The organism is Bradyrhizobium sp. CCGUVB23, from assembly GCF_024199885.1.
Taxonomy (GTDB): Bacteria; Pseudomonadota; Alphaproteobacteria; order Rhizobiales; family Xanthobacteraceae; genus Bradyrhizobium.
On sequence record NZ_JANADQ010000001.1, the window covers coordinates 9181411 to 9635532 of the forward strand.

The 454122-nt window shown below is 63.3% G+C and carries 428 protein-coding genes, 2 tRNA genes and 8 pseudogenes (2 of these 438 cut by a window edge); 212 read left to right on the forward strand and 226 right to left on the reverse strand.

From position 1 onward, the window contains the following. Positions 1-433 carry the 5' portion of a DUF1330 domain-containing protein gene (locus NLN62_RS43135; protein WP_254112721.1) on the reverse strand. It extends 281 nt beyond the left edge of the window, so 433 of the gene's 714 nt are visible here — the first part of the coding sequence; it begins with the start codon at positions 431-433; its stop codon lies off the left edge, out of view. Positions 434-816: 383 nt separating this feature from the next. Next, on the reverse strand, positions 817-1026 hold the full coding sequence (locus NLN62_RS43140; protein WP_084801414.1) for a GDCCVxC domain-containing (seleno)protein: 210 nt from the start codon (positions 1024-1026) through the stop codon (positions 817-819). Positions 1027-2254: 1228 nt separating this feature from the next. Here NLN62_RS43140 and NLN62_RS43145 point away from each other — a divergent pair. The 7 genes and pseudogenes from NLN62_RS43145 (at position 2255) to NLN62_RS43175 (ending at position 9507) form a co-directional block, all read left to right on the forward strand. After that, the gene (locus NLN62_RS43145; RefSeq protein WP_156944235.1) at positions 2255-2500 is read left to right on the forward strand and encodes a hypothetical protein; all 246 of its coding nucleotides are present in this window, start codon (positions 2255-2257) and stop codon (positions 2498-2500) included. Between the two features lie 94 nt (positions 2501-2594). After that, complete coding sequence (locus tag NLN62_RS43150) at positions 2595-3659, forward strand: ABC transporter substrate-binding protein (protein WP_254112723.1); 1065 nt, start codon at positions 2595-2597, stop codon at positions 3657-3659. Positions 3660-3887: 228 nt separating this feature from the next. After that, positions 3888-5067, forward strand: a pseudogene (locus NLN62_RS43155) (IS3 family transposase). Between the two features lie 176 nt (positions 5068-5243). Then, entirely contained in the window at positions 5244-5438 is a 195-nt protein-coding gene (locus NLN62_RS43160) for a hypothetical protein (protein ID WP_156944234.1), read from the forward strand. 577 nt (positions 5439-6015) lie between these two features. After that, a complete protein-coding gene (locus NLN62_RS43165) occupies positions 6016-6975 on the forward strand; it encodes a hypothetical protein (protein ID WP_254112725.1) in 960 nt (319 codons plus the stop codon). Positions 6976-7187: 212 nt separating this feature from the next. Beyond that, positions 7188-8489, forward strand: a complete 1302-nt coding sequence (locus NLN62_RS43170; RefSeq protein ID WP_254112727.1) for a PHB depolymerase family esterase — start codon at positions 7188-7190, stop codon at positions 8487-8489. 769 nt (positions 8490-9258) lie between these two features. Beyond that, the gene (locus NLN62_RS43175; protein ID WP_254112729.1) at positions 9259-9507 is read left to right on the forward strand and encodes a hypothetical protein; all 249 of its coding nucleotides are present in this window, start codon (positions 9259-9261) and stop codon (positions 9505-9507) included. A gap of 40 nt (positions 9508-9547) precedes the next feature. On the opposite strand, the gene NLN62_RS43180 is transcribed toward NLN62_RS43175, so the two are convergent. From NLN62_RS43180 to NLN62_RS43225, 10 genes are all read right to left on the reverse strand, one after another. Further along, positions 9548-9745, reverse strand: coding sequence for a hypothetical protein (locus NLN62_RS43180; protein WP_084801729.1), 198 nt, complete (start codon positions 9743-9745; stop codon positions 9548-9550). 263 nt (positions 9746-10008) lie between these two features. After that, positions 10009-10440: a hypothetical protein gene (locus NLN62_RS43185; protein ID WP_035664459.1), complete on the reverse strand. Its 432-nt coding sequence runs from the start codon at positions 10438-10440 to the stop codon at positions 10009-10011. A gap of 180 nt (positions 10441-10620) precedes the next feature. Then, a complete protein-coding gene (gene benD / locus NLN62_RS43190; protein WP_254112731.1) occupies positions 10621-11397 on the reverse strand; it encodes a benzoate diol dehydrogenase BenD in 777 nt (258 codons plus the stop codon). Beyond that, positions 11394-12416 (reverse strand): benzoate 1,2-dioxygenase electron transfer component BenC, encoded by a 1023-nt coding sequence (benC, locus tag NLN62_RS43195; protein ID WP_027526956.1) that lies wholly within the window; start codon positions 12414-12416, stop codon positions 11394-11396. The genes benD and benC overlap by 4 nt, the downstream gene beginning before the upstream one ends. A gap of 32 nt (positions 12417-12448) precedes the next feature. After that, positions 12449-12973, reverse strand: coding sequence for a benzoate 1,2-dioxygenase small subunit (benB, locus tag NLN62_RS43200; RefSeq protein ID WP_254112733.1), 525 nt, complete (start codon positions 12971-12973; stop codon positions 12449-12451). After that, positions 12970-14340 (reverse strand): Rieske 2Fe-2S domain-containing protein, encoded by a 1371-nt coding sequence (locus NLN62_RS43205; protein ID WP_027526958.1) that lies wholly within the window; start codon positions 14338-14340, stop codon positions 12970-12972. Before NLN62_RS43205 ends, benB begins: the two co-directional genes overlap by 4 nt. A 50-nt stretch (positions 14341-14390) precedes the next feature. Then, a complete protein-coding gene (locus NLN62_RS43210) occupies positions 14391-15284 on the reverse strand; it encodes a dioxygenase (protein ID WP_027526959.1) in 894 nt (297 codons plus the stop codon). Positions 15285-15341: 57 nt separating this feature from the next. Then, positions 15342-15632 carry a muconolactone Delta-isomerase gene (gene catC / locus NLN62_RS43215; RefSeq protein WP_027526960.1) on the reverse strand — a complete coding sequence of 97 codons (291 nt, stop codon included), beginning with the start codon at positions 15630-15632 and terminating at the stop codon, positions 15342-15344. 3 nt (positions 15633-15635) lie between these two features. Continuing rightward, positions 15636-16799, reverse strand: a complete 1164-nt coding sequence (locus NLN62_RS43220) for a muconate/chloromuconate family cycloisomerase (protein ID WP_027526961.1) — start codon at positions 16797-16799, stop codon at positions 15636-15638. Positions 16800-17772: 973 nt separating this feature from the next. After that, entirely contained in the window at positions 17773-17919 is a 147-nt protein-coding gene (locus NLN62_RS43225) for a hypothetical protein (RefSeq protein WP_156944736.1), read from the reverse strand. Between the two features lie 131 nt (positions 17920-18050). Between NLN62_RS43225 and NLN62_RS43230 the strand changes: the two genes are divergently transcribed. The 3 genes from NLN62_RS43230 (at position 18051) to NLN62_RS43240 (ending at position 21693) form a co-directional block, all read left to right on the forward strand. After that, the gene (locus NLN62_RS43230) at positions 18051-18974 is read left to right on the forward strand and encodes a LysR family transcriptional regulator (RefSeq protein ID WP_035664462.1); all 924 of its coding nucleotides are present in this window, start codon (positions 18051-18053) and stop codon (positions 18972-18974) included. Between the two features lie 1060 nt (positions 18975-20034). Beyond that, positions 20035-20877, forward strand: a complete 843-nt coding sequence (locus NLN62_RS43235) for a DUF1194 domain-containing protein (RefSeq protein WP_254112735.1) — start codon at positions 20035-20037, stop codon at positions 20875-20877. 261 nt (positions 20878-21138) lie between these two features. After that, positions 21139-21693, forward strand: a complete 555-nt coding sequence (locus tag NLN62_RS43240) for a thioredoxin family protein (RefSeq protein ID WP_254112737.1) — start codon at positions 21139-21141, stop codon at positions 21691-21693. A gap of 202 nt (positions 21694-21895) precedes the next feature. Here NLN62_RS43240 and NLN62_RS43245 read toward each other — a convergent pair whose 3' ends face one another. Beyond that, positions 21896-23461 (reverse strand): DUF3363 domain-containing protein, encoded by a 1566-nt coding sequence (locus tag NLN62_RS43245; protein ID WP_254112739.1) that lies wholly within the window; start codon positions 23459-23461, stop codon positions 21896-21898. A gap of 33 nt (positions 23462-23494) precedes the next feature. Between NLN62_RS43245 and NLN62_RS43250 the strand changes: the two genes are divergently transcribed. After that, positions 23495-24088, forward strand: a complete 594-nt coding sequence (locus tag NLN62_RS43250; protein WP_254112741.1) for a hypothetical protein — start codon at positions 23495-23497, stop codon at positions 24086-24088. Positions 24089-24660: 572 nt separating this feature from the next. Here NLN62_RS43250 and NLN62_RS53755 read toward each other — a convergent pair. From NLN62_RS53755 to NLN62_RS43265, 5 genes and pseudogenes are all read right to left on the reverse strand, one after another. Continuing rightward, positions 24661-25074, reverse strand: coding sequence for a transposase (locus NLN62_RS53755; protein ID WP_371933083.1), 414 nt, complete (start codon positions 25072-25074; stop codon positions 24661-24663). Next, entirely contained in the window at positions 24972-25661 is a 690-nt protein-coding gene (locus NLN62_RS43255) for a transposase (RefSeq protein ID WP_254112743.1), read from the reverse strand. The genes NLN62_RS53755 and NLN62_RS43255 overlap by 103 nt, the downstream gene beginning before the upstream one ends. Positions 25662-26097: 436 nt before the next feature. Continuing rightward, positions 26098-26259, reverse strand: coding sequence for a hypothetical protein (locus NLN62_RS53760; RefSeq protein WP_371933084.1), 162 nt, complete (start codon positions 26257-26259; stop codon positions 26098-26100). Continuing rightward, positions 26234-26542, reverse strand: a complete 309-nt coding sequence (locus tag NLN62_RS43260; protein WP_371933085.1) for a transglycosylase SLT domain-containing protein — start codon at positions 26540-26542, stop codon at positions 26234-26236. Before NLN62_RS43260 ends, NLN62_RS53760 begins: the two co-directional genes overlap by 26 nt. A 116-nt stretch (positions 26543-26658) precedes the next feature. Beyond that, positions 26659-26748 (reverse strand): annotated as a pseudogene (locus tag NLN62_RS43265) (S26 family signal peptidase); the annotation flags it as partial. 623 nt (positions 26749-27371) lie between these two features. Between NLN62_RS43265 and NLN62_RS43270 the strand changes: the two are divergent. Then, on the forward strand, positions 27372-27668 hold the full coding sequence (locus NLN62_RS43270) for an AlpA family transcriptional regulator (protein WP_254112744.1): 297 nt from the start codon (positions 27372-27374) through the stop codon (positions 27666-27668). Here NLN62_RS43270 and NLN62_RS43275 read toward each other — a convergent pair. Both NLN62_RS43275 and guaA read right to left on the reverse strand, forming a co-directional pair. Beyond that, entirely contained in the window at positions 27622-28878 is a 1257-nt protein-coding gene (locus NLN62_RS43275) for a site-specific integrase (RefSeq protein WP_254112746.1), read from the reverse strand. The genes NLN62_RS43270 and NLN62_RS43275 overlap by 47 nt on opposite strands. A 291-nt stretch (positions 28879-29169) precedes the next feature. Next, positions 29170-30768: a glutamine-hydrolyzing GMP synthase gene (gene guaA, locus NLN62_RS43280; RefSeq protein WP_254112747.1), complete on the reverse strand. Its 1599-nt coding sequence runs from the start codon at positions 30766-30768 to the stop codon at positions 29170-29172. A 414-nt stretch (positions 30769-31182) separates the two neighbouring features. Here guaA and NLN62_RS43285 point away from each other — a divergent pair, with 414 nt between their 5' ends. Beyond that, entirely contained in the window at positions 31183-31392 is a 210-nt protein-coding gene (locus NLN62_RS43285; RefSeq protein ID WP_027526965.1) for a cold-shock protein, read from the forward strand. A gap of 255 nt (positions 31393-31647) precedes the next feature. On the opposite strand, the gene NLN62_RS43290 is transcribed toward NLN62_RS43285, so the two are convergent. Together NLN62_RS43290 and NLN62_RS43295 are read right to left on the reverse strand one after the other, a co-directional pair. Continuing rightward, entirely contained in the window at positions 31648-32949 is a 1302-nt protein-coding gene (locus NLN62_RS43290; protein WP_254112749.1) for an RsmB/NOP family class I SAM-dependent RNA methyltransferase, read from the reverse strand. A gap of 36 nt (positions 32950-32985) precedes the next feature. Next, complete coding sequence (locus NLN62_RS43295) at positions 32986-33408, reverse strand: MAPEG family protein (protein ID WP_027526967.1); 423 nt, start codon at positions 33406-33408, stop codon at positions 32986-32988. A gap of 161 nt (positions 33409-33569) precedes the next feature. Between NLN62_RS43295 and NLN62_RS43300 the strand changes: the two genes are divergently transcribed. The 10 genes from NLN62_RS43300 (at position 33570) to NLN62_RS43345 (ending at position 42205) form a co-directional block, all read left to right on the forward strand. Further along, complete coding sequence (locus tag NLN62_RS43300; RefSeq protein ID WP_254112752.1) at positions 33570-34193, forward strand: acriflavin resistance protein; 624 nt, start codon at positions 33570-33572, stop codon at positions 34191-34193. A 70-nt stretch (positions 34194-34263) separates the two neighbouring features. Beyond that, positions 34264-35112 carry a metallophosphoesterase gene (locus NLN62_RS43305; protein ID WP_254112753.1) on the forward strand — a complete coding sequence of 283 codons (849 nt, stop codon included), beginning with the start codon at positions 34264-34266 and terminating at the stop codon, positions 35110-35112. A gap of 131 nt (positions 35113-35243) precedes the next feature. Continuing rightward, positions 35244-36539, forward strand: a complete 1296-nt coding sequence (locus tag NLN62_RS43310; RefSeq protein ID WP_254112755.1) for an alanine racemase — start codon at positions 35244-35246, stop codon at positions 36537-36539. A 13-nt stretch (positions 36540-36552) separates the two neighbouring features. After that, positions 36553-37212 carry an amino acid ABC transporter permease gene (locus NLN62_RS43315; RefSeq protein WP_254112757.1) on the forward strand — a complete coding sequence of 220 codons (660 nt, stop codon included), beginning with the start codon at positions 36553-36555 and terminating at the stop codon, positions 37210-37212. Positions 37213-37223: 11 nt separating this feature from the next. Beyond that, a complete protein-coding gene (locus NLN62_RS43320; protein WP_254112759.1) occupies positions 37224-37874 on the forward strand; it encodes an amino acid ABC transporter permease in 651 nt (216 codons plus the stop codon). Continuing rightward, positions 37861-38589, forward strand: a complete 729-nt coding sequence (locus NLN62_RS43325; RefSeq protein ID WP_027526973.1) for an amino acid ABC transporter ATP-binding protein — start codon at positions 37861-37863, stop codon at positions 38587-38589. Before NLN62_RS43320 ends, NLN62_RS43325 begins: the two co-directional genes overlap by 14 nt. A gap of 47 nt (positions 38590-38636) precedes the next feature. Beyond that, positions 38637-39434: a transporter substrate-binding domain-containing protein gene (locus NLN62_RS43330; protein ID WP_027526974.1), complete on the forward strand. Its 798-nt coding sequence runs from the start codon at positions 38637-38639 to the stop codon at positions 39432-39434. A 61-nt stretch (positions 39435-39495) separates the two neighbouring features. Beyond that, entirely contained in the window at positions 39496-39840 is a 345-nt protein-coding gene (locus NLN62_RS43335) for a RidA family protein (RefSeq protein WP_254112761.1), read from the forward strand. Positions 39841-39902: 62 nt separating this feature from the next. Then, a complete protein-coding gene (locus NLN62_RS43340) occupies positions 39903-40928 on the forward strand; it encodes a succinylglutamate desuccinylase/aspartoacylase family protein (RefSeq protein WP_254112763.1) in 1026 nt (341 codons plus the stop codon). Positions 40929-41140: 212 nt separating this feature from the next. Then, on the forward strand, positions 41141-42205 hold the full coding sequence (locus tag NLN62_RS43345) for a LacI family DNA-binding transcriptional regulator (protein WP_254112765.1): 1065 nt from the start codon (positions 41141-41143) through the stop codon (positions 42203-42205). Between the two features lie 3 nt (positions 42206-42208). Here NLN62_RS43345 and NLN62_RS43350 read toward each other — a convergent pair whose 3' ends face one another. From NLN62_RS43350 to NLN62_RS43370, 5 genes are all read right to left on the reverse strand, one after another. Beyond that, on the reverse strand, positions 42209-42484 hold the full coding sequence (locus tag NLN62_RS43350) for a hypothetical protein (protein ID WP_027526978.1): 276 nt from the start codon (positions 42482-42484) through the stop codon (positions 42209-42211). Between the two features lie 111 nt (positions 42485-42595). Further along, a complete protein-coding gene (locus NLN62_RS43355; RefSeq protein WP_254112767.1) occupies positions 42596-44521 on the reverse strand; it encodes a DUF3857 and transglutaminase domain-containing protein in 1926 nt (641 codons plus the stop codon). Positions 44522-44692: 171 nt separating this feature from the next. Beyond that, on the reverse strand, positions 44693-45715 hold the full coding sequence (locus NLN62_RS43360; RefSeq protein ID WP_027526980.1) for an NADP-dependent oxidoreductase: 1023 nt from the start codon (positions 45713-45715) through the stop codon (positions 44693-44695). Between the two features lie 302 nt (positions 45716-46017). Then, complete coding sequence (gene guaB / locus NLN62_RS43365) at positions 46018-47511, reverse strand: IMP dehydrogenase (protein ID WP_027526981.1); 1494 nt, start codon at positions 47509-47511, stop codon at positions 46018-46020. 187 nt (positions 47512-47698) lie between these two features. Then, positions 47699-47947 carry a hypothetical protein gene (locus NLN62_RS43370; protein WP_027526982.1) on the reverse strand — a complete coding sequence of 83 codons (249 nt, stop codon included), beginning with the start codon at positions 47945-47947 and terminating at the stop codon, positions 47699-47701. Between the two features lie 159 nt (positions 47948-48106). Here NLN62_RS43370 and NLN62_RS43375 point away from each other — a divergent pair, with 159 nt between their 5' ends. The 4 genes from NLN62_RS43375 to NLN62_RS43390 all read left to right on the forward strand — a co-directional run bounded on the left by NLN62_RS43375 (position 48107) and on the right by NLN62_RS43390 (position 55301). Then, positions 48107-49600, forward strand: a complete 1494-nt coding sequence (locus NLN62_RS43375) for an MFS transporter (protein ID WP_035664468.1) — start codon at positions 48107-48109, stop codon at positions 49598-49600. A gap of 804 nt (positions 49601-50404) precedes the next feature. Then, positions 50405-51247, forward strand: a complete 843-nt coding sequence (locus tag NLN62_RS43380; protein WP_254112769.1) for a cache domain-containing protein — start codon at positions 50405-50407, stop codon at positions 51245-51247. Next, positions 51244-52305, forward strand: a complete 1062-nt coding sequence (locus NLN62_RS43385; RefSeq protein WP_254112771.1) for a neurotransmitter-gated ion-channel ligand-binding protein — start codon at positions 51244-51246, stop codon at positions 52303-52305. Before NLN62_RS43380 ends, NLN62_RS43385 begins: the two co-directional genes overlap by 4 nt. A 254-nt stretch (positions 52306-52559) precedes the next feature. Next, positions 52560-55301: an Ig-like domain repeat protein gene (locus NLN62_RS43390; protein WP_254112773.1), complete on the forward strand. Its 2742-nt coding sequence runs from the start codon at positions 52560-52562 to the stop codon at positions 55299-55301. A 68-nt stretch (positions 55302-55369) separates the two neighbouring features. Here NLN62_RS43390 and NLN62_RS43395 read toward each other — a convergent pair whose 3' ends face one another. The 3 genes from NLN62_RS43395 to NLN62_RS43405 form a co-directional block, all read right to left on the reverse strand. Beyond that, the gene (locus NLN62_RS43395; protein ID WP_245288224.1) at positions 55370-55873 is read right to left on the reverse strand and encodes a VOC family protein; all 504 of its coding nucleotides are present in this window, start codon (positions 55871-55873) and stop codon (positions 55370-55372) included. 71 nt (positions 55874-55944) lie between these two features. Further along, positions 55945-56625 carry an RlmE family RNA methyltransferase gene (locus NLN62_RS43400; RefSeq protein ID WP_027526987.1) on the reverse strand — a complete coding sequence of 227 codons (681 nt, stop codon included), beginning with the start codon at positions 56623-56625 and terminating at the stop codon, positions 55945-55947. A gap of 1 nt (position 56626) precedes the next feature. After that, positions 56627-57703: a Ppx/GppA phosphatase family protein gene (locus NLN62_RS43405; protein WP_027526988.1), complete on the reverse strand. Its 1077-nt coding sequence runs from the start codon at positions 57701-57703 to the stop codon at positions 56627-56629. Between the two features lie 215 nt (positions 57704-57918). On the opposite strand from NLN62_RS43405, the gene NLN62_RS43410 reads away from it, so the two are divergent. Then, a complete protein-coding gene (locus NLN62_RS43410; protein WP_027526989.1) occupies positions 57919-60288 on the forward strand; it encodes a xanthine dehydrogenase family protein molybdopterin-binding subunit in 2370 nt (789 codons plus the stop codon). A 167-nt stretch (positions 60289-60455) separates the two neighbouring features. On the opposite strand, the gene NLN62_RS43415 is transcribed toward NLN62_RS43410, so the two are convergent. Next, a complete protein-coding gene (locus NLN62_RS43415; protein WP_254112774.1) occupies positions 60456-61256 on the reverse strand; it encodes a hypothetical protein in 801 nt (266 codons plus the stop codon). A 109-nt stretch (positions 61257-61365) separates the two neighbouring features. Between NLN62_RS43415 and NLN62_RS43420 the strand changes: the two genes are divergently transcribed. From NLN62_RS43420 to NLN62_RS43430, 3 genes are all read left to right on the forward strand, one after another. Beyond that, positions 61366-61863 carry a YaiI/YqxD family protein gene (locus NLN62_RS43420; protein ID WP_254112776.1) on the forward strand — a complete coding sequence of 166 codons (498 nt, stop codon included), beginning with the start codon at positions 61366-61368 and terminating at the stop codon, positions 61861-61863. Positions 61864-61865: 2 nt separating this feature from the next. Next, on the forward strand, positions 61866-63677 hold the full coding sequence (locus NLN62_RS43425) for an ABC-F family ATP-binding cassette domain-containing protein (RefSeq protein WP_254112778.1): 1812 nt from the start codon (positions 61866-61868) through the stop codon (positions 63675-63677). A gap of 109 nt (positions 63678-63786) precedes the next feature. Beyond that, positions 63787-64866 carry a D-TA family PLP-dependent enzyme gene (locus NLN62_RS43430; protein WP_027526993.1) on the forward strand — a complete coding sequence of 360 codons (1080 nt, stop codon included), beginning with the start codon at positions 63787-63789 and terminating at the stop codon, positions 64864-64866. A gap of 109 nt (positions 64867-64975) precedes the next feature. Here NLN62_RS43430 and NLN62_RS43435 read toward each other — a convergent pair whose 3' ends face one another. The 8 genes from NLN62_RS43435 to NLN62_RS43470 all read right to left on the reverse strand — a co-directional run bounded on the left by NLN62_RS43435 (position 64976) and on the right by NLN62_RS43470 (position 74447). After that, entirely contained in the window at positions 64976-66205 is a 1230-nt protein-coding gene (locus NLN62_RS43435) for a TIGR03862 family flavoprotein (protein ID WP_254112780.1), read from the reverse strand. A gap of 147 nt (positions 66206-66352) precedes the next feature. Continuing rightward, positions 66353-67270: an SDR family NAD(P)-dependent oxidoreductase gene (locus tag NLN62_RS43440; RefSeq protein WP_254112782.1), complete on the reverse strand. Its 918-nt coding sequence runs from the start codon at positions 67268-67270 to the stop codon at positions 66353-66355. A gap of 277 nt (positions 67271-67547) precedes the next feature. Next, positions 67548-68027, reverse strand: coding sequence for a MaoC family dehydratase (locus NLN62_RS43445; RefSeq protein ID WP_027523785.1), 480 nt, complete (start codon positions 68025-68027; stop codon positions 67548-67550). After that, positions 68028-69743 (reverse strand): AMP-binding protein, encoded by a 1716-nt coding sequence (locus NLN62_RS43450; RefSeq protein WP_254112784.1) that lies wholly within the window; start codon positions 69741-69743, stop codon positions 68028-68030. Positions 69744-69794: 51 nt separating this feature from the next. Next, the gene (gene mmsB / locus NLN62_RS43455; RefSeq protein WP_256375279.1) at positions 69795-70784 is read right to left on the reverse strand and encodes a 3-hydroxyisobutyrate dehydrogenase; all 990 of its coding nucleotides are present in this window, start codon (positions 70782-70784) and stop codon (positions 69795-69797) included. After that, positions 70717-71787, reverse strand: a complete 1071-nt coding sequence (locus NLN62_RS43460) for an enoyl-CoA hydratase/isomerase family protein (protein WP_254112786.1) — start codon at positions 71785-71787, stop codon at positions 70717-70719. Before NLN62_RS43460 ends, mmsB begins: the two co-directional genes overlap by 68 nt. Then, the gene (locus NLN62_RS43465; RefSeq protein ID WP_254112788.1) at positions 71784-72929 is read right to left on the reverse strand and encodes an isobutyryl-CoA dehydrogenase; all 1146 of its coding nucleotides are present in this window, start codon (positions 72927-72929) and stop codon (positions 71784-71786) included. Before NLN62_RS43465 ends, NLN62_RS43460 begins: the two co-directional genes overlap by 4 nt. Before the next feature lie 21 nt (positions 72930-72950). Further along, positions 72951-74447 (reverse strand): CoA-acylating methylmalonate-semialdehyde dehydrogenase, encoded by a 1497-nt coding sequence (locus NLN62_RS43470; RefSeq protein WP_027523780.1) that lies wholly within the window; start codon positions 74445-74447, stop codon positions 72951-72953. Positions 74448-74548: 101 nt separating this feature from the next. On the opposite strand from NLN62_RS43470, the gene NLN62_RS43475 reads away from it, so the two are divergent. Then, the gene (locus tag NLN62_RS43475) at positions 74549-75457 is read left to right on the forward strand and encodes a LysR family transcriptional regulator (RefSeq protein ID WP_027523779.1); all 909 of its coding nucleotides are present in this window, start codon (positions 74549-74551) and stop codon (positions 75455-75457) included. A 91-nt stretch (positions 75458-75548) separates the two neighbouring features. Here the strand turns inward: NLN62_RS43475 and NLN62_RS43480 are convergent, their stop codons facing one another. Beyond that, positions 75549-76166: a TetR/AcrR family transcriptional regulator gene (locus NLN62_RS43480; RefSeq protein ID WP_254112790.1), complete on the reverse strand. Its 618-nt coding sequence runs from the start codon at positions 76164-76166 to the stop codon at positions 75549-75551. A 59-nt stretch (positions 76167-76225) separates the two neighbouring features. Further along, positions 76226-76765, reverse strand: coding sequence for a PaaI family thioesterase (locus NLN62_RS43485; protein ID WP_027523777.1), 540 nt, complete (start codon positions 76763-76765; stop codon positions 76226-76228). A 155-nt stretch (positions 76766-76920) separates the two neighbouring features. Here NLN62_RS43485 and NLN62_RS43490 point away from each other — a divergent pair, with 155 nt between their 5' ends. From NLN62_RS43490 to NLN62_RS43505, 4 genes are all read left to right on the forward strand, one after another. Continuing rightward, positions 76921-77691, forward strand: coding sequence for an enoyl-CoA hydratase (locus NLN62_RS43490; protein ID WP_027523776.1), 771 nt, complete (start codon positions 76921-76923; stop codon positions 77689-77691). A gap of 235 nt (positions 77692-77926) precedes the next feature. Then, a complete protein-coding gene (locus NLN62_RS43495) occupies positions 77927-79117 on the forward strand; it encodes an acetyl-CoA C-acyltransferase (RefSeq protein WP_027523775.1) in 1191 nt (396 codons plus the stop codon). A gap of 111 nt (positions 79118-79228) precedes the next feature. After that, positions 79229-80518: an MFS transporter gene (locus NLN62_RS43500; protein WP_027523774.1), complete on the forward strand. Its 1290-nt coding sequence runs from the start codon at positions 79229-79231 to the stop codon at positions 80516-80518. Positions 80519-80908: 390 nt separating this feature from the next. Then, positions 80909-81184: a DUF3303 domain-containing protein gene (locus tag NLN62_RS43505; RefSeq protein ID WP_084801476.1), complete on the forward strand. Its 276-nt coding sequence runs from the start codon at positions 80909-80911 to the stop codon at positions 81182-81184. A 193-nt stretch (positions 81185-81377) separates the two neighbouring features. Here NLN62_RS43505 and NLN62_RS43510 read toward each other — a convergent pair whose 3' ends face one another. Both NLN62_RS43510 and NLN62_RS43515 read right to left on the reverse strand, forming a co-directional pair. Then, complete coding sequence (locus NLN62_RS43510) at positions 81378-82937, reverse strand: acyl-CoA carboxylase subunit beta (protein ID WP_254112792.1); 1560 nt, start codon at positions 82935-82937, stop codon at positions 81378-81380. Continuing rightward, on the reverse strand, positions 82867-83841 hold the full coding sequence (locus NLN62_RS43515; protein WP_254112794.1) for an IclR family transcriptional regulator: 975 nt from the start codon (positions 83839-83841) through the stop codon (positions 82867-82869). The genes NLN62_RS43510 and NLN62_RS43515 overlap by 71 nt, the downstream gene beginning before the upstream one ends. A gap of 42 nt (positions 83842-83883) precedes the next feature. Here NLN62_RS43515 and NLN62_RS43520 point away from each other — a divergent pair, with 42 nt between their 5' ends. Then, positions 83884-84159: an acetyl-CoA carboxylase biotin carboxyl carrier protein subunit gene (locus NLN62_RS43520; RefSeq protein ID WP_256576071.1), complete on the forward strand. Its 276-nt coding sequence runs from the start codon at positions 83884-83886 to the stop codon at positions 84157-84159. A gap of 136 nt (positions 84160-84295) precedes the next feature. Next, the gene (glsA, locus tag NLN62_RS43525) at positions 84296-86143 is read left to right on the forward strand and encodes a glutaminase A (protein WP_254112796.1); all 1848 of its coding nucleotides are present in this window, start codon (positions 84296-84298) and stop codon (positions 86141-86143) included. Positions 86144-86155: 12 nt separating this feature from the next. On the opposite strand, the gene NLN62_RS43530 is transcribed toward glsA, so the two are convergent. The 14 genes from NLN62_RS43530 to NLN62_RS43595 form a co-directional block, all read right to left on the reverse strand. Continuing rightward, positions 86156-86458 (reverse strand): nucleoside triphosphate pyrophosphohydrolase family protein, encoded by a 303-nt coding sequence (locus NLN62_RS43530; protein ID WP_027523769.1) that lies wholly within the window; start codon positions 86456-86458, stop codon positions 86156-86158. Positions 86459-86483: 25 nt separating this feature from the next. Further along, complete coding sequence (locus NLN62_RS43535; protein WP_254112798.1) at positions 86484-87011, reverse strand: carboxymuconolactone decarboxylase family protein; 528 nt, start codon at positions 87009-87011, stop codon at positions 86484-86486. A gap of 486 nt (positions 87012-87497) precedes the next feature. Next, positions 87498-87854: a Zn-ribbon domain-containing OB-fold protein gene (locus NLN62_RS43540; RefSeq protein ID WP_027523767.1), complete on the reverse strand. Its 357-nt coding sequence runs from the start codon at positions 87852-87854 to the stop codon at positions 87498-87500. Next, positions 87851-88987, reverse strand: a complete 1137-nt coding sequence (locus tag NLN62_RS43545; protein WP_254112799.1) for a thiolase family protein — start codon at positions 88985-88987, stop codon at positions 87851-87853. The genes NLN62_RS43540 and NLN62_RS43545 overlap by 4 nt, the downstream gene beginning before the upstream one ends. A gap of 146 nt (positions 88988-89133) precedes the next feature. Next, complete coding sequence (locus NLN62_RS43550) at positions 89134-90333, reverse strand: CaiB/BaiF CoA-transferase family protein (RefSeq protein WP_254112802.1); 1200 nt, start codon at positions 90331-90333, stop codon at positions 89134-89136. A 129-nt stretch (positions 90334-90462) separates the two neighbouring features. Next, complete coding sequence (locus NLN62_RS43555; protein ID WP_027523764.1) at positions 90463-90663, reverse strand: hypothetical protein; 201 nt, start codon at positions 90661-90663, stop codon at positions 90463-90465. 120 nt (positions 90664-90783) lie between these two features. Then, positions 90784-91953 carry an acetyl-CoA acetyltransferase gene (locus tag NLN62_RS43560; protein ID WP_254112804.1) on the reverse strand — a complete coding sequence of 390 codons (1170 nt, stop codon included), beginning with the start codon at positions 91951-91953 and terminating at the stop codon, positions 90784-90786. Positions 91954-92031: 78 nt separating this feature from the next. Continuing rightward, positions 92032-92682, reverse strand: coding sequence for a bifunctional 4-hydroxy-2-oxoglutarate aldolase/2-dehydro-3-deoxy-phosphogluconate aldolase (gene eda, locus NLN62_RS43565; protein WP_254112806.1), 651 nt, complete (start codon positions 92680-92682; stop codon positions 92032-92034). A 13-nt stretch (positions 92683-92695) separates the two neighbouring features. After that, the gene (locus NLN62_RS43570; protein WP_027523761.1) at positions 92696-93673 is read right to left on the reverse strand and encodes a sugar kinase; all 978 of its coding nucleotides are present in this window, start codon (positions 93671-93673) and stop codon (positions 92696-92698) included. A gap of 29 nt (positions 93674-93702) precedes the next feature. After that, positions 93703-94689 (reverse strand): D-erythronate dehydrogenase, encoded by a 987-nt coding sequence (gene denD, locus NLN62_RS43575; RefSeq protein ID WP_254112808.1) that lies wholly within the window; start codon positions 94687-94689, stop codon positions 93703-93705. Positions 94690-94756: 67 nt separating this feature from the next. After that, a complete protein-coding gene (locus NLN62_RS43580; RefSeq protein WP_027523759.1) occupies positions 94757-95683 on the reverse strand; it encodes a carbohydrate ABC transporter permease in 927 nt (308 codons plus the stop codon). Continuing rightward, complete coding sequence (locus tag NLN62_RS43585; RefSeq protein ID WP_027523758.1) at positions 95676-96632, reverse strand: carbohydrate ABC transporter permease; 957 nt, start codon at positions 96630-96632, stop codon at positions 95676-95678. The genes NLN62_RS43580 and NLN62_RS43585 overlap by 8 nt, the downstream gene beginning before the upstream one ends. A gap of 64 nt (positions 96633-96696) precedes the next feature. Beyond that, entirely contained in the window at positions 96697-98016 is a 1320-nt protein-coding gene (locus NLN62_RS43590) for an ABC transporter substrate-binding protein (RefSeq protein ID WP_254112810.1), read from the reverse strand. Between the two features lie 44 nt (positions 98017-98060). Then, positions 98061-99128, reverse strand: a complete 1068-nt coding sequence (locus NLN62_RS43595; RefSeq protein WP_027523756.1) for an ABC transporter ATP-binding protein — start codon at positions 99126-99128, stop codon at positions 98061-98063. Positions 99129-99332: 204 nt separating this feature from the next. On the opposite strand from NLN62_RS43595, the gene NLN62_RS43600 reads away from it, so the two are divergent. From NLN62_RS43600 to NLN62_RS43630, 7 genes are all read left to right on the forward strand, one after another. Beyond that, positions 99333-100409: a LacI family DNA-binding transcriptional regulator gene (locus NLN62_RS43600; RefSeq protein ID WP_051389786.1), complete on the forward strand. Its 1077-nt coding sequence runs from the start codon at positions 99333-99335 to the stop codon at positions 100407-100409. A gap of 150 nt (positions 100410-100559) precedes the next feature. Then, the gene (locus NLN62_RS43605) at positions 100560-102389 is read left to right on the forward strand and encodes an IlvD/Edd family dehydratase (RefSeq protein WP_254112812.1); all 1830 of its coding nucleotides are present in this window, start codon (positions 100560-100562) and stop codon (positions 102387-102389) included. 132 nt (positions 102390-102521) lie between these two features. Beyond that, positions 102522-103253, forward strand: coding sequence for an SDR family oxidoreductase (locus NLN62_RS43610; protein WP_254112814.1), 732 nt, complete (start codon positions 102522-102524; stop codon positions 103251-103253). Between the two features lie 70 nt (positions 103254-103323). Beyond that, positions 103324-104070, forward strand: coding sequence for an SDR family NAD(P)-dependent oxidoreductase (locus tag NLN62_RS43615; RefSeq protein WP_254112815.1), 747 nt, complete (start codon positions 103324-103326; stop codon positions 104068-104070). A gap of 7 nt (positions 104071-104077) precedes the next feature. Next, complete coding sequence (locus NLN62_RS43620) at positions 104078-104473, forward strand: GFA family protein (RefSeq protein WP_027523752.1); 396 nt, start codon at positions 104078-104080, stop codon at positions 104471-104473. Between the two features lie 54 nt (positions 104474-104527). After that, positions 104528-105208, forward strand: a complete 681-nt coding sequence (locus NLN62_RS43625; protein ID WP_254112817.1) for a site-2 protease family protein — start codon at positions 104528-104530, stop codon at positions 105206-105208. Positions 105209-105271: 63 nt separating this feature from the next. Next, positions 105272-105694 carry a hypothetical protein gene (locus NLN62_RS43630; RefSeq protein ID WP_254113851.1) on the forward strand — a complete coding sequence of 141 codons (423 nt, stop codon included), beginning with the start codon at positions 105272-105274 and terminating at the stop codon, positions 105692-105694. Here NLN62_RS43630 and NLN62_RS43635 read toward each other — a convergent pair. The 6 genes from NLN62_RS43635 to NLN62_RS43660 form a co-directional block, all read right to left on the reverse strand. Next, on the reverse strand, positions 105682-106500 hold the full coding sequence (locus NLN62_RS43635) for an energy transducer TonB (RefSeq protein WP_254112819.1): 819 nt from the start codon (positions 106498-106500) through the stop codon (positions 105682-105684). The two genes, NLN62_RS43630 and NLN62_RS43635, sit on opposite strands and share 13 nt — an antisense overlap. Positions 106501-106511: 11 nt before the next feature. Then, positions 106512-106982 carry a TonB system transport protein ExbD gene (gene exbD, locus NLN62_RS43640; protein ID WP_027523748.1) on the reverse strand — a complete coding sequence of 157 codons (471 nt, stop codon included), beginning with the start codon at positions 106980-106982 and terminating at the stop codon, positions 106512-106514. 3 nt (positions 106983-106985) lie between these two features. Then, positions 106986-107936 carry a tonB-system energizer ExbB gene (gene exbB / locus NLN62_RS43645; RefSeq protein WP_027523747.1) on the reverse strand — a complete coding sequence of 317 codons (951 nt, stop codon included), beginning with the start codon at positions 107934-107936 and terminating at the stop codon, positions 106986-106988. Next, positions 107933-108622 (reverse strand): Fe2+-dependent dioxygenase, encoded by a 690-nt coding sequence (locus tag NLN62_RS43650; protein ID WP_027523746.1) that lies wholly within the window; start codon positions 108620-108622, stop codon positions 107933-107935. Before NLN62_RS43650 ends, exbB begins: the two co-directional genes overlap by 4 nt. Positions 108623-108624: 2 nt before the next feature. Next, entirely contained in the window at positions 108625-111033 is a 2409-nt protein-coding gene (locus NLN62_RS43655; RefSeq protein WP_254113852.1) for a TonB-dependent siderophore receptor, read from the reverse strand. A 230-nt stretch (positions 111034-111263) separates the two neighbouring features. After that, positions 111264-111503 (reverse strand): hypothetical protein, encoded by a 240-nt coding sequence (locus NLN62_RS43660; RefSeq protein WP_027523744.1) that lies wholly within the window; start codon positions 111501-111503, stop codon positions 111264-111266. Positions 111504-111905: 402 nt separating this feature from the next. Between NLN62_RS43660 and NLN62_RS43665 the strand changes: the two genes are divergently transcribed. Genes NLN62_RS43665 through NLN62_RS43675 form a run of 3 tightly spaced genes read left to right on the forward strand, consistent with a single transcriptional unit; the run spans position 111906 to position 116845 of the window. After that, on the forward strand, positions 111906-113078 hold the full coding sequence (locus tag NLN62_RS43665) for an efflux RND transporter periplasmic adaptor subunit (RefSeq protein WP_027523743.1): 1173 nt from the start codon (positions 111906-111908) through the stop codon (positions 113076-113078). Further along, complete coding sequence (locus tag NLN62_RS43670; protein ID WP_027523742.1) at positions 113075-116218, forward strand: multidrug efflux RND transporter permease subunit; 3144 nt, start codon at positions 113075-113077, stop codon at positions 116216-116218. The genes NLN62_RS43665 and NLN62_RS43670 overlap by 4 nt, the downstream gene beginning before the upstream one ends. A gap of 60 nt (positions 116219-116278) precedes the next feature. Next, positions 116279-116845: an invasion associated locus B family protein gene (locus NLN62_RS43675; protein WP_027523741.1), complete on the forward strand. Its 567-nt coding sequence runs from the start codon at positions 116279-116281 to the stop codon at positions 116843-116845. A gap of 15 nt (positions 116846-116860) precedes the next feature. On the opposite strand, the gene NLN62_RS43680 is transcribed toward NLN62_RS43675, so the two are convergent. From NLN62_RS43680 to NLN62_RS43705, 6 genes are all read right to left on the reverse strand, one after another. After that, the gene (locus NLN62_RS43680; protein WP_027523740.1) at positions 116861-117580 is read right to left on the reverse strand and encodes an ABC transporter ATP-binding protein; all 720 of its coding nucleotides are present in this window, start codon (positions 117578-117580) and stop codon (positions 116861-116863) included. Continuing rightward, positions 117577-118341 (reverse strand): ABC transporter ATP-binding protein, encoded by a 765-nt coding sequence (locus NLN62_RS43685; RefSeq protein WP_027523739.1) that lies wholly within the window; start codon positions 118339-118341, stop codon positions 117577-117579. Before NLN62_RS43685 ends, NLN62_RS43680 begins: the two co-directional genes overlap by 4 nt. Then, on the reverse strand, positions 118331-119302 hold the full coding sequence (locus NLN62_RS43690) for a branched-chain amino acid ABC transporter permease (protein WP_254112821.1): 972 nt from the start codon (positions 119300-119302) through the stop codon (positions 118331-118333). The genes NLN62_RS43685 and NLN62_RS43690 overlap by 11 nt, the downstream gene beginning before the upstream one ends. Further along, a complete protein-coding gene (locus tag NLN62_RS43695; RefSeq protein ID WP_254112823.1) occupies positions 119302-120165 on the reverse strand; it encodes a branched-chain amino acid ABC transporter permease in 864 nt (287 codons plus the stop codon). The genes NLN62_RS43690 and NLN62_RS43695 overlap by 1 nt, the downstream gene beginning before the upstream one ends. Positions 120166-120228: 63 nt before the next feature. Beyond that, complete coding sequence (locus NLN62_RS43700) at positions 120229-121482, reverse strand: ABC transporter substrate-binding protein (protein ID WP_254112825.1); 1254 nt, start codon at positions 121480-121482, stop codon at positions 120229-120231. 233 nt (positions 121483-121715) lie between these two features. Next, positions 121716-122081, reverse strand: a complete 366-nt coding sequence (locus NLN62_RS43705; RefSeq protein ID WP_254112827.1) for a DUF1428 domain-containing protein — start codon at positions 122079-122081, stop codon at positions 121716-121718. Between the two features lie 305 nt (positions 122082-122386). On the opposite strand from NLN62_RS43705, the gene NLN62_RS43710 reads away from it, so the two are divergent. From NLN62_RS43710 to NLN62_RS43720, 3 genes are all read left to right on the forward strand, one after another. Further along, positions 122387-122460, forward strand: a tRNA-Gln gene (locus NLN62_RS43710). Between the two features lie 108 nt (positions 122461-122568). Further along, positions 122569-124164, forward strand: coding sequence for a M14 family metallopeptidase (locus NLN62_RS43715; RefSeq protein WP_254112829.1), 1596 nt, complete (start codon positions 122569-122571; stop codon positions 124162-124164). A 165-nt stretch (positions 124165-124329) separates the two neighbouring features. Further along, a complete protein-coding gene (locus tag NLN62_RS43720) occupies positions 124330-124857 on the forward strand; it encodes a DUF3859 domain-containing protein (RefSeq protein ID WP_254112830.1) in 528 nt (175 codons plus the stop codon). A gap of 31 nt (positions 124858-124888) precedes the next feature. Here NLN62_RS43720 and NLN62_RS43725 read toward each other — a convergent pair whose 3' ends face one another. Both NLN62_RS43725 and NLN62_RS43730 read right to left on the reverse strand, forming a co-directional pair. Then, the gene (locus tag NLN62_RS43725; RefSeq protein ID WP_254112832.1) at positions 124889-125437 is read right to left on the reverse strand and encodes a hypothetical protein; all 549 of its coding nucleotides are present in this window, start codon (positions 125435-125437) and stop codon (positions 124889-124891) included. A gap of 183 nt (positions 125438-125620) precedes the next feature. Beyond that, positions 125621-125995: a hypothetical protein gene (locus NLN62_RS43730; protein ID WP_254112834.1), complete on the reverse strand. Its 375-nt coding sequence runs from the start codon at positions 125993-125995 to the stop codon at positions 125621-125623. 251 nt (positions 125996-126246) lie between these two features. On the opposite strand from NLN62_RS43730, the gene NLN62_RS43735 reads away from it, so the two are divergent. Next, positions 126247-127878, forward strand: a complete 1632-nt coding sequence (locus tag NLN62_RS43735) for a winged helix-turn-helix domain-containing protein (RefSeq protein WP_254112836.1) — start codon at positions 126247-126249, stop codon at positions 127876-127878. A gap of 154 nt (positions 127879-128032) precedes the next feature. Here the strand turns inward: NLN62_RS43735 and NLN62_RS43740 are convergent, their stop codons facing one another. The 4 genes from NLN62_RS43740 to NLN62_RS43755 all read right to left on the reverse strand — a co-directional run bounded on the left by NLN62_RS43740 (position 128033) and on the right by NLN62_RS43755 (position 132634). Then, the gene (locus tag NLN62_RS43740) at positions 128033-128527 is read right to left on the reverse strand and encodes a hypothetical protein (RefSeq protein ID WP_027523730.1); all 495 of its coding nucleotides are present in this window, start codon (positions 128525-128527) and stop codon (positions 128033-128035) included. Positions 128528-129018: 491 nt separating this feature from the next. Beyond that, positions 129019-129822: a lytic transglycosylase domain-containing protein gene (locus tag NLN62_RS43745; protein WP_254112838.1), complete on the reverse strand. Its 804-nt coding sequence runs from the start codon at positions 129820-129822 to the stop codon at positions 129019-129021. Positions 129823-129974: 152 nt separating this feature from the next. Next, positions 129975-130769, reverse strand: a complete 795-nt coding sequence (locus tag NLN62_RS43750; RefSeq protein WP_254113853.1) for a shikimate dehydrogenase — start codon at positions 130767-130769, stop codon at positions 129975-129977. A gap of 5 nt (positions 130770-130774) precedes the next feature. Beyond that, complete coding sequence (locus NLN62_RS43755; RefSeq protein WP_254112840.1) at positions 130775-132634, reverse strand: NAD(P)/FAD-dependent oxidoreductase; 1860 nt, start codon at positions 132632-132634, stop codon at positions 130775-130777. 284 nt (positions 132635-132918) lie between these two features. Between NLN62_RS43755 and NLN62_RS43760 the strand changes: the two genes are divergently transcribed. Continuing rightward, positions 132919-134031: an asparaginase gene (locus NLN62_RS43760; protein ID WP_027523726.1), complete on the forward strand. Its 1113-nt coding sequence runs from the start codon at positions 132919-132921 to the stop codon at positions 134029-134031. Between the two features lie 85 nt (positions 134032-134116). Here the strand turns inward: NLN62_RS43760 and NLN62_RS43765 are convergent, their stop codons facing one another. From NLN62_RS43765 to NLN62_RS43780, 4 genes are read right to left on the reverse strand one after another with little or no spacing between them, the layout of a single operon-like run. Beyond that, a complete protein-coding gene (locus tag NLN62_RS43765; RefSeq protein WP_027523725.1) occupies positions 134117-134983 on the reverse strand; it encodes an HlyD family secretion protein in 867 nt (288 codons plus the stop codon). Continuing rightward, positions 134980-135186 carry a DUF1656 domain-containing protein gene (locus NLN62_RS43770; protein ID WP_027523724.1) on the reverse strand — a complete coding sequence of 69 codons (207 nt, stop codon included), beginning with the start codon at positions 135184-135186 and terminating at the stop codon, positions 134980-134982. The genes NLN62_RS43765 and NLN62_RS43770 overlap by 4 nt, the downstream gene beginning before the upstream one ends. Continuing rightward, positions 135183-137228 carry an FUSC family protein gene (locus NLN62_RS43775; protein WP_027523723.1) on the reverse strand — a complete coding sequence of 682 codons (2046 nt, stop codon included), beginning with the start codon at positions 137226-137228 and terminating at the stop codon, positions 135183-135185. The genes NLN62_RS43770 and NLN62_RS43775 overlap by 4 nt, the downstream gene beginning before the upstream one ends. Positions 137229-137230: 2 nt before the next feature. Then, entirely contained in the window at positions 137231-137704 is a 474-nt protein-coding gene (locus NLN62_RS43780; RefSeq protein ID WP_027523722.1) for a MarR family winged helix-turn-helix transcriptional regulator, read from the reverse strand. A gap of 92 nt (positions 137705-137796) precedes the next feature. On the opposite strand from NLN62_RS43780, the gene NLN62_RS43785 reads away from it, so the two are divergent. Together NLN62_RS43785 and NLN62_RS43790 are read left to right on the forward strand one after the other, a co-directional pair. Continuing rightward, on the forward strand, positions 137797-139023 hold the full coding sequence (locus NLN62_RS43785) for an MFS transporter (RefSeq protein WP_254112842.1): 1227 nt from the start codon (positions 137797-137799) through the stop codon (positions 139021-139023). 325 nt (positions 139024-139348) lie between these two features. Continuing rightward, positions 139349-139693 (forward strand): hypothetical protein, encoded by a 345-nt coding sequence (locus NLN62_RS43790; protein ID WP_027523720.1) that lies wholly within the window; start codon positions 139349-139351, stop codon positions 139691-139693. A 112-nt stretch (positions 139694-139805) separates the two neighbouring features. Here NLN62_RS43790 and NLN62_RS43795 read toward each other — a convergent pair whose 3' ends face one another. Then, complete coding sequence (locus NLN62_RS43795) at positions 139806-140756, reverse strand: LysR family transcriptional regulator (RefSeq protein ID WP_027523719.1); 951 nt, start codon at positions 140754-140756, stop codon at positions 139806-139808. 107 nt (positions 140757-140863) lie between these two features. Between NLN62_RS43795 and NLN62_RS43800 the strand changes: the two genes are divergently transcribed. The 11 genes from NLN62_RS43800 to NLN62_RS43850 all read left to right on the forward strand — a co-directional run bounded on the left by NLN62_RS43800 (position 140864) and on the right by NLN62_RS43850 (position 152619). Beyond that, positions 140864-141187 carry a Dabb family protein gene (locus NLN62_RS43800; protein ID WP_027523718.1) on the forward strand — a complete coding sequence of 108 codons (324 nt, stop codon included), beginning with the start codon at positions 140864-140866 and terminating at the stop codon, positions 141185-141187. Then, complete coding sequence (locus NLN62_RS43805; RefSeq protein WP_027523717.1) at positions 141184-142263, forward strand: maleylacetate reductase; 1080 nt, start codon at positions 141184-141186, stop codon at positions 142261-142263. The genes NLN62_RS43800 and NLN62_RS43805 overlap by 4 nt, the downstream gene beginning before the upstream one ends. A gap of 4 nt (positions 142264-142267) precedes the next feature. Then, complete coding sequence (locus tag NLN62_RS43810) at positions 142268-143641, forward strand: amidohydrolase family protein (protein WP_254112843.1); 1374 nt, start codon at positions 142268-142270, stop codon at positions 143639-143641. A 79-nt stretch (positions 143642-143720) separates the two neighbouring features. Beyond that, entirely contained in the window at positions 143721-144566 is an 846-nt protein-coding gene (locus NLN62_RS43815; protein ID WP_254112845.1) for an NAD(P)-dependent oxidoreductase, read from the forward strand. Positions 144567-144581: 15 nt separating this feature from the next. After that, positions 144582-145466, forward strand: coding sequence for an intradiol ring-cleavage dioxygenase (locus NLN62_RS43820; RefSeq protein ID WP_254112847.1), 885 nt, complete (start codon positions 144582-144584; stop codon positions 145464-145466). A 65-nt stretch (positions 145467-145531) separates the two neighbouring features. Then, positions 145532-147034: a sugar ABC transporter ATP-binding protein gene (locus NLN62_RS43825; protein ID WP_254112849.1), complete on the forward strand. Its 1503-nt coding sequence runs from the start codon at positions 145532-145534 to the stop codon at positions 147032-147034. Next, complete coding sequence (locus NLN62_RS43830) at positions 147027-147977, forward strand: ABC transporter permease (RefSeq protein WP_254112851.1); 951 nt, start codon at positions 147027-147029, stop codon at positions 147975-147977. Before NLN62_RS43825 ends, NLN62_RS43830 begins: the two co-directional genes overlap by 8 nt. Further along, positions 147974-148951: an ABC transporter permease gene (locus NLN62_RS43835; RefSeq protein ID WP_027523711.1), complete on the forward strand. Its 978-nt coding sequence runs from the start codon at positions 147974-147976 to the stop codon at positions 148949-148951. The genes NLN62_RS43830 and NLN62_RS43835 overlap by 4 nt, the downstream gene beginning before the upstream one ends. 46 nt (positions 148952-148997) lie before the next feature. Continuing rightward, the gene (locus NLN62_RS43840; protein WP_027523710.1) at positions 148998-149972 is read left to right on the forward strand and encodes a sugar ABC transporter substrate-binding protein; all 975 of its coding nucleotides are present in this window, start codon (positions 148998-149000) and stop codon (positions 149970-149972) included. A 68-nt stretch (positions 149973-150040) separates the two neighbouring features. Further along, the gene (locus NLN62_RS43845) at positions 150041-150328 is read left to right on the forward strand and encodes a YciI family protein (protein ID WP_027523709.1); all 288 of its coding nucleotides are present in this window, start codon (positions 150041-150043) and stop codon (positions 150326-150328) included. Positions 150329-150447: 119 nt separating this feature from the next. Next, positions 150448-152619 carry a hypothetical protein gene (locus NLN62_RS43850; RefSeq protein WP_254112853.1) on the forward strand — a complete coding sequence of 724 codons (2172 nt, stop codon included), beginning with the start codon at positions 150448-150450 and terminating at the stop codon, positions 152617-152619. Positions 152620-152662: 43 nt separating this feature from the next. On the opposite strand, the gene NLN62_RS43855 is transcribed toward NLN62_RS43850, so the two are convergent. After that, a complete protein-coding gene (locus NLN62_RS43855; RefSeq protein WP_254112855.1) occupies positions 152663-153082 on the reverse strand; it encodes a nuclear transport factor 2 family protein in 420 nt (139 codons plus the stop codon). A gap of 148 nt (positions 153083-153230) precedes the next feature. Here NLN62_RS43855 and NLN62_RS43860 point away from each other — a divergent pair, with 148 nt between their 5' ends. Next, entirely contained in the window at positions 153231-154505 is a 1275-nt protein-coding gene (locus tag NLN62_RS43860) for an amidohydrolase family protein (RefSeq protein ID WP_254112857.1), read from the forward strand. Here the strand turns inward: NLN62_RS43860 and NLN62_RS43865 are convergent. The 8 genes and pseudogenes from NLN62_RS43865 to NLN62_RS43900 form a co-directional block, all read right to left on the reverse strand. Beyond that, entirely contained in the window at positions 154489-155412 is a 924-nt protein-coding gene (locus NLN62_RS43865; protein WP_254112858.1) for a DUF1932 domain-containing protein, read from the reverse strand. The two genes, NLN62_RS43860 and NLN62_RS43865, sit on opposite strands and share 17 nt — an antisense overlap. Next, positions 155412-156281: a hypothetical protein gene (locus NLN62_RS43870; protein WP_254112860.1), complete on the reverse strand. Its 870-nt coding sequence runs from the start codon at positions 156279-156281 to the stop codon at positions 155412-155414. Before NLN62_RS43870 ends, NLN62_RS43865 begins: the two co-directional genes overlap by 1 nt. 24 nt (positions 156282-156305) lie before the next feature. After that, positions 156306-156989 carry a 4-carboxy-4-hydroxy-2-oxoadipate aldolase/oxaloacetate decarboxylase gene (locus NLN62_RS43875; protein ID WP_027523704.1) on the reverse strand — a complete coding sequence of 228 codons (684 nt, stop codon included), beginning with the start codon at positions 156987-156989 and terminating at the stop codon, positions 156306-156308. Further along, positions 156986-157699, reverse strand: coding sequence for a PIG-L deacetylase family protein (locus NLN62_RS43880; protein ID WP_254112862.1), 714 nt, complete (start codon positions 157697-157699; stop codon positions 156986-156988). Before NLN62_RS43880 ends, NLN62_RS43875 begins: the two co-directional genes overlap by 4 nt. A gap of 149 nt (positions 157700-157848) precedes the next feature. Then, a pseudogene (gene dctA / locus NLN62_RS43885) lies at positions 157849-159069 on the reverse strand (C4-dicarboxylate transporter DctA); the annotation flags it as partial. Further along, positions 159066-159941, reverse strand: coding sequence for an amidohydrolase (locus tag NLN62_RS43890; RefSeq protein ID WP_254112866.1), 876 nt, complete (start codon positions 159939-159941; stop codon positions 159066-159068). The gene NLN62_RS43890 and the pseudogene dctA, both read right to left, overlap by 4 nt. A gap of 9 nt (positions 159942-159950) precedes the next feature. Next, positions 159951-160871 (reverse strand): amidohydrolase, encoded by a 921-nt coding sequence (locus NLN62_RS43895; protein ID WP_254113854.1) that lies wholly within the window; start codon positions 160869-160871, stop codon positions 159951-159953. 114 nt (positions 160872-160985) lie between these two features. Beyond that, complete coding sequence (locus NLN62_RS43900) at positions 160986-161696, reverse strand: TetR/AcrR family transcriptional regulator (protein WP_027523699.1); 711 nt, start codon at positions 161694-161696, stop codon at positions 160986-160988. Positions 161697-161806: 110 nt separating this feature from the next. Here NLN62_RS43900 and NLN62_RS43905 point away from each other — a divergent pair, with 110 nt between their 5' ends. The 3 genes from NLN62_RS43905 to NLN62_RS43915 all read left to right on the forward strand — a co-directional run bounded on the left by NLN62_RS43905 (position 161807) and on the right by NLN62_RS43915 (position 164952). Continuing rightward, positions 161807-162784: a tripartite tricarboxylate transporter substrate binding protein gene (locus tag NLN62_RS43905; RefSeq protein WP_254112867.1), complete on the forward strand. Its 978-nt coding sequence runs from the start codon at positions 161807-161809 to the stop codon at positions 162782-162784. 1 nt (position 162785) lies between these two features. After that, the gene (locus NLN62_RS43910; protein WP_254112868.1) at positions 162786-163589 is read left to right on the forward strand and encodes an ABC transporter substrate-binding protein; all 804 of its coding nucleotides are present in this window, start codon (positions 162786-162788) and stop codon (positions 163587-163589) included. A 115-nt stretch (positions 163590-163704) separates the two neighbouring features. Next, positions 163705-164952, forward strand: a complete 1248-nt coding sequence (locus tag NLN62_RS43915) for a DUF763 domain-containing protein (RefSeq protein WP_027523696.1) — start codon at positions 163705-163707, stop codon at positions 164950-164952. A 5-nt stretch (positions 164953-164957) separates the two neighbouring features. Here the strand turns inward: NLN62_RS43915 and NLN62_RS43920 are convergent, their stop codons facing one another. The 4 genes from NLN62_RS43920 to NLN62_RS43935 form a co-directional block, all read right to left on the reverse strand. Beyond that, the gene (locus tag NLN62_RS43920) at positions 164958-165194 is read right to left on the reverse strand and encodes a hypothetical protein (protein ID WP_027523695.1); all 237 of its coding nucleotides are present in this window, start codon (positions 165192-165194) and stop codon (positions 164958-164960) included. A gap of 110 nt (positions 165195-165304) precedes the next feature. After that, positions 165305-166570 (reverse strand): cytochrome P450, encoded by a 1266-nt coding sequence (locus NLN62_RS43925; protein WP_254112870.1) that lies wholly within the window; start codon positions 166568-166570, stop codon positions 165305-165307. 88 nt (positions 166571-166658) lie between these two features. Next, positions 166659-166979, reverse strand: coding sequence for a hypothetical protein (locus NLN62_RS43930; RefSeq protein WP_254112871.1), 321 nt, complete (start codon positions 166977-166979; stop codon positions 166659-166661). A 162-nt stretch (positions 166980-167141) separates the two neighbouring features. Beyond that, complete coding sequence (locus NLN62_RS43935) at positions 167142-167915, reverse strand: ferredoxin--NADP reductase (RefSeq protein WP_254112874.1); 774 nt, start codon at positions 167913-167915, stop codon at positions 167142-167144. A gap of 150 nt (positions 167916-168065) precedes the next feature. Here NLN62_RS43935 and NLN62_RS43940 point away from each other — a divergent pair, with 150 nt between their 5' ends. Further along, positions 168066-169262, forward strand: coding sequence for an amidohydrolase family protein (locus NLN62_RS43940; RefSeq protein ID WP_027523691.1), 1197 nt, complete (start codon positions 168066-168068; stop codon positions 169260-169262). 125 nt (positions 169263-169387) lie between these two features. Next, on the forward strand, positions 169388-170071 hold the full coding sequence (locus tag NLN62_RS43945; RefSeq protein ID WP_027523690.1) for a hypothetical protein: 684 nt from the start codon (positions 169388-169390) through the stop codon (positions 170069-170071). Between the two features lie 11 nt (positions 170072-170082). Here the strand turns inward: NLN62_RS43945 and NLN62_RS43950 are convergent, their stop codons facing one another. Then, complete coding sequence (locus NLN62_RS43950; RefSeq protein ID WP_254112876.1) at positions 170083-170472, reverse strand: hypothetical protein; 390 nt, start codon at positions 170470-170472, stop codon at positions 170083-170085. 411 nt (positions 170473-170883) lie between these two features. Here NLN62_RS43950 and NLN62_RS43955 point away from each other — a divergent pair, with 411 nt between their 5' ends. Next, the gene (locus tag NLN62_RS43955) at positions 170884-171573 is read left to right on the forward strand and encodes a CPBP family intramembrane glutamic endopeptidase (protein WP_254112878.1); all 690 of its coding nucleotides are present in this window, start codon (positions 170884-170886) and stop codon (positions 171571-171573) included. 113 nt (positions 171574-171686) lie between these two features. On the opposite strand, the gene NLN62_RS43960 is transcribed toward NLN62_RS43955, so the two are convergent. The 8 genes from NLN62_RS43960 to NLN62_RS43995 all read right to left on the reverse strand — a co-directional run bounded on the left by NLN62_RS43960 (position 171687) and on the right by NLN62_RS43995 (position 179942). Then, positions 171687-172142: a MarR family winged helix-turn-helix transcriptional regulator gene (locus tag NLN62_RS43960; RefSeq protein ID WP_254112880.1), complete on the reverse strand. Its 456-nt coding sequence runs from the start codon at positions 172140-172142 to the stop codon at positions 171687-171689. Between the two features lie 16 nt (positions 172143-172158). Next, positions 172159-172863, reverse strand: a complete 705-nt coding sequence (locus NLN62_RS43965) for an ABC transporter ATP-binding protein (RefSeq protein WP_027523687.1) — start codon at positions 172861-172863, stop codon at positions 172159-172161. Continuing rightward, the gene (locus tag NLN62_RS43970) at positions 172860-173651 is read right to left on the reverse strand and encodes an ABC transporter ATP-binding protein (RefSeq protein ID WP_254112881.1); all 792 of its coding nucleotides are present in this window, start codon (positions 173649-173651) and stop codon (positions 172860-172862) included. Before NLN62_RS43970 ends, NLN62_RS43965 begins: the two co-directional genes overlap by 4 nt. Continuing rightward, positions 173648-175537 (reverse strand): ABC transporter permease, encoded by a 1890-nt coding sequence (locus tag NLN62_RS43975; RefSeq protein WP_254112882.1) that lies wholly within the window; start codon positions 175535-175537, stop codon positions 173648-173650. Before NLN62_RS43975 ends, NLN62_RS43970 begins: the two co-directional genes overlap by 4 nt. A gap of 155 nt (positions 175538-175692) precedes the next feature. Further along, a complete protein-coding gene (locus NLN62_RS43980; RefSeq protein WP_027523684.1) occupies positions 175693-176895 on the reverse strand; it encodes an ABC transporter substrate-binding protein in 1203 nt (400 codons plus the stop codon). An 81-nt stretch (positions 176896-176976) separates the two neighbouring features. Next, positions 176977-177561, reverse strand: a complete 585-nt coding sequence (locus tag NLN62_RS43985; RefSeq protein ID WP_254112884.1) for an amino acid synthesis family protein — start codon at positions 177559-177561, stop codon at positions 176977-176979. 27 nt (positions 177562-177588) lie between these two features. Then, complete coding sequence (locus NLN62_RS43990; RefSeq protein ID WP_254112886.1) at positions 177589-178488, reverse strand: UPF0280 family protein; 900 nt, start codon at positions 178486-178488, stop codon at positions 177589-177591. After that, positions 178485-179942, reverse strand: a complete 1458-nt coding sequence (locus NLN62_RS43995) for a hypothetical protein (RefSeq protein ID WP_027523681.1) — start codon at positions 179940-179942, stop codon at positions 178485-178487. Before NLN62_RS43995 ends, NLN62_RS43990 begins: the two co-directional genes overlap by 4 nt. A 251-nt stretch (positions 179943-180193) precedes the next feature. Between NLN62_RS43995 and NLN62_RS44000 the strand changes: the two genes are divergently transcribed. Together NLN62_RS44000 and NLN62_RS44005 are read left to right on the forward strand one after the other, a co-directional pair. Beyond that, positions 180194-180676 carry a (2Fe-2S)-binding protein gene (locus tag NLN62_RS44000; RefSeq protein WP_027523680.1) on the forward strand — a complete coding sequence of 161 codons (483 nt, stop codon included), beginning with the start codon at positions 180194-180196 and terminating at the stop codon, positions 180674-180676. Continuing rightward, on the forward strand, positions 180676-184200 hold the full coding sequence (locus NLN62_RS44005; protein ID WP_254112887.1) for a molybdopterin cofactor-binding domain-containing protein: 3525 nt from the start codon (positions 180676-180678) through the stop codon (positions 184198-184200). The genes NLN62_RS44000 and NLN62_RS44005 overlap by 1 nt, the downstream gene beginning before the upstream one ends. A 97-nt stretch (positions 184201-184297) precedes the next feature. Here NLN62_RS44005 and NLN62_RS44010 read toward each other — a convergent pair whose 3' ends face one another. Further along, positions 184298-185266, reverse strand: a complete 969-nt coding sequence (locus tag NLN62_RS44010) for a catechol 2,3-dioxygenase (RefSeq protein ID WP_254112889.1) — start codon at positions 185264-185266, stop codon at positions 184298-184300. A 451-nt stretch (positions 185267-185717) separates the two neighbouring features. Between NLN62_RS44010 and NLN62_RS44015 the strand changes: the two genes are divergently transcribed. The 6 genes from NLN62_RS44015 to NLN62_RS44040 all read left to right on the forward strand — a co-directional run bounded on the left by NLN62_RS44015 (position 185718) and on the right by NLN62_RS44040 (position 190312). Further along, positions 185718-187454 (forward strand): ATP-binding protein, encoded by a 1737-nt coding sequence (locus NLN62_RS44015; protein WP_254112890.1) that lies wholly within the window; start codon positions 185718-185720, stop codon positions 187452-187454. Between the two features lie 207 nt (positions 187455-187661). Continuing rightward, positions 187662-188243: a peroxidase-related enzyme gene (locus NLN62_RS44020; protein WP_254112892.1), complete on the forward strand. Its 582-nt coding sequence runs from the start codon at positions 187662-187664 to the stop codon at positions 188241-188243. Beyond that, the gene (locus tag NLN62_RS44025) at positions 188243-188743 is read left to right on the forward strand and encodes an MgtC/SapB family protein (protein WP_254113855.1); all 501 of its coding nucleotides are present in this window, start codon (positions 188243-188245) and stop codon (positions 188741-188743) included. The genes NLN62_RS44020 and NLN62_RS44025 overlap by 1 nt, the downstream gene beginning before the upstream one ends. 161 nt (positions 188744-188904) lie before the next feature. Further along, on the forward strand, positions 188905-189294 hold the full coding sequence (locus tag NLN62_RS44030) for an alpha/beta fold hydrolase (RefSeq protein ID WP_254112894.1): 390 nt from the start codon (positions 188905-188907) through the stop codon (positions 189292-189294). After that, positions 189254-189715, forward strand: coding sequence for an alpha/beta fold hydrolase (locus NLN62_RS44035; RefSeq protein WP_245288035.1), 462 nt, complete (start codon positions 189254-189256; stop codon positions 189713-189715). The genes NLN62_RS44030 and NLN62_RS44035 overlap by 41 nt, the downstream gene beginning before the upstream one ends. A 171-nt stretch (positions 189716-189886) precedes the next feature. Beyond that, positions 189887-190312 carry a GFA family protein gene (locus NLN62_RS44040; RefSeq protein ID WP_254112896.1) on the forward strand — a complete coding sequence of 142 codons (426 nt, stop codon included), beginning with the start codon at positions 189887-189889 and terminating at the stop codon, positions 190310-190312. 65 nt (positions 190313-190377) lie between these two features. On the opposite strand, the gene NLN62_RS44045 is transcribed toward NLN62_RS44040, so the two are convergent. Next, positions 190378-190536 carry a hypothetical protein gene (locus NLN62_RS44045; protein ID WP_254112898.1) on the reverse strand — a complete coding sequence of 53 codons (159 nt, stop codon included), beginning with the start codon at positions 190534-190536 and terminating at the stop codon, positions 190378-190380. A 416-nt stretch (positions 190537-190952) separates the two neighbouring features. Here NLN62_RS44045 and NLN62_RS44050 point away from each other — a divergent pair, with 416 nt between their 5' ends. Continuing rightward, a complete protein-coding gene (locus tag NLN62_RS44050) occupies positions 190953-191108 on the forward strand; it encodes a hypothetical protein (RefSeq protein ID WP_198031773.1) in 156 nt (51 codons plus the stop codon). A 15-nt stretch (positions 191109-191123) separates the two neighbouring features. Here NLN62_RS44050 and NLN62_RS44055 read toward each other — a convergent pair whose 3' ends face one another. Continuing rightward, on the reverse strand, positions 191124-191747 hold the full coding sequence (locus NLN62_RS44055) for a ParB-like protein (RefSeq protein WP_027523673.1): 624 nt from the start codon (positions 191745-191747) through the stop codon (positions 191124-191126). Positions 191748-191854: 107 nt separating this feature from the next. On the opposite strand from NLN62_RS44055, the gene NLN62_RS44060 reads away from it, so the two are divergent. The 7 genes from NLN62_RS44060 to NLN62_RS44090 all read left to right on the forward strand — a co-directional run bounded on the left by NLN62_RS44060 (position 191855) and on the right by NLN62_RS44090 (position 197692). Further along, entirely contained in the window at positions 191855-192766 is a 912-nt protein-coding gene (locus NLN62_RS44060; protein WP_254112900.1) for an ion channel, read from the forward strand. 113 nt (positions 192767-192879) lie between these two features. After that, the gene (locus NLN62_RS44065; protein ID WP_254112902.1) at positions 192880-193227 is read left to right on the forward strand and encodes a hypothetical protein; all 348 of its coding nucleotides are present in this window, start codon (positions 192880-192882) and stop codon (positions 193225-193227) included. Positions 193228-193449: 222 nt separating this feature from the next. Further along, positions 193450-193737, forward strand: coding sequence for an acyl carrier protein (locus NLN62_RS44070; RefSeq protein ID WP_007592476.1), 288 nt, complete (start codon positions 193450-193452; stop codon positions 193735-193737). A 10-nt stretch (positions 193738-193747) separates the two neighbouring features. Continuing rightward, positions 193748-194218, forward strand: a complete 471-nt coding sequence (locus tag NLN62_RS44075; RefSeq protein ID WP_027523670.1) for a 3-hydroxyacyl-ACP dehydratase FabZ family protein — start codon at positions 193748-193750, stop codon at positions 194216-194218. Further along, a complete protein-coding gene (locus NLN62_RS44080; protein WP_254112903.1) occupies positions 194215-195423 on the forward strand; it encodes a beta-ketoacyl-ACP synthase in 1209 nt (402 codons plus the stop codon). Before NLN62_RS44075 ends, NLN62_RS44080 begins: the two co-directional genes overlap by 4 nt. Positions 195424-195473: 50 nt before the next feature. Continuing rightward, positions 195474-196751, forward strand: a complete 1278-nt coding sequence (locus NLN62_RS44085) for a beta-ketoacyl-ACP synthase (protein ID WP_254112905.1) — start codon at positions 195474-195476, stop codon at positions 196749-196751. 8 nt (positions 196752-196759) lie between these two features. After that, entirely contained in the window at positions 196760-197692 is a 933-nt protein-coding gene (locus NLN62_RS44090; protein ID WP_027523667.1) for a lipid A biosynthesis lauroyl acyltransferase, read from the forward strand. A gap of 306 nt (positions 197693-197998) precedes the next feature. On the opposite strand, the gene NLN62_RS44095 is transcribed toward NLN62_RS44090, so the two are convergent. Beyond that, positions 197999-199732: a winged helix-turn-helix domain-containing protein gene (locus tag NLN62_RS44095; protein WP_254112907.1), complete on the reverse strand. Its 1734-nt coding sequence runs from the start codon at positions 199730-199732 to the stop codon at positions 197999-198001. A 186-nt stretch (positions 199733-199918) separates the two neighbouring features. Between NLN62_RS44095 and NLN62_RS44100 the strand changes: the two genes are divergently transcribed. Then, entirely contained in the window at positions 199919-204292 is a 4374-nt protein-coding gene (locus NLN62_RS44100; RefSeq protein WP_254112909.1) for an autotransporter domain-containing protein, read from the forward strand. Between the two features lie 73 nt (positions 204293-204365). Further along, positions 204366-206396 (forward strand): autotransporter domain-containing protein, encoded by a 2031-nt coding sequence (locus NLN62_RS44105; RefSeq protein ID WP_254112910.1) that lies wholly within the window; start codon positions 204366-204368, stop codon positions 206394-206396. 121 nt (positions 206397-206517) lie between these two features. Here the strand turns inward: NLN62_RS44105 and NLN62_RS44110 are convergent, their stop codons facing one another. From NLN62_RS44110 to NLN62_RS44140, 7 genes are all read right to left on the reverse strand, one after another. Beyond that, positions 206518-207630, reverse strand: coding sequence for a polyamine ABC transporter substrate-binding protein (locus NLN62_RS44110; RefSeq protein ID WP_254112912.1), 1113 nt, complete (start codon positions 207628-207630; stop codon positions 206518-206520). Positions 207631-207637: 7 nt separating this feature from the next. Then, positions 207638-208819, reverse strand: coding sequence for an aminotransferase (locus NLN62_RS44115; RefSeq protein WP_035662661.1), 1182 nt, complete (start codon positions 208817-208819; stop codon positions 207638-207640). Positions 208820-208828: 9 nt separating this feature from the next. Continuing rightward, positions 208829-209155 (reverse strand): rhodanese-like domain-containing protein, encoded by a 327-nt coding sequence (locus tag NLN62_RS44120; RefSeq protein WP_027523661.1) that lies wholly within the window; start codon positions 209153-209155, stop codon positions 208829-208831. Between the two features lie 144 nt (positions 209156-209299). Further along, a complete protein-coding gene (locus tag NLN62_RS44125) occupies positions 209300-211228 on the reverse strand; it encodes a potassium transporter Kup (protein ID WP_254112914.1) in 1929 nt (642 codons plus the stop codon). Positions 211229-211370: 142 nt separating this feature from the next. Then, positions 211371-213269 (reverse strand): potassium transporter Kup, encoded by a 1899-nt coding sequence (locus NLN62_RS44130; RefSeq protein WP_027523659.1) that lies wholly within the window; start codon positions 213267-213269, stop codon positions 211371-211373. Positions 213270-213438: 169 nt separating this feature from the next. Next, positions 213439-214269 (reverse strand): flagellar motor protein MotB, encoded by an 831-nt coding sequence (locus tag NLN62_RS44135; protein ID WP_027523658.1) that lies wholly within the window; start codon positions 214267-214269, stop codon positions 213439-213441. A gap of 22 nt (positions 214270-214291) precedes the next feature. Continuing rightward, positions 214292-215065: a motility protein A gene (locus tag NLN62_RS44140; protein ID WP_254112916.1), complete on the reverse strand. Its 774-nt coding sequence runs from the start codon at positions 215063-215065 to the stop codon at positions 214292-214294. Positions 215066-215524: 459 nt separating this feature from the next. On the opposite strand from NLN62_RS44140, the gene NLN62_RS44145 reads away from it, so the two are divergent. Beyond that, complete coding sequence (locus NLN62_RS44145; RefSeq protein WP_027523656.1) at positions 215525-215815, forward strand: hypothetical protein; 291 nt, start codon at positions 215525-215527, stop codon at positions 215813-215815. 74 nt (positions 215816-215889) lie between these two features. Beyond that, positions 215890-216591, forward strand: a complete 702-nt coding sequence (locus tag NLN62_RS44150) for a TerC family protein (RefSeq protein WP_254112918.1) — start codon at positions 215890-215892, stop codon at positions 216589-216591. Positions 216592-216610: 19 nt separating this feature from the next. Here the strand turns inward: NLN62_RS44150 and NLN62_RS44155 are convergent, their stop codons facing one another. The 4 genes from NLN62_RS44155 to NLN62_RS44170 form a co-directional block, all read right to left on the reverse strand. Beyond that, positions 216611-217330 (reverse strand): RraA family protein, encoded by a 720-nt coding sequence (locus tag NLN62_RS44155; protein ID WP_027523655.1) that lies wholly within the window; start codon positions 217328-217330, stop codon positions 216611-216613. A 121-nt stretch (positions 217331-217451) separates the two neighbouring features. Beyond that, entirely contained in the window at positions 217452-218333 is an 882-nt protein-coding gene (locus tag NLN62_RS44160; RefSeq protein WP_254112919.1) for a phosphatidylcholine/phosphatidylserine synthase, read from the reverse strand. Between the two features lie 84 nt (positions 218334-218417). Next, positions 218418-219122: a phosphatidylserine decarboxylase gene (locus NLN62_RS44165; protein WP_256576099.1), complete on the reverse strand. Its 705-nt coding sequence runs from the start codon at positions 219120-219122 to the stop codon at positions 218418-218420. 78 nt (positions 219123-219200) lie between these two features. Further along, complete coding sequence (locus NLN62_RS44170) at positions 219201-221159, reverse strand: ABC transporter ATP-binding protein/permease (RefSeq protein WP_254112921.1); 1959 nt, start codon at positions 221157-221159, stop codon at positions 219201-219203. A 201-nt stretch (positions 221160-221360) separates the two neighbouring features. Here NLN62_RS44170 and NLN62_RS44175 point away from each other — a divergent pair, with 201 nt between their 5' ends. Next, positions 221361-221966, forward strand: coding sequence for a TIGR00730 family Rossman fold protein (locus NLN62_RS44175; RefSeq protein ID WP_027523651.1), 606 nt, complete (start codon positions 221361-221363; stop codon positions 221964-221966). A 59-nt stretch (positions 221967-222025) separates the two neighbouring features. On the opposite strand, the gene NLN62_RS44180 is transcribed toward NLN62_RS44175, so the two are convergent. From NLN62_RS44180 to cysS, 5 genes are all read right to left on the reverse strand, one after another. After that, entirely contained in the window at positions 222026-222403 is a 378-nt protein-coding gene (locus NLN62_RS44180; RefSeq protein WP_254112922.1) for a VOC family protein, read from the reverse strand. Positions 222404-222449: 46 nt separating this feature from the next. Beyond that, positions 222450-223625 carry an IS481 family transposase gene (locus NLN62_RS44185; protein ID WP_254109737.1) on the reverse strand — a complete coding sequence of 392 codons (1176 nt, stop codon included), beginning with the start codon at positions 223623-223625 and terminating at the stop codon, positions 222450-222452. Between the two features lie 190 nt (positions 223626-223815). Next, positions 223816-225414: a citramalate synthase gene (cimA, locus tag NLN62_RS44190; RefSeq protein WP_254112923.1), complete on the reverse strand. Its 1599-nt coding sequence runs from the start codon at positions 225412-225414 to the stop codon at positions 223816-223818. Beyond that, entirely contained in the window at positions 225411-225902 is a 492-nt protein-coding gene (locus NLN62_RS44195) for a GNAT family N-acetyltransferase (RefSeq protein ID WP_027523648.1), read from the reverse strand. Before NLN62_RS44195 ends, cimA begins: the two co-directional genes overlap by 4 nt. Before the next feature lie 114 nt (positions 225903-226016). After that, the gene (gene cysS / locus NLN62_RS44200) at positions 226017-227402 is read right to left on the reverse strand and encodes a cysteine--tRNA ligase (RefSeq protein ID WP_254112924.1); all 1386 of its coding nucleotides are present in this window, start codon (positions 227400-227402) and stop codon (positions 226017-226019) included. Between the two features lie 290 nt (positions 227403-227692). Here cysS and NLN62_RS44205 point away from each other — a divergent pair, with 290 nt between their 5' ends. Both NLN62_RS44205 and NLN62_RS44210 read left to right on the forward strand, forming a co-directional pair. Then, positions 227693-227998 (forward strand): hypothetical protein, encoded by a 306-nt coding sequence (locus NLN62_RS44205; RefSeq protein ID WP_254112925.1) that lies wholly within the window; start codon positions 227693-227695, stop codon positions 227996-227998. 124 nt (positions 227999-228122) lie between these two features. Continuing rightward, positions 228123-229319: a DUF2865 domain-containing protein gene (locus tag NLN62_RS44210; protein ID WP_254112926.1), complete on the forward strand. Its 1197-nt coding sequence runs from the start codon at positions 228123-228125 to the stop codon at positions 229317-229319. A gap of 60 nt (positions 229320-229379) precedes the next feature. Here NLN62_RS44210 and NLN62_RS44215 read toward each other — a convergent pair whose 3' ends face one another. Then, on the reverse strand, positions 229380-230288 hold the full coding sequence (locus tag NLN62_RS44215) for a DUF2189 domain-containing protein (RefSeq protein WP_027523644.1): 909 nt from the start codon (positions 230286-230288) through the stop codon (positions 229380-229382). 550 nt (positions 230289-230838) lie between these two features. Between NLN62_RS44215 and NLN62_RS44220 the strand changes: the two genes are divergently transcribed. The 5 genes from NLN62_RS44220 (at position 230839) to NLN62_RS44240 (ending at position 235372) form a co-directional block, all read left to right on the forward strand. Next, entirely contained in the window at positions 230839-231672 is an 834-nt protein-coding gene (locus tag NLN62_RS44220; protein WP_254112927.1) for a cytochrome c oxidase subunit II, read from the forward strand. An 80-nt stretch (positions 231673-231752) separates the two neighbouring features. Beyond that, positions 231753-233531, forward strand: coding sequence for a cbb3-type cytochrome c oxidase subunit I (locus NLN62_RS44225; RefSeq protein WP_027523642.1), 1779 nt, complete (start codon positions 231753-231755; stop codon positions 233529-233531). Then, positions 233528-234232, forward strand: coding sequence for a cytochrome c oxidase subunit 3 (locus NLN62_RS44230; protein ID WP_027523641.1), 705 nt, complete (start codon positions 233528-233530; stop codon positions 234230-234232). The genes NLN62_RS44225 and NLN62_RS44230 overlap by 4 nt, the downstream gene beginning before the upstream one ends. 15 nt (positions 234233-234247) lie before the next feature. Continuing rightward, positions 234248-234970 (forward strand): heme-copper oxidase subunit III family protein, encoded by a 723-nt coding sequence (locus NLN62_RS44235; protein ID WP_027523640.1) that lies wholly within the window; start codon positions 234248-234250, stop codon positions 234968-234970. A gap of 9 nt (positions 234971-234979) precedes the next feature. Then, positions 234980-235372, forward strand: a complete 393-nt coding sequence (locus NLN62_RS44240; protein ID WP_027523639.1) for a cytochrome C oxidase subunit IV family protein — start codon at positions 234980-234982, stop codon at positions 235370-235372. 210 nt (positions 235373-235582) lie between these two features. On the opposite strand, the gene NLN62_RS44245 is transcribed toward NLN62_RS44240, so the two are convergent. Genes NLN62_RS44245 through NLN62_RS44255 form a run of 3 tightly spaced genes read right to left on the reverse strand, consistent with a single transcriptional unit; the run spans position 235583 to position 239111 of the window. Further along, positions 235583-237340: an NAD+ synthase gene (locus tag NLN62_RS44245; RefSeq protein ID WP_254112928.1), complete on the reverse strand. Its 1758-nt coding sequence runs from the start codon at positions 237338-237340 to the stop codon at positions 235583-235585. A gap of 24 nt (positions 237341-237364) precedes the next feature. Continuing rightward, the gene (locus tag NLN62_RS44250; protein WP_254112929.1) at positions 237365-237718 is read right to left on the reverse strand and encodes a diacylglycerol kinase; all 354 of its coding nucleotides are present in this window, start codon (positions 237716-237718) and stop codon (positions 237365-237367) included. A 4-nt stretch (positions 237719-237722) separates the two neighbouring features. Continuing rightward, positions 237723-239111 (reverse strand): class II 3-deoxy-7-phosphoheptulonate synthase, encoded by a 1389-nt coding sequence (locus NLN62_RS44255; RefSeq protein ID WP_027523636.1) that lies wholly within the window; start codon positions 239109-239111, stop codon positions 237723-237725. Between the two features lie 183 nt (positions 239112-239294). On the opposite strand from NLN62_RS44255, the gene NLN62_RS44260 reads away from it, so the two are divergent. Continuing rightward, positions 239295-240191, forward strand: coding sequence for an alpha/beta fold hydrolase (locus tag NLN62_RS44260; RefSeq protein ID WP_254113856.1), 897 nt, complete (start codon positions 239295-239297; stop codon positions 240189-240191). Between the two features lie 4 nt (positions 240192-240195). On the opposite strand, the gene NLN62_RS44265 is transcribed toward NLN62_RS44260, so the two are convergent. After that, positions 240196-240459: a hypothetical protein gene (locus tag NLN62_RS44265; RefSeq protein WP_027523634.1), complete on the reverse strand. Its 264-nt coding sequence runs from the start codon at positions 240457-240459 to the stop codon at positions 240196-240198. A 257-nt stretch (positions 240460-240716) separates the two neighbouring features. Between NLN62_RS44265 and NLN62_RS44270 the strand changes: the two genes are divergently transcribed. Beyond that, positions 240717-241502, forward strand: a complete 786-nt coding sequence (locus tag NLN62_RS44270) for a class I SAM-dependent methyltransferase (RefSeq protein WP_254112930.1) — start codon at positions 240717-240719, stop codon at positions 241500-241502. Positions 241503-241667: 165 nt separating this feature from the next. On the opposite strand, the gene NLN62_RS44275 is transcribed toward NLN62_RS44270, so the two are convergent. From NLN62_RS44275 to NLN62_RS44285, 3 genes are read right to left on the reverse strand one after another with little or no spacing between them, the layout of a single operon-like run. Beyond that, entirely contained in the window at positions 241668-242312 is a 645-nt protein-coding gene (locus NLN62_RS44275; protein ID WP_254112931.1) for a TerC family protein, read from the reverse strand. Next, positions 242309-242671 carry a hypothetical protein gene (locus NLN62_RS44280; protein ID WP_254112932.1) on the reverse strand — a complete coding sequence of 121 codons (363 nt, stop codon included), beginning with the start codon at positions 242669-242671 and terminating at the stop codon, positions 242309-242311. Before NLN62_RS44280 ends, NLN62_RS44275 begins: the two co-directional genes overlap by 4 nt. Before the next feature lie 2 nt (positions 242672-242673). Further along, on the reverse strand, positions 242674-243147 hold the full coding sequence (locus NLN62_RS44285) for a TerB family tellurite resistance protein (protein ID WP_254112933.1): 474 nt from the start codon (positions 243145-243147) through the stop codon (positions 242674-242676). A 362-nt stretch (positions 243148-243509) separates the two neighbouring features. Here NLN62_RS44285 and NLN62_RS44290 point away from each other — a divergent pair, with 362 nt between their 5' ends. Next, positions 243510-243884 (forward strand): winged helix-turn-helix domain-containing protein, encoded by a 375-nt coding sequence (locus tag NLN62_RS44290; RefSeq protein ID WP_254112934.1) that lies wholly within the window; start codon positions 243510-243512, stop codon positions 243882-243884. A gap of 12 nt (positions 243885-243896) precedes the next feature. Then, entirely contained in the window at positions 243897-244370 is a 474-nt protein-coding gene (locus tag NLN62_RS44295) for a GNAT family N-acetyltransferase (protein ID WP_254112935.1), read from the forward strand. Between the two features lie 104 nt (positions 244371-244474). Here the strand turns inward: NLN62_RS44295 and NLN62_RS44300 are convergent, their stop codons facing one another. Further along, positions 244475-246331 (reverse strand): AI-2E family transporter, encoded by a 1857-nt coding sequence (locus NLN62_RS44300; protein ID WP_254112936.1) that lies wholly within the window; start codon positions 246329-246331, stop codon positions 244475-244477. A gap of 325 nt (positions 246332-246656) precedes the next feature. After that, on the reverse strand, positions 246657-247034 hold the full coding sequence (locus tag NLN62_RS44305; RefSeq protein ID WP_254112937.1) for a hypothetical protein: 378 nt from the start codon (positions 247032-247034) through the stop codon (positions 246657-246659). Positions 247035-247250: 216 nt separating this feature from the next. Between NLN62_RS44305 and NLN62_RS44310 the strand changes: the two genes are divergently transcribed. Beyond that, complete coding sequence (locus NLN62_RS44310; protein WP_254112938.1) at positions 247251-248660, forward strand: aldehyde dehydrogenase family protein; 1410 nt, start codon at positions 247251-247253, stop codon at positions 248658-248660. Positions 248661-248727: 67 nt separating this feature from the next. Next, complete coding sequence (locus tag NLN62_RS44315; protein ID WP_254112939.1) at positions 248728-249288, forward strand: DUF2478 domain-containing protein; 561 nt, start codon at positions 248728-248730, stop codon at positions 249286-249288. A gap of 11 nt (positions 249289-249299) precedes the next feature. Here the strand turns inward: NLN62_RS44315 and NLN62_RS44320 are convergent, their stop codons facing one another. Continuing rightward, positions 249300-249848 (reverse strand): hypothetical protein, encoded by a 549-nt coding sequence (locus NLN62_RS44320; protein ID WP_254112940.1) that lies wholly within the window; start codon positions 249846-249848, stop codon positions 249300-249302. A 129-nt stretch (positions 249849-249977) separates the two neighbouring features. On the opposite strand from NLN62_RS44320, the gene NLN62_RS44325 reads away from it, so the two are divergent. Further along, positions 249978-250919: a LysR family transcriptional regulator gene (locus tag NLN62_RS44325; protein WP_254112941.1), complete on the forward strand. Its 942-nt coding sequence runs from the start codon at positions 249978-249980 to the stop codon at positions 250917-250919. Between the two features lie 7 nt (positions 250920-250926). Here the strand turns inward: NLN62_RS44325 and NLN62_RS53100 are convergent, their stop codons facing one another. Continuing rightward, positions 250927-251049, reverse strand: coding sequence for a hypothetical protein (locus tag NLN62_RS53100; protein ID WP_256576076.1), 123 nt, complete (start codon positions 251047-251049; stop codon positions 250927-250929). 128 nt (positions 251050-251177) lie between these two features. Between NLN62_RS53100 and NLN62_RS44330 the strand changes: the two genes are divergently transcribed. Then, positions 251178-252770, forward strand: a complete 1593-nt coding sequence (locus NLN62_RS44330; protein ID WP_254112942.1) for an EF-hand domain-containing protein — start codon at positions 251178-251180, stop codon at positions 252768-252770. Between the two features lie 8 nt (positions 252771-252778). After that, on the forward strand, positions 252779-253504 hold the full coding sequence (locus NLN62_RS44335; protein ID WP_254112943.1) for an EF-hand domain-containing protein: 726 nt from the start codon (positions 252779-252781) through the stop codon (positions 253502-253504). Between the two features lie 6 nt (positions 253505-253510). Here the strand turns inward: NLN62_RS44335 and gor are convergent, their stop codons facing one another. The 3 genes from gor to rpiA are packed head-to-tail and all read right to left on the reverse strand — an operon-like array spanning position 253511 to position 256182. Continuing rightward, on the reverse strand, positions 253511-254899 hold the full coding sequence (gene gor, locus NLN62_RS44340) for a glutathione-disulfide reductase (RefSeq protein ID WP_254112944.1): 1389 nt from the start codon (positions 254897-254899) through the stop codon (positions 253511-253513). Positions 254900-254932: 33 nt separating this feature from the next. Then, complete coding sequence (locus tag NLN62_RS44345) at positions 254933-255466, reverse strand: DUF2059 domain-containing protein (RefSeq protein ID WP_027523614.1); 534 nt, start codon at positions 255464-255466, stop codon at positions 254933-254935. A 2-nt stretch (positions 255467-255468) separates the two neighbouring features. Continuing rightward, entirely contained in the window at positions 255469-256182 is a 714-nt protein-coding gene (gene rpiA / locus NLN62_RS44350) for a ribose-5-phosphate isomerase RpiA (protein ID WP_027523613.1), read from the reverse strand. Between the two features lie 194 nt (positions 256183-256376). On the opposite strand from rpiA, the gene gph reads away from it, so the two are divergent. The 6 genes from gph (at position 256377) to NLN62_RS44380 (ending at position 261950) form a co-directional block, all read left to right on the forward strand. Next, positions 256377-257072 (forward strand): phosphoglycolate phosphatase, encoded by a 696-nt coding sequence (gene gph / locus NLN62_RS44355; protein WP_254113857.1) that lies wholly within the window; start codon positions 256377-256379, stop codon positions 257070-257072. A gap of 129 nt (positions 257073-257201) precedes the next feature. After that, positions 257202-257696: a hypothetical protein gene (locus NLN62_RS44360; protein WP_254113858.1), complete on the forward strand. Its 495-nt coding sequence runs from the start codon at positions 257202-257204 to the stop codon at positions 257694-257696. Between the two features lie 108 nt (positions 257697-257804). Then, a complete protein-coding gene (gene moaA, locus NLN62_RS44365) occupies positions 257805-258839 on the forward strand; it encodes a GTP 3',8-cyclase MoaA (RefSeq protein WP_027523610.1) in 1035 nt (344 codons plus the stop codon). A gap of 340 nt (positions 258840-259179) precedes the next feature. Further along, the gene (locus tag NLN62_RS44370) at positions 259180-259719 is read left to right on the forward strand and encodes a TRAP transporter small permease subunit (protein ID WP_027523609.1); all 540 of its coding nucleotides are present in this window, start codon (positions 259180-259182) and stop codon (positions 259717-259719) included. Further along, a complete protein-coding gene (locus tag NLN62_RS44375; protein WP_027523608.1) occupies positions 259716-261320 on the forward strand; it encodes a TRAP transporter large permease subunit in 1605 nt (534 codons plus the stop codon). Before NLN62_RS44370 ends, NLN62_RS44375 begins: the two co-directional genes overlap by 4 nt. Positions 261321-261644: 324 nt before the next feature. Continuing rightward, on the forward strand, positions 261645-261950 hold the full coding sequence (locus tag NLN62_RS44380) for a hypothetical protein (RefSeq protein WP_254112945.1): 306 nt from the start codon (positions 261645-261647) through the stop codon (positions 261948-261950). A 286-nt stretch (positions 261951-262236) separates the two neighbouring features. Here the strand turns inward: NLN62_RS44380 and NLN62_RS44385 are convergent, their stop codons facing one another. The 4 genes and pseudogenes from NLN62_RS44385 to NLN62_RS53765 form a co-directional block, all read right to left on the reverse strand. After that, positions 262237-263232 (reverse strand): ABC transporter substrate-binding protein, encoded by a 996-nt coding sequence (locus tag NLN62_RS44385; RefSeq protein ID WP_254112946.1) that lies wholly within the window; start codon positions 263230-263232, stop codon positions 262237-262239. Positions 263233-263531: 299 nt separating this feature from the next. Next, positions 263532-263819 (reverse strand): hypothetical protein, encoded by a 288-nt coding sequence (locus NLN62_RS44390; RefSeq protein ID WP_027526620.1) that lies wholly within the window; start codon positions 263817-263819, stop codon positions 263532-263534. A 682-nt stretch (positions 263820-264501) separates the two neighbouring features. Then, positions 264502-265254, reverse strand: coding sequence for a DUF5131 family protein (locus tag NLN62_RS44395; RefSeq protein ID WP_027526619.1), 753 nt, complete (start codon positions 265252-265254; stop codon positions 264502-264504). Then, positions 265247-266091, reverse strand: a pseudogene (locus tag NLN62_RS53765) (three-Cys-motif partner protein TcmP). The gene NLN62_RS44395 and the pseudogene NLN62_RS53765 overlap by 8 nt, the downstream one beginning before the upstream one ends. Positions 266092-266199: 108 nt before the next feature. Here NLN62_RS53765 and NLN62_RS44410 point away from each other — a divergent pair. Next, complete coding sequence (locus tag NLN62_RS44410; protein WP_371933086.1) at positions 266200-266577, forward strand: hypothetical protein; 378 nt, start codon at positions 266200-266202, stop codon at positions 266575-266577. On the opposite strand, the pseudogene NLN62_RS44415 reads toward NLN62_RS44410, so the two are convergent. Together NLN62_RS44415 and NLN62_RS44420 are read right to left on the reverse strand one after the other, a co-directional pair. Next, a pseudogene (locus NLN62_RS44415) lies at positions 266463-267817 on the reverse strand (sensor histidine kinase). The gene NLN62_RS44410 and the pseudogene NLN62_RS44415 sit on opposite strands and share 115 nt — an antisense overlap. A gap of 1 nt (position 267818) precedes the next feature. Continuing rightward, positions 267819-268493, reverse strand: coding sequence for a response regulator transcription factor (locus NLN62_RS44420; RefSeq protein ID WP_254112947.1), 675 nt, complete (start codon positions 268491-268493; stop codon positions 267819-267821). 362 nt (positions 268494-268855) lie between these two features. On the opposite strand from NLN62_RS44420, the gene NLN62_RS44425 reads away from it, so the two are divergent. Beyond that, a complete protein-coding gene (locus NLN62_RS44425) occupies positions 268856-270103 on the forward strand; it encodes an acyltransferase family protein (protein ID WP_254112948.1) in 1248 nt (415 codons plus the stop codon). 275 nt (positions 270104-270378) lie between these two features. Here the strand turns inward: NLN62_RS44425 and NLN62_RS44430 are convergent, their stop codons facing one another. Continuing rightward, a complete protein-coding gene (locus NLN62_RS44430) occupies positions 270379-270972 on the reverse strand; it encodes a DUF6647 family protein (protein ID WP_254112949.1) in 594 nt (197 codons plus the stop codon). Between the two features lie 1122 nt (positions 270973-272094). Between NLN62_RS44430 and NLN62_RS44435 the strand changes: the two genes are divergently transcribed. Then, complete coding sequence (locus NLN62_RS44435; protein WP_027526612.1) at positions 272095-272430, forward strand: GYD domain-containing protein; 336 nt, start codon at positions 272095-272097, stop codon at positions 272428-272430. 278 nt (positions 272431-272708) lie between these two features. Continuing rightward, positions 272709-273191: a GNAT family N-acetyltransferase gene (locus tag NLN62_RS44440; RefSeq protein WP_254112950.1), complete on the forward strand. Its 483-nt coding sequence runs from the start codon at positions 272709-272711 to the stop codon at positions 273189-273191. Between the two features lie 115 nt (positions 273192-273306). On the opposite strand, the gene NLN62_RS44445 is transcribed toward NLN62_RS44440, so the two are convergent. Further along, positions 273307-276681, reverse strand: a complete 3375-nt coding sequence (locus tag NLN62_RS44445) for an AAA family ATPase (protein WP_254112951.1) — start codon at positions 276679-276681, stop codon at positions 273307-273309. A gap of 178 nt (positions 276682-276859) precedes the next feature. Here NLN62_RS44445 and NLN62_RS44450 point away from each other — a divergent pair, with 178 nt between their 5' ends. Beyond that, positions 276860-277165 (forward strand): hypothetical protein, encoded by a 306-nt coding sequence (locus tag NLN62_RS44450; RefSeq protein ID WP_254112952.1) that lies wholly within the window; start codon positions 276860-276862, stop codon positions 277163-277165. Between the two features lie 27 nt (positions 277166-277192). Here the strand turns inward: NLN62_RS44450 and NLN62_RS44455 are convergent, their stop codons facing one another. The 6 genes from NLN62_RS44455 to NLN62_RS44480 all read right to left on the reverse strand — a co-directional run bounded on the left by NLN62_RS44455 (position 277193) and on the right by NLN62_RS44480 (position 283538). Beyond that, positions 277193-278137, reverse strand: a complete 945-nt coding sequence (locus NLN62_RS44455; RefSeq protein WP_254112953.1) for a TorF family putative porin — start codon at positions 278135-278137, stop codon at positions 277193-277195. Between the two features lie 6 nt (positions 278138-278143). Next, positions 278144-278800: a VIT1/CCC1 transporter family protein gene (locus tag NLN62_RS44460; RefSeq protein WP_027526608.1), complete on the reverse strand. Its 657-nt coding sequence runs from the start codon at positions 278798-278800 to the stop codon at positions 278144-278146. Between the two features lie 482 nt (positions 278801-279282). After that, entirely contained in the window at positions 279283-280371 is a 1089-nt protein-coding gene (locus NLN62_RS44465) for a TRAP transporter substrate-binding protein (RefSeq protein WP_254112954.1), read from the reverse strand. A 175-nt stretch (positions 280372-280546) separates the two neighbouring features. Beyond that, complete coding sequence (locus tag NLN62_RS44470; RefSeq protein WP_254112955.1) at positions 280547-281635, reverse strand: TRAP transporter substrate-binding protein; 1089 nt, start codon at positions 281633-281635, stop codon at positions 280547-280549. A gap of 192 nt (positions 281636-281827) precedes the next feature. Further along, the gene (locus NLN62_RS44475) at positions 281828-282958 is read right to left on the reverse strand and encodes an Mrp/NBP35 family ATP-binding protein (protein ID WP_254112956.1); all 1131 of its coding nucleotides are present in this window, start codon (positions 282956-282958) and stop codon (positions 281828-281830) included. A 142-nt stretch (positions 282959-283100) separates the two neighbouring features. Then, the gene (locus NLN62_RS44480; RefSeq protein WP_254112957.1) at positions 283101-283538 is read right to left on the reverse strand and encodes a VOC family protein; all 438 of its coding nucleotides are present in this window, start codon (positions 283536-283538) and stop codon (positions 283101-283103) included. 240 nt (positions 283539-283778) lie between these two features. Between NLN62_RS44480 and NLN62_RS44485 the strand changes: the two genes are divergently transcribed. The 5 genes from NLN62_RS44485 (at position 283779) to NLN62_RS44505 (ending at position 288476) form a co-directional block, all read left to right on the forward strand. Beyond that, positions 283779-284648 carry an NAD(P)-dependent oxidoreductase gene (locus tag NLN62_RS44485; protein WP_254112958.1) on the forward strand — a complete coding sequence of 290 codons (870 nt, stop codon included), beginning with the start codon at positions 283779-283781 and terminating at the stop codon, positions 284646-284648. 24 nt (positions 284649-284672) lie between these two features. Next, entirely contained in the window at positions 284673-285950 is a 1278-nt protein-coding gene (nhaD, locus tag NLN62_RS44490) for a sodium:proton antiporter NhaD (protein ID WP_254112959.1), read from the forward strand. Positions 285951-286098: 148 nt separating this feature from the next. Continuing rightward, positions 286099-287694, forward strand: a complete 1596-nt coding sequence (locus tag NLN62_RS44495; protein ID WP_254112960.1) for a HAMP domain-containing sensor histidine kinase — start codon at positions 286099-286101, stop codon at positions 287692-287694. A 43-nt stretch (positions 287695-287737) separates the two neighbouring features. Beyond that, the gene (locus tag NLN62_RS44500) at positions 287738-287941 is read left to right on the forward strand and encodes a DUF1289 domain-containing protein (RefSeq protein WP_254112961.1); all 204 of its coding nucleotides are present in this window, start codon (positions 287738-287740) and stop codon (positions 287939-287941) included. A 22-nt stretch (positions 287942-287963) separates the two neighbouring features. After that, positions 287964-288476: a TIGR02281 family clan AA aspartic protease gene (locus tag NLN62_RS44505; RefSeq protein ID WP_027526599.1), complete on the forward strand. Its 513-nt coding sequence runs from the start codon at positions 287964-287966 to the stop codon at positions 288474-288476. Between the two features lie 115 nt (positions 288477-288591). Here the strand turns inward: NLN62_RS44505 and dusA are convergent, their stop codons facing one another. From dusA to NLN62_RS44520, 3 genes are all read right to left on the reverse strand, one after another. Beyond that, positions 288592-289578 carry a tRNA dihydrouridine(20/20a) synthase DusA gene (gene dusA, locus NLN62_RS44510; RefSeq protein WP_084801685.1) on the reverse strand — a complete coding sequence of 329 codons (987 nt, stop codon included), beginning with the start codon at positions 289576-289578 and terminating at the stop codon, positions 288592-288594. 221 nt (positions 289579-289799) lie between these two features. After that, on the reverse strand, positions 289800-291002 hold the full coding sequence (locus tag NLN62_RS44515; RefSeq protein ID WP_027526597.1) for an ABC transporter substrate-binding protein: 1203 nt from the start codon (positions 291000-291002) through the stop codon (positions 289800-289802). A gap of 268 nt (positions 291003-291270) precedes the next feature. Then, positions 291271-291945, reverse strand: a complete 675-nt coding sequence (locus tag NLN62_RS44520; protein WP_254112962.1) for an alpha/beta fold hydrolase — start codon at positions 291943-291945, stop codon at positions 291271-291273. On the opposite strand from NLN62_RS44520, the gene NLN62_RS44525 reads away from it, so the two are divergent. From NLN62_RS44525 to NLN62_RS44550, 6 genes and pseudogenes are all read left to right on the forward strand, one after another. Further along, positions 291893-293092: a LysR substrate-binding domain-containing protein gene (locus NLN62_RS44525; RefSeq protein WP_254112963.1), complete on the forward strand. Its 1200-nt coding sequence runs from the start codon at positions 291893-291895 to the stop codon at positions 293090-293092. The genes NLN62_RS44520 and NLN62_RS44525 overlap by 53 nt on opposite strands. Positions 293093-293302: 210 nt before the next feature. After that, positions 293303-294220, forward strand: coding sequence for a LysR family transcriptional regulator (locus tag NLN62_RS44530; RefSeq protein ID WP_063621778.1), 918 nt, complete (start codon positions 293303-293305; stop codon positions 294218-294220). Positions 294221-294359: 139 nt separating this feature from the next. Beyond that, entirely contained in the window at positions 294360-295343 is a 984-nt protein-coding gene (locus NLN62_RS44535) for a quinone oxidoreductase (RefSeq protein WP_027526594.1), read from the forward strand. 67 nt (positions 295344-295410) lie between these two features. Continuing rightward, positions 295411-297056, forward strand: a pseudogene (locus tag NLN62_RS44540) (GMC family oxidoreductase). 50 nt (positions 297057-297106) lie between these two features. Then, a complete protein-coding gene (locus NLN62_RS44545) occupies positions 297107-297391 on the forward strand; it encodes a YciI family protein (protein ID WP_027526592.1) in 285 nt (94 codons plus the stop codon). Positions 297392-298076: 685 nt separating this feature from the next. Continuing rightward, positions 298077-298336: pseudogene (locus tag NLN62_RS44550) on the forward strand (nitrilotriacetate monooxygenase); the annotation flags it as partial. Here the strand turns inward: NLN62_RS44550 and NLN62_RS44555 are convergent. From NLN62_RS44555 to dapA, 11 genes are all read right to left on the reverse strand, one after another. After that, on the reverse strand, positions 298333-299262 hold the full coding sequence (locus NLN62_RS44555; protein WP_254112964.1) for a dihydrodipicolinate synthase family protein: 930 nt from the start codon (positions 299260-299262) through the stop codon (positions 298333-298335). The pseudogene NLN62_RS44550 and the gene NLN62_RS44555 sit on opposite strands and share 4 nt — an antisense overlap. An 18-nt stretch (positions 299263-299280) precedes the next feature. Further along, on the reverse strand, positions 299281-300081 hold the full coding sequence (locus NLN62_RS44560; RefSeq protein ID WP_027526589.1) for an amino acid ABC transporter ATP-binding protein: 801 nt from the start codon (positions 300079-300081) through the stop codon (positions 299281-299283). Continuing rightward, positions 300078-300809, reverse strand: a complete 732-nt coding sequence (locus NLN62_RS44565; protein ID WP_027526588.1) for an amino acid ABC transporter permease — start codon at positions 300807-300809, stop codon at positions 300078-300080. Before NLN62_RS44565 ends, NLN62_RS44560 begins: the two co-directional genes overlap by 4 nt. A 20-nt stretch (positions 300810-300829) precedes the next feature. Next, entirely contained in the window at positions 300830-301666 is an 837-nt protein-coding gene (locus tag NLN62_RS44570; protein WP_027526587.1) for an ABC transporter substrate-binding protein, read from the reverse strand. A 116-nt stretch (positions 301667-301782) separates the two neighbouring features. Next, complete coding sequence (locus tag NLN62_RS44575; protein ID WP_245288183.1) at positions 301783-302085, reverse strand: DUF4286 family protein; 303 nt, start codon at positions 302083-302085, stop codon at positions 301783-301785. A gap of 11 nt (positions 302086-302096) precedes the next feature. Continuing rightward, complete coding sequence (locus NLN62_RS44580) at positions 302097-303050, reverse strand: dihydrodipicolinate synthase family protein (protein ID WP_254112965.1); 954 nt, start codon at positions 303048-303050, stop codon at positions 302097-302099. Continuing rightward, complete coding sequence (locus NLN62_RS44585) at positions 303047-303478, reverse strand: MaoC/PaaZ C-terminal domain-containing protein (RefSeq protein ID WP_254112966.1); 432 nt, start codon at positions 303476-303478, stop codon at positions 303047-303049. Before NLN62_RS44585 ends, NLN62_RS44580 begins: the two co-directional genes overlap by 4 nt. A 3-nt stretch (positions 303479-303481) precedes the next feature. Next, positions 303482-303889, reverse strand: coding sequence for a MaoC/PaaZ C-terminal domain-containing protein (locus tag NLN62_RS44590; RefSeq protein ID WP_027526584.1), 408 nt, complete (start codon positions 303887-303889; stop codon positions 303482-303484). Between the two features lie 9 nt (positions 303890-303898). Continuing rightward, positions 303899-305062, reverse strand: coding sequence for an acyl-CoA dehydrogenase family protein (locus NLN62_RS44595; RefSeq protein WP_035664238.1), 1164 nt, complete (start codon positions 305060-305062; stop codon positions 303899-303901). Next, on the reverse strand, positions 305059-306249 hold the full coding sequence (locus tag NLN62_RS44600; protein WP_254112967.1) for a CaiB/BaiF CoA-transferase family protein: 1191 nt from the start codon (positions 306247-306249) through the stop codon (positions 305059-305061). The genes NLN62_RS44595 and NLN62_RS44600 overlap by 4 nt, the downstream gene beginning before the upstream one ends. A gap of 16 nt (positions 306250-306265) precedes the next feature. Then, positions 306266-307174: a 4-hydroxy-tetrahydrodipicolinate synthase gene (dapA, locus tag NLN62_RS44605; protein WP_254113861.1), complete on the reverse strand. Its 909-nt coding sequence runs from the start codon at positions 307172-307174 to the stop codon at positions 306266-306268. Between the two features lie 184 nt (positions 307175-307358). Here dapA and NLN62_RS44610 point away from each other — a divergent pair, with 184 nt between their 5' ends. The 6 genes from NLN62_RS44610 to NLN62_RS44635 all read left to right on the forward strand — a co-directional run bounded on the left by NLN62_RS44610 (position 307359) and on the right by NLN62_RS44635 (position 312978). Then, positions 307359-308444, forward strand: coding sequence for a LacI family DNA-binding transcriptional regulator (locus tag NLN62_RS44610; RefSeq protein ID WP_254112968.1), 1086 nt, complete (start codon positions 307359-307361; stop codon positions 308442-308444). A gap of 3 nt (positions 308445-308447) precedes the next feature. Further along, positions 308448-308816, forward strand: coding sequence for a tautomerase family protein (locus NLN62_RS44615; protein ID WP_254112969.1), 369 nt, complete (start codon positions 308448-308450; stop codon positions 308814-308816). A gap of 12 nt (positions 308817-308828) precedes the next feature. After that, positions 308829-309971: an acyl-CoA dehydrogenase family protein gene (locus NLN62_RS44620; RefSeq protein WP_254112970.1), complete on the forward strand. Its 1143-nt coding sequence runs from the start codon at positions 308829-308831 to the stop codon at positions 309969-309971. Positions 309972-309987: 16 nt separating this feature from the next. Then, on the forward strand, positions 309988-311571 hold the full coding sequence (locus tag NLN62_RS44625; RefSeq protein WP_254112971.1) for an acyl CoA:acetate/3-ketoacid CoA transferase: 1584 nt from the start codon (positions 309988-309990) through the stop codon (positions 311569-311571). A gap of 9 nt (positions 311572-311580) precedes the next feature. Then, positions 311581-312069, forward strand: coding sequence for a MaoC family dehydratase (locus NLN62_RS44630; RefSeq protein ID WP_254112972.1), 489 nt, complete (start codon positions 311581-311583; stop codon positions 312067-312069). Positions 312070-312141: 72 nt separating this feature from the next. After that, entirely contained in the window at positions 312142-312978 is an 837-nt protein-coding gene (locus NLN62_RS44635; RefSeq protein WP_254112973.1) for a transporter substrate-binding domain-containing protein, read from the forward strand. Positions 312979-313106: 128 nt separating this feature from the next. Here the strand turns inward: NLN62_RS44635 and NLN62_RS44640 are convergent, their stop codons facing one another. Continuing rightward, on the reverse strand, positions 313107-313439 hold the full coding sequence (locus NLN62_RS44640; protein ID WP_254112974.1) for a hypothetical protein: 333 nt from the start codon (positions 313437-313439) through the stop codon (positions 313107-313109). 238 nt (positions 313440-313677) lie between these two features. Next, positions 313678-315066 carry a PLP-dependent aminotransferase family protein gene (locus tag NLN62_RS44645; protein WP_027526574.1) on the reverse strand — a complete coding sequence of 463 codons (1389 nt, stop codon included), beginning with the start codon at positions 315064-315066 and terminating at the stop codon, positions 313678-313680. Positions 315067-315396: 330 nt separating this feature from the next. Here NLN62_RS44645 and NLN62_RS44650 point away from each other — a divergent pair, with 330 nt between their 5' ends. The 9 genes from NLN62_RS44650 to NLN62_RS44690 all read left to right on the forward strand — a co-directional run bounded on the left by NLN62_RS44650 (position 315397) and on the right by NLN62_RS44690 (position 322808). Next, positions 315397-315879 (forward strand): MSMEG_0572/Sll0783 family nitrogen starvation response protein, encoded by a 483-nt coding sequence (locus NLN62_RS44650; protein ID WP_027526573.1) that lies wholly within the window; start codon positions 315397-315399, stop codon positions 315877-315879. A gap of 38 nt (positions 315880-315917) precedes the next feature. Continuing rightward, on the forward strand, positions 315918-316973 hold the full coding sequence (locus NLN62_RS44655; RefSeq protein ID WP_254112975.1) for a Nit6803 family nitrilase: 1056 nt from the start codon (positions 315918-315920) through the stop codon (positions 316971-316973). Beyond that, positions 316888-318018, forward strand: coding sequence for an MSMEG_0568 family radical SAM protein (locus NLN62_RS44660; RefSeq protein ID WP_371933087.1), 1131 nt, complete (start codon positions 316888-316890; stop codon positions 318016-318018). The genes NLN62_RS44655 and NLN62_RS44660 overlap by 86 nt, the downstream gene beginning before the upstream one ends. Beyond that, positions 318015-318563, forward strand: coding sequence for an MSMEG_0567/Sll0786 family nitrogen starvation N-acetyltransferase (locus NLN62_RS44665; RefSeq protein ID WP_254112976.1), 549 nt, complete (start codon positions 318015-318017; stop codon positions 318561-318563). Before NLN62_RS44660 ends, NLN62_RS44665 begins: the two co-directional genes overlap by 4 nt. Before the next feature lie 2 nt (positions 318564-318565). After that, entirely contained in the window at positions 318566-319561 is a 996-nt protein-coding gene (locus NLN62_RS44670; RefSeq protein ID WP_027526569.1) for a sll0787 family AIR synthase-like protein, read from the forward strand. Beyond that, positions 319558-320724: an MSMEG_0565 family glycosyltransferase gene (locus tag NLN62_RS44675; protein WP_254112977.1), complete on the forward strand. Its 1167-nt coding sequence runs from the start codon at positions 319558-319560 to the stop codon at positions 320722-320724. Before NLN62_RS44670 ends, NLN62_RS44675 begins: the two co-directional genes overlap by 4 nt. After that, the gene (locus NLN62_RS44680; RefSeq protein ID WP_254112978.1) at positions 320717-321004 is read left to right on the forward strand and encodes an MSMEG_0570 family nitrogen starvation response protein; all 288 of its coding nucleotides are present in this window, start codon (positions 320717-320719) and stop codon (positions 321002-321004) included. Before NLN62_RS44675 ends, NLN62_RS44680 begins: the two co-directional genes overlap by 8 nt. A gap of 12 nt (positions 321005-321016) precedes the next feature. Next, positions 321017-322321: an MSMEG_0569 family flavin-dependent oxidoreductase gene (locus tag NLN62_RS44685; RefSeq protein WP_254112979.1), complete on the forward strand. Its 1305-nt coding sequence runs from the start codon at positions 321017-321019 to the stop codon at positions 322319-322321. Positions 322322-322427: 106 nt separating this feature from the next. After that, the gene (locus NLN62_RS44690; RefSeq protein ID WP_254112980.1) at positions 322428-322808 is read left to right on the forward strand and encodes a cupin domain-containing protein; all 381 of its coding nucleotides are present in this window, start codon (positions 322428-322430) and stop codon (positions 322806-322808) included. A 571-nt stretch (positions 322809-323379) separates the two neighbouring features. Here the strand turns inward: NLN62_RS44690 and NLN62_RS44695 are convergent. The 9 genes from NLN62_RS44695 to NLN62_RS44735 all read right to left on the reverse strand — a co-directional run bounded on the left by NLN62_RS44695 (position 323380) and on the right by NLN62_RS44735 (position 332985). Further along, positions 323380-324135, reverse strand: a complete 756-nt coding sequence (locus tag NLN62_RS44695; protein WP_254112981.1) for an SDR family NAD(P)-dependent oxidoreductase — start codon at positions 324133-324135, stop codon at positions 323380-323382. 60 nt (positions 324136-324195) lie between these two features. Beyond that, positions 324196-325710 (reverse strand): amidase, encoded by a 1515-nt coding sequence (locus tag NLN62_RS44700; RefSeq protein ID WP_254112982.1) that lies wholly within the window; start codon positions 325708-325710, stop codon positions 324196-324198. Between the two features lie 40 nt (positions 325711-325750). After that, positions 325751-326458 (reverse strand): ABC transporter ATP-binding protein, encoded by a 708-nt coding sequence (locus NLN62_RS44705; protein ID WP_156944762.1) that lies wholly within the window; start codon positions 326456-326458, stop codon positions 325751-325753. Next, positions 326455-327177 carry an ATP-binding cassette domain-containing protein gene (locus NLN62_RS44710; RefSeq protein ID WP_254112983.1) on the reverse strand — a complete coding sequence of 241 codons (723 nt, stop codon included), beginning with the start codon at positions 327175-327177 and terminating at the stop codon, positions 326455-326457. The genes NLN62_RS44705 and NLN62_RS44710 overlap by 4 nt, the downstream gene beginning before the upstream one ends. After that, positions 327177-328250, reverse strand: a complete 1074-nt coding sequence (locus tag NLN62_RS44715; RefSeq protein WP_051390128.1) for an urea ABC transporter — start codon at positions 328248-328250, stop codon at positions 327177-327179. Before NLN62_RS44715 ends, NLN62_RS44710 begins: the two co-directional genes overlap by 1 nt. After that, on the reverse strand, positions 328247-329113 hold the full coding sequence (locus NLN62_RS44720) for a branched-chain amino acid ABC transporter permease (RefSeq protein WP_027527103.1): 867 nt from the start codon (positions 329111-329113) through the stop codon (positions 328247-328249). The genes NLN62_RS44715 and NLN62_RS44720 overlap by 4 nt, the downstream gene beginning before the upstream one ends. 39 nt (positions 329114-329152) lie before the next feature. Continuing rightward, positions 329153-330376, reverse strand: a complete 1224-nt coding sequence (locus tag NLN62_RS44725) for an ABC transporter substrate-binding protein (RefSeq protein ID WP_027527104.1) — start codon at positions 330374-330376, stop codon at positions 329153-329155. A gap of 31 nt (positions 330377-330407) precedes the next feature. Beyond that, complete coding sequence (locus tag NLN62_RS44730; RefSeq protein WP_027527105.1) at positions 330408-331406, reverse strand: acetamidase/formamidase family protein; 999 nt, start codon at positions 331404-331406, stop codon at positions 330408-330410. A gap of 61 nt (positions 331407-331467) precedes the next feature. Continuing rightward, on the reverse strand, positions 331468-332985 hold the full coding sequence (locus tag NLN62_RS44735) for an amidase (RefSeq protein WP_027527106.1): 1518 nt from the start codon (positions 332983-332985) through the stop codon (positions 331468-331470). A 356-nt stretch (positions 332986-333341) separates the two neighbouring features. Between NLN62_RS44735 and NLN62_RS44740 the strand changes: the two genes are divergently transcribed. Together NLN62_RS44740 and NLN62_RS44745 are read left to right on the forward strand one after the other, a co-directional pair. Next, positions 333342-334523 carry a transporter substrate-binding domain-containing protein gene (locus NLN62_RS44740; RefSeq protein ID WP_256576078.1) on the forward strand — a complete coding sequence of 394 codons (1182 nt, stop codon included), beginning with the start codon at positions 333342-333344 and terminating at the stop codon, positions 334521-334523. Continuing rightward, on the forward strand, positions 334520-335122 hold the full coding sequence (locus NLN62_RS44745) for an ANTAR domain-containing response regulator (protein WP_027527108.1): 603 nt from the start codon (positions 334520-334522) through the stop codon (positions 335120-335122). Before NLN62_RS44740 ends, NLN62_RS44745 begins: the two co-directional genes overlap by 4 nt. A 461-nt stretch (positions 335123-335583) precedes the next feature. Here the strand turns inward: NLN62_RS44745 and NLN62_RS44750 are convergent, their stop codons facing one another. The 11 genes from NLN62_RS44750 to NLN62_RS44800 all read right to left on the reverse strand — a co-directional run bounded on the left by NLN62_RS44750 (position 335584) and on the right by NLN62_RS44800 (position 347984). Next, positions 335584-336285: an HpcH/HpaI aldolase/citrate lyase family protein gene (locus tag NLN62_RS44750; RefSeq protein ID WP_254112985.1), complete on the reverse strand. Its 702-nt coding sequence runs from the start codon at positions 336283-336285 to the stop codon at positions 335584-335586. 16 nt (positions 336286-336301) lie between these two features. Beyond that, the gene (locus NLN62_RS44755; RefSeq protein WP_027527110.1) at positions 336302-337105 is read right to left on the reverse strand and encodes an SDR family oxidoreductase; all 804 of its coding nucleotides are present in this window, start codon (positions 337103-337105) and stop codon (positions 336302-336304) included. 7 nt (positions 337106-337112) lie between these two features. After that, positions 337113-338795: a hydantoinase B/oxoprolinase family protein gene (locus NLN62_RS44760; RefSeq protein WP_254112986.1), complete on the reverse strand. Its 1683-nt coding sequence runs from the start codon at positions 338793-338795 to the stop codon at positions 337113-337115. Between the two features lie 13 nt (positions 338796-338808). Then, entirely contained in the window at positions 338809-340875 is a 2067-nt protein-coding gene (locus tag NLN62_RS44765; protein ID WP_254112987.1) for a hydantoinase/oxoprolinase family protein, read from the reverse strand. Between the two features lie 225 nt (positions 340876-341100). Then, positions 341101-342042, reverse strand: a complete 942-nt coding sequence (nac, locus tag NLN62_RS44770; RefSeq protein WP_254112988.1) for a nitrogen assimilation transcriptional regulator NAC — start codon at positions 342040-342042, stop codon at positions 341101-341103. A gap of 95 nt (positions 342043-342137) precedes the next feature. After that, the gene (locus tag NLN62_RS44775; RefSeq protein WP_254112989.1) at positions 342138-343346 is read right to left on the reverse strand and encodes an aspartate transaminase; all 1209 of its coding nucleotides are present in this window, start codon (positions 343344-343346) and stop codon (positions 342138-342140) included. Between the two features lie 30 nt (positions 343347-343376). Next, positions 343377-344117 carry an ABC transporter ATP-binding protein gene (locus NLN62_RS44780; protein ID WP_254112990.1) on the reverse strand — a complete coding sequence of 247 codons (741 nt, stop codon included), beginning with the start codon at positions 344115-344117 and terminating at the stop codon, positions 343377-343379. Further along, positions 344110-344880, reverse strand: coding sequence for an ABC transporter ATP-binding protein (locus NLN62_RS44785; RefSeq protein WP_027527116.1), 771 nt, complete (start codon positions 344878-344880; stop codon positions 344110-344112). Before NLN62_RS44785 ends, NLN62_RS44780 begins: the two co-directional genes overlap by 8 nt. Continuing rightward, positions 344877-345863 (reverse strand): branched-chain amino acid ABC transporter permease, encoded by a 987-nt coding sequence (locus NLN62_RS44790; RefSeq protein WP_027527117.1) that lies wholly within the window; start codon positions 345861-345863, stop codon positions 344877-344879. The genes NLN62_RS44785 and NLN62_RS44790 overlap by 4 nt, the downstream gene beginning before the upstream one ends. A gap of 43 nt (positions 345864-345906) precedes the next feature. Beyond that, complete coding sequence (locus NLN62_RS44795) at positions 345907-346779, reverse strand: branched-chain amino acid ABC transporter permease (protein WP_027527118.1); 873 nt, start codon at positions 346777-346779, stop codon at positions 345907-345909. A 20-nt stretch (positions 346780-346799) separates the two neighbouring features. Beyond that, on the reverse strand, positions 346800-347984 hold the full coding sequence (locus NLN62_RS44800) for an ABC transporter substrate-binding protein (protein ID WP_027527119.1): 1185 nt from the start codon (positions 347982-347984) through the stop codon (positions 346800-346802). Between the two features lie 781 nt (positions 347985-348765). On the opposite strand from NLN62_RS44800, the gene NLN62_RS44805 reads away from it, so the two are divergent. Then, on the forward strand, positions 348766-349527 hold the full coding sequence (locus NLN62_RS44805) for a C13 family peptidase (RefSeq protein WP_245288237.1): 762 nt from the start codon (positions 348766-348768) through the stop codon (positions 349525-349527). A gap of 52 nt (positions 349528-349579) precedes the next feature. Here the strand turns inward: NLN62_RS44805 and NLN62_RS44810 are convergent, their stop codons facing one another. The 3 genes from NLN62_RS44810 to NLN62_RS44820 all read right to left on the reverse strand — a co-directional run bounded on the left by NLN62_RS44810 (position 349580) and on the right by NLN62_RS44820 (position 353108). Further along, entirely contained in the window at positions 349580-351076 is a 1497-nt protein-coding gene (locus NLN62_RS44810) for an FGGY-family carbohydrate kinase (RefSeq protein ID WP_254112991.1), read from the reverse strand. Next, positions 351061-352194 (reverse strand): M42 family metallopeptidase, encoded by a 1134-nt coding sequence (locus tag NLN62_RS44815; protein WP_254112992.1) that lies wholly within the window; start codon positions 352192-352194, stop codon positions 351061-351063. The genes NLN62_RS44810 and NLN62_RS44815 overlap by 16 nt, the downstream gene beginning before the upstream one ends. Before the next feature lie 92 nt (positions 352195-352286). After that, positions 352287-353108, reverse strand: coding sequence for a BtpA/SgcQ family protein (locus NLN62_RS44820; RefSeq protein ID WP_254112993.1), 822 nt, complete (start codon positions 353106-353108; stop codon positions 352287-352289). Between the two features lie 497 nt (positions 353109-353605). Here NLN62_RS44820 and NLN62_RS44825 point away from each other — a divergent pair, with 497 nt between their 5' ends. From NLN62_RS44825 to NLN62_RS44870, 10 genes are all read left to right on the forward strand, one after another. Then, positions 353606-354316 (forward strand): FCD domain-containing protein, encoded by a 711-nt coding sequence (locus NLN62_RS44825; protein WP_035664576.1) that lies wholly within the window; start codon positions 353606-353608, stop codon positions 354314-354316. Positions 354317-354426: 110 nt separating this feature from the next. After that, entirely contained in the window at positions 354427-355206 is a 780-nt protein-coding gene (locus NLN62_RS44830) for an HpcH/HpaI aldolase/citrate lyase family protein (protein ID WP_063621807.1), read from the forward strand. After that, positions 355203-356252: an NAD(P)-dependent oxidoreductase gene (locus NLN62_RS44835; protein WP_035664578.1), complete on the forward strand. Its 1050-nt coding sequence runs from the start codon at positions 355203-355205 to the stop codon at positions 356250-356252. The genes NLN62_RS44830 and NLN62_RS44835 overlap by 4 nt, the downstream gene beginning before the upstream one ends. Positions 356253-356320: 68 nt before the next feature. Next, positions 356321-357769, forward strand: a complete 1449-nt coding sequence (locus NLN62_RS44840; protein WP_027527126.1) for an extracellular solute-binding protein — start codon at positions 356321-356323, stop codon at positions 357767-357769. A gap of 102 nt (positions 357770-357871) precedes the next feature. Beyond that, the gene (locus NLN62_RS44845) at positions 357872-358750 is read left to right on the forward strand and encodes a carbohydrate ABC transporter permease (RefSeq protein ID WP_035664580.1); all 879 of its coding nucleotides are present in this window, start codon (positions 357872-357874) and stop codon (positions 358748-358750) included. Beyond that, complete coding sequence (locus NLN62_RS44850) at positions 358747-359586, forward strand: carbohydrate ABC transporter permease (protein WP_027527128.1); 840 nt, start codon at positions 358747-358749, stop codon at positions 359584-359586. The genes NLN62_RS44845 and NLN62_RS44850 overlap by 4 nt, the downstream gene beginning before the upstream one ends. Before the next feature lie 3 nt (positions 359587-359589). Further along, positions 359590-360663, forward strand: coding sequence for an ABC transporter ATP-binding protein (locus NLN62_RS44855; protein WP_027527129.1), 1074 nt, complete (start codon positions 359590-359592; stop codon positions 360661-360663). Positions 360664-360673: 10 nt separating this feature from the next. Continuing rightward, a complete protein-coding gene (locus tag NLN62_RS44860) occupies positions 360674-362638 on the forward strand; it encodes a hypothetical protein (RefSeq protein WP_254112994.1) in 1965 nt (654 codons plus the stop codon). A gap of 418 nt (positions 362639-363056) precedes the next feature. Next, positions 363057-363806 carry an aspartate/glutamate racemase family protein gene (locus tag NLN62_RS44865; RefSeq protein ID WP_254112995.1) on the forward strand — a complete coding sequence of 250 codons (750 nt, stop codon included), beginning with the start codon at positions 363057-363059 and terminating at the stop codon, positions 363804-363806. Next, a complete protein-coding gene (locus NLN62_RS44870; protein WP_245288168.1) occupies positions 363803-364798 on the forward strand; it encodes an asparaginase domain-containing protein in 996 nt (331 codons plus the stop codon). The genes NLN62_RS44865 and NLN62_RS44870 overlap by 4 nt, the downstream gene beginning before the upstream one ends. A gap of 28 nt (positions 364799-364826) precedes the next feature. Here the strand turns inward: NLN62_RS44870 and NLN62_RS44875 are convergent, their stop codons facing one another. After that, entirely contained in the window at positions 364827-365687 is an 861-nt protein-coding gene (locus tag NLN62_RS44875) for a helix-turn-helix transcriptional regulator (protein WP_254112996.1), read from the reverse strand. A 555-nt stretch (positions 365688-366242) separates the two neighbouring features. On the opposite strand from NLN62_RS44875, the gene NLN62_RS44880 reads away from it, so the two are divergent. The 5 genes from NLN62_RS44880 (at position 366243) to NLN62_RS44900 (ending at position 371335) form a co-directional block, all read left to right on the forward strand. Continuing rightward, positions 366243-367427 (forward strand): branched-chain amino acid ABC transporter substrate-binding protein, encoded by a 1185-nt coding sequence (locus tag NLN62_RS44880; RefSeq protein ID WP_254112997.1) that lies wholly within the window; start codon positions 366243-366245, stop codon positions 367425-367427. Between the two features lie 118 nt (positions 367428-367545). After that, positions 367546-368511, forward strand: coding sequence for a branched-chain amino acid ABC transporter permease (locus NLN62_RS44885; RefSeq protein WP_035664041.1), 966 nt, complete (start codon positions 367546-367548; stop codon positions 368509-368511). 3 nt (positions 368512-368514) lie between these two features. Continuing rightward, on the forward strand, positions 368515-369789 hold the full coding sequence (locus NLN62_RS44890) for a branched-chain amino acid ABC transporter permease (RefSeq protein ID WP_254112998.1): 1275 nt from the start codon (positions 368515-368517) through the stop codon (positions 369787-369789). Continuing rightward, positions 369786-370598, forward strand: a complete 813-nt coding sequence (locus tag NLN62_RS44895) for an ABC transporter ATP-binding protein (protein ID WP_051390011.1) — start codon at positions 369786-369788, stop codon at positions 370596-370598. Before NLN62_RS44890 ends, NLN62_RS44895 begins: the two co-directional genes overlap by 4 nt. A 29-nt stretch (positions 370599-370627) precedes the next feature. Then, positions 370628-371335, forward strand: coding sequence for an ABC transporter ATP-binding protein (locus NLN62_RS44900; RefSeq protein ID WP_371260531.1), 708 nt, complete (start codon positions 370628-370630; stop codon positions 371333-371335). A 236-nt stretch (positions 371336-371571) separates the two neighbouring features. Here the strand turns inward: NLN62_RS44900 and NLN62_RS44905 are convergent, their stop codons facing one another. Then, positions 371572-372474 carry a GNAT family N-acetyltransferase gene (locus tag NLN62_RS44905; RefSeq protein WP_027526196.1) on the reverse strand — a complete coding sequence of 301 codons (903 nt, stop codon included), beginning with the start codon at positions 372472-372474 and terminating at the stop codon, positions 371572-371574. Between the two features lie 228 nt (positions 372475-372702). Here NLN62_RS44905 and NLN62_RS44910 point away from each other — a divergent pair, with 228 nt between their 5' ends. Genes NLN62_RS44910 through NLN62_RS44930 form a run of 5 tightly spaced genes read left to right on the forward strand, consistent with a single transcriptional unit; the run spans position 372703 to position 377976 of the window. After that, positions 372703-373626, forward strand: coding sequence for a glyoxylate/hydroxypyruvate reductase A (locus tag NLN62_RS44910; RefSeq protein ID WP_254112999.1), 924 nt, complete (start codon positions 372703-372705; stop codon positions 373624-373626). Positions 373627-373638: 12 nt separating this feature from the next. After that, the gene (locus NLN62_RS44915) at positions 373639-373989 is read left to right on the forward strand and encodes a cupin domain-containing protein (protein WP_254113000.1); all 351 of its coding nucleotides are present in this window, start codon (positions 373639-373641) and stop codon (positions 373987-373989) included. Next, positions 373986-375461 carry an aldehyde dehydrogenase gene (locus tag NLN62_RS44920; RefSeq protein WP_254113001.1) on the forward strand — a complete coding sequence of 492 codons (1476 nt, stop codon included), beginning with the start codon at positions 373986-373988 and terminating at the stop codon, positions 375459-375461. The genes NLN62_RS44915 and NLN62_RS44920 overlap by 4 nt, the downstream gene beginning before the upstream one ends. After that, positions 375458-376501: a tartrate dehydrogenase gene (locus tag NLN62_RS44925; protein WP_254113002.1), complete on the forward strand. Its 1044-nt coding sequence runs from the start codon at positions 375458-375460 to the stop codon at positions 376499-376501. The genes NLN62_RS44920 and NLN62_RS44925 overlap by 4 nt, the downstream gene beginning before the upstream one ends. A gap of 17 nt (positions 376502-376518) precedes the next feature. Beyond that, the gene (locus tag NLN62_RS44930; RefSeq protein ID WP_254113003.1) at positions 376519-377976 is read left to right on the forward strand and encodes an NAD-dependent succinate-semialdehyde dehydrogenase; all 1458 of its coding nucleotides are present in this window, start codon (positions 376519-376521) and stop codon (positions 377974-377976) included. Between the two features lie 79 nt (positions 377977-378055). Here NLN62_RS44930 and NLN62_RS44935 read toward each other — a convergent pair whose 3' ends face one another. Continuing rightward, positions 378056-379330 carry an FAD-binding oxidoreductase gene (locus NLN62_RS44935; protein ID WP_254113004.1) on the reverse strand — a complete coding sequence of 425 codons (1275 nt, stop codon included), beginning with the start codon at positions 379328-379330 and terminating at the stop codon, positions 378056-378058. A 16-nt stretch (positions 379331-379346) separates the two neighbouring features. Beyond that, on the reverse strand, positions 379347-380015 hold the full coding sequence (locus NLN62_RS44940; protein WP_254113005.1) for a haloacid dehalogenase type II: 669 nt from the start codon (positions 380013-380015) through the stop codon (positions 379347-379349). Positions 380016-380190: 175 nt separating this feature from the next. Between NLN62_RS44940 and NLN62_RS44945 the strand changes: the two genes are divergently transcribed. The 6 genes from NLN62_RS44945 (at position 380191) to NLN62_RS44970 (ending at position 387851) form a co-directional block, all read left to right on the forward strand. Then, positions 380191-381033: a GNAT family N-acetyltransferase gene (locus NLN62_RS44945; protein ID WP_254113006.1), complete on the forward strand. Its 843-nt coding sequence runs from the start codon at positions 380191-380193 to the stop codon at positions 381031-381033. Positions 381034-381045: 12 nt separating this feature from the next. Beyond that, entirely contained in the window at positions 381046-382425 is a 1380-nt protein-coding gene (locus NLN62_RS44950; RefSeq protein ID WP_027526187.1) for an aspartate aminotransferase family protein, read from the forward strand. A gap of 274 nt (positions 382426-382699) precedes the next feature. Next, positions 382700-384307 carry an ABC transporter substrate-binding protein gene (locus NLN62_RS44955; RefSeq protein WP_254113007.1) on the forward strand — a complete coding sequence of 536 codons (1608 nt, stop codon included), beginning with the start codon at positions 382700-382702 and terminating at the stop codon, positions 384305-384307. Between the two features lie 84 nt (positions 384308-384391). Continuing rightward, positions 384392-385342 carry an ABC transporter permease gene (locus NLN62_RS44960; protein ID WP_254113008.1) on the forward strand — a complete coding sequence of 317 codons (951 nt, stop codon included), beginning with the start codon at positions 384392-384394 and terminating at the stop codon, positions 385340-385342. Beyond that, positions 385339-386193, forward strand: coding sequence for an ABC transporter permease (locus tag NLN62_RS44965; RefSeq protein WP_254113009.1), 855 nt, complete (start codon positions 385339-385341; stop codon positions 386191-386193). Before NLN62_RS44960 ends, NLN62_RS44965 begins: the two co-directional genes overlap by 4 nt. Then, on the forward strand, positions 386190-387851 hold the full coding sequence (locus tag NLN62_RS44970; protein WP_254113010.1) for an ABC transporter ATP-binding protein: 1662 nt from the start codon (positions 386190-386192) through the stop codon (positions 387849-387851). Before NLN62_RS44965 ends, NLN62_RS44970 begins: the two co-directional genes overlap by 4 nt. Positions 387852-387872: 21 nt before the next feature. Here the strand turns inward: NLN62_RS44970 and NLN62_RS44975 are convergent, their stop codons facing one another. Beyond that, positions 387873-388349 carry an Lrp/AsnC family transcriptional regulator gene (locus NLN62_RS44975; protein WP_027526182.1) on the reverse strand — a complete coding sequence of 159 codons (477 nt, stop codon included), beginning with the start codon at positions 388347-388349 and terminating at the stop codon, positions 387873-387875. Between the two features lie 235 nt (positions 388350-388584). Here NLN62_RS44975 and NLN62_RS44980 point away from each other — a divergent pair, with 235 nt between their 5' ends. Next, a complete protein-coding gene (locus NLN62_RS44980; protein ID WP_254113011.1) occupies positions 388585-389910 on the forward strand; it encodes an FAD-binding oxidoreductase in 1326 nt (441 codons plus the stop codon). Between the two features lie 95 nt (positions 389911-390005). Continuing rightward, a complete protein-coding gene (locus tag NLN62_RS44985; protein ID WP_254113012.1) occupies positions 390006-390953 on the forward strand; it encodes a catalase family peroxidase in 948 nt (315 codons plus the stop codon). A 27-nt stretch (positions 390954-390980) separates the two neighbouring features. On the opposite strand, the gene NLN62_RS44990 is transcribed toward NLN62_RS44985, so the two are convergent. Together NLN62_RS44990 and NLN62_RS44995 are read right to left on the reverse strand one after the other, a co-directional pair. Continuing rightward, on the reverse strand, positions 390981-391910 hold the full coding sequence (locus NLN62_RS44990) for an AraC family transcriptional regulator (protein WP_027526179.1): 930 nt from the start codon (positions 391908-391910) through the stop codon (positions 390981-390983). Positions 391911-391922: 12 nt separating this feature from the next. Next, positions 391923-392852 (reverse strand): AraC family transcriptional regulator, encoded by a 930-nt coding sequence (locus NLN62_RS44995; RefSeq protein ID WP_254113863.1) that lies wholly within the window; start codon positions 392850-392852, stop codon positions 391923-391925. A 498-nt stretch (positions 392853-393350) separates the two neighbouring features. Here NLN62_RS44995 and NLN62_RS45000 point away from each other — a divergent pair, with 498 nt between their 5' ends. After that, entirely contained in the window at positions 393351-394310 is a 960-nt protein-coding gene (locus NLN62_RS45000) for an AraC family transcriptional regulator (RefSeq protein WP_254113013.1), read from the forward strand. A gap of 5 nt (positions 394311-394315) precedes the next feature. Here the strand turns inward: NLN62_RS45000 and NLN62_RS45005 are convergent. Then, positions 394316-395879 (reverse strand): annotated as a pseudogene (locus tag NLN62_RS45005) (winged helix-turn-helix domain-containing tetratricopeptide repeat protein); the annotation flags it as partial. Positions 395880-396023: 144 nt separating this feature from the next. Here NLN62_RS45005 and NLN62_RS45010 point away from each other — a divergent pair. The 9 genes from NLN62_RS45010 (at position 396024) to NLN62_RS45050 (ending at position 405067) form a co-directional block, all read left to right on the forward strand. Continuing rightward, positions 396024-396794, forward strand: a complete 771-nt coding sequence (locus NLN62_RS45010) for an SDR family oxidoreductase (RefSeq protein WP_254113014.1) — start codon at positions 396024-396026, stop codon at positions 396792-396794. A gap of 137 nt (positions 396795-396931) precedes the next feature. After that, positions 396932-397228 carry a hypothetical protein gene (locus NLN62_RS45015; RefSeq protein ID WP_027526176.1) on the forward strand — a complete coding sequence of 99 codons (297 nt, stop codon included), beginning with the start codon at positions 396932-396934 and terminating at the stop codon, positions 397226-397228. A gap of 109 nt (positions 397229-397337) precedes the next feature. Further along, positions 397338-398543: an NAD(P)/FAD-dependent oxidoreductase gene (locus NLN62_RS45020; protein WP_027526175.1), complete on the forward strand. Its 1206-nt coding sequence runs from the start codon at positions 397338-397340 to the stop codon at positions 398541-398543. A 78-nt stretch (positions 398544-398621) separates the two neighbouring features. Further along, positions 398622-399422, forward strand: a complete 801-nt coding sequence (locus NLN62_RS45025; protein WP_027526174.1) for an acetoacetate decarboxylase — start codon at positions 398622-398624, stop codon at positions 399420-399422. Between the two features lie 32 nt (positions 399423-399454). After that, positions 399455-400630: a patatin-like phospholipase family protein gene (locus tag NLN62_RS45030; RefSeq protein WP_254113015.1), complete on the forward strand. Its 1176-nt coding sequence runs from the start codon at positions 399455-399457 to the stop codon at positions 400628-400630. 33 nt (positions 400631-400663) lie between these two features. Then, the gene (locus NLN62_RS45035; RefSeq protein ID WP_254113016.1) at positions 400664-401851 is read left to right on the forward strand and encodes an HlyD family secretion protein; all 1188 of its coding nucleotides are present in this window, start codon (positions 400664-400666) and stop codon (positions 401849-401851) included. Continuing rightward, positions 401848-403458, forward strand: a complete 1611-nt coding sequence (locus NLN62_RS45040) for an MDR family MFS transporter (RefSeq protein ID WP_254113017.1) — start codon at positions 401848-401850, stop codon at positions 403456-403458. The genes NLN62_RS45035 and NLN62_RS45040 overlap by 4 nt, the downstream gene beginning before the upstream one ends. Positions 403459-403516: 58 nt before the next feature. Next, on the forward strand, positions 403517-404299 hold the full coding sequence (locus NLN62_RS45045; RefSeq protein WP_254113018.1) for a 3-hydroxybutyrate dehydrogenase: 783 nt from the start codon (positions 403517-403519) through the stop codon (positions 404297-404299). A gap of 57 nt (positions 404300-404356) precedes the next feature. Then, positions 404357-405067 (forward strand): SDR family NAD(P)-dependent oxidoreductase, encoded by a 711-nt coding sequence (locus NLN62_RS45050; protein WP_027526169.1) that lies wholly within the window; start codon positions 404357-404359, stop codon positions 405065-405067. Positions 405068-405227: 160 nt separating this feature from the next. On the opposite strand, the gene NLN62_RS45055 is transcribed toward NLN62_RS45050, so the two are convergent. Together NLN62_RS45055 and nac (NLN62_RS45060) are read right to left on the reverse strand one after the other, a co-directional pair. Continuing rightward, positions 405228-405899: a 4-carboxy-4-hydroxy-2-oxoadipate aldolase/oxaloacetate decarboxylase gene (locus NLN62_RS45055; protein WP_254113019.1), complete on the reverse strand. Its 672-nt coding sequence runs from the start codon at positions 405897-405899 to the stop codon at positions 405228-405230. 98 nt (positions 405900-405997) lie between these two features. Further along, positions 405998-406984, reverse strand: coding sequence for a nitrogen assimilation transcriptional regulator NAC (nac, locus tag NLN62_RS45060; protein WP_051390010.1), 987 nt, complete (start codon positions 406982-406984; stop codon positions 405998-406000). A gap of 133 nt (positions 406985-407117) precedes the next feature. Here nac (NLN62_RS45060) and NLN62_RS45065 point away from each other — a divergent pair, with 133 nt between their 5' ends. The 6 genes from NLN62_RS45065 to NLN62_RS45090 are packed head-to-tail and all read left to right on the forward strand — an operon-like array spanning position 407118 to position 411793. Further along, positions 407118-407876 carry an SDR family oxidoreductase gene (locus NLN62_RS45065; RefSeq protein WP_027526167.1) on the forward strand — a complete coding sequence of 253 codons (759 nt, stop codon included), beginning with the start codon at positions 407118-407120 and terminating at the stop codon, positions 407874-407876. A 45-nt stretch (positions 407877-407921) separates the two neighbouring features. Further along, on the forward strand, positions 407922-408383 hold the full coding sequence (accB, locus tag NLN62_RS45070) for an acetyl-CoA carboxylase biotin carboxyl carrier protein (protein ID WP_254113020.1): 462 nt from the start codon (positions 407922-407924) through the stop codon (positions 408381-408383). After that, positions 408383-409738 (forward strand): acetyl-CoA carboxylase biotin carboxylase subunit, encoded by a 1356-nt coding sequence (gene accC, locus NLN62_RS45075; protein ID WP_254113021.1) that lies wholly within the window; start codon positions 408383-408385, stop codon positions 409736-409738. Before accB ends, accC begins: the two co-directional genes overlap by 1 nt. Next, positions 409735-410397 carry a 5-oxoprolinase subunit PxpB gene (pxpB, locus tag NLN62_RS45080; RefSeq protein WP_027526164.1) on the forward strand — a complete coding sequence of 221 codons (663 nt, stop codon included), beginning with the start codon at positions 409735-409737 and terminating at the stop codon, positions 410395-410397. Before accC ends, pxpB (NLN62_RS45080) begins: the two co-directional genes overlap by 4 nt. Next, positions 410394-411377 (forward strand): biotin-dependent carboxyltransferase family protein, encoded by a 984-nt coding sequence (locus NLN62_RS45085; RefSeq protein ID WP_254113022.1) that lies wholly within the window; start codon positions 410394-410396, stop codon positions 411375-411377. The genes pxpB (NLN62_RS45080) and NLN62_RS45085 overlap by 4 nt, the downstream gene beginning before the upstream one ends. 2 nt (positions 411378-411379) lie before the next feature. Then, entirely contained in the window at positions 411380-411793 is a 414-nt protein-coding gene (locus tag NLN62_RS45090) for a biotin/lipoyl-containing protein (protein ID WP_051390009.1), read from the forward strand. Between the two features lie 41 nt (positions 411794-411834). On the opposite strand, the gene NLN62_RS45095 is transcribed toward NLN62_RS45090, so the two are convergent. The 9 genes from NLN62_RS45095 to NLN62_RS45135 all read right to left on the reverse strand — a co-directional run bounded on the left by NLN62_RS45095 (position 411835) and on the right by NLN62_RS45135 (position 420657). After that, positions 411835-412602, reverse strand: a complete 768-nt coding sequence (locus tag NLN62_RS45095; protein WP_027526162.1) for a LamB/YcsF family protein — start codon at positions 412600-412602, stop codon at positions 411835-411837. 36 nt (positions 412603-412638) lie between these two features. Continuing rightward, positions 412639-413616 (reverse strand): biotin-dependent carboxyltransferase family protein, encoded by a 978-nt coding sequence (locus tag NLN62_RS45100; protein ID WP_254113023.1) that lies wholly within the window; start codon positions 413614-413616, stop codon positions 412639-412641. After that, entirely contained in the window at positions 413613-414308 is a 696-nt protein-coding gene (gene pxpB / locus NLN62_RS45105) for a 5-oxoprolinase subunit PxpB (RefSeq protein ID WP_027526160.1), read from the reverse strand. Before pxpB (NLN62_RS45105) ends, NLN62_RS45100 begins: the two co-directional genes overlap by 4 nt. A gap of 196 nt (positions 414309-414504) precedes the next feature. After that, a complete protein-coding gene (locus tag NLN62_RS45110; RefSeq protein ID WP_254113024.1) occupies positions 414505-415599 on the reverse strand; it encodes an ABC transporter ATP-binding protein in 1095 nt (364 codons plus the stop codon). A gap of 11 nt (positions 415600-415610) precedes the next feature. Next, complete coding sequence (locus NLN62_RS45115) at positions 415611-416675, reverse strand: extracellular solute-binding protein (RefSeq protein WP_035664036.1); 1065 nt, start codon at positions 416673-416675, stop codon at positions 415611-415613. Positions 416676-416703: 28 nt separating this feature from the next. Then, entirely contained in the window at positions 416704-417507 is an 804-nt protein-coding gene (locus NLN62_RS45120; RefSeq protein WP_027526157.1) for an ABC transporter permease, read from the reverse strand. After that, positions 417507-418433 (reverse strand): ABC transporter permease, encoded by a 927-nt coding sequence (locus NLN62_RS45125; protein ID WP_051390008.1) that lies wholly within the window; start codon positions 418431-418433, stop codon positions 417507-417509. Before NLN62_RS45125 ends, NLN62_RS45120 begins: the two co-directional genes overlap by 1 nt. 225 nt (positions 418434-418658) lie before the next feature. Then, entirely contained in the window at positions 418659-419861 is a 1203-nt protein-coding gene (locus NLN62_RS45130) for a pyridoxal phosphate-dependent aminotransferase (RefSeq protein WP_254113025.1), read from the reverse strand. After that, complete coding sequence (locus tag NLN62_RS45135; RefSeq protein ID WP_254113026.1) at positions 419854-420657, reverse strand: SDR family oxidoreductase; 804 nt, start codon at positions 420655-420657, stop codon at positions 419854-419856. The genes NLN62_RS45130 and NLN62_RS45135 overlap by 8 nt, the downstream gene beginning before the upstream one ends. Positions 420658-420885: 228 nt before the next feature. Here NLN62_RS45135 and NLN62_RS45140 point away from each other — a divergent pair, with 228 nt between their 5' ends. From NLN62_RS45140 to NLN62_RS45170, 7 genes are all read left to right on the forward strand, one after another. Further along, positions 420886-421578 (forward strand): SDR family NAD(P)-dependent oxidoreductase, encoded by a 693-nt coding sequence (locus NLN62_RS45140; protein ID WP_254113027.1) that lies wholly within the window; start codon positions 420886-420888, stop codon positions 421576-421578. A 305-nt stretch (positions 421579-421883) separates the two neighbouring features. Then, positions 421884-422882, forward strand: a complete 999-nt coding sequence (locus NLN62_RS45145) for a LacI family DNA-binding transcriptional regulator (protein ID WP_027526152.1) — start codon at positions 421884-421886, stop codon at positions 422880-422882. Positions 422883-423026: 144 nt separating this feature from the next. Further along, positions 423027-424526 (forward strand): sugar ABC transporter ATP-binding protein, encoded by a 1500-nt coding sequence (locus tag NLN62_RS45150; RefSeq protein ID WP_254113028.1) that lies wholly within the window; start codon positions 423027-423029, stop codon positions 424524-424526. A gap of 50 nt (positions 424527-424576) precedes the next feature. Further along, positions 424577-425629: an ABC transporter permease gene (locus NLN62_RS45155; RefSeq protein ID WP_027526150.1), complete on the forward strand. Its 1053-nt coding sequence runs from the start codon at positions 424577-424579 to the stop codon at positions 425627-425629. Positions 425630-425728: 99 nt separating this feature from the next. Next, complete coding sequence (locus NLN62_RS45160; RefSeq protein ID WP_027526149.1) at positions 425729-426829, forward strand: substrate-binding domain-containing protein; 1101 nt, start codon at positions 425729-425731, stop codon at positions 426827-426829. A 109-nt stretch (positions 426830-426938) separates the two neighbouring features. Next, positions 426939-427277, forward strand: coding sequence for a hypothetical protein (locus NLN62_RS45165; RefSeq protein ID WP_254113029.1), 339 nt, complete (start codon positions 426939-426941; stop codon positions 427275-427277). A 39-nt stretch (positions 427278-427316) separates the two neighbouring features. Next, the gene (locus NLN62_RS45170; RefSeq protein ID WP_254113030.1) at positions 427317-428222 is read left to right on the forward strand and encodes an SMP-30/gluconolactonase/LRE family protein; all 906 of its coding nucleotides are present in this window, start codon (positions 427317-427319) and stop codon (positions 428220-428222) included. 22 nt (positions 428223-428244) lie between these two features. Here NLN62_RS45170 and NLN62_RS45175 read toward each other — a convergent pair whose 3' ends face one another. Beyond that, entirely contained in the window at positions 428245-429126 is an 882-nt protein-coding gene (locus NLN62_RS45175; protein ID WP_027526146.1) for an NAD(P)-dependent oxidoreductase, read from the reverse strand. Between the two features lie 45 nt (positions 429127-429171). Further along, the gene (locus tag NLN62_RS45180; RefSeq protein ID WP_254113031.1) at positions 429172-429927 is read right to left on the reverse strand and encodes an SDR family oxidoreductase; all 756 of its coding nucleotides are present in this window, start codon (positions 429925-429927) and stop codon (positions 429172-429174) included. 101 nt (positions 429928-430028) lie between these two features. Here NLN62_RS45180 and NLN62_RS45185 point away from each other — a divergent pair, with 101 nt between their 5' ends. Continuing rightward, the gene (locus NLN62_RS45185) at positions 430029-430976 is read left to right on the forward strand and encodes a 2-hydroxyacid dehydrogenase (RefSeq protein ID WP_254113032.1); all 948 of its coding nucleotides are present in this window, start codon (positions 430029-430031) and stop codon (positions 430974-430976) included. A 157-nt stretch (positions 430977-431133) separates the two neighbouring features. Here NLN62_RS45185 and NLN62_RS45190 read toward each other — a convergent pair. Both NLN62_RS45190 and NLN62_RS45195 read right to left on the reverse strand, forming a co-directional pair. Further along, a tRNA-Leu gene (locus tag NLN62_RS45190) sits at positions 431134-431218 on the reverse strand. Between the two features lie 135 nt (positions 431219-431353). Continuing rightward, positions 431354-431596 (reverse strand): FliM/FliN family flagellar motor switch protein, encoded by a 243-nt coding sequence (locus NLN62_RS45195; protein WP_018647371.1) that lies wholly within the window; start codon positions 431594-431596, stop codon positions 431354-431356. 68 nt (positions 431597-431664) lie between these two features. Here NLN62_RS45195 and lipB point away from each other — a divergent pair, with 68 nt between their 5' ends. Both lipB and NLN62_RS45205 read left to right on the forward strand, forming a co-directional pair. Next, the gene (gene lipB, locus NLN62_RS45200; RefSeq protein ID WP_254113033.1) at positions 431665-432402 is read left to right on the forward strand and encodes a lipoyl(octanoyl) transferase LipB; all 738 of its coding nucleotides are present in this window, start codon (positions 431665-431667) and stop codon (positions 432400-432402) included. Between the two features lie 179 nt (positions 432403-432581). Continuing rightward, the gene (locus tag NLN62_RS45205; RefSeq protein WP_254113034.1) at positions 432582-433295 is read left to right on the forward strand and encodes a DNA helicase; all 714 of its coding nucleotides are present in this window, start codon (positions 432582-432584) and stop codon (positions 433293-433295) included. 55 nt (positions 433296-433350) lie between these two features. On the opposite strand, the gene NLN62_RS45210 is transcribed toward NLN62_RS45205, so the two are convergent. Next, on the reverse strand, positions 433351-433776 hold the full coding sequence (locus NLN62_RS45210) for a 4-oxalocrotonate tautomerase family protein (RefSeq protein WP_254113035.1): 426 nt from the start codon (positions 433774-433776) through the stop codon (positions 433351-433353). Between the two features lie 114 nt (positions 433777-433890). On the opposite strand from NLN62_RS45210, the gene NLN62_RS45215 reads away from it, so the two are divergent. Beyond that, positions 433891-434745 carry a LysR family transcriptional regulator gene (locus tag NLN62_RS45215; protein WP_254113036.1) on the forward strand — a complete coding sequence of 285 codons (855 nt, stop codon included), beginning with the start codon at positions 433891-433893 and terminating at the stop codon, positions 434743-434745. Between the two features lies 1 nt (position 434746). Here the strand turns inward: NLN62_RS45215 and NLN62_RS45220 are convergent, their stop codons facing one another. Genes NLN62_RS45220 through NLN62_RS45235 form a run of 4 tightly spaced genes read right to left on the reverse strand, consistent with a single transcriptional unit; the run spans position 434747 to position 437850 of the window. Beyond that, positions 434747-435166, reverse strand: coding sequence for a hypothetical protein (locus NLN62_RS45220; RefSeq protein WP_254113037.1), 420 nt, complete (start codon positions 435164-435166; stop codon positions 434747-434749). Between the two features lie 10 nt (positions 435167-435176). Further along, positions 435177-436613 carry a TIGR01777 family oxidoreductase gene (locus NLN62_RS45225; protein WP_254113038.1) on the reverse strand — a complete coding sequence of 479 codons (1437 nt, stop codon included), beginning with the start codon at positions 436611-436613 and terminating at the stop codon, positions 435177-435179. Beyond that, positions 436610-437275: a DUF4166 domain-containing protein gene (locus NLN62_RS45230; protein ID WP_254113039.1), complete on the reverse strand. Its 666-nt coding sequence runs from the start codon at positions 437273-437275 to the stop codon at positions 436610-436612. The genes NLN62_RS45225 and NLN62_RS45230 overlap by 4 nt, the downstream gene beginning before the upstream one ends. Positions 437276-437292: 17 nt before the next feature. After that, positions 437293-437850, reverse strand: coding sequence for a GbsR/MarR family transcriptional regulator (locus tag NLN62_RS45235; RefSeq protein WP_254113040.1), 558 nt, complete (start codon positions 437848-437850; stop codon positions 437293-437295). A 152-nt stretch (positions 437851-438002) separates the two neighbouring features. On the opposite strand from NLN62_RS45235, the gene NLN62_RS45240 reads away from it, so the two are divergent. Beyond that, a complete protein-coding gene (locus NLN62_RS45240; RefSeq protein ID WP_027526135.1) occupies positions 438003-439520 on the forward strand; it encodes a PAS domain-containing sensor histidine kinase in 1518 nt (505 codons plus the stop codon). Between the two features lie 2 nt (positions 439521-439522). Here the strand turns inward: NLN62_RS45240 and NLN62_RS45245 are convergent, their stop codons facing one another. From NLN62_RS45245 to NLN62_RS45260, 4 genes are all read right to left on the reverse strand, one after another. Further along, complete coding sequence (locus NLN62_RS45245; RefSeq protein WP_027526134.1) at positions 439523-439822, reverse strand: acylphosphatase; 300 nt, start codon at positions 439820-439822, stop codon at positions 439523-439525. Beyond that, entirely contained in the window at positions 439819-440685 is an 867-nt protein-coding gene (locus NLN62_RS45250) for an oxaloacetate decarboxylase (RefSeq protein WP_254113041.1), read from the reverse strand. Before NLN62_RS45250 ends, NLN62_RS45245 begins: the two co-directional genes overlap by 4 nt. A gap of 156 nt (positions 440686-440841) precedes the next feature. Further along, complete coding sequence (locus NLN62_RS45255; RefSeq protein WP_254113042.1) at positions 440842-442857, reverse strand: acetyl/propionyl/methylcrotonyl-CoA carboxylase subunit alpha; 2016 nt, start codon at positions 442855-442857, stop codon at positions 440842-440844. Between the two features lie 188 nt (positions 442858-443045). Continuing rightward, entirely contained in the window at positions 443046-444116 is a 1071-nt protein-coding gene (locus NLN62_RS45260; RefSeq protein ID WP_027527237.1) for a putative zinc-binding metallopeptidase, read from the reverse strand. A 229-nt stretch (positions 444117-444345) separates the two neighbouring features. Between NLN62_RS45260 and NLN62_RS45265 the strand changes: the two genes are divergently transcribed. The 5 genes from NLN62_RS45265 (at position 444346) to NLN62_RS45285 (ending at position 449426) form a co-directional block, all read left to right on the forward strand. Further along, a complete protein-coding gene (locus tag NLN62_RS45265) occupies positions 444346-446811 on the forward strand; it encodes a PAS domain S-box protein (RefSeq protein ID WP_027527236.1) in 2466 nt (821 codons plus the stop codon). A gap of 158 nt (positions 446812-446969) precedes the next feature. After that, the gene (locus tag NLN62_RS45270) at positions 446970-447410 is read left to right on the forward strand and encodes an EamA family transporter (protein WP_254113043.1); all 441 of its coding nucleotides are present in this window, start codon (positions 446970-446972) and stop codon (positions 447408-447410) included. A gap of 89 nt (positions 447411-447499) precedes the next feature. After that, positions 447500-447691, forward strand: coding sequence for a hypothetical protein (locus NLN62_RS45275; protein ID WP_027527234.1), 192 nt, complete (start codon positions 447500-447502; stop codon positions 447689-447691). Positions 447692-447716: 25 nt separating this feature from the next. Then, positions 447717-448970: an arsenic transporter gene (locus NLN62_RS45280; RefSeq protein ID WP_254113864.1), complete on the forward strand. Its 1254-nt coding sequence runs from the start codon at positions 447717-447719 to the stop codon at positions 448968-448970. A gap of 249 nt (positions 448971-449219) precedes the next feature. Then, positions 449220-449426 carry a hypothetical protein gene (locus NLN62_RS45285; RefSeq protein WP_156944778.1) on the forward strand — a complete coding sequence of 69 codons (207 nt, stop codon included), beginning with the start codon at positions 449220-449222 and terminating at the stop codon, positions 449424-449426. Positions 449427-449977: 551 nt separating this feature from the next. Here the strand turns inward: NLN62_RS45285 and NLN62_RS45290 are convergent. From NLN62_RS45290 to NLN62_RS45305, 4 genes are all read right to left on the reverse strand, one after another. Further along, positions 449978-450196 carry a hypothetical protein gene (locus NLN62_RS45290; RefSeq protein WP_027527232.1) on the reverse strand — a complete coding sequence of 73 codons (219 nt, stop codon included), beginning with the start codon at positions 450194-450196 and terminating at the stop codon, positions 449978-449980. A gap of 34 nt (positions 450197-450230) precedes the next feature. After that, on the reverse strand, positions 450231-450473 hold the full coding sequence (locus NLN62_RS45295; RefSeq protein WP_245288246.1) for a hypothetical protein: 243 nt from the start codon (positions 450471-450473) through the stop codon (positions 450231-450233). Positions 450474-450863: 390 nt separating this feature from the next. Further along, the gene (locus NLN62_RS45300; RefSeq protein WP_254113044.1) at positions 450864-452237 is read right to left on the reverse strand and encodes an MFS transporter; all 1374 of its coding nucleotides are present in this window, start codon (positions 452235-452237) and stop codon (positions 450864-450866) included. Positions 452238-452260: 23 nt separating this feature from the next. Then, a complete protein-coding gene (locus NLN62_RS45305) occupies positions 452261-453022 on the reverse strand; it encodes a GntR family transcriptional regulator (RefSeq protein ID WP_254113045.1) in 762 nt (253 codons plus the stop codon). Between the two features lie 195 nt (positions 453023-453217). Between NLN62_RS45305 and NLN62_RS45310 the strand changes: the two genes are divergently transcribed. Next, positions 453218-454122 carry the 5' portion of a mandelate racemase/muconate lactonizing enzyme family protein gene (locus NLN62_RS45310; RefSeq protein WP_254113046.1) on the forward strand. It continues 295 nt past the right edge of the window, so the window shows 905 of its 1200 coding nt (coding positions 1-905); it begins with the start codon at positions 453218-453220; its stop codon lies off the right edge, out of view.

A 454122-nucleotide genomic window follows, 5' to 3' on the forward strand; every position in this document is an offset into this window, starting at 1 on the left:
GGCCTAATGCGAAGTGTGCCATGCCGCCTCGTGTCATCTCCGGCAGCAACCGAACTTCCGATCCATCGGGCGCTATGTCGTCGTACTTCGAGCCAAGCACTTTGGTAATCTCCATGTTCACCTCACTCGTTGCGGCTACGCCCTCAAGCGTGATCAGCATGTCGAGATCGCTAGTGCTTTCTTTCCGCAACTTAATCAGGGGCTGATACTCAGGTGAATTGTACCAAGCGTCCAGCGATTGCTTATCGGGAAACTCGATGATGACAACGCGCTCCGGCTCCCAATGGCCGCCTTCGGGGAGTTGATGTGCGCTGCCCTTCGTCAGATACCGCCCGCCGTATTTTTCGATCATCGGTCCAACCTTGACCCGGTACTCCTCAAACACAGCGGGCTCGGTGATGATGTGCTCAGCAATCAAGTAAGCCTTCGGCATGACCGCTCTCCCGCATAGCCCGGCCAGAAGCCTATCACGGGATCGGCCGATCGGCAGTGGGGCATTTCTAGGGGTACTGTAAGTCCCGGCATCAATCTCGGCGTCGAGCTCGATTATGTGGCTTACGACGGCAAGCCGCTTCGCATTCGCTTTCAGTTCACGGAGACTGGATAAATAGCAGCGTCGGCCTATAGACGTAGTCGGAAAGTGGCCTAGCGTCCCATAGTGCTCGCCGAGTGCCGAGTTCTGCTATCGGTCAAGATGCGAAGAACTCAACGTGAGCAAATCAAGTCTGCTATACCCCACAGACCGGACATCAACGAGGCGCGCGGCCACTTCGCTGATGGCCAACAGGCGACATCCGAAGCGGGGCGAATGCGGCTCTAGCCACAGCAGCCTCCCTTGCCGTGTTCTTGTATTGGCGGACATGGCACTGACCCGTATGAGCAGAACACGCAGCAGTCACCGGGCTTCGGCTTTAACCGTGTTCCGCAAGCCGGGCAGTCATAGAAGAACTGGCAGGCGTCGGTTGGCATGATCTCTGTGGCCTGATGACCGCATTTGGGGCAGGTCAGTATCGATTGCAATTGCATTTGCGCCTTGTAAGCGAAAAGGGCCAAGGACTGATGCTGGGGCCGTTCCGAAAGATAAACACCGACACCGACCCGAACTTCCGGTGAGGGTCAAATGTTGGTCTGTGCCTCAAAGCAGACGCAGGGTGTTTGTGAGTAGAGGCCCTAGTCGAGGCAGAGCCGCAGCGCCGCCGGCTTTAAGTACGGGATGCTGGCTTGCTTCCGACTACGATGCCTCTCTGTGACTCAGCGGAGTCCATGGGTAAGTATGTGTGGGGTCAAGGCTACCTCCCTTGCTCGTGGAGGGAAGGACTCCCGCCAGACTCCCGAAGGCGCGGGAGGGGCTGCTGCCGATCCGGCCCGTGGCGACGTTCGGGCATCTGCTGCAAAGGTTCTGACGTGATGATCTCCTCCCATGCGTGGCGAACCCCAAAAGGTCCATAGGAACCACGCGACGTCGCGTTTTGTCTCGCGGCACCCTTGCATTGGCGGATGGAGGTCAAGGGGCTTGCATAGCAAAACGCGTGTGCCCGCTGACTTCCGTTTCCAGAGCATAGCGGACATCACCGGAATTTCCGCTCGGCCAGCACAGTCGCGATTGACCCTGGCTGTGTGAAAACGCGAAGGATCAAAGCACGGCGAGAACTACATTCTTCAATTCGCTTCTTAAGTTGAGTGCGCTTTCGAGTTTGAGTGCTAGGACAGTCTTGGACGCATAACTTCTTCTATCACCACCAAGCGCCTCGGCGTTTTCGCACAGCCAAGACCCATACCGGAACTCACCTGAAGATCAGAAGCGAGGTGAAGAGAACTCGACGGCCGGCACAACTAATTGTGGAGCCACGTTCAATGCTCGAAGCAGAAAGTGATTTGCTGAGCTATTCTTGTCGGGTCGTAGGAGTACGCAATGTCGAAAGCAATTGCTGTCTTGGGTGCGTCCCGTGCGCCCATCACTCGGGATGAACCGGCGTTTAGGTCGTCCTTGGCTGGTCCTGTTGTGCGTCAACTGCGATCGACAGCTGGTCGTGAGGTTCGTCCAGTTCTTGCGGTTCGCGCCAAAGCAAGTAGGCGAACCAAAGGAGCCCCGGCGTCCATCCCAGCATCGCCCCAAAACACATCGCTTGTAAGGTCGACATGATGACTTACGGGCCGTCCCCGCCCTTTGCCGAAATGGGTTAAGTACCCTGAATCGTATTTGGTCCGATCACGGCGTAATCGTGACGGGGCATGTCGCGGCACGGCACTTTGTGTGGAAAATTTCGGCGGTGTGGAAAAGATTCGCGGCGCCGAAGCAGCACACCGCCCGGTGACCGGCCCCGGTGACCGGGCGGTCAAGACCACCTTCCGCGACATGCGCGACATGGGCTACCACGGCGTCCCGGTCTATTTCGCCGCACCACGAAGAACCGCAGTCATCCAGCGATGGAGCTGGAGTTGTAAAAGGAAAAACCCGCCGGCATTGGCGCCGACGGGATTTCATGTCCGGTCGCGGTAAGGAAGGGGCTTGGGCACGGAATCCCCCGCGACCTCGTCAGCATGCTCCTCAATCGTTGATGAACTATTGCCGGCTTAAGCGGACGAAGCAACTGTTGTACAACTTCCACGCGCTTATTCAAGATGGACGTTTCGCTTACGGCATCCTGGATTTCAAATTATTGGGCGTGGAGGCAGTTCAAATGCTGCGGCGCAATTTCATCAGAGGCGTGGGCTACACCACAATTGCGTGGCCGTTGATCGCGATGGCAGAACAATCATCTAGCAAGGTTTGGCGCATTGCACACATATATCCGGGAAAGTTGGATAATCCCCCGGACCGTGCCATGTACGATGCCTTTCGTGGGGGACTGCGAGAGCTCGGTTATATCGAAGGCAAGAACCTCATAATCGATCAGCGAAGCGCCGACGGGAAGCTTGAACGACTGCCTTCGTTCTTAACCGAGCTGATTGCTCTCCATCCCGATGTTATTGTTGCGATCACAACTCCTGCCATAGCGGCCGCCCAGAAGGCAACATCAACGATCCCCATCATCATGGCTCCGGCAACCGATCCAATCGGTTCTGGCTTCGTAAAGAGCCTTGCTCGGCCCGGAGGAGACATTACGGGCACGGCTAATATGGTTGGCGACGCCATCGGAAAGGGCGTTGAACTTCTCCACACTCTCCTGCCGTCCGCGCGACGTATTGCTGTGCTCATGTCCAACAATCCAACTCATCCGCAGCAATGTGAATTGGCCGAAACATCCATCAAAAGTTTGGGACTTGCGGCCGTTCGCGTCGTCGCACCTACTCCTGGTGATCTTGACCAGGCTTTTGAAACGATCAAGCAGGAGAACTGTGATGCCCTATTTGTACTTGCAGATGTGACACGGCCGACGATTGTAACGTTGGCCGCAAGATCAAGGATACCAGCAATCTACCAGTCAGGCCCTTACGTACCCTTGGGCGGACTAGCCAGCTACCACCCCAAGCTAGAGGCGATCTATGTTAAGGTGGCGCAATACTGCGATAGGGTTTTCAAGGGAGCGGACCCGGCTGAACTCCCCGTCGAGCAGCCGGTCATTTTCGAGCTGGCGGTAAACCTCAAAACTGCCGCCTCGCTTGGCCTAACTTTTCCGGACAGTATTATGGTTCGGGCTGACAAGGTCATCGAATGAAGTCACGATCACTTCCGGTTTTGGCCCTTCTGCGACTTCGTCCGATGTCCGCTTTTCGGCCGCTGTTGGAGGTTGAGCGGACATCGGTCGGCCAGACGCTTGATGAGCACACGCCCTAGTCGGTCACGGTGTCCTGTGGCGTCTCCGGCGTCTTCTGCGGGCCATTGACCTGCCACTGAGTATTTCCTCCAGAAGGAGTTAGAGTCCGGCCAGAAGAAGGACGGACAGATGAAGCGAGCAAGGTTCACGGAAGAGCAGATTATCGCGGTATTGAAGGAGCATGAGGCTGGGGCGAAGACGGCTGACCTGGCTCGCAAGCATGGGATCTCCGAAGCGACGATCTACAATTGGAAGGCCAAATTCGGTGGCATGGATGTTTCCGAGGCGAAGCGGCTGAGGGCCCTGGAAGAGGAGAACGCGAAGCTGAAGAAGCTTCTGGCTGAGCAGATGCTCGACGCGGCCGCCCTTCGCGAGCTGCTTTCAAAAAAATGGTAGGGCCCGCCGCCAAGCGCGCTGCGGTCGCGAGCCGTCATGAGCCTGTCGGAACGGCGGGCCTGCTCGATCGTGGGCGCGGATCGGAAGTTGATCCGTTATCGCTCCAGTCGCCCTGCGGACGGGGCTCTGCGCGGCCGGTTGCGCGATCTCGCCAAACGAGCGGCGGCGGTTCGGCTACCGCCGGCTATTCGTCCTGCTGCGACGGGAGGGAGAGCCCTCGGGGATCAATCGGATCTACCGGCTTTATCGCGAGGAAGGGCTCACCGTCCGCAAGCGGCGGGCTCGCCGCAAAGCTGTGGGGACCCGTGCCCCGATCCTGATCGAGGCGAGGCCCAACGCGCGCTGGTCGCTGGACTTCGTCCACGACCAGTTCGCCAACGGCCGGCGCTTCCGCATTCTCAACATCGTCGACGACGTCACTAAGGAATGCCTGGGCGCCATTCCGGAGACGTCGATCTCAGGACGGCGCGTCGCCCGCGAACTGACGGCAATTGTCGAGCGACGCGGCAAGCCAGGAATGATCGTGTCCGACCATGGCACCGAATTCACCTGCAACGCCATGCTCGCCTGGAGCAAGGACACGGTCATCGATTGGCACTTTATCGCGCCGGGAAAGCCGATGCAGAACGGCTTCATCGAGAGTTTTAATGGCCGGATGCGCGATGAACTGCTCAACGAGACCCTGTTCTTCGATCTGGATGACGCCCGCGCCAAGATCACCAGCTGGGTCGCCGACTACAATATCCGGCGGCCTCACTCGTCGCTGAAATACCTGACCCCCGCGGCCTATGCCGCCCACCTCACCGCAACGGACGATCGGCTGCGCAACCCCGACCAGCTCCGCCGATCGTCCGTTGCTCCACCCGCGCCACTTGGCGTACAAAACCCCGAGACTCTAACCGCTGCTGGATGAAAATTCAGTGGCAGGTCACCATGCCCATTCATTTCAAAACATTAATGCGACGGCCAGCGTCATGTAATGCTGGAGTTTGCATCAAGACATCATAAAGGCGCTTGGCATGAGCCTGAGTTTGTGAAAGCGACTGCAACGGGGCCCAGACCAGCCTCAATTGACACGAGGACGCTCGCGTGGGCTCTGTGAAGGAAAAAGCGTTGCGCGCGCGTGCACGCAAACTCGGTTACGCTATCCATAAGTCACGATCACGTTCGATCCACGAGGACAATCTCGGCAGATACGCGCTCGTCAAGGAGGATAGCAATCTCGTCGTGCTTGGCGAGCGCTTTGATGCATCGCTTGAAGAGATTGCTGAATACCTGGATTGAGACTACGACCGGATGCGACGGATAGACGACCATGTAGCACCGGTTCGCTCAGCGCAGTCCTTGGCGAGGCTGGTGTAACCTTACGAAGAAGAAATTGGACCTCTCAGGCTTCGGTGGCTAATGAGCCAAGCGTCGGTGAGGGCTGTGATGCCCTCGCCGAGGACGTAGAGTAACAGGTAAACTTGGCCCTCCCACCTTCCAAAATGGGTGCGGAGGGCCTTCTTTGACGAGCCGTGCTGAAGAAGCGAAGACCCGGCTGGCTGCTCGTAGTGTCGCTTGCATGGCGGCGCTCATCTTGTGCGCTGGGCGCTGCTTCTGCTTACGCCGCAACATCGCATCCGGTACTTCCGATAATGGCCCTTCGCGACGTATTGCAACGCCACACGTCCCCGGTCGCTCTCGGGCGATAGCGGAAATCGAGAGGCCGCGTCTATCGCGATAGGGTCACGCTCATGACCCTTGGCAGACAACAAGCTACTGATCAACGACCGGCAATTTGAGGCCGTCCTGGCCATTACATTGTGCTATACCAATTTGCGCCGGCACGACCCTGTCTTCAGCCCGGAAACGTTGCACCATGACCGATTATCCTAATCCGGCATGGACCGATGAAGGCCGCTTCCGCGGCTCCCTCGACGATGTGATTATCATCCCGCTTGTTTGTGTTGCACTCGTTGCAAACAAAATCCTGCATTTCATTATTTCCATCTTGATGCGGCTGCTCGACTACGCCTTCCCATTCGCAGTGCGGATTGTCTGGTTTCCGCTCTTTGCCGCCAAGCTTCTTGGTAATGTCGTCGTTGCTCTAATAAGCAGCACTTTCCGCTTCCTTCCCCTTTCCGAGGCAAAACGCCGACAGTGGCGCATGCGGATCCGCCGAAATTGGTCGTGGTTACGGCGGAGGATCAGCTATCGGGCGTTCGAACAAGCCGTGCATGATGCCTTTGAAAGCAGCATGGCATGGGTGTTCAGAAAATGCCGGCACCTCACGCCGAACACCGCATTGCTCGTGATACTGGGCGCGGTGCTTTGGCTTCCGATCTCTCTCGCGGCTGCAACGGTGATGCACGCGGTGCTGATTGCCAATGTCGCGTCTTGGCCTGCTTGGACGCAACTCTTGCATCCGGTTGCAACGATCATCGCCAAGAGCAAGCTTTTGGTGGTGCCGGTGTACCCGGCAGCCTGGCCACAGGCCAAGAAACATCCGTTCGTTCAGCTGGTATTCAGGATCTGTCGAGCCATCCAGCGCGTGCATGCGATCAGGAAGATTAGCTTTCGCTATCGGCAGGCGGAGGTCGCCAGCATCGCGGCGGTTGAGAGGCTCGAGCGCACCGCCGGCCTCGCATCGGCGGTATTGTGGCTGCGCAAGGCGCATGTCACCGAACACTTCGGCGTCGAGAAGCGCACTCGGAAATTGCGTTCGTTCTTCTCACGATGGTCTATCAAGTTCTCAGCCGAGTACTACGAAGCGAAGGAGCGGCAAGCCTCGGGCGTCCCATCATCATACGACAACAGCAAGCTGCGACCGCCGAGATGATGTCTGGTATTGGCCCTCATGCGAAGTCCGGTGTGGCTCTCAAATCGTCCGCTTATCGGTGAACACCGGAAGAAGCCGACTGACTTTCAGAACGACGCTTTTGACCCGGAGCCGACTTCCCGGATTTCCTACTCGGTTCTTGACTCCGATCCCTAGCCCTGTCATGTTGCGATGCACAATAGTATTTGCGACGCAATATAGGGGTGCGCCCTATGCGCGATTTACGTGAGGTTCTTGCCCCTCTTCAAGAATTTCGAAGCAAATTCGAAGGTCTTCTTGCAGCGGCCCGAAAGAAGGCGGCACGCGCGCCCGAACGCCCGACACGGCTGCGCGAACTGACCGGGTTTGGTGCAAATCCCGGCAACCTTCGTATGTTCACCTACGCTCCCAAAGACCTGCCACCCAAGGCGCCATTGCTGATCGCGCTCCATGGCTGCACCCAGACCGCCGCCGAGTATGACCACGGTACCGGCTGGTCGTCGATCGCCGACAGCCTCGGCTTCGCGGTCGTCTATCCGCAGCAGCAGGCCGCCAACAATCCGAAAAATTGTTTCTCGTGGTTCTTGCCGGATGATACCGCGCGCGGTCACGGCGAGGCGCTTTCGATCAGGGAGATGATCGAACATGCCATCGCGACATTTGCCGCTGACCGCCGAAAAGTCTTCGTGACCGGCCTCTCTGCCGGCGGCGCCATGGCTTCGGTTATGCTCGCAACATATCCGGAGGTTTTTGCTGGCGGCGCCATCATTGCCGGACTGCCCTATGGGTGCGCCAGCAACGTTCAACAAGCATTCGAGGCCATGTTCACCGAGCAGGGGCATGCTGCGCGGGCGCTTGGCGATCGCGTGCGGGCCGCATCTAGGCATCGCGGGCCGTGGCCGAAAATCTCAGTCTGGCATGGCACCAGCGATCCGATTGTAAGACCCTCCAACGGTGAAGACATCATTCGGCAATGGACCAACGTGCACGGGCTTTCGGAGAGACCCGCACGTCAAGAATTCATCAAGGGCTACGCGCACCGCGTATGGAGCAGCGCAAACGGTCAGGCATTGATCGAGGCGTTTTCTATCAGCGGCATGGCGCATGGCGTACCGCTCGCGACGACGACGAAGGAGAGTTGCGGCTCTGCCGGTGCATTTTTCCTCGATGTGGGAATCTCCTCTACGGATCACATCGCACGCTTCTTTTGCCTGCACGAGTCTCTGGTTGAAATGCCGCGCGTCGCGGCGCCGGTGTTAGCAACCATTGAGACTCCAACTGATCGCGGTGCTTTAGTCATCGCTGGAGCCGCCGCCGAGGGCGCGCACGGTTCGGCCGAAGCCTCGCTTGCAGAGGGTGAAGAGCGGCAGACCCGTTACCCGCTCGACCCCAACGCCGTGATCGCGGCGGCCTTCAAGGCCGCGGGTCTCCCGGTTCCGGAGGTTCCCACAGCGCCGCCCGGCACGCGACCGCGCGTTGCACCCGGCCCGATCATCGCGGCGGCCTTGAAGGCAGCTGGGCTGGTGCAGAGTTAATTCCGCCCAGCACTCGCCCTGACCGTGGGACGGTACAGTGGAGCGAACGGCCAGCGATGTCGCCTAGTGGCCCTTCTTGGACATGCGCGCCCTGCCGAACGTCCGCTTTGCGCCATAAGCTGCCCTCCCCGTCAAGCCACCTTTTGACCCTGGCTGTGTAAAAACGCGAAGGATTGAAACACGGCTAAAATTACATTCTGCAGTTTGTCATCTAAGTTGAAATCGCTTGCGAGCTTGAGCGCCAGAGCGGTCTTGGACGAATAACTTGTTCTATCGGGCTTAAGTGTCTTGGCCTTTTCACACAGCCAAGACCCATAGCGGTCCTAGCAAGCACCGGCGTCGTTAGCTTAAGCGCGTCCAACCACCATCTGGTTTAATCTTCTCTCACCTTGTGCAAGGCGCGAGTCATTCGAGCGCCCATGCGACACCGTCGCCAAGTGGAGCAATAGAGCTCCCTGACCAAGCTGTTCGACTAACCTACCGGAGCGTGGCTGCTCCCCCTCTGTCTGCGGTCTTTCCGCAGGATAGCGAAGCCGATGATCGATACCACCAATCACGGCCCAGGCCCGCGAGACGCTGAAGCGGGCTGCCAGGGTAGCCCCGCGCTGCGCGACGGAGGGCAGCGCCTGTGCGTTTCATATGGCCGGCAGCAAAAGCGCTTCCCGTGCCTCCGTGGGCTGCACGGCTCTCGCAGCTTCGTGATCACGCCGATGCGTTCGAGCAAGGCACGTCGTAGTACAATGACCTTGCCTCGAAGAGGAGCCCGGCCATGAAGAAGATCGTGATCGTTACGACCTTTGCTGCCGTTACTCTTACCGCCTATCCGGCGGCGGCATGCGACTGGAACCGTCAGGCAAGCGCTAAAGATCCCGTTGTCGCCGCCACCGCCACTTCCACAACTGTTGGACAGGCCTCACAAGGCGCTGCGGCCCAGCCCACGAGTGTCACTTCCGATGAGGGCAATCGCAAACCCCTCCAAGAATCGGCGCCGGTTGTTTTGATCACTGACCGCCACTAGGCGCGCCTGCGAGTCTCGCGACGGTGCGGTCGACGAGCGATCAACTGGGCCTGCGGTCGCCGGCTTCGTGATGTTCGTCGCCACCAGTCCGATCATCAGCCCCGTCGGAAGGGCTGACGCTGCAATTCGCCTCTGCGACTTCAGGGCTGCTGGTCTGGATCAGGAAAAGCTGCTTCCGCATCTCAGTAAGGCGCGCACGGCAAAACTCACGGTATAGAAAATCGAAAATGGCGGGCATGATCGAGCCCTCCGTCGCTCGAATAAGCGCCGCACCACGACAATGGCGCGCGCTGTGAACTAGATCACAGGCAGGCGCCTGTATTCCGGGCTGTTCTGGTCACTTGTGCGTGCGAGGTGGGCGCGCTGTTGACGGGATGCGCGTCGACGGGTCGCTCCGGCGGCTCGTTGTGCGCAGCCGGACGGGTCATCGCCGCGAAGACGCTGATCCCGATGAGAGTTCTGTCGCTGTCACCGTCTCTTGGAACTTGCCAATGCCTTCTCCTAAAGGCGGGTCAGGTCAGCGATCCCGGCGCGAAGCAGGATGTGGTCTTTGTGCCGGCTTGTCCCTCGCTGCATCACCACACCGCGGTGCCGGTCGGGTTTGTGCCTGGACAGCACCTTGTAGGACTCGATCTGGTGGGCGTCCGGGGTGCCGGGGCTGATCGTCACCGAGCCGTCGGAATTGAGCACATAGTCACCGTAGTAGCGGTGACCGTCGGCATCGTTGCAGCACCACCCGCCGAGCGCGTTGTGCTGCGAGCTAAACCACTCGCTGATCTCGGGCGAGTTGCCCTCGCAGGGACCGCCCTTGGCGTGCGAATCTGTGACCATGACGGCGATCAGCATCATCAGCGCGATCGCGATGACCATGAACAAGCGGTTACGGTTCTCGTTGAAAATACTTCCAAACCTCTGGGTAATGACGGCGGACATCTTCGCCTGCGAGCTGCGCCAAACCACAATCGGCTCGGCCTGAGTGCGGGAGCCGGGATGAAGCGACGCGAGTTCTTAGGTGCGAGGGCAGCTCCATTTCTCCTTCGTTCCGCCCAGCATGCTCAGCGACCCTGCTCAGGGTCCAACTGTGGACCTTGCGCGCGGAACGACGTCGCAGAGTTACCCGAGGTCGCCGCCGGCGACTGGCAAGATATTGCCTGTGACATAACTTGCTTCATCCGACGCCAAGAACAGGATTGGCGCGACCTGCTCGTCGATCGAGCCGTATCGCCCGAGGAAGCTAGATTTCTTAACCTGCTTGACGACCTCGTTCATCCATTTCTTTTCTTCAGCCGTATCGCCGTCGGCGTTGCGCGGCACTCGCCTCGGCGGCGCCTCTGTGCCGCCGGGAGCCGTCGCGACAACGCGTATGTTGCCCGACGCATACTCCATCGCCAAGCTTTGAGTGATCGCGTTGATTCCGCCCTTTGCGGCCGAGTATGGCACCCGGTGAATGCCGCGCGTCGCGTTCGATGAGACGTTCACTATCGTACCCCTGCCTCGCCGGGTGAGGTGCGGAATCACGGCGTGACAGCACCACAAGGTGGGCATTAAGGAGCGCCGAATCTCTGCCTCGATCTGCTGCGGCTCGAACCGATGGTATGGTCGCATCCGGATTGCGCCGCCGACGTTGTTGATGAGGATGTCGATTGCGCCGAAGTGTCTGATGGCCTCGGCCATGGCGGCTCCAGCACCGTCGTGGGTTTCGAGATCGCATACGAAGCCGCGGCCTCCGACACCTGCTTCCGAGGCGACATCATCGACGAAGTCCGCACGATCGACGAACAGGACGTTGCCGCCCTCGGCCGCGGCCCGCAGTGCCACGGCGCGTCCGATCCCCTGAGCGGCGCCGGTCACGACCAGCGTCTTTCCGGCAAAGCGGCCTTCGAAGATCATGCTGCCACCGCTTCGCTCGCGGAAAACTTCTCGTAGAAGAAATGCGAGGGGCTCACCCTCTTTTCCGTGAAGAACACCCGCACCGCCTCCACCATCGGCGGCGGACCGCACAGATAGACGTCGCAGTCGCCGTCGTTGAGATGCTCGTCCGCCAGATGCGCCGTGACATATCCCTTCAGCGGATGGGCGCTATCCGGGTTGGCGACGCAGGTCGCCCAGGTGAGCGTCGGGAGTCGCTTGGCCAGCGCTTCGATCCGATCGATCTCGACCAGATCGCCATCATTGGTGACGCCGTAGATCAGATGCACTGGCTGGTCGGTGCCTTGGTCGGCGAGGACCTCGAGCATCGACAGGATCGGCGCGAGGCCCGTGCCGCCGGCGAGCATCACGACCGGACGGTCGACCGCGCGCAGGAAGAAGCTTCCTTGCGGACCGACAAACGTCATCCTGGTGCCGGCCTTGGCCTCGCTCGCGAGCCAGCCGCTCATCAGACCGCCCGGCACGTTGCGGATCAGGAAGCTCGCTTCACTCGCCCCCACCTTCGAACTGAACGAGTAGGAACGATGCTCGCTCGTCCCGGGCACCGTGAGGTTCACATACTGGCCAGGCAGGTATCCCAGCGCGTCCGGTCTGTCGAGCTTGAGCTTGAGGATGATCGTGCTGTCCGAGACGAGTTCGACCGAGCTCACCTCGGCGCCATGTTCAGCGGGCTTTACCTTGCAGGCGGTGGACGGAACCGGCACGGCGATAACGCAATCCGAGGACGGCACCATCTGGCAGGTCAGCACCAGTCCCTCCTCGGCCTCGGCTCCATTCAGGGCGTCGTCGAGATATTCGTCGCCGAGATCGTATTCACCCTGCTCGCAGCGGCATTTGCAGGTGCCGCAAACGCCATCCGAACAGTCCATCGGCAGGTTGATCTTGTTGCGATAGGCCGCGTCCAGGACCTTCTCGCCCTCGTTGCATTCGACGAAACGGGTGGCCCCGTCCTCGAAATTGAGTGCTACGCGATAAGTCATGTCTTACTCTCCGGCGATCCCGACGGGCGGCGTCAGATGTGATAGATGTCGATGACCTGGTGGATGTAGTCGCTCTTGAGTACGACCTTCTTGGCCAGGATCCGCAGTTCCTCACCGCGCGTATCCAGCGTGTAGAAGGCGGCGCCGAAGAAGCAGTCGGTCTTCTTGTAGCGGTGGCTGAGCGTGTGCCAGTTGAAGCGCAGGTCTAGCTCGCCGTCGCGCTCCTCCACGATTTCGACATTCGAGACATTGTGGCTGGTACGCGGCTCCGGCGTGCTCGCGCCGGAGCGCTCGGTCTTGATCCGGAAGACACGGTCTTCCAGACCCTCCCGGTTGGGATAGTAGATGAGAGAGATATGCTGCTGCGGGTCCTCGACGAGTTGGTCGTCGTCGTCCCACGCCGGCATCCAGAAACTGGCCTTGGGCGAATAGAGCTTGATCCATTCGTCCCACTGCCGGTCATCGAGCAGCCGCGCCTCGCGAAACAGGAAGGAGCGGACTTGTTCGAGATCGAATTTGCTGGTGGGCACGAGCGTGCTGGCGGTCGCGATGCTCATGCTGCCTCTCCCCGCAACGCAACGACGCCGGCTGCTTCGCCGCCGTTTCGCAGGATCGCCTGGCGCAACGACTTGGCCCAGAACTCATGCTGGCGCACGAACAGGCCTTCGTCCTCGCTGCGTTCGCTGCTCAGCAGCGGCTCGAGGCCGATAGCCCTGGCGTTCTCATCCGGGCCGTCGATCCAATGGACGGCGCCCCGGCTGAGGTCGTTCCAGAGTTCGCCGGCGCCGACATAGGCGGTCTGACAAGCACGGAATTCTTCCAGATCGTCCGGCGTGCCCATGCCGGAGACGTTGAAGAAGTCCTCGTATTGCCGGATGCGGGTCGCTCGTTCCTTGGCGTCCTCTCCTTTGGGCGCGAAGCAGTAGATGGTCACCTCGGTCTCGTTGACGCTGATCGGCCGCACCACGCGGATCTGCGTCGAGAACTGGTCCATGAGGTAGACGTTTGGATAGATTCCGAGATTGCGGGTCTGGCCGATAATGAAGCCGGCGCGATCCTTGCCGAGACGCGCTTCGAGTTCGTCCTTGTGATTGAAGACGGGCCGGACTTCGGGGTTGAGCAGATTGGTCCAGAGCAGGATGTGTCCGTTCTCGAAGCCGTAGACGCCGCCCACGCTCTTGGACCAGCCGTTGGCGTCGACCGTCTTGGTGCCCTCGTTCTCGTAGTTGCGATGGCCCATGGTTGCCGAGTAATTCCAGTGCACGGAGCTCACGTGATATCCGTCGGCACCGTTCTCCATCTGGAGCTTCCAGTTGCCGTCGTAGATGTAGGAGGAATTGCCTCGCAGCACCTCGATGCCGTTGGGCGCTCCGTCGACGATCTGGTCGATCACGGCGTTCGCGCCGCCGAGATGCTCCTCGAGAGAAACGACGTCCGGATTGAGGCTGCCGAACAGAAACCCGCGATAGCTCTCGAACCGCGGCACCTTCGCCAGGTCGTGCGAGCCCTGGGTGTTGAACGAGGCCGGATAGTCGCCAGTCTTGCCGTCCTTCACCTTGAGCAGCTTGCCCGAATTGCTGAAGGTCCAGCCGTGGAATGGACAGGTGAAGCTGCCCTTGTTGCCGTGCTTTCGCCGACAGAGCATCGCGCCGCGATGGGCGCAGGCGTTGATCATTGCATGCAATTCGCCTGCCTTGTCGCGGGTGATCATGATCGGCTTGCGGCCGATCCAGGCACTGAAATAGTCATTGTTCTCAGGGATCTGGCTCTCATGCGCCAGGAACACCCAGTTGCCCTCGAAGATGTGCTCCATCTCGAGCTCGTACATCTCGACATCGGTGAATATGTCGCGGCGGCACCGGAACAACCCGTTCGCCTTGTCTTCGACCACCGCGCCGTCGATGCGCTCCAAGAGTGTCGTCATCGCTTCCTCTCCTCTTCCTATTTGTTGCCGGGTCGGGTCCTCGCCGGAACTCAGGCCGCCTCAGCGCGCTGTCGGGTGGAAAAGTGCTCGTCGGCACCATCGGCGGCGCGCTGGAGCTGGAAGTCAAAATTGATGTAGGCGCTGTCGCCCTGGCGCTGTGGGACCGGCAGCAGACCGTCGCGGGTGGCGAAGGCGAAATCGTCGGCGGCATGCGGGTCGTCGCCGAAGTTGATCTGCGTCGTCAGTTTCCGATAGCCGGGCGCTTCGATGAAGAAGTGGACGTGCGCCGGACGATGACCGTGACGGCCGATCGCCTTCATCAGCGTGTCGGTCGCGCCGCCGGGCGGCACTGAATAGCCGTTCGGCATCTTGGAGTGGAACGAGTATTTTCCGTCGGCGCCGAGCTTGATGCGCGCGCGGTTGTTGAACGGCGTCTGTTCACGGGTTGGGTCGAAGTGCGAGTACCATCCCTCTGAGTTGGCGTGCCAGACGTGCAGGATCGCGTCCTTGACCGGCTCGCCATCCGGACCGGTAACGCGACCCCTCATGTACAGGCTGCCAGTCTCGTCCGGATCCTTCGTCAGATTAACATCGCCCTCCTCGAGCGGCGCACCCGCCACGTAAAGCGGTCCCTCGATGGTACGCGGCGTGCCGCCCGTGCGGCCGGCTTCCGCATCCTTCGCATCCATAAACAGATCCAGGAAGTGCTCGAGGCCCGTGCCCGGCACCAGCAAGCCGAATTCCGGCGCGCCCTTCTGCAGGAAGTTGATGGCGCCCCAGAACTCGTCCTCGCTGATGTCGTGCCGGACGATGATCTCGGCAGCGGCCTCGACGATGTCGCGGACAATGGCCTTCAGACGCGCATCTCCGCTCGGCTGATTGAAGCCCGCAGCCTTGTCGAGCAGTGCCTGGACGTTCGCAGTCTTCACGAAGCTCGTATCCATGTCGTCTCTCCCTTGGTTTTAAGTCCGGCATACGGACGTTCGTCGTTCGGAATATTTTCAGCGCTCGTCGTCGTGGGTTGAAGACGGATGCCTACAGAGCGGCGTCACCTTCATCTCCATGAAGGGATAGAGCGGCAGGCTCGTCAGGATGTCGTGAAGTTCGGCGTTGCTCTCGACATCAAAGATGCTGACGTTCGCGTAGTGGCCGACGACGCGCCAGATGTGGCGCCACTTGCCGGCACGCCGGAGCTCCTGAAACCGATCTTTCTCGCGAGCCTTGAGGCGGGCGGCTTCATCCTTGTTAAAGTCCATCGGGATACGGACGTTCATCTCAACCATCGAAAGCATGTGTCACGCTCCCTTCGCCGCGACGACATGCAAGGTCGGCGCGGTGCGGTCCCGACGAAACCGGGCGATCTTGTCCTCGTCGAGCGCGATCCCGAGACCGGGCCCCGTCGGCACACCCAGCGAGAAGTCGGCGTAGTCCAGCGGCTCGGCCAAAATCTCCTCCGTGAGCAGCAGCGGACCGAACAGCTCAGTGCCCCAAGCGAGCCTGGGAAACGTCGCAAAGAGATGGGCGGAAGCTGCGGTGCCGACACCCGCCTCGAGCATCGTGCCGCCGTAGAGACCGATCCCTGAGGCATCGGCGATGGCCGCGACGTCGCGACCGGCATGCAGTCCGCCCGACTGGGCGATCTTCACGGCGAACACGCGGGCGGCGGCGCTGGCGGCAACACGGAACGCGTCGCGGGGACCATGTAGCGCCTCGTCGGCCATCAGCGGGATGCCGTGCCGCGCGGACAGACGCGCCATGGTGGCAAGCGCGTCGCGGGCGACCGGCTGTTCGACCAGGTCGCAGCCGGCGTCTTCCAGCATTTTCATGCCGGCGTCGGCCTGTGCCTCGTCCCAACCCTGGTTGACGTCGACGCGGACGCTGCCCCGGCTTCCGATCGCTTTCTTGATCGCCGCAACATGCGCGACATCATCGGCCACGCTGCGCTTGCCGATCTTCAGCTTGAAGATCGAATGCCGCCTGGCCTCGATCATCGCCTCGGCTTCCTCGATGTCGCGCGCGGTATTTCCACTCGCGAGCGTCCAGGCCACCGCCAGGCGGTCGCGCACGCGTCCCCCGCCGATCAGTTCGGAGACGGGCACGCCGAGCCGCTTGCCGGCGGCATCAAGCAGCGCGGTCTCGATCGCGCACTTGGCGATATGGTTGCCGACGACGCTGCGACCGATCCTCGACATTGTCTCGGCGACGCGGGACACTTCACAGGTCTTCAGGACCGGCGCGATATAGGTATCGATTGCGAGCTTGATGCCTTCCGGGCTTTCTTCGCCGTAGCTCAGACCACCGATCGTGGTGCCTTCGCCGATCCCGATGACACCGTCTGAGCATGTGATCCGGACCAGAACGACGGCCTGGCTGCGCATCGTGGCCATCGCCAGGACGTGAGGCCTTATCGTTGGCACATCGACTATAAAGGTATCGATCTGGGTAGCTTTGCTCGTCACCGGCGCATCCTCGAATTCGTATTTCTTGGCCGAAAACTAGATATATGCGGCATCGATGGCAAAGACCGATTGGGTCCAGTATTATACCTGTGCGGTATACGTCTCTCAGATGGGACAATGGTCAGCTCTGCTTTTCCGTACGTTCGACGATGAGTATCGGTGCGTCGTCCGCCGCCAGGAACCGTGGATAACCGCCCCGCCGATCGGTCACCCTCTCGAAAAGCAAGGCGACCGTCTCGCTGGAGCCAATGGCTGAGGGTCGCTTTCTTTCTCTACGTCAGGTATCCCATGTGCACTCGGTTGGCCCGACCGGCGATTGTTAGCCCGTTGAGACATGTTAACCATTGTTCTGATTGCCGGCCCTGGAGCCGACCTGCATCGCGATCGTGCTTCTATCTTCAGGTCAGAGATGGCTCGCAGAGTTCGAGCCGCGTCGAATTCACTGCGGGCGGCTGCGGTTAAGCACCTAGGATCGATTATCGGCTTTCAGGCCCTCACGCCGATCTACAGATTTTGGGCGCTGGCCGCTCCAATTGCGGTTCGATCCACAGGCGCGAAGCCTCGGATTTCCTTGAGTATGGTGCAGGCGCAGTGGCCGCACTTCGCCGTGCAGCCGAGCAAGGCGTAGACGCGACTGACCCGCGGGCATGGTGCGACGCTTGCGATCGCGGACCTAATCTCGACCTCGCTGAGGACGTTGCAACTGCAAACGATCACGGCGCATTCCTGACTGAAGAAACTGCTAGGATCGCAATGGGAGGCAATCCTGGCGAGACTGCCGGCCGCTACGATGGTGAATGAAGCGAGACCACCCTAGGCCGTAGCCTTCGATCGAAACAGGACCGCCTCAGTCTATATTCATACCTGCGGGGTATAGTGCACGCCGAATTCCACCTCCTCATCGGAGGGACACGTCGGGTACGATGTCGCTCGACGGCCAAGCACAGCCCGCGCTTCGGCAGGCATCGCCGGCCTACATCCATGCTTCGGCGGTGTCGGATGCGAGCCGATCCTTGCCGATCCCAATGTTGTCCTCCAGACCGTTCCGGACCGCGTCGGCGCTCCGTTGCAACGCCCAATCCACGACGAGAGACTGATGGTGATCGATCCGGTCGGCCATCCACGTGGCGCCGGGAATGACGCGCCTCGTTTCCGCGACCGGGAGGGTTTGCCCGGATCAGCTTGAAGCGAAGGATCGATTGTGTCTATTTCAATACTCGAGAGGTATGGACGCGATTGAGGGCTGTTCCCATGGAACTCCGTCACCTGCGCTACTTCACCACCGTGGCAGCGGAGGGCTCCTTCAGTCGCGCCGCTGAGAAACTCCACATCGCGCAACCACCGTTGAGCCGCCAAGTACAGCAGCTCGAGGACGAACTGGGCGTGCGTCTGCTCGATCGTGGCCGACCGCTTACGTTGACAGAGCCCGGACGATATCTGTTCGAACAGGGACGCCAGATCCTGCAGCGCATTGACGAGATGCGTGCGATGACCAAGCGGATCGCCAAAGGCACGGTATTGCAGTTCAACATCGGCTTTGTCGCATCCACCCTCTACGACGCTCTTCCGGAACTGATCCGCCGCTTCCGCATCATCATGCCCGGCGCAGAGGTCAATCTTCTGGAGATGACGACGCTCGAGCAGGTCGCAGCATTAAAGGACGGTCGTATCGATGTAGGTTTCGGTCGACTGAGATTCGACGATGAGGCGATCGTCCGTAGCGTCATCCGTGAAGAACGCGTCTGCCTTGTGGTACCGCGCCGGCACAAATTGGCGGCCAAGAAGGGGAAGTTGCGGCTGCGCGCAACCGCTGACGAACCGCTTATCGTCTATCCCAAGTCGCCGCGGCCAAGCTACGCCGATCAGGTTCTTTCATTCTACCGCGATGCAGGTATTGAGCCGAGGGTCGCGATGGAGGCGAAGGAGTTGCAGACCGCGCTCGGTCTTGTCGCCTCTGGTGGCGGGGTCTGCATCGTGCCTGCCTCCGTGAGGCGCTTCGGGCGCGACGACGTATGCTTTATCGACCTCGATGAGCCGAAGATGATTTCGCCGATCATCATGAGTTATCGCAAGAATGACGCGTCAATGCTGCTCACGCAACTGATCAAGCTAGTCCGCGAATTCGATAAATGGGATGCATCTACCGGTCACCCTGCCTCCGGTTCGTCTGATTGATCGCGATGCCGCGCCTGCGCCGAGGATTCAAGCTCGACGCAGATATCATTCATTGCCAGATAAGCCTCTCAAGGAGCGGCGCGTCACCGTAGCTACAAGCGAGCCCCTGCCCCTCCCTACTCCGGTTAAGAAGTTGATTCAACACAATCACTTAGCTATCGCGGTTTGGAGGAGCCCCGTGCGATCACGGCCATTGGTCGAGATGCTTCTCGCTCCAGTGAACCAGTTCGTTGCCGCTCCCTCGCCTCACGACGTCCTGCCATTCTGCACGCCATAGTGCGCTTGGATACTCTGTTAGTGGAAGGGAAGTGGAATGCCGACTTCCACCGCATTAAGCTCGGCCACAACTTTGGTCAGTCGCTGAATATGAAAATAACTGGGAACAGCCCCCACCAAAACTACGCTGTGCTGCGCGATTGCACTCGGCCTCACTACTCCCACTCAATCATTTAGGACAACACTATCGCGTTGATTTGCAAGCGCAATGCGTCAAAGCTGGCAGTCAGATCCCGACCGTATATCCGTGCTAACGTTTTGATCTTGAATTCACAGGAAAATTCATGCTGCTCGGAGCAATGGCTCCTTCGGCAAGTATCGGAGTCAATCGACTAGGTGGACGCGAGTGCTTGGCCGTAAGGGTCACCGCCACACTCGCGCCTTTGCTTCCGATACCGTCAATGATCGGGAAAACCGTGGTTGGCTTGTGAGGTGATAGCTCGCACCGCTCACCGGGCCACTCCGTCCCTGGACACCTCGGTCCGCTTTGCGCCAACAGCTTCACCTCTATTCGATTGGCGGAATGGTGCGCAACCAGGCAACGAGGGTGTTGAGATTCTGCTCAGTCATCTTGCTAACTGGAATCTGGAAAGTCTCATCGGTGTCCGGACAGGCAAAGCCTTTTGGGGTTGGCGCGATCCGGAAGCACCAGGCAGTTCCGGGCTTCTACTCATCGTCCAGAGCAAGCCTCGACCGCTGCGAACGGGGACGACAATTGCATGTTTCCGCTTTTCGGAGCGTGTTTTGGGTGTCACCATGCTCGTGAAAGGACGGGAGGGCCGCCATGCGCTGGTGTGTCTCGGTCGGGGCGGTGCTTGTTGCGGGGGCGATGGTCGGAGGTGACGTTGCTGGCATTGCCGCGCCGACCCTGAACTCTCGATTCGCCGACACCAACCACATTGTACAGCCCGTCAATGTCGAGCTCGTTATCGCCGTCGACATCTCCTATTCGATGGATATGGACGAACTTGCCATTCAGCGCGAGGGCTATGCACTGGCCATCGTCTCGAAAGACTTCCTTCAGGCACTGAGGGCCGTTCCGGGCAGCAAGGTGGCCGTGACCTATTTCGAGTGGTCGATGTCGGGCGACGAGAAGATCATCGTTCCCTGGAGCATGATCGACGGCCCGGAATCGGCGGATGCAGTAGCCGCCGAGATCATGAAAGCGCCGGTTCGCCGAGGTTCGAGTACCTCGATTTCCGGCGCGATTAATTTCGCACTGCAGCTGTTCAAAGTGAGTCCCTATCGCGGGTTGCGGCGCGTCATCGATGTCTCCGGCGATGGGCCGAACAACGATGGATCCCCCGTAACCGGCGCGCGTGACGCTGCCTTGGAGAAAGGGATCATTATCAATGGCCTCCCGATCATGGTGAAGGAGCCATCCCTCTCGACGACCGATATCGAGAATCTCGATCTCTATTACGAGGACTGCGTGATCGGGGGGCCGGGCGCCTTCATCATGACGATCAAAGATCGCGAAAAATTCCAGGAAGCGATCCGGACCAAGCTTGTTCGCGAAGTTGCGGACCTCACGCCAGAGCGCGGGGTCGTCCCAGCCGCCGAGAAAGAGCCTCGGGTGCCCTGTCTGATCGGCGAAAGAAAATCGCAGGAGCGCGGCCGGCGGTGAGTGTCGAGACAATCATTCAGAGCCGCCGGACGAACAAACTTTAGACAGCAATTATCCTGGTCGCCGCCCCACGCGCCGGAGCATTGGAGGATAACGTCCGTCGTGGCCCACACCGACGAACTCCCGCGCTCGTCCAAATGGGTTAAGGGTCGACCGGAAATGGCTGACGTATGGCCAAAACGACGCGACTGGCGAGCAGGTCTTGGAAACTGTGCCCCAGCAGACCGTCGTCAGCATATATTGGGCACAAGGAGATGCGATATGGCAACAGCAGCTACCCAAGTCGTTTTTGATACGCCGGCGGCGGTGTTCCAGCTTCCGGCCACCGACGGCAAGACTTACGCACTAGACGACGTTGCGGGCGCAAAAGGCACAGTCGTCGTCTTCATCTGCAACCATTGTCCCTATGTTAAAGCGGTGATCGACCGCATGGTTTCGGACGCCCGCGTGCTGATGTCGGAGAGCATTGGCTTTGCGGCCATTTGCTCAAACGATGCGGCGAGCTATCCCGAAGACTCATTTGAGAATATGAAGCGTTTCGCGAAGGCTCATGATTTCCCGTTTCCATACCTCCACGACGAGACCCAGAAAGTCGCTCGGGCGTATGGGGCGGTCTGTACGCCGGACTTCTTCGGCTACAATGCCGACCGCAAGCTCAAGTATCGCGGCCGGCTCGACGAAGGGCGCACAACTCCGCCTCACGCGGGGGCGCCCCGAGAGCTTGTCGAGGCCATGCGCGCGATTGCGACCACAGGTCTGGCGCCGGCTGACCAAAAGGCGTCTATTGGCTGCTCGATCAAATGGAAGGACAAATGAAGTCGATCAAGGCGTTGGGTGAAAATCAAGAAACCGCAAACATCCGGCGATGGTGCGGATGATGGACGCGTTTCGAGCGCCTGCGGGATCCCGACGCCGTATGGAGTCGGCAATTCCAGAACCTCGACCTCGACCCGAGCTACCTCAACGGGTTGGCTCTGGTCCGGTTCGGCTTGAAGCAAGCGGAAGGGTGCCACTTCAATCATAACCCCAGTCCTAGCTTGCGGACGAACGACCAGTCGACGCCGCCCCCGGGCATGACGACGCCGGAAATATGCCGGCCGATGTGCGGCTCGAGGGTATCGCGCCAGGGGACCAGACTGAAACCAAGACCGTCGTCGATCATCGCAAAACGACCGCTGGAGAGCTGAGCGGAGCCGACGAGCTGGCCGGCTATGGTGTCGCCGACGGAAGCGGGCTGCCATCGCAAGCCGCGCTCGGCGGCGAGCGCCTTGCCGGCTCGTTCGATGTCTCTGGTCTCCAGCCGCTGGATCAAGTCCTTTGGGGCCCGGAGATGGCCGTTGCCGAGGTCGGTCACGTGCCCCGCGTCGACTAACGCTCGCGTGCGCTTGTCCAGCGCTGCTTTCACCTCCTGCCCGAACCCATCGCCCGCGAGCGCGACACGCTGGCGGGACATCAGCTCGTGGTCGAGCCACGTCGCTCCGTCATGGCCGATCTGCTGGTCAAGGCCGTTCGGAGACAGGATGCTGATACGGATATTGGCACGGTCCCGTGCGAGATCGTAGGCCTGGCCGCGCTCGGGAAGATCGGCGGGGACGCGCCAGTGATCCGCATCAATCCGCTCGGCATGACCGGCCCGGCGGAGCGCCTCCAGCCGGCGAACATGGGAGCGGACAAACGCCTCAGGGTCGCCGCCGATGCGATCGATCGCAGCACGCGCCCGTTCCAGATGCTCGGACGGTCGATAGATGCCTTCTCGTCCAGCCACGTCCATGATGTCGCGATCTGCCGCCCGTGGCCCGGGAGGGGCTGAGCCGGCCGCGACGATCATGCCCCGACCGACGTCCTCGGCGCGGGCGGCATCCATCTCGATGTGATGCACGCGCCCATCCACTCCGTCGATCACCAGCCTGACCCGCTCGCCCATCTCGTCGCCGCCAAGCCCTTTGTCGAGGACACGGCCGACAATGCGCTCGGTCACATTTTCTCGGTGAAGGACATAGCGAGCCGGATGGCGGTCGTCCCCCAGCCCCTCGCGCTCCAGTGCGCGGTGCATGGTCTTGATGATGTCGCCGCGTTCGCCGAGCTCCCGCAGCGCCGGCTCGGCCTTGGGCGATACGACCCATTGGCCGGTCTCGACCTCGCTCGCCAGTCCCATGCGCTCCAGCTTGCGAGCCCGCTCGATCAGCAGGGCACGGTTTTGGCGAAAGGTGTCCCGCATGTCTCGGTCAGGGCGAAGATCGGTGAACTCCTTTCCCTGCTGCTCCGCGATCAGCATGCGGTCAAGTTGGGTGAAGCGGTCGGCGTCCACCTCCCGCTCGAGCTGCTTTGCCACCTCAAGCTCGGTTTGGCGACCCAGTTCCCGCGTAACGATCTCGCTGGCACGTTCACGAATGCCGTAGGCGATGTAGTCGCCGGCGATGTTGAGGATCTTGCCGTCATCGGTGACGCCCCGAACGAGGATATGGGTGTGCGGGTGGCCGGTGTTGTGATGGTCAACCGCGATCCAGTCGAGCTTAGTCCCGAGGTCGGCTTCCATCTGCTTCATCAGATTGCGGGTGGTCTCGCGCGGATCGGCCAGCTCCACGCCTTCCTCGGCGGAAACGATGAAGCGGAACTGATGCCGGTCCTCACGGCCCCTGTCGAGGAAGGCGCGGCCATCCTCTATGTCATGCTCCGCCGAATAGACCTGGCCTTTCTCGCCGTCCTTTGTCACGCCATCTCGCTCGAGATAGCGAAGGTGGTCGTCGACCGCTTTGGCGCTGACGAACCCTCGTCCCCGCATTGCGCCGCGCTGTGGGTTGAGTTTGACGATCCGGCCCTTCACTGCTACACGCCGCGCCCGTGTGCGCACCCCGCTCGCGTCCCCGCTCCAAGCGCTTCGATCCTTCAGCGTCAGCGCTACTGCGGCGCCGCGGCCGCGCGCGTTGAACCGACTGCTTCCCTTCCCGGGCTGGGTCATGCGATTGGGATCGCCGCCGGCTCGACGTATGGCCTGCTGGATCTCACCGAGGAAACTGGCCGGGCGTCGGCGCATCGCGCCTGTCCGGCGCGTGCGCGTCTCTACACGACCACGATCCCGAACTTTGCCGGGAAGGATGCGAAAGTCATCTTCGTTCCTCGCCATGAGCTGACGATCGAAGGTCGAAAAACGCCGCACAAGAGCGCAATACGCTCACCGCGCAGGAGCGTAGAAAAAAGCGCATCCGCGTAACTGCTGCGGTCTGTCTATCGTCGCACATTGCGTGCGATGGCGCTCGGACCATTGCGAAGAAACGAGAAAGTGTCGGAAGCGGCCCCGCTGCACCTTACTGCTCGACCAGCGAGCTCGACAATAACAATGTGCAGACAAAACCTTAGGAACGAAGTTCCTGTAGCGAGGCAGCTCGCTTTATCTTGCCTTCCTAATCGGGCGGGCAAAGTCAACTCATTCCTACGCTTTTCTTCGACTCTTCGAACTTCAGCCACTACCGACTCCCTGCACCAACGACGCGCAACTTCACCACAGCCGCGTACGCGACGTGCATTCACCAGGCGGGGTCCATGCGTTCCTTCGCGTTCAGCACTTCGGCCGTCGCATGCTCTTCATCAGGTTCGTAAACAGGGCTGTCCAAGCAGTCCGGCGCGCTCGTCCCCGAAGGGCGGTAGCCGGCAAGAGATAGCGGACATCCCCCGTTTCGCGGCCCCGCCAGGGAACGCCCACCGCGCGCGCGGATCTCTAATTTCGCTTCTCGTCAACATGCCTGGCGCAAACCCAGCGCTAATCCGTCGTCATGTGCCATGCCGCTACTGTGCAGGTTTCAACCGCAGCCTTCGCCGAATCCGACGTGGAAATCGGTCGCGCTGACCCGCATCCGGTGCAGAATGCTCGCCAGCTTGCGCGACCGCGGTGATCGCGCACAACATGCTTGACCGTTTGGCGATCCGCAGGCCCCACGCCCGCAAGGCCGACCATTTCCTGACCCGCAGCAGCAGGCTTGCAGCCGCCTCGCAAAGCGCCTCCCGCACGGCGACGTCGCCCTGTTTGCTGATGCGCCCTTCGTAGTCGATCGACGTGCCGGAGTGGTGCCGCCTCGGCACCAAGCCAAAATGCGCGCCTACCGTTCGCGATCTGGCAAAGCGCCTGGGATCATCGACGTCGACCTTGAACGACAGGGCCGCAACGGGACCGACGCTAGAACCGTCATCAGGCGGCGGCATACAGCATCATGCTGGACCACCTGCAGCAGCACACGATGCAACCGATCGTAACCCTCAAGGATGGCGCAGCGCACATCCAACAATGCGTCGATGGTCATTACGAAGATCGGATCGCTGCGCTCGATCAGCTCGCGCAAGCGGGCTTCGTAGGCACCGCGGGCGACGGCTCCAACGAGCAACCCATAGGCCCGCAGCGCACCACGAACTTGGTTTTCGATGTCGATCAGTTTACGCTTGAGCAGCCTCCGGTTGGTCAGCAGCGTGCGCATCTTCTGCATGTCGGTATTCTTGACATGGACGGCGCGGTACCAGCTCCACCGCACCATCCGCGCAATGCCGCGCGCATCGTTTCGGTCGGTCTTGTTGCGCATCGTCGACAGTGACACACGCATGTGGCGCGCTTCGACGACAATGAACGGAAGCCCGGCTGGCCGCAGTTCGCGATAGAGCCAGATGCCAAGCGATGACGCCTCGACTCCCACTCTCTCCAGGCGATCCGCGTAGTCCTCTACAGCGGAGCGGATCGCCGTTGGCTCGGTCGTGACCTTGAGCTCACGAACCTGAGACCTTCGCCATCGATAATGCAAAGACTGGTTTCTTCCAGACCGATGTCAACACAACGTAAAGCTTCATCGGAGCTCTCCTGTATGCGAACGACGACCTAAGGGCTCCAGATTCGGCCACACGGCGGCTATCCCCGTGCACCGATTTCTCGGAGCCCGATTTGAAGGTCTCACCCTCGTGCTTCCCAACTGTCCTCCCGCTTCCGCCAAGTCGACTCCTGCGTACCCCAGCGCTCGCCGGTTCACGCCATTGCTCATCGCGCGCCTCCAACTTCGGATCTCGCGCTGAACAGGCTCGCCCCCTCGGAATGATCGATAACATGGCGTGAACACCCGAAGAAGCGATCGCGTCGTTCGCAACGCTCCTGGCCTGTTGCCAATCTGGACTGCTCTTGCGTTCCGATTGCGTGACGAAGAGCGGGGCGACGGTCCAAGAGAGCTGGCCAGCGAGTCGACACTCTCACCAAGGTCGCGAGATTGGCGACATACGCTTGCGTCTCGGCCGGCAACGGTTCACCGGTGATATGCCATTCGTAGCGTGCTGGCTGGCATTGTATGCTGCAAACGCACCGGGCGCGCCATAGCGGTCAAGCAGTTCAGCTAGATACGCCGTGCCAGCCAAAATGTTGTCGCGAGCGTCGTAGGGATCGTTGCCAATACCAGGTCCCCGGCATGATTTGCATCAATCCCATTGCGCCTTTCGGCGATTTGGCGCGCACATCGCCGACGCTCTCCAGACGGATCACCGAGCTGACCCAGCGCACGGGCACTGCGAACCGTCGTGAGGCTTCTACAATGAAGGGCGCAAGCACATTGCTAGCCTGATCCTTCACTGGCTGGCCAGCAAATTGCTCCCCGGCGGGAACGGCGCTGCTGCAGATCGTGAAAACGAACAGCAGTGGCACGACAGCCCAGATGCGCGCTCCAGACCGAGCCAAGCATGCCGTCGTGCTCGCGCCCGTCCAGGGTAAAGCCGCTTCGCGCCGGCCGTTCCGCCCTGGACCGCGGCTGCGCGCGTCATGTCGACCGAAATTGTGAGCCCGGTTCTGCAATCCGTTTGCCCTGGAAGCGCCAGCACGCGTTTGAGCATTGGCACGCCGACGGGCAGATGACGCCCTGAAGGACATGTAGCGTTCAATATCATTCAGAAATCTGTCGGCTATTGTGAGATCTTCGGCGAGCTCATCCTCTATGTGAGCAATCAACTCTCAACCGTATCGACATCAAACGGAGAAGACGGTGGCTTCGCCGCAGCTGTTCCAAGTCGCCTCTTCCAGACTCGACACGATTTTGGTCCCAGCTTCCGGCATGACAGTGCTGAGCAGCTGATACTGGGCAGCGGTGGCGGCCGGCCATGCGCCTCGCAACTTGTGAGCTGGAATGGATCCCTCCGCGAAGGCAGCGGCCATCGTCGATCTTGCGTCAACAGAGAAAGCCAACCGCTGGCTTTGCTTACAGCAGCGCAATCTCAGCGAATGACCAATCGTCGTGTTCTTCCTTCAGGCGATAGTGCTTGTGGGCATGGCCTGCAGCCGATCGGTCTTAACCGGCCGCCCTCTACGCCGACATGATCCTTTCCCTGCCAGCGGCGTGCAAGGGAACTGGCCTCATCAGGTCAACCGAAATCGCCGAACGTTTCTTTTTGTACGACACGCTGGCCAGGCGGTTGCCGGGCAGAGCCAAAAATCTTAGGCGCACAGCACTTATTGGTCTCAATCGCATGGAGAAAGCAATATGGCGCGTCGGGAAATCACACCGTTCAAGCGCACCATCCGGCGAGACCAGCTTCGCGAGATGGTCCCGCTTGCAGACAGCACCATCTATGAGATGGAGCAGCGCGGCGACTTTCCGAGACGTTTCGCGCTTTCGGCTCGATGTGTCGTCTGGGACCTTGCTGAGGTCGAAGCATGGCTGGCTGCGCGCAGGTCGACACCTCTCTCGCGCGCGCCACATCCTGACGTGAGGCAACGCCGAACCCGGCCGGTTAAAGGGCCGGGTCGGGCTGCACGAGCGGCATTGACGGCGGAATGAGTGCCGGGATGTATTTCTGGCCACCGATCCAGGCATCAACGATGTTGGACCACTCCTGCATCATATGACGACGCTGTACTTCGTATTCTGCCTTGTTGTAGACTCCCCTCGACGACCGTCCGTCCTCGTGCGCAAGGCACTTTTCGATCCAGTCGCTGTTAAAACCTAGTTCGTTCAGGAGAGTTGACGCCGTCCTTCGCAGGTCGTGAACCGTGAACGGCTCCAGCGGAAGTCCCTCCTTTCTTGCCTGCTCGACGACAAGATATGTGACGCGGTTAAACGTTGCTCGCGACATCGGAGCGTCGGCGTCATAGCGCGACGGCAGGACGTACTTCGAATTTCCTGCGCAAGTCTTCAACGCAATGAAGATATCGAGCACCTGGCGCGAGAAATACACGTTGTGCGCCTTGGAGCGCTTCATGCGCTCCTTGGGAATTGTCCAGACTGCATTCTCGAAATCGACTTCATCCCATGTGGCATCAAGCAGCTCGCTCTTGCGGACCATCGTGAGCAGATAGAGACGCATTCCCAGCCTGATGGTGGGCAATGTCGCGACATGTTCCAGTTGTTTGAGCATGATGCGAATTTCTGTCGGTGAAAGCGAACGGTCTCTCGGGACAAAGCTCGCGATCGACGCAGGTCCAACCTCGTCCGCTGGATTGGCAATCTTCTCGCCGTGCAGGATCGCAAACCCGTAGATCTGCTTCACGATATCGCGGACATGGATCGCTGTTGCAGGGGCCCCGCGCTCCACGATCGCAGCGCAATGGGCACGCAGATCGTCCGGTGCAATCTCATACAGGAGGCGCCTGCGCCAAACGGGAAGCAGCTCGCGTTCGAAGATCGATCGCCGCATTGCCCGCGTACTGTCGGCCATGGGTGCCGCGACGAGCCACTTCTCTCCGAGCTCGCCGAAACTCCTGGCTTCAAGGAGACGCCGCTTCTCGCGCTGTTTCTCGATCGCAGGAGAACGACCTTCACCGATTGCGCGCCTCGCATCGATGCATTTCTCGCGAGCGCGTGCGAGCGACAGGCCGGTCGGGCCGTACCTCCCGAGAACGACGGTCTCACGTCGGCCATGCAAACGGTAATCAAGCCTGAACGACACCGTTCCACCCGGCGTCACGAGCGCGTACATGCCGTCGCGGTCGGTGACTTTGTACGATTTTTCCTTTGGTCTCAGAGCTTTAAGCGCGGCATCTGTCAGCACGACTTCCCCTCCAGGCAAATCCCGTCGGCCACTTTTCAGCCGCGACTGGCCGGAATTTTCCTTGTTTTACAAATACTTGGACAAAGAAAAAATACCGTCAGACGCAGCATCGCGTGTGACGGTATCGATCAGGATCGGTGGTTTCAATGGGCTGTGACGCCGTCAGGCGCCCCGTCTGGCCAAATTTCTGCGTATCGATAGATATCGAACGTGGATAACGAATTCAGTCGTAAAATCAGTCTGTTAATTCGTGCAATTGGATGGAGCGGGATAGTCCCGGACGGACCCGAATTATTCCCACTCAATCGTCCCCGGCGGCTTGCTCGTCACGTCGTACACCACGCGGTTCACGCCCTTCACCTCGTTGATGATGCGCGTGGCGGTCTCGCCCAGAAACTTCATGTCGAACTGGTAGAAGTCCGCGGTCATGCCGTCGGTTGAGGTGACGGCGCGCAGGCCCACGACGTAGTCGTAGGTGCGGCCGTCGCCCATGACGCCGACGGTCTTCACGGGGAGCAGCACGGCAAAGGCCTGCCAGATCTCGTCGTAGAGGCCGTGCTTGCGGATCTGGTCGATGTACACGGCATCGGCCTTGCGCAGGATGTCTAGCTTGTCGCGCGTGATGTCGCCGGGGCAGCGGATGGCGAGGCCCGGGCCCGGGAACGGGTGACGGCCGACGAAGATTTCGGGGAGGCCAAGCTCGCGGCCGAGCGCGCGCACCTCGTCCTTGAAGAGCTCACGCAGGGGTTCGACGAGCTTCATGTTCATGCGCTCGGGCAAGCCGCCGACATTGTGGTGCGACTTGATCGTCACCGAGGGGCCGCCGGTGAAGGAGACGCTCTCGATCACGTCGGGGTAGAGCGTGCCTTGGGCGAGGAAATCGGCGCCGCCGATCTTCTTGGCCTCCGCGTCGAACACGTCGATGAAGAGACGGCCGATGGTCTTGCGCTTCACTTCCGGGTCGGTGACGCCTTCGAGCTCGCCGAGGAACTGCTTTGAGGCATCCACGTGCACGAGCGGGATGTTGTAGTGGCCGCGGAACAGATCGACCACCGTCTTGGCCTCATCGAGACGGAGCAGGCCATGATCGACGAACACGCAGGTGAGCTGGTCGCCGATCGCCTCATGAATCAGCACTGCGGCCACCGCCGAATCGACGCCGCCGGAGAGGCCGCAGATCACCCTGCCCTTGCCGACCTGGTTGCGGATCTTCTGGATCGCCTCCTCGCGGAAGGCGCGCATGGTCCAGTCGCCGGAGAGGCCTGCGATCTTGCGCACGAAGTTGCGGATCAGCCTGGCGCCATCGGGCGTGTGCACGACCTCGGGATGGAACATCAGGCCGTAATATTTGCGCTTCTCGTCCTGGATGATCGCGAACGGCGCATTCGGCGAGGTGCCGGCCACGGTGAAGCCCGGCGGCATCCTGGTGATGCGGTCGCCATGGCTCATCCAGACCTGGTGCTTGCCGCCGAGCGTCCAGGTGTCCTCGAACAGCCTGCTCTCGGCCTTCACCTCGACGTCGGCGCGGCCGAACTCGCGGTGGTGGCCGCCCTCGACCTCGCCGCCCAGCTGGGCCGCCATGGTCATCTGGCCGTAGCAGATGCCCATCACGGGCACGCCGGAGGCGAAGATCAGTTGGGGCGCGCGGGGCGAGCCCTCTTCATGCACCGATTCCGGTCCGCCGGAGAGAATCACCGCCTTCGGCTTCATCTCCTTGAAGGCCTCTTCGGCCTTGTTGAACGGGACGATCTCGCAATAGACGCCGTCCTCGCGAACGCGACGCGCGATGAGCTGCGTCACCTGGCTACCGAAATCGACGATGAGAATCTTGTCGTGCGCCGAGGCCACATGGGGCGACGACGGGGAGCGGTCGTGCTGTGCTGCTGTCATGGCAAGCAAATACGCGAGCGGGGACGGCCTCGCAATGCCGGAAACCGGCTTTCCAGCGGGAATTTTGGCCGATTTCGAGGGGAAATGGCCGCGTTGACCGGGGTGAGCAAAGCCTCACTTGCGCCGTGCCTGCCCCACACCGCTGAGCTGCGACGGCAGGGCGGAAAGGCCCAACATGCAGCGCAAGATAGAAAAGTCATACGATTCGCGATCCGCGCGCGCCGCCTTGAAGTAGCCTGAATATCTCGTTATATTTCAAGGATCGATACTTGGCCGAACGACTGGGCCGCTTCGCCTCGTTTTTGACGGGCGCGCACGCTTCAGATGATTTCCCCAAAACATCGACCAATCCGGATCATGGGCGCATCGATGCGTACCGGTCCACGTGCGTACTATCAAACAAAGGATATCCCCATGGCTATGGGCACCGTGAAGTGGTTCAACAATCAAAAGGGTTTTGGCTTCATCCAGCCGGATGACGGCGCCAAGGACGTTTTCGTTCACATCAGCGCAGTCGAGCGTGCCGGTCTCAGCACCCTCAACGAGGGCCAGAAGGTGTCGTTCGACATCGTCGCAGACCGCCGCAGCGGCAAGTCTTCCGCCGACAACATCCGCGCCGGCTAGTAGGCCCGCGCAACGCGCCAGGGCGCTCTGACCACGGACGTACTGGCAGAGCGTAAGCGATCAAGCCCCGCCACCGAGCTTCGGTGCGCGGGGCTTTGTTTTGGCGCGGGACAGCACTGCCTCGCGCACCGCTGTCATTCCCCGCGAAAGCGGGGAATCCAGTACGCCGCGGCCTATCGATTCACTGGATCGCCCGGTCAAGCCGGGCGATGACAGTTGTGATTGTGGATTCCGCTTCGCCCTTCGAAGGTGAGGTTACGCGGCCCTCTTCAGCACCGAGATGAAGAACCCGTCCGTGCCCGTACGGCGTGGCGTCATCAGCCAGCCTTCGGGCGATCGCAGCGCGGCCTCGGCAAAGGCTTCCGCCTTGTCCCAGAGCACGCTCGCGGTCTGCTCACTCGGCACGACCGAGAACTCCGGATGGCGCGCCACGAACGCCCTCACCTGCTCGTCGTTCTCCTCCGCCAGCACCGAGCAGGTGATGTAGGCGATGCGGCCGCCCGGCTTCACCAGCGGCACGGCGCGATCGAGCACCTCGACCTGGTCCTTCAGCCGGATCTCCAGGGCGCCCGGGCGCATGCGCCATTTGGCGTCGGGGTTGCGGCGCCAGGTTCCGGTTCCCGTGCAGGGGGCGTCGATCACGACGAGGTCCGCGGTGCTGCGGATATCGGCGAGCGGATCGGCCTCGCCCTTGGGCGTGCGGATCTCCGCATTGTGGACGCCCGCGCGCGACAGCCGCTCATGGATGGGGGCGAGCTGGCGCTTGTCGCGGTCGGTCGCGATCAGGCGTCCCTTGCCCTGCATGAGGGCCGCCAGCGCCAGCGTCTTGCCGCCGGCGCCGGCGCAGAGATCGATCACCTGCTCGCCGGGTTTTGCGGCCGTGAACAAGGCCGCAAGCTGCGAGCCTTCATCCTGCACTTCAATGGCGCCCTTGATGAAATCCTCTTCCGACTGGATGCCGGGATTGCGCGCATCGGCGCCAAGCTCGATGCGCAGGCCGTTCGGCGACCATGGCGTCGGCTGCGCCTTCAGATGAGATAACCGGCCGAGAACCTTGTCGCGACTGCCTTTCAGCGTGTTGACACGCAGATCAAGCGGCGCACGGCTCGCCATTGCGGCAGCTTCCGCTGCACGATCCTCGCCAAAGATTTTTGCGAGGTACGGATCGAGCCACTCGGGATAGTCGCCGGCAATCGCAGCCGGTGCGTCCTTGAGGGAACGCGAGGCCAGCGCGGCCTGCTCGGCGTCGGTCAGCGGCGCCGGCGCATAGCGGTTGCCGTCGAACAGCGCAGCCATGGTCGGCGTGTCCATGTCGCGCTCCAGGCGCAGCATGCCGATCAGGCGGGCGCGCGCCGTGCCTGCGTCCATGAGATACGCGCTGGAGGCGTAATGGCGCAGCACGTCCCAGACAAGGCCCGCGATCGCGGCGCGGTCGCCGGAGCCGGCAAAGCGATGTGCAGTGCCCCACTCCTTCAGCGCCTTCGCCGCGGGCACGCGGTCTTTCTCGATGGTGTCGATCAGTTCGATGGCCGCGGACAGCCGGGCAGCAGGGGTCATGTGAATCTTTCAGATCAGGATCGGCGCGCAAAACGCTCAGATCAGCAACAGAATCTTCAGCGCGAAGTAGATCCACATCGCGAGCAGCACAAGCATGCTGGCGAGCCAGATCGTCGAGCGCTGGCCGAGGTCGTTCGAGTTGACGAAGACGCCGGCATGGGCGAACCGCGCCACCACGAACACCCAGGACATCAGCACGATGAAGAGATCGGCATGGCGCAGCGGCAGCGCCAGCGCGATCAGCACGTAGAACAGCACCGGCAGCTCGAACTGGTTGGCAAAGCAATTGGCGATCTGCGTGGCGCGCTTCGGCCAGTTCGGCTCGCCGAGCGCAATGTCGCGGATCTTGGTCTCGCCGGAGACCAGCGTCTCGCGGCGCGCCAGCGCCATCCAGATCAGGAGCGCGAAAGTCAGCGCGACCTGAACGAAGACTGGCAGCAAAACCATTTGAACGGACATCGGAATCCTTCCCGCTTGGTGCGGAGGGCGAGACCGTCATTAGCCGCCACCGCTGGCCCTGACAATCAACGACTTGAACCGCCGTTCCCGGTTCCGCGACCAACTATCGATAGTTAAAGCGATTTTGGCCTCTTCTCCCGCGCGACCTGCGAGCCGCCACCATGACGCTTTTGTCGTCCCTTTCCGCCCTGTTCGGCGATTCCGCCGATGGCGGGCTCGGAATCCTGATGTCGGCGCTGGCCGGGATCGCGGCGGCCCTGGCGGTCGCGATTACCCTCACCGTCTATTTCCGCACCGGCTACCGCACCCGGCGCGATGTCGTGCGACATGTGATCGCGGCACTGGCAGCCTTCGGGCTCTTCGCCTTCGTCGCCTACGACATGCGCGGCGCCGCGCTCGCCTATCTCGGGCTCAATCCGTCCAAGCCGGCGGTCGAGTTCGAAATCCGCTTGCCCAAGGGGGCTTTAGTGGAAGCTTCTGACACCCAGATCGAGCTCCACACCGATCGCAACCAGCGTCTCGCTCAAGTCGAGGGCACGGTCGACCTCGCCGACGGCCGCAGCGTGCTGAAGGGTGCGGTGGCGCTCGACCATCGCACCAGCGATCGCCGGCTGGTCGTGAGCCTCGCCGGCAAGGGCACCTTCGAGTTCAGGCTTCGTCTAGCAGCCGATCCCGCCCACACCGCGCAGTTCAGCCCCTGGCATCTCGCCGACCGCGTCGTCTCGCCGATCGCAAGCGCCGTCGCGCCGCAGGACGCCTTCGCGATCCGCTACCGCGTGCTTTAAACTTTGTTCGATCGCAAACGATGCGCGCGTCGTCATCGCTCCGACAAGCGAGTGCCGATATGCTAATCCCATGCCCGAATTTCGCCTCACGCAGATCTCCGACACCCATCTCGGCCGCCGCTTCCCGGGCCTCATTGCGAATTTCCACAGGGTCGCCGAGCACATCGACACCGCGCGCCCGGATCTCGTGATCAACACCGGTGACGTCTCCTTCGACGGCCCGACCAGCCGCGACGACATGGAGTTTGCAAAAACCCTTCACGACGCCCTGCCTGTGCCGTGCCGCTATCTGCCGGGCAATCACGACATCGGCGACAATCCGACCGCGATCGGGCCTGCGCCCGCGCCGCCAGTGGACGAAGCGCACCGCCGGCAATTCTGCGCCGTCTTCGGCCACGACCATTGGCAGTTCGAGGCGGCCGGCTGGTGCTTTATCGGCCTCAACTCGCTGGTGATGAATTCGGGACTTGGGTTCGAGCGCGAGCAGTTCGACTGGCTCGCCTCGCAATTGTCGCGCGCGAGCGGCAATCCGATCGCGCTGTTTGTGCACAAGCCGCTGTTCCCAAACAGGCCCGACGACCCTGAAGCGTTCGACACCGCGATCCGCTACGTGCCCCAGCCGGCGCGGGCGCGCCTGATCGAGATGATGGCGGGCGCAGATGTTCGCCTCGTCGCGAGCGGTCACGTCCATCAGCGGCGTGATTTCACCTATGGCCGCACCAGGCACGTCTGGGCGCCTTCGGCCGGCTTCGTGATCTCCAGCGATGCGCGCCAGGTGCGCATCGGCATCAAGGAGACCGGTCTCGTCGAGTACCGCTTCCAACCCGACAGTTTTGAGGTCCGCCACGTCAGGGCCGCCGGCCAGGTCGATGTCGACATCGAGGAATTGCTGGCACAGATGGGCCAGCCTCATCCTTAGGCACCTCTCCCTACTATAGCACCTCAATGCCTCGCTCTTGGGTTGCAATGGCTAGAAACTCTTGATGACAACGTTGTCATTTCCGTCATATCGTCGTCCCCGGCGATTGAGCGCCGCGAGACGGAGGGACAATGCAGTCGTTTTCCCGGTGGGGCACCCAGCGCCTGTCTGCGACCACGCGAGGAATCCCCGTGGTCGACGGCCTCGCCACCGAGGAGATCGGCAGCCAAGGCTGGCGGCCCTGCGGCGGCGACCTCGCGCTGCCTGCCCTCACCCTGGATGAAGCCGCCTTTGCGGCCAACCGCGACCTTTTCCTGCGCTGGTGCAGTGGTGCCGGCGTTGCCGTTGCCCCGCACGCCAAGACGCCGATGTCGCCGGAGCTCGCCCGCTCCCTGCGCGAGGCCGGCGCCTGGGGCACGACGGTCGCCAACATCCAGCAGGCCGCCGTGCTCCTTGCCCATGGCGAACGGCGCCTGCTCTTGGCCAACGAGATCGGCGGCCTTGCCGCCGGGCGGCGGCTCGGCGCGCTGCTGGGCGCCTATCCTGATGCGGAGTTTTACGCCTTCGCAGACTCGCCGGCTGCGGTCGCCTCGCTTGCCGAAGCCGCGCGCCTGTCGGGCCGCAACGACATCGCCGTACTGGTCGAGCTCGGCGCGGGACGCGCCGGCGCGCGCGATCGCGGAACGGTCGAGGCCGTCATCGCGGCGGTGCTCGCTGCGAAGGGACTGACGCTCGGCGGCGTTGCCACCTACGAAGGCGCTGTTGCCACGTCCGGCGCTGATGAGACCGCCCGCGCGATCGCGAAGCTGATGGCGCGCACGATCGAGGCCTTTGCGTTCGTCCGCGACGCCGCCCCTGGCCGCTCGCTGATCCTCAGTGCTGGCGGCTCGGCTTATTTCGATGTCGTGGCAGCAGCCCTCGTGCCGGTCGCGCAGCGCGACGGCAACGCGACCGTCGTCCTGCGCTCCGGCGCGCTGTTCTTCTCCGATCACGGCATCTACGCACGCGCCTTCGCAGAAATAGACCGGCGCGGCGGTCTCGTCATCGACGGCGTGCACCGCTCCGCGGCTGAAAGTTTTCGCCCTGCCCTCATGCTCTGGGCCGAGGTGCTGTCCCGCCCCGAGGCCGGGCTCGCGATCTGCGGTTTCGGCATGCGCGACGCGTCCTTCGATCAGGGCCTTCCGGTCGCGCTCAGCGTCTACCGCGATGGGGTGGAGCAGCGAGGCCTTGCCGAGGCGCTCACCGTCACCCGGCTCAACGACCAGCACGCCTTCATCGCCCTCGCTGAGGACAGCCCGCTCGCCGTCGGCGACATCCTCGCCCTCGGCATCTCGCATCCCTGCACCTGTCTCGACCGCTGGCGCGTGATCTATGGCCTCGATGCCGGCGGCACGGTCACGCGTGCGCTCACCACGCAGTTCGGCTGAGAGCGGCCACGCGATGAATTTCCTTCCGCTCTGGCGCTATCAGAACCAGTTGATCGACGGGGCGATCGTCACGCTCGAATTGACCGTGATCGCCGCACTGTTTGGCCTGTTGATCGGCATCGCCGGCGCCGTCGCGCTGAAGGGCAGCGTCAAATCGCTGCGCTGGCTGGTGCGCGGTTACATCGAGCTGTTCCGCAACACGCCATCGCTGATCCAGATCTTCATCGTCTTCTTCGTACTGCCGACCTTCGGCCTGAAGCTGCCGGCCTTCGAGGCTGCGTCGGTGGCCCTGTCGCTCTATTTCGGTGCCTATTCGGTCGAAATCATCCGGTCGGGCCTCGATTCCATTCCGAACAGCCAGGTCGAGGCCGGCCACTGCCTCGGCCTCTCCGGCTGGCAGGTGTTTCGCCACATCGTGCTGCCACCGGCGCTGCGCAATGCGTATCCGGCGGTCACCAGCCAGTTCGTCCTGCTGCTGCTCGGCACCTCGCTCGCCTCGCAGGTCGCCGCTGACGAGCTGTTTCACGTTGCAGGCTTCATCGAGAGTCGCACCTATCGCAGCTTCGAAGTCTATGCGGTGATCTGCGTCGTCTATTTCGCGATGGCGATGTCGTTCAAGGCGCTCTTTGCGCTTGTTGGCGCGGCCGCCTTCCGCTGGCCACGGCGGCGCTGAGGGAAGAGGCAATGCGATCCTTCTCCCTCATCGATCTCGTCTCGCTGTTCGCAGCCTTGCGCTGGACCGTCGTCCTCGTCGTGCTCGCGCTCGCCTTCGGCGCGCCGCTGGCGCTCGGGCTTGCCATGGGCCGCATCAGCCGCTTCGCCGGCCTGCGCTGGGCGATGGCCGGTATCATCCAGGTCGTCCAGAGCGTGCCGCTGCTAGGGCTGCTGTTCTTCTTCTACTTCGGCATGCCGGTGTTCCTCGGCATCCAGGTGCCGGCGCTCGTCGCGGTCACTGTTGCCTATACGCTCTACACCGCTGCCTTCCTCGGCGAGATCTGGCGCGGCGGCTTGGAGGCGGTGAAGCTGGCGCAATGGGAAGCAGGTAGCTGCCTCGGCCTGTCGCTCTGGCAGCAGTTCCGCCACATCATCGCGCCGCAGGCGCTACGGCTATCGCTGCCGCCGACCGTCGGCTTCCTTGTGCAGCTCATCAAGGGCACCTCGCTCGCCTCGATCCTCGGCTTCGTCGAGCTCGCCCGCGCAGGGCAAGTGGTGAGTGCGGCGACGTTCCAGCCGCTCCTCACCTACGCGCTCGTCGCCGTGATCTATTTCGCGCTCTGCCTGCCGCTCACGCTCTGGTCCCGATCCCTGGAGGCCCGCCTCGATGGCTCTCGTTGAAATTCGCGACGTGCACAAGAAGTTCGGCCGGGTCGACGTGCTCAAGGGAGTCTCGCTCGACGTCGAGGAAGGCGAGATCGTCACGATCATCGGCCGATCCGGCTCCGGCAAGTCGACCCTGCTCCGCTGCATCAATGCGCTGGAGAGCGTCGACGCCGGCGAAATCCGCGTCGAAGGGCAAAAGGTCTACGCTGGGATGCCCGACCTCAAGAAATTCCGTCAGCACGTCGGCATCGTGTTCCAGGCCTTCAACCTGTTTCCGCATCTGAAGGTCGAGCGCAACATCACCCTGGCGCCACTGCTGACCGGCCGCATCGACAAGGCAAAGGCCCGCGCGTTGGCCCTGGACGTGCTCACCCGCGTCGGGCTTGCCGACAAGATCGACGCCTGGCCGGAGCAGCTCTCCGGCGGCCAGCAGCAGCGCGTCGCGATCGCCCGCTGCCTCGCCATGGCCCCTCACCTGATGCTGTTCGACGAGGTCACCTCGGCGCTCGACCCCGAGCTGGTCGGTGAGGTCCTGAAGGTGATGGAGGCGATGGCCAAGCAGGGCATGACGATGATCCTCGTCACTCACGAGATGGGCTTTGCCCGCAACGTCGCCGACCGCATCGTCTTCATGCATCAGGGCCGCGTCTGGGAACAGGGCCCGCCGGCAAAGCTGTTCGCAAACCCCGAGACGTCAGAGCTTGCAAGCTTCATCGCTTCGGCGAAATGAACGTCGTCCCACCAGTCCGGCCATCGTGCCGCCACCAGGAGAGAGTCATGAGAAAGCGGAAGTCCCTTTTCACGATCGCAGCAGCGGCGCTTGCCGTCCTCGCCGCGACAAGCCTCGCCAAGGCCGACAAGCTCCAGGACGTGCTCGGCGCAGGCAAGCTCCGCGTCGGCATCCTCACCGACGCCGCGCCCTGGGGATTCAAGGACGACAAGGGCGAGATCGCGGGTCTCGACGCCGACCTCGCCAAGCTGATCGCTGCCGACATGGGCGTGAAACTCGAGCTCGTCCCGGTCACCGGCGCGGCGCGGATTCCGAGCCTGCTCTCGGACAAGATCGATATTTTGATCGCCGGTCTCGGCGCCACACCGGAGCGTGCGCAGCAGGTGATGTTCTCGCAGCCCTATGCGGTGGTGAATCTCGGCGTCTACGGCGCCAAGTCTATCCCGGCAGCAACCGGCAAGAAGCCCGACAATCTGGAGGGGCGCACCGTCGCGGTCGCCAAGGGCACGACGCTCGACGTCTGGCTCACCGACAACGCACCGAAGGTGAAGCTGGTCCGTTTCGAGGACACGCCGGCCGCAATCGCCGCCTTCCTCGCCGGACAAGCCGATACCTTTGCCGAGAACAGCGCGATCGCGATCAAGGTGCAGGAGCAGAACCCGACCAAGGAGGTCGAGCTGAAATTCCTGATCCGCCAGTCGCCGGCCCATGTCGGCGTGCGCCAGGGCGAGCAGAACCTGCTCAACTGGATCAACACCGACATCTTCACCAACAAGCTCAACGGCAAGCTCGGCGCGCTGCAGCTCAAATGGTTCAAGGAAGAGCAGTCGCTGCCGACGCTGTAAGCTTGGACAACGCTCCCGCGCGCCGTGCGCGGGAGCTCATCTTCACGAGGAGAATTTTCAGATGATCAAACGTTACGTCGCCGGCCCGCGCATGAGCCAGGCGGTCGCTGCCGGCGGCCTGGTGCACATCGCCGGCCAGGTCGCCGACGACCGCAAGGCAGGCATCGTGTCGCAGACGCAGCAGGTGCTCGCCAAGATCGACGCGCTGTTGAAGGAAGCCGGCTCTGACCGCTCCAAGCTCGTCGCGGTCAACGTCTTCCTGCCGCACATCACCGACTTCGACACCATGAACTCGGTCTATGACGTCTGGATCGATCCGGCCAATCCGCCTGCGCGCGCCTGCGTCGAGGCCCGCCTCGCAGATCCCGACCTGCGCGTCGAGATGACTGCGGTCGCCTTGCTCTAAAGACGTCGCTTCTCTTCCAACCTTCGGCCGGCGTCGGCAACGGCGCGGCCCCGAGGCAGCACATGCACACCGGACTTTTTCACGAGATCGATTTCGAGAAGGACCAGAAATGGTCCGGCCATCTCGGCATTCCCTTCTCGATCGATCGCTCCCCCTATTTCCAGCTCAAGATCCCGATCTTCCGGATCAGGAACGGCGCCGGCCCAAAGCTCCTCTTGATGGCCGGCAATCACGGCGACGAATATGAGGGCGAGATCACGCTGACGCGGCTCTATCGCCGGCTCGATGCTGCCGCCATCAAGGGCGAGATCACCATCCTGCCCTTCGCCAACCTGCCCGCCGTGATGGCGGCGCGGCGGCGCTCGCCGCTCGACGAGGGCAATCTCAACCGCGCCTTCCCGGGCGATGCCGGCGGCACGCCGACGTTTCGCCTGGCACACTTCCTCGAGCACGAGCTGTTTCCACGCCACGACGTCGTCTTCGACATTCATTCCGGCGGCACCTCGATGGCGCATGTTCCCTGCGCGCTGATCGAGCGGCAGGGACCACCCGAGATGTTCGGCCACGCGCTGCGTCTGATGGAAGGGTTAGGGATGCCCTTCGCCTTCGTCGCCGAGAATGGCGCCACCGCACCGACCTCGATGGCGGCGGCGGCGCGCGCCGGCGCGATCGGGCTGTCAGGTGAATTCGGCGGCGGCGGCACCGTCACGCCGCAGACGATGGCCCTCACCGCGCGCGCCGTCGACCGCTTGCTGCTCGCACTCGGCATCGTGCAGGCGCCGGTGCTCGGACCTCATGCACCGGTCGAGCGCGATACCGAATTGCTGGCCCTGCAAAGCCACGCGCAAGCGGTGTTCGCGACGCGGCGCGGCTGGTTCGAGCCGGCCGTCACGGTTGGTGCACGCGTCAAGGCCGGCGACATCGCCGGCTGGTATCATGATTTCCAGCGCCCGGAAGTTCCCGAAGAGGTGCTTCGCTTCCCCACCGACGGCATCGTGATCTCGCAACGCCTGCACACCGACAGCCAGAGCGGCGATTGCCTGGTCCAGGTCGGCCGCGCCCTGACACGCGAGGAGACATTGGCGTAATGAGCTTTGGCCGCAGGCACGCTGCACCTCTCCCGCTTGCGGGAGAGGTCGGCGCGAAGCGCCGGGTGAGGGCTTTCTCCCCTTGGGGGTTGCGGAGAAACCCTCTCCCCAGCCCTCCCCGCAAGCGGGGGAGGGAGCGCACCTCCGTCGAGGTTGCAATGAATTCTGATCTCATCATGCTCTAACCTAACGTCGTTTTCTTCAGCGATTCGATGACCGCTCCGACAACGCCGACATACGATGACGTGCTGCGCATTCCGTCGCCGCCTGGCCGAGGCAGCGCGGGCGGACGGCCGCCGCGCATCGAGGAGGTGGCGGAGCGCGCCGGTGTCGCGCCGATCACGGTGTCGCGGGTGCTGCGTCATCCCGAGAAGGTCAATCGCGAGACGCGTGACCGCATCCTCGAAGTGATCGAGGCCACCGGATACGCGTCGAACCCGCATGCGCGCGCGCTGCGCTCGGGCCGCTCGAACGTGGTCGTCGCCTTCGTCTCTAACATCCTGAGCCAGCAGTTTGGGCTTGCGGTACGCAGCTTCGCCGCCACGCTTGAGCCGGAAGGTTTTGAGGTGCTGGTCGGCCAGACCTCCTACTCCTATGCCAAGGAGGTCGCGATGATCCAGTCGCTGCGCGGCATCCGCCCTGCAGCGGTGATGTTCACCGGCGTGATCGAGCTGCAGGCGAACCGCACCGCGCTCGCCGAGCTCGGCATGCCCGTGATCGAAACCTGGGCGTTTCCGCGCGATCCCATCGACATGCTGGTCGGCCTCTCCAACACCGACGCAGGTGCAATGGCGGCACGGCGGTTGGCGGACGCCGGTTATCGCCGCGTCGCCTTCATCGGGCGCAACGGCGGCCGCGGCGCTCTCCGCCGCGACGGGTTTCGCGCGGCGGCGGCAAGGCTGGGCTTAGAGATCGTCCACGAGATCGGCCTCAATGAGATCACGGGCCTCGTCGACGGCCGCGCAGCCTTCACCGCCCTGCTCGACCGCGGCGGCAGCGTCGACGCCGTGTTCTGTGCCAACGATCTGCTGGCGACCGGTGCGCTGATCGAGGCGCGGTCGCGCGGTGTGTCGGTCCCACGCGATCTCGCCGTGCTCGGCTTTGGCGACAACGACGTGGCGGACCAGATCACGCCGGGCCTCACCACCATCACTTTTGATTCCGCCGCGATCGGCCGCATCGCCGGCGAGCTCTTGCTGGCGCGCCTGTCCGGCAGGCCGAGCACCGAGCCGCGACGCGCGGTCGAACTCGCCCTGGTCGAGCGCGGCAGCGTCTAGGCTCTAGGCAACGTCCTTCAGGTTCTGTTGGATCGCGACCAGCAGCGATTGAAGGGCGTCGCTGTTCACGGGCTTCGGGCTGCCAACGGCCCGCGGCACGGGACGCTTGGGGAAGACCGGCCGGGTCGGAAACGGTGGCGCAACAGGCGCTGCTCCTTCCTCGGCATCGGTGTGAACAAACTTGCCGTGCAGCACGTCGTCGTGACGGCCCATAATGAACATGGTCGCCCAATAGCCGGCGGCCAGCAGAATTACGCTGAAAATACCAATCTCAAACATCATCGCACCTGAAATTGGTCCAATGATTCAATGCCTTCACCGGCCGGTCAATGAACGGACGGTCACAGCTGCGACTTTTGCGGGCAGGTGTTGCCGATTGGCGACTCTTTATTAACCAATCACCCGCCCCGGGCCGAAGCGGGGCCAGCTAGGGGTTCTGCCCCGGACTGCCGTCCTTGCGAGCGAATTGCGGCCGCCAGCCGAACTCCTTCGTGGCGGCCGCGATGACCGGCGCGATATCCGTCGCGATCTGCGGCGAGCATGATTGCCCTGGCACCCGGAGACGGTCCGGCGCTCGATATGCAGCGTTTGCCCGTTGAGCTCATAGCGAGCTTCGAAGCTCGCGAGCGGCAGGCTCACATTGACGCTAGCGGGAATGTTCGTCGGGGTCCGCCCCTCAGGCAGGTGTAGATCGATGATTTGATCGTAGCTCTGCGCCTGGCACACGAAGTTCTGCCTGTGCTTTCCCTTGATGGCCTGGTCGAACGGGTTCAGGGCCGGAAGCAATAAACGCGGCCCCATCGGGATGGCACTCCGGTTGCCTTCGTCGCCGAAGAACTTGTTGGACAAATCATAAGTGGTCTTTACGACGAACGGCTCGCTGTGATCAGTCGCCGGCCGGACCTCGATATTGCCTGTGCCACGCCAGTTCTGCTTGCCAAGCAATTCCTTCGCAAGCACGTCGCCCCCCTTCAGGGCGACCTGGGTCATGACCCCGCGCAAGCTGGCGCCTGTCGCGCCCTGCGCTGCGACGGTTGCAGTGCCTTTGGCCGTCCCATCCGCTGCGAGGGTGACGTCGGCCGTGACCGTCAGTCGATTGCTCTCGGCGGCAAGTGGGGGCGTCCGCACCACGACGATGCCTTTGGTGCCGATCCGCAGCACGGTCTTGTCCGTCTCGACGCCCGGCAAGCTTGCGAAGGTAGAGGTGCTCGCAGTCGGATCGACGTAGTGGTCGAACTCGGGCAGCCACAGGATCACATGGTTGAACCACCCTGGGGTCGGCACCTCAAAGGCGCGATAGACCGGTAGCGTGGAAATCAGCGCGTAGTCCGCCTCGATGCCTTTGGCGGCCAGGAGAGCCCGCATCAGCGTAACGTGATCCTTGCAGTCGCCGTACTTGTTGGCGAGCACGCTTGCCGCATCGTGCGGCACGAAGCCGCCTTGCCCGAGGAAGATCGAGAAATAGCGCACATTCTTCGAGACCCAGTCGAAGATGGCGCGCGCCTGCTCGCGGCGATCCGTGATGTCCCTGGTGAGGTCCTCCGCCACCGTCTTCAAGTCCGGCGTCGGCTTGCTCATGGGGGCCGCGCCGTCCAGAAACCCCTGGCCGATGGCCTGCCAGCTGCCGTAGCTCGAAAGAATGAGATACGGGCTGTGATCGATGGCCGCGGTCGCGCCGGGCTCATCGGCCTGATAGGTCTGTGGTCCAAGCGTCCATGACACGACCCGGCGCTCGCCCTTCTCTTCTGACAAGCGAGCAAAGCCGTCCGACTGTTCCGCGACGGCAAGGCTCTTGGGCGCATCAAGCGTGATTTCCACATTTTCGAAACGGCCCGAGGGCGGCACGACGTACGTCGCGCTGAACCCGCCCGAGATGCCGTGCTGGCGTTCGCGGCTGTGCGTTTTGTAATGAAGGCTATCGCCGACGGCGACGTCGGGGAAGACAATGGTGCGGTTCCTGACATCCGCCTCGAAGATACCGAGTTGCGACGCGTTCGGGAGATTGGAGGTGAGAATCTTGTCCGCGGGAACGTCGATGCGGCGCCCGTCGGCCTTGACGGTCGTCGCCTCGATGATCTCGAGGTTCGCGAAGTGTTCATTGACCTGAAGCGTGATCTGGCCAAACGCGGTGACAGCCACTTCGGAGCGGATCGCGACATCGACCGTCGATATGGTTTCGAGGAGATCGCCGGGCAGCACCGTCAACGCCATCGACACGCGTCGCGAGAACGGCGCTTCGTCAGCCAAGGCTGGGGCAACGAGGGCAGACGTCAGGGTGATTGCGACGACGACATGCAGTCCTACGCCGATGTTCATCGTTCGCCGCCCGCCAGCCCCTTTTCGGAATGCCACGGCCGCGCGAATTCGTGGCCCGATCCGATCAGTCACTCTAACGAGCGCATTTCTTCCGCACAATCATTGGGTGAGTCAACCGGATTCCCGACCGACCCACCCACCAGCGTCGCGTGCCGCGCAGACGACGGCGGCTTAAGCCTTGTCCGGCCCGACCCGGACGAGTTGCTTACCGAAATTGGCGCCCTTCAGGAGCCCCATGAAGGCGCCGGGCGCGCTGTCCAGCCCCTCGGTGACGAACTCCTTGTACTTGACCTTGCCCTCGCGGACCCAGGCGGACATGTCGCGAAGGAAGTCGCCGTGGCGAGCCGCAAAGTCGCTGACGATGAAGCCGCGGAACGTGAGCCGCTTGGTCAGGATCGCGCGCATCATGCTGCCTGCCCATTTCGGCGGCTTGGCCTCGGTGTCGTTGTAATGCGCGATCAGGCCGCAGACCGGCACGCGCGCGAAGGCATTGAGCTGCGGGAAGACCGCCTCGAACACCGCGCCGCCGACATTCTCGAAATAGACGTCGATGCCCTTCGGGCATGCGTCCTTCAGCCTGGCAGCGAGATCGGGATCGCGGTGATCGATGCAGGCATCGAAGCCGAGCTCTTTGACCACGTAGTCGCACTTGTCCTTGCCGCCGGCGATGCCGACCGCTCGCGCACCCTTGATCTTCGCGATCTGGCCGACGGCCGAGCCCACCGCGCCCGAAGCGCCGGCGACGACGACGGTCTCGCCGGCTTGCGGCTTGCCGATGTCGAGGAGGCCCGTATAAGCCGTCATGCCGGGCATGCCGAGCACGCCGATCGAGGTCGAGATCGGCGCCAGCTTCGGATCGACCTTGATCAATCCCTTGCCGTTCGAGATTGCATGCGTCAGCCAGCCGGCGCGCGTGCGCACGATGTCGCCCTTGGCGAAAACGGCATTGTTGGAGGCCGTCACCTCGCTGACCGTCTCGCCCTCCATCACGCCGCCGATCGGCACCGGCGCGGCATAGGACGGGCCTTCGCTCATGCGTCCGCGCATATAGGGATCGAGCGACAGCCAGATCGTCCGCAACAGCACTTCGCCTGCGCCCGGCGTCGGGACTGCGAATTCCTCGATACGGAAATCAGACGGCTTGGGCTCGCCGACAGGACGTGCAGCGAGAACGATGCGCTTGCCTTGGGACATGATGGCTTCCTCATTGTTGTATTCGTCATTGCGAGCGAAGCGAAGCAATCCAGTTCAGTCAACTCAAAAGGACTGGATTGTCTCGTCGCTTGCGCTCCTCGCAATGACGACGTTGAGGCATGCCCGCCCACACTGTCAGCGTCATCGCCCGCGGAAGGCGGGCGATCCAGTATTCCAGAGACAGCGATGGGATACGGAGAAGCCGCGGAGTACTGGATGCCCCGCCTTCGCGGGGCATGACGGCGGTGCGTGGGGGTGAGCGCGCGTAAACTTACGCGCGCCGTGGAATGACAGGGAGAGCCCTAACCCCCGCCCGGATAGTTCGGGGACTCGCGCGTGATGGTCACGTCGTGGACGTGGCTTTCGCGCAGGCCCGCGCCGGTGATGCGGACGAACTGTGCCTTCTGGTGCAGATCGTTCATGTCGCGCGCGCCGACATAGCCCATCGCGGCGCGCAAGCCGCCGGCGAGCTGGTGCATGACGTTGCCGACCGGGCCCTTGTAGGGCACCTGGCCCTCGATGCCTTCAGGCACGAGCTTCAAGGTGTCCTTGATGTCCTGCTGGAAGTAGCGGTCGGCCGAGCCGCGCGCCATCGCGCCGACCGAGCCCATGCCGCGATAGGCCTTGTAGGAGCGGCCCTGCCACAGGAAGACCTCGCCTGGCGTTTCATCCGTACCGGCGAGCAGCGAACCGACCATGGCGATGTCGGCGCCAGCTGCCAGCGCCTTCGCAAGGTCGCCGGAGAACTTGATGCCGCCGTCGGCGATGACGGGAATGTCGGCTTTCTTCGCCGCTTCCACCGCATCCATGATCGCGGTGAGCTGCGGCACGCCGACACCGGCGACGATGCGCGTGGTGCAGATCGAGCCCGGGCCGATGCCGACCTTGATGCAGTCCGCGCCCGCGTCGATCAGCGCCTGCGCGCCGTCTTCGGTCGCAACGTTACCGGCAACGACCTGCACCGAGTTGGAGAGACGCTTGATGCGGTTGACGGCGTGGAGCACGTGACGGGAGTGGCCATGCGCGGTGTCGACGACGACGAGATCGACGCCGGCGTCGATCAGCCGCTCGGTGCGCTCGAAGCCGGTATCGCCGACGGTGGTGGCAGCAGCGACCCGCAGGCGGCCGTGCGCGTCCTTGCAGGCGAGCGGATGGGCGACCGCCTTCTCCATGTCCTTCACGGTGATCAGGCCGACGCAGCGATACTGATCGTCGACGACGAGCAGCTTTTCGATGCGATGCTTGTGCAGCATCCGCCTCGCTTCATCCTGGCCGACATTCTCGCGCACCGTGACGAGATTTTCGTGCGTCATCAGCTCTGAGACTTTTTGCCGGCGGTCGGTCGCAAAGCGCACGTCGCGATTTGTGAGGATGCCGACCAGCTTGCCCGGCGTGGTCTTGCCGGCCCCGGTGACGACGGGAATGCCGGAGATGCCGTGATCGCTCATCAGCTTGAGCGCGTCGTCCAGCGTGGCATCGGGGCTGATGGTGAGCGGGTTCACCACCATGCCCGACTCGTATCGCTTGACCTGCCGCACCTGGGCGGCCTGCCCCTCCGGATCGAAATTGCGGTGGATGACGCCGAGGCCGCCGGCCTGCGCCATGGCGATCGCCATGCGCGCCTCGGTCACGGTGTCCATGGCGGAAGCCATGATCGGAATGTTGAGCGGAATGGCGCGGGTGACGCGCGAGCGGATATCGACCTCGGAGGGAAGCACGTCCGACAGGCCCGGCTTCAACAGCACGTCGTCGAACGTAAAGGCTTCGCGAATGCCTTGAAGTTGCACCGTGGCCATATGCCAACTCCTTCCTGCGGCCGTGCCGCAAATGCTTATGGATGAGCGCCGCCCTCGGCGTACCTTGCGGCAGCACCGTCGAATCGGAGCCCATCGGTGGGGTTGACGCCGGTCGATAGCACGGCCGGGTGACGAATCAAAGCAATTCGGTCCGATTGCCAGCCATGCACAGGCTTTTTTGCGCCTTTTAGCGCGGATAACCCGGCGGCGGGCCGTGCTGGCGGATCGCGTCCACGACCTCCCGGTGCCGCCGGTCCTCCCGCTTCATGTGAACCGCGATGACGGCATGCGCCGACGGGACCAGCAGCAAAACGTGGAAAACCAGGCCGAAAATCACGCAAACCACGCACAGGACGAGGTTGAAGATCGCCGAGAACGGCTGCCCGTTCAGGAGCAGCCCGATCGGCGGCAGAAGCGCGGCAAGGATGTAGATCATCGCGGGATCTCCAGCACACGGTGAATCCCGGACACAGTCGGGGTCGCACCGTCACGCAGGATTTAGGTGCTATGCGCGGTTCCGCAATGGTCTCGGAGCAGCGACGGTGTTAAGCCGCATCGCTCACCTTTCCCTTCTGATTTCCATTAAATATCCGTCATGTCGGTCAACAAGCAACGCGTGATCCCGCTGATCGTGGCGACCGCCCTGTTCATGGAAAACATGGACTCGACGGTGATCGCGACATCCCTGCCCGCGATCGCCGCCGACATCGGCACGAGCCCGCTGACGCTGAAGCTCGCGATCACCTCCTACCTGCTCTCGCTTGCAGTGTTCATCCCGGCGAGCGGCTGGACCGCGGACCGGTTCGGCGCGCGGCTGGTGTTTGCGATCGCCGTGGGCGTGTTCATGGTGGGCTCGGTCGGCTGCGCGCTGTCGGGCTCGGTGACCGACTTCGTGTTCGCGCGCATCCTCCAGGGCATGGGCGGCGCGATGATGACGCCGGTCGGGCGGCTCGTACTGCTGCGCTCGATCGACAAGAGCGATCTCGTCAACGCCATGGCCTGGGTCACCGTACCCGCACTGATCGGTCCCGTGGTCGGCCCGCCACTCGGCGGCTTCATCACCACCTATGCGTCCTGGCACTGGATCTTCCTGATCAACCTGCCGATCGGTCTGCTCGGCATCTTCATGGCGCTGCGCTTCATCGATCCGATCAAGAGCGAGGCGCAGGAGCCGTTCGATCTCAAGGGCATGATGCTCGCGGGCATCGGGCTTGCCGGTATTGCCTTCGGTCTGTCGGTCGCGGGCCTCAACCTGTTGCCCTGGAGCACGGTGCTGGCCCTGATCGCGGGCGGCGCGATCTCGATGACGCTGTACGTCATTCATGCGCGGCGCACGGGATCCCCGGTGCTGGACTTTTCGCTGCTGAACCTTCCGACGCTGCGCGCGGCCGTCATCGGCGGCTTCATGTTCCGGCTCGGCATCGGCGCACTGCCGTTCCTGCTGCCGCTCCTGATGCAGATCGGCTTCGGGCTGACGCCGTTCCATTCGGGCCTCGTGACCTTCGCCTCCTCGCTCGGTGCCATGGGCATGAAGACGCTCGCTGCCCGCATCATCCGCGCCTTCGGCTTCCGCAACCTGATGACGGTGAACGCGATCATCAGCGCGTTCTTCCTCGGCGTGTGCGCGCTGTTCACGGTGACGACCCCGCTGCTGATCATCATGGTGATCCTCGTGGTCGGCGGTTTCTTCCGCTCGTTGGAGTTCACCGCGATCAACACGGTTGCCTATGCGGACGTCGAGGCCGCGCAGATGAGCCGCGCCACCACGCTCGTCAGCGTCAACCAGCAACTCGCGGTCTCCGCGGGCGTCGCGGTCGGCGCCTTCTCGGTCGAATCGACGATGTGGTGGCGCCACGTCACTGAGATCGACGCCACCGTGTTCTGGCCCGCTTTCATCGTGGTGGGGCTGACCTCGGCCGCGTCGGCCTGGTTCTTCTGGCAGATGCCCCGCGATGCCGGCCACGAGATTTCCGGCCGCAAGGCGGTCGAGATCGCCAGCCGCAAGGGCGCGGCGAAGAGCGCGGCGAGTGCCGCCGTCAAGGCTGCGACCGAGGATACGCAGGACATGCGGGATCAGCGGCTGGGGTGACTCCTCCCTCGTCATTGCGAGCGCAGCGAAGCAATCCAGAATCTTTCCGTGGATGCAGTCTGGATTGCTTCGCTGCGCTCGCGATGACGGAGCCTGTGGCCACAGGGCGCCCTGGCAAAACTCCGGAAAACAACCCCATGCCAAAGTAGCAGGGAGCGCCGAGACGACACCCTGCGTCTTTTCCGAAATCGCTTGACGCGTCGGGCGAATCACTGGCAATATGCGATCGTGGCGCAATTCGCGAGGGGGCGCCTTTAGGCCCCGCCCGAAGGCGGCGTTCAATTGGGCGTACGCTCATAAAACGAGATGCCTGGTGCCGACGCGCCTGATGTCCGCTTGTTCACTAACAGCGGCGGAATAGCGGAAATCGCCGGAGGCTTGCCGCCGTCTTCACGTGGCCCCGAACTGATCAAATTTCAGACATTCATCAACGCCCATTGATATTTGTGCACTATCCCAAACGGCTAGAGTGCTGCGATATGGTGAGCCACCGATAAATGGACGGTTTCGGCGTGAATGAGCTTCCTACGCGCAGCTCATCTCTCAGCAATTGCGTTTTGCACCCTCGTAAGTTGCCGTCTCAGGTCCCACCGAATTCCAGATGCTCGCGATCGAAACTTCTATTCCTGCCGCTGAGACCGCGACCGAGTTGGTCGATTTCAAACGCGAACACCGCCCCTCACCTGGTCTGTCGGGAATGCTCGCCGCGACGGTGGCCGCCGTGATCGCAGCCGCCTTCGGCGTCATGCTCTGGTTTGCCGACGGCTACGAGACGAAATCGGAACCCGTGTTCGTGGCGGCGAGATGCGGCTCGTCAACGGCGAGCTCTCGACCGCGTTCGACCGCGGCGGCCGTTTCGCGCTGGCGCTGGCCGAGGTCACGGCGCGGCGTACGACGATCCGCCAAGCGCTCGCCGCGCGCGACCGAGCCGAATTGATGCGCCAGTCTGCGGAGACATTTGCCCATCTGCGCCAGCAGGCTGGCGTGCAGATCTTCGGCTTCCAGGACAAGGACATCCGCTATTTCCTGCGCGTCCACAAGCCCGATCAATTCGACGACGACATCTCCGGATTTCGTCCGATGATCGTCGCCGCCAATCGCACCGGTCGCTCGCAGGTCGGGCTGGAAATCGGCGTTGCCGGAATCGGCCTGCGCGGGGCGACCGTCGTCGAACAGCAGGGCGTCATGGTCGGAACCGTTGAAGTCGGCCTCGATCTCAAGCCTCTGATCGAGAGCGTCAAAGCAACCTCAAACGCCGACATCGCGATCATCGTCGTTCCCTCTCTCGCAGGCATCGCGCTCGATCCCAATCTGCCTGCCTTCGGCGACCTCGTGCTGGCTATGTCGACCGACGACCGGCTGTTCTCGTCGCTGTTGAAGACGATGCCGCTGCGTCCGGCGCATGACAGCGTGGCAGCTTCGCCGACGATCGACGGCCGTCGCTACGACCTGATTACGCGTCCGCTTGTCGATTTCAGCGGCCGCATGATCGGCTTCTCCATCGCGCTCAAGGCCGACTACGGTATCGAACTCGGACGCTCGCGCACCGAGTTGCGCGTCATCGCGATCTGCGGCGGCATCTGCGCTTTCCTGGCGTTCGCACTCTTGTTCCGCGCCACGTGCGCGCGCGGCAGGTCACGCCCATGAGACCGTTCGCCGGCATCCTGAGCGTGATCCTGACGCTGTTCTGCCTCGCCTCGACGCCAGCGGAGGCCGTTCAGACCGAACTGCCAACGGGAGCACAGCTTCCCGTGCGGGTGCGCGTCGCGGTGCGGATCCTCAAGGTGCTCTCGATCAAGGAAGTCGTCGGCGAAGGACGCCTGTTCGTCGAAGTCACGCAGCGCTGGACCGATCGTCGGCAGGCCTTCGATCCCGTCGCGATAGGCTTCGGCCGCCTCGACCGCACCGGCGCGGGAGCCGACGAATATCTGAAATCGATCTGGACGCCTGGCCTCGAAATCGAGAATCGCATCGGCGAGCCGGAGGCGCGCACCGTGGCCACGTCGACCTATGCCAATGGCGAGGTGATGCTCATCGAACGCTACGAGGCGCGCTTTCGCTTCGGCCTGAACCTCAACGCTTTCCCGTTCGACCGCCAGGATCTCACGCTTTCGTTCTTCCTGCCGCGCCATGCGGCGCAGGACGCGATCCTGGTTTCCACCGAGTCCGATCGGGACATCTCCGGGATCGAGGATACGACCGCCTCGGTCGACTGGCGCGCCGCCGGCCTGCGCTTCGCGAACCGTGATGCGATGGGATGGAACGCCCGCAGCTATTCCAAGCTCGACGTGACCATGACGCTCGCACGGATCTCGACGCATTATCTGCTGCGCATTTTCGTGCCGATCATGGCCGTGCTGGCCGTATCCGTTTTCGTACTATGGGCACCGGATCTGGCGTCCAAGGACAAGGGCAGCCTGATCTTCTCGTCGCTGCTCGCGCTCGCCGCCATCAGCTTCACGTTCGAATCGAGCTTTCCGGGCTGCATTTCGCTCAACACGCCGGTCGCCCAAATCATCTCCCTTGGTTACATGTACCTGATCGTGGTCCTGATCGTCGACATGTCATTGGACACGCTGTCGCGTCGCGCGCAAGCGGTGAGTGGAGCCGTGATCGATGAACTCAGGCAGCAGATACGCTGGGCGCTACCGTGCATCATGGCTGCCATCTGCATCGGCGCGGCGGTGCGGGCGATCCCGGCCTGATTCAGCCGCAAGCGCGACCAGGCGCTCATCGGTCTCGGCTTCGAGCTGCAGGTGGACCGGGCGCGCCCGCGAGATCAACGCGCATTGATGGTGGATTCTCCCACCTTCACCTAACAGACCTCAGTCGATCCCAGACACGTAAGACGTCGAGTCGCGCGGATTTGCGGCAGTTGATGGGCCGCGCGTCCCGATCAGTGCGGGTGCCCGCGCCGAGACCAGTCTTCGGCCGGGATCCGAAAAGGTGGGGCTGGGACATGATCTCTTTTGACTTGGACAAGATTGCACGCCGCGGCCATATTCGGTTCGGGTACACATGGCTCGCCGCCGTGCTGGCGGCCTTCTCGTTCTTCGCCATCGATGGCACCGCCCACGCCCAGCGAATACTGCCGAGCGGCACGGTCGGAACGGTGTACTCCCAGTCCGTCACCGTCTACACGGACGCTCTATCATGTACGCCGCAGCCATCTAACTTCACTTTCCCTGGCCTCACCCCCGTACAAAGCGGCACCTCCCCAACGTGCGCCTTCACGTTGACCGGGACTCCAACTGCGGCGGGCACATACACCGCCGCGTATAACTTCGTGGATGGAACGGACACCTATCCTGCTGACGCGGCTGGCTTTTCTGTGTTCTACCAAATCACCATCAACAAGGCGTCGCCGACGCTGTCCCTGTCGCCATCATCCTCCTCCGTGGTCTACGGCAATGCGCTGACACTGACCGCCACGCTCGCCAATGGGGTCTCGCCCAGTGGAACGGTCACGTTCTTTGACGGCAGCACCGCGATCGGATCGGCGTCGGTATCAGGCAGTTCGGCAAGCCTTTCGATCACTCTTTCGGTCGGCTCGCATACGATCACGGCGAGCTATGGCGGCGACTCCAATCACAACGCCGCCTCGACGACCAGCACGACCAGCGTGACAGTGGTCCAGGCCACGCCGTCGATCGCGCTCAACGCCTCATCCTCCTCGGCGAGCTACGGCGCCTCGGTCGCGCTGGTCGCGACGATGTCAGGCGGTGTCACGCCGAGCGGCACCGTCTCCTTTTACGAAGGCTCGACACAGCTCGGCAACGCGACGATCTCCGGTTCTACCGCGATCCTGATGCTGTCGTCGCTATCACTGGGCTCGCACACGATCACGGCAACCTATGATGGGGACACCAACAATGCATCGGTGAACTCGAGCTCAGTCACTGTGGCCGTCGGTCAGGACACTCCGACGGTCACCTTGACCGCGTCCTCGACGGCCATGGCCCCCAGCACCTCGGTCACGCTGATCGCGACCATCAGCAGCGGTCGCTCGCCGACAGGATCGGTGACTTTCTACGACGGTTCCACCTCGCTCGGCACCGTCACCGTCTCCGGATCGGCCGCAATCCTGTTCGTCTCCTCGCTTTCGGGAGGATTGCATGCGTTCAGGGCGGTCTATGGCGGTGACAGCAACAACACCACTGCGATATCCAGCACGGTCTCGCTGTCGGTCGGCTCGGCCACCCCGACGATCTCAGTCTCGAGCTCAACGACGTCGCCGGCTGCGGCACAATCGGTGACCTTGACCGCGACGCTGTCGGGCGGAAGCTCGCCGACTGGCACCGTCACGTTCAAGGACGGCACGACGGTTCTCGGCACCGCCACGGTCTCGGGTGCGATCGCAACGCTTGCGACCCCGGCCCTGGCGATGGGCACGCATGCGATCACCGCCACTTACGGCGGCGACGGCAACAATGCCGGCGCGACCTCGAGCGCAATCACGCTGACGGTCGGACGGTCCGATCCGACCGCGAGCAGCACCGTGCGCGGCCTGATCGGCTCGCAGGTGTCGAGCGCCGTGCAGTTCGGCCAGACCCAGATCTCCAATATCTTCAGCCGCTTTGAAGCGCTGCATGACGAGGACGATGGCGGCGGCGCTTCCGGCCTAGCCGGCGCCTCCGGCTCGTCACAAGTGGGATCTGGCGCGAACGGCAACACCGCGTCCGGCGGCGGAGCCGGCCGCACTGCCAGCTCTTTGGACAGCCAGGCCAGCGCGGGCCCTGCCCTCGGCTATGCCAGCGAATTGCTCCTTGGCACTTCCCTGACGAAGCAGAGCGATGAGGGCCGCGCCGTCAACCAGTTTGCCGCAATGCTGCCGCAGGCCGTCGAGTCCCTCAACAAGACCAACGTGCTCCCATTTCACGTCTGGGCCTCCGGCACCGTCGGCTTCGGCCGGCTGCGCAGCGACGACAGTTTCGACAACCGCTTCACCTCGTCGGGCGTCACGCTCGGCTTCGATCGGCGCATCGCCGACGGCCTGAAGCTCGGCGCGGCCTTCGGTCTCGGCTTCGACCATAGCGACATCGGCAGCGACGGCTCGCGGATCGACGCGCGCAACTTCGATGCCGCGATCTATGCGAGCTGGCGCTTTCGGCCGCACACCTATCTCGACGTCGCCGGCGGCTACGGCACGCTGCGATTCGATAGCAAGCGCTGGTCCGGCGACGGTAACGTTATGCTCGCGGGCGCGCGCACGGGACGCGACGTGTTCGGTACGGTCGGTGTGACCCACGTGTCCAAATGGGACGGCTGGAAGATCTCGTCCTATGGCCGTCTCGATATCGTCAGGGCCGCCCTCGACGGCTATAGCGAGACGGGCTCGAGCACGTGGGCGCTGACCTACGACAGCATGAACACCACGAGCGTCGCCAGCGTCATCGGCGGCCGCCTCGCTTATCCGATGCTGCAGAGCTGGGGCGTGCTGACGCCGACAGCCCGCGCGGAATGGCGCCATGCCTTCGACGGCGGATATGCTCAGACGCTGAACTACGTCGATCTCGTCGGCCTCGCCTCCGGCTATACGCTCAGCGGCACCTCGACCTCGCGCGACACCCTCACCGGCGGACTTGGCTTGCGGGCCGGGGTCGGTGGCGCCCTCAGCCTCGATCTCGAATATCTCCTGACGAGCTCCGTCAGCGGCATCGAAAGCCAGCGGGTGCGCGGCGCGGTGAAGTACGGCTTCTGATGCCGGGAAGCGGCCGGAGCGAACCTGCCACGCAAAGCGGTCAAGGCATGGCTGCAATAAGATCGGCGTCACGAAGGTGCGCGTACCCCCAGTCGTTCGGCGAAGCGGATCAGGTAACCATCCGGATCTTGAACGAGAAATTCACGCTGTCCGCACTCTTGGTCACCCACCCGATACCAAGCATCGTTCGGTTGCTCATAGAGCGGCCAGTCAGCATCGCTTAGAGCGTTCAGGATAGGCTCGATGCGATCGACGACGATCTGAAGATTGATGCCTCGTCCAAACGGGCGCTGCATCTCAGCCGTCTCCCAACGCCCGTTCAATTCGCAGAGCATAACTTGCAAACGTCCCCTAACGAGATATGCAAATCGAGCAACCGGGCGGTCGTAAGCGACTTCGAAACCAAGTAGATCTCGCCAAAACGACAAGCTGTTTTGAATGTTCGAAACGCCGAGTTCGGGGACAAGATCGGCCCAGCCGTCGCGCGGCGCGCTCCCTGTACTATCGGAGGTCGCGCGAGAGCCAGGGTCTGAAAGCGACGGTTTGGACATTTTGACGTCGTTAGGTGTCATGATCCCTGCAGACAAGCTATCACGTCTGTATGCGAAGTGCGGCGTGACAACGGGTGAATGACCGTCGCGTCCTAATTGCCACCCCGAAATCCCGTCGCCAGCACGTAGCGCTCCGACGAATCCTGCCTACTCGCCGCCGGCTTCACGTGACGCACGGTGGCAAAATCGCGCTTGAGCTGCGCGAGCAGGTCGGCGTCGGCGCCGCTCTGGAACGTCTTGGCCAGAAACGTCCCGCCAGGCTTGAGCACATCGCAGGCAAAGGCCGCTGCGGTCTCGACGAGGCCGACGATGCGGAGCTGGTCGGTCTTGCGGTGGCCGGTGGTATTGGCGGCCATGTCGGACATCACTATGTCGGCGCCGCCGCCCAGCATCGCGGTGAGCTTGTCCGGCGCCTCGTTGTCCATGAAATCGAGCTGGGCGAAGTCGACGCCGGGGATTTCCGGCATCTCCAACAGATCGATGGCGACGACCTTGCCCTTGCCGTCGACGGAGCCGACGCGCTTGGCCGCGATCTGGCTCCAGCCGCCCGGCGCCGCACCGAGATCGACCACGGCCATGCCGGGCTTCAGAAGGCGGAATTTGTCGTCGATCTCGAGCAGCTTGAACGCGGCGCGCGAGCGATAGCCTTGCGCCTTGGCCTTGGCGACATAGGGATCGTTGAGCTGGCGCTCGAGCCACAGCTTTGACGACAGCTTGCGCTTGCCGCCGGTCTTGACCTGGACGTGCAAGCGGCCGGTGGTGTCCTTGGCCATTTCACCAGCTCCTGAGCGCGCCGTCCTCGCGCATCATCTCGACCAGCATGCCTTCGCGAAGGCCGCGGTCGGCGACGCGCAGGCGCGGCAGCGGGAAGGCGCGGCGGATGGCATCGAGGATGGCGCAGCCGGCGAGCACGAGATCGGCACGCTCGATGCTGATGCAATTGTTGCTGGCACGCTCCGCATAGCTCATGCCGAGCAGCTTGTTGATGGTCGCGGCGATGTCGGCATCATCCATCCAGATGCTGTCGACGCGGCGGCGATCGTAGCGCGCCAGATTGAGGTGAATGCCGGCGAGCGTCGTCACCGTGCCCGAGGTGCCGAGCAGATGCATGTCGGCGAGATCGCGGCCGTGCTCCTCGGCAAAGGGCGCGACATGCCGGGCGACCTCCTCTTCCATCGCCGCGTAGGTCTCGCGCGTCACGTCGCGGCCACCAAAATGCTCGGCGAGCGTGACGACGCCAAGCGGAATCGACATCCAGGCCTTTGTGCGCGGCTGGGGATTCTCGTCCGTGGGGTCGCGCTCGATCCGCACCAGCTCGGTCGAGCCGCCGCCGATGTCGAACAGGATCGCGCCGCGCCCCCTGGGATCGACCAGCGGCGAGCAGCCGAGCACGGCGAGCGCGGCCTCGGTCTCGCGGTCGATCACCTCGAGCTCGATGCCGGTCTCGGCGGCGACGCGGCTGCGAAAGCCGTCCGCGTTCGACGCGGCGCGGCAGGCCTCGGTGGCGATCAGCCGCAGCCGCCGCGCTTTACGCAGCTCGATCTTGTCGCGGCAGATGCTGAGCGCCGCGATGGCGCGCTCGATCGCGGCCTCGCTGATGCAGCCGGTGGCCGAAACGCCCTCGCCGAGCCGGATGATGCGCGAGAAGGAATCGACCACGCGAAACCCCTCACTGGTCGGACAGGCGATCAGCAATCGGCAGTTATTGGTGCCGAGGTCCAGCGCCGCGTAGACGCCGGTTCCCGACATTTGCGCAGGGGCGGCCGGTTCGACGGCCAGCGCCGCCGTGGCCATCGCCCCGAGCTCTCCGTGCGGCGCAAGGCCGTCGCGGAGCCTCGTGTGGTCATTCATACAAACTGTCTTTCCACGGCCCCGAAAGGGCCGATCCGGAATTGCTTTTTCGCCCGAAACTTTAGCAGCGCGTGGGCCCCGCGCAACAACCCATCACAATGGGACCATGCCTATTCGTGCGTTGTCGTGAACGGGCCCGTGCGTTATCTGAACGGGGTCCGGTCCTTCCGCCGCCCGCGAAACCCGCGCAAAAGCCGGCTTTTCAGGTCATTTCCATGCAAGAACACACCAAATCGTCCTCGCTCGAAAACGCTATTGCACTGCAAAAAAACGGTGTCGGACAGCCGGTCCGGCGCAAGGAGGACGACACGCTGGTCCGCGGCATGGGCCGCTATACCGACGATTTCAACCTGCCCGGCCAGGCCTATGCCGTGATCGTTCGCTCGACCCACGCGCATGGCGTGATCCGCGGCATCGGCACCGAGGCGGCCAAGGCAATGCCGGGCGTGCTGGGGGTGTGGACCGGCACGGACCTTAACGCCGCCGGCTATGGCCCGTTCACGTGCGGCCTGCCACTGAAGAACCGCGACGGCTCACCCCTGCTCCAGACCAACCGCCAGCCGCTTGCGTCCGACAAGGTCCGCTTCGTCGGCGATCCCATCGCCTTCGTGGTAGCGGAGACGCTGGCGCAGGCGCGCGACGCCGCGGAAGCCGTAGAGGCCGACATCGAGCCCCTGCCCGCGGTCACCGATCCCGAGGAAGCCGCGCAGGCAGGCGCGCCGCAGCTTTACGACCACATCCCGGGCAACGTCGCGCTCGACTATCACTTCGGCGATGCCGAGAAGGTCGAGGCGGCGTTCGCCAGCGCCGCGCACGTGACCAGCCTCGACATCGAGAACACCCGCGTCGCCGTGGTCTCGATGGAGCCGCGCGTGGGGCTCGCCTCCTACGACAAGAAGACCGAGCGCTACACCATCCAGGTGCCGACGCAGGGCGTTTCGGGCAACCGCGCCAATCTCGCCAAGAACCTGAAGGTGCCGAACGAGAAGGTGCGCATCCTCACCGCCAATGTCGGCGGTTCCTTCGGCATGAAGAACATCAACTACCCCGAATATATGTGCATCCTGTTTGCGGCGAAGACGCTGGGCCGTCCGGTGAAGTGGACCGACGAGCGCTCGACGAGCTTCCTCTCGGACAGCCACGGCCGCGCCCAGAAGATCCACGCCGAGTTGGCGCTGGATGCCGAGGGACACTTCCTCGCAGCCAAACTCTCCGGCTACGGCAATCTCGGCGCCTACATCACCGGCGTCGCGCCGAGCCCGCTTTCGCTCAACACCGGCAAGAATTTTTCCAGCGTCTACCGCACGCCGCTGATGGCAATCGACATCAAGACGGTGTTGACCAACACCACCTTGATGGGAGCCTATCGCGGCGCCGGCCGCCCCGAGGCGAACTACTACATGGAGCGGCTGATCGACCGCGCCGCCGACGAGATGGGGATCAGCCGGCTGACCTTGCGCAAGCGCAACTTCATCAAGCCGAACCAGATGCCCTTCCCGGCCTCCTCCGGCGTGACCTATGACAGCGGCGACTTCCAGGCCGTGTTCAACAAGGCGCTGGAGCTGTCGGACTATGAGAGCTTCTCCAAGCGCAAGAAGGAGAGCAAGAAGAGCGGCAAGCTGCGCGGCATCGCCATCGGCTCCTATCTCGAGGTCACCGCCCCTCCCGGCGTCGAGCTCGGCAAGATCGTGTTCGCCCCCGATGGTACGGTGCAACTCATCACCGGCACGCTCGACTACGGCCAGGGCCACGCGACGCCGTTCACGCAGGTGCTGTGCGCGCAGCTTGGCGTGCCCTTCGAGAGCGTAAAACTCGTGCAGGGCGACAGCGACATCGTCCACACCGGCAACGGCACCGGCGGCTCGCGCTCGATCACCGCCAGCGGCATGGCGATCGTTGAATCCTCCCGCCTCGTCATCGAGAAGGGCAAGCGCGCCGCGGCGCATCTCATGGAGGCGTCCGAGGCCGACATCGAGTTCGCCGACGGCCGCTTCACCATCGCCGGCACCGACCGCAGCATCAACATCATGGACCTGGCCAAGCGCCTGCATGACGGCAAGGTGCCGGAGGGCGTGCCCTCTTCGCTCGACGTCGACCACACCACCGAACCGGTGCCATCAGCCTTCCCGAACGGCTGCCACGTCGCCGAAGTCGAGATCGATCCGGACACCGGCGTGGTGGAGATCGTGCGCTACAGCGCGGTGAACGATTTCGGTACCGTCATCAACCCGATGCTGGTCGAGGGCCAGCTCCACGGCGGCGTCGTCCAGGGCATCGGCCAGGCGCTGATGGAGCATGTCCGCTACGACGAGAGCGGGCAGCCGATCACGGGATCGCTGATGGACTACGCGCTGCCGCGCGCAGAGGACGTTCCGTTCATGAGCGTCGGCGATCACCCGGTGCCGGCCAAGAGCAATCCGCTCGGCACCAAGGGCTGCGGCGAAGCGGGCTGCGCGGGCAGCCTGTCGACGGTGGTGAACGCAGTGGTCGATGCGCTCTCCGACTACGGCATCAAGCACATCGACATGCCGCTGACGCCGGAGCGCGTGTGGCGGGCGATTCAGGATGCGAAGGGGACGGCGTAGGGGGAGGCTCGCTGCCTCGTTACCCTCCGCTGTCATCGCCCGGCTTGACCGGGCGATCCAGTACGCCGCAGCTGTGGTAATAGATCTCGATGTCTCTGGAAGACCGGATGCCCCGCCTTCGCGGGGCATGACAGCGAGTGAGAGGCACCTGCCTGCCCCTTCCCACCTTACGCCGCCGCCTCCTCGCGCGGCTGGTAGATCGCGGTGTGCTGACAGTGCGCGAGTGGCGTCTTGCCGTTGGCGACGACGAGCGAGTCGAATTCGACGAAGCGGTGGCCCTTCTTCTCGTAGTTCGCGGTGACCTCGGCTCGCGCGGTGATCTGGTCGCCGGCGCGCGTAGCCGACAGCAACTGCATGCGGCTGCCGACGTGGATCCATGGACCCAGAATTGTGTTGTCGACGAGCACGCGGTTCATGACGCGCTGAATCAGACCGGGATGACCAAGTCCTTCCCGCGCGAATATCGCATCGGTTTCCCTGACCTCGGCGAGATACTCTGTAGCCGCCTTTTCCGTCCAGCGGTGTGGCGCGGTGCCGAGCCATTTACCGACCTCGAAGGTGGCCGGATTGACGGGCTTGCGCTCGGCGGCGGCGGGGACCTCGACATAGTCGGCCAGGGCGACCGCTGGCGCAGACTCGGATAGCGACGCCGTTCCCGTCGCGCAGAGTTCGCCGCGCGAAAACACCTCGATGGTGAGCACCCCGTTGTGCTCGACCGCATCGACATCGGCCGTCTCACCGTCATAGACCGGCTTGATAAAGCGCGCCTCGATCAGGCCACGGGCGAGAAAATCCCGCTCCCAGCGGGCGACCGGCACGTGCATCATGTAGGCCATGACGTCGACGCCGGGGACCAGCCCCCCGGAAAAGCCGAAGCGGCGCGCCACGGTGTCGTCGTGCATCTTGTTCTCGGATTGCTTGGCGGTGTTGTAGGCCTCAACACGGTAGGTTTCGAGCCGGGTTGGCATGCTGTCGCCTTCGCCCTGATTTTTGTTGCTTCAGAGCCCGATCGTAGGGCGTCAGGAACCCCGGTCAATCCCCTCGCCTTTGGGCGGCGAATGCGGTACCACGCGGCCGATGACGAGCCCCCCAGCCACGCCCCGCATCTATGTCGACGCCGACGCCTGTCCGGTCAAGGACGAGATCTATCGCGTCGCTGCCAGGCACGGCGTGCCCGTGAGCGTTGTCGCGGGCAATTTCATCCGCGTGCCCCAGGACCCGCTGATCGAGCGCGTCGCAGCGGGCGCCGGGATGGACGCTGCCGACAACTGGATCGCAGAGCGGGCCGGTGACGGCGATATCGTGATCACCGCGGACATCCCGCTCGCGAGCCGCTGCGTGAAGACGGGTGCCGACGTCATCGCGCCGAACGGCAAGCCGTTCACCGAGGAATCGATCGGCATGACGCTCGCGGTGCGCAACCTGATGACGGATCTGCGCTCGGCTGGCGAAGTCACCGGCGGCCCGAGATCGTTCGCGCCGCGCGATCGCTCGGCCTTCCTGTCCGCGCTGGACCAGACCATCCGCCGCATCCAGCGCCGCCGCGCCGAGCAGGCCGCAACGTTCAAGGGCTGATCATGGCGCCGCCGCTGATCCAGCTGAAAGACATTCGCCTCACATTCGGCGGCACGCCTCTGCTCACGAGCGTCGAGCTCAACGTCGCACCAAGCGAGCGCGTCTGCCTGATCGGGCGCAACGGCTCGGGCAAATCGACGCTGCTCAAGATTGCGGCCGGTCTCGTCGAGCCGGACGGCGGCACGCGTTTTGTCCAACCCGGCGCCACGATCCGCTATTTGCCGCAGGAGCCGGATTTCGGGGCTCACACGACGACGCTCGCTTATGTCGAGGCGGGGCTTGCGCCCGGCGATGACCAGCATCAGGCTCGTTACCTGCTGGAGCAGCTCGGGCTCACCGGCGAGGAGACTCCGGCCAATCTCTCAGGCGGCGAGGCCCGCCGCGCGGCACTGGCGCGGGTGCTGGCACCCTCGCCCGATATCCTGCTGCTGGACGAACCGACCAACCACCTCGACCTCACCACCATCGAATGGCTGGAGCAGGAGCTCGACAGCCGGCGCAGCGCGCTGGTGCTGATCAGCCATGATCGCCGCTTCCTCTCCAACCTCTCGCGTTCGACCGCATGGCTGGACCGCGGCAGGATCAAGCAGATCGATCGCGGCTTTGCGTCGTTCGAGGCCTGGCGTGACGAGGTGCTGGCCGAGGAAGAGCGCGACCAGCACAAGCTCGACCGCAAGATCGTCGACGAGGAGCACTGGCTGCGCCACGGCGTCTCGGGCCGGCGCAAGCGCAACGTCAAGCGGCTCGCCAATCTGCATGCGCTGCGCGCGCAGCGGCGCAATTATCGCGGCACGGCCGGCAGCGCCAATCTTGCTGCGGCCGAAGCGGAAGCCTCCGGCAAGCTGGTGATCGAGGCCAAGGGCATCACCAAGGCCTATGGCGAACGCAGGATCGTCGAGAACTTTTCCACCCGCATCCAGCGCGGCGACCGGCTCGGCATCATCGGGCCGAACGGCGCCGGCAAGACCACGCTGGTCAATCTTCTGACCGGCGGGACAGAGCCGGATTCCGGCACCGTGCGGCTGGGCGCCAACCTCGAGATGGCGACGCTCGACCAGCACCGCGAAAGCCTCGATCCCAAATCGACGCTCGCCGAAGCGCTCACCGGCGGCCGCGGCGACCACGTCATGGTCGGCGGCAAGCCGAAGCACGTCGTCGGCTACATGAAGGACTTTCTGTTTGCGCAGGAGCAGCGGGGCACGCCGCTCGAAGTCCTCTCGGGCGGCGAGCGCGGCCGTCTGATGCTGGCGCGCGCGCTGGCAAAGCCGTCCAACCTGTTGGTGCTGGACGAGCCGACCAACGATCTCGACCTCGAGACGCTCGACGTGCTCGAGGAGATGCTCGGCGATTACGAGGGCACGGTGATCCTGATCAGCCACGACCGCGACTTCCTCGACCGCGTCGTGACCTCGGTGATTGCGCCCGAGGGCAACGGCAAATGGATCGAATATGCCGGCGGCTACAGCGACATGCTGGCGCAGCGCGGCGCGGACCTGAAGCGCGAGCCGGTGAAGGCGCAGGCCCCTGCGGAGAAGAAGGAAGAGCGACCCGCCGCTCCGACGTCGGCACCAAAGCGGCGGCTGAGCTTCAACGAGAAGCATGCGCTGGAAACACTGCCGAAGAAGATCGAGAGCCTGCACACCGACATCGCGAAGCTGCAGCGCGTCCTCGATGATCCCGGTCTCTACGCCAAGGACCGAAAGAAATTCGACGATACGTCCGCAGCCATTGCCAAGGCGCATGAAGAACTTTCGGCTGCGGAAGACCGCTGGCTCGAACTCGAAATGCTCCGGGAAGAGATTGAACAGGCTTAAATCGTAGGATGGGTAGAGCGCAGCGAAACCCATCACGCAACGGGAATTGGTTCTGATGGGTTTCGCTTCGCTCTACCCGTCCTACGGGCCCAAAAAATAGAGAGATCATATGACCACGCCCCTCGCCGCCAAGATCGCCCGTGAATATGGCACGCCCTGCGCCGTCATCGACATGGACAAGGTCGAGCGCAACATCGCGCGGATCCAGAAGGCCTGTGACGACGCCGGCGTCGCCAACCGTCCGCACATCAAGACGCACAAGAACCCGACGCTGGCGAAGATGCAGGTCGCGGCGGGCGCGAAAGGCATCACCTGCCAGAAGCTCGGCGAGGCCGAGATCATGGCCAATGCCGGCATCGACAACATCCTGATCAGCTACAACCTGCTGGGCGAGGAAAAGATGGCGCGCTTGGGGGCGCTGCAGGCCAAGGCCAACATGACGGTCGCGGCTGACAACGCCACCGTGGTTGCGGGATTGCCCAAGGCAGCCGCGGCCTCAGGGAGGCCGCTGTCCGTCGTCGTCGAATGCGACACGGGGCGCAAGCGCGCGGGCGTCGAGACGCCGGCCGAGGCGATTGCGCTGGCGCGCGAGATCGCGGCCTCAAAGGGACTGCAATTCGCCGGCTTCATGCTCTATCCGACGGAGACCGGCTGGGCCGACGCGCAGAAATTCTATGATGAAGCGCTGGCCGGCGTGCGCGCCCACGGCCTCGATGCCGCGATCGTCTCGACCGGCGGTACGCCGAACCTTGTCAATATCGGCAAGCTGAAGGGCAGCACCGAGCACCGCTTCGGCACCTACATCTACAACGACCGCATGCAGGTCGCGGCCGGCTCCGCCACCTGGGACGACTGCGCGTTGCACATCTACTCGACGGTCGTCAGCCGCGCCGCGCCCGAGCGCGGCATTCTTGACGCGGGCTCGAAGACGCTGACCACGGATACCGGCGGGCTCGACGGCCATGGCCTGATTCTGGAGCATCCCGAGGCGAAGATCGCGCGCTTCGCCGAAGAGCATGGCTTTCTCGATCTCTCCCGCAGCAACACCCGTCCCAATGTCGGCGACGTCGTGCGCATCGTGCCGAACCACGTCTGCGTCGTCGTCAACATGATGGACGAGGTCGTGATGGTGCGCGGCGATGAGATCATCGGCACGCTGCCGGTGGCGGCGCGCGGGAAGTTGCGGTAGCGCGCGCCGCTTCCACGCTCGTCATTGCGAGGAGCGAAGCGACGAAGCAATCCAGACTGTCATCGCGGCGGGATTCTGGATTGCTTCGCTGCGCTCGCAATGACGATGTTTAGCCAGCGAGCCACTTTAGAACGCCCCGCCCCGCGGCCGCTCCAGTCGCAAACGACGCCTGCAACAGATAGCCCCCCGTGGGCGCTTCCCAGTTCAGCATCTCGCCGGCGGCGAAGACGCTGGGCAGCTTTCGAAGCATGAAACCGGCATCGAGCTCGTCGAAGGAGATGCCGCCGGCGCTTGAAATGGCGCGGGCGATCGGGGCTGCACCGGTGAGCTTAATCGCTGCGGCGTTGATCAACTCAGCGAGCTGGGCCGGCCCCAGCGAGGACGGGGAAAGCCCAGCAGCCATCGCGACCTCCTGCACAAGACCGACCGCGACCGGCGATAGCTGCGCCGACTTGCGCAGGAAGTTCGAGAACGATTGTTTGCCGCGCGGCGCCGACAGACGCCTGACGAGATCAGCCTCGTCGAGATCGGGGCGAAGCGCGATCCGCAACGTCGCCTTGCCGCTATCCGCGATCGCCTCGCGCAGTTCGGCCGACAGCGCGTAGATCGCGCCGCCTTCGATGCCGCTTCGGGTGACGATCGCCTCGCCGCGCACCGTGTGTCCGCCGAAGACGAGGGCAATGCCCTTGAGCGGCTGGCCTTCGAAGCGCGTCCGGAACACTTCGGACCAGCCGACGTCGAAGCCGCAATTCGCAGGCCGCAGCGGCGAGATCGCCACGCCCTTCCCGGCGAGCACTTCCGTCCAGCCGCCGTCGGAGCCGAGGCGCGGCCAGCTTGCACCGCCGAGCGCGAGCACGGTGGCGTCGGCGCCGATGGCGAAAGGGCCATCGGGCGTCAAGAACAACAACCGCCCCTCGTCGTCCCATCCGGTCCAGCGGTGGCGAAACGCAAACCTCACGCCGGCCGCATCGAGCCGGCGCAGCCAGGCCCGCAGCAAGGGCGAGGCTTTGAACGCCTTGGGAAACACACGCCCGCTGGTGCCGACGAAGGTCGGCTCACCCAGCGCCTCGCACCATTCACGTAAGCCGTCTGGCGGAAACGCGTCGATTGCGGCTTGCAGCTCAGGTGCTGCCTCGCGGTAGCGCGCGAGGAATTGCGCCAGTGGCTCGCTATGCGTGAGGTTGAGCCCGCCACGGCCGGCCATCAGGAATTTGCGCCCCGCAGACGGCATCGCGTCGTAGACGGTGACGGCAGCGCCGCCCGCGGCCAACACCTCCGCCGCCATCAGTCCGGCCGGGCCGGCGCCGATGACGGCAACGTGAATTTGGGTCGAGGTCATGACGGGAGTTTAGGCCAGATTCTCGGGCCACAAAGGAGCTCGTCATTCCGGGGCGCGCCCTCTTAGGCGCGAGCCCGGAGTCCATACTCCCGATCGTGGTTATGGATTCCGGGCTCGTCGCTTCGCGACGCCCCGGAATGACGGTGGTTAGAGCTTGATCCCTGCTCTTGCGGCGGCTTGCGCGACGTATTTCTGCGTCTGCTCGAATGCGCCTTGCAGCGCCTTGGCCTTCGACATGTCGCTGATCTCGCCAAACTGCGCGGCGATCGCGTCCGGCGTCCATTCGGCAGGCGGCAGATTGATGCCCTCGCTCTCGATGATCCTGATCACCGCGAACGAGCCGGCGCCAGCGCCCATGATGGTGCGGGTCGGGGCATCCTCGCTGAGCATGTACTCGACCGCCGGCGTGATCGCTTCCGGCCTCATCAGTTGCAGCGCCTGCGGCGGCAACAGCTCCTCCGTCATGCGGGTCGCGGCCGTCGGCGAGATGATGTTGACGCGAATGTCGGTCTTGCGGCCCTCTTCCGCCAGCACGTTCATCAGACCGACCATGCCGGACTTCGCTGCGCCGTAGTTGGCCTGGCCGAAATTGCCATAGAGCCCTGAGGAAGAGGTGGTGAGCACGATGCGGCCGTAGTTGCGGTCGCGCATGCCGGCCCACACCGCCTTGCAGCAATAGAAGGTGCCGACGAGGTGCACGTCGAGCACCTTCTGGAAGTCGGCCGCCTCCATCTTGCCGAACGACTTGTCGCGCAGGATGCCGGCATTGGCGCAGAGCAGATCGACGCTGCCCCATTCCTTGGTGGCACGCTCGACCATCGCAGTGACTTGCTCGAAATTGGAGACGTCGGCGCCATCGGCCATCGCGGTGCCGCCCGCCTTGCGGATCTCCTCGACGACGGCCTCCGCCGGCGACAGCGAGGCTCCGGTACCGTCGCGCGCGCCGCCGAAATCGTTGACCACGACCTTGGCCCCGCGGCTCGCGAGCCCCAACGCATGCGCCCGCCCCAGACCATTGCCCGCGCCCGTGACGATAGCGACGCGTCCGTCAAACCTGATTGACATTAGTGCAGTTCCTTTCTTCCCTTCTCCCCTTGTGGGGGAAGGTGGCGTAGGCGGCCTACGGCCGCCGTCCTTAAAAGCGACGCCGACGGGTAGCGTCGGCTACGGCGCCGGATGATTGGTTGTCTCCACAGATGCGCTCGCGGAGAGAGACCCCTCAACCGCCTCGCGTTCCGCGAGGCACCCTCTCCCACAAGGGGGGAGGGTACGAGCGCGCCGATTTGAAGGCGTTTTGAGCAGCGATGGATTGCCGGGTCAAGCCCGGCGATGACGGGTACGTTCAGGCGAAATAGATCAACCCGAGCCACTCGGCGACGAGCGCCGGCTTGTCCTCGCCCTCGATCTCTACCGTCACGCTGGTGCGGGACTGCAATTCCGTCGGCTTGCGGAGTTTTGCTTCCGCGAGCACGAAACGGCCACGGACGCGCTTGCCCGAACGCACCGGCGAGATGAAGCGCAGCTTGTCAAAACCGTAGTTGACGCCCATCGTGGTGCCGGCGATGACCGGCATCACCTCATAGGACATGATCGACAGCAGCGACATTGTCAGGAAGCCATGCGCGATCGTGGTGCCGAAAGCGGTCTCCTTCCTGGCGCGCTCGGGATCGACATGGATGAACTGGTGGTCCTCGATCACGTCGGCATAGGTGTCGATGCGCGGCTGGTCGATCAGGTGCCACGACGACACGCCGACCTCCTTGCCGACCAGGGCCTGATAGGCCTCTAGCGTTATCGGCGGCTTCTTCCAGACTTCGTTCACTTAAGTCTCACTCCTTGCCTTTGGCAGCTCCGGAAAATCCTCCTCGCGGAATTCCCGGCCGCGCAGGGGATCGTCGCGATCGTCGTCGCGCTCGAGCCTGCGTAGCTGCACCCGGCGGATTTTTCCAGAGATTGTCTTCGGCAGCTCGGTGACGATCTCGATACGGCGGATGCGCTTGAACGGCGCAAGCCGGGTGTGCAGATGCCTGAAGATCGACAGCGCCGTTTCCGGCGAGCGCTCGGCGCCCGAGGTGAGCAGCACGAAGGCCTTGGGGATCGCGAGCCGGATCGGATCCGGGCTCGGCACCACGGCGGCTTCCGCGACCAGCTCATGCTCCAGCAGGACGCTTTCCAGCTCGAACGGGCTGATGCGGTAGTCGGAGGATTTGAAGACGTCGTCGGAGCGGCCGACAAAAGTGAGATAGCCCTCCTCGTCTTCGAATACGACGTCGCCGCTGCGATAGAGCTCGCCTTCGGCGCCGGACAATCGGCCGTCGTCGCCCTGATAGCCCTGCATCAGGCCGGCAGGACGGCTGTCGCCGAGGACGAGCGTTACCTCGCCCTCCTTCGCTCGATTTCCGTCGGCATCGCTGATCTGCACACGAAAGCCCGGCAGCGGCCTGCCCATCGAGCCGATCTTGACCTTCTGGCCCGGCGAATTGCCGGCAAGCGCCGTGGTCTCGGTCTGGCCGTAGCCGTCGCGGATGGTCAGGCCCCAGGCGGCGCGCACCTGGTCGATGACTTCCGGATTGAGCGGCTCGCCGGCGCCGCAGGCCTCACGCAGGGACACGTTGAACGCGGCGAGGTTCTCCTGGATGAACAGCCGCCACACCGTCGGCGGGGCGCACAGCGTGGTGACGCCGCAGCGGCCGATGGTGGCGAGCAGTCCCTTGGCGTCGAAGCGCGGCTGGTTGACCACGAAGATGGTCGCGCCCGCATTCCACGGCGCGAAGAAGCAGCTCCAGGCGTGCTTGGCCCAGCCGGGCGAAGAGATGTTGAGGTGAACGTCGCCTGGCTGCAGGCCCAGCCAGTACATCGTGGAGAGATGACCGACGGGATAGCTGCGCTGGCTGTGCCGCACGAGCTTTGGCTTTGCCGTGGTGCCCGAAGTGAAATAGAGCAGCATCGGATCGTCAGCCTGCGTCGGACCATCAGGCGTAAAGCTTTCGGCGGCTTTCGCCGCCTCGTCATAGGAGAGCCAACCATCGGCGGCGCCGACGACGATGGGCACGAGTCCGTTCGCATTGAGACTTGCAAACTTGGCGACCTGGTCCTGGGCGGCAACCACTGCCCTCGCCTTGCCGCGATCGAGGCGATCGCGCAGCTCATCCGCGGTGAGCAGCGTCGTGGCCGGAATCACGACGACGCCAAGCTTCATCGCTGCGAGCATGGTTTCCCAGAGTGGAACGACGTTGCCGAGCAGCAGCAGGAGATGATCGCCGCGCTTCAGGCCCTGCGCGCGCAGGAAGTTGGCAACCTGGTTGGAACGGCGCGACAGCGCAGCAAAGGAAAGTCTGGTCTGCCGGTCCTGCGCGGCATCGACGATCCAGAGCGCGGGCCGATCCTTGCTATCGGTGTTCTTCGCAAGCTCGGCATCGAACCAGTCGAGCGCCCAGTTGAAGGGAACCGGATCGGGCCAGCGGAAGCCTCTGACCGCGGCGTCGTAATCCGCGCGGTTGTGAAGCAGAAACGCGCGCGCTTCCTGAAAGGTCGTCATCTCAGGTCGTCCTCTCCGCGCGGATTCTGGTCGTCCAGGGAATGACGACCGTTATTTCCCGGCCAGCCCCCTAACGTGCTCGATAATTCCGGAAAAATCCACCCCGCCGTGACCGGCTGCATCGAAAGACTGATAGATCTCCTGCGCATGCTTGCCGAGCGGCGTCGTGGCGCCCGCCGCTTTAGCGGCGTCCTGCGCCAGTGTCAGGTCCTTCACCATCAGCGCCGAAGCAAAGCCCGGCTTGTAGTCGTTGTTGGCGGGTGACGTCGGCACCGGGCCCGGCACCGGGCAATAGGTCGTCAGCGACCAGCACTGACCCGACGAGGTCGAGGCGACATCGAACAGCGCCTGATGCGAGAGGCCGAGCTTCTCGGCGAGCGCAAAGGCCTCGCTCACCGCGATCATGGAAATGCCGAGGATCATGTTGTTGCAGATTTTTGCCGCCTGACCTGCGCCGGCACCGCCGCAATGGACGATCTTCTTGCCCATCTTCTCCAGCACCGGTTTTGCCGCAGCAAACGCCTTCTCGTCGCCGCCGCACATGAAGGTGAGCGTCGCGCCCTTCGCGCCGCCGGTGCCACCCGAGACCGGCGCATCCACCGAGAGCACACCCTGCTTGCTGGCGAGCGCATGCGCCTGCCGCGCGCTCTCGACGTCGATGGTGGAGCTGTCGATGATCAGCGCGCCCTTCGCCATGGCAGGAATGACGTCCTTCCAAACGCCGAGCACATGCTTGCCGGCCGGCAGCATGGTGACGACGACATCGGCGCCCGTCACGGCACCGGTCGCGCTCTCGGCAATGCTGGCGCCATCGGCCCTGGCCTGATTGCGCGAGGCCTCGACCAGGTCGAACGCGACCACCTTGTGGCCGGCCTTGACGAGGTTGGCCGCCATCGGGCCGCCCATGTTGCCGAGACCGATGAATGCGATCGTGGCCATCTTCGTTTCCTCCGCTTGAGCGTGTTTCGCTCTGTTAGTTGAATTTGAGCTCGTCGGCGCCGATCTCGGCGAAGTACGGTGCGACCATGTCTGGCGTGACATCCTCGATCCGCGGTGGCGACCATTTTGGATTGCGGTCCTTGTCGATCACGGCGGCACGCACGCCCTCGCGAAAATCATCGCTGCGGAACACTTCCAGCGCGGCGCGATATTCCCGGACGAGGCACTCTTCCAGCGAGCCCGATTGCCGCGCCAGTCGCAACAGCTTCAGCGTCACCACCATGCCGCGCGGCGATTTCTCGCCGAGCGTCTTGAGCGTGGATTGCGCGAATTCGGACCCATCGCGCTCGAACGCTGCGACGATGTCTTCCATGCGGTCGAAGGCGAACAGTACATTGATCGTCGCCTGTCTTGCTGCCACCGGCCCCGCTGTCTCACCGGTCGCAAAGCGGTTGATGAGCTTGCTCACATCGGCCGCGGAAGCGCGCAGAGGAACCTTCGTCAGCGCCTCGCGCAGCCCCGGGAGTTTTGCAGCGGGCACGACAGCGTCGGCGAACCGGGCATGGATCGCATCCGGCCCGTTCATGGTCTGGCCGGTCAGGCCGAAAAACGTGCCGATCTCGCCCGGCGCATGCGCCAACAAATACGTGCCGCCGACATCGGGGAAGAAGCCGAGGCCAACCTCGGGCATCGCCAATTTGGTGCGGTCGGTCACAACGCGATGGCTCGCATGCGCCGACAGACCGACGCCGCCGCCCATCACGATGCCGTCCATGAAGGCGACGTATGGCTTCGGAAATTTCTTGATCCGGGCGTTGAGGATGTACTCCTCGCGCCACAGGATCTTGCCGAGATCGCCATCGACCTTCGAGCTCTCCCAGAGTGCGCGGATATCGCCGCCGGCACACAGGCCGCGCTCGCCGGCGCCTTCGAGAAGGATCACGCTGACGGCCGGATCGACCTCGAAGCGGTCGAGCGCTTTCTCGATGTCGCGAAACATCTCCAGCGTCACCGCGTTGATCGCCTTGGGACGATTGAGCCGGATCACGCCGGCCGAACCTTCGACGCGCGCGATCAGATCGCCCTCTTCTACCACAACCGTCATCGCGCGCCCTCGATCAGCTTGCGCGCCACGATCAGCCGCATGATCTCGTTGGTGCCTTCGAGGATCTGATGCACGCGCAGATCGCGCACGATCTTCTCGATGCCGTATTCGCTGAGGTAGCCGTAACCGCCGTGAAGCTGCAGCGCGTGGTTGGCGACCTCGAAGCCGACATCGGTGCCGAACCGCTTTGCCATGGCACAGAGCATGGTGGCGTCGGGATCCTTGCGGTCGAGCGCGGCGGCTGCGCGCCAGAGGAACGTGCGCGCGGCCTCGAGCTCGATCGCCATGTCGGCGAGGCGGAATTGCAGCGCCTGGAATTCGTCGAGGCGCTTTCCAAACGCCTTACGCTCCTTCATGTAGCTGCGCGCCTTGTCGAGCGCGGCTTGCGCGCCGCCGAGCGAGCACGCCGTGATGTTGAGGCGGCCGCCATCGAGGCCGGCCATCGCGATCTTGAAGCCGACGCCCTCCGCGTCCAGCCGGTTTTCAACCGGCACGCGGGCGTTCTCGAAAATCACGGCGCGGGTCGGCTGGGCATTCCAGCCCATCTTGCGCTCGTTGGCGCCGAACGACACGCCCGGCGTCTTGCCGTCGATGACCAGCGTCGAGATGCCGCCGGGACCGTCACCGCCGGTCCGCACCATCGCAACGAGCACGTCGGTGCCGCCGGCGCCCGAGATGAATTGCTTCTGGCCGTTGAGCACGTAATGATCGCCGTCGCGCACTGCGCGCGTCCGCAGCGCGGCGGCATCGGAGCCTGCGCCCGACTCGGTCAGGCAGTAGCTCGCGATCAGCTCCATGGTGCAGAGCTTCGGCAGCCATTTGTGGCGCTGGGTGTCGCTGCCGAAGGCATCGATCATCCAGGACGCCATGTTGTGGATGGAGATGAAGGCCGAGGTGGTCGGACAGCCCGTCGCGAGCGCTTCGAAGATCAGCGCCGCATCGAACCGCGTCATGGCGGATCCGCCGACGTCGTCGCGGATGTAGATGCCCCCCATGCCGAGCTTTGCGGCCTCGCGCATCACGTCGACGGGAAAGTGCTTCTCCTCATCCCAGCGCAACGCGTGCGGCGCGATCTTCTCGGCCGCAAACGCCAGCGCCATGTCGCGAACCGCGACCTGATCCTCGTTCAGAGCGAACTGCATGTCGAGCTCGCGCTGTTTGAGTTACTTCATCAGCGGTATCGAGAACTCCGCGCCTTCCTTGACGCCGGACGGCCAGCGCGAGGTCACCGTCTTGGTCTTGGTGTAGAAGCGGACCGAGTCCGGGCCGTGCTGGTTGAGATCGCCGAAGCCGGACTTCTTCCAACCGCCGAAGGTGTAATAGGCGATCGGCACCGGGATCGGCACGTTGATGCCGACCATGCCGACGTTCACCTTGGCCGCAAAGTCGCGCGCGGCGTCGCCGTCACGGGTGAAGATCGCAACGCCGTTGCCGTAGTCATGATCTGACGGCAGCGCCAGCGCCTCCTTGTAGTCGTGCGCGCGCACGACCGAGAGCACGGGACCGAAGATCTCTTCCTTGTAGATCCGCATGTCCTTGGTGACGTTGTCGAACAGCGAGCCGCCGAGATAGAAGCCCTTCTCGTAGCCCTGCATCTTGAAGCCGCGGCCGTCGACGGCGAGTGTCGCGCCCTCCTTGATGCCGATGTCGATGTAGCTCTTGACCTTCTCGACCGCCTCGCGCGTCACCAGCGGGCCGTAGTCGGCGGACGGATCGATCGAGGTGCCGATCTTGAGCGACTCGACGCGCGGGATCAGCTTCTCCATCAGGCGGTCGGCGGTGGTCTTGCCGACGGGGACCGCGACCGAGACCGCCATGCAGCGCTCGCCGGCCGAGCCATAGCCCGCGCCGATCAGCGCATCGACCGCCTGGTCCATGTCGGCATCCGGCATGACGATGGCGTGGTTCTTGGCGCCGCCGAAGCACTGGCAGCGCTTGCCGGTCTGGGCCGCGCGCTCGTAGATGTACTGCGCGATCGGCGTCGAGCCGACGAAGCCGATGGCCTTGATATCGGGATCGTCCAGGATCGCATCGACCGCTTCCTTGTCGCCGTTGACGACGTTGAGGATGCCTGCCGGCAGACCCGCTTCCATCATCAGCTCGGCTAGCAACATCGGCACGCCCGGATCACGCTCGGAGGGCTTGAGGATGAAGGCGTTGCCGCAGGCGATGGCGGGCGCGAACTTCCACATCGGGATCATCGCCGGGAAATTGAACGGCGTGATGCCCGCAACGACGCCGAGCGGCTGGCGCAGCGAATAGATGTCGATGCCGGGGCCAGCGCCTTCGGTGTATTCGCCCTTCATCAGATGCGGAATGCCGCAGGCAAACTCGGCGACTTCAAGACCGCGCTGGATGTCGCCCTTGGCGTCGGGAACGGTCTTGCCGTGCTCGCGCGCGAGCAGCTCGGCGAGCTTGTCGTAATCGCGCTGCACCAATTCAACGAATTTCGTCATCACGCGGGCACGGCGCTGCGGGTTGGTCGCGGCCCATTCCGGCTGGGCAGCACGGGCGTTTTCGACGGCTGCACGGACTTCCGCTTTCGACGCCAGCGCCACCTTGGCCTGGACGTCACCGGTCATCGGCTCGAAGACGTCGGCCGTACGGCCCGACTTGCCCTTCACTTCCTTGCCACCGATGAAATGTCCGACGTCGCGCATGAATACCTCCCTCAAGAGCGGGTTAGATAGCTTTGACAAATCCTATTGACCTGCATTTTATAGGATTCAAGTCTGAGATATTGCACCATAGATGTGCGAAAATGCTGGATCAAGGCGCGATCGATTGGGACGACTTCCGCTTCGTGCTGGCCATCGTGCGGGGCGGCTCGGTGTCGGCTGCGGCAAAACAGCTCGGCGTGGATCATGCGACGGTGATCCGCCGCGTCGACCGGCTGGAGAAGCATCTCTCGGCCAAGCTGTTTGACAGGCGCAAGACCGGCTATCTCCTTACCGAGGCCGGCCAGCGCGTCGCGGACAGCGCAGAGGCGATGGAATCGACCATCGTCGCCAACCAGGAACAGGTCGGCGGCTCGCTCGCGCGGCTGACCGGCACGGTGCGGATCGGCGCGCCCGACGGGTTCGGCACCGCATTCCTCGCGCCGCGGCTCGCACCGTTTGCGGACCGGTATCCCGATCTCGATCTGCAACTTGTGGCTACGGCACGGCTGTTCAGCCTCTCCAAGCGCGAGGCCGACATCGCGATCAGCCTGACCATGCCGAAGGAAGGCCGCATCGTCGGCCGCAAGCTGCTCGACTACCGCCTCGGGCTCTACGCCGCCCCCGCCTATCTCGACCGCTTCCCGACGATCACCTCGCGTGAGGCGCTGCCGCAGCATCGCTTCGTCGGCTATATCGAGGAGCTGCTGTTCACGCCGGAGCTCGATTATCTGCCCCAGGTATCACCAAAGATTTCCGCACGTTTCCGCAGCGCCAATCTGATCGCGCAACTCAACGCCACGCTCGCCGGTTTTGGCATTGCCGTGCTGCCGCATTTCATGGCGGCGGATTATCCGCAGCTTCGGCCAGTGCTCCCTGCGGAGATCTCGATCACCCGCACCTTCTGGATGCTGATGCATGCCGACAGCAAGGATCTCGCGCGGATTCGGGCGGTGGCCGATTACATCTGTGAGATCGTGGAGCGCGAGCGGGCGCTGTTCGCGGGACGGTGAAATCGTAGCGTGCCCACCTCTTTTCTCGCCGCGGAGGCAGAAGCGGTGGGCACGGCGCGGGCGCGCCTTTGCCCACCCTATGGCATTTCGCCTAGCTCTGCTTCTCGCGCGGCTTCTTGGCAGCCGGCTCACGACGCGCGCTGTCGAGCGCGGTATCCTTGCCCGCCTTCAACACCTCGTCGGAGAGCTCGCTCGAGCCGGCAATCCGCGCTAGCAGCATGGTGCCGGCCATCGTCGCAAGCGTCGCGATCGCCTGCTTGCGCGCGGCCTTGCGCGGCACGCCGGTGACGTGATCGGCCAGCATCTCGATCATCTCGTCGAGCTTGCCGGAAAAGGCTTTGCGCGTCTTCGGGCTCTCGCGGGCGATCTCGGCGCCGAGCGCGGGGATCGAGCAGCCATGGCCGGGGTCGTCGCGGTGCAGCGCGGAGAGATAGGTCTCTGCGATCAGCGCCAGCCGCTTCTCGGGAGCGATCTCGCCGGTCATCTTGCGCCAGTGATCCATCGAGCGGTCCATGGCGTAGGCAAACGCCTCGATCACCAGCCCCTCGCGGGAATCGAAATGCGCATAGAACCCGCCATGGGTCAGGCCGGCCTCCTTCATGAGGTCGGCGACGCCGATGCCGTGCGCGCCCTTCTCGCGCAGCCGCACGGACGCCTTCCTCACGATGCGGTCGTGGGTTTCCTGCTTGTGTTCCCTGGAATAGCGCATGCCGGTCTCATTGGATGTCGAAGGTCATGTAATAACACGCTACCTGCGAAAATGGAGCATTAATTCGCTGTCAGGTTATTGCCGATCATTGCAAAGGTCGCGGTTGCGTGCACCGCAAGGTCGCCCCTGCCATTGCGGACGAAGCCTTCGGTGTAGCTGGTCTGGCGCCCGAGCTTGACCACCTTGCCTTCGGCCGAGATCAGTCCCGAGCGGACCGAGAGCGGGCGCAGGAAGGTCAGCTTCAGATCGAGGGTGACCGAGCCCTGGCCGGCTTCCAGCCGGGTCGTGATCGCGCAGCCCATGGCGGTATCGAGCAGCGCCGCGGCGGTCGCCCCGTGCAGAAGCCCGATGGTATTTTCGAGATCCTCCCGCGGCTCCAGTTCCATCACGATCCGGCCCGGCTCGACCACGGCCATGGCGAAGCCGATCAGCATCGCAAGCGGCGGAGCGGGCAGCCGGCTGTCGCGGATCGCCTCCATGACCTCGATGCCGGATAGTCCCATCGCGGCCTTGGCGACCGGCCCCGGCGCCTGCCAGCCCACCACCCGCTCGCGCCGGAGCGCGGGCGAAAACAGCTCTATCGTATCGGCTTCGGTCATGGCAGCCTCTTTTATATGATATATATCATACTATAGAGCGGATTTCGCCTTTTGCAACTTGATCAGCTCCAACGCTTGACAAGCCAGCGTTTCGGACCGGAAGTGACGGTGACCCGCGCGACCCGCCCGTGTCCAACAACGTTCGAGTTCTCACGATGGAAATGCTCAATCCCCACTGCGGCGTGACGCGCGATGCGCGCGGCGTCGTGCAGGTCATGATCTGCAATGCCGGCTCGCTCAACATCTTGAGCTCGCCCGTCACCGACGCCATGCGCGACGGCTTGCAGCGTCTCGCCGCCGACCGCAGCATCCGCGTGGTGGTGCTGCGCGGCCAGAGCGAGAAGAGCCTGATCGGCGGTGCCGACATCAAGGAGATGGCGAAGCTCGACCAGATAGCCGCCGAGGCGTTCATCTCCCGCCTGCGTGATCTCTGCGAAGCCGTGCGCAACTTCCCTGCCCCCACGATCGCGCGGATGCCGGGGTGGTGTCTCGGCGGCGGGCTCGAGGTCGCGGCTGCCTGCGACTTCCGTATAGCCGCGCATGATGCGCATTTCGGCATGCCGGAGGTGCGTGTCGGCATCCCCTCGGTGATCCATGCGGCGCTGTTGCCACGCCTGATCGGCTGGGGCCGCGCGCGCTGGCTGGTGATGACGGCGGAAAACATCGACGCACCGACGGCGCTGGCCTGGGGTCTCGTCGACAAGGTCGCGCCGGAGGGCGCACTCGACGAGGCGGTCGAGCACACCGTGAAGGCGCTGCTCGCCTGCGGCCCCGAAGCGCTACGGTCGCAGAAGGCGCTGCTGCGGCAATGGGAGGAATTGCCGCTGACCGAGTCGGTCAATCTCAGCGTCAAGGTGTTCGGCGAGTCGTTCCTGACGGATGAGCCGACCCGGCTGATGCAGGAATTCGTCAACCGGAAGCGGTAAGGCTGTCTCGGCATCCAGCACGCCGCAGCCTCTCCGTATCCTTGCACTGCCTCTCGAATACTGGATCACCCGCTTTCGCGGGTGATGACGGTGTTGTTTGTGGCGTGGCCGCCCACCAACGCTAAAAAAATCTCATCCCACGCACGACAATTTCTCATGCCGGGTGCAGTTGCATTTTTTGCGACGCATCATATGATGATCATAATCTCACAACATCCTGCCCAGGGAGCCCGCCATGGCCGCTGATCCCGTCGTCATCGTCTCTGCCGCCCGCACGCCACTTGGCCGTTTCATGGGCGAGCTGTCGCCGCTCGCTGCGCACAAACTCGGCTCGCACGTGATCTCCGCGGCGCTGGACCGCGCAAAACTTGCGCCCGAGAAGGTCGACGAGGTCTTCATGGGCTGCGTGCTGCCCGCGGGCCAGGGCCAGGCGCCGGCCCGCCAGGCGGCGCGCGCGGCGGGCCTGCCCGATGCCACCGGCGCGACCACCGTCAACAAGGTCTGCGGGTCCGGGATGAAGGCGACCATGCTGGCGCACGACATCATCCGCGCGGGCTCGGCCGACATCGTCGTTTCCGGCGGCATGGAGAGCATGAGCAATGCGCCCTACCTGCTGGCGAAGGCGCGCGGCGGCTACCGCGCCGGCCACGACCGCATCATCGACCACATGATGATGGACGGGCTGGAGGACGCCTATGAGACCGGCCGCTCGATGGGCGACTTCGGCGAGGCCACTGCGGAAGCCTATCAGTTCACGCGCAGGGATCAGGACGCCTTTGCGATGGAGACGCTGAGCCGCGCGCGCAAGGCGGTGGAGAGCGGCGCGTTCAAGGCCGAGATCGCACCGATCACGCTCAGCGAGAAGGCCGGTCCTCGCGTCATCGCCAATGACGAGCATCCGCTGAAGGTCGATCCGGCAAAGATCCCCGGATTGAAACCGGCGTTCCGCGCCAACGGCACTATCACGCCGGCGGCGTCGTCCGCCAATGCCGACGGCGCAGCCGCGCTCGTGCTGATGCGCCGCACGCTTGCCGATCGCAATGGCCTGCCGGTGCTGGCCGAGATCAAGGGCCACGCCACCCACAGCCAGGAGCCGCAATGGTTCACCACCGCGCCGATCCCGGCGATCCGCAAGCTGCTCGACAAGGTCGGCTGGAGCGTCGATGACGTCGACCTGTTCGAGATCAACGAGGCCTTTGCCGTGGTGGCTATGGCCGCGCAGCGCGACCTCGGTATTCCCAGAGAGAAGCTCAACGTCAATGGCGGCGCCTGCGCGCTCGGGCATCCCATCGGCGCCACCGGCGCGCGGCTGATCGTGACGCTGCTACATGCGCTGGAGGCGCAGAACCTCAAGCGCGGCGTCGCGGCACTCTGCATCGGTGGCGGCGAAGCGACCGCGATCGCGGTCGAGCGGTTTGCAAACTAGGCAAAATGTCCGGAATTGAGGGAAGTCTGGCATTTCAGACGCGCGCGACTCGTGCCAGAATGCCAGGCTTGAACAGGTCACGCTAAATCCTCCAGGTAAGGTTGGGGCTCAATGATTTCGAACTGGCTCGCGGCAACACTTGGCCGCCGAAAGATCCACTACGGCTGGGCGATGGTCGGCGTGACCTTCCTCGCCGCGCTGATCAGCGCCGGCACCGTCGGCGCGCCCGGCGTGTTCATCGTGCCGCTGCAAAAGGAATTCGGCTGGAGCACCGCGGAGATTTCTTCCGCGCTCTCGATCCGTTTCATCCTGTTCGGCCTGATGGCGCCGTTCGCAGCCGCCCTCCTCAACCGCTACGGCCTGCGCAACGTGACGCTGACGGCGCAGCTCATTGTCGTCTCGGCGCTGGTGGCTTCGCTCGGGATGACGCAGGTCTGGCAGCTCATGCTGCTGTGGGGCGTCGTGATCGGCATCGGCACCGGCATGACGGCGCTGGTGTTAGGGGCCACCATCGCCACGCGCTGGTTCGCCGCGCGGCGCGGCCTCGTGGTCGGCATCATGACCGCGAGCGTCGCCACGGGGCAGCTCGTGTTCCTGCCGCTGCTCGCGAGCCTCACCGAACGCTTCGGTTGGCGTCTCGCACTCTCTTTCGTCTGCCTCATGCTCGGCGTCTCCGCCACCGCCGTCGCGCTCGTCATGCGCGACCGGCCGAGCGATGTGGGCCTGCGCCCGTTCGGCGACGAGGGCAACGAGCCCGTGCCCGTCCCGCCGGTCAGCCACGCGCCGATCACAGCCGTTGCGCTCGGCACGCTGCGCGACGTCTCGACGTCGAGCGCGTTCTGGATTCTGTTTGCGACCTTCTTCGTCTGCGGCGCCTCGACCAACGGTCTCGTCCAGGTGCACCTGATCCCGATGTGCCTTGATTTCGGCATCCCGCAAGTGCAGGCAGCAAGCCTGTTAGCTGCGATGGGCATCTTCGACTTCTTCGGCACCATCATGTCCGGCTGGCTGTCCGACCGCTACGACAATCGCTGGCTGCTGTTCTGGTACTACGGCCTGCGCGGGCTCTCGCTGGTGTTCCTGCCGTTCAGCGATTTCTCCTTCTACGGCCTGTCGTTGTTTGCGATGTTCTACGGTCTCGACTGGATCGCCACCGTGCCGCCGACGGTGCGCCTGACGGCGCAAAAATTCGGCCCCGAGCGCGCCAATCTGGTGTTCGGCTGGATTTTTGCCGGCCACCAGCTCGGCGCCGGCACCGCCGCCTTTGGCGCCGGCCTGTCGCGGACGCTGCTGGCGAGCTACCTGCCCGCCTTCTTCATCGCCGGCGCACTCTGCGTGTTCGCCGCGCTGATCGTGCTGGCGCTCGCGCGGCATCCAAAGCCTGCGCCTGCAGTCGCGTAAAAGGGTCACCATGCCGCGCTGCTGAATGTGGCCCGATGCCCAGGGGTGCGCGGGCCATAGCCGACCAGGCCCCCTTCTCTACTGCGTCCCGGTCGCCATGGATTGTGTGAAATCCGTAGCTCTTGGCGAGGTACGCGATGCTGGCGCGCTGCTTAGAGTCAAAACCGGCAATGCTCGATTGAACCCAGCGCTCACGCACCAACCGAAGGTACTTCACTCGCGACGTATCACCATGTCCGCTTTGCACCAGGGCGCGTGCCGGAGAGCGGCGCCCTGCATCACACTAACGCACCTCTTCATTCGCCGTTGTTATTCGATCCGCAGACGCTATCCTGCGCAGGCGGCGCCGCCGCGGCATTCATCCGATAATTCAAGTTATGGGAGAATCGCATGAAATTCATAACCACGTGGAGTGTACCTCAAGGCACTTTCAATGCAGCCGTCGCCCGCTTTCTGGAAACCGGCGGAGCACCACCCGAAGGCGTCAAGATGCTGGGCCGCTGGCATGGAATGAACGGACAGGGATTTGCGATCTCTGAATCGAGTGATCCAAAGGCGATGTATCGCTGGCACGCACAATGGGCTGACCTGCTCCCGTTGACCGTCACACCTTGCCTCGAAGACGGCGACGCGGGTGAAGTGATGGCGTCGCTACCCAGGCGTTGATCCTCAATCCTCCATCACTGCCGCCGCCAAGATCGGCGGCAGTGGCCTACCCGACCGTTTCGGAATGTCGGTCTATCGGCGGAAGGCAGGAGATGAATGGCCTCCAGTCGAAACGGAGACGTGAGCACGAGCGCCATGGCTCGACGCGAAAACTGCCGGTAGTCCGCGCGTCGCTTCGCGATGAGCGACGAAGCTACGGCCTGATCGTCATATTCGCCGGCGGCCCCGGCGTCCTGAGCGGCTCGGCCAGCCTCGCAAACTCGCACAGCAGGGACCGCGTTTTGCGGGGATCGATGATCTCTTCGACCCAGAACTTTTCGGCCGAGCGGAACGGCGAGCGCAGCTTGTTGAGGCGATCCTCGATCTCCTTCAGCTTCGCCGCCTTATCCTCCGCCGCATCGATGTCGGCGCGATAGGCCGCCTCGATGCCGCCTTCGAGCGGCAGCGAGCCCCAATAGGCCGACGGCCAGGCGTAGCGGATCGAGAAGCGATCGGCCGGCTGATGTACGACGCCGGCAACGCCAAACGCGTTGCGCAGGATCACCGTGCACCAGGGCACCGTGGTCTGGTTGACCGCGGCCATGGCGCGCACGCCGTGGCGGATCGTGGCGGCCTTCTCCGCGTCCAGCCCGATCATGAAGCCCGGGCAATCCATGAGATAGACGACCGGCAGATGGAAGGTTTCGGCGAAGTCGACCCAGCGCACCACCTTCTGGCAGGCGTCGGCGGTCCACGAGCCGCCATAGTGGAAGGGATCGCTGGCAAGCAGCATTACAGCCCTGCCCTCGAGCCGCGCGAGGCCAACGATGACCGGCTTGCCGAAATTGCCGGCGACCTCGAAGAACGAGCCCTTGTCGACGACGGACTCGATGATGGGGCGCATCTTGTAGACCTGCCGGCGGTTGCGTGGCACGGCCTTCGTCAAGCCCTCGTCAATGCGTTCCGGGTCGTCATGACAGGGCAGCGTCGGCGGCAATTCGTAGACCGATGACGGCAGATAGGACAGAAAGCGCCGCGCGCAGGCGAACGCCTCCGCCTCGGTCTCGACGGCATGATCGACCGCGCCGGCGCGGGTCTGGATATCGGCGCCGCCGAGATCCTGCTTGGACAGATCCTGCCCGAGGCGCTTCACGACCGGCGGTCCCGCGACGAACATCGCGGACGCCTTGGTCATGATGGAGTAGTGGCTGGCGGCAAGCCGCGCAGCGCCGAGGCCCGCGACCGAACCGAGCCCCAGCGCCACGACAGGCACGCGCGCGAGATTCTCCGTCGTGAAGCGATACCAGCGCGTGCCGCCGATGCCACCCGGCAGGTTCGCCGCGCCCTTGGTCTCGATCGTCTTGACCGAGCCGCCGCCGCCGGAGCCCTCGATGATGCGGATGATGGGCAGGCGGAAATCGTGCGCCATCTCCTCCGCCATCAGCGGCTTGGCGGAGATCGACGCATCTGCCGAGCCGCCGCGCACTGTGAAATCGTCGCCAACCACTACCACCGTGCGGCCGTCGACCCTGGCGCGGCCGAACACGCAGTTGGCCGGCGACACATGCTTGAGCTCGCCATGCACGTCGTATTCACCGATGCCGGAGACGGCACCGATCTCGTGAAAGCTGCCTTTGTCGATCAGCCCGTCGATACGCTCCCGAACAGTCAGTCGGCCCTGGTCATGCTGTCGCTTGACCTTGTCAACGCCGCCCATCTCCCGCGCGAAGGCTTCGCGCCGGGCGAGCTCGTCGAGTTCCGGCTTCCAGTTCATTCAGTCCCTCCGGCGCGATAGGCTTGTTGTTATTTCGCACGGCCATCGCGATCGGCTTGCGCTCGAGACGATTGTTGAGGAAGTCGCCCTCGGCGCCTTCGAGCAGGTCGCCGACCGCCTTGCCGAGTTTCACCATCAGCGGCGCGACTTCGCTGTGCAATCGTTCTTCGTCATACATGGCTGCCAGGAGGCCGATCGTGACCACCACGACAGTCTGGTATTGCGGCGACCACATCGGCACCGCGACGCCGTTGATGTGCGGGCTCCACAGGCCGCAGGCCACGACATAGCCGTGCTCACGCAGGAACTGGCGATTGGCCTCGATGCGCGGCTTCAGAAGCCGCGCCGCCTCCGGCGCCTCCCGCTCCATCTCCGCGATCAGGGCATCCCCGATCTCCGGCTGTAGCGCCGCCGTATAAGCGGCACCCGCGGCAGTCGAGGCCATCGCGATCCGGCTGCCGGTTCCTTCATGCAAGCCGAGCGCGCTCGCCGAGCGGGCAAACTCGAGATAGACGAGATGGAACCGATCGGGGATGACGAAGCCCACCGTCCCCGGCAATTGCTCGGCGACATCCTCGAGCCGCAGGTGGATGAGGTTGCGCAGCTGCGCGCCCTTCATCATCGAGGCGCCCATCGCGACCGCGCTCGGCCCGATCCGGTATTTCTGATCGCGCGGCAGATACACCAGCTGCCCCATGCGCGTCAGCGTGTGCGTGAGCCGCGACACCGTCGAGCGCGGCAGGCCGCAGCGATTGGAGATTTCGAGATTGCCGAGCCGCGCCTCGTGGCCCTCGAAGCATCGCAACACATCGAATGCGCGCGATACCACCTGGATGACATCACTTTCGCCAGCCTCGCCAGCGAGCATGCCTTGCCTACTCAACCGCTCCGAACGTCGTCCCATGTTCCCTACCACTATGTTTCGCTCTGCGGAATTAAATTCCGCTTGAAGGACACGCTACCTCAGGCATCTTGCGACGACAACAAAAAGGCGATTGGCATGCCAGAAATTAAGATCGTCACGGAAGTCGCAGGACGCATCTGCGCGATTCCCGTTGAAGTTGGAAAAAGCGTCGCGGATGGCGACGACGTTGCATTCGTCGAGGCCATGAAAATGGAAATTCCGGTGCCCTCGCCTGCGGCAGGCACGATCACATCGCTCCTCGTCAAGCTGGACGACGTCGTCGCCGAAGGCCAGGCGATCGCGATCATCGCGAGCTGACAATGCAATCAGCACCGCGACGGTCGCAGGCTTACCCGGCCCGAACGATGAAATCTTTCGTTGAGTCGCTAGCGTTGCGTGGGCAGCCCATTCCGGGCGGGTTGCGCGCGTCCTGATGGCGTTGCACAAGGAGGACATGACACCGCTATCATCGCCTGCCAGCGCCTGGACACAATCGAAGCCGCCTTTACTGCGGTTCCTCGACACTTGCCACGCCGAATTCGGTGCCGAAAACTCCGGCACGGTGGCCGACTACATCCCCGAGCTCAGCAAGGCCGACCCTGCCTATTTCGGCATCAGTCTCGCGACGCTGGACGGCCATGTCTATGAAGTGGGCGACAGCCGGGTGCCCTTCACCATCCAGTCGATGTCAAAGCCGTTTGTGTTCGCGTTGGCGCTGGACGTGCTGGGCGCGGCGCGGGTCGAAAGCGCGATTGGCGTCGAGCCCTCGGGCGATCCCTTCAACTCGATCCGGCTCAATGCGGAAAACCATCCGTTCAACCCGATGGTCAATGCCGGCGCGATCGCCTGCACTGGGCTGATCCAGGAGTGCAAGGGCGAGGCGGCGTTCGAGGAGATTCGCAAGGCACTCGGTCGCTTCGCCGGGCGCGAGCTGGACGTGGACGAGGCCGTCTACACCTCCGAAAGCCAGACCGGCGACCGCAACCGTGCCATCGCCTATCTCCTGAAAACCAATGCGGTGATCGCGGATAATGTCGCGGCCGTACTCGACGTCTATTTCCGGCAATGCGCCGTGCTAGTCACCGCGCGCGACATCGCGGTGATGGCGGCAACCCTTGCCAACCGCGGCGTCAACCCGGTCACCGGCGAGCAGGTGATGACGCCTTACGCGATCTCGCGGACGCTATCGGTGATGACGTCGTCGGGCATGTACGACTATGCCGGCGAATGGATCTACCGGATCGGCATCCCCGCCAAGAGCGGCGTCGGTGGCGGCATTCTCGCTGCCCTACCCGCCCGGCTCGGGCTCGGCAGCTATTCGCCAAACCTCGACAAGCACGGCAACAGCGTGCGCGGCATCAAGGTCTGCGAGGCGCTGTCCTCGCATTACGACCTGCACATGCTCAACCGCAGCGACGACGCGCGCAACGCGATCATCGCGGACTATCACATCGGCCAGAGCCCTTCGCGCCGCGTCCGCCGCCTCGGCGAGCGCGAGATCCTCGCAGCCCACGAGGACGAGGTTCGCGTCATCGAGCTCGTCGGCACCCTGTCGCTCTCGGCCGTCGACTACATCTCGCGGCAACTTGCCGCGCGGCCACGGCCGCAACTCGTGATCTTCGACCTGCACCGGGTCACCTCGACCACACGCGCCGGCGCGCGCCTCGTCGCTGAAGCTTTTGAGGAGCTCGCCGCACTGAGCGTCACCGTGGTCCTGTCCGGCGTCCAGCGCGCCTCGCGGGAGTGGAACGCGCTTCGCGAATGGACGGCGAAGCTGAAGAACGTTCGCGACTTCTACCTGCTCGACACCGCGATCGAATGGGCGGAAGACCAGATCGTCTACCGCTATGGCGGCGCGATCGATTTTCACGAGACCACGGAGCTCGTCGAGCAGCCGCTGCTTGCGGGCTTGAGCGAGGAAGAGCTGACCGACCTCGGCTCGCTCTGCACGATCCGCACCTACCAGACCGGCCAAAAAATCGTCGCGGCCGGCGATCCCGCCGATTCCCTGTTCTTCCTGCGCAGCGGCGCGGTGCACGTCACGCTGCCCGACGGCGTTCGCCTGGCGACGCTGACGGCCGGCATGGCATTCGGCGAAATGGCGCTGCTGGAATCGACCCGCTCCGCGGACGTATTGGCCGACATGGCAGCGACCGCCTTCGAGGTGCCGCTGAAGGATTTCGAGCGTTTTCGTCAGCAGCATCCGCACGCCAGCGAGCGCATCATGCGTAACCTGGCGCAGCTCCTCGCCGACCGGCTGATCGTCGCCAACGCCAAGGTGGATATTCTCACCTCGACCTGAGCAAGCTGCGGTTCAGCGGCTCGCCGCCTCGCGCAGGCGCCTGTTGATCTTGGCTGCGCTTGCCTGGAGCAATTCGGATGGCTTCTGGCCGGTCGCCGCGCACAGGCAGGCCCAGTAATAGATGACATCGCCGAGCTCATCGACGAGCCCCGCCTCGTCGAGCCAGCTATCGCGCAACAGCAACTTGATGTGCTCCGCGACCTCGCCGGCTTCGCCGGCGAGGCCAAGCCCGAGATAGGACAACCGCTCATTAGTCGGGTGCTCATCGACTTTCGCAATCGTCGCGGCCCAGGCTGCATACTCATCGATCGTCATCGGCATTCCTCGCCGTTTTTTCGGATCAGCCTACCACCTCCGTCACCGGTTGGAGGTCGATCTCGAATGTCTCAAGAAACTTCGACGTCATGATGTAGAAGCCGACCGCAAGCTGCAACTCGACCAGCGCGCCCGGCGTGAGTTTTGCGGCGATCGCCTTGAAGGTCGCGTCCGTCGGCTTGTTCAGCTTGACGATCTCATCAGTGAACGCGAGCGCCGCGCGCTGCGTCTCGGTAAAGCACGTCGCCGCCTGCCAGTTCGCAAGCGCCTCGTTCTGCTCGTCGGTGACGCCGACATTCTTGCCGATGCGCTTGTGCGCGATGATCTCGTAAGGCGCCTCGCAGAGAATCCCGGTCCGCGTGATCGCAAGCTCCCGCACGATCGGGTCAAGCTCGCCCCGGCTCCTGATCGCGCCGCCCAGCCGGCAGTACTGCACGAAATAGTCAGACGAATGCGACATCATGCGGAAGATGTTGGCGTTGCGATTCTTGGCGAGTATGTCGCGGGTGCGCTCGGACGCCTTGGAAGGATCGGCGTAGTCGATACGGGCCATCAGTCACCTTGAGTATTGCTCTTGTTGCGGCTTTTACGGACGGTTTCTCGAGACTATTCTTGCACCGACGCAAGAGCAACAACATCGAGTCAAATTGCCGCCGTAATGCTGAACGACCTTGCAACCGTCGATATTCGCCGCGTGGGGACAAATCGCAGCGAATACTCGAAGTGGGGTGTTCCGAGTAAAAAAATGGGACCGTCGCTTGCGCAGCGCGCGCAGCGATGAGTCACGCCCAGGTCTAGGGAGTAAACGGCATGAAGGAAGCCACCAGGAGGGCGGCCTCGGAAGCGTTCGCGCATATGCTGGCGGTGACGGCGATGCTGGTCATCGCCAGCATATTGTTCTACGGGCGCTAAAAAGAGATTTCGTCATTCCGGGGTGGTGCGTACGGGACCGCGCAAAGCGCGCGGCCCGGTAACCAGACCCAGAATTCCGTTCCAGGTTCGGTCCGTTTGACCGCCCCCGAATGACGAAAACCATTAATTAGACCTTGCCGAAAAACGGCACGAACCTTCCGGCAAACGACACGAACTGCGCGGTGACCTCGTCGCCGATCGCGAGATTCTTCTCACCGTGCGCCATCATGCGAAAGCCCTCGGCGCAATCGACGAGCAGGATGTTGTAGGGCACATGTGCGCGCGTCTCGGGCGTGGCCGCGCGGCAAACCAGCGAAGTGGCGTAGACCCTGCCCTTGCCGCTCGCGCGATGCTCCCGCGGATCTGGCGCGCCACAGGCTGCGCAGAAGTCGCGGTGGAAGTACTGCACGCCGCCGCACGATCTGCAGCATTGATAGACGATCGCCGCCTCGCCCTTGGTCCAGTCCGCGATTCGCGCGCTCATCGCACCCGCTCCAGGAACATGCTGACATGGGAGGACAACACGCCGCCGTCGCCATGCAGCAGCGCGATCGAGGCGTCGCGGACCTGACGATCGCCTGCGCGTCCGGTCATCTGGAGCTGCGTTTCGACCAGATGCGCCATCGCGCCGCCGACGCCGCAATGTCCGTAGCTGAGGAGTCCGCCATGTGTGTTGAGCGGCATGCGTCCGTCGTGGCTGAAATATCCGGACCGCACGCGCGCGGCGGCCTCGCCGCGTCCGGCAAGGCCGAGGTCTTCAAGCAGCATCGCGAGCGTGATGGTGAAGCTGTCATAGACCGCGGCATAGCGCACATCGGAGATCGCAAGACCAGAAGCCTGCTTCGCGCGCGCGATCGAAATCTCGGCGCCAAGCTCGCTGAGCGCCGGAGCTGCGGTGACATGCTGATGGGTATGCGCCTGCGCGCAGCCGCGGATCCGCACGCCGGCCTCGCCGGTCCGCTCGCGGCTGATCACGAAGGCGGCGCCGCCGTCGGACACCGGGCAACAGTCGAGCAGTTTTAGCGGCAGCGCCACGGGCTTGGACGCCATCACGTCCGCGACCGTGATCGGCTCGTGGAATTGCGCGCCGGGATGGGTGCAGGCGTGCGCGCGCATCAGCACGGCGAATTCCGCGAGGTCCTCCTCCGTCACGCCGTACTCATGCATGTAGCGGGAGGCAACGAGGCCGTAATAGGCGGGGATGGTCGGGCCGAGCGGCACCTCGTAATCGGGATGGCCGACCTGCGCCAGCGCCTGGATCGAGGCATCGCGGCTTTGCCCGGTGAGGCGATTCTCACCGGCGACAACGAGCACGTGCCGCACCACCCCGGCCTCGACCAGATGATGGGCGAGCATGGTCATCGCGAGGCCCGTCGCGCCGCCGACCTGCACGGCGTGGGCGTAGCTTGGGCGGATGCCGAAATGCTCGGCGAAGACGGTCGCCAGCATGATGTGCGGCGACACCGTCGAATAGCCGCAGAGGACGCCGTCGAGCTCCGCGCGCGTCATCCCGGCATCGTCGAGCGCAAGCTGGGCCGCGCGGCTCATCAGGTCGAGCGAGGATGAGCCTTCATGCTTGCCGTAGGGCGTGAGCCCGACGCCGGTGATGAAGCTCATGTTACCACCTCCCCATCGTCATTCCGGGGCGGTCCGTAAGACCGAACCCGGAATCTCGAGATTCTCAGGTGCGCAAGTGCGCACCATAGTTCGATGCTGTCGCATCGCCCGGAATGACAGATGAGAGAGCCGTCATCTCCTCCTCCCTATTCGGGCGGCGAACGGGTCACGCCGTCACGTATCAGGGCCGCGATCTCGTCGGCGGAATAGCCGATCTCCTTCAAAATCTCCGCGCCGTGCTCGTTGAGGCGCGGCGCGAGCCGTGAAGGTTCGGCGTCGGTGTCAGACCACGTCGCGGTGACCTTCATGCTGCGGATCGGGCCTTCGGTCGGATGGTGGACGACCGGAAAGAAGTCGGTCGCCTCCAGATGCGGATCGTGCAGAATCGTTTGCAGATCGTGCATCGGCATGACCGGCACATCGGCCCCGGTCAAAAGCTCGATCCATTCGGCGGTCGTGCGCGTCTCGAAGATGCGCGCGAGCTCGGCATAGACGAAATCGATGTTCGCAGCGCGGCCGGCAAAGGTCGCAAACCTCTTGTCGGCGCGCAGATCGTCGCGGCCGGTCGCCTCGAAAAAATTCTGCCACTGCTTGTCGTTGTAGACGATCACGCTGAGATAGCCGTCCGCAGTCTTGTAGGGCCTGCGGTCGCGCGACAGATGCCGCGCGTAGCCGCCCTTGTCGAGCGGCGGCTCGAAGGTGAGCCCGCCCATGTGATCACCCATGACGAAGCCGGCCATGGTCTCGAACATCGGGATGTCGACGCGCTGACCGCGCCCGGTGCGGTCGCGATGCACGAGGCTGGCGCAGATCGCACCGACCGCGGTGAGGCCGACGATGCGATCGACCAGCGCGTTCGGCACGTAGCGCGGCACGCCGTCGCCGGTCTGCGCAATCAGCGCGGGCAGCGCGGTTGCGCCCTGGATCAAGTCGTCATAGGCGGGCTTTGCGGCATAGGGCCCGTCCTGGCCGAAGCCGAATACGCCCGCATAGACGAGGCGCGGGTTGATCGCGGAGACCACGTCATAGCCGAGCTGAAGGCGCGCCATGGCCTGCGGCCGCACGTTGTAGACGAGGACGTCGGCGTCCCTGATCAGCCGCAGCACGGCGTCGCGGCCGGCCGGCTTCTTCAGGTCGAGGCAGATCGAGCGCTTGCTGCGATTGGTGTTGAGGAATACCGGGCCCATGCCAGCATGACGCATCGGGCCGATCAGGCGGGTGACGTCTCCTTCGAGCGACTCCACCTTGACGACGTCGGCACCGTAGTCACCGAGCATCTGGGTCGCATACGGTCCCATCAGCACAGTCGTCATGTCGATGACCTTGATGCCCTTTAGCGGCCCCATCGTTCACTCCCGATTGCGCGGGGCCAAAGATGCGGCCCGCGATTTCGGCCAGCTAACTGAAGCGGCGAGGCTCAAGCAAGGGCGGCCGGCGTATGGCCGCATGCGCCGCGTGCGAGCACGGCGCGCCGCTTATTTCTTCTGGCGGGCTTCGCGGATCTTGAGCAGCCGGTCGAGCTCGTCGTTCTGCTGGTTGATGCGATCGGCGATACGCGCCTCGCTCTGCTCGCCGGACGCAGCGGCGGCCTGCTCGATGAGCTGCCTGATATTGCCCTCGAGGATCGCGATGCGATCGTTGAGTTCGTCTAGTGACAGCGAGCTATCATTGCTCATGATGCATTCCCCGGAAATCAATCAAGAGCAGGAGGGTGAGCGAACCGAAACGTGCCCACCTTGACATAGCGCAAGGAAGGACGGGCATGGCGCATTCGCGGTCTTGCCCACCCTTACGGGTTACTTCAACGGCTCCAGGACGGAAACGTAGTTGGCGACCGCCGCGCCGCCCATGTTGAAGATGCCGCCGAGCCTGGCGTTCTTGATCTGCATGCCCTCGGGCGCCTGGCCTGCAAGCTGCATTGCGGTCATCACGTGCATGGAGACGCCGGTGGCGCCGATCGGATGGCCCTTCGACTTCAACCCGCCCGACGGATTGACCGGCAGCTTGCCGTCCTTCAGCGTCCAGCCTTCCTTGATGGCGCGGGCGCCCTGCCCCTTCGGCGTCAGGCCCATCGCTTCATATTCGATCAGTTCGGCAACCGTGAAGCAGTCGTGGGTCTCGACGAAGGAGAGGTCGGCGAGCGACACGCCGGCCTTCTCCAGCGCGCGCTGCCAGGCGACGGTGCAGCCCTCGAACTGAAGGATGTCGCGCTTGCTCATCGGCAAAAAGTCCTGGGCGTGCGCGGTGGCGCGGAAGCCGATCGACTTGCCCATGCCCTTCGCTGTCTCGGCGTCGGCCAGCACCAGTGCCGCGGCGCCGTCGGAGACGAGCGAGCAGTCGGTGCGCTTCAGGGGACCAGCGACGTAAGGATTCTTCTCGCTCTCGGAGCGGCAGAACTCGAAGCCAAAATCCTTGCGCATCTGGGCAAAGGGGTTGGCGACGCCGTTCTTGTGGTTCTTGGCCGCGATCAGCGCCAGCGCGTCGGACTGGTCGCCGTATTTCTGGAAATAGGCGCTGGCGATCTTGCCGAACACGCCGGCGAAACCGCCAACGGTGTCGCCGTCTTCCGGCAGGTACGAGGCCTTGAGCAGGTTCTTGCCGATCTCCGGACCCGGCGTGCGCGTCATCTGCTCGACGCCGACGACCAGCACGATTTTGGCAGCACCGGCCGCGATCGCGCGCAGGCCCTGGTGCACGGCGGCCGAGCCGGTGGCGCAGGCGTTCTCGACGCGGGTCGCCGGCTTGAAGCGCAGATGGGGATCGGCCTGTAGCACCAGCGAGGCGGTAAAATCCTGCGGCGAGAAGCCGGCGTTGAAATGACCGAGCACGATCTCGTCGACATCGCTGGCGGAGATGCCGGCATCCGCAAGCGCCTCATTGGCGACGCGCGTGACGAGGCTTTCGACCGTCTCCGTGTCGAACTTGCCGAACGGTGTATGCGCCCATCCGACGATGCTGGCGGTCATGGTCACTCTCCTCAGGTCTTCCCTCATCTCCCCTTGGGCCGATTCTTAGCCCATCGGGCCCAAGAGTTCACCAAAACTTCACGCGGCTTTGAGGCCTTTCAGGGTGCGCTGGCAGATGGCAGTTATGCCGGCCCAGTTCCCGGCTTTGATCTCCGCCGCCGGGCAGAGCCAGGAACCGCCGACCGCCAGCACGTTCGGCTCGGCGAGCCAGGTCGCCGCATTGGCCTCGCCGACGCCGCCGGTAGGGCAAAAGCGCACATTGGGGAACGGACCGCCCAGGGCCCGCAGGCCCTTGATGCCGCCGGCCTGCTCCGCCGGGAAGAACTTTGCCAGATCGAAGCCGAATGCCAAGGCCTGCATCAGCTCGGATGCGGTCGCAATGCCCGGGGCAAAGGGCAAGGCGCTGTCGGCGGCGGCCCTCAAGAGATCGGGCGTGCCACCCGGGCTGATGCCGAACTTGACACCGAGTTTCTCGGCGCGCGCGAGGTCGGCCGGGTTGAGGATGGTGCCGATTCCGACGATCGCATCCGGCACCTCCGATATCATCGCTTTCGCCGCCTCGATCGCAACGGAGGTGCGCAGCGTCACCTCCAGTGTCTTGACGCCACCGGCAACGAGGGCACGCGCCAGCGGCACGGCATCCTCGAGACGCTCGATGGTGAGGACCGGGATGACGGTCGCGGCCTTGAACAGCGCGGCGAGCTTTTCCTGTTTGATAGTCGTGGTCATATCGTTTCGATCTTCACTTTGTCGCTTGGCGTGAGGTTACCGGCCGGTGCCGCTTCTTCGGCGGCATGGCATACGCCGGAATGATGGCACCAGGATAGCAGATCACGAGGCTCGCGAGGCGATGGCCGGCCTGTGCGGCCTCGACCGGATCGGAGCCGGCAAGCCGGGCCGCGATATAGGCCGCGGCAAAGCTGTCACCGGCCGCGGTGGTATCGACCACCGGCTTGGTCAGCGGCTCGGCACGCACCTCGCTGGTTCCGCCCGGAAAGCGCAACAGGCTGACCGGCTCGGCGAGACGGAACACCAGCTCGGGCGTGGGGATGCGCGCCATCAAATCAGCGTGGCTTTCGCCGGGGTACAGCGCGAGCAGATCCTCGGTCGAGGTGAGCACGATGTCGGCCGCCTCGAAGGCCGCGGCAAACACCGCGCGGGCGACGTCGCGATCGGGCCAGGCGCGGGCGCGAAAGTTGGTGTCGAACACGAAGCGGGTGCCGAGCAGGCGCGCACGCTTGATCGCCGCGAACAGGCGCTCGCGCCCGGCCTGATCGTAGATCGAGAGCGTGATCGCGGAGAGATAGACGATGTCGTAGCTCATCAGGGAGTTGAGGATCTCGTCGGTCTCCGGCAGGTCCATCAGCCGGCGCGCAGCCGCGCTCTCGCGCCAGTGAAAGAACTGGCGCTCGCCCTTGGCATCAAGCTGGATCATGTAGAGTCCGGGCAGCTTGCCCGGCAGACGCACCACGCGCCTGGTGCCGACGCCCTCGGCAGTCCAGGCCGCCACCATCTCCTCGCTCAAGGCATCGTCGCCGAGTGCGGTGAAATAGTCGACCTTGACCTCGAGCCGCGCGAGATAGACAGCCGTGTTGAGCGTATCGCCGCCGAAGCCGCGCGAGTAGAGGCCGCCGCCCGGCCCCTGGCCGCCGGACTGCCCGCCTCCTTGGGCCTGCCGGAGTTCGACCATGCATTCACCGATGCAAGCAACGCTCGCCATGACTCGATCCACACTGTTCACCGGTTGCGTCAGGCGACGAAATTGCCGCCGAGCTCGTCTTCGATGTGAATGCGGATGATATCATCGAAGCTCTTCTCGGCGGTGGTGAAGCCGAGCTCGCGCGAGCGCCGTGCATCGAAATTGCGCGGCCAGCCGCTGACAATGCCCACAATGAAGGGATCCGGCTCCCGCTTGATACGCGCGGCGACCTTCTCGCCCGCGACCCGCTTCAAGGCCGCGATCTGCTCACCGACGGTCGCCGACAGGCCGGGCATGGTGAGATTGCGGCGCGGGCCGACCGCCGCGAGATCCATCGTGCCGGCATGGAGCAGGAAGCCGACCGCGGAGCGCGGCGTCGCGTGCCAGTGGCGGACGTCCTCGGAGACCGGCAGGATCGCTTCCTTGCCGGCCAGCGGCTCGCGCAAAATGTTGGAGAAGAAGCCGGATGCCGCTTTGTTGGGCAGGCCGGGCCGGATGCAGATGGTCGGCAGGCGGATGCCGATGCCGTCGAGGAAGCCGCGGCGGGAATAGTCGGCGAGCAGCAGTTCACCGATCGCCTTCTGGGTGCCGTAGCTGAGCAGCGGCGTGTGGAAGAACTCGTCGCCGATCGCATCAGGGAACGGGGCGCCGAACACCGCAATCGACGAGGTAAAGACCACGCGCGGCTTGTAGCCACCGCCAGTGAGGCGGATGGCGTCGAGCAGCATCCGCGTGCCGTCGAGATTGATGCGATAGCCCTTGTCGAAATCGAGCTCGGCCTCGCCGGAGACGATGGCGGCCAGATGGAAGATCACGTCGGGGCGCCCCGCGATCAGCTTCTCGGCGGCTCCGGGAACGGCAAAATCGCCGGACACCGTCTCGACGGCAAAGCCGGCCTTCTCGGGCTTCTTCGGCTCGACCACGTCATGCATGGTCAGCTTGGTGATGTCGCTCTTGCCGAGCCGGCCGTCGCGCAGCAGCCGTTCGCACAATTTGCGGCCGACCATGCCGGCAGCGCCGAGAACCAGAATGTGCAAGAGCCTACTCCTTCTTATTGGTCTTGAGCGCGCCCGTTCGGGAAGCGCTCGTGACGCGGGCCCGCAATCATTCCTTCACAGCGCCGGTCATCGCCGACACATAATGCTCCACGAAGAAGGCGTAAAGGATAACCAGCGGCAGCGATCCCGCCAGCGCCCCCGCCATCAGCGAGCCCCAGCGGTAGATGTCGCCATCCACGAACTCGTTGACGATCGCGACCGGCACCGTCTTGTTGCTGGTCGATTGCAGGAAGGTCAGCGCGTAGATGAACTCGTTCCAGCACAGCGTGAAGCAGAAGATGAAGGCCGAGATCAGGCCGGGGATTGCCAGCGGCAGCACGATCTTGATCAGGATCTGCCAACGGCTCGCCCCATCGATCAGCGCGCACTCCTCGAGCTCGAACGGGATGGTCTTGAAATAGCCCATCAACAGCCAGGTCGAGAATGGGATCAGGATGGTCGGATAGGTCAGGATCAGCGCCATCGGCGAGTCGAACAGGCCGTACTGGAACACGACGGTGGCGAGCGGGATGAACAGGATCGACGGCGGCACGAGGTAAGCGAGGAAAATCAGGCCGCCGACGAGATTGGCCCCCTTGTAGCGCAAGCGCACGATGGCATAGGCCGCCAGCACCGATGCAATGATCGAGAGCACCGTGGCGCAGATCGCCACATACATCGTGTTCCAGAGCCAGTGCGGATAGTAGCTCTCGAACAGAAGCTTGTGGAAATGCTTGAAAGTCGGATTCCAGGTCCAGAACGGATTGTACCTGTCGAGATCGAGCAACTGCTCGTCCGGTTTCACCGAGGTCAGCGCCATCCAGTAGAACGGAAACAGCAAGACCACGACGATGATCGTGAGCGGCAGATACAGCGTCACGATCCGCCGCGGCACCGACTGCAGATAGCTCATGCCCTCGCTGTGATCGGCCGTTGGCGCCGAGCCCGACAGCACATTTTTGAGATCGATGGATCTGGTGGGCAGGTCAGTCATTGCTCTCTCCCTGCTGCCACTTGCGACGCTGCAGCCCGAACCATGAGACCATGATCGCTGCGAGCAGGAACGGAATCATTGCACTCGATATCGCCGCGCCTTCGCCGAGCTGCCCGGCGATGATCGCGCGCTGATAGGACAGCGTCGCCATCAGATGAGTGGCATTGACCGGGCCGCCGCGGGTCATCGCCCAGATCAGCTGGAAGTCGGTGAAGGTGAACAGCACCGAGAAGGTCATCACGACCGCGATGATCGGCGTCAGCAGCGGATAGGTGATGTACCGGAAATTCTGCCAGCGCGTGGCGCCATCCAGCGTTGCAGCTTCATAGAGCGAGGGCGACACCGTCTGCAGGCCGGCGAGCAGCGTGATCGCCACGAACGGCACGCCGCGCCAGATATTGGCGAAGATCACGCAAATGCGTGCCCAAGTCGTATCGCCGAGGAAATTGATGTTCTGGCTGATCAGGCCGAGATGCTTCAGCGACCACGAGATGATCGAGAACTGGGAATCGAAGATCCACCAGAACGCCAGCGCCGAGAGCACCGTCGGCACGATGAAGGGGATCAGGACCATCGCGCGCAGCATCGCCTTGAACGGCATGTTCTCGTTCAAGAGCAGCGCGAGATAGAGCCCGATCGCGAATTTGAGGGCGCTGGCGACGATGGTGTAGAGCAGCGTGTTGAACACCGACAGCCAGAAGATGGCGTCGTCCCACAGCCATTGATAATTCTCGATGCCGATGAACTGGCCGACCCGGCCGATGCGGGTGTCGGTGAAGGACAGCCAGATGCCGAGCCCCAGCGGATAGGCCAGGAAGAAGATCAGGAAGGCCATGGCCGGCAGCATGAACCAGAAGCCGAGCCAGTTGCGGTTGTACTTAAGCTGGTCCCAGGCGCTGGCCTCTCGAAACTGAGGCTTGGCTTGGGAAGCAACTACGACATCAGCCATGCCCGATATCCTTGATCAGTGTGCGAATGAGCGGGCGGCCAGATAGCCGCCCGCGTCGAGATCATCAGCGATAGATGCGCTTCAATTGCCGTTCTGCTTCCGCAATTGCACCCTTTGCGTCCTTCGTGCCGGTGCAATAGTTGGCAAACATGTCAACGACGATGAAGTCGGCGATTGCGGTTGCGGCCTTCTCGCCCACCGTACCGATGCCGGACGCCGGCAGCGTGCGCTTGGATGCCTGGGCGAACACCGCATTCTTGGGATCCGCCGTCCACACAGGCGCAGACTCATAGGCGTTCAGGGTCTGCGTCAGATACCCCTGCGCACCGTCCATCCACTTCTCGTACTGCTCCTTCTCCATCATGAACGCGATGAACGCCTTTGCCGCATTCGGATATTTTGTGAAGTTGAAGGCGAGAATCGGAAATACAAGCTGCAACTCAGACGGCTTCCCGACGGGACCGATCGGGTGCAGCGCGTGATAGGTGTCTTCGGCGATGTCCTTCTTGGACGGATCGGTCTTGGCGGCGACGTAGATCGAAATGCCGTTGAGGGTGCAATAGAGCTCGCCGGCCAGGTACGCCTTGTTGTTGGAGGAGTCGTTCCAGGACGGGGTCCCGGGAATGAAAGTTTCATAGAGCGCCTTGCAGTACTCCAGCGCCTTCATTGTCTCCGGCGAATTGATGATGATCTTGTCGCTCTGGTCGACCGTGTAGGCTCCATGCCCCCAGAGGATCCAGTGCAGCCAGGCATTGGCGTCACCGCTGGCGTGTCCGAGCGCAAAGCCGGCCGGCGTGTTGTTCGCCTTGAGCGCTTTGCACATTTCAAGGAAGCTTGGGAAGTCCTTCGGAAACTCCTTGAAGCCCGCCTTGTCGGTCGCCGACTTACGGTACGTCATATAGCCGCCATTGGTCGTAACCGGAATGCCCAGCCAGTCGTCGCCAAGCTTGCAGGTCTTGGCCGCCGCATCCGTCCAGCCGCCGTATTTCTTGCCGAGGTAGTCGGCGACGTCGTTCATCTTCAGCACTTTGGTGGGAAAGAGCTGCGGCAGCGTGTGGAGGCCCCAGGCGATGTCAAGACCGGAGCCGGTGTTGGCGGCAACGGACGCCTTCGGCTGCACGTCTTCGAAGGATTCGCTGAACACGTTCATTTCGGTGCCCGTCGCCGCCTTGAACGCCGCGACGATCGCGTTGAATGCATCGTCTTCCGCCGGCACGAAGCGCTTCCAGCGCATCACGGTCAGCTTGGCACCCGGCTCGGCCTTCCACGGCGAGTCCGCCGCCCAGGCTTTCGCGAATTCGAACAGTGCAGGCCCAGTCAATGCGCCGGTTGCAGCCAGCGCCGTTCCGCCTTGAAGCAATGCCCGGCGGGTAAAGTCTTGCATGTCGTCCTCCCAATGAAACTTTTTTTAGTTTGTTGAAGCCTGCCTTACGCGTTCAGCCGTTTTCCTGTCCCCTCGTCGAACAGATGAACCAGCGACGGATCCGGCTTCAGCCGGACCTTGTCGCCAGGATTGAACTGGTGCCGCTCGCGGAACACGGCGACCACCTGCTCGCCGCCGAGCTTTGCGAACACCTGCGTCTCCGAACCCGTCGGCTCGACCACGACGATCTCGGCTTCCGCCCCGTCGTCGGCGATCGTGAAATGCTCGGGCCGCACGCCATAGACCGCGGGCTGCCCGTCGGACGCGGTGGGCGCGGTCTTGAGCGGCAGCTTGACGCCGTTCGGTCCCTCGAAGGTCGCCACCCCGTTCGAGCGCACATGGCCTTTCAGGAAGTTCATCGCCGGCGAGCCGATGAAGCCCGCGACGAACTGATTTTCGGGCTTGTCGTAGAGCTCGAGCGGCGTGCCCATCTGCTCGACGATGCCGTCGTGCATGACGACGATCTTGTCGGCCATGGTCATGGCCTCGATCTGGTCGTGGGTGACGTAGACGGTCGTGGTCTTGAGCCGCTGGTGCAGCTCCTTGATCTCGGTGCGCATCGCGACGCGCAGCTTGGCATCGAGGTTCGACAAGGGCTCGTCGAACAGGAACACCTGCGGATCGCGCACGATGGCGCGGCCCATGGCAACGCGCTGGCGCTGGCCGCCGGAGAGCTGGCGCGGATAGCGATCGAGCAACGGCGTGAGCGCGAGGATCTCGGCGGCGCGCTTGACTCGCTTGTTGATCTCATCAGAGCCCGCGCTGCGCAGCTTGAGCGAGAAGCCCATGTTGTCGGCGACGGTCATGTGCGGATAGAGCGCGTAGTTCTGGAACACCATCGCAATGTCCCGCTCCTTGGGCTGGACATTGTTGACGACGCGCTCGCCGATCGAGATCGTGCCTGAGGTGATGTTCTCGAGCCCTGCAAGCATGCGCAGCAGCGTCGACTTGCCGCAGCCGGAGGGGCCAACGAGAACGACGAACTGGCCGTCCTCGATAGGAATCGTCACGCCGTGCAGGACTTCAAAATTGCCGAACGATTTCCGCACGTCGCGGATGTGCACAGACGACATCTAAGCTCCCTCCTCACTGGTCCGCAGCGCCCATCGAGCACCGCTACCGCCTTTTCTTCTGAGGCTCCACCCAACGAGGCCCCATCGTACAGGCAGCATTGTCCGCAGTTTGCGCGGTTTTGGCAATTTGTCTTTGGTTAGTCTTAGCTGGTAGCGCTGTCAACGTTCCTTTGTTTGCAGGGAGGGCTGTGCTATGAGCAACAAATGGGACGAAAACGCACCAAATCGGGCAAGATCCGACTTGCGGAGGTCGCCGAGCTCGCCGGAGTGAGCCCTATCACTGCGTCCCGCTTTTTCAGGAATCCCGAGGCGCTGTCGGTCGCCAAGCGGGCGCGAGTCGAGAGCGCCGCACGCGAGCTCGGCTACGTGCCGAATCTCGCGGCACGTGCATTGGCCTCGCAGCGCACGGAAGTGATCGCCGTCCTGATCCCTTCCCTCACCAACAACGTGTTCTCCGACGTGCTGCGCGGCATCTATGATGCCTCCGAAGGCGGCCGCTACTCGATCCAGCTCTCCAACACGCGCTACAGCATCCTCCAGGAGGAAAGACTTCTCCGCCTGTTCCTGGCGCAGAAGCCGGCAGGGCTGATCGTCACCGGCATCGACCAGACGGCCGAATCGCGCGCGATGCTGGAGGCGGCCGATTGCCCGATCGTGCAGATCATGGAGCTTGGGCCCGCCCCGGTCGACATGATGATCGGCTTTTCGCACTATGAGGCGGCGCGCGCGGCGATCGCGCACCTGTTCGCGCAGGGCTGTCGCCGGATCGGCTTCGTCGGGGCGCGGATGGACCCGCGGGTGCAGCGGCGGCTGGATGGCTATGTCTCGGCGATGAAGGACGCCGGCCTATTCGACCAGCACCTCCTGGTCACGACGGCCACACCGACCTCGGTGACGCTGGGGGGAACGCTGTTTGCCGACCTGCTCGGGCGGGAGCCGAATATCGACGCGGTGTTTTGCGCCAACGACGACCTTGCCCTCGGCGTACTCTTCGAATGCCGGCGCCGGGACATCATTGTCCCCGATCAGATCGCCATCGTCGGCTTCAACGACCTCGAATTCATGGCGAGCGCGGTCCCTACGCTCACCAGCGTGCGCACCAACCGCTACGAGATGGGCCGGGCCGCAGCCACGATGCTGATCGAGGCGATCGAAGGCCGCCGCCCGGAACAGCCGGTGCTCGATCTCGGCTTCAAGGTGATCGAGCGGCAAAGCTCGCTGGCGCAGCGCGCCGACAGCCAGCCGGCGCTTTCCGGCATGGCGGCAGGGCGAACAAAATGATAGCGTTACCAAGGACCCATGACTAGTATCGCACTTGTGAGGAAACGACCGCCATCAGGCGAGCTGCGCAATGCAGGCTTGCGCTGTTGGGCATCGCACAAGCCGACACGACAGACCAACGCCTGTGCGTTCGCATTCTAGGAGATACCAATGACAAAGAAACCAACCAACGGGCACGCGCCCACAACCGATGGCAGCCGCCGGCGCCTTCGCTCCCAGGAATGGTTCGACAACCCGCATAACCCCGGCATGACCGCGCTCTACATGGAGCGCTACCTGAATTTCGGTCTCACCCGCGAGGAACTCCAGTCCGGCAAGCCGATCATCGGCATCGCCCAGACCGGCAACGACCTCTCCCCCTGCAACCGCCACCACATCGAGCTCGCGCACCGCGTCCGCGAGGGCATCCGCATGGCTGGCGGCATCGCGCTGGAGTTTCCGACCCATCCGATCCAGGAAACCGGCAAGCGGCCGACCGCGGCGCTCGACCGCAACCTCGCCTATCTCGGTCTCGTCGAGGTGCTGTTCGGCTATCCCCTGGACGGCGTGGTTCTGACCACCGGCTGCGACAAGACGACGCCGGCCTGCATGATGGCGGCGGCGACCGTCAACCTGCCGGCGATCGTGCTGTCGGGCGGCCCGATGCTGAACGGCTGGCATGACGGCGAGCGCACCGGCTCCGGCACCATCGTCTGGAAGTCCCGCGAGCGGCTCGCCGCCGGCGAGATCGACTACGAGGAGTTCATGGAGATCGTGGCCTCGTCCGCACCGTCGGTCGGCCATTGCAACACCATGGGCACGGCCTCGACCATGAATTCGCTCGCGGAAGCCCTCGGTTTCTCGCTGCCGGGCTGCGCGGCGATTCCCGCGCCCTATCGCGAGCGCGGCCAGATCGCCTACCAGACGGGCAAGCGCATCGTCGAGATGGTCTGGGAGGATCTGAAACCCTCGGACTTCCTGACCCGCAAGGCGTTCGAGAACTGCATCGTGGTGAATTCGGCGATCGGCGGCTCGACCAATGCACCGATCCACATCAACGCGCTCGCGCGCCACATCGGCGTCGAGCTCACGATCGACGACTGGCAGAAGCACGGCCACGACGTGCCGCTGCTGGTCAACCTGCAGCCGGCCGGCTTCTATCTCGGCGAGGAGTTTCACCGCTCCGGCGGCGTGCCCACCGTGGTGCGCGAGCTGATGAAGCACAAGCGCATCCACGAGGACGCACTCACCGTCAACGGCCGCGGCATCGGCGAGAACTGCGCAAATGCGCCCAAGCCCGACCAGGACGTGATCTGGGCTTACGACAAGCCGATGGTGCAGGACGCCGGCTTCCTGGTTCTGCGCGGCAACCTCTTCGATTCCGCGATCATGAAGACCAGCGTGATCTCCAAGGAGTTTCGCGACCGCTACCTCAGCAATCCGAAAGACCTGAACGCGTTCGAGGGACGTGCGGTCGTGTTCGAGGGGCCGGAGGACTATCACGAGCGGATCGACGATCCCTCGCTCGACATCGACGAGCGTTGCGTGCTGTTCATCCGCGGCGCCGGACCGATCGGCTATCCCGGCGGCGCGGAGGTCGTGAACATGCAACCGCCGGCGGCGCTGATCAAACGCGGCATCCTCGCCCTCCCCTGCATCGGCGACGGCCGGCAGTCCGGCACCTCGGGCTCGCCCTCGATCCTCAACGCCTCGCCGGAAGCGGCCGCCGACGGCGGGCTTGCGATCCTGAGGACCGGCGACAAGGTGCGTATCGACCTCAACAAGGGCAGCGCCAATATCCTGATTTCGGATGATGAGGTGAAGAAGCGCCACGTCGAGCTGAAGGCCAGTGGCGGCTTCAAGCATCCGCCGAACCAGACGCCCTGGCAGGAGATCTATCGCAACACCGTCGGCCAGCAGTCGACCGGCGCCTGCATGGAGCTCGCCACGCGCTACCAGAACGTCGCCGGCACGTTTGGCGTGGCGCGGGACAACCACTAGCAGCCACGTCGTCATTGCGAGGAGCGAAGCGACGAAGCGGTCCAGACTGTCTCCGAGGTGAGATTCTGGATTGCTTCGCTTCGCCCGCAATGACGATGAAATAGACAGTTTCAAGGTGAGGAGAACAAGAAAATGGCAGACCGCCTCAAGGGAAAGCGCGCCGTTGTCACCGCCGCGGCGGCCGGCATCGGGCGCGCATGCGCAATCGCATTCGCGCGTGAAGGCGCAACCGTCATCGCCACCGACATCAATGAAGGTGGCATCGCCACTCTGGGCAAGGACGGCGTCGCCGAGACGGGAAAGCTCGACGTTCGCAATACCGCCGACGTCAACGCCTTCGCCAAGCGCACCGGCAAGATCGACATCCTGCTCAATGCGGCGGGTTTCGTGCACAACGGCACCATTTTGGACTGTTCGGAAGAAGACTGGGACTTCTCGTTCGACCTCAACGTCAAATCCATGCACCGGACCGTCAAGGCGTTTCTGCCGGCGATGATAGCGGGTGGTGGCGGCAGCATCGTCAACATCTCGTCGTGCGCAGCGCTGAGGCCGCCGGCCAACCGTTACGTCTACAGCGCGTCCAAGGCGGCGGTGTCGTTGCTCACGCGCGCGGTTGCGCTCGACTTCATCACGCAAGGCATCCGCTGCAACAGTATCTGCCCCGGCACCGTCGAGACGCCCTCGATGCTCGACCGCGCCGCCGCCGTTGGCCCACAGGGCAAAGAGATGTTCATCGCCCGCCAGAAGATGGGCCGGCTCGGCACCGCAGAGGAAATCGCGGCCATGGCGGTCTATCTTGGCAGTGACGAAAGCGCATTCACCACCGGCGTCGATCTCGTCGTCGACGGCGGCTTCATGCTCTGACTAATCCTCATCCCGGGGCGCGCGCCAAGGGCGCGCTCCTCACCATGAGGGTGCGAGGAAGGAGTTTTGCATGAACAAGATCGACCTCAACGGCCGCTGCGCGATCGTCACCGGCGGTGCGCAGGGCTTTGGCCGCGCCATCGCCGAACGCTTCGTCGCCTCCGGCGCCAAGGTCGCGATCTGGGATTTCGACTCAGGTCTAGCCGAGAAGACAGCCAAGGAAATCGGCGGCGACATTCGCGTCTTCAAGGTCGACGTCGCCGACACGGCCGCAGTCGAGCAGGCCCATGATGCGACCCTCGCCGCCTTCGGCAGGATCGATATCCTCGTCAACAATGCCGGCATCGCCGGCATCAACAAGACGGTCTGGGAGACCGACCTCGAGGAATGGCGCAAGGTGCTGCGCATCAACCTCGACGGCCCCTTCATCTGCTGCAAGGCGATCGTGCCGACGATGCTCAAGCAGAAATACGGGCGGATCGTGAACATCGCATCCATCGCAGGCAAGGAAGGCAATCCGAACGCGGCGCACTACTCGGCCTCCAAGGCCGGCCTGATCGCGCTGACGAAGTCACTCGGCAAGGAGCTTGCCGCGCACGACATCCTGGTGAACGCCGTGACGCCGGCGGCCGCGAAGACCGCGATCTTTGAACAGCTGACGCAGCAGCACATCGATTTCATGCTGTCGAAGATCCCGAAGGGCCGCTTCGTGCTGGTGGAGGAACTCGCCGCGATGGTCGCCTGGCTCGCATCGGAAGACTGCGGGTTTTCGACCGGTGCGGTGTTCGATATCTCCGGCGGGCGCGCCACCTATTGAGGGCGTCATGACCAGAGAAGGCGGATGCCTGTGCGGCGCGGTTCGCTTCAAGACGGAGGGCGAGCCGCTTAACGTCCGCGTCTGCCATTGCCGCCTCTGCCAGAAGGCGATGGGCTCGCCGTTCTATGCCCGCGCGCTGTTCGAGCCGCGCGCGCTGACAGTCGAGGGCGAGACCGCGTTCTATCCGACATCTCCGGCCATCGAGCGCGTGTTCTGCAAGTCCTGCGGCACGCGGCTGTTCTCCCGCCGCACCAACGGCACTGCGACCGGTGTCGCGCTGGCCACTTTCGACGATCGCAATGCCTTTGCCCCGACCGAACACATCTGGGTGTCGGAGAAGATGGGCTGGGTCTGCATCGACGACGGCCTGACGCAGTACGAGGGAACGATCCCGGTAGCCTGAAGGTCACCGAATCCATGCTAGCGTGCGCCGGATGCATGAACCAAGGCGGCGCGCGTGAACATCTCCCTCTACGACCTCTCCGTCTGGGTGCTGCCGCTGGTGATCGCCATCACCTTCCACGAGGCCGCGCATGGCTTCGTGGCGCACCGTCTTGGCGACGATACCGCCTGGAAGCTCGGCCGGGTCAGCTTCAACCCGCTCCGGCATATCGATCCGTTCGGCACCCTGATCCTGCCGGCGATGCTGCTGTTTGCGCATTCGCCGTTCCTGTTCGGCTATGCCAAGCCGGTACCGGTGAACTTTCGCAATCTCAACAACCCGAAGCTCGACATGGTCTGGGTGGCGCTGGCCGGCCCCGCGACCAACATCCTGCTCGCGCTGCTGGCGGGCCTGGCACTCCACGCCCTGCCTTTCGCGCCGGCAGGTTCGGCGCAATGGATCTTCGACAACCTCAGGAATTCGCTTCTGATCAATGCGGTGCTGGCCGTCTTCAACATGATGCCGATACCGCCGCTGGACGGCGGCCGGGTTGCGGTCGGGCTCCTCCCGCGGCCGCTCGCTCTGCCGCTGGCCCGGCTCGAGCCGTTCGGGATGCTGATCCTGATCGCCATCCTGATCCTGCTCCCCCTTGCGGGTTCGCAGTTCGGTCTAAATCTTGATGTTATCTCGGCAATACTGGGAACGTTGACCGGATATGTGATTAAGGCCGTTCTCTTCCTGACCGGCAACGCGTAGTTGAACCAGGACGAACCCAGAGAACCCGAAGGGCCCGAGGCCAACTTGGTCAAAGCTGCCGACATGCTGATCGCGCGACGAGCCGACACCCGCGCCCGCGCCGATCTCGCCACCTGGAAGATGATGGCCAAGCTCAACGGGTTGTCTGCGCTGCCTCCGGAAGCCCAGGAGTTCCTCGCGAGCTACAAGAAGCTGCTGGAGCAGACGAATGAGGACGAGGCCACCGAGGCCACCATCACCTCGGTCTACAAGGCGTACTATGCCGAAATGGGCGGAGCCGGAACTCCGCCTGATGTTCGTCCCCGGGCCAGCGAGCCCGTGAAGGACAATGTTACCGCCTTCCGCCGCCCGCCGCCCAAGCCGAAGAAAGCCGGCACGTTCGGGGTGACGGCGTTCGGCGGAACCGAGAAGCGGCCGCTGCCGGTGGCGCTGATCTTCGCCTGCCTGGTCGTGGTCTACGTCGCGATCCGCTATTACTGGCGCTGAGCCGATTTCTTCTTCGTCTCGCGCGGCGGAAAGGTGACGTCGAGCGTGCGCTCGAACTTTTCATCCGTCAGTCCTGCCGGCGGTTGCGGCACGGGATCCGAGCGACGGATCATCGAGACCGCCGCCGCATCGAAGGCATCGTCTCCCGAGGACTCCACCACATCGACCGAAAGCACGTTGCCTTTGCGGTTGAGGACCAGGGTGACCTTGACCTTCTGGGACTTGGGCTCCTTCCCCTCCGGGTAGACCTGGTGCAGCTTGAAATGCGCACTGATCTTGCGGTTCCAGTCGGCAGTCAGCTTCAGGATGTCCTTGCCGATCCCGAGCACCGGCGCCACGGCCTTCTCGGCCTCGCGCGCAGCCTCATCGAGCTTCTGCCGCGCCGTGGCTACCGATTGCGGCGATGCCTCGGCAGCCGGGGTCTCGATGGCCGCTACCTTCTGGCTCTCGTCGTCCGGCTTTTTCGCGTTGTTGTCGGTGACGATCCGGTCGGCATCGTCGACGTCCTGGTGCTGGTCCTTGGGAAGCTCCGTTTCCTTCACCTCGGCCTTTTGTTCGGGTATCGCCCGCTGTTCCTGCGAGGCATCGGTGTCAGGTCCGGGCAGAAGTTCGGACTCGGGCGCATCGGGCGAAGCCATCTCGACGGCGAATTCCGCACCGGCCGCACCCAGACCATCGTCGCCACCATCCGTCCGCAAATGCGCGAGCGCCAACGCCGCACCTCCCAGGTGGAGCGCAAGCGCCGCCACCGCGGCCAGAACCCACAGCCGCCGGGATGGTTTTGGTTCGGTCTCGAAACCGGACATAAGAACAGCCTCTAGGGCTTCGCAGAGTCTGCCGCGGGCGCCCCCGGAGAGGCCGGGACACCTTCAAGCGTCACCAGCTTCACCTTGGAGTAGCCACCCGAGCGCAACAACTCCATCACGCCCATCAGTTCGCCATAAGGTACCGTGCGATCGGCGCGCAGGAAAACGTACTTATCCTTGCCCATGTCCGACAGGCCGTCGAGCGAGGCGGCCAGGTTGGCACGCGTGACCGGGTTCTCCCCGATGGCAAGCGTCAAATCGGACTTGATGCTGACATAGGTCGGCTTGTCCGGCTTCTTCTGCGGTGTGGCAGTGGAGGTCGGCAGATCGACCGGCAGATCAACCGTCGACAAAGGCGCCGCAACCATGAAGATGATCAGCAGCACCAGCATGACGTCGATGAACGGCGTGACGTTGATCTCATGCGTCTCGGAGAAGTCCGCATCGTCATCGAGATCGTTGTCTGCGATCGAAGCGCCCATCGCCTACTCCGCCGCTGTGCGCGAATGAACGCTGCCGTGGCTGCGGTCGAGGTCGCGCGAGAGCAGCCGCGCCGCCGCACCCGAGGCGCGGCTGACGAGCTCGAGATAGCCCTTCGTCATGCGCGCGAAATGATTGTAGATGATGACGGCGGGGATCGCCGCGACGAGGCCGATCGCGGTCGCAAGCAGCGCTTCGGCGATGCCGGGCGCGACGACCGCAAGGTTCGTCGTCTGCGACTTCGAGATGCCGATGAAGCTGTTCATGATGCCCCAGACGGTGCCGAACAGGCCGACGAAGGGCGACGTGGCGCCGATGGTCGCAAGCACGCCCATGCCGATCCGGATCCGCCGCGACTCCGCGCGGGCAATCTCGGCAAAGCTCGAGGCGGCGCGTTCCTTGATGCCGGCGTCGCTGGAAATCCCCGCGGACGCCCGCGCCTCTCGCAGTGCGGCCGCAAGGAATGACGGCAGGATGCCTTCCTTGGCACCAAGCGCAAACTGGGCCTCTGCTAGCGAGCGTGCGTCGGCGATCTTCTTCAGAGCCGCGCGCACCCTGCCCTGTGCCAGCGTCAGCTCGATCGATTTCGCGATGAAGATGGTCCAGGTGACGAGGGAGGCGAAGGCGAGCCCGATCATCACCGCCTTGACGATGATGTCCGCCGACATGAACATCACCCAGGGCGACAGCTCCTTCATCACAGGCGCAGTCGATTTCAGCGTGCGGCCGGCATCAGTCGACGCAGCAGCCTCGGCCGCAGGCGCCATGGGGGCAGCCGTCGCCGCAGGCGCTGCGGCTGGTGGCGCCGCCGGAGTGGCGGCCGGCTGCGATGTGGCTGGCGGCGTTGCCGCCTGCTGCTGTGCCGAAACGGGGACTGCGAGGGCGATCACCGCGAGCATCACGGCTGCGGCAAGGCTTGCTCGGCAAAGGCTCGCTCGGAAAGTTGTGGTCTTCATACTTCGGCCCAGTAGCGAATGAGGTTGTGATAGATACCCGTCAATTTGACCGTTTCGGGGTCGTCGCGTCCAAGCCGCTGCGCCAGCGCCTGAACGGCGGTATCGAGGTCAAAGATCAGGCTGCGGGCTTGATCATCCCGTACCATGCTCTGCAGCCAGAAAAAAGACGCCACCCGCGCGCCCCGCGTCACCGGCGTGACGAGATGCAGGCTGGTCGAGGGGTACAGCACGCAGTCGCCGGCCGGCAACTTAACTTCGTGCGAACCGTAGGTGTCCTCGATCACGAGTTCGCCACCGTCATATTCCTCCGGTTCGGCGAGGAACAGCGTGACCGACAGGTCGGTGCGGATGCGAAGGCCGGTCAGGCGATCGCCGCGGATCGCGTTGTCGACGTGCAGACCGAAATGGTGCCCGCCGCTCGCCGCATAGCGGTTGAACAGCGGCGGGAAGATCTGGAGCGGGATCGCCGCCGCCAGGAAGCGCGGGTTCGACGTCAGCGCCGAGATGATGCGGTTGCCGAGCTTGCGCGCGACGTCGCTGTCCGGCGGCAATTGCTCATTGCGCTTGACCATCGCCGACTGCGCACCCGCCGTCGAACGGCCGTCTTCCCACTCGCTCGCATCCATGATGCGGCGGAACTCCGCCACATCATCCTTGCTCAAGACGCCGGGTATGCAGGTCAGCATGATCAGAACTTGGCCGTCGTGACCAGATAGAACGCCCGTCCCGGCGCGACGGCCACGAACGGCACGGCGCTGCGATAAAGCGTGTCATAGTAGAGCTTGTTGGTCAGGTTCTGCGCGTAGAGCTTCATGGTCCAGTTCTTGTCGATCTTCTTTTCGACGAACGCGTCGAAGCGCCAGTAGCTCGGCAGTTCGTTGCCGGTGTTGGCCGCAAACGTGCCGCCATAGACCTTGGAACGATACACCGCCTGCCCGCCGAGCTCCCAACCGTCGTCGAACTTGTACTTGGTGAGCATGCTGAACGACTGGTGGGCGACGTTAGCCAGCTGGAGGCCAATGTTGGAGGCGATGCCGCTCTGCGTGACCTTCGACTGCATCAGCACCAGGCCGCCGAAGATGCTCCAGCGGTCCGTGATCTTGCCCTCGGCCTCGATGTCGATGCCCTGGATGCGGTAGGCCGCGCCCGAAGTCAGCAGGCCGTTGACGGTCTCGCGGGCGTTGTCCTTCGTGGTCTGGAACAGTGCACCCGTCACGAGCAGATGGCGGTCGGCGAGTTCCCATTTGGTGCCGATTTCGGCCGCCTTGTTGAGCTCGGGGCCGAGCAGAATAGCCGTGTTAGCCGGAACGCCACCGTAATCGGTGCCGGTTGCGTCAAGCTCCGACCCGAACGGATTGGCCGAGGTCGCATAGGCCGCGTAGATGCTGCCGATCGACATCGGCTTGTAGAGCAGGCCTACGTTGTAATTGACGAGATCGGCATTCTGCTTGAGATAAGCCGAGTTTGTCGAAGAGCTTTGGCTGTAGCCATCATAGCGGACACCGCCATTGACGATGATGGTGTCCTGCCAGTTCGCGGTGTCCATGACGTAGACGCTGCTGGTGTTGACACCATAACGCGTCGGGTTTCCAACCAGCGACGGCGTGCCGAAGCCGGAGAGAAAAGTGTACTGAGGGGAATAGAGATTGACGTTCTGGACGGCGCCGTTGCTCGTTGAGCCGCCGCCGAACAGTTCCGAGGAGAGACCGGTGTAACGGTCGATCGAGATGTTTTCGTCCGCATATTCGACGCCGAACACTGCGGTGTGCTTGACCCCACCGGTGTCGAGCTTGAACGTGGCCTCGTTCTGGTTGGCCCACACGTCCACGTTCTGGTAGCGGCTCTGCGCACTGGCCGTGGTCGTCCAGAGCAGCGGATTGACGTTGGTCGTATTCGGGTTCTGCGGCAGCGTGCCGATATAGTTCAGCAGCGAGTGCTCGCCGCGAACCTTGCTGCTCAGCGTGATGGCTTCGTTGACCTTGTACTCGATCGTGCCGGTGCCGAAGTCCTGCCGCGCGGTCTGGAAGTCGCGGTTGACGAAGCCGTACCAGTTCTGGCGCGGAATGCCAGCCTCGGTGACCGGCACATTGCCCTGCTTGTAGTAGGGCACGCCGAAATCCGGCAAACCGCTGAGATCGGTGTGGACGTAGTTCGTCGTGATCTTGATGTCGTTGGTCGGGGTGTACTTGGTCGAGACGAAGGTACCCCAACGATTGTCGGTCACGTAATTGCGGCCGGCGACGTTGGCATCCTGGAACAGGCCGCCGGTGCGGACCGAGAAAGTCGGGTCGATGACCTGGTTGACGTCGAGCGTAACGCGCTTGGTCATGTCGGTGCCGAACTCGGTATCCATCCGCTTGAAGTTCGCGTCGCCGGCCTGCTTCGTGACGATGTTGATGGCGCCGCCCGCAGTGCCACGACCGGCATAGGACGAAGCCGGTCCGCGCAGGATCTCGATCTGCTCGGTGAAGAAGTTCTCGCGGATGCTAACGGCGGGATCGCGAATGCCGTCGATGAAGACGTCGTTGCGCGCATCGAAGCCGCGGATGAAGAAGCGATCGCCGAATGCGTTGCCGCCCTCGCCGGAGCCCAGCGTCACGCCGGCGGTGGAGCGACCTATCTCCTTCAGCGTCGTGGTGTTCTTGTCCTCGAGCACTTCCTTGCTGAGCACGGTGATGGTCTTCGGCGTGTTCAGAATCGGCTCGGGAAACTTGCCCGAGGCCTGCACGTGATCGACCTTGTAGGGAGCTGCCGGATCGGCATAGGGATCGCGGTCCGGCGCGCCTACGCTCTGGGACGGCGCAGCTGCGGTCTGTTGCGCCTGCTCGCGCTGCGCCGCGCGGCGAAGCGCATTGCGCGCACGAATCTGCTCCGGCGATGGCTTCGAGGCGGCAGGCCGCGGGCGCTCGACTGGCGCATCGACGCTGACGGGGGGAAGATTCGACTGCTGCGCCTCGGCGGCGCCCGAGAACGATGCCACCGCGATCAATCCGGCAACGGCTGATGCCGCCTTGCCAGAGCCGCCTTCGAACCTTTCGTCGATGAAATCGATTGCCGCGAACGATCGCAGCGACTTCGGTGCAACCACCTGCCCCATTACCACACGCCCCATTTTCATGATCGCTCATGCGCGTCATTCGCGATGAACGTTGGGCGTTGGTATCGGCCACAAAATATGTGGTCAATGCGGGCAACCCGTGAGAACGCTTTGAATACTTCCAGATCAAAACGATTCTAATCTGGAGTTTGAAATCGTTCTAAGGAGCTAGTTTGTAAGCGTTCTAAAGAACTGAAAAACTGCGCCTCGTGATCTCGGAGTTTGCAGCATCAATCGCTGCTCGGCGGCTTCATCAGCGAGAACAACTCGTCGACGGTCGCTTGTGCGACCGAACGGACGCCATCGGTGTTGTCCATGCCGGCGATGTTGACGCCCTTCACGACGGCTTTGATCTCGTCGCGAAAGTCGGTCAGGAAGCGCAAGGGATCGCCCTGCTCGTTGGCGACGCGCGCGATCAGGCCCGTGATCAGAATCTGACATGCGATCATCTTGCCGTTCAGTTCGTCCATCATGCGCTCCCGTTGTGCGGGCGCTGATATGGACGACGTCGCATGGGCTGACAACGGAAACACGGCGCAATCAATTTAGAACCGTTCTGGCTCGGACGGCGCGACTGCATCCGAAGGTCTTGGCCCGTCAGCGCCGCTTCGGATTGCGCACGCGGCGTGCGAGCATCGCGAAACCTTTGCACGTTGATCGATGCTGGTGCCCAACAGGCTGCCCAAGAGAACGGCTGTTCACGATGTGCGCACGCAGCCCGGATCGGATGCAAAGCTTTCCGATTGTTTAGGATTCTCAAGCGACAGTGTTGTTTACACTGGAACTTGGCGTGTATTATACAGGCTGCCGCCGGAACTCTTTCAGAGACCCATAATTCAACCTTTGGGCAAGCGAGCCGATACGAAGCCGATATGAAAAAGTCGCGGCCGATTCTGTGGTTTTCCCTCATCGCAGCCGTGGCCGTGGCAGGCTACTTCGGCTGGCAACGCTTCTATGGTCCGGACGCCGCCAAGACCCAGACCGCGCAGAAAGGCCCGCCGCGGCCGGTCGCAGTTCCTGTCACCATCGCACCGGTCCAGCAGGCTGATTTCCCGGTCTATCTGACCGGGCTCGGGACGGTTCAGGGCTTCAATACCGTGCAGGTCCGGACCCGGGTGGACGGCCAGATCGACAAGATCGCCTTCACCGAGGGCCAGATCGTCAACCAGGGCGACCTTCTGGTCGAGATCGATCCCCGCCCCTTCCAGGCCGTGCTCGACCAGGCCAAGGCCAAGAAGCAGCAGGACGAGGCGAACCTCGCCAACGCCAATCTCGACCTCCAGCGCTATACCAAGCTCGGTGAATTCGCGACCCGGCAGCAGACCGACACCCAGCGCTCCACCGTCGCCCAGCTCACCGCGCAGATCGCAGCCGACGAGGCCGCGATCTCCAATGCCCAGACCCAGCTCGACTACACCCAGGTCAAGTCGCCAATCACGGGCGTCGCGGGCCTGCGCCAGGTCGATATCGGCAACATCGTCAACGCCTCCAGCCAGACGGCGATCGTCTCCATTGCCCAGATCGAACCGATCACGGTGATCTTCACTGCGCCCGAGGACCAGTTGCCTTATATTAATGAGGGCCAGAAGGCCGGCGCGCTCAAGGTGATCGCGCTGACGACCGACGGCAAGAAGACGCTCGCTGAGGGCAAGCTCGCCGTCATCAATAACCAGGTCGACACGAGCAGCGGGACTATTCGGCTGAAGGCGGTGTTCGACAACAAGGACCACACGCTGTGGCCGGGCCAATCGGTCTCGACGCGCCTTCTGGTGCGGACGCTGAAGGACGCTACCGTGGTCCCCGACGACGCGGTCCAGCATTCGACCAACGGTCTCTACGCCTATACGGTCAATCAGGAGAACAAGGCTGAACTGCGCAAGCTCAAGGTCAGCTACTCCATCGATGGACGCTCGGTGATCGATGAAGGACTTAGCCCGGGACAACAAGTGATCACCGGCGGTCAGTTCAAGGTGCAGCCTGGAAGCCTCGTCTCTACGGCGGTCGCAAGTTCGACTCCGGGCCAGAACAAGGTTCGACAGGAATGAACGACGGCGGGATTTCGGCACCTTTCATCCGTTATCCCATCGGCACATCGCTGCTGATGGCCGGCATTCTCTTTGTCGGCCTCGTCGCCTACCCCCTGCTGCCGGTCGCGCCGCTGCCGCAGGTCGACTTCCCGACCATCCAGATCACCGCGAACCTGCCCGGCGGCAGCCCGGAGACGATGGCCTCCTCGGTCGCCCAGCCGCTGGAGCGCCAATTCGCGCAGATTCCCGGCATCGCCCAGATGACATCGACGAGCTATCTGGGCACAGCCTCGATCACCATCCAGTTCGACCTCAATCGCAGCATCGACGGCGCCGCCAACGACGTGCAGGGCGCCATCAACGCGGCCAGCGGCCAGTTGCCGAAAAACCTGCCCTCGCCGCCAACCTATCGCAAGGTCAACCCGGCGGACTCGCCGATCCTCCTGCTGTCGGCGACGTCCGAGACGCTGCCGCTGACCACCGTCAGTGACGCAGTTGACGCCCAGCTCGCCCAGCAGATCAGCCAGATCTCCGGCGTGGCGCAGGTGTTCATCGGCGGCCAGCAGAAGCCGTCGGTTCGCGTGCAGATCGATCCGGCGAAGCTGGTGGCCAAGGGCCTGTCGCTGGAAGACGTGCGCAGCCAGATCGCGATCACGACGGTCGACAGCCCCAAGGGCAATATCGACGGCGAGAAACGGGCCTATACCATCTACGCCAACGACCAGCTGCTCCAGTCCAAGGACTGGAACGACGTCATCATCGCCTATCGCAACGGCGGGCCGCTGCGAATCCGCGATATCGGCCAGGCCGTCACCGGTCCCGAGGACGCCAAGCAGGCGGCCTGGGCCAACGGCAAGCGCGGCGTGTTCCTGGTGGTGTTCAAGCAGCCCGGCGCCAACGTCATCGAGACGGTCGACCGGATCAAGGCAACCCTGCCCCGGCTGGTGGCCGCGATCCCGCCGGCGATCAAGATCGAGCTGATCAGCGACCGCACCACGACCATCCGCGCCGCGGTCGAGGACGTCCAGTTCACGCTGCTTTTGACCATCGTCCTGGTGGTCATGGTCATCTTTATCTTCCTGCGCAGCTTCTGGGCGACCGTCATTCCCACCGTCACGGTTCCGCTGGCGCTGCTCGGCGCATGCGCCCTGATGTGGGTGTTCGGCTATTCGCTCGACAATCTGTCGCTGATGGCCCTCACGATCGCGGTCGGATTCGTCGTCGACGACGCCATCGTGATGCTCGAAAACATCACGCGCTACATCGAGAACGGCGATTCTCCCCTCGCCGCCGCCTACAAGGGCGCCAAGGAGATCGGCTTCACCATCGTGTCGATCAGCATCTCGCTGGTCGCGGTGCTGATCCCGCTGCTGCTGATGGGCGGCATCATCGGCCGCCTGTTCCGCGAATTCGCCGTCGTGCTCGCGATGACGATCTTCGTCTCGATGTTCGTGTCGCTGACGCTGACCCCGATGATGGCCTCGCGCTTCCTGCGCGCCCATGGCGAGGTGAAGCACGGCCGCTTCTATCAATGGAGCGAACGCGCCTTTGACGCGATGCTGCGCGGCTATGAACACATTCTCGACCTCGCCTTGAGCTGGCGCCGCACCACGCTCACGATCTTCTTCGCCACGCTCGCCCTGTCGGTCTATCTGTTCATTCTGATCCCGAAGGGTTTCTTCCCGCAGCAGGACGTCGGCCTGATCACGGCGACCTCCGAAGCCTCGCAGGACATCTCCTTCAAGGACATGGTGCGGCGGCAGGAGGAACTCGGCAAGATCATCATGGCCGATCCCGACGTCGCCAGCGTCGCCATGGCGATCGGCGGCAGCGGCCGGGCCGGCAACAACGGCAACCTGTTCATTACGCTGAAGCCCCGCAACGAGCGCGAGGCCTCGGCGCAGCAGATCATTGCGCGGCTGCGTCCGAAGTTCGACAAGGTTGAAGGCGCTCGCCTCTACATGCAGGCAGCCCAGGACGTTCGACTCGGCGGCCGGCCGACGCGCACCCAATTCGAATTCACGTTGCAGGACGCCGACCTCGGCGAACTCAATGACTGGGCGCCCCGAATCCTCGCCAAGATGCAGACGCTGCCGGAGCTACGCGATGTCGCGACCGACCAGCAGACCCAGGGCACCACGGTTCAGCTCAAGATCAATCGCGACACCGCCTCGCGCTACGGCATCCAGCCGCAGTTGATCGACGACACGCTCTACGACGCGTTCGGCCAGCGCCAGGTCACCCAGTACTTCACGCAGCTCAACAGCTATCACGTGATCCTGGAGATCCTGCCGGAGATGCAGGGTAACCTCGACAGCCTGAACAAGCTGTACCTGAAATCGCCGCTAACGGGCGACCAGGTGCCGCTCTCGACGTTTGCGACCTGGACGACCGATCCGGTGCGCCCGCTCTCGATCAGCCATCAGGGCCAATTCCCGGCGATCACGATCAGCTTCAACCTCGCACAGGGCATGGCGCTGGGACAGGCCACGGAAGCCGTGCAGAAAGCGATGGCCGATCTCGGCGCGCCGGCGACGCTGAATTCGAGCTTCCAGGGCACCGCGCAGGCCTTCCAGCAGTCGCTCGGCACCGTGCCGCTGCTGATCCTGGCAGCCCTCGTCGTGGTCTATCTGATCCTCGGCATTCTCTACGAGAGCTACATCCACCCGATCACGATTCTCTCGACCCTGCCTTCGGCCGGCGTCGGCGCACTCGCGATCCTGATGGCGGCCGGGTTCGACTTCAGCCTGATCGCGCTGATCGGCATCATCCTGCTGATCGGCATCGTGAAGAAGAACGGCATCATGATGGTCGACTTCGCGATCGCGGCCGAACGCGATGAGCACAAGACGCCGGCGGAATCGATCCGCCAGGCCGCGCTGCTCCGCTTCCGCCCCATCATGATGACGACGATGGCGGCCCTTCTCGGCGGCGTGCCGTTGATGCTCGGGCACGGCACCGGCGCCGAAATCCGCCAGCCGCTCGGCTATGCCATGGTCGGCGGCTTGATCGTCAGCCAGGCCCTGACCCTGTTCACGACGCCCGTGGTCTATCTCTATCTCGACGAGCTCTCCAACTGGTTCTCCGGCTGGGGCCGTTCCAAGCAGAGCGAACCCGAGACGACCGAACACGGCGCGGTCAAGGAAGCGGCCGAGTAAGCAAGCGTCGCAATTCCAATTCCGGCACGTTTCCCTCCTTTCAAGCCAAAGCGATATTTCATGTCCATGCGCTCCAATCTTGCCGCCCTCCTTTCGGTTGCCTTGCTGTGGAGCGGATCCGCTCACGCCCAGGGCACCAAATCCAAGGCGGCTCCGCCCCAGGCCGCACAGCCCGCGGCTCCTGCCGCGCAGCCGCAGGCCGACGTTGCGCCGGCGCCGCAAGCAGGCTGGGCCGCGCGCTGCACCAGCGCGAGCCGCGATGCACCGCTGGAATGCGCGATCGAGCAGAACGCGGTGCTGACCAAGACGGGACAGCTCATCGTGCTGATCAACATCCGCGTGCCCGCCGACACGCGCGTACCCACGGCGCTGATCCAGCTGCCACTCGGCCTCAATATCCCCGTCGGCGCCAAGCTCCAGGTCGACGAGGGCAAGACGGTCGACCTGCCGATCCAGACCTGCGAGAATCGCGGCTGCTACGTCTCGACGCCGATTTCCGCGGACCTGCTTGCGGCGCTGAAATCCGGCAAGCAGTTGAAGGTCTCCTTCCAGAACATGTCCAAGGAGACCATCAACATCCCGATGCCGCTCACCGATTTTGCGGCCGCCTACGACAAGATCAAGTAACGGGCCGCGTCCGTCTCACCCTGCCCCCAGATAGGCCTTCTGCACCTGCGGATCGTTCGCCAGCGCCGTCGCGGTGCCGGACAAGACGCTTCTGCCCACCTGCAAGACGGTTGCGAAATCGGAGACTTCGAGGGCAAGCTCGATCGACTGCTCGGCGAGCAGGATGGTCAGGCCCTCGCGATGCAGGCGGCCGAAGGTTTCGTACATGGACTCCACGACCGCCGGCGCCAGCCCGAGCGACGGCTCGTCCAGCATCAACAGTTTCGGGTCGCTCATCAGCGCGCGGCCGACCGCGAGCATCTGCCGCTCGCCGCCCGACATGGTGCCCGCTCGCTGGTTGCGGCGTTCCTTGAGCCGCGGAAAGATCTCGTAGACACGCTCGAGCAGCGCCGCCTTGCGCGACTTGTCGTGCAACGGCGTCGTGCCGAGCAGGAGATTGTTCTCGACGCTCTGCTGCACGAACAGCCGCCAGCCCTCCGGGGACAGCGCAAGCCCCTTGCGCACGATCGCAAAGGCCCGTTGGCCCGCGATTGCCTCGCCCCGAAAGCTGATCGTGCCTGAATGTACCGGGATCAGGCCTGCGATCGCGTTCAGCGTCGTGGTCTTGCCGCCGCCATTGGAGCCGAGCAGCGCGACGATGCTGCCCTTGGGGACTTCCAGCGATACGTCGGACACGCCGATCAGGTCGCCATAGCGCACTTCGAGGTGCTCGATCCGAAGCAGAAGCCCGCTCATGTGGGGCCGCCCATCAGTTCGATCGGCGTGTGGCCGGCAGCCGCTTTGGCGGCACGCGTACCGAGATAGGCCGCGATCACCGCCGGGTTCGCCGTTACCTCATGCGGGCTGCCGCGGGCGATCTCCTTGCCCTGGTGAAACACCATCACCCGGCTCGCCAGCGACATGATCACTTCCATGATGTGCTCGACGATGACAAGCGTGATGCCGGCGCGGTGGATGTCGCGCACCAGATCGATTGCGAGCCTGACCTCATGCGCATTGAGACCCGCCATCGCTTCATCGAGCAGCAGCAGCTTCGGCTCGGTGGCAAGCGCACGGGCAATCTCCAGGCGCTTGCGGCCGGGCGTGCCGAGCGAGCGCGCCGGCGCATCCGCTAGCCTGATCATCCCGACCCGCTCCAGCACCGCGCGCGCCTTGGCCTCGGCTTCGGCGCGAGGCTTGGTACGCAGGAACGCGCCGATCATGACGTTCTCGAGCACCGTCATGCCCTCGAACGTCTGCGGCACCTGGAAGGTGCGCGCGAGCCCGAGCTGCGCGCGCCGCTCCGGCGCGAGATCGGTGATATCGCGGCCTTCGAACAGGACGTGGCCTGCGGTCGTCCTGAGATCGCCGGTAAGGCAGTTGAAGAAGGTCGACTTGCCGGCGCCGTTCGGCCCGATCAGGCCGAGGATATCGCCCTGCTCCAGCGTCACGGAGGCATCGTCGACCGCCTTGAAGCTGCCGAAGGCCTTTGTGATGCCGCGCGCTTCAAGGAGCATGAGGCGCTCCCGCTTCGCTTCCCGGCTTGGGCCGGCGCTTGAAAAGGCTCAAGATGCCGCCGGGCTGAAAGCGCGCGATCAGTACGATGATCGCGCCATAGACCACGAAGGTGAGGCCTGCGCCCTTGCCGCCAAGCACACTGTTGGAGATTTCCTCCAGCGGCACCAGGATTGCGGCGCCGACCAGCGGACCGAACAGCAGCCCTGCCCCGCCGAGCGCGGCCATGATCAGGATCTTCACGGAGATCAGGATGCCGAGGCCGGACTCGGGGTCGACGAAACCGAACATCATCGCATAGAGCGCCCCGGCGACGCTCGTCAGCGCCGCGCTCAGCATGAACGCGTAAAGTTTCGTGCGACTCGCGGGCGCACCGAGCGAGCGCGCGGCACGCTCGGAATCCTTGATCGCACGCAGATAGAATCCCATCCGGCTGTTCGTCATCCACCAGGTGATGAAGAGCGTGATCACAAGAACCAGGAGGAAGAGATAGTAGTAGGGCAGCGACGAGATGAACGAGAGATCGAAGATGTTGCGGGCGACCGTCGGGCCGGATAGGCCCACCGCCGCGCCAAGGTAATCCGTGTTGGTAACGATCAGCCGCATCGTCTCGGCCACCGCAATCGTCGCCATGCTGAAATAGTGGCCCGACAGGCGCAGCGTCGGCACGCCGATGACGGCCGCCAGCGCCGCCGCAATCACGATGCCACCGGGAATGCCGAATAGCGGCGACAGACCGAACTTGGCGTAGGCGCCCATCGCCGCGTAGGCGCCGCAGCCGAAGAACACGACATGGCCGACGGAGACCTGCCCGGCATAGCCGCCCACGATGTTCCAGGCCGAGGCCGCGATCGCATAGAGCAGCACCAGCGCGCCAAGGCGCTGCTGGAACGGCGAGGACAGCAGCAATGGATAGGCAATCGCGACCGCTGACAGTACCGACAGCCAGAGCAGGCGCCGCATCACATCTTCCCCATCAGGCCTTGCGGCCGGAACCACAGGAAGAACAGGAACAGGATGTAGACGACGATGTCCTTGTAGACTGCGCCGATCAGGAAGCCCGACAGCGACTCGATGACCCCGATCAGAAGGCCCGCAACCAGCGCGCCTGGCACGCTGCCGAAACCGCCGAGCGAGACCGTGACGAAGGCGACGATGCCGAGCGTTTCGCCCACCGTCGGCACGATGTAGAAGAAGTTCGCGATCAGCGCGCCGGCAAGTCCCGTCGCACCCGCCGCAATCGCCCAGGCGATCGCCTGCATCGTGTCGGGCCGGATACCCATGAGCTGGGCGGCAGTTGCATCCTCCGCCACCGCGAGCATTTTCGAGCCGAGTGAGGTGCGCGTCAGCAACAGGTGCAGGCCGAGCGTAACCAGCAGCGCGACGACGCCGGCAAGCAGCCGCGACGCCTCTAGGCGTAGCCCCGCCACCGCATACGTGCCGCCTACGATATTCTGCGGCAGCGACTTGAAGTCGGCACCGAACCACCAGAACACGGAATAGCGCAAAAGCAATGCCAGACCGAAGGTGCCGAGGATCTGCGCCAGCATCGGCCCCTTCATGATGTCGCGGATCAGGCCGAAATAGACGACGACGCCGAGCGTCGCCAGCACCAGCACAGCCAGCGGCGCGCCGAGAAGCGGCCCGCCTCCCATCAAGGTGTAGACGACATAGGCGACGTACATGCCGAGCATGACGAAATCGCCATGCGCGAAATTGACGATGTTCATCATGCCCCACACCAGGGTGAGGCCGGAGGAAAACAGGGCGTAGACGGCACCGAGCAGGAGCCCGCCGACGATCACCTGCACGAGAACAAAGGACATGAGCCGCGCCGCTCTATCAAGCCGACAAAAAAGGCAGGACCGCCGGTCCCCCCTCCGACATCGTCACCAGCCTTTGTAGGGCATCACCGGCGCCTTCTCGGCATTGCCCTTCGGCCACACCGAGACGTAATTCTCGCCGTCCTGAAGCTGGATGATGTAGGCCGACGCCAGCACGTTCTGCCCCTTCTCGTCGAACTTCACGCCCTTGTAGCCCATGATGAGTTGCTCGGGCTTGAGGTCGGTTGCCTTCAGCGCCGCCTGGATTTTCGCAGGATCGGTCGAGCCCGCGCGGTCGATGGCGTCGACCAGCACGAAGAAGCCCTGCATCTCGCGCCCGACCGTGTCCTCCATCTCCTCGCCGCTCTTCTTCTTGTACATGTCGGCGATGACGGCGCTGGGCGAGCCAGCGGGGCCAACGGCCCAGGACGAGCGGTTGAACACGCCCTGCGAGAGCTTTCCGACCGCCTTGATGAAGGACGGATCGGAATAGCCGGCATCGTCAGCCAGCAGCATCGGCGGCTTGTAGTCGAGCGACTGCATGGTTTTCGCAAACAGGATCGCATCCGACGTGTAGGAGATCATCAGCACGACGTCGGGCTTCTTCTCCTTGAGCTGAAGCACCTGCGCCTGCAAGTCGGTGGCGTTGACGGCATAGGCGACGTCGATGACTCCGGTGCGCCCCTTCTCCTTGAAGCCTTTGGTGATCGTGTTGGCGACGGAGGTGCCGTATTCGGTGTTGTCATGGACCAGCGCGATCGTGTCAGTCTTCGCTCCGGCCGCCTTCATGTCGGTCAAGAATTCGTCGTAGATGCGAACGAAATCCGGCGCGATCGGCGTGGTGCGGAAAAACCATTTGAAGGCGCGCTCGGTGAGATTGGCGGCGACCGATTCTGGCGTCAGGTATGGAATGCCGTATTTCTCCGCAATCGCGCTCGATGTCAGCGTAATGCCGGACTGGTAGGCGCCGAGGATCGCGACCACCTTCTCTTCCGTGATCAGACGCAGTGCCTGGTTTTGCCCGGTGGCCGGGCTGCCCTGGTTGTCGGCGATGACAATCTCGACCTTGGCGCCGCCAAGGCCTGCGAGCCCGGCGTTCTTGGCAAGCGGCAGCTTGTCGAGCTCGGGATGGGCGTTGTTGATGATGTCGGTCGCGACTTCGAGCGCGGCCTTGGCATGCGCACCGATCGACGCCGTGCTGCCGGACATCGGCAAAATGACTCCGATCTTGACGACCTTGTCCTCAGCCTGCGCGCCTCCCGCAAGCACGACGGACATCGCGGCCGCGCAAAGCAGCCGCGTAGCGAGCTTCAATGCCATGAACCACACCTCCCAAAGGGTTTCCCCGACCGGATTTTTTAGGCTTGGAAACTTCGGCGAGCGGCCTGCTTCCATTTGATTTTCCTGGCGCGCGAAGGATGGCATGCCACTCTGGAACCGGCAAGGTGAAACGCGATTGCACAATGCGGCATTGGCACATGCGGACTATGCCCGTCGCAATCGCGAACACGCTTTCGCGCTCGTTGCGCGTTTCGCCTGACCTTTGCCGACGGTCAGGCCGACTCCGCGCGATGCGCCTCGATAAAGGTTTCGAAGCCACCGAAGATCAGGCGCTTGCCGTCGAAGGGCATGCCGGCGTTCTTCAGGCGGGAATCCTCCATCACCTTCTTGTTGATGGCATCGCGGCTTTCGCGGTCGCGGTAGACGATCCAGGACAGCACCACGATCTCGTCCTCCTTCGCTATCACCGCGCGCGGAAACGAGGTCACCTCGCCATAGGGAACGTCGTCGCCGATGCACTCGACATAGTCGAGCGCGCCGTGCTCCATCCAGACCTCGCACGCCGTTCGCGCCAGCGCCTTGTAGGCGTCGACCTTGTCCTTTGGCACGGCGAGCACGAAACCATCGACATAGGGCATCACGGGTCTCCTTCTGCGAGTTGCCTGCCCCTGAGGACGATTGAGGAGACGACGTCCCGACCGCGGTCTCAGGCTTTGAAGATGGGGCAAACCGTCGCGCGCACCGCCGCCTCGCCTGCCCTCGCCGGTCGCGGTTTCGATCGCCTGGTTTCGCGCCAAAGGAAACTCCCCTCCACAGCAGTGCTTGCAAGCCCAGAGGCGAGCGGGTAGAAACCCACCACGCCTGAGCCGTGATTTGCGCCGCGCGCGCCTCCGGCCGCCGCCCGACAGTTCAATAAATCATTGAATTTGTTAGGCAATTCCGTTGGGGAATGGTGTAACGGTAGCACAACAGACTCTGACTCTGTTTGTCTTGGTTCGAATCCAGGTTCCCCAGCCATCGAAATTCTTCAATTTATTCAGCGATACCGCCGATAATATCCTGCGCATCACCCGGCGCCCTGCTGCTGCAATTGCTTTAGAGTTGCGATGTCGCTGGGGGTGACCAATGTTTTATCGGCGCTATGTCCGCGGCTCGTTCGCCGCCGCAGTCTTTCTGGCCTCCTCCGCCTTGTCGCTTGCGGGATTCAATCCCGCATCCGTCTATCAGGAGGCTCCGGAGGTCGCCGCGCGCTATCCCGATGCGGAGGTGCACTACACCACGCCGGCCTTTGCGCCCGGAAAGCAGGATTTCACCTCGCATAGCGAGTTGATGGCCTTCCTGGAGGCGCTCGCGGCCAAGTCGCCGGCCATGCGGATGGAGATTGGCGCCCGCTCCCAGCAAGGACGCGTGCTCCCCGTTCTGTTCTTCTCCCGCGATCAGAACGCGTTAGGCAATGGAGCGAAGCCGGTGGTTCTCATCATCGGCCAGCAGCACGGCAATGAACCTGCCGGCGGTGAAGCGGCCCTGGTTCTAGCGCAGCGCCTCGGCGCCGGCGATCTCGCCGATCTCCTCGCTGCGATCGACGTCATCATCGTCCCGCGCGCCAATCCGGATGGCGCTGACGCGTTTGTCCGCGGACTGGCGAACGGCATGGACCCCAACCGGGATCATACGCTGCTGCGAACCCCGGAAATCCAGACGATCGGCGCTCTGTTCAACCAATTCCATCCGCAACTCGTGCTGGATTGCCACGAATTCACCGTGGGCGGCCGCTGGGTCGAGAAAGTCGGCGGCGTCCAACGCATCGACGCGATGATCCAATACGCCACGGTCCCCAATCTTCCGCCCAGCCTGGAGAAGGCCGAATCCCAGCTTTTCCTTCCGGCGATCCTGCAGGCCTTCGATACGCACGGTCTGACGCATGACTGGTATCACACGACCGACGGCAGTCGTCGCGACTCGCCCGTCGCAATGGGCGGGATCGGACCGGATACCGGGCGCAACGTCGCCGGCTTGCGCAATGCTGTCAGCTTCCTGCTGGAAACCCGCGGTGTGGGGCTTGGGCGCGCGCATCTGGCGCGGCGGGTCGAGACGCATGTCGTTGCGGCCGAAGCCATCCTGCAACTAGCGGCCAAGGATCCCGGCGCATTTATGCAGTTGTCGAAGCAGGCTTCAATCGAGGCCACCACGTCCGACAAGCCCGTCGTCGTCGTCGCGCATGGACATCCCGAATCGCGTGAGATGGTGTTCGTCGATCCCAAGACCGGCGCGGATAAACCCGTCACGGTAACGTGGGTCTCGGCGCTGAAGATCGACCCGGCGCTGACGCGCCCCCGACCAGCGGGCTATCTCATCAGCCGTGACAACACCCGGGCCATCGACGCGATCAAGCGGGCTGGCCTGACCTTTCAGCTCGTTGCGACTGCTGCGGTGGTTCCAGGCGATCACTATCGGGCAACCGACGTTACTTCGGGAGCGAAGGAAGATGTGCGCGGCGACGACACAGGTGCCGGAGCGATCATCAAGGGGACTTTTGCGCTGGAGAAGGCCGATATCGCTTTGACGCCGGACGATGTCTTCATTCCATTCAATCAGCCCTTATCGGGCCTTGCCGTCGCACTGCTGGAGCCTGAAAGCGACGCCGGGCTGGTCGCCAACAAGTTTGTTCCAGCCACCAACGGACAAGTCTTGTCGATTTCGCGACTCGATCGTACGCCGTAACGCGTTCAGGTCCTTCGCAAGCTTAATGTGCAATATGCCGCATCGTAACGTCACGTATTGCCGCCATCGGCTGGCAACTCGGCGAAGAACCTGCGATTTCCACCGAACTTGAAACCTGATCGCCCCGACAAAGGCTCGGTATCTAGCAATCCGTGGACAGCATTAATGCGGGCTCTTCGTACGAGGGGATATGTTTGGTGGACGGCAGCCCTCGTGCTCGCAATCTTCTCGCAAGCGGGCTCTGCCGAGTTGCCGACGGTCACGGGCGCCGACATCCCGCAGTTCGGGATCTACGAGGCCAGGGTCCTCGCCACCGACAAATCAGCGGGACCGCCGAGTGGAACGATCGATCGCGTCGCCTGGCAATTCACGCCGAGCACCACGACGGTTCCGGCGCGCAAGGGCATTCGCTTTGGCTATGAATATCGCCTCACGGGCGAACCGGATGGAGCGCTCGTGCCGGTCCGGAGCATCACCATCTTCCCACCCGGCGGCATGCGCAATCCGCGCACGGGCGAGGTCTTCTCTCGCAGCGATGTCACCGAGCGCTGGGCCATCGGCAGCACTGTGCTGCACGGCTACAGCCTCGACGACGACTGGGAAGCCGTTCCCGGCACCTGGGTACTGCAGACCTGGGTGGGCGAGCAGAAGGTCGCCGAGATGGAGTTCACGCTAGCTCGAAGCGCCAATTAGGATTGCGGGATCGCAACACAAGCCGTCCGCTTCACGCCATCGTTCCTGGCATGAAGCAGCGAACGCTCACACCCATCGGGCCGTACAGCGGCCAGACCAGTGTCACGTTAGCCCTGTTCGGTTCGTCGATGACGGCCTTGTCGGGTACGTAAACCCACTCGGTTTCCACGTTAGTGGCGCCGGCCATCGCGCGCTCGAAGCCCCTAGACGTTGTCGGCACGCGGACGCGGTAATGGTTGCCGTCAATCTCCCAGTCCACCTCCGACAAATGCATCGCTTCGCTACCATCGCAGCACAAATCCCCCTTTCGGTCATGGAGCCTCTCAAACCACTTCGACAGATCGGCTCGATTGTGATCGTGCGCGAGCATGGCACCGGGGATGCCAGCTAACATTAGCGTTGGCGTTACCGTACTCTCCTCCACTTGGGCCGCTGCGAGCAGAGCTACTTGGTGCTGCCGGGTGATCGGGAAGTCCCCAAGTTCAAAAGGTGGAAGATGCAATCTGCACGCATTTGCGTGATTAGTCGCCACGAGTCCGATGGCGGCAGCGACGGTCACAATCAAGAACTGGGTTCTCATGGGGTCACCTCTTCGATTAGAGATACTTCCTCCACGAATTCCGTACGCACCGCAGCCCGACCACGGACGCACCATGTGAACCACTTCACTTGAGTCCCGGAAATCCCGCATGGGTTCAAAGGATCAGCGGCAACAATGGACTACCAGTTGTGGAACAGGCTTTCGTTCGAAAACGCTAATCGGTCACATCATGACCCCGGGCATGAAACAACGAATTTCGATGCGCCGCAGGTTACCGCCGAGCACCCAATAGTAGACGGGCCAGACCATTGTCCTACCGGCGCGGTTCGGCTCCTTGATCACGGCGGCCTCCGGTACGTCCCACCATTGGCGCTCGATGCGCACGCGGTAGTGGCCCTCTCTCACCTCCCAGTCGATGTCGGATAGCGCCTTGCCGTCGGTGTCGGAACAGCATGGCCCCTTTCCACTTTTGAGGCTCTCGAACCAGCTATTGAGTTCGGGGCGACTATGATCGTGCGCGTGCGCCGCGAAATGCCAGACTAGCGGCACGATCAGCGTCGCCGCCGTGATGGGAGCCATCGAAAATATCTTCCTCATTTGCAATCTCCTTAAAAAAATAAGAGATTGCCCCCCTGCTGTTCGCTCCGGAGACACTCCGCGCCCGTTTATTTGTTGCGTTGCAGCTTCTCGGGTTACCGCTGGCTCAGGGCAGCGGCCCTCATTGTCAACGTAGCGCAGGTCTGTGGTGAGACAGGACGAAAAAGGACGATGAAAGACGAAATCAGGTTTTGCCGTTGCCTTGAGGCGCACTTGCCGGTCCGCTAAGATGGATGGTGGGAGGCATGCTCATGGCCTGCCTGCGGCTGAACGGATATACGCTCGATTTGGATCAGGCGCAGTTGTTTGACCAGCACGGCCAAGCCGTTGAGCTGCGGCCTCAGGCTCTGGCAGTTTTGCTCGAACTGGCGCGCCGGCACGGAGAGCTGGTTACAAAGCGCGATCTAAGTGCGAGAGTCTGGCCGGACGTTTCGGTGACCGACGATTCGCTTGTGCAATGCGTGGTCGAGATCCGGCGCACCCTCGGTGATACCCGGCAGCAAGTCGTGCGGACGATGCCACGACGTGGTTACCTTCTGATCGTCGACGCGACCGACACGGCACCGCGCGATGTGCGGAGCTTCTATAGCTTGGCCGCCGCCATTGCGATGATGGTAGTGGCGATCGTGCTGGCCTGGCAATTTCTACTCCCCGGGGCACCCCCCGGGCGCCGCGACGCACACGACAGGATGGTGGCCGATGTTGCAGTTCTGCCTTTGCGCGTGCTCAACGCCTCTGGCGAAAGCAGTCCGGACGGCAACGGATTAGCCTACATGATTGCCAGCGACCTTGCGCGCTACCCCGACCTGCATATCATCTCAACCCTCGCCACAGCCGAGCTTCGCGGCAAGAACCTGTCCCCGGCGCAGATCGCTGCGATGACCCACGCTCGCTACCTCGTGGACGGCAGCGCGGAGAGGCGCGGCGACCGGCTGCAGCTCAACGTGCAACTGATCGCTTCCGGCGACAGTAGCATCGTCTGGAGCGGCCGGTTCGAGCCCACCGCGCACGACTTGCCCGACGTTACCGAGGCGTTGATCTCGCGGATTAGCGCCTCACTTGGTGCAACCGTGCGCGAGTCGGACCGGACCGTGTTACGGAACCGTGCGCCAGCCTCGCTTGATGCGCACGCGCGCGTGCTGCGCGCGATCGCGTTGACTATTGCGCCGAGTCCTGAGGCCCTTCGCCAGGCGCGGCAGGAGCTGGAACAGGCGGTCCGCCTTGATCCGAACTACGCCCCCGCATGGGCGCATCTCGGACAGGCGAAGACATTGTTGATCTTTGGCCATCACGATCCTGGGCTCAGTCGTCAGGACTTGCCGCAGGCGATCGCTGATATCGAGCACGCGACTGCGCTGGATCCGCTGCTTGCCAGCTCGTGGCGAGTGCTGTCCATCGCGATCGACTCGAGCAAGAACCCCGAAGCAGCAGTGAGCGCGGCCGAGCGGGCGACTCAACTCGGCCCTGGCGATCCGGACAATTGGCTCGCCCTCGCCGTCGCACAGCACCATGCCGGTCGAACCCAAGCAGCTATTGAAGCCTTCGAGAAGGCGGTCTCCTGGAGCCCGCTACGCCCACCGCATTACGCCATCGTAGCGGCAAGGCTGCGCTATTCCGTGCAGGATTATGAAAATGCGCTGCGATATGCGCGCGAATGTATGGATCGAACACCTGCGCTGGGCGTCTGCAAGGCGATCTGGCTGTCGTCACAGGTCCGTACCGGCCACTCCGTCCAGGCGGAGGCAGCGTGGCCCGCACTGGTTGCGGCCACACCAGCTTTGCAGACGTATCGGATGACTCCGTACAATACGCCCATGGCTCTATCGATTGATGAGGACCTCGACAGACTTCGCAAAAGCAACACCCGGGCAATGGCCCAGTGAAGCTCCAGGCGGATGAACCTGATGTGATCACTCAATGTCGGCTTTTCTTGACGCGGGAGCGGCCTTCGAGGTCATTCTAGACGGAATCATCCGCGTGCCTTTGCGGCGCCGTGAGGTCAGGCGATGACATCACGCGACGAATCCGCCCTCGCCCCTACTTCCTGTTCTCCTCGCAGAACTTCAGCGCGCCCAGCACCTCGCCCGCGTGCGGGATCTGCATCTCGATGCTGTCCTCATCATCATCCTCGAAATCGACGGTGAGGCGCTTCGCCTTCGACAGCTTGTCGAGGATCGATTGGTTGAATTCGAAGATGCCGCGCACGGTGGTCTTGTCCATGACCTCCCACTTGGCGCTCTTCATGATGTCGGCGTCGTCAGTAGCGAAATCGGCCTTCAAGATCTCGCCTACCTTGTCCCACTCCCAGCCGTCATAGATCATCACGATGACGATCGCCTTGTCGGAGTAGGACAGCACGATCACATAGTCGCGGTTCTCGTCGTCCTTGTCCTTGTAGCCGCGGCTCGCGTTGCAGTGGGTGTCCTGCGAGCGTTTCTCGATGGTCCAGTCGCCGACCTTGGATTGCTGCGCCAGCGCAGGTGTCGCTGAAAATCCCGCAAGCAGCGCGATCGTGAAAAGCAATTTCTTCATATTGTCCTCCAGCCGTTTCCCCGGAACAAGCTGACCATCTCTGCAGGAGAGCCGCAAGCGCTCCCCAACCGGCGATACAACCTGCGATCGCGTGGTTAACGGATGTGCGAGGGCCCGCGCCGCCTGCGGCGTCCTGAACGGTTCCGACGAAACCCTTTCCCCGAACCCACGAAACACGCTCGAAACAGACTGTCCATTATGCTGGCCGTCAAAATCATACAGGGACGGCCACCATGCAATTCTTCCTCGACCTGATCTGGGACTATTCCTGCGGCCAATACCTCGTCGCGCTGCCTCCGCGGGAGGACGAGCTATGATCGAGCTGATCTCCGCCTTCCTCGCCCTTTGCAGCATCGGCGTTTTTGCAGCGCACGCGCTCGACGCCTATCGGACGTCACACTATTGAGACGGGGCGCGCTCATTTGGCATGATCTTTTCGGAAAACCGCTGCGCACTTTGCGCTAACGCGGCCCTTCGGGTCCGGATCATGTTTAGCGCCCCCCCTCCCCATCGATCTGCCGCCCCATCAGCGCGATCGCCTTCTGGTAGACCCCGGCGGCATTCCAGGCTTCGATCGCCGCAAAGTTAGGCTCGCCCGGCTGGTAGCCGGCTCCTGCTCGCCAGCCATGTGCTCTCAGGAAATTCGCGGTCGAGCTCAGCGCATTGGCGGCGTTATCGAGATTGCCGGTACCATAGGCCAGGATGTTCTTGGGCATGAACTGGGTCTGGCCGACCTCGCCATGCATGGAGCCGCGCTGCCCAGGCGACATTGAGCCACGATCAATCAGCTTCAGGGCAGCATAGAGCTGGTCAGTGAAGAACTCCGGCCGGCGGCAGTCATAGGCGAGCGTCGCGATCGAGGACAGCATGTTCTGGTTGCCGCGCTGGCTGCCAAAGCCGGTCTCCATCCCCCAGATCGCGATCAACGGCCCCGGCGGCACGCCGTAGCGCTGCTGGATCGAAGCGAACAAGGCGGCCTGCGACTGCTTCAGCGAGCGCCCGCGCGCCACGATGGTCGAGGCGCCGCGCTTGGCCAGAAATTGGTCGAGCGAGAGCGAAAAACTGTGCTGGCTGCGATCGGCCGCAATGGTCGCGCTCGCGTAATTGGTCTGCATCAACGCGCCGATGCCGGTCGCGCCGATGCCCTTGCCACGGGCCTCCTCGCCGAACGCGCGCTTCCAGCCTTCAAAGCCGCCGGGCCCGTTGCCGCATTGCGCGGCGCCGGCCGCCCCGAGATGTGCGAACAGTGCGATCGCGCCGAGCGCGGCCGTTGCAATGATGCTGCCCCTGTTCATTTTCGTTCCTCTGTTCGGGGCATGCGCCCTGCTCGCAACCAACCGACGGCCGGCATTCGCCCGCCTTCACGGCATGATCCTACGCCAGCTCCGATCGCTCAAGCCCCGCCGCGCGCAAACAACGCGCGGCTCGACGCTTGACATTCTCGAGGTCATCCGCCGAGCAGAAAGTCCACCATGATGCTCTGGTGCTGCTGATACATGTCGGTGCCGGTCGCCGTGACGCAGCCGACCTTTCGCGCCGCTGCGATGAAGGGCGAAACCTCCGGCTTGGTGATGACACAGCCGCAATAGGTCGACGGCGCCAGCCTTGCGACGTCGACCGGCAGCGGATCGCCTTCGCCCATGCCGGCGGGCGTGGCGTTGGCCACGAAATCGAAACCTGTGGGATCGGCTGAGCCAGCCAGCGCGCGGCCCTTGCCGAGCCTGTTGAGTTGTTCGATCAGCACGTCGCGCCGCTCAGCTGATGCGTCGTGAACGGCAATCTCGCGGACACCGGCCTCGACCAGCGCGAGCGCAATCGCCGACCCCGCTCCGCCGGCACCGACCAGCAGCGAGCGCATCCCCTCAGGGTCGATCCCGTTGGCACGGGCAGCACCGACGAAGCCGAGCCCGTCCACCATGTCGCCGTGCCAGCCGCCATCCGCGCGGCGGCGCATCAGGTTCACCGTTCGCAGAAAATGCGCGCGGTCGGTGGCGCTGGCGCAGGCCTGATAGCAGGCGAACTTATGCGGGATGGTTGCGACGATGCCGTCGAGATTTTTCAGCCGCGTCGCCACCGCAAGGAAATCGGACAAGTCGGCAGGCGCGACCTGGACGGGGACGAGGATGCCGTCATGACCACGTGCGGCGAAAGCGGCCGTGAGCCCTGCGGGCGAGCGCACCTGGGCGATGGGATCGCCGACGATGACATAGAGCCGCGTCGCGCCGCTGAGCGTCGGGGGCACGCCGCTCAAGCCGGCACCGGAGAGCTGCCGGGCTCGGCAGCGGTCACATAAGTCAATTCCAGCCCCTCCAGATTGCCCTCCTTGCGCCACTTGTCGAGCAGCCGCAGGAACGCCACCGGCCCGCGCCAATACTGGCTGTTGCGCGCGGCGATCGGATCGAACACGCCTTCATTGTTGTAGTAACCGGGCGTGCATTCGGCGAGATAGGTCTGCCGGCCGATCGCGGCCTTGACGACCTCCTCGACCCAGGCGTTCTCGGCAGCCAGCGTCGGCTCCAGCGTTCTCGCGCCGCGCTTGCGTGCTTCCTTGATCACATAGGCGATGTGGCGCGACTGCTCGTCGATGATGTGCGGGAAGTTGGCGCTCTGGCCGGCCTGCACGGTGACGATCAGAAAGCAGTTGGGAAAGTCGCGGCTGTAAAAGCCGTGCATTGTCTTCACGCCCTCGCGCCAGCGCTCGGTCAGGCTGAGGCCGCCGCGGCCATGGAGTTCAAATCCCATGCGGCGGGCATAATCGGTGCCGACCTCAAAACCGCTGGCGTAGATCAGGCAGTCGAGTTCATAAGCCTTGCCGTCGACGACGACGGCGTTTTCCGTGATCCGCTCGACGCCATGGCCCTTCGTATCGACGAGATGCACGTTGGGGCGATTGAAGGTGTCGAGATATTCGTCGTGGAAGCACGGCCGCTTGCAGAACGCCTTGTACCAGGGCTTTAGCGCTTCGGCCGCTGCGGGGTCTTTCACCACGGCATCGACGCGGGCGCGGATCTCTTCCATCTTCCGGTAGTCGGCCTGCTCGATTACCTTGAGCGCCTGCTCGAGCGAGGTAACCGGCTCCGGCTGACGGCGCGGCGCGAGCAGGATTTCGCCGAGCAGACCGGTCCAGCCGTCCTGCACCAGATCCTCCTCGAACGGCTCGCCTGATATCACCGCCGTAAAATTGTCCATGCGCTCGCGCTGCCAGCCGGGCTTCAGGCTCTTGGTCCAGGTATCATCCGTCGGACGGTCGTCGCGCACGCCGATCGCCGATGGCGTGCGCTGGAAGACGTAGAGTTCCTTGGCCGCGCGCCCGAGGTGCGGCACGCATTGCACGGCGGTCGCGCCAGTGCCGATGATGCCGACGCGCTTGTCAGCGAGCCCGCTCAAGCCACCTTCCGCGGTGCCACCGGTGTAAGCGTAGTCCCAGCGGCTGGTGTGAAAGCTGTGGCCTTTGAACATTTCGATGCCAGGAATGCCCGGCAGCTTCGGCCGGCTGAGCGGGCCACCGGCGAGAATGACGAAACGCGCACGGATCTTGTCGCCGCGATCAGTCTCCACCAGCCAGCGCGCCTCCTCTTCCCGCCATTCCATCCGCGAGATGACGGTCTGAAACAGAGCGCGCTCGTAGAGGCCGAAATGATGGCCGATCCGGCGCGAGTGCTCATAGATCTCGGGCGCGCGTGCATATTTGCGCACGGGCATGTAGCCGGTCTCTTCCAGCAGCGGCAGATAGATGTAGCTCTCGGTGTCGCAGGCAGCCCCCGGATAGCGATTCCAGTACCAGGTGCCGCCGAAATCCGCGGCCTTTTCCACGATGCGGAAATCGTCGATGCCGGCCTCGCGCAGGCGCGCGCCGCATAACAGGCCACCGAAACCGCCACCGACAACGACGACCTCCGTCTCCTCGCTGATCGCCTTTCGCGTGAAGCCGGGATCGGCCCAGGGGTCGTCGAGATAGTGGCCGAATTCGCCGGTCACCTCGACATATTGCGCCTTGCCCTCGGCCCGCAAACGCCGGTCGCGCTCGTCGCGATAGCGCGCCCGCAGCGTCGCGATGTCGATGTTGGATGCGCCGGCTGTGCCGGTCTTGTGATTGTCCAATGACATCAATGCTTCCTCCGCAGCGGACGTTGCTCTTTCGACAACTCGTGCCAGTTAGCCCACAAAAGCCGGGATGCGCAACGAGGGCACGGTTTTGGCCGGCAAATGGATCATCGATCCCGTTCGAGGACGTCGTGCTGTCGTATCCCGACATGCCGCAGCCGCCGTTGTCGCGACGCGCGTCGATCCCGGAAGGCAATCATCGATTGACAAAATGTCGCGGGATGGAAAACATGATGGGTGCTGGCGGGACCATTCAGGCATCGAAGCCTTGACGGGAGATCATTTCAATGACGAACGACACCCTGACATCGGCAAGCCGCCGGCAAAGCCTGATCGCGATGCTCTCCATTCCGGTGATCGCGCTGGCGGCATCATCATTCACGATCAATACGGCCGCATATGCCGCCGACAATCTGCCGCGCGTTCTCGTGCTCGCGACCGGCGGGACCATCGCCGGTCAAGCCGATCCACGGGCAGCAGGCGCTTACAAATCCGGCCAGATCACCGGTGAGCAACTGGTCGCCTCGGTCCCGGGCCTCGACAAGCTCGCGAGCGTGAATGCCGAACAGATTTCGTCGATCGGATCGCAGGACATGAACGACAAGGTCTGGTTTGCGCTGGCCCAGCGCATCCAGCAGGCGTTCGACAAGAACGAGGCCGATGCGGTCGTCATCACCCACGGCACGGATACGCTGGAGGAGACCGCGTTCTTCCTCGACAACGTGGTCAAGGGCGACAAGCCCGTGGTCATCGTCGGCTCAATGCGGCCCGCTACGGCGGTCAGCGCGGATGGCCCCGGCAATCTCTATGAAGCCTTCCAGGTCGCCGCCGATCCGCGTTCGCGCGGGCGGGGCGTCATGGCCGTGTTGAACGACAAGATCCAGAGCGCCCGCTCGGTGACCAAGACCAACACCACGAGCGTCGAGACGTTCATGTCGCCCAACGACGGTCCGATCGGCTATGTCGACACCGCCGGCGGCGTTCGTTTCCTGGCGCAGGCGGGTGCGAAGCGCACGACCTATGCGCTGCCGGCAAGCGATCCTCTGCCCCGCGTCGAGATCGTCTACTCCCACGCCAACATGGACGCCATTCCGATCGAGGACGCGATTTCGCACGGCGCCAAGGGCATCGTGCTGGCAGGCGTCGGCGACGGCAACACGTCGAAGCCCGCGCTCGACGCGCTCGAGGCGGCCGCCAAGAAGGGCATCATCGTCGTCCGCGCCACGCGGGTCCGCTCGGGCTTCGTCACGCGCAATGTCGAGGTCGACGACGACAAGAACGGCTTCGTCGTGTCCGAGGACCTGAACCCGCAGAAGGCGCGCGTTCTCACCCAGCTCCTGATCGCGAGCGGCGTCACGGCGCCTGCCGAGCTTCAGAAGGCCTTCACCGCGACCTGGTAGCTTGTTGTTTGAGCATGATCTCCGCGCAAACGCGTTCCGCGTTTGTCGCGAGGGAAAACCGCTTCACACTTTTCCGGATCATGCTCTAGTTCAGCACCTCCACGGTCGCCGAGCGGCCGGCGACCAGTGCGATATTGTCCGGGATCTCGTCGAGCGCGATCCGTACGGGAACGCGCTGGGCCAGTCGGACCCAGCTGAAGGTCGGGTTGACGTTGGCGAGCAAGTTCGCGCCCGCGGCGCGGTCGCGATCCTCGATCCCGGCCGCGATGCTTTCGACGTGGCCGGTGAGCTTCGCGGGCTCGCCCATCAGGCGGACCTGCACCTTGTCGCCGATGCGGATGCGCGCAAGCTTGGTCTCCTCGAAATAGCCTTCGACATGCAGCGTGTCGGTGTCAACGAGCGCCATCACGCCCTTTCCTGCCGTCACATACGCGCCCGGCCGCAAGTCCATGTTGGTGATGATGCCATTTACCGAGGCCCGCACGTCGCTGCGATCGAGATTGAGCTGGGCCACCGCCCGGTCGGCGACCACCTGATCGTAGGCCGCCTTGGCCTGCAACTGCGTGGCAAGCACCTGCTCCTGCTTCTGCTGCGAAACAGCGTCGGTAGTGAGCGCGCTGTAACGCTTCAGGTCGGCATTGGCCTGGTCGAGCGTGGCGCGGTGGCCGGCAAGCGCGGCGTCGGCCTGTTGCAACGCCAGCGCAAAGCGCTCCCGATCGATGCGAAACAAGACGTCGCCGCGATGGACCTTCTGGTTGTCCTTGACCAGAACCTCCGTCACGAAACCTGACACGTCGGGCGCTACCTGGACCACGTCGGCGCGGACGCGCCCGTCGCGCGTCCACGGCGCCTCCATGTAGTAGGCCCAAAGCCCGCGGCCGACGGCGATCGCCGCAACGACGACAAGCAGCGTCAAGGCAACCCGGCCGAGCCAGGCGAAATTCCCCTTCATGGCAGAAACTCCGAAAGATACACGATGCCGCCGAGAATGCAGACGAACAGCGCGAAATTGAACAGCGCGCGATGCCAGACCAGCCGGTAGAGGCCGAAGCGCTGCATCAGCCGGCGCAAGACGGCACTGATCGCAAAGGCCACGATCAGCCACAGCAGCAGCGCCGGCACGAGCACGCCGTAAATGTCGATCTCATACCTCATGCCGCAAAGCTCTCCCCTCGCTGCGGGCGATAGGCGGGTGCTTGCGGATACAGCCCGCGCCGGATGCCGACGAGCCCGAGCAGGGCGTCCTCCCGCGCCTGCGGGTTCGGATCCTCGACGGCCGCGGCGAGCGCGGTGTCGATGCGCGCGAGCAGCTCTGGTGGCATGCCGGCGCCGGTATAGTGACGGAATGCGGCAGCGAGCTGATCCAGCATGTCGTCGAGAACGAAGAGCGTGGATGCAGCGAGGCCGTAGCGAGCCCGACGAAGGTGTATGATGTTGAGCCCGATGCGGAGCTGCGCCAGGCTCTCGGTGTCGCGACGGTCGGCCTCCGAGACGAAGGCGATACGCTGCACGAGCAATCCCATCCGGTGCAGCATCAGACCTGCGAATTCCGCGCGATCATGCTTGCCGCGGCGCTCGGCGGCGACCGCCAGCGTCTTCCAGCTCGATAGCACCAGGCGCTTGGCGACCCACTCTGCTCCCACCCCGCGCGCGATCCGGGTCACGAGCTCGGCGATGCCGACACCGACGAAGAAGGCAAGCGCGGAATTGGCATAGGCGGCAAAATCCGCGCTATAGGTCGATTGCAGCGCGAGCAGCGTCGCCGTATTGGCGGCGAGCGCCATGCCGGTGCCGGTCGTCGCGGGCCGCGCGATCAGGAGGCCATAGAGCAGGAAGGTCGGCGCCAGCGCGACGATCAGGACCTCGATATGGGAGATCGCGGGCACCAGCGCGAACAGGTAGATCGCGACCACGACGATCGCGACCAGCGACCACAAGCCAAAGCTGCGGATGAAGCGCGCGGGATCGTCCTGGGCGGCGAAGAAGCAACAGGCCACTGCCGCCATCATCGGCGCCGATGCGCCATCCGGCCAGCCGGTCCCGATCCAGAAGGCGCAGCAGATCAGGATGGCGATGACCGCACCGGCCGCCGACCACAGCGCGAGGCCGCGGTCGCGATGACGCACGGCTGCAGCACCAGCCTCAGGATGGAAGACGAGATCGACCGTGGAAATCCTGCGGCCGGCGGCGATCGCCTCGCTGAGCGCGCGGCAGTCACAGGAGAGATCGACGAGCTCACGCAATCGCGACAGGAGGCTGGTCGTGATGATCCGCTCCCAGGAGGCGTTGCCGTCGAGCGCCGCCTGCCGCGCCTCGATCGTGGCGCGGATCGGCTCGGGCGGCAGCCGCGCGTCCTCCGAAACCCATGTGCCGAGATCCCCAAGCAGGCGCTTGAGCTCGGGCTGCGCCTGGAGACCCCGTTCGCCGAGCGCGGCCAGCCGATCCTCGATCGAGGCGATCGCCGGCAAGAGCATCAGCATCCGTACGCGGATTTCACGAAGGCCGGTCACGGCCTCGGCGTCCGCCAGGCGGTCATAACCGAGATGGACCGCAAGCGTGTCGATCTCGACGATGTCGGTGGCAAGGCGCAGCCGGAGCGCGCGGCGGGCTTCGTCGGTGCCGCGACCGAGCAATGTGTCGTGGCTGAGGCGGCGCGCGTCCCTGAGCCAATTGTCGACACGCGCCGCGACGGCCGGCGCGACGCTGCGGGGAAACACGACGGTCGAGACCAGGCTCGCACAGATGATGCCGAGCGAAATCTCCTCCACGCGCGCAAGCGCGGTGTCAAAGATGTTTCCGGGGTCGGAGACAGAGGGGAAGCCGATCAACGCAACCGTATAGCCCGCCAGCATGAAGAGATAGCTGCGGGGCGTGCCGTCGAGCAGTGAGACGTAAAGACAAAGACCGACCCAAACCGCGATGGCGAGGCAGAGCAGTTCCGGCGCGTCGACGAGATTGGGCACCATGGCCACCGTCGCCGTGGCTCCAACGAGCGTCCCAATGACGCGAAAGAATGCCTTGGAGCTGGTGGCGCCGGCGAGCGGCTGCGAGGTGATGTAGACGGTCGCCATCGCCCAATAGGGCCGCGGCAGATCCATCCATAGGGCGATAACGAGCGCCAGCATCGACGCGGCAAACGTCTTCAAGGCGAAGATGAGGTCCGCGTGGCGGACCAGGAACGGCTCATCAGCGCGCATGACTATTTCGCCTCTGAACCAGTCTTCGCGTCATGCAGGCGGCTGGCGCGCTGCTCGATGCGCTGGAGCGTCGCGAAGGTTATCGCAAGTTCCTCCGCTCCGATATCCTTGAGCAGGCTCGCCCGCACCCGGCGCAATACGCGGTTGATCTCCTCCACCTTGGCGTCGCCTGTTGCTGTGAGGTGTAGCGTTTTGGCACGCCGGTCGGTCGGGTCCTCGCGGCGCTCGACGAGACCATCGGCCGCGAGCAGATCGATCAGCCGCACCAGCGAGGGTCCTTCGATCCCCAATTCCTCGGCGAGCACGCCCTGCCGCACCGAAGTTCCCTGCCGCGACAGCACCAGAAGTGGAATCGCGGTCGCATAGGACAGGCCGTGATCCGACAGCGCCTGGTCCGACTCGCGACGCCAGATGCGGCCAAGGCGCGCAATCAGCCGGCCAATCTCGGCGTGGATATGCGACTGCGAGGGAGCCATGCAAATTAGATAGGATACAAACTATTAGGTGACAACTATATAGGCCGGGATATTGCACCTGATCACGGGAAAGCGAACGAGACCGACGCACCATGAGCGCGGGTTCCACCACAGAGGCCGGCCACACGCTGCAGGGCGACAGCAGCCTGTCGCTCGTGCCAACCTTTGTCGTGGTGGCCGTGGATGCCACGGGATTGGGGATCATCCTGCCCCTGCTCCCGTTCTACTCGCAGCGGCTCGGTGCAACACCGTTCGTGCTGGGCATGCTGATCTCGGCCTACGCCGTCTGCCAGCTCGTAGCCGGACCAGTGGTGGGCATGCTCTCGGACCGCTATGGCCGCCGCAAGGTCCTGCTCGTCAGCCAGATCGGTACGTTCGTCGGCTTTGCTCTGCTCGCGCTTGCAACCAACCTGACCCTGGTCTTTCTCGCCCGGATCATCGACGGTCTGACCTCGGGCAATATCTCGGTGGCGCATGCCTATGCGGCCGAGCACAGCGCGCCGTCGACGCGCAAGCAGGCGCTCGGGATGACCAGCGGAGCGATCGGAACGGGGCTGCTGCTGGGGCCGGCGCTCTCCGGCTTTCTCGTCCATTACGGTGACACCGCGCCGGTATGGGCCGCCGCGGCACTATCGTTCATCAGCATTTTGGCAACCGTCGCCCTGCTGCCGCCCGACCATCCCGCCTCCGAGCCGCTCTATCATCACCGTGTTCCCCAAGCGAAGGTGACGCGTGCGATCGTCGGCATGCGTCATGCGTGGCGGGTGCTCGGTCTCCTGATCGTGTTTTTCTTCGTCAACTCGATGTTCCTGTCGCAAATCGGCCTGTTCCTGTCGGCGCGGTTCTCGTGGGACGGACATCCCTTCGGCGCGCGCGAGCTCGGCTGGGTGTTCGCCTATGCCGGCTTCATCAACATGGTCGTTCAAGGTCTGCTGATTACGCGCGCGAACCGCTTTGCATCCGACCGTAGCATCGTGCTGCTGGCGTTCGCGTGCATGGCGCTCGGATTTTCCGGCCTCGCGATCGGAAACAGCAACAGCCTGCTCGCCTTATTCCTGACGCTGATCATCGTCGGCACGATGTTCGCCCGCAGCACGCTGACGGCGGAGCTGTCGCGCAGCACCGCGATCAATCGACAAGGCATGATCATGGGCCTCAATCAATCGCTGATGTCGGGCGCCAACATCACCGCACCGCTCCTGAGCGGCGTGCTAATCGGTCATCGGCTCTTCGTCGTCTGGGCGCTTGTGATGGCAGCCATCGCAGCCAGCGGCGCGACGCTGGCTGGTCAATTGCTGCCGTTCCCGCGAGCGCGCTAGCCCCAGACCTGCGCACCACCACCTAGTGCATCGGCTCTCTTGCCGCGACACTGCGTTGTCGCGGCTCGCCATACGATGTCGCGCCCTGCGCAATTGTCACTGCGTCATCACCCACAATCTCGCCCGATTGACGGAACATTCGTTCGCCGCCGGCAGATAGTGCCCGGTCTTGCCTCTGAATACTCATCGCTCGAGCTGCTCTACATCCGCAACGCCGACCATTTGCCGGTGCGAGATGTCTGGCGCATCGATCGGAGGAGACAAGGCGAATCCGGGCGCACGCCGGCGTTCGAAACTACTGAGTTGTGACAAGGAAATGAGAGATATGCGTCAAGCAACATCGAAGGCCGCGGCGGGTTCGAGCGCGAACTGGCGGCGGATACTGCCGGGCATCACGGGCCTCGCCTTGCTCGCCGGCGTCACGGCGGCCCACGCGGAGGGCACAGGCATCGCCGTCTGCGACGAGTTTCTGACCAAATACGACGCCTGCATCACTTCCAAGATTCCTGCGGAGCAGCGCGCAACGTACAAGTCGCAGATCGACCAGATGCGCAAGACGTGGACCGATCTCGCCAAGAATCCGTCGACGAAGGCGACCATGGAGTCGGCTTGCAAGCAGACCATCGATGCGACGAAGGCCTCCCTCACGACTTATGGCTGCTCGTTCTGATCAGTGCTTGCTGATCAGTGCTTGCCGCGGACAAAGGAGTGGCGCCAAACCGGCGCCACTCGCTTGTGGCAGGCACGCAAGCGAGCACAGATGGGACGCTGCTTATCGTGCTTTATATCGCGCCTGACGAATCGAGGGCGCGCTCCTTTGCGTCCATCCAGATCCCCGCCGGCGAGTGCTCGCGGATGTGATTGACCAGGAAGTCGGAAAACACTCTGATCTTGGCAGGCAATCTGACGCGGTTCTGGTAGGCGATGTTCATGGTGAGCAAGGGCAGCTCCCAATCCATCAACAGCGGTACGAGCTGGCCGCAGGAAATGTCGCCCTGCACGATATAGAGCGGCTGGATGAGGATGCCGAGGCCTGCGAGCGCAGCGCCGCGGATCACCTGGCCGTCATTGCTGTCGAGCGTCGGCGCGATGCGGATGGTCTGGGCCGCATTGTCCTTGCTGAGCCGCAGCGAATAGGGATCGTTGGCGAGGTTGTAGATCAGCATGTCGTGGCGGGCGAGATCTGCCGGATTCTCAGGCCGTCCCTGCCTGGCGAGATAGGACGGTGCTGCCGCCAGCACGCGCCGCATCTGGCCGATGCGACGGACGACGATATTGGAGTCCGGCTCGTGCTCCCTGGTGCGGATCGCGACGTCGATGCCCGCCTCGATGAAATCGGGATAGCGGTTGGCGGTGATGATCTGCACGTTGAGCTTTGGATAGAGCGCGCGGAACGCCGGCAGCATCGGCGCGAGATAGATCATCGCAAACGACAGCGAGCTCGTGACACGCAGCATGCCCTTCGGCGACAGCGCACGGTCCGAGACGGCGTCTTCGGCCTCGGCGAGCTCGTTCAACAGCGTGCTGCAACGCTGCAACAGCTCTTGTCCTGCTTCCGTCAACCATTGCCGGCGCGTGTTGCGCTCGATCAGGCGGACCGCGAGCCTCTCCTCCAGCGCGCTGAGATGACGGCTCGCGGCCGCATTCGACATCCGCAACGTTTCGGCGGCCTTGGACAGGCTGCCGAGTTCGGCCGTTTTGGCGAAGACCTCGAGCTGGAGAAGGCGGTCCATTTTTGCATGAATCGGAAAAGAGACTTACGATTTTTGGCCTTTATTTCCGATTTCTGCAAGGCAAAATGCGCATCAACAAGCAATATGAGTGGCGAGGAAATCAGGAAATGTCGGGCCCGATCAGGCACATCGTGATGTGGCGGCTGCGCGGGGAGACGCCTGCGGAGCGCTCCGCGGCCCGGCTCAAGGTCAAAACCCTTTTCGAGGGCCTCAAAGGCCTGATCGACGGCCTCACCCACATCGAGGTCGGCCTCGACGTCAGCGATGTCGACTACGCCTGCGATGTCGTCCTGTTCTCCGAATTCTCGAGCAGCGCCGCGCTGCAGGCCTATGCAAACCATCCGGAGCACCTGCGCGTGCGCGAGGCGCTCGGCGACTTGCGGATCGGCCGCTTCCAGGTCGATTATCCCATCAAAGAGACCGGCACATGATCGGTTCGTTCACCTTTGAAAACCTCCCCTGCCGCGTCGTGTTCGGCAGCGGAACACTTGCGGCGGCCAAGGCCGAGGTCGAGCGGCTCGGCGGCAAGCGCGCGATGGTGCTGACGACGCCGCAGCAGGAAGCGCAAGGCAAGAACCTCGGCGCTGCACTCGGTCCGCTCTATGCCGGCCTCTTTGCCGGCGCCACCATGCACACACCGGTCGAGGTCACCGCGAAGGCGCTCACGGCGATGAAGGCCTGCGAGGCGGACTGCGTCGTGTCACTCGGCGGCGGCTCGACCACGGGCCTCGGCAAGGCGCTGGCGTTACGCACCGGCGTCAATCAGCTCTGCATTCCAACCACCTATGCCGGTTCGGAGATGACGCCGATCGTCGGCCAGACCGAGAATGGCCTCAAGACCACGGTGCGCGATGCGGCCGTGCTGCCGGAGACCGTGATCTACGATGTCGACTTGACCTTGACGCTGCCGGTCGGCCTTGCAGCGACCTCCGGCATCAATGCGATCGCGCATGCGGTGGAAGCGCTTTACGCGCGCGACGCCAATCCCGTGACCTCGCTAATGGCGGAGGAAGGCATCCGCGCTCTCGCACGTGCCCTCCCCGCCATTGCCGCGAAGAGCGATGACCGCGAGGCCCGCACCGAGGCGCTCTATGGCGCCTGGCTCTGCGGCGTCTGCCTCGGCACCGTCGGCATGGCGCTACATCACAAGCTTTGCCACACGCTCGGCGGCACCTTCGATCTGCCGCATGCCGAGACGCACACCATCGTGCTGCCGCATGCGCTGGCCTACAACGCGCCCGCGGTACCCGATGCGATGATGCGGATCTCACGCGCGATCGGCGCGGCCGACGCATCGCAGGGACTCTACGACCTTGCCAAGCGGCTGCATGCAAAGCTGGCCCTGCGCGACATCGGCATGCCCGAGGGCGGCGTTGACAAGGCGGCGGATCTCGCGGTCACCAATGCCTACTGGAATCCGCGCCCCCTCGAGCGCAACGCCATCCGCGACCTGATCGCGCGCGCCTGGGCGGGCGAGCCGCCGACCGCAACCAAAGCGGCGGCTTGAAGCGATGCGGCGCACGCTGATCAAATCGGCAACCATCATCAGCATGGATGATACGCTTGGCGATCTCCGTGCCGGCGACGTGCTGGTCGAGGGCGGCCGGATCATTGACGTGCGCCCCGGCATCGAGCTTGGCAGCGGAACGGCCGAGACTGATGTCATCGACGGCACCGGACGCATCGTCATCCCGGGTCTGATCAACGCCCATATGCACACCTGGCAGACGGGCTTGCGAGGGTTTGCCGCGAACTGGACGCTGCTCGAGTATTTCCGACGCATGCATGCGGGGCTGGCAACCGTGTTCCGGCCCGACGACATCTACATCGCAACGCTCGTCGGCGCACTGAATCAGATCAATTGCGGCACCACGACGCTGGTCGACTGGTGCCACAACAATCCGACGCCTGACCACACCGACGCCGCCGTGCGCGGCCTGATCGAGAGCGGTATCCGCGCCGCGTTCTTCCACGGCTCGCCGAAACCCGAGCCAAAACCCGGCGAGCCGCATTTCTCGGAGATCCCGCATCCGCGCCGCGAGGTCGAGCGGTTGCTGACGGGCCCCCTCGCCGATCGTAACGGACTCGTCACGCTTGGACTTGCCGTCCTCGGCCCGCACTATTCGACCCTCGACGTCGCCATGCACGATTTCCGCCTGGCGCGGGAGGATGGCCTGATCGCCTCGATGCACCAGGGCGGCGGTCCGGCCAGGACGCCCGGCGGCTGGGAGAAGCTGATCGAAGCCGGCCTCGTCGGGGCCAATGTCAACATCGTTCACGGCAACGACCTTTCCGACGACCTCCTGCAACGCCTCGTCGATCTCGGCGCGTCGTTCTCGGTGACGCCGGAAAACGAGATGATCCAGGGTCACGGTTTTCCGATCACCGGCCGGCTCCTGAAGCGCGGCGTCCGGCCGACGATTGGCATTGATCTCGAATCCGTGCTGGCCGGCGATCTCTTCTCCGCCGCCCGTGTCGCGCTATCGATGCAGCGGGCGCTCGACAATGCCGAGTCGCGCAAGGCCAGCGGCACCATTCCGGCGACGACGACAATTCCGGCGCGAGAGGCGCTGCGCTGGGTCACGCTGGAGGGCGCCCGCATGCTCGGCCGCGACAGCCAGATCGGCTCGCTCACACCGGGCAAGCTGGCCGACCTCGTGGTCATCAATGCCTCCGATCTCAATCTCTTTCCGGTTCACGATCCCGTCGCCACCGTCGTGATGCAGACCAGTCTTGCCAACATCGAGGCGGTGATGATCGGCGGCGTCTGGAAGAAGCGGAACGGCAGACTGCTGGTTGACGGGCTGGAGCGGAAGAAGGAGATGCTCGCGCAATCCGGGCGGCGGCTGGTGCAGGAAATCGAACGACAAGGACGCGCCGCCTAAAGGTGCCAACGGACAACAAGAATGACAGACGCTTCGAAAAACATTTGCTTTCATCGGCATCGGCAAGATGGGCCTGCCGATGTCGGCGCTCGTCGCCAAGGCGGGCTATGCCGTGACCGTCTTCGATCCAAGTGCGGCTCGTATCGCTGCCGCGCGTGAACTGGGCATCCCTGTTGCGGCGTCGCCGGCCGACGCGGTCAGCGGCCAGGCTGCGGTGATCACCTCCCTGCCCGACGATGCCGCGCTACGCGCTGCGATGCTCGGCCCAACCGGCCTCATCGGCGCGATGGCGCCGGGAGCCGTGCTGATCGAGACCAGCACGGTCAGCGCAGAGGCCTCCGCTGAGGTCGACGCCGCCGCACGGGCGCGCGGCGTCGCCTATCTGCGTGCGCCGGTCTCCGGCAACGCCAGCATCGTCCACACGGGCGCGCTGACCTGCTTCGTTTCGGGCCCAAAGGACGTCTTCGAAGCCGCAAAGCCGCTGTTCGCAACCTTCACCCGCGCGCAAACCTATCTCGGGCCCGGCGAGGAAGCACGCTACGCAAAACTCGCGGTTAACCTGATGATCGCGGTGTCGGCCGCCATGATGGCCGAGAGCCTCGCGCTCGCGCGCAAGGGCGGAATCGCCTGGCACGACATTCTGAAGGTGCTCGACGACAGCGCGGTCGCCTCGCCCATGGTGAAGTACAAGACTGCGCCGCTCAGGACGCGGGACTTCGAGTCCACCTTCTCGTGCAAGCAGATGGCCAAGGATCTCGATCTCATCCTGGGCGCCGGCCACGCCGTCGGCGTACCGCTCCAGCTCGCTGCACAGGTGCGCGAGACCTATGGCTCGCTGGTTGCTCAGGGCGATGGCGAGACCGACTTCATCGCGACCGTCAAGCATCTGGAACGGCTGTCCGGGCTTGGCGAACCAAAGCTCTGATCAACGGAGGCAACGTTGCGTAACTTCAACGAGAACACGATCACCGATGCCGTGCTGGAGCGGATCAAGGGCGCCACCGATCCGCGGATCAAGCAGGTCAGCGAGGCGCTGGTGCGCCATCTTCACGCCTTCGTCCGCGAGGTGCGGCCGACCCAGAAGGAATGGGAGTATGGCATCGACTTCCTGACCCGTACCGGCCACATGTGCGACGACAAGCGCCAGGAGTTCATCCTGCTATCGGACACGCTCGGCGTCTCCATGCTGGTCGACACCATCAACCATCCGGTGCCGGAGGGCGCGACCGAGACCACGGTGCTCGGCCCCTTCTTCGTGCAGGCTGCCCCGGAGAAGACCAGCGGCGAGGACATCTCCGGTGCCATGGAAGGCGATCCGATGCTGGTCACAGGGACCGTCTCGACCGTCGACGGCCGGCCGCTCGCCGGCGCCTTGGTCGATGTCTGGCATTCCGACGACGACGGCTATTACGACGTGCAGCAGCTCGACAAGATCGGCGATCTCGCGATGCGGGCGCGTTTCCACACTGACCAGAACGGCCGCTTTCATTTCTGGTCGATCAAGCCCGCCGCCTACCCGATCCCGCATGACGGGCCGGTCGGCGAAATGCTGGAGGCGCAGGGCCGGCATCCCTGGCGTCCGGCGCATGTGCATTTCATGATCTCCGCGCCAGGCTTCGAACAGCTCGTGACGCACGTGTTCGTCGCCGGCGATAAGTACCTCGACTCCGACGTGGTGTTCGGCGTCAAGGACAGCCTGATCCGCGCGTTCGTTCGTCACCCGGCCGGCCGTGCGCCGGATGGTCGCATGGTGGACGGCGACTATTTTCATCTCAACTATGATTTCGGCCTGAAGCAGCTTGCGAGCAGCGTGAGAGCTGCTTAAGCCGGATCACGGCTGAAAGGACCGACAAGAGTCCGGCAAGCCGATTCTTTTGGAGAGGACGGACAATGGAGGAGGCCGACACACCGCTGCTCGAGCTGCGCGGCATCAGCAAGGAATTTCCGGGCGTCAAGGCGCTGGATGAGGTGTCCTTTGCCGTGTTTCCCGGCGAGGTCCATATGCTGCTCGGCGAGAACGGCGCCGGCAAGTCGAGCCTGATGAAGGTGCTGTGCGGTGCCTACCGGGCCGACGCCGGCGAGTTCTACTACAAGGGCGAGAAGGTCACGATCTCATCGACCACCGAGGCGCAGAAGCTCGGCATCGCCGTCATCTTCCAGGAATTCTCGCTCGTTCCCCACCTCGATATCGCGCAAAACATCTTCCTCGGCCGCGAGCCGAAGGGCCGCATCCCCGGCACGATCGACCGCCGAAGGATCCTGGCCGATGCCAAGCGCGTGCTCGACACCATCGGCTTCGATATCGATCCCTCCATCACGGTCGACAAGCTAGGCGTCGCCCAGCAGCAGATGGTCGAGATTGCGAAAGCGATCAGCCAGAATGCGCGCATCCTGGTCATGGACGAGCCGACTGCGGCGCTTTCGGACCGCGAGACCGAGCTCCTGTTCGCGCTGATCGCGCGGCTGAAGGCCGATGGGGTTGCCATCGTCTATATCTCGCACCGCATGGCCGAGGTGTTCGCGCTTGGCGATCGTATCACGGTGCTGCGTGACGGCCGCCGTATCGACGGCGTCCGGCCCGCCGACGTGACGCCGGACCAACTCGTCCGCATGATGGTTGGCCGCACCGTCGACATGACCTATCCGCGCAACTTCGCCGACAAGCCCGGCGAGGTGCTGCTCAGCGTCAAGGGCCTGACCTCGCCGACCGGCATTTCCGACATCGACATCGAGGTTCGCCAGGGCGAGATCGTTGGCCTCTGCGGGCTCGTCGGCTCGGGCCGGAGCGAGGTCGCGCGCGCCATCTTCGGCGCGGATCCCGTAACAGGCGGCGAGATCATCTTCGACGGCAAGACGATCTCCGGCGAGCCGGACGTTGCGGCGCGCCGCGGTATCGCGCTGATCCCGGAGAGCCGCAAGAGCGAGGGGCTCGCACTGCTCCGCTCGGTCGGCGACAATCTCGTGGTCTCGGCGCTGCGAAAGCTGTTTCCGAGCGGCCTGTTCGATCCGCGTCGTGCGCAGCGTACCTCCGACAGCCTGATCCGGCAGCTCAGGATCGCGACTCCGAGCGCGCGGCAGACCGTCGGACTGCTCTCCGGCGGCAACCAGCAGAAGGTTGTGATCGGCAAGTGGCTGGCTGCCGGCGCAAAGCTCTTCATCTTCGACGAGCCGACGCGCGGCATCGACATCGGCGCAAAGTCCGAGATCTTTGCGCTGATCGACCGGTTGGTGGCGGAAGGCGCCGCGGCACTGATGATCTCATCCGAGCAGGTCGAGATCTGCCATGTCTGCGACCGCGCCTACGTGATGCGCGAGGGCCGTATCGCCGGACATCTGGCCCGCAATGAGCTGACGGAGGAGAACATCGTGCGACTGGGGATGCACCATGCGTGAGGCCACGGTCGTTTCGCAACCAAATCCGCTCCAGCGCATTCCCGGCGTCGCCATCGTACTGGTGCTCCTGATCGCGCTGTTCGGGACGATCGCGCCCGGCTTCCTGTCGGTCGCCAACCTCTCCAACGTGCTGGTGCAGTCGACGATCCTGACCATGCTGGCGCTGCCGATGACGCTGATCATCATGACCGAAGGCTTGGACCTGTCGATGGGCGCGGTGCTGACGCTGACCTCACTCTGCGTTGCCATCGTGTCGCTCGCGACCAAGTCGATGCTGCTTGGGCTGGCCGTCGGCGTCCTGGTCGGCGCCGCCTTCGGCACCGTCAATGGCTGGCTGGTCGCGATCCTCGGAATCCCGCCCTTCGTTGCAACGCTGGGCACGCTCGGCATGGCGCAGGGCCTGTCGCTGATCGTCTCTGACGGCCAGAGCGTGGTCGGCATCCCCCACAGTGTGCGTGACATCTACTCGTCCACGCTCGTTGGCGTGCCGGTCCCGATCGTGATGGCGCTCGTGACTTACGCGTTCTTTCACGCCCTGCTCTATCACACCCGCTTCGGCACCTACATCTTCGCGCTTGGCGGCAATCGCGAGGCGCTGAGATATGCCGGCCTGTCGCCAAACCGCCTCTTGATCGCGGTCTACGCGATCGGCGGCACCATGGCCGGCGTCGCAGGCCTCTTGATGACCGCGCGCATGAATTCCGGCCACCCGACTGCGGGCCTCGGTCTCGAATTCGATGCGATCGCGGCGGTTGCGGTTGGCGGCACGTCCTTCGAGCGTGGCAATGGCTGGCTGCTCGGCACCGTGCTCGGCGTGATCGCGGTGGGCGTCCTGCGCAACGGGCTCAATCTGATCTCGCTGCCATCCTCGGTGCAGGTCGCGAGCGTCGGCGTCCTCGTCATTGTCGCGCTGTTCCTGGACGGCATCAGGAGCCGCGCATGACCGACATCACCAAGGAAGCCATCTCCCCGCCCCGCTCCTTCCTGTCGCAGGATGCGATCCAGGTGTTCTACCGCCTGCTCGCGGCGCTGCTGATCTGCGCCGTGCTCGCAGTCCTCAGCGACTCCTTCCTGAGCCTCGGCAACGTCCTCAACGTGCTGCGGCAGGCGAGTCTGACCTTCTTCATTGCCTCGGGCCTGACGCTGGTGGTGCTGACCGCTGGCCTTGATCTCTCCGTCGGCGCCAATGTCGCGCTGTCGGCCTGCCTTGCCGGCACGGTGATCCATCAGACCGGCTCGCCGGTGTTGGGGATTCTCACCGCGCTGGTGGTCGGTGGCGTCGTTGGCCTCCTCAACGGCGTCATGGTGACGGCGTTGCGCATCCCCTCCTTCATCGCCACCTACGGCATGCTCTGGGTGCTGAACGGCCTCACCTATTGGTACATGGCCGGCGACACCATTCACGGCTTCCCCGCGGGCTTCCGGCAGATCGGCAGCGGCTATCTGTTCGGCCTGCCGATTCCGGTCTATTTGCTCCTGATCTTCCTCGCGATCGGGACGCTGTTTGCGCAGCGGTCGATCTGGGGCCAGGAGATCTATGCGATCGGTGCCAACCCGATTGCCGCGCGACTCTCCGGAATTCCGGTCGCGCGCCGGCTGCTGCTGGTCTATGCCGTCTCCGGCACCATGGCGGGGCTTGCGTCGATTATCTTCCTGTCGCGGCTGAATTCCGCGGAGGCCGATATCGGCGAAAGCCTGACGCTTCCGGCGATCGCGGCCGTGCTGATCGGCGGCACCTCGCTGTTCGGCGGCGTCGGCACGGTATTCGGCACCTTCGTCGGCGCGCTGATCCTGACGCTCGTGCTCAACGGCATGAACCTCTTGTCCGTCAGCGCCAACTGGCAACCGCTCGTCACCGGCGTGATCGTCATTCTCGCCGTCTGGCTCGACATGCAGACCCGCCGCCGCTCGCAATGAGTTCTTACGCAAAATCCAACAAACCAAAATGAGGGATGGAGATCATATGAAATCGAAATTGGGCCACCTTGCACTGCCGATTCTGATGGCCGCAGCGTTCACCACGCAGGCCCGTGCCGACGGCGAGACCATCGCGGTCTTCACCAAGAACCAGACCAACCCCTACTTTCAGACCGTGCGGGTCGGCGCCGACGTCGCGGCCAAGGCGCTGAACGCCAAAACGCTGCACTACATCCCGACCAAGCCGGACTCGATCCCCGAGCAGCTGAGCCAGATCGAGGACGTCGTGGTGAAGAAGCCGAGCGCGATCGTCTTCATTCCCGTCGACTACAAGGCGATGGTGCCCGGTGTCGAGAAGATCAACGACGCCAAGATCCCGGTGGTCAACATCACCGACCGCTCTGCCGGCGGCAAGTTCGTCTCCTTCGTCGGCGCCGACGATTACAGCCTCGGGCTCGAAACCGCGCGCTACCTGCTGAAGACGCTCGGCGGCAAGGGCAACATCGTCATCATCGAGGGCGTTAAGGGCTCGCTGACCAATGTCGACCGTATCAGGGGCTTCAACGATGCGCTGAAGGAAACTCCGGGCGCAAAGCTGCTTGCTTCGCAGCCCGCCAACTACCAGCGGCTCCAGGCGCTCCAGGTGATGGAAAACCTGATGCAGTCCAACTCGCAGATCGACGGCGTGCTCGCCGCCAACGATGCCATGGCGGTCGGCGCGATCGAGGCGCTGGATGGCGCCAATCGCAAGGCGCAGGTGATCGGCATCAACGGCACCAAGGAAGCCATCGATGCCATCAAGTCCGGCAAGCTGCTCGCAAGCGGCGACTATAGTGGTTTTGCGCAGGGATGCCTCGGCACCATGATGGCGATCCGCAACTTGCGCGAACAGCCCGTCGTTGCCGAGATCGTGCTGAAACCCACCGTCATCACCAAGGACAATTTCGGGCCGTTCGACGTGCCGCTGGAACAGCGGGCCTGCCCGACCTGGGAAGAGGCGCAAAAGCTCGGCACGAAGTAAGGCTCGCTGCTTCGAAAATCGGGACGGTCGTTTAATACGGCCGTCCCAAGACATTGTCCGGAGACATCATGCTGTTTGCCATCCATGCCCTCGACCGCACCGGCGCGCTGCCGACCCGGCTCGCCAATTACGACGCGCACAAGGCGTTCCTGAGCGACACCTCGCGCTTCGGGGTCAAAATCGTGATGTCCGGCCCGCTCGTCTCCGACGATGGCGAGAAGATGATCGGCAGCCTGTTCCTGATCGAGGCCCCCGGACGGGCCGAGGTCGAGGCCTTCAACCGCGCCGATCCCTTTGCCGCGGCCGGCATCTGGGAGAAAGTCACGATCACCGGCTTCTTGCGCCGCCAGGGGTAAAGGTACAGGCATCACCATCCAGGGCTGGCCCAACTCGGACCCCTGGTGACGTGCCGTATCGTCATAGCGCGGCTCATCTCCAAATTGTGAAATGTCCTTTGCCGCGGTACAAATCACAGATGCGCATCGTCTCGATCATCTGTTGGTTGACCTTCTCAATTCCGCTCTGCTTCGCCCAGTCGCTGCAGCCTTCCACGCCGGTCACGGTCCTGATCGACCAGACACCCGTGCTCGCCTTACTCGATCATGACAATTCATCCGCGCTTTCGCTGATCACGCTTCTTGAGAAAATCCACGCGGCGGAAAAGCTCACGTCGCCGGCTCCGGCGCCGGGCCCCACGCGCGCCAGCGACTTGTTGCGCTTTGGCGAGACCTACGGACAATTTGCGGCCGTCATGTCCGCGGACATGACGCGGATCATTTCGGGCCTTGGGATCGACTGGGAAAAGGAAATTCTCAAGACCTACGATCCAAAGTCGGCCAAGACGGAGGCCGGAAAGACCTTGCGGCTGAACGGTAACGTCGCTCGCGTCTTCAACGAGAAATGGCTCGGTTCGAGCGACGGGCTGTTCATCCTGGCGGGTGTGGTCAATCGCATCGATCGCCGCGACTTCGATCCCGCCCACTGCGGCGAACTTCGCTTCATCTACCGGCTCGGATACGAAGTCCGGATGAACGGCAAGACCTACGCCTCGCGCATGCCGCTCACCGTGAACATGGTCTTTAGCTATCGTGACGACGGCAAGCACTGCCAGGATGTGGCTGCGCTCTGGCGCATCGATGGCATCGACGGCGGCGACCCGCACTCAACTGCCCAGCGCCTCCTGCAGGGCCCGCTGGATTTGTCGAGGCTGACCTTCAAGCAGATGGAAATCAACGCCCAAGTGGTGCGCTTTCCCTCCGATCTCGAAAACATGGAGGGCCGCAAATTCGCCGGCCAAGCGATCTACTGGATGAGGATATTCGCCTTGCGGGGCGGAAAATTTCAGCCTATCAAACTCGAGAACACACCCGACGTGCAGGCGATCCTGAAGGATCCCTCCAAGCAGAAGCAATTGCAGGACTATCTCGCGAGCCACGCGGAGGAGATCGACAACGGCGTGTTCAATCTGCCGGAGAGCCTCGAGGCCGATATCGCTCTGAGTTTTTCCACGGCCGGAAGCGCGCGTGTGGCCAACCGGCCGTTCGACCTGCTGGTCAGCAAGGACCAGGCCGGGCAGATCGTTACGGCGCTGGAAAAGACCGCGAAGTCGGTCAAGTTCGCGCGCTCCGGCGCAGGTCTGCTCGAACGGCTGAACACATCGTCCTGCATGGGCTGCCATCAATCCTCCTCGACGGCGGGATTTCACTTCCTCGGCGTGGACCGGGTCGATTTCGGCAGCGGCGGTGGGGCAATCAAGGACGCGCTCGACGGCAACAGTCTGCAGCTTCCGTTCTCGCCGCACGTCCATGCGGAGCTTGCCCGCCGGAAGAGCTACGTTGAAAGCCTTTCGCGAGGCCAGGCCCCTGACACGTTCCGCCCGCATCCGTCTGCGCCCGCAGCGGCCTGGCAGAACGCGAGCCCGGTTTATTCAGCCGCCGGCGACAACATGCCGTGCCCCCTGAACGGCGATCTCGCGGATGGCGCGAAGTGGAGCTGCAATGCCGCACGACATCTCGCCTGCCAGGCCGTGGTGACGAACGCGGCGGCCTCTTCCCATCTCGGCCAATGTCTGCCACCCCAGCAGAACATCTACGCAGGCCTCTCTTGCCGCTCGAACGCAATCGAGGACATGACGGCGAAGAACAATGCGAAGGATCTGTTGAGCTTCAGCTTGCGCTCTTTTGCCGATCGCCTGAGCACGGATGAATTAGTCTATCACGTGCCCGAGGGCAAATTGAGCGGCTATGACTACAATTGCCGACCGACAAAAATCGGCGTGCCGCTCGGCCGCATCACCCGTCCGTGCAAACCCGAAGAGTCGAAACTGGCGGCCGTTCAGCCTGGCAGCACGCCTGACGAGATCTGCGCTGTCGTCGGCGGCAAGGGCTTTGAACAGATGGCCAAGGGCTATTTCGACAGCGCCGCCTTTGCGGCCGGCGTCGGCCGCGGACTCCTGAACGTATGTTCTCCGTCGCGATTTTGCCGGGAAGACTATATCTGCCAGGCGATGCCGGATTTCCTGACTGGCGCGAAGTTCGGCGTCAGCCCGCAGACCCTCAGTATCCTGAAAAGCCGCAAGCTTGGGTTCTGCACCCCCACCTATTTTGTTTATCAGCTTCGCCTCGATGGCCATCCCAATCCGAGATGACGCCACGCACGACGGCGCCGCCACCGGACTCGAGGGCCGTGCGCTACGCGTCGATGCCGCGTTGAACCAGGATGCGCTCGGCGCTGTCGTTCCAGACGTCCATCTTGGTGATCTTGCCGCCCCGCACCACGAAACGATCGACGTAGCGGTTGCCTTCGAAGGGCGTGCCGTCGTGCCATTCGCCGTAGAGCGTGCCGACACTGTAGACCACGGTCTCGCCCTCGCCTGGGCAGACGTCGAACCGGTCCATCTTCTTCTTGACCCAGCGATAGCGCTTGGCGTTGAAGCCGGCCGGCCCGCGCGGATGGTCGAACTCGCGTCCGCCGGTGAAGGTGATCACCGTGCCCGGCGCCATGTAGACCGCCGCGGCCTCCGGGTCTGGGATCATCGAGGCCGTCAGATAGGCTTCGACGATCTCGGCGTCAGACATGGTTTTGCTTGGGGCTTTTGCGGCAACGGGCATGGCGCTTCTCCGAAAGATGCGGGATACTAACCCTGGGCGGCTGGATTGCATGCATATATTTTGAACATTCCCGCGCTCGATTGCCGGGAATCTGGAGGTGCCCCGCAGGGCACGCTCCTGTACGCTTACGCCGCAAAGTGCTGGTGCCATGACGAGCCGAACCGCCTTCGACCTGATCTTTCGCAACGCGCTGATGCGCGGCGTCACCGCTCCTGCGGATATCGGCATTTCCCAAGGTAACATCGCCGCAATCGAGCCGTGCCTTCAGGCCGAAGCCGTTGAGATCGACCTCGAAGGGCGGCTCGTGCTGCCCGGCTTCGTCGACACCCACATCCACCTCGACAAGGCCTGCCTGCTCGGTCGCTGCGGGCACGACCACGGCAGTCTCAGCGACGCCATCCGCGCCGTCTCGGCGATGAAGCGCAATTTCACGGTCGAGGACGTCTATGCCCGCGGCGCCAGGGTACTGGAGCGCGCAATCGTGCACGGCACAACGCGGATGCGCACCCATGTCGAGATCGACCCACGGGTCGGCCTGCGCAGCTTCGAGGCGATCAAGGCGCTGAAGCGCGACTACGCCTGGGCGCTCGATCTGTCGCTCTGCGTCTTTCCGCAGGAGGGGCTGACCAACGATCCCGGAGCCGAGGAGCTATTGATCCAGGCGCTGCGCGACGGCGGCGAGGTGATCGGCGGCTGTCCCTATACCGACACCGATCCGAACGCGCATCTTAAGCGCATCTTCGACCTCGCGCAGGAGTTCGACGTCGATGTCGATCTCCATCTCGACTTCGACCTCGATACGTCCTGGTCGCATCTCGACGAAGTCTGCCGGCAAACCGAACAGCGCGGCTACCAGGGGCGTGTCGCGATCGGCCATGTGACGAAGCTCTCCGCGTTACCGCCGGATCGACTGAAACCGGTGGTCGAGCGTCTCGCAAGAACCGGTGTCGCCGTCACGGTGTTGCCCGCGACCGATCTCTATCTGATGGGCCGCGACACCACCCACAACGTGCCCCGCGGAATCACAGTCGCGCACAAGCTCGTCGCAAACGGCGTGCTGTGCTCCGTTGCGACCAACAACGTGCTCAATCCCTTCACGCCGTTCGGCGATGCCTCGCTGCTGCGAATGGCGAATTTCTACGCCAACGTCGCGCATGCATCAGTCGGCGAGTTCGACACCTGCCTCGACCTCGTCACCGATTTGCCGGCGCGGCTGATGAACCTGAAAAATTACGGCTTCAAAATCAGCAACCCGGCCGATCTCGTCGTGCTCGATACGCGCGACAGCCGCTTTGCGATCGCCGAACTGCCTGATGTCATGATGGGCTTCAAGAACGGCCGGCCGGTCTTTGAACGGCAACAAGCCGTCCTGTTTCCGCCCTCAGATTCGTGCAAACCGCGCGCCGTCATCCCTCACGCCTGATCTTTGCCAGGATGCGGTCGGCCTCGGTGCGCCAGTCGGCGCTGCGGGCGAACTCTTTGGTGCCTTTTGCGCCGAACAGACCCTGGTCGGCAAGATCGGCAACCCAGGCCTGCCGCTCGCCGGTACCTTGTGCCGACCATGGCGTAAGCCCCGCCTCTCGCACGGTCTCGGCAACCTCGCGCACTTCCTCGGCGCGGCGGCGGCCATGCTCGATCACGCGCTGGAAGAAATAGGCGCCCTGCTTCTCCCAGTTGATGCCGGGAAAGGTTTCCGCGAGCGAGGCCAGCACCGCATCCTCGACGCCATAGGCGCGCGCCGTGGTGAAGCTCTCGATGACCATAGCCTCCAGGCCCTTGACCATGATGCTGCGGCACATCTTCACCGCCGAGGAGACACCGAGCTTGTCGCTCGCGACCTTGGCGGCAAAGCCGATCGCGTTGAGAAGCGGCTCGAGCTCGCGTGCGCCGGGACCGCCGAGCAGCAGCGGCACCTTGATGCGATAAGGCGGCACCGAGGTCATCACCGCGCCCTCGACATAGCGTCCGCCGGCGTCGTCGATCAGCTTCGCGGCGCGCTGCTTGGCGCCCGGCGAGGCCGAGTTGAAGTCGAGAAACCATGTGCCCTGGTTGATCGCAGCCGCGCAAGCCTTTGCCACCGAGACGGCCTGGCTCGCGGTCACGGCGGAGACGATGAAGTCGGATCTTGCGGTCAGATCAGCGTGCGAGGCAGCTAACGTAACACCGTGCCTCGTGGCGTGATGGCGCAAGGCCGCGCCCTGCTCGTTCCCGAGCTTGAGGTCAAAGGCCGCAACCTTGATATCCTGCTGGCGCAAGTCCTCCGCGAGGATCTTGCCGACCTCGCCATAGCCGACAAGTCCAATCTGCCATCGCCTGGAATCGCCGGACATCAGTTCATCCTTCGCGTGGTGTCGTCAAAGAGCTCCTCGACCGCATAGCGGCGCGGGATCAGGGCCTGCTGATAGGCGTAGTCGATGATCAGCTCCAGCGGCTTGCGGTTGGCCTCGATCCCGAATGGCAGGAGATCGGGTAATGCGGGCGCGCCTGTCTTAGCCTTGCCAGCCTTCAGGAGATCGTACACGCCGGCGACGATGTCAGGGCGCGATTTTGCCAGAGCCTCGGTCACGACCACGAGATGGTTGACCGGGACGACGCCGCGCTGGGCGTACCAGGTCGCGGCCTCCGCGGCCGGATCGGGGAACAGCGGCTTGAGGCGCGGATCATTCGAGGTCTCGCCGAGCACAGCGTCGAGCTCGCCGTCAAGCAGCATTTGCAGGATCTTTCTGTCCTTCGGCGCGCGCTCGGTTGTGTCGACATAATCGGCCACGTGCGGGTCCTCGAAGGTAACCCAACCTATCTTGTCGAGGTTGACGCCGTAGTCGTTGGCCAAAATGCCCCTGATCCAGGCCCCCGTCGTGGTCGTGAACGACCGGATGCCGACGCGCTTACCTTCCAGATTGGACGGGCGGAGCGCGCCTCGCTCGGAGTTGTACAGCGCGTAACCGTGCTGGAAGCGGCCGAGCATGGTTGCCGGCAGAAGCACCAGCGGCTTGCCGTGGGCTTTCGCCATCAGATAGGTGACGATCGCCATCTCGCAGACGTCGAAGGCCTGCTCGCGCACCATCGGCTTGAACGCCGTGTTGGTCGGCGTGTACTCGATGAAGTCGAGATCGAAGCGCTCGGAGCGGAGCTCTCCGCTCTTCAATGCCAGCACATGCGGATGACTGCCGAGCACGGTCCGCAGCTTGAGACGATCCATCAATCCGCTCCGCTTTTCGCCTGCTCAGACGTCCTCGGGATTGTCGACATAGACGAGCCCGGCTTTCGCCAGAGCCTCGCGCATGTTGTACATGTCGAGGCCAAGCTCGCCCGAGGCGAGACGATTGCGCTTGCCGCCTTCATCCGCATTGCGCTTCCGGGCTTTCTCCGCAACCTCGACCGCAAGCCGCTTCGGCACCACCACGACGCCGTCGTCATCGGCGACCACGATATCGCCGGGCTCGACATTGACGCCGGCGCAGACCACGGGAACGTTGACCGAGCCGAGCGTCGCCTTCACCGTTCCCTTGGCCGAGACGGCACGCGACCAGACCGGGAATTTCATCTCGTGCAGCGCCTTCACATCGCGGCAGCCGGCATCGATGACGAGCCCCTGCACGCCGCGCGCATGAAGCGACGTTGCAAGCAGCTCGCCGAACATGCCGTCGGTATTGTCGGTGGTGCAGCCAACCACGAGGATGTCGCCCGGCCTGCATTGCTCGACCGCGACATGGATCATCCAGTTGTCGCCGGGCTGCGCCAGCACGGTGACCGCGGGACCGGCGATCTGCGCGCCGGGCCAGATCGGACGCATATAGGGCTTCATGAGGCCGACGCGCCCCATCGCCTCGTGCACGGTGGAGACGCCATAGACCGACATGCCGCCGTGATCGGCGCGCTCGATGTTGCGGACGACGACGGGCTTCATGCCAGGACCTCCTCGACTGTCGGGAACAGGCGCTGATAGGCCTCGCCATAGGTCATGGGCACGCCGGTGTTGCGGCTGCCCTGGATGCCACGGTTGAGGGCGACGCGCTCATAGTAGCCCCAGAGGTGCTTTTGTGCGGCGAGGATCTGGAACGCCTCGTACTTCTCCTTCCAGACCTCGTCGATCTTCAGGATCAGGTTCGGCTTGAAATTGCACATCTCGGGCTGATGCGGCTCGAACAGGAACACCGGCGGCGCCGCATATTTGTACTGCGCGCCCGGCTTGTGGCCCATGGCCTGCGCGACCACGCGGGTCTCCTGCGCGAAATGCGCCGCATTCGGGTGATCGAAATTATAGGGATCCTCCAGCGCATGGGTCAGCACGAAGCTCGGATTGAGCTCGCGGTAGATGTCGACCATGCGGTCGAAATGCGCTTCGTTGAGCTTGAGCGGATAGTCGCCGCAATCGAAGAACTCGATCTCGGCGCACAGGAGTTTGGCGGCGCGCTCGGCCTCGTCCTTGCGGCCCGCCTTGACCGACTCCAGCGTTGCGCCCTTTTCCTTCCAGGCGAACTGGCTCTCGCCGCGCTCGCCGAAGGACATGCAGACGATCTTCATCCGGTAGCCCTTCTTGGCGTGCAGCGCGATCGCGCCACCCGCGCGCCAGACGAAATCGCCGGGATGGGCGGTAATCACAAGACCTGTCTTCATGGGACAAACTCCCCTTTCATCTTTTCAAAGCTTGACCCGCTGCTAGCGAAGCGCAAGCAGCCAATTCATCACACCACTGCGGCCGGCAGCGCCTCGCCATCGAGCACGCGTTTCAGCCGGTCCGCATCGAGCGCACCTTCCCATCTGGCAATCGCGATGGTCGCCACCGCGTTCCCGATGAGATTGGTCGGCGTCAGTCCCTGCGACATCAGACGGTGGATTCCGAGCACCAGCGCGACACTGGCGACCGGAATGGTTCCGGTGGCCGACAGCGTTGCCGCCAGCACGACGAAGGCGGCGCCCGCAATTCCTGCCGCGCCCTTGGAGGTCACGAGCAGGATCAGCAGCAGCTCGATCTGCTCGGTGAGGCCGAGCGGCGTGTTGGTCGCCTGCGCCAGGAACACCGAGGCGGCCGCGAGGTAAAGGCAGGTGCCGTCGAGGTTGAAGGAGTAGCCGGTCGGGATCACGAGCCCGACCACGCTGCGCTCGCAGCCGGCATTCTCGAGCTTTGACAGCATCCGCGGCAGCACGGTCTCCGACGACGTCGTGGCGATGCAGATCAGGAGTTCTTCCCAGATATAGCGGATCAGCTTGAGCAGGCTGAAGCCGCAGAGCCGCGCGACCGGGCCGAGCGCAATCACGATAAATACAAGGCAGGTAAGATAGAAGCCGCCGAGCAGCTTGCCGAGCGAGGCCAGCGAGCCGACACCGAACTTGCCGACCGTGAACGCGATGGCACCGAATGCGCCGATTGGCGCCACCCACATCACGAAGCCGACGATGGCAAAGACCATCTTCGCCGCGACGTCGATCAGGTTGACGAGTGGTGCTCCGCGCTCGCCGAGCTGCACTAGGGCAAAACCACAGAGCACCGAGATGAACAGCACCTGGAGGATGTTACCTTCGGCAAATGCGCCGACGAAGGTGGCGGGGAGGATGTTCATCAGGAACGGCACAAAGCCGATCGCCCCGGTCTGCTTGACGTAGGGCTCGATGGCGCTGGTGTTGATGCTGGCAGCGTCGATATTCATGCCGACGCCGGGCTTCAAGAGATTGATCGCGACAAGGCCGATCACCAGCGCGATCGTCGTCATGATCTCGAAATAGATGATCGCCTTGATGGCGACGCGGCCGACCCGGGCCATGTCGGCCATATGCGCGATGCCGTGCACCACCGTGCAGAAGATGATCGGCGCGATCAGCATCCGGATCGCCTTGATGAAGGCATCGCCCAGCGGCTGCATTTTTGCGCCAAGTTCGGGATTGACGATGCCGAGCACGGTGCCGGCTGCCATGGCAAGGAGAACCTGGACCCAGAGCTCGTTCCACCAGGCGCGGCTGCGCGGCTTGTCGATCGAGAGCGCCGTCATTCCCCGAACTCGAACAGGCGCGCGGGATTGCTGACCAGGATCTTCTGCTGGAACTCCGCCTCCGGCGCGAACAGCGGAATGAGGTCTACGAGATCACCATCGTTTGGCATCAGCTTGACGTTGGGATGCGGCCAATCCGTACCCCAGATGACGCGGTCGACCGCGGTCTCGACGATCTTGCGTGCGAACGGCACGGCATCGGTGAAGGGCGGGCCCGAGGAGGAAACGCGCTCGGAGCCGCAAATCTTCACCCAGCATTTCTCGTCACGCTGCATCAGCTCGATCAGGATCTTGAACGGAAGCTGGTCGAGCCCTTCCGACGCTTTCACCCGTCCCATGTGGTCGATCGTGTAGCGCACCGGAAGCTTTGCCAGCATGCCGGCATATTCCGGCAAATCGATCGCGTCGAAATGCAGATCGATGTGCCAGCCGAGCGGCGCGACCATGGCAATCACCCGGTCGAACACGCCCTTGTCCGGGACGCCGCCGAGATGACGGACGAAATTGAAGCGGCAACCGCGGAAGCCGCCCTCGTGCAGCTCGCGCAGGCCCCGCTCGGTGATGGTATCGTCGATATTGGCGACGGCCCGATAGGCACCGTCGCTCTGCGCGATCGCATCGAGCGCAACCGTGTTGTCGGTGCCGTGCACGCTGGCATTGACGATCACGGCGCGCTGGACGCCGAGCTTGGCGTGCAACGCCTTGAAATCCTCCAGCGGCGCGTCGGGCGGCGTGTAGGAACGGTCCGGCGCGTACGGGTATTTTGAGCCCGGACCGAAGATGTGGCAGTGCGCATCGCAAGCAAGCGGCGGCAGCTTGAACTTCGGCGTGCGCGTGTTCGGATCGGGCGGCGGAATGGTCGGCTTGTACATCTGGTGTCTTCAGGTGAACTTGAACAGGCGCGCGGGATTGTCGACCAGCAGCTTCTGCTGGATGGCGGCATCGGGCGCATAGAGCGGGATCAGCTCGACGATCTCGCCGTCATTGGGCATGACCTTGACGTTGGGATGCGGCCAGTCGGTGCCCCAGATCACGCGATCAGGTGCGTTGTTGATGAGCTTCTTTGCGAACGGAACGGCATCGTGGAACGGCTTGCCTGCGGCGGACGCGCGCTCAAGACCGGTGATCTTGACCCAGCACTTCTCGTCTTTCCTCTGGAGATCGAGCAGTGCGGTGAAGCCTGGATCGTCGAGCCCCTTGGCCGCCTGCACCGTGCCCATGTGGTCGATGACATAGCGCGTCGGCAGCGCGGTCAGGATCGGCGCGAACTCCGCGATCGTGCCCGGCTCGAAATAGACGTCGACGTGCCAGCCGAGTTCGGCGACGCGATGCACGATGCGCTGGAACTTGGTCATGTCGCCGACGCCGCCGAGCCGCTTCAGGAAGGCAAAGCGGCAGCCGCAGATGCCGCCCTTGTCCAGCGCCTCGAGCTGGTGATCGGACATCTCGTCCTTGACGTTGGCGATACCCTTGTAGGCACCCTCGCTTTGAGCGATGGCGTCGGTCACCACGCGATTGTCGGTGCCGTGCACCGTGGCATTGACGATGACGCAGCGATCGACACCGATCTTCTCGTGCACGGCACGGAAGGCCTCCAGCGGCGCATCAGCGGTGTTGTAGGGACGGTGTTCGGCGAACGGATAGCGGGCGGCCGGCCCAAAGATGTGCGTATGCGAGTCGCAGGATTTCGGCGGCAGCTTGAATGCCGGCACCTTTGGATTTGGGTCCGGCGGATCGATGGTCGGGATCGCCTTGGCCGGCTCGGCCGCCTGCCCGCACGCGCTCGAAGCCCAGGCGGCCATCGAAGCGCCCGTCAAGAGTTGCAAGCAGGCCCGCCTGTTCATTCCGCATCCCCAGTCAAATGCCGCCGGTTGCGGACAAGGCGAGCCTTACGCCCCCTGTCCGTAGGCGGTCGTCTACGTCTTGTTGCTTGCTGCCGCGCGCCGACGTGCCGGCGCGGCCTGATCGAGTGCCGGCGCCTGGAACGAGGCCACTGTTGCCTGAACGAGCTGCTCGATCGCAGCGGCCGCATCGCTGCCGTCGGCCTCGCCGCGTGAAAGGCGCGAGACGCGCTCCGGCGTCACCAGCGAGTAATAGAGTGCGCCAAGCAGGAAATGGCTGCGCCAGACGATCTCGGTGCGCGGCACATGTGGCAGGCTCTCGTGGATCGCGTCGATGAAGGCGTGGCTGGTATCGTCGAAGGTCTGCGCGATGATACGCCGCGCCACCTCGTTACCCTCCGCCGACATCACGGCGCGAAGCCGCGTGAACCGGGCCCCGCCGCCGGCGAGATCGCTGCCCGAGGTGAAGGCTGGCACGACGTAGGCACGCACGATCGCTTCCAGCCGGTCCTGGAGATCGCGCACGCGCTTGGCGGCCGCGAGCAGCTCGGACCGGCGGAGATTCATCGGCCCGCAGTGGCGGCGATAGATCTCAAGCAGCAGACCGTCCTTGGTCTTGAAATGATAGGTGACGCTGCCGGGGTTGGCCCCGGCGGCCTGCGCGATGTCGCGCACCGACACGGCGTTGAAGCCGTTGGTCGCGAACAACTCTTCTGCTGCAGCGAGGATCGCCTCGCGCATGTTCGGCTTGCGGGCCGTCTCTTTGCTGGTGGGCTTGCGTACCATGTTATTTGTACTATCGTACAAAAGATAAGGTCTCGTCAACAAAAACGATGGGCGGCGCCTGGGCGGTCCGAGACGGGCGCCCGGATACGCGCCCCGAGGAGCGCTGGAAGATGCTGGGTTTGAACAAGAAAATCACAACTTTACTGCTGGGCACGGGCCTGCTGCTGGCCGCGAGCGATGCACAGGCCGACAATTTCCCGAGCAAGCCGGTCCACATCCTGGTGCCCTATGCGGCCGGCGGGGCCGTCGACGTGCTCGCCCGCACGATCGGCCAGGCGCTAGCCAAGAGCTGGGGCCAGCAGCCGGTGATCGACAATCGCCCCGGCGCCGGCGGCATCATCGCCTCGCAAGCGCTGACCCAGGCGCCGCCCGACGGCTACACGCTGATCCTGGTCGCCAGCGGCCATCCGCTCAACCAGTTCATCTATCCGAGCCTGCCCTACGACACCTTCAAGGACTTCACCGCGATCAGCGAGATCGCCTCCTCGCCGCTTGCCATCGTCGTCGCCAAGGACAGCCCGTACAAGAGCCTCGGCGATCTCCTGGCTGCTGCGAAGAAGGAGCCGGACAAGCTCTCCTACGGAATGTCCGGCAACGGCACCTCCGCGCATCTTGCCGGCGAGCTGTTGAAATACATGGCCGGCGTGAAGATCATCTCTATTCCCTACAAGGGCGGCGCGCCGGCGCTGACCGCGGTGATCGCTGGCGAAATCCCCCTCAGCCTCAACCCGCTTGCCGAAGCGATCGGCCAGCTCGAAGGCGGCCCGGTGCGTGCGCTCGCCGTGACCTCGGCGCAGCGGTCAAAGGCCCTGCCCGATGTTCCGACCGTCGCCGAAGCAGGCGTATCAGGCTACGACGTCTCGGTCTGGTGGGGATTTTTGGCGCCGGCGAAAATGCCGCCTGAGATCGTGGCGAAGCTCGAAGCCGACTTGAAGACGGCGCTGCAAGACCCGAGCGTGCTGTCGACCCTCGACAAGATCGGCGCGACGCCGGTCGGCTCGTCGTCGAAGGAGTTCGATGCCTACATGCATGCGGAGGCGACCAAATGGGAGCCGGTGCTGAAGGCCGCGAATATCCGGGCGCAATGACATGACCGGCCTTGGCCTGGCGCGCCTTGCACGCACCGTACTCGTTGCCGTCGTTGCGTCGGGCCTTGCCGGCGCGACCGCAAGGGCCGACGTCGAGGCGCAGATCCTGGCGCCATCGGGCACGCTGCGCGTCGGCGTCTATTCGGGCAGTCCAACCTCGATGGTGACCGACGCCGCCGGCAAGCCGCATGGCCTGAGCTACGACCTCGGCGCGGAGCTCGGAAAGCGGCTTGGCGTGCCCGTCGACTACGTCAGGTATCAGCGTGTCGCCGACATCGTCAGCGCGATTCACGACGGGCAACTCGACTTCACCGTCACCAACGCGACCCCTGCCCGCGCCAACGACGTCAGCTTCAGCGAGCCCGTGCTCGCGATCGAGCTCGGATTCCTCGTTCCGGCAAACTCGCCGATCGCAGAGGTAGACGACATCGACCGGGCCGGCGTGAAGATTGGCGTGACCAAGGGCTCAACGTCGGAGCGCACGCTGCCGGCCAAGTTCAAAAACGCAACCATCGTTCCCGCCGAGAGCGTGAAGATCGCGGTCGCGATGTTCGTCCGCGGCGAGATCGATCTCTACGCCACCAACAAGCCGACGCTGTTCGAGATGTCCGACCAGATGCCGGGCGCGCGCATCCTCGAGGGAAACTGGGGGCTTGAGCAGATGGCGATCGCAATCCCGAAGGGACGCGAGAGCGCACTGCCTCTCCTCAATCGTTTCGTGCAGGACATCAAGTCCAGCGGCGCGCTCGAAACGATCGAGCAACAGGCGGGCTTGCGCGGAGCCGTCAACGCCAGGCGCAATTAGGCCTCGGCGCGCCGGCAACAGGAGCGCGGCACCGCAACGTTCGGGCCCGCGGCGTAGCCGCCGAGTTCAGCATTTCCCGTCGTGCAACCCGGACAGAATCCGGCTATCAAGGGCAATGCCCCGACGCACCGGCAGCGCCGATCTTCCTCTCCACACCGGACGGGTTCCGCCGTGGCTCGCAAGCCGCATGGCGTCGCTGGGCGCGATCGTCACGCAGGCGATCGTCCACCACTACGGCCGTGACGAGTTCATGCAGCGGCTGTCGCATCCCTTCTGGTTCCAGTCGTTCGGCGCCGTGATGGGGATGGACTGGCACTCTTCCGGCATCACCACCTCCGTGATCGGCGCACTGAAGCGCGGGCTTGCCCCGCTCCAGAACGAGCTCGGCATCTATGTCTGCGGCGGGCGTGGGCAGCATTCGCGCAAGACGCCGGATGAGCTCCTGACGCTCGGCGACCGCGTCGGCTTCGATGGCGCGAGGCTGACGCGAGCGAGCCGCCTCGTTGCGAAGGTCGACAGCGCTGCGGTCCAGGACGGCTTTGACCTCTATCTGCATGGCTTCTTTGTCACCGCCGACGGCAAATGGACGGTGGTGCAGCAGGGCATGAACGGCGAGAAGCGGCAAGCGCGCCGTTATCATTGGCACTCCGAGGCGCTGAAGAGCTTTGTCGATGCACCGCATAGTGCGATCGACGGCCCCGTGCAAGGCGAGATCGTCAATCTCACCGACCACCGCGCCGACGTCTCGCGCTCGGCGCAGCTCGAGCTGCTCTTCGATCTCGGCCCCGATCGCATCGTGTCCGAATTCGAACGCCTGAGCGGCGTCGAACCGGCGCAGGCCATGCTGCCGCACCTCATCATGCCCGCGCATCACGACGTAAGGCCGAAGGACGTCTTCGCGCGGCGCCTGCACGGCACATTGGCTGCAGCCGCCGAACGCGGTCCGGTCGATTTTCCGGAGCTGTTGCTGACGCCCGGTGTCGGCGCGCGCACCGTGCGCTCACTCGCGATGGTCGCCGAAGTCGTGCACGGCGCGCCCTATCGCTTCAAGGACCCGGCGCGCTTCTCGCTCGCCCATGGCGGCAAGGACCGCCACCCTTACCCCGTGCCGATCAAGGTTTATGACGAGACCATTCGTGTGCTCAAGGGCGCGATCGAGAATGCAAGGCTCGGGCGCGAGGAGGAAATGCAGGCGATCAAGCGCCTTGACGACCAGGCGCGGCGGCTGGAGCGCACCGCGCGCGGTCCATCGGTCGCAGCCTTCATTGCGGCCGAACGCGCGGCTTCACCGGAGCTCGACGGCCGATCCGTGTTCGGCTGGGAGCGCGATCTCCTCGCTTCGAAGAAGCTGACCGGCTCGTAAGCCGCCTAACCTTCGCCTTCGTCCTTGTCCTCCGCGAGGCGGTTTGCCGAGTGGTCCTGGTACTGCTCGGTCTGGATATATTTTCCGTCCATGCCGCGAATGTCGGAATGCTGCGCCTTGTCGCGGTTCGACAGGATCATGTTGTCGCCGATCTTGTCTTTCGAAACCTCCGTGAAAGCGCCGTTCCCCGCGCCCTTGCCATGCGTACCCGATCCAATATGCGTCTTGCCTCCGTGCGGCATGGATTGCTCCCTTGCTGTCCGCATCAGGGCCAACGCCTGCCCGGCAACGATTGTTTCGTGAACACGGGAAGATCGTCGCGACGCGGTTCCGATACACCGGCAGGGTGATGTCAATTTGCAACCAATTGCTCGACGTCGGCCGAGTGGGATTTGGCCTGGCGGTTCCCGCCGCCGTCGGCCACGACCGGCAGTTTCGCGATGGCGCGGATGCCCGGGCGCTTGCGCCAATGAACTTGCGACGCATCGATGGCGAGACCAAGCCGCGGCCATCGCGTGAACAAGGCCTCAAGCGCACAGGCCGCCTCGATCCGCGCGAGCTGGTGACCGAGACAGAAATGGATTCCGGTGCCAAAAGAGATGTGCCGGTTGGGCTTGCGTTCGAGATCGAGCCGCTCGGGAGCATCATGCACCGAAGGATCCATGTTTGCGGCCGCGAGCATGACCATGACGCGGTCGCCCTTGTTCAGACGCACACCTTCGAGCTCGAGATCCCGCCGCACATAGCGCGGCTTTGAGAATTGCACCGGCGAGACGAAGCGCAGGAACTCCTCGACGGCAAGGCCCGCGCGAGACCAATCCTGTTCCAGCCAATCGCGCAGGCCGGGATTTTTGAGAAGCTCATAAACGGAGCCGCTGATGAGATGCGTGGTGGTTTCCGAGCCCGCGGCCAGCAACAGGAACACCATCGAGACCATCTCGTCCGGCGAAATACGGCCGCCTTCCCGTTCGACCTGCACGAGCTCGGCAATCAGACCCTCGCCGCCCTGCGCACGTGCGATCCGCAATTGCTCTTCGAGATAGGCGCGCATCTTGCGGAACGCGAACAGCAGCCGAAAGAAGCTGACGACGTTCGTCAGCGAGGACATCGCATTGGCCCAGGCAATGAATCGGGGTCGATCGGCCATCGGCAGGCCGAGCAGCTCGGAGATCACCGACAGCGGCAGGATCCGAGCGTAGCGCTGGACGAGATCGGCGGGGCTTCCTGCCGCGAACAGCTCGCCCGCGAGTCCATCGGCGATGGCGCGGATGCGCGGCTCCATCGCGACGATCGCGCGGCGGCGGAAGGCCTCGTCGACGATGCTGCGCAGCCGCGTGTGATCCGGCTCGTCCATCGTCAGCATGTTCTTGGCGATGGTCGTGACGAGTTTCGGCATCCACCACCGCAGGCCTGCAACCTTGCCGTCCTCCTTGCGCAGCGTGAACGTCGCGCTGTCCTTGAGCACTTCCGCCGTGGCATCGTGGGTGGTGGTGACCCAGACGTCGCCGATGAGGGGAAAACGAGTCGCGACCACGGGCCCGGAGGCGCGCAGCGTCGCGATTCCCTTGGGCGGGTCGCGAAAAAAGGCGTCGCTGGTAAAGTCGATGCGCGGTGTCATGGGTCACCGCCCTTGTTGATGGCGCCTCAACCAGATGGTGTGCCCAGTCGCCGGCGCAAGGGCCGGAACGTCGATCAAAAGAAGGCGATCAGCCGCGCCCGGGCGAGCGTGGCCCCGCTTTGCGCTGGTTGGTGTAGGCGTCCCAATGGCTCCAGCTCCCATTGCTGAGGCTTTGCAGGTCGGTCGCGAGCGGGCGGCGCGTGCGCTTCTCGTAGTCGGCAATCGCGCGCTCGGATTGCGCGATCTTGCGCTTGAGTTCCACGATCGCCTTCTGGGTCTGTCCGTTGCGCTTGGATGATGCGACCTCGCCCATCGTGAAGCGCGCCGTCTCGAGCGCCTTCAACTCGGCGCGGTTCTTCTTCACCTGAACTCGGTGCCAGGCGATGTTGCTGTCGTTGTCCGCAACCATTTAGGAACTCCGCTGATTCGGCGTTCCCATAATATCGCCTGCCGAATCGACGCCGCAACGGGCGCCGGGCGGCAAAAATGCGGCTTTATTGCGCGGTGGGCATGATCCGGAAAAGTGTACGGCGGTTTTCCGAGAAGATCATGCCCCAAACAATGAGCCTGTTCAGCGCTCGGCAAAGGCCTTCTCGACCACGAATTGCGCCGGCTCGCCATGATTGCCCTCGACGAAGCCGCGCTCGGTCAGGAGCAGGCGGGTATCAGTGACCAGCGCCGGGCTGCCGCAGATCATGACGCGGTCGTGGGCCGCCTCAATCGGCGGCAGGCCGATGTCGGCAAACAGCTTGCCCGAGGTGATGAGGTCGGTGATGCGGCCGCGGTTGCGGAAGGGATCGCGGGTGACGGTCGGGTAATAGATCAGCTGGTTGCGGATGTAGTCGCCGAGCAACTCGTCATTCGGCAGCGTCTCGGTGATCATCTCGCCATAGGCAAGCTCCTTGACGTGCCGGCAGCCGTGCAGGAGCACCACCTTCTCGAACCGCTCATAGGTTTCGGGATCCTTGATCACGCTCAGGAACGGCGCGAGACCAGTGCCGGTGCCGATCAGGTAGAGATTGCGGCCCGCTTCGAGATTGTCGATCACCAGCGTGCCGGTCGCCTTGCGGCTGACGATGATCTCGTCGCCTTCCTTCAGGTGCTGGAGGCGCGAGGTCAGCGGACCATCCGGTACCTTGATCGAGAAGAACTCCAGCGTGTCCTCGTAATTGGCGCTGGCGACGCTGTAGGCGCGGAGCAGCGGCTTCTCACCGACCTTGAGCCCGATCATCGTGAATTCGCCGTTGCGGAAACGGAAGGTCGGGCTGCGCGTGGTCTTGAAGCTGAACAGCGTGTCGGTCCAGTGGTGGACGCTGAGGACGCTTTCCTGGTTGAAATTGCTCATCTCACCCTTCCCTTGCCGGCGCGCAGGCGATTGTCAGCTATGCGTCATTCGTATACGATCGTTCGTATACAAATGAATAATCCGGCTTGATCCTTTGGTCAAGGCTGCCCAAGATCGCGAGTGTTGCAGTTAGGAATAAGGAGCCTTTCCATGGCGCATGACGCACCCCAGGCCACCGGGCCTTCGAAGCTCGTGATCCGCAATATCGGCCTGATTCTGTCGGGCGCGCTGGAGAAGCCGATCCTGGATGGCGACACCATCGTCGCCGAGAACGGCAAGATCACCGCGATCGGCCGCTTCAAGGACGTCAACACGGAAGGAGCAACCACCATCGTCGACGCCAACGGCACCACGGTCGCGCCGGGGCTGATCGACAGCCACGTCCACCCCGTCGCTGGAGACTGGACGCCGCGCCAGAACCAGATCAACTGGATCGACAGCTACCTCCACGGCGGCGTGACCACCATGATCTCGGCCGGCGAGGTGCACATGCCCGGCCGGCCCCGCGATGTCGTCGGGTTGAAGGCGATGGCCATATTCGCCCAGCGCGCGTTCTGGACGCTGCGTCCGGGCGGCGTAAAGGTTCACGCCGGTGCGCCCGTGATCGAGTGCGAGATGGTCGAGGAGGATTTCAAGGAGATGGCCGCTGCCGGCGTCAAGCTGCTCGGCGAGGTCGGCCTCGGCGGCGTCAAGGACGGCCCCACCGCGCGCAAGATGGTCGGCTGGGCGCGCAAATACGGTATCCAGAGCACGATCCATACCGGCGGCCCGTCGATTCCCGGCTCCGGCCTGATCGACAAGGATGTTGTGCTGGAGGCCGACACCGACGTGGTTGGTCACATCAATGGCGGCCACACCGCCCTGCCCGACGACCAGATCCGCTGTATCTGCGAGGGCTGCAAGCGCGGGCTCGAGCTCGTGCACAACGGCAATGAGCGCTCGGCGCTGTTCACGCTGCGCACCGCGCGCGAGATGGGCGACCTCCACCGCGTCATCCTCGGCACCGACGCGCCGGCCGGCTCCGGCGTGCAGCCGCTCGGCATTTTGCGCATGGTCTCGATGCTGTCTTCGCTCGGCGAGCTGCCGGCCGAGATCGCGTTTTGCCTCGCCACCGGCAACACCGCGCGGATGCGCGAGCTCGATTGCGGCCTCATTGAAGTCGGTCGCTCCGCCGATTTTGTCATCATGGACAAGGCGCAACATTCGCCGGGCAAGAACATCCTGGAGAGCGTTCAGCTCGGCGACCTGCCCGGCATCGGCATGACCATTATCGACGGCATCGTCCGCACCCAGCGCAGCCGCAACACTCCGCCGGCGGGGAAGGTGCCGGAGGTGGTGGCGAAGTGACGCAGCCGGAGCGGCGCGCCGCTCCGCATCGTCCCTCGACAGCATTGAACAAGTCGCGGGCCTGCTGCGTCTAACGCAGGCAGCCCCTGGTGGCGGCAGTTCAATGCTGGACCATCGAGGGAGACATGAAGAGTTCGCTGCGGATTGCCGCCGGCGTCGCTGGTGCGGTGGCTGGATTCATCGGCACGATCGGGCTGCTCGAGCTTACTGGCTTCGGCAATCGCGCAGACCCGATCACGACGGGCCTGCTTGCGGTGTTCGTCATCGCGCCTGCCGGTGCGATTGCAGGCCTGGTGCTCGCGACCAAGCTGACGACACACAAGGACGCCAACGCTGGCATCCTCACCCGCAACAGCCTGAAGTCGCTCGGTGTCGTCGCCCTCCTCTGCGTCGGCGCCAGCGCCATTTACCTGGCCGTCGCGTACATGACCGCCACGCCCTGGCTCAATCGGAACGGCGCCACCCCCTTGCTCGTGTTCGAGGTTCGTTTGCCAGCCGGCGTCATGGTGCCGACCTCAGCTCAAGGCATTGCCATCGAACTGCAGACCGACCTCAACACCATGCCGGGCGAAGTGACACCGGCCGCCTTCTATCGCGATGGCGACCAGCCTGTCATCGCAGGCGAAGTCGAGCTCGCGTTTCAAACCTCGCACCGGCAGCTCGCCGTCACCATCGCGGGACAACCGAGCCGGGTCTATCCGATCGAACTATCTGCCTGGGCGCCGCACACGCCGGAGTTCGGAACGTGGCAGCGGCTCAGCGACGGCAGCGAAATCCGCTACCGCGCCAAATGGCCGGGGAAGACGTAATGCGCTGAAGATCAGCGAGACTTGGGTATCTCACAGCGCACATAGGTCTGGCGCTTGGCCTGTCCAACCGGGCCATTGTCCATCACCAGCCTGCCATCCGCAGCGATGGAGACGCGCGGATTGGAGCGAAACTTCTCGCCCTCACCTTCGCAGGCGAGCCGCATCTTCCAGCTGAGCTTTCCGTCGGCGGTGATCGCGCTGGCGCGGCACCGCGTCTCGTACCAAAAGAGGCGATTGCCGCCTTCGATGCTCATGCGGTTGACGCTGTCCTCGTCGCGGCAGTCCATTTTGGTCGACGCCCAGAACCCTTCGTAAGGCTGCGCGGCCCAGGCAGGAGCGCACCCGCCCGCCAGCGCCGTAGCAAGGCTCAAAACCATCGCAAACCGCGTCGCCGCTTTCATGCCGGAAACCTCGACAAAACCATCATCGAGGTTAGTCGCGCCTCACCGCAGCTTGTTCAATAACGCCATCAGCATCTCGCGCTCCTTTGCATCGACGCGAGTGCTTCCCGGGTGACCGCGAGCGCATCGGGCGCGACCTTGTCCGCTGTTGCTGACCGGCGCACGTCAGGCTCACCAGCAGCCGCCGCTCTCTCGTATTCAAGGCTTGAATTTCATTCGCTTGACGTGTTTGGTGTTCTTTGACACAACTTGTACTTGTCGACTCTACCCTCTCGTTCTTTCCAAGGCACCTCGCCTCGCGCTGACCTCAGAAAGGAAACTCTCCTGAGTGAGCACGTCGCTGGCAATCGTGATCACGCCGCCGCCCCCTGGCCCGTGATAGGCGGATGCATTGCGCGGACGCTCGGCGCAATGACAGTCTCTTTCATTGTCGCGTTCTTCATCGTTGGCCTTCTCCTGGGCGCAAGCCACTTGATCGTCGGAAAAGAAGTTGTCTTTGCACACTTTGCCGTATTCTTGATCAGCGCTGCCACCAGCGCGGTGCTCCTCTATTTCGACAGGAGATCACTGAAGCATCGGGTTAGCCGACTGCTTCCAGAACTGGCGGCCGGGGTGAGGAGCAATGGCGCAGTCGCGCTGGTCGCACTCTGCATCCCCCTGGGAGTATTCGGCACATTTTATTGGGGACTGACGGGGCCTAAGACGATCACAAACGGCGTCGCCATCAAGAGCGCGCTCGCAAATGCGCCTCTCTTCCTCTGGATCGGCAAGGCAGCGACCATAGTCTTGTTAGTTCCTTTCGCCGAAGAAATGTTCTACCGAGGTTATGTCTGGGATCGCCTCTCGACGGCGATGACGCCGGTCCTTGTCGGCGCTATCTCCGCAGCCCTTTTCCTCGCCGCACACGTCCTGAATGGGATAGCCTATCCGCTCTACGTGCTTCCTATTACGGCTATTCTCACCGCCATCCGCCTACAAGGCGTGGGTTTGAGTATGTGCCTGCTCGCCCATGTCCTCTACAATGCGGTCAACGTGTTAGGCACCTTTGTCCAGGTTCACGACGGCGTTTTCCGTGCGCTCATCGCAGGCTCCTCACAATAGGACACGTCGAACCGACTGGCAGGCGAATTCTGGGGAAACGATTCCTCCGGGCGGCGTCCGCAAACCAGTTCTGGAACTCCGATTCACATTCGTTGTCCGCCCCAGAACGACAATCACCTTAGCTTATCTAGGAGCGCCATCAGCATCTCGCGCTCCCTGGCGTCGAGCGGTGCCAGCGTCTCGCGGGTGATCGCGAGCGCATTCGGCGCGACCTTCTCCGCAAGCTGCTGACCGGCGCGCGTCAGGCTCACGAGCAGCCGCCGTCCATCCTCCGGATCCTGACTTGTCTCCGTCAGCCCGCGGGCGCTGAGCCGGTCGATCACGCCCTTGATGGTCGCAACATCCATCGCGGTGAGCCGTCCGAGCTGGTTTTGCGAGCAAGGCCCGGTCTCGGCGAGCTTCGACAGCGCCGCCCATTGCGTCGGCGTGAGGTTGGTGCCGATATCACGGGCAAAGATCGCCGTGTGGCGTTGCCAGACCTGGCGCAGGATGAAGCCGATCTGCTCGTCGAGCACATAAGGCGGCTTAGCCTGTCTGACGCTCTTCTTGGCTGCGACGCCCCTCGCCATTCCCGCTCCGCCCCCTTCACAATGACAGATGCGCGTCGCGGATATCCGGGCGCGCATCGAGCTCAGCCATCGTACCACCGAAACAGATTCGGCCGCGCTCGATGATATAGGCGCGATCGGAGATCAGCTTTGCAAAATGCAAATTCTGCTCGGAAACGACGATGCTGACGCCTTCCTTCTTCATGGTCAGGATCGCATCGACCATCTGCTCGACGATCTTGGGCGACAGCCCCTCCGACGGCTCGTCCAAGAGCACCAGCGATGGATTGCCCATCAGCGTGCGGGCAATGGTCAGCATCTGCTGCTCGCCGCCGCTCATGCGGCCACCCGGCCGGTTGCGCATCTCGTTCAGGTTCGGGAATAGCGTGAACAGCTTTTCGCGCGTCCAGTATGGCGCGTTCGGCCGCTTCGGCTGGCGGCCGACCTCGAGATTCTCCTCGACCGTGAGGTCGGTGAAGATGCGGCGCTCCTCCGGCACGTAACCGAGCCCGCCGCGCACGATCTCATGCGTCGGCCGGGCCGAGACGTCCCTGCCCTCGAACATGATGCGGCCCGAGCGCTGCGCCACCAGACTGACGATGGAGCGGAAGGTCGTCGATTTGCCGGCACCATTGCGTCCGAGCAAGGCGACCACCTCACCGTCACCGACCTCGAGGGCGACGTCGAACAGGATATGGGCCGGACCGTAATGGCTGTTGAGCCCCTCGACCGTGAGCTTCATGTTGAGGCCCCCTCGCGATGGCGGGCGTCGTAGACGAGGCCCTCGCCGAGATAGACTGCCTGCACCTGCGGATTGCCCCGCACCTCCGTCGGTGCCCCCTCGGCGATCAGGGTGCCGCGGTTGAGCACGATGATGCGATCGGCATGCTCGAACACGACGTCCATGTCGTGCTCGGTGAAGAGCACGCCGATGGATTTCTCCCGCGCGATGCGCGCGGTGAGCCGCATCAGGTCGATGCGCTCGCGCGGCGCCATGCCGGCGGTCGGCTCGTCCATCAGCAGGAGCTTTGGCTCGTTGGCAAGCGCAACCGCAAGTTCGAGCCGCTTGAGGTCGCCATAGGCGAGCTCGCCGCAGGGACGATCCGCATAGCCCCCCATGCCGACCAATTCCAACAAGCGCACGGCCTCGTCCCGGTCGAACCGCGGCGCCGAGCCCCAGAGATTGAACAGGTGCTTTTGATGCGAGATCAACGCGACCTGCACGTTCTCGCGCACCGTCATGGTCGCGAATGTCGCGGTGATCTGGAAGGTGCGGCCAACCCCGAGGCGCCAGACCTCGCGCGGCTTCTTGCCCGTCGTATCCTCGCCGAGCAGACAAATGCGCCCGGCGTCCGGTCTGTTCTGGCCATTGAGCATGTCGAAGCAGGTGCTCTTGCCCGCGCCGTTCGGCCCGATCAGCGCCAAGATCTCGCCGGCGCGCAGCTCGAATGAGACGCCGCGCACGGCGTGGATGCCGCCATAGGATTTGGTCAGGCCTTCGACCGCGAGAAGTGTGGGGGCGACGCTCATTCGGCGGACCCGATCGGTTTGGCGAGCAATGTCGAGCCCGGCGGCGAGGATCCCTTGCGCCGCTGCGCAAGCATTTCCAGCATGCCGACGATCCCCTTCGGGAAGACGACCACGATCAGCACGATGAAGGCGCCGAGCACGAGCTTTGACAGGTCGGTCTGGCTGACGAGCCAGATGTTGAGCGCCTTGTAGACGATCGCGCCGATCACCGCGCCCGACACCGTCTCGACGCCGCCGAGCAGCACCATCACGAGCGCATCGACCGAGAGCGAGATACCGAGATTGTCGGGGAAGACGCTGCCCTTGAGGTAGGCGAACAGCGCGCCGCCGATGCCGGCCGTCGTTCCCGCGATGACGAACGCCGTCCACTGCATGCGCTTGACATTGATGCCGATCGCCTCGCTGCGCAGTGCGGAGTCCCGCGTGGCGCGCAACGCGTAACCGAATGGCGAGAATACCGCGATGCGCAGCGCGATCGTCACGAGCGCGGCGACGCCGAGCGCCAGCCAGTAGAAATGCGATGGGCTCGCCGCCCAGCTCGACGGCCAGACGCCCAGAATGCCGTTGTCGCCGCCGGTGACACTGACCCACTGGAACGCGATCGACCACACGATCTGCGCAAAGGCGAGCGTCAGCATTGCGAAGTAGACGCCCGAGAGCTGCACGGCGAAGAAGCCGAACACGGCGGCGCCGAGGCAGCCGAGCAGCGGCCCCACCAGCAGGCAGACGATCATCGGCAGTCCCGCCATCTTGGCGAGAAACGCGACGCCGTAGGCGCCGAGGCCGAAATACGCCGCGTGGCCGAAGGATGCGAGGCCGCCGACCGCCATCAGGAAATGCAGGCTGACGGCGAAGATGACGAAGATCGCGATCTCCGAGCCGACTGTCAGCGCGTAGTTACCGGCGAACAGCGGCAACGCTGCTGCGACGACGAGTGCGGCAAGCGCAGCCAACCGTTCGTTCGACGTCAGCGGACGCCAGGGATTGACGGTAAGGCCCGGCGTGCGGCGCGCGGGCGCCTCGGGCCTGCCGAACAGGCCCCAGGGACGCACGATCAGCACCACCGCCATCACCAGGAAGACCAGGATGATGGAAATCTTCGGAAAAATCAGGATGCCGAAGGCATTGAGCTCGGAGACCAGCACCGCCGCGACGAAGGCGCCCACGATACTGCCGAGACCGCCGATCACGACGACGACGAAGACCTCGACGATGATGCGCAGGTCCATGGCGTGATGCACGGCATCGCGCGGGATTTGCAGCGCGCCGCCGAGCGCCGCGAGGAAGACGCCAACCGCGAAAACTGACGTGAACAGCCATTTCTGATTGACGCCCAGCGCCGCCACCATGTCGCGGTCCTGCGTCGCCGCGCGCACCAGCACGCCCCACCGGGTGCGCTGGAACAGCAGCCAGAGGATGCCGAGCACCACGGGTCCGAGCACGATCAGGAACAGGTCGTAGCTCGGGATGTTCTGGCCGAAGAAATCGACCGCGCCCTTGAAGCCCGGCGCGCGACGGCCAACAAGGTCATCAGGACCCCAGATCAGGACCACAAGGTCCTGGACCATCAGGGTCAAGCCGAATGTTGCGAGCAACTGGAAGAGCTCGGGAACGTGATAGATGCGTCGGAGCAGCACCATCTCGACGAGGACGCCGATCAACGCCACCGCGAGCGCGGCGACAACGATCCCGCCCCAGAACCCGAATGCCCCGGAAAAGCGGTCCGTGAGCGTGAAAGCGATGTAGGCGCCGATCATGTAGAAGGCGCCGTGCGCAAAGTTCACGATCCGCGTCACGCCAAAGATGATCGACAGGCCCGAGGCCACCAGGAACAGCGACGCTGCGCTGGCGAGTCCGGTCAGAAACTGTACGACGTAAAAGGCCATCGGCGGTCCGGGTTGGGTTTCTGTGCGCTCCCCGCGCGGGGAGCGATAACTTCGTAGGGTGGGTTAGCGAAGCGTAACCCACCACTTCTTTCGCCGCGGGACAGACCGTGGTGGGTTACGCCTTCGGCTAACCCACCCTACGACAGCGGAGAAACTCAATCCTTCGGACGGAGCTTCTCGACCTCGGCGTCACTCGGCAGATAATCCGCACCCTTCTTGTAGGACGAGTCGACCATCACGCCCTTGCCGTCCTTCAGCGCGGTCTTGCCGACGAAGGCCCCGAGCGTCGACTGGTGATCGATCTTGCGGAAGGTGATCTCGCCAAAGGGCGAGCCTACCGAGAGGCCCTCGGCCGCCGCGATCAGCTTTTCTGGATCAGTCGAGCCGGCCTTTGCCAGGATCGCGGCCGCCGACTTGATGGTCTGGTAGCCGACGATCGAGCCGAGGCGCGGATAGTCGTTGTACTTGGCCTGATAGGCCTTCAGGAACGCGTCGTGCTCGGGCGTCTTGATCGAGTACCAGGGATAGCCCGTCACGATCCAGCCCTCGGGCGTCTCGTCCTTGAGCGGATCGAGATATTCCGGCTCACCGGTCAGGAAGGAGACGACCTCGCGTCCTTTGAACAGGCCGCGGGTATTGCCTTCGCGCACGAGCTTCACGAGATCGGCGCCGAAGGTGACATTGAGGATCGCTTCCGGATTGGCTTGGGCGACTGCCTGCACCACCGGGCCGGCATCGATCTTGCCCTGCGGCGGCCACTGCTCGTCGACCCACTGGATGTCGGGACGCTTCTCCGACATCAGCTTCTTGAACACGGCGACCGCCGACTGGCCGTATTCGTAGTTCGGTGCGATCGTCGCCCAGCGTTTTGCCGGGAGCTTTGCCGCGGCCTCAACCAGCATCGCGGCCTGCATGTAGTTCGAGGGACGCAGCCGGAACGTGTACTTGTTGCCCTTCGACCAGGTGACGGCATCCGTCAGCGGCTCGGCCGCGAGGAAAAATACCTTCTTCTGGTTGGCGAAGTCGCTCACGGCAAGGCCGATGTTCGACAGGAACGTGCCCGCGAGCATCGCCACGCCTTCGCTCGATACGAGCTCGTTTGCCGCGGTCTGCGCGTCGGCGGGCTTGCCGCCGTCGTCCTTGGAGATCACGACGAGCTTCTTGCCGTTGATGCCGCCGGCCGCGTTGATCTCCTCGACGGCAAGCTGCCAGCCCTTGCGGTAGGGCTCGGTAAACGCCGGCAGCAGCGAGTAGCTGTTGATCTCGCCGATCTTGATCTCCTGCGCCTTCACCGAGCTGGCCATACCACCGGCCAACAGCGCGAATGCCGCGCCCACAAAATACTTCGTTGCTCGCATCCCAACCTCCAGTGTTTTAAGACTCTATTTCTTGAGCATGATCTTATCGGAAAACCGGTTCCCACTTTTCCGGATCATGCTCTAACGCAGCCCGTCTTCGCCCTTGATTTCGGCAACCGTCAACCCGCCGATCCGCGGCAGCGGACGGCCGCTGTCGGTGACGGCCACCGCGACCATGATCTCGTTGCCCCGCGGCGCGTCGTTGATCTGCACTTCCATGCCGTCGAAATGGCTGCGCACGAAGGCCGCGTCCTTGTGGCCCAAGGGAATGTCGAGCGTTGTGCCGGGACCGCTGCGCTTCTTCGACGACGGGATCAGCGCCGCGCCCTTGCTCAGGACCTTGCGCACCGGCGCGCCCATCTTCGGATGCAGGATCGCGGCCGCATGCTCCAGCTCGCCGTTCTCGCCGACGGCGGCGGCCTTGCCGTAGCTCTGCACCTTCGAGCCTTCGATGCCGAGCGCCGCCACCGCGCGCTTCGACAAGAGGTCGCCGAGCTCCTCGCCGATCGCGATCAGCGGCGACAAGTCCTCGACGTATTTTCCGGCGAAGGGATTCTCGATCACGGCGATCGCCGCGGCGCGTCGGGTCGGCGGCGACACCGACCTCCCCATCTCCATCTGCGTCTCTTCGACGACCGTGACGATCTTGCGGATGATCGCGCTCATGTCGGTTTCCCTAGATTCGTTTCCTGATCAGGCATGGACCGCGTTCTCCAGTGCAGGCGGGCGCGATCGTCGCCGTTCAATATCCTTAGGTCCGATGACAAGCATATCACCACATAGCCTGAGCACGGCACCCTCGATCAGTCCGCGATCGAACAATTGCCGTGCACATTCTGCGCCAAATTCCAGCGCATCACGAACTTCTGTCTGCGACAATGCGCCGACCTCGCGGGTGACGAGACGCGCGCCGAGATCACTGTCGGGCTGAATCTCGTTCGCCGGACAGCGCTTGACCGCCGGATGGTTGGGCAGATCGACCGCATTGGCGATGACGGTCGCTGCCGCATCGGCTTGCGAGGCCGTCGTTGCCAGCACCGTCACTGCATCCGCGATACCGAGCGAGAAACTGCGGCCATGGCGCCCGCTGGTCGCGATGCCGCGGACCGGATCGTCGGCCTCGATCGTCATCGCCCGCATCACGCCGTCGCGGTCGGGTCGATCCATAAGGCCAACGGTGAAGCGCTCGCCCTCACCCAGATGAAGCGCAATGTCGCCGCCATTGTTGACATAGGCCTGCTCGAGATGCGCTGCACCGAGCATCGCACCCAAAATCTCCTCCGATACGCTGCCCGCGACCGCGGCCATCGGCGTGATGAAGCAATCGCCGGCATAGGGAGCAACGGCGCCGTGCATGCGCCGCGCGACGACGCCTTTCAGGGAACACTGCGCCGGCTGCGCCGCCTTGCGCAATTCCGTCAGCTCGTCGCAGAGCTCGTCGAGCAGGCCGGTGAAGCGCCGTGCCGCCGCCTCATAGGCCGCGCGAACCGGATGCTCGGCTCCCCTCGCCTCGACGATCAGATCAATCGGACCATCCTGCAAATGCAGCCGCCGGCCATCAGACAGCAATGCGATTTGCGGGAGCCTCCTCATGCGCGCCGCCCCGGGATCGGGTTCTGCCACGGCACCTGGCGGATATCATCGCTCTCCTGGACCTCGGATAGCGGACGCACATGGTCCATGTGGCCCCCGAGCGCGGCATAGTCGGATAGCCTCATCGTGAACTCGATCGGCGCGACAAGAGCCGGGGTCGGCACATAGCCGAACGCACCGGCCGGCATCTGCGTGACATCAACCATGTAGGTGATGCCGCCGCCGGGCCAGACATAAACCGGCGCACCGCCGCTGGTGACGCGTGTCAGCGCATCCTTCACCGAGCGCGTCAGCCGCACCGGATTGTCAGTGACGCCGGCACGCAAGGAACCGCCGGCCCCCGCCATGAACAGCACGGTGCACAAGGCCGGCTCGCAATTTTCCTGAATGCGCTCGACCGAGAATCGCAAATCCGCCGGCATCTCGGTCTCGACCGGCTTCAAGGCATCGTCGAGCACATAGTAGGACGCGTGCTCGCCGGTCGTGGAGACCATCAGCATGGTCAGGCCGGGTTTCGCTTCCTTGGCGTCGAAGGGACCAAGGATCGACAGCGGATCGGAGATGTTGGTGCCGCCCCAGCCCGTGCCGGGATCGGCGACCTGAAAATAGCGGCCGGGCGTCGAGCGCCGGCCCTTCATCTTGATGCCGGTGTCGGCGATGTCGAGCAGCTTGCCGGCCTGGTGCTCGCTGAGCACACCGGTGATGTGGTCATCGACCACGACGACCTCATCGACCTTGCCGTGCCACTGCTTTGCGAACATGCCGATCGTCGCCGAGCCGCAGCCGACCCGCATGCGCTCTTCCTTCACGCCGTTGACAATCGGCGGCTCTCCCGCCTGCACCACCACCGTCGCGCCGCCGTCGATCGTGAACTCGACCGGCTTGCAGTTGGAGAGGTCCATCAGCGTGTCGCAGGTGACGCGGCCTTCCTTCTTGGAGCCGCCGGTCAAATGATGCACGCCGCCGAGCGACAGCATCTGCGACCCATATTCGCTGGTCGTGACGTGGCCGACCGCCTCGCCCTGCGCCCGCACGACCGCGCTTTCCGGGCCGAGATAGCGGTCGGTATCGATCTTCACCTTGACGCCGCAATAGGAGAAGATGCCCTCAGTCACGACGGTGACCATATCGACGCCATCGACTTCCGATGACACGATGAACGGCGCCGGCTTGTAGTCGGGATAGGTCGTGCCCGCGCCGATCGCAGTGACGAAGGTCGAGGGTTCATGGACGATCTTGCCGTCCCAATCCTCTGACCGGCTGAACGGCACCAGCTTGCCGCCATGCGACACCGTGCGCTCGAGGATAATATGCGGATCGACGCGGACGAGCTTGCCGTCGTGATTGGCGTAGCGGTCGCAGGCGCCCGCCGCGCCGGGCTTGATGTAGCACATCACCGGACAGGCATCGCAGCGGATCTTGTCGGAGGCAGCGCTCGTCGCTTCAGTCACCATGTCAAAGCCAGCGGATCACGGGGGCTTATCATTCGTATACGAACGATGTTGCGCGCGATGCCGGAAGCTGTCAAGCGGCGCCACCGGCAAAACCGTGAGGCTGCCGAATAAAACCTCATCTGCCTGCCCGCCCTGTCCACAAAGCGGGCAACCGCGCTGCAGTGCGGCATGCGGTGCTTGCACGTTTGTGTACAAACGGTATCGTCGGGCTTCGCAATTTGACATGCGCGCGCACCGCGCCGGGACCAGAGATGACGCAGACTATGATCCGCCTCACCGTGAATGGCAGGATCCATGACGTCGCCGCCGCGCCGGAGACGCCGCTGCTTTATGTGCTGCGCAACGACCTCGCGCTCAACGGTCCCAAATATGGCTGCGGCCTCGGCGAATGCGGCACCTGCACTGTCCTGATTGATGGCGCGGCCGCGCGTTCCTGCGTCATTCCGATCGGCGGTTGCGCCGGGCGCGACATCGTGACGCTCGAGGGGCTCGGCACGCGCGAAAATCCCGACCCGGTGCAGCAGGCCTTCATCGACGAGCAGGCCGCGCAATGCGGCTACTGTCTCAACGGTATGATCATGTCCACGAAGGCGCTGCTTGCGATCAACCCTCAGCCCACCGAGCAGGAGGCGATGGCGGCGCTGCGCTACAATCTCTGCCGCTGCGGCACGCATGTCGAAATCCTGCGCGCCGTGATGCGCGCATCTGGCCAGCTCGCCGAGGCCGGTGATTGATGGCCTCCGCTGTTTCGAATGGAACTGAGCGGCGCTCCGGTTCGCTCGTCATCGCCCGCGCGCTCGACGATGGCACGTCCGAGACCTTCGTCCGCATCACCGCGGACGGTTCAGTCAGCGCCTATAACGGCCATGTCGATCTTGGCACCGGCATCCGCACCGCGCTCGGCCAGATCGTCGCCGAAGAGCTCGACGTGTCCTTTGCCCGCGTCGTCGTGGTGCTCGGCGATACGGCCGTCGTGCCGAACCAGGGCGCGACGATTGCGAGCGAGACGATCCAGATCACCGCCGTTCCCCTGCGCAAGGCCGCCGCGCAAGCGCGGCATTTTCTGATCGCGCGCGCCGCCGAGCGGCTGGAGCTGCCGGCTGCGGATCTCAGCATTGAGGATGGGTTGGTTCGCGGCCACAACCGTAGCGTCAGCTTTGGTGAGCTGATCGGCGATGAGATCATCCGTCTCGAGCTCGCCGAGGACGTGCAGGTCAAGCCCGTCGGCGACTACACCATCGTCGGCCAGTCCGTGCCGCGCGTCGACCTGCCAGCGAAAGCGACGGGCGAGCTGACCTTCGTGCACGACATCCGCGTTCCCGGCATGCTGCACGGCCGCGTCGTGCGCCCGCCCTACGCCGGCGTCGACGCCGGGCCGTTCGTCGGCACCAGCCTGATCGCGGTGGACGAGTCCTCGGTGCGCGATATTCCCGGCCTCGTCGGCGTCGTGCGCATCGGCGACTTCGTCGGCGTCGTCGCCGAGCGCGAGGAGAATGCGATTCTGGCCGCAAGCCGGCTCAAGGTGACCTGGAAGCCGACACCCGCCCTGCCCGATCTCGCCGATCTCGAGACTGCGCTACGCGCCAACCCGTCGACGCCACGCACGCTGATCGACAAAGGCGACGTGAGCGCAGCTATCGCCGCCGCCGCCAAGCCGATGCAGCGCACCTACGTCTGGCCCTACCAGATGCACGCTTCGATCGGGCCGTCCTGTGCCGTCGCCGATTTCGGGGACGGGCGCATCCGGGTTTGGTCCGGAACGCAAAACCCGCACATCCTGCGCACCGACCTTGCCTTGCTGATCGAGCGGCCCGAGTCCGAGATCGAGGTGATCCGGCTCGAGGCCGCCGGTTGCTACGGCCGCAACTGCGCCGATGACGTCACCGCAGATGCACTGCTGCTCTCGCGCGCGGTCGGCCGGCCCGTGCGCGTGCAGTTGACGCGGGAGCAGGAACACGCCTGGGAGCCGAAGGGCACTGCGCAGCTCATCGACGTCAATGGCGGGTTGAACGCCGACGGCGGCGTCGCCGGTTACGATCTCGCCACGCGCTATCCTTCGAATGCCGCGCCGACACTTGCGCTGCTTCTCACCGGCCGGATCTCGCCCTCGCCCGACGTGCTCCAGATGGGCGACCGCACCGCCATTCCGCCCTACGATTACGATCACATGCGCGTCGTCGCGCACGACATGCCGCCGATCGTGCGCGCCTCCTGGCTTCGCGGCGTCTCGGCGCTGCCGAACACCTTTGCACATGAGTCCTACATCGACGAGCTTGCGACTGAAGCCGGTGTCGATCCGATCGAGTATCGCCAGCGCTATCTGAAGGACCGGCGCGCGGTCGATCTCGTCAATGCGGTAGCCGAGCGCGCGGGCTGGACACCGCGGCCGGTGCGGCAGGACAAGGACGGCGAGATCGTGCACGGGCGCGGCTTCGCTTACGCGCTCTACGTGCACAGCAAGTTTCCCGGCTATGGCGCGGCGTGGTCGGCATGGATCGCCGACGTCGCCGTCAACAAGGCGACCGGCGATGTCAGCGTCACCCGCATCGTCGCCGGCCAGGATTCCGGACTGATGATCAATCCGGACGGCGTGCGTCACCAGATCCAGGGTAACGTGATCCAGTCGACCAGCCGCGCGCTGATGGAAGAGGTCTCCTTCGAGCGCGGAGCGGTCGCGGCGCGCGAATGGGGCGCCTACCCGATCATCCCCTTCCCCGACGTGCCCAAAATCGACGTGCTGATGCTGCCGCGTCAGGACCAGCCGCCACTCGGCGTCGGCGAATCCGCCTCGGTGCCGAGCGCTGCGGCGATCGCGAATGCGATCTTCGATGCGACCGGCGTACGTTTCCGCGAGCCGCCGTTCACGCCGGAGCGCGTTCTCAGGGGTTTGCGTGGCGACGCGCCGCCTGAGCCTCAGGCGTTACCTGCACCGGCGGCCGCGCCTGCTCGCTCCTGGATAAATCCGTTTGCAAAACGCACCGGCGTCTTCGCGACGATGGCCGCGCTCTGCACGGCCGCGATCGGCATCGGCGCCGCCATGCTGCCGGGCCGCGCTATCGCGCCGATCGCGCGGCCCGATGCGTCCGTCTATTCGGCCGCGACAATCGCGCGCGGCGCAGAGCTCGCCGCGCTTGGCAATTGCGCGGAGTGCCACACCACCATAGGCGGCGCATTGAACGCAGGCGGCCGCGCGCTGGAAACGCCGTTCGGTGCGATCCACAGCACCAATATCACCCCCGACGTCGAGACCGGCATCGGGGCATGGTCCTATTCGGCCTTCGAGCGCGCGATGCGCGAGGGGCTGCATCGCGACGGCCGGCAGCTCTATCCTGCATTCCCCTACACGCATTTTGCGAAGACAAGCGACGCCGACATGCAGGCGCTGTACGCGCACCTGATGGCGCAGTCCGCAGTGAGTGCGACCACACCGAACAACGCGCTCGCCTTCCCGTTCAATCTTCGCCCGCTGCTGGCCGGCTGGAATGCGCTGTTCCATCGAACCACGACGCTCAAGCCGGATCCGACCAAGTCCGAGCTCTGGAATCGCGGCGCCTATCTCGTCGAAGGCCTCGGCCATTGCAGCGCCTGCCATTCGCCGCGCAATGCGCTCGGCGCCGAGCAGCGCAGCTCCTATCTTGCCGGCGGCTTCGCCGAGGGCTGGGAAGCGCCGGCGCTGACATCGCTGTCGCGGGCGCCGGTTCCCTGGAGCGAGGACGAGCTTTACGCCTATCTACGCACCGGCCATTCGCGTTTCCACGGCGTCGCAGCGGGCCCGATGGCGCCGATCGTGCGGGACCTCGCCGCCCTGCCCGATCACGACATCCGCGCGATGGCGGTCTATCTCGGCTCGTTCAACGACACCGCGATCGACCGGCAGGCGCAGGACGCGCTCGCGGCCCAGCTCGAGCGCGCAACGCAAGTCACCGTCGCCCCGTCCACCGGCGCGCGGCTCTATCAGGGCGCCTGCGCCGTCTGTCACGAGGTTGGCGGCTTGCCGCTGTTCGGCAGCAGACCCTCGCTGTCACTCAACAGCAATCTGCACAGCAGCGCGCCGGACAATCTCGTGCAGGTCATCCTGCACGGCATCACCGAGCCCGCATCAAGCGACCTCGGCTACATGCCCGCCTTCAAGAACGGCATGAGCGACGGGCAGATCGAAGAGCTCGTCTCGTTCCTCCGCAAGCAGTTCGCGCCGGACAAGCCGGCGTGGAGCGGCATCAAGGAGACGATCGCACGCGTGCGCAGCGCCGCGCCCTAAAGCATGATCCGGAAAAGTGTGAAGCGGTTTTCCGAAAAGATCATGCACAAACAACAACCTAAGGCGCGATGACGATTCATCCAAATCTCATCGCGCTTTAGGCGTGCTTTTTGACGTCCACCGGCGGCGTGCCGTGGGTGTGGAAGGACTCGATCGTCTTCAGGCCCCAGGCCTGGCCTTTCTTGCGCTCCTCCTCGGTCCACACGATCGGCTTCCAGTCGGGCGCGAGGATGAGGCGCGCGCCGGCATTGGCGACCTCGACGCGGTTGCCGCCGGGCTCATAGACGTAGAGGAAGAAGGTCTGCTGGATCGCGTGCTTGTGCGGGCCGGTCTCGATGTAGACGCCGTTCTCCAGGAAGATGTCGGCGGCGCGCAGAATCTCCTCGCGACTGTCGAGCGCGTAGGTGACGTGGTGGAAGCGGCCGGGCACGCCGGAATGGTCGAGCGAATAGGCGAAATCGTAGCTCTTGTTCGACATCGTCAGCCACATCGCGGCTTCCCGGCCGTCGTTGAGCACGATCTGCTCGGTGAGGCGGCAGCCGAGATAGGTCTCGAAGAACTCGCGGTTGGCCTTGATATCGGCCGCGAGGCAGTTGAGATGGTCGAGGCGGCGCACATTGACGCCGCGCGCGGGAAAGCGCTGCGCCTGGTTCTTCAGCGCGGGCTTCAGCTCGGGCGGAGCCTGATACCATTCGGTCTCGTAATAGAGCTCGACGATATGGCCGTCGGGATCGCGGCAGCGGAAGGTCGGCCCCTGCCCCATATCGCCGTCGATCCAGCCAATATCGAAGCCGGAACCCTTGAGCGCCGCGACGCGCCGCTCCAGCGCCTGCTGGCTGCGCGCGCGCAGCGCCATGTGACCCATGCCCGAGGTGTTCGACGCCGTGAGTTTTAGCGAATAGCGCTCATAGTCATCCCAGCCGCGCAGATAGACCGACTCGCCTTGTCGTCCGCTGACGGTCATGCCCATGACGTCGACGAAGAATTTCAGGCTCTCGTCGGGCTTGGGCGTCAAGAGCTCCATGTGGCCGAGATGGGCGAGATCGAGGATCGGTTCGGGCTGCATCATTTCCTCCATGGCGTGTCGGGCGATCCGCTCTCCACGGATCCCGGAATGTCGACGCGGGCTTGCGGATGCCACGGCGGAACCTGCATGCGCGCGGGGCGGCCTGCCGGCCGCCGGTTCATTTGTACTAATGTACAAATGATTAGGTCTCGTCAACAAATAGAAGCGCCATCTTCCCGCACTGGGCTGCACCGCTCCGCGCCGCTTTCATTTCCCCCGGGTCGAGCGGGCTTTCCGGATGGTAAATCCTTCCTTACGCACCGACCCGCCGACCGGCCCGGAAAGCGGCAATTTCGTACCGATTTTCGCTGGACACATGCACTTTGGTACAAATCTCCCCGCCGAATTGTCGCGGATTTAACAAAGCGGCGGCGCCTCGCATTTAACCGTTTGTGCAGTGACGGCTGCGCATAGTTGCGAACAAATCCTTGTTCTTGCCAGGTTCATCATCGTGACATCCTTTGGACGCGTGATTTCGGTACGAGGATCGCTCGCCCGGGTCGGGCTCTTGGCGGAAAGCCGAATGCCGATTTCGGAAGTGCGCGCCACCGTCGGCCGCTTCGTCAGCATCCGCTGCGCGAGCTCGATCATCGTGGCCATGATCACCGAGGTCTCCTGCGAGAACCTCTCGAACGACAACTACGTTGCCGTCGCCTCCGTCGACCTGCTCGGCGAGATCCTCAATGCCAGCGACAAGGCCAAGTTCCAGCGCGGCGTCACCAACTATCCGACCATCGGCGATGCGGTCGACCTGATCACCAGCCAGGAGCTGCGCACGATCTACGCGCCGACCGGAGCGGACCAGATCAACGTCGGTTTCCTGCAACAGGACCGCTCCGTCGTCGCCTATGTCGACGTCGAGGAGATGCTCTCCAAGCATTTTGCGGTGCTCGGCTCTACCGGCGTCGGCAAATCGACCGGCGTGTCGCTGCTGCTCAACGAGATCCTCAAGGCGCGCCCGAACCTGCGCATCTTCCTGCTCGACGTCCACAACGAATATGGCCGCTGCTTCGGCGACCGTTCGCTGGTGCTCAACCCGCGGAACCTGAAGCTGCCGTTCTGGCTGTTCAATTTCGAGGAGATCGTCGACGTGCTATTTGCGGGCCGCCCTGGCGTGCCCGAAGAGCTCGACATCCTCGCCGAGGTCATTCCGATCGCGAAGGGCGTCTACACCCAGTACCAGAACTCCGACCGCCTCGGCCTCAAGCGCATCGATCCCAAGCAGGTCGGCTTCACCGTCGACACACCGGTGCCGTATCGCCTGGTCGATCTGATCTCCCTGATCGACGAGCGCATGGGCAAGCTGGAAAACCGCTCCTCGCGCATCATCTATCACAAGCTGATCTCGCGCATCGAGGCTGTGCGCAACGATCCGCGCTATACCTTCATGTTCGACAACGCCAATGTCGGCGGCGACACCATGGCGGAGGTGATCAGCCACCTGTTCCGTCTGCCGGCCAATGGCAAGCCGATGACGGTGATGCAGCTCGCTGGTTTCCCGGTCGAGGTGATCGATTCCGTCGTCTCGGTGCTGTGCCGCATGGCCTTCGATTTCGGCCTGTGGAGCGACGGCGTCTCGCCGCTGCTGTTCGTCTGCGAGGAGGCGCATCGCTATGCGTCCGCCGACCGCAACGTCGGTTTCGGACCGACCCGCAAGGCGGTGTCGCGCATCGCCAAGGAAGGCCGCAAATACGGCGTCTATCTCGGCCTCATCACCCAGCGTCCGGCCGAGCTCGACGCCACCATCATCTCCCAGTGCAACACGCTGTTCACGATGCGTCTGGCCAACGACCGCGACCAGGCGCTGCTCCGCGCCGCGGTGTCGGATGCCGCCGCGAACCTGCTCTCGTTCGTGCCTTCGCTCGGCACCCGCGAGGTGCTGGCGTTCGGCGAAGGCGTGGCGCTGCCGACGCGGCTGCGCTTCAAGGAGGTGCCGCCGCATCAATTGCCGCGCGGCGAAGCGACCATCAGCAGCGTTCCGTCGGTCACCGCCGGTCACGACGTGCATTTCGTCGGCGCCGTGCTCGAGCGCTGGCGCGGCGCCACCTCGCAGCGCGACACGCCGAACGATCCGATGTTCTCCGCGCCGTCTGCGAAGACGTCCTCCAGCCTCGATGCCCCGATGCTCCAGCCGTCGATGGGGCTCGACCCCGACCGCTTCTCGCTGTTGAAGAAGCCATTGCGGTAAGGATCGACGACACGGCCACCGCATTTTGCGCTGTCATGCCCCGGCTTGACCGGGGCATCCAGTACGCCGCAGCCTCTCCATATCCCATCGCCGTCTCTGAAATACTGGATCGCCGATCAAGTCGGGCGATGACAGCGAGTATGTGGCACGTTGAGGCGACCGCCCGCATCGACTATGTTTGCCGGCCCCGATCCGGAAAAAACACCAATGACAAAGACAGCCGCCCAACGCTTCCCCGCTCCCGCCCTCGACACGCTGCCCGACGACATCCGCACGCGGCTTCTCGCGGTGCAGGAGAAGAGCGGCTTCGTGCCGAACGTGTTCCTGACGCTGGCCTACCGGCCCGACGAGTTCCGCGCCTTCTTCGCCTACCACGACGCGCTGATGGAGAAAGACTCCGGCCTCACCAAGGCCGAGCGCGAGATGATCGTGGTGGCCACTTCGGCCGCCAACCAGTGCCAGTATTGCGTGATCGCGCACGGTGCGATCCTGCGCATCCGCGCCAAGAACCCGCTGATCGCCGACCAGGTCGCGGTGAACTACCGCAAGGCCGACATCACGCCGCGGCAGAAGGCGATGCTCGATTTCGCGATGAAGGTCTCGGCCGACGCACAGCGGATTTCGGAGGAGGATTTCGCGGCGCTTGCCCCACACGGCTTCAGCGACGACGACATCTGGGATATTGCCGCGATCTCGGCGTTCTTCGCGCTGTCGAACCGGCTCGCGAACTTCACGGGCATGCGGCCGAACGACGAGTTCTACCTGATGGGGCGCCTGCCGAAACAATGATCGCCTCGCTCGACTGGCCGGAGATCGTGCTGCGGCTTGGCACCGCCTCGCTCGCAGGCTGCGCCATCGGCTTGAACCGCGACCTGCACGGCAAGCCGATCGGGCTGAAGACGCTCGGCATCGTCGGCCTGTCGACCGCGACTGTGGTGTTGCTCGCGGTCCAGTTCGCCGAGCCCGGCAAGATCTCGGACGCGACCAGCCGCGTCATCCAGGGCATCCTCACCGGCATCGGCTTTCTTGGCGCCGGCGTGATCGTCCACGAAAGCGAGCATTTTCGGGTTCGCGGCCTCACCAGCGCCGCCTGTACCTTCCTCGCCGCCTGCGTCGGGATTGCCTGCGGCGCCGGAGAGTGGCCGATCGTCGGCACGGCGTTCGTCCTGGCTTTCCTGATCCTCACCGTCGGCAACCGCACCGAGCACTGGCTGCACCGCGCGCTCGGCGGTGAGGCGGAGTCGCATGATGCCGAGACAACGGCGAGGCGAGACGTGCGGGAGCGCTAGTCCCCAGGTCGGGCAGAGCTCTTGCGAAACCCGTCACCCTTCGCACCACGCGGGCAGACCCGCCTTGATTTCTCTACCCCCATGCAGGCAACCGGGGTTCTGGACTCGATTGATCCCGTTTATCCTCACTCGCAGACGTCATCGGTTTGGACCTGCAATCTATGCACTATGTCACGTCTGGTCGCGCCAGGCTCGCAACAGAGATCGTGGGCAGCGGCACTGCCATCGTCTTTCTTCATGCCAACGTGTGCGACCGGCGCATGTGGCGCGACCAGTTGAATGGACTCGGCGCCACTCACAAGGCGGTTGCTTATGACCGGCGTGGGTTCGGCGAAACTCAGGCCGAGTTGGAGGACTTCTCCGCCCTCGCGGACCTCGTGGCCGTGCTGGATGCTACCGCAGACGGCAAGCGCGCAGTCCTTGTTGGCTGCTCCCTCGGCGGGCGCATCGCGCTTGATGCCACGCTTCGACACCCATCGCGTGTTGGCGCCCTCGTTCTGATCGCCCCCAATGTCGCAGGCGCACCTGATCTATCCTCCCGAAGTCGATAAACTGATGACGCAATCAAGGAGGATTGAGGCATCGGGCGATCTGGATCGGTTGAACGCGATGAAGGCGCGTCTCTGGCTGGACGGACCACTGGCCCCCGAAGGCCGCGTAGCCGGTCCCGCTCGCGACCTGCTCCTTGACATGAACGGCATCGCGCTCCGCTCCGCGCCATTCGGCTCGGACATTGACATTCAACCCTTCTTCCACCGCCTCAGTGACGTCGCTGTGCCGACCCTTGTGATCTGGGGCGATCTCGACTTTCCCTACGTTCAGGAACGCTGTCGTCACGTGGCAGCGACAGTACCGGACGCGGAAGGGCGTGAGATGCCGGGTGTCGCGCATCTGCCTAGCCTGGAGCGCCCGGAGGAAATCACAGCCCTCATCGCCGAATTTGCCAACCGATGTATGGGATCAGCCGAGTAGATGGGGTGTCTCGCGCTACGGCACGGTCGAATTTTCGCGTCGATTGCGCGAGGGGCAACAAGCCATGCTGACAAGACGTTGGCAGCAGCGCTCGCTTATGCGTGTCAAGCCGGCTGTTGATGTGAGCGGCCAGGATGAGCGGCTTCTTGGCCAACGAGGATTGAGGCAACCATGACCGACCGTACCGGAGGATGCGCTTGCGGCGCGATCCGATTCAGGATCAATGCGCCGCTGATGGGTGTCGGGATCTGCCACTGCACCGATTGCCAGAAGGCTTCGGGCGGCGGGCCGAACTACGTCGCGCTCGCGCCGAAGACCGGCCTCGAAGTCACGAAGGGCGAGGCAAAAATCTACTCGCGCAAGGGCGACAGCGGCGGCGACGTCGGTCGCGCCTTTTGTCCGGATTGCGGGTCTCCGCTGTGGAGCTTGCCTCCCAATGCGCCGTTCCTGACTGTCAAGCTTGGCGCGCTCGACAGCAATTCAGACCTGACGCCGGCCCTGCATCTCTATACGTCCTCGGCGCCGCCGTGGCATCTGATGCACGAGGGGCTGCCGACGTTCCCTAAGATGCCGCCATCTCCGCCGCCCGGAGCCTGAGCCACCGGCATTGATGTCCGGGCCTACCGCCGCTGCGTTGCCTGCGGCGGCGGCGCGCTACTGCGCTAGTGCTGCTTCGCCATCAACTCGACCGCCGGGGCAAAGCGTTCGGCAAACGTCGCGGCCTTGGCCTCGCGAGCCGCGGCAAGCGAAGCCGAGATGAAACTGTGAAACCCTACTGTGGCGACCGCGAGCAAGGCGGCGGCGAAGACCAGACGGCGCATTCCTCCCTCCTTTGTGGGCTCGAGTGCCCGGAAGGATGGAACGGCTTTGTTTCAGGACCTCTTCGTGCGCCAGGAAAATGATTTCACTCAAGAGACTGTGATGAGGTCCGGCCGGCAAGGACGCTCCGGTAAACAACGGAATACCTTGGTTTAGCGCGCTCATCCCTTCTTATGACCTCCGCATAAGCTCGTACAATTGAGCGATGGGGAGAGATCCTTATGCTCGCCGACTAGTCCAAAGCGACGAATGAACCGCGCGAACTTCACGCTCGAAAGGCGCAACTAACAATAGTCACGTCGTTTTACAGTGGCGCGGGTCACGTTGGGAATTTTGCGCTCGGGATAACGATAGTGAATCGCAAGGCTGCTGCGACAAGCAGCTCTTGCTGGATGCAGGTTCGTCGAGGAACAATCAAATGAACGTCTTCGTTCAGAAGCTTAATGGCCTGTGGCACCTGATCGTCGGGTCGTGCCAGATCCGCACCCCTTTCCTGGAGACTCAGGACAGGGAGCTGGTCGTGACATACGCCCGGCGCGTCTACCCCGGCGCCAAGATCTTCCAGCGCGACTGATGTGAGCGCTGCGCCCTAATCCTCCGACGCCGGTCCGCACCAGCCGGGCAGATAGATCGCGTCCTTGATCTTTGCGGCAGCCATCGCCTTCTCCAGCGCCTTGTCGAAATTGGCATCGACCGCCTTGCGTGACAGCTTGCGGCGCAAATAGTCGGCCCACAGGAATTCGGAGAACGGCGTGGTGTCCTTGGCGAAGCCTCCCATCCGGCGGAGTTCGCCGGCGAGGCTGCGGAACGGATCGTCCTTGAGAGCGGCGACCGATTTCGGCAGGTCCTTGAAATGCCGCCGCTCACCCTTGGCATCGTAAGGGTAGACCCAGCGCTTGTTGTCCATCACGCCCCAGAAGGCGTCGCGCTCGACCATCCTGAGGTCGCCGACGATGGTGACCAGCACGTCCTTGACGCCCTCGTCGTGAAGCGCGCGGGCCAGATGATGATGGTCGATGACGTAGTAGCGCTGGTCCGGCCCGTGAACCACGGGGATCATGTGCTTGCCGAGCGAGTCCGCCTGCTTCTGCTTGTCCTGCTCGCGCCAGCGCTTGCGCTTCTCCTTGACCTCGCGCATGCCGACCGTCATCTGCGTCGGCTTCAGCGACAGGATCGACACCGGGTGCACTCTGGGCTCGCGCGTGTTGGTCATTGTCGAAGACCCCTCAAAGGTTGCAAAGAACGTCCTGAACTCCGTACGATTATGCCATGACGGCCGGGACGGCAAATGCCGCTGCGGCGCGAAGAGATCAAAAGCGGATGCTTAAAATCCCGAATGAACGGACGACCAATGGACGGACCGGCAAGGCACGGATCGTCAGGCTCGGCGGGCGCGAAATCATCGCCGAGGGGTTGACGCTGAATTTCTGGGCCGACATCAGCCATCGCTGCATGACGGCGTCCTGGCCGGTGTTCATCGCGGGCGCAGCGCTGGTCTTTCTCGCCTTCAACGCGTTCTTCGCCTATTTCTACTGGATCGGCGACCTGCCGATCTCGAACGTCCCCGGCGGCGCCTATATCGACTACTTTTACTTCTCCATCGAGACGCTCTCGACCGCGGGCTACGGCGACATGCATCCGCAGAGCCACTACGGCCACTTCGTTGCGACGGTCGAATTGTTCACCGGCATCTTCTCGATGTCGCTGATGACGGGGCTGATCTTCGCCCGCTTCTCGCGGCCGAGCGCGCGGCTGTTGTTCGCCGAGAACCCGGTGATCTCGCTGCACGAGGGCAAGCCGACCCTGATGATCCGCCTTGCCAATGAGCGGCACAACGTCATCGCCAATGCCAATGCGCGGGTCTGGGCCTTCAAGAGCGTGGTGACGAAGGAAGGCCGGCCGCTGCGGCGCTTTTACGAACTCGCGCTCGACCGCAACGAAATCCCCGGCCTTGCCTTGAGCTGGACGCTCTATCACACGCTGGACGAGACGAGCCCGTTGCATGCTTTGTCGGCGGAAGACATGGAAGCCGCGACCGTCGCGCTCATCGTGGTGCTGTCGGGCTACGACGTTGTTGCAGCGCAAACGGTGCATGCCCGCAAATCCTACGAGCATTTCGAGATCAGGTTCGGCCATCGCTATGTCGACATCCTCGATACGCAGGACGATGGACGGCTGCGCATCGACTACGGCAGGTTCCACCAGACACTGGAAACGACAGGCGTAGCATAATTCCGAACGCGACAGATGCACGCTGTGCTTGTGAAGATTTTCTGCAACGCTTCGCAGCCCTGTGCTATCTAAATTTCGCTGCTTTGAAGGCTGATCCGCGACCGATCCTTGGCATGAAAACCCAGCGGCCCATAACCTCGGACGACGAGCACCGGGTGCTCCAGTTCAGGCCGCGCGGCCAGCTCCAGGGCGTTCCCCGGCGGGGGAACGGGACGGTGCAGCCGTTGCACACTCAGCCCGCGCCGGAACCGCTCGACCTCTCGCGTTACGAGCAGCCCCGCGACGAGCCGGACGACTTCCGCCACCGCATGCTCGCCAACATCGCAGCCCTCGCCTTCACCATCGCGCTCACCGCGATCGGTATCTGGCTCGCGGTCAGCATTGCCGACCTGCGCCGGACCCAGGATTGCGTGCTGATGGGCCGTCGCGACTGCGTGAAGATCACGACGCCGCATATCTAGGCAGCCCGGCCCGGAGAGCCCGGATTCGCGGGGCTCCGACCGGCATCCCCAGCCCTGTCCCCGGGCCCTGCCCGGCTCCATTGAACTCAGGGCGGCCGTCCGATATACGGGCACTCGACCCGGCCAGAGGGCGTTTGAGGGCATCACTCGGGGCGCGATGCCCGCCCACCGTGCCTCTCTGGAAAATCTGACAAATACCTGCAATATATCAAAGGCTTAGTGATGTCCTCTACATTCGATCAGGTCGCCACGATCATCGCTGAAACCTGCGACATCCCGCGCGACACGATCACGCCGGATAGTCACGCCATCGACGATCTGGGCATCGACAGCCTCGATTTCCTGGACATCGCGTTTGCGATCGACAAGCAGTTCGGCATCAAGCTGCCGCTGGAGAAGTGGACCCAGGAGGTCAACGACGGCAAGGCGACAACCGAGCAGTATTTCGTGCTGAAGAACCTGTGCGCGCGCATCGACGAGCTGGTGGCGGCCAAGGGCGCGAGCGCCTGATCGCGCAACCATGCAACTCGAATACTTCCACATGATCGATCGCATCGTCGACCTCAACGTCGACGAGAAGCGGATCGTCGTCGAGGCGCTCGTTCCGAAGGAAAGCACCATCTTCGAGGGACACTTTCCGGGCTATCCGCTGATGCCCGGCGTGCTCCTGATCGAATCGATGGCGCAGGCCTCGGGCTGGCTGCAGCTCGGCGTGTTGAAGTTCGAGCGCATGCCGATCCTCGCCGCCGTGAAGGAGGCCAAGGTCCGCGGCTCGGTCTTCCCCGGCGATCTCATGAGCATCGAGGCAACCCTCGCCCATGAGGGCTCGGGCTACGCCATGACCGAGGCCAAGATCCGGGTCGGCGGCAAGCTGCGCGCGAATTCGACGCTCACCTTCACGCAGATTCCCTTCCCCAATGCGGATATGCGCAGCTACATGGATGCGTTCGCCAAGCGCATCGGCTTTCCGCAACAGGCCGTTTCGCCATGACTGACACTCCTGCTTCGAAGCCCGGCCAGACGGAAGTCTGGATCACCGGTATTGGACTCGCCACTTCGCTCGGCGAAGGGCTGGACGCCAACTGGGCCGCGCTCGGCGAGCGGCGCATCAACGTCGACGAGAAGGGGTTTGCCCCTTTCATCGTGCATCCCCTGATGCCGGTCAGTTTCGACAGCCAGATCCCGAAGAAGGGCGACCAGCGCCAGATGGAAGCCTGGCAGCGCATCGGCACCTATGCGGCGGGCCTGGCGCTCGATTCGGCCGGGATCAAAGGCAACAAGGACATCCTCTCCAAGATCGACATGGTGGTCGCGGCCGGCGGCGGCGAGCGCGATCTCAACGTCGATACCGGCGTGCTCACGGCCGAGGCCAAGGGCGCCAATGCGCCCGGCTTCCTCAACGAGCGGCTGATGAGCGATCTGCGGCCGACGCTGTTCCTGGCCCAGCTCTCCAACCTGCTCGCCGGCAACATCGCCATCGTGCACGGTCTCGGCGGCACCTCGCGCACCTTCATGGGTGAAGAGGTAGCGGGCGCGGATGCCACGCGCATCGCGCTGGCACGGATCGCCTCGGGCGAGAGCGACATTGCGCTGGTCGGCGGCTCGCACAATGGCGAGCGCAAGGACCTGATGGTCCTCTACGAGTTCGGCGACTTCAACCTGAAGGACAAGTTCGCTCCGGTGTGGGCGCGCAAGGACCACGCCGGCTTCGCGCTCGGCTCGGCCGGCGCGTTCCTGGTGCTGGAATCGAAGGCCCATGCGGAAGCGCGCGGCGCAAAACCGTTCGCGAAGCTGACGAGCGTGGTGGCTGATCTGGCCAGGCGCAAGCAGCCGGGCGAATTGACCGCGACGCTTCAGAAGCTGTGGTCAGAGCTGCCCAGGCGTGAGGGCAAGGGCGCGATCATTACGGGGGCAACCGGCGCGGAGCCGGCGACCGCCGAGGAGCGCGCCTTCCTCGAGAGCCATGCGGACTTCCCGGTTCGCGCCACCGGTACCATGTTCGGCCACACCATGGAGACGCAGTTCCCGCTCGGGATTGCGCTCGCCGCACTGTCGCTCTCGCGCGGGGCCCTGTTCCCGGCGAACGATTCGACCGGTCTCGAGATTGAAATGCAGTCGGCTCCGACCCAGATTGTGGTGGTGGGAGCCGGACACTGGCGCGGCGAAGGCATGGCGCTGGTGGAAGCGGTCAGCTGAGCCGCGCGTTCGGCTGGTTGTTTGGGACGATTGAGACGAGCGGGGGAATCATGACAGCACCACGCGACAAATTCGGACGGCCCGTCGTAGTCGTCACCGGCATGGGCATCATGACCTCGCTCGGCGCCGGCAAGGCCGACAACTGGTCGAAGCTCGTCGCCGGGCAATCCGGCATCCGCACCATCACGCGCTTTCCGACCGACGGGCTGAAGACGACGATGGCCGGCACGGTCGATTTCGTCAGGGTCGATCCGTTCTCCTCCACCGGCCTCTCCGAACGGATGGCCGAGATGGTCACGGAGGAAGCGCTGGATCAGGCCGGTATCGGCGCCAAGGGCGATTTCCCGGGCCCCCTCTTCCTGGCGGTTGCGCCGGTCGAGGTCGAATGGCCGCAGCGCCGCGAACTCGGCCGCGCCGTCGGCACGTCCGACTTCACCTACGATGATCTCCTGCGCATCTCCGGCGGCGGCAAATACACCGCCTATCATCACCGCTTCATGTTCGGCTCGGTAGCCGCACACCTCGCCGAGACCTTCGGCACCAAGGGCTCGCCGATCTCGCTGTCGACGGCCTGCGCCTCGGGGGCAACCTCGATCCAGCTCGGCGTCGAGGCGATCCGCCGCGGCGAGACAGATGCGGCGCTGTGCGTCGCGACCGACGGCACCGTGAATCCCGAAGCGCTGGTGCGCTTCTCGCTGCTCTCCGCGCTCTCCACGCAGAACGAACCGCCGCAGGCCGCCTCGCGGCCGTTCTCGAAGAATCGCGACGGCTTCGTCATGGCTGAAGGCGCAGGCGCGCTCGTGCTGGAAAGCTACGAGGCTGCGACCGCGCGCGGCGCAAAGATCCTCGGCGTGCTCGCCGGCTGCGGGGAGCTCACCGATTCCTTCCATCGCACTCGCTCCTCCCCCGACGGCAAGCCGATCATCGGCTGCATGAACAAGACGCTGGCCGATGCCGGCATGACGCCGGACCAGATCGACCACATCAACGCCCACGGCACCGCGACGCCCGAAAACGACAAGATGGAGTTCAACACGACCTCGGCCGTGTTCGGCGATCTCGCGCAGAAAATTCCGGTGACCTCCAACAAGTCGATGGTCGGCCACACCATCTCGGCCGCCGGAGCGGTGGAGGCGATCTTCTCGCTGCTGACGCTCGAGCATCAGCGCATTCCGCCGACCATCAACTACGACAATCCGGATCCCACGATCCTGTTCAACGTCGTCGGCAATACCGCGCGCGATGCCCGCGTCACCGCGGTCATGTCGAACTCGTTCGGCTTCGGCGGCCAGAACGCCTCGCTGATCCTGACCCGCGAACCGGCCTGATCGGACGCATGGCGCTGCTTCCTGCGAGCACGAAGGCCCGCGCGCGAGAAGTTGCCAAGTCGATCGGCGGAAGCGTGATCGGCGCGGCTACCGTCGGCATGCTGCGCACCACGCGCTATTTCGATCCGGTCAAGACCTCGGACTTCTTCGCGCGCGTCACCAAGACGATCGGCCCGCGCCTGCGCGAGCACCGCATCGGCCGCGCCAACCTCACCGCGGCATTTCCCGAGAAATCGCCGGAAGAGATAGAAAAGATCCTGATGGGCGTCTGGGACAATCTCGGCCGCGTCGGCGCCGAGTTCGCCCATCTCGATCAGGTCTGGGACTATGACCGCGATCATCCGGAAAAGAGCCGGATCGAGTTGTCGCCGCGCACCGTCGAGTTGTTCGACCACATCAGGGACGACGGCAAGCCGGCGCTGATCTTCGCCTCGCATCTCGCCAACTGGGAATTGCCGGCACTCGCTGCCGTCGCGCATGGGCTCGACACCGCGATCCTCTATCGCCGCCCGAATATCGCGTCCGCCGATCGCATCATCCAGGAGATGCGCCAGGTCAACATGGGCACGCTGATCCCTGCGGGGCGCGACGCGCCGTTCCGGCTTGGCGAAGCGCTCAGGAACGGCCAGCACGTCGCCATGCTGGTCGATCAATATCTGACCGGCGGCGTCGAGGTCACCTTCTTCGGCCGCAAGACCCGCGCCAACCCGATGCTGGCGCGGCTCTTGCGCCAGGTCGAATGCCCCATCCACGGCGTGCGCATCATCCGCCTGCCCGGCTATCGCTTCCGCGCCGAGCTGACCGAGGAGATCCCGCCGGTGCGCGACGCCGAGGGCAAGATCGACGTCCAGGGCACGACGCAGGCGATCACCAACGTGGTGGAAGGCTGGGTGCGCGAATATCCCGAGCAGTGGCTCTGGCTGCATCGGAGATGGCGGTAGTTTGCTCCGTCATTGCGAGCGCAGCGAAGCAATCCAGACTGCCTCCGCGGAAAGATTCTGGATTGCTTCGCTGCGCTCGCAATGACGAGGCTCGTGGCACGCGCCGTCCACACTCTCGCCTGTCATCGCCCGGCTCGACCGGGCGATCCTGTATTCCAGAGACGGTGACGGATACGGAGGGGCCGCGGCGTACTGGATGCCCCGCTTTCGCGGGGCATGACAGCGAGGGTTAGGAAGCGGCTTGCACTCCTGACGCACGCTTTCATCGTGCACGCTTGCGATCGCCCCATCGCCGCAAACTCGCCCTCACCGCTCCGGCAATCCTGCGTCGACCTCGGCCTGAACGACGCGTTCCCAGGCTGCGATATTCACCGGACTTGCGTTCTTCATCGGCGGCGAGACGTTGAGCCTGGTCGTGCCGGGCCGCAAGCGCAGTCCCTCCGCGATCGCCGCCCTCGCCTCCTCGAACCGGCCCGATCTCTGGTAGGCGGCGGCGAGCAGAAAGTGCGAGCGGCCGGTCGCCGGCGTAATGGCGATCGAACGCTGCAGCCACGGCAACGCCTCCTCGTCGCGCCCCATCAAGACATTCGCCAAGCCCGCGCCGAGCAGCCAGGTCCAGCGCGAGGCCGGCGGCGTATCGTAACGATCGGCTTGCTGGAATGTCGCGAGCGCATCGTCGAAGCGGCCGAGATAGATTTGGCCCAATCCGATCAGATAGAGCGCAGAGCCGTTCCACGGATCGAAGCTCAATGCCTTGGCGCAGGTGACGAGACTTTCCACGAAATGGTTGGTCGCGCTGAGGAAGCGGCAATAGGCCTCGAGCACCGGAATCGAATTCGGCTTCGACCGCAATGCCTGCTCGAGCGTCGCGCTGGCCCTGGCCTCGACCGCAACAGCCTCCTCCGGGCTGAGCCAGACCATCTGGATGCCGCGCATCTGGAGCGAAGCAAGCGCCACGGCGAGATCGACATTGTCAGGGTCGTCAGTGAGCGCCTTTTGCAGCATCGCCTGCGCCGCACCGAAACGCTCGCGCGTGGTCTGGTTGATCGACGCCAGCGCCTGCTCGACGGCGACCCTGTCGCCGCCCGCGGACTGTCCGCGGCTCGCGGGCGACGACGCGCTGGGCTCCAGCATGTCGTTGAGGCGGCGCGCAAGCACATGACCGACGCCCGCGGCAAGCCGCGACTGCGCAAGCTGCGCGTCCGCCTCATCCGCGTTGACCGAAGCCGCAACGACCGACTGAACCTCGCCGGTGGCTGTCTTGATCATGCGCGCCCGCAGCGTCCAGGATTGATCGCCATGCTGCAACTCGCCGCGAATTTCGTAATCGGGTGATGCGGCCCGTGCACTGGTGCTTTCGACGCCCGCGAGCGCTGGCGATCGCGGCGCAACCACGCTGATGTTCTGGATCTTCGCAAAGCCGTCCGTGAGGCGGCCGGTAACCTCTTCCGCCATCGCCGGGCCGCGCGGGTCGGTGCTGGCGTCAACGATCGGCATCACGACGATGCGAGGCGGCGTTCTCCGGAACAGGTCCGGCTTCAGCACCGGCGCGGCCACCGCAAGCCCCATGACGATCACGCCGAGCCCGGCCACTGCGGCGACCATGGCCCGCCGGCTGAAACCGAAGATCGAGCGCTGCGACCTCGCCTGCGCCAGGACACCTTCGGCCGGCGCCGCGGGCGCGGCCTCCATGGCCTCGGCGGGCGGAGGCGCCTCGGCCTCCGCCATGACCTCCGGCTCGGCCTCAACCTCCGCCGTCAGCAGATAGCCGCCGCCGGAGGCGAGCTTGATCAGCTGCCGCCGGTCATCGCCGAGCGCGGTGCGAAGCTCGCGGATACATTGGAACAGGCTGTCCTCGCCGACATGGACGTTCGGCCAGACCGCCTCCATCAGTTCCTGCTTGCTGAGCACCCGGCCGCCGCTGGTCGCGAACAGCCGCAGCATCTCGAAGGTTTTCGGCCGGAGCTTGATCGCAACGCCATCCGGCCCCCGCAGCTCCGCGCGCTGCTGATCCAGCCCGAAGCCGGCGAAACGAAGCACGCTATCCCCCAAAGTGTCTCTCCAGCCCGCTCATATAGTGGAAGTCTGCCGAAAGTGACCGGAAAACGGGTCTGAAACGGAAATATCAGAAAGCTTCAGAAACTCCCCCGCGCCTTATCAGGACACCGCCCCCAAGCCAATGACAAGAATCCGGCTTGAGACTCGTGAGCGTGCTGGGGGGAAGCCGTGGGGACGGAGAAATATTGTTTCGGGGCCACCCGCCGGCTGCGGGCCGCGCTGTTGACGTCGTCGGCGCTGGCTTTGGCCTGGATGCTGCCGACCACGCCATCGCGCGCCGCGGCGAACGGCACCTGGCTGACCTCTCCCAGCAGCAACGACTATGACACCGGCTCCAACTGGAGCGGCGGCTTCGTGCCGGTGGACACCGCCACCTTCGGTGCCTCTGATACCACCAGCCTGGTGATTTCGAGCGCCACCGTCGGCGGCTGGACCTTCAATGCCGGCGCCTCGAACTACACCTTTAACGTCAGCAACTCGCTGAACTTCACCGGCGCCGGCATCACCATCAACGGCGGCAGCGCCACCATCACGAACAACTCCTCGCTGGCTTTCCAGAACACCAGCACGGCCGGCGGCGCGACAATCAACAACAACAGCTCCCTTCAATTCGGCGACAGCAGCACGGCCGGCAATGCAACCATTACAAACAACAGCGGCGGCACGACGACCTTTTACGGCAACAGCACTGCGGGCAACGCAGCCATCACCAACACCAACCTCCTTTTTTTCTATGACTACAGCACCGCCGGCAGCGCCACCATCACCAACAATGGCGGCATCACCTTCCAGGACAACAGCACGGCCGGCAACGCAACCATCACCATCAATGGCAGCATCACCTTTCAGGACAACAGCACGGCCGGCGCTGCGGCGATCGTCAACAATGCCAACGCCTTGGTCGACTTCAGCCAGACCGCGGGCCTCAACGGCGACCACAAGATCAGCGCCGGCTCGATCGCGGGCGCGGGCTTGTACCTGCTCGGCGCCAATGAGCTGACCGTCGGCTCCAACAATCTCTCGACCGAGGTGAGCGGCGTCATCGCCGGCACCGGCGGTTCGCTGGTCAAGATCGGCACCGGCACACTGACGCTGTCGGGAGCGAACACCTACACCGGCGGCACCACGATCAACGGCGGCACGTTACAGCTCGGCACGGCCACCAGCGTCGGCACGATTCTGGGGATCGTCACCGTTGGCGCCAGCGGCACGTTCGACGTTCTCAACGCCGACACCAGCGGCATCACCAGCATCTCCAACAGCGGGAAAACATATTTCCGCAACGCTACGAGTGCCGGCGGCGCCAGCGTCACCAATAACGGCCAGCTGGCTTTCTACGACACGAGCACGGCCGGCACCGCCACCATCACCAACGTCGCCGGCACCCTCAAATTCAACAATTCGAGCTCGGCGGGCAGCGCGACCATTATCAACAGCAACTACCTGTATTTCAACGATACCAGCACTGCGGGCAGCGCCACCATCACCAACAGCAGCAACGGCAGGGTCCTTTTTTTCGGAAACGCCACGGCCGGCAGCGCCACCATCACCAACAGCAACAACGCCTACCTGTATTTCTACGGCAACAGCACGGCCGGCAACGCAACGATCACCAACAACAGCTGGCTGTCCTTCACGAACAGCACGGCCGGCAACGCCACGATCGCCAATGTTGGCAACGGCTCGCTGACTTTCTACGCGCAAAGCAGCGCCGGCAACGCCACCATCACCAATCTCGGCTCGGCAACGTTGACCTTCACCGACCAAAGCAGCGCCGGCAGCGCGACTATCACCAACTCCAATCTCCTGTACTTCTACAGCACCAGCACGGCGGGAAGCGCCGATATCACCAACAATGGCGGCATCTCGTTCTTCAACTCCAGCACAGCCGGTAACGCGACCATCACCGTCAACGGGAGCATGACTTTCTCCGACAACAGCACGGCCGGCAATGCGACCCTCATCGCTAATGCCAACACTCTCGTCGATTTCACCCCCACCTCGGGATTGAACGGCGACAACAAGGTCAGCGCGGGCTCGATCGCGGGCGCGGGCCTCTATTTGCTCGGCAGCAATGAGCTGACCGTCGGATCCAACAATCTCTCGACCGAAGTGAGCGGCGTCATCGGGGGTACCGGCTCGCTGGTCAAGATCGGCACCGGCACGCTGACGCTCTCGGGGACCAACACCTATACCGGCGGCACCACCTTCGCCGGCGGCACGGTCAGCGTCTCGTCCGAAGCCAATCTCGGCGACCTCGCGGGTGGCCTGACCTTCAACGGCGGGACCTTGCAGATCACGGGAACGACGTTCAACGCCACGACGCGCAGCATCACCTGGGGTGCCAATGGCGGCGCCTTCGACATTGCGGACGCAGCCAACAATTTCACCGTCAGCCAAAGTCTCAACGGCGGCGCGCTGACCAAATCCGGCGCCGGCACGCTGACCTTGACCGGCGCGGACACATTTTCCAGCGTGACGATCTCCGCCGGCACGCTGGCATTCCTCGATACCACGGCCGGTAACACGACCATCACCAATAACGCGCGGTTGGCGTTCTACGGTCACTCCACGGCCGGCAACGCGATCATCGTCAACAGCGGCAACGTACTGTTCGACGGCAATTCGACGCCCGACAACGCGCAGCTCATCAACACCGCGGCCACCGCCGTGTTCAACTTCTTCACCCCTGGCCCGGGCAGCGACGGCAAGCTCACCGCCGCCTCCATCGCCGGCAGCGGCCGCTTCGACCTCAACGGCACAGAGCTGACGGTCGGCAGCGACAATTTGTCGACCGATGTCACCGGCGTGCTCACCGGCAACGGGAGCCTCACCGGAACATCGCTGATCAAGGTCGGCACCGGCACCATGACGCTCTCGGGCATTAACACCTACACCGGCGCGACCATCGTCGATGCGGGCGCGCTCGTCGTGAACGGATCGATTGCGGCGTCGAGCAGCGTCACCGTCAACAGCGGCGCGACCCTCGGCGGCGGCGGCACCGTGGGCACCACGACCGTCAACGCCGGCGGCACGCTCGCGGCCGGCAACGGCACCGCCAACTCGTCGTTGACCGTGGCGGGCAGCCTCGCGCTGCAATCCAGCGCCTTCTACATGGTGCAGATCAATCCGGCGACGTCGAGCTACGCCAATGTCTCGGGCACGGCGACGCTCGGCGGATCGACACTCCAGGCTGTCTACGCCAATGGCAGCTACGTCGCCAAGCAGTACACGATCCTGACCGCCGGCAGCGTCAGCGGCACGTTCGGTTCTGTCGTCCAGACCAACCTGCCGTCGAACTTCCATACCACGGTGAGCTATGACGCCACCCACGCCTATCTCAACCTGATCCTGGACTTCGTTGCGCCGCCGGGCAGCGGCCTTTCCGGCAATCAGCAGAAGGTCGGCAATGCCATCATCAACTCCTTCAACGCAAATGGCGGCATCTCGCTGGTCTATAGCGGGCTGACGGCCGGCGGCCTGACGCAGGCTTCGGGCGAAACGGCCGCTGGCTCGCAGCAGACCACCTTCCAGGCCATGGGCCAGTTCATGGGCCTGCTCACCGATCCCTCCGGCGCGGGCCGCGACATCGGCGGCTCCGCGCCGCCGGCCTATGCCGACAGCACACCGACAGGCGCCGCACGCGATGCCTTTGCCATGCTGGCCAAGGCGCCACCGGCCCAGACCTTCGAGCAGCGCTGGAGCGTGTGGGCTTCCGGCTTCGCCGGATCGCAGACCACAGACGGCAACACCGCGCTAGGTTCGAACAGCGCAACCAGCCGCCTGTTCGGCACCGCCGCCGGCGCCGAGTATTGGTTCTCGCCGCAGACACTGGCCGGCTTTGCGCTGGCCGGCGGCGGCACCAGCTTCTCCGTGGTCAATGGCGGCAGTGGCCGCTCCGACCTGTTCCAGGCCGGCGCATACGTCCGCCACAACAATGGCCCGAGCTACATTACCGCCGCGCTGGCCTATGGCTGGCAGGACGTCACCACCGATCGCACCGTGACGCTCGCCGGCGTCGATCGCCTGCGCGCCGAGTTTAACGCGAATGCGTGGAGCGGCCGGCTCGAAGGCGGCTATCGCTTTGTCGCGCCGTGGATCGGCGGCATCGGCCTGACGCCCTACGCCGCCGGCCAGTTCACGACGTTCAACCTGCCGGGCTACGCAGAGTCCGTCGTCTCGGGCAGCAATGCCTTCGCGCTGGCCTATGCAGCGAAGAGCGTCACCGATGCGCGTAGCGAACTCGGCCTGCGTGCCGACAAGTCCTTCGCCATGGCCAACGGCGTCCTCACCCTGCGCGGCCGCGCCGCCTGGGCGCACGACTTCAATCCGGATCACTCCGTCGCCGCGACGTTCCAGGCGCTGCAGGGCGCGAGCTTCGTCGTCAACGGCGCACGCGCCGCAAGCGACTCCGCTCTCACCACCGCCTCCGCCGAAATGAAATGGCTCAACGGCTGGTCGGCGGCAGCAAGCTTCGAGGGCGAGCTCTCCAACGTGACGCGCTCCTACGCCGGCAAGGGCACGGTGCGCTATGCGTGGTAGGCGGCACATCGACTCTTTTCAAATTGGATATCGAGACTTTGAAATACGAAATTTGAGAATGCGAGACATGGGAATGAAGGTGAGTGAAGTCTGGTGGGCAGCGGCCGCGTTGGCGCTGCTGGTGTGTCCGCTTGCGAAAGCGCAGGCGCAGACACCCTGCGTCACCACCGGCACCAACCAGACCTGCACGAATTCTGCGTCAATGGCCGGCATCATCGATACGGCGACCTTGACGTTGACCAATACCGCGAGCGGCACGGTCACTGGGGGCAAATCTGGCGTCTTCGCCAACACCGCCAACGTGGCGAATTCCGGCACCATCTCGGCGGGCGGCACCGGCATCGTCGCCACCACCATCGCCAATGTGACGAACACTGGCACCATCTCCGGGGGCTTTGACGGCATCAGCGCCAACACTGCGAATGTGACGAACTCCGGCACTATCTCGGGGGTCTTCAACAGCATCAGCGCCAACACCGCAAATGTGACGAACTCCGGCACCATCTCGGGACGCGGCGGCGCCGGCATCAGCGCCAATACAGCGAAAGTGACGAACTCCGGCATCATCTCGGGGGGTAGCTACGGCGTCCTCGCCTTCAACGCCGCCAATGTGACAAATTCCGGCACCATCTCAGGGAGCTTCTTCGGCATCGAAACCATCACCGCGAACGTGACGAACTCCGGCACTATCTCGGGCGGCACCTACGGCATCGCCGCCTTCCTCGGCAACGCCTCCGTGACGAACTCCGGCACCATTTCTGGAATCATTGCGTTGCAGTTTGGGGGCACTGCAAACACTCTGACGCTTCTGCCGGGCTCGCGCATCATCGGCGCGATCAATCTCGGCGGCGGAGGCAGTGCTATCAAACTTGGCGAGAGCGGCGACAGCATCTCACTCGGCAGCGGCGATACCGTCAACTTCCGCGGCGGCAACCACAACCTGACTTTCGATACGCTCACCGGTGCGACCGTGACCGGCACCACGCCGTTCGCTGTCTCGGGCAACCAGGCCGTCGCCATCGACCCCACCTCCTTCGCGGCGAACTGGCGCTCGCTCGCCGATTTCACCCGCGGCGTGTCCGATGCCGTGCCGGTGTTTTCCGGCGGCACGTCCGGCGGCAGCGCACCGCTCGCCTTTGCGGCACCTGATGCGCCCTCGCGGTTCGACGATGCCTTTGCCGCGATCCCGGGCCTGTCGTCCGCCTATGCGAGCGAGGCCGCCGTGTTCAAGGCGCCGACATCGACCTATGCCGACGGCACGACGGTATGGGCGCGCGGCTTTGCCGGCCAGCGCATCCAGCAGCAGGACGGCGTCCTGCTGCGCACGGCCAATCTGTTCTATGGCGGCATGATCGGCGCCGATTTCGCGGCGCGCCCCGACCTGCGCACCGGCGTCTTCCTCGGCGGCGGCAAGACCCGCACCAGCATCGATCTCAACCAGGGCGGCGCGGATTCCGACATGCTGTTCGGCGGCGCCTATGCCCGCTACGACATCGGCGCGTCCTTCCTGCATGGCGCGATCCAGGGCGGCGGCTCGCGCAACACCACGACGCGCACCGTCAACAACAACCTCGTCACAGGCGGCATCGAGAACGCCGTCGCCTCGTTCAACGGCTGGTATGTCAGCCCCGAGCTGACCTTCGGTCATCGCTTCGCGCTGGGCCAGCTCGCGGACGCCACCTACACGCTGACGCCGAGCGCACGGGTGCGCTACCTCTACGGCGCCTTCGACGGCTACACCGAGACCGGCACCACCGCGCCGCTGACGGTGGGCGAGCAGACCGCGAACACAGTTGAGGAACGCGGCGAGGTCAAGCTGACGCGCAGCGTGGCGTTCGGCCCAGTGAACCAGCTCTCCACCAGCCTCTCTGGTGGCGTGCTCGGCACGCAACGCGTCGGCAGCTCCACCGTCAACGCCGCCCTGCTCGGCCAGGCCATTCCGTTCGCGACGCCGGGGCAAGCCAACGTCTGGGGCGGTTTCGGCGGCCTGGGGCTGGAGTGGCGCAGCCGCAACGTCACCCTGTACGCAGCCGCCGAATATCTCGCGCTGTCGGACAACTCGAACGTAGTCAGCGGACGTGCCGGCTTACGCGTCGGGTTCTGAGCGCCTGCGGGGCGATTAAGCCAGACATCATCGCGACTTAGGCGCCGCCACCTCGGTAAACCCCGAGGTGGCGGTTCTACTTTGCATGGGATTGTTTTGCAGGGTTTTGGTTGCCGCCGCTCTACCGCCCCGTCTTCAACTTGGTCCAGAGCCGGTTGATGATCCGCTGGGTGGCGGGATCGCGGGCGGTGATGACGAAGAGTTTTGCGAGCGTCGCCTCGTCCGGATAGATGTTCTTGTCGCCCAGGATCTTCGGGTCGACCAGCTTTTGGGCAGGGAGGTTGCCGCTGGCGTAGGACAGGAAGTCGGAGTTCTTCGCGGCGACGTCCGGGCGGTAGAGATAGTTGATCAGCTCGTAGGCTTCCGCGACGTTCTTGGCATCCGCGGGGATCGCGAGATTGTCGAAGAACATCTGCGCGCCCTCTTTGGGAATCGCATAGCCGATCTCGATGCCGTTTTTGGCTTCAGCCGCGCGGGCGCGGGCCTGCATGATGTCGCCGGACCAGCCGACCACGAAGCAGATCTCGCCGGTCGCGAGCGCGCTGAGATATTCGGACGAATGAAACTTGCGCACGGACGGGCGAACCTTGGCGACGACGTCGGCGGCCTTCTCCAGGTCCGCCTGCTTGGTCGAGTTCGGATCGAGCCCGAGATAGTTCAGCGCCGCCGGAAAGATGTCGTCGGCAGAGTCGAGCATGTGGACGCCGCAATCTTTGAACTTGGCGAGGTTCTCCGGCTTGAAGACGATGTCCCAGCTGTCGATCTTCGCGTCGGGCCCGAGTATCTGCTTCACCTTAGCGACATTGTAGCCGATGCCGGTCGTGCCCCACATGTAGTTCGCGGCAAAGACGTTGCCGGGATCGTAGGTCGCAAGGTGCTGGTTCACCATCGGCCAAGCGTTGGCGAGATTGGGCAGCTTCGACTTGTCGAGCTTCTGGAAGATGTTCGCCTTGATCTGCCGCTGGAGGAAATAGGCGGTGGGCACCACGACGTCGTAGCCGGATTTGCCGGCCATCAGGCGCGTTTCCAGCGTCTCGTTGGCGTCGAAGGTGTCGTAGACCACCTTGATGCCGGTCTCCTTGGTAAAGTTGTCAAGGACATCCGGCGCCATGTAGTTGGACCAGTTGTAGAAGTTGACGACGCGCTCCTCGGCCCCTGCGGGAGCGGAGAGCAACGTCAGCGCTGCGGCGATTGCGAAACCACGGCAAAGCCAGGAGCGGCTGACGTTCGTCATCTCAGATCTACCTCTTGCGCCCGCGCACCGCGTCCGACAGCCGCTCCAGCGCGGTGTCGAGCGTCTCGTCCTTCTTGGCAAAGCAGAAGCGCACCACGGAGGTCACGGGGTCCTGCTCGTAGAACGCCGACACCGGGATCGCCGCAACTTTGTAATCTTTCACGATGCGCCAGCAGAACTCGGTATCGCTCTCGTTGAGCCCGAGCGGCGACAGGTCCACGGTGAGGAAGTAGGTGCCTTGCGATTTCAGCACGGGGAAGCCGAGGCTCTCCAGGCCCTTGGTCAGACGATCCCGGCTCCTCGCCAGATCCTTGCGCATCGAGACGAAATACTCGTCCGGCTTGCCGAGGCCATAGGCGACGGCGGCCTGCAGGTTCGGCGCGGTAGTAAAAGTCAGGAACTGGTGCACCTTGGCGGCCACCCTCAGCAAGGGCGGCGCGGCGCAGACGAAGCCGATCTTCCAGCCGGTCAGCGAGAAGATCTTGCCGGCCGAGCCGACCTTGATGGTGCGCTCGCGCATGCCGGGGATGGTGATCAGCGGGATGTGCTTGTGCTCGTCGAAGGTGACGTGCTCCCAGACCTCGTCGCAGATCGCGATGACGTCGAACTCCTGGCAATAGCGCGCCAACAGTTCGAGGTCCTCGCGCGGAAAGACGACGGCGGATGGATTCAAGGGGTTGTTGAACAGGACCGCCTTGGTCTTTGAATTGAACACGCTTTTCAGCATGTCCTCGTCCAGCCGCCAGTGCGGCGGCTGGAGCCGCACCAGGCGCGGAATGCCGCCGGCCTGGCGGATGATCGGCAAATAGGAATCATAGACCGGCTGGAAGCAGACGACCTCGTCGCCGGGCTGCACCACCGCGAGGATCGCCGAGGTCAGGGCCTCGGTGCCGCCGGAGGTCACCATGACCTCGCTCATCGGATCGAGCTTCAACCCGTGCCAGTGCCCGTAATGGGTCGCGATCGCCTGGCGCAGCTCGGGGATGCCCATCATCGAGGGGTACTGGTTGTAGCCATGCACCGAGGCATCGGCCGCGGCGCGGCGGATGTCCTCGGGGCCGGGATCGTCGGGAAAGCCCTGACCGAGATTGATGGCGGCATTGTCGCGCGCGGCCTGCGACATCGCCTCGAAGATGGTGACGGGAAGGTCGGCGAAGACCTTGTTCAGGGAGGAGCTCTTGGACGACATCGGCTTAGATCAGCCACCGACCTTGGTGGGGAGGCCCGCCGACTTCCAGCCGAGCATGCCGCCTGCAAGATGCTTGTCGTAGGCAAGCCCCGCCGCCTGCGCGGCGAGCGAGGCCGTCACCGAGCGCTTGCCGGAGCGGCAGGCGAACACGACGTCCTTTCCTTGCGGATCGGGGATCGCCTTGGGGTCGAAGGTCGAGAGCGGCACGACGACGCCATAGGGATATGCCTCCGCGGCAACCTCGTTGGGCTCACGGACGTCGACGAGCAGATAGCGCCCCTCGCTCACACCCTTGGCGACCTCGTCCGGGGTCAGATCTTGCACCTGGTTTGCCACTTCATCCTCCAGAACGGCCGCGTTAGGCCGGGCTGCCCCGGCCGGCGGCAACCTCGCCTCTCGGCACGCGAAAATCAAGCGCTACAAAGGCTTGAGCGATATCCCGGAACTTAAAGCTAAATCGCAGGGCATTGAAGCGGAGCTTTAGATCGTCACCTGCGTTCCGACCTCGACCACCCGCCCGCTCGGGATCTGGAAATAGTCGGTGGCATCGTTCGCCGAGCGGCTGAGCGAGATGAACAGGCGGTCCTGCCAGCGCGGCATGCCCGAATGGGCGGCGGGCTTCAGCGCCCGGCGCGACAGGAAGAACGAGGTCGACATGATGTCGAACTGCCAGCCGAGCTTGCGGGCGACCGCCAGCGCCTTGGGCACGTTGGGCGATTCCATGAAGCCGAACTTCAGCGTCACCTTGGAGAAGGTCGGGCTGACCTGCTCCAGCTTGACGCGCTCGGACGGATCGATGCGCGGGGTCGTTGCGGTCTCGATGGTGAGAATGACATTCTTCTCATGCAGCACTTTGTAGTGCTTCAGACTATGCATGAGCGCGGTCGGCGCGCTCAGCGGGTCGGAGGTGAGGAACACGGCCGTTCCGGGCACCCGCTGCGGCGGCCGCTTCTCCAGCATCGCCACGAGGTCGGCGAGCGGGAACTCGAGCTTGCGCGACTTTTCGAACAAGAGCCGGCTGCCGCGTCGCCACGTGTACATCAGGAGGATCATGAGCGCGCCGAGCGCCAGCGGCACCCAGCCGCCCTCGAACACCTTGAGCAGGTTCGCCGCCAGGAAGGTCAAGTCGAGGCAGAGGAACGGAGCGATCAGAGCCGCAGCAGCAAGCGGCGACCACCTCCAGGCCTTCCAGATCACGACAAAGCCCATCATGCCCGTGACCACCATCGTGCCGGTGACGGCGATGCCGTAAGCCGACGCCAGAGCACTGGAAGAACGGAACAAGAGCACCATCAGGATCACGGCAACCAGCAGCAGCTGGTTGATGCGCGGGATGAAGATCTGGCCGGAATGGGCCTCGGAGGTATGGCGAATTTCAAATCGCGGCAGCAGCCCGAGCTGGATCGCCTGGCGCGTCAGCGAATAGGCGCCGGTGATGACGGCCTGGCTGGCGATCACGGTGGCCAAAGTGGCGAGCACGACCATGCTGCCGCGGAGCCAGCCTTGCGGAAACAACTGGAAGAACGGGCTCACGATCGCGCCGGGGTCGTCCAGGACGAGAGCTCCCTGCCCCAGATAGTTCAGCGCCAGCGACGGCAGCACGATGAACAGCCAGGCGGTCTGGATCGGCCGCTTGCCGAAATGGCCGAGGTCGGCATAGAGCGCCTCGGCGCCGGTGACCGCCAGGAACACCGCACCCAGCGTGACGAACCCGATGATGCCGTGGTGGAGCATGAAGGACACCGCATAGAGCGGGTTCAGCGCGAACAGCACCTGCGGCTGCCGGAGAATCGGACCGATCGCCGCCACCGCGATCACCGCGAACCAGACGCACATCACCGGACCGAAGAATGCCGCGACGCGGGCCGTGCCGCGCGATTGCACGGCGAACAGGCAGACCAGGATCACCACGGTCAACGGGACGATGTAAGGCTCGAACGTCAGCGTGACGTCCTTCATGCCTTCGATGGCTGACAGCACGGAGACGGCCGGCGTGATCACGGCATCGCCGTAGAACAGCGCACCGGAAATGATGCCGAGCAGGACGATGGTCGCCCCGCCCGTGCCGACCGCGCGCTGGGCCAGCGCCATCAAGGCGAGCGTGCCGCCCTCGCCGTTGTTGTCGGCGCGGAGCAGGATCACGACGTATTTCAGCGTCACCACGATGACGAGCGCCCACAGGATCAGCGAGACCACCCCCAGCACAGCGACCGTCGTGGGCACGCCCTCCGCGCCCGACGCCGCCGTGACCGCCTCGCGGAACGCGTAAAGCGGGCTGGTGCCGATATCGCCGTAGACGACGCCGATGCTGCCAAGCGTCAGCGCGCCGAAGCCGGCGGTGGTGTGGGCATCGCCATGCCCATTGGCCGCCACCGTTTCCGGGGCGGGAACTGCGACTTCACTGGTCATGGGAGAGACTGTTGGCCTCTAAAAATGCTTCACTGCACAATGGCGGCAGAGAGCGCGCGGCTTATAGTCCTGCGCTACCGGCATAGCCTAGCGCGATTTTGGGCCCTTGCCATGCAAAAATCGCATAAGTCCGCCAATTTCGTCAAATAGTGACTTGGGTGCCGACTTCAACCACCCGTCCGGTCGGAATCTGGAAGTAATCGGTGGCATCGTTGGCGGACCGGCTGAGCGCGATGAACATGTGATCCTGCCACAGCGGCATGCCCGACTGTGCCGAGGCCTTCAGCGAGCGGCGCGACACGAAGAACGACGTCGACATGATGTCGAACTGCCAGCCCTGCTTGCGCGCAATCGCCAGCGCCTTGGGCACGTTCGGCTGTTCCATGAAGCCGAAGCGCAGCCGCACCTTGGAGAACTTGTCGCTGATCTTCTCCATCCGGAACCGCTCCGAGAGATCGACCCGCGGCGTGTGCGCGGTCTCGATCGTCAGGATCACGTTGTGCTCGTGCAGCACCTTGTTGTGCTTGAGATTGTGCAAGAGCGCGGTCGGCACGAAGGCGGGATCGCTGGTGAGGAACACCGCAGTGCCCTTGACGATGTGCGGCGGGCGCTTCTCCAGGCTCCGGATCAAATCGTCCAGCGGCACCTCGATGCGGCGGGTCTTCTGGAGCAGAATTCCCGTGCCCCGCCGCCAGGTCCAGATCGTCGCGGCCATGCAGGCGCCGAACAACAGCGGCACCCAGGCGCCTTCGAGCAGCTTGAGCAGATTGGCGCCAAAGAAGGTCATGTCGACGACGACGAAGGGCAGGATCACTGCCGCTGCGGTCGCGGCGCGCCAGTTCCACAGCTTCCAGATCACGACGAAGCCCATGATGCCGTCGGCGACCATGGTGGTGGACACCGCGATGCCATAAGCCGAGGCGAGCCCGCCGGGGGTGCGGAACAGCAGCACCAGCAGCATCACACCGATCAGCAGCAGCCGGTTCACGCGCGGCAGATAGATCTGGCCGGCGTGAGACTCGGAGGTGTAGCGGACCGCGAAGCGCGGCAAGAGGCCAAGCTGTACTGCCTGATAGACCAGCGAATAGGCGCCGGTGATCACGGCCTGGCTCGCGATCACGGTCGCCGCGGTCGCAAGTCCGACCAGCGGCAGCACCAGATGCTCGGGCACCATGCGATAGAAGGAATGTTCGATCGCGCTGGGATCGGACAGCACCAGTGCACCCTGTCCGAAATAGTTGATCAGCAACGCGGGCAGCACGAAGAACAGCCAGGCCGACTGGATCGGCTTGCGGCCGAAATGGCCGAGATCGGCATAGAGCGCCTCGCCACCGGTGACCGCGAGAAATACCGCGCCGAGGGTCACAAGCCCGATCGTGCCGTGCGTCAGCAGGAATTGCAGCGCGTAGTAGGGATTGATCGCCGCCAGCACCGACGGATCGTCGGCGATGTGAACGAGGCCCATCACCGCGAGGCAAGTGAACCAGACCACCATGACCGGCCCGAAGGCGGAAGCGACCAGCGCGGTGCCCTTGCTCTGGACTGCGAACAGCACCACGAGGATGAAGACGGTGAGCGGCACGACATAGTGCTCGAAAGCCGGCGTCGCGAGCTTCAGACCGTCGACCGCCGACAGTACCGAGATCGCCGGCGTAATCATGGAATCGCCGATGAACATGGAGGCGCCGACGACGCCGAGCGCGAGCAGGAACCAGCTTCGACGCCCGAGCGCACGCTGGCCGAGCGCCATCAGCGAAAGCGTGCCGCCCTCCCCGTTGTTGTCGGCGCGCAGCAGCAGCAGGACATATTTGGCGGTAACGACGATCAGCAGCGCCCACAGGATCAGCGAGAGCACGCCGAGCACGATGACCCGCGAGACCGGCTCGCCATGGGCCGCGCCCCTGACCGCCTCATGGAATGCGTAGAGCGGCGAGGTGCCGATATCGCCGAAGACGACGCCGATGCTTCCGAGCGTCAGGGCCCAAAAGCCCGCATGGGCCGTGGTCTCTTGGCCTTCGGTCGTGGTGATGCTCGCCGTCATAGGGGTGGAAAACGCTTCTTCCCTGAAATTGATCCGGCGCCTTTTGACGCTTCCTGCGCGCCTGTCAATCGCCCCAGCATAGCAGGCGCCGGCGCGGATGCTCTGACGGAGCAGCCACGGTCATCGCCGCGCGACGACATGCCTCAGGTAAAATGGTAACGCAAGGAATTTAGGGCTTCAGGTTCGGCGGCAGCGGCGGATCTTCGCGCATCAGGGTGATGGTCACGCGGCGATTGGCGGCCAGCGAGGGATCGTCGGGAAACAGCGGCTGGCTGTCCGCCTTGCCGGACACGGCGAAGATGTGCGAGGGCGGCAGCCCCTCACGCTCGAGGATCTGGCGCACCGCATTGGCACGGTCGGCCGAGAGGTCGAAGGCGCCGTAGTCGCTGCGGCTCGGCACGAAGCCTGCGGCGGTATGGCCGACGATGGAGACGCGCAGCGGCGTCGCCTTGAGCGGGACCGCCAGCTTCTCGATCAGGCGTCGGGTGCGGTCATAAGGCACCTTCGAGCCGTCGGCAAACATCGAGCGGCCGTCCTGGTCGACGATCTCGAGATTGAGACCCTGCTTGGTCTCCTCGAACATGATGTGCTTGGACATCTCGGTGAGTTCGGGCAGGTCCTGAAGCGCCTGGCGGAGCGAGGCCGCGGCAAGCGCGAAGTCGCGATCGACCTTGATCTTCGCGCCCGAAGTGCGGTCGCGATCCTGCTGATCCGGGGTCGGCGTGTTGGAGGCGTCCTCGGGCTGGATGTGATCGACGTTCTTCAGCTTGGGACGCGTGGGCAGGCCGTCGGATTCGATGATGCCGGCATAGCGCGCCTCGCTCTGGATGCCGAAGGCGTCGCGCATGGAGCCTGCGACGATCTTGAGCTTGTTGGCGTCTTGCGTGGAGAACGCGACGAGCATCACGAAGAAGCTCATCATCAGGCCCATCAGGTCGGCGAAAGTCACGAACCAGCCGTGACCGCCTCCATGTGCATCGCCGCGCTTCTTCTTGGCCATGTCCTAAACCCGGCGTGGCTGATCAGGCCGGCACCGGCTCGCCCTCAGCATGGCGATGCTTCTCCGGCAGGTAAGCCAGCAGCATTTCGCGCACCAGGGTCGGGCTCTTGGAGTCGCGGATCATCAGGATGCCGTCGATGATCAGCGTGCGGTTAGTCTCCTCGTCGAGCAGCTTGCCGTGCAGCTTGTCGGCGATCGGCAGACAGAACAGGTTCGCAACCAGCGCCCCGTAGAGCGTGGCCAGCAGCGCGGTCGCCATGAACGGGCCGAGCTTGGAGGGGTCGGTCATGTTGGCGAACATCTGCACCATGCCGATCAGGGTGCCGATCATGCCGAAGGCCGGGGCGCAGTCGCCGATGGCGCGATAGATCTTGCTGCCCTCGTCCAGATGCATGAGGAAATTGTCACGATCGCGCTCGAGATTGTCGCGGATGAAGTCGAGGTCGTAGCCGTCGGCGACGTAGCGGATGCCCTTCGCGAGGAACGGCTCGTCGGTCTCGACCTTTTCCAGACCCACCGGGCCCTGCTTGCGGGCGATCTCGGCGATGCGGGCGAGCTCGTCGACGAGATCGTGCGCCGACAGCCGGCTCATGGTGAAGGCAAACTTGGCGCCGAGCGGGAGGCCGTGCACCAGCGCGCTGAGCGGAAAGCGGATCATGGTGGCGGAGATCGAGCCGCCGAAGATGATGATCATCGCATGTTCGGAGATGAACATGTGGAGATCGCCACCCATGATCATCATCACCGAGATGACGATGAGGCCGGCCACGAGCCCAACGCCCGTCATGATATCCATGGGAGACTCCAACCCGCACGCCACACGCCGGACGTCCTGACCGGCGGCGCAGCCCAACCCCGAACCGCGTTGGAGGAACCCTAAAGAGCTGCCATTAAAGACGCGTAAAGGTTAAGTGCGGCCTGCCTCGATCCGGCCACATCGCCGGGCTCATCGCGCGGGCGAATTGCCGCAAGGCCATTCCGATCGCAAGACTTTGCTAACCATAGTCGGCTGGCCTGGGGCAAAACCCGTCAAGTTAAGGCTTAGCGCGCGCAGGCGCACGCCTCTGTGTGCGGCGCTGCGCCACGCCTCGCGAGCGGCGCGAACTCTCCCCGGCAGGGCCTCGTTTTGTTATCCTGACAGCGTGGCTGCGATGCGACCGTTGATCCTCATGTGGACGTTGAAAGGGACAGGATGTCTGCCTCCAGTCCAGATTGGTTCACGCGACACGCTCCCTCGCTGGAGCCGTTCGGAACGTTGGCGCTGTTCGGCCTCCTCACCATCGCCCCCGCTATCCTAACGCTGCGCACGGTTGAGCCGGAACTCGTTCTCCCCGCGTTCAGCGTCCTGCTCCTCGCGGAAGCCGCCGTCACCGGCATCGTTGCGCATCTGATGCACATTCCGGAGAATGCGGCGGATATAACCTTATGGGATTTCGCCGGCGCACTCACTCTGATCGGTTGCGCCGCTGCAGTATTCGGCGAGCCGGATCAAGCCGCCCTGTTCCTTGAGGAACAGGCCGAGCTGCGTTCGGTCTCACGACCCTAGTCGATCGTTACCAGGCCGGGCCCCTCTGGCAGCCTACGGGCTGCGATGTCGGACTGGAGTCAGGCGGGTGGCCCATGTCCGAACTCCTCAACATCGATGCCCTCACCGCACTCCTTCAGGTCGTTGTCATCGATCTTGTACTCGCCGGAGACAACGCCATCGTCATCGGCCTTGCTGCGGCCGGCCTGTCAGATACCCAACGAGGCAAAGCCATTCTGATCGGCGTCCTGGCCGCGACCGTGCTTCGCATTCTGTTTGCGGTATTGACCACACAGATCATGCAGATCGTCGGCCTTCTCCTGGCAGGCGGCATCCTGCTGTTGTGGGTGTGCTGGAAAATGTGGCGCGAGCTGCGCACGTCGTCGAGCGATGAAGACGCCAACACCACCGAGGTCGACACAAAACGCGAGCCGGGAAAGACACTTTTCCAGGCCATATCGCAGATAGTCGTCGCGGACGTCTCAATGTCGCTCGACAACGTTCTGGCTGTTGCCGGCGCAGCGCGCGAGCAGCCTGTGATTCTGATCTTCGGGCTGACCCTCTCCATTGCGATGATGGGTGCAGCCGCCTCGCTCATCGCAAGGCTGCTGCAGCATCAACGCTGGATCGCCTATGTTGGCCTGCTCGTGATTGTCTATGTCGCGGTCGATATGATTTTTCGTGGGGTCGCCGACATCGTGGAGGTCGCCGCAAGCCTGACGCCTGTCGCGACCGGAGGAGTTGCGCGTAACTCGCTCCGCCCGCGCTGCTTCCGAACGATATTGCGGCGAACGTGAAGGCGATCGGCCGAGGCTATCAGTGAATCTCCGCCGAGCGCTTCAGCGCGGCCTTCAGCTTCTCCAGCGAGAAGTCGGGGCTGCGCGCGATCTCCAGGATCGGAGTCTCGCGGCGGCCGCACAGCTCCGCGGCTTCGGGGAGCTTGGCGGCGACGTCGAGCGGGATCACGATCGCGCCGTGCTGGTCGGCGTGGATGAGATCATCCGACTTCACGGTCATGCCGGCGACCCGCACCTCGCCGCCAAAACTTTCCGCATGCACCCAGGCATGTGACGGGCCGATCGAGCCGGCGAGCGCCTGGAAGCCCGGCGCCCATTGCGGGATATCACGGATCGAGCCATCGGTGACGACGCCGAGGCAGCCGAGCGCCTTGTGCACGTTACTTTGCACCTCGCCCCAGAACGCGCCGTAGCCGACGTCCGCGCCGTCGATGTCCTGGATCACGGCGATGCGCGGCCCGTGGCCGGTGCCGACATATTCGTAATAGTCGATGCGGCGCTTGGCCTGCTCTTCCGCGGGAAGCGAGGATTTCAGCACCGAGCGGATCGTCACCGTACGCGCGTAGCCGACGATCGGCGGCAGATCAGGGAACGGGCAGACCAGCGGCTTGGTGGTGAAGCCGATCAGCCGCCGCTCGGGGGCCACGATCTCCATGGCGTTGCAGATCGTCGGCGTGTCGTAGCGGCCGAGCGCTTCGAGGACGGATGCAGGCAGCGGCCCGGTTGCGGATGTCGTCACGGCGTTCTCTCCCCTGTTGGCCACGGCTGTTTCGCATGCGCCGCGGACCCAAGGCGATATAGCCGAGATCGGGAGTCAACCCAACGCGCGCGCCTTCATGGCAGATATCCGCGAGCGCCGTCTAATGCAGCCGCTCGGGCCGGTCGTCGTGCGGGGGTTCCGGCAGGTTCGGCGACAGCGTCGGCGCGGCACCCGGCGGCGTGACGCCGACCGGTCCCGGTGACGCAGCGGCGTACGCACGCGCCTGCTTCTGATACGACCTCCAGCCCAATGGCAGGGCCAGGAGATAGAGCACCGAGCCAGCCAGCAGGATGTACCAGGGATAGCTGATCAGGAGCGCGATGAAGAAGATCACGCCGACGAACAACGGCAGCACCAGCTCCGGCGGCACGCGCATGCGCACCGTCTTGCCGGAGAACACGGGCAGCCGCGACACCATCAGGAAGGCGATCAGCAGCGTGTAGCCGGCCGTCACCGGCGCGGGCCAGCGCCCAAGATCCAGGAACGCCGCATAGATCGGCAGCAGCACCGTGATCGCACCGGCAGGCGCCGGAATGCCGGTGAAGTAATTCGAGGCAAACGGCGGCTTGTTGGGATCGTCCATGGTGGCGTTGAAGCGCGCGAGCCGCAAGCCGCCGGAGATCGCGAACACCATGGCCGCGATCCAGCCTGCGTTGCGCAGGTCGTGAAGCTGCCAGAAATACAGCATCAGGCCGGGCGCCACGCCGAAATTGACGAAGTCGGCGAGGCTGTCGAGCTCGGCGCCGAATTTCGACTGGCCCTTGATCATCCGCGCGATGCGGCCGTCGATGCCGTCGAGGGCCGCGGCGAACACGATCGCATAGACCGCAAGCGTCATCCGCCCTTCGATCGACAGCCGGATCGAGGTCAATCCGGCGCAGATCGCCAGCAGTGTAATGACGTTGGGCACCAGCATCCGCACCGGAATCGGGCGGAACCGCCGGCGGCGCACGTCGGGATTCTTGAAGTCGTAGGGCGTCATGGCTTTGACCTCGCTTCCCCGAGATATAGCAAGCCGCCCCGCCTCCCGCCAATGCGCCCGCGGGACCTTTCGCCGCTGTAATAGTTAACTGGCGCGGTAGGACCGGCCGGTGTCGTCAGCGACAATATCGGCCAAAACCGTCTCGCCGGCGATCGCGGTCTGGCCTTCCGAGACCAGCGCCCGGGTGCCGAGCGGCAGATAGACGTCGAGTCGCGAGCCAAAGCGGATCAGACCGAACCGCTCGCCGGCGCCGATCGACTGGCCCTCCTTGACGAAGCACACGATGCGCTTGGCGATGAGGCCGGCGATCTGGACGACGCCGATCCGCCCTTGCGCCGAGGAGATCACCAGCGAGTTGCGCTCATTGTCCTCGCTCGCCTTGTCGAGCTCGGCATTGATGAACAGGCCGGGCCGGTAGGCGATGCGGTCGATGCGGCCTGCGATCGGGGCACGATTCACGTGGCAGTTGAACACGCTCATGAAGATCGAGACCCGCGGCAGCGGCCGGTCGCCGAGCCCGAGCTCAGCCGGCGGCAGCGCCATCGTGATCATCGAGACCCGCCCATCGGCCGGCGATACCACGAGCCCCTCGCGCACCGGCGTCACCCTGACGGGGTCGCGGAAGAAAAGCGCACACCACACCGTGAGCACGGTGCCGATCCACCCCAGGGGCGACCAGAGCCAGAACAGGAGGAGGCTCACCAGCGCGAAGATGCCGATGAAGGGATAGCCTTCCTTGTGGATCGGCGGGATCTGCCGTTGGATCGAATCGAGAATGGACATCGCTATCTGCCGCCTGGGGTTGCTGGCGCGCGGTCATCTCGCGCGCGGGAGAGGTTTAGGCCAGAGTTGGGACCATAGACAAGGTCACTCGGCGGCCGCCGGCGTCGTGAGGACGTCATCGACCGGCGGCGGCTCGCGGTTCGGCGCCTCGCTGGACTCGGCGATCTTGGCGAGCTTTTCGCGTGCGACCTCCGCCTCGCGCTGCCTGTTCCACATGCTGGCATAGAGCCCGCCGAACGCCAGCAGGCTGGCATGCGTCCCCCGCTCCGCGATGCGGCCCTGGTCGAGCACGATGATCTCGTCGGCGCCGACAATGGTCGAAAGCCGGTGCGCGATCACCAGCGAGGTGCGATTTTTCGAGACGCGGTCGAGCGCGCCCTGGATCTCGTGCTCGGTGTGGCTGTCGAGCGCCGAGGTCGCCTCGTCCAGCACCAGGATCGGCGGTGCCTTCAGCACGGTGCGCGCGATCGCCACGCGCTGCTTCTCGCCGCCGGAAAGCTTCAGGCCGCGCTCGCCGACCTGGGTCTCATAGCCCTTCGGCGCCATGCGGATGAAATTGTCGATCTGCGCGAGCCGCGCCGCCTGCTCCACGTCCGCGTCGCTCGCATCCCACCGGCCGTAGCGGATGTTGTAGCGGATGGTGTCGTTGAACAGCACGGTGTCCTGCGGCACCATGCCGATGGAGGCGCGCAGCGAGCCCTGGGTGACATCGCGGATGTCCTGGCCGTCGATCAGGATCTTGCCGCCGGAGACGTCGTAGAGGCGGAACAGGAGCCGCGAGATCGTCGACTTGCCGGCGCCAGACGGCCCCACGATCGCAACCGTCTTGCCGGCCGGCACCTCGAAGCTGATGCCTTTGAGGATCGGCCGCGCCGTCTCATAGGCAAAACGCACGTCCTCGAAGCGCACGGCGCCTGCGGACACCACCAGCGGCTTGGCGTCCGGGGCGTCCTTGATCTCGGCCTCCCGCGACAGCACGTTGAACATCTTCTCGATGTCGATGATCGCCTGCTTGATCTCGCGATAGACCATGCCCATGAAGTTCAGGGGCTGGTAGAGCTGGATCATCATGGCGTTGACCAGCACGAAATCGCCGACCGTGTTGCGCCCGCTTCGTACGCCGATCGCGCACATCAGCATGGTTGCCGTAAGTCCCATGGTGAAGATCACGGCCTGGCCGGTGTTGAGCACCGCGAGCGAGGTGTAGGTCTTGACGCTCGCCTCCTCGTAGCGCTCGACCGAACGGTCATAGCGCTGCGCCTCGCGCGCCTCGGCGCCGAAATATTTCACGGTCTCGTAGTTGAGCAGCGAGTCGATCGCCTTGGTGTTCGCCTCGGTGTCGGAATCGTTCATCTTGCGGCGGATGCCGATCCGCCATTCGGTGGCGATGTAGGTGTAGTACATGTAGATCACGACGGTGATCAGGGTCGCGACCACGTAGCGCCAGTCGAACTGCCAGAACAGCACGGCCATCAAGAGCGACACCTCGACGATGGTCGGGATGAGCTGCAGGATCACCATGCGCACGATGACCTCGATGCCCTCGCGGCCGCGCTCGAGTACGCGCGTCAAGCCGCCGGTCTTGCGCTCGAGGTGAAAGCGCAGCGACAATTCGTGCATGTGGATGAAGGTGATGGTGGCGAGCTTACGCACCGCGTGCATGGCGACGCGGGCGAAGATGCCGTCGCGCCACTGCGTCAGCACCGCCATCAAGATACGCGTCGCGCCGTAGCTTGCGGTGAGGACCAGCGGCGAAGCGATCACCCAGAGGTGCCAGTTGGAGGCTTCCACCGGCGCCGTGTTCGCGCCGGTCAGCGCATCGGTCGCCCATTTGAAGGTGAAGGGCACCGATAGCGTGATGAGCTTGGCGATGAGCAGCAGCACCATCGACCAGACCACGCGCATCTTCAGGTCGATGCGGTCGCTCGGCCAGATATAGGGCCACAGATGCGCCAGCGTTCCAGCCAGGGTCGCCCGCTCCGCGGAGCTGCGCGCGGCATCAGGGACGTCGCCGCCTGCAAGGGACGAATGAGGGTGAGCCATGGACAGCCTTGGAAGACCCGCCGGATGCGAGCCCGTTTGCGATTAACCGATTTCGCCCTCATATAGAGGCTTCGGGCCAGCCGCGCACCCCACCAGACGGCTATTCTCGATTGTTTGTCGTGATTTACCGGTAGAGTCCCGGGGGCTTGCGAATCACCGATTGGACTTGACGCCCTTTCGCTGCAATGCATCATGGGTTCAATGAGCACTCTAAAAACCGTCTGTGTCTATTGCGGCTCCGGCCCAGGAACCAATCCCCGTTTCATCGAAGGCGCCAAGGCGCTCGGCAAGGCGCTCGCGGAGAGCAACGTCCGCCTCGTCTATGGCGGCGGCGCGCTCGGCATGATGGGCGCAGTCGCAACCTCCGTGCTCGACCACGGCGGCACCGTCACCGGCATCATCCCTGACTTCCTGCGGATGCGCGAGAATGCGCTGACCCGCGTGCAGGAGATGGTCGTCACGCCCGACATGCACGAGCGTAAGCGGCTGATGTTTGAACGCTCCGACGCCTTCGTGGCGCTGCCCGGCGGCATCGGCACGCTGGAGGAGTTGGTCGAGCAACTCACCTGGAAGCAGCTCGGCCGTCACGCCAAGCCCGTGCTGCTCGCCAATATCGACAATTTCTGGGAGCCACTGTTCTCGCTCTTGTCGCACATGCGCCAGACGGAATTCATCCGCGCCGGTTTCAACGTCGACATCCTCATGGCCGACAAGGTCGAGGATATCCTGCCGAAACTGAAGGCGGCTGCCGCGCAGGTGGCCGAGGCGGAGAAGAACCTCGCGCCGGAAGTTGCGCGGAAGCTGTAGAGCATGATCCGGAAAAGTGTGAAGCGGTTTTCCGAAAAGATCATGCTCAAACGATAATCTTATTCGCTCGGAAACGTCACCGCCTCGATGCGATTGCCGTCGGGATCGGTAACGAAGGCCGCGTAATAGCGCACGCGGTCATGCGGGCGGAGGCCCGGCGCACCGTCGGAAGCGCCGCCCGCCGCAAGCGCTGCGGTGTGAAACGCATCGATTTCGACAGTCGACTTCGCCCGCAGGCAGATGTGGACGCCACTCTCCCGTGCTACGGGCGGCATGCCGGCGCGCAAATTGATCCAGAATTCCGGATAGGCCTTGCCGAAACCGACCGTCCCCGGCCGCGTCACGAGCCGCGTGAGCCCGAGGGTGCCAAGTGTCGCCTCATAGAATTTTGCGGAGCGATCGAGATCGCTGACGCCGACGGAGATGTGGTCGATCATGTCTTCGTCCCCTCCTCACCTCCGCTGTCATCGCCCGGCTCGATGTTTAGTCCGGGGACATGGCTGACACCTGTTCGGACACATCACTGACAGGTTGGCCATTGGTCAAGTCGATTGCTGCGACCTGCCAGCTGGCAAAGAAGATTCCGTAGTGGCCATCGCGATCGAGGGGGCGGATGGCCAGGCGCTCGCGAGCGAAGGCCTGGGGGACTTTCCAGAACCGTCCCTTGAAGGAGATGTAGGGTCTCGTCGATGAGACCCTGCGCACGGTCTCGCTGCTGTCATACTCGACCTGCGGAACGCGCGCGGGCATGGCACGAGAGCTCGGTCGGAAGCGGTCGGCGGGCACATTCATGGCGAGCCCCTCGTGAGGTCGCTCCAGGTTGTAGACCATGCGCCAGGCGTCGAGGGCGCGCTGAACTTCCGGCAGGGTGCGGAAGCGACGCATGGCAAACACCTCGGCATTGAGCGTGCGATGGAAGCGTTCGTTCTTGCCACGGCCCTGCGGGTGGCACGGTCTGGCGTGGACCACCCTGATGCCGAGCTTGAGCAGCCATACCTTCAGCCCGGTCCAGCGAACACCCGACGTGTCGCCCCAGGGGGAACCGTTATCGGTGTAGAAGGCCTCCGGCAGACCATAACGACGGAAGGTGGCTGTCAGATGCTTCTGCACGGTGGGGCGCTGCTCGTTCGCGCATGCCTTCAGGCACATGACATAGCGCGAATGATCGTCAACAATGGTCAGCGGATGACATCGCGTCCCATCGCCGAGCGGCAGGTGACCCTTGAAGTCCATCTGCCACAACTGATTGGGCGCCTCCTTCTCGAAGCGATGTCCGGGGTTGGGTGGCGCATTCTCGCTCGGCTTGATCCGGTCGTTCCGACACAGGATCTGATGCACGGTTGACGGCACCGGCACAGCCTGCCCATCGCGCTTCAGGCAATGGGCGATCTTGCGTGCTCCCCAAGCTGGATGCTTATCGCGCACAGCCACGACCTGCGCCTCCATTGCAGCGTCGCTGCGCTTGGGCATCGCCTTCGGACGACGGGACTGATCCGCCAGTTCCCGATCGCCGGCCTGCCATCGTCTCAGCCACTTGTACCCGACATCAGGACTGATGCCGAACCGCCGGCACAACTCCCGGCGGTTCGCCCCCTCCTGCAAGGCAAGTCGCACGAACTCGCGTCGCTGATCCACTACTGACACCTCGTTCCACGGCATGGACGGACCCCGAATCGACCAATCCAGCCAATGTTGATGTGTCAGCTATGTCTCCGAACACCCGTCAGTGATCTGTCCGGCCTAAACACTCGACCGGGCGATCCAGTATTCCGAGACGCCCGAGAGCTACTGAGAAGCCGCGGCGTACTGGATACCCCGCTTTCGCGGGGTATGACGGCCGTCGCGGGTCTTACGCCGGCGCGCCTGACTTCACGAGCTTGTAGATCACCGAATCCATCAGCGCCTGGAACGAGGCGTCGATGATGTTGGGCGACACGCCGACCGTGGTCCAGCTGTCGCCGTTCTCGTCCTCGCTCTCGATCAGAACGCGCGTGACCGCGCCGGTGCCGCCGTTGAGGATACGCACGCGGTAGTCGATCAGCCTCAACCCTTCGATGTATTTCTGGTACTTGCCGAGGTCCTTGCGCAGCGCGACGTCGAGCGCGTTGACGGGGCCGTTGCCTTCCGCCGCCGAGATCAGGCGCTCGCCGGCGACGTCGACTTTCACCACGGCGAGCGCAACGGTGACGCGCTCACCAAGCGCGTTGTAGCGCTGCTCGACATTGACGTCGAACTGCTCGACCTCGAAATAGTGCGGCACCTTGCCGAGCGTGCGGCGGGCCAGGAGATCGAACGACGCATTGGCGGACTCGTAGGCGTAGCCCTGGGCCTCGCGCTCCTTCAGCTCCTCGACCAGCCGCGTCAGTTTCGGATCGCTTTTCTCGTAGGCAATCCCGGCGCGGTCGAGCTCGGCGATGACGTTGGAGCGCCCGGCCTGGTCGGAGACCAGCACCTTGCGATGATTGCCGACGGCCTCTGGCGCCACATGCTCATAGGTCTGCGGATCCTTCAGCACCGCGGAGGCGTGAATGCCGGTCTTGGTGACGAAGGCGCTCTCGCCGACATAAGGCGCGTGCCTGTTCGGTGCGCGATTGAGCATGTCGTCGAGCGTGCGCGAGACCTTGACGAGGCTTGCCAGCTTCTCGCCGGTCACGCCGATTTCGAAGACGTCGGCAAACTCCTTCTTCAACCTCAAGGTCGGGATCAGCGAGCAGAGATTGGCGTTGCCGCAGCGCTCGCCAAGCCCATTGAGCGTGCCCTGGATCTGGCGCGCGCCGGCGCGCACGGCTGCGAGCGAGTTCGCCACCGCCTGCTCGGTATCGTTATGGGCATGGATGCCGACGTGATCGCCGGGGATGTGCTTGATCACCTCGGTGACGATGCTTTCGACCTCGTGCGGCATGGTGCCGCCATTGGTGTCACACAGCACCACCCAGCGCGCGCCGGCCTCATAGGCTGCCTTCGCGCAGGCGAGCGCGAAATCCGCATCCTCCTTGTAGCCGTCGAAGAAATGCTCGCAATCGAGCATCACCTCGCGACCGGCCTTCTTGGCGGCGCTGACGCTGTCGCGGATCGAGGCGAGGTTTTCTTCTTTCGTCGTCTCGAGCGCGACGCGCACCTGATAGGCGGAGGATTTTGCGACGAAGCAGATCGCGTCCGCCTTCGCTTCCAGCAGCGCGGCGACGCCGGGATCGTTCGACACCGATCGCCCCGCCCTCCGCGTCATGCCGAAGGCGGTGAAGCGCGCCTGCGCGAACTTCGGCTTCTCGGCGAAGAATTCCGTATCTTGCGGATTGGCGCCGGGATAGCCGCCCTCGACATAGTCGATGCCGAGCTCGTCCAGCATCTGCGCGATGACCTGCTTGTCGGCAAGCGTGAAATCGACACCGTTGGTCTGCGCGCCATCACGCAGCGTGGTATCGAACAGATAGAGGCGCTCCTTGCTCATTGCGGCGCTCCGAGCGTCTTCTTCATGGTGGTGTTGGCGAGCCATTCGTCGTTGATCGTCACGCTGTTACGCTGCTGGGCGGTATAGCCGCGCTTGGCGAAGAAGCCCTGCGCGGTGTCGCTGGCATCGACCGTCAGGCTCGTGGCGCCGCGGCCGCCGGAAAGCTTCTCCAGCGCATCGACCAGCAGGGTCGCGATGCCCTGGCCGCTCACCGCCGGATGCACATAGAGCATACTGATGTGATCGTTGCCCCGCAGCGAGGCAAAGCCGACCGGCGATCCATCGAGCGTTGCGACCAGCGTCAGGTCGGAGGCGAGCCGGCGGCCGAACTCGTCCTCCTCCGCAGCCGCCATCCAGGCTTCCTGCTGCGCCTCGCTGTAGTCGTCGCCGGTCAGCTCCTCGATCGCGGATGCGAAGATCGCGGCAACGACCGGGACGTCGGCCGGCAGGAACGGCCGCAGCGCGGGCTTCGGCAAAGTCTGTCCCATGATGTCACCACATTCCGTACAGTTTCAGCGCCAGCGCAACCGCGCCGGCAAGGAGCAGAATCTTCAGCACGATGTAGTAAAGCCAGTGCCTGGGAAAAGGCGTATCGGGACGGCTCATCGCGCGATCTCCCAGGTCGTGCCCTCCTTGGAGTCCTTGATCGCAACGCCCATCGCGGCGAGCTGATCGCGGATGCGGTCGGACTCCTTGAAGTCTTTCCGCGCACGTGCCGCCGTGCGCTCCGAGATCAAACGGTCGATTTCGCTGGCATCGACACCACTTGCCTGCCGCTTCCGTCCCTCCCACTGCGCCGCAGTTTCGGACAGGAAGCCAAGCAGCCGCAGTGACGCCGCCAGGCCGGCGGCGTCGGACGCGTTGCGCAGACCATGCAGCGCCGCGATGGTCTGCGGCGTGTTGAGGTCGTCCAGCAACGGCTCGATCACCGACGTGGCCGGCTTGCCGGGCGGAACGACCGCCGCGACACGATACCAGTCGTCGAGCGTCTTGCCGCTCTCCTCCAGCGATTTCAGGGTCCAGTCGATCGGCGAACGGTAATGCGTCTTGAGCATGTTCAGACGCAGCACCTCACCCGGCCAATCCGCAAGCAGGTCGCGGATGGTGATGAAGTTGCCGAGGCTCTTCGACATCTTCTCGCTCTCGACCTGGAGGAAGCCGTTGTGCATCCAATAGTTCGCCATGCGCGACTGGTGGAACGCGCAGCAGCTCTGCGCGACCTCGTTCTCGTGATGCGGAAACACGAGATCGATGCCGCCGCCGTGAATGTCGAAATGCGTGCCGAGATGCTTCCAGGCCATGGCCGAGCACTCGATGTGCCAGCCCGGGCGCCCCTCTGCCTTGATGCCGGCCGGCGACGGCCATGACGGCTCGCCGGGCTTTGACGGTTTCCACAGCACGAAGTCGGTGTTCCCTCGCTTGTAGGGCGCGACATCGACACGGGCACCGGCGACCATCTCGTCCAGCGAGCGATTGGACAGCGCGCCATAGCGAGGCAGCTCGGAATTGGCCGCGTTCATGGCCTGCGGCGAGAACAGCACGTGGTCCTCGGCAACATAGGCAAAACCGCCGGCGATCAGCTTTTCGATGATCTCGCGCATCTCGCCGATATGCTCGGTTGCGCGCGGCTCGACGCTCGGCCGAAGCGCACCGAGCGCGTCGACGTCGGCGTGAAACTGCCGCCCCGTCTCCTCGGTGACCTTGCGGATCGCCTCGTTCAGCGGCAGCCCAGGAAAATCCCGCGCGGCGCGGTCGTTGATCTTGTCGTCGACGTCGGTGATGTTGCGGACATATTTGACGTGCGCCTCGCCATAGAGATGGCGGAGCAGCCGAAACAGCACGTCGAACACGATCACCGGCCGCGCATTGCCGATATGGGCGAAGTCATAGACGGTCGGTCCGCAGACATACATGCGGACGTCTTGAGGATTCAGCGGCACGAATGTACGCTTTTCCTTCGTCAGCGTATCGTAAAGACGCAATTCCATATGGATACCCATCGGCTGTTGGCCGGGCGTCCAGGGCTCTCAATGTTTTTGAGAAAAGACGGCTCCAGCCAGCGAATCGCTAGCTCGTAATCTCGCGGCAAATGGCGCAAATGGCGAGGAGACCGTTCATGCGGAACATATGGGCCACAAGCGGGCCTGCCGTCAAGTGAGCCGCGAAAAAGCCGCTTTCTCTGCTCAAAGCGCCCGCGTCCCGCCACCAGGGTTAATCATCCTTAACCTTTTGAGTTTATTCATGTGATGGCGGTTCCTCCCAAGCCACGGTGCACTTCATGCGATCCCTTCCGGCACTTCTTTGCTGTGCCTTCATCATCGCCGCCTCCAGCGCCTCGGCGGAGACCCGCGTCTTCATCATCGCCAACCAGGCGGACGGCTACGGCGTCGACCAGTGCCTGGCCAAGGGCGACCAGTGCGGCGCGCACGCCGCCCGCTCCTATTGCCAGTCCCGGGACTTTGCCCAGGCCTCGTCCTACCGCCGGGTCGATCCCGACGAAATTACCGGCTCCGTCCCCAAATCAGGCGCAAATTGCTCCCATGGCCATTGCGACGATTACGTCGCAATCACCTGCCAGCGCTGAATTCGGTCGGAGCTGGCGGACCTTAGGTCCAATCATCGCCCCCGAAACGACGTGACGATGCCCCGAGAAGCGGGTATTGGAGGGCGCGCACCGGCCCCATGTTTGGGGCCGTGACATCGCTAGAATGGCGGATATGCCGGAATTTTTGTCTTCTCTCTCTCGCCCCCGTTCGATCCTTGCCGGCGCCGCGCTGATCAGCGCGCTCGCCCTCGGCACTGACGCTCTCGCACAATCAGGTCCCCCCGGGCCGCCGCCGCCCGCGCAAGCCGCGCCCGGAGCGAACCCGATCTGCTCGCGGCTGGAAGGCCAGCTTGCCGCGCTCGACCGTGGCGGCAGCGGCGATCCCGCCAAGGACGACCAGATCCGCCGCTACCAGGATTCAGCGACCCGCCAGCAGGCCGAGCTCGATCGCCTCACCTCGCAGGCCAAGCGTATGGGCTGCGACAGTTCCGGCTTCTTCTCGCTGTTCAACAACCAGTCGGCGCAATGCGGTCCGGTCAACACCCAGATCCAGCAGATGCGGGCGAATCTCGACCAGATCACCTCCAATCTCGAACGCTTACGCGCCGGCGGTCCTGGCAGCTACAGCCCCGACCGCGACAACCAGCGCCGATCGGTGCTGGTCGCGCTCGCGCAGAACAATTGCGGCCCGCAATATGCCAACGCCGCGCAGTCGCAAGGCCCCGGCAATTTCCTCAGCAACCTGTTTGGCGGCGGCAACAATCCTAATAATCCTCCACCCGGCACACCGCCCGCCGATCTCGGCCCGCAGTCGGGCACTTATCGTACTGTTTGTGTCCGCACCTGCGACGGCGCCTACTTTCCGGTTTCGTTCGCCACCGTCCCGGCACGCTTCCCCGACGACGAGAGGACCTGCAAGGCGCTGTGCCCGGCGGCCGACGCTGCGCTCTACGCCTATCGCAATCCCGGCGAGGACATGAACGCGGCGGTCTCCGTCAGCGGCCAGCCCTACACCGCGCTCCCGAACGCCTTCAAATTCCGCAGCGAGTTCAACCCGTCCTGCTCGTGCAAGGCCGCGGGCCAGAGCTGGGCGGACGCGCTGAAATCGGCCGACGACAAGGCGGCGGTCGAGCAGCAGGGTGACATCATCGTCACCGAAGAGAGCGCCAAGAAGATGCAGCAGCGGCAGCTCACCAAGGGTGCGCCGGCCAACGGCAAGAAGGGTGCACCTCCGGCTACGACTACGGCGAGCGCACCGGCGACGGCTGCACCGGCGGATTCCACGCCGACAACGCCCCCGAGCGAGAACAAGCCGATCCGCTCGGTCGGTCCGACTTTCCTGCCGCAGCAGCAGAAGTAGCTGGTCCCTACCCCGCCTTCGCGAAGGCGGGGCGTCCAGTTCTCCGCGGCCCTTGCGCTGTTACTGCTCGCCCTCGCGGCTCCACGGGAAGAGATTGGCCGGGAAATCCGCGGCATAGCGCTTTCCCTTCGGGGGCGGCGGCGCCTCGTCCGGTGGATTTGGATTCGGCTCGACCACCCGCCGATAGAGATGCCAGGTGGCATGGCCGAGCACCGGAAGGACGACGGCGAGACCGACGAAGAGCGGTAGCGAGCCGATCACGAGCAGCGCCGCGACGATGAGGCCCCACGCAGCCATCGCAACCGGATTCGCCGCCACCGCTCGCAGCGATGTGCGGATCGCATCGATCGCAGTCGCATGCCGGTCGAGCATCAACGGAAACGACACCACGCTGACGCACAGGGCCACGACCGCAAACACGAAGCCGACACCACAACCCACGATGATGAGCGACCAGCCCTCCGGTGTGGTCAGCACGCGCGTTGCGAAGTCGGGAATGCTCGCGGCTGCCGCGTGGCCGAAGATTGAGACATAGATCGCGTTCGCGACACCGATCCAGGCCCCGAACAGGACGAGCAGGAGCACGCCGAGCTCGACCATGGCGCCGAACGACGGTGCCCGCAGCACCTTGATCGCGTCCCATGCATCGACCTCCTCGCCGCGTTCGCGGCGACGGCTGAGCTCGTAGAGACCGATCGCGGCAAAGGGTCCGATCAAGGCAAATCCGGCCGCTAGCGGAAACAATAGCGGCAGCACCGAATGGCCGAGGACCATCCTGAACAGGACGAGGCCGAGAACGGGATAAATCACGCATACGACGATCGCGTGACTTGGCATTGCCTGGAAATCTTCCCAACCCAGGCGCAGCGCTTCTCGAAGGTCGGACAGGTCGATCTTGCGAACGGGATAAGAGACCGCTTCGCCGAACACGTGCCGTCTTATGAGGTCGTGGGAGTACAGAGTGGCCATGAATGCACCCTCCCGTGCTGAAAGCCGCGGTGGCGATACCACGCGCTTTTCAACCACGCGCGTCCGCCTCACGAGCGAGAGACGCGATGGACCGAGTACGGCAACCCAGGTTCAGCGAAACGACCCTGGCCGGACGGAACCCGCCGCGACCTGCCCGCACAAGCTTAGCGCGCACGACGCACCGCTGTGCTCACGGTTGGGTGATCGTGCATCCGCGCAGATTTGTGCGCTGCGCAACCCGACAAGTCCGGCGACTGACGCCCATCGTCTTCCGCGGCAGTGCACAGTTCGTCCGCGCCAAATGAACTCCAGCATGCGCTATTGACGCCGGGTTCGGCGGGGATCATTTTAAAACGCAGACACCCAAAGCTCCGATGAAATTGACGGTCGCGACCTTTTCTTGATTTTGCGACCGGTGGAATGGGCGAAGCAAGAGGCGCGGCGATGGCGAACATGCCAACGTAGATGCCAACTTAGTCAGCCATCGCGACCGACGTGAGCTCCGCCCTGGAATCGTATCCGCAGCCTTCGATGGCAAGGATGGATCAGGATGGCTGTCGCACTGATATTGCTTCTGGTCGCGATCGGCTCGGTGCTGTTTCACCTCTACAGCCCGTGGTGGTGGACGCCGATCGCCACCGACTGGGCGTATATCGACCACACCATCAACATCACGTTCTGGATCACGGGCTTCGTATTCGTCGCGGTCATCGCCTTCATGGCCTATTGCGTCTTTCGCTTTCACCACAAAGAGGGAAGACGGGCTGACTACAATCCGGAAAACAAAAAGCTCGAATGGTGGCTGAGCGTCGGGACCGGCGTCGGCGTCGCGGCCATGCTGGCGCCCGGCCTCGTGGTCTGGCACCAGTTCGTGACGGTGCCTGCGGATGCCACCGAGGTCGAGGTGATGGGCCAGCAATGGCAATGGAGCTTCCGCCTTCCGGGCAAGGATGGGCGGTTGGGCACATCCGATGTCCGCAACATCGGTTCCGACAATCCGTTGGGACTCAATCGCGACGATCCGCACGCGCAGGACGACGTCGTGATCGAGAACGGCGATCTGCACCTTCAAGTGGGAAAGCCGGTCAAGATTCTTCTCCGCTCGGTTGATGTCCTGCACGATTTCTACGTGCCCGAATTCCGGGCCAAAATGGACATGGTCCCAGGCATGGTCACCTTCTTCTGGATCAAGCCGATCCGAACCGGAACGTTCGACGTTCTCTGCGCGGAGCTTTGCGGCGCTGCGCACTATCAAATGCGTGCCAAGGTGATCGTCGACGACGAGGGCGAATATCACGCCTGGCTGGAGCAGCAGAAAACGTTCGCAGACTTGTCGCCGGCAAAAGCCGTCGTGAAGGCGACGTACCAATCCGGCGGTAAGTAAGAAGGTGCCGCTGGGAAAATAGATCGGGTGCGTGAGACCAGCTCATTGTCCCCGAAGGAAACGACCGAGGAGATATTTCTATGGTCGATGTCCCATATGATACCGTCGCCGGCATTCCGCCTGCCGAAGTACCTGATGTCGAGCTCTATCATCCGAGGAGCTGGTGGACACGGTACGTCTTCTCGCAGGACGCCAAGGTGATCGCCATTCAGTACGCGCTGACAGCCTCGGCGATCGGGCTGGTGGCCCTGGCGCTGTCGTGGCTGATGCGACTGCAATTGGGATTCCCCGGCACCTTCTCCTTCATCGATGCCAACCAGTACCTCCAGTTCATCACCATGCACGGCATGATCATGGTGATCTACCTGCTCACCGCATTGTTCCTGGGCGGCTTCGGCAACTACCTGATCCCGCTGATGGTCGGCGCCCGCGACATGGTCTTCCCGTATGTGAACATGCTGAGCTACTGGGTCTACCTGCTCGCAGTCCTGGTGCTGGCCTCGACATTCTTCGTGCCCGGCGGCCCCACCGGCGCCGGCTGGACGCTGTACCCGCCGCAGGCGATCCTCTCCGGAACTCCCGGGCAGGATTGGGGCATCATTCTCATGATGTCGTCCCTGATCCTGTTCATCATCGGCTTCACCATGGGCGGACTGAACTACGTGGTGACGGTGCTGCAGGCGCGCACCCGCGGCATGACGTTGATGCGGCTGCCCTTGACGGTGTGGGGCATTTTCACGGCGACCGTCATGGCGCTGCTGGCATTCCCCGCGCTCTTCGTTGCCTCGGTGATGCTGCTGCTCGACCGTCTGCTGGGAACCAGCTTCTTCATGCCTTCCCTCGTCGAAATGGGCCAACTGTCGAAATATGGTGGCGGCAGCCCGCTGCTCTTCCAGCACCTGTTCTGGTTCTTTGGCCACCCCGAAGTCTACATCGTAGCCCTGCCCGCCTTCGGGATCGTCTCCGATCTGATCAGCACACATGCGCGCAAAAACATCTTCGGCTACCGCATGATGGTCTGGGCGATCGTGGCCATCGGTGCGCTCAGCTTCATCGTATGGGCGCACCACATGTATGTGAGCGGCATGTTCCCGCAATTCGGGTACTTCTTCGCCACCACGACGCTCATCATCGCCATCCCGACCGCGATCAAGGTCTACAACTGGGTGCTGACCCTGTGGCGCGGCGACATTCATCTCAGGGTGCCGATGCTGTTCGCCCTCGGCTTCATCATCACCTTCGTGAACGGCGGACTGACCGGCCTCTTCCTCGGCAACGTCGTCGTGGATGTGCCACTGTCGGATACCATGTTCGTGGTCGCGCATTTCCACATGGTGATGGGCGTGGCGCCGATCATGGTCGTGCTCGGGGCGATCTATCATTGGTACCCCAAGGTCACGGGGCGGATGCTGAACGACGCGCTCGGCAAGTTTCACTTCTGGGTCACTTTCCTCGGCGCCTACCTGATCTTCTTCCCCATGCACTATCTCGGGCTGCTCGGAGTTCCACGCAGGTACTTCGAACTCGGCGACGCAGCGTTCATCCCGCCCTCGGCCCATTCACTGAACGCCTTCATCTCCGTGGTGGCCTTGACCGTCGGCTTCAGCCAAATGGTGTTCCTGTTCAATCTTGCCTGGAGCCTGTTCAAAGGTGAGCCCTCGGGCGGCAATCCGTGGCGGGCGACGACGCTGGAGTGGCAGACGCCGGAGACGCCGCCCGGGCACGGCAACTGGGGCAAGGAGCTCCCGATCGTCTATCGCTGGGCCTATGACTACAGCGTACCCGGCGCCGAAGAGGACTTCATTCCGCAGAACCAGCCGCCGCGTGCAACGAGAGCCGTTCAGGGAGCAGCTTCGTGAGCGCCATCGTCCTTTTCCTGGCGATGATCGCGATCATCGCCGGATGGTGGCTCTCGCAGCAACGGCTGACGGCCAAGCCATGGCTGGAGGAAGGTTCGGTCGGCGATTTCCCCGGCGGCGACGCCATGGCATGGCCGGCGGCGAAGGTCGGACTAGGCGTGTTCCTCGCTGTCGCGAGTTGTCTGTTCGTCCTCTTCATCAGCGCCTACTCCATGCGCATGTCCGTGGTGGACTGGCGGGCCCTGCCCGTGCCGAAACTGCTGTGGCTCAACACGGGCGTCCTGGTCCTGAGCAGCGTCGCGCTGCAATGGTCATATGTGGCTGCGCGCCGGGGCGACGCCGAGAGCGTCATGGTCGGCCTGCTCGCGGGCGGCGTAGCTGCCGTGATCTTCCTGGCCGGGCAACTCCTGGCCTGGCAGCAGCTCAGCGCGGCCGGATATTTCGTGGCGTCCAATCCGGCGAATTCCTTCTTCTACCTGTTGACCGCAGTGCACGGGCTGCATCTGACGGGCGGCCTGGTGGCCCTCGGGCGAACCTCGGCCAAGGTGTGGCGCGGCGCCGAGATCGCCGACATGCGCTTGAGCGTAGAACTATGCACCATCTACTGGCACTTCCTGCTGCTGGTCTGGCTTGTTCTGCTCGGGCTGCTCACGGGATGGACGGACAATTTCGTCGACATCTGCCGCCAATTGCTGAGCTAGGGAGGGCGAGACCAGATGGCAGAGACTGTGCTGACAACCTCCGGACAATCGCCTGCACGGCCTGAAGGCTGGCGCGGCATCGCCGCCGACTGGGCGTCCGATCAGCGCGCCTTCAAGAACGTGTCCTGGGGCAAGGCCATGATGTGGATCTTCCTCCTCAGCGACACCTTCATCTTCAGTTGCTTCCTGCTCTCCTACATGACGGCGCGCATGTCGACGACCGTGCCGTGGCCCAACCCCAGCGAAGTCTTCGCCCTCAACTTCGCCGGCAAGCAGATCCCGCTCATCCTGATCGCCATCATGACCTTCATCCTGATCAGCAGCAGCGGGACGATGGCCATGGCCGTCAATTTCGGCTATCGCCGCGATCGCGTCAGAACCGCAGCCTTGATGCTGGTCACGGCGGCGTTCGGCGCAACCTTCGTCGGCATGCAGGCTTTCGAATGGACCAAGCTGATCAGGGAGGGCGTCCGGCCCTGGGGCAATCCGTGGGGCGCGGAGCAGTTCGGCTCAAGCTTCTTCATGATCACGGGCTTCCACGGCACCCATGTGACGATCGGCGTGATTTTTCTGATCGCGATCGCACGTAAGGTCCTGCGCGGCGACTTCGACGTCGGCAGGCGCGGCTTCTTCACGAGCCGCAAGGGATATTACGAGATCGTCGAGATCATGGGCCTGTACTGGCACTTCGTCGATCTCGTATGGGTTTTCATCTTTGCGCTTTTCTATCTTTGGTGAGGTCGGCGCATGACAAACGCAGCATTACCCATGGAAGGACAGCTCCAGGCTCATGCGCATGATGCAGTCGCAGTGCCTGCCGTACACACCAAGGGTCAGCAGCACCCGATCAAGCTCTACCTCGTGGTCTGGGGATGGCTGTTCGTTCTCAGCACCTGCTCCTATCTGGTCGACTACTTTGGCCTGCATGGCTATCTCAGGTGGTCGCTGATCCTGCTGTTCATGGTGTTGAAGGCGGGCCTGATCGTCGCCGTCTTCATGCACATGGCCTGGGAACGGTTGGCCCTGGCCTATGCCATCCTGGCGCCGCCGATCGCGGTGCTGGTCTTCGTGGCGATCATGGTGCTCGAATCCGAGTACACGCACCTCCTGCGGGTGCTGTTCTTCGCGGCCCCATCTTAGCAGTACGCGAGTTCGTACCTCGCGCGAACATGCCCCGCCACCGGGTCTCGCCTTCGGCGAGCCCGATGACAGGCTCCGGGGCATCCAGTACTCCGCGACAGGAGTCGGTTTCTACAACGTCCGCCGCGGAGTACTGGATCATCCGCTTTCGCGGATGATGACGGCGTAGTGGGCGGCGGGACCGTCCGCCTCACCAGCATGCGCTAACCATTACCCCTCGAACGCGTCGATCGAGGCGCGGCTGCCGCGTGACACCAGCGTGTCGTCCGGCACAGGCAGTGGATCGCCCTTGTCGCGGAAGCGGTTGGTGATGGGATAGCGGCGGTCGCGACCGAAATTCTTGCGCGTCACCTTCACGCCCGGCGCTGCCTGGCGGCGCTTGTATTCGGCGATGTTGAGGAGATGGTCGATCCGCGTCACCATCGCGCGATCGAAGCCTGCGGCAATGATCTCTTCCAGCGGCTCCTCGCGCTCGACCAGGCGCTCGAGCACCGCATCGAGCAGTTCGTAGGGCGGCAACGAGTCCTGATCGAGCTGGTTCTCGCGCAACTCCGCCGTCGGCGGGCGCGTGATGATGTCAGGCGGAATGACCTCGCCGGAGGGGCCAAGCGCGCCATCCGGCTTCCAGCTATTTCGCAGGGACGCCAGCCGAAACACCTGCGTCTTGTAAATGTCCTTGATCGGGTTGAAGCCGCCATTCATGTCGCCATAGAGCGTGGCGTAGCCGACCGACATCTCCGACTTGTTGCCGGTGGTCACCACCATCAAGCCGGTCTTGTTGGAGATCGCCATCAGCAGCGTGCCGCGGGTGCGCGCCTGGAGGTTTTCCTCGGTCATATCGGGCGGCAGATTCTTGAAGATATCGGAGAGGATGGTCCCAAAACCGTTGACCGCCTCTGCGATCGGAAGCACCTCGTAGCGGATCCCGAGGTGGCCTGCGAGCTCGCCGGCATCCGCGATCGAGCTTGGCGCCGTGAAGCGATACGGCAGCATCACGCCATGCACCTGATCCGCGCCGAGCGCATCGACGGCGATCGCCGCGCACAGGGCCGAATCGATGCCGCCGGAAATGCCGAGCAACACGCCGGGAAAACCGTTCTTGCCGACATAGTCGCGCAAGCCGAGCATGCAGGCCATATAGTCGGCCCTGTCGCCTTCAGGCAGTTGCGCAACCGGACCCGTGCAGCGCCAATCATCGCCGGTCTTGGTGAAGTGCAGCGTGGTGACGCTCTCCTCGAATGCCGGCAGCTGCGCGGCAAGTGAGAGATCGCCGTTCAGCGCGAACGAAGCGCCGTCGAACACCAGCTCGTCCTGGCCGCAGACCTGATTGAGATAGACCAGCGGCAGGCCGCTTTCGGTCACGCGCGCGACCGCGACCGACAAGCGCACGTCGCCCTTGTCGCGGGCGTAAGGCGAGCCGTTGGGCACGAGGATGATCTCGGCGCCGGTCTCGGCCAGCGTCTCGACGACGTTCTCGTAGTCCTCGGATTCCTCCAGCCAGATGTCCTCGCAGATCGGCACGCCGATCCGCACGCCGCGCACAGTCACCGGGCCGGCCGCAGGGCCGCGCGCAAACAGCCGCTTCTCGTCGAACACGCCGTAGTTCGGCAGGTTGGCCTTGAAGCGCAGGCCCGCGATGCGGCCGCCATCGAGGAACGCACAGGCATTGTAGAGCTTGCCGTCCTCGACCCAGGGCGTGCCGACCAGCATGGCGGGGCCGCCATCGGCGGTCTCGCGCGCGAGGCTTTCGATCGCGACGCGGCAGGCGGCCTGGAAGGCCGGCTTCTGCACGAGGTCTTCGGGCGGATAGCCGGCGATGAACAATTCCGGAAACAGCACGAGGTCGGCGCCGTCTGCAGCGGCGTGCGCGCGCGCCGCGCGCGCCTTCGCGGCATTGCCGTCGATATCGCCCAGCGTCGGATTGAGCTGGGCGAGCGTCACGGCGAATTCATTGAGACGTTCGGTCATGGGCGCCGCGCTCCGATCATCCAGCTAGACGAACCCCAATCGCTCGACGAGGGCGAAGATCCAGAACGCGCCAGCCATCAGCAATGCCACGCCGACCGCGGCGGAGCCCATGTCCTTGACCCGGCCGATCTGCTTGTCGTGGTCCATGGTGAGGCGGTCGGCGAGCTTTTCGATCGCGGTATTCAGCAGCTCGACTACCAGCACGAACGCGACCGCGCAGACCAACTCGACCGCGCGCATCGCGGTCGCGCCGATGAACCAGGCGAACGGCAGCGACAGGAGGAGTGCAAGAATCTCCTCGCGGACGGCCTGCTCCGAGCGAAACGCGAAGGCCAGACCGTTACGGGAATTGATCGTGGCCTTCCAGAGCCGGAGCAAGGTCCTAGAGCCCCGCTGCGACCGGCATCGGCCTGGCCTTGCCGGCACGATCCTGCTTCAAGAGCTCCGCGATCAGGAAAGCCATGTCGATCGACTGCTCGGCATTGAGGCGGGGGTCGCAGACCGTGTGATAGCGGTCGTTGAGATCCTCGTCGGTGATCGCGCGCGCGCCGCCGAGACATTCGGTGACGTCCTTGCCGGTCATCTCCAGATGCACGCCGCCGGCATGCGTTCCTTCGGCCGCGTGGATCGCGAAGAACGACTTCACCTCCGACAGAATGCGGTCGAAGGGCCGCGTCTTGTAGCCGGTGGTGGAGGTGATGGTGTTGCCGTGCATGGGATCGCAGGACCAGACCACCACCTTGCCCTCGCGCTGCACGGCGCGGATCATGTTCGGCAGATGCTCGCCGACCTTGTCGGAGCCGAAGCGGCCGATCAGCGTCAACCGTCCGGGCTCGTTGTCGGGGTTGAGCACGTCGATCAGCTTCAAGAGCTCATCGGGCTTCAGCGACGGGCCGCACTTCAGCCCGATCGGGTTCTTGATGCCGCGGAAATATTCGACATGGCCGTGGTCGAGCTGCCGCGTGCGGTCGCCGATCCAGATCATGTGGCCGCTCGTCGCGTACCAGTCGCCGGTGGTGGAATCGACGCGGGTCATCGCCTGCTCGTAGCCGAGCAGCAGCGCCTCGTGGCTGGTGTAGAAATCGGTCGCGCGCAGCTCGGGATGGCTCTCCAGATCGAGGCCGCAGGCGCGCATGAAGTTCAGCGCGTCCGAGATGCGGTCGGCCAGCTCCTTGTAGCGGCGGGACTGCGGAGAATCCTTCAGGAAGCCGAGCATCCACTGATGCACGCTGCCGAGATTGGCGAAGCCGCCGGTCGCGAACGCGCGGAGCAGGTTCAGCGTCGCCGCCGACTGGCGGTACGCCATCAGCTGGCGCTGCGGATCGGGCACACGCGCTTCCTTGGTGAAGGCGATGTCGTTGACGATATCGCCGCGATAGCTCGGCAGCTCGATGCCATCGACCTTTTCCGTCGGCGAGGAGCGCGGTTTTGCGAACTGCCCGGCGATACGGCCGACCTTCACCACCGGGACGGCCCCGGCATAGGTCAGCACGACCGCCATCTGGAGCAGCACGCGGAAGAAGTCGCGGATGTTGTTGGCGCCGTGCTCGGCGAAGCTCTCGGCGCAGTCGCCGCCCTGGAGCAGGAACGCTTCGCCTGCAGCGACGCGAGCCAGTGCCTTCTTCAGATTGCGCGCTTCGCCCGCGAACACCAGCGGCGGAAAGCTCGCAAGCTGCGCCTCGACATCGGCCAACGCCTTGGCGTCGGGATAGTCGGGGACCTGCAGCACGGGCTTGCTGCGCCAGCTCTCGGGTGTCCACCGCTCGGACATCGTAAATCCTCTTTCCTAAAGCAAAAACTGCAACCTGATCTGTGGGTTGCGCGAGCCGCCTTATACACAGGCTAGCATCGCCTCGCCAGTTGTAAATCCGTTTCCGCATGCAAGCCCTTGCGGACAAAGCCGAATTCGCATTTGCTGGGGGCGTGCGGAGAAACCTTGGGGCGTGCGCTGCTCATGGACGCGGCAATCGACGACGTATTTATCGACGACATCAGCTTTCCGGCCGTCGACGGCTATTCGTTGACCGGCACCCTGTTTCTGCCGCGCGGCGTCAAGCGCCACGCCGTCCTGATCAATTCCGCGACCGCCGTCCCCCGCAAAGTCTATAGGGGCTTTGCCTCGTACCTCGCCAACCGCGGCTGCGCGGTCCTGACCTACGACTATCGCGGCATCGGCGACTCCCGCCTGCCGGCGCTGGTCGGCTACAACCAGCCGAAATCGCTGGTCGGCTTCAAGGCCTCGATGTCCGACTGGGCCGCGCTCGACGTCACCGCCGCAGTCAAATGGATGCGCGAGCGCTATCATACCTTGCCGCTCAACTATGTCGGTCATTCCTTCGGCGGCCAGGCGCTTGGGCTGATCGCGAACAACGCCGAGATTTCGCGCGCGCTGTTCGTGGCGTCCCAAGCCGCGACGTGGAAACTGATCCCGCCGCCGGAAAACTACCGCGTTTTCGTGTTCATGAATTTCATCGGCGTGCCCGTGACCCAGCTGCTCGGCTACGCGCCGGGCTGGCTCGGCATCGGCGAAGATTTGCCCAAGGGCGTGTTCCTGCAAGGCGCCAAATGGGTGAGCAGCCCGCGCCACCTCTTTGATTCCAAGCTGCCGGCGCTGGCAAACTTCGCAAGCTACAAGGGCGAGCTGCGCGCCCTCGCCTTCGCCGACGATCCCTGGGCAACGCGGCCCGCGGTCGAGCTGCTCTGCTCCGGCTTCAGCGCGATCAAGCCGGAGGTGCTCACGGTCAAGCCGTCCGACGTTGGCGTCAAGACAATCGGCCATTTCGGCTTCTTCCGCCCCGACCACCGCGACACGCTCTGGCGCGGTGTGGCGGAATGGATCCAGGGGGAGTGAGGGGCTAGCGAAGGATGGTCGTCAGAGACGAGTAGCGCTTGCCCGGCTTTGCCTCACCCGGCGAGAACTGCGCGAAGGCGTCGCTGACGCGGACCGCCGGCGGCGTATCGCTGGCGAAGCGAAATTCCTTCGGCCGCGGCGCGTAGAAGTCGCGGCTGTAATAGGCGTCGTCGAAACGCGTCTCGTTGATGCCGAACAATGCGTCGCAGACGAACAGGAGTGCGTAGACTCCCGCAATCGCAGCGACGATTTCCTTGAGAACCGACATGTTGATGCCCCACCCTTTTCCGGGAGGATGCAGGCCGGTTCCAAAGGCAAGGTTTAAGACCGTGCGGCACTTGTCGGCAGGGTTGGCCGCGGGTCAGCAAATTGCAGACAATTTGAACGAATGCGTTACCGCCGTGACGCGGGCCCAGCGCCGGGCGGCGTCAAGGACAGCGGCTGTGGCTGCGAAGGTTGCACCGTAGGGTTGCAGTGTTATACGATCGTCAAGAACGTGTCCGACAAGATGCTGTAGGAGCCTCTATGCAGAACGAAGCGCCGCGTCATCAGGACGGCAGTGCCGGCGACGCCAATTATGGCGCGATCGGCAAGGGCTATGCGAATTTTCGTCGTCCGGACCCGCGCATTGCTCGCATGATCGGGATCGCGCTTGGTGATGCACGGACTGTCCTCAACGTCGGTGCCGGTGCCGGCTCGTACGAGCCGAAGGACCGCACGGTGACCCCGGTTGAACCCTCACAGTCGATGCGCGACCAGCGCCCGCCGCATCTTCCCGCAGCGATCGACGCCGTTGCCGAAAACCTCCCCTTCAAGGACGCTTCCTTCGACGCCGCGATGTCGACTTTCTCCGTGCATCAATGGAAAGATCTCAATGCGGGCCTGCGCGAGATGCGGCGGGTCACACGCGGTCCGGTCATCATCATGAGCTGCGAGCCGAGCGAACTCGATCGCTTCTGGCTCGACGCCTATTGCCCCGAGGTGATCGCAGTCGAGTCGGTGAGATATCCGCCGGTGCACGACATTGCGCAGGCACTCGGGGCCAACTCCGAGATCCTGTCCGTTCCCATTCCGCTGGATTGCACCGATGGCTTCAATGAAGCCTATTACGGCCGGCCGGAGATGCTGCTTGATCCCGCCGCGCGGCTCGCCTGCTCAGCTTGGAGCTTCGTCGACGACGATGCAGTGCAGCGCTTCGAGGATGCCCTCGGCCGCGATCTGGCGTCCGGCCACTGGGACGAGCGATTTGGCGAGCATCGAAAATTGCCCTCCTTTGCCGGCTCCCTCAAACTGATCGTCGGCCGGGTCTGATCCGACCGGGTAAGGCGGCGGAAACTTCTCTGTCATTGACTGATCGTCCGTGCGTGGTGACGCTGGCGGTGTCCTCGCTCGTTCCTTGACAGCAAGACGTTTCCGACAAGCATGATCCGGAAAAGTGCGAAGCGGTTTTCCGAAAAGAAGTCGGAAAGGCTTGGATCAGAGGCTGGCGATGACCGGCGCGAGCTCGACCGAGCCGCGCCAGATCATCTCGAAGGCGACGTAGACGATGATGGCGAGGCCGACATAGGCGATCCAGCGCTGCTTCTGGAGCACGCGGCCGAGCAGATCTGCGGCGACGCCCATCAGCGCGACCGACAGCAACAGGCCGAAGGCCAGGATGAACGGATGCTCGCGTGCGGCGCCCGCGACAGCCAGCACGTTGTCGAGCGACATCGAGACGTCGGCGGCGACGATCTGGAGCGCCGCCTGCCGAAAAGTTTTGCGCGGCGCCTGCGCATGCGTCGTGCTCCCGGCCCCGGCATGACCGAGCGCCAGCACGCCGGCGTGGGACGACTGCTCGCGCAATTCGCGCCACATCTTCCAGCAGACCCACAGCAGCAGCACGCCGCCGGCCAGCAGAAGGCCGAGCACCTGGAGGAGCTGGGTCGCAACGCCGGCGAAAACAATGCGCAGCACGGTCGCAGCCGCGATGCCGACGATGATGGCACGGCGGCGCTGGCCGGCAGGCAGGCCCGCCGCGGCAAGGCCGATGACGACGGCATTGTCGCCGGCGAGCACGAGGTCGATCAGGACGACCTGAAACAGCGCCGTCAGCGCTTCGGGGGTGATCAATTCGCTCATGTCTGATCATTCGGACGCGAGGCTGCACCGAGCCAGTGCGGCTTGCGGCGCTCGATCCAGTCCAGGACTTTCGAGCGCTGCGAGCGCAAGCCCGGCACATCCTCGGCAAGCAGGGCAAGGCCGAGCGGCAGCATCCAGATGCCGAGCACCGGCAGAAACGACAGCACGCCGCCGACGACCAGCAGCGCGCCGGCGGGCATCCGCACCCAGCGGTTCGAGGGTCGCAGCAGGTAGGTGACGGTGCCGCTAACGCGCGGCGGCAGGCGGCCGACGAGCGCGTCAAGGCGCGGATCGCCGCCGGCGGCCTCGCCGGTGGCGCGCTCGCGCGACCTCGCGTGATCGTCGGTGCCTGCGCTCATGCTCACGCTCCGGATGCGAGGCGGCCCTCGCCGCGCGGCGTGACCGGGCTAACCGGCTTCGAGCGCGGCAGCACCAGCGTGAGCAGGCGGAGCAGCTTGATCGCCTGCACCTCATGCGGATGCACGTCCTCGTCCGCCGCGGCGACCCGCTCGGAGATGTCGATGAGATGCGCGGCCAGCGGCAGGTCCGAGACCGGGCGGAGCGTGTCGATGACGACATTGGCGAAATCAGGCTGCTCCAGCCGCTCCGCGAGCTCGTCGAACATCGCAGCAAGCCGCGCTTCGCTGACATGCGGGGCGAGCCCGCGCTCCCGGATGAAGCGGGTCACCTCCTCGCGCTCGACCGCGGCGACACGGCGGTCGGCGACGGCGACCAGCGCGCCGGCAATCACGAGCGCGGCGGCGGCCTGCTCATGCAGGCTCGAAGGTTCGGTAATCTCGCCCTGGATGGGGCGCAAAGCTTCTGCGTCAGGCATCATAGCTCCTCAAGCTTACGGTTGTGACCGCACGCGGGAAGCGATGAGGATGGCTGGTCGATGAGAGCAGGTGCGCTGGGCCCAACGATCGTCCAATCCAAACGCATTCGCGCGCGGGACAGGTCATCCGACATCACGAGGTTGGCCGAGGGATCGGCGGCCTCGTCAGAGGGGCCCGGATTCTGTTGAAGGGAGAGATAAAGTTCGCCCAGGCCAAATCAAGCCGGCCGAGCTGCGACCAGCAGCCGCGGGAACGCGGCGCGCCGTTCATAAAATCGCCGTAAGGGATATCCGTCCCGTTTACCTTGTTCGCCGGCCTGCGTGGTGGCAATCTCGCGCTGGACGACCGAAGAGAGCCAGTCATGTCGCGCTTGGGCGCAAAATCGCTTCCCCAACTGAGCGTCCGGATCGATCTGGACGCCGAAGACCGGATCGGGCCCGGCAAGATCCAGCTCCTGGAGAATATTCGGGAGCACGGCTCGATCTCGGCCGCGGGCCGCGCCATGGACATGTCCTACAAGCGCGCCTGGGATCTCGTGGACGAGATCAACCGTATCTGCGGACACGCCGCAGTCGAGCCCCAGACCGGCGGCAAGAACGGCGGCGGCGCATTGCTGACCCCGTTCGGCACCGCCCTCGTCGCGCGCTACCGCAAGATCGAGCGCGACGCCGCGCGCGCCGTGCGCAAGGAGCTGATGGCGCTGAGGACGGACATCAAGCGCTCGCGCAAGGCGTGAGTCCGAACGCACATGGATAGCCGCCTCATCATCCGCCCGGCCCTGCTCGCCGATCTCCCGCAACTCCTCGCGCTTTATCCGCACCTCGATCCCGCCGATCGGATTCCCTCGCTAGATGTCGCCGAGCGTCGCCTGGAGGACCTGCAGCGCTACCATGGAAGCGCGATATTCATCGGGATCGCTGAAGACACCATCGTCGCATCCTGCACGCTGATCGTCGTTCCCAACCTGACGCGCGGTGGCCAGCCCTATGGGTTGATCGAAAATGTCGTCACCCATGCAGCGTTCAGGGGACGCGGCTACGGCAAGCAGCTGCTCAACGCAGCCGTCGCTGCCGCGTGGCAGGCCGATTGCTACAAGGTCATGCTGATGACGGGCTCGAAGAGGCCTTCGACCCTGGCGTTCTATGCGTCTGCCGGCTTTGAGCAGAACAAGACTGGCTTCCAGATCCGGCGGCTTCCGCCGAGAGCAGAGATTGTCGAGTGACCTCGCTCCAGGACGTGGCTCATGACGGCACAAATGTCAGCTTCTGAGGATGCGGAAGCCTTACGATTAACTGGAACATTACGCGGGTATCAGAACTACTCGTGTTAGGTAGCAGTAATATCTTTGGTGTCGACGATTGTAGGGTCGCGCTGCCTGGCAGCCGTCTGAACTATTGCGTCTAACGCGGCGCCAAATGATCCAGCACAAGTCGTCGCACCGACCGCACCCATCGACGGCGTGGCGGCACCTGTTCCGAACAGGGCGAGCAGAATGCGGGTATCGGCGTTCTTCTTATTGAGCCTGCGAACGACATCTTGAATCTTGGCGGTGGACGGTTGACTGACGTAGCAGAGGCACGCAAGCGAGGTATCCGTCATATCGAGCGAAAAGAATTTCGCCGTTGATAGCGCGTCCGCTTCTTCCGCCATCGCCTCGAAACCACGGTGCCGCAGCAAATAGGACAACACCAGCGCCGTCGCTTCGTCGAGCTTTCCGGATCCTGGAATGCAGAGCACCGAACGCGGTGATCTGCTTTCTTCCTCGATCAACTTGCGTTGCGCCCTTGCCTGCTCAATTGCGATCGCGGCACCGGGGTTCGCGCTCATGTCCAGGGCCGGTGAGTCCAAATCGTGGTGCGCTTCCAGGTCGGCCACCAGCTCGTCGACGGTCGAAGCAATGCGATTTAGCCGCTCTTCGTCGAGATGGCCCAATCGACGGTCGGCTTCCGCGAGCCTCAGTCCCTCGAGCAGGATCGTATCGCAGTATTCCTCAAGTGACGCCCCTTTGAGGAACTCATGCGCTTGCTCCGCGGCTTCAAGAGGATCCCCCGCCAGCATTCGTTGATAAGCCAGCTGAGGCGGACTCAGAGGAGGTCGGTCGCCCAGCATGATTTCAAGGAACTTGAGCCGCTCGACATGCCGTCCCACGACAACGAGACATATTGTCAGAGGCGTCGCCATGACCAGTCCGACCGGACCCCAGAGCCACGTCCAGAATGACGCAGACAGGATGATTGCGACGGGAGACAGGCCAGAACTATGGCCATAGATCAATGGTTCAAGTACCTGGCCGGCGAGCAGTTCCAGAACCACGAACAACAGAGCTGTCAGCACCAGCATTTGCCAGCCCGAACCAACAGCGGCAGCGAGAATGAGCGGAAATATGGCTGAGATCAGCGCACCAATATACGGAACGAATCTTAGGATCATCGCTAGCAGCCCCCACAACGGAGCGGAGGGCACGCCGATCAATTCGAGACCCAAGCCGATTGCCAGACCGAACACCGCGTTGAAGATGATCTGGGTCAGGAAGAGTTTGCTCAGGCGCTTGCCCGCGTCGTCAAGGGCTGCCGTCGTGCGCTGAATATCGCTCGAGCCCACAAGACGGACGAGGCGATTCCTCAGATCCTCGCGTTGCAACAGGATGAAAGTTACGAAAATGACGACGATTCCCGTCGTCGTGAGCGGCGAAAGCAAAGGCTCGATAATTTTGGCGAGCGTCGTCAGAGCACCCGGGTCGGGCTGCTTGACCTCAACGGGTATCGGAAGCGTTCTATCTGACGCTTGTCTCGAGAGCCCATTGTCCGACCGACCAGTCGTCGCCTCACCATGTTGCAGCTCTGTCCCCAGTTCCTTGAGAACGGCAGAGGCCTGTTCCAACGTTCCAGAACCGCCCATCAACCCGCGAAGGCTCTCGATCTTGTCACTCAGCGTTTGCTGATATCCGGGCAGCTTGGCGGCAAGGCGCGTTGCCTGCGATACCATGAGCCCGCCTAAACTGAATATGATCGCAAATCCGAAGAAGACGACTACGAGTACGGAAGCCGTGCGCGGAACTCGCCATGAATAGAGGCGGATGACGAAAGGCGCGAGAACGAAGCTCAAGAGAACGGCCAGTGCGACCGGAACGAAAACTTCCCGGCCGAAATACAGCGCAGCAATAATCAGCGCTGCGACGGCCATATTTATCAGCGCGCTCCCCCGCCGCTGCGTTAGCCTTGTTTGCTCGGGCTTATCCTGCAACTGCGTGGCCCTCGCTCTTAGCCGAACGATAGTCGCTCCGGCTTCGATGAAACCCCTCAGTTCACTGGACTTGGGTTCTGCAATGCGAATGGACGATTGCCGGTCGCGCGCTACTCTTTCGGCGGATAATTCTACGCCTCTTTTCCACCTCGGGTAAGAACAAAGTAAGAGGGTGACCGCCATCTCCGCAATGCCCGCTGCCCGGGCACGCGCGTGAGCACGTCGATCTCGATGGATTAGTGGATCTGCAGCGCGCGGGATTGCCCTAGTTCGGCCGCACCGCCATCTCCGGTGCCGGCTGGATCAGCGCCTCGCCGAGCAGGCTTTGCTCGGCTTTCGGGATCGAGAAGCGGACCTTGAAGCCGTCCTCGGTCTCCAGCGTGATGATGCGCTGGGTCCTGTCCGTCGACTGCTCGACCACCCAGGCCGCCAGCGGATAGGCGTAGCGCAGGCTCTGGTCGCCATAGCGGGCCTTCAGCGCGGCTTCGAGCAGGCCCGGCAGTGTCATGATCAGCGCGCCGACCTGGTTGAGCGAGACGCGGACCTCGGCAGGCCTGCCCGCAGCATCCTCGAACCGCAGCGCGATCGCGCCGCCGTCGGGCGCCACCTCGCAGGTCGTGAGCGATTTGACGCTGATTTCCATTGCACGCTCCGACAAATGCACGCTCCGACAAATGCACGCTCCGACAAACACGCCTTCGCTATATCGCTCACGATATATCGATATCGGCCGCCGCGTCCAGCCGCCTTTTTTGGAACCGCTCGAAGCGCACAGCATGGCTCACTCGCCGAATTCGTGATATACGTATGGATATAGCGAGGCCCGAACGGCCCGTTTTGACAGGGAGCGAACAAGCCAATGAGCGACTACAACCTTCTCATCGACGGCAAGATGGTGCCCGGCGACCTGACCATGCCCGTGCTCAATCCCGCGACCGAGGACGTACTGGCGCAGTGCCCGCGCGCCTCGAAGAGCCAGCTCGACGCGGCCGTGGCCGCGGCGAAAGCCGCCTACCCGGCCTGGGCCGCGACGCCGATCGAGGAGCGGCGCAAGCTCGTGATCAAGATGGCTGACGTCATCGAGGCCAATTCCGGCGAGCTCGCGCGCCTTCTGACCGCCGAGCAGGGCAAGCCGCTCACAGACGCCACCGGCGAGGTCCTCGGCATGGCCGCGTTCTTCCGTTATCTCGGCTCGCTCGAGCTGCCGACGCGGGTGATCGAGAACTCCGGCGACCGCAAGGTCGAGGCGTATCGCCGGCCGCTCGGCGTCGTCGGCGCCATCATTCCCTGGAACTATCCGCTGCTGATCCTCAGCTTCAAGCTGCCGTCGGCGCTGCTCGCCGGCAACACGCTGGTGGTGAAGCCCGCGCCGACCACGCCGCTCGCGACGCTGCGCTTTGCCGAGCTCGTCAAGGACGTGCTGCCGAAAGGCGTGCTCAACGTCATCACCGACGCCAACGATCTCGGCGGCGAGATGACCAAGCACCCTGATATCCGCAAGATCTCCTTCACCGGCTCTTCGGCCACCGGCCAGAAGGTCATGGCGAGCGCAGCGCAGACGCTCAAGCGCATCACGCTCGAGCTCGGCGGCAACGATGCCGGCATCGTGCTCGACGACGTCGATCCGAAGAAGGTCGCGCCGGGAATCTTCGAAGGCGCGTTCCAGAACTCAGGGCAAGTCTGCCTCGCCATCAAGCGGCTCTATGTCCACGAGTCCGTCTATGACGAGCTGTGCAACGAGCTGGTCGCGATCGCCAAGAGCACCGTCGTGGACGACGGATCGAAGCAAGGCACCAAGCTCGGCCCGCTCCAGAACAAGATGCAGTACGAGAAGGTGAAGGCGTTCCTCGAGGATGCGCGCAAGAACTGCAACGTCATTGCGGGCGGCGCGGCAATGGACCGTCCCGGCTATTTCATCGAGCCGACCATCGTGCGCGACATCCAGGAGGGCTCGAAACTGGTCGACGAGGAGCAGTTCGGCCCCGTCCTGCCGGTGATCAAATATTCTGACAAGGACGACGTGATCCGCCGCGCCAATGCCACGACCTACGGCCTCGGCGCCTCGGTGTGGTCGTCGGACATCAAGCGCGCGCACGAGGTCGCGAGCCAGCTCGAGTCCGGCACGGTGTGGATCAACAAGCATCTCGACATGGCTCCGAACATCCCGTTCGGCGGCGCCAAGCAGTCGGGCATCGGCACCGAATTCGCCGAGGAGGGCCTTGCCGAATTCACCCAGCTTCAGATCATCAACGGGCCGCCTGCGGCCTGAGGCGAAATCCGGGGTCGCTGCGCAACCGCCGCGGCCCCGCTCATTCTCACTCAAGCGGAGGCGGACGATGTTCGATGCACAAAGCGATCTTGCCGCCCTGGTCTATGAACCGCATCAGGATCCCGACACCATCTTGCGCGGCTTCGCGGCCGACCTGAATGCGCGCGGGTTGCGGGTCGTGGGCATGGTGCAGGCGGGCCATTGCGCGGACTCCAGCCTGTCGGCGGTGCTGCTTCACAACGGCGAGAAACTGCTGCTGGCGCAGGACTTCGATCTCGCCGCGAGCGGTTGCCGGCTCGATCTTGCGCGGCTCCAGAACGCCGGCGAGCAGATCGCCGAGGCGTTGGCACATGGCGCCGACCTCGTCATCATCAACCGCTTCGGCAAACGGGAGCGCAATGGCAAGGGGCTGGCTTATCTGATCGAGCGGGCGTTCAACGCCGACATCCCCGTGGTGATCGCGGTTGCAAACGACCACTTCGCCGACTGGATCAAGTTCGCCGGCGGCATGAGCGTCAAGCTCCGCTGCGAGCGCCACGCGCTCGATGCGTGGTGGCAGCGTATCGCGACGCCCTCGCCCTGCGCGGTCGAAGCCGAGCATTCCACGGTGTGCGCCGTGCTGAAGTGAAGTCGCGCCCCCTACTCGTCCCTGAGCGCTGAGAGCACCTGTCCGCCGAGCTCCGTCAAGCGGTAGGTCACCAGCGGACGGCTCGACGGCGGCTTGCGCGCGATTTCGACGACGTAACCGCGGACCATCAGCGCTTCGAAGCTCCCGTAATAGCCGTGCATGCTGATCTGGCTCTGTCGCTGCGCCCTGAACTCGCGCAACGCGCGGATCTCGTTGCCCGACAGCAGCGACCTGCGGACCCGCCGCACCAGTTTTGCCCTCTGCTGGAGCCAGGCCTCATCGGGCAACACCCGCGACGGCTCGATCGGCTCGCCGCACGGCGCAGTCTCCGGGACCACCGCCGCCTTCGTCGCCCCTGCGCTGACCGATTGCTTGGCGAGATCGAGTGCTGCGACCGGCCATCGGCGGCTCCTGTCCACCATGACCGGCGGCGGCACGACATTGTCGCGGACCAGCTGCTCGAAGCGGCCGGCGGTGACGCCGACATAGGCGGCCGCGCGGCGCCGATCGATCAAACCGTGCGGCTCCGCCGCCAGCGCGCACGCGCTTTTCCCGTCCACCGCCCAAATCCCCCTGTTCGGCCGCGCCCCCTGGCCGCCGCGGGCGAAAACTAGGGCCAGAGGCTGTTCTCGAAAAGCAGAGAATTTCGTACGCCTTGCTGCCGAATCGGCAACAGCTATAGTCGCGCGATGCGATTTCATGCCCCCGCCCTGTACTACTTCCACGCCGTGCGCCGGACCGGCTCGATCCGCGCCGCGGCGCGGACCCTCAACGTGGCCTCCTCGGCGGTCAGCCGGCAGGTCCTCAAGCTGGAAGAGGAGATCGGCGCGCCGCTGTTCGAGCGGACGGCGCGCGGGCTGACATTGACCACGGTCGGCGAGATGCTCGCCCGGCACGTCATGACCGTGCTCCAGGACCACGACCGCTTTCGCTCCGACGTCCAGTCGCTGTCCGGGACATGGCGCGGCTCGGTGAGCATCGCCTGCATCGAGTCGCTCGCTGAATCGCTGCTGCCCGGCCTGATCGCGTCGCATCGCGGCCGCGCCCGCCGCGTCACTTTCACCACGCAGGTGATGGGATCAGCCGACGTGCTGGACGCGCTGAGCCGCGGCGAAGCCGACATCGGCATTGCCATGGCGCTGCGCCATCCCCAGGATCTGCGCCAGGTCGCGCTGAAGCGCTTCCGGTTAGGGGCGATCGTTGCGGCCGATCATCCGCTGGCGCGGCGCCGGACCGTGACGCTGGCGCAATCCCTCGCCTTTCCGATCATTCACGCGCTTCCGGAGCTGTCGATCTACCACCTGCTGCAACCGCTCATCGCGCAGCTTGCCGAAACGCCCGAGCCCGCCGTGCAGGCCAATTCCATCGACCTGATGCGCGAGCTTGCGGCGCGCGGCGTCGGCGTTGCGATCCAGACCCAGATCGGCATCGGCCGCCTCGCCAATAGCGGACAGCTCAAATTCCTGCCGCTGGACAACGCCGGCAGTCCGGTGTGGTCGGACCTCGGCGTCTATGTTCGCGCCGAACGGGTCCTGCCCGCCTATACCGAGTCGTTCCTCCAGGAGCTGGTGCGCGAGCTCGGCGATCGCGAACGGCAGGAGAACGCCGACCACGGCAAGGTCGGCGCGTAAGGCGCCCCTACTCCGCCGCCTGCCGCACGTGGCGCGCGGTCGGGGTGCGCATGGTGACGAGCTCTTCGGCGGCGGTCGGATGCAGCGCGGTCGACGGCGTGGCTGTGCGCATTGGAGAGAAGTCCGGCAAAGATCGAATCGTAACCATTGGGATCACTACTTGCGCACCATCATGCACACCTTTTGGTTACGTTAAACGTTGCGGAACCCGTCAAAAGGCATAACCGGCGGCATCGGTGAGGTTCGGAGGATAGCAACATGCGGCCAAATTGGCGGTTCCTGACCGCGTTGGCTTTCGTGGTCGCGCATCTGGCTTTGCCAGTCACGGCAATTGCTCAAAATGCCCCTCAAGCTCCCGCTCAGCCGTCGAGCCCCATCGTCACGTACGATCTCGAGGCGCATATCGCACAGACATTGGCGCCGGAGCTGCGCTACTATGCGTTCCAGGAGAAGATCAAAGTCCCCTTCATGCTGCATGACCTCGATCGCGACGGCGCGATCACCGAGGTCGACCGCCAGCGCAACCGCCAGCGCCACGAGGCCATGCAGCGCGGGCGGCAGATCAGCCTGATGTTCCAGGCCGACCTGGACGGTGATGGCACGGTCTCCGCCGAGGAGCTCACGATCTTCGCGCGCCATCTGTCGCATTTCGTTCCTGGCGAAGGACCCGAGGCCGACGCGCGGCGGAGCGAGCAGGCGCGCCGCGTCGTCGAGAGCAGCATGCGCGCCGATATCGATGGCGACGGCAAGATCGACTGGAATGAGGCCATAGCTCACGCGCGAAAATTCCCGACACCACTCGGAATCGATTTCGACGCGGTCTACCGCGTCCTGGCGAGCTATGACGCCGACGGTGACGGCAAGACCACGTTCAAGGAATATGCCGACGCGATGGAGCGGCGGTTTGCCGACGTCGATACCGACGGCGACGGCGTGATCTCGCGGACCGAATTCGACGGCTATTGGCAACGATCGGGTTTGCCGGCGCCGAGGGTCATCGAGACGCAACTAAGCTACGACGAAAAGCTGGCGATCGAGTGCGCCGTTCCCAAGCCTGCAAAGGACGACAGGTTCGTGCTTTTCAACGGCTACGAGCCGCTCGCCCTGTCGACGGCCGCGATCGGCTCTCAGGACAAAAAAACGTTTACGACCAAGGTGATCATCGAGCCCGGCCGCGAGCCACTGTACCTGGTGATGATCGCGTCGAACCGCACGATCTGGCAATTCGAAGGCGCGGTCGACCGCGTGAAGCACCTCGTCCTGGCCGGGGGATCGGGCAACGAAGGCCAAGGCCCCGCAGTCGGCGCCACCGGGCTTTCCAGGGAGAACGTCACGATTGGCAAATCGGGCCGGTGTGACAGCTTCTGGGTCAACATGACCGAACGCAATCCGAAGGAGACGTCTTTTCGAACCAGGCTCCTCTTCGGACGCGAACCGGACATTGCCGTGACCGCCAAGCGAATGTGGAATCTCAGGCTGCCGTCGGGAAATATCTCCGCTCCGAGCGAGGCCGACCAGACCGGGACATTTGCCAATCTGAATCCTGAGTGGCGCGATATTCGCGAAGACCTTCTTCAGTCTTGCCCGGGAGGGCTGATGTCCGTGGAGCCCGACTCGGTCCTCGGCGGCCAGCCCGTCACACGTTACGAGGTCTTGCCGGTCCAGGCCGGGCTGTTGCAACTGCTGACCGAAGGGGCGCTTGTCCGCAATGCGCGCGGGGACTTCGTCGTCACCCGCCAGACCCGCTTTCCGGCAGGCTTGGCAGGCGGCAATTCCGTCAGCTTCATCGTTCCCAACGGCGTGCCCCGGCCAGCCGGCCATCCCGGCCACTCCAAGGTGACAATGGAGTAGATGGTGCCATGATCTGCCACGTCCTGAACAAACTGTCATTGCCGGTTCTGCCGTTGCTCGCGATCGCGATGACGCTGCTCACTGGCGGCGCATTCGCCCAACGCGCGCCAGCACCGGCCGCGCCCACGCAATCGCCGTTCGGACGCGCCATCCGGACCGGTGACACGCTCGCGCAATATCTCGACAGGTGCCGCGCGGAGTTTCGCAAGATCGACGTCAATGGCGATGGCGGGATCACCGAGGCCGACCTCAAGCTGCAATACCAGCTCAACGAGGCCGCCGCTCGCGCCGGGACGCTGCCGTCGCTGCTCCAGTTCGATCTCGAAGGCGACGGTGTGGTCACGCGCGCAGAGGTCGAAACCTTCCTCGCCGGAAGCATGATCACGATATTGATGCAACAGAGCGGCGGCGACACCGCCGCCGCAGAACGTCAATTTCAGTCGGCGGTCACGCAGGCGATGGCGCCGGACACCAACGGCGACGGCCGTATCGATGCCGCGGAGATGCTTGCGATCGGCGCGAAGCGCGCGATCCACTTCGATAGCAATTCCCCGCAGACAATCGCGCTCACGCTCGATGAGAACAGTGACGGTCGGGTCACGCGGGAGGAATATCTTCAGGCCGCAGAGGCAGCCTTTCGCAGGCTCGACAGCGACGCTGACGGCGTCCTCTCCAGAGAGGAGATCGAAGCCCTCCGCAGTCAGAACATTCAGGCGCCGAAGAGCGCCAAGTGAAGACCCCTACTCCGCCGCCTGCCGCACGTGGCGCGCGGTCGGGGTGCGCATGGTGACGAGCTCTTCGGCGGCGGTCGGATGCAGCGCGATGGTGGCGTCGAAATCGGCCTTGGTCGCCTTCATCTTCACGGCGATGGCGACCGCCTGGATGATCTCGGCGGCGGCATCGCCGACGATGTGGCAGCCGAGCACGCGGTCGGAGGTGCCGTCAACGATGAGCTTCATCAAGACGCGGGTGTCGCGGCCGGACATCGTCGCCTTGATCGGGCGGAACGTCGCCTTGTAGATATCGACGTGGCTGAACTGCGCGCGCGCTTCGGTCTCGGTCAGGCCGACGGTGCCCACCTCCGGCTGCGAGAACACGGCGGTCGGGATGTTGGCGTGGTCGACCCGCACCTCGCGCTTGCCGAACACGGTATCGGCGAAGGCATGGCCCTCGCGGATCGCGACCGGCGTCAGGTTGAAGCGATGGGTGACGTCGCCGATGGCGTAGATGCTGTCGACCGAGCTCTTCGAGAACCCGTCGACCGCGATGCCGCCGTTCTTCGGGTTGATGGCAACGCCGGCCTTCTCGAGGCCCAGATTGGCGACCGCGGGATGGCGGCCGATCGCGAACATCACCTGGTCCGAGGCGACGCTCGAGCCGTTCGACAGATGGCTGGTGAACTCCTCACCGTAACGATCGACCTTGGTCACCGTGCAGCCGGTCAGGATGGTGATGCCCTGCTTCTCCATCTCGCTGCGGACATGAGCGCGGACGTCGTCGTCAAAACCGCGCAAAATATTGTCGCCGCGATAGATCACGGTGACGTCGGAGCCGAAGCCGGCAAAAATCCCGGCGAACTCCAGCGCGATATAGCCGCCGCCCTGGATCACGATCCGCTTCGGCAACTTCTTGAGATGAAACGCTTCGTTGGAGGAGATCACATGCTCGATGCCGGGGATCGCCGAGCCATGGTTGGGCGCGCCTCCGGTGGCGATCAGGATGTATCTTGCTGTGATTGTCTTGTCGTTCTCGAGCAGGCGGATGGTGTGGGCATCCTCGATGACCGCGCGGCTCTTGACGATGCGCGCGCCCGACTTCTCGACATTCGTTGTGTAGGCCGCCTCGAGCCGCGCGATCTCCTTGTCCTTGTTGGCGATCAGCGTCGGCCAGTCGAAGCTTGCGGACGGAATGGTCCAGCCGAAGCCCGCGGCATCCTCGATCTCGTGGCGGACATGCGATCCGATCACGAACAGCTTTTTCGGCACGCAGCCGCGGATCACGCAGGTCCCGCCCATGCGGTACTCTTCCGCGATCATCACGCGTGCGCCGTGACCGGCCGCGATGCGAGCGGCGCGCACGCCGCCCGAACCACCACCGATGACAAAGAGGTCGACGTCGAATTCAGCCATTGTCCACTCCGACCTCTCTGCCTTTCTTCCTCGTCACATATCCTTGCCGCGCTTCTTCATCTCGGCGCGGAACGCGCTCGCGACGATCTCGGAGAAATTCTGCGCCCATGAATTCGTGAAGGCCATGCCCTGTTCGATCGCGCGCGGCTCGGCGTTAATCAGCTTCTGCCCCAGCGGAGACTTGTAGAACGCCACGAGATCCTTGAGCTCCTGCTCGGTGAACTGGGCGGCGTAGGCCTGCGCCATGCCGTCGCCGATCTCCTTCTCACGGCCGGCGAGCTGCTGCGCCACCACCGGTGCCAGCTCGTTGAGGTCCTTCTGGTAGTTGAGGTTCTGCCCGATCAGCGCACCCTTGACCTTCTCCACCATGCCGGGAACGGCGTTGGCATACAGCGCGCTGGCGTTCTTCATGGTCAGGATTTCCTTGGCGGCCGCCATCGCCGCGGGCGAGGCCTTGGGCGCTGCCGCCTGCTGTGCCGCCGCCGGGACGGCGCCAAAAGCCAATCCCAGGCCAGCCAGTCCCAGGGCGAGGCCTGCCACGGGCAGCATCTTCAAAACGCTCTTCATTCCTAGTCTCCTTTCGGCTTTCGCCGTTCAATCACGCGGATTCCTTCGCCGCCCGCCAGGACGGCAGAGCCGGCCAAGCCGATGAACAGTCCATGCTCCACCACGCCGGGGATCGCGCTCAAGGCGACCGCGAGCCGTGCCGGATCCTCGATCCGTCCAAGATGGGCATCGAGGATCCAGTGGCCACCATCGGTGACGAAAACGTGGCCATCCTTGGCCTTGCGGAGCGCCATTTGCCCGGAAACGCCGGATTGCGCAAATGCCTTCTCGATCGCCCGCCGTGTCGCGCCAAGCCCAAACGGGATGACCTCCACCGGCAGCGGAAAACGGCCGAGCGTCGCCACCCATTTACTGTCGTCAGCGATTACGATCATTCGATCGGAGGCAGCCGCGACGATCTTCTCGCGGAGCAGCGCGCCGCCGCCGCCCTTGATCAGGTTGAGCTCGGGATCGACTTCGTCAGCGCCGTCGACCGTGATGTCGAGATGGTCGATCTCGTCCAGCGTGGTCAGCGGCACGCCGCAACGGACCGCGTCGGCCCGTGTGGCTTCCGAGGTCGGCACGCCGATCACCTTGAGGCCGGCGCGCACCCGCTCGCCGAGCAGCTCGACGAAATGCTTGGCCGTCGATCCGGTGCCGAGACCGAGCTGCATGCCGTCGCGCACCTCCTCGAGGGCGCGAGCAGCCGCCTGTCGCTTCAACTGGTCCATGTCCACGTTCGGGCCTGCCCTTTGTGTGTGTGGCTTCAAGGTCTCACTTGAGATCTCATTTGAGAGACCGCCGAAATAAGTCGCATTCGGCGGCCTATCTAGCCCCGTTTTGGCCCGGAGAACAGGCCTGCGGAACGAGGTTATAAGCTGATCTTATGGCCGGTCCGCTTGCAGAAGCTCCGCCTTGCCGGTAGCGCATGATCATGACCGCTCACACCATCGTCTTCGATCTCGACGGCACGCTTGTGGATACGGCGCCCGACCTGATCAGCGCGCTGAACCACGTGCTCGATCGCGAGGGGCTGTCGCCCGTGCCGATGCAATCGGCCCGCAATATGATCGGCGCCGGCGCCCGCAAGCTGATCGAGCGGGGCCTGGAGGCCGAAGGCCGGATCGTCGGCGTCGAGGACATCAACCGGTTGACGGCGGATTTCATCGCCTATTACGCCGACCATATCGCCGATGAATCGCGCCCGTTCGAGGGGCTGGAGGCCGCGCTCGACCACCTCGCGGAGCGTGGCCACCGGCTCGCGGTGTGCACCAACAAGCTCGAATGGCTCTCCAGGCGGCTGCTCGACGCGCTGGGCCTCTCCCGGCGCTTTGCCGCCATCTGCGGCGCCGATACCTTTGGGGTGCAGAAGCCCGACCCGACCATCCTGCGCGAGACGGTGGCCCGCGCCGGCGGACAGCTCGCCGCCAGCATCATGGTCGGGGATGCCGGAACCGACGTTGGGGTGGCCCGGCGTGCCGGGGTTCCCGTGATCGGCGTCAGCTTCGGCTATACCGATGTGCCCATCGAGGAACTCAAGCCGGACCGCCTGATCCATCACATGCGCGACCTGCCGGCGGCGGCGACGAGCCTGATGGGGCGCCTACGCGCCGAGGCAAGCGCTTGATATCGTTACGCAAACCGAAACATTAACCATCTATTAGCTATACGCACCCGGCCCGTTGCGCGGGCAAACCGACGCACCTAAGGTTCGCTCGGGGATTGCAGCGGTTCGTCGCAGTGAGTTGTGATGGTCATGCATCGTGTGATCGCGATTGCGTTTGCGGGTGCGGGCCTTGCCGGCTGCTCCTCGGTCTCGTGGGACATGTTCAAGTCGACGCCCCCCGCCGTCCAGGTCCGACTCGAATCGAACCCGCCTGGCGCCGAGGCCGTCACCTCGCTCGGCCCAGGCTGCAAAACCCCCTGCGCGGTCTCGGTTCCGGCGTCGGATGTGCCGTTCACGGTCAACTACACGCTGAACCAGTTTCTGCCGGCCTCAGTGCCAGTGAACGTTATCAAGACCCCCGGCGATTTCTCCACACCCGCCTCGGTGACGACCGATCCAAATCCGGTATTCGTCGAGCTGCAACCGGCCGTGCCGCCGAAACCAGTGAAGAAGCCGCACCGACCGAAGAAGCCGAAGGCGCCGAAAGCAGCAGCGCCCGCCTCGGCGGGCTCTCCGTTCCCCGACCCGAAGTCGGCACCGCCTGCCATCGCGCCGCCGCCCGAAGCCCCCGCCCCCACGCGCTAATACGGTGCAGCGCACGATTGTCGGCAATGGCGGGGATGCTTAGATTGCATCTAATGTATTTGTCACCGCGCAAACCGCGGTGATAGTGATCGTGACAAGGCTTGTTGAATGAACGGACCCGCTGTGAGTCCCCTGTCCCCGCTGTCGAGCCCGATGACCGACCCGTTCGGCCGGACCATCACCTACTTGCGGGTCTCCGTCACCGATCGCTGCGACCTGCGCTGCTTCTACTGCATGTCGGAAGACATGACCTTCCTGCCCAAGGCGGACCTCTTGACGCTGGAGGAACTCGACCGGCTCTGCTCGGCCTTCATCGCCAAGGGCGTGAAGAAACTGCGGCTGACCGGCGGCGAGCCCCTGGTCCGCCGCAACGTGATGTCGCTGGTGCGCTCGCTGTCGCGCCACCTCGCGAGCGGCGCGCTCGGTGAATTGACGCTGACCACCAATGGAACGCAGCTGGCCAAGCACGCGCGGGAACTCGCCGATTGCGGCGTGCGCCGCATCAACGTCTCGCTCGACACGCTCGATCCGCAGAAGTTTCGCGAGATCACCCGCTGGGGCGAGATCGACAAGGTCTTAGAGGGCATCGAGGCGGCACGCGCGGCCGGGCTCGCGGTGAAGATCAATGCCGTGGCACTGAAAAACCTCAACGAGGACGAACTCCCCTCGCTCATGCAGTGGGCGCACGGCAAGGGCATGGGCCTGACGCTGATCGAGGTGATGCCGATGGGGGAGATCGGCTCGGGCCGCATCGACCAGTATCTGCCGCTGTCGCTGGTGCGCGCGCGGCTTGCCCAGCAATTTACGCTGACGGACTTAAGCGAGACGACCGGCGGCCCGGCGCGCTATGTCAGCGTCGCGGAGACCGGCGGCAAGCTCGGCTTCATCACGCCGATGACCCACAACTTCTGCGAAGCCTGCAACCGGGTGCGCATCACCTGCACCGGCACGCTGCACACCTGTCTCGGTCACGAGGATGCCTCCGATTTGCGCAAGCCACTGCGGGAGTCCACTGGGGATGCGCTGCTAGCGGCCACGATCGACCGTGCGATCGGCCTCAAGCCCAAAGGGCACGATTTCATCATCGACCGCCGGCACAACCGCCCGAGCGTCAGCCGGCACATGAGCGTCACCGGCGGCTAGAGCAATCAGACAATAATCCCGATCTCGACGCGTAGAATCACCGTATCTTCCGCAACCCTAACCCCCTGACCGCGCGTCAATTTGCCCATTTTCCGATTGACGGCGCGACAAGCCGCTGAAATGGTGCCTGCGCCTTGGCTCGCCCGGCAGCATAAACCGGCGCGACCCTCGATGGTCGCGGTCAAGACGGCAAGGCATGAGGGGGAGGACTATCGCTGCAATCGCTCCGGACAATGAGCCGTAAAGTCGCGTGCATCCGCACGCCGGCCGAGCGATGCATTCGAATTCGCCCCAATGAATTGCGCCTCAATGAATAAAGGCCGCGGCGGAGAAAAGTAAGATGCGTCCATTGTTGGCGGTGAGCAACGCCATCGACCTCCTCAATGAAAAGATCGGCAACATCTGTAACCTGCTGGTGCTGCTGGCGTGCCTCGTCAGTGCCGCCAATGCCATGATCCGCTACGCCTTCAGCTACTCGTCGAACGGCTGGCTGGAACTGCAATGGTACATGTTCGCCGTGCTCGTGATGTTCGGCGCGTCCTATACCTTCAAGCGCAACGAGCATGTCCGCGTCGAGATCTTCTACCTGATGCTGTCCGAGCGCGGCCAGCTCTGGCTCGACCTGATCGGCACGCTCTTCTTCCTGATCCCCTCCTGCCTCCTGCTCGCAAAACTCTCATGGCCGTTCTTCATGCAGGCCTATGACGTCGGCGAGATGTCCGGCAACGCCGGCGGCCTGATCCGCTGGCCGATCAAGTTCGTGATCCCCGCAGGTTTCGTCATGCTGGCGCTGCAGGGTGTGTCTGAAGTCATCAAGCGTATCGCGGCTCTCCAGGGCTATGTGACGATCGACGCCAAGTACGAGAGACCGACCCAATGACCATTACGCTGGAGATGATGCCGCCGATGATGTTCGGCGGCCTGGTGATCGCGATGCTGATCGGCTACCCGGTCGCGTTCACGCTGGCGGCGCTCGGCCTCTCCTTCGGCTTTCTCGCGATCCATCTCGGCTTCTTCGACCTGAACTTCCTTCAGGCGATTCCGGGCCGCGTGTTTGGCAGCGTGCTCGCCAACGAGTTGCTGCTCGCCATTCCCTTCTTCACCTTCATGGGCGCGGTGCTGGAGCGGTGCGGGCTTGCCGAGGACATGCTGGATTCCATGGGCCAGCTGTTCGGGCCGATCCGCGGCGGCCTCGGCTACTCCGTCATCATCGTCGGCTTCATCCTCGGCGCCATCACCGGCACGGTGGCGGCGCAGGTCATCGCCATGGCGCTGATCTCGATGCCGGTGATGATCCGCTACGGCTACAATATCCGCTACATCACCGGCGTGCTGGCGGCCTCCGGCACCATCACGCAGCTCGTGCCGCCCTCGCTGGTTCTGATCGTGCTCGCCGACCAGCTCGGCAAGTCCGTCGGTGACATGTATCTCGGCGCCTGGGGCCCCTCGATCTTCCAGATCATCCTGTTCGCCGGTTACACCTTCATGCTCGGCATCTTCAAGCCGAGCCACGTTCCGGCGGTGCCGAAAGAGGCGCGCACGCTGACCGGATGGGCGCTGTGGAAGAAGTGCCTGCTCGGCATCATCCCCTCCGCGGTCCTGATCTTCGTGGTGCTCGGCACCATGATGCTGGGCCTTGCGACCCCGACGGAAGCCGGCGCGATGGGCGCGGTCGGCGCCATCGTCCTCGCCGCCATCCACCACAAGGACTTTTCCTCCACGGGACGCAAGATCCTGATCATCGGCGTCATCACCGCCGGCATCGGCACGATCGTCGCGATGCTGTTCAGCGAGAACATCGTCTTCAAGATCGCCTACGCGATCACCTACCTCGCGGTCGCCTGGATCTGCATTGAGGCGGCGCGCATTCCCGACCTGCGCGACCTGATCAAGCAGGGCTACGAGACGACCATGCGCATCACCTGCATGGTCACCTTCATCCTGATCGGCTCGACCTGCTTCTCGATCGTGTTCCTGGGCTGCAACGGCGGCGTCTGGCTCGAGCACCTGCTCACCTCCCTGCCCGGCGGCGTCTGGGGCTTCCTGATCTTCATCAACCTCTTCATCTTCTTCGTCGCGTTCTTCCTCGACTTCTTCGAGATCGCCTTCATCATCCTGCCGATGATCGCGCCGATCGCGCAGAAGATGCTGGCGCCGGTGGTCGGCCCCGACGCCGCGCTGATCTGGTTCGGCGTCATGCTCTGCGTCAACATGCAGACTTCGTTCCTGCATCCGCCGTTCGGATTCGCACTGTTCTACCTGCGCGGCGTCGCGCCGCGCTCGGTGAAGAGCTCGGACATCTATTGGGGCGCTGTGCCCTGGATCGGATTGCAGATGATCATGGTGCTGCTCGTGATCGTCTTCCCGTCCGTGGTGACGGGCCTGCTCGACAAGCCGGTCAATGTCGATCTCGACAAGGTGAAGATCGAGGTGCCGCAGATCGACCTGCCCCCGCTCGACCTCGGCCCGCCGCAGAAGTAGCCGACGCGAACGCGACTGCCTTCCCTTCTCCCCTTGCGGGAATATGCGGTTCTCCACAAGTAATTGAAAGGGCAAGGAAACCCAAATCGGGTGTCCCAATAGTGTCCCTTGCGCAGGGTTCCCTCGCTTCCGGTTGCGAGGGATCGTCGCCTATGCGTCGTCGGGTGGCTCTTGCGCGCGTATGCCCCGCACGCTTCGACGCGCCTGTGACCGTCCCTTGCGACCCTGAAACGATGCCCGCCGCCGCGACCTGTGGACGGAGAGCAAACAAGCCGCACGCCATCAGCAAACAGGTCTACACCCTTCATTGGGGGCGACATCGACATGGAGTTCGAGCTTAAGGGCGCGCTAAAAAAGTATCGTCGGATGCGAACGTGGCGGCGAGCTGGAGTGGCGATCATGGCATTCGGCGCGATCTTCGCGCCATTGCTTCTCAATCTGGGGCAGACGGACGGGCTGATATGCTGTCTCGGTGCGCTTGTCCTGTGGCTGGGCAGCGAACTCGAAATGCGATTGAAGACAATGCAGATACGGCTTGCAGGAATGAGCGATCGATTGAACGCGCTTACCCGTAGAGATCCCGATCAGGGGCCGGATGATGATTTGATCCTCGAACTCAACGACTGGTAACCGCGCTATGGGCACCTGATGGGCTCCTCGGCGCGTCGTGCTGATGCGCGCAAGCCCGGAGCCCGAGACATCTCAAGAAATGTTCGCCGTTGGGGTCCTTTGGGGCAGGGAAAAAACGGGGGGTACGCGCGACCCCGGCAGTTGAGGAAATCTGGTGCGAGAAAAATCGTAGTTGCAGTTACAGGGAAGCTCCGTCGCCTATCCCATGGCCGCTACGCCCCGACAGCGAGCAAATTCCGCATCGCTGCGAAATGACGCGATGGGCGACACGCCCACGTATCCCGCCTTATCCGATCACCTCGTCGGCGAGCGCGAGCAGCTTGTCTGGAATGGTGAGGCCGAGCGCCTTCGCAGTCTTGAGGTTGACAACCAACTCGAACTTGGTCGCCTGCTGCACCGGCGTATCGGCCGGCTTTTCTCCCCTGAGGATGCGACCGACATATATTCCTACCAGACGATAAAGGTCGGCGGGGTTGGTCCCGTAACTTATCAAGCCGCCGGCTGCGGGGTACTCGCGCCATGCCGCGACGGAAGGGAGGGCATACCGGACGGCCAGAGCTGCGATTTGCCTGCGCTGGTTGAAATAAAATCCATCGGCCCCAATCACAATCGCGCGGGCGCCTAGGGCGACCAGATCCGGAAATGAAGCATCAATTTCATCTTGAAGTGTCGCCTCAGCGACATGCAGTTGCAGCCCCAGAGATAGCGCCGCAGCTTCAACTACCCGGCGTTCCGCCTTTTCAAATGGATTTGCTGGATTTGTCAGCAGCGCGATAGTCGCCGCAGTGGGTGCCAATTGATGCAACAGATCGAGCCGCCTCGCGACCACAGGGACCTCAAGCATGGCAACCCCTGTGAGGTTGCCTCCCGGATGCGCGAGGCTCGCGACGAGCCCGAACTCGACGGGGTCACCCCCTATCATGAACACTATTGGAATGGTTTGTGTGGCTGCCTTCGCAGCGAGCGCCGCCGCTGTGGATCCCGGCACTGCGATGGCAGCAAGCCGACGACCGGCCAGTTCGGCCAATATGCCCGGCAAGCGTTCGTTACGGCCTTCCGCCCACCGCCATTCTATGACGACATTCTTATTTTCGACGTAACCAGCTTGCGTCAGGCCTTGACGAAATGCGTCCTCAAAATGCGTATTCTCCCCACGCTTGGCGAGAAGCACAACACCGATGACGGGTATGGGCTGCTGCTGCGCGGGCGCAGTCAATGGCCAAGCGACGACGGCACCGCCAACTGCAGCTATCAACTCTCGCCGTCCGATTGTGGCTGGCATCTGCCTCTCCCCGGAGAGCCGCCTACCGATGGCAATGATACCACGCCGCGAGCCTACCGTCTTCGTGCGCAGGCTAAGCTTGATGCAGTGGTTCAGGGCGGAGCAAATTTCTCCTCGGGTCATTCACGACCGACTGAGCCCAGGGGCAAGTCGGAGTTATCGTCCGCTATGCCGCCGGAAGCGGAAGTGAGGTATCCTGCCGCGACGCAACGCGAGCGAACACGATTACTGAGGCCGTCACCAATGATCGCGCGCCCGTCGCCTTTTGCCCGCGATCCGGAAAGGTCAGCGCGTCGGCACTAGCGATCCGCCTCGATTGCAGCCGGGCCTACATCGGCAAGCTCGAAGCGGAAGGCGTGATCCAGCGGCAAGGTGACGGCTTCCCGCTTGATCAGAGCCGCGTTGCCTACCTTCGATACTTGCGGCGCGAGAGGCGACAATCGCCGCGCAGTGAGGCGGACGCAGATCACGTCAGGGCAAAGACCGAGATGCTGCAACTGCGGCTGATGGAGAAGCGGCGCGAACTGGTGCGCCGGGACGATGTCGATGCCCTGATCGATGAACTCGCTGGCATTACGCTGACGCATCTATCCCGCATGGCGGCCCGATGCTCGCGCGACATGCAGGTTCGGCGCAGTATCGACGCGGTCGTGGATCAGGTCCGGCGCGAGATGGCGGCAGCCGCTCTTGCCAAGGCGGACGAGTGGAACCATCGCTCGCTGAGCAGGACTGACGCTCCGGCATCGTTCTTGCTGCGGGTTGCCTCAGATCGTATCGCGCTTAACTATTGTACCATCTCGCACACAAAGGCGGTGCGCGATGTGGCGCATGTCGAACACGGGGGCGCTGATCTTCGTCGCGGTGATCGTCGTCATGGTCGCGCTGGCGGTTTGGTGGCTGGCGCTGTAGCCGAACTCACTGGCCTTTGCGGTGCTGTCACGAAGCCAAGGGCCACGCCGGTTCTTCATGAGCTGGAGGCGCGGGTTTTAGGAGCGGTCGGTGGACGCTCAAACGCCCAGAAAACCAAGAGGGCGACATAGAGACCGATACGACAGAGCCAAAGAAAAGTCACAGCGATCAATTCGAAAACAGCGTCTGGCAAAAAAGAAAAGAGAGCGACAAAAATCCACGTGCCGGTAGCTAAAATACCAAAACTACATTCCCGCCGAACCAAGCTATCGGAAGGCACCCTATGAGTTTGGCGACAACAATCGTTTTCTGGCGCATCGACTTCCTTTGCGAAGCCCTTTGCTGGCGGACCGCCGGTGATCAGGACATCGTGGCGGCGCGCGGCATCTCATCGAACGTGCGCCCGCGATAGTGCCTGCCGGTGCTCTTTTTGCGAACGCCGCCCCACTGCTTGAAGAAGAAGGCCGTCCGCGCCTTGCGACATGCGGTTTCAATCTCCGCTACCCACCGTTCCTCCATCGGTCGCGCGCGCGGGCCGCTCTCGCCGCCGACGATCGCCCAATGGATACCTCTAAGATCGGCGCCGGCCACCGACCCGAGTAGTGGCTCGAACGAAACGAACCTGACGACGGCATCGACCTTGCGCAGCTCATCAATGCGCCCGAGATAGTCGGCACTTTCGACGCTCGTCCCGAGCCAGACGTTCGGAAGCAGAGGCAATGAGGCGGTGATGTCCGCCATCCGATCCGGCCGCTTCGTCAGAATTTGATAGGTGTGCTGCGGCGTTGCCTGCATCGCGCCCCAGACGGCGGCGACAAATTCGGCCGGCACGGCGTCGTGAAAAAGGTCCGACATCGAGTTCACAAAAATCCGGCGAGGCTTTTTCCAACCTGCCGGGATGCTGAGCGCTTCCCGATCGAGCCTGACCTTGCCGGTCCACACCGCGCGCTTGCCGCTCTTGCGGGTGAGCCCGCGATACTTCTTCATGCCCATCGCATCGAGACGGGCCGCCATGCGCATCGCGTAGCAATTCGTGCAGCCGGGAGAGATCACTGTGCAGCCCGCAACCGGGTTCCACGTTGCGTCCGTCCATTCGATCGAGGTGTCAGCCATTGAAAAGCGATCCTTGCTTCGTCAGGTTCTGCACGCTGTTCCACAGCTTCACGCCAAGCGGATTTGAGCTTGCGAAGACAAGCCAGTAGAGGCGCTGACCTTTTCCGCCGACGATCAGGGGAATGCCTGTCGCAGGTTGCGTTCCGAGCGAACGGACAAGGCCCAACCAATACTCGACTATAGCAGCGCGCAGGGGTGCCATCGCTTGTCGCACGTTGACGACATCCCTCCAGCCCGGCGCAAAGCTGTCGAAGGTCCCACCCTCACGAGTGTATTCGTCCAAATTACGTTGCAGGTCCTGAAGGCTGACATGGATTATCAGGTCCATCCGTCGCACCCTCAACAGGCGTTCGATAATCGAGAACGGCAACTGCGCCAGATTGAAGGGTCCAAGAAGGCGAGATGAAGACCGGCAGGATTGATGGCTCGAATGACCTGATCAACCACGATGTCGGCTGGGCCCACATAGCTTGTCGTAGTAGCGGCACCGCCAAGCGCCTTGATGCGCTGCCCCAGCGCCGATGAGTTCTCCGGCTTCAGATCGGACAGGTGCATATCGGAGAACGGATGGGCGGTCGCCTTCGACGCCTTGAAAGCGACCACGGCACTGCCGTCGATGATGTTCGTCGTATGCTTGATGACCGAACGGCCTGCACCCGAATAAAGTTCGATGTAACTCGCGCTCGCCCTGCCGATCGGCGGCAAGAATTTCGCGCGCGCATTGTGCGAAGCGTCGATATATTTCCGCAGGCGGTCATGCTTCTCAGCGGCCCATCGGCCAACCTGCCCGACGATAAGCACGTCGTCGGGATCGTGTGTGATTGTCTGTTTGGCCATTCCAGCAGCCCCCCGACGAAGCACTACCACACTGCCAAAGGTTGAGGGTTAACGCGAGGGCACTTTCTCGAAGATTGAACCCGTCGCACGCTGCCCTATCCTCCCGTCATGGTCCAACGGCGGCGCCCATCCGGCTTCATTGAACCGTGCCTGCCGTCGAAGGTGGCCCGGCCGCCGTCCGGGGCTGACTGGCTTCACGAGATCAAGCACGACGGCTACCGGCTGATGGTGCGCCGGGATGGCCCGAAGGTCCGCTGCTTCACCCGCAACGGGTATAACTGGGCCGGCCGCTTCCCGGCCATCGTTGATGCCGCGCTCCGCATCGAGGCCGATGCGATCCCCCCTCTCCCACAAGGAGAGAGGGTGCAGCGTCAATGCCGCGCCGATTTCTTGTCAGCGTCTCCCGCTCCGTCCGCCAGCTTGAAGCACAGCGTGAACTGGGCGCCGCCGCCGGGGAGATTTTCGACGGCGATGCTCGCCGCGTGATCCTCCGCGACGCCGCGCACGATCGACAGCCCAAGGCCCGCGCCGTCGCTGCGCTGGCGGTCGGCCCGCCAGAAGCGCTGGAAGATCAGCTCGCGCTCGGCCTCCGCGATGCCGGGGCCGCAATCGCGCACCCGCACCACGCCGTCGCCGCTGACCTCGACGTCGACGGCGGTGTCCTTCGCGGTGAACTTGATGGCGTTCTCCGCAAGATTAAAGATCGCCCGTTGCAGCATCTCGGAATTGCCGTGGATCAGGACCGGTGCGTCGGTGCCCCTCAGCGCGATGTCCTTGTTCTGGGCCAGCGCAAGCGGCGCGATCGAGCCGATCACCTCGGCGCAGACGGCACGCAGGTCCGCGGTCTCGCCGGGATCGAGCACCAGCGTATCGAGCTCGGCGATCTCCAGCAGCTGCGCGACGATCCGGCTCATGCCCTCGATGTCGGCGTGCAGCGCCTTTCTGGCCGCGCCATCGCCCAATGTCTCGATCCGGGTGCGCAGGATCGCGAGCGGCGTGCGCAGCTGATGCGCGGCGTCCGCGGTAAACTGCCGTTGCACGCGAAAACCGTCCTCGAGCCGGTCGAGCGCCTGGTTGACGGCAGTGACCAGCGGCAGGATCTCGCGCGGGATCTGCTCGGTCGGAAGGCGGATATCGGTGCGCGCCGGACCGATATTGCTCGCCTCCTCCGAAGCCTTCAGCAGCGGCGAGATGGCGCGGCGGAAAATGATGATGTCGGTGGCGAGCAGGATCAGGAGGATCGGAATCGTGATCCAGCCGACGCGCCGGAAGAAATTGGCGACGATGTCGTCGATGATGACGTCGCGGTGCGCGAGATCCTCGGCGACCTGGATGCGCACGGTCCTGTCGTCGATGGTGCGCGTGACGCCGCGCCGGAAATGGTCTCCGAGGCTGCCGCGCCGGTCTTCTTGTGCGAGGAGAACAGCACCCTACCGTCGGCATCGCTGATGTCATATTGGTAGCGGCCATAAGCCTCCGAATAGAGGCCCCGGAGGCTGTCAGGCAGGTTGAACGTGATCCTGCCGTCCGGCTGCACGGCGATGCGCTCGGCGAGAACCTCGGCCTGCGCCCGCATGGCCGCGCGATGTAACTCGCCGATCTCCGAGTTCAACAGCCAGAACAGGACCAGCGGCAGGAAGATCGCCACCACGGCGATCGCGACGATATGCAGGAAGACGATGCGCCAGATCAGCGATTTGAACGTCGGTGACCTCAGGCGCGGCACGCTATTTCTCCTCGGCCATCAGATAGCCGACACCGCGGATGGTGTGGATCACAACCCTCGCGCCGTGCTCGGCGAGCTGCTTGCGCAGCCGCGACACGTAGACTTCCACGGCGTTGGACGCGACCTCGCCCTCGAGCCCGAAAATGTGGTCCTCGACATTCTTCTTCGGCACCACCCGCCCCTGCCGCCGCAGCAGGATCTCCAGCACCGACGTTTCGCGCGCAGAAATGATCCGCGGCTGGTCGTCGACGAAAATCTGCCGGCTCTCGGTGTCATAGACGAGGTTGGCAAGCCGCAGCGAGCGGCCGAGCAACTGGCCGGGACGGCGCAGGATCGCCTCCAGCCGCGCCACCAGCTCCTCCAGCGCGAACGGCTTTGCGAGATAATCGTCGGCGCCGCTGCGCAGGCCGTTGACCCGGTCCTGCAAGCCCCCCCGCGCGGTCAACACCAGCACGGGCAACGGGTCCATGTGGCGGCGCAGCTCGCGCAGCACGGCCAGACCGTCCCCGTCGGGCAGGCCGAGATCGAGGATCATCGCGGCATAGCTGACGTTGCGCACCGCCTCGCGCGCCTCGGCCGCGCTGCTGACGATGTCGCTCTCATAGCCCGCCACCGTCAGGCCGTTCGCAACCAGCCGCGACAGCTCGACATTGTCCTCGACGATCAGAAGACGCATTGTAGTCCCGCCGGAAACCCGCGGCTCGTACCGCTTCGCCGATTTCTTCCACTATCCGCCGGGTTTCGGCCAGCAAAAAGGCGAGCGCCATCCGCCTTTTCGTCTCCTGTAAGCTTCACGTAAGCTTTGCGAATGAGCGTCCGTCGCTTGAGCAGAAATCGCTCACGCCTGCTGGTGCCCCGACGGCGTTCCGCAATATCATCTTCGCCAGACGATCAACGCGGGGACGCCGACCGTGATCGCAAATCGGCCAGCGGCGTCGAGAAATCGGCTAGCCGATTTCCGGATCGGGCAAGAGGGCCCTGGCAAGGTCGGGCAGATTGTCAGGCAGAAGGCCCTCTCCAGCGAGCACGAGCCCGTCCATGTCTCGCTTGACCACCGCCCCCTCCGCGTTTGAACGGCTGCACGCCCTCGATGCGGTGAGGGGGTTTGCCCTGCTGCTCGGCATTGCCCTGCACGCGACATTGTCATTTGTCCCTGCCCCGACCGGGTTCTGGTTCATCCAGGACACCCATCAAAGCGCGGCCCTGGGCCTGTTGTTCTTCGCCATCCACGTCTTCCGGATGACGACCTTCTTCCTGATGTTGGGCTTCTTCGCCCGCATGAGCTTTCATCGCCGGGGAGCCTGGGGCTTTGTAAGGGACAGGTTGCAGAGGATCGGGCTACCGCTCGTGATCGCATGGCCGATCGTGTTTACGCCTATGGCGATGGTCGTGATCTGGGCATCCAGCTTTCCGAATGGCGGTCCGGTCCACGGCGCGCGTGGCTGGCCGCCGGTGCTGCCGAATTTCCCCCCCGCCCATCTCTGGTTTCTCTATGTGTTGCTGGAGCTCTATGTCGCCATGCTTTTGCTGCGCGGCGTCATCGTCCGGCTCGATGCGTCCGGCGCTCTGCGAACGGCCCTCGACCGGCTCTTCGCATGGACCATACGAAATCCGCTGGCTCACCTGGTTCTGGCGATCCCAATCGGCATCGACCTCAGCCTCGACCAGAAAGGGATCAGCGTGATGGGGATCAGGACGCCAGATCAATCGCTCATCACCAACCTGCCGTCTTGGATCGGTTTCGGCACCGCATTCCGCATCGGCTGGCTGTTGCATCGGCAGCGCGACCTGCTGCGGATTCTGGAGCGACGCTGGCTGTCGCACCTCGTGCTGGCGCTCGGCCTGATCCTGATCTGTTTCGTCCTCGCCGGCGTGGTGACGTCCGCGCCGGGTGCGCCAAAGCTGCCGATCCGCTCCGACACGCTCAGGCTTGTCTCCGCCGTTCTCTATGCACCGGCAATATGGACCTCAACGTTCGCGGTCATCGGACTCGCGCTCCGCTTCATGTCCACGTTCAGTCCGACGCGCCGCTATCTCGCAGACGCATCCTACTGGCTCTATCTGATCCAAATGCCGATCGTGATGGCGTTGCAGGTCGCGGTGTCGCAACTCGACTGGCCCTGGCCGATCAAGTTCGCGACCATTCTCGGCGTCGCGCTTCCCCTGATGCTGGCGAGCTATCGCCTGCTGGTGCGCTTCACCATGATCGGCGTGGTGCTCAATGGCCGCCGCGCGCCACGCGAAGCGGCCCCCGCCGCCGCGGTCACCGGCTCCGCCGCGTCATGATGCCAGGCGCGTATTTGATCACCGCATTGGGCAGAGACTTCACGGCACAAGCGCGGCAGGCATGGGGCCCGTTGGCAGCGGGACAAAATGATGCTGCTGCCCCCGTGCCATCGCCCAGAGCGCCAAGACAATTGCAAGGGCAGCCAGGCATCTGACCATCACGCGCACTGCGTTCGTGTACGGACGAGACTTCAAATCGGTTCCTATCTGGAGACGATGCCTTCAACAGGGAGACGCAGTCTCGCTCTGAGAATACAATGTTGGCACGATCATGGTCAGTACATACATGCAGAGGAAATCAGCACCGTGAACATGTCGACGTCAAATTCACTCTCCAGGCTCGTTCCGAACCGCCGCAGCCATTTGTCTTGAGCCATGTAGGCCAACTTCTCTCGCGCCATCGGGCATTCAAACTTCAACTTCGCAAGATTTTGAAGGTGATGGACCATCTCGTGAACCAGGACCGACTGGTCCGCTGGTGATTTTCCAATCCAGTCGTCCGGTAGGAAGATGGTTTTCGAATTGTTGTCATAAAGCGCGACAACCGTGCGCAGCGCTAATCGATCGATGCCCTCATCCCGCGCGAGACCCTGCCAATGCGCACGATCCGAAGCGCGCATAGTCGCAAGTCTTGCTTTCGAGGTAAATTCGATGGCTGGGCGATCCTTGATCGCGGGCAGATCGAAATTCGATGAGAGCCAACCCGCAACTTCATCCAACAGGTCTTCCGCGACTCGGGTTGCATCGAGTCGGGCCTGACCCGACCCGGCGGCGACGCCAGGCTCCAGATCATCGCGACAATCGGCTTTGGATGAGCCAAGTAACGCTAAAGCAGAAATGGCTACGGCCAAAAGGAATTGCTTGAACATCAGAACCTCCAAAGAGGTTGCTTATTCAATCCTGGAATGGAGATTGTTCAAAAAAGTCCCGGCAACTATCGAAAACGTAGCATGTCATTTCTGGCGCTGCTGTGAACCCGTTCACAGTCCAACTATTGCACGCCGCGATATAGGAACGCCTGTTGCAGCACCCACAAGGAGACGTGGCAGATACGGCAGCTGTTCGCGCAAATCCTAAGCGTAAACTGGTGGGCCGCCTTCATCGTGCTCGAATCACGGTCGTAAGTCATCTTGGTTTCGATCCTCGAAGCGAGGACAGCAATGGAGTCTGCAAAACCCCGCAAATGGGCCGACGAGGAGACCAAGCTGCTGATAGAACTCGCACACCGGAAGGAAAGTGTGCGAACGATAGCAAGGGAGCTTGGACGTCACATCGCCTCCGTCAAACGTCGGGCCCGCGAATTGGGCGTGCTTCTGCCGCAAGGCGAGGTCCGCTCGGGGTCACAAGTGGTGGTCGAGGGCAGCCCGAGCCAAGTGCGATCTACCCGTGACGGCGGGCAAGCGTGATTTTTTGAGTTTCTTCAGCTCTGGGTCGGCGATTAGCGGAATCCTGCGCATCACCCGCACCGCGACGCCCCTGCTCTCCCGAGCGAATTTTACCGCCAATGTGAGTACGTTTCGGCTGCAGCAGGCCCAACAGGCCACATTCAGCAAATCGCCTGTATCTCCTGATTGCCGGCACCGAAAATCCCGTCCCGCAACTGAGCGATCTCGCCGGCACTATGATGCCGCTGTGCCACTGGCCCGTGGCGTTGATGTGGATCAATGCGCTTGGAAATGACTAGTCGCGCAGGCTTTGGCCTACAATGCGAGGTCACGAAAGCCGACGCCACACTCTGACCACGCTACATCGCTCTTCGACAGTGGCAGTCACGAACGGCATGTAGTCCACTTCCGTGCGCTCAGTGTGTGATGTATCTTGCCAGGAGAGCCGCTACCGCGATGTGCCGAAATCTCGGTGGTGATTGGCGGCGTTTATGCCTGCGGCGGGCATTGCACTTGCGACAGTTTCATTCGGACGTGGACGACCGTGACGACTCACTCGGAACGGGACGATAATTATTGCCACATTCTTTTTAGGGAGGACATTCCATGCATTTCTGTCTGACAGGACAATATACGCCACGTGCTCTCAATGCCATTTTGGAAAACCCGACGACTGATCGCCAGGAAGCGGCGAGAAAGCTTATCGAAGCGGCCGGCGGAAAGCTGGTGTCGATGTATAGCTCTGCATCGGACGGCCCGGGCGTTCTGGTGATCTTCGACGTGCCTGATCCGAGTGCGGCTCCAGCCATTTCCGGCCTGACCGTCACGGCCGGCACTCTTCAGAATGTGAAATTGACACGCCTGTTCACGCAGGACGAGATCAAGCAGGTTCGGCAGAACGCGGCCAAGTTGCGCTCCTCGTATAGCGCACCGGGCAGCTAAATATCCGAAACGCTGGAATGCGAACGCACGTCACGAGTGAAGTCGTCCGCCGGCTCGGCTAGCTCCGAGCCGGTCTTTGCTTGTTCCGCCGAAATCCAGGCGCTGCCGCATCTCGCCGCGCTTGGCCCACAGCGCGCCCTCGCCCGTGACGGGCGACAATCTGTCATTCAGCGGCGCGCCTCCATTCACCTCGACACGAAGCAGAACCCGGTGCAAAACGCGGATGATCACCGCTCGGAAATGAGCGGACGTTCAGCAACCACAGGGATCGATGGACCATGGGCCAGACTGCTCCGACGGCTTTCAGGGAGATTGCCGAAACAGATTTCGATGACATGGCCGATGTGCTGATCGAGATGCAAGCTCATTATCGCGCCCGCTGTCCCACACGGGACTCGATCATCGACGGGTTGAAGTCGAGGCCCGCGGGATCGCGCGTTCTGCTTGCTTGCGAGAACGATGGGATCGCTGGTTTCGCATGCTTTAGCGCCATCTATCCTGGGCCCGGTTTGACGTCGGGCTTTTTCTTGAAGGAGCTCTACGTTCGTCACGATCGACGCAGGAGTGGATTAGGGAAAAGGCTTATGGCGCAACTGGCCGCACTGGCTCGGCACGAAGGCCACGATCGCATCGATTGGACTGTCGATGCAGATGATCCAGGGCTCCAAGAGTTCTACGAGATGCTCGGCGGGCGGGCGCTGCCCGAAAAACGGTTCTTCCGCATGGCCGGCGCAAAGCTGACAGAGCTGGCCGAAACGTAACACATTCGGCTTACAGTCTCCTCGCCAGCCGCCAAGACGGCGACCCGACTTCTCGAGATCGAGCCTGATTTCCGGATATCGACTTTGATGGCGCGTGGTCAACGGAGCCGGATGATCATCGAGGGGCTGCGCAAGGCGGGACTTCCGGAGTGAACCCCTCAGCCGCTGCGTGTTCGGCAAGCAGGGCCTTCGTGCGCCGCAGATCCGGTATGATGGTCTTCCCGTCAAAGCTGGTGTCGAGTGGGGCCAACAAGGCGTGCACTTCCGGGATCTTGCCCTGCGTACACCATAGCCCGGCAAGGGCATTCGAGGCGCGCAATTGCCACAGCCGCGCTCCCTGCCGCGCGGCAACAGCGATCGCCTTTTCGTAGCAGATTTCTGCAGCTGCCGGAGAGCCGCATCCACCGATCAGCAAGTCTCCCTTCAACCGATGAAGCTCGGCCTCGTACCAGCGCCCGCTCGTTCCAGCTACGGTCTGCAACGTCTGATCCACGAGCTTCATGGCATCGACGACCTGTTCTGATCTCGCGAGGGCCTGGGCCAGGAGATAGCGAGCGAACTGCACCCAGATCAGCGCACCAGTCGCTTCCAGCGCCCTTACGCTCTTGCGGAGCTCGGGAAGGCCCTCTTCCGCGTTCCCGAGATGACAACTTGCCCAACCTCGCAGCATCCGGCCACCAGCCAGCCAAAGCGGAAAGGCATATTCGGAGGCCAGCTCCACCGTTCGTTCGGCGATCGGATAACCTGCCGCGGGGTCGCCACACAGCACGTGGGCTCCCGCCAGAAACGCGAGCGCATTACAGAGGCTATGCGGATGCCGCTGCTTTTCGGCGATGCGTACCGCGTTTTGGCCAAATGCCAGCCCGCGATCGATGTCCCCGAGCAGCGTAGATGCAAGCGTCAAATAGGTTTGCGAGACAATCGGGGTAAGCGGTGCGTGGTGCGTTTCATCGTACAATCTGAGCGAGTCGCTCAGATGGTCCCGCGCGGAGGTCAGTTCGCCGATCAGAAACAGCGCCTGGCCGAGAGCACGATGACCGATCAGCTTGGGCATCGGATTGTCCTGCTGCTGGGCTCTCGCCAACAACTCTTCTGCCAATGTCCGAGACTGCTCGAAGTCGCCTCGCGTGACATGGAAGGCAATTATCCCGTTGAGCACCGCAAATCTCTGATCAGAACTCTTGGCGGTGCTGCACAGGTCAAGCGCCCGTTTATAGGCTTCAACGGTCTCTGTCGCGGCAAACCCCTTTGACGCCGCAAAGGCATTCCCCAGCGACAGCTGCAACTGCAACTCGAGATTATCGCGCTCCATGTCCGATGGAAACTCGGCCAGTCGCTTGAGAGCCAATTGAAGGTGAGTACAGGCTTCGACAAAGGCAGATCGTGCACTGGCTTGCCGAGCAGCCCTTATCCAATAGTCGATCGCCAGTTTGGCTCTGCCCGCTTCGGCATAGTGCTGCGCAACGATTTCAGGAGCCGTATGAGCATCCTCCGGGAAGTCTCTGCATAAAATGTCGGCGATTCTTCCATGAAGCTTTCGGCGCTGGTCATTAAGTATGCTCGCATAGGCTTCGTCTCGAAGGAGTGCGTGCTTGAAGGAGAAGCTCTGATCGCTCAGGTGACCGGTTCGGAACACCAGACCAGATGCCAGCAAGCGATCGACGGCTGCCTGAACGTCGCTTTCCGAGAACGGGGCTGTCGCCTTCAACAGATCAAGGGAAAAGTCGCGACCGATCACGGACGCGATCTGAGCGACAGTTTTCGCTGGCGCGAGCAAGTCCAAGCGAGCCATTAGCGAATCATGCAATGTTTCTGGCACCAGCAGCGTAGAGTGTGCGCCAGAGCGATCTTCGCGCGATCCAACGCTTCCGCTTTCGAGGACTGCCTTCGTGATTTCCTCGACAAAGAGTGGCACGCCATCCGTCTTGGCCAGAATTTGATCGATTGCAGTCCGCGGCAAGTCCCTGCCCTTGGTCAGGGACTGGAGCATCGAAGACACCTGCTGCCGATCTAATCGATTGACCGTCAACGAGGTCACGTGCGGTTGTTCGGCCCAAGGCAGAGTAAGATCCGGACGATGCAGCAGCACAACCAACATCCGCCAGTTCTTTACGTTGTCGCGGATGCGCTGAAGTAGCTCCAGGGAGGTCGGATCCGCCCAATGTATGTCTTCGAATACGAGGACAACCGGTTGCTGCTCGGCACCGGCCCGCAGCAAAGCGAGGAGAGCACTGAAGGTTTGGCCCTTTAGCTGCTCGGGCGTGAGCTCTCGTTGGGGGGCGCGATCTCCGATTGGAATCGACAGCAACGCGGCCAACGGCGGAACGATTGATCTGGCTTGTTCGGTCGTCCGGCGTACCAGGTCCTCCAACTTGTTCAATCGAACCGCAGGCGAGGTATCGCGAGTTATATCCGCGGCATGCTCCAGGTAATGAATGACTGGATGCAGCGCGCTGCTCGTATGATACGACGAGCACTGAAATTGCAGGAAACCGTATCTCTCTTCGGCCAGTCGGTGTCGCAGGGCCAGGATGAGTCGAGACTTGCCTATTCCAGGCTCGCCAGAGATCAGGACCATCTGGCCCTTGCCCTGCTTCGCCTTGCTGTACTGTTTGTGCAACAGGCGCACCTCATCCTGCCGACCGATCAGGGGCGTCAGGTGCGAAGAGGTGCGCGCCTCAAAGCGGCTCGATAGCGACCCCGGCGCGACGACTCGCCACACACGAACCGGCCGCTCAACTCCCTTTAAATCGCGATCACCAAGGTCGGCAAATTCAAACAGCCCGCCAAGCAGGAGCCGAGTGCGTGGAGCGATCAATATCTGGCTGGGCTCGGCCAAGGCCTGCAAGCGCGACGCCAGGTTTGGTGCATCGCCGACGAGCGCGAACTCGCGCGAAGGCCCCTCTCCGATCAGATCACCGACAACCACCAGGCCACTTGCAATACCGATCCGGACCTCGAGCTTTCCGGCGATCGGTATGGCTACGGCTGGAACTGATTCAACTATCTCCAAAGCCGCCTTCACCGCACGTTCGGCATCATCCTCATGGGCCGATGGAAAGCCGAAATAGGCGAGAACTCCATCTCCCATAAGACGCGCTATGTGCCCGTCATAGCGACGAATGGCGTCACCACAACAGCGCTGGAAATCAAAAAGGATCTTACGCATCTCCTCGGGATCGAGCTGCGCAGACAAGAAAGTCGAACCTACGAGGTCACAAAAGAGCACAGTGAGGTGGCGCCTCTCAGCACTCTGGGCTGTCGCCGGCGTCGACCGGGCATCAGTCGACCGGTTGGACACTTGCAACGAGTCGCAACGAGCCCGTACCGCCTTAACCAGTTTTTTCCGGTGCCCCAGAGAAACGCCGAGTTTTTCCAACTCGCTCTCGGTCAGATCCGGCAGGATTTCCCAATCAATGTCATTCCTGGCAAACAACTCGGAATATTGAGCCAGTCCAATCTCTTCCAGCCAGTGCTGTAGATCGGTCATCTTGGCATACAACCCGAACGCTTCAGGCGGCCGCGCCAAGATCCGCCGACCGGGCACGGCGAGACTGCGCGATTATCCTGCGCATGGATGTTCCCGTAGGCAAGCTAAAACTTCTGTTGCGATCGCAGGTACCGACGTACAGATCGCTCAAGGTCTTCTCGACTAGGATATCACTGGTATGTCGAACCAATTCGGTGAGACACTCCTAACCCATTGTGTCTCGCTCAAATCCATCGCCTACGTTACCGCAGCGTCGGCTGCAGATGACATTACCCCTCTCGTTCCGAACCTTCTCAGAGAGCAAATTGATGCGATCAACGACGCACGGCAAATCGTGCCTGGGTGCGCCGTCCAGCAGGCAGATCTGCGCATCAACAACGACCGTCCGCCGTGGCTCGAAGAGCGAAGGCGGAAGCGAAAGCCATCGCGCGGTCAGACCCAGACGACGCTGGTTGTCACGCCGCTCGCCCCCCGGGAGGGATGATGGATTTCGCCCTACCCGTCCTACAGTTTAAAAAGCGAACCAGGCTTTGGCGACGATCGTCGGACCACACCAGTTCGAGACCAGGCCAGCGGGGTTGGTAATGGGATCAACGCGGCCACCCGCCCGCGCATTTGGATCGCCAGTAAAGACGAAGCAGTTTTCTTTCGACAGATTGGTGTCGTAGTAGCGCAGATCGAAGTTGACGGCCTTGTAGGTAAAGGTCACGCCCGCTTGCCAGTTGAGATAGGCAGGTAACGGGAAGCTGCCGAGTTGCGGAGCCTGATTGCCGAACCAGGAATAGCCGACAGCCGTCGTGAACGACACGCCCAGGTTCTTCGGAAGCTGGCGGGTTGGCACATCATAACCCAGCCCGGCTGCCAAATATTGACTCCAGGCGCCGGTGTTCGAGACGTTCGGAGAATAGGCGTAACCGGCGGCGATGCGAAAGGACTCGCCGATGCTTCTGTCGCCGCGAACCGCCGCCTCCCAATAATTGATGCCGTTCGTCACGCCGGGAAACTTTTCTCCGGGATAGGCGAAATAGGTCACGCCGAGATCGAAATTGATATCTGCGATCTTCGGGCGGATACCGCCTGCCACCGTAAACTCTCCGACTGGTTCGGTGGGCAGCCTGACGGTGGCCATCGTGGCGCCGGCGTATAGAGAGCCAAACCTTGCCTCAAAGGCGGCTCCGGCCGCGGGCTCGCGACCGGACAGCGTCGTCCCGCGATAGACATAGTCGGATGCAACCCCCGCGCGGGCGCTGAATTCGAGCTCATTGACAGACGTTGCGTGACTCGTTTCGGCTGCGGACCAGGCGCGATTGCCAAGGCCGATCGCGCCGCTAGCGCTGGTCTCGGCGGTCTCGGCGCGCGCCACGTTGCCGGCCACCGGTGCCAGCCACAATCCAACGAACGCTGCAATCGAGACGCCGCCCAACTGCCAATCCGTTGCTGCGCCTCTTCGCTGCACCGTTGCCTATCCTCCGAGAGCTACCGCCACACTGACCAGTACACCACCCATGGCCACCATCGAAAGGCCGGCCGCCCAAGGCCGAAGTCCGCTACGATATCCGAACGCGTAACCACAACAAAACAGCATCACGATGGCAACGGCGTAGGAAACCCGCAGCGCCATTTTGGCGTCGCTCAGGAATATGAAAGGGATTACGATCGGAAAGGTGGAAGCGAAGCTCAGCAAGCAAAGAGCAAGTGCTCCGATCCAATCGTGTTTCGTCAACCTCGGACGTTCGGGCGGCTCGGGCAGCTGCCGCAACTGTTGCGGTGTCAGTTCCAGTTGCTCCAGAGGCAGGACCGACACCAATTCCGGTGGCAACGCGTCGGTGATGACGCGCCGCGCCGTTTCGGGATCCGGCGACTGCCGTAATGCGCGCATTGTCAGGATATTGATTCCCCGATCGTTGATGCGGGCCAACAGATAAAGACCTCCGTCAACGATGCCCCAAGCCAGGTTGCATCCGAGAGCGCCGACCAGCATCGTTTGACTCCTGATATCGTCCGCGGTCGCGACACCGAGGCTGCAGACGAAGGTGAGCACCATGATGAGACCGAACAAAGCCTCGGAGATCCGTTCCATCGGATCCAGCACGCGGCCAAAACGAATATCTGCTGACATCAGGGTCGACCTCACTGACTAGAGTAAGCAGACCTTTCTCGACATGATCGCAAAGCGAAGTATCGCGTGCACGATCGAAGCTCGTACGATCTGTAAGGCGAAGCGAAACTCATCGCGCGGTCGGACCCGGACGACGCTGGTCGTTGCGCGCTTGCTCACCCTGGGAGGGATGATGGGTTTCGCTTCGCTTGACCCATCCTGCAGTTCTGTTGCGCAACTGCCGGCGCGACGTTCGTCGATTTCGGATTATTCGATAATAATCTTTTGCCACTGGTTTGCCCGACGTGTCAAATGATTTCGCAGAAGGCAGACGGGCACCATGCCGCAATCCTCTACTTTGCATGGGGTTGTTTTCGGGATTATTGATGGACGTCCGCTACGCGCGTCAGGCTGGTCTCTCCCAATGCAAAAACCCGGCCTCGCCATGCGAGACCGGGTTTTCGCTGTTTGATGGATGATCGCGCCTCAACGCGCGAGCGTGATCAGCCCTGCGCGTGACGCGCCATGAAGATGTCGTAGCCAACCTCGGCGACCTGGAACCAGGCATAGCCGTCGTTCGAGAACTTGGTCAGGGACTCGTAGACCTTCTTGAAGTTGGGGTTGGTCGCGCTGACCTCGGCGTGCAGCTCCTTCGCGGCCTTGAAGCAGGCGTCCATGATCGGCGGCGGGAAGGCGTGCAGCTTGGTGTTGTTGGCAAGCAGCTTGCGCAGCGCCATCGGATTGGCCTGGTCGTAGCGCGCCATCATGTAGTTGTTGGCGTAGTGGCCGGCCTGCTCCAGAACGCTCTGATAGTACTTCGGCAGCGCATTCCATTTGTCGAGGTTGACGAAGGCGAGCAGCATCGGGCCGCCTTCCCACCAGCCGGGATAGTAGTAGTGCGGCGCGATCTTGTAGAAGCCGAGCTTCTCGTCGTCGTAGGGACCGACCCATTCGGCGGCGTCGATGGTGCCCTTCTCCAGCGCCGGATAGATGTCGCCGCCGGCAAGCTGCTGCGGCACCACGCCGAGCTTCTGCAGCGCGCGGCCGGCAAAGCCGCCGATGCGGAATTTCATGCCCTTGAGGTCGTCGGGCGTGTTGACCTCTTTCCTGAACCAGCCGCCCATCTGGCAGCCGGTATTCCCCGCCAGCAGCGAGATCACGTTGTAGCTCTTGTAGAAGTCGTTCAGCACTTCACGGCCGCCACCCAGCATGTACCAGGCCTGGTTGATACGCATGTTGGGACCGAACGGCACCGACGAGCCGAAGGTGAAGGTCGGGTCCTTGCCGAAGTAATAGTAGGACGCGGTGTGGCCAATCTCGCAGGTCGCGTTCTGAACGGCGTCGAGCACCTGCAGGCCCGGCACGATCTCGCCGGCCGCGAAGATCTGGATCTGGAATTTGTTGTCGGTCGCCTCCGCGACCATCTTGCACATCATCTCGGCGCCGCCATAGAGCGTATCGAGCGATTTCGGCCAGCTCGTCGGCATGCGCCATTTGATCTCCGGCATCGATTGCGCGATGGCGGGAGCGGCAAACGTGGCGGCGCCGGCGGCGCCAAGTCCGGTGACTTTGATGAAGTCTCGTCTTTTCATGATTTCCTACCCTGACGGTTGTGACTGTGCGCGCCTTCTTAACGAGGCTTTCCGGCAAGCATGGAACAACCCGTTACCGATTTCCATACGCAAAAGCCCGGCCTCGCGAACGAGGCCGGGCTTCCCGACTAAGACTTAGGACTTAGGACTGGGCCCCGGGGGGGCCCTGCCCTGATCAGCCGCGGGTGCGCGAGCGGATCATGAAGCTGTCGTAGGTGTATTCGGCGACCTGCCACCACAGATATTCATCCGAGCGGTAGGCCTGCATGGCGTCGATCGACTTCTTGAAGTCGGGGTTCTTGGCCGAGATCTCGGCCCACAGCTCGTTGGTGGCCTTGAGGCAGGCCTCGAGCACTTCGTTGGTGAAGGGACGAAGCTGGGTGCCGCCGGCGACCAGGCGCTTCAGCGCGGCCGGGTTCTGCATGTCGTAACGCGCAGCCATCCAGCTGTTGGCGTTCGCGGTCGCGTTGGTCAGGATCGCCTGGTAGCTCTTCGGCAGCGCATTCCACTTGTCCAGGTTGGCGAAGGCGTGGACCATCGGCCCGCCCTCCCAGAAGCCCGGATAGTAGTAGTACTTGGCGACCTTGGCGAAGCCGAGCTTTTCGTCGTCATAGGGGCCGACCCACTCGGCCGCGTCGATGGTGCCCTTCTCCAGCGCCGGATAGATGTCGCCGCCGGCGAGCTGCTGCGGCACCACGCCGACCTTCTGGAGCACCTGGCCGGCGATGCCGCCGATGCGGAATTTCAGGCCCGAGAGATCGGCGACCGTCTTTATCTCCTTGCGGAACCAGCCGCCCATCTGGGTGCCGGTGTTGCCGCAGGGGAAGCCGATCACGTTCGACTTCTTGAAGAACTCGTTGCCGAGCTCGGCGCCGCCGCCCTGGTACCACCAGGAGTTCTGCTGGCGCGCGTTCAGGCCGAACGGCACCGAGGCGTAGATCGCAAACGTCGGGTCCTTGCCGACGTAGTAGTAGGACACGGTGTGGCTCATCTCGACCGTGCCGTTGGAGGTCGCATCCAGCGCCTGCAGGCCCGGGACGACTTCGCCGGCCGCGAACACCTGGATCTGGAACTTGTTGTCGGTCATCTCGGCGACGTACTTCGCCACCTGCTCGACGCCGCCATAGATGGTATCGAGCGATTTCGGAAAGCTCGACGTCAGGCGCCACTTCACCTCGGGCGAGGACTGCGCAATCGCCGGCGAGGCCACCGCAGTTGCCGCTGCCCCTGCTGCCGACACTTTCAAGAAATCACGACGCTTCATCTTCAGGTCTCTCCTTGCTGGGGCGTTTTCCCCGACGTCTCTTCTGCCGCCGCTAGTCTCGGCGATGCGTGATGGCCGCGTCGAACCGAAGGCGCTTGACTGCCGGGGCCTTTAGCACGGAAGCCCAGCTTTCGGAACGCGACAATGGCATGACGGAACTGTACGAAAGTCGCATGCCTTCCGCGGGAGGCTTCAGCCCGTGGAAATTACGGACTTGAGCTGGTCCCGGATCTGGCCCGCGATGGCGCGATAGATCGCCGCATGGGGCCCATTCGGCTCGCTGTCGACCACCGGTTTTCCGGCATCCGAGGTCTCGCGAATCGCCATGTGCAGCGGGATTTCGCCCAGGAACGGGACGGCGAGCTTCTCGGCCTCATGTCGCGCTCCGCCATGGCCGAAAATGTCCGATTTCGTGCCGCACTGCGGGCATTGGAAATAGCTCATGTTCTCGACGATGCCGAGCACGGGGACGTTCACCTTCTTGAACATGGCAAGGCCCCGCCGCGCGTCGATCAGCGATAGGTCCTGCGGGGTCGACACGATGACGGCACCCTTCAGGGGCACGTTCTGCGCGAGCGTGAGCTGCGCATCGCCGGTGCCCGGCGGCATGTCGACGACCAGGACGTCGAGCTTGCCCCACTCGACGTCGCGCAGCATCTGCGTCACCGCCGACATCACCATCGGCCCGCGCCAGATCATCGCGGTCTCTTCCTCGACCAGGAATCCGATCGACATGATCGACAGACCAAAACGCTTCAGCGGAATCATCTTCCGCTCCGCATTCAGCTCGGGCTTGTCGCGCAGGCCCGTCAGCCGGGGCACCGAGGGACCGTAGATATCGGCATCGAGCAGCCCGACCTTCAGGCCGAGATCGCGCAGGCCCAGCGCGAGGTTGAGCGCGGTGGTCGATTTGCCGACCCCGCCCTTGCCCGAGGCAACCGCGATGACGGCGGCGACACCGGGAATCTCGGACTGCCGCGACATCGGCGAGGTGCCGCCCTGCGGCGGCCGATGGGCATGGGCCGGCTGTACCCCCGGCGCGCCGCGGCTCGGCGGCGGTGGTGGTGCGCTGCCCGGCTTGCGCTCGGCGGTCAGCGCCACCATGGCGGTGGTGACGCCGGGAATGGCACGCACGGCCGCCTCGGCCTCGGCCCGGACCTGCTCCCAGGCCCGCGCCTCCGCGGCATCGACATTGATCGAAAAGAACACCTTGCCGTCACTGGCACTGATCGCGCTCAGCACATTGGCATTGGTGAGCGCGACCCCGCGCGGCGACTTGATCCGGCTGAGGCTGTCGAGAACCTGCTGCTGCGTCACGCTCAAAGCGCATCTCCTGAACGGAGCATGATCCGGAAAAGCGTGCAGCGGTTTCCGGTAAGATCATGCTCAACTATAAGACCCTAACGCGCGATCCTGATCGCGCCTCAGGGCGATGCGACCCATTAGAGCGGAAACGCCCAAAAGGCTACTGCGTGCCGATATCGCCGGCCGTCTCGACCGGGGCCGCTGCCCCCTGCTCCCTGGCCGCCTCGTAGTTCAGCTCGATCATGACCCCGTTGGGGTCGTGCACGAAGATCTGCCAGAGGTCGCCGCCGGGCACCTGCCGGGAGTCGAATTTCATGCCCTTGCCGCTCAGCCGCTGCCTCATGCCGTCGAAACCGCGACTGACGAAGGCAACGTGATGGACAACGCCTGAATCGGGCTTTTGAGCCTCGTCCGTCACGGAAATATCGACGAGATGCACCACCGGCTTGCCCTCGCTGTACATCCAGGCACCCGGGAAAGCGAAATTGGGCCGCGGACCGTTCTCGAGGCCCAGCACGTCCTCATAGAAGCGGACGGTCTCGGCCAGTTTCCGGGTCCGGATGTTGAAATGATCGAGCACCCCGACGCTCACGGCCATGCCTTGCACTCCCTTTTTCTTTCTTGCGTCCTTGTTCGCTCATCATCCTAGCACAGGAGACCTTCAAACGAAGCCGTTGCCCTCCGGCCTCAAGGGTTTATGGTGCGCCTCCGATCCGCCCCTTTGGGGGCGGAACCGCCAAAACCTCTTCAGACCAAAACCTCTTGAAATTCTGGCCCGGCCGCCTCAAAGGCCGGTCAAAACCGCAAGAACACCCCAAGCACAAGCAAGGTCACCCATATGGCTAAAGTCGCTTTCCTCGGTCTCGGCGTCATGGGCTTCCCCATGGCCGGCCACCTCGTCAAGAAGGGGGGCCATGAGGTCACCGTCTACAACCGCACCGCGGCCAAGGCGAAGGAATGGGCGGACAAGTTCGGCGGCAAGACCGCACCGACCCCGAAGGCGGCCGCGGAAGGCCAGGATTTCGTGATGTGCTGCGTCGGCAACGACAACGACCTGCGCGTGGTGACGATCGGTCCCGACGGCGCGTTTGGCGGCATGAAGAAGGGCGCAACCTTCGTCGACCACACCACCGCCTCCGCCGAAGTCGCGCGGGAGCTTGATGCGGCCGCCACAAAGGGCGGCTTCAAATTCGTCGACGCCCCCGTCTCGGGCGGACAGGCCGGCGCCGAGAACGGCGTCCTGACCGTGATGTGCGGCGGCGCCCAGGACGCCTATGCCGGCGCCGAGCCGATCATCGCGGCCTATGCGCGGATGTGCAAACTGCTGGGACCTGCGGGCTCCGGACAGCTCACCAAGATGGTCAACCAGATCTGCATCGCAGGCCTCGTCCAGGGCCTCTCCGAAGGCATTCACTTCGCCAAGAAGTCGGGCCTCGACGTTGCGGCGGTGATCGACACCATCTCCAAGGGCGCGGCGCAGTCCTGGCAGATGGAGAACCGCTACAAGACCATGAACGACGACAAGTACGATTTCGGCTTCGCCGTCGAATGGATGCGCAAGGACCTCTCGATCTGCATCGCGGAAGCCCGCCGCAACGGCGCCAACCTGCCGGTCACCGCGCTGGTCGACCAGTTCTATGCCGAAGTCGAGAAGATGGGCGGCAAGCGCTGGGATACGTCGAGCCTGCTCGCGCGGCTGCAACGCTGATGGCCGCTTAAACCCGGACCTGTCTTGCTGATCGCGATCGCCGCAATTTTCGTCGTTGCCTACGCGGTGATCGCGCTCGAACATCCGCTCGGCATCAACAAGAGCGCGACCGCGCTCGTCGGCGCCGGCCTGCTCTGGACCGCCTACGCGGCCATGACCGGCGATCAGGCGCTGATCAGCCGGCAACTCGACGAATCCGTCTCTTCCACCGCGCAGATCGTGTTTTTCCTGATCGGCGCGATGACGATCGTCGAGGTGATCGACGCCCATGACGGTTTCGAGGTCATCACCTCGCTGATCCGCACCACGAGCCAGGCACGCCTCATGTGGCTGGTCGGCTTCGTGACGTTTTTCCTCAGCGCGATCCTGGATAATCTGACGACCACCATCGTCATGATCTCGCTGATCCAGAAGCTGATAGGCCGGCGCGCCGACCGGCTGCTGTTCGCCTCCCTGATCGTCATTGCGGCCAATGCCGGCGGCGCCTGGACCGTGATCGGCGACGTCACGACCACAATGCTCTGGATCGGCGGCCAGGTTTCGCCGCTGAGCATCATGTGGGCGGTGTTTCCGGCGGCCCTCGTCAATCTCCTCGTTCCCCTGCTCATCATCAGCTTTGCAGTGCGCGGCAAGGTCATCGCCCCGCCGCCGCGGGAAGATCGGCTGCAAGGCGTCGAGTTGTTTGAACGAAACCTGATGTTCTATCTCGGGCTCGGCACGCTGATCGCGGTGCCCGCATTCAAGGCGGTCACGCATCTTGCGCCCTTCATGGGCATCCTGTTCGGGCTCGGCATCCTCTGGATGGTCGGCGAGATCATCCACCGCCACAAGGACGAGCACGTGCGACGTCCCCTCACCCTGGTGCATGCACTAACCCGGATCGATATGGCCTCGGTCGTGTTCTTCGTCGGCATCCTGCTCGCGGTCGCCTGTCTCGAACATGCCGGCCTGCTGGCGACGCTCGCCCGATGGCTGGATACGACCGTCGGCCGGCAGGACATCATCGTCGTCCTGCTCGGCCTGCTCAGCGCCATCATCGACAATGTGCCGCTCGTCGCCGCGACGATGGGCATGTACGGCCTCGCGCACTACCCGCCCGACAGCTTCATCTGGGAGTTCATCGCCTATTGCGCCGGCACCGGCGGCTCGATCCTGATCATCGGCTCGGCCGCCGGGGTTGCCGCCATGGGGCTCGAGAAGATCGAGTTCTTATGGTACGCCCGCCGCATCGCGGGACCGGCGCTTGCCGGATATCTGGCCGGGGCCGTGGTTTATATCGCGCAGCACGCGGTGGTGCACTGAGCCGGCCTTTCGCCGCACTTCGATACGCCGAATTAACTCCCCGTTAACGCAATTCTTTAGCTCCTTAAGTCAGCTCTTAAGGATTTATTGCCAGAGATAGAGAATGCAGAAGGCCCGCGTCGGCGTGGGCAGGAATTCGTGTTGCTTGATGAGTAACCCCGCTGAAAAGCCCGAGGTCGTGCAGCTTCCGGCCGAGCCGGCGAGCGTGCCATCGGCGAGCAGTCGCCGGGCTGCAGCGCAGCGGGTGCGCGAGGCGCGCGACAAGTTAACGTCGACCAGCGGAACAAGGCCCGCCTTCGACAGCGAAATGCTGCGCCAATATGCGCAGACGCGGCTGTCGGCATCTTACGTCGTGATGCTGCTGGTGGTCGCGACCGGCCTCTTGTTCGGGCTCTGGATGCAACCGGTTCCGGCGGCGCTCTGGACCGTCGGCATGCTCTGCATCCACGCCGCGATGATCCGGAGCTGCCGCCGCTATCTCGCCGAGCCGGCGTTGCCCGCCGTCACGCGCAAATGGCGCACGCGCTTCGTCGTGCTCGACCTGCTCTATGGCCTGTGCTGGATGGCGATCCTGATCCATCCCGTGCTCGACGTCGTCACGGAAACGCTGATGATGTTCCTGATGCTGCTGGTGATCGCAGTATCGAGCATGCTGGCGGCCAATCTGCCGATCGCCGCGCTTGCGGCCACCGCGCCCGTTGCCGTCGCGATGGCGCTGAGCTTTGCGATGAGCGGCTCGCTGGACAATTACATCCTGGCGGCGCTGTCACTCGCCGCCGAAGGCTATTTCGTGCTTCTGGCGCACCGGCTGCACTCCTCGACCTTCGCAACGCTGGAGGCGCGCGCGGAGAAGGACGCGCTGATCGGCGAACTGGAACAGGCCAAGGCGATCTCGGACGAGGCGCGGCACCGCGCCGAATCCGCCAACGTCGCCAAATCGCGCTTCCTCGCGCAGATGAGCCACGAGCTGCGCACGCCGCTGAACGCGATCCTCGGTTTCTCCGAGGTGATGAAGAGCGAGATCTTTGGTGCGCACGCAGTGCCGGTCTACAAGGAGTATTCCGCCGACATCCATAATTCCGGCGTACATCTGCTAAATCTCATCAACGAGATCCTCGACCTGTCCCGGATCGAGGCCGGCCGTTACGAGCTGAACGAGGAAGCGGTGTCGCTGGTGGGCATCGTCGCCGACTGCCATCATCTGATGAAGCTGCGCGCCTCGAGCCGCGGCATCACCATCCACGAAGTCTATGAGCAGGCGATGCCGCGGCTGTGGGCCGACGAGCGCGCGATCCGCCAGGTCGTGCTCAATTTGTTGTCCAACTCCATCAAGTTCACCCCGCAGGGTGGCGAGATCTGGTTGAAGGTCGGCTGGACCGCCTCCGGCGGGCAATATCTCTCGCTGAAGGACACCGGCTCGGGCATCCCCGAAGACGAGATCCCGGTCGTGCTCGCCTCTTTCGGCCAGGGCTCGAACTCGATCAAATCGGCCGAACAGGGCGCAGGCCTCGGACTTCCCATCGCCAAGAACCTCATCGACCTGCACGGCGGCACGTTCACGCTGAAATCGAAACTGCGCATCGGCACCGAGGTGATCGTCACCTTCCCGCCGGAGCGGGTGATGAGCGCGCTTGCGCCCATGACGGAAGAAGCTCCGCCGCTGCAGCCCGATGGTGCCGCTGTCACGGACGAGAAACGCCGGCCGCGCCACAAGCCGATCATGAGCGCGGGCACGGGTTCCTGAGAGATGCTTGCAGAACTGCCCAGCGATCCTTCACTATGCGGGAATGAGCAAAGATACGCCGTGCGTCGCCGTCTGCATGATCGACCCCAAGACCAAGCTGTGCTTCGGCTGCGGCCGCACGCTGCCGGAAATTGCGCGCTGGCACGCCATGGAGCGAGCCGAACGGCTCGCCCTCATGGCGCAGCTTCCGGCGCGCATGGCGGATGCAGGACTTTCGCCGATCAGTTCGGCATCGAAATCCGCCTGACGCTGACGAACGGAGGCGCGCGATGAGCCGCCTCTTCCTGGTGCTGTTACTGTTGACCGCGACCGCGGGCGCCGTGGTCGCCTACAGGGACCCCGAGCAGGTCGCTCGCGCCAGCGACACCGTTTCCGATCTCATGCGCCACCGCACCAGCCTGAAGACGCGCGCCGTGGAGGTCCAGCGCGGCCGCGGCGGTGAATTCGCGCTGCAGGCACGGATCAACGGCGTGCCCGCGCCCATGGTGGTCGACACCGGCGCGACCTCCGTCGTGCTCACCTATGAGACGGCCAAGGCAGCGGGCCTGCCGCTGGAGCTGCTTGACTATGACGTCGACGTCGAGACAGCCGGCGGCCGCACCAAGGCGGCGCGCCTGACGCTGGACCGGCTCGCGATCGGCAAGCTCGTCGAGCGCTCGGTGCCGGCGCTGGTGGTGCCGCACGGCACGATGAAGACCAACCTGCTCGGCATGAGCTTCCTCGACCGCCTCGAGCGCTGGGAAGTCCGCGCCGACCGCCTGATGCTGCACGGCTACCCCTAGACACGAGCGACATGGCCGGCGCCCCGAAAGATCGCCGGTGTGGCTTTCAATCCGCCGAACAACGAAGAGCCGGATCGCCGATCCGGCTCTTCGCTTTCAACATCCAGAGGTGTCGCTATTCCGCGGCTTCCGCCACCGCGCGATCGCTGACGCGCGCGATCGCATCGCGAAGAACATCGAGCCCGGCGCCTGGCCTTGTGCCATGCTCGGCAAGATGGCGGCGGAAGGCACGCGCGCCGGGCACGGCATGGAACGCGCCGACGAAATGCCTAGTGATGGCGTGCAGCCGCGTGCCGCGCGCAAGCTGCTCGGCAATGTAGGGCGTCATAGCTTCAAACGCGGCCTGCATCGTCGCATGCGGTGCGGCTTCACCGAAGAACTCCGGATCGACCGCGAGCAGCCGCCACGGATCGTGATAGGCCGCGCGCCCAAGCATCACGCCATCAACGTGGGCGAGATGGGCTTTCGCCTCCTCGATACCGGAGATCCCTCCGTTGATGATGATGGGCACGTCGGGCATCGCCCGCTTGAGCCGATAGACACGATCGTAATCGAGCGGCGGGATGTCGCGGTTCTCTTTCGGCGACAGGCCGTTCAGCCAGGCTTTTCGGGCATGCACGATCAGCACATCAGAGCCCGCCGCGACCACCGCGCGCGCCAGGGCATCGAGCGCGACTTCCGGATCCTGATCGTCGATGCCGATACGGCACTTCACCGTCACGGGCACGCGCACGGCGCGTTTCATCGCATCCACGCACGAGGCCACCAGCGCGGGCTCGGCCATCAGGCACGCACCGAAGCGGCCGTCCTGTACCCGGTCGGACGGGCAGCCGACATTGAGGTTGATCTCGTCATAGCCGAAATCGGCGCCGATCTGTGCCGCGAGCGCAAGCTCGCGCGGATCCGATCCGCCAAGCTGGAGCGCCACCGGATGCTCGCTAGCGTCGAAGCCAAGCAGCCGCGCCCGGTCGCCATGAATGACCGCGCCGGTCGTCACCATCTCCGTATAAAGCAGCGCATGCCGGGTCAGATGACGATGGAACACCCGGCAATGCCGGTCGGTCCAGTCCATCATGGGGGCGACAGAAAATTTCCAATCCATCTCAATTGCTTAACCGCAACACCAGCTCAATGCAACAATACGCTTTTGGACCCCGTCCGCGGAGGCATGTCCGATCCAACTAAAATATCGAAAACAACCCCATGCAAAGTAGCATCGCGATTGTGCGGACGCTTCCGGCGACCATGGCACGAGCCCGGGTCCCGCTTATCGCATTCCCGGAGTGCGGCCGATACGGACCTGCCGCTCGCCTCGAGCTCCCGCTACTGCTTCAACAATGCACACTTGCTTTCTGAAAGCGGAATCGCTGTTTGATCTCCAGGGATCGTTCGGACGATGCGATAGTAATCCCAATCGCCCGTGGACTCGGATGGAGATTTGACTTCCACCAGATACATATTCCGGATCACCCGTCCATCTTGCCGCACAAGGGCGTTCTTCGATACCGCATCCTGGACCGGAAGCTTGTGCATTTGGGCAGCGACGGCCTTGCCATCCTCAGTGCCCGCGACCTGCATGGACTTCAGATAGTGCAGTACTCCCGAGTAGACACCCGCTTGAATCATGCCTGGCTTCTTGCCAGTCCGAGCCTGGTACTTGCTCGCAAACTCTCGACTACTTTCGTCACGATCCCAGTAGTAAGCGGTCGTTACCAGGAGGCCCTTGGAACTGCTTAATCCAAGCGCCCTGATATCGCTTATCACCACAACGAGACCAACCAGCTTTTGTCCGCTCCCGGCGAGGTTGAACTCGGCCGCCTGCTTGATCGAATTGATCGTGTCGGCTCCCGCGTTTGCCAGCCCGACAATCTCAGCCTTGGATGCCTGAGCTTGAAGGAGGAAGGACGAGAAGTCACTGGTGCCGAGAGGGTGACGAACATTTCCAGTAACAATGCCGCCGTGGTCCTGCACAGCCCTGGATAGGTCTGCAGCCATCTGATGGCCGAAAGCGTAGTCTGCGGCCAGGATGAACCACTTCTTGCCGCCGTTCTCCAAAACCGCCCGGGCGGTGCCAGCCGCTTGGGAGTACGTGTCCCACATCCAGTGAAATCCTGTCGGCGAGCAATCTTCATTGGTGAGCCGCGTCGTTCCGGGACCAACGGCGATAGTTATCTTGCCGCGTTCTTTCGCCAAGTTCTGAACGCCGATTGCGATTGCCGAATTGGTCAAGTCAGTGATCATGTCGACGTTATCGGCATCAAACCATTTCCTTGCCGTCGAGAGCCCGATATCGGTCTTGTTTTGATGATCGGCTGCCACAATTTCGATCTTCTTTCCAAGCACTCGGCCACCGAATTCCTCGACAGCTAATTTCGCAGCTTCCACGGAGCCCAGACCACCGAATTCCGCGTAGAGGCCAGTCTGATCGTTCAGGACGCCGATCCGTATGACGTCGCCCGATGCGTATGTTGGGCTCGCAGAGATCATTGCTGTTGTTAGGAAGAGTGCCGATGCAAGCTTTGACATCTGTTGCCCCCTGGTTTGTCCTTGACGTTTGTATTCGCAACGATGCCGTGCGCTGCGTGATGCAGAGCTTGAAATCTTTGATCGGCCGTCTCCACGGTCAAAGATGAAAAACGATTTTGCAGTTCTGCTGGCAGCCATGGCCCGGTTCTGGAAGCCGGGGGATCCGAATGGCAAACTTGAGCGCAGGCCGCCTTTGGCGCCCGCGCTCGTTGCCCGTGACACGGTTCAAGAAAAAAAGCGCTCGACAACTGAGCGCGCCAGGACGCCACTACTTTGGCGCGCCTGCCGTAGCTGCGAGGATCACTTTTGCAATCTCGGCCGGCTGCGAAATCTGTGGCGTGTGCCCGGCTGGCAGGCTCACAACATGAGCCGAGATCTTCTCGGCCATCGCCTTCTGCAGGGCGGGCTGAAGCATGCGGTCTTGCTCGCTCACCACATACCACGACGGCCTAGTCTTCCAGGCAGCGGTGGTGACCTTCTCCTCGAAGTTCTTTCCACGCGTAGGGGTTTGCGTCGCGGCCATCAGCCGGGTTTGATCAGCCGGAACGTCTGGGGCGAGGTGTTTCGACACTCCCTCAAGGCTGAGCGTCAGGAATCCCTCCTTGTCTGCGAGAATGTGCGCGAAACCTGAGGGTGTCGGGTAATCCTTGGACACGTCCGCGACCGATTGCCCTTCGGATGGAGCGAATGCGGCGACGTAGACCAGCGCTTTGACGCGCTCGTGCTTGCCGGCTTCCGTGATGACGACGCCACCCCACGAGTGTCCCACCAGGACAACGGGGCCGGTCTGATTGTCGAGCATGCGCCGCGTGGTCGCAACGTCGTCGGCCAGCGAGGTCAGCGGGTTCTGCACGGACATGACCGTCAGCCCTTTCTCCTGGAGCAAGGGAATGACCTTGTTCCAGGCCGAACCGTCGGCAAACGCGCCGTGGACAAGCACCACCGTGGGCTTCTGCTTATCGGGCGTTTCAGCCGAGGCTCCCGTTGAGGTTAGTGCCGCGCCGCCCAAAGCGGCAGCAAAGACGGCTCTCTGTGTGAATGATCGCATTGGATTTTCTTCCAGGTTTGAGCTGGCCGGGGCCAGCAGATGGCGTAATGCCGATTGCAATGCCGCGACTGTAAGATATACAACAAATCTGGATAAATCGGCGAAATTGATCGATACAACAAACGGTTTGTTTCAAATGGATCGATTGGTATGCATGCGAGCTTTTGTAAGCGCGGTCGAGCTCGGCTCCATTTCTGCTGCCGCGGCCGAACTTGACCTGTCCTCGCAACTGGCGGGCAAGCAAATACGGACGCTAGAGCACGGCCTGGGAATCAAGCTGCTGAACCGCACGACCCGTCGGCAGAGCCTGACCGACGGCGGTCGCGTGTTCTACGAGCGGGCGAAGAACATCCTGGCGGAGATGGAGGCGGCCGAAGCGCTGATCGCGGAAACCCGCTCGACGCCGCGGGGGCGGCTAAGAATCAGCGCGCCCATTACCTTCGGAAGTCACGCGCTGGCACCTGAAATCCCGGCATACCTGAAGCAACATCCGGAGGTGTCCGTGGACATCAGTCTTACCAATCGGACGGTCGATCTGGTGGACGAGGGTTTCGATGTTGTTTTCCGCACTGGGCCACTTTCGGACAGCGCATTGCTGGCGCGACATCTGGCCTCGCTTCGAATGGTTCTTTGCGCGGCGCCGGACTATCTCAAATCAGCGAAAAAACTGCGCAAACCAGAGGATCTGCAGCACCACGAATGCCTCGTATTCTCGCACACGTCGCTTCGCACGCAGTGGTCGTTCGAGGGACCGCACGGTCGGGAGACCGTCCCGATCACGGGCAGATTCTCCACTGATAGCGGCGAAGCGCTTCGTGCAGCTGCCGTGGCAGGTATGGGTGTGCTTCTGCAGCCGCACGAACTCGTGGCCGACGAGATCAAGACGGGGCGTCTCGTGAGGCTCTTGCCAAAATACGAACCCCCTGCCCGTCCGTTGCACGCACTGTACGCTCCCGACAAACGAATGACACCGAAGCTGCGGAGCTTCCTGGACTATGCAGTTCAGAGGTTCGGCGAGAAGCAGCGGAGTGCTGATGTGTAAGCAAATCGGACGAGGGCCAGAAATTGGGCCAGAATATTGTCTCCATGTCCTTCGGTTGCAATTGTTTTTGGCAGCCCAATCTTCCGAGACGGCTTTGCGGCTTCGCGATATGGTCGCGGCAAGCAGCGTCAGGCTTTGCTGCCGCGCATAACCCGCAGCCTGGGAGATAAGACAGAATCGCCCCTGCATGACGTCCAACAGGAGCCCAGCTTGGATTGGAACGATCTCCGATACTTTCTCGCGGTGGCGCGAGCGCACAGTCTAACGGAAGCTTCGAGGGAGTTGCGGGTGAGCCAAGCCACCGTCGCCCGGCGGATTGCCGCGCTCGAGAGCTCGCTCAAGACCACATTGTTCGCCAAACGCCCGGACGGATATGTGTTGTCGGAAGCCGGCGAAGCCTTCTTTCCTCCTGCAGAAGCGGCGGAGGCCCAACTGCTCTGGCTGGAGAGAGGCGCCACGGGGCCATCAGAACAATTGACGGGTATCGTCCGCCTGGCCATCCCCGAATTGCTGGGACAACACCTGATCATCCCAGGGCTTGCCGGATTTCAACAGCGGTATCCGCAAGTGCAGCTGGAGGTGATAGCCGACGTCCGACCGCTGCGGCTCTCGCAGCGTGAGGCCGACGTCCTGGTACGCCTGGTCCGGCCAACGCAAGGCGACTACCTGGTGCGCCGCATCGGAAGCATCGCGCTGGGATTGTATGGTTCGCGCGCCTACGTCGAAGCCCACGGGGTCCCCCGAACGGCAGCAGACCTCGAAAAGCATCGCTTGATCGGATGGGATCCTGTCCTGGCATTTCTCCCGCTGGCACGCTGGTTGTCGGACATCGCTCCTGAACCGAACTTCGTATTTCGTGCCCATACGATGGGCGCTCAACTGGTCGCAGCGGAAGCCAGCCTTGGTTTGGCCGTGTTGCCTGCCTTCATCGCCAATCGACTTGGCCTAGTACGTGTGCTTGAGAGTGAGCCGCCTTTCATTTCCGACATTTGGCTGCTGCAGCAATCGGAATCCCACGCTTTGACCCGCGTTCGCTCTCTCGCCGACCACGTCGCAGAGACGATCACCGATGCTGCGCCGCAATTAATGAACATAGCCGGGCCCGAGGCTCCTGTCAGTTCCGGCTAGGCCAACGGCCCTCCAATAAGGCCGGCAGGCAAATTTCCAATTGTGAAAAACCACTCTGCAATATTGGTGCTGGCTCTCCTTTGATGGGGTTTGGATAGAGTTCGCCGAACTCTCCTCTTCCAAATCAAAGGGAACTCGAATGCCAGTGACGGCACATGCACTGAAATTCTCGAAGGTTGGTTCTCCGGATGTTCTCGAATGGACGACGGAAGAACTTCAGCAACCGGCAGCCGATCAGATCCAGATCACTCAGCGCGCGATCGGCGTCAACTATATCGATATCTACCATCGGAGCGGTCTCTACCCGCTGCCCTTGCCGAGCGGTGTCGGCGTCGAAGGCGTTGGAATCGTCGAAGCTGTCGGCGAGAACGTCAAGAACTTCGTTCCTGGTGACCGCGTGGTCTATGTCGGCGGCCCCCCAGGCGGCTATGCCTCAGCCCGCAACGTTCCGGCCGCTCGCGCTCTCAAGCTGCCCGACGACATTCCGACCGAAGTCGCTGCGAGCCTCATTTTCAAGGGACTGACCGTCGAATATCTCATCCGCCGCTGTCACGAGGTGAAAAAAGGCGACGCCGTCCTCTTCCATGCCGCAGCAGGCGGGATCGGACTCATCGCGGGCCAATGGCTCAAGCATATCGGCGCAACGGTTATCGGGACCGTCAGCTCGGAAGAGAAGGCCAAGCTCGCACGCGCCAACGGATATGATCATACAATTATCTACACCAAGGAAAACTTCACGGAGAGAGTCCGCGACATCACTAGGGGTGAGGGAGTCTCAGCGGTATACGATTCTATCGGCAAGGATACCTTCGCAGGCTCCCTGGATACTCTCCGTCCCCGCGGCATCTTGATCAGCTTCGGAACGGCCTCTGGCCACGTCCCTCCACTTGATCTCGCTCAACTCGGCGCCAAAGGCTCACTCTTCGTCACCCGACCGTCAATCGCCCACTATACAGCCAAGCGCGAAGAACTCGAAGCCGCAGCGGACGCCCTCTTCGAGGCGATCCGCCTCGAACATTTAAAGGCAATCGAGACGAAGACCTATCCTCTTCGGGAAGCGGCGCAGGCCCACCGCGATCTCGAAGGCCGCAAGACTGCAGGCTCACTCATCCTCGTACCGTGAATCCGCCGTGACGGCGGGCTCTCCCGCCGTCACGGAGGTGTCAACGCTGAAAACTGCACAGCACCCAATGAGCCGGAGGAAACAGTTGGCCGAGAACAGCGGATTCTACGACTACATCATCGTCGGCGCGGGAACCGCTGGCTGTCTCCTTGCAAACCGACTTACCGCAAGCGGCAAGCACCGCGTTCTTCTGCTGGAGGCAGGAGGCAAAGACGACTACCTCTGGATCCACATCCCGGTCGGATATCTATATTGCATCAACAACCCGCGAACCGACTGGTGCTACAAGACGGACCCCGAAGCCGGCTTGGGCGGACGCCAGATCGGTTACGCGCGCGGCAAGGTGCTCGGTGGATGCTCATCGATCAATGCCATGGTCTACATGCGAGGACAGGCTCGGGACTACGACCTCTGGAGCGAGCTGGGAAACGCCGGCTGGAGTTGGAAAGACGTTCTGCCCTATTTCATGCGGCACGAGGATTTCGTTCACGGCGAGGACGATGAACATCATGCCGGAGGCGAGTGGCGCATCGAGGAGCAGCGCCTCCATTGGCCGATCCTTGACGTTTTCCGGGATGCCTGCGTCGAGGTTGGAATCCCCGCAACTGCTGATTTCAACAGGGGTAACAACTCGGGGGTCGGCTACTTTCAGGTCAATCAACGTCGCGGCGTTCGCGTCAACGCAAGCAAGGCCTTCCTCAGACCGGCGAGGAATCGATCGAACCTGACCGTCGTCACACACGCGCATGCGAAACGGATACTATTTCGATGCGGGCAAGCAACGGGCGTCGCTTTCGATCAATCCGATACCGATGTCATCGCGCACCTCAATGACGGCGGCGAGGTCATCCTTGCCGCGGGCGCGATTGGATCCCCCCAGCTTCTCGAGCTTTCGGGCGTGGGCCAAGGGGCCCGCCTCCAGAATTACGCGATCCCCGTTGTGCTCGATCGGCACGGCGTTGGCGAAAACCTTCAGACCATCTTCAAGTGCGACTCACTTACAAGGTGAGTAATGCCCTGACCTTGAACCATTTAGCCTCGAAGCTAAGCGGCAAGGCGCGCATCGCGCTGCAGTATGCCTTTTTGCGGCGGGGTCCCATGAGCATGGCGCCAAGCCAGCTTGGTGCCTTTGCAAAGTCAGATCCGTCTCAGGAAATGCCGAATCTACAATACCATGCTCAGCCACTCTCCTTGGATCGCTTCGGAGAGCCCCTTCATCGCTACCCAGCCATTACCGCGAGCGTATGCAACCTGCGACCGGCAAGCAGGGGCTCGGTGCATCTCGTATCGCCAGACTTCCGAAATCATCCTTCGATTCGACCAAACTACCTCGATCATCCGCGTGACCGCCAGGTCGCCGTGGACGCCGTCCGACTTACTCGGCGGATCATGGCGACGAATGCCTTTAAGCCGTACATGCCGGAGGAGGTCTTGCCAGGCGCGCATCTCGATACCGACGAGGAACTCGCGCTTGCCGCTGGAAACATAGCAACAACAATTTTCCATCCGGTTGGCACAGCGCGAATGGGTCAGGACCGGAATTCGGTCGTGGACGAGCGCCTCCGTGTACACGGCATAGACGGCCTCAGAATTGTCGATGCTTCCGTCATGCCGACGATTACTTCGGGCAACACCAACGCCCCGACACTCATGATCGCTGAGAAAGGAGCTTCGATGATCCTCGATGACCGACGCTCGGCGATCTCGGTGTAGCGACTCGCCCTTCAGGTCCTACGCCACCACAAACAGAAAGGCCCACAGCGATGCTCTTCGCCATTCACTGCCTCGACTATCCCGACTCCGTCGACCGACGGCTCGCACTATACGACAAGCACAAGGCCTACCTACAAGCGAGCCCGATGAAGATCGTTATTGCGGGACCCATTTTGGCCGCGGACGGCGAAACGCGGATTGGAAGCATGCAGCTCGTCGAGGCCGACGACATCGAGATGGTCCGCCGGTTCAACCAAGGGGATCCGTTCTTCAAGGAAAAGGTGTGGAACGAGATCAGGATCAACGGCTTTCTGAAGCTCACTGACAACAGATGACCCGGGCACTGCCGCGCGCCAACCTATTGGCTGAACCATGCCGCAAGAATTTTCAATTCTTGATTGGATCAACCATTGGCGAGCGCGCTGTCTGAAGCGGCGCAAGCCCAGTGCCGAAGGCCTGCTCACATTAGCTGTCGCAAGATCTTCCTTGATCTCCCGGTGCACACGTCGTGCACACGCCGCCCTCTAACGCATTGAAAATCTTGAACTCTCGCTCCAGTCCATCATGGGAGCCACGGAAAAGCGATAGGCTTGCAATTTCAATGCATTGACCTCTGTCCGTACCATTCGATGATATCAAGATATTCGTTGGCGGCTGACCATTTGCAAAGGACTATTCCTTCGCCTGAACGTGCGTCCCATGCAAGTGGAACAAAAAAACCTGGGAGACATGAGAGAGCCATGCCGTTCACGTTTGCCACAACGAGAAGCATCTGGGTCCATCTTCCGCGGGGATGGGCCAAAACTTCAATAGACGGTGAACGGCCTGCTCAAAATCAGACAAATCTTCAGATTGAGACGACCCGCCACCAACGAGAACTGAATCGAAGAACGCCCGCGCCGGACTTGCCAGGGATGGTTGGTTAGGCTCTTTGGCGGCTTTCGATCCGCAGAGTGGTCACGTTTTTCACCGCGTTTTCGGCGGGATCATCGGCTCCTGGGCGCCTCTGGAACAGCCTGCCTCGCCGCCGCCCGCGGCCATTGGGTGCTGTGTGGCTCTGCCGAGCGCATCGCCGACACGTTGCAGCTCTGGTTCGAGGAACACGCGGCCGACGGCTTCAACGTCATGCCGCCCTATTTCCACGAGGGGTTCGCGATTTCGTCGAGCTCGTGGTGCCGATCCTGCAGGAGCGCGGATTGTTCCGTACGGTCTATGAGGGCACGACGCTGCGCGATCATCTCGGTCTCGCGCGGCCGGCCAATTCGTTCTTCGCGGCTTAGAGCGCGCCGGCGATCCGTAGCGACTGTTCGAGCGCCTGCAACTCGTTTGCTGTTGCCGGCGGCTGTGGCGGCCGCGCCGCGTCACATGAGAGACGCCCGAGCAGTTTCAGGCAGGCCTTGAGCCGCACCGTTGCCCGTCCTCCCGGCGCATCGCGATAGATCGCGACCGCAAGCGGATACAGTCTCTCGTGCTCCGCGCGCGCTCCCTCCCAGTCGCCGGCTTCCGCGGCAGTCCAGAGGCTGACCACAAGCTCCGGCACCACGCAGGCGAGGCTGACCTGGCTGCCGGCCGAGCCGACCAGATAGCTCGTCAGCAGATGTTCGTCACCCGAGCCGAGCACGACGAACTCCGGCCGCAGCTTGCGGACCAGCCGCAGATTATGCTCGTAAGCCGCAACCTCCCAGCTTCCTTCCTTGATCGCGACGAAGCGAGGATCCGCGACGAGCCGCTCGAGCAGAGGCGGCGCATAGGCCATCGCACCCGCGCCGACGGGCGCGGCATAGAGCATCAGCGGCGCGGCCGTCGCATCGCGGATGTGGCGGTGATGCTCGATAACGCACTCATCGGCGTGGCCGAGCGCCCAGCTGTTGGGAGGAAACACCAAGAGCCCGTCCGCGCCGGCCTGCTCCAGCGCAGCCGCCTCGCGCGCGGCCTCCAGGCTCGATTCATGATTGACGCCGGAGACGATCAGGCAGTCCTTCGGCGCGTGCTGGCGCGCCAGCTCCACCACGCGCCGCTTCTCGGCCAGCGACAGCACGAAATTCTCGCCGGCGTGGCCGTTGACTAGGAGCCCATTGATGCCGGGCGTGGACGCCACCGACGTGAGATGCGCTGCGAGCTGCGCCTCATCGACTCCGAAATCGACCGTCATCGGCACGATCGTCGCGGCGTGGATGCCGCGCAGGCGGTCGCTGAATGTCCGCATCTTCGCCGACATCGCCAGCTAGTGGATGATCTGGTCGAGGAACGTCCGCGCCCGCTCCGACTTCGGATGCTTGAAGAATTCTTCCGGCGCGGCCTGCTCGACCACCTTGCCCTCGTTCATGAACACGATGCGGTCGGCGACCTCGCGGGCAAAACCCATCTCGTGGGTCACGCACAGCATGGTCATGCCCTCTTCCGCGAGCTTCTTCATGGTCTCCAGCACCTCCTTGACCATTTCGGGGTCGAGCGCCGAGGTCGGCTCGTCGAACAGCATGATCTTCGGCCGCATGCACAGTGCCCGCGCGATGGCGACGCGCTGCTGCTGGCCGCCCGAGAGCTGCCCGGGGAATTTCTCGGCCTGGTCGGGAATCCGGACCTTGGTCAGGAAATGCATGGCAAGGTCCCTGGCCTTCGACTCCGACATGCCGTTCACGGTCATCGGCGCCAGGATGCAGTTCTCCAGCACCGTCATGTGCGGGAACAGATTGAAGCTCTGGAACACCATGCCGGTGTCGCGCCTGATCGCGTCGATGTTCTTGCGCTGCCGATCGAGCTCGATCCCGTTGACGCAGATCAGCCCCTCATCGTGCTTCTCGATGTGGTTGATGCAACGGATGAGCGTCGACTTGCCCGAGCCGGAGGGACCGCAGACCACGATCCTCTCGCCCTTGGCGACCTTGAGGTCGATCTGGTCGAGCGCGGTGAAGTCGCCATAGTGCTTGTAGACCGCCTCCATGCGAACCGCGGGAACCTCTCGCAACTGCGGCTGCGCCATCGCGCCTTCGACACCACTCGCCGTATTCATCGACATCTCGCTCATGCCCGGGCCTCCACGCTAGCCTGTGCGACCGGCGCCCTCGTCGCGACCTTCCTGGATTTCGCAACACTCGATCTACCGAAATGCTTTTCCAACCGTCGTTGCACCGCATCCCAGACCGAGGTGAGGATCAGGTAATACGCCGTTGCCGCCGCATAGACTTCGAGGATCTGGAAATGCTCCTGCATCAGCATGTCGCTGCGGCGCATGAGCTCCTCGACCGAGATCACGGAGGCGAGCGAGGTCGCCTTCAAGAGCGAGTTGATGGAGTTGCCGAGCGGCGGGATCATCAGCCGGAACGCCTGCGGCAGGGTCACGCGGCGAAACGTGACCCAGGGCGACAGGCTGAGCGCCCAGGCGGCTTCGCGCTGACCCGCCGATACCGCCATGAAGCCGCTGCGCACGATCTCGGCGAGATATGCCGCCTCGTTGAGGATGAGCCCGACGAGCGCGCAGGTGATCACGCTGAACTTGATCCCCAGCTGCGGCAAGCCGCTGTAGATCACCACGAGCTGGATCAGCAACGGCGTGCCGCGGAAGAACCAGATGTAGAAGCGTGCTGCACCCGCCAGCACCGGATTGGACGACATGCGCAGCAACGCGATGCCCATGCCGAGGATCAATCCGCCGACCACCGCCGCCACCGTCAGGCCGATGGTGACGAGCACTCCCTTCATCAGGAAGTAGTTGAAGAAGTAGCTGACGGCGGCCGTCGGACTGAAATGGCTCATCGGCTGGTCTCCGTAGGGTATCAGGCCGGACCGGGGCCGGCGATTGCGAGCGGCCGGTCGGCCGGCATGCTGGTCAGGCCGAACTTGTCGAACAGCGCCTGATAGCTGCCGTCGGCGCGCATCGCGTTGAGCGCCTTGACGACGGCGTCGACCACCGCCTTGTTGCGGAAACCCAGCGTCGTGCGCGCGGTGCCGAGACCGCTCAGCACTTCCTTCACGCGGCCGCGGCTGGTGAGATCGCGCGCCACGCTATCGACGAGCAAGGCATTGTCGACCTGTCCCGCAAGCAGAGCGCTGACTACGTTTGTCGCGGTGGGGAACGTCCGCATCTCGACGGCGGCTCCACCTTTCGCCACGCTGGCATCGCTGAGCTTCTTGAGCCAGTTCATCTGGTAGCTGCTGACCTCGACGGCGGACGATTTTCCGATCAGATCGTTTTCGGTAGCAATTTTTGTGCCGTTGTCGGGAGCCACCACGACTGAAATGGCCTGAATGGCGTAAGGCACCATGTACATCAGCTTGGAGCGCTCCTCGGTCCAGAACATGCCGGTGTCGATGCCGTCGATGCGTGCCGCGTTGAGCGCGGGAATCATTGCGGGAAAGTCCATCCGGACGAGTTCGACCGGAAGACACAACCGCTTGCCGAGCTCGGCGGCGAGCTCGACGTTGAGGCCCTGCAACTGGCCGTCCTTGTCGACGAATTGCTGCGGCGGATTGGTCGGGTTGATGGAAAGCTGCAATTTCCCGGGCGCGATCAGATTGTCGTCAGTGATCGCTGGCGTACAGGCGGCATGCACCGCCGTGGATGCGAGAACGAGCGCAATAGCGGCAATCAAGCGAAGCAGTGTCGAGAACATTTTGAACCTCCAGTAAGACGCCAAAAACCAGATCCTCGCCGGCCTTCCCCTCAACGTTCTTGGATGCGGCCAACCGGATCTTTTCGACACGGCCGGCTGCATCATCAGCGATCCCCTCAAGCCGGTCCAGGCATCGGCCTGAGCTGGATGCGCATGAAATTCTTCACCAGGGATTCGAACGGACCAAAACCCTTCACCTTCAGGAACTCCGGCGTCTCGAATGCCCATCGCCCCGCGACTTCGTACATCGCGGCATATTTCGGCCCATCGCCAATCGAGACGAAGCGCTTTGCCGAGAGCCAGCCGGGACAGGCGAGCAGATCGGGAAAATGCTTCTGCTCGTACCAGGCGTTGAACGCAGCCTCGTGCTCGGGATCGATGTCGACCCGCACGATATGGATGAAGGCTTCGTCCCGCATCGGCACGTCCCTCATGCCAGACGGATGTCGCCGGTCGCGCGCGCGGCGCTGACCGTCGTTGCGATGGCGTCGCATAGCGCGGGCAGAACCGGCAGCAACGGCGGCCGCGGATCGGCGTTGCGGATCAGGCCGAGCGCCTTCAGCCCCACCTTCATGCGCGTGTGCATGTCCATGATCGGCGCAGGCCCGTAGATGGCGCGGACGATCGGATAGAGCCGCTCGTTGACGGCGCGCATCGCCTTGAGGTCGTCGGCGAGCGAGGCCTGCCACAGCGCGACGAACAGATGCGGCGCGAGGCTGACGAGGCCGGAGAGAATACCGTCGCCGCCGACGGCGAGCTGCGGCAGGAACCAGTTGAAGTTCGACGGCAGGATCGCGACGGAAGCGTCGGCCTGCTTCACCGCCCGCCGGTTCTCGTCATAGGCGAAGATAGTGTCGCTGCCCTCCTTGATGGCGATGACGTTGTCGAGCGCGGCGATCTTGGCCAGCGTCTCCGGCGAGTAGCCAAATCCGGATGCCAGCGGATACTGGAAGATCGACACGGGAATTCCGATCGCGGAGCTTACTGCCTGCACGAAAGCCACCGGCGCGCGCGAGGTCGCCGAGGCACCGCCGCCGAGCGGCGCGGGCGGGAACAACACGGCGCAATCGGCGCCGGCCGCTTCCGCGAGCTGGGCCTGATGGATCGCCTCCGCGGTGGAATGCGCGATGATGCCTGATAGCAGCGGCTTGCCGCCGATCTGCTGGCGTGTCCGCTCGATCACCGCCTGACGTTCGTCGTCCGAGAGCGACCCGCCCTCGCCGGCATGGCCGTTGACGAACACCGCCGCGATGCCGTCCGGACACGCGCAATAGTCCAGCACGCGGGCGTAGCCGTCCCAGTCGATCGAGCTGTCGTCCCTGAAGGGCAGCACGGTCGCGACCGTGACGCCGCGCAAGCCTGGTTTCTTGATTGCCTTGCTCATGACGGTTTCTGCCGTGGAAATTTCAGGCTCGCGCGTGCCTTCAGCACTTCGAGGCCGCCCTCGTTGCGCGCGCTGGCTTCCCAGATGATCGTGCGGGTCTCGTCGTGCTGCTCGGCGATCCAGACGTCGAAGGTGAGCGTGTCGCCGTAGAACACGGGACCGGTGAACCAGAAGCGGTCTTCCACCGACACGCCGATGGTGCCGACCAGCTCGCTGGTGAGGATGCTGGTGCAGAGGCCCGCGACCATGATCCCCGGCGCCAGCCTACGGCCAAAGCGGGTCGCGCCGGCATAGACCTCGTCGACATGAACGGGGCCGAAATCGCCGGTCGCGGCGATATAGAGCGCGCCATCGGCCTCGGTGATGGTCTTGCTCAGGCTGACCCTGTCATTCACCTTGAGATCGTCGAAGGACTTTGGCTCGTACATGGCTCAGGCCTTCGCGAAGGGAACCAGCGTCGCGGTGCCCTCCACCACGGTCGCGCCCGAGGGCGACAGCGTGCAGGTGACACGGCAGACTGCGTCGTCGCCGGCGACCGAAACGATCTCCGCCCTGGCCTCGACGGATTCGCCGACGATCACGGGCGCCGCGAAATTCAGCGCGATGCTGCCGATCCGTCGCGTCGGTCCGCCGAGCTGGCTGAGGCAGGTGGTGGCAAGACCGCCCACGGCAAGCTCAAAGGCCACCATGTTGGAGGCGCCCGCCTTTTTGGCGCGGACGGCATCGACATAGAGACCGCCGAGATTGCCGCTGATGCCGGTGAACATCGCCTGCTCGGCCACCGTCATGGTCTTGCGAAATGCGAAGGCAGCGCCGGGCTTGAGAGGTGCGTGAGACATGATCTCTTCCTAGAGCTGCAAGCCGTTCTTGATGGTGCTGCGCGCAACCAGCATGCGGTGGATTTCGGAGGTGCCATCATAAATGCGGGTGACGCGCGCGTCGCGATACATGCGCTCCAGCGGCAGGTCCTTGCTGAAGCCCATGCCGCCGAACACCTGGATGGCGCGGTCGACCACGCGGCCCTGCATCTCGGACGCCGCGACCTTGATCATCGAGACCTTGTCGCGCGCATCCTTGCCCTGGTCGATGTCCCAGGCGGCGTTCATCACCATCATCTTCACGCCAAAAATCTCGGCGGCGGAATCGGCGATCAGCTTCTGCACCATCTGGAATTCGCCGATGAGCTGGCCGAACTGGCGCCGCTCGCCGGCATGCCTGCGCATCATCTCCAACGCGCGCTGCGCCATGCCCACGGCGCGCGCGCCGATATGGGCGAGGCGGATCTGCAGCACGCTCTGCATGATCAGCTTGAAGCCGCCGCCGACCTCGCCGAGCACGGCAGCTTTGGGGATGCGGCAGTCCTCGAAATTCAGCTCGGCATGGCCGTAGCCGCGATGGCCCATCATCGGCTGGGTCCGCGCGACCTTGAAGCCTGGCGTGCCACGATCGACCAGGAACAGCGTGATCCCGCCGCGGGCACGCTTGTCCTTGTCGGTCAGCGCCATCAGGATCACATAGTCGGCGATGTCGCCGTCGCTGATGAAATGCTTGGTGCCGTTGAGCACCCACACATCGCCATCTAGATGGGCCGTAGTGCTAATCGACGCCGCGTCGGAGCCGGCGCCCGGCTCGGTGATCGCCATGGCGCAGATCTTGTCGCCTTTCACCGTCGGCAGCAGGTACCGTTCGACCTGATCGCCCTTGCAGGCCATCAGCATCGGATAGACCTGGCCGAACACACGGCGGATCAGCGCGTCCGACGTCTTGCCGAATTCTTCCTCGACCAGGCAATGCTCCACGCAGGACAGCCCGCCGCCGCCGACATCAGCCGGCATGTTCATGGCGTAGAGGCCGAGCTTCTGCGCCTTGGCCTTGGTGATCGCCAGCGCATCCGCCGGCACCGTAGCCGTCTGCTCCACAACGTCTTCGAGCGGCTGCACCTCCGTCTCGACGAAACGGCGGACGGTGTCGACCAGCAGGCGTGTCTCCTCGGGGACAGAGAAATCGATCATCGCGCCACTCCCACGGCCTTGCCGGCGACCATCGCGTCGATCTCCGCGGCGCGGTAGCCGATCTCGCCGAGCACCTCCCGCGTCTGCGCACCCAGCCGCTGCGGCACTAGCCGCACCTCGGGCGTCCGGCCGTCATAGCGCGCGGGGTGCGCGACCATGCGGATCGGCGCGCCCCCTGCACTCTCGGCGCTCTTGAACACGCCAAGGTGGTTGAGCTGGGGATCGGTCTCGAGGTCGCGATAATCCTGCACCGGCGCGTGCCAGACCCGCGCGGCTTCCAGCGCGGGCAGCCATTCCGCCGTCGGCTTCTGCCTCAGCCGCGCCGCCACGATACGCGTGATCTCTTCGCGCTTCGAGAAGCTGTCGGTATCGCCGAACTGCTCGAGCGCTTCGCTGTCGAGCGCGACCGCGAGCGCCTTGGGCGACGCCATGGAAATCGCGAGATGACCGTCGGCCGTCGCGTGAATGCCGTAAGGTCCGGGGCTGAACCACGCCGCGATGCCGGCCGGACCGCGCGAGGTCGGCGACGGCGCGCCGTTCAGCCAGGCGGTCAGCGGCTCGACCTGGAGATCGAGGGCGGCCTGATAAAGGTTGACCTCAACGAGTTGGCCCTTCCCGGTCTTGGTTCTTGCAAACAACGCCGCGAGGATGCTCATGGCATAGAGCGAGGCGGCGTGCTGATCGACGATGACGGCGCCGACCGCCGTCGGTTCGCCGTCCGCCCGCCCCGTCCGCATCGCAAGACCCGACATCGCCTGGAGCAGCAGATCCTGGCCGGGGCGATCCTTGTACGGCCCCTCCGATCCGAAGCCGGTTGCCACGGCATAGATTAGGCCGGGATTGATCGCCTTGAGCGTGTCGTAGCCGAGACCGAGCTTGGCCATGGTTCCGGGACGGAAATTCTCCATCACGACGTCGGCGGTCGCGACCAGCTTCTTCACCGCAGCGATGCCGTCGGGATGCTTGAGATCGACGGCGAGGCTTCGCTTGTTCCGCCCCGTGGCCAGATGATTGACGCTGTCACCTGCGACGAAGTGGTTGGCGACCGCCCAGTTGCGCTGAAACGCTCCTTCGATCGGCTCGACCGCGATGACGTCGGCGCCGAGATCGGCCAGCGTCTGCGCGGCCAGCGGGCCTGCGAGGTAATGATTGAAGCTGAGGATCTTGACGCCGTCGAGCAGGTTCATCCGTTCACACCTCAGTTCAGGCAGCCGCAATTGGCGCGCTGCGCCACGCGAGATCGAACGTCTTGACCAGGGCACGCGCGGCAGCGTCCTGTGCTGCCGGCAGCGGCAGGCGCGGCGGGCGCGGATTGCCGGCTGCAAAACCCATATGACCGAGCAGCGCTTTGCTGCCGGCGACATAGGCCTGGCCGCCGACGAATTCGATCACCGGCAGGTATTTGAGATAGAGCTCGCGCGCTTCCTTGATCGCGCCGTGGTCGGCGACAAGGCTGAAGATGCGCGCCATCTCGGACGGCACGACATTGGAGGCCACGGCTACCCAGCCCTGTGCTCCCTCGACGAAGGATTCGAAGCCGAGGATGCCGCCGAACACCGTCATCCTGTCGCCGCAGAGGCGGATGATGTCGCGCACGCGCGTCACCTCCAGCGTCGACTCCTTGATATAGAGACAGTTGTCGATCTCGGCGATCCTCGCCACGAGAGGCGGCTTGAGATCGACATTGGCGGTTGCCGGATTGTTGTAGACCATGATCGGTAGCGCGATCGCGTCGGCCACCGTCTTGTAGTGATGGACGAGCTCGTCGTCGGTCGGCGTCGAATAAAACGGCGGGATGATCATCACGCCGTCGGCGCCCAGTTTTTCGGCACGACGGCTGAGGCGCACCACCTCACGCGTATCTTCCGCCCCGGTACCGATCAGCACGGGCACGCGCCCCGCAGCCTGGGTGATGACAACCTCCGCAACCAGCGCCTTCTCGTCATCGTCCATGGAGAGGAACTCGCCGGTCGAGCCAAGCGGGATCAACCCATGAATGCCCTCCGCGATCTGCCAGTCGACGAAGGCGCGCAATGCCGCGACATCGACCTCGCTCGCTGCCGTGAACGGGGTGATCATGACAGTGTAGGTGCCGCGGAACGTCTTCATCAGGGAACTGCCGGGTGCTCGGGTGAATTCAGGCGATGAGTGCCGTCTGCGGAATATCCGCATGATTTATGCAATCGTTTGCACAAATGGCTCTGCATTGGGCAACACCATCCATTTTTTGAGCTTGATCCGCGTGGAATAAGCTCATAGCGTTTCTGCAATCGTTTGCAGTCTATCGGCAGGTTGGATGAGCGTCACGCTCAAAGATGTGGCACAGGCGGCCCGCGTTTCGGTCAGCACTGCTTCCCGGGCGCTGACGGGAACCGGCCTGACCAGCGAGCGCACGCAGCAGCGCCTGGTGCGCATCGCGCGCAGGCTCGGCTATCGGCCGAACCCGATCGCACGGGGCCTCAAGACCGGGCAGTCGCGCCTCGTGGCGCTTCTCGTCCACAATCTCACCAACGCCTCGTTCCAGGTGATGGCCGAAGTGGTGCAGGCGCGCCTGAAGGCGCTGGGTTATCAGATGCTTCTGTGCATCGGCGGCGACGATCCGCAGCAGGAGAGCGACACGCTCACCACGCTGGTCGATCACCGCATCGACGGGCTGATCGTGGTGCCGACAGGCAAGAACGGCGCGCAGCTCAAGGCGCTGGCCAAGGACGTGCCCATCGTCTGCCTGGTGCGGCGCGATGACGCAACCGATCTCGAGACCGTGCTCGCGGACGATCCGCAAGGCGCTTATCTGGGCACGCGCCACCTGATCGAGCTCGGCCACAAGCGCATCGGGCTGATCGTCGGCCGCCAGGACACGACGTCCGGCCGCGAACGTTTGTCCGGCTATGTCCGCGCGCTGCGTGAGGCCGGCATCGCCAGGGACGACACATTGATTCATGCCGGCCATTTCGTGCCCGAGACCGGCGCGACGTGCGCCCGCAGGCTGCTCGACCTTCCCCGCCCGCCGAGCGCGATCTTCGTCGCCAATCACGAGGCAACGCTCGGTGTGCTGCGCGTCACCGCGGAACGGAACATCGCCATTCCCGCCGATATCTCGCTGCTCTGCTACGAGGACATGCCCTGGTTCGAATGGCATCGCCCCTCCATCAGCATCGTCGACAACGGCGCACGTGATCTCGCCAATCTCGCCGTCGACCGGCTGCTGCATCGCATGGACGCCAAAGGCAACGACCGTGAGGGTGTTCGCGAATATCGCGTCGGCGCCCGGCTGATCAAGCGCGACTCCTGCCGCCAGATCGACGCCCCGGTCCCGGGGAAATCCGCGAAGTCCAGATCGTCTTCATCCAAATCGTCTGCGGCCAGGTCCGCGAAGGTCTGATCGATGCCCTATGTCGAAGTGCTCGCCCCGCAAGTCCCAAACCAGCGCAAGGCCGCGCTGGCGCGGTCCGTGACCGACGGCCTGATGTCGGCGTTCGGCGTCACCGCTGATACGGTGACGGTCTATTTCCTGCCCATTGCGCCGGACGACTACGCGCATGCCGGCGTCTTTGGCGCGCAAGCCACCGGCCAACGCATCCTGCTCAAGGTCCACGCGTTCCGCCGCGGCGAGGCCGAACGCCGCGCCGCCGCCATGGCGCTGACCCGTGGCGTCTGCAGCGCCTATGGCGTGCCCGGCGACGACGTCGCGGTCTATTTCCTCGATCGTGATCGCAGCGAAGTCTCCCACGATTCCAAGCTCGCCAGCGACTGACGGGAGCACGCCATGGACCGCTTTTACAGCCAAGACCAGAAAGCCCTGCGCGAGACCGCCCGCCGCTTCGCCGAAGCGGAGATCCTGCCGCGCGCCGCCGCGATCGACCGCGAGGACCGTTTCGACCGCACGCTCTACAAGGGCATGGCCGATCTCGGCCTGTTCGGCATCTGCCTGCGCGAAGGCGCCGGCGGCGCCGGCCTCGATGCGGTTGCGGCCTGCATCGCGATGGAAGAACTGGCGCGCTGCTCCGGCGCGGTCGCCAACGCATTCGCGATCCCCGTTGAGGCCGTACTGTTCTTCGACCATCACGGCACCGACGCGCACAAGGAATTGATCCCGAAGATCCTGAGCGGCGACATCATTCCCGCCACCGCGGTCTCGGAGCCCGACCACGGCTCCGACGTCGCCAGCATCCGCACAAATGCGGTGCGCGAGGGCAATGGCTGGCGGCTCAACGGCACCAAGGCCTGGGTGACGCTCGGCGGCGTCGCCGACCGCATCATGGTGTTCGCGCGCACCGGCAGCGAGGCGGGCCACCGTTCCATCTCCTGCCTTCTTGTCGACGGCGCCCTGCCCGGCATCGCCCGCGGCAAGAACGAGGAGCTGCTCGGCATGCATGGCCTCGACGACTGCCAGATCACGTTCTCCGACGTGCGCCTGCCGGCCGACAGCGTGATGGGGCCGGAGAACCAGGCCTTCAAGATGGCCATGAGCAATTTCAATTTCAGCCGACTGATGATGGCCTCGATGGCGCTCGGCATGGCGCAGGCCGCGTTCGAGGATGCCACCGCCTATGCCAAGGACCGCAAGCAGTTCGGCCAGGCCATCATCGGCTTCCAGGCGGTGCAATTCATGCTCGCGGACATGTCGACCGACATCGCAGCCGCGCGCCTCCTGATCCACCACGCCGCACGCCTGCACGATGCCGGCGAGGCGATCGCCAAGGAAGCGGCGCAGGCCAAGCTGTTCACCACCGACATGGCGATGAAGCACGTCTCCAACGCGCTGCAGATCCACGGCGGCAACGGCTATTCGCGCGAGTACCGCATCGAGCGCATCTTCCGCGACGTCCGCCTCGCGCAGATCTACGAGGGCACCAACCAGATCCAGCGGCTGATCATCGCCCGCCAGGTCGAGAAGGAGGCCGCGTGATGCGGGACGCGCACTCATGCTGAGCATCATCACGGCGGAGCAAGCCGCCGGCCTCATTCGCGACACCGACACGCTGATCGTCGGCGGCAATGGCGGCACGGGCGCGGCCGAAGCCATCCTCGATGCGCTGGAGCAACGCTTCCTCGGCGGCCACGGCCCGCACAATCTGACGCTGATCAACATCACCGGCGTCGGCGCCGTGACCGAGAAGGGCCTCTGCCATCTCGCCCATGAAGGCCTGATCGCGCGCGTGATCGGCGGCAATTTCGGACTCCAGGTGCCGTTCATGCGCCTCGTCCGCGACGAGCTGATCGACGCCTATAATTTCCCGCAAGGCGTGATGAGCCAACTCTGCCGCGCCATGGCAGCAAGGCATCCCGGCGTGCTCACCCATGTGGGCCTCAACACCTACATGGACCCGCGCCAGGACGGCGGCCGCATGAACAAACGCACCACCGCGCCGCTGGTGGACCTGCTTGAGTTGCACGGCCAGTCCTGGCTGCTCTATCGCGTCCCCGCTCCGCCCGACGTCGCCATCATCCGCGGCACCTCGGCCGACGAGGACGGCTATATCAGCATGGAGCACGAGGGCACGACGCGGGAAGATCTCTCGATCGCGCAAGCCGTGCACAATGCCGGCGGTACCGTGATCTGCCAGGTCAAGCGCATCGTGAAGCGCGGCTCGATCCATCCGCAGATGGTGAAGATCCCGGGCTTCCTGATCGACCACGTCGTGCTCGAGCCCGGGCAGATGCAGACCTACGGCACGACTTACGATCCCGCGCGCTGCGGCGAGACGCGCGTGCCGGTGGCAATGATCACGCCAGATCCGCTGACCGAGCGCCGGGTGATCGCCCGCCGCGCCGCCTTCGAATTGCGCCCGCGCGACGTCGTCAATCTCGGCGTGGGCATCTCCGCGATGATCCCCAATGTCGCGGCCGAGGAAGGCATTTCCGACCTGATCACGCTAACGGTGGAGTCCGGCGTGGTCGGCGGCGTGCCCGGCCACGCCCGCGAATTCGGCACCGCCATCAATCCGCGCGTCATTCTCGACCAGGCCTACCAGTTCGACTTCTACGACGGCGGCGGCCTCTCCTGCGCCTTCCTCTCCTTCGCGGAGGTGGACGAAGCCGGCAACGTCAACGTCACCCGTTTCGGCGAGCGCCGCGACGGCTCCGGCGGCTTCATCGACATCACCCAGAACGCCAAGCGGCTGATCTTCAGCGGCACCATGACCGGCGGCAAGTTCGACATCGGCGTCGAGAACGGCCGCCTCGCGATCCGGCGCGACGGCGCCTTCCGCAAATTCGTTCCGCAAGTCGGCCAGGTCAGCTTCAGCGCCTCGCTCGCCGCGCAGCGCGGCCAGCACGTCAGCTACGTTACCGAGCGCGCGGTATTCGAACTCGAGAACGGCGGCGTGACGCTGACCGAGATCGCGCCGGGCGTTCGGCTAGAAGCGGACATTCTCGTCCATATGGGTTTCAGGCCACGCATCAGCCCACAACTGAAAGACATGGACCCGCGCATCTTCCGCTCCGGGCCGATGGGGATCGCGCAGAGCTTTAGAGCCCTGCCGGCGCGGCCCCGCAAAGTCGCCTGAGGGATCCGCATGACCACGAGCGTTCCCGTCAATCTCCGCTATGAGGACATCGCGCTCGGCGCGGAGTTCGAGACCGCTGCACACGTGGTGACGGCGGCCGACATCGCAGTCTTTGCCGATGTCACGCGCGATCATCACCCGCTTCATGTCGATGCCGCCTATGCCAAGTCGCGCGGCTTTCCCGCCGTGATTGGCCACGGGCTGTTCGGCCTGTCGCTGATGGAGGGGCTGAAGTCGGAGTTGAAACTCTACGAGGAGACCTCGGTCGCCTCGCTCGGCTGGGAGGACGTGAAGTTCAAGGGGCCCATCGTCGCCGGTGACGCCTTGCGCGTCCGCTTCCGCTTCGTCGAGAAGCGGCCGACCAAGAATCCCGGACGCGGCATCGTCATCGAGACGCTCGATCTCCTCAACCAGCGCGACGAGGTCGTGACGGCCGCCCGCCACATTTCGCTGATCCTGACCCGGCAGGCCGATCGCGATGCGGCGGCCGCCGGATGACGCGAACAATGAAGAAGAATCCGGACCGGAGAACGGCTCCTCTGCCACCCATGATTTGACAGGAGTATTCAGATGCGATTTCCAAAAACCTTCTCCGCCCTCGCCCTTCTGGTCGGCCTGACCCAGGCGGCCGGCGCACAGACCTGCACGCCGAAGGTGCCGGCATCGAGCCTGATCGAAGCTCCGAAATGGCAGATGTCGATCAACCCGACGCTGCCGCCGCAGCAGTTCGTCGACGACAAGGGCGAGTTGCAGGGGCTCAATGTCGAGCTCGCCCGCGAGATCGCCAAGCGCATCTGCGTCGAGGCGGTGTTCCTGCGCATGGATTTCCCACCGATGATCCCGGCGCTGCGCTCCGGCCGCTTCGATGCCATCAATACCGGCCTGTTCTGGACCGAGGAGCGCTCGAAGATGCTCTATCTCGTGCCCTACGCTCAGCAGGCCATCAGCATCTACACCGATCCCTCCTCCAGCCTGAAGCTCGAAAAATTCGAGGATCTCGCCGGCCGCGTGGTGGGCGTGGAATCGGCGACCTACACCGAGCGCAAGGCGCGCGAGTTCAGCACGGCGATGGAGGCCAAGGGCCTCAAGCCGATCGAGCTGCGCACCTTCACCACCGTCACCGCTACCTCGGCGGCGCTGCGCGCCGGGCAGCTCGAGGCCGCGCTCAACATCAACGAGACCGCGAACTCACTCGAACAGAAGGGCATCGCCAAGATCTGGGTCCGCGACATCGCCGGCACCGACATCACTTTCGCCTTCCGCGACAAGCAACTCGCCCAGGCCGCCGCAGATGCGCTCACCGCGATCCGTGCCGACGGCACATACGATAAGCTGTTCGACAAGTTCGGTATGACTAAGCTGAAGGCTACGACGTTCGCCATTCGCGGCGACGGGCCGACGAATTGACAGCTTGCGGTGCCTCATGTGTGGCAGCGCACATACGACCGACCCTATCAACAACTGCCGCTGATGGGAGCACAGGAGCATCCGCCCGCTATACTCGTTGGTCGCGGGGAACGCGACCAACCCACAACCTAGGAGCGGTTTGATCTCGGGTGGATCAGCACGCCCACGCGATTACGTGGCGATTGAGTGACAATTTTCATCTTCGAGAACTGAGGTTGCTCGTCAGCCTCGCACAGTCTGCCGTAACTCTCGAAATCCTGCGTTGCACCTGCACCACTGAAGGCCGCCCCGTCCGCTTCAGAAAGTGCTCCTCCTTGGCTGTCGCAAGATTTTTCTTGATCTCCCGGTGCACGCGTCGCGCACACGAGGCATCCTAACCAGTTGAAAACCCTAAACTCTCGCTCCAATCCATCATGGGCCAATTTGAGCAAACTACAGCCAGTGAAAAGCATCTCAATCAAGTGGCGTCTGCCTTGCGCACAACAGCGACCCTGAACGGGTATGAGCCGAAGTCGCCAAACTGCTCCCCAGGTTGATCAACAGTGTTCCGCTTTGCGTCAGAAGCTGCCGTTCGCGTGAAGTCGCTTTTCGCCTGTTGCTCACCTTCTTAGTGGCCCCAGCTGACTTCGGCGGCTCGGTAAGGTACTTATCGGCACGCCGGAGTCTGGGACTAGATCGGGCGCCGTTCGCCGAAACAATTCAAAGAAACGACGACGCCAGAGCCGGCGTTTCGACGAGCGCGTGAGCCGTGTACTCGAGCGCACCTCTAATCTGCGTTCGCGTCGAAGGACCGCCGATGCAGATTCTCACTGCTTCTGGTGGCGGATCACTCACGACAAAGGCATCGCTTGCGACGACACCGATGCCGGTCTGCCGCATATGCTCCACGAAAGCCGACCGGTTCCATGGTTCGGGCAGCGCAACCCACAGGTTGAAGCTCAGGGGATCGCCACGATAGGACCCCTTGGGCAGGATTTCGGCGGCGAGCTTCTGTCGCGCCGAGGTCTCGGCGCGGATGAACCGCAACATCGTGTCCGCAGTGCCGTCCTCGATCCAGCGCGTGGCGATCGCCACGGTGAGCGGCGATGCCATCACCGTCGCTGATCTCAGCGCAGAAGCAAACGGCCAGGCCGAGCGCGTATCGGGCACGACGACGTACGCGGCTCGCAAGCCCGCTCCGATGCATTTTGCCAGTCCCGCGACATGCCATGTCAGATCGGGCGCGATCGCCGCAAAGGGCGCGTGGCCGTGACCGTGCTCGGGAATGAAGCCGTAGGCGTCATCTTCGATGATCGGCAACTTGAACCGCCGCGCGATCGCGACGATCTCGCGTCGTCGCGGGTCCGGAATCGTCAGGGTCGTGGGGTTCTGGAGCGTCGGATTGAGGTAGATGGCCTTGGGCTTGAGCTTCTTGCAGGCGTTGGTCAGCGCCTCCGGATCGATGCCATCAGGATCCATCGGCAGGCCCACAAGGGCAATGCCGAGCTGCGCGGCGATGGATCGGATTCCTGGATACGTGATGGCCTCGCACAACACCACCTCGCCCGCTTTCGCCAGGATCGAGAGGATGCCGAGCAGCGCCGGATGCGCGCCCGGCGAAACGAAGATGCGGCTCTGTGCCGGCACCAGCGCACGGCGTCCGAGCCAGCTCGATGCGGCATCCTTGTCGGCCTGCGAGCCGCCAAAACCCTGGTAGCGCAGCAGCGATACGATGTCGCGCAGCACATGTTCCGCGCCGGCCTGCATGCGCTCGATCAGTTCGGGATCGTCAGGCTCGGGCGGCAGATTCATCGACAGGTCGACGGGACGGGGCGGGAAGCTCGCCGCCGCGCGCCGCGGACGCGGCTTGTCGCGAACGAAGGTGCCCTGACCGACCTTCGATTCGATCAGCCCGCGCTTCTGGGCCTCGACATAGCCGCGCGCAACGGTCGTGAAATCGACATCGAGACGCTTGGCCAGTTTCCGTTGCGGCGGCAAGCGATCGCCGATCACAAGTCGTCCGGCGGCGATATCGTCAGCGATTGCGTCTGCGATTGCGAGATAGCGAGGCTTGTCGCTGTTCGATAGGTCGGGTCGCCAGTCGGCCATTGCTCAGTCCCGGGAGATAACGTCAGCAGAATTGACTGTATATTGTTGCAAGCATAAACGCAATCGCATCGCACTTCATCGGTGCCCTGGAGAGGCGGCCTGTCTGAGCGGGTTGCACAACGATCGAGCGCGCTGCTCAGCATTTTCAGGCAGGATTTTTCAAACATAGCGCAAGCATATTCAAATCCAGTCAGGTCTCCAGTCAACAGTGACTGCATAATTGAATGCAAATTGTATGTTGTGATGATTTGTAGTGCAGAACACCGCTTGGCACGTTGATTGCAAAACTGATCTCGATCCGGGAGGCCCGGACGTGAACAGGAGGTGTCTATGCCAGCAGTGAACATGCCCGCGCGTCAGAAGGGCGACTTTCTTGTCGACTATGAAGAGAAGGTTTTCGAGGACGTCAAAGCAAAGCCGGGTGAGAAGGCGCTGGTCACCTTCCACACCGTCGCGTTCGAGGGCTCCATCGGCCTCGTCAACATTCTTCAGGCACTGCGCCTCAAGCGGAAGGGTTTTGAGACGTCGGTCCTGCTTTACGGGCCCGGCGTCACGCTCGGCATTCAGCGCGGCTTCCCGAAGATCGGCGACGAAGCGTTCCCCGGCGCGCAGAACTTCAACAACCAGCTCGCAAAATTCATGGATGAAGGCGGCAAGGTCTATGCATGCCGGTTCGCGCTGCAAGCGCTCTACGGCCATGGCGAGCCGTCGCTCATTCCCGGAATCCGGCCGATCAATCCGCTCGATGTGCTCGATCTCATCCTGCTTCACCGCCGGGACGACGCGTTCATGATCCACACCTGGACCGTCTGACCTCGGTTGGCTCGCGCGATGGACGAGGGAGGAGCACAGTGACAGCGAAGCCCACGATCAGAGCCGGCGCGATTCAGATCGCGCCGGATCTGGACACGCCGACCGGAACGGTCGACCGGATTCTGGCGGCCATCGTGGAGGCGGCCGGCAAGGGAGTCCAGTTCGCCGTTTTTCCGGAGACGTTCGTTCCCTGGTACCCGTATTTCTCCTTTGTCCGTCCGCCGGTGCTGAGCGGCGCCGAGCATATCGAGCTCTACAACAACGCCGTCGTCGTGCCCGGTCCCATTACGGATGCGGTCGGGCAGGCGGCCAAGCGTCACGGCATGGTGATCGTGCTCGGCGTCAACGAGCGCGATCACGGTTCGCTCTACAACACACAGCTCGTGTTCGACGCCAACGGCGCGCTTGTGCTGAAGCGCCGCAAGATCACACCGACATTCCACGAGCGCATGATCTGGGGCCAGGGTGATGGCGCCGGTTTGAAGGTGGTGGAGACCGCGGTCGGCCGGGTCGGCGCGCTGGCCTGCTGGGAGCACTACAACCCGCTCGCCCGCTACGCGTTGATGGCCCAGCATGAAGAAATCCATGCGGCCCAGTTTCCGGGATCGCTGGTCGGACAGATCTTTGCCGACCAGATCGAGGTGACGATCCGGCATCATGCGCTGGAAAGCGGTTGCTTCGTCGTCAACGCCACCGGCTGGCTGACCGAGGAGCAGATTGCCAAGATCTCGCCCGAGGAAGGCCTGCGCAAAGGCCTGCGCGGCGGCTGCATGACCGCGATCGTATCGCCGGAAGGCAACCATTTGGTGCCGCCCTTGACCAGCGGCGAGGGAATCCTCGTCGCCGATCTCGACCTCGCACTGATCACCAAGCGCAAGCGGATGATGGACTCGGTCGGCCACTACGCCCGGCCGGAGCTGCTTTCGCTGGTGCTGAACGACCGACCCGCGCGCCCCATACACGGCTTTCACCCGAACCGCCTCATGCCCATTCCGGGAGACCAATCAGATGAGACCGCAGATGCCGCAATTCAAGGCGATGCCGACCGAGCAACTGATCAACGAGTTGCAGTCCTTCGGGGTTCGGCTCGCTGATCCCAAGACCGGGGCGACAGGCCGCCGCGGCGGTGCTGGGCCGTCGGATCACACGCCATTCACGATCGACGGCGCGACCGTGATGATTCCGGTCCACAATGCGCCGGCCTTCGAGAGTCCCTATCTCGTCGAGCGGCCGGACGAGGTTGGGCGCAGCCGCATCTCGCGCGATGGCGTCGTGCTCGCCGACGTCTCGTTCCCGCTGCGGCCCAAATTCTACGACCGCACGACCGGGGACGGCGTTCCCTATTGGAAGATTGCCACCCTGCACGGGCGCGACGTCCTCGCAACCACCGTGCTCCAGACCTGCATTCGCTACCAGAGCCGCACCAAGACCTGCCAGTTCTGCGCCATCGGGCAGTCGCTCGCGGCGGGACGTACGGTCGAGCGCAAGACGCCGGCGCAGCTTGCCGAAGTCGCCAAGGCGGCTGCCGAGCTTGACGGCGTGCGCCACATGGTGATGACGACGGGCACGCCGCATACGTCCGACCGCGGCGCCAGCATCCTTGCGGAGAGTGCGCAGGCCGTCAAAGCCGCCATCGACCTGCCGATCCAGGCGCAATGCGAACCGCCGGATGATTTCGCCTGGTTCCTGCGCATGAAGGAGGCAGGCGTCGACGCACTCGGCATGCATCTGGAAGTCATCGGGCCCGCCGTGCGCCAAAGGATCATGCCGGGCAAGGCGCAGGTGTCGATCGAGGCCTATATGGACGCTTTCTCTGCTGCCGTCCCCGTCTTCGGCGGTGGCCAGGTCTCGACCTACATCCTTGCCGGGCTTGGCGATGAGCCTTCCGAGATTCTCTCGATATCCCGCCGGCTCATCGATATCGGCGTCTATCCCTTCGTCGTGCCGTTCGTGCCGATCGCCGGCACGCCGCTGGAGAGCCATCCGACGCCGTCTCCGGCGTTCATGCACGAGATCCTGCGTCCGCTCGCCGACATGCTTCGCGCTGGCGGCTTGCGCGCAACCGACATCAAGGCAGGCTGCGGCAAATGCGGCGCCTGCTCGGCCCTCTCCACCTATGAGCGCGGAGCAAGCGCATGATGTTCGAGCCGTTCAAACCGTTCGTCGCGCCCGAATTCCAGGTCAAATTCGCAACCGAAGCGTGGGAACGAGCTGCCGCAACCGCTTTGCGGCGCAAGGTCTTCTGCGAGGAGCAGCACGTGTTCGCGGGCGATGATCGCGACCCAGTCGACGACGTCGCCATTCCGCTCGTGGCAGTGTCACTGCTTGGCGTGGTCGAGGACAATGTCGTCGGCACCGTGCGCATTCACGCCGATGAGCACGAGGCGGATGTCTGGTGGGGCTCTCGCCTTGCCGTTGAAAAGAGCTATCGCCGGCTCAGCGCCGTTGGCGCAGGCCTGATCCGGCTTGCCGTCTCCTCCGCCCATGCGCGCGGCTGCCGCCGCTTCCTCGCCAACGTGCAGAGCCAGAATGCTCTCCTGTTCCAGCACATGCATTGGCGCTCGCTCGGTGAATTCGAGCTTCATGGCCGGCCGCACCATCGCATGGAGGCCGACCTTGATCACTACCCGCCGTTCCGGACGCCCGAAACCGGCTTCCTGTCGCTCGCAAAGCTGGCGGCCTGATCATGCTGACGGACGCCGCACTCACAAGCCTCGCTGAAAGGCTCCGCCAAAGCCGCGGCATCGCCGCCAAGGCCGACATCGCGGCTGTTGCGGCCGCGCTCGACCTGTCGGGCAGCGACGCCATCTCGGTGGGCGATGATTGCGCGGCGATCCCGGATGGCGACGGCTATACTCTGTTCGCCATCGAAGGCTTCATGAACGAATTCGTCGCCGCCGACCCCTGGTTTGCCGGCTGGTGCGGCGCCATGGTCAACATCTCCGACGTCGCCGCGATGGGTGGGCGGCCGACCGCCATCGTCAATGCGATCTGGTCCAATGGTGCGGACAACGCCGCGCCCATTCTCGAAGGATTGAAGGCCGCCGCAAAGACCTTCGGTGTGCCTGTCATCGGTGGGCATACCAACGTTCGAAGCAGCCAAAGCCAGTTTGCCGTCGCGATCCTCGGCCGCGCCAGGCGGCTTCTCACCAGCTTCGACGCCAGGCCCGGCGACAAGCTCATCGCGGCGATCGATCTGCGCGGCCGCTACCGCGAGCCGTTCGCGAACTGGGAGGCCGCCACCGACGCGCCGGCGGAACGATTGCGGGGCGATCTGGAGATCCTGCCATCCATCGCCGAGGACGGGCTTGCGCTCGCCGCCAAGGACATCAGCCAGGGCGGTGTCGTCGGGACTGCCGCGATGCTCGCCGAGTGCTCGCAGGTTGCCATCACGCTGGATGTCGATGCGATTCCGATTCCCGCCGGTGCACCGCTCGAACGCTGGCTGCTTACGTTCCCGAGCTTCGGCTATCTCCTGTCGGTGAAGCCCGAATACGTCGATGAGACCCTTTCGCGCTTTCAGCGGCGCGGCATCGCGGCAGCGGACATCGGGGAGGTTGCCACTGGAGCGACCGTCGACATTCGCACAGCTTCTGGCCGCGCAACGGTCTGGGATTTTTCGGAGCAGCCGCTGATCGGCTGTGCGCCTCGCCAGAGCAGCCCGCAACGGAGCGTGGCATGAGCGGTGGTTCGTCCCGGCTTCGCATCGCGATCCTCACGCACTCGACCAATCCACGGGGGGGCGTGGTCCACGCGCTCGGGCTTGCGGACGCTCTGGCGCGCCTCGGCCATAGGCCGGTCGTGCATGCGCCCGACCCTGCAGGCAAAGGCTTCTTCCGCCGCACCGTTGCCTCGACGCGCTCGGTGCCTGCATCGCTCGCCTCGGGCGACGTCGTTGCGATGGTCGAAACGCGCATTGCCGACTATGTCAGGCATTTCGAGAATCTGGCGCATCGGCAGTACGACGTCTTCCACGCCCAGGACGGAATTTCCGGCAATGCACTTGCGACGCTGAAGCAGCGCGGCCTGATTCAGCGCTATGTCCGTACCGTTCATCACATCGATGCATTCAGGGACGAGCGGCTCTGCGAGCTCGACCGTCGCGCGATCGTCCATGCCGACGGCCTGTTCGTCGTCAGCCGGTTCTGGCAGGAGCAACTGAAGGTGGAGATGTCCCGCGCGGCGGCGCTGGTCGGCAATGGCGTCGATACGGCGCGCTATTCGGCCGTCTCGACACCCTCCGACCAGGTGCTGCGCGCCCGGCTCGGCCTTCGCACAGGCCCGATCCTGCTCTCGATCGGCGGCGTCGAGCAGCGCAAGAATACACTCGGCATTCTCGATGCCTTCCGGCAGGTGCACGCCATGCACCGGTCCGCGCAGCTCGTCATCGCTGGCGGTGCTTCGCTCCTCGACCACGACCTCTACAGGCAGCAGTTCAAGTCACGGCTCCGGGATGCCGGACTGCCAGCTGATGCGGTGATCGAGACCGGTCCGCTGGTGGATGCCGAAATGCCGTCGCTTTATCGCCTGGCCGATGCACTGGTGTTCCCGTCCTTGCGCGAAGGCTTTGGCCTTGCCGTGCTGGAAGCGATGGCCAGCGGCGTGCCGGCGGTGGTGTCGCACATCGCACCTTTCACGGAATATCTCGGCCCCGGCGATGTTGCTTGGTGCGATCCGCATCACGCGGGCTCGATCGCGGATGCCGTCCTCGGCGCGCTTGCCGAACCGCTGCGTTCGCGCCTGATCGCGAATGGTGCCAGGGTTGCCCGGCGTCATGACTGGAGTCGCACCGCCAAGGCTCACATGGCGACCTATCAGGACACGCGCGAGGTGCACTATGCCTGAGATGCACTTCAACGTGCGCTGGCCCGATGAGCGGATCGAGGCTTGCTATTCGCCCTCGCTCGTCATCAAGGATCATTTCGTCGCCGGCGCGACCTATTCGCTCACCGAATTCCGCGAACGGAGCCGCACCGCGCTGACCATCGCGGCCGAGCGTGTTCGCGAAAAATACGGATTTCTCTGCTCGCGCGCGCTCGGGCAGCTCGCCCGGATCGAAGCAACGGCAGCCCAATTCGAGGCCACGCCTAGCGCATCCGTCACCATCGTCTCGTTTGAAGAATAGCAGGAGCTGATCATGTCTGATCTCCACACCCACTATCCGGTCGTCGTGATCGGCGGCGGCCAGGCCGGCCTTGCGATGAGCGCGCAGCTCAAGAAGCATGGCATCGGGCATGTCGTGCTGGAAAAGAACACCATCGCCCATTCCTGGAAGACGCAGCGCTGGGACGCGTTCTGCCTGGTCACGCCGAACTGGCAGTGCCAGCTTCCAGGCTTTCCCTATGCCGGCAAGGACCCGCACGGCTTCATGCTGCGCGACGAGATCGTCTCCTATATCGAGGATTTTGCCAGGCACACCTGTGCGCCGGTTCGCGAAGGTGTCGCCGTCACGCGTCTCAGGCAATCCGGTCGCGGCTTCATGCTCGAGACGACAGCCGGCGAGATCGCCGCGGATCGCGTCGTGCTGGCCGTCAGCGGCTATCACGTCCCGAAAGTACCGCCGTTTGCGGAGCGGCTCGATTCCGCGATCACCCAGATCCACTCCTCGGCCTACCGCAATCCGGATCAGTTGCCGCCCGGCGAGATCCTGGTGGTGGGCAGCGGACAGTCGGGCTGTCAGATCGCCGAAGATCTGCATCTGGCAGGCCGCAAGGTGCATCTCGCCGTCGGCAGCGCGCCGCGGTGCCCGCGCTTCTATCGGGGCCGGGACGCGGTCGACTGGCTCGACGATCTCGGCCAGTATGACCTGCCGGTCGAGCAGCACTCGCTCAAGGAAGGTGTTGGCAGGAACGCCAACCACTACCTGACCGGCCGGGACGGCGGCCGCGACGTCGACCTGCGCAAGTTCGCCCTCGAAGGCATGAAGCTCTACGGCCGCCTCAGGGATGGCCGCGGAACCAGATTGCAGCTTGGCGATGATCTTCAGACCAATCTCGACAATGCCGATCGGGTCTATAATGGCATCTGCCGACTGATAGACGAGCACATCGCAAAGAATGGAATCGCGGCGCCTGTGACGCTTCACTATGAACCGGTGTGGTCTCCCACTGCGGCACCGACGGAGCTCGATCTCGCAGCGAGCGGCATCACCAGCATCATCTGGACGACCGGCTTCCGGTCCGACTGGTCCTGGGTCGACCTGCCGATGTTCGATGGCACCGGTTATCCAACCCACAAGCGAGGCATCACGTCGATCGACGGCGCCTATGTGATTGGATTGCCGTGGCTCTACACCTGGGGCTCGGGCCGGTTTGTTGGCATCGGGCGAGATGCAGAGTTTGTTGCAGATCACATCAAAGAGCGATCGAGCGAATCGCACGCCGACACGCATCAAGCCGGCCGGCGCGAGGTCTCGCAATATGCAGCGAGAGTAGCCGTGTAGCCCCGCTTGCGCGAATACCGGTCGTCAACAGTCACGGACAAGATGAATGGCGAGGAGACCAGCCGTCTCCTCGCAACCCCAACCCACGTCTAACAGGGGACCTGCAATGAACGATGGTTACTTCGCGCTCCATACCAACAAGATCGCCTGGGACATTCTGGACGTCCCGGAGATCAACGGCAAGCTCCCGCTCAAGACTTGCAAGGTCGATGAAAAGACAGGTGTGGCGATCTGGAAGATCAAATACCCCGCCGGTTACACGACCATATCGCACTGGCACAGTTGCTCACACGGAATCTACGTTCTCGATGGAGTGCTCCGTACGCATGCTGGCGAATATGGTCCCGGCACGTTCGTCTGGTTTCCGGAGGGGATGGTGCAATCGCATGGCGCGACGGAAACGGACGATGTGACTTTTCTCTTCATTACCAACAAAGCCTTCGATATCCACTTCACCCATCTTGAAGGCGAACCGATGCCTTCTTGATGGTTTATCGGAACTCGGATTCGAACCCTCTCCCGTGATGGTAATAGCTGAAGCGGGCTGAGTAATCGAACAGGTTCTGCCCACGGAGCTCGGGCTATGGCTCTTCTGACGCCCTGGTCCGGCCGCACGTCCGCTTTGCGCCGAAAACTGCCGCGCCTGCAATTGGGTCCCCTCCTTGCAAGTCGAGCGAAGAGCACAACCTCGTGACGAACAAGATCAGCACGTGAATCGCAGGCGAGTGCCCTGCCCTTGCGAGGTTCAGGCGTGGGAGTTCTGCGGAAGTCAGATCTTTCGAGGCCGCCCACTGCCCTCTATAGATTTTTCTTGATCTCCCGGTGCACACATCGTGCACATGCCGCTCTCTAACCAATTGAAAAACTTGAACTCTCGCTCCAATCCATCACGGGCCAATTTGAGCTAATTCCAGCCAATAGTCTCAAAGCAGGTCCCATCGACAATCAAGCGTCAGAAAGCATCATGCGTTGAAACTGCCGTCGCGGAAACCTTGAGCGAGCGCCAGCACCACGTCTTCCGCCAAGCGAGCTGCAATGAGACCCCAGTCGACAGCTCGCTAGACAGCCTTTGTGAGTGCACCATCGACGATGAGGTTGGTGCCAGAGATGCGGCTTGCGACCGGGCTCGCCAAAAACACCACGCCGGCGGCGACTTCCTGCGGCGTGCCCATACGCCCGGTCGGATTGAGCGACATCGCTGTCTTGTAAAGATCAGGCATGCCGCGCTCGATATTCTGCCAGATACCACCTTCGAAGTATGTGTTGCCTGGCGACACGGCGTTGACGCGAATTCCCTTGGCGATCAGCTGATTGCTTAGACCCTTGGCGTAGTGGATCAAGGCCGCCTTGAAGGCGCCATACGAACCGGCGGCAAAGTCGACCTCGAAGCCCGACACGCTGGACACGATGATGATCGACGCCGATTTCGACTTTTCCAGATAAGGCCGCGCGGCCGCGACCGAATTGACGGTATGCATCATGTCGGTGCGGAACGATTTCTCCCAGGTCTCGGGCGTATCGCCAACCGCCAGCGCGCTGACGTTGCAGACGATGGTATCGATGCCGCCGAGTTCGGCGGCGGCCCCTTCGATCCAGCCCTTCAGCGCATCCGGGTCGGCGACATCAACCGCTCTGCCCCACGACTTGCCACCTTTCGTCGAGAGGCTCTTCACGACGTTGCCAACTTCGTCAGCATTGCGTGCGCAGATCGCGACGTTGGCGCCTTCGGCCGCAAATAGCTCGGCGATCGCCAGCCCAATGCCCTTGCTGCCACCGGTTACGAGCACGCTCTTTCCCTTTAATCCAAGATCCATGGTCGCCTCCGTTGCTGGTGTGACGGCCTGCTCGCATGTCGGCAGCCCGCCTCGATCCGGTCACATCTTCTTCCAGTCGCCGGCACCTTCGAACGCCGCGGCGGCGCGATAGATCGTCGGCTCGTCAAAATACTTGCCGATCAACATCAGACCGACCGGCAGACCGTTGCTCATGCCGCAGGGAAGACTCATCGCTGGATGTCCGGTGGCGTTGAACGGCGCAGTATTGGGAACCATTTCAAACGCACGTTGGATATAAAGTTCGCGTGGCGCGTCCGCCGGCGGCAGCGGCGTCGCCTTCATCGGCAGGGTCGGCATCAGCAACAGATCGTATTTGGCCAAAGCCTCGTCATAGGATGCGCGCAGCTTGCGGTTCAAATTCTGGGCCTTGGCATAAAAGTGGCCGCGGTAGTGTTTGGTGAAATATTGACCGAGCAGCATCGTGATCTTGAGGCTGTCGGACAATTCGTCGGCGCGATGCTTCCAGGCGGAGTGGGCGTCAAGCAGCGTGGTGTTGTAGAGACCGCGCCAGTTTGTCCCCATGCCGTTGCCCTTCATCATGAACTCGGTGGCGCCTTCGGCGGCGATCGGTAGCCAGATCGCCGGTGCAACGAGGTGCATCGGGACCGAGACTTCCTCGACGGTAGCGCCGAGCTTGCGAAACAACTCGGCGGCCGCCTTAACCTTGGCGTCGACGTCTGGCTCCGAACTTGGATGCCCAAATCCTTCCCTCACGATGCCAACACGGAATCCCCTGACGCCGCCGTCTATCTCGTCGCTGTACTTTCCGACCTTGAGTGCGCCCTGCCTAGGATCAAGTCCGTCGGCCCCTGCCAGCACCTCCAGGAGCAGCGCGTTGTCGCGCACGTTGTTCGTCATCGGGCCGGTGTGATCGATCGTGAGTTCGATCGGCATCACGCCCGTATAAGGTACGAGGCCATAGGTAGCCTTCATGCCGTAAATGCCGCTGAAGGCGGCCGGAATGCGGATCGAGCCGCCCTGATCGCCGCCGATTGCCATATCCGCCTCACCGGTCGCCACCACCACCGCGCTGCCTGAGGACGAACCACCGGCGGAGTATCCCATCTTGTGCGGATTGTGCACGGGACCGGCCGCACAGGTGTGGCTACCGCCGGAGAAGCAGAAATATTCGCAATGCACCTTGCCCACGATAGTGCCGCCGGCGTCGAGCATACGGGTAACGATGGTGGCATCAGTATCGGGGATGTAGCCTTCCAGCGTCGATGCGCCGTTCATCATCGGAACGCCGGCGAGTGAGATGTTGTCCTTGAGCGCGATCTTCTTGCCAGCGAGCTTGCCGTTCGGGGCACCCTTGATCTCGGTCTTGATGTACCAGGCGTTGAATTTGTTTTCTTCGCCCTCGGGGCGATAGCCAGGCGTGCGCGGATACTTCACCACCGGCACATAGTCCGGCATGGCATCGACCGCATCGTAGGCCGCGTAATTCGCCTGCATTAACGCATCGTAGGATTTGAGCTCTGCATCACCCATGTGCATGCCAAGGTCCTCGGCGACGCTGCGCAGCTGATCGAGTGTGGGTCTCCTGACTGCCATGGCTTGATTCTCCCTCTGATCATGCCCGCATGCAGCGGGCTTACGTTGCGATACCGACAAATTCTCCGACGAGGCTTGCGTCGCCGAGTTCGCCTGGCTCCACTTCCCGGGTAATCGCGCCCTTCTGGATAATCAGGATGCGCTGCGACAGCGCAGCAATGAAGTCCAGATTCTGCTCGACTAAGATCATGGTGAGCCCGCTTCTGGCCCGCAGCCGCTGCAGTGTTTCGACGATCTCGTCGATGATCGAGGGCTGAATGCCTTCCGTCGGCTCGTCGAGCAGGATTAGCCGCGGGTCGCCGCAAAGGCAGCGCGCGATCGCCAGCAATTGCTGCTCGCCGCCCGACAGCGCGCCGCCGGGGCGATCGAGCAACGAATTCAGGCGGGGAAATTCCTCCAGTACGCTCGCGATGATGTCTTCTTCCGCGCGGTCCTGCGTATTGCAACCCATGCGCAGATTCTCGTAGACGGTGAGCCCGGGGAAGATCTCCCGGCCCTGCGGCACGTAGCCGAGACCGAGCCGCGCGCGCCGATAGGGTTCGATCGCCGTGACGTCGTCATGGCCGAACATCACGCGACCGCTGGTCGCCGGCAAAAACCCCATCAGCGCCTTGAGCAGCGTGGTCTTGCCCATGCCATTGTGACCGAGAATGCCGATGAATTCGCCCTCATTGACGGAGAAGCTTACCCCATTGAGGATCGGAATCCGGCCATATCCTGTTCGCAGTCCCTGTACATCGAGCATCATGCGGCCGCCTGTTTGCCCAGATAGATGTCGCGCACCTGCGGATTGCGCATGATGTTCTCAACGGTGTCTTCGACTAACACGCTGCCCTGATTGAATACCGTGACCTGCTTGGCGATCATGCGGATGAACTGCATGTCGTGCTCGACGACGATCAGCGCCTTGGTGCGGTTGATCTCGCGTACCAATTCGGCCGTCTTGTTGACCTCCTCGTGGGTCATGCCGGCGGCGGGCTCGTCGAGCAGGATCAATTTGGGATCGGTCGCCAGCACCAGCCCAAGTTCGACCCATTGCCGCTGCCCATGGGCCAGTTGGCCGACCAGGCGTTCGGCGGCTTCCGTCAGGCCGACCCTCGCCAGCATCTCGTCGACGACGCGCCTCGCCTCATCGCGGGAATGAAGGCGGTTTGCCGCAAGCCAGATATTTTCACGGACCGAAAGGCCATCGAAGACGCTCGGCACCTGGGTCTTGATGCCGATGCCGAGCCGGGCGATGTCGTGGGCGTGCGCGTGCGAAATGTCTTGGCCGCGGAACAGCACCCGGCCATGGGTCGGCTCCAGTTGCCCGGTCAGCATCTTGAAGAACGTGCTCTTGCCTGCGCCGTTGGGGCCGATCAGGCAGTGCAGTTCGCCTTCGGCCAGCGAGAAATTGACGTGCAGCACGGCGCGAACGCCGCCGAAATGCATGCTGAGATCCTGGGTCTGAAGCAGCGGCGCGGCCATCAGCCCTCCTCCGCCCGCTTAGGCTGTAGCCGCTTCGCCTCTTTGCCACGCGACGCGAGTAGCGATTGGCCGATATCGCCGAGCGTCGGCACCAGTCCTTTGGGCACCAGCAGCACGAACGCAATCAGGATAATGCCGAAGATCAAGGGCGCGTTGGCAAAGATCTTGGCCCACCAGTCCGAACCGCCGCTGGGCTGGTTGGCGCCGAGCGCGGTCGTGAGCCATTGAATGCCGATGCACCCGACGATCGGCCCGATCAGCGTGCCGCGCCCGCCGACGATAACCCAGATGATGATCTGCGCGGATTGGGCGAGACCGAAGATCGTGGGACTGACGAAGTTGCCCCAATTGGCGAACAGGCACCCGGCAAATCCGGCCAGCGCACCACCAATGGTGAATGTCGCGAGCTTGTAGGCGCGCGGATCATAGCCAAGCAGTTCAGCACGCCGTTCGTTTTCCCGGATGCCGACGATGATGCGGCCGAACCGGCTCGCCAGCAGCAGGCGCAATCCGAAATAGGTCGCGAGCAATGCGGCGGTCGCCAGATAGAACATGCCTTCGAGATCAATCGGCGCACGCTTGTTGCCGGGCACATTCAACGGCGGGATCCCGGGAATGCCGTTGAAGCCGCCGAGTCGTGCCGAGCCGATATGGAATTCCGGTCCCGCAGTCGAGTTAATGGAATTGAACAGGATCAGCGTCACGGTCAGCGTAATGACGCCGAGATAGACGTCGCTGATGCGCCCGTAGAACATGAAATAGCCGAGCAGCGCCGCGAACGCGGCCGGCACGATGACGGCAAGCAGCAGCGGGACCGTGCTCTCGCCGATGTTGAACATCGCGATCGCATAGGTATACGCGCCCAGCCCGAAGAACGCGGATTGGCCGAAACAAAGTATGCCGCCATAACCCCAGATCAGAGCGAGGCTCAGCGCCAGTATCGCCATGATCATGTAGACCGTGAACTCGAGCACGACGTCGAGTTCGAAGAAACGCGGTACCAGCACCAGGAACGCAATGCCGATCACGCCGACGAGGCCAAGGCCGATCAGATTGAGCGCGCGGGCGTTCACAGGCCTCTCCGGAAGAAGCGGCCGGTGATGCCTTGCGGCAGCAGGCGGATCAGAATGATCGCGGCCGCGAGCAACGCGACTTCACCGAAAACCGGCGTGGTGACGAAGGTCGCGATCTGGTTGATGCTGCCGAACAGCGCCGACGCCGACACCGTGCCGCTGAGGATCGCGGCGCCGCCGCCGATCACCGTGATGAAGGATTTGGCGACATAGGCAACGCCGATGGTAGGGAATACACCGGAGACCGGCGCCAGCACGGCGCCGGCAAGTCCCGACAGCGCCGCGCCGAGACCGAAGGTGATGGCGTAAACGCGGGGCGGATTGACACCAAGCGCCGAGGCCATGTTGGCGTTTTGCATCGTGCCGCGGGCGATCAGGCCAAGCCGCGTCCAGCGCATCACGACGAAGATCACAGCCAGCACTACGGCCGCGACGGTGATCACGAACAGCGTGTAGGCGCTGGTGCGGTAGGCGCCGATCTGGAAGCTGCCGAGCGGCGCTGAGATGCCGACAGTGGTATTGCCGAAGATCGCCGTGGTCAGCCCGACCAGGAACAGGCTGAGACCCCAGGTAGCCAGCATGGTGTCGATCATGCGACCATAGAGAAAACGGATAATGGTCCGCTCGACGACGACGCCGATGAGGCCGACCACGATCGGTGCCACCACCAGCATCGCGATCCAGATGCTGATGCCGTGGCTGGTGGCGACGATTGCCGCATATCCGCCGAGCATCAGGAATTCGCCATGCGCGAGATTGATGACGCGCATCATGCCGAAGATGATCGCCAGCCCGACGCTGATTAGCGCCAGGCTGGCTATCGCATACAGGACCTGGATTGCCAGAAGAACAGCGAGATCCACGTTCACCTTTCCGAAACAGAATTGAGGGCCGGTCCGGTCTCAAATCTTGATCACGTATTGCTGGTTGTCGGTCGGGTTCTTGATGAGGTCGCAGACAGCTGCGGTATCGGCGGGCTTCTGCTGGGCAAAATCTTCCAGCACCTTGAGCTTCTTGTCGGCGACTTCGGCGATGTGCACGTCGAGCACGCAATGGTGCGTCGGCGGATCGATGGTGACCTTGCCGGAAGGCGCATCGATGCTGATCCCGGTCTCCAGGGCTTCGATGACCTTCATCCGATCGACGCTGCCGGCCTTCTTGACCGCTTCCGCCCACAGCCGGAACCCCTGATAGGTACCCATCGCGAGTTCGGTGATGTTCGGATAGTCGGTGCCGAAGCGCTTGTGGAAACTCGCCACGAAACTCTCGTTGACGGGGTTCTTCAGGTCCTGGAAATAGTTGTAGCAGATCAGCATGCCGTTGCATTCATCGGGCGACAGCACGATGTGCTCGTTGCCGACCGCAAACGTAGTCGATGCCATCGGAATGCTCTTGCGCATGCCCGCGGCCGCCCATTGGCGGTAGAACGAGATGTGCGCGCCACCGACCAGTGCCGACCAGACGAAATCCGGCTTGGCCGCCTGGATTTTGGAGATGGTCGGACCGAAATTGGTGACGTCGAGCGGGAAAAAGTCAATCGAGGACACCTCGCCGCCATTTTCGGTGACGTATTTTTTCACCCATTGCGATGTGATCTGCCCGTAATTGTAGTCGGCCGCGACGACGTAGACCTTCTTGCCCCATTTCTTCATGGCATGAGGCACCAGCTTTTCCACCGTCTGCGCCGGGGTCACGCCGGTGTCGAACTGGTTGCGGTCGCAGACACCGCCTTCATACTGCGTATTGTAGAAATACAGCGTCTTGAACTTGTCGAGCACCGGCCGGATCACTTCGCGCGACGCCGAGGTGATACCGCCATGGACGACCGCGACCTTGTCCTTCAGGGCCGCCTGCTGCGCGAACTGGGTGTAGAGTTGCATGTTCGACTGTGTGTCATAGTTGATCAGCTTGACCTGCCGGCCCAAGAGGCCGCCCGCCGCGTTGGCTTCCTCGATCGCAAGCGTCAACGCGTCGACCATCGGCTTGCCGTAGATGTCGAGGCCGCCGGAGAGATCGTGAATGCTGGCGACGTTGATCGGATCTTCCGCCCATGCGCTGGAGGAAAACATCCCCGCGGCAGCGATCGCAGCGGTACTCTGCAAGAACGTTCTGCGATTCACCCTCATAGCGCTAGTCCTCCTCGCGGTTGCCGATGCTTCATGAAGTCAGGTATTTTTTCAGAATTGACGCGCCCATCGTGTATTTTGGGTCAACCATGTTGCCGAGCCGGATTCGTCCAGCCTGGCTGAGCAGCATGTAGGCATCGATCTCGTCGAAGCCGTACTCCGCGCCCATCCAGCGGACCAGTTCGCGATAGGCGATGCGCGCCGCATCTTCCAGCGGCCGGGCGCTGCCTATCGTCATCAGAAACTCCCTGGTCTCGAGCCGCGGCCAGGCAAAGCTCCAGCCCTTGATGACGTCGATCTGCATCGTCACGGTGGCGCGCTGTTCGATCGCAACGCCCGACAATTCGCCGTCGCCCTGGACGGCATGGCAATCGCCGACATACAGAAACCCGCCTTTGACATGCACGGGGAAATAAAGGATCGCGCCCGGCGCAACATCCGGCAGGTCCATATTGCCGCCGTGATAATCGGGCTGCAGCGACGAAATCGCCTCGATCTCGGGCGAGATCCCGATGGTACCGATGAACGGCTGGTAAGGCAGCGTGATCTTGTCGCTCCAGCGCACTCCGCCCTTGTCGACATGCATCACCCTGACCCGTTCGGGTAACGGCGGATTGAGTAACGCGGTCGACGCCGTTCCGACCAAGCCGCCGAATTCCGGAATGATGCAGGTCTTGCCGGCCGGCTGCGCGCCACGGGTCTCCACGGCATGAATGTGCACAGCGAGGCAATCACCCTTCTCGATGCCGTTGACGGCAATCGGGCCGCATTGCGGGTTGAGGAAGGGAAACCGCAGCTTCGCGGTCGGGCTGTCCTTCTCGCTGGTGATGACGCCGCCAAAGGCATCCTCGGTCTCGACGGCGACGACATCGCCGGGGTCGACGGTGAGAACGGGTTTTGTGTAGGGACCGTAGACGTAGTGGAAAGTGCCCTGCTTCTCGATCGTGAGTTCGTGGTGCTTGCCGGCCTGCCCCTTGGCGAGGCCGCGCTTTGCCATGATCGATGTGCTCAGCCAGGTGTCGTCGGTCATCGCGATAACCTCGAAAGCAATCGGCACGACAAAACGCATGCCAGCGTCGGATTTGGCTCGTTCAATTTGATTTCCAGTCTACGGCGGTTTCGATCGCCCGCGCCAACCGTATCAGCGTCGCTTCCTCGAAGTGACGCCCGACCAGCATCAGGCCTACCGGCAAACCATCGACGCGGCCGCATGGCACGGTGAAAGCGGGATGTCCCGAAACATCGAACGAACAGGTATTCGCCTGCATATTGAGGGCGACGTCGATCACGGTGTTCAGCGGCGCATCGGGCGGCGGAATCGGCGTTGCAGTGAAGGGAATGGTCGGCATAACAAGCGCGTCGAACTTTTTCAGCGCGTCGTCGTAGGCCCGCCGCAGCAGCACCCGCAGGTTCTGCGCCTTGGAATGATAGCGCCCGTGATAATGCCGGTGCATGTATTCGCCGAGCATCAGCACCAGTTTCACCGTCGGCGATACGTCGTTGATCCGCGTCCCCATGCCCCGCGCAAGCGCCTCCTGCATCGAGAGCGGGTAGTAGCCTTGGACGTTGTTACCGACGCCAAAACCCTTCAGCATCATCTCGGCGGCGCCTTCCAGGATGACGCCGCTCCAGACATGCGGTCCGTCGAGATGCCAGGCGATCGAGACCTCCTCGCTTTCGACTCCCGCTTTATCCAGCGCCGCAATGGTTTGCCGCACCTTCTCATTGACCGCGGGATCGCTCTCGGAATGGCCAAACCCCTCGTGCAGGACGCCGATGCTCAGTCCTCTCGCCGGATCGCCGAGCGCCGCCATATAGTCTCCAGTGCGCGCGGCAATGGTTCGGGTATCCCAACCGTCATGACCGGCGATAGCCGTCAGCAGCCGCGCAACGTCTTCGACCGAAGCGCACATGGGACCGCAATGATCAACCGAGTAGCTGATCGGCATCGAGCCCGTGGTCGGCACTAGGCCCCAGGTCGGCTTCAGGCCATAAACGCCGCACCAGCTTGATGGCGTTCTGATCGAGCCACCCTGGTCGCCGCCGAGCGCCATCGGTACTTCACCCGATGCCACCAGCGCGGCGCTCCCGCCGGACGAGCCGCCAGCGCTGTGAGCCGGATTGTGCGGGTTGCGGATCACGCCGCCGGCGCAGGTATGGCTTGCGCCTGAAAAGCAGAGATCCTCGCACGCAGCCTTGCCTGCGATGGTGCCACCGGCGTCGAGAATCCGCGTCACGACGGTGGCGTCGATTTCGGGAACATAACCTTCGAGCAGCGCCGAACCATTCATCATCGGCACGCCGGCGACGCAGATGTTATCCTTGATCGCGATCGTTTTGCCGCTCAACAACCCCTCTGCGCCGGTGCGGATATTCGTCTTCCAGTACCAGGCCCCGAAGGGATTTTCGGATGCCGTGGGCCGATAACCCGGCGAACGTGGCGCGATCGGCGCCAGCGCTGGCGGCACCAACTCGTCCAGCCGGCCGTAGGAAGCCAACGGCCCCTTGAAGGCCTGCTGAAACGCAGCAATCTCGTCAGCAGTAAGGACGAGACCAAAGTTGGACCCTAGATCGTCGATCTGCTCCAGCGTCGGAAGGCGAACCGCCATGCTCCACCCTTGGCCTATTTCGCGTGTTTGCCAGACAAAACGAAAAAAGCCATCCGCGGCCCAAAAGGCCCCGAATGGCATCAATGCCGCTGCTATCGATGGTCGCGTAGGTTGCGTTGCAGAACGAAACTCGGAAGTCTTCACTCAGACGTCATCGGCCGCGCGAAAACATTTTCGTCATGCACGCATTCACGTACCGCGATATTGTGTATTAGCGTTGCCGACCTTGTCAATGCGAGGCTAGCGTCTTTTTTATGCTGACAGTACGAATGACGCGCAGTGCGGATTGACGATACAAGGAAGCAAAGCCTACTTTCTCGCGAGAAGATTGTTGCCGCACAGGGCCCAGCTTCTTCATGACCAAGTCGTCCATCCCTCTCGGCCTCGTATTTTCCCAATCGGGACCTTACGCCATGATGGCCGGCGAGATGCGCAAGAGCGCGTTGATGGCGGTCGACGAAATCAATCAAAGCGCCGAGTTCGATTTCACATTCACGCCTCGCTTGCGCGATCCCGGCGGGGTGGTCGCCGGCTATCACACCGCATGCGCCGACCTCATTCGCGAAGATCAGGTTAGCCATATCGTCGGGTGCTACACCTCGGCCTCACGCAAGCAGGTTATTCCGATCGTCGAACGGACCGAACGGCTGCTCTGGCATCCAGCGCGCTATGAAGGGTTCGAAAGCAGTGACAACGTCATCTACGTCGGTGCCGCGCCCAACCAGCACGTCGTGCCTCTAGTCCGCCATATGCTGGACCACATCTCGACGGACGTATTCTGCATCGGGTCGAACTACATCTGGACCTGGGAAATGAACCGCGTCATTCGCGAAATCGTAAGCAGCGCAGGAGGCCGTATCCTTGCCGAACGCCTGCTGGAACTCGGCGAGACGGCCGTGGACCACATCGTCAGGGAAGTCATCGACCGGAAACCGCCGGTCGTCTTCAATACGCTGGTTGGTGAGTCCAGCTACGCCTTCATGCGCGCGCTCCACGTTGCGGCGGCGCGTGCTGCTCTCTCGATCCCGATGCTGAGCTGCAGCCTTTGTGAGCCCGAACTTAAGCTGATCGGATCGGCGGCTTCTGTAGGATGTGTCACGTCATCTGCATATTTCGAGAGCATCGAGGGAGCGGAAAATCGCAGCTTTGTGGCGCGGTGGAAGGCACGCCACGGCGCGGACAGCAGCCTTTCCGTCGACGGACAATCGACTTACGTTTGCGTCATGCTGCTCGCCCGCGCCATCCGCCGAGCGGGATCCGCGGACGTCAGCGCCGTGCGGCGCGCTGCGGCAAATCATCGCTACGATTCCCCGCAGGGACCGGTTTGGGTCGATCCCGATAATAACCACTGCTTCCTCACACCACGGTTGGCACGCTCCGCGCCTGGATGTCGGTTCAATATCTTCTGGGAGGCGGATGCCCCCGAGCGTCCCGATCCTTATCTCTCGAACCTTGACCTCACGACGATTGGCACGAGGCTGGAAAAGAGCAATGATACGATGACGAAGCGCTCCGCCCATCTGCGTGTCGTGAAATGACCAAGCCATCGCCCTTCTCTGTTGGCGGCCGTCGCGCTCTCATGGTGATGAGAGATGAGCGCGAGATTTCTATCGTGCGCCGCCAACTTAGCCGCCTCGGTATGGCGATTTCGGAGCACGATCCGGCCGAGCCGCCACCGGCGAACCGGGCCGTTGATGTCATCCTGATGGATGCGGACAGCATTCCCATCAAGTCCGATCAGGCCACCTTGTGGAAAGGCAACGTACCGATCATCGCGCTGATTGGAACGGAAACGCCCAGCCGACTGAAGTGGTTGCTCGATTTGCGGCCGGCCTCTTTTCTCATCAAACCGCTGCGTTCGGCTGGACTTTACACCGCGCTAGTGGTTGCGTTCGATTCAGCGCAGCGAAGGGTTGACGAAGCCATCCACATCGAGAAACTGGAAGACCGCATTCGATCCCGGCGTATTGTGTTCGCCGCCGTTCTGCAGATCATGCGCGGTCACGGCTTGTCGGAGACGGACGCCTTTTCGCTTATTCGACAGACCGCGATGCGGCATCGCACGACGATCGAAGTGTTGAGCGCGGAGATCATTGCGGCCGGTGGAATGCCGAACCGGACTACACGAACTGCATAGCATTAGTTGCTAAAAGCCGACGCACTGCATCAATCTTGGATCGTCACTTCGTGGACTTCTTCAATACGCCAAGAGCTGCCGAGCCCGCGTCTGCAACTCCGTCTGATCGCCGCGACGCTGTCCATCTCCGAAAACTTCAGACTGCTGCCTCCAGCAGTCGCGGATCTACCCCAAGCACCAAACAAAGACGGGCCGCTTCAGAAGGCCCGCTCACATTGGCTGTAACAAGATTTTTCTTGATCTCCCGGTGCACACGTCGCGCACACGCCGCCTTCTAACTATTTGAAAAACCTAAACTCTCACCCCAATCCATCATGGGCCAATTTGGTCCAATTCCAGCCAAGACGATCGGGAGGGATCAATAGTGGTCTACTTTGCCGCCATGAACTGCCCTCCCCGCAACGTCTTACTTTGACCCAAGTCGACATACTTGGGAGTCAGGTCGCTTCGGTTGATGGAACCTATCGGCCGAGCACCTTCTTCACGCGAGCCAGCCCGACGCGAAGGAACGGATCGGAGTGAATGTAGAAATACCGCACGCCCTGCTCGAACCATGATGGCAGCTCATCTGCGGTGACGAGCGTGCCGGCGATCTTGCCTGCCGCCCGGATCGTCTTCACCGCAAATCCAACGCGCTCGATCACGGCCTGCGGACGCGGCTGACCGAATGGCGGGGCTGGCGGAAAGCCCATGTTCTGGGACAGGTCGCCGGGCCCGATGAAGAAGACGTCGACGCCCTCCACCGTGAGCAGCTCATCGATATTGTCGATCGCCAGCGGCGTCTCGATCATGCAAATGGTCAGCCGCTTCTCATGATCGGCGGGGCACGCATAGCGGACCGCGTCAACGATAGCACGCGCCTGATCGGCGGTATCGACCATCGGCACCATCAGGCCGTCGGCGCCCGCATTGAGATAGCGGATCAGGACAGGCCGCTCATGCGAGTGCGGGCGAACGATGGCCGCGCCGCCCGCGCCGCGGATCGCCTGTGCGGTGACGCGCACATCCTCAAAGCTCCAGGTGCCGTGCTCGCAATCGACGAAGATCGCATCCGCGCCGAGCTCGACCAGGCGCACCGCGAGGCCCGACGAGGTGTGGTGCGGCGTGAGCATGGTGACCGCCTCGCCCTTGGCAAGACGCTCGCGTAATTTGGCTCCGTTCATGGGAGATCCTTTTCCTTTAGCTCTTCGGCTTGTCCTTCAACCCCTCGGGCGCACCGACCCAGCGAGCGGTCTCGATGTCCGCGGACGTATCGCGCATGAAAGTCGGGCAGATGTGCAGTTCAGGAATCATGGCGCCCTTCTGCAGGCTGGCGCAGAGCAACACGGCGCGTGCGACATCGTGCGGATCGAGCATCACGGCGCGTTCGCTCTCGAGCGGCGGGCGCGCTCGATTGTCCATGATCGGGGTATCGGTCTCGCCGGGCAGGATGGTCGTCGCGCGGATACCCTGGTTGCGGTAGGTGTTGTGCAGGAAGGTCATGAAATTCTTCACGCCGGCCTTGGCCGCACCATAGGCGGCGCCACCGAGCAGGTTCGGAGTGACGACCGCGAGCGACGACACGGTGATGACCGTGCCTTCCTTCCGAGCGATCATGTCCTCCAGCACGGCCTGGGTCAGATTGAACACCGCGGTGAGATTGACGTTCACCGTCGCGTTCCACTCGGCCTCGCTGATAAAGCGGGCGTTCAGCACCTTGCTGGCGCTGCCGGCATTGTTGACGAGGATGTCGATCGCCCCAACGTTCCGCTTGGCCCAGGCAACTGTCTCCAAAATCGACTCGCGCGACGCCACGTCCAGCACATGGGCGACGGCCTTGCCGCCTGATTTCTCGATCACGCTGACGACGTCCCGCAGCGGATCGATCCGCCGTCCGGTCAGAACAACCGATGCGCCTTCCCCGGCAAGCAGGATCGCGGTCTCGCGTCCGATTCCCGTTCCCGCGCCGGTGACGAGTGCAACCTTTCCGTCGAGGAGACCCATGATACCCCTATTCGGCGGCAGTCGCCGCCACACTGGAGCGTTGATAGCCGTAAATCTGCCTCGCGGCCGCTGGCGTGATCAAGCCTTCGGCGAGGTCGAGCTCGATCGCAACCGCCGCGCGCTCCGATGTCCGTCCCCAACCGCCGCCGCCCGGTGTCTCGACCTCGAGGCGATCGCCGGTCTTCAGTACCACCTTGCCCTTGGGGAAGTGCGGTTCCCCATTTCGGGACACTTTGCCGGTGCTGCCCGACTTCCCGCCGACGACACCGAAGCACGGATGCCGCACGCGCTCGGACGCGAGGTAGATGTTCATCGGGTTGCGCCCGAGATTGCGCAGCACGACGCGCTGGCCGAGGCCGCCGCGGCTCCTGCCGGCGCCCCCGGAGTCCGCAATGAGCTCCTTGCACTCGGTGAGCGCAGGCACCGCGATCTCGAACATTTCGATCGCCGTGACGCGGCAATTGGACGGAAAGCTCAGGGTGTCCAGCCCGTCAAATTCGGCGCGGGCGCCCTGCCCGCCGTGGAAATTCTGCACCGAGCCATATTGCGAACCATCGTCGCGCCGACCCACGCAATTGGCGGCCCAGATCGGCGCACCGCCGCTGTCGCCCATCACCTTGTCAGGCACCACGCCCTCCAGCGCCTTGAAGATCAGAGACGGAATGACATGGCCAATCAAGTTACGCGAGTTGCCCGCGGTCCACTGCTCGGGATTGAGGATGGACCCGAGCGGCGCCTCGTCCGTGATCGGCGTGATGCAACCCTCGTTGTTCGGGGTATCGGGGTCGAGCAGGCATTTCAGCGCGTAGACCGAATGGGCGTAGCGGTAGTTGGTGCGGCAATTGATCGAGTGAAGAATTTGCTCTGATGTGCCCGTGTAGTCGACATGAATGGAATCGTCGCGGATGATCACGGACGCCTTGAGCGTCACGTCGGTGTCATAGCCGTCGAGCAGGACCTCGGCGCTATAGGTGCCGTTCGGCCATTGCCGGATCGCGCGCCGGGTCTGCGCTTCGGAGCGGGTGTGGATGGCGACGGCCAGCTCGTCGATGCTGTCGAGACCATACTCGTCGAGAAGTTTGACCAGCTCGCGGCCCATGACGTTGTTGGCCGCGACCATGGATTCGAGATCGCCCATCACCTCGGTCGGCAGGCGAACGGACGCGGCGATGATGTCGAGAACGTCCTGGTTGGGGACGCCGGCCTTGTGCAGCTTCACGATCGGGAAGCGAATGCCCTCTTCGAAGATGTCGCTCGCTTCGGAGTGCAAGGGAGCGCCGCCAATGTCGGGCAGATGCGCGATCGAGCCGGCATAGGCCACGACCTTGCCGTTCTTGAAGATCGGCGTGATCATGGTCACGTCGGGCAGATGGCCGGTGCCGATCTCCGGATCGTTGGTGGCGAGCACGTCGCCTTCCTGGAGCGTCTCGGCCGGGAACTTCGGCAGGAAGTATTTTTGCGCGGCGACCGGCAGCGAGGTGATGAACACCGGGATCGACCAGGTGCACTGCGCCAGCGCGCGGCCGCGGCTGTCGAGCAGCACAGTGACATAGTCATGGTTCTCGCGCACGATCGGCGAGAACGCGGTGCGGCCGAGCACGATGTCGGCCTGATCGGCGATGAAGATCAAGCGATTCCACATCACCTGCAGATTGATCGGATCGTTGAAGTCGGCAGCGTTCGCGGACATGAGGGCGTAGTCCTTAGGCGATGTTGATCACGAGATTGCCGTTGATGTCGACATGCGCCGTGCCGCTCGGCCCGACCACCGCGGTCGACTCGCGCTGCTCGACGATCGCCGGCCCCTGGATCGCTTCGCCGACGGGGAGTTTGTAGTGGTCGTAGACCGGCGTATCGACGAAGCCGCCGGCTTCGCTGAAATAGACCGAGCGGGTGCCCTTGCGGGCCTCGGCGGCGTGGCGGGTGTGCGGCGGCGTGACCTGATCCTTCTCGCCGCTGGAGCGCAGGCGCCAGGTGATCACCTCGACGGACGAGCCCGCGACGGTGCGGCCGAACAGCTCGCAATAGAGCTTGTAGAAATTGGCGAGCAACTCCTCATGGAATTGCTTTGGCGGCAGGCTGCGATCCGGCAGCGCGACCGTGATCTCGTGGCCCTGGCCGACGTGACGCATGTCGACCGTGTAGCTGTTGGTGATGGTCTCCGGCGCAACGCCGGCGGCGCGCACGACCTCAGCCCCTTGGGCCGAGAGATCGCCGAGCAGGCGATCCATCGCGGCAAAGTCCCAATTGTCGACCTGCATCGGGAAGCTCGCGGACAGATCAACCGCGACCGGCGCGATCAAGAGGCCGATTGCCGACGTGACACCGGCGCCGGTCGGGCAGATGATGCGCCTGATGCCGAGCTTGCGCGCGATGCCATAGGCATGCACCGGCCCGGCGCCGCCGAAGGCGACCATCGGCAGGCTGCGTGGATCGACGCCGAGGTCTGTCGCGTGAACCGCCGCGGCCTTGCTCATGGATTCATTGACGAGATCGTGGATGCCGAAGGCGCAGCGAGAAACGCTGACGTCGAGCGAGGCCGCGAGCTTCGTCATCGCGGCGAGCGCGGCGTCCCTCGACACCTTGAACGAGCCGCCGACGAAGGATTCGGTGCCCATATAGCCGAGTAGGATATCGGCGTCCGTGACGGTCGGCTCGGTGCCGCCGCGCTGATAGGCCGCCGGCCCCGGCAACGCCCCCGCCGACCGCGGACCGACGTCGAGCAGGCCGAGCGGATTCTTCGCCGCGATCGAGCCGCCGCCGGCGCCGATCTCGATCATGCGGATCGACTGGATTTTCAGTGGGAAGCCCGAACCCTTGCGAAAGCGGTGATAATGCGCGACCTCGAGGTCGGTGCCGACCGTCGGCTCACCGTTCGGGATCAGGCACAATTTCGCGGTGGTGCCGCCCATATCGAAGGACAGCACGCTGCCTTCGCCGGCGATACGGCCGAACTCAGCGGCGGCGACGGCGCCGGCGGCCGGCCCCGATTCAATCAGTCGCACCGGTAGCTCAGCGGCGCGGCTGCTCGGCACGAGGCCGCCCGACGAGGTCATCCAGAGCACCTGGCGATGGATGCCCCTGGCGGAAAACTCGCGTTCGAGATGGGCGACGTGGCCCGACATCTGCGGTCGCGTATAGGCATTGACGACGGTAGTCGAGGCACGGTCGAACTCGCGAACCTCCGGACAGACCTCGGACGACAACGACACGAAGATATCGGGATCCTCCTCGCGCAGCAGCGCTGCAATGCGCTGCTCGTGATCCGGATATTTATAGGCGTGCAGCAGACAGACGGCGACGGACTTGATGCCTTCCGTACGCAACCGACCGGCGATCTCGCGGACCGTCTCCTCCTCCAGCGCCGTGATGACCTCACCGTCAGCCGAGATCCGCTCGATCGCGCCAAAGCTGTTGGCACGGGTCACCAGCGGATCGGGATACTTCAGATTCAGATCGTAGAGATCGTAGCGCCCCTCGTTGCGGATGCGCAGCATGTCTTGGAAGCCGGCCGTCGAGATGAACCCGGTCTTGACGCCCTTGCGCTCCAGCACGGCATTGGTGACGACGGTGGTGGCACCGAGCACCTGAAGGCTGTCGAGATCGACGACGTCGCCGAACTCGGCGAGCAGTTCAGAAACCCCGCGAACCACGGCCTCGGCCGGGTTGGTTGGCGTGCTCAGCACTTTGTGAAGATGAAGTTCGCCCTTGTCGTCGAGCAGCGCGAAATCGGTGAAGGTGCCGCCGGTATCGAATGCGAGCTTGGCCATCTTTTTCCTCGAAGCGATCGCCTTCACGACGATGCTGATCCGTCGAAATCGCCTGCAGATCGTGCGATCAAATCCACGACGTATTCGAAGGTAGGAAATGCGGTCGCACGCGACCACCACAACTCCGGTCTGCCGCCATAGGTTTTGTTTATGGCTCGACGAAACCGGCGCGATGCAACCGCCGAGCATGGCGAGGCGCGGCACTTTGAAGTGCAAGCGTGTTGTCTAGACGGTCCGGATGCCCTGCGGATGGCTCCGCATCAGCTTCTCGACGACGGTCAGCAGGACTGCGCGCGTGGCAAGCGCCGGCTCCGACAGCGGCAGATGATCGGAGACGCACAAGGAGACAGTCGCCTCGATGGCGGGGCGCACCAGCCGCCGCACCTCGACGCCGGCAAAGCTCGACGCGCTGGCGGCCGCAACCGAGGCCGGCAGGATGGTCGAGCCGAGCCCCTCGGTGACGGCGGCGCCAAGCGCGGAGACGGACTCGATCTCAGAGGTCACATTCGGCGTCACTCGCGCCCGCGCAAGCGATTCATCGATCAGGCGCCGCAAAAAGTGGCCCTGGCTCGGCAGCAGCAGCTTGACGTCGGCCAGCGCCGACAGCGGTAGCGGCTCATCCGCTGGCTTTTTCGCCGCCGGCCCGGCGCGCGAGACAAGATACAGTTCTTCGCGAAACAGCGGTTGCAGCTTGACGCCTTTGATCGGGCCGGAGCCGTAGATCATGGCCATGTCCATCTTGCCGGTCATGATCAGCTCACTCAGTACATGACCAAAGCTGTCATTGATATGGACGATGATCTGCGGATGCAGCGTCGACATCTCCTTCAATATCGGCAGCGACAGCGTGCTCGATGCCGAATAGGTCGCAAGGCCAATCGACACTCGCCCGGCCAGCGCCTTGGTCGATTGATCGATATCGATCTGCGCCTGTTCGATCTGCTTCAGCAGCAATTGGGCGTGGCGATAGAGGATCAGGCCGGCTTCGGTCGGGACGATGCCGTGGTTGGAGCGGAGCAGCAGCTTGTGCTTAAAGTGGCTCTCGAGCGCGGCGATCTGCTGGGAGAGCGCCGGCTGCGCCGTCCGCAACAGGCCGGCGGCGCGCGAGACGCTGCCGGCGTCGACGACTTTGACAAAGCTCTTCAGCTTCCTGAAATCGACGCTCATCTCTGTCGAACGCTATTCCTCAAATCTGTGCCGACACTATCCTTTATCTAGCCCCTTGATTTCAATGAGTTTCTTCCTGGGATCGCCGTTTTCGCTCAGCGCAGGGCGCGGCAGGCCCGCTCGATCCGGTCGCAGGCGTCCTTGATCGCGTCCATCGAGGTCGCGATCGACAGGCGGAAATACGGCGACAGGCCATAGGCCGCGCCCTGCACGGCGGCGACGCCGACTCCGTCAAGCAGATAGAGCACGAAGTCGAGATCGTTCTCGATCACCTTGCCATCTGGCGTGGTCTTGCCGATCACGCCGGCACAGCCGGGATAGAGGTAGAAGGCGCCATCAGGCACGAGGCACGACAGGCCCGGGATCGCATTCAGCCGCGCGCATGCGTAGTCGCGACGTTCCTTGTACAGCTTGACGCTGTCGCGCACGAACGACTGGTCGCTGGTCAGCGCATGAGCCGCTGCCGCCTGGCTGATCGACGACGGACAGGAAGACATCTGCGATTGCAGCTTGTTGATCGCCGCGACCAGCGGCGCGGGGCCGGCGGCATAACCGATCCGCCATCCAGTCATGGCATAGGTTTTGGACACGCCATTGGTCAGCAGAATGCGATCCTTCAAGGCCGGCACCGCAGCCGCCAACGTGGTCGCAGGCTCGTCGCGGTACCAGATTTGGTCGTAGATATCGTCTGACAGCACAAGGACATTGGGATGGCGAAGCAGCACAGCACCGAGCGCCTCGAGGTCGCTGCGGGAATAGGCCGCGCCGGTCGGGTTCGACGGCGCATTGAGGATCAGCCAGCGCGTCTTCGGCGCAATCGCGGCTTCCAGCGCCTCGGCCGTCAACTTGAAGCCCTGGTTCTCCGAGCAGCGGACAATCACGGGCTTGCCGTCATTGGCGATGACCATGTCGGGATAGGACACCCAATAGGGTGCGGGAATGATGACTTCGGCGCCCTCCTCCACGCTCGCCATCAGCGCCAGGAACAGGATCTGCTTGGCGCCGCCGCCGACGCAGATCTCATTGTCCGCATAGTCGAGCCCAAGGCGGCGCTTGTAGTCGGCGATCACAGCCTTGCGCAGCGCAACCGTGCCGTTGACGGCGGTATATTTGGTCTCGCCGCGGTCGATCGCCTCATGCGCCGCCTGCTTGACGTCGTCGGGCGTATCGAAATCAGGCTCGCCGATCGCCATGTCGACGATGTCGCGGCCGGCGGCCTTCAGCTCGCGCACCCGCGCGGACGCCGCCGTGGTCGGTGATATCTTGATGCGCGAGACGCGCGCGGCCGGCACGAAGATCGTCACTGTGATCGTCCTTTTAGTTTGTTAATCGCGTCAGTGTTCGACGTCGGTCTCACCGCGCATGCGGCCGGTGAGGAAGAGCTCGCCGAGTTCGTCATGGGTGATGTCGGCGGGACGGCCGTCCCAGATCACCTTGCCGAGCCGCAGGATGACGGCGCGCTGAGCCACCGCCATCGCCTTCTTGGTGTTCTGCTCAACCAGCAGGATGGTCTGGCCGGCTGCGTTGATGCGCAAGAGCTCGTCGAACACGATACCGATCGCGGTCGGCGACAGGCCGACCGAGGGCTCGTCGACCAGCAGGATCTTTGGCCGCTGCAGCACGGCCATCGCGACCTCGAGCAATTGCTGCTCGCCGCCGGACATGTTACCGGCGAGCGTATTCCGGCGCGTCTTCAGGATCGGGAACAGATCATAGACATAGTCGCGCTCCGCCTTCACTCTGGCATCGCGCAGCGTGTAGGCGGCCATCTGCAGGTTCTCGTCGACCGTCATCACCGGAAAGTTGCAGCGGCCCTGCGGCACCCAGGAGATTCCCTCGGCCAGGATCGCGCGGGACTTGAAGGCCGAGATGTCCTTGCCCTGCCAGTTGATGCTGCCGCCCTTGACGGTCGTCATGCCGTAGAGCGTCTTGAGCAGCGTCGACTTGCCGGCGCCGTTCGGCCCCATCAGCGCGACGAACTGGCCCTGTGGCACGTCGAGATCGACGCCGTTGAGGATGTCGAGCGAGCCGTAGCCGGCGCGCAGACCCTTGATCGAGAGAGAGGGTTCAGCCACCGAGATAGGCCTCCCTTACCGCCTGGTTCTGGACGATTTCGTCGGGTGTTCCTTCCGCAAGCTTGCGGCCCTGGTCGAGCACGACCACGCGCTTGCACAGGCTCGTCACCACGTCGATATTGTGCTCGATGATCAGGAAGCTGACGCCGAAGGAGGTGTTGGCGAGGCGAATGCTCTCGACCACGCGCTCGATTAGCTTTGGATTAATGCCGGCCATCGGCTCGTCGAGCAGAATGAGCTTCGGCTCGGGCATCAGCATCGAGGCGAACTGGATCAGCTTCTGCTGTCCACCGGAGAGCTTGCCCGCGGGCTGGAAGCGCACGTCCCAGAGGCCGGCGATCTTGATCAGCTCGCGCGCCCTCTCCCTTAGGGCCGTGACGCGGTTGCGCGCGGCGGCGCCGATGCCAAAGGTCGACCAGATCCCCGGAAAGGTGAACATCTGGCCGGCGATCACGAGGTTCTCCTCAATATCGAGCGCTGAGAACACCACTGTCTTCTGGAACGAGCGCAGCATGCGCCCTTCGCGGGCTATGTCGTTCAGCGACCAGCCCGTGATGTCCTGGCCGTCGAGCTTCACCGCTCCCGCGCTGGGCTTCGCAAGCCCGGTCACGCAGTCGAAGAAGGTCGATTTTCCGGACCCGTTGGGTCCGATCAGCCCGCAGATCTCGCCACGATCGACATGCAGGTCGACGCCGTCGACCGCACGCACGGCGCCGTAGGATTTGCAGAGGCCCGAGATGTCGAGGATCGGCAGCCCGCTCATTTGCGCCTCTCGAGGAATGACCAGAAGCGGCCGATCAAGGGAGCGAACCCGTTCGGGAAGTAGAACACAAGGGCGAGCAGGAAGAAGCCGTAGGCGATCATCCGCAGCTCCGGCGCGACGCGCAGGGCTTCGGTGAGGCCGACGAACAGCAGGCTGCCGAAGATGACGCCCGAGATGGTCCCCGCCCCGCCGCCGAGTACGATGATCAGCATCGTCGTCGAGTAGTACATCTGGAAGGTCAGCGGGCTGACCACGGTCAAATAGTGCGCATAGAGGCTGCCGCCGAGCCCGGCAAACACGGCGCTGATCATGAAGACGACCAGCTTGTAGTGCCAGGTAGGGATGCCCACGGATTCAGCGAGCGTCTCATTCTCGCGGATCGCGATCATGTTGCGGCCGGCCGGAGAGCGAACGATCAGATAGACGGCCAGGGTTGCCAGCGCAGCGATAGCGAGCACCAGATAGTAGAAGCCGACGGTGCCGGAGACCGTGAACGAAGCCGGCCCCAGTGCGAAGTAAGGCTTTGGTATCGCCGCCAGTCCCATGTCGCCGCGCGTCAGGCTGATCCAGTTCTTGGCGATGGCCTGGCCGATAATGACGAAGCCTAACGTGCACATCACGAAGGAGGTGGCGCGCAGCCTCAAGGCCGGGATCCCCAGCGGCAGCGCGATCGCACCAGTCACAAGGCCAGCGGCGAGGAAATTCAAATAGAACGGCGTGCCGAAATGCACCGCCAGCAACGCGGAGGCATAGGCGCCTATGCCGAAGAACGCCGCCTGCGCCAGCGACAACAGGCCGGTGTATCCGAGCAGCAGGTTGAGACCGTGGGCCGGCAGCAGGAAGATCAGGGCGATGATGATCGCGTGCAGCGGGTAATTGCCGAGGAACAGCGGCGCGACACAGGCCAGCGCGACGAGCGCGAAGCCGAAGGGAATGCGGAGATCCGGTCCCCTCCTCACGGCCGGGCTTGCGGCTGATGTCATGGTCTGGTCTCGGACGATCTCGGTCAATGTCACATCCCAGCGATCAGAAGCGCGCCTGCGCGGAGAACAGCCCGTGCGGACGCCACATCAGTACGAGCATCAGGGTCGCAAAGCCGACGGTGTCGCGGAACTGCAGGCCGACATAGGTGGCAACCAGGCTCTCGGCGATGCCAAGGATCATCGCCGCGACGAAGGTGCCGCGGACATTGCCGAGCCCGCCCATGATGATGATCGGCAGCGTCTTGAAGGTGATGAGCTCGCCCATGCCGCCGTAGACGCTCACATTCACCGGCGCAGTTAGCACACCCGACAGCGCCGCAAGGCAGGCGCCGAGGATGAAGGTCCAGAGCGCAACATGGCGGACGTCGATGCCGACCACCGCGCAGCACTCGATGTTCTGCGAGACCGCGCGCATCGCCTTGCCGATCCGGCTGTAGGTCACCATCAGCTCGAGGCCGACGAACACGATGAGGCCGACGATGATGATCAGGATGCGCTGCTCGGCCAGCGTGAAGCCGAACAGGCTTACCGGCTCGATATAACCGCCGGAGAAGAACTTGTAGCTGCCGCCGAACACCAGGATGATGGTGTTCTGCAGGATTAACGCGACGCCGAGCGTTGCTAACACGCCGGCCTCGGCGGGCGCTCCCACGATCCGCTGCATCACGAAGTTGCCCACGACGACGGCGATCACCGCCGTCGCCACCACGCCGATCACGATCGCCGCAGGATAGGGCAGATCGAAATAGTCGATCGCGAACCAGGCCCCGAAGGTGCCGAGCATATAGTATTCGCCATGGGCGAAGTTGATGGCGCGCAGCACGCCGAAGATCATCGTCATGCCGACGGCAACGATCGCATAGACCGATCCAGATACGATGCCGTTAACGATCTGCTCGATGACCGTGTAGAACATGTTGATCCCGTTGCGCTGCCCTATTTCGGATAGTCGATCTCGGCCGAATAGGCTCCCTTGATGACCGGCTTGCCATTCTCGATCTCGAGAAGGATCATCGGCAAGCGCGCCTGGTTGTGATCGTCGAAGGTCACTTCGCCAACCGCGCTCGCATAGTGGATGTTGGACAGCGCGGTGCGGACCTTCTCGCGGTCGATGCTCTGGGCCTGCTCGATCGCCTTGGCCAGCAGGTGCACGGTCTCCCAGTGCACATAGGCGTGGTTATTGGGCGCCTCGCGGAACTCGGCGGTGAACTTCTCGACAAAGGCCTTGCTCTTCTCGGACTCATAGGCCGGAAGCCAGGCCGCCGCCTCGATGGCTCCTTCGAGCGCCTTCGGCGCCGCCTTGATGGAGCTTGCCGTATTGAACTCGGCGTTCCCGATCAGCGGAATCTTGCCGGCGATCCCGACTTCCGTCATCTGGCGCCCGACGATGGGCGTGCTATCGGCATTGCCGTACATGATGATGGCCTGGGCGCCGGAATCGCGGATCTTGGACAGCACGCTGCGGAAATCCACTTCGCCTTCCTTGTAGTAGTCTTCCGTCAGGATCTGGCTCTTGAAACGAGGCAGGTACTTCTTGGTGAACTCAATGGCCGCGCGCCCATAATCGCTGTCGACCGAGAGCACAGCATATTTGGTAAACCCCTTCTTCTCGGCGGCGTATTGCAGCACGATCAAAGCGCGGTTCTCGTCGGTCGGATAGTTGCGGTAGGTCCATTTGAAGCCGCCGACGCCCGCCTTGTAGGTGATCTTCGGATTCGACGACGCCGCATTGAGCAGGAGCACGCCGGCATCCTCGGCCACCGGCTGCATCGCAAGCGTCACCGAGCTCGAGACGTCGCCAATGATGAAGTCGACTTGATCCTGGTCGATCAGCCGCCGCGTCGCCGAGACACCCTCGACCGGCGTCCCCTGGCTGTCACCGGCCATGATGTTGATCTTGCGCCCGCCGACTCCGCCGGCATCGTTGATTTCCTTGGCCGCCATTTGCGCGCCGCGTAGCGAGAAAGCGCCATAGCGGGCATTCGGCCCGCTCATCGGCGCTACGAGGCCGAGCTTGACGGTTCCATCCTCGCTTCGGGCGAAGGCGCTTGAGGAAACGGCTTGCAGTCCAACAAGGGCCGTTCCGATGCAAAATCCCCGCCGGCTCAACTCGATCGTCATGTCCCCGCTCCGTTGCTGCTGCAAATGTGCGTCCTCCAAATTCTGCCACTTCCGTGGTCTTCTTCGATTTTGGCGGCGGCTAGCGGTAAAAAATAGATTTACGTGCGTCAGCTGGGGAAGCACGACTGCGGTCTGCCGCCATAGCGAATTTTTATGGCGGCGCCCCTGCGCTCCGTCGGTTACCGCGCTCTATGTGCAGCTAGCGTGTGCGAGAGACCGCTAAGAGATATCCGCTTAAGTTAGGTTCGCCCTGTGCTCGCTGCCCACCGGCGGCCTTTTCGCCTTCCGCGCAAGCCAGAGCGAACGGCGCTTCTGCTACTCAGCGCCTCGGCGAAATCGTCGACCAACAAAGTAACCGACGTCCGCCGCTCCAGTGCGGCGCTACCTATATTGGAAGACCTGCTCACGTTATCTGTGATGAGATCTTTCTTGATCTCCCAGTGCACATATCGTGCACACGCCCACTTCCAACCATTTGAAACACCTGAACTCTCGCTCCGCTCCATCATGATGGGCGCAATGGAAAATTTGCGATCTAAGCTTTTCATTTTAGAGAGATATTTCTACTCTCGGCCCTTTGTATGATTGGACCGATTGAGAAATCTGGTTTTGGCCAAGCTTCCGGTGTTGGGCTCTTCTAGGACCATATATGCATGAATTGGAAGCGGAAATCGCCTCTTCGGGTTCTCGGTGCACACGCCGTGCACATGAAGGGGTGTCGCCCAACAGGCGGAGCACCGGAACATCTTTGGCCCTTTGCCAGCCGAAAGCGAGGTTCACCATGATCTCCAACACCATCACCTCGAAGTCCTGGATCAGGCGACATGGCGCGCCGCTCGTTGCTTTTGCCTTGGCCCTCACGCTTTCGGTTTCGACCGTGCATGCCAACGAGGATGCCCACAAGGTCGGCGTGGTGTCCTTTGGCCTTTTTGGCGATCAAGGCGTGTTTCAAAGCGAGGCGATCGGTGCAGCCAAGGTCGTCGCAGATCGTTTCGAAGTTGGCCCGATCGAGGTGCGATACAATTCGAAGAAGGGTGGCAGCGCTACGGCCGAAACGCTGGCCAGGTCGTTACAGGTTGCAGCTGGCCGCCTGGACGCCGAGAACGACGTTTTGTTCTTGATTCTCACCTCGCATGGCTCGCCAGACGGCCTTGCAATCAAGGCTGGGCGGCTTGTGCAAACGCTCACGCCATCTCGTCTCGCCGAGATGCTCGGAAAGACCGGCGTGCGCCACAAGGTGGTGATCATCTCGGCCTGCTACTCTGGAGTCTTCATCCCTCGTCTCGCGAATCCCGATGTCTTGGTCATCACAGCGGCCGACGCCGATCATCCGTCGTTCGGCTGCGAGGACAAGGCGAAGTGGACCTATTTCGGTGACGCCTTCTTCAACGTCGCGCTCCGTCGAGCCGAAAGTCTGAAAGATGCATTTGCCAGTGCGCGCGCGCTCGTCAGGAGGCGAGAGCTGCGTGAGCATTTCGAGCCGTCGAATCCCCTGATGGCAGGTGGCGAAAACGTGCAGCCCTTGCTGGTTGCCCGTCCTTGAAGCGATCGGCCACGCTCGTGATAGCCACGCCAGCTCCCTTCGGCCCCATCGACTAGCTTGCCGTGGACCGTCGCATCATACCTCTGTTGTTGACGTAAAGCGCTTTGAAAGCGGCGTGATCGACCTCGTAGCGATTGCGGTTGGCCTCATTCGGCGCGATTTGAGACACAATCGGGTTAATGCGGTCGATATCCTCCGGCACGAAGATCCCGCACCCTATTCCTGCGAGAAAGGCAGATCCGAGCGCAGCACCCACCGTCTGCCGGCGCACATTCTGACGGACGTCCGCAATGTCGCTAACGCATTGTGTCCAGAGTGGATTCTGCACGCCGCCTCCGGCGGCATAAATGCTTCGAGCCGGCTGTATTTCGGCAAAGCCGTCGAGATTGTGCCGGGTGGCGTGCCCGATTCCCTCGATCAGCGCACGATAGACATCGCCGCGCCGGTGCGCGAGCGTCAGGCCGCAGATCAGTCCCTTGGCCTGCGGATCGTTGATTGGCGTTCGCTCACCACTGAAATAGGGCAGCATCAAAATGCCGTTTGCGCCCGGCGGACTTTTGATCGCCTCTTCCATCAACGTCTGGAAGGATGAATCCTCGTCGCAAAGTCCGGTCATTTCCTTGCGAAACCATTGGGTGAGACCGCCTCCAGTCGCAAGCCCGCCCATGACGCTCCAGGTGTTCTCGAACAGAAACGGCGCGGCCCAGAAACGGGAGTCGACGACAAGATCGGCATTGACCTGGATGAAGAAGGCCGTAGTGCCATACATGATCATCAGGTCACCCGCCTTTTGCACACCGACGCTGATCGCTTCGCTCGCCGCATCGATGGTGCCAGCGATCACAGCCGTGCCGGCGGCAAGCCCGGTTTCGCGCGCGGCCTCAGAACTCACGTGGCCGATAATCTCCGTTGTCCAGGCTATTTCAGGCAGCCAGTCGACCGGGCAAATCCGTTCGATGGTCTCGTCATGCCAATCTTTGGCGGCAAGGTCGTAGAATGGCGTGTAGCAGGACGCGCCGTAGTGATCGACGACCCACCGTCCCGTCAATCGGTGAACGATAAAGGTCGGACACCCGACGATCCGCGCAGTTTTGCGGAAAGTGTCAGGCTCGTGCTTGGCAAGCCATCGTACCTTCGGGCCGACAGACTGTGTCGTCAGCGGATTGCCGGTTCGGGCCAGCACGGCCGGTGCGCCGAGTTCAGCGTTGAGCTCTTCGATTTCGGCTTCGGCGCGGGTATCCACGCCATACAGGATGGCTGGACGTAGCGGCTTTCCGGCTTCTGTCACAGGCAGCGCACAGGGGCCAATCCCGCTGCACCCGACAGCAGCGATCGCGGCCGGGTTGATCCCACTGTCCACGATCAGCCGCTGGCTCAGCGTGCGAAAGCCCTCCCACCAATCCTGCAGCGCATCATGTTCGGCAAGTCCTGGCCCCGGCACACGCATGTCGTGCTTGCGCTGCGCCGTTGCCCGAATAGTACCGGCCTCATCAAGCAGGACGCCTTTGCTGGAATAACTGCCAATATCGATGCCTAGGAGGTGGCGCATGAATATCTCCTCCGTTCGAAGGAGAAGCCTGCTTTCATATCGCGCAGAGCCAGTGCAAGCAGTGCCGCTATCTGTTCAAGATCGGCAAGGTCGCAGGTTTCGATCGGCGCATGCGTGTAGCGTGTCGGATAGCCGATATCGATGGAGGGAATTCCTTCACCCACGAGCTGAACGTACGAGGAATCGGTCAGGCAGCCGGTGTGAGCGCTGCGCTGGATCGGCATGCCCACACGGCCTGCTGTCTCCACGAGATGATTGAGGAGCGCGGGATGCGCAAGCGTGCCATTGAGCGTGCCGCGCCCGTGGAAGCTGTAGAGGCCAAGCGCCGGGCCGCCGCCAAGCTGCAGTTCGCCGCGCTCCGCGAGATCAGGCGTATCGGAGGCGACCATGATGTCGATCGAAATGGCGGCATCTGGCCCGAGACGCTCGGCCGCAAGCATGGCGCCGCGCAGATTGAACTCCTCCTGGACCGAAAAGACCGCATGCAGCGTTGCGGGAACGGGTTCATCCAGAAGTCTCTGCACGAGGTCCATAAGCGCGGCGCAGCCGGCGCGGTCGTCGATCGCCGTTCCGGACACACGGGTACCGGCCAACCGTTCGAAAGAGGGGCAGTACGTGACGGGCGCACCGATTTCGACGCCGAGGGCGCGAACCTCTTCCGCCGATGTGGCGCCGAGATCGAGGAAGAGCTTGTCATAGCCGAGCACCTGGCCCTTTTCGTCTTGCGGCGTGGCATGGTGTGCCTTGACACCGACGACGCAGGGGATCTGCCTGCCGTGCTGGTTCATGATCACCAAGCGGAGGCCCGGCAGCACACGTTCGGGCACGCCCCCGAGCCGTTCCACCCGAACGAAACCGTTCGCTTCGATCCGCCGTACCACGAGGCCAAGCTGATCGGTGTGGGCGAAGACCATCACCGATGGAGCAGCGGGGTCTGCCCCCTTCACCGTGAGGGTCAGATTCCCGAACGCATCGCCGTGACTCTCGACGCGGCGGTCGGAAAAGGTGGCCCGGATGTAGTCGCTCACCGGATCTTCGTAGCCGGAAAGACCAGGTATCAGGCAGAGCTCTTTGGTCCATGCCTCGATGCGTGTGAGGCTGCGTTGGTCAATCGTCACTTTGGTCCAATCTGGTCCGGTACCGGACCTTTGCGGGTCAGCGGATCTGGATCGAGCCGGCACCGCTGGCTGCCGGATCGGGCGAACATTTCCTAAGCGACCGCGCGCGAGGCAGAGCGGATCGCTTTGACCTTGTCCATGAAGGCCTTGACACGCGCCGGATCGACCGGATTCTCGAAGATGCCGTCGACCTTGAATGTCGATCCCACGACTGCCCCGTCCGAAACGGCGAGCTGGCGTTCGATATTGTCGATCCGGCAACCCGTGTTGCAAAGCACGGCTGTGCCCGGCACGGCCGCTTTGACCGTGGAAAGGACCTGGGTGTCTGTTTCGGCGCCAGCGGTGAGGCCGGATACGCAGATGGCGTCAGGCCGGTTGTTGAACGCGGTCGAGCGGGCGATATCCGCAATCGGGCGATCGCCCAAATAGGCGGCGGCTTCGGGCACGATGTTGAATAAAAGCCTGAGCTTCGGGGCGAGCCTTGCCTTGTGGCGCGCCGTTTCACCGACATTGGTATTCCACAGCCCGAAATCGCTGGCGTACACCCCGCTCATGATCTCGCGGATGAAGCTTGCTCCGGTAGCGGCTGCAAGATCGATCGAAGCAATGGGATCCCACAAGACGTTGACACCAAACGGCACCTTGATGAAGCGCATGAGCTCGCCGACGACGCGTGCCATGGCCACGGTGGTTTCGGGACGTACCTTGGTCAGGTAAGGAAGGCTGAACTCGTTGGAAAACATTACAGCGTCGGCACCGCCGTTCTGAAGATGGTCGAGATCGGCTTGGGCCATTTCGACCACTCTCCTCATCCCGCCGGCCGCATCATATCCGGGATCGCCCGGCAATGCCTGCAAGTGACACATGGCGATGATCGGCTTGTCGACATGAAAGGTTTCCTTGAGCCACTGCATGAGCGTGTCCTCTTTCGATCTTTATTCGGCCAAAGCATTTCGCTGCGGCACAGCATCGCGGAAGATGGCCCCTCACCTTGATCTGCCGTAGATGGACGTCGGCCAAGACCATCCTACCATATGCGTCAGGCTCTCAGCGCTCCCTCGGTTCGCCAGGCCGAGACAACGGAATGCGTTCGTTCCTCTTGCCTCATTCTAATCGATAATGGCCACGAGTTCGTCGAGAGGCCCCGCTGTTTGTCCCGTCCCTGCTAGCTGCGGCCCGACGGCAGTTCGGTCATCATGCACGATTGGCGACGCAGGCAAGCATGGTTCGATTAGTCCGCTTTGCGAAAGGCCGCCGATCCGCGTGTGGCGCTTCGCATTGAAGGCTTGCTGTCGGCCTTTGCTGCGCTTGAGGTCTGGACCCATCTCCTCGGACGCCTCTCGTCAATCATGGCGCTTATTGACAGCGGCAACAGCAGGACCTAGCCTGCCCTGGTATACTAGGTATACCAATGTCCCCTCAGCTCAAACGATCGCGTCTCTTTGAGCAGGTTGTCGATATCCTCGAGCAGAGGATACGCGATCGGGAATTGGTGGCTGGTGCCGAGCTGCCATCGGAACGTCAGCTCATGGCGGAATTTGGCGTTGGCCGGACAGCCATCCGCGAGGCATTGTTTCATCTGCAGCGCGCAGGGCTCGTCGATCTCCGGGCGGGTTCGCGGGCACGGGTCACAGCGCCGAATGCTGAAGTCGTTATGACGTCGCTGTCGAGCAGTGCCAAATATCTGCTCTCCGACGATGACGGCGTCCGTCATTTCCAAGATGCGCGTGCCCTCTTTGAGACTGGCCTGGCACGTGATGCCGCACGCAACGCCACAGCAAAGGATATCCGTTACCTGAGCGATGCGCTTGACGCGAACTACAAGTCCATTGGTGACGTTCAACGCTTTGAGGACTCGGATATAACATTTCACTACGCGATCGCTACGATCCCCAAGAATCCCATCTATGTGGTCATGCACCGAGCCATCATCGATTGGCTCGTCGACCAAAGGCGTGTGACGCTCAGCTATCCCGGCCAGAACCGCGTCGCCTTCGACGCGCATGTCGCGATCTTCGAAGCGATCAAGGCACACGATCCGGAACTTGCCGATGCCCGCATGCGCTCGCACCTCGATCAGGTTGGCAAGCTCTACTGGAAGGTCCGGAGGGCGGGCAAATGAACGGTTTGCGGACAGGACCAGCGCCAACCTGATCGCGAACAAGAACGTCGAATGGGTTTGATCTCAACTCCGAGGGATCGAACAACAGACGCCAAACGGGAGGATGAACAATGGCTCGTGCCGGACTTAAGCAAATGACCCGCACGCCAGAGGCCAAGCTTGGTCATTTCATCGTCGAGTTTGCCACTCCTGGAATTGGCCATATCCTCAAACAAGCGGGTTGCGATTTCGCACTTTTCGACCTGGAGCATTCGGGCTTCGGTTTCGAAACAGTCAAGAGTGCTGCACGCTATTTTGAAGCCGCAGGGTTGCCGGCCATCGTCCGTGTGCCTTCAAAGGAATATCACCACATTGCGCGCGCCTGCGACGCTGGAGCGGAAGGGATCATGATCCCGATGGTTAGCACTGCCGCAGAAGCAGAGGCCGTCGTTAGTTGCATGAAATATTATCCGGACGGGCGACGTGGCGTCGCCTTGAGTATTGCGCATGATGCCTATGGGCAGGGCCCGGTACCCGAGAAGCTTGCGGCTGCCAACGAACGGACAACGCTGTTCTGCCAAATCGAGACGGCTGAAGGCGCCGAAAATGCCGACGGGATTGCCGCCGTCGATGGCGTCGACTGCCTGTGGGTCGGCCATTTCGACCTGTCAGTATCGCTTGGCATCCCCGGCCAGTTCGACCATCCGAGATTTCTGAAGGCGGTCGAGCAGACGATTGCGGCCGCCAAGAAGCACAAGAAAGCACTCGGCCGCCTGGTACCAACTACCGAGGTCGGCATATCGCTCTACAAGCAAGGCTTCGATTTCTGCTGCTATTCGGGTGACGTGTGGGTGCTTCGGGATGCGCTGACGGCCGCAATCACCACCTTGCGGAAGGGATGCATGACATGAACGCGCCATTCCGTGTTGCCCTTTCAGGTGACTTCAGGAAGCCCGACGGCTCGGCCGTCTACCCCGATTTCGATCTGAAGCCTCTGCTGGAGACCCCCGGCGTGGAAATGGCCTATCTGGATAACGCCAACCCTCTGCGCAGCAGCGATCTTGAAGGCTTCGACGCACTTATCCTGCTGGCTCACCGCTTTGCGCCCGAAAGCGCCCCCAAAAACGGCAGGCTCAGCATCATAGCCCGCTTTGGCGTCGGCTATGACACGGTGGATGTGCCAACCTGTACCGCCGCAGACATCGCGTTGGCGATCACGCCGGACGGCGTGCGCCGCCCTGTCGCAGTGTCGATCATGACCTTCATTCTGGCACTCGCCGGAAAGCTGATGGTGAAGGATAAGCTTACCCGGCAAGGTCCGCCGGGTTTTGCCGCCCGTGGCGAGCATATGGGCTTTGGCCTGGTCGGCAGGGTGCTCGGTTCGATCGGTATCGGCAATATCGGAGCCGAACTGTTCCGGCTCGCCAAGCCGTTCGACATGAGGTTCATCGCTCATGATCCATTTGCGGATTCCAAGCTGGCGGCCGCGCTGGGAGTCGAACTCGTCGGTCTCGACGACCTCTTCGCCCGCGCCGACATCGTTACGGTGAACTGTCCACTGACGGCCGAGACACGCCATCTCGTGAACGCAGACCGCCTCGCCCTGATGAAGAAGACCGCCTTCTTCATCAACACTGCGCGCGGACCAATTGTCGATCAAAACGCGCTCACAGACGTTCTGGCGAGAAGGCGGATCGCTGGCGCCGCCCTCGATGTATTCGAGCAGGAGCCGACCGATCCGTCCGATCCGCTGTTCGCACTCGACAACGTCATCGTGACGCCTCACGCACTTTGCTGGACCGATCAGTGCTTCGCCGGAAATGGCGCAGCCGATGTCAGGGCTGTGCTCGACATTCAGCGCGGGCAGATTCCGAGCGGTATCGTCAATCGCGCCGTACTCGAGAAACCGAATTTCCAACGCAAACTGGAGGAGTATCGCCGCCAATTTGCCCATTGAGAATTCCTCGCCGCTAACGAGCGAGGGACATTTGAAAGGCTCTGCCATTCAAGGAACGGGAGGATATAATGATCAATAGACGTGATTTCGGAAAGATTGGTCTGGTCGCCGGCCTCGCCGCAACAATGGGAAGGCCGGCGTGGGCTGCGTCAGCCGCCGACACCGCCGTCAAGGCCGCGCAGCAATACAAGGGGCGCACGATCACGATTGTCTGGGAGGCAGGGCTGCAGTCGCTCGATCCCACTCACTTCTCGGGTCCGAAGTGGAAAGAGCTGACCGGGATGGACGTGAAGGTCGTCGAGGTCGCGACTGCCGAGATGTTCACCAAGATCATGCAGGACTACAAGTCGGGAGCCGGCGCCTATGACGCTCTCAACGTCATACCTGCCTGGATGCCCGATCTTGCCCAGGCCGGCGCGCTCGAGGTCCTCGACCCCTATGTCGAGAAATACGGCTACGCTCCCGAGCTACAGACGATTGCGCCGACCTATCGCGACAACCAGATGAAAGTGGGCGGCAAGATCTACGGCTTCCCCGACGATGGCGACGTTTTCCTGATGTACTATCGGCGCGACCTCTTCGAGGATCCGGCCGTACAGAAGGCCTTCAAGGAGAAGACCGGCAAGGACCTCGCGGTACCGAAGACATGGGCGGATTTCGATGTCGTCGGAGCTGGTCTTACGGCCATCCTAAAAGACAAGGGCATCTACGGCGCCTCCTTCTTCCGGCAGCCTCCCTACGCGATGTACATGTTCGAGGAACGCTTCCGCAATGAGGGCGGCAAGTTCTTCGACGCTGACACCATGAAGGCCACGATCAACTCCGATGTCGGCGTCAAGGTCTTCACCGACATGCGCAACGAGAACAAGTTCATGCCGCCAGGCGTGGAGCAGTTCGGCTTTGTGGAGAATCTCGCGACTTTCCTGCAGGGACAATCGGCCATGACCATCTCCTGGCCACCCTATGGGCGCTGGGCCGAGGGTTATGGTACGGACCAGGAGGCACTGAACTGGGTCCCGAAAACAACTATCGCAGGCAAGGTAGGCTACGCCTTACCGCCGGGAGGACATCCCGAGCTCGCTGCAGGCTTTGCGTTGTCGATTTCGTCCACCTCGAAAAACAAGGACGCCGCCTATCTGTTCATCCAGTGGCTCAACAGCGAAGATGTGAGCCGCCAGCGCGTTCAGCTTCCCTATACGCTACGCGATCCGTTCCGCGACGCGCACTACGCGGATCCTGGCTATCTCGCCCTGTGGCCAAATGCCAAGGACTATCTGGCGGCCTTGAAACAGGCCTCGCAGACGGGTCTTCTCGATCTGTCGCTTCTGCAAACCGACAAATATGAGGAGGTCTTGCGCCAGGCGATTTCAAAGCTGTGGGCGGGCGACGATCCGAAGACGATCCTCGATGCGGCAGCAGCCCAGTGGAACGACATTACGCAGAAGATCGGCGTCGACAAGCAGAAGCCGGTCTATGCGGCCTGGGCCGCTGAGTCCGGCGCCTATCCGAAAACATAAGCACGCCGCTCCCTCTCCCCTCTCCCGCTTTCCAGCGGGAGAGGCTCCGCCCACTGTCGACGACGGCACGAGACCAAAGCGGAACGTATCCCGAATTCAGCCATGGCCGCCATCGCCCATCCCGACCGCAACTTCAAATACTGGCTGATCTTGCCGGCCGTCTTCCTGCTCTTGCTGGTCGGCCTGTTCCCACTGATCTTCTCGCTGGTGGTGAGCTTCATGCGCGTCACCATGCTGGAGACTGACACATCCTTTGCCGGATTGGTGAATTACGTCCAGCTCTTTCATGACGCGAGACTATGGCAGTCGCTCCTCCACACACTGCTTATCATGGTCATAGCCCTGCCCATCGAGCTGCTTCTCGGCCTCGCCATGGCCTACCTGTTCCTCGACCGTATGCCCGGACGACAGCTTCTGGTTTCGCTGCTGGTGCTGCCGACAATCATCTCACCGATCGTCGCCGGCGCCACATGGCGGCTCCTGTTCGATAACCGCTATGGTCCGATCAACCAGATCATTGGCTGGTTCGCTGGCCACCCTGTGCCGGCCCTGTGGACAGTCAATCCCGGACTCGTCTATCCCGCCATCATCTTCTGCGAGATCTGGCAGTGGACACCGTTCATGTTCCTGATCTTGCTCGCCGCCCTTTCCAATGTCGACCGCTCATTAACCGAAGCCGCTGAGATCGACGGAGCGCGCTTCTGGCGCAGCTTCCGCTATGTTGTCCTCCCCGCAATCTTTCCGGTGATGTCGATCGCCATTCTGATCCGTGGCCTCGACCTCTTCCGCATCTTCGACATCATCTGGGCGCTCACGGCGGGCGGTCCCGGCACGATGACCGAGACCATTTCCGTCTACACCTATGTCCAGGGATTCAAGCAGTTCGAGTCGAGCTATACGGCGGCGATCGCCTTCCTTGTCATCGCGCTTCTCACCGTCATCGTGACCTGGGCTATTCGGCGCATGGGGCTGGCAAAATGAAAGGCGCACCGTTTCATCGCCGCAAGGAGACGAAGCTCGTCTTGCGCTATCTCATGGCAGCGTTCCTCGTCGTTATATTTGTCTTTCCGATCTACTGGCTGTTTGCCATTTCGTTCAAGACCCCAGGCGAGATCTTCGCTTTTCCACCGGTGTGGTATCCGAAGAGCATCCAGTTCAACAATTATGCGGTGCTGTTCAAGGATGGCGATGCCAAAACGGTCGGCAACAGCCTGGTACTCTCTTCGGTATCAACCTTCTTCGCCATGATCTTCGGCACCATCGCCGCCTACTCACTGGCGCGCTTCAAGACGGGCGGCGAAAACCTCGGCGTTTGGATTATATCGCAGCGCATGATGCCTCCCGTGGCCATCGCATTTCCGATCTTCCTCTTCTATGTCTGGCTCGGCTGGGTCGATACCTACATCGGGCTCATCATCCTCTATACGGCCTTCAGCCTGCCCTATGTGATCTGGATGATGCGGGGTTATATCGAGGAGATTCCGCTAGAGCTCGAAGAGAGCGCCCTCATCGACGGCTGCAATCGTTGGGAGGTCCTGTGGAAGGTGGTATTCCCGATGGCGCGCTCCGGACTGTTCGCCACCGCGGTCTTCACCTTCGTCTTTTCCTGGAACGACTTTCTGTTTGCACTGGTGCTCACCCGCACCGAGGTCACGACCTACACGGTCCAGGTCACGCATTACTTTGGAGGCCAGTCGAATTTCTGGTCCAAGATCGCCGCGATGTCGGTGCTTGGGACCATTCCTGTATTCATCACCGTCGCAACGCTGCAGCGCTATCTCGTCCGCGGCATATCCATGGGCGCAGTCAAGGGTTAACTCGTGTCGGATCTGAAGATTACCGGACTCCACAAGCACTACGGCACATACCACGCCGTCAAGGGAATCGATCTTGAGGTACCCTCGGGCGAATTCACGGTCCTGGTAGGCCCATCGGGATGCGGAAAATCAACCCTGCTTCGTACCATCGCAGGACTCGAGGAGGCGAGCGCCGGCACAGTCGAAATCGGCGGACAGAACGTCACGTGGGCACGCCCGCGCGATCGCGACATCGCGATGGTGTTCCAGAATTACGCGCTCTATCCCTATCTCAACGTCTATGAAAACATTGCATTTGGCTTGCGGGCGAGGAAAGTTGCGTCCGCCCAGATCGACAAGCGTGTGAAGCGCGCCGCCGACATGCTCGGCATTGCGCAACTTCTTCAGCGATTTCCGCGTGAGCTTTCTGGCGGTCAACGCCAGCGCGTCGCGATCGGCCGCGCGATCGTGCGCGACGCGCTGCTCTTTTTATTCGATGAACCGCTGAGCAATCTCGATGCCCAGCTTCGCGACGACATGCGGGTTGAAATCAAGCGGCTCCATCAGGAGCTCGGCCGCACCATCATCTACGTGACTCACGACCAGATCGAGGCGATGACGCTCGCTGACCGCATCGCTCTGCTGCGCGACGGCAGGATTGAACAGCTCGGCACGCCGCTCGATTTGTTCGAGCGGCCGGCAACGCGCTTCGTGGCCGGATTCCTCGGCAGCCCGAAGATGAACTTCCTTCCCGCCACCGTCGAGGCCGGAGAGGTAACCCTTCGCGACGGAACCAAGCTGACCCTGCCTACCGGGCGCAAGGCGCCAAACGGTCAAGCCATAATCTTGGGACTCAGGCCCCAGCACATTGCCAAAGCCAGCGCGAGCGCTGCGCCAGGTCACGTGCAGTTGCCGTCGACTATAGAGCTCGTCCAACCGACGGGCTCGCGGGTGCAGGTTAGCATGCCGCTCGGGGGAATCAGCATCACCGCGGAATTCGCGGCTCACGAGGTCACAGCGCCGGGCGAACAGGTTCGTATCGACATCGATATGAACCGCGCCGTTCTGATCGATCCACAAACTGACAAGGTCATTTGAGGGAGCCGCCATGGCCCAGAGGAAGCCGAGCCGCGCAATCAAGCTCTTCGGAACCGAAGCTCTCGAAGGCAAACGTCGCGAATTGACCGCAGGCCCCATCTCGGCTGTCTTCGACAACGGCGCCCTACGCTACATCCGCTATTACGGTGAAGAGATCTTGCGAGGAATTTCCTATATCGCGCGCGACAAGGACTGGGGCACCTATGCTCCGGCAATCGAAGACCTGAAAATCCGCCAGAACAAGGATGGGTTTGCCATCGCCTATCAAGCCATTTGCAAGGACCAAGATCAGGCGATCCGGTATTCCGCCAAGATCGACACAAACAGCAATGGCACACTGACGTTCTCGGCCGAAGGAACGCCCCTTTCTGACTTCCTCACCAATCGCACGGGGTTTGTGGTGCTGCATCCGCTCGCGGGAACGGTGGGGCGCCCGGTTGAGGTCATCCACACGAATGGAAAGAAAGAGCGGCGCAAATTCCCGAAGCTCATCAGCCCCGGTCAGCCCATCTTCGAAATCCGCTCGCTCAAGCACGAGCCGCTGTCCGGCGTTGCCGTCACCGTTCTGATGGAGGGAAACAAATTCGAGATGGAGGACCATCGAAACTGGATGGATGCCTCCTACAAGACCTATGTATGCTCCCTGCTCGATCCCTGGCCGTACACGCTGGAGAAAGGCAAGAGCTTCAGCCAGTCAATCACCCTCACCATCTCAGGCAAACCGCCGAAATCGAGGCCGAGGACCTCCGCTGCCGATACGACGATAACTCTTGCAGGCACGAAAGGCCGTATTCCGCAAATCGGCCTCGGCGTGCCGATGGGGGAAGCCGCGGCGGCGCTCGAGGCCGTGGACCTGATCGCCGCGGCAAAGCCTCAGTCGCTCGTTTGCCAGATCGACGGACGCGAGCTAGGACAGGAAGAAGCCGCTGCCTGTTACCGCGATCTGTCAAGGCAAACGGGAGCTCCGGTCACACTCGAGATCATTCTGCCGGCCAGGGAGCCGGCCGATAAGGAAGTTCCTGCGATCGCGCGCGCAGTGAATGCCGCGGGGCTCACACCTGAGTCCGTTGTTGTCACCCAGATGCACGATCTCAAATCGTTTCAGCCCAATACAACGAGGCCCTGGGGTCCCACCTACGAGGAAATGGCGACGGCGGCGCGAGCCTCCTTCCCCGATGCCACGCTTGGCGGTGGAATGCTCTCCTATTTCACCGAATTGAACCGCAAACCCGTCCCCCAGGGCGTGTTTGACTTCATCACACATACCGGCTGTCCCATTGTCCATGCCCCAGACGACATCTCGGTCATGGAGACTCTTGAGACTCTTCCGTGGATCTTCGCTTCAGCACGCGCCATTATCGGCAAAGTGCCCTATCACATTGGCCCGACCAGTATTCCATGTCGTGACAACCCCTATGGCGCAGCGGTCGCGCCAAACCCGGACAACGGGCGGATCTGTCTCTCCGATATTGATCCGCGCCAGCGCGGACTCTTTGCCGCCGCATGGAGCCTCGGCTATCTGTCGGCGGCCGCGAGAGCCGGTGTCGACGCCGTGGCCCTCGGCTCTGCCACTGGCGCGCAAGGGATGATCTATCGCAAATTGGCCCATGCCCAACCGTGGTTCGACGGTGGTAACGCCAGACTGCTCCCGATCTATCATGTGATTGCAGGTCTTGCCGGTGCGAGCGGCGCAAGGCGCATCGATACGGATTCGTCTGCACCTCTAAAGCTTGCCGCTCTTGCCCATCGCAACAAGGCCGGCCAAGTGCTTTGGCTTGCCAACCTTTCGAGCGAAACTCAGCGCGTGAAGATCAAGGGCTTCGATGGCCCTGCTAGAGTGGATGTTCTCGCCCCGGGAAGCTTTGAAGCGGCCGCGCGCAATCCTGCCTGGCTCGAGAGCGGCGGCACCTTCGTCCGCAGGGTGGGAAGCTTTGAACTTCCGTCCTATGGGGTTGCTCGAATCAAGAGCGGCTGATCCCCCACGGTGCTCGACCGCGTGCCGATCGTCTCACTAAGGTGTCGCGCGACGGCTTTGACGTAGCGACTGTCGTACATGGTTCGCAGCGCTGACGGAGAGAGACCAGCCCATGCTTGCCCTCGATAGATTTTCCTTGATTTCCCGGTGCACACGCCGCCATCTAACCTATTGAAACGCTTGAACTCTCGCTCCAATCCATCATGGGCCCAATTTGAGCTAGCTCCAGCCAAACTACGGCAATCCAAGCTGGGTACGCAACGCTGCCCGCCTGTGAAGCCTTATGACGCCAGAGTCGCAACGCTCTCTGGCGCGCTTCCAGCATCATTTCGCATCATCAAGCGACAGAGAGCGAAATTGGCTTGGAGGTCGCGAATGAGATTCTACGCGCGTGTGTTCGACGAACAAGGGCGACACTATGAAGCCGACGACAGAAGGGGCGACGCGCGCGTCAATTGGGATTGTCGCGGGCTCTGGTCCTGAGGCCGGAATCGATCTTTGGAGCAAAGTTCTTGCCCGCAACCAGACGCTTTTTGGCGGGGATTTCCGCGGAGATCTCGACGCCCCGCGGGTGGTGGTCTTGTCGGAGCCCACGTTGGGGCTGTCGATGGACCTTCAAGAGAACGAAGAAATTGTCTGGCACAGCCTCAAGCAAACGATCGCCGCGATAGCCGTGCAGGCGGACGCTTATGCCGTTGCCTGCAATACTCTCAACTTGTTCGCGCCACGCATCATCTCGCTTGGCCTGCCAGGGGAATTCGTGTCCTTCCAGTCTGCGCTTTCCGCCTGGGTTGCATCTAACCGCGTCGACAGCATTGCCCTTCTGGGTGCCGCTCCGGTCACGAGCCTTGGGCCATGGTCTGCCTATCGATCGCTGCAGGAAATCGTGGCGATCGAGACGCCGGCCGATACTGCGGAGCTGCACAACCTCATTCTCGACGTGAAACGTCTCGGCAGTCGTGATCCCTCGCTGCGGCCACGCCTTCGGACCCTCGTCGACAAACTGACGTCGGATCATGTCATTCTCGCTTGCACCGAATTGCCGCTGATCTCGGATATCGAAACCAACAAAAGGCTGATCGACGTCACCGACCTGGTCGCACGCGAACTGGTTGACCGTTCGCTTGCCGGAAGGCAGGGCACGCTTCGACCAGGCCTTCAAACATGATGTCGGGCGCCCCCGGCGGCATCGGCGGCGCGGTGTCAATGGACGCGGACGCAGATCGCAAAGCCAAGGTGTCGGACGAGCGCTGCCGCGAAATCCTGCTCATTCACACAGGCGGAACGATTGGCATGCGTGGGTCTGCCGACGGACTGACGCCAGCCGCGGGCGTGCTGGAGGACGCTGCCGCTACGCTTGGACCGCCCGGCGCGCGCTTGTCGATCTGCTCGTTCGACCCCCTTGTCGATAGCGCCGACATTGGCCGCGAACACTGGAACCGGATTATTTCACATCTCGAAGGCTGGTCCGGCGACGGCGCTGTCGTCACGCATGGCACGGATACGATGAGCTTCACCGGAGCCGCGCTCAGTCAGTCTCTGGCGGGTGCGCCATTTCCGATTATCCTGAGCGGTGCGATGCGCCCACTCGGCACGGGCGGCGACGCTGAGTCGAATCTTGCACTCGCACTTCAATCGGCCCTCACCGCACCACCCGGCGTGTGGCTCGCTTTCGCTGGGCGCACGATCGCGGCGTCCGGACTGGTCAAGCGCCACTCCCTCGCGCCAGACTCCTTTCGCTCCGTCACACCCCCGATTGGCGCGCCGCAGTTTCGCCCACGGCGTTTCGGCGACGTACGCGTGTCGATTCTGACGATTTCTCCCGGCGTGCCCGCACGCATGGTTTCAGCCGCACTGGCGGAGTTGGATGGCGCGGTCATACGGCTGTTTGGAGCGGGCACGATCACGAGCAACAATGATCTCCTTGATGCTTTCGATGCTGCTATCCGAAGGGGATGTCGGTTGCGGGCAGTTAGCCAGTGCGAGCAAGGCGGCCTCACACCCGGCGCTTACGCAGCCGGCGCCCCACTCTGGCGTCTTGGCGTGGAGAATGGCGACGAGGAAACGGCCGAGGCAGCGCTCGTCCGGCTTTGGCTGGAATTGTCCGAGGCGCTACCGGATCACGATCACGCGCGGCAAACGCCTTCAAGTCGCGCTTAGCGCGGTGTCGTGAACGGCGGCTGCTGCATCATGCGTCAACCGGATAAAACAGCGGTACGCCCGGCTGCATCGTATTGTCGATCATGTCCCGTATCGATCGCGGGATCGCCGGCGCATCGGGCGCAAACAGCCCGCAATTCTTCAACGCGGGCCGGATTGCGATCTCCGCGCCCAACCATTCGAAGAGCACGCGGGAGCAGGCAATTCTGCGCTGGCTTCCGGACGACACGCCCATGATCAGCCCGGTCAGCCGGGCGATCTTGTTGCGCCGTGAAGGGAACAGAATGGTCTGAGTAACCTCGTTGCTGGTCAGCGTCTCGGAATCGATCAGAAATATCCGATCCTCGAGAAACAAGGCGGCGCCGGAGTATCGGCACTTGTAGGCGGCCCCCCGCCGCTCTGGATCGGAGAAGTGTTCGATGCGCCGGTAGTAGACCTGGTTCTGGTGCGTGAACAGATGCATGAGTCCGCGCAGGATCTTCCCCGGCGAGCTCATCGAATAGTAGTACACGTAGTAGTATCCGACGTAGCCCCGCAGCGTTGGCAGCGACGCCGCGCGCAGCTTGTCGATGGAGTCTGCGTAAGGCGGACGCGGCTTCGACGTACGCCGCTTGAGCGATATGATGCGCGCGAACTGCGTGGGTGGCAGATGAAACTCCGTCGCTTCAACCCCAAAATAATCGCACAAGCGATTGAGAATATTGGGCGACGGACGCGCCGCCGCGCGCAGATAGCGGTTGAACTGCGTACGGTTGATGTCGAGGCGACGACAGACCTCCGAAACGGATGGCGCGTAACTGCAGGCCAGACGAAGATTCTCCGCAAAGGATCGCTGCATCTCGCTGGCGGAATCCTCCGCCGATTTCACAATGACTTTCGCCTGGACCATTCGCACCTGACGCTATTTGATGCTCCAAAAGCATAATATGGAAACCCCGCGGCGGCGCAAGCAGAGACGCCTCGATCAGTGATCCCCCGTGGATCATCGCACCGATTTGGATGCCACGGCCGACGGAGATCCCCCGACAAGAAAGACAGCGATTGCCGAACTGGCGCCGTTCGCCAACGCAGCGCGCGGTCGCCAAATGTCCAGTTTTTAGGCTTCAACTGCCGCTCTGATCGGCAGGAAGACGGGATGTCGTCGAGCGTTGGCAGTCACCAGCCTCGCCATATCTCGCAACGCCCCACCCTGCCCGGCCGGCCGCGGGCCGGACGAAGCTGCCGCCAATCAGCTCTCCAAATGCCTGACACCGATGGCACAAGGCCTTTCGCTCTGACCAGACATTCTGGCGCTACTTGATGCTGCGTGAGCATAAGCAAACGTCATGATGACGCAAGCCGCCAAATAGCCAGCGGAAATCCCCCAATCAATGATCCCATCCCAGGCGTGTTTGTGCCGATCTGGGTAAGCCGATCGGGCGCTCTCGAAAAGGGGGAAGTCACCATGAAATTGATGAAGACTCTAGTTGCGGCAACCACCGGCCTGATGCTGCTCTCCTGCGCGGCGTTCGCGGAAGACAAAGGTGCAATCAAGATAGTCACGCAATCGCCTCTCTCGGGACAACAATCCGTGGCGGGCGAAGGCATCATGCTCGGCGCTCAGCTGGCCGTCGCCCAGTTCGGCAAGCAGCTGACCGACATGGGCTTCCAACTCTCGCTCCAGCCGGAGGACGACCAGGCCACGCCGAACGTCGGTGTCGCCAACGCCAACCGGATCCTCAACGACCCCGCGGTGCTCGGCGTCGTCGGCCACTACAATTCCGGCGTGGCGATTCCGTCCTCTGAGGTCTATGCCAAAGACAATCTCGCGATGGTCTCGCCGGCCAACACGAATCCGGCGATTACCGATCGTGAGACGACGCACGCCATCGCGAACCGCATCTGCGGCCGCGACGACGTTCAAGGGCCGGCAGGCGCCAATTTCGCGACCGAGACGTTGAAGGCAAAGAAGGTCTACATCATCAACGATAAGTCGGCCTATGGCTCCGGCATCGCCCAGACTTTTGAAGCAGCGGTTCGGAAGAACGGCGCCAATGTCATCCTGTCCACCGGCATGGACCAGAATGAGACCGACTTCTCGTCGATCCTCAATCGCGCTCGTGTCGACCAGCCCGATCTCATCTACTACGGTGGCACCTACCCCCAGGGCGGCCTGATCATCAAGCAGATGCGGCAAAAGGGCCTCAAGGCGGCCTTCCTTGGTGGCGACGGCCTGGACAGCGGCGACCTGCAAAAGATCGCCGGGCCGGAGAACATGACGAACGCCTATTTTACGACGACGGCGCTGCCGCTGTCGCAAATGCCGGCCGCCGCGGCCTTCGCACAGACTTATAAGGCCAAGTTCAACAAGGAGCCCGAGGTATACTCCGCCTACGGCTATGACAGCGCGCGCGTGATCATCGAGGCGATCGTCGCCGCCGCGAAGGCAAAGGGCGGCGCCATCCCCAGCCGCGCTCAGGTCGCAGCGGCCGTTCGCGAGGTCAAGTTCGACGGTGTGACCGGCTCGATCGCCTTCAACAATCGCGGCGACATCGCGAGCGCGAAATACGTCGTGATCGAAGCTGGCAAGTCCGCTGATGCCAACAAGATCGTAAAGATCATCGATGTCGCCGCCCCCGGCGGCTCCTGACCAGGTCGCGATCGATATCCACGACGGCCGCGGGGTCTCTCCGCCCCGCGGCCATCCCTTCCGGTCCCCGACTTAGACGCGGCGCCCGCCGCAATGGCGTTCTTCGGAAAACTTCGACATGTCCTTCCAGTTGGCTCTCGAATTGCTTCCACCGACCCTGGCGGATGGGCTCATCCTTGGCCTCCTCTATGCCACGATCGCGCTCGGCTACACGATGGTCTACGGCGTCCTGGGCCTGATCAATTTTGCCCACTCTGAAATCTTCATGGTGGGCGCCGTCGTCGCGGTCGAACTGCTCACCTATGTCCTCGCCGGCTCCCCGCTCCACCCCGTCCTGCAACTGGCGCTCGCCATGATTGTCGCGGCTGCGGTCTCAGCCGCACTCGCCGGACTCGCCGAGCGGGTCGCCTATCGGCCCTTGCGACGTTCGAACGCGCCAAAGCTGGCGCCGCTTATCACAGCCATCGGCATCAGCCTCTTCCTGCAGGACGCCGTGCGCTTCGTCGAAAGCCTGTTCGGCCAATTCATCCGGCCATTCCCCTCGATGCCCTTCTTCGACATTCCGCTGCCGCTGACACCTAACGACAGCATTCCAATGAAATCGGTCGTCATCCTGATTGCCGCCGGAGCGATGCTGGTGGGGCTCAGGTATACCGTCAACCAAACGCGCCTTGGAAAGGCGATCCGCGCAGTCGCCACCGACCGCATGGCGGCGAGCCTGATGGGCATCGACGTCAATCGCATCGTCATGCTGACATTTCTCATCGGTGGCGCGCTCGCCGGCGTCGCGGGAACGCTCTATGCACTGCAGTTCGGGCGAGTTGATCCGTTCTCCGGGTTCATACCCGGCCTGAAAGCGTTCACCGCCGCGGTCCTCGGTGGAATCGGGTCGATCCCCGGCGCCATGGTTGGCGGCATCGTGCTCGGCCTGATCGAGATGTTGATCGGTACATTCGTTCCTATCCTGACGAACAACGCCATAGGGACCGAATACAAGGACATTTTCGCGTTCGGCATACTCATCCTCATTCTGATCTTCAAACCCACCGGCCTGCTCGGGCGTCCCTCCACGGAAAAGGTTTGATTCATGGCCCACGGTTTTTTTCCCGGCAGATCCGCGTGGTTGATCGCCTACACGCTGGTCGTAACCCTGCTGTGCGTGCTCGTCTTCACCGGCAACGGCCTGATCGACACCGTCGCGTTCCTCGCGCTTCTTGCGCCGCTCTTCATAGCCAGCGACTTCGACAAGTGCGATCCGCGCGTCGGCATGCCCGTGCTGGCCTTCGTGTTGCTGTGCGCGTTGCCGCTGGTCGGAATGCGCAACACCTTCTATCTCGATGTCGCCATTCAGGTCGGCATATTCGCGGTGCTGGCGCTGGGACTGAACATCGTGGTCGGCTTCGCGGGCCTGCTGGATCTCGGTTTCATCGCGTTCTTCGCGGTTGGCGCTTACCTGTGGGCCATTGTCAGCTCTCCCCACGGAGCCGCATTGCTCGGCACGGGATTTCCGCTGCAAGGCGATGCGTTCTTCGTCATCGCGATCGTCGCCGTCTTCGTCGCCGCCGGTACGGGCGCGCTGCTCGGCTTGCCGGTGCTGAGGTTGAAAGGCGACTATCTCGCCATTGTCACGCTGGGTTTCGGCGAGGTCATCCGCGTCCTCGCCAATAACCTCGACAAACCCTTGAACATCACAAACGGCCCGCAGGGAATCGCGGGAATCGCGCAGCCGCTCACGGAGGTTGCCGGTACGCTCGCAACCACCACGGCCCCGGCCTTCAAATGGCAGGCGTTGATCTACTATGCTGTCGTGCTCACGCTGGTTCTCGTCGCCGTGCTGGCCAATCGCAGGCTGGACAGCTCCAGCATCGGGCGCTCGTGGTTGGCGATCCGCGAGGATGAGATCGCCGCGCAGGCCATGGGCGTTCCGCTGGTGAGGACCAAGTTGATCGCGTTCGCGACCGGCGCTGCCTTCGCGGGTACGATGGGCGTCCTCTTTGCCGCGAAGCAGACCTTCGTCAGCCCGGAAAGCTTCGATTTCAATCAGTCGATCGGGGTTCTTGCGATGATCGTGCTGGGTGGGCTCGGCTCCATACGTGGCGTGATGATGGGTGCCGGCCTCGTCACGATCCTCAATCTGCAGGTCCTGAAATCGCTTTCGGCCGGACTGAACCACTTGCGCGCGACTGGATTCGAGATTTTCGGTTGGTCCTTCGCCAACCTGCCGACGCAGTTCGAGCCCTCCAAATACGAGCGCTTGATCTTCGGCCTGATCCTGATCGCCATGATGCTGTACAGACCGCGTGGCCTGGTCCCCGCCGAACGACGTCCGATTTCCGCCGGAAGTGCCGGGAGCGCCTCGTGACCGACAATCTCCTCCTGGACGTGTCGAACCTGCGCAAGTCGTTCGGCGGCCTGACCGCGGTGGACAACGTCACCCTCAAAGTCGAGCGCGGATCGATCGTTTCGGTGATCGGACCAAACGGGGCAGGCAAAACCACGTTCTTCAACCTCATCACCGGAATCTACCGCCCAGACGTTGGTGCGGCGTTGCTCGACGGTGTTGACCTCGTCGGCCTCAGACCAGATCAGGTCGCGGCTGCTGGCCTGGCCCGGACGTTCCAGAATATCCGTCTTTTCACGGGAATGACGGCCCTCGAAAACGTCGTCGTCGCACGATCGATGCATATGCGTTCCGGATATTGGGGCGCGCTGTTCCGCACGCGCGCCTACGGAAATGAGGAGCGTTCCGCGATCGCGGACGCATCTCAATTGCTGGGATTCGTCGGTCTCACGGGGAAAGCCGACGCGCTGGCTGGAAGTCTCGCCTATGGCGAGCAGCGGCGTCTCGAGATAGCACGCGCGCTCGCCACGAAGCCGAAGCTTCTGCTGCTCGACGAACCGTCAGCCGGAATGAATCCACAAGAGACGGAGGACGCCAAAGCGCTGATCCTGCGGATCCGCTCGGAACTCGGCATTGCGGTCGTGCTGATCGAGCATGACATGCGGCTTGTCATGACCGTCTCCGATCATATCGTCGTGCTCGACTATGGCAGCAAGATCGCGGAAGGCGGGGCGGACGACATCAGGACGCATCCGAAAGTGATTGAAGCCTATCTCGGTCGCGGTGTTGCGGCGCGAACCGCCACATCGGAAAGCGAAACAGTATCATGATGGATGCATCGGAATCGCCAGCCCGTCCTCTGCTCGAGGTTCGAAACATCGACGTGTTCTACGGGGCGATCCACGCCATCCGCGACCTGTCGGTGGTTGTGAACGAGGGCGAAATCGTTACACTCATCGGCAGCAATGGTGCCGGAAAGACGACAGCCCTGGGCGCGATCTCGCGCCTGCTGCCGATCCGGTCCGGCGACGTCCTGCTGGACGGACGCTCCCTCCGATCGGTGCCGCCGCACGATGTCGTGCGACGTGGACTCGCGCATGTCCCGGAGCGGCGCCGCATCTTTGCCGATTTGACCGTGATCGAGAACCTCGAAATGGGCGCCTTCACGGTCGGCTCGAAGGCCGATATCGCGAGCCGGATGACCGAGATGCTCGAGCTGTTCCCGCGGCTCGCCGAGCGCCGCAAGCAATTCGGCGGTACACTGTCGGGAGGCGAGCAGCAAATGCTCGCTGTGGCACGCGCGCTGATGCAGCATCCACGCATACTCTTGCTTGACGAGCCATCGATGGGACTTTCACCGCTCTTCGTCGAGCGGATTTTCGATATTATCGAGACGATCAACAAGCGTGGTGTCACCATCCTGCTTGTCGAGCAGAACGCCCATATGGCGTTGGCAATCGCCGACCGCGGCTATGTGCTGAAGAACGGAACGATCGTCGATCAAGGCAGTGCTGCCCGGCTGCGCTCGGACGAGAGTATCCAGGCCGCCTATCTCGGCGCGCATTGAGTGGGCAGAATCCGGCGTGTTGCTTGTCGCAAGGACGACGCGATCAATTTGATCGCGTCGTCCTTGCGACTTGCGGCCCGATTCTCAAGATCGCCCTAAGCCTCTGCGGAGGTCAGATCACTCCAGAGAGAGAGGCAGCCCACGCTTGCCGTCGATCGATTTTTGCTTGATCTTCCAGTGCACCCGCCGTGCACACGGCGCCTCCTGCGCATGGCGGAAACGCTCAATGATCGGGCTTAGCCGAGCGCTTGGCTTGCGAGCGCGAAAGTTACGGGTTGCATTCCATAGCGGGTATTCGGATCACGAAAGTCTCCTCCCAGCGACATCGTCGTAACAGTGTCGAAGAAAGCAAGGCCCGACCGGGCCAAGAAGGAGCTGAACTCGCCCTCGGCAATGTGCGTGTCAACTCTCAGAAACTCTCCTTCATGGGCGGCGATATGCGGTGCGATCACTATGATCGCGTCCTCGTCGTTTGACGCGACCAGCGGCCCCACGACATGCCCGCGCCCGAACGGGCGACAGAGCGCGAAGGCTGCGAGACGACCGTTCCGGTAGAGCCCGAACCCCACGGATTGCGGTAGCAGAGCAGCAAGCAGCGTGAGGCGCCAGGCGCCGAACGCTTGCGCATCGAGTTCGGCGACGGCCGGCAGATCCCGCTCGTCCAGACGACGCAGCTCGGCTCTTTCGTAAGGACGCGGCATCTCGCCGGAGCGTCGCGCCTCGCCTTGACGTTGGAACACCGTTCGCTCGGTACGAAAGCCGAGCGAGAGATAGAGCTTGCGCGCTGCGCGCGTGGCATTGAGGCGGAGATCGCGCCCCCTGCACGCGGACAGAACGCGCTTCATGAGCCACTGTGCCGTGCCACGCGTCTGAAGGCGGGGTGAGGTGATAACCATGCCGACTGTGGCGAACTCTGTCCCATGAGGAAACCACATGGCCGATCCCAGCACCCGTCCGATTTCATCGTGAACCACGATGCCGTGGCCCATATCACGCAGAAACTGCCAGTCCTCAGGCCGGTGCGGCCAGCCTACGCCGATCGAAAGGGTGTAAAGCTGTTCGAGCCCGACCGTGTCGATGTCGACCGCGCGCGCATCGAAAGCATCGATCGTGAGCGAACCGGTCGTGCGGGGCTTCATGTCTCCCTCTGGTCGGCCTGACATCGGTCGAGTGGCTGCTCCGAGCTCGCTTCAGCTCCGGGCGCGATCAGCATAGACCGAGCCTCGCCGCAGATTAAGTTTCAGAACGGCGGTCCAACGAAACAATCCACCAAATCGCGGTCGCATTCGGCACCGGATGGAATCCCGATCCGATAGCTTGGTTCAATCCGGCGAGTTCGCCACCCTCCGCGCGTCCACATTGACCAAATGACATTTCTCTTCAATTCCGACGCACAGCGCGGAGCCGTTTTCCGTGAGGCCTTCGCTCGCGAGCTCCCGCACCTGCCCTTCGCGATCGGCCCGGCCACGGTCGATCCCGACGGCGTGCGTTATATCATCAGCTGGACCGTGACGGAGACCCTCGAACGGTACCGCAACCTTGAAGTCCTGTTTTCAGTCGGGGCCGGCATCGATCAATTTCCGCTCAACGCGATCCCGCCCGAGGTGAAGGTGGTCCGGATGGTGGAAAACGGCATCATCCGGATGATGCAGGAGTATGTCACCCTCGCGGTGCTGGCGCTCCACCGCAACCTCCCTGCCTATCTTGATTTGCAGCGGCAACGCGAGTGGCGGGCTCTGCCGCAGAAGCAGGCTGCCGATCGCCGGGTTGGACTGCTCGGGCTTGGCGTGCTCGGCCGGGCCGTGCTGGAGAGCCTGAAGCCTTTCGGCTTTCGCTTGAGCGGCTGGAGCCGATCGGACAAGACGATCGAAGGCGTCGCAACATATAGCGGCCAAGCTGGACTTAGCCGGATGCTCGCTGAGACCGACATCCTCATCTGCCTGCTGCCGCTCACGAAGGCCACGCAGGGGATCCTGAATCATGAGCTCTTTGCGCGGTTGCCGAAAGGCGCAGCCCTCGTCCATGCGGGGCGTGGCGACCAGCTCGATCACCTCGCGCTGCTCGCCGCTCTGGATGCCGGCCAACTCGCCGGCGCCGTCATCGACGTCACCGAACCCGAGCCTCTGCCTGCCGATCATGCCTTCTGGGGCCATCCGAAAGTCATGCTCACTCCGCATGTGGCAAGCGCAACCCAGGCGGACACCGCAGCGCGCGCGGTCATCGACAACATCAAGCGATATGAGGCGGGCCTCGATCTCATCGGGCTCGTTGATCGCACACGTGGCTACTGAGAGGAGTTCCAATTGCTTCTGAAACTGATCGATCCCAATCCGACTTTCGCCCCGAAAGAGTCCGGCCCGACGCCGGAGCGGCTCATTGCCGGTACGCCCCACTACAAGACCTGGGCGCAAGACATGGCCAAGGGTGAGCTCGTGCATACCGGCGTATGGGAAGCGACCCCGGGCGAAACGCGCTCCATCAAGGAAGAGACCTTCGAGTTCTGTCACATCCTCGCAGGCGTGGTCGAGATCACGCCGGACGGCGGCGATCCGATCACGTTCAGAGCTGGCGACAGCTTCGTCATGAAGCCGGGATTTACGGGCGTCTGGAAGACCATCGAGACCGTCCGCAAGATCTACGTCACGGTGTCATGAGCCTGAGCTTCGACCCAGATCAGATCTCGCTGCCGGTCGGCCACTTCATCGGCGATCGGCTGCGGGAGTCTTCCGGTCTGCTTCCGCTGCGCCGCCCTTCGGACGGCTCGTTCTACGCCGACTGTCCCATAGCCTCGGAGAACATCGTGGATGAGGCGGTTCAAACCGCCAGAAAGGCTCTGAAGACCAGCAACTGGGGCGGCGTGCGGCCGCGCGAACGAGCCAGCGTCCTCAAGCGCTGGGCCGATCTCATAGAGCGCGAAGCCGAGATGCTCGCCAGGATCGAGGCGGCTTCATCCACCCGCCCGGTCGGTCAACTCGTCGCGGGAGACATCGCGGTCGCCGCGGAGCAAATCCGTTTCTTCGCCGAATTCGCCGACAAGGAAGGCAGCGACCTGGTGCCCACCGACGACGAGCATCTCGGCATGATCATGACCGAGCCCTACGGCGTCGTCGGCGCCATCACACCCTGGAATTTCCCCCTGTCCATGGCAGGCTGGAAGCTCGGGCCGGCCCTCGCCGCGGGCAACGCAGTCGTGCTGAAGCCGTCCGAGATGACGCCGTTCTCGTCCATCCTTCTCGCACAATTGGCGGTGAAGGCAGGCGTGCCCGCAGGGCTCATCAACGTCGTGCTCGGCGACGGATTGACGACCGGTGCGGCCATCACCGGACATCCCGACATCGCAAAAGTGAGCTTCACCGGATCGACCGGCGCGGGCGCCGCCATCATGGCCAATATCGCGCGCACGGGCATCAAACCGATGACGCTCGAACTCGGCGGCAAGAGCCCGCAGATCGTCTTCGCCGATGCCGATCTCGATCAGGCTGCCGCCGCGATTGCGGGCAGCATCCTCGCAAATGCCGGGCAGGCCTGTGTCGCCGGATCGCGGCTTATCGCCCACATCGTCGTGGCCGAGCCGCTCGTTGAAGCCATCATCGCCCATATGCAGGTCGTTCGCGCAGGTCCGACATGGGATGCCGCAACGACTTATTCCCCGATCATCTCCGAGAAACAGCGATCGAGGATTCACACGATCGTGCGAGCAGCCCGCGCAAAGGGGGCCGAATGTCTGGCGGGCGGCGACTCGATGGAAGGCCAGGGCTATTTCTATCAGCCGACGCTGCTTGCGAAGGTGGATCAATCCTCTCCCGCCATCGCCGAAGAAATCTTCGGACCCGTGCTGACGGTTCAGACATTTGTGACCGAGGAAGAAGCCTTGGCGCTCGCCGACCACCCGACCTACGGTCTTGCCGCCGGACTTTTCACTCGCGATGTCTCACGCGTGATGCGGATCACGCGCGCACTTCCTGCTGGCACCGTCTGGGTCAATCGTTACGGCCGATCACGCGACCACATCCTGCCGACGGGAGGCTACAAGCGGTCCGGCATCGGCAAGGATCTCGGCCGCGAAGCCTATCACGCCAATCGCCGCTCGAAGAGCGTGCTCATCCACATCCAGGGGCTGACATGAAGAACTACGCGATCGCTCTCATTCCCGGCGACGGCATCGGCCGCGACGTGACGGACGCCGCTTGGGCCGTGCTCGAGGCTGCTGCCAGGCATTCGGACTTTGCGCTCAGTGGAACGCGATATCCGTGGTCCTGCGCCTATTACAAGGAAACCGGCGCGATGATGCCTGCCGATGGCATCAAGACGCTCGGGAAGTTCGATGCCATTCTGCTTGGCGCAGTCGGCTGGCCGGCGGAGGTGCCCGATGCCGTGTCGCTGCACGGTTTGCTGCTGCCGATACGCAAGGGGTTCACGCAATATGCCAACGTCCGGCCGCACCGCCTGCTCCCGGGCGTCAACGGCCCGTTGAAGACAACCGAGTTTGACATCCTTTGCATCCGGGAGAACACCGAAGGCGAATATTCGGGCGCCGGTGGGCGCGTGCATCAGGGCACCTCCGGCGAAATCGCCGTCGAGACCTCGGTGTTTACGCGCGCCGGCGTGGAGCGGATCTTGCGATACGGTTTCGACCAGGCGCGCAAGCGACGCGGAAAGCTTGCATCGGTCACCAAGTCGAATGCGCAAAAATACTCGATGGTCTTCTGGGACGAGGTGACACGGCTGGTTGCCGCCGACTATCCGGATGTCGAATGCACGAGCTACCACGTGGATGCGCTCGCCGCACGCATGGTCATGGCGCCGGAAAGCCTCGACGTTGTCGTGGCCTCCAACCTTTTCGGCGACATTCTGACCGATCTCGGCGCCGCCATCCAGGGCGGGCTCGGCTTTGCCGCTTCCGCCAACATCAAGCCGGAGCGCGGCGCTCCATCGATGTTCGAACCCGTTCACGGCTCAGCCCCCGACATCACCCATCTCGGCACGGCCAATCCGATCGCAGCCATCTGGTCCGGCGCGTTGATGCTCGAACATCTTGGCGAGAGCGACGCCGCAGCACGCGTCATGACGGCGCTGGCGGCCACCACGTCCCATGGCATCGGCACGGTTCCCGGCAAGGAGCGCACCGAGGCGATCACCGCGGCCGTACTTTCCCGTCTCTCCTGATCGACAAGGATCATCCGATGCAGAAGCTGAACGACAAGGATCTCTTCCGGCAACAGGGCCTCATCGGCGGCCAATGGCTGGGGGCACTCTCGGGAGCGACGATCGACGTGATCGACCCGGCAACGCAGACCATTCTTGGCACCGTACCGAATATGGGACGGGACGACACGCGCGCCGCAGTTGTCGCTGCAACCAAGGCTTACACCACCTGGCGTGCGAAGACCAACGCCGAGCGCGCCGCACTTCTGGAAGCCTGGCATGGGCTCATGATCGCGCATCTGGACGATCTGGCGCGCATTCTGACGCTCGAACAGGGCAAGCCGTTGGACGAGTCCAAGGGCGAGATCCGTTATGGCGCCTCCTTCGTCAAATGGTTCGCGGAAGAAGCCCGGCGTATCGGCGGCACGACAATCCCCTCGCCAACGCCCGATCGGCGTATCGTCGTTCTCAAGGAGCCGGTGGGCGTGTGCGCAATCATCACGCCCTGGAATTTCCCGAACGCCATGATCACGCGCAAGGTGGCTCCGGCGCTCGCAGCCGGATGCACCGTCGTGATCAAGCCGTCGGATTTCACGCCCTATTCGGCGCTGGCTCTCGGGGTGCTGGCCGAGCGCGCCGGCATTCCCGCGGGCGTCATCAATATACTCACCGGCCTGCCGACAGAAATTGGCGCGGAGATCATTGCCAACGAAACCGTGCGCAAGATCTCGTTTACGGGCTCGACGCGCGTCGGCTCGCTGCTCATGCGCGGCGCTGCCGACAGCGTCAAACGGGTGAGCCTTGAACTCGGCGGAAATGCGCCCTTCATCGTCTTTAACGATGCCGATCTCGACCTCGCGGTCGAGGGTGCGATCATGTCAAAACTCCGCAATGGCGGCCAGACCTGCGTCTGCGCCAATCGGATCCTGGTACAGGCCGGCGTCTATGATGCGTTCGCGGAGAAGCTCGTCGCCCGTGTCGAAAACATGAAGGTGGGATCAGGCCTCGAGCCGGGTGTGGCGATTGGACCCATGATCAACGAGGCGGCGATCAGCAAGATCAACCGCCATGTCGCCGACGCACTGTCCAAGGGCGCCCGTATCGCCGCGCAACCGGTGACGCTGCCCAAGGGTCCGCAATTTACCGCACCGATCGTACTGACCGAGGCAACCACCGATATGGTGCTGGCGCACGAGGAGACATTCGGTCCAGTCGCCCCTCTCTTCCGTTTCGAGACCGACGAGGAGGCGATTGCCATGGCAAATGCGACGCCCTTCGGGCTCGCGGCTTATTTCTACACCAGAGATCTGAAGCGATCCTGGCGTGTTGCGGAGGCACTTGAGGCTGGCATGGTCGGTCTCAACACCGGCATGGTGTCGACGGAGGTGGCCCCCTTCGGCGGTATCAAGCAATCCGGCCTGGGGCGCGAAGGAGCCCAGGCCGGGATCGAGGAATATCTCGAGATGAAGACCTTCCATATCGGTGGGTTGAGCTAGGCGGTGACGAAACGGAGGGGGCGCATCTCCGCGCCCTCTCGCACGTCCAGGCAGCCTTTCCGCGGTCGTCCCTTTCCGACTACTGAATGCGATCAAGCATCTTGTAGTATATTCCCACCAGCGGCAGGAACCATGGCTGGCCGAAATGGCCGGGCACTGCAGGCCAGTCGAGGCCCTTCATCGGGTTTTGATCTTCGCGTCCGAGCATCGCATCGGCGATGATCATGCCAAGATGAGTAGACAGCTGCGCACCATGGCCGGAATAACCCATCGCATACCATAGCCCGTCCCGATAGCCGGCGCGTGGATAGCGATCGCTGGTCATGTCGACGAGCCCGCCCCAGCAATAGTCGATCGGTATGCCGGCGAGTTGCGGAAAGGTTCGCGTGAGACTGTCAACGAGCACCGCGCCGCTCTTTGCGTCGGAACGCTGATCCGACGTCGCTGAGAAGCGCGCACGGCCGCCGAAAATCAGGCGATTATCCGGTGCCAGCCGAAAATAATTGCCGACATTCATCGAATTGACGCAAGTGCGGTTGCCGGGCATGGTGGCCGCGATTTCGGCCGCATCCAGCGGCCGTGTCGCGATGATGAAGCTGCCGACGGTGACGATGCGGCGACGGAAGTAGGGAAAGTTCGCTGTGGTGTAGGCGCCTGTCGCCAGCAGCACCTGATCGGCGGTGACGCTGCCACGAGACGTCGTCAGGCGGTGGCGCGATCCTTCCCGCACCTGCGCCGTGACCGGAGCCTTCTCGAAGATGATGGCACCGCGACGTTTGGCCGCCTCGGCCAGCCCAATGCCGTAGCGCCCCATATGCATCATCGCGCTCTTCTTCGAAAGCATCGCGCCAAAGAAAGGCGAGCCAATCTCCGAACTCAGGTCCTGAGCGGACAGCAACGCGGTCTCTGGATCCACCTCGCGATGAACCGCTTCGAAGTTCCGCGCGATAACATCGAAGTGCTTCGGCTTGGAGGCGAGCTTCAGCTTCCCGGCACGGCGGAAGTTGCACGTGATGCCCTCCTCCGCGATCAGCGCCTCTAGCGCGTCGATTGAGGCATCGAGCGCGTGGTAAAGCGCGATGGCTCGATCCTTCCCCAACTCCACCTTGGCGGCAAGATAGCTGTGGGCCAGACCGTTGTTGAGATGCCCGCCATTCCGCCCCGATGCTCCGCTGCTTACCCGGTCTGCTTCGAGAACAACGACCCTGGTTCCTGCCTTCGCGAGCTGGCGCGCAGCTCCCAGGCCCGTGAAGCCGCCACCGATCACCGCGACGTCATAGTGCCCCTCGGCGGGACCTTCGGCACCGCCTGAGAAGCTTGGTGCGGTATCGTGCCAGTAGGAGACGTATTTCACCGCAGATCCCGCCGGCTCAGAGTCCGAACACGCCCGGCAGGCCGCCGATGTCCTTGATTTCAACGTAGCCGTAGTAGGGGTTCGCAGGCTCGTGTCCCCGATTGACCCATACCTTGTTCTTGATGCCGAGATCATGAGCGGTCATCAGGTCGTAACGGAAGGAAGAGGAACAGTGCACCACGTCCTCGGGCCCGCAGCCCAGCGTATCGAACATATACTCGAAGCCCTTCATGCGAGGCTTATAGGATCGAGCCTGTTCGGCCGTGAGCGCGGCATGAAAGGGCGCCCCAAGCTTCGCCACGTTCGAAGGAAGTTGCGCATTCATGGCGTTAGAGAGGATGACGAGCGGAATCTTCTTGGCAACCGTGGAAAGCCCGGCAGGAACGTCGGGATGCGGTCCCCAGCTCGGCACGCGGTCATAAACCATCTGCGCATGCTCGGCCTTGAAGGCGACGTCATTGCGCTTGCAGGCGCGCTCCAGCGCGTTGTGGATCACGTCGGCATAGGGCTTCCAGTCGCCGAGAACCTCGTCGAGCCGATAGGCCGCAAAATCCCTGACGAGTGCAGCCATCTGCAGTTCGGGTAGGCGCGCGCGATAGAGATCCTGCGCCGCTTCCGCCATCTGGAAATTCGTCAGCGTGCCGTAGCAATCGAAGGTCACGTATTTCGGGCGAAATTGGCTCATCATCCCCGTCCTGGTGCGCTCGCGCAATGTCAGAGCCGCAACAATAGAGCGCCTATGCGGCATAAGATGCGGCTTTTCCGCCGGCTGCGGTGGAAGATATCGTTCGCGCGGCGGCCTTCAGACGATCTGCACATCGCCAAAATACGAGACTGGTGCCGGACAGGAACACGAGTCAATGACCCAGGGCAACATCTCGCTCACCGCCTTCCGCCCCGAACATCTCGAAGATGCGCTACGCCTTTCACGTCAAGCCAAATGGCCGCATCGCCTCGACGACTGGCGACTGGCACTCGATCTGAGCGCGGGATTCGTCGCGTTCGATGCGAATGCTTCAACCGTTGTCGGGACGGTTCTGATGACGCCCTACAAGCGGGATGTCGCAACCATCAACATGGTCATCGTCGATGAATCCGCTCGCGGGCGCGGATTGGGCCGCCAACTCATGGAGGCGGCCATCGCGCTGGCGGGATCGCGCGCGCTGAGGCTCGTTGCAACAGGCGAAGGCCTGCCGCTCTATCAGAAACTCGGCTTTTGCCGGACCGGAACGATCGTCCAGCATCAGGGACTGGTCTTGCGTGTCACCCCGCCTGCCAATGCCCGGCCGGCAGAGCCGCGCGATATCTCCGAGATCATCGAACTCGACAGAAGTGCGTACTGTGCAGACCGGGAAGATCTGCTTCGTGTTCTTGCGAAGGCCGGTCGCCTCGCGGTGCTCGGTGATGGCCAAAGGATAACTGGATTTGCGGCGCTGCGCGCCTTCGGCAGAGCTGAGGTGATCGGCCCTGTCGTGGCCGCGAACGCCGACGAGGCGACGGCTCTGCTCGCCTATTTCATGGCCGGGCGGCAAGGACGCTTCGTTCGCGTGGATACTTCCGAGGCCTCCCAATTGGGAGCCTGGCTCTCGGACAAGGGTCTCGTCCAGGTGGACGAGGGCATTGCCATGCAGCGCCCTGTCGTTGCGCGATGCGGCCGCGCGCCAGCCACGGCATTCGCCCTCGCCAGCCAGGCTTTCGGATAAACGGAGACTTTGATGCTCAGCAATTCACTCATCGAACTCGATCGGGCTCATCTCGTCCACCCGGTCGCATCCTACCGGGGGCATGAGGCGACCGGCGTTAGAGTCCTGAAGTCGGCCAGGGGAGCGATCGTGACGGACGCTTCCGGACATCAGCTCGTCGACGGCTTTGCCGGGCTCTGGTGCGTCAATGCCGGCTATGGGCACGAGAGTATCGTTGCGGCCGCGGCCAGGCAGATGCAGGAGCTTCCCTACGCAACGGGCTATTTCAGCCTCGGCTCGGAGCCAGCGATCCGGCTTGCAGCAGAGCTGGCGCAGCGATCTCCCGGTGACCTGAACCACGTCTACTTCACGCTCGGCGGTTCGGACGCAGTCGACAGCACGGTCCGCTTCATCCGTTACTACTGGCACGCTCGCCGCGAGCCGCAGCGAGAGCATTTCATCACCGTCGAACAGGGATATCACGGGTCCTCGACCGTCGGCGCCGGGCTGACCGCCCTGCCCTCTTTCCATGCCGGGTTCGGCTTGCCGCTAAGCTGGCAGCACAGGATTCCCTCGCACTATGTCTATCGCAACCCAGCCGGAGAGGATGGAGGCGCCATCATCGCCGCCTCGCTGGCTGCCCTCGATGCGAAGATCGAGGAGATCGGAGGCCCGGAGCGCGTCGCCGCATTCTATGCCGAGCCGATCCAGGGCTCAGGCGGCGTGCTCGTGCCGCCCAAAGGCTGGATGAAAGCGATGCGCGCGCGGTGCCGGGCATATGGCATCCTCTTCGTGGCGGACGAGGTGATTACCGGGTTCGGCAGGACCGGACCGCTTTTCGCGTGCAGCGAGGACGAGATCGTCCCGGACCTCATGACCGTCGCCAAGGGATTGACTTCTGGATACGTGCCAATGGGCGCGGTTTTCCTGTCGGATCACGTCTACGACACGATCGCCGATGCGGCGGGCTCCAGCGCAGTTGGCCACGGTTATACCTACTCCGCGCATCCGGTCAGTGCCGCGGTAGCCCTCGAAGTGCTGCGCCTCTACGAGAACGGCCTGCTTGCGAATGGCGCAAAGGCCGGTGCACGCCTGATGGCGGGCCTTCAGTCGCTAAGGGATCACCCCCTTGTCGGAGATGTGCGGGGCCGTTGCATGCTCGCCGCCATCGAACTCGTCACCGACAAGCAACGCAAGACGCCACTTCCCGCCGCGGCCGAACCGGCAAAGCGCATCTTCGACCGCGCCTGGAAGAACGGCCTTGTCATCCGTGCCTTCCCGACGGGCGTGTTGGGCTATGCCCCGCCGCTCTGCTGCTCCGAGTCCGATATCGAAGCCATCATCGAACGCACCGCCAGGACGCTTGATGACACGCTGGCCGATGCCGAAGTTCGCGCCGCATTGCAACATTAGTAGGCATGCATAATGAGCCGGCTGCAAGCTGGTCCGAAATACTAGAAACCGAGGCATCTTCGCAATTTTGTGCCGTGGCCCGCGGTTTTTTCGGACACAGCCGCGGGACTATCCTGCGAGACTTCGATCGCGGGAAAGAATGCAGTCCTTAAGGGGTGCTGCGGCCTGGTCGTTTTAACGGGACCGGGCCGGCACCCACGACAATCGTGCGACAGAACAATCTGCCGCTCACCGCAGCATGAGCCATAGCCTTAGCCAGCGACGAGGGATTGACATGAGCGACACGACGAGGAACTGGTCCTGTTCAGACGACGCCATGGTCGAGAGCGCTATTCGGCGCGGGGCTTCGCGCCGCGACCTTCTGAAGTTCATGCTCGCCAATGGCGTGGCACTGGCTGCCGCCAGCGCGGTCTTCGGCCGCGCGTCGCAAGCGGTGGCGGCGACACCCGTGAAAGGCGGCGCTCTGAAGGCGGCGGCCTGGTCCTCCTCGACCGCCGACACGCTCGACCCAGCCAAAGCCTCGCTCTCGACCGACTATGTGCGCTGCTGCTCCTTCTACAATCGCCTGACATTCCTCGACCAGGCTGGCGTGCCCCAGATGGAGCTCGCCGAGTCGATCGAGAGCGCCGATGCCAAAACCTGGACGATCAAGCTGAAGAAGGGCATCACCTTCCATAGCGGCAAGGACCTCAGCGCCGACGATGTCATCTTCTCGCTGAAGCGCCACCTGGACAAAGCAACCGGTTCGAAAGTCGCGGCGATCGCTTCCCAAATGACCGACTTCAAGGCCGTCGACAAGAACACCGTCGAGGTTACCCTGGCGAGCCCCAACGCGGATCTCCCGACGATCCTGTCCATGCATCACTTCATGATCGTGGCCGACGGCACGACCGATTTCTCCTCAGGTAACGGGACCGGCGCCTTCAAGTGCCAGAAATTCGAACCCGGCGAGCGCTCGATCGGCGTGCGAAATCCCAACTACTTCAAAGGCGGTCCGAACGTCGATTCATTCGAGTTTTTCGCCATTCCTGATGAAAACGCTCGAATCAATGCCCTGCTGTCCGGCGACATTCAACTCGCTGCGTCGATCAACCCGCGATCGGTGCGCCTGCTCGAAGGTCGGACTGGTTTCGCGCTGTCCACGACCACGTCGGGCACCTACACCGACCTGAACATGCGCATGGACATGGTGCCCGGCAACAACCGGGATTTCGTGGAGGGTATGAAATACCTGGTCAACCGCGAGCAGATCGTCAAATCGGCACTGCGCGGCTTCGGCGTCGTCGGCAACGATCAACCCGTGTCGCCTGCCAACTTCTACCACAACGCGGCGCTCAAGCCTAAATCGTTCGATCCGGACAAGGCCAAATTCCATTTCGAGAAAGCTGGCGTGCTCGGTCAGACCATTGAGGTCATCACCTCCGATGCGGCCGGTTCGGCGATCGACATGGCCATGATCATTCAGGCTACGGCCGCCCAGATCGGTATGAAGCTCGATGTGAAGCGCGTGCCCTCCGACGGCTACTGGAGCAATTACTGGCTGAAGGCACCGATCCACTTCGGCAACATCAACCCTCGTCCGACGCCGGACATCCTGTTCTCCCTGCTCTACAAGTCGGATGCGCCATGGAACGAGAGCCGGTTCAGCTCGGAAAAATTCGACAAGATGCTGCTCGAGGCCCGCGGCTCGCTCGATCAGGCCAAGCGCCGCGAGATCTACAACGCGATGCAGGTGCTGGTTTCGGAAGAAGCGGGCACCATTATTCCGGCCTACATCTCCAATGTGGACGCCATCACCGCCAAGCTGAAGGGACTGGAGCCCAACCCGCTCGGCGGTATGATGGGCTACGCCTTCGCCGAGTACGTCTGGCTTACCGCCTGACCGGCGCATAGCGAGGTGCATGCTCTGGCTCCCGACATCGGAACCATGGGCTGAACAAACCCGGCGTGGTGCGGGAGCGCGAGCGTGAGAAGACAAGTTACGTCACTTGTGGTGAAGCGGCTTCTCATCGCCTTGATTACGCTCGTGATCGTTTCCTTTGCCGTCTTCTTTGCCACCGCACTTTTGCCCGGCGATACAGCCACGATCCTGCTCGGGCAGTCCGCGACGCCCGAAGCCGTCGATGGTTTGCGCAAGGCCATGCATCTCAATGATCCCGCGATCATCCGATTCCTGAGATGGATGGCCGGGCTCGTCCAGGGCGATTTCGGCACGTCTTATGCAAATAACGTTCCGGTCGCCAATCTGATACGCGGACGGTTCGCCAACACGATGATGCTTGCAGGACTGACCGCCTCGATCGCCGTGCCGCTCGCCCTGACGCTTGGCATCACCGCCGCAATGTGGCGCGGAACCCTTTACGACCGCATCGTGACAGTTGCGACCATCGGCATCATCTCGGTGCCGGAGTTCATGATCGCAACCCTCGCGGTGCTGCTTTTCGCAGTCTACCTCAAATGGCTGCCGGCACTGTCTTTCACCAACGAGGTCAAGTCGTTCTATGACCTGATGCGGACCTACGCAATGCCGGTCGTAACGCTCACATTCGGCGTTTCGGCACAGATGATCCGCATGACGCGCGCCGCCGTGGTCGAGACGTTGAACACGCCCTATGTCGAGATGGCTCTCCTCAAGGGCGCTTCGCGCCCCCGGCTGGTGCTGAGGCATGCACTGCCCAATGCGCTTGGTCCCATCGTCAATTCGGTCGCACTATCGCTATCGTATTTGCTCGGCGGCGTGATCATCGTGGAGACCATCTTCAACTATCCCGGCATCGCCAAGCTGATGGTCGATGCCGTTTCGACCCGCGACCTGCCGCTGATCCAGACATGCGCGATGATCTTCTGCCTGGGTTACCTGGCATTGATCACGGCCGCCGACATCATCGCCGTCCTGTCCAATCCGAGGCTGCGATGACGAGAGCGACTTTGTCCGGCCGGTTCGGAATGCGATTGGGCTATCGCTTCAATCTCATAGGCATGTCGGCGCTGAGCATCATTCTTCTCTGGAGCGGCGTCGCCCTTTTCGCCCCGCAGATCATCCCGCATTCGGTTGGCGAGATCGTCGATACCGACTATTTCGGGCCTATGAGCCGAGACCTGTGGTTTGGCTCGGACTATCTCGGCCGGGATATCTTTTCGCGCATCCTGATGGGAACACGCTACACACTCGGCATCTCGCTTGCCGCCGTCTCCATCGCCTGTTTCAGCGGCGTCGCACTCGGCATGACTGCAGCGGTCGCCGGCGGGTGGTTCGACAGCATGTTGAGCCGGTTTCTCGATGCGCTCAACTCAATTCCAAGCAAGCTGTTCGGCCTTGTCGTGGTCGCCGCGGTGGGCTCGTCGATCCCGGCGCTGATTGCGACGCTCTCGGTGATCTACACCCCGGGAGCTTACCGCTTCGCCCGCGCTCTTGCCGTCAATGTCAACACGATGGATTTCATGGCGGTCGCCCGCATTCGAGGCGAAGGCCTGCCCTATCTCATCGCATCCGAGATCCTTCCCAACATTCTCGGTCCCGTGCTTGCCGACCTCGGCCTGCGCTTCGTCTTTATCGTGCTCCTGCTCTCTGGCCTGTCCTTTCTAGGTCTCGGCGTGCAACCACCCTACGCCGACTGGGGAGCGCTGGTCCGCGAGAATATCGGTGGCCTGCCCTTTGGCGCACCGGCGGTGATCTTCCCTTCGCTCGCCATCGCAAGTCTCACGATTAGCGTCAACCTTCTGATCGACAACCTGCCGAGCAGGATTCGCGACCGGAGCGCCGAATGACCGGAAACCTCGTCGAGATCCGCAATCTCAGGGTTGAGGCAACGACCGACGCAGACAGACGGGTCGAGATCATCAAGGGCGTCAGCCTCGACATCGCCGAGGGCGAGATCGTCGCCCTCATCGGCGAGAGCGGCTCGGGCAAAACCACGATTGCCATGACGCTGATGGGCTACACCCGGCAAGGCTGCGCAATCACCGGCGGCGAAGTACACCTCGCTGGCGTCGACATGGTGAAGCTCTCGGAAGCGGAACGCGCGGGCATTCGCGGGACGAGGGTCGCCTACGTGCCGCAGAGCGCTGCGGCCGCCTTCAATCCTGCACTCACCATCATGGATCAGGTCATCGAGGTGGCGCGCATCCACAAGCTGATGTCGACCGCAGAGGCACACGCGAAAGCCCTTTCGCTGTTCAAAGCACTGTCGCTGCCGGAGCCGGAAACGATCGGCAACCGCTATCCGCACCAGGTCTCGGGCGGCCAGTTGCAGCGCCTCGCCGCCGCGATGGCCCTGATCGGCCAACCGAAGGTCGTCATCTTCGACGAGCCCACCACGGCGCTCGATGTCACGACCCAGGTTGAGGTGCTGCGCGCGTTCAAGGCTGTCACGGCGCAGCACAACATCGCCGGCGTCTACGTCTCGCATGATCTGGCCGTCGTCGCCCAGATCGCCGACAGGATCGTCGTGCTCAAAGACGGCACGGTCCAGGAAACGGGCACGACCAGCGAAATCCTCGAGGAGGCCCGGCACCCCTATACAAGGGAACTGCTGGCCGCGTTCAGGCCGAAGGCACAACAGCGCGGGCCTGAACACGAGGACGCGACCGACGGTCACCTGCTTCAGGTCGACAATCTGACAGTCGGCTACGGCCCTCGTCGGCGCGATGGACAACCGTTGATCAGCGCCGTCCAGGCAGTCAGCCTCAAGCTGGATCGTGGGCGCAATCTCGGCATTATCGGCGAGTCCGGCTGTGGCAAGTCAACGCTTGCCCGGGCCATTGCCGGGATCCTGCCGGCCCATGCGGGCGACATCATCTTCGATGGGCGCGAATTGGGGAAAGCCGGCCGCGGCCGTACCCGCAACGAACTCCGCAAGATTCAGATCGTGTTCCAGCACGCTGACACAGCGCTCAACCCCGCGAAGTCGGTGGAAGACATCTTGAGACGTCCCCTCACCTTCTACCACGGCATGAAGGGCAAAGCGCGCGATGCGCGCGTCAGCGAGCTTCTTGATCTGGTCCATCTCCCCAAATCGGTGCGCCATCGATTGCCAGGAGAACTTTCAGGCGGTCAAAAGCAGCGGGTGAACTTTGCTCGAGCGCTCGCTGCCGAGCCGACGCTCATCCTGTGCGACGAGATCACGTCGGCTCTCGATACGGTCGTGGCGGCCGCGGTGGTCGAGCTCCTGAAGGAGTTGCAGCGCGAGCTCGGCCTCTCCTACATCTTCATCAGCCATGACCTGTCGGTCGTAGAGGCAATCTGCGACGAGATCATCGTGATGTATCGCGGCCAGAAGGTCGAGGAGATCACGCCGAACCGGTTGGCGGCACCGCAGCACCCTTATACGCGGCTGCTGTTCTCTTCGGTCCCCAAACTCGATCCCACCTGGCTCGACAATCTGAAGCAGAACGCCGAAGAGGTGCGGGCCTATTGCCACCAGTAGTGGCGCTGGCGCAGCCGGCAATCAGGCAGGAAAGAGGCTGGTCAGCGGCATCTGCGAGCGCACGATGGGCGACTTCAGGACGACGAAGCTGAAATATTTGTCGATGCCGATATCCATGTCCGTCAGGCGTTCCATGATCGTCTGGTACTCGCCGATGCTGGCGGTGACGAACTTCAGCATGTAATCGTAACCGCCGGAGACGAGATGGCATTCGATCAGCTGATCGACCTTGTCGACCGCCGCCAGGAAGCGGGCGAAGTCGATTTGCCGATGGTTTTTCAACGTAACCTCCGTGAACACGGTCAGCGTCTGTCCGAGCTTGCGCACGTTGATCTGGGCCGAGTAGCCCTCGATGTAGCCCTCGCTCTGCAGTCTCTTCACACGCATGAGACATGGGCTCGGCGACAGGTTGACCAACTCGGCGAGCTCGACATTTGTGATGCGACCGTTCTTCTGGAGTTCGTGGAGGATCTTGATGTCGATCCGGTCCAGCTTCATTGACGATCCTCCATTGAGCACGCGCCGGAAGGCGCAGCATAAAATTTGGTACAATGAGCCAAAAGCCCACCTATCCTGTATCCGTTGGCCACCGCCGGCGTCATATCATTCAGGTAGAATGCCGTTTTGCAGGATAATGAGAATACAGCACAAAATGCTGGGCTGCCATCGAATCCAGCGCCGTTCGCGCCGATGCGCGACTTACGATGCGGCGAGCGAAATCTAGGACGTCAGGATGCCTGCGCCACTCTGCCACATCGAGACCTCGCCGGATCTTCCCCACAGCGCCGACGTGGTGGTCATTGGAGGCGGCATTATCGGGGTGTTTGCCGCCTACTATCTCACCCTGCGAGGCCTCAGCGTCGCTCTCGTGGAGAAGGGGCGGATCGGGGCCGAGCAATCCAGCCGAAACTGGGGCTGGTGCCGCCAGCAAAACCGCGATGCGCGAGAATTGCCGATCGCAACCAAGAGCCTGGACCTGTGGGAGAGCTTTGGCGCCGAAAGCGGCGAGAGCACCGGCTTCTCTCGCTGCGGCCTCCTGTACCTCAGCAACGATGAGGCGGAGCTCGACGGCTGGGCGCGCTGGCGCGACTTCGCCCGTACGGCCGGCGTGACCACGCACATGCTCGATGCGACCGAGGCGACGCGGCGCGGCGCGGCGACGGGCCGCGCCTGGAAGGGCGGCGTCTTCTCGCCAACCGACGGCACCGCCGATCCCGCCAATGCAGCGCCGGCGGTCGCGCGGGCGATCCTCAGGCGTGGAGGTTCGGTGCGCCAGATGTGCGCGGCTCGCGGGCTGGAGACCCAGGGCGGCCGGATCAGCGCGGTCGTGACGGAGCACGGCACGATTCGCACGCGTGTCGCGATACTGGCAGGCGGCGCGTGGTCCTCGTCCTTCTGCCACCAGGCCGGCATCCGCCTTCCGCTCGCCTCGATCCGCTCGTCCATTCTCTCCGTCTCGGCAGGCACGAAGGGTCTGCCGGACGCGCTCCACACCGCCGCCGTTTCGGTGACGAAACGCGGCGACGGCGGATACACGCTCGCCATCAGCGGTCGCGGACGCGTCGATCCAACCGCGCAGCAGTTCCGCTTCGCCGCGCAATTCCTGCCGATGTTCGCGCGGCGCTTTCGCAGTCTGCTCCCCGGCGACCTCGAGGGTGTGAGGTCGGGGCACGAAACGCTCCGCCGTTGGCGCGCGGGCGGCCCGACGCCGATGGAACGCGTTCGCATCCTCGATCCCACGCCCGATCAAAGCACGATCGAACTCACGCATCGGCGCGCCCTCGAATTGTTACCGGCACTGAAGGACACGAAGATCACCGCCACGTGGGGCGGCTACATCGACTCGACACCCGATGGCGTGCCGGTCATCGGAGAAGCGTCCGGCCTGCCTGGGTTGATATTGGCGGCGGGCTTCAGCGGCCACGGCTTTGGTATCGGCCCAGCATCCGGGCACCTCGTCGCGGACTTGGTGACCGGCGCGGCGCCGATCGTCGATCCCAGACCCTACCGGGCCGAGCGCTTCGCCGGATTTACGGTCGGCAAGGTTTCGGACTTTTAGGGATTGGCAACGACGCGTCGCGATAGCAGCAACCGCTCTACAAGTGCCGCAATCGCTCTGGCGCAACGAAATACCAGGTTCGCTAGATCGTTGCGATGTCAACCAAAGACCCCGCGAAGTCCCAGTTCCCGACCGGCAGCGCCGCGCCCGCGTCGATCGTCGACGCCCTGAAAGCGGTAGCTGGTGATCCACCAAAGGTACGCGCGAGCTTTGCCAAGGGCCAATGCGTCCATGGCGCTTATATCCCGTCGGATCAGGCGGAGGAGATTACGAAATCCCAGAGCTTCACTAGACCATCGCGCGTACTGGCGCGCTTCTCGGTCGGCAGCGGCAATCCCAGGGTTGCGGATACCGACAAGCTCGCGCTGCGCGGCTTCAGTTTCAGGCTCGGGAACGTTGATCATCGATCCGACATTCTCACGCAGAGCGCTCCGGTGCATTATGCAAGGACGCTCGACCAGATGCTGGCGTTCCTCGACGCGAGCATTCCGGGAGAGGACGGCAAGCCGGATATGGAGAGAATCAGCGCATTCGCCGCCGCCAATCCCGAAACGCAGCATCAGGCCGATTACATCGCCGCGCGCCCGCTGCCGGCGAGCTTTGCTGGAACAACCTACTGGGGCGTGCACGCCTTTCCCGCGACGAATTCGATGGGGGAGACTCGGTTCATCAAGTTCAAGGTCACGCCGGTCGGCGGAGACATCGCGCTGGCGGAGGACGAAGCCAAGGCGAAGTCTGCGGATTTTTTGCACGAAGATCTCGAACATCGGATCGCCGCAGGCGATGCCCGCTTCAGCGTGATGGCCCTGCTCGATCGTCCCGGGGATCCCACTATGGACGCGACCATCCGTTGGCCAGACGAAGACAGACGGGAGGCGCTGCGGTTGGGAACAATCGTCATCACAGCTATCGATCCAAACGAAGCGTGCGACGCCTTCTTCTTCGATCCGGCAAATCTCGCCGAAGGCATCGGTCATCCGCCGGACGAGATCTTCGCGGCGCGCAGCGCTGCCTACGCTATCTCGTTTGCGAGGCGTCGTTGATCGAGCGAGCCCCCTGATGGCCGCGGACTATGTATCGTCTTCCGGCGCGCCCAGTGTTTCGCGGCGCCACACGCCTGGGCTGACGCCGACCGCGGCCGAAAATACCTTCGTGAAGTGGCTTTGATTGGCAAACCCGGCCGATAGTGCAATCTCGGCCAGCGGCAGCTCGCGTACAGTCATCAACTGCTTGGCCGCCTTCACGCGCTGGCGCAGCAGCCATTGGTGCGGCGGCAAACCAGCCGAAACCCGAAATGCACGTGAAAAATGGCTGACGGAGAGACCGAACTCGGCCGCGATCTGCTGCAACGAAAGCTGCCCGCCGAGATCGGATTCGAGTTTTTCGCAGGCGCGCTTCACTTGCCACGCAGCGAGACCGCCGCGGCTCGACACGGTGATGCGCTCCAGTCCGCCATAGGCCTGCGCGATGTGCGCCGTGAACGCGAGCATCATGTGATCGATGAAAAGCTGGTTGGCCTCGGCCGGCCGACGCAGCCCTTCCAACAGCGATGCTCCGATATGACGCATGACCTTGTCGTCATGGCCGAAGCCGAACTGACAAGCGAGATCGCCAACACGCCGTGTACGGGATTCTTTAGCGATGGTGTCGAGCGCTGAACGCGGAAGATAAAACTGGAGGGAATGGAAGGGCTTGTTGATGATAAAGCCCGGATCGCTCCTGAGGTCGTACAGATACGTTGTACCGGGTCTGACATCCGTCTTCGTGACGCACTTGCCGTGATCCCAGAGTTCGCAGTCCGGGTAATTGCGAAGCTTCAGGCTGACGAGATAGGCCTCATCGGCCACTGAGCCGGAACGGCCTGGCACGGGGGTATCATCCTGGGTTTCGGTGACCGCGAGATCGACGCCGCGCATTGAACGCGTGATCAGCGAGGGCGGTGCATCCCTCAGGCGCAACTGCTGCCTGACCCTTTCTCCGAAGGTGCTCGCCTGTGCCATAGGCGTGGTCCCTTAGGTTTCGCTTCCTGTTGCACCAAACGCTTCGCGGCGCCACACGCCTGGGCTGACACCGACCGCGGCCGAGAATACCCGCGTGAAGTGGCTTTGATTGGCAAACCCGACCGAAACTGCGATTTCGGCCAGCGGCAGATCGCGGACAGTCATCAACTGCTTGGCCGCTTTCACGCGCCGATGGAGCAGCCATTGATGCGGCGGCAGTCCGGTGGAGAATCGAAACGCGCGCGAAAAATGACTGACCGAGAGGTCAAACTCGGCCGCGATTTGTTGCAATGAAATCGTCCCGCCGAGGTCAGACTCGAGCCTTTCGCAGGCTCGCTTCACCTGCCACGGCGCAAGACCGCCGCGAGCCAGCTCGCCGGTTCGCCTCAGCCCGCCATAAGCCTGGGCGACATGCGCGGTAAGCGCAAGCATCATGTGATCGATGAAAAGCTGGTTGGCCTCGGCCGGCCGACGCAGTCCCTCCAGCAGCGACGCGCCAACATGACGGACGACCGTGTCGTCGTGTCCGACGCCGGGCTGATAGTCAAGTTCGCCGACGCGTGGAGCGCCGCTCTGTTTGGCCATGTCGTCGAGCGCCGAGCGCGGCAGATAGAAAAAGACGGAGTGGAACGGCTTGTCAATTACGTAGCGTGGATCGCGCTTCAGGTCATAAAGATAGGTTGCGCCGGCGCGGACATCCGTCTTGATGACGCACCGACCCCGTTCCCAACATTCGCAGTCGGGGTAGTCGCGAAACTTGAGGCTTACGAGATAGGCATCCTCGGCGGGAAAGGGGCCGGAAAGATCGCACACCGGATCGTCATTCCGGGTTTCGGTGACCGCGAGCTCGGCGCTGCGCAGCGAATGCGTTATCAGCGAGGGCGCCTCCTTCAAAAACAAGGGCCGCCCGAGCCTCTGTCCGTAGACCCCCGCTTGTGGCATATGTGTCAATCTCATCCAGTGGAATTTGACCTGGCGGGCCATTGCTGCGCCCGACCAGATCGAGAATGCATTATCGGAGGTAGGCGAGCACCCGTCCAGACTAGCTCGTCAACTGACAGGTGTGTCGGCCGAGTCCCCGATTAATTCTCGGCAGGACGATTTTTCAAAGCGATTCCAACGCAATTGGCGCTCGTCTCGCCAGGTTCCACAAGATCACTCTCGGGTTCCATCGTGCGTTTGTGAAGCCGGCACTTCCAAGCCTTCCCGCATTGACCACGCCGACCGCCGCATCCGCCGCTCGAATAGGCTTTGAGCAGAATCAGGCAAAGCACGCCCGGTTTGGAAAAGACCCCGTAGTTCTCCGCGCCTAGAACGCGATCGAAAGGTCGCGGCGCTTAGGCGCATCGATACGGGCAGACAGGAAGCATCGGCTTCGTAACAGCCCGCAAGTTACGCCGAGCAGCGCGAGTGTCGGCCCCACAAACGCGAGCATACGCCATGAACAAGCCGATCTTGAATGATCCTTTGCAAGCGCTGCTGGTGGCACCCGAGACGCACCAGAGCGAATTGCCGGGCGCCAACCGGCGTCCCGCGGATATGGAAATGGCGCGCGTCCTCAAGACCGCGCCGCTCCGCATGGCTTCCGATGCGTCGAATGGCGCTATCGCCCATTGGAAGCATGGAGCTCTGCACGACGTGGTCGAGCCAATGGCTGACCACGTCATCATGACCTATCCCACGGGCGTACAGCGACTGGAGCGGCGCACCGGGAAATCGATCGCCATTGGCACGGCGCGTTCCGGCGTGGTGACGATCATTCCGGCCGGCTCAAGCGCGCGATGGGACATTCCCGGGCTTGTCGACGTGGTCCAGCTTTATCTGCCGCACACGACGCTTGAGCGGATTGCGCATGAAGCCGACAAAGCCGAACCGGGCGATCTCCTGGAGCGAACCGCACATCCCGACATGATCACATCCCGCCTGCTTATGAGTGCGTCGGACGCGCTGGACGGCAATGCGGCCCTGGATGCCCTGTTCAGGCATCAGCTTACGGATCTTCTGGCCACGCGCCTGCTCGCTGCGCACGCGGATACGCCAACCTCGTTCCAGCCAGTTGCAGGTGGGCTGTCACCGACAGTCCTGCGCCGCGCCATCGAGCGCCTGCGCTCCGATAGCGATGCGGACCTCTCTCTCTCCGCGCTTGCTTCGGATGCGGGGCTGTCGCGCTTTCACTTCTGCCGAGCCTTCAAGGAAAGCACTGGTCTTTCACCTCATGCCTGGATGCGCCAACACCGGCTCGAGCAGGCCATGAACATGCTGCGCGACACCGACACATCGATCGCCTTGGTGGCTGCAGAGCTTGGCTATGCCTCTCAAACGGCCTTCGCCGCAGCGTTCAGGCGATTGACCGGAGAAACGCCGAGCGATTGGCGGCGGCGCATGCGGTGCATGCAATGAGGTCGCTCCGGTAATCCCGCTTGACGCAAGCCGTCTTGGAAGCGGGCGAGATGCTCCGGTCGTCGGATCGGAATCCAGCCTTCGAGGCTGGAAACACGAAACTCGGGATTCAGCTTCTGCAAGTGCTCGACCGCGGTGCGCGCCTGCTCGGCACGACCGGCAAGCGCGTGGCTTGCGGCGATGATGGCCACCAGCACCAGGAAGCTGGGCAATTGCTTGAAGGACTGTTCTGCCCAGTACGAGGCCATGTCAAAGCGCCCCGCAAATAAATGCGACAGCGCTACGCCTGCCTGCATCCGGAACATCTCCGGATCCAGCGGGCTGAAACGCATCGCGCGCGCAAAGAATTCGATCGCAGCGTCGGGGTCCCCGTTCTCGGTTCTGAGAAAGCCTCCCAGGAACCAGGCCGACGCCAGGTTCGGGTTGAGCACAAGGGCCTTGTCCACCAGCGCGATCGCCCCCTCCACGTCGCCGGCAAGATGGGCAAGAGCATGTCCACCCCTGGTGAGCGCGACGGCATCGTCCTTGCCCAATTCCACCGCAAGGCGGGCCAATCGGAGGCCTTCGGCGATTTCCTGCTCTCGATCGGTCATCCAGCCGTTGACCTTTCGCCAGAAATGACACCACGCTGCCATTGCATGGGTGGAGGCAAACTCCGGATCGAGCTGCATGGCCTTGTAGAACAGGGGAAGCGCCTCGTCGATCGACTCGCGGGTCCCTCGATGCAGGTGGGGCATGGCACGCAAATAATTGTCGTATGCACTGAGGCTGCCAGTCGGTTTCCGTCTGGCGCGCTCGATCTCCGCTCGTTCGAGCTGGGAGGCGACTGCTCCGACGATGCTGTTCGCAATCTGATCCTGAAGCTCGAAAATGTCGTCGAGCGGCCCTTCGAACCTTTCCGCCCCACAGGTGGGTGCCGGTCGCGACGTCTACGAGTTGGCCCGTGATGCGAATGCGGTTCTCGGACTTGCGCACGCTGCCTTCGACGACGTAGCGGACGCCGAGCTCGCGCCCCACCTGCTTTTCGTCGACCGTCTTGCCCTTGTAGGTGAAGCTTGAATTGCGGGCGATCACGAACAGCCAGCGAATACGAGACAGCGCGGTGATCAAATCCTCGACGACGCCATCCGCAAAATAATCCTGCTCGACATCGCCACTGAGGTTCCGGAACGGCAGGACCGCGAGCGACGGGGACTCCGGCAAGGGCAGAGCAGGCGCCGGGATGTCCGGGGCAGTGATCGGGGTGCTGATGGGCAATTCGCGTTCTTCGATCTTGCCGACAAACCGAAGGCCTTTGCGCGAAACCGTCCTGATCAGGCGCTGCTCCTTGCCAGTGTCCCCGATCGCCTTGCGCACCGCGTTGATGTGACTGGTCAGCGTCGACTCGGAAACGATCCGTCCTTCCCAAACACTCTCGAGAAGGTCGTCTCTTGTCACAACCTGCTCCCGCTTCTGGATCAAGAAAAGCAACAGATCGAATACCTTAGGTCCGATCGTAATCAGTTCGGCGCCTCGCCTGAGCTCGCGCCGTCCGGCGTCCAAGCAATAATTTTCGAATGAGTACGGCACTTCTCGCACTCCGCTTGGACAAGAAGCCAAGGAATATCCAACCGCAATTCAGGGCGGCTGCAAGGATTTCCATCCCGCACGCGCGCACTCTCCCCTCGCGTTCAGGAAAACGCCATTGGTGTTCAGATAAATCGAGGGAAAGTGATGAAGATCGTCGTTATTGGTGGCACCGGCCTTATCGGAACCAAGCTTGCGGGCAAGCTCCGCGAGAAGGGCCACGAGGTGGTTCCAGCGGCACCCAGCACGGGCGTCAACACGATCACGGGCGAGGGTCTCGAAAAGGCCCTGTCGGCTGCGGAAATCGTCATCGACGTCGCGAACTCGCCCTCTTTCGAGGACGAGCCCGCTCTGAGCTTCTTCGAAAGTTCGGGCCGCAATCTGCTCGCTGCCGAGCGCGCCGCAGGCGTCCGGCACCATATCGCGCTGTCGATTGTTGGCACGGATCGGCTTCCGGAATGCGGTTACTTCCGTGCCAAGCTGGCGCAGGAGAACCTGATTAATGCGTGCAAGATCCCCTATACGGTCCTGCGCGCGACTCAGTTCTTCGAGTTTGTTGGCGGAATCGTCGAGTCCTCGTCCGATGGACAGATCGTCAGACTGTCGCCTGCCCTGTTTCAGCCGGTCGCCTCGGACGATGTCGCCGCCGCGCTCGCCGACATCACGCTCGGCGCTCCAGTCAACGGTTTGGTTGAGTTGGCAGGCCCGGAGCGGTTTAGCCTCGACGAATTCGGTCGGAAATATCTGATCGCGATGAAGGATCCGCGCAAAGTCGTCGCCGACATCCATGCCCGCTATTTCGGCGCGGAGCTCGATGATCAGTCTCTCATGCCTGGCAGTGGTCCCCGGCTCGGCTCAGTGCGTTTCGAGGACTGGCTGGCGAGGCTCCCGCAAGCGACCCGGCGTTCGGGCAATTGACCGGAGAAATACCGAGCGACTGGCGACGCTGCGGTAGCAGCAATCGCTCTGCAGGTGCCGCAATCGCTCTGGCGCAGTTGCAGCTCACTCCCGCTAAATCATCAGGGTCCCGAGACCCCAAGAGACGGAGACGAACGATGACCTCGAAGACCTTCGTCAGCCTCTTTGCAATCGCACCGCGACGCCGGCTGGTCGCAAGCGCAATCGTCTACGGACTGTCGTTGGCAGTTCGCTTCACCTCTGCAACGGGCGAGGAGGTGGAAATTCCACCGCAGTCCCTGCAGAGGACGACCCCGGCGATGTCCATCATCGCCAACGATAACGCGCCGCTTCCCTACGCCAACTGGGGTGGCCCGAACGCCACCGAGCCGATCTTCTTTCGCCGCCCCTGGCCGCTGCGGGCGTCATCGATGCCGAGCTGCCCCTCCCCTTAAGACCTAACGACTCCATTTCACGTCTTCGCGCGTCGACCACACGAAACCGCAACAGCAGCGGCGGCGGCAACGCGCGTATGCCCGAAGATCAACCACAGGAGAAGATCACATGCGAATAGTCATCATCGGCGCCGGCTTCGCCGGCATGTACGCCGCACTTTCCGCCGCCCGCCTGCGGGACATTCAGGGCGCTTCGCCGGAAGAACTCGAGATCGCGCTGGTTGCACCGGAGCCGACGCTGGTGATTCGGCCGCGGCTCTACGAAGCGAAGCCGGAAACCCTGACGGCGCCTCTGCTGGATGTTCTCAAGTCCATCGACGTTGTCTACGTGCAAGGCAGCGCCGAAACGGTCGATACCAAGTCCCGCATGCTGCAGGTCGCGACTGCCAAGGGCACGCGAAAGACGCTCTCCTATGACCGCCTGGTCGTGGCCACCGGCAGCCGGCTGTTCCGTCCGAATATTCCGGGCCTCGCCGAGCATGGCTTCAGTGTCGACTCGCTCGATGATGCCGTTGCGCTCGACCGGCATCTGCACAGCCTGGCGGATCGGCCGGCAAGAAACGGGCGCGACACCGTCGTCGTTGCCGGCGGCGGCTTCACCGGCATCGAAGCGGCGACCGAGATGCCTGCGCGGCTTCGCGCGATTCTCGGCAAGGATGCCAAGCCGCGCGTGATCATCGTCGAACGCAACGGTGCGATCGCTCCCGATATGGGCGCTGGCCCTCGTCCCATCATCGAGGATGCCCTGCGCAAGGTCGGCGTAGAGACCCGGGTCGGCGCTGGCGTTACCTCGCTCGATGAAACCGCTGTCACGCTTTCAAATGGCGAACGCATCGAAGCGGAAACCGTAGTCTGGGCGGCAGGCATTCGCGCCGCGCCATTGACCCAGCAGATCCCCGCCGAGCGCGACAATTTCGGCCGGCTGCTGGTTGATCAGGATCTGCGTGTGACATCGGTGCCTGGCGTCTTTGCCACCGGCGATGCCGCAAAGGCAGCGTGCGACGATGCCGGCAACTTTGCGCTGATGTCCTGCCAGCACGCCACCAGGATGGGCGCCTTCGCGGGCAACAACGCCGCCGCAGAGCTCCTGGGCGTCCCGACCAAGCCGTATCACCAGAAGGCCTACGTCACGTGCCTCGACCTCGGCGAAGCCGGCGCGCTCTTCACGCGAGGCTGGGAACGGAAAGTCGAGATCGTCGGCGAGGTTGCAAAGAAGACCAAGCACGAGATCAACACGGTGTGGATCTACCCGCCGCGCGCCGAGCGTGCCGCCGCGCTGGCGTCGGCCGATCCGGATCACGTCACCGAGGTCTGAGGGCCTCACGCGACACGGCCGCACTTCCCACGCAGAAGCGCGGCTCCCTCGCTATCGACCAAACTGGAGCTCACCACGATGAAACACGAGACCGTCCGCACGAGCGCGTTCGCCATGCCGTTGACGAACCCGGCCTTTCCACCCGGCCCCTATCGCTTCATCAATCGCGAGTACTTCATCATCCAGTACCGGACGGATCCCGAGGCGCTGCGCCGGATTGTACCGGCGCCACTCGAGCTGACCGAACCTGTGGTGAACTACGAGTTCATCCGCATGCCGGATTCAACTGGGTTTGGCGACTACACCGAAAGCGGCCAGGTCATCCCGGTATCCTATCAAGGTCAGGCCGGCAGCTTTACCCATCAGATGTTCCTCAACGATCATCCGCCCATCGCCGGCGGGCGTGAGCTGTGGGGCTTTCCCAAGAAGCTGGCGCAACCGAAGCTCGCGGTCGAGATCGATACCCTGGTCGGCACCCTGAACTACGGCTCGGTGCGCATCGCGACCGGCACCATGGGTTACAAGCACCGCGCCCTCGACATCGAAGCCGAGGCCAGGAAACTCGCCGCTCCCAATTTCCTGCTCAAGATCATCCCGCATGTCGACGGCTCGGCGCGCATCTGCGAGCTGGTCCGCTACCACCTCGAAGCGATCACCGTGAAAGGTGCTTGGACCGGGCCGGCAGCGCTGGACCTGTATTCGCACGCCCTGGCCCCCGTAGCCGAACTGCCCGTCCTCCAAGTGCTTTCGGCCAAGCACCTCATCGCCGACCTGACGCTCGGGCTTGGCACTGTCGTCCACGACTACCTGGCGCCGGGCGCTACCGCACAACGACGCGAGTCCAGGTCCGAGATCCTTATCGAAGCAAACGCAGGCTGATCGGATCAGCCGCAAGATCGGGAGTTTACGAGATGCTGAAGGTGATGCGCGAGCAAGTGAGTTCCGTGCCGCAGCCGTCCACGACGCTGCCATATGACGTCGTCGCCCTGGTGCTGCAGGGCGGCGGAGCTCTGGGAGCCTATCAGGCCGGAGTGTATGAGGGCCTGCACGAAGCCGGTATCAGGCCGAACTGGTTGGCCGGCATTTCGATCGGCGCGCTCAATGCGGCGATCATTGCCGGATCGCCGGAAGACCAACGGGTCGAGCGGCTACGCGAGTTCTGGGAGACTATCTGTGCGTGTCCGGTGGGATGGCCCGCCGGCGAAGGGCTAGCCAATGCCCTGCCATTCGCGTTCGATATGCGCTCGCTGCACAACGCGCTTGCCGCGATGAGGGCCTTATTCCAGGGGCAGCCCGGCTTCTTCAAGCCTCGATTCCCCGCGCCGTTCTGGTCGCCTTTTTCGGGTGATGCAGCGACCAGCTTCTACGACACCGCACCGTTGCAGCGGACGCTGGAGAAGCTCGTCGATTTCGATCGGCTGAACGCGGGCGAGGTACGCGTCAGCGTCGGCGCGGTCAACGTTCGCACCGGTAACCTGACCTACTTCGACACGACCGAACGTAAGCTGGGACCGAAGCATTTCATGGCTTCCGGCGCTTTGCCACCGGGGTTCCCTGCCGTCGAGATCGAAGGCGAACACTATTGGGATGGCGGCGTCGTCTGGAACACTCCTCTCTCACGCGTGCTGTCCAGCGAGCCGCGCGACACACTGACATTCCAGGTCGATCTCTGGTCTGCCAGGGGTCGTGTTCCCCACGACATGATGGAGGTGTCGAGCCGGCAGAAGGACATCCAATATTCGAGCCGTACGCGCGCCATCACGGACCAGGCGCTACGCATGCAGAAGATGCGTCAGGCGTTACAGCGGACGATCCAGGAGTTGCCGGAACGCGCGAAGCAGGATCCGGAAATCCGCGCCATCGCGGACATGGCCCGCCATCGCTCCTACAACATCGTCCACCTCATCTACCAGTCCAAAATCTACGAGGGCCAGTCAAAGGACTACGAGTTCGGGCTGAACGCAATGCGCGCGCATTGGCAAAGCGGTCTGGACGACATCCGCCGCACGCTGGCCGACCCACGCCGCCTGGACCCGCCCGCTCCCGAGCTCGGCATCATCACGCATGACGTCCACCGCCCCGATTGAGATCTAGCGTCCCCCCCGACTTCGGAGAGAACCATGTCGATCCTTTCGTATGCTTCCGAGCAGAAAACGAAAACCAGCATTCGCCCGTCGCGTCAGGCGATCCGGCGCGCGGCGCTGGCGTTCGCCGCCGCCCTCGGCGTGGCCGGGGCCGCCGCTTTCAGCCACTACTACATCACCACCGGCCGCTATCTGGAAACGACCGACGACGCCTACGTCAAGGCCGACTCCACAGTCATTGCGCCGAAGGTTTCCGGCTACATCGCCGAAGTGCTGGTCGCCGACAACGAACCGGTGAAGGCCGGCCAGGTGCTGGCCCGGATCGACGATCGCGATTTCAAGACCGCGCTGAACCAGGCCAAGGCCGACATTGCGGCCTCGGAAGCCGCGGTCAAGAACCTCGACGCGCAGATCGAATTGCAGCAGCCTCTCATTCAACAGCAGGCGGCCGAAGTCGATGCGACCGAAGCTGGTCTGAAATTCGCGCAGCAGGAGCGCGCCCGCTACGACGAGCTCATGAGGTCGGGCTCGGGAACGATACAACGCGCCCAGCAGACCGACGCAGCATTGCGCTCGCAGACCGCACAGCTTCAGCAGGGTAAGGCGGGATTGCTCGCAGCCAACAAGAAAGTCGAGGTGCTATCGACCCAGCGCACGCAAGCTGTCGCGCAACTCGATCGCGCACGCGCGGTCGAGCACCAGGCTGCCCTGAACCTCTCCTACACCCAGATCACGGCTCCGGTCGACGGCACGATCGGTGCGCGGACACTCCGCGTCGGCCAATATGTGCAGGCAGGCACGCAGCTGATGGCGGTAGTTCCGCTCGACCAAGTCTATGTGGTCGCCAATTTCAAGGAGACCCAACTCACCCATGTGCGCAATGGCCAACCGGTCGAGCTGCGGGTCGACAGCTTCCATTCGACCAGGCTGAAAGGCCATGTCGATAGCCTGTCGCCGGCGAGTGGCCTGGAATTCGCGCTGCTCCCGCCGGACAACGCGACCGGCAACTTCACGAAGATCGTGCAGCGCGTGCCGGTGAAGATCGTGCTCGATGACCGGAGCCTGAGCGGTCTGCTGCGCCCCGGCATGTCTGCGGAGCCGACTGTCGACACCAAGTCCACTGTCGTCGCCGAACGCGAGGCCGAAAAGCGGCTCGCATCGCGCGGCGGCAAGCCCCGCAGCTGCCCCCCCTATCCAGCCTCGCGAGCGAGGAAACCGTCATGACCACATTGCAAACCACGATCGACGCCACTCCCGCCAGCGAGGATCGGCTACCTGCGGCCCACGCCGTCTCAGCAAAAACCTGGCTCGCAGTGATCGGAGCCACGATGGGTGCGTTCATGGCGGTACTCAACATCCAGATCGTCAACGCCTCGCTTGCCGACATTCAGGGTGGGATCGGTGCGGGCATCGACGACGGCGGGTGGATCTCGACCTCCTACCTGATCGCCGAAATCGTCGTGATTCCGCTCAGCGGCTGGCTTGCCCAGGTCTTCTCGGTCCGAGTCTATCTCCTCACCAACGCCGTTCTGTTCCTCGTCTTCTCGGCAGCCTGCGCGCTCGCGCAAGACCTGCCGCAGATGATCGCGCTGCGCGCGGTGCAAGGATTTACCGGCGGCGTGCTGATCCCCATGGCATTCACGCTCATCATCACGCTCCTGCCGAAAGCGAAGCAGCCGATCGGGCTGGCGATGTTCGCGATCTCCGCGACCTTCGCACCCGCGATCGGTCCGACCATCGGCGGCTATCTCACCGAGAATTTCGGCTGGGAATACATCTTCTACGTCAACGTCGTGCCCGGCGCGATCATGATCGGTATGCTCTTCTTCTCTCTGGAAACAAGGCCGATGAACCTCTCGCTGCTGCGAGACGGCGACTGGGCCGGGATCATCACCATGGCGATCGGGCTCGCCGCGCTTCAGACCGTCCTGGAAGAAGGCAACAAGGACGATTGGTTCGGCTCGCCCTTCATCGTTCGGCTGGCCGTGATCGCCGCGGTTGCGTTGACGCTGTTCCTCGCAATCGAGCTGACTGCCCAGAAACCATTGCTCAACCTGCGCATCCTGTTCCGCCGCAATTTCGGCTTTGGCGTGCTGGCGAATTTCCTGCTCGGCGTATCGCTGTATGGCTCCGTCTATGTCCTGCCGGTCTATCTGTCCCGCATCCAGGGCTACAACTCCGAGCAGATCGGCATGGTGCTGGCATGGACTGGCCTGCCGCAGCTCGTGCTGATCCCGCTGGTACCTCGCCTGATGAAGCGGTTCGATCCGCGCCTCGTCATCGGCATCGGCTTTGTGCTGTTTGGCGGCTCCAATTTCATGAACATCTACATGACGAACGACTATGCGGCCGATCAGCTTTTCTGGCCGAACGTCATCCGCGCGCTTGGCCAGGCCCTGGTCTTCGCGCCGCTATCGAGCGTTGCGACTGCAGGAATGGAAGCGGAGAACGCAGGATCGGCATCAGCTTTGTTCAATATGATGCGCAACCTCGGCGGCGCGATCGGAATCGCTGCCCTGCAGACGCTCCTGACCAAGCGCGAGCAGTACCACTCCAACGTCCTGATGCAATCGGTCTCGATGTTCGAGCAAGCAACCCGCACCCGGCTCGATCAGCTCACACAGTATTTCATCAGCCACGGCGTGATCGACCGGGTCGATGCCGCCCATCGCGCCTATGTCGCAATCGGCAAGGTCATCCAGAAGCAGGCGTTCATCCTCGGCTTCAGCGACGCCTTCTATCTGCTCGGCATCTCACAGATCGTCGCCCTGATCGCGGCGCTCATACTCACCAAGCCCGACCGCATCGACGCCGGCGGCGGCGCCCACTGAAACCAAGGCGGCGACCGCCGCCTGATTCTCTTGTCTCAAACATCGAAAGGAATTCCCCATGTTGAAGGGAAAAGTATCCATCGTCACCGGATCGACCAGCGGCATCGGCCTGGGCATCGCGAAGGAATTGGCAAGGCTCGGCGCCGACCTCGTGTTGAATGGCCTCGGGGATGCCGGCGCGATCGAGAAGATCCGCATCGGCATCGAACGTGAGCACAGCGTGCGCGTCGTCTACGACGGCGCCGATATGTCAACGGGAGAAGCCGTGCGCGGATTGGTTGCCGCGACGGTCGAGAGGTTCGGACGCCTCGACATCTTAGTGAACAATGCCGGCATCCAGTTCACCGCGCCGGTGGAGGAATTTCCTGCCGCCAAGTGGCACGCAATTCTCGACATCAATCTGTCCGCTGCGTTTCACGGAATCGCCGCGGCGGTACCCCAGATGAAAAAGCAGCATTGGGGACGGATCGTCAATATTGCTTCGACGCACGGTCTTGTCGCCTCAACACACAAAGCCGCCTACGTTGCAGCCAAGCACGGACTGGTCGGCCTGACCAAGGTGGTCGGCCTGGAGACAGCCGGCAGCGGCGTCACCTGCAACGCAGTCTGTCCGGGTTGGGTACGAACACCCCTTGTCGAAAAGCAGATCAGCGATATCGCTACGCAAAGGGGCATAAATCAGAAGGAAGCGGCCAAGGACCTTTTGGCCGAGAAACAGCCGTCCCTGGATTTCGTTTCTCCCTCACAGCTTGGCGGCACCGTGGCCTTCCTCTGTTCGCCTGCGGCGGACCAGATCACGGGCACGACCATTTCCGTAGATGGCGGCTGGACCGCACAGTAGCGAAGCGACCAGCGCAGCGAGGCGCGCCGCTTCAGCCGAAAAACATGGAGGTTCATCATGGGTACAGAGCAGAAAGTCGCTATCATCACCGGAGCGTCGCAGGGTATCGGCGAAGCCTTGGTCAGGGCATATCGCGATCGCAATTTTCGTGTGGTCGCGAATTCTCGCTCGATCAGACAGCCGTCTGATCCGGATATCCTGGCAGTTGCCGGGGACATCGCCGATCCGAATACGGCGGAACGCATCGTGTCGCAGGCGATCCACCGCTTCGGCCGCCTCGACACCCTCGTCAACAACGCCGGCGTCTTCGTCGCAAAGCCATTCACCGATTATACCGACGAAGACTACGCCCACTTGCTGGGGATCAATCTCGACGGGTTCTTCCATGTCACTCGGCGAGCAGCCAAGGAAATGCTGAAGCGAGGATCCGGGCATATCGTGCAGATCACCAGCAGCCTCGACGAACACGCAGTCAGCAGCGTCCCATCGGTGCTGGCCGCCCTGACAAAGGGCGGCTTGAACGCGGCAACGAAGTCGCTCGCCATCGAATATGCGAGCAAGGGTATCCGCGTTAACGCCGTGGCACCTGGCGCGGTAAAGACGCCGATGCATGCACCCGAAACGTACGACTTCCTGGCCAAGCTGCATCCGGTCGGACGGATGGGAGAGGTGCGCGATGTTGTCGATGCGGTGCTGTACCTCGAAGGTGCCGCCTTCACAACCGGCGAGATCCTGCACGTCGACGGCGGACAGAGCGCCGGACATTAGAAACGCGCGCGTCCGGGACGCGGGGCAGCATCCCAATGGCACGACGGCTTTCCTGATAATCCTAGCCATGACCCTCGGGCTTGACACGCGGAATTCAGCGCGTGCGGTCCCCTCAAGCCGTGCTATTCCCGTAAGCGACGATCGCCTTGCAGTCCGCTGTTCAGGCGAATGTGCAATTCTTGGACTCAAGCACCTTGCCGATGCCGGACAGTTCGAGAATGTCGCCGCCGGCCTTGAGCGCCTTCATCACGCCGGCTTCCTTCTCCTCGCGCGCGGCCGACTTGGTGCACACATCGGCGATGTTGTCCTTCGGAACGATGACGACACCATCATCGTCGGCGCTCACGATATCGCCGGGGCGAACCGCAACGCCGCCAATAACGATCGGCTGGTTGATATAGCCGAGCGTCTCCTTCACGGTCCCCTTCATGCAGAGGCCATACGAGAACACGCTGAAGCCGGTATTCCGGATCGCCGGACCGTCGCGCACGCCGGCATCTGTCACCAGGCCGGCAAGCCCCTTGGCCACGCAGGCTGTCGCCAACACCTCGCCGAAACCGCCCTGCTCGGGATGGTCGCCTGCACTCACGATGAGCACATCGCCCGGCTTAGCGAGCGAGATCGCGGTAATGAGCATCATGTTGTCGCCGGGGTGGCAGCTGACCGTGAATGCCGGCCCGCAAGCGCGCATACCCGGATAAATCGGCTTGATCCGGGACGTCAGCGCCCCGGTCCGCCCCTGAGCCTCATGCAGGGTCGACGGCGGGAATCGCTTGATGCGTTCCACAAGCTCAGCCGCGGGCCGATCGAATGTCCTGATAACGTGAACCATGGTCCCTCCAACGGCCGCAATCTCTGCACCTCACCTCCAATAGTCGACCCTCTCCCGCCGGAGAATTTCAGATTTTGGGATTGCCGCATCGTATTTCGTTATGGCTCGTCTTCCGAACCGCCCAGAGGTTTGGTGGAGGAGCCTGAGGTGACGGCATTCGGATCAGCCAGGCAATCGAACTGTCCCCATTCCTTCGCGATGATCTCCAGCAATATCTTGTAGACCGCGAACGCTGCGTCGGACAGGGCAACGTTATCGGAAATGCATAGCGACATTTGCTGCGACGCCGACGGCGCATCGATCCGTCGAATGCAGAGCTCATCCAGGTTCGGTAATGCCTTTGCGATGGACATCGGCAGCACGGCAGCACCCATTCCGGCTGCAATCGCCGAAGACAGGGTCGATTGCGAATGGATCTCGGCGACGATGCGCGGGCGGAGCCCCACCTCGGCGCAGACCCGCTCGACCGTCTGTCGCAGGAAGGATTCCCGATACGGAAGAAGCAGGTCGAATTGCGCGACCTCCTCCGCCGAAACCTCCTCCGAAGGCATCTGCCCTGCATACATGCTGCGAGGCGCGACAAGATAAAAGTACTCGCGCATCAGCGGCTTGTAGTCGAGACCAGTCACCGGACGATCGCCGTACAGGACAGCCATATCCATGCTGCCCTTCAGCATCATTTCGCTGAGCATGATCCCTGAACTGTCGTAAATGTGCAGCACGACGCCGGGATAGCGTTCACGTACCTGCAACAGCAGCGGGGTCGCGAGCAACGCCGCCGAGCTGAGCGGCGCCAAGCCGATCGTAACGTTGCCGGTCAGCCCCGATCGGTTCTCCAAAATAGTACGCCGCGCCTCGTCGATCTGCCGCTGGATCGATTTGGCGTAGCGGTAGAGGATCTGTCCGGCTTCGGTCGGGCGGACCCCGCGGGCGCTGCGGTCCAATAGCTTTCGCTTGAAGTCCTGCTCGAGGCTCGCGATCTGCTGGCTCAGCGCGGGCTGGGCGATGTTGAGCAGCTTCGCCGCGCGCGAGACGCTACCGAGATCGACGACTTTGACGAAGGCTTCGAGGCGACGCGTATCCAATACGGGGTTCCCGAGAAGGCGGTTGTCATGGCCGCAGCAGCAATACGCTGGGGCTATGGGACCAGAAGGAAATATTCTTACCATCTGGAACCGGCCGGGCCTATAGGTAACGATACACGGAGGAGCCGTACGAATGGCATTTTCGGACTATCGAAGGGCGTTGGTCACCGGCGCATCCTCGGGCATCGGGGCTGCCACGGTTCGCCGCCTGAGCGCCGAGGGGCTCGAGGTCTACGCCGTGGCGCGCGATGCGGACCGGCTGGCGACCCTGTCGGCCGAGACCGGCTGCCGCTCATGCGCCGTGGACGTGAACAACCTCGATGCGCTGGCGGCGCTGGCGCAATCGGCAGAATTCGACGTTCTCATCAACAACGCCGGCCAGTCCCGGCGCGGCAACATCCTGGACACGACACCCGATGACGTCGATGCGCTCATCGACGTCAATTTGCGGGCGGTTCTGCATCTCACGCGCCTGATCGTGCCAGGAATGGCGAAGCGCGACCGTGGCCACGTGGTCAACATCTCCTCCATCGCTGGCCATTATGCCTTCGGAGGGGGCAACACGGTCTACCACGCGACGAAGGCGGGCATTCATTCGCTCTCGCAGCAGTTGCGCGTCGACCTCTACGGCACCAGGGTTCGCGTGACCGAGGTGTCGCCAGCACGCGTGGAGACGGAAGTCTTCGGGCGGCTCCTGGGCGACCTCGCCGAGGCCAAGCGCCGTTTCTTCGACGATTATGAAGCCCTCCAGCCAGAGGACATCGCCAATTCGATCGCCTTCGCAATCGGCTCCCCTGCGCGCATGAACGTCGCGTTCATGGAGGTGCTACCAACGCAGCAGGTCGTCGGTGGCCTCAACTTCGCGCAGAGAAGCCGGCAGACGGCGACCTGAGGACGAAGGGCTAAGGATCGCGACTCGACGCAGAGGACGATCACCGTGGATCTCGCTAAAATCGAACAACTGATCAATCTGGTCTCGCGATCCCGCATCGCGGAGCTGGAGCTGACGCAAGACGGGACGCGCATTCGCATCCTGAAAAACCCCGCGCGCGGAGCGGTCCCCGCCCTGCTTCCTGCTGAGCCCGGATCGGAGGAAATTCACGTCGCCAGGCGCGAGGCGGCCCGCCCACCGGTCCCTGCGAGCACCGACGAGATCATCGTATCGGCTCCCATGCACGGCGTATTCTACCGAGCTGCGGCGCCGGATGCGCCGCCGCTGGTCGAGGTCGGTGCCAGAATCGAGGCCGGACAGAAAATTTGCATCATCGAGGCGATGAAGACCTTTATCGACGTCGCCGCCGAGACATCTGGCGTCGTCCTCGCTGTCCTTGCAGAGAACGGTGACGAGATCGAAGCAGGACAGCCGCTGTTCCGGATCGCTCCTGCGGGGCCTTCCTGATGTTCGACAAGGTCCTGATCGCCAACCGAGGTGAGATCGCGTTTCGCATCCAGCGCGCCTGCCGGGCGATGGGCCTAAAGACGGTCGTCGTTCACTCGGAAGCGGATCGCGACGCGCGCTATGTTGCCCTCGCGGATCAGGCGCTCTGCATCGGGCCGGCCTCGGCGAGCAAGACCTACCTCAATCCAGCCGCGATATTGCTTGCGGCGGAGGTCAGCGGCGCCCAGGCCATTCATCCCGGCTACGGATTTCTGTCGGAAAGTGCCGAATTCGCCGAACGCGTCGCGAAGGCCGGCCTCGCCTTCATCGGCCCTCCCGCGGACTGCATCCGGACCATGGGCGACAAGGTCGCCGCCAAGCGGGCGATGCGGCTGGCTGGCGTCCCTTGCGTGCCTGGACCGGACAGCGCCTTGCCCGATGATCCGGCGGAGGTGCGCGCCATCGCGCGCAAGATTGGATATCCCGTCATCATCAAGGCGGCCGGCGGCGGCGGCGGGCGCGGCATGCGGATCGTGCGCGATGAGCGCGACCTGGATGACGCACTCGCGCTGACACGTGCGGAGGCAAGCCAGGCCTTCAAGAACCCGGCCGTCTACATCGAAAAGTTCCTCGAGAAGCCCCGCCATATCGAGATTCAGGTCCTTTGCGATGAGCACGACAACCATCTCTGGCTCGGCGATCGCGACTGCTCGCTCCAGCGCAGGAACCAGAAGGTCGTCGAGGAGGCGCCCGCTCCTGGCATCGACCGCGCGCTCGTCGAGCAGGTCGGCCTGAGCTGCGTCGAAGCCTGCCGGCGCATCGGCTACCGGGGCGCGGGCACGTTCGAATTCCTCTACGAGGACGGCCAGTTCTTCTTCATCGAGATGAACACTCGCGTCCAGGTCGAGCACCCCGTCACCGAGATGACCACCGGGATCGACATCGTCAAGGAGCAGATCCGCATCGCGCGGGGTGAGCCGTTGCTGATCGCGCAGGCCGACATCAGGCGCGTCGGCCATGCGATCGAGTTTCGTATCAATGCCGAGGATCCCGCCACGTTCGCCCCCTCGCCGGGCACGGTCACGCGCTGGGATGTTCCCGGCGGCATAGGCATCCGCGTCGATACTCACATGGCCTCCGGCGCTCCTGTTCCTCGTCACTACGACTCGCTGATCGGCAAGCTCATCGCCCATGGCAGCACACGCGATGAAGCCCTGGCGCGCGCGCGCGTCGCACTGTCCGAGTTGCGCGCCGATGGCATCCGAACCAATGTGCCGCTGCATCAGGCCATTCTCGCTGATCCCGCGTTCCGTCGCGGTGGCTGCAACATCCACCATCTCGAACATTGGATGGCTGCGCGGGTGGCTGCGCAATGACGGCGAGCGACCGGCCGCGGATCAGCCTGCTCGGGACGACCGCAATCTTGTTCGAGGCGCCCGGCCCGTTCGACCTGCCGCACCAGCGACGCATCTGGACCCTCGCAACGACGGCCTCGAAATGGCCGGGAATCCGCGAGGCAATTCCCCTCATCACGAACCTGATGTTGACCTTCGAGACGCCGCCGCGCGATCCGAGTACCTTGATGGCCGCGCTCAACGATGCCTGGAATGAAGCGCAGGAGCTCACGATCGGCGGCCGCGAGATCAGGCTGCCTGTGACCTATGGCGGTGAAATCGGCGCTTCGCTCCAGGCTGTTGCCAATCATTGCGGCATGTCCATCGACGACGTGGTGTCTATCCACGCCGCGCCCCTTTACACCGTCTTCGCGCTAGGCAGCCACCCCGGCTATTGCTACCTCGGCGGCATGGATCCGCGGATATCGATGCCCAGGCGTCAGACTCCGCTCCAGCGCTCCGCGGGCGGCTCGGTCTCCATCGGAGGATCGCAGACGGGCGTTTCGGCCTCACCGGGCCCGAGCGGCTGGCACGCCATCGGGCACACGAGCTGGATATTCTTCGATCCGTGCTGGACGACGCCGGCTGCGCTTGCGCCGGGCGACACCATCCGGTTCGAGATTGAACGGGTGATTCGTTGATCGAGATCCTCTCCGCGCTCGGGCCGACCAGCGTCCAGGATTTGGGGCGCTTCGACCAGTATCGGTTCGGGGTTGGCACGTCGGGCGCGATGGACGACGTCGCCTTGCGCGCCGGCAACATTCTCCTGGGCAACGACGAGAACGCGGCCGGCATCGAAATCCCGGTAACCCCGTTCAAGCTTCGCTTTGGCCGCGATATGGCCTTCGCGCTGACGGGCGCCGAGATCGAGGCCGACGTCGGAGGCCGCGCAATCCCTCCGTGGTGGCGATCGCGAGCCCGCACCGGGGAGATTCTCACCATCAAGGCGATGTCCCGTGGTGCACGAAGCTATCTCACCCTGAGCGGCGGCATCGACGTCCCCGTCGTTTTGGGATCGCGCAGTACGCAGTTTCGCGGCGAATTTGGCGGCTTTGAGGGGCGACCGTTACAAACGGGTGATGTCCTGCCTTGCGCCGCGCCCAACCCGTCCGCGGAGACCAGCGATCTCGGGGTCGGGCCGGCCGATCTCGTTCTCGCCCGACCGAACATGCCGGCCGGCGATACCACCGTCAGGGTCATCATCGCTGGCGAATACGACGCGTTCGATAGTACCGCGCAAAAATTGTTCTGGCGCAGCGGCTGGAAGATCACGCCACAGAGCAACCGCTACGGCTATCGGCTGCAAGGCCCCGCGGTAAATCCAGTCTCGCCGATCGAAAAGCGGTCTCACGGCATCGTCGCGGGTGTCATCCAGATCCCGCCGAACGGGCAGCCCATCATACAGATGCGCGACGCGCAGACCTCCGGTGGCTATCCGAAAATCGCGACCGTGATCAAGGCCGACATGTGGCGCGTTGCACAGGCGCGGCTCGGCAGCACACTGCGCTTCGAGCAGACGGCCTATGCGGACGCGCTAGCAGCAGAGGACGAAGTCTCGGTCTATCTCGATCGGCTCAGGGCCGATGTTCGCCTTTTCGCGGAGCTTCAAGGATGCCGATAGACATGACCCATATCGAACGCCTGGCGAAGTTGCTGGAGACGTCCGGCGTCACATCGATCGAGATCGACGACGAGGGACAGTCCCTGAAGCTCGTCATGGAAACGAGCGCGATCGGCATGACATCGTCGGTGCGCGCCGACGCAATCAGCTCTTCCGAAGAGACGCTCGTGATTGCCAAGGCGGATGTTGCCGGACATTTTCTCGCCACGCACCCGTGGCGGGCGAAGCCGTTCGCCGAACCCGGCCAGCAGATCGAAGCCGGCGCGATCGTCGGCCTCGTCAAGATCGGGCTGCTCTATGCACCCGTGCTTTCGCCGGCCGCCGGCATCCTCGATGCGATCACCGCGGAGGCAGGCGCGATGGTCGGCTACGGAACGCCGATCGCCAGCATTCGTCCGACCGCTGAGACCGCCTGACCTGAGCGACGGTACGCGGCGACCTACCCGCAACTATCGCATTACCCGACCAATACTGTCGCTGGCGCAACTTCGCCGCCGCCCTGCTCTACCACGCGCCTCACGGTGGCCGCCAGGTTCACGGAGCCGGGCGTATCGCTGTGAATGAGAATCGAGCGCGCGTCGACCTTGATCGACTTGCCTTCGATCGTCTTCACCGTCCCACTGTCCAGGAAGCGGGTAACCCGCTCCGCAACGGCTTCCGGCGAGGTAATGACCGAATTGGGGAGCTTGCGGGACACGAGGTGCGCATTCTCATCATAGGCGCGATCGGCGAGAAACAGCGTCAGCACCCGTAAGCCGACCTTGCGCGCGGCACGCACGATCTCGGCGTCAGGCTGTGAGAATACAATGAAGTCGCGATTGATGGCCGCGATCGCACGCGCAACGACGTCGGCCATGTCGGGATCCGCGTTCACCATGTTGCCCATCGCAGCATGGAAGCTGACATGGGTCACGCGATGGCCGGCATTGGTCGCAATCGCCTGGAGCGCACCGATCTGGTAAACCATGTGCTTCTCGAGCTCGGCAGCGTCCATCTGGATCACTCGGCGACCGAACCCGAGAAGATCCGGCAGCCCTGGATGGGCGCCGACCTCAACCCCTTTCGCCTTGGCCATCCGCACCATGCGATCCATGATGATGGGATCGCCGGCATGGAAGCCGCAAGCTACATTGGCCGAGGAGACGATACCCATCAGCGCCTCATCGTCGCAGATGCGATAATTGCCAAAACCTTCGCCCATGTCCGAATTGATGCCGATTTTCATGTTTGCACCATCCCTTGTTTGTTGCGGCCGTCCATCTCAAAGTGCGCGATAAAGGTCGGCGGTTGCGCGTAGCCCGGCAAGATAGCTGGTGACGGGTGCCATGGCTGCGACGGCGTCCTGATAGCCGACCTCCTCGAAGGCGATGAATGAACCCGGCGGCGCCTGACCGAGCCGCCAGAGATCGGCCTGGATCACGGCGGCAATCTTCGGGTAGCCCCCGGCAGTGTTGGCGTCGCTCATCTGGATGATCGGCTCACCGGCCGGCGGCACTTGCACCACGCCTGCCACCACGCCGTGCGAGCGCATCTCAACCGGTGCGGCCAATGTCAGCTTGCCTCCGGTCAGACGATATCCTCCCCGGTCGCTCCGGGCGCTGATCTTCCACTTCGTCGACCAGAACGTCGCGCGCATCGCCTCCGAAAACAGTATGTGCTCTCCGGCGCGCATGACACGCACACGCAGCACGCGGTCCTCCGCGGGCTCGGAACCGGCAATTGCCATATCAGGCGGCTCGGCGCCGAAGTCGACGTGCTTGGACGCATCATTCCGTGCGCTCCCGGTCGGCACGATATCGCCTGCCTGCAAGGGGCGCCCCTCCAGTCCACCGAAGCCGGCGCGCAGATGCGTACTGCGCGAGCCCAGCACGCGCGGCACGTCGATGCCTCCTTCGAACGCCACATAGACGCGCGCACCGCGCCTTGGCGAGGCGATCGTGAGAATGTCTCCTGCGCTGGCCCGCATGCACCACCAGGGTGGGACGGTCCGGCCGGCGAGCGTCGCGTCGTGATCGGCCCCCGTGAGCGCAAACGCCATGTCTGCCAGAAAGCGCAGGCGGAACGGAAAGGTCTGCACCTCGATGCTCGCGGCATCACCGTCGTTGCCGAGCAGCGCATTTCCGGCTTCGAGCGCGACGGGATCCATCGCGCCGGACGGGCTGACGCCGAAACGGCGCGCGCCGCGACGGCCGAGGTCCTGAATGGTGTTGAAGGCGTGGCTGGCGAGGATCTCGATCACAGCTCAATCCGATCAATTCTGAACCGGACACGGTCGCCTGGCATCATGAGCGACGGCTGCTCCAGCCGGGGATCGAACATCGCTACGGGAGCCCAGCCAATCGCGTTCCAGCCGTTCGGGCTGTCCAGGGCAGCGACGCCGGTCTGCATCCCGCCGATGGTCACCGAGCCCGCGCGCATGTTGAGCGACGGCACGGATTTGCGCGGCATGTAGATGCGTGGATCGAGGCCGTGGAGGTAGCCGAAGCCTGGCGAGCTTGCGATCGCGCAGACCGTGTACTCCCCCTCGCTGTGGATCCTGATCACCTCGCGCTCCAATAAGCCTGCGCGTGCGGCCACTGCCGGCAGGTCGAAGCCGAGTTCGCCGCCATAGACGACTGGAATCTCGATCAGCTTGCCGTCGGCGTTGCGCGGGGCGAGTCGATGCCACAGTTCGATGAGCGACGCTCCCAGCGCGTCGATATCATCCGGTGGCTGCTCGAATGCGAGCATGACGTTGGTGACGCCAACAACGGCTTCCTGAACGTTGGGCCAGGACGAGAGCGCGTCGGCAAGAGCCCAGATCCGTCCCTGCTGAACCAGGTCGAACTCTCCCGGCGCCTCCACCAGCATCGCCAGCGTGCCGATCAGGCTGATCTTCGGATCCTTCTCGAGCACGCCGACGAAGGGAGAGGCATGATGATTGATCGACAAGGGTTACCCCGGAAAACGGCGCACGGCAGAGCGTCGCCATCTTCAATCTAGGTATCCGGCGCGATGCGATCCAAGACGTTATCGCTCTGCCGGTATAGCGGATATCGATCACTGGCGAGGCGGCTCAGTTGCGGACGCGGCCTGACGCGCGTCGACTTGCGTTGCGCGACCCGCCCGCCTCTTGCGCGTCCAAAGGTCAGTGACGCGCGATCACGTGATTGCTCGGTGCATTCCAGCTTGCAACGACTTCCTGGCCGACCGAGTAACGGAAGCCGGACTGCTGCGATTGATTCTGCTCGAATACGATGAGCTGCTCGCCGCTCGCCATCTTCAGATAATAGTGACTGACGAAGCCGCGATAGACGACCTGATCGACACGCGCAGCGACGCTGTTGGGGCGACCCACGGCACCGCTCTGGCCGGCCTCCTCGACGACGATGGCCTCCGGCCTGATCGAGACCATGACGTCGGCGGCCGACGCCGGAACCTCGTCGACCAACAGGCTCAAACCCTGCGACACACGGACGATTGCGCCGTTTCCATTCCGCTGCTCGACCTGGCCCTCGAACAGATTGGAGGCACCAATGAACTTCGCGACGAACTTCGACGTCGGCCGTTGGTAGATCTCGGTTGCGGAGCCGACCTGCTCGAGTTTGCCGTCTCGCATCACCACGATCTGGTCCGCCATTGTCAGGGCTTCGTCCTGATCGTGGGTCACCATGATCGTGGTCAAACCCAGCCGGCGCTGGAGGGCCCGCAACTCCACCTGCATGCTTTCGCGCAGCCCCTTGTCCAGCGCTCCCAGCGGCTCGTCGAGCAGCAGCATCGCCGGCTCGATCACCAGGGCCCGCCCCAGTGCGACGCGCTGCTGCTGGCCACCGGAGAGCTGGGCGGGATACCGCTTCCCGAAGTTCGATAGCTGAACGAGGTTGAGCGCCGAAGCCACTTTCTGCGTGGCCTCCGCCCTGGCGATCCCGCGCATCTCGAGGCCGAATGCAATGTTCTCCTCGACGGTGAGATGCGGAAACAGCGCGTAGTTCTGAAACAGCATGCCGACGTTGCGACGATGCACCGGGACGCCGGTCATCCTTTGATTGTTCACGAAGACGTCGCCGGAAGTCGGATGGATCAGGCCGGCGATCATGCGAAGGCAGGTGGTCTTGCCACATCCGCTTGGACCGAGCAGAGCGATCATATGGCCCGGCTCGATCGTCAGGGACACGTTGTCGACCGCGACCATGCGGTTGTATTCCTTGCAGAGGCGTTCAAGCCTGACCTCGGACGACTTCATGGCTGCTCCGCTCAGCTCGTGAACACCTGATTATAGCGCTCCAGCCAGGGGCCGCGGCGCGGAACGATGAACTTCCAGTCCGGCGTGAAGAGCCCGAGATCGGTCGCCTTGGTATCGGGGTACGCGAGGAACTTCGCCGTCTCCGGCTTGAAGTCGATGCCGCTGACCGAAGGCGCGCTGAGCGTCTGCTCGGACAGCATCTTGGCAACCGACGGCTCCAGGATCCGGTTGATGAATGCCGCACCCAATTCCGGCTCCGGCGCATTCTTGACCAGAGTCATGCTGTTGATGCCCGTGAACGCGCCTTCCTTGGGGAACGTCATGTCGATCGGCATGCCCTTAGCCGTGTGCGGATAGATCGCCTTCGAATACTCGATGCCGCCGATCGTCGCCTGCCCCTGCGCAACCTGGAGCACCTGCGCCTCGCTGTCATAGATCGTGAGAACATTCGGCTTGAGTGCAGCCAGCTTGTCCCAGCCGTTGTCGACGAGATACTGCGCCTCCTTGAGCGGCTTGCCCGTCGCCAGCGATGTTGCGACGATGAGCATGAGCACACTTTGGGTATTCTTGGGCGTGTTCAGGAGAATCTGCTTGCGATATTTCGCATCGAAGATCTGCTCATAGCTCTCGATCGGCTTGGTCACCTGCGGATTGATGAACAGGGCTGCACTGGAGATCGAGAACCCGACTCCGTAGCCCTCCTCGAAGATGTAGCGCGGATATACTTTCGCGAGATTGGGGATCTTGCTCGCGTCGAGCTTGTCGATGAGCCCCTCCTGCTTCGCCTGGGGTATGCCGACATCGTCCATCATCATGACGCTGTACCGCGGCGCGTCACGGGTCGCGCGAAGCGCGGCGATATTGGAGAGCGTCGCCCCCTCGATCGTGAAGACGCGGCATTTGAATTCCGCCTCGAACTTGGGAATGACCTCCTTCTGGATGAGCTTGCCCAGCGCGGAGTTGTAGACGCCGATATGGACCTGCTTGGCATCCTGCGACGATGCCCGGCTGATGATCGTCGGGAATGCAATCGTGGCTGCACCGGCCTTGATGAGAGTCCTACGTGTCACGCTCATGGGTCAAATCTCCATTCAAGAACAAACATCAGGCGGCCAGCGCACGGCGAAGGCCCACCAACTTCTCCAGCAAGAGGACACCGACCATCGCCATCAGGATGATGATCGTCGACATCGCAGGAACGGAAGGATCGAAGACGTTGACCAGTTGCCGCATCAGCACCAGCGGCACGGGCGAATATTCGGAATTGGCGAGCCACATCGTGACCGGATAATTGTCGAACGACACCATGAAGGCGAACAGTCCGCCGGCCGCGACCCCGGATGCAATCTGCGGCAGCGTCACGCGCCAGAAGGTGCGCAGCCGATTGGCCCCCAACGTGCGCGCGGCGTCCTCCAGGTTCTCGTCAACGAGCTGGAGGCTGGTGACGACGGTGCGGATGACGTAGGGCGACGTCACGACGATATGCCCGATCAGGAGGTTCAGCCGCGCATCCTGGGATCCAAGCTTCGTCAGGACCTGAAGAAGGGCCAGGCCCGTCACCAGCGAGGGGAAGATGAGCGGCGACAGCAGAAACCCTTTGATTGCCGCCAGGCCGACGAAGTTTCCGCGCACCAGCGCAAAGGCGGCCGGCACACCGAACAGCAGCGAGCCCGCGGTCGTACCGAGTGCGAGCAGGATGCTGAGCCGCATCGCTTCAAGGAAGTCGCGATCCCCCAGGACCTTGGCGTACCATTTCAGCGTGAAACCTTGCGGTGGGAACGTCACGAAATAGGAGTCGGAGACCGACACCGCCATGACGAGCAGGAGCGGCGCCAGGATGAAGATCATCATGGCGGTTGTGATCGCATAGAGGATGAAGGCGCCGAGGCCTGAGAAGCGCTCGTCCATCAGCTTGCCCTCCGCAGACGGCGGCCTTCGAGAAGCCACATGGAGAAGCCGTTGACCGCAAACACGACGCCAACCAGGATCACCGCGATCGCAGCGCCGAACGGCCAGTCATACACGACGAAGATCTGCTGCTCGATCAGGTTGCCGAGCATGATCGCGGAGGCGCCACCGAGGATCGCCGGAATGACGAAGGATCCGGCGGTGAGTGAAAACACCAGGGTGAAGCCGGCGACGAAACCGGGCATACTCAGCGGCAGTGTCACCCGGAGGAACACTTTCCACCAGGGCGCGCCAAGCATGCGCGCCGCGTCTTCCAGGTTCGGATCGATCTTGCCGAGCGCCGAGGCCAGCGGCAACACCATCATCGGGAAGAACACGTGCAGCGATCCGATGACGACGGCTATCTCCGTGTAGAGGACCGACACCGGCCCGTCGGTGATGTGCAGCGTCATGAGGATCCAGTTCAGCATCCCCTTCGGACCGTTTGCAAGAATGAGCTGCCATCCATAGCCGCGCACGACAACGCTGACGACCAATGGCGCGATGACGATAAGCGTGATGATCCGCGTCACGAGGGGGCGGCTTTTGACCATGACCAACGCGACCGGATAGGCAAGCACGGTTGCAAGCGCCGAGGTGATCACGCTGATCCGCAGCGTGTTCCAGAACACCCGGGAATAGAGATCGACGTTAATCAGCCGCGCGTAGTGCGCAAGCGTAAACGGCCGCCCGATGATCCCCTGGCTGTTCTGGGTCTGGATGCTCGACAGCAGCAGCGTGATCGCGGGATAGAAGAAGAAGTAAGTCAGGAAAAGCAGCAACGGGAGCGCCAGGAGCCCGGCGGGCAAATACAGGCGCCACCGCGATCCCTGCCGGATCTCTGGCTGGGCATCTAATATAGCCACCGCATCGTCGCTGGTGGTCATCGCTGGCCGTCCTCGACTGTGCGATACCAAGGCCTACCCCTCTTTAGATGAAGCTTATGTGTCGACATCCTACGGCACCAAGATTGTCTCGGTTTAGGGCCATTGCAAACGGTTATGACAATCGGTTTGGCATTCTCCGCCCAAACTTCGATCGATGCGCCTGCGGCGGCGACAATGCCGGCGAGCGACAAGGGACCGATCGCTCACCAGTATCCGCTCTCACCGTCAGCGTAAGGCTTCGCAGAAATTCGCGATGCGGCGGCACCCTTCCTTCAAGATCTCGGTGTCGGTCGCGTAGGAAATCCGGAAGTATGGGCTCATTCCATAGGCCCCGCCATGAACGGCTGCGACATGTTGCTCCTCGAGCAGCGCCGAAATGAAGTCGGCGTCGGTGTCCAGTCGCCGCCCTCCTTGCGACGTCTTGCCTATGCAACCAGCGATGTTGGGGAAGACGTAGAACGCGCCCTGCGGCTTGTGGCACGTGATTCCGGGGATCCGATTGAGGAGGGAGACCACCAGATCGCGCCGGTTGCGGTAAATATCGGCGCGCTCTCTCAGAAAATCCTGCGGACCGTCGAGAACGGCGACGGCAGCAGCCTGGCTCAGGGTGCAGATGCCACCGGTCGCCTGACCGTGGACATTGGTCATGGCGGCGATCAGGTCCTTGGGCCCACCGCAATAGCCGACGCGCCAGCCCGTCATGGCGTAGGCCTTGGACGCGCCGTTCACGGTCACGACGCGATTCTTCAACTTGGGCTCAACCTCCGCGATGGTGCAGAACTCGAAACCGTCATAGGTGAGGTGCTCGTAGATGTCGTCGGTAAGGATCCAGACGTCGGGATGCTTCAACATGACATCGGCAATCGCCCGCATCTCGGCGCGGGTGCAGGCCGCGCCGGTCGGATTGTTCGGGAAATTGAGGATCAGCCACTTGGTTTTAGGGGTGATCGCGGCCTCGAGGTCCGCGGCCCGAAGCTTGAACTGGTTGTTCTCCGGACAGGGCACGGCGACGGGTGTTGCCTCGGCGAGGAGCACGATATCCGCATAGGTGATCCAGCCCGGCGCCGGGATGACGACCTCGTCGCCCGGATCGCAGGTGGCAAACAGGGCGTTGAAGATGATCTGCTTGCCACCATTGGCGACCAGTATCTCGTCGAGCGCATAGTCGAGATTGTTCTCGCGTTTGAACTTGCGCTGGACGGCCTTTCGCAGGGCCACGGTTCCAGGCATCGCCGGATATTTGGTATCCCCCACCAGGGCAGCCCGATGCGCGGCCTCGATCGCGTGCGGCGGCGTCGGAAAGTCGGGCTCCCCGGACGACAGGCTGACGATCTGGACGCCCGCATCACGCAGCTCGCGCGCCTTATCCGTCATTGCCGCCGAAGCGGACACCTCCACGGTCTTGAGGCGCGTTGCAAGTTCAGGCATTTGATACTCCGTTTCTCTTCTCTCTTAGCCGCGCGGCTTCGGATCGGCTCGCAAATCCGAGCTCGCCGACGACCTGGAGTGTCGGAACGACCTCCAGCATCGCGACATTCATGCGAGCCGGCGATCCCACGGCGAAAGCAATGGCGTCGGCAATATCTTCAGGCTGAAGCGTCTCGAATGCCCCAATGAAGCGGCTGTCGTCGTCCTCTGCGACGCCCGGATGCTGGAAAATGCTGGTCGCAACCCGACCCGGCGATACTTCGGTGACGCGAACGCGCGTGCCGTAGAGATCGATGCGCAATTGCTGCGACAGCGAATGGATGCCCGCCTTGGTCGCGTGATAGGCGACGGATGAGTTGAACGTCGTTGCATTCTCGCCGAAAGCGTAGTGGCCGGCGATGGACGAGATGTTGACGACGTGGCCGCAGTCACGCTTGGCCATGCCGGGCACGATCAAACGTGTGAGATGCAGGACGGCCCGCAAATTTACGTCGACGAGCGTGTCGACGTCATCAGGTGCGGTGTCCAGGATGTTGCCCCGCCGCGATTGACCGGCGTTGTTGACCAGAATATCGAACGCAGCCGATTGCGCCAGCGCGGTCAAGCTGTCGAGATTGCCCACATCCACGGCGCACACGTGGCAATCCGTCTCGGACGATAACGCCGCCAACCGGACCGCATCACGCCCGACCGCGTAGACGTCGAGCCCCTCGCCCCTCAAGCGACGCACGGTCGCAGCCCCGATGCCTGAGGATGCGCCCGTCACCAACGCCGTTCGATAGTCCGAAAATCCCATCCACACGGCTCTCTTGCGATCGGGAACACTACGTACATGGGAACGCGCACGCATAGAACGGATTCGGTCTGCCCACATAAGGACAGCCGATAACTGAGGCCGGTTCGGCGGCCGACGCCATAAGGGCCACCAATACCGGCAGAGCGAATTTCTCTTACTGGCTGTAAGCGGCGTCCCGTTAGATTCGCGCGGTCCTTTGCTAACCCTTCCCCCTGGAGACAGCCGCACATGCTCGAGGTCAACAATCGGATCGTCATGGTCTCCGGCGCCTCGCGCGGCATCGGAGGCGCCGTCGTCGACCGGCTCGTGGCGTCGGGCTTTCGCGTCTCGGCCGGACTTCGTGATCCCAGCCGTCTCGCGGAGAGCGAGCGGGTCATGACACATCGCTATGACGCGGAGAACGCGGAGAGCCCGGTATCATGGGTCAAGGCAACGATCGCGCGATGGGGCGGTGTGGACGCCATCGTCAATGCTGCCGGCATCAACCCCAGGGTTCGCGTGTCCGACGATGGCGAGGATGAGCTGGACGAAATGTGGCGGGTCAACGTCAAAGGTCCGTTGCGCCTCGTGAGGGCCGCCCTTCCCCATCTTGCCGCCTGCGGTCATGGGCGGGTGATCAATCTAGGGTCACTCGCCGGCAAGCGCGTCGGAAGCAATGTCGGCTATGCCATGACCAAATTTGCCGTCGTCGCTCTCACCCACGGTATCCGCCGCGAGGGACGCGCGGCAGGAATCCGGGCCACCGTCATCTGCCCGGGCTATGTCGCCACCGACATGACGCTGAAGGACGACGAGATCCCCCGCCATGAGATGAGCCAGCCGGGCGATATCGCTCGCCTCGTCGAAACCGCCCTCATGCTGCCGAACAACGCCTCCGTTTCCGAACTGCTCGTTCACTGCCAGTTCGAACCGATGCTGTAGCGCATACGGATTGCCGCGTGGCTCGCGTGGCGACACGAACCCCCGCCGTGAGGCGAAGGTAGTTCCGGATGCGTTCGATCTTGCGTGCCGGTTTCCCGCCAATTTGCCTGGAACCCTTTCTACTATCGACCCCATTGCGGTGATTGATATCGATACCATAAACTCGTTCGGCATCGCGGCTGCAGCACCGAAATCCTTCGGCAGAGACGGCTTGCCGGCTTCGATCCCGACTACGTTCACCAAGCAAAGACTGCATTGAGATGAAGCGGACTCAGATCAGGAAGAGCCCAAAGCGGCCGGCGACCATGGCGGAGGTGGCGGCACGGGCCGGGGTTTCCGCAATGACCGTCTCACGTGCGCTGAAGAGCGACGGTGCCGTCTCCGAGGAAACGCGGCGCCGGATCCTCGCGACCGTCGAAGAACTCGGATATGTGCTCGACCTTTCCGCTGGAGCACTTTCCTCGAAACGGACGGGCTTCGTAGCTGTGCTCATCCCCTCGATCAACAACTCCAACTTCTCCGATACCGCTCGCGGCATCACCGAGGCAATCGAAAGCCAAGGGCTCCAGATGCTTCTCGGCTACACCGACTACGACATGGATAAGGAAGAGCAGCTCGTGCAGGCCATGCTGACGCGCCGGCCCGACGGGATCATCGTCACCGACGGCCGGCACACGCCAAAGGCGCGCCGGATGCTGCAATCCGCCGGCATTCCGGTGGTCGAGACCTGGGACCTGCCCGCCGATCCGATCGACCATGTCGTCGGCTTCTCCAACGCCGAGGCTTCACGCGCGCTCGTGCACCGGCTTTACCATCAGGGCTACCGCAACATCGCCTTCATCGGCGGCGCGAGCAGGCGCGACACCCGCGGCGCCGACCGCCGGCTCGGTTACAAGCGGGCAGTCGAAGAGCTCGGCCTGCCACCCGGGCGCACCATCTCGTTCGGCAATCCGCCAATCTCGATGGAACAGGGCGGCGAAGCCATCGTCCACCTGATCGAGCAGTGGCCTGATGTGGACGCGGCCGTTTGCGTATCCGACCTCTCTGCCTTTGGCGCGATCATGGAGTGCCACCGCCGCGGCTGGGCGGTACCCGGCCGGATCGCGGTTGCCGGCTTCGGCGACTTCGAAGTTTCGCGCTGCTGCTGGCCGAGGATCACAACTGTCGCCGTCGATTGCCGCAATATCGGGCTAGAGGCAGGCCGCGTCCTGCTCGGCGCCCTCGACGACGTTCGGGAGAAACGAACACCGGGGCCAGAGACATTGATTGTCCCCTTCCAGGTCATTGAACGCGAAAGCACCTGAGCCGCACGGCTTGACAGCTCCCACCAACCGGCTACGATGTTATCGATAACAATAAGCTCGCCATCGTAAAGAGCTCGGCCGCCGGTTGCGGGATCCTCGCAATCGTTCGCGCCCCGGCCGGCGATCGCGGAGGGGGACCTAAGGATGGCGTCGGGTGCGCTGCGCTTTGATGGAATCGTCAAGTCTTTCGGTGGCACGCGCGCACTCAAAGGCGTCAGCTTCGGCGTCGAGCGAGGCGAAATCGTCGCCTTGCTCGGCGAGAACGGCGCGGGCAAGTCGACTCTCATCAAGGTGCTCGGCGGCATCCATCGTCCAGATGCCGGAGCGGTGACGATCGCAGGCGAATCCTATCATCATGCCCCGGGTGGCCGTGCCGATCACCAGCCGGTCGCCTTCATCCATCAGGATCTCGGCCTCGTCGAATGGATGACGGTCGCAGAGAATGTCGGGCTGGCCCAGGGTTTTCCGCGGACGCGGCCGTTCGGCCTTATCGACTGGCGCGGCGCCGAGGCGCGCGCAACCAAGGCTCTCGCCCTGGTGGGCTGCGATATCGATCCGACCACGCGGGTATCGAGCCTGTCGCGCACCGAGAAATCGCTCGTCGCCATCGCCCGGGCGCTCGTCGTCAAATGCGATTTCCTCGTGCTCGACGAGCCGACGGCGAGCTTGCCTGCGGATGAGGTGGAGCGGTTGTTTGCAGCGCTGCGGCGCTTGCGCCAGCAAGGCGTCGGGATGATCTACGTGTCGCACCGGCTCGACGAGATCTTCCGCATCGCCGACCGCGTTGTCGTCCTGCGCGATGGCCAGCTTGTCGGTGAGAATGCGATCAGCGAGACCTCACCCGAGGATCTGGTGCGGCAGATCGTCGGCAGGCCGCTGCTCGACATGTTCGAGAAAGCCGCCTGCCACTCCGGCACGACCCGCGTCACGGTGAAAGGATTGATCACCCCGAAGTCCGGGCCGGTCGATTTCGACGTGCGCGAGGGCGAGCTCCTGGGCCTCGTCGGCCTGCGCGGCGCCGGCCAGGAAGAAGTAGGCCGCGCCCTGTTCGGCGCGGTGGCGCATCGCGGCGAGATCCGCATCGACGGCTCGGTGCCGGATCTGTCCAGCCCGGTGACGGCAATGGCTGCTGGCATCGGTCTCGTTGCCCGCGACCGTACAGAGGAATCGATCGCCGCCTCCCTGTCGATCCGGGAGAACGTCTTCCTCAACCCGGGCGCCTCCGGACGCGGCCTGTTCGATGTGCTCGCGCCGCGGCGCGAGGCGGAAGAGGCCATCAGGCTCGGCGCCATGGTGGGTTTGCGGCCCAATGATCCGCATCTCGCAATCGAAGGACTTTCAGGCGGCAACCAGCAAAAAGTCGTCGTCGGGCGATGGCTTGCGACGGGCCGCAAGCTGCTCGTGGCCGAAGATCCGACCGCCGGCGTCGATGTCGGCGCCAAGGCGAAGATCTATCGGCTCATCGCGCGCGCCATCGCAGAGGGACTCGCTGTCGTCGTCGTCTCCACCGATTTCGAGGAAGTCGCGCATATCTGCCATCGCGCGCTGGTCTTCAACCGCGGCCGGATCATCACCGAGATCGCCGGAGATGATCTGACGACCGAAGCCCTGATCACCGCCGCCTCGGCCTCCGAGGCCGCGTAAGGGACAATCGCAGGGGCCGACGAGAGGCCCGTCGGGAGGAATGCATGGGAATGAATTCGATCGAGTCGAACGCTCTGGAGCCGACGCGCGCCGATCTCGCCGGCGCTTCGCTGCCGCAGAAGCTCACGCGGCTCCTGCCGGTCTACGGCCTGCCGATCATCACCGTCGCGCTGATCGTCCTGTTCTCGATCCTGTTGCCCAACACGTTTCCAACGCTCCTCAACCTGCGCTCGATCATTTCCGACAAGTCGATCATCGCCATGCTGTCCCTTGCAGCGATGATCCCCATGGCTGCGGGCAAGATCGACCTTACGGTCGGCTATGGCATCGTGCTCTGGCACATCCTGGTGATCAGCCTGCAAACCGCCCTTGGCTTGCCGTGGCCGGCCGCAGTCCTCGTCGTCATCTGCCTCGGCGCCTTCACCGGTCTTCTCAATGGCCTCTTGGTCGAGGTCGCGCGCATCGACAGCTTCATCGCAACACTCGGCACCGGTACGGTGCTCTATGCACTGGCGCTTTGGCACACCGGCGGCCGGCAGGTCGTCGCACTCCTGCCGGAAGGCTTCCTCGCCCTCAACGGGACGATGGTTTTTGGTCTGCCGATCACGGGCTTCTACGTGCTCGTCCTCGCGGTGGCGATGTGGCTCATGTTCGAATATCTGCCAATCGGGCGCTACATCTACGCCATTGGCGCCAACCCCAAGACGGCTGCACTCAACGGCATTCCCGTACAGCGGTTCACTGTCGGCGCGTTCATGGCCTCCGGCGTGCTGACCGCTGTCACTGGCGTTCTGCTCGCCTCAAAGCTGCGCATCGGCCAGGCGAGTGTCGGCCTTGAATATCTCCTGCCCGCTCTCGTCGGCGCCTTTCTCGGTTCGACCACGATCAAGCCCGGTCGCGTCAACGTCTGGGGCACCATGATCGGCGTCGCCGTGCTCGCGGTCGGCATCGCCGGTATCCAGCAATTCGGCGGTTCTTTCTGGGTCGAGCCGCTCTTCAACGGCCTCACGCTGCTCGCCGCGATCGGCATGGCCGGCTACGCGCAGAGAAAGCGCGGCGCCGTTGCCAAGCTGCCGGCCGGAGCACCTGACCGCAAGGCCTGAGGCACGACCAGCCATGGATTTCGTGATCGGCGACAAGCCGACAACAACGAAACGTCCGGCGAGAAACCGGAACGACAATCACACCAAGGAGAACGCTCTATGTTGCATTCGATCCTCCGAACCGGCGCTGTCGTCGCCGGGCTAGCATTCGGTCTTGCTTCCGTCCACGCCGACCCGCTCGCGGACGCGAAAACCTTCGTCGACAAGTATGCGTCCAAAGTTGACAAGTGGGACGGCCCGACCTCCGGTCCGAAGATTGCCAAGAGCAAGACCATCGTTGTGCTTGCCTCGGACATGAAGAACGGCGGCGTTCTCGGTGTCACCAAGGGCATCGAAGAAGCTGCCAAGGCAGCCGGTTGGACCGTGCGCACGCTCGACGGTGCCGGATCGGTCTCCGGCCGCACCGCCGCCTTCGGCCAGGCCATGACGCTGAAGCCCGATGGCCTCGTCATCTGCGGCTTCGACGCGATCGAGCAGAAGCCGGGCATGGAGGCAGCCAAGGCCGCCAAGATCCCGATGGTCTCCTGGCACGCCGCTCCCGTCATCGGCCCAGTACCCGAAGCCGGTGTCTTCGCCAATGTGACGACCGATCCGATGGCCGTCTCCACTGCCGCGGCCAACTGGAGCTTCGTCGACGCCAACGGCAAGCCGGGTGTGATCATCTTCACCGACTCGACCTACGAGATCGCAATTGCCAAGGCCAAGAAGATGAAGGAAGTCATCGAAGCGCTCGGCGGCAAGGTTCTCGAATGGGTCGATACGCCAATCGCCGAGACCTCGACGCGCATGCCGCAGCTGACCACCTCGCTCCTGCAAAAGCATGGTGCCGCCTGGACGCATTCGCTTGCGATCAACGACCTCTACTACGACTTCATGGCCCCCTCCCTCGCTGCGGCCGGCATCAAAGGCACCGGCGCGCCGGTCAACGTGGCCGCAGGCGATGGCTCCGAAAGCGCCTATCAGCGCATCCGTTCCGGCGCTTACCAGGCCGTCACCGTGGCCGAGCCCCTGAACCTGCAAGGATGGCAGCTCGTCGACGAATTGAACCGCGCCATGGCTGGAGAGAAATGGTCGGGATATGTCTCGCCGCTGCATGTGGTGACCAAGACCAACGTCGAATTCGACGGCGGCCCAACCAATACGTTCGACCCGGGCAATGGCTACCGTAACGCCTACAAGAAGGCCTGGGGCTTCGAGTAGGCGTTCCTTCCCTATCCCCGAGCAACCGTGACCGTGCTCACTCGGCGGTCGGTCACAAGCTGACCGCCGATTTTTGCTTCACCTCCACCAGACAGACGAGCAAGTGCCGATGTATATCCGTTGTGCTTTTTTCAGTGGCCGCGCAAAGCCCGGGCGCGAAGCCGAATTCACCGCCTATGTCCGCGAGAAGCTCGTGCCGCTGTGGACACGCTTTCCTGGCGCCGAGGAGGTTCGCGTGCTGCGCCAGGATGAGAGCGACAGCGATGCCCAGCACTACGAGATGGTGTTGGCGATCCGCTATCCCTCGCGCAAGGCAATCGACGAAGCGCTGGCCTCGCCGGTTCGCCTCGAGAGCCGCGAGGTGACCAAGGGGCTGGCCGAAATGTTCGACGGCTCCATCTTCCACACGGTCTTCAAGGCCAACGACTTTGCGCTGCCGACCGACTGATCATGCTATCAGCGCTGCAATCTCGGAAACACTGATACCGTGAGCACCTACGAGATCCTCGACCGACGCTTCCAGGCGCTGATCATCGGACACGCCAAGCTCGACAGGCTCTGGACCGGCAGTCGCTGGGCCGAGGGCCCGGTCTATGTGCCCGCCGCCAAGTCGCTACTTTGGTCGGACATTCCCAATGACCGCGTGTTGCGCTTCGACGAGACCAACGGCTCGGTCTCGGTGTTCGAGAGCACCTGCGGCTATCACAACGGTCATGCCCGTGACGCCCTCGGGCGTGTGATCGCCTGCGAGCACGGCGGCCGCCGCATCTCGCGGCTGGAGCCCGACGGCCGATGGGTGGGACTTGTCGACCGCTTCGAAGGGTGCCGCTTCAATTCCCCGAACGATGTCGTGGTCAAGTCGGACGGAACGGTCTGGTTCTCCCATCCGACCTACGGCATCGATAGCGAGTATGAGGGGCACGCCGGACCAAGCGAGATCGGCGCGAGCAATGTCTATCGCTTCGATCCGACGAGCGGCGCAGTTTCGGCTGTCGTGACCAACATGGTGAGGCCAAACGGTCTCGCCTTCTCGCCTGACGAGCGGCTGCTCTATGTGGCCGAAACGGGTGCCACCCATGTGCCGGACACACCGGCCGTCATACGCGTCTATAACGTTGCGCCGGACGGTGCCGCAGTCGGTGAGGGCCGCATGTTCGCGACCTCCCCGGCCGGGTTCTTCGATGGATTCCGCCTCGACCGGAACGGCAATATCTGGACATCGACGGCGGATGCAGTTGCCGTCTACGCGCCGGATGGCACGCTGATCGGACGTATTCCGGTGCCTGAAATCGTCTCCAACCTGACCTTCGGCGGGCCGAAGCGGAACAGGCTCTATATCACCGCGCAGACCTCGCTCTACGCGATCTTCGTCAATGCCCACGGGCTTGCATGAAGCCGTCCGCCCGCGTTCTTTGTCACGCGGGCGGCGTTCGCCGGGCCCAGAATTCCATGAGCGCGGCCTGATCCATCGCGCCGAGCCCCACCGCCGTCAGAAGGCGATGTATCTCGGCGCAGACAACGGTCATCGGCATGGCGATACCCGTCTGTCTGGCAAGATCTTGCGCGCCGCTCAGATCCTTGACCATATTGTCGATGCGGCCCGTCGGACGATAATCGCGCGATGCGAAGCGCGGCATGTATTCCTGCAGGATGGCACTGTCGGCCCGCCCGCCGCGCAACGCCTCGGGGATTTTCGCGGCCGCGACACCGGCGGCCTCCGCCAGCGCTGTCGCCTCGGCGACGGCGAGGAAATTGAGACCGCAGAGCACTTGGTTGATCAGTTTCGTGGTCTGGCCGGCGCCGCTCGGACCCATATGCGTGAAATTCGAGGCGACTTCAGCCAACACCGTCCGCGCTTCGGCGACGTCGGCGGCTTCGCCACCGGCCATGCACGTCAACTGACCGATCAGCGCCTTCGGGGCACCGCCCGACAGTGGACTGTCGACCCAGCGCAGACCGGCCGCGGCCGCGTCTGCGGCCAGCGCGCGCGTGGCTTCCGGATCGATCGAGGACATGTCGATGACGAGCGTGCCTTTCCGCGCTCCCTCAGCCACGCCCGCCGGTCCGAAGACAGCGGCTCGCACGATCTTTGGCGAGTTGAGGCTGAGGATCACTGCATCGGCCTCGGCCGCTGCTTTCGCAGCGGAGCTGACCGCTGTCGCCCCTTTTTCGACGAGGGCAGCGACCTTTTTGGGATCGAGGTCGAACACCAGGAGGCGGGTGTCGCGTTCAGCAAGTCGAGTTCCAATCGCGCCGCCCATGGCGCCGGCGCCGATCAATGCGACTGAACGGGACATTTCAACATCTCCGCGGTGGTCCGTTGGATGGGTTAGGCAACCGCCTCAGAGCGAGGCCGTGATGCCGCCGTCGACATAGAGCACGTGCCCGTTGACGAAGGAAGAAGCGGCTGAGGCAAGGAAAATACAGGCGCCGATCAGTTCCTCCACTTTGCCCCAGCGGCCCGCCGGCGTACGCTTTTCGAGCCAGGCCGAAAAAGCAGGATCCGAGACGAGTGCGGCATTTAGCGGCGTATCGAAATAGCCGGGCGCGATCGCGTTGACCTGCAGCCCGTGTTTCGCCCAGTCCGTCGCCATGCCCTTGGTCAGGTTTCCGACTGCTCCCTTTGTCGCCGTATAGGGAGCAATGGACGGGCGCGCGAGCGCCGTCTGCACCGAGGCGATATTGATGATCTTGCCGGCGCGCCGCCCAATCATGTGACGCGCACAGGCTTGGCCGACATTGAAGACCGAGGCGATGTTGGTTTGCAGGAGGCGCTGAAACGCATCCGCGGGGAAATCCTCGAGCGGCGCGCGGTGCTGCATACCCGCGTTGTTGACGAGAATGTCGATAGGTCCGATTTCGGCTTCGAAGCGGTCGATGGCGGTACGTGCCGCGGCATGGTCGGCCACATCGAAGGCGAGTGTTCGCGATCCCACAACGGTACTGGCCGCGGCCGCGAGTTTGGTCTCGTCGCGGCCATTGAGCACGACCTCCGCACCGGCCTCGGAGAGGCCGCGCACAAGCGCGAGGCCAATGCCTTGAGAAGACCCGGTCACGAGGGCGCGGCGCCCTGTCAGATCGAACAAGCTGAGCGCCATTCCATCTCCCCTTCTTGTTGCATCTCGACAATTACCCCTGCGCCTGACTATGTTATCGATAACATTTCGTCAAGACCATGACCGAGAGGAGCGCTCACCCCATGTCGAAGCCTGAAGTCCTGCAGATCGGCCCGTATCCGGAGTGGGATCAGGTCCCTCTCGACGCCGCTTACGTCATGCACCGCTATTTCGAGACCAGTAACAAGCCTGCCCTCCTCGCCGAGGTTGGAGCGCGCACGCGAGCCATCGCCACGCGCGGCGAGCTCGGCGCGAGCGCCGAGCTCATCGCGGCCTGCCCAAAGCTCGAGATCGTCTCAGTCTACGGTGTGGGCTTCGATGCGGTGCATCTTGATAGCTGCCGGGCGCGCGGGATCCGCGTGACCAACACCCCCGACGTGCTGACGAAGGATGTGGCTGATCTCGCGATTGCAATGATGCTCGCGCAATGGCGAGGCGTGAACGGCGCCGAACGCTGGGTGCGCGATGGTTCCTGGGCCGCCAAGGGACTCTATCCCCTGAGGACACGGGTCTGGGGCAAGCGCGCTGGCGTGCTCGGACTCGGGCGCATCGGATTTGAAGTGGCACGTCGGCTGACCGGCTTCGACATGGATATCGCCTATAGCGACATCGAGCCGAAGCCTCACGGCAAGGATTGGACCTTCGTTCCCGATCCGGTCGCGCTCGCCGAGCGTTCAGACGTCCTGTTCGTCACGCTCGCTGCCTCCGCCGCAACGCGGCACATCGTCGGGCCTTCGGTTCTCGAGGCGCTCGGGCCTGACGGGCTCCTTGTCAACGTCTCGCGTGCCTCCAATATCGACGAGGAGGCGCTCATCGAGGCGCTTGCCAATGGCAAGCTTGGGGCGGCAGCGCTCGATGTCTTCGACGGTGAACCGAACCTGAATCCCAAGTTCCTCAGCCTACCTAACATCCTCCTGCAACCTCATCACGCCTCCGGGACGGTCGAGACCCGCAAGGCCATGGGCCAGTTGATGCGAGACAATCTCGCCGCGCATTTCGCCGGGCACCCGCTGCCCAGCCCCGTCCTCTGAATTCCTGCGAGCGGCTTGGATTCGACGGCATGGACGAACTGATCGCTTACGATCAGACGCAGACATCGCCGATTTGCTGATGCCAGAAAACGAGCACAGTAACTTTTGAGCGTACCAAGCGGAAAAAATCGCGAGATTTCAACGCCAAAAGCGGGGGTGGTGCGCTCGGAGGGACTCGAACCCCCACGGTGTTACCCACTGCCACCTCAAGGCAGCGCGTCTACCAGTTCCGCCACGAGCGCTTTAAGAAGCCGGCTTGGGCTTGCGCCGGCCGGATCAACCGGCGCCGATCTAACAAATCCATCAGGGGGGGACAAGCCTGCTGAGGCCGCAAATTCCACAAGCTTCTGAGGAAAGTTTCGCCCCGGCTCCCGCCGTTACCGGGTCCCGGGCGAGCGCGGCAGCATCTGCTTGACCTCGACCGCGATCCGGTTGCGGTCGACCAGCACGACGCCGGAGGCGACGGGCAGGTTATTGGCCAAAACCTTGACCTCGTCGGCCTCGGTTGCGTCTAGTTCGATGATGGCGCCACGGGAAAGACGTAATACCTGATGGATCGGCATGGTGGTCGTCCCGAGGACGACCATGAGATCCACGGTTACTTTGTCGAGAGTGGGCACGTCAGCACCGCCGCAACTGGAGACTCTTGCATTTGCGCCTGTGATGATCACCACGTTATGGTTAGCCAATGGTTAATAGCCCCGAAAATCAGCGCCAAGACCTCGATTTGACGCCGTTTTCCGCCCCCGGCGGGGAGCCCGTTGAGTGGCGGATCTCAGATGCCCCGGTCCCCTATCCCGAGGCCGTGGCCGCCATGGAGGCACGGGTGGCCGCGATTGCCGCGGGCGAAGCGCCGGAGCTGGTCTGGCTCCTCGAGCATCCCCCGCTTTATACCTCCGGCACCTCCGCCAAGGCCTCCGACCTGCTCGATGCCCGATTCCCGACCTTTGCCTCGGGGCGCGGCGGGCAGCTGACCTATCACGGGCCCGGCCAACGGGTTGCCTATGTGATGCTCGACCTCAAGCGCCGCCGGCCCGACGTGCGGGCCTATGTCGCGAGCCTGGAGGAATGGATCTTGCGCACGCTCGACGCCTTCAACGTCCGCGGCGAGCGGCGCGAGGACCGGGTCGGCGTCTGGGTGAAGCGGCCGGACAAGGGGCCGGGCCATGAGGACAAGATCGCCGCGATCGGCGTGCGGCTGAAGCGCTGGGTATCGTTCCACGGCATCGCCATCAATGTCGAGCCGGACCTGTCGCATTTTTTGGGGATCGTGCCCTGCGGCGTCACCGATCCCCGCTACGGCGTCACCTCTCTGGTCGACCTTGGCCACCTCGTGACGATGGCCGACGTCGATGTCGCACTCCGGCAGGCGTTTGAGGAGCTGTTCGGCCCCGTCAAGGCACGGCTCATGCAAGCGACGGTGTAGCTGCGCGCGAGTTCTCCGCAGGCGGGGACTCGGTTATGCTTGATTCCGGTGTCGCCCACGCCTCCCCCCTCCGTCGGGAAAGTACAGATCATGCCGGGCGAATAGATCATTGGGCCGACTGTTCGAGCACCATGCATCAGGAGGGGTTGCGATCATGCTCGCAATGGGAGGTTTGATCGATGAAGTTGTCTGCGCCCATCTATCGTTTGAAGCGTACTGCGAAGAGTTTATCCCGCGAAGAAGGCATTCCGCTCCACGAGGCGCTTGACCGCGTCGCCGCGAGCGAAGGCTTCTGCGCCTGGAGCTTGCTCGTAGCGAAAGCCGCCGCGGCGACGCCGGCCAACAAACTGCTCGCCAGATTTCGGCCGGGTGATCTGGTGCTGGTCGGAGCCCGACCGGGCCATGGCAAGACGCTGCTGAGCCTCGAACTTGCCGTTGAGGCCATGAAATCCGGCAGTCGGGGGGCGTTCTTCTCGCTCGAATACACCGAGCGGGATGTCCTTGGCTGTTTCCGGGCGATCGGCGTGGAGCCTGCGCAATTCGATCGCTTGTTCGAACTCGATTGCTCTGACGCCATCAGCGCCGACTACATTGTGAAGCGGATGGCTGCCGCGCCCCGCGGGACTTTGGTGGTGATCGACTATTTGCAACTGCTCGATCAGAAACGTGAACACCCCGAGCTGACGACTCAGGTGCGCACGCTGAAATCATTTGCACGCGACAAGGGACTGATCATCGTCTTCATCTCACAGATTGATCGGTCATACGAACTGTCGACCAGACCCTGCCCCGACCTCAGGGATGTCAGGCTGCCAAATCCGCTGGATTTGAAGCTCTTTGACACGACATGCTTCCTGAACAACGGCGAAGTTCGGTTCCGGGCGGCGAGCTGACGATCCCCTGCACCAGGTCCGGGTCGCGGGTGATTGCTCGCCCGCGACCTGACCGTCACGCCGCCTTCTGGGGTGCGACATCGAGCTTGCCTGCGATGTAGCGGCGCTCCTGGGTGAGGCCGCCGAAGCCGTAGGCATCGCCCCTCACCTCGTCGACATGCAAGTACGTCTCGTGATGCAGGGGCCCGAGAACTTCGCCCATGCGCTTGAACATGGCGGCGAGATAGGCAGCCTTCTCGTCCTTGGTGTTGGTGCCCTCGGAGACGTGGATGTCGATCCAGTAGCTGGCGAGCTTCTGCTCGGCGAGCGACTTGCCGCCCGCGAACCAGTCACTCGCGTCGACCGATTTCACGATGATGGCGGTGACCTTGGGATCCTTGTGCAGGATTTTGGCGGTCAGCTCGGACACAGCGCTCGCGATGTCGGCTTTGAGCGACGGCGACTGGCGGGAGGTCGAATAGGACACGGTGATCAGGGGCATTGTGGTTCTCTCCTTGAAGGGCGCGCAGCTGCTGTGCGGCGTCCAGGGAAAGCTAGACCCGACCGCGCCATTTTGGTATCTTATCTAAAGTGATATCAGTGATAACAATCAATAATGACAACCACCCTCGACATCGCCACGGTGCAGGCCTTCCTGCTGGTCTCCGACCTGCAGAGTTTTACGCGCGCCGCCGAAGCGCTTGGTACCACGCAGGCGGCGGTCAGTTTGAAACTCCAGCGGCTCGAAACGCTGCTCGGAAAGCGCCTCGTCGAGCGCTCGCCGCGCGCGGTCAAGCTGACGGTCGACGGCGTGATGTTCCTGCCGCGGGCGCGTGCCTTGATGGACGCGCATGATCGCGCGCTATCGGTCGAGACGCCGACCGCGCAATTGTTGTCGCTCGGCATCTCCGACCATGCCGCGGGCCCCGAACTGGTGCCGCTGCTCGAGCGGCTGCATGCCATGACCACGCAGATGGCCCTATCAGTCACCATCGGCTTCTCCCGCGAAATGCTCGATGCCTATGATGCCGGCGAGCTCGACGCGGTGATCGTCCGCCAGGAAGGCAGCCGCCGCGGCGGCGAAAAACTGTCCGAGGACGAGTTCGGCTGGTTCGCGACAAAACGCTTCGCTTGGCCGCACGGCGACGCCTTGCCGGTCGCAACATTGGCGCCGCCCTGCGGCGTCCGCGCCATCGCGCTGCGCGCACTCGACAAGGCCGGCATCGCCTGGACTGAGAGCTTCGTCGGCGGCGGTGTCACGGCAGTTGCGGCTGCAGCCCTTGCCGGTCTTGCGGTGGCGCCCCTCGCCCGCCGCATTGCGCCACCGGGATTGGTTGATATTGGGCCGACACACAAGCTGCCGAAGCTCGGAACATCGACAGTGATGCTGCATTCGAAGGTCAGCGATCCCGCCAAGCTCGCGGCGCTACGAACGCTCGCGGCGACATTCCGCAGCGTCGCCGACGCGTAGCTCAGAAAGCCGGCTTGCTCTCGCCGCCCGCGCGCTTTCCAGCGACGAACCAGTAGACGAGTCCAGCCAAACATCCTGCGCCGATGAAGAGCCCGCTGAACCATCCGAAGCCCTGGAAGAGGATGGCATGGCTCAAGGTCCCGAGCCCACCGCCGACGCAAGCGAAGAAGGGCAATGACCGTATCCGGTGTCGCTCGCTCAGCCAAACCGTGATGGCAGCGGGAATGCCCGTCAGAATGCAGGTGACGATGAGCACGAGCGGCAAGGTCCACGTGGCAACAACGAGAGCAGTTGCCAGCCTGTCGGTAGCCTCCGGCGAGGATGGAGACGTGATGACCAATATGACGGGCTCGACGACGATGCTTGCGACGATGCAGCCAGCGAGCCAACCTTTGAAAGTGCGCGCAAAGGTGCCGGACATCCCACCCTCCTCACAGGATCGCCTCGAACGCGCTGCGCAGCGTCTCGTGCCGAAAGACAAAACCGCGGCTCAGCGCCTTGTTCGGCAGCACGCGCTGGCCACCAAGCAGGAGCTCGTCCGCAAAACCGCCACCGATCCGGCGGAGCAGGCTTGCCGGAATGCGAAACACCGCGGGTCGGTGCAGGCGGCGGGCAAGCTCGTCGGTGAATTTCGCGTTGGTGACGGGGATCGGCGCGGTCGCGTTGATGGGGCCGGCGAGATCAGGTGTCGCGATCACATAGGCGATCAGGCGCACGAGATCGTCACGCTCGATCCAGGACATCCATTGCCGCCCCGTGCCGAGCGGACCGCCGAGGCCGAACTCGAACGGCGTCAGCATGCGCGTGATGAAGCCGCCCTCGGTGCCGAGCACGAGGCCGATGCGCAAGTAGACCACGCGGACGCCAAGCTGCTCCGCCGGCCGCGCCGCCTTCTCCCAGGCATCGCACAGCGCATGGCTGAAGCAGGCGTGCGACTTCGCCGATTCCGTCAGCACCTGGTCGGCCCACAGCCCGTACCAGCCGATCGCGGAGCCACTGACCAGCACGGCCGGCTTGCGCTCAAGCCGCGCAATGAGCTTCACGACCTCGCCGGTGACATGCGTCCGCGAATTGAGGATCTCTGCACGCTTTTCCTCGGTCCACAGGCCGTTGCCAATCGGCTCGCCCGCGAGATTGACGATTGTGTCGATTGGCGTGTCGGAAGCTAGCTGATCGAGGCCCGTGATCAAGGTCACCGGTGGCGGCAGCATCCCCGCCTTTGCGGGGTCTCGGATGAGTGCGATGACATGGTGCCCCGCCGCGACAAGGCTGGCCGCGAGCCTGTTGCCGATGAACCCGGTGGCACCCGTAATCAGAATGGTCTGGCGGCTGGTCGACTTGTCAACCAGGCCGCAGGCGGGCGCGCTGGTCATGCGGGCGAGCCGCCGCGTCACAGCAAAGTCGCGCAGGCCGCACAATGCCGCGCCAACCGCGCAAGCGGTCGCGGCAATGCTGAGCAGGCCGTGATAAGCGATCGTCACGCCGAGCGGCTGCATGGCCCAGCCGATCAGGACCGGCAGCAGCAGCACCAGGATGGCGCCGTAGTTGATCGCCAGCAGTGTGTGGTTGATGCGCTCGCTCGGCGGCAGCTTGCGGCTCAGATCCTCCTCGACGAAATCCATCAGCGTGATGACGATCTCGGCGACCAGCACCGCGACGATGAGGACGGCAAGCAGCCCGTGAACCTCGAGCCACCCGAGCACCAGGAACAGAAGCGCATAGAGCATGTTGCGCACCGCGTGGAGCTTCAGCTCGAAACGCTGCGACGGCCGCCAGGCCAGGCGCTCGGTGAATTCATGGTGATAGAAGGTGTCGAACACCCCCATCACGATCTGGATAGCGATGAGGGTCCACAACAGCGGGGTCATGATACGGCCTCCCTGAATACGGCGGACTGGTGGATCAGCGCGCCGTAACGCGGGTGAGTGACGTCGAGGGTGAAACGGAAAGAGCCCTCGCCGAGATCGCGGTGGGTCACCGTGAGGTCGCCCGGCGTGAGCCATTGCGGCAGGGGAATCCAGAGACGTCCCAGCTGAAGGCCATAACCGGCGCTGCGAAAGGTCAGCGCCTGGCCTTCCACCGCGATACGGAGCGCCATCGAGACGCCGAAGCCGACATATTCTTCGAGCCCGGTCGGTCCGGCGAAGCGTTTGGCCGAATGGATTACTTGCGGAAAGCCCCGCTTCCGCGCGCAGATGCGCGTCCAGGTCTGGCCGCCGCTCCTCCCATCCTCGGTGACCGTGACGATCATCGGCACGCCGGTGTCGCGTCCGGTCGGCAACGGGCCGCCGATCAGGCGCGCGGCCTGCGCGAACCACCAGCCAAGCTCGCTGAAGCCGACCTCGTCGACCACGCCGACATAGACGACGCTGTCGCCGACAGCGACCCGCTTGGAAAACCGCCGCCAGGTCGCAAGCGGCAGGCGCCCCCAATCCTCAGCCGACAACAGCGCGCGGAAGCGGCGATCATCGAGGAATCTGGTGTGAGCGGGGGAGGATGCGTGAGAGCCTTGTAATCTTGCCGACGTCATCTCACCCCTCCCCCCAGCTATTTGGCTTTGCCCAGCGGCAGCAGGTTGGCGATCTTCTCGCCGAGCTTCATCAGCGCGATCAGCCTCGGCCGCGGCACTCTCAGCATCTGCATGAACCAGTGATCCGTGAGCTCGGTGAAGGCGAGCATCTCCTTCAGCCGCTTGGCTGCGACCGGGCTGATCGTCGGATCATCGGTGGCATCGGAGACGCAGGCCCGCAGGGCCACGATCGCGGGATCGATCTCCCGCTCCTTGCGCCGCGCCGCGATCCGCGCCGCCACCTCCCAGATGTCGGTCTCCGCCTCGAAATGATCGCGCCGGTCGCCGAGGATCGGTACGCGCCGGATCAAATTCCAGGCCAGAAGCTCCTTGATCGAGTTGGAGACGTTGGACCGCGCCATGCCGAGCGTCTCGGCGATGTCCTCCGCCGTCATTGGCGCTTCCGCCAGATAGAGGAGCCCATGGATCTGGCTGACCGAGCGGTTGACGCCCCACTCGTCTCCCATGTCGCCCCAGTGCAGGATAAAGCGCTCGACGGCGGCGGGCAGTTTCTTCTTGCCGGTTGTTTCTGTCATAACAGAAATATCTGACGGTATCGATTTCCTGTCAAGCGTTACGCGAGGCCTCTGCCTTGCATACTGTTCCCGACATTTGCCTAAAAAGAGCTCAGGCGCGCGGAACAAAGACCGCCACGAAGACGTTTGTCCCCGTCGAGGCGGGGTCCAGAATGGCGCAAAAGTATAGACAACAGAGAGACTTGTTCGATAGCGAACGCAGTTTCAGGTTGTTGGTTGAGGGAGTTGCGGACTACGCCCTCTATATGCTCGATCCCACCGGCATCATCACCAGCTGGAACATCGGAGGTCAGCGCATCAAGGGCTATTCGCCCGAGGAGATCGTCGGCCAGCATTTCTCGCGCTTCTATACCGAAATCGACCGAGCCAACGGCAAGCCCGCGCGCGCGCTCAGAATCGCGCGGGAACAAGGCCGCTACGAGGAAGAAGGCTGGCGCGTCCGCAAGGACGGGACGTTCTTCTGGGCGAGCGTCGTGATCGATCCGATCTACGAGAACGGCGCTCTCATCGGCTTTGCCAAGATTACCCGCGACATCACCGAACGCCGCAACGCCGAGCTCAAGCTCGAGGCGATGCAGAAGCAACTGGCGGAGTCCCAGAAGTTCGACGCGCTCGGCCAGCTCACCGGCGGCGTCGCGCACGACTTCAACAATCTGTTGATGATCATCAGCGGCAGCCTTCACGTTCTCAAGCGGGGCGCCGAGCAGGACGCCAAGCTGGAGCGCGCGATTTCCGCAATCGATACGGCTACGAAGCGCGGCGCCGCACTGACGGCCCAGCTCCTGACCTTTGCGCGGCGGCAGAGCGTCAATCCCCAGGCGATCCATTTCGGCGAGCGGATCAAAGCGATCCGTGAGGTCCTCCATGCCGGCGTCGGCAGCCCCGTGCGGCTCGCCTTCGACATCGACCGCGAGATATGGCCGATCAGAACCGACGTGTCCGAACTCGAGACGGCGCTGCTCAACCTGGTGATCAATGCGCGCGACGCGATGCCCGACGGCGGCACCGTGACGATCGGTGCCCGCAATGTGGCGCTGTCCGACCCCCTTCACGCCGGCGAGTTCGTGGCCATCAGCGTTGCCGACACTGGTCTCGGCATCCCCTCCGACGTGCTCGACAAGATCTTCGAGCCGTTCTTCACGACTAAGCCGGTCGGCAAGGGCACCGGGCTCGGCCTGTCCCAGGTGCACGGCTTCGCGCATCAGGCCGGCGGCACCGTGAAGGTGGACAGCGAACTCGGCAAGGGCACGATATTCACCATTCTCCTGCCGCGCGAGACCAGCGAACCACAACGCGAAGCGGCCGCCGCGCCCTCGCGCGGCAGCGGAACCGTGCTGCTGGTCGAGGATAATCCGGACGTCGCGCTGGTCAGCATCGGGCTCCTGGAGCAACTTGGCTATCAGGTGCGCCGCGTGGCGGACGCCGAGGAGGCGCTACGCGAGATCGAGCATGACGGCGTCGACTTCGTATTCTCCGACATCGTGATGCCCGGCAAGATGGACGGGCTCACCCTCGCCCATCGCCTGCGCCAGATCCGCCCCGGCCTGCCGATCCTGCTCGCGACCGGCTACAGCGACGCCGCGGCCGACGTGCGCGGCGACTTCCCGATCCTGCGCAAGCCCTACGAGATCCACGAGCTCAGCGACGCCATCGCCAAGCTGCCGCGGTGACTCTACACCGTCGGCAGCACCGAGAACGCCTCGCCTGCCCGCCGCAGGTTCAGATCGTCATCGCCTGCGGTTTCGCTGGTGACATTATCGACGCGCGAGGACGGTGGGCCATGCCGGCACAGTGCCACCATTTCGGCGACGCGGGTCGGAGGCCCCGCAAACAGCGCTTCAACGCTGCCGTCGCGCCGGTTGCGCACCCAGCCTTCGAGCCCGCTCGCGCTCGCCTGGTATTCGACCCAGGCGCGATAGCCAACGCCCTGCACACGGCCGCGGATCATGACCTGGAGGATGGCGCGGCTCATCTCTTCAACCCCAGGAAATCGGCAGTACGCGCTTTCACGTAGGCCTCGCGCATGATGCGGCTGGTCAGCTCCGACGATGCGAGACCGCTGAGATTCTTCGGCGGCGTCCCTTCGCGCAGCGCCTTTAGCGTGTCGTAGACGGCCTGAGTTGCCGCAGCGATCGGTGCGTGGCCCTGCAGCGCGATGCGCACGCGCTGGCCAGCGAGATAGTCGAGGGCGTTCAGCTCATCGGGCGCACCGCCCAGCACGATCGGTAGACGCGTTGCCGCTGCGATCGCCTCGAGCTCGGTGCGCGTCTTGATGCCGGTGAAGAACAAGGCATCGACGCCGGTTGCCTCATAGGCTTGGGCGCGCCTGATGGTGTCCTCGATCGACGTGATCGCGGCGGCGCCGGTGCGGCCCATGATGACGAGCGAGGGATCGCTGCGGCCGTCGAGCGCTGCCTTCATCTTGCCGACGCCCTCCTCCAGCGAGATGAGCTGTGTCTTCGGCTCGCCAAAGGCCTGCGGCAGCAGGGTGTCCTCGATGGTGAGGCCGGCGCAGCCCGCGGCCTCCAGCTCCTGCACCGTGCGGCGGACGTTGAGCGCGTTGCCATAGCCGTGATCGGCGTCGACCAGCACCGGCAGCGCGGATGCCCTCGACATCCGCCGCATCTGCTCGGCAAGTTCCGTGAGCGTAATCAGCGCGATGTCGGGATCGCCGAGCACGGCGAGCGAGGCCACCGAGCCGCCGAACATGCCGAGCGGAAAACCGAGATCTTTGGCAATGCGGATCGAGATCGCGTCATAGACCGAGCCGGGACGGACGCAGCCCAGCCCGGCGAGGATCGATCGCAATCTTTCGCGGCGTTGACGGAAGGCCATGGTGTTCCCTGTCTTTCGAAGCCGCTCCAGCATACTCCGTCATTGCGAGCGCAGCGAAGCAATCCAGGATCTTTCCGCGGAGGAGTCTGGATTGTTTCGTCGCTTCGCTCCTCGCAATGACGGTGTTTGTGGGTCCTGCGGAGACCGACTCACACCTCACGCAAACTCCAGGATCAGCGCGTCTACCGCGAGCGTGGCGCCGGCGCTGGCGTGGATCTTCTTCACGGTGCCGTCGCGCTCGGCGCGCAGCACGTTCTGCATCTTCATGGCTTCGACGACCGCAAGCGTCTCGCCAGCCTTGACCTCCTGCCCTTCGGCGACGGCGATGGAGACGACGAGCCCGGGCATCGGACAGAGCAGCTTCTTGCCGGTGTCGGAGGCCGCGGTCACGGGCATCAGCCGCGCGGAAGTCGCTTCCGTCTCGGTCCAGACATAGACGGGAACCTCGACGCCCTGATGGGCGAGCCGCATGCCGTTCGGGATCGGCCTCACCTGCACCGCGATGAAGTGGCCGTCGATGGTGCCCTGCCAGACCGGTACGCCCGGCTTCCACGGCGATTCCAGGAGGTGGGCATTGCCTGCCTTGCCCTCGGCATCGAGGAAACGCACCGCGATCGCCTCGCCTTCGCGCGCGATCTCGAGTGCGATCTCCTCGCGGTCGAGCCACACCGCGCGGCGGCGCTCGCGCTGCACGACGCGGCCGCCGAGCTGGCCGGAGATCTGCCGCTTGCGCTCGCCGAGCACGTGGTCGATGGCGGCGCCGACGGCCGCGATCCGCCGCGCGACCTCGCCTTCAGCCACGCGCGCCGAAAAGCCCTTCGGAAACTCCTCGGCGATGAAGCCGGTCGAGAGCCGTCCTTCGCGCCAGCGCGGATGGTTCATCAGCGCGGACAGGAACGGAATATTGTGACGGATGCCGTCGACATAGAACGCATCGAGTGCGGTCGCCTGCGCCTCGATGGCCGCGGCGCGCGAGGGCGCATGGGTGACGAGCTTGGCGATCATCGGATCGTAGTGGATCGAGATCTCGCCGCCCTCCTGCACGCCGGTGTCGTTGCGCACGGTGATGCCGTCCTTGCTTAGCTCCGCTGGTGGGCGGTACTTCACGAGGCGCCCGATCGAGGGCAGGAAGTTGCGGAAGGGATCTTCGGCATAGAGACGCGACTCCACCGCCCATCCCGTGAGCGTAACGTCCTTCTGCGCAATGGTGAGCTTTTCGCCGGCGGCCACGCGGATCATCTGCTCGACGAGATCGATGCCGGTGACGAGCTCGGTGACGGGATGCTCGACCTGGAGGCGGGTGTTCATCTCCAGGAAGTAGAAGCTCTTGTCCTGTCCGGCGACGAATTCGACGGTGCCGGCGGAATCATAGTTCACGGCCTTCGCCAGCGCGACCGCCTGCTCGCCCATCTTGCGGCGGGTGGTCTCGTCGAGCAGCGGCGACGGCGCCTCCTCGATGACCTTCTGGTTGCGGCGCTGGATCGAGCATTCGCGCTCGCCGAGATGGATGACATTGCCGTGCTTGTCGCCCAGCACCTGGATCTCGATGTGGCGGGGATCGACGATGAATTTTTCGACGAAGACGCGGTCGTCGCCGAACGACGCCTTGGCTTCGGCTTTCGCCAGATTGAAGCCTTCGGCGACCTCGCTCTTCGAATGCGCGATGCGCATGCCCTTGCCGCCGCCGCCGGCGGAGGCCTTGATCATCACGGGGTAGCCGATCTCGTCAGCAATGCGCACCGCGTGCTTGTCGTCCTCGATGACGCCGAGATAGCCGGGCACGGTCGAGACCTTGGCCTTGGCGGCCGCCTTCTTGGACTCGATCTTGTCGCCCATCGCCGCGATCGCGCCGGGGTTCGGGCCGATGAAGACGATGCCGGCTGCCTCCAGCGCGCGCGGAAACGCCTCGCGCTCGGACAGGAAGCCGTAGCCGGGATGCACGGCCTGCGCGCCCGTCTTGCGGCATGCCTCGACGATCTTCTCGATTACCAGATAGCTCTCGGCCGCGGCCGGCGGCCCGATCAGGACGGCCTCGTCGGCCATCTCCACATGCAGCGCGTCGCGGTCGGCCTCGGAATAGACCGCAACCGTCTCAATTCCCATCCGGCGGGCAGTCTTGATGACCCGGCAGGCGATTTCGCCGCGATTGGCGATCAGAATGCGTTTGAACATGCTTTTCTTGGTTCTTCGACCCTGGGCGGGACCTCTCCCTCACCCCTTCGGGCTGATGGGACAGGCCGTGATGTGTCCGTGGTACAGCAAAATAGGCCAGAGGCAACGGTCTAAATCCGCACCCCGCCCTGGCGTACCAGCGATCCCTGCCGGCCTTATCGCTTTCCCAAAGCAGGCCTTATCGATCCCTATCTGCTATCGGCCTTGGCGGCGCCCCGCACCAGCTCGTGGACAAAACCCAGCTTCCCGACCACCGCCGGTGACAGGATGAAGGGATAGAGGTCGCGGGCACCCATCGCCCGGTTGACGCTGTTGATGGCAAAGGTGAAGGGCAGCCATGCATTGACGAGCTTCTCCACATCCGCCGCCGTGTAGGGGTTGAAGCGGATGCGCGCCGTCAGCTCGCCGTCGCGATCGATCCTGGGGCGCACCTCCACGCCGAATTCGGCGGCCATCTCAAGTGTGTCGACGATGTGGAGGTAGTGCGCCCAGGTCTCGGCGAAGTCCTCCCAGGGATGCGTGGTCGCGTAGGCGGAGACATAGCTCTGCTGCCAGTCATCCGGCGGCCCCCCCGCATAATGGCGTTGGAGCGCCTGCCCATAGTCGATCTGTTCGTCGCCGAACTTCGCGCGGAATTCGTCGAGCTTGCCGCCGTCCCGCACCAGCACGTCCCAAAAATAGTGCCCGACCTCGTGGCGGAAATGCCCGAGCAGCGTGCGGTATGGCTCGCCCATCTCGAGCCTGCGCCGCTCGCGTTCGATGTCGTTGGCTTCCGTCAGCGCGATCGTGATCAGGCCATTGTCATGGCCGGTCATGATCCGCTGGCCGCTGAAGGGATCATCGGCAAGGAAGTTGAAGATCAGCCCGTGCGTGGGATCCTCTGCCCGCGTCGTCAGCGGCAGCTTCCAGCGCGAGAGCGAATAGAACAACCGGTGCTTGGCCACCTCGAGTTCGCGCCAGCCGGCAAGCTGCGCCGGGTCGGACAGGTCGGGCACCGTGCCGTTGTGCCGGCAGGCGCGGCAGTAGAGATCGCTGCTGCCGGGCTCGGTCAGCCAGTTGCAGGCGTCGAACTCGGCATTGGCGCACAGCATGCGGCCCGTGCCCTTGTCGGCCAGCGTCACCCAGGCCGTCCCGTCGGGCTCGATCGCGGAGAGCATCTCCTTTTCAGGCAGGAAGGCAACCCGGTGACCGCAGCGTTCGCAGGCGCGGTTCTCGAAATAGAGGACGTTGCCGCAGGCCTGGCAGACAAATAACTTCAAGGTTTACATCCCCCGACAGGAGTCTCTTGAGCCCATCTTGAACCTATCTTGAGGCTATTGGGCCCGGCGACGACGCTTCGCGACGTTAATCGTTCCTGCGGGCGGAACAAATTCCTCAAACTGGACATTGGTTCGCCGTCCACACTTCCCGGACATCATTCTCCCCTTCAGGTCGTTGCAATGGGTAGCCATCGCGCCCGGTCTGTGTGACAATTGCTCCGGCACGTGCATCACAGCGGCCGACCCCTTGAACGATCCTTTGCCCGAGACCATCGCCGCCGAAAGGCTGCGCCAGCATCTGGACGAGATCGCCCGCGAGCGCGACAACGCCTATCGCGCGTTGCAGGAGCGCGAGGCCGAGCTTGCGCGCATCCAGCGCATCGCCGGCGTCGGCGGCCTAGAGATCGATTTCCGTGACGGCGTCAGGAATCGCCGCACCCCCGAATATCTGCTGATCCACGGCCTGCCGCCGGAGGCCGCCAACGAGACCTATGGCGACTGGATGCTGCGTATCCATCCAGAGGATCGCGAGCGCACGATCAAACACCTGTTCGGCACCCTCAAAAGCGAGAGCGAAGATTACTCCGACACCTACCGCATCACCCGCCCCAGCGACGGCGAGGTGCGCTGGATCCGCGTGGTCGGCAAGATCGAGCGCGATGCGGGCGGCCGCGCGGTGCGGCTGGTCGGCGCTGACCTCGACGTTACCGACCAGATGCTGGCGCAGGCGACCTTGCGGGAAAGCGAGGAACGCTTTCGCCTGATCGCCGACAGCGCGCCGGTGCCGATCTGGGTCACCAAGCTGGACCGCAAGCGCTCCTTCGCCAACCAGGCCTATGTCGATTTCCTCGGCCTGCCCTTCGAGGAGGCGATCGATTTCGACTGGCGCAAGGTGCTGCACCCGGATGACCTGCCCCAAGTGCTCCAGCAATCCGTGCAGGGCGAAGCCTCGCTGAAACCCTTCGTGCTGGAAGCACGCTACAGGCGCGCCGACGGCCAGTGGCGCTGGCTGCGCTCGGAGTCGCAGCCGCGCTGGGACCCCAATGGCAAGCACATCGGCTTCATCGGCGTCGCCCACGACATCACCGCCGCCAAGCAGGCCGAGATCGAGCTCAGGCAGCTCAACGAAACGCTGGAAGAGCGCATTACCGAGCGTACCTCACAGCTCGAAGCCAACGAGGCCCGGCTGCTTGCGATCTTGGAAACCAGCAACCAGTACCAGGGTCTGCTCAACCTCGAAGGCAACGTGCTCTACGCCAACACGACGGCGCTCGCCGGCATCCGCGCCGCGCCGCGAGACGTCATCGGAAAGCCGTTCTGGGACACGCCATGGTTCGCCGCGACCGAAGGCATGTCGACGATGGTCCGCAACGCCTTCGATACGGTCCTGACTGGCGAAGCGGTGCGGATGGAGATGCTGCTCCGCCTCCCGATCGGCGAGCGCTGGTTCGATTTCAGCATCCGCCCCCTGCTCGACCAGCACGGCAGGATCTCCGGCGCCGTGCCCGAGGCCGTCGACATCAGCGAGCGCCGCCGCGGCGAGGAGGCGCTGCGCCAGTCGCAGAAGATGGAGGCGATCGGCCAGCTCACCGGCGGCGTCGCGCACGATTTCAACAACCTCCTCACCATTATCCGCTCGGCCACCGACTTCCTGCGCCGGCGCGAGCTGCCGGAGGAACGGCGGCGACGCTACGTCGATGCGATCTCCGAGACCGTCGAGCGCGCCTCGAACCTGACGGCACAGCTGCTCGCCTTCGCGCGGCGGCAGCCCTTGAAGCCGCAGATCTTCAACGTCGGCACGCAGGTCGAAAGCGTGGCGCAACTGGTGCGGACGCTGGTCGGCGCCCGCATCGAGATCGTGGTCGACGTGCAGGATGCCGACTGCTTCACCATCGCCGACATCGCGCAATTCGAGACCGCGCTGATCAACCTCGCCATCAACGCACGCGATGCGATGAAGGACGAGGGACGGCTGACCATCGCGGTCCGCAAGTTCAAGGGCATCCCTGCCTTGCGCACACAATCGGCGCGCAGCGGCGATTTCGTCGCCATCTCGGTCCACGACACCGGCTCGGGCATCGCGCCGGAACATCTCGAGGCGATCTTCGAACCGTTCTTCACGACCAAGGAGGTCGGCAAGGGCACCGGGCTCGGCCTCAGCCAGGCCTTCGGCTTCGCAAAGCAGTCCGAGGGCGACATCGCGGTCGAGAGCAGCGTCGGACACGGCGCGACCTTCACGATCTATCTGCCGCAGGCGCCGAGCCCCACCCTGGCTACCGAAGCAGCGTCGCTGATGAGCGAACCCGCCGCCACGGGACGCGGCTATCGCGTGCTGGTGGTCGAGGACAATGACGACGTCGGCCGCTTCTCCACAGAACTGCTCGAAGACCTCGGCTATGTCGTGCGCCGTGTCGCCAACGCCAACGCGGCCCTGGCGATCCTCGGCGAGAACGAATTCGCTGTCGATCTCGTGTTCTCCGATGTCATCATGCCCGGCATGAATGGCGTTGAGCTCGCCGGCGTCATCCGCGATCGCTATCCGGGCCTGCCGGTCGTGCTCACCTCCGGCTACAGCAACGTGCTCGCCGAAAGCGCCCATCGCGGCTTCGAGCTGATCCAGAAACCGTATTCGGTCGAGTCGCTGTCGCGCATCCTGCGCAAGGCGATGGCGGAAAAGGTCTCGGTCGCAAGGTGATTGTCAAATTTGCGCGAAGCCGTCACGAATTCCGTCATTGCGAGCGAAGCGAAGCAATCCAGAATTTTTACGCGGAGACGGTCTGGATTGCTTCGTCGCTTCGCTCCTCGCAATGACGGCGCTGTTGTGCTTTTACGCTCCATCAGGTCTTGCATGACATGAAACCCGCCCTCCTCTCGGCCTGGCAGACCTGGGCGTTGCTCTCCGCCTGCTTTGCCGCGCTGACTGCGATCTTCGCCAAGGTTGGGGTGGAGAACATCAATCCGGATCTTGCGACCTTCATCCGCACCATCGTGGTGCTGCTGGCTTTCTCCGTGCTGTTGTTCCTCACCGGCCAATTCGCGGTGCCGTCGGAAATCTCGTCAAAGACCTGGCTATTCCTGATCCTGTCGGGCCTCGCCACCGGCGCATCCTGGCTGTGTTATTTCCGCGCGCTGAAGCTCGGGCCCGCAACGCTGGTGGCGCCGATCGACAAGCTCAGCGTCGTGCTGGTGGCGCTGTTCGCCTTCGCCTTTCTCGGCGAGCGTCCGACTGCACAGGGCTGGCTCGGCATCGCGATGATCGGCGCCGGCGCGGTGCTGCTCGCGGTGAAGCTGTAACGGAGTGCTCGCGCTGATGTGAGCGGAACCAATCCGGTCTGACATCGGTTTCTCGCAGGGCGAGTTCTGCGCCTCGATCGAGATTCACAATGTCGAAGCGCAGTCTGAGCGAAGGGGTGCAAGCCGGGCGCGCGCTGGACGCGGCGAATTTCTTCCTCGCCGATGTCCGCGACGGGCTTGGGCCATATCTTGCCGTTTATCCCCTCACCGAGCAGCGATGGGACGAGTCGCGTCCGCAGGGGAAGACAGCGCCGCCGGCTTCAGCTATCGCTGCACGATAACCATCGAACGAGGGCCACATTGCCGATCGCGCCGCATGCCGCCTATTGGGCCTGGAGCATCATCGTGCTTGCGACCGCAGGCGTCATCATCCGCCCCTTTCGCCTGCCCGAGGCAATCTGGGCGCTGGCGGGCGCTGCGGCGCTGGTGCTGTTCGGCGTCCTGAGCTGGGATGACGCGCTGACCGGCGTCGAAAAGGGCATCGACGTCTATCTGTTCCTGATCGGTATGATGCTGATCGCCGAGCTCGCCCGGCTCGAAGGCCTGTTCGACTATCTCGCAGCGCTCGCCGTCGAATATGCCCGCGGCTCGCCGCAGCGCCTGTTTCTGCTGATCTATCTCGTCGGCACGCTGGTCACCGTCTTCCTGTCGAACGATGCGACCGCGATCGTGCTGACGCCGGCGGTCTACGCGGCGACACGGGCAGCCGGCGCCCAGCCGCTGCCTTATCTCTTCGTCTGCGCCTTCATTGCCAACGCCGCGAGCTTCGTGCTGCCGATCTCGAACCCCGCCAACCTCGTGGTGTTCGGCACGCACATGCCGCATCTGGCCGAATGGCTCCGCCTGTTCGCCCTGCCCTCGTTCGCCTCGATCGTACTCACCTACGTCGTACTTCGCCTCACCCAGCATCGCGCGCTGAAGGAGGAGGACATCGAGCACAAGGTCGCGCACAAGAGGCTCAGCCGTGGTGGCAAGCTGACCGCGATCGGTATTGCCGCGATCGGCCTCGTGCTGGTTACGGCCTCCGCGCTCGACAAGCAATTGGGCCTGCCCACCTTCATCTGCGGCGCGGTAACGACCGGCCTCGTCCTGCTGCTCAGCCGTCAGTCGCCCCTGCCGGTGCTCAAGTACGTGTCATGGAGCGTGCTGCCGCTCGTCGGCGGGCTCTTCGTGATGGTGGAGGCGCTGATCAAGACCGGCGTGATCGGCCATCTCAGCGCGCTCCTGCATGAGGCTGTCGGACAATCCGTACCCAAGGCCGCCTGGAGCGTCGGGATTGCGACTGCGGTTGCCACCAACATCGCCAACAATTTGCCGGTGGGGCTCGTCGCCGGATCGATCGTCGCCAGCGATCACCTGCCCACATCCGTCGTCAGTGCCATCCTGATCGGCGTCGACCTGGGGCCGAATTTCTCGATCACCGGCTCACTCGCCACCATCCTATGGCTGGTGGCGCTGCGCCGCGAGAAGATCGAGGTCGGCGCCTGGCCCTTCCTCAAGCTCGGCCTGCTCGTGACGCCGCCGGCCCTGATCGCGGCACTCGCGGCCGCGATCAGATGAGCGTGGTCAGTCGTTCTCGCAGCCCCGAGGCATGACGAGATGAGGCGCGGCACGCGCCTCAACAAAAACATCGAAAACAACCCCATGCAAAGTAGCCGACGCCTGCCCGCGCCACGCCTTACGAATTTTCCGAATCCATTTGACACGTCGGGCAAATCGGAGGCATGATGCCATCATCGACCCAAGACGCCTGAACGAGGAACCATACCAAGCCGTTTGACGTTTCTACACCAGAGTGGAGGTCCCTCAATGAGTAGTGAGCGGGATAGCCACCATACCGCCATTGGATTTTTCATGGTTGCGGTGATTATCGCAATCCTCGCGGCATTCGTCACGACGCTTGAGCGGGTCGACACAAGGAGGGCTAACAACGAGACCCCGCCCGGCACGACCGGCCTCGCTAAACCACGCCCGCCGTTGGACCGCGCGCCAGGCCAGGCCGTCATCGGTAACTGAACGGCCACATATCCCGCGCGATTGAAACTGTTATCAGGCTACATTTCTGGTAGAGTTGTTGCGTCAGTCAGCATTCAATGAACGTTGTCGGGCGTTCATGAACCTTTGTCCGCTGCGGCGAGTTCTTATCGACGAGGCAGGTTCACGTATGGGGACCGATCAATGAAGCGCCTCCGGTTCAAACCAAAGTCCTCGCTGAAGGTACGGCTTGCCATAGAAGCCCGGCAGTTGAGCGACGAAGCCGAGACCTACCCACCCGGGCACAAACGAGACAGTCTGCTTAGGAAGTCCCGACAGACCAAAGTTGCATCCGACATAGTCGCGTGGCTGATATCACCGGGTAGGTGATCCTGCCGCCCGCCGCGGTGGCCGCAAAGACTGACTACATCGGCGGATGCACGGCAGAGGATGATCTCCGGATCAGGCCAGGCGAGCATGGACGGCGGCCTTCCGTTGGGCCGATTAAATCGATAGCGGGCCCGCTCGGCACCGCGCCCAATTCGGCCCGACGACCCTCCCATCATCGGTACAGGCTGCAGGGTCGTGGGCGATTAGCTCTCGATTTGCTTCACCGTCGAAATCGGCCATCGACCCTCATGCCCCGCGATCGAGATGCGGAGCCCATGCTCATCATCGAGGAAGACGCCATCGATTGTGCCAGCCTTGGCGTCAGTCAAGACGACGGCCTTGCCGACCAACTCCTTCTCGGCATCTTGCAATTCGCGCAGGACGTTCATGGCTCGTTTGTCGCCTGTGCTCGAGGCGCTCATGGTGCCAACTCCAAACGGGCCGCCGATCGGCGCGTCAAGCGCGGGCGATCTCAACAACCTCGCTGAGCTTGTTTTCGGCGTCGTAGATCTTGACCTGAAGCCGAGGGAATCGGTTCTTCAGCTGTGTGCCAGCTTCCAGGGCGCTCGGTTTCGCCGCGAAAGTCGCCTTGACATGACCGTCGACGATTAAGGCATATCCGGTCCTCAGGGGCTCAATCGATGCCTTGGTGGTGCGGGCGGACGCTGCTGGCGCTGCCAGCCGGCGCTTCTCGCGCATGGGAACAACTCCGCTTGTCGGGGACTGCTAATCAACTGCCCGCGGTCTCCAAGGTTCCCGTCACTCGATGCGCGCCAACGCACAGACGGCGCGCACCCACAGTCCTGGAACGCAAAACGTCCGCCCGAAGGCTGCCGGCAAGGCAAAGCGCCACCCAGTGTCGCAAAGCGAACCGAGCGGAAATCGAGACTCGATTAGGCTGCGGGCGTTTGGCCATACTAGGAACGGCTATTGCCATATGAGACCTACGCACTCGTAGTTGACGCCATGGGGATCATCGTCCTCGCGGTGTTGATCGTCGGACAGCGATCACGTCGGCGCGCCCGAGGCCCATGGCGGTCCGGATAAACGCAAAAAGGGCCGCCATGGGCTGTGCGGTTGCGTCGTCCGTCAGTCATTCTCGTAGCCGTAGACCTCCGGCAGGATGAAGATCGCAGCGAGCAAACCGATCAGCGGGAAGATCGCGACGAACAGCGTGGCGTTCGCCTGCCCGATCGCCGAGAACAGCGCCGGGAACAGGAAGATCGCCAGGAAGGACGGCAGCTTCACGAACATGTAGGCGAAGCCGCTCGCGGTGCCGCGATACTTCGGCTTGGCGACCATGGTCGGGATGGTCATGCAATTCGAGGCGTCCCAATAATGGCCCCACAGCATGCCGGCGGCCGCAAACGGTAGCAGGATCTTGTTGTCGGCGTAGAGCGCGAAGGCCGCGACCAGCAGCGACACCAGCACGATCGAAAAACCCGCGATCGCAATGCCGCGATGGCCGAGCTTCGGCGTCAGCAACGGCCCGACCCAGCCCGAGAGTCCGGCAAAGCAGAACAGCGCCATCGTCACCAGATTGTTGCCGAGGATGGACGACACGCCGACCATCACGAACAGCACCGGCAGGTAGAACGCGAATGTCGAGAACTCGCTTCCTTGCGCGAAGCAGGCGATCCAGCCATAGATCGTGGCGCGCCAGCGGATCGGGTCCTTCCTGAGGTCCGCAAGGAACGCGCTGGTGCGCACCTTCGGCACCACCACGTCCTGGTCCGGCAGCATAGCGAGATCGTCGTTGAACATCTCGCGCGCGACCTGCTTGGCCTCGCGGAAACGTCCCTTCTGCACCAGCCAGACCGCCGTCTCCGGCACGTCGTGCCGCATGATCAGGATGATCAGCGCGGGCACGGCACCGAGGCCGAGCGTTATGCGCCACAGCATCTCGTGCTGCATGTCGATCAGGAGGAATATCACGATGACACCGATGGTGAGGACTTCACCGACCGCGAACATGAACTGCCAGCGGTTGCCCATGACCTCGCGCTCGCCCTTGGCCATGGATTCCATGATGTAGGTGTAGCCGGTCGAGATGTCGGAGCCGAGTGGCACGCCAAGCAGGAAGCGGATGACGATCAGCCAACCGACGCTGGGCACGAAGGCCTGCGCCAGCGCCAACACGATGAACAAGACCATCGTGACCAGGAACATCACGCGGCGGCCGATCTTGTCGGACAGCCAGCCGCCGAGCAGCGCGCCGATCAGGGCGCCGCCTTGCGTGCCGGCCGCGGCGAGACCGAGCATCAGGGGATCGGGATTGTACTGCTCGCGAATGAAGATCAGCACGAAGGCGATCGAATAGAGGTCCCAGGCCTCGACCAGGATCGAGGCCATCATCAGCCACCCGACCTTATTGCCCTTGGGGCTGTAGTTGGTGATGAGGTAGCGGACCGCGGCTTCGCTCGCGGCCTCCTGTGGCATGTGTTGCGCGGCCATCGTTGACATGTTCTGTTTCTCCCTGAGATTTGTTACGTGCCGAGCAGCGGCTCGATGCTGCAATCGAGCAGCCGCGGATCGATCCCCGCCTCCATCCCGACGAAGATCGCATTCATGAAGTCGATCAGCGCGTCGCTGGCCTCGACCGCCGCTTCAACGCGGCGATTGGCGATGGCCTTCAAGATGTCGAGATGGCGATCGATGGTGCCGGACAAGTCGGTCTGCCCCGGCATGTGGCGGTGATGAATGAAGCCGATGCGGCGATAGAGCGTGTGCAGCGGCCGCATCGTGTGCGCGAGGAACGGCTCGCCGCCGGCCTCCAGGATCAGCGCATCGATACGGCGGTCGAGGCTGTTGAACTCGTCGAGCGTCAGCTTGGCCCGGCGCTCGCGCAGCACGCGCTCGATATGCAGGGCCTGGTTGCGATGCGACAGGCTGGCGCGATCGGCCGCGAGGCGGATCACGAAGCGTTCCATGTCGCGGCGAAGGCCCAGCAGCATGCGCTCGCGGGCGAGATCAATCGGCGCGACCTGCAAGCCGTGGCGCGGGCGGATGATGATCAGCGTGTCGGCGGCAAGCGTGTTGATGGCATGGTGCACCGGCGTGCGGCCAAAGCCCGTGATGTGCTGCAACTCGAGCATGGTCAGGAACTGCCCCGGCCTCAGCTCGCAACTGACGAGCAGATCCTCGATCTTCTGATAGGCCAGCTCGACGAAATTGACGCGGTTGCGCCGGCCGATCGCGCCTTCACTTGCCGCATTGACCAGCTCGAGCGCGCGTTTGCGCCGCACCATGTTGTCCTCCCAATCGACCCCGCCTCGTCCCGGGCCGGATCGCGTCTTGTTTGTGACATGCATAAAACATGTTGTGATATATTACAAGCGGGCGTATGACTGCGGCCAGGCCGCGAGGCATTGGCGGCCCCAAATACAGTCAAAGCAAGAACAACACACAGGCGCTTGCTGCGCTCTCGACGGGAGGTAATTGCAGTGAAGATCACGTCGATCGAGACGTTGCGCACCGAGGAATTCGCCAATGTGATCTGGGTGCGCGTGCACACCGATGCCGGCGTCATCGGCCTGGGTGAGACCTTCTATGGCGCAGGCGCCGTCGAAGCGCAGATCCACGACACCTTTGCCGGCCGCCTGCTCGGCCGCAATCCCCTGCACATCGAGGCGATCCACCGCGACATGCTCAATCTGCCGATGGCGCAGTCCTCGACCGGCGTCGAGTATCGCGCCGCCTCCGCGATCGACATCGCGCTGTGGGACCTCTTCGGCAAGGTCTGCGGCCAGCCCGTGCACCAGATGCTCGGCGGCCTCTGCCGCGACAAGCAGCGCATCTACAACACCTGCGCCGGCACCAAATATGTGCGCTCGACCAACATCCGCCCGGTCTCGAACTGGAATCTCGGCGAGGTGCAAAGCCCCTATGAGGACCTCGACGCTTTCATGAACCGCGCCGACGGGCTGGCCGAAAGTCTTCTGGAGAGCGGCATCTCGGCCATGAAGATCTGGCCGTTCGACCCGGCGGCACAGGAGAACAACGGCCTTTTCATCACCGCAGCCCAGATGAAGCAGGCGATCGAGCCGTTCGAAAAAATCCGCAAAGCCGTCGGCGACAAGATGGAGATCATGGTCGAGCTCCATTCGCTCTGGAACCTGCCGACCGCAAAACAGATCGCGCGGGCGCTCGAGCCGTACAAGCCGACCTGGTACGAAGACCCGATCCGCATGAACTCGCCGCAGGCGCTTGCCGAATATGCGCGCTCGACCGATGTCTGGGTCTGCGCCAGCGAGACGCTCGGCTCGCGCTTCCCCTACAAGGATATGCTCGACCGCGACGCCATGCATGTGGTGATGGCGGATTTGTGCTGGACCGGCGGCCTTACCGA

Coding starts and splice junctions, on each gene's coding strand:
- NLN62_RS44750 (WP_254112985.1), bottom strand. CDS start 336,285: ATGAACGGAGCCAAATTACGCGAGCGTCTTGCCAAGGGCGAGGCGGTC.
- NLN62_RS44870 (WP_245288168.1), top strand. CDS start 363,803: ATGATGTCGGGCGCCCCCGGCGGCATCGGCGGCGCGGTGTCAATGGAC.
- NLN62_RS44440 (WP_254112950.1), top strand. CDS start 272,709: ATGGGCCAGACTGCTCCGACGGCTTTCAGGGAGATTGCCGAAACAGAT.
- NLN62_RS45010 (WP_254113014.1), top strand. CDS start 396,024: ATGAAGATCGTCGTTATTGGTGGCACCGGCCTTATCGGAACCAAGCTT.
- NLN62_RS43880 (WP_254112862.1), bottom strand. CDS start 157,699: ATGAAGACAGGTCTTGTGATTACCGCCCATCCCGGCGATTTCGTCTGG.
- catC (WP_027526960.1), bottom strand. CDS start 15,632: ATGCTTTCGATGGTTGAGATGAACGTCCGTATCCCGATGGACTTTAAC.
- NLN62_RS44565 (WP_027526588.1), bottom strand. CDS start 300,809: ATGAGCCATTTCAGTCCGACGGCCGCCGTCAGCTACTTCTTCAACTAC.
- benD (WP_254112731.1), bottom strand. CDS start 11,397: ATGATCTTCGAAGGCCGCTTTGCCGGAAAGACGCTGGTCGTGACCGGC.
- NLN62_RS44345 (WP_027523614.1), bottom strand. CDS start 255,466: ATGAAGAGCGTTTTGAAGATGCTGCCCGTGGCAGGCCTCGCCCTGGGA.
- NLN62_RS44215 (WP_027523644.1), bottom strand. CDS start 230,288: ATGGCCACTCTGTACTCCCACGACCTCATAAGACGGCACGTGTTCGGC.
- NLN62_RS45185 (WP_254113032.1), top strand. CDS start 430,029: ATGTCGAAGCCTGAAGTCCTGCAGATCGGCCCGTATCCGGAGTGGGAT.
- NLN62_RS43675 (WP_027523741.1), top strand. CDS start 116,279: ATGTCCATGCGCTCCAATCTTGCCGCCCTCCTTTCGGTTGCCTTGCTG.
- NLN62_RS44245 (WP_254112928.1), bottom strand. CDS start 237,340: ATGACCGAACGTCTCAATGAATTCGCCGTGACGCTCGCCCAGCTCAAT.
- NLN62_RS45120 (WP_027526157.1), bottom strand. CDS start 417,507: ATGGACGAGCGCTTCTCAGGCCTCGGCGCCTTCATCCTCTATGCGATC.
- NLN62_RS43250 (WP_254112741.1), top strand. CDS start 23,495: ATGCCGGTCCTCACGGCCCCTGTCGAGGAAGGCGCGGCCATCCTCTAT.
- NLN62_RS43535 (WP_254112798.1), bottom strand. CDS start 87,011: ATGGCCCGTATCGACTACGCCGATCCTTCCAAGGCGTCCGAGCGCACC.
- NLN62_RS43540 (WP_027523767.1), bottom strand. CDS start 87,854: ATGAGCGCGCGAATCGCGGACTGGACCAAGGGCGAGGCGGCGATCGTC.
- NLN62_RS43305 (WP_254112753.1), top strand. CDS start 34,264: ATGCCCGAATTTCGCCTCACGCAGATCTCCGACACCCATCTCGGCCGC.
- NLN62_RS43935 (WP_254112874.1), bottom strand. CDS start 167,915: ATGAGCAATTTCAACCAGGAAAGCGTCCTCAGCGTCCACCACTGGACC.
- NLN62_RS43630 (WP_254113851.1), top strand. CDS start 105,272: ATGCTGATCGCGCGACGAGCCGACACCCGCGCCCGCGCCGATCTCGCC.
- NLN62_RS44435 (WP_027526612.1), top strand. CDS start 272,095: ATGCATTTCTGTCTGACAGGACAATATACGCCACGTGCTCTCAATGCC.
- NLN62_RS45220 (WP_254113037.1), bottom strand. CDS start 435,166: ATGTCCGGCACCTTTGCGCGCACTTTCAAAGGTTGGCTCGCTGGCTGC.
- NLN62_RS44385 (WP_254112946.1), bottom strand. CDS start 263,232: ATGCCAGCCACAATCGGACGGCGAGAGTTGATAGCTGCAGTTGGCGGT.
- NLN62_RS44130 (WP_027523659.1), bottom strand. CDS start 213,269: ATGACGGCGAGCATCACCACGACCGAAGGCCAAGAGACCACGGCCCAT.
- mmsB (WP_256375279.1), bottom strand. CDS start 70,784: ATGTCACGCCAGACATGGTCGCACCGTACTTCGCCGAGATCGGCGCCG.
- eda (WP_254112806.1), bottom strand. CDS start 92,682: ATGACCACGACTATCAAACAGGAAAAGCTCGCCGCGCTGTTCAAGGCC.
- NLN62_RS44235 (WP_027523640.1), top strand. CDS start 234,248: ATGGCAGAGACTGTGCTGACAACCTCCGGACAATCGCCTGCACGGCCT.
- NLN62_RS44110 (WP_254112912.1), bottom strand. CDS start 207,630: ATGACGAACGTCAGCCGCTCCTGGCTTTGCCGTGGTTTCGCAATCGCC.
- NLN62_RS43430 (WP_027526993.1), top strand. CDS start 63,787: ATGACCACGCCCCTCGCCGCCAAGATCGCCCGTGAATATGGCACGCCC.
- NLN62_RS44740 (WP_256576078.1), top strand. CDS start 333,342: ATGACCAAGTCGTCCATCCCTCTCGGCCTCGTATTTTCCCAATCGGGA.
- NLN62_RS44625 (WP_254112971.1), top strand. CDS start 309,988: ATGCTGAGCATCATCACGGCGGAGCAAGCCGCCGGCCTCATTCGCGAC.
- NLN62_RS43895 (WP_254113854.1), bottom strand. CDS start 160,871: ATGGCCGCCTGGGCTTCGAGCGCGTGCGGGCAGGCGGCCGAGCCGGCC.
- NLN62_RS43375 (WP_035664468.1), top strand. CDS start 48,107: ATGTCGGTCAACAAGCAACGCGTGATCCCGCTGATCGTGGCGACCGCC.
- NLN62_RS44545 (WP_027526592.1), top strand. CDS start 297,107: ATGCTCTTCGCCATTCACTGCCTCGACTATCCCGACTCCGTCGACCGA.
- NLN62_RS44865 (WP_254112995.1), top strand. CDS start 363,057: ATGAAGCCGACGACAGAAGGGGCGACGCGCGCGTCAATTGGGATTGTC.
- NLN62_RS44240 (WP_027523639.1), top strand. CDS start 234,980: ATGACAAACGCAGCATTACCCATGGAAGGACAGCTCCAGGCTCATGCG.
- NLN62_RS43465 (WP_254112788.1), bottom strand. CDS start 72,929: ATGCAGTTCGCTCTGAACGAGGATCAGGTCGCGGTTCGCGACATGGCG.
- NLN62_RS44505 (WP_027526599.1), top strand. CDS start 287,964: ATGAGCCGCCTCTTCCTGGTGCTGTTACTGTTGACCGCGACCGCGGGC.
- NLN62_RS43225 (WP_156944736.1), bottom strand. CDS start 17,919: ATGGCCGACCGGATCGATCACCATCAGTCTCTCGTCGTGGATTGGGCG.
- NLN62_RS44665 (WP_254112976.1), top strand. CDS start 318,015: ATGATGTTCGAGCCGTTCAAACCGTTCGTCGCGCCCGAATTCCAGGTC.
- NLN62_RS43210 (WP_027526959.1), bottom strand. CDS start 15,284: ATGGATACGAGCTTCGTGAAGACTGCGAACGTCCAGGCACTGCTCGAC.
- NLN62_RS43775 (WP_027523723.1), bottom strand. CDS start 137,228: ATGCGCGCTGATGAGCCGTTCCTGGTCCGCCACGCGGACCTCATCTTC.
- NLN62_RS43400 (WP_027526987.1), bottom strand. CDS start 56,625: ATGGCCAAGGACACCACCGGCCGCTTGCACGTCCAGGTCAAGACCGGC.
- NLN62_RS45175 (WP_027526146.1), bottom strand. CDS start 429,126: ATGTCCCGTTCAGTCGCATTGATCGGCGCCGGCGCCATGGGCGGCGCG.
- NLN62_RS44180 (WP_254112922.1), bottom strand. CDS start 222,403: ATGATCGACCACATCTCCGTCGGCGTCAGCGATCTCGATCGCTCCGCA.
- NLN62_RS43785 (WP_254112842.1), top strand. CDS start 137,797: ATGAGCGCGGGTTCCACCACAGAGGCCGGCCACACGCTGCAGGGCGAC.
- NLN62_RS43295 (WP_027526967.1), bottom strand. CDS start 33,408: ATGTCCGTTCAAATGGTTTTGCTGCCAGTCTTCGTTCAGGTCGCGCTG.
- NLN62_RS43725 (WP_254112832.1), bottom strand. CDS start 125,437: ATGAGAACCCAGTTCTTGATTGTGACCGTCGCTGCCGCCATCGGACTC.
- NLN62_RS44755 (WP_027527110.1), bottom strand. CDS start 337,105: ATGGGTCTCCTCGACGGAAAGGTTGCACTCGTCACCGGCGCGGGAACG.
- NLN62_RS44390 (WP_027526620.1), bottom strand. CDS start 263,819: ATGCGTCAGCGTAATGCCAGCGAGTTCATCGATCAGGGCATCGACATC.
- NLN62_RS45215 (WP_254113036.1), top strand. CDS start 433,891: ATGACAACCACCCTCGACATCGCCACGGTGCAGGCCTTCCTGCTGGTC.
- NLN62_RS44810 (WP_254112991.1), bottom strand. CDS start 351,076: ATGCGCCACCTCCTAGGCATCGATATTGGCAGTTATTCCAGCAAAGGC.
- NLN62_RS44420 (WP_254112947.1), bottom strand. CDS start 268,493: ATGCGTCTTCTGATCGTCGAGGACAATGTCGAGCTGTCGCGGCTGGTT.
- NLN62_RS44125 (WP_254112914.1), bottom strand. CDS start 211,228: ATGACCAGTGAAGTCGCAGTTCCCGCCCCGGAAACGGTGGCGGCCAAT.
- NLN62_RS43780 (WP_027523722.1), bottom strand. CDS start 137,704: ATGGCTCCCTCGCAGTCGCATATCCACGCCGAGATTGGCCGGCTGATT.
- NLN62_RS43310 (WP_254112755.1), top strand. CDS start 35,244: ATGCAGTCGTTTTCCCGGTGGGGCACCCAGCGCCTGTCTGCGACCACG.
- lipB (WP_254113033.1), top strand. CDS start 431,665: ATGGTTAATAGCCCCGAAAATCAGCGCCAAGACCTCGATTTGACGCCG.
- NLN62_RS45020 (WP_027526175.1), top strand. CDS start 397,338: ATGCGAATAGTCATCATCGGCGCCGGCTTCGCCGGCATGTACGCCGCA.
- NLN62_RS44380 (WP_254112945.1), top strand. CDS start 261,645: ATGGAGTTCGAGCTTAAGGGCGCGCTAAAAAAGTATCGTCGGATGCGA.
- NLN62_RS43360 (WP_027526980.1), bottom strand. CDS start 45,715: ATGTCCCAAGGCAAGCGCATCGTTCTCGCTGCACGTCCTGTCGGCGAG.
- NLN62_RS43165 (WP_254112725.1), top strand. CDS start 6,016: ATGACCGATTATCCTAATCCGGCATGGACCGATGAAGGCCGCTTCCGC.
- NLN62_RS45210 (WP_254113035.1), bottom strand. CDS start 433,776: ATGCCCCTGATCACCGTGTCCTATTCGACCTCCCGCCAGTCGCCGTCG.
- NLN62_RS43500 (WP_027523774.1), top strand. CDS start 79,229: ATGATTTCGAACTGGCTCGCGGCAACACTTGGCCGCCGAAAGATCCAC.
- NLN62_RS44270 (WP_254112930.1), top strand. CDS start 240,717: ATGCAGAACGAAGCGCCGCGTCATCAGGACGGCAGTGCCGGCGACGCC.
- NLN62_RS44515 (WP_027526597.1), bottom strand. CDS start 291,002: ATGTCAAAGCTTGCATCGGCACTCTTCCTAACAACAGCAATGATCTCT.
- NLN62_RS43650 (WP_027523746.1), bottom strand. CDS start 108,622: ATGCTGACCTGCATACCCGGCGTCTTGAGCAAGGATGATGTGGCGGAG.
- NLN62_RS43860 (WP_254112857.1), top strand. CDS start 153,231: ATGACGAGCCGAACCGCCTTCGACCTGATCTTTCGCAACGCGCTGATG.
- NLN62_RS44575 (WP_245288183.1), bottom strand. CDS start 302,085: ATGCGGGACGAAGCCTTCATCCATATCGTGCGGGTCGACATCGATCCC.
- NLN62_RS45090 (WP_051390009.1), top strand. CDS start 411,380: ATGACCCATATCGAACGCCTGGCGAAGTTGCTGGAGACGTCCGGCGTC.
- NLN62_RS43670 (WP_027523742.1), top strand. CDS start 113,075: ATGAACGACGGCGGGATTTCGGCACCTTTCATCCGTTATCCCATCGGC.
- NLN62_RS43425 (WP_254112778.1), top strand. CDS start 61,866: ATGGCGCCGCCGCTGATCCAGCTGAAAGACATTCGCCTCACATTCGGC.
- NLN62_RS43495 (WP_027523775.1), top strand. CDS start 77,927: ATGGCCGCTGATCCCGTCGTCATCGTCTCTGCCGCCCGCACGCCACTT.
- NLN62_RS44300 (WP_254112936.1), bottom strand. CDS start 246,331: ATGGCCGTCGCAGCGCTGATTATTGCTGCGCTGTATTTCGGCCGGGAA.
- NLN62_RS44555 (WP_254112964.1), bottom strand. CDS start 299,262: ATGCGGACATTCAGCGACCGCCTGCGCGGCATCCACGCCGCGACGATC.
- NLN62_RS43975 (WP_254112882.1), bottom strand. CDS start 175,537: ATGGCCTTTTACGTCGTACAGTTTCTGACCGGACTCGCCAGCGCAGCG.
- NLN62_RS45290 (WP_027527232.1), bottom strand. CDS start 450,196: ATGAGCGCCTCGAGCACAGGCGACAAACGAGCCATGAACGTCCTGCGC.
- NLN62_RS44660 (WP_371933087.1), top strand. CDS start 316,888: ATGAGACCGCAGATGCCGCAATTCAAGGCGATGCCGACCGAGCAACTG.
- NLN62_RS45240 (WP_027526135.1), top strand. CDS start 438,003: ATGGCGCAAAAGTATAGACAACAGAGAGACTTGTTCGATAGCGAACGC.
- NLN62_RS43955 (WP_254112878.1), top strand. CDS start 170,884: ATGACAGTCTCTTTCATTGTCGCGTTCTTCATCGTTGGCCTTCTCCTG.
- NLN62_RS45150 (WP_254113028.1), top strand. CDS start 423,027: ATGGCGTCGGGTGCGCTGCGCTTTGATGGAATCGTCAAGTCTTTCGGT.
- NLN62_RS43945 (WP_027523690.1), top strand. CDS start 169,388: ATGAAGAGTTCGCTGCGGATTGCCGCCGGCGTCGCTGGTGCGGTGGCT.
- NLN62_RS44430 (WP_254112949.1), bottom strand. CDS start 270,972: ATGTTCAAGCAATTCCTTTTGGCCGTAGCCATTTCTGCTTTAGCGTTA.
- NLN62_RS45275 (WP_027527234.1), top strand. CDS start 447,500: ATGTCGAAGCGCAGTCTGAGCGAAGGGGTGCAAGCCGGGCGCGCGCTG.
- nac (WP_254112988.1), bottom strand. CDS start 342,042: ATGAGCGTCGATTTCAGGAAGCTGAAGAGCTTTGTCAAAGTCGTCGAC.
- NLN62_RS45250 (WP_254113041.1), bottom strand. CDS start 440,685: ATGGCCTTCCGTCAACGCCGCGAAAGATTGCGATCGATCCTCGCCGGG.
- NLN62_RS44950 (WP_027526187.1), top strand. CDS start 381,046: ATGCTCAGCAATTCACTCATCGAACTCGATCGGGCTCATCTCGTCCAC.
- NLN62_RS44080 (WP_254112903.1), top strand. CDS start 194,215: ATGACTGACACTCCTGCTTCGAAGCCCGGCCAGACGGAAGTCTGGATC.
- NLN62_RS43355 (WP_254112767.1), bottom strand. CDS start 44,521: ATGAACATCGGCGTAGGACTGCATGTCGTCGTCGCAATCACCCTGACG.
- NLN62_RS45270 (WP_254113043.1), top strand. CDS start 446,970: ATGAAACCCGCCCTCCTCTCGGCCTGGCAGACCTGGGCGTTGCTCTCC.
- NLN62_RS43660 (WP_027523744.1), bottom strand. CDS start 111,503: ATGGACGAACTGAACGGCAAGATGATCGCATGTCAGATTCTGATCACG.
- exbD (WP_027523748.1), bottom strand. CDS start 106,982: ATGGGCGCTTCGATCGCAGACAACGATCTCGATGACGATGCGGACTTC.
- NLN62_RS43735 (WP_254112836.1), top strand. CDS start 126,247: ATGGCCTGCCTGCGGCTGAACGGATATACGCTCGATTTGGATCAGGCG.
- NLN62_RS44085 (WP_254112905.1), top strand. CDS start 195,474: ATGACAGCACCACGCGACAAATTCGGACGGCCCGTCGTAGTCGTCACC.
- NLN62_RS43185 (WP_035664459.1), bottom strand. CDS start 10,440: ATGTCCGCCGTCATTACCCAGAGGTTTGGAAGTATTTTCAACGAGAAC.
- NLN62_RS44220 (WP_254112927.1), top strand. CDS start 230,839: ATGGCTGTCGCACTGATATTGCTTCTGGTCGCGATCGGCTCGGTGCTG.
- NLN62_RS44075 (WP_027523670.1), top strand. CDS start 193,748: ATGCAACTCGAATACTTCCACATGATCGATCGCATCGTCGACCTCAAC.
- NLN62_RS44225 (WP_027523642.1), top strand. CDS start 231,753: ATGGTCGATGTCCCATATGATACCGTCGCCGGCATTCCGCCTGCCGAA.
- NLN62_RS45030 (WP_254113015.1), top strand. CDS start 399,455: ATGCTGAAGGTGATGCGCGAGCAAGTGAGTTCCGTGCCGCAGCCGTCC.
- NLN62_RS44635 (WP_254112973.1), top strand. CDS start 312,142: ATGCGATTTCCAAAAACCTTCTCCGCCCTCGCCCTTCTGGTCGGCCTG.
- NLN62_RS44070 (WP_007592476.1), top strand. CDS start 193,450: ATGTCCTCTACATTCGATCAGGTCGCCACGATCATCGCTGAAACCTGC.
- NLN62_RS44890 (WP_254112998.1), top strand. CDS start 368,515: ATGGCCCACGGTTTTTTTCCCGGCAGATCCGCGTGGTTGATCGCCTAC.
- NLN62_RS44330 (WP_254112942.1), top strand. CDS start 251,178: ATGCGGCCAAATTGGCGGTTCCTGACCGCGTTGGCTTTCGTGGTCGCG.
- NLN62_RS43905 (WP_254112867.1), top strand. CDS start 161,807: ATGCTGGGTTTGAACAAGAAAATCACAACTTTACTGCTGGGCACGGGC.
- NLN62_RS43180 (WP_084801729.1), bottom strand. CDS start 9,745: ATGCCCGCCATTTTCGATTTTCTATACCGTGAGTTTTGCCGTGCGCGC.
- NLN62_RS43690 (WP_254112821.1), bottom strand. CDS start 119,302: ATGCGGCGCCTGCTCTGGCTGTCGGTACTGTCAGCGGTCGCGATTGCC.
- NLN62_RS43910 (WP_254112868.1), top strand. CDS start 162,786: ATGACCGGCCTTGGCCTGGCGCGCCTTGCACGCACCGTACTCGTTGCC.
- NLN62_RS44485 (WP_254112958.1), top strand. CDS start 283,779: ATGGCTAAAGTCGCTTTCCTCGGTCTCGGCGTCATGGGCTTCCCCATG.
- NLN62_RS43170 (WP_254112727.1), top strand. CDS start 7,188: ATGCGCGATTTACGTGAGGTTCTTGCCCCTCTTCAAGAATTTCGAAGC.
- NLN62_RS43410 (WP_027526989.1), top strand. CDS start 57,919: ATGCAAGAACACACCAAATCGTCCTCGCTCGAAAACGCTATTGCACTG.
- NLN62_RS44425 (WP_254112948.1), top strand. CDS start 268,856: ATGTCTCGCTTGACCACCGCCCCCTCCGCGTTTGAACGGCTGCACGCC.
- NLN62_RS43605 (WP_254112812.1), top strand. CDS start 100,560: ATGACAAAGAAACCAACCAACGGGCACGCGCCCACAACCGATGGCAGC.
- NLN62_RS43925 (WP_254112870.1), bottom strand. CDS start 166,570: ATGACACCGCGCATCGACTTTACCAGCGACGCCTTTTTTCGCGACCCG.
- NLN62_RS43840 (WP_027523710.1), top strand. CDS start 148,998: ATGAAATCGAAATTGGGCCACCTTGCACTGCCGATTCTGATGGCCGCA.
- NLN62_RS43380 (WP_254112769.1), top strand. CDS start 50,405: ATGCGGCTCGTCAACGGCGAGCTCTCGACCGCGTTCGACCGCGGCGGC.
- NLN62_RS43420 (WP_254112776.1), top strand. CDS start 61,366: ATGACGAGCCCCCCAGCCACGCCCCGCATCTATGTCGACGCCGACGCC.
- NLN62_RS45055 (WP_254113019.1), bottom strand. CDS start 405,899: ATGGTTCACGTTATCAGGACATTCGATCGGCCCGCGGCTGAGCTTGTG.
- NLN62_RS44995 (WP_254113863.1), bottom strand. CDS start 392,852: ATGCCACAAGCGGGGGTCTACGGACAGAGGCTCGGGCGGCCCTTGTTT.
- NLN62_RS43635 (WP_254112819.1), bottom strand. CDS start 106,500: ATGTCCGGTTTCGAGACCGAACCAAAACCATCCCGGCGGCTGTGGGTT.
- NLN62_RS44175 (WP_027523651.1), top strand. CDS start 221,361: ATGAGCACTCTAAAAACCGTCTGTGTCTATTGCGGCTCCGGCCCAGGA.
- NLN62_RS43270 (WP_254112744.1), top strand. CDS start 27,372: ATGGCGCGTCGGGAAATCACACCGTTCAAGCGCACCATCCGGCGAGAC.
- NLN62_RS44535 (WP_027526594.1), top strand. CDS start 294,360: ATGCCAGTGACGGCACATGCACTGAAATTCTCGAAGGTTGGTTCTCCG.
- NLN62_RS43900 (WP_027523699.1), bottom strand. CDS start 161,696: ATGGTACGCAAGCCCACCAGCAAAGAGACGGCCCGCAAGCCGAACATG.
- NLN62_RS44265 (WP_027523634.1), bottom strand. CDS start 240,459: ATGTCGGTTCTCAAGGAAATCGTCGCTGCGATTGCGGGAGTCTACGCA.
- NLN62_RS43970 (WP_254112881.1), bottom strand. CDS start 173,651: ATGAGCGTCGCCCCCACACTTCTCGCGGTCGAAGGCCTGACCAAATCC.
- NLN62_RS44630 (WP_254112972.1), top strand. CDS start 311,581: ATGACCACGAGCGTTCCCGTCAATCTCCGCTATGAGGACATCGCGCTC.
- NLN62_RS43965 (WP_027523687.1), bottom strand. CDS start 172,863: ATGAAGCTCACGGTCGAGGGGCTCAACAGCCATTACGGTCCGGCCCAT.
- NLN62_RS43415 (WP_254112774.1), bottom strand. CDS start 61,256: ATGCCAACCCGGCTCGAAACCTACCGTGTTGAGGCCTACAACACCGCC.
- NLN62_RS53755 (WP_371933083.1), bottom strand. CDS start 25,074: ATGCCGCCGCCTGATGACGGTTCTAGCGTCGGTCCCGTTGCGGCCCTG.
- NLN62_RS43805 (WP_027523717.1), top strand. CDS start 141,184: ATGATCGGTTCGTTCACCTTTGAAAACCTCCCCTGCCGCGTCGTGTTC.
- NLN62_RS43515 (WP_254112794.1), bottom strand. CDS start 83,841: ATGGGACGACGTTCGGAGCGGTTGAGTAGGCAAGGCATGCTCGCTGGC.
- NLN62_RS44845 (WP_035664580.1), top strand. CDS start 357,872: ATGGCCGCCATCGCCCATCCCGACCGCAACTTCAAATACTGGCTGATC.
- NLN62_RS44460 (WP_027526608.1), bottom strand. CDS start 278,800: ATGTCAGCAGATATTCGTTTTGGCCGCGTGCTGGATCCGATGGAACGG.
- NLN62_RS45305 (WP_254113045.1), bottom strand. CDS start 453,022: ATGGTGCGGCGCAAACGCGCGCTCGAGCTGGTCAATGCGGCAAGTGAA.
- NLN62_RS44045 (WP_254112898.1), bottom strand. CDS start 190,536: ATGCGCCGTCTGGTCTTCGCCGCCGCCTTGCTCGCGGTCGCCACAGTA.
- NLN62_RS43490 (WP_027523776.1), top strand. CDS start 76,921: ATGGAAATGCTCAATCCCCACTGCGGCGTGACGCGCGATGCGCGCGGC.
- NLN62_RS43830 (WP_254112851.1), top strand. CDS start 147,027: ATGCGTGAGGCCACGGTCGTTTCGCAACCAAATCCGCTCCAGCGCATT.
- NLN62_RS43530 (WP_027523769.1), bottom strand. CDS start 86,458: ATGACGATCGATGAGTATGCAGCCTGGGCCGCGACGATTGCGAAAGTC.
- NLN62_RS44470 (WP_254112955.1), bottom strand. CDS start 281,635: ATGAAGCGTCGTGATTTCTTGAAAGTGTCGGCAGCAGGGGCAGCGGCA.
- NLN62_RS44030 (WP_254112894.1), top strand. CDS start 188,905: ATGCACTATGTCACGTCTGGTCGCGCCAGGCTCGCAACAGAGATCGTG.
- NLN62_RS43875 (WP_027523704.1), bottom strand. CDS start 156,989: ATGAAGCCCGTCGTCGTCCGCAACATCGAGCGCGCCGATCACGGCGGC.
- NLN62_RS43930 (WP_254112871.1), bottom strand. CDS start 166,979: ATGGTTGCGGACAACGACAGCAACATCGCCTGGCACCGAGTTCAGGTG.
- NLN62_RS44975 (WP_027526182.1), bottom strand. CDS start 388,349: ATGAAGCTGGACCGGATCGACATCAAGATCCTCCACGAACTCCAGAAG.
- NLN62_RS44735 (WP_027527106.1), bottom strand. CDS start 332,985: ATGGCGGTTCGCCTTCCGACGCTGGAGCAGATCGACGATCTAGGGTCC.
- NLN62_RS44835 (WP_035664578.1), top strand. CDS start 355,203: ATGAACGCGCCATTCCGTGTTGCCCTTTCAGGTGACTTCAGGAAGCCC.
- NLN62_RS43890 (WP_254112866.1), bottom strand. CDS start 159,941: ATGTACAAGCCGACCATTCCGCCGCCCGATCCGAACACGCGCACGCCG.
- NLN62_RS44410 (WP_371933086.1), top strand. CDS start 266,200: ATGGTCCAACGGCGGCGCCCATCCGGCTTCATTGAACCGTGCCTGCCG.
- NLN62_RS43700 (WP_254112825.1), bottom strand. CDS start 121,482: ATGGCATTGAAGCTCGCTACGCGGCTGCTTTGCGCGGCCGCGATGTCC.
- NLN62_RS45095 (WP_027526162.1), bottom strand. CDS start 412,602: ATGAAAATCGGCATCAATTCGGACATGGGCGAAGGTTTTGGCAATTAT.
- NLN62_RS44980 (WP_254113011.1), top strand. CDS start 388,585: ATGCCTGCGCCACTCTGCCACATCGAGACCTCGCCGGATCTTCCCCAC.
- NLN62_RS43340 (WP_254112763.1), top strand. CDS start 39,903: ATGCACACCGGACTTTTTCACGAGATCGATTTCGAGAAGGACCAGAAA.
- NLN62_RS44920 (WP_254113001.1), top strand. CDS start 373,986: ATGAGCCTGAGCTTCGACCCAGATCAGATCTCGCTGCCGGTCGGCCAC.
- NLN62_RS45000 (WP_254113013.1), top strand. CDS start 393,351: ATGAACAAGCCGATCTTGAATGATCCTTTGCAAGCGCTGCTGGTGGCA.
- NLN62_RS44495 (WP_254112960.1), top strand. CDS start 286,099: ATGAGTAACCCCGCTGAAAAGCCCGAGGTCGTGCAGCTTCCGGCCGAG.
- NLN62_RS43845 (WP_027523709.1), top strand. CDS start 150,041: ATGCTGTTTGCCATCCATGCCCTCGACCGCACCGGCGCGCTGCCGACC.
- NLN62_RS44700 (WP_254112982.1), bottom strand. CDS start 325,710: ATGGCAGTCAGGAGACCCACACTCGATCAGCTGCGCAGCGTCGCCGAG.
- NLN62_RS43205 (WP_027526958.1), bottom strand. CDS start 14,340: ATGACGACACTCTTGGAGCGCATCGACGGCGCGGTGGTCGAAGACAAG.
- NLN62_RS44925 (WP_254113002.1), top strand. CDS start 375,458: ATGAAGAACTACGCGATCGCTCTCATTCCCGGCGACGGCATCGGCCGC.
- NLN62_RS44785 (WP_027527116.1), bottom strand. CDS start 344,880: ATGAGCGGGCTGCCGATCCTCGACATCTCGGGCCTCTGCAAATCCTAC.
- NLN62_RS43715 (WP_254112829.1), top strand. CDS start 122,569: ATGTTTTATCGGCGCTATGTCCGCGGCTCGTTCGCCGCCGCAGTCTTT.
- NLN62_RS44035 (WP_245288035.1), top strand. CDS start 189,254: ATGTCGCAGGCGCACCTGATCTATCCTCCCGAAGTCGATAAACTGATG.
- NLN62_RS44445 (WP_254112951.1), bottom strand. CDS start 276,681: ATGACCGATCTACAGCACTGGCTGGAAGAGATTGGACTGGCTCAATAT.
- NLN62_RS44115 (WP_035662661.1), bottom strand. CDS start 208,819: ATGTCGTCCAAGAGCTCCTCCCTGAACAAGGTCTTCGCCGACCTTCCC.
- guaA (WP_254112747.1), bottom strand. CDS start 30,768: ATGACAGCAGCACAGCACGACCGCTCCCCGTCGTCGCCCCATGTGGCC.
- NLN62_RS45115 (WP_035664036.1), bottom strand. CDS start 416,675: ATGAGCGTGACACGTAGGACTCTCATCAAGGCCGGTGCAGCCACGATT.
- NLN62_RS45135 (WP_254113026.1), bottom strand. CDS start 420,657: ATGGGATTTTCGGACTATCGAACGGCGTTGGTGACGGGCGCATCCTCA.
- NLN62_RS44670 (WP_027526569.1), top strand. CDS start 318,566: ATGCTGACGGACGCCGCACTCACAAGCCTCGCTGAAAGGCTCCGCCAA.
- NLN62_RS44590 (WP_027526584.1), bottom strand. CDS start 303,889: ATGTCTCACGCACCTCTCAAGCCCGGCGCTGCCTTCGCATTTCGCAAG.
- cimA (WP_254112923.1), bottom strand. CDS start 225,414: ATGAGCAAGGAGCGCCTCTATCTGTTCGATACCACGCTGCGTGATGGC.
- NLN62_RS43555 (WP_027523764.1), bottom strand. CDS start 90,663: ATGAGCAATGATAGCTCGCTGTCACTAGACGAACTCAACGATCGCATC.
- NLN62_RS44725 (WP_027527104.1), bottom strand. CDS start 330,376: ATGAGGGTGAATCGCAGAACGTTCTTGCAGAGTACCGCTGCGATCGCT.
- guaB (WP_027526981.1), bottom strand. CDS start 47,511: ATGGCCACGGTGCAACTTCAAGGCATTCGCGAAGCCTTTACGTTCGAC.
- NLN62_RS44465 (WP_254112954.1), bottom strand. CDS start 280,371: ATGAAAAGACGAGACTTCATCAAAGTCACCGGACTTGGCGCCGCCGGC.
- NLN62_RS43320 (WP_254112759.1), top strand. CDS start 37,224: ATGCGATCCTTCTCCCTCATCGATCTCGTCTCGCTGTTCGCAGCCTTG.
- cysS (WP_254112924.1), bottom strand. CDS start 227,402: ATGGAATTGCGTCTTTACGATACGCTGACGAAGGAAAAGCGTACATTC.
- NLN62_RS45230 (WP_254113039.1), bottom strand. CDS start 437,275: ATGACGTCGGCAAGATTACAAGGCTCTCACGCATCCTCCCCCGCTCAC.
- NLN62_RS43405 (WP_027526988.1), bottom strand. CDS start 57,703: ATGAATGACCACACGAGGCTCCGCGACGGCCTTGCGCCGCACGGAGAG.
- NLN62_RS44570 (WP_027526587.1), bottom strand. CDS start 301,666: ATGTTCTCGACACTGCTTCGCTTGATTGCCGCTATTGCGCTCGTTCTC.
- NLN62_RS43995 (WP_027523681.1), bottom strand. CDS start 179,942: ATGGTGACTGAAGCGACGAGCGCTGCCTCCGACAAGATCCGCTGCGAT.
- NLN62_RS44985 (WP_254113012.1), top strand. CDS start 390,006: ATGTCAACCAAAGACCCCGCGAAGTCCCAGTTCCCGACCGGCAGCGCC.
- NLN62_RS43610 (WP_254112814.1), top strand. CDS start 102,522: ATGGCAGACCGCCTCAAGGGAAAGCGCGCCGTTGTCACCGCCGCGGCG.
- NLN62_RS44090 (WP_027523667.1), top strand. CDS start 196,760: ATGGCGCTGCTTCCTGCGAGCACGAAGGCCCGCGCGCGAGAAGTTGCC.
- NLN62_RS44315 (WP_254112939.1), top strand. CDS start 248,728: ATGTTCGATGCACAAAGCGATCTTGCCGCCCTGGTCTATGAACCGCAT.
- NLN62_RS43825 (WP_254112849.1), top strand. CDS start 145,532: ATGGAGGAGGCCGACACACCGCTGCTCGAGCTGCGCGGCATCAGCAAG.
- gor (WP_254112944.1), bottom strand. CDS start 254,899: ATGGCTGAATTCGACGTCGACCTCTTTGTCATCGGTGGTGGTTCGGGC.
- NLN62_RS44525 (WP_254112963.1), top strand. CDS start 291,893: ATGACCTTGTTCCAGGCCGAACCGTCGGCAAACGCGCCGTGGACAAGC.
- NLN62_RS43655 (WP_254113852.1), bottom strand. CDS start 111,033: ATGGGGCAGGTGGTTGCACCGAAGTCGCTGCGATCGTTCGCGGCAATC.
- NLN62_RS44480 (WP_254112957.1), bottom strand. CDS start 283,538: ATGGCCGTGAGCGTCGGGGTGCTCGATCATTTCAACATCCGGACCCGG.
- NLN62_RS44765 (WP_254112987.1), bottom strand. CDS start 340,875: ATGGCCAAGCTCGCATTCGATACCGGCGGCACCTTCACCGATTTCGCG.
- NLN62_RS44645 (WP_027526574.1), bottom strand. CDS start 315,066: ATGGCCGACTGGCGACCCGACCTATCGAACAGCGACAAGCCTCGCTAT.
- NLN62_RS43585 (WP_027523758.1), bottom strand. CDS start 96,632: ATGGCTGATGTCGTAGTTGCTTCCCAAGCCAAGCCTCAGTTTCGAGAG.
- NLN62_RS44695 (WP_254112981.1), bottom strand. CDS start 324,135: ATGGATCTTGGATTAAAGGGAAAGAGCGTGCTCGTAACCGGTGGCAGC.
- NLN62_RS43140 (WP_084801414.1), bottom strand. CDS start 1,026: ATGCAATTGCAATCGATACTGACCTGCCCCAAATGCGGTCATCAGGCC.
- NLN62_RS43760 (WP_027523726.1), top strand. CDS start 132,919: ATGACGAACGACACCCTGACATCGGCAAGCCGCCGGCAAAGCCTGATC.
- NLN62_RS43815 (WP_254112845.1), top strand. CDS start 143,721: ATGTCGGCGCTCGTCGCCAAGGCGGGCTATGCCGTGACCGTCTTCGAT.
- NLN62_RS43600 (WP_051389786.1), top strand. CDS start 99,333: ATGGGACGAAAACGCACCAAATCGGGCAAGATCCGACTTGCGGAGGTC.
- NLN62_RS43505 (WP_084801476.1), top strand. CDS start 80,909: ATGAAATTCATAACCACGTGGAGTGTACCTCAAGGCACTTTCAATGCA.
- NLN62_RS43440 (WP_254112782.1), bottom strand. CDS start 67,270: ATGTCAATCAGGTTTGACGGACGCGTCGCTATCGTCACGGGCGCGGGC.
- NLN62_RS44620 (WP_254112970.1), top strand. CDS start 308,829: ATGGACCGCTTTTACAGCCAAGACCAGAAAGCCCTGCGCGAGACCGCC.
- exbB (WP_027523747.1), bottom strand. CDS start 107,936: ATGAAGACCACAACTTTCCGAGCGAGCCTTTGCCGAGCAAGCCTTGCC.
- NLN62_RS44795 (WP_027527118.1), bottom strand. CDS start 346,779: ATGTTCTACACGGTCATCGAGCAGATCGTTAACGGCATCGTATCTGGA.
- NLN62_RS44450 (WP_254112952.1), top strand. CDS start 276,860: ATGTCGAACCAATTCGGTGAGACACTCCTAACCCATTGTGTCTCGCTC.
- NLN62_RS44170 (WP_254112921.1), bottom strand. CDS start 221,159: ATGGCTCACCCTCATTCGTCCCTTGCAGGCGGCGACGTCCCTGATGCC.
- NLN62_RS44910 (WP_254112999.1), top strand. CDS start 372,703: ATGACATTTCTCTTCAATTCCGACGCACAGCGCGGAGCCGTTTTCCGT.
- NLN62_RS44615 (WP_254112969.1), top strand. CDS start 308,448: ATGCCCTATGTCGAAGTGCTCGCCCCGCAAGTCCCAAACCAGCGCAAG.
- NLN62_RS43460 (WP_254112786.1), bottom strand. CDS start 71,787: ATGACGGTTGTGGTAGAAGAGGGCGATCTGATCGCGCGCGTCGAAGGT.
- NLN62_RS44880 (WP_254112997.1), top strand. CDS start 366,243: ATGAAATTGATGAAGACTCTAGTTGCGGCAACCACCGGCCTGATGCTG.
- accC (WP_254113021.1), top strand. CDS start 408,383: ATGTTCGACAAGGTCCTGATCGCCAACCGAGGTGAGATCGCGTTTCGC.
- NLN62_RS45245 (WP_027526134.1), bottom strand. CDS start 439,822: ATGAGCCGCGCCATCCTCCAGGTCATGATCCGCGGCCGTGTGCAGGGC.
- NLN62_RS43620 (WP_027523752.1), top strand. CDS start 104,078: ATGACCAGAGAAGGCGGATGCCTGTGCGGCGCGGTTCGCTTCAAGACG.
- NLN62_RS44140 (WP_254112916.1), bottom strand. CDS start 215,065: ATGGATATCATGACGGGCGTTGGGCTCGTGGCCGGCCTCATCGTCATC.
- NLN62_RS43665 (WP_027523743.1), top strand. CDS start 111,906: ATGAAAAAGTCGCGGCCGATTCTGTGGTTTTCCCTCATCGCAGCCGTG.
- NLN62_RS44205 (WP_254112925.1), top strand. CDS start 227,693: ATGCGATCCCTTCCGGCACTTCTTTGCTGTGCCTTCATCATCGCCGCC.
- NLN62_RS44000 (WP_027523680.1), top strand. CDS start 180,194: ATGACGCAGACTATGATCCGCCTCACCGTGAATGGCAGGATCCATGAC.
- NLN62_RS44820 (WP_254112993.1), bottom strand. CDS start 353,108: ATGCAGTGGCTCAAGGAAACCTTTCATGTCGACAAGCCGATCATCGCC.
- NLN62_RS44955 (WP_254113007.1), top strand. CDS start 382,700: ATGAGCGACACGACGAGGAACTGGTCCTGTTCAGACGACGCCATGGTC.
- NLN62_RS45165 (WP_254113029.1), top strand. CDS start 426,939: ATGTATATCCGTTGTGCTTTTTTCAGTGGCCGCGCAAAGCCCGGGCGC.
- NLN62_RS43990 (WP_254112886.1), bottom strand. CDS start 178,488: ATGAGGAGGCTCCCGCAAATCGCATTGCTGTCTGATGGCCGGCGGCTG.
- NLN62_RS44005 (WP_254112887.1), top strand. CDS start 180,676: ATGGCCTCCGCTGTTTCGAATGGAACTGAGCGGCGCTCCGGTTCGCTC.
- NLN62_RS43870 (WP_254112860.1), bottom strand. CDS start 156,281: ATGGATCGTCTCAAGCTGCGGACCGTGCTCGGCAGTCATCCGCATGTG.
- NLN62_RS43800 (WP_027523718.1), top strand. CDS start 140,864: ATGTCGGGCCCGATCAGGCACATCGTGATGTGGCGGCTGCGCGGGGAG.
- NLN62_RS45065 (WP_027526167.1), top strand. CDS start 407,118: ATGGCATTTTCGGACTATCGAAGGGCGTTGGTCACCGGCGCATCCTCG.
- NLN62_RS44185 (WP_254109737.1), bottom strand. CDS start 223,625: ATGCCGTGGAACGAGGTGTCAGTAGTGGATCAGCGACGCGAGTTCGTG.
- NLN62_RS44360 (WP_254113858.1), top strand. CDS start 257,202: ATGCATCGTGTGATCGCGATTGCGTTTGCGGGTGCGGGCCTTGCCGGC.
- NLN62_RS44690 (WP_254112980.1), top strand. CDS start 322,428: ATGAACGATGGTTACTTCGCGCTCCATACCAACAAGATCGCCTGGGAC.
- NLN62_RS45130 (WP_254113025.1), bottom strand. CDS start 419,861: ATGCCTGAACTTGCAACGCGCCTCAAGACCGTGGAGGTGTCCGCTTCG.
- NLN62_RS43545 (WP_254112799.1), bottom strand. CDS start 88,987: ATGAGCTTCATCACCGGCGTCGGGCTCACGCCCTACGGCAAGCATGAA.
- NLN62_RS43370 (WP_027526982.1), bottom strand. CDS start 47,947: ATGATCTACATCCTTGCCGCGCTTCTGCCGCCGATCGGGCTGCTCCTG.
- NLN62_RS44560 (WP_027526589.1), bottom strand. CDS start 300,081: ATGAGCGAGATGTCGATGAATACGGCGAGTGGTGTCGAAGGCGCGATG.
- NLN62_RS44885 (WP_035664041.1), top strand. CDS start 367,546: ATGTCCTTCCAGTTGGCTCTCGAATTGCTTCCACCGACCCTGGCGGAT.
- NLN62_RS43950 (WP_254112876.1), bottom strand. CDS start 170,472: ATGAAAGCGGCGACGCGGTTTGCGATGGTTTTGAGCCTTGCTACGGCG.
- NLN62_RS44965 (WP_254113009.1), top strand. CDS start 385,339: ATGACGAGAGCGACTTTGTCCGGCCGGTTCGGAATGCGATTGGGCTAT.
- NLN62_RS43385 (WP_254112771.1), top strand. CDS start 51,244: ATGAGACCGTTCGCCGGCATCCTGAGCGTGATCCTGACGCTGTTCTGC.
- NLN62_RS44940 (WP_254113005.1), bottom strand. CDS start 380,015: ATGAGCCAATTTCGCCCGAAATACGTGACCTTCGATTGCTACGGCACG.
- NLN62_RS43940 (WP_027523691.1), top strand. CDS start 168,066: ATGGCGCATGACGCACCCCAGGCCACCGGGCCTTCGAAGCTCGTGATC.
- NLN62_RS43730 (WP_254112834.1), bottom strand. CDS start 125,995: ATGAGGAAGATATTTTCGATGGCTCCCATCACGGCGGCGACGCTGATC.
- NLN62_RS44830 (WP_063621807.1), top strand. CDS start 354,427: ATGGCTCGTGCCGGACTTAAGCAAATGACCCGCACGCCAGAGGCCAAG.
- NLN62_RS44595 (WP_035664238.1), bottom strand. CDS start 305,062: ATGATCGATTTCTCTGTCCCCGAGGAGACACGCCTGCTGGTCGACACC.
- NLN62_RS43580 (WP_027523759.1), bottom strand. CDS start 95,683: ATGACTGACCTGCCCACCAGATCCATCGATCTCAAAAATGTGCTGTCG.
- NLN62_RS44260 (WP_254113856.1), top strand. CDS start 239,295: ATGGACGCGGCAATCGACGACGTATTTATCGACGACATCAGCTTTCCG.
- NLN62_RS43740 (WP_027523730.1), bottom strand. CDS start 128,527: ATGAAGAAATTGCTTTTCACGATCGCGCTGCTTGCGGGATTTTCAGCG.
- NLN62_RS45180 (WP_254113031.1), bottom strand. CDS start 429,927: ATGGCGCTCAGCTTGTTCGATCTGACAGGGCGCCGCGCCCTCGTGACC.
- NLN62_RS43770 (WP_027523724.1), bottom strand. CDS start 135,186: ATGAGGTATGAGATCGACATTTACGGCGTGCTCGTGCCGGCGCTGCTG.
- NLN62_RS44580 (WP_254112965.1), bottom strand. CDS start 303,050: ATGAGCAAGGCAATCAAGAAACCAGGCTTGCGCGGCGTCACGGTCGCG.
- NLN62_RS43560 (WP_254112804.1), bottom strand. CDS start 91,953: ATGACCGCCAGCATCGTCGGATGGGCGCATACACCGTTCGGCAAGTTC.
- NLN62_RS43470 (WP_027523780.1), bottom strand. CDS start 74,447: ATGCGCGACGTCGGACATTTCATCGGTGGCAAGGAAGTGAAGGGCAAG.
- NLN62_RS43345 (WP_254112765.1), top strand. CDS start 41,141: ATGACCGCTCCGACAACGCCGACATACGATGACGTGCTGCGCATTCCG.
- NLN62_RS44990 (WP_027526179.1), bottom strand. CDS start 391,910: ATGGCACAGGCGAGCACCTTCGGAGAAAGGGTCAGGCAGCAGTTGCGC.
- NLN62_RS44210 (WP_254112926.1), top strand. CDS start 228,123: ATGGCGGATATGCCGGAATTTTTGTCTTCTCTCTCTCGCCCCCGTTCG.
- moaA (WP_027523610.1), top strand. CDS start 257,805: ATGAACGGACCCGCTGTGAGTCCCCTGTCCCCGCTGTCGAGCCCGATG.
- NLN62_RS43810 (WP_254112843.1), top strand. CDS start 142,268: ATGCGGCGCACGCTGATCAAATCGGCAACCATCATCAGCATGGATGAT.
- NLN62_RS45295 (WP_245288246.1), bottom strand. CDS start 450,473: ATGCGCGAGAAGCGCCGGCTGGCAGCGCCAGCAGCGTCCGCCCGCACC.
- NLN62_RS44610 (WP_254112968.1), top strand. CDS start 307,359: ATGAGCGTCACGCTCAAAGATGTGGCACAGGCGGCCCGCGTTTCGGTC.
- NLN62_RS45035 (WP_254113016.1), top strand. CDS start 400,664: ATGTCGATCCTTTCGTATGCTTCCGAGCAGAAAACGAAAACCAGCATT.
- NLN62_RS43350 (WP_027526978.1), bottom strand. CDS start 42,484: ATGTTTGAGATTGGTATTTTCAGCGTAATTCTGCTGGCCGCCGGCTAT.
- NLN62_RS45050 (WP_027526169.1), top strand. CDS start 404,357: ATGGGTACAGAGCAGAAAGTCGCTATCATCACCGGAGCGTCGCAGGGT.
- NLN62_RS45155 (WP_027526150.1), top strand. CDS start 424,577: ATGAATTCGATCGAGTCGAACGCTCTGGAGCCGACGCGCGCCGATCTC.
- NLN62_RS44705 (WP_156944762.1), bottom strand. CDS start 326,458: ATGATGCTCGATGTACAGGGACTGCGAACAGGATATGGCCGGATTCCG.
- NLN62_RS43240 (WP_254112737.1), top strand. CDS start 21,139: ATGGCAACAGCAGCTACCCAAGTCGTTTTTGATACGCCGGCGGCGGTG.
- NLN62_RS43865 (WP_254112858.1), bottom strand. CDS start 155,412: ATGTCCGGCGATTCCAGGCGATGGCAGATTGGACTTGTCGGCTATGGC.
- pxpB (WP_027526164.1), top strand. CDS start 409,735: ATGACGGCGAGCGACCGGCCGCGGATCAGCCTGCTCGGGACGACCGCA.
- NLN62_RS44650 (WP_027526573.1), top strand. CDS start 315,397: ATGCCAGCAGTGAACATGCCCGCGCGTCAGAAGGGCGACTTTCTTGTC.
- NLN62_RS44970 (WP_254113010.1), top strand. CDS start 386,190: ATGACCGGAAACCTCGTCGAGATCCGCAATCTCAGGGTTGAGGCAACG.
- NLN62_RS43480 (WP_254112790.1), bottom strand. CDS start 76,166: ATGCGCTATTCCAGGGAACACAAGCAGGAAACCCACGACCGCATCGTG.
- NLN62_RS43590 (WP_254112810.1), bottom strand. CDS start 98,016: ATGCAAGACTTTACCCGCCGGGCATTGCTTCAAGGCGGAACGGCGCTG.
- NLN62_RS43290 (WP_254112749.1), bottom strand. CDS start 32,949: ATGACCCCTGCTGCCCGGCTGTCCGCGGCCATCGAACTGATCGACACC.
- NLN62_RS44310 (WP_254112938.1), top strand. CDS start 247,251: ATGAGCGACTACAACCTTCTCATCGACGGCAAGATGGTGCCCGGCGAC.
- NLN62_RS44295 (WP_254112935.1), top strand. CDS start 243,897: ATGGATAGCCGCCTCATCATCCGCCCGGCCCTGCTCGCCGATCTCCCG.
- NLN62_RS44335 (WP_254112943.1), top strand. CDS start 252,779: ATGATCTGCCACGTCCTGAACAAACTGTCATTGCCGGTTCTGCCGTTG.
- NLN62_RS44395 (WP_027526619.1), bottom strand. CDS start 265,254: ATGGCTGACACCTCGATCGAATGGACGGACGCAACGTGGAACCCGGTT.
- NLN62_RS43615 (WP_254112815.1), top strand. CDS start 103,324: ATGAACAAGATCGACCTCAACGGCCGCTGCGCGATCGTCACCGGCGGT.
- NLN62_RS44325 (WP_254112941.1), top strand. CDS start 249,978: ATGCGATTTCATGCCCCCGCCCTGTACTACTTCCACGCCGTGCGCCGG.
- NLN62_RS44305 (WP_254112937.1), bottom strand. CDS start 247,034: ATGGAAATCAGCGTCAAATCGCTCACGACCTGCGAGGTGGCGCCCGAC.
- NLN62_RS43960 (WP_254112880.1), bottom strand. CDS start 172,142: ATGGCGAGGGGCGTCGCAGCCAAGAAGAGCGTCAGACAGGCTAAGCCG.
- NLN62_RS45140 (WP_254113027.1), top strand. CDS start 420,886: ATGCTCGAGGTCAACAATCGGATCGTCATGGTCTCCGGCGCCTCGCGC.
- NLN62_RS43685 (WP_027523739.1), bottom strand. CDS start 118,341: ATGCTCCTTGAAGCGCGCGGCATCACAAAGGCCTTCGGCAGCTTCAAG.
- NLN62_RS44255 (WP_027523636.1), bottom strand. CDS start 239,111: ATGTCCGAGCGGTGGACACCCGAGAGCTGGCGCAGCAAGCCCGTGCTG.
- dusA (WP_084801685.1), bottom strand. CDS start 289,578: ATGGATTGGAAATTTTCTGTCGCCCCCATGATGGACTGGACCGACCGG.
- NLN62_RS44280 (WP_254112932.1), bottom strand. CDS start 242,671: ATGAGCGCAGGCACCGACGATCACGCGAGGTCGCGCGAGCGCGCCACC.
- NLN62_RS44020 (WP_254112892.1), top strand. CDS start 187,662: ATGACAAAGACAGCCGCCCAACGCTTCCCCGCTCCCGCCCTCGACACG.
- NLN62_RS44195 (WP_027523648.1), bottom strand. CDS start 225,902: ATGGGACAGACTTTGCCGAAGCCCGCGCTGCGGCCGTTCCTGCCGGCC.
- NLN62_RS44105 (WP_254112910.1), top strand. CDS start 204,366: ATGAAGGTGAGTGAAGTCTGGTGGGCAGCGGCCGCGTTGGCGCTGCTG.
- NLN62_RS44050 (WP_198031773.1), top strand. CDS start 190,953: ATGAACGTCTTCGTTCAGAAGCTTAATGGCCTGTGGCACCTGATCGTC.
- NLN62_RS45045 (WP_254113018.1), top strand. CDS start 403,517: ATGTTGAAGGGAAAAGTATCCATCGTCACCGGATCGACCAGCGGCATC.
- NLN62_RS45145 (WP_027526152.1), top strand. CDS start 421,884: ATGGCGGAGGTGGCGGCACGGGCCGGGGTTTCCGCAATGACCGTCTCA.
- NLN62_RS44805 (WP_245288237.1), top strand. CDS start 348,766: ATGATCTCCAACACCATCACCTCGAAGTCCTGGATCAGGCGACATGGC.
- NLN62_RS44160 (WP_254112919.1), bottom strand. CDS start 218,333: ATGACGCCCTACGACTTCAAGAATCCCGACGTGCGCCGCCGGCGGTTC.
- NLN62_RS45235 (WP_254113040.1), bottom strand. CDS start 437,850: ATGACAGAAACAACCGGCAAGAAGAAACTGCCCGCCGCCGTCGAGCGC.
- NLN62_RS45040 (WP_254113017.1), top strand. CDS start 401,848: ATGACCACATTGCAAACCACGATCGACGCCACTCCCGCCAGCGAGGAT.
- NLN62_RS45160 (WP_027526149.1), top strand. CDS start 425,729: ATGTTGCATTCGATCCTCCGAACCGGCGCTGTCGTCGCCGGGCTAGCA.
- NLN62_RS43550 (WP_254112802.1), bottom strand. CDS start 90,333: ATGGGGCCGCTAAAGGGCATCAAGGTCATCGACATGACGACTGTGCTG.
- glsA (WP_254112796.1), top strand. CDS start 84,296: ATGACACCGCTATCATCGCCTGCCAGCGCCTGGACACAATCGAAGCCG.
- NLN62_RS45300 (WP_254113044.1), bottom strand. CDS start 452,237: ATGTCAACGATGGCCGCGCAACACATGCCACAGGAGGCCGCGAGCGAA.
- NLN62_RS43435 (WP_254112780.1), bottom strand. CDS start 66,205: ATGACCTCGACCCAAATTCACGTTGCCGTCATCGGCGCCGGCCCGGCC.
- NLN62_RS44600 (WP_254112967.1), bottom strand. CDS start 306,249: ATGAACCTGCTCGACGGCGTCAAGATCCTCAGCTTCAATCATTACCTC.
- NLN62_RS43450 (WP_254112784.1), bottom strand. CDS start 69,743: ATGACGACCTTTCAGGAAGCGCGCGCGTTTCTGCTTCACAACCGCGCG.
- NLN62_RS44730 (WP_027527105.1), bottom strand. CDS start 331,406: ATGACCGACGACACCTGGCTGAGCACATCGATCATGGCAAAGCGCGGC.
- NLN62_RS44275 (WP_254112931.1), bottom strand. CDS start 242,312: ATGAGCGAATTGATCACCCCCGAAGCGCTGACGGCGCTGTTTCAGGTC.
- NLN62_RS43985 (WP_254112884.1), bottom strand. CDS start 177,561: ATGAGCGCGATCATCCGCAAGATCGTCACGGTCGTCGAAGAGACGCAG.
- NLN62_RS44675 (WP_254112977.1), top strand. CDS start 319,558: ATGAGCGGTGGTTCGTCCCGGCTTCGCATCGCGATCCTCACGCACTCG.
- NLN62_RS43330 (WP_027526974.1), top strand. CDS start 38,637: ATGAGAAAGCGGAAGTCCCTTTTCACGATCGCAGCAGCGGCGCTTGCC.
- NLN62_RS44905 (WP_027526196.1), bottom strand. CDS start 372,474: ATGAAGCCCCGCACGACCGGTTCGCTCACGATCGATGCTTTCGATGCG.
- NLN62_RS43850 (WP_254112853.1), top strand. CDS start 150,448: ATGCGCATCGTCTCGATCATCTGTTGGTTGACCTTCTCAATTCCGCTC.
- NLN62_RS43695 (WP_254112823.1), bottom strand. CDS start 120,165: ATGTCCTTTGTTCTCGTGCAGGTGATCGTCGGCGGGCTCCTGCTCGGT.
- NLN62_RS43485 (WP_027523777.1), bottom strand. CDS start 76,765: ATGACCGAAGCCGATACGATAGAGCTGTTTTCGCCCGCGCTCCGGCGC.
- benB (WP_254112733.1), bottom strand. CDS start 12,973: ATGAGCATCGCGACCGCCAGCACGCTCGTGCCCACCAGCAAATTCGAT.
- NLN62_RS44585 (WP_254112966.1), bottom strand. CDS start 303,478: ATGTACGAGCCAAAGTCCTTCGACGATCTCAAGGTGAATGACAGGGTC.
- NLN62_RS43790 (WP_027523720.1), top strand. CDS start 139,349: ATGCGTCAAGCAACATCGAAGGCCGCGGCGGGTTCGAGCGCGAACTGG.
- NLN62_RS43285 (WP_027526965.1), top strand. CDS start 31,183: ATGGCTATGGGCACCGTGAAGTGGTTCAACAATCAAAAGGGTTTTGGC.
- NLN62_RS43755 (WP_254112840.1), bottom strand. CDS start 132,634: ATGTCATTGGACAATCACAAGACCGGCACAGCCGGCGCATCCAACATC.
- NLN62_RS44135 (WP_027523658.1), bottom strand. CDS start 214,269: ATGGCCAAGAAGAAGCGCGGCGATGCACATGGAGGCGGTCACGGCTGG.
- NLN62_RS43720 (WP_254112830.1), top strand. CDS start 124,330: ATGCGGGCTCTTCGTACGAGGGGATATGTTTGGTGGACGGCAGCCCTC.
- NLN62_RS45255 (WP_254113042.1), bottom strand. CDS start 442,857: ATGTTCAAACGCATTCTGATCGCCAATCGCGGCGAAATCGCCTGCCGG.
- NLN62_RS44800 (WP_027527119.1), bottom strand. CDS start 347,984: ATGACGATCGAGTTGAGCCGGCGGGGATTTTGCATCGGAACGGCCCTT.
- NLN62_RS44285 (WP_254112933.1), bottom strand. CDS start 243,147: ATGCCTGACGCAGAAGCTTTGCGCCCCATCCAGGGCGAGATTACCGAA.
- NLN62_RS43395 (WP_245288224.1), bottom strand. CDS start 55,873: ATGACACCTAACGACGTCAAAATGTCCAAACCGTCGCTTTCAGACCCT.
- NLN62_RS44060 (WP_254112900.1), top strand. CDS start 191,855: ATGCTTAAAATCCCGAATGAACGGACGACCAATGGACGGACCGGCAAG.
- NLN62_RS43325 (WP_027526973.1), top strand. CDS start 37,861: ATGGCTCTCGTTGAAATTCGCGACGTGCACAAGAAGTTCGGCCGGGTC.
- NLN62_RS45110 (WP_254113024.1), bottom strand. CDS start 415,599: ATGAAGTCGTCCGAGGTCAGGCTTGAACGCCTCTGCAAGGAATACAAC.
- NLN62_RS44010 (WP_254112889.1), bottom strand. CDS start 185,266: ATGCAGCCCGAACCGATCCTCGATCTCGCCCATCTCGGCCACATGGAG.
- NLN62_RS43795 (WP_027523719.1), bottom strand. CDS start 140,756: ATGGACCGCCTTCTCCAGCTCGAGGTCTTCGCCAAAACGGCCGAACTC.
- NLN62_RS44055 (WP_027523673.1), bottom strand. CDS start 191,747: ATGACCAACACGCGCGAGCCCAGAGTGCACCCGGTGTCGATCCTGTCG.
- NLN62_RS43705 (WP_254112827.1), bottom strand. CDS start 122,081: ATGCCCTATGTCGATGGTTTCGTGCTCGCCGTGCCAAAGGACAAGGTC.
- NLN62_RS43335 (WP_254112761.1), top strand. CDS start 39,496: ATGATCAAACGTTACGTCGCCGGCCCGCGCATGAGCCAGGCGGTCGCT.
- NLN62_RS44840 (WP_027527126.1), top strand. CDS start 356,321: ATGATCAATAGACGTGATTTCGGAAAGATTGGTCTGGTCGCCGGCCTC.
- NLN62_RS43680 (WP_027523740.1), bottom strand. CDS start 117,580: ATGAGCGGGCTTCTGCTTCGGATCGAGCACCTCGAAGTGCGCTATGGC.
- NLN62_RS43835 (WP_027523711.1), top strand. CDS start 147,974: ATGACCGACATCACCAAGGAAGCCATCTCCCCGCCCCGCTCCTTCCTG.
- NLN62_RS43745 (WP_254112838.1), bottom strand. CDS start 129,822: ATGAACAGGGGCAGCATCATTGCAACGGCCGCGCTCGGCGCGATCGCA.
- NLN62_RS43980 (WP_027523684.1), bottom strand. CDS start 176,895: ATGCGAGCAACGAAGTATTTTGTGGGCGCGGCATTCGCGCTGTTGGCC.
- NLN62_RS44760 (WP_254112986.1), bottom strand. CDS start 338,795: ATGTCCGCGAACGCTGCCGACTTCAACGATCCGATCAATCTGCAGGTG.
- NLN62_RS44825 (WP_035664576.1), top strand. CDS start 353,606: ATGTCCCCTCAGCTCAAACGATCGCGTCTCTTTGAGCAGGTTGTCGAT.
- NLN62_RS44685 (WP_254112979.1), top strand. CDS start 321,017: ATGTCTGATCTCCACACCCACTATCCGGTCGTCGTGATCGGCGGCGGC.
- NLN62_RS43315 (WP_254112757.1), top strand. CDS start 36,553: ATGAATTTCCTTCCGCTCTGGCGCTATCAGAACCAGTTGATCGACGGG.
- NLN62_RS43510 (WP_254112792.1), bottom strand. CDS start 82,937: ATGAACTGGAAGCCGGAACTCGACGAGCTCGCCCGGCGCGAAGCCTTC.
- NLN62_RS44850 (WP_027527128.1), top strand. CDS start 358,747: ATGAAAGGCGCACCGTTTCATCGCCGCAAGGAGACGAAGCTCGTCTTG.
- NLN62_RS44065 (WP_254112902.1), top strand. CDS start 192,880: ATGAAAACCCAGCGGCCCATAACCTCGGACGACGAGCACCGGGTGCTC.
- NLN62_RS43390 (WP_254112773.1), top strand. CDS start 52,560: ATGATCTCTTTTGACTTGGACAAGATTGCACGCCGCGGCCATATTCGG.
- NLN62_RS43235 (WP_254112735.1), top strand. CDS start 20,035: ATGCGCTGGTGTGTCTCGGTCGGGGCGGTGCTTGTTGCGGGGGCGATG.
- NLN62_RS43915 (WP_027523696.1), top strand. CDS start 163,705: ATGCCCCGACGCACCGGCAGCGCCGATCTTCCTCTCCACACCGGACGG.
- benC (WP_027526956.1), bottom strand. CDS start 12,416: ATGACTTATCGCGTAGCACTCAATTTCGAGGACGGGGCCACCCGTTTC.
- NLN62_RS43230 (WP_035664462.1), top strand. CDS start 18,051: ATGGAACTCCGTCACCTGCGCTACTTCACCACCGTGGCAGCGGAGGGC.
- NLN62_RS44945 (WP_254113006.1), top strand. CDS start 380,191: ATGACCCAGGGCAACATCTCGCTCACCGCCTTCCGCCCCGAACATCTC.
- NLN62_RS43300 (WP_254112752.1), top strand. CDS start 33,570: ATGACGCTTTTGTCGTCCCTTTCCGCCCTGTTCGGCGATTCCGCCGAT.
- NLN62_RS43765 (WP_027523725.1), bottom strand. CDS start 134,983: ATGAAGGGGAATTTCGCCTGGCTCGGCCGGGTTGCCTTGACGCTGCTT.
- NLN62_RS44500 (WP_254112961.1), top strand. CDS start 287,738: ATGAGCAAAGATACGCCGTGCGTCGCCGTCTGCATGATCGACCCCAAG.
- NLN62_RS44790 (WP_027527117.1), bottom strand. CDS start 345,863: ATGACATCAGCCGCAAGCCCGGCCGTGAGGAGGGGACCGGATCTCCGC.
- NLN62_RS45025 (WP_027526174.1), top strand. CDS start 398,622: ATGAAACACGAGACCGTCCGCACGAGCGCGTTCGCCATGCCGTTGACG.
- NLN62_RS44680 (WP_254112978.1), top strand. CDS start 320,717: ATGCCTGAGATGCACTTCAACGTGCGCTGGCCCGATGAGCGGATCGAG.
- NLN62_RS44710 (WP_254112983.1), bottom strand. CDS start 327,177: ATGGCCGCGCCGCTGCTTCAGACCCAGGATCTCAGCATGCATTTCGGC.
- NLN62_RS45125 (WP_051390008.1), bottom strand. CDS start 418,433: ATGACCACCAGCGACGATGCGGTGGCTATATTAGATGCCCAGCCAGAG.
- NLN62_RS44745 (WP_027527108.1), top strand. CDS start 334,520: ATGACCAAGCCATCGCCCTTCTCTGTTGGCGGCCGTCGCGCTCTCATG.
- NLN62_RS44875 (WP_254112996.1), bottom strand. CDS start 365,687: ATGGTCCAGGCGAAAGTCATTGTGAAATCGGCGGAGGATTCCGCCAGC.
- NLN62_RS43570 (WP_027523761.1), bottom strand. CDS start 93,673: ATGGCGAGCGTTGCTTGCATCGGTGAATGCATGGTCGAACTCCGGCAG.
- NLN62_RS44930 (WP_254113003.1), top strand. CDS start 376,519: ATGCAGAAGCTGAACGACAAGGATCTCTTCCGGCAACAGGGCCTCATC.
- NLN62_RS45225 (WP_254113038.1), bottom strand. CDS start 436,613: ATGACCCCGCTGTTGTGGACCCTCATCGCTATCCAGATCGTGATGGGG.
- NLN62_RS44370 (WP_027523609.1), top strand. CDS start 259,180: ATGCGTCCATTGTTGGCGGTGAGCAACGCCATCGACCTCCTCAATGAA.
- NLN62_RS44290 (WP_254112934.1), top strand. CDS start 243,510: ATGTCGCGCTTGGGCGCAAAATCGCTTCCCCAACTGAGCGTCCGGATC.
- NLN62_RS45205 (WP_254113034.1), top strand. CDS start 432,582: ATGAAGTTGTCTGCGCCCATCTATCGTTTGAAGCGTACTGCGAAGAGT.
- NLN62_RS43595 (WP_027523756.1), bottom strand. CDS start 99,128: ATGTCGTCTGTGCACATCCGCGACGTGCGGAAATCGTTCGGCAATTTT.
- NLN62_RS43920 (WP_027523695.1), bottom strand. CDS start 165,194: ATGCCGCACGGAGGCAAGACGCATATTGGATCGGGTACGCATGGCAAG.
- NLN62_RS43175 (WP_254112729.1), top strand. CDS start 9,259: ATGAAGAAGATCGTGATCGTTACGACCTTTGCTGCCGTTACTCTTACC.
- NLN62_RS44040 (WP_254112896.1), top strand. CDS start 189,887: ATGACCGACCGTACCGGAGGATGCGCTTGCGGCGCGATCCGATTCAGG.
- NLN62_RS45015 (WP_027526176.1), top strand. CDS start 396,932: ATGACCTCGAAGACCTTCGTCAGCCTCTTTGCAATCGCACCGCGACGC.
- NLN62_RS43475 (WP_027523779.1), top strand. CDS start 74,549: ATGCTGGATCAAGGCGCGATCGATTGGGACGACTTCCGCTTCGTGCTG.
- NLN62_RS44860 (WP_254112994.1), top strand. CDS start 360,674: ATGGCCCAGAGGAAGCCGAGCCGCGCAATCAAGCTCTTCGGAACCGAA.
- NLN62_RS45285 (WP_156944778.1), top strand. CDS start 449,220: ATGAGTAGTGAGCGGGATAGCCACCATACCGCCATTGGATTTTTCATG.
- NLN62_RS43855 (WP_254112855.1), bottom strand. CDS start 153,082: ATGCCCGTTGCCGCAAAAGCCCCAAGCAAAACCATGTCTGACGCCGAG.
- NLN62_RS44375 (WP_027523608.1), top strand. CDS start 259,716: ATGACCATTACGCTGGAGATGATGCCGCCGATGATGTTCGGCGGCCTG.
- NLN62_RS44150 (WP_254112918.1), top strand. CDS start 215,890: ATGTCCGAACTCCTCAACATCGATGCCCTCACCGCACTCCTTCAGGTC.